Origin of the sequence: Amycolatopsis cynarae, assembly GCF_026802195.1 — a bacterium.
In the GTDB taxonomy this organism is placed as follows: Bacteria; Actinomycetota; Actinomycetes; order Mycobacteriales; family Pseudonocardiaceae; genus Amycolatopsis_E; species Amycolatopsis_E rhizosphaerae.
Window position 1 is genome coordinate 112658 of record NZ_CP113836.1, and the last position, 454453, is coordinate 567110.

General features: G+C 70.2%; 424 protein-coding genes, 4 tRNA genes, 5 pseudogenes and 2 riboswitches (2 of these 435 cut by a window edge). Of the genes and pseudogenes, 230 read left to right on the forward strand and 203 right to left on the reverse strand.

What is annotated here, in order from left to right:
* Positions 1–717, reverse strand: partial view of a long-chain fatty acid--CoA ligase gene (locus tag ORV05_RS00585; protein WP_268756484.1) — the start only. It extends 912 nt beyond the left edge of the window; the window shows 717 of its 1629 coding nt (coding positions 1–717); the start codon lies at positions 715–717; the stop codon falls past the left edge of the window.
* A 270-nt stretch (positions 718–987) separates the two neighbouring features.
* Between ORV05_RS00585 and mihF the strand changes: the two genes are divergently transcribed.
* Together mihF and ORV05_RS00595 are read left to right on the forward strand one after the other, a co-directional pair.
* The gene (gene mihF, locus ORV05_RS00590) at positions 988–1299 is read left to right on the forward strand and encodes an integration host factor, actinobacterial type (protein WP_268756485.1); all 312 of its coding nucleotides are present in this window, start codon (positions 988–990) and stop codon (positions 1297–1299) included.
* A 68-nt stretch (positions 1300–1367) separates the two neighbouring features.
* Positions 1368–2489 carry an isochorismate synthase gene (locus tag ORV05_RS00595; protein WP_268756486.1) on the forward strand — a complete coding sequence of 374 codons (1122 nt, stop codon included), beginning with the start codon at positions 1368–1370 and terminating at the stop codon, positions 2487–2489.
* A gap of 51 nt (positions 2490–2540) precedes the next feature.
* Here the strand turns inward: ORV05_RS00595 and ORV05_RS00600 are convergent, their stop codons facing one another.
* Entirely contained in the window at positions 2541–3209 is a 669-nt protein-coding gene (locus ORV05_RS00600) for a 4'-phosphopantetheinyl transferase family protein (protein ID WP_268756487.1), read from the reverse strand.
* A gap of 67 nt (positions 3210–3276) precedes the next feature.
* Between ORV05_RS00600 and ORV05_RS00605 the strand changes: the two genes are divergently transcribed.
* Entirely contained in the window at positions 3277–4116 is an 840-nt protein-coding gene (locus ORV05_RS00605) for an alpha/beta fold hydrolase (RefSeq protein WP_268756488.1), read from the forward strand.
* Between the two features lie 62 nt (positions 4117–4178).
* Positions 4179–5348 carry an acyl-CoA dehydrogenase family protein gene (locus ORV05_RS00610; protein ID WP_268756489.1) on the forward strand — a complete coding sequence of 390 codons (1170 nt, stop codon included), beginning with the start codon at positions 4179–4181 and terminating at the stop codon, positions 5346–5348.
* 71 nt (positions 5349–5419) lie between these two features.
* On the opposite strand, the gene ORV05_RS00615 is transcribed toward ORV05_RS00610, so the two are convergent.
* Genes ORV05_RS00615 through ORV05_RS00630 form a run of 4 tightly spaced genes read right to left on the reverse strand, consistent with a single transcriptional unit; the run spans position 5420 to position 8693 of the window.
* The gene (locus ORV05_RS00615; protein WP_268756490.1) at positions 5420–5743 is read right to left on the reverse strand and encodes a hypothetical protein; all 324 of its coding nucleotides are present in this window, start codon (positions 5741–5743) and stop codon (positions 5420–5422) included.
* 57 nt (positions 5744–5800) lie between these two features.
* The gene (locus ORV05_RS00620) at positions 5801–6442 is read right to left on the reverse strand and encodes a TetR/AcrR family transcriptional regulator (RefSeq protein WP_268756491.1); all 642 of its coding nucleotides are present in this window, start codon (positions 6440–6442) and stop codon (positions 5801–5803) included.
* Complete coding sequence (locus ORV05_RS00625) at positions 6433–7965, reverse strand: AMP-binding protein (protein ID WP_268756492.1); 1533 nt, start codon at positions 7963–7965, stop codon at positions 6433–6435. The genes ORV05_RS00620 and ORV05_RS00625 overlap by 10 nt, the downstream gene beginning before the upstream one ends.
* Positions 7962–8693: an enoyl-CoA hydratase/isomerase family protein gene (locus ORV05_RS00630; RefSeq protein ID WP_268756493.1), complete on the reverse strand. Its 732-nt coding sequence runs from the start codon at positions 8691–8693 to the stop codon at positions 7962–7964. Before ORV05_RS00630 ends, ORV05_RS00625 begins: the two co-directional genes overlap by 4 nt.
* Positions 8694–8740: 47 nt before the next feature.
* Here ORV05_RS00630 and ORV05_RS00635 point away from each other — a divergent pair, with 47 nt between their 5' ends.
* The 7 genes from ORV05_RS00635 (at position 8741) to ORV05_RS00665 (ending at position 15227) form a co-directional block, all read left to right on the forward strand.
* The gene (locus ORV05_RS00635; protein WP_268756494.1) at positions 8741–10348 is read left to right on the forward strand and encodes an amidohydrolase; all 1608 of its coding nucleotides are present in this window, start codon (positions 8741–8743) and stop codon (positions 10346–10348) included.
* Positions 10335–10781, forward strand: coding sequence for a GNAT family N-acetyltransferase (locus tag ORV05_RS00640; protein WP_268756495.1), 447 nt, complete (start codon positions 10335–10337; stop codon positions 10779–10781). The genes ORV05_RS00635 and ORV05_RS00640 overlap by 14 nt, the downstream gene beginning before the upstream one ends.
* Positions 10782–10814: 33 nt before the next feature.
* Positions 10815–11501 (forward strand): metal-dependent transcriptional regulator, encoded by a 687-nt coding sequence (locus tag ORV05_RS00645; protein ID WP_144587370.1) that lies wholly within the window; start codon positions 10815–10817, stop codon positions 11499–11501.
* Between the two features lie 116 nt (positions 11502–11617).
* A complete protein-coding gene (locus ORV05_RS00650) occupies positions 11618–12430 on the forward strand; it encodes an LLM class flavin-dependent oxidoreductase (RefSeq protein ID WP_268756496.1) in 813 nt (270 codons plus the stop codon).
* Between the two features lie 52 nt (positions 12431–12482).
* A complete protein-coding gene (locus ORV05_RS00655) occupies positions 12483–13532 on the forward strand; it encodes a zinc-dependent alcohol dehydrogenase family protein (protein ID WP_268756497.1) in 1050 nt (349 codons plus the stop codon).
* A complete protein-coding gene (locus ORV05_RS00660) occupies positions 13529–14365 on the forward strand; it encodes a MurR/RpiR family transcriptional regulator (RefSeq protein ID WP_268756498.1) in 837 nt (278 codons plus the stop codon). The genes ORV05_RS00655 and ORV05_RS00660 overlap by 4 nt, the downstream gene beginning before the upstream one ends.
* Before the next feature lie 10 nt (positions 14366–14375).
* Positions 14376–15227 (forward strand): response regulator transcription factor, encoded by an 852-nt coding sequence (locus ORV05_RS00665; RefSeq protein WP_268756499.1) that lies wholly within the window; start codon positions 14376–14378, stop codon positions 15225–15227.
* Between the two features lie 94 nt (positions 15228–15321).
* Here the strand turns inward: ORV05_RS00665 and ORV05_RS00670 are convergent, their stop codons facing one another.
* From ORV05_RS00670 to ORV05_RS00680, 3 genes are all read right to left on the reverse strand, one after another.
* The gene (locus ORV05_RS00670; RefSeq protein WP_268756500.1) at positions 15322–15852 is read right to left on the reverse strand and encodes a hypothetical protein; all 531 of its coding nucleotides are present in this window, start codon (positions 15850–15852) and stop codon (positions 15322–15324) included.
* Positions 15853–16054: 202 nt separating this feature from the next.
* On the reverse strand, positions 16055–16612 hold the full coding sequence (locus ORV05_RS00675) for a TetR/AcrR family transcriptional regulator (RefSeq protein WP_268756501.1): 558 nt from the start codon (positions 16610–16612) through the stop codon (positions 16055–16057).
* 14 nt (positions 16613–16626) lie between these two features.
* Positions 16627–16914: a glutaredoxin family protein gene (locus ORV05_RS00680; protein WP_268756502.1), complete on the reverse strand. Its 288-nt coding sequence runs from the start codon at positions 16912–16914 to the stop codon at positions 16627–16629.
* 200 nt (positions 16915–17114) lie between these two features.
* Here ORV05_RS00680 and ORV05_RS00685 point away from each other — a divergent pair, with 200 nt between their 5' ends.
* On the forward strand, positions 17115–20351 hold the full coding sequence (locus ORV05_RS00685) for a choice-of-anchor D domain-containing protein (RefSeq protein WP_268756503.1): 3237 nt from the start codon (positions 17115–17117) through the stop codon (positions 20349–20351).
* A 68-nt stretch (positions 20352–20419) separates the two neighbouring features.
* Here ORV05_RS00685 and ORV05_RS00690 read toward each other — a convergent pair whose 3' ends face one another.
* The 3 genes from ORV05_RS00690 to arsM all read right to left on the reverse strand — a co-directional run bounded on the left by ORV05_RS00690 (position 20420) and on the right by arsM (position 23438).
* Entirely contained in the window at positions 20420–21472 is a 1053-nt protein-coding gene (locus ORV05_RS00690) for an SDR family oxidoreductase (RefSeq protein WP_268756504.1), read from the reverse strand.
* 145 nt (positions 21473–21617) lie between these two features.
* Entirely contained in the window at positions 21618–22460 is an 843-nt protein-coding gene (locus ORV05_RS00695; protein ID WP_268756505.1) for a helix-turn-helix domain-containing GNAT family N-acetyltransferase, read from the reverse strand.
* Positions 22461–22631: 171 nt separating this feature from the next.
* Positions 22632–23438, reverse strand: coding sequence for an arsenite methyltransferase (gene arsM, locus ORV05_RS00700; protein WP_268756506.1), 807 nt, complete (start codon positions 23436–23438; stop codon positions 22632–22634).
* A 92-nt stretch (positions 23439–23530) separates the two neighbouring features.
* On the opposite strand from arsM, the gene ORV05_RS00705 reads away from it, so the two are divergent.
* Genes ORV05_RS00705 through ORV05_RS00715 form a run of 3 tightly spaced genes read left to right on the forward strand, consistent with a single transcriptional unit; the run spans position 23531 to position 25414 of the window.
* On the forward strand, positions 23531–23899 hold the full coding sequence (locus ORV05_RS00705) for an ArsR/SmtB family transcription factor (protein ID WP_268756507.1): 369 nt from the start codon (positions 23531–23533) through the stop codon (positions 23897–23899).
* Positions 23896–24978 carry an ACR3 family arsenite efflux transporter gene (arsB, locus tag ORV05_RS00710; protein ID WP_326938112.1) on the forward strand — a complete coding sequence of 361 codons (1083 nt, stop codon included), beginning with the start codon at positions 23896–23898 and terminating at the stop codon, positions 24976–24978. The genes ORV05_RS00705 and arsB overlap by 4 nt, the downstream gene beginning before the upstream one ends.
* Positions 24979–25006: 28 nt before the next feature.
* Complete coding sequence (locus ORV05_RS00715; RefSeq protein ID WP_268756508.1) at positions 25007–25414, forward strand: arsenate reductase ArsC; 408 nt, start codon at positions 25007–25009, stop codon at positions 25412–25414.
* A 5-nt stretch (positions 25415–25419) separates the two neighbouring features.
* On the opposite strand, the gene ORV05_RS00720 is transcribed toward ORV05_RS00715, so the two are convergent.
* Positions 25420–25974, reverse strand: coding sequence for a TetR/AcrR family transcriptional regulator (locus tag ORV05_RS00720; protein ID WP_268756509.1), 555 nt, complete (start codon positions 25972–25974; stop codon positions 25420–25422).
* A gap of 47 nt (positions 25975–26021) precedes the next feature.
* On the opposite strand from ORV05_RS00720, the gene ORV05_RS00725 reads away from it, so the two are divergent.
* The gene (locus tag ORV05_RS00725) at positions 26022–27167 is read left to right on the forward strand and encodes an MFS transporter (RefSeq protein ID WP_268756510.1); all 1146 of its coding nucleotides are present in this window, start codon (positions 26022–26024) and stop codon (positions 27165–27167) included.
* Here the strand turns inward: ORV05_RS00725 and ORV05_RS00730 are convergent.
* Entirely contained in the window at positions 27125–27964 is an 840-nt protein-coding gene (locus tag ORV05_RS00730; protein ID WP_268756511.1) for a phosphoribosylaminoimidazolesuccinocarboxamide synthase, read from the reverse strand. The two genes, ORV05_RS00725 and ORV05_RS00730, sit on opposite strands and share 43 nt — an antisense overlap.
* A 117-nt stretch (positions 27965–28081) precedes the next feature.
* Between ORV05_RS00730 and ORV05_RS00735 the strand changes: the two genes are divergently transcribed.
* On the forward strand, positions 28082–28309 hold the full coding sequence (locus tag ORV05_RS00735) for an MDR/zinc-dependent alcohol dehydrogenase-like family protein (protein ID WP_268756512.1): 228 nt from the start codon (positions 28082–28084) through the stop codon (positions 28307–28309).
* 101 nt (positions 28310–28410) lie between these two features.
* Complete coding sequence (locus tag ORV05_RS00740) at positions 28411–29814, forward strand: DHA2 family efflux MFS transporter permease subunit (RefSeq protein ID WP_268756513.1); 1404 nt, start codon at positions 28411–28413, stop codon at positions 29812–29814.
* A gap of 43 nt (positions 29815–29857) precedes the next feature.
* Here ORV05_RS00740 and ORV05_RS00745 read toward each other — a convergent pair whose 3' ends face one another.
* Positions 29858–30871: a glycosyltransferase gene (locus ORV05_RS00745; protein ID WP_268756514.1), complete on the reverse strand. Its 1014-nt coding sequence runs from the start codon at positions 30869–30871 to the stop codon at positions 29858–29860.
* Positions 30872–30890: 19 nt separating this feature from the next.
* A complete protein-coding gene (locus ORV05_RS00750) occupies positions 30891–32081 on the reverse strand; it encodes a cytochrome P450 family protein (RefSeq protein ID WP_268756515.1) in 1191 nt (396 codons plus the stop codon).
* Between the two features lie 88 nt (positions 32082–32169).
* Between ORV05_RS00750 and ORV05_RS00755 the strand changes: the two genes are divergently transcribed.
* Positions 32170–33249 carry a TetR/AcrR family transcriptional regulator gene (locus ORV05_RS00755; protein WP_268756516.1) on the forward strand — a complete coding sequence of 360 codons (1080 nt, stop codon included), beginning with the start codon at positions 32170–32172 and terminating at the stop codon, positions 33247–33249.
* 143 nt (positions 33250–33392) lie between these two features.
* Here ORV05_RS00755 and ORV05_RS00760 read toward each other — a convergent pair whose 3' ends face one another.
* On the reverse strand, positions 33393–35090 hold the full coding sequence (locus ORV05_RS00760; RefSeq protein WP_268756517.1) for an SDR family oxidoreductase: 1698 nt from the start codon (positions 35088–35090) through the stop codon (positions 33393–33395).
* 88 nt (positions 35091–35178) lie between these two features.
* The gene (locus tag ORV05_RS00765) at positions 35179–36156 is read right to left on the reverse strand and encodes a GlxA family transcriptional regulator (protein WP_268756518.1); all 978 of its coding nucleotides are present in this window, start codon (positions 36154–36156) and stop codon (positions 35179–35181) included.
* Positions 36157–36229: 73 nt separating this feature from the next.
* On the opposite strand from ORV05_RS00765, the gene ORV05_RS00770 reads away from it, so the two are divergent.
* Positions 36230–36619: an avidin/streptavidin family protein gene (locus ORV05_RS00770; RefSeq protein WP_268756519.1), complete on the forward strand. Its 390-nt coding sequence runs from the start codon at positions 36230–36232 to the stop codon at positions 36617–36619.
* A gap of 25 nt (positions 36620–36644) precedes the next feature.
* Here ORV05_RS00770 and ORV05_RS00775 read toward each other — a convergent pair whose 3' ends face one another.
* Positions 36645–37565 (reverse strand): NADP-dependent oxidoreductase, encoded by a 921-nt coding sequence (locus ORV05_RS00775; RefSeq protein ID WP_268756520.1) that lies wholly within the window; start codon positions 37563–37565, stop codon positions 36645–36647.
* Positions 37566–37706: 141 nt separating this feature from the next.
* A complete protein-coding gene (locus ORV05_RS00780; protein WP_268756521.1) occupies positions 37707–38693 on the reverse strand; it encodes a quinone oxidoreductase family protein in 987 nt (328 codons plus the stop codon).
* 207 nt (positions 38694–38900) lie between these two features.
* On the opposite strand from ORV05_RS00780, the gene ORV05_RS00785 reads away from it, so the two are divergent.
* On the forward strand, positions 38901–39752 hold the full coding sequence (locus ORV05_RS00785; RefSeq protein ID WP_268756522.1) for an SAM-dependent methyltransferase: 852 nt from the start codon (positions 38901–38903) through the stop codon (positions 39750–39752).
* Between the two features lie 84 nt (positions 39753–39836).
* On the opposite strand, the gene ORV05_RS00790 is transcribed toward ORV05_RS00785, so the two are convergent.
* Positions 39837–40619, reverse strand: a complete 783-nt coding sequence (locus ORV05_RS00790) for an alpha/beta fold hydrolase (protein WP_268756523.1) — start codon at positions 40617–40619, stop codon at positions 39837–39839.
* A 74-nt stretch (positions 40620–40693) separates the two neighbouring features.
* Between ORV05_RS00790 and ORV05_RS00795 the strand changes: the two genes are divergently transcribed.
* Complete coding sequence (locus ORV05_RS00795; protein ID WP_268760065.1) at positions 40694–42004, forward strand: aminotransferase-like domain-containing protein; 1311 nt, start codon at positions 40694–40696, stop codon at positions 42002–42004.
* A gap of 107 nt (positions 42005–42111) precedes the next feature.
* Here ORV05_RS00795 and ORV05_RS00800 read toward each other — a convergent pair whose 3' ends face one another.
* Together ORV05_RS00800 and ORV05_RS36400 are read right to left on the reverse strand one after the other, a co-directional pair.
* A complete protein-coding gene (locus ORV05_RS00800) occupies positions 42112–42315 on the reverse strand; it encodes an alpha/beta hydrolase (RefSeq protein WP_268756524.1) in 204 nt (67 codons plus the stop codon).
* A 91-nt stretch (positions 42316–42406) separates the two neighbouring features.
* A pseudogene (locus ORV05_RS36400) lies at positions 42407–42811 on the reverse strand (alpha/beta hydrolase fold domain-containing protein); the annotation flags it as partial.
* Between ORV05_RS36400 and ORV05_RS00805 the strand changes: the two are divergent.
* Together ORV05_RS00805 and ORV05_RS00810 are read left to right on the forward strand one after the other, a co-directional pair.
* The gene (locus ORV05_RS00805; RefSeq protein WP_268756525.1) at positions 42692–43063 is read left to right on the forward strand and encodes a hypothetical protein; all 372 of its coding nucleotides are present in this window, start codon (positions 42692–42694) and stop codon (positions 43061–43063) included. The pseudogene ORV05_RS36400 and the gene ORV05_RS00805 overlap by 120 nt on opposite strands.
* A 61-nt stretch (positions 43064–43124) precedes the next feature.
* Positions 43125–43709: a PadR family transcriptional regulator gene (locus ORV05_RS00810; RefSeq protein WP_268756526.1), complete on the forward strand. Its 585-nt coding sequence runs from the start codon at positions 43125–43127 to the stop codon at positions 43707–43709.
* Here the strand turns inward: ORV05_RS00810 and mca (ORV05_RS00815) are convergent.
* Together mca (ORV05_RS00815) and ORV05_RS00820 are read right to left on the reverse strand one after the other, a co-directional pair.
* Complete coding sequence (gene mca, locus ORV05_RS00815; RefSeq protein WP_268756527.1) at positions 43616–44446, reverse strand: mycothiol conjugate amidase Mca; 831 nt, start codon at positions 44444–44446, stop codon at positions 43616–43618. The genes ORV05_RS00810 and mca (ORV05_RS00815) overlap by 94 nt on opposite strands.
* On the reverse strand, positions 44434–45762 hold the full coding sequence (locus tag ORV05_RS00820; RefSeq protein ID WP_268756528.1) for a DHA2 family efflux MFS transporter permease subunit: 1329 nt from the start codon (positions 45760–45762) through the stop codon (positions 44434–44436). The genes mca (ORV05_RS00815) and ORV05_RS00820 overlap by 13 nt, the downstream gene beginning before the upstream one ends.
* A gap of 62 nt (positions 45763–45824) precedes the next feature.
* Here ORV05_RS00820 and ORV05_RS00825 point away from each other — a divergent pair, with 62 nt between their 5' ends.
* The 4 genes from ORV05_RS00825 to ORV05_RS00840 are packed head-to-tail and all read left to right on the forward strand — an operon-like array spanning position 45825 to position 49357.
* A complete protein-coding gene (locus ORV05_RS00825; RefSeq protein ID WP_268756529.1) occupies positions 45825–46406 on the forward strand; it encodes a TetR/AcrR family transcriptional regulator in 582 nt (193 codons plus the stop codon).
* A gap of 58 nt (positions 46407–46464) precedes the next feature.
* On the forward strand, positions 46465–47379 hold the full coding sequence (locus ORV05_RS00830) for a ribonuclease Z (RefSeq protein ID WP_268756530.1): 915 nt from the start codon (positions 46465–46467) through the stop codon (positions 47377–47379).
* 47 nt (positions 47380–47426) lie between these two features.
* A complete protein-coding gene (locus tag ORV05_RS00835; RefSeq protein WP_268756531.1) occupies positions 47427–48722 on the forward strand; it encodes an MFS transporter in 1296 nt (431 codons plus the stop codon).
* Positions 48719–49357 (forward strand): HNH endonuclease family protein, encoded by a 639-nt coding sequence (locus tag ORV05_RS00840; RefSeq protein WP_268756532.1) that lies wholly within the window; start codon positions 48719–48721, stop codon positions 49355–49357. The genes ORV05_RS00835 and ORV05_RS00840 overlap by 4 nt, the downstream gene beginning before the upstream one ends.
* Positions 49358–49399: 42 nt before the next feature.
* Here ORV05_RS00840 and ORV05_RS00845 read toward each other — a convergent pair whose 3' ends face one another.
* Complete coding sequence (locus tag ORV05_RS00845; RefSeq protein WP_268756533.1) at positions 49400–49762, reverse strand: DUF1801 domain-containing protein; 363 nt, start codon at positions 49760–49762, stop codon at positions 49400–49402.
* Between the two features lie 40 nt (positions 49763–49802).
* Complete coding sequence (locus ORV05_RS00850; RefSeq protein WP_268756534.1) at positions 49803–50423, reverse strand: DUF998 domain-containing protein; 621 nt, start codon at positions 50421–50423, stop codon at positions 49803–49805.
* Between the two features lie 145 nt (positions 50424–50568).
* Between ORV05_RS00850 and ORV05_RS00855 the strand changes: the two genes are divergently transcribed.
* Complete coding sequence (locus tag ORV05_RS00855) at positions 50569–50889, forward strand: YciI family protein (protein ID WP_268756535.1); 321 nt, start codon at positions 50569–50571, stop codon at positions 50887–50889.
* Positions 50886–52826 (forward strand): sigma-70 family RNA polymerase sigma factor, encoded by a 1941-nt coding sequence (locus ORV05_RS00860; protein WP_268756536.1) that lies wholly within the window; start codon positions 50886–50888, stop codon positions 52824–52826. Before ORV05_RS00855 ends, ORV05_RS00860 begins: the two co-directional genes overlap by 4 nt.
* 31 nt (positions 52827–52857) lie before the next feature.
* On the opposite strand, the gene hisC is transcribed toward ORV05_RS00860, so the two are convergent.
* From hisC to ORV05_RS00885, 5 genes are read right to left on the reverse strand one after another with little or no spacing between them, the layout of a single operon-like run.
* Entirely contained in the window at positions 52858–53916 is a 1059-nt protein-coding gene (gene hisC, locus ORV05_RS00865) for a histidinol-phosphate transaminase (RefSeq protein WP_268760067.1), read from the reverse strand.
* Positions 53916–54569, reverse strand: coding sequence for an alpha/beta fold hydrolase (locus ORV05_RS00870; protein WP_268756537.1), 654 nt, complete (start codon positions 54567–54569; stop codon positions 53916–53918). Before ORV05_RS00870 ends, hisC begins: the two co-directional genes overlap by 1 nt.
* A gap of 2 nt (positions 54570–54571) precedes the next feature.
* Positions 54572–54895, reverse strand: coding sequence for a biotin/lipoyl-containing protein (locus ORV05_RS00875; protein ID WP_268756538.1), 324 nt, complete (start codon positions 54893–54895; stop codon positions 54572–54574).
* Complete coding sequence (locus ORV05_RS00880; protein WP_268756539.1) at positions 54888–55916, reverse strand: alpha-ketoacid dehydrogenase subunit beta; 1029 nt, start codon at positions 55914–55916, stop codon at positions 54888–54890. The genes ORV05_RS00875 and ORV05_RS00880 overlap by 8 nt, the downstream gene beginning before the upstream one ends.
* A complete protein-coding gene (locus ORV05_RS00885; protein ID WP_268756540.1) occupies positions 55906–56874 on the reverse strand; it encodes a thiamine pyrophosphate-dependent enzyme in 969 nt (322 codons plus the stop codon). The genes ORV05_RS00880 and ORV05_RS00885 overlap by 11 nt, the downstream gene beginning before the upstream one ends.
* A 217-nt stretch (positions 56875–57091) precedes the next feature.
* On the opposite strand from ORV05_RS00885, the gene ORV05_RS00890 reads away from it, so the two are divergent.
* Entirely contained in the window at positions 57092–57361 is a 270-nt protein-coding gene (locus ORV05_RS00890; protein ID WP_268756541.1) for a hypothetical protein, read from the forward strand.
* Positions 57362–57506: 145 nt separating this feature from the next.
* Entirely contained in the window at positions 57507–60059 is a 2553-nt protein-coding gene (gene valS, locus ORV05_RS00895; protein ID WP_268756542.1) for a valine--tRNA ligase, read from the forward strand.
* Between the two features lie 71 nt (positions 60060–60130).
* Here the strand turns inward: valS and ORV05_RS00900 are convergent, their stop codons facing one another.
* Positions 60131–60511, reverse strand: coding sequence for a VOC family protein (locus ORV05_RS00900; RefSeq protein WP_268756543.1), 381 nt, complete (start codon positions 60509–60511; stop codon positions 60131–60133).
* A 63-nt stretch (positions 60512–60574) separates the two neighbouring features.
* Here ORV05_RS00900 and ORV05_RS00905 point away from each other — a divergent pair, with 63 nt between their 5' ends.
* Positions 60575–61522: a helix-turn-helix transcriptional regulator gene (locus tag ORV05_RS00905; RefSeq protein WP_268756544.1), complete on the forward strand. Its 948-nt coding sequence runs from the start codon at positions 60575–60577 to the stop codon at positions 61520–61522.
* 153 nt (positions 61523–61675) lie between these two features.
* Positions 61676–61870, forward strand: coding sequence for a hypothetical protein (locus ORV05_RS00910; RefSeq protein ID WP_268756545.1), 195 nt, complete (start codon positions 61676–61678; stop codon positions 61868–61870).
* Here ORV05_RS00910 and ORV05_RS00915 read toward each other — a convergent pair.
* The 5 genes from ORV05_RS00915 to ORV05_RS00935 form a co-directional block, all read right to left on the reverse strand.
* On the reverse strand, positions 61855–62433 hold the full coding sequence (locus ORV05_RS00915; protein WP_268756546.1) for a TetR/AcrR family transcriptional regulator: 579 nt from the start codon (positions 62431–62433) through the stop codon (positions 61855–61857). The two genes, ORV05_RS00910 and ORV05_RS00915, sit on opposite strands and share 16 nt — an antisense overlap.
* Positions 62434–62441: 8 nt before the next feature.
* Positions 62442–63170 (reverse strand): ABC transporter ATP-binding protein, encoded by a 729-nt coding sequence (locus ORV05_RS00920; protein WP_268756547.1) that lies wholly within the window; start codon positions 63168–63170, stop codon positions 62442–62444.
* Positions 63167–64288 carry an ABC transporter permease gene (locus tag ORV05_RS00925; protein WP_268756548.1) on the reverse strand — a complete coding sequence of 374 codons (1122 nt, stop codon included), beginning with the start codon at positions 64286–64288 and terminating at the stop codon, positions 63167–63169. The genes ORV05_RS00920 and ORV05_RS00925 overlap by 4 nt, the downstream gene beginning before the upstream one ends.
* A 75-nt stretch (positions 64289–64363) precedes the next feature.
* Positions 64364–65470: a CapA family protein gene (locus ORV05_RS00930; protein ID WP_268756549.1), complete on the reverse strand. Its 1107-nt coding sequence runs from the start codon at positions 65468–65470 to the stop codon at positions 64364–64366.
* A gap of 15 nt (positions 65471–65485) precedes the next feature.
* Positions 65486–65905: a CBS domain-containing protein gene (locus ORV05_RS00935; protein ID WP_268756550.1), complete on the reverse strand. Its 420-nt coding sequence runs from the start codon at positions 65903–65905 to the stop codon at positions 65486–65488.
* Positions 65906–66126: 221 nt separating this feature from the next.
* Here ORV05_RS00935 and ORV05_RS00940 point away from each other — a divergent pair, with 221 nt between their 5' ends.
* The 3 genes from ORV05_RS00940 to helR all read left to right on the forward strand — a co-directional run bounded on the left by ORV05_RS00940 (position 66127) and on the right by helR (position 70474).
* Entirely contained in the window at positions 66127–66762 is a 636-nt protein-coding gene (locus ORV05_RS00940) for a DUF2267 domain-containing protein (RefSeq protein WP_268756551.1), read from the forward strand.
* A gap of 415 nt (positions 66763–67177) precedes the next feature.
* Positions 67178–68122 carry an alpha/beta fold hydrolase gene (locus ORV05_RS00945; RefSeq protein WP_268756552.1) on the forward strand — a complete coding sequence of 315 codons (945 nt, stop codon included), beginning with the start codon at positions 67178–67180 and terminating at the stop codon, positions 68120–68122.
* A 183-nt stretch (positions 68123–68305) separates the two neighbouring features.
* Positions 68306–70474, forward strand: a complete 2169-nt coding sequence (gene helR / locus ORV05_RS00950) for an RNA polymerase recycling motor ATPase HelR (RefSeq protein WP_268756553.1) — start codon at positions 68306–68308, stop codon at positions 70472–70474.
* A gap of 4 nt (positions 70475–70478) precedes the next feature.
* Here helR and ORV05_RS00955 read toward each other — a convergent pair whose 3' ends face one another.
* The gene (locus tag ORV05_RS00955) at positions 70479–71357 is read right to left on the reverse strand and encodes an NmrA family NAD(P)-binding protein (RefSeq protein WP_268756554.1); all 879 of its coding nucleotides are present in this window, start codon (positions 71355–71357) and stop codon (positions 70479–70481) included.
* Positions 71358–71411: 54 nt separating this feature from the next.
* Positions 71412–71699, reverse strand: coding sequence for a winged helix-turn-helix transcriptional regulator (locus ORV05_RS00960; protein ID WP_268756555.1), 288 nt, complete (start codon positions 71697–71699; stop codon positions 71412–71414).
* A gap of 42 nt (positions 71700–71741) precedes the next feature.
* Here ORV05_RS00960 and ORV05_RS00965 point away from each other — a divergent pair, with 42 nt between their 5' ends.
* On the forward strand, positions 71742–72620 hold the full coding sequence (locus ORV05_RS00965; RefSeq protein WP_268756556.1) for an NAD(P)-dependent oxidoreductase: 879 nt from the start codon (positions 71742–71744) through the stop codon (positions 72618–72620).
* 19 nt (positions 72621–72639) lie between these two features.
* On the opposite strand, the gene ORV05_RS00970 is transcribed toward ORV05_RS00965, so the two are convergent.
* Both ORV05_RS00970 and ORV05_RS00975 read right to left on the reverse strand, forming a co-directional pair.
* A complete protein-coding gene (locus ORV05_RS00970) occupies positions 72640–73491 on the reverse strand; it encodes a Rieske (2Fe-2S) protein (protein ID WP_268756557.1) in 852 nt (283 codons plus the stop codon).
* A 115-nt stretch (positions 73492–73606) separates the two neighbouring features.
* On the reverse strand, positions 73607–74434 hold the full coding sequence (locus ORV05_RS00975) for a helix-turn-helix domain-containing protein (protein WP_268756558.1): 828 nt from the start codon (positions 74432–74434) through the stop codon (positions 73607–73609).
* 135 nt (positions 74435–74569) lie between these two features.
* Here ORV05_RS00975 and ORV05_RS00980 point away from each other — a divergent pair, with 135 nt between their 5' ends.
* The 4 genes from ORV05_RS00980 (at position 74570) to ORV05_RS00995 (ending at position 77854) form a co-directional block, all read left to right on the forward strand.
* Positions 74570–75586 (forward strand): zinc-dependent alcohol dehydrogenase family protein, encoded by a 1017-nt coding sequence (locus ORV05_RS00980; protein WP_268756559.1) that lies wholly within the window; start codon positions 74570–74572, stop codon positions 75584–75586.
* Between the two features lie 100 nt (positions 75587–75686).
* On the forward strand, positions 75687–75911 hold the full coding sequence (locus ORV05_RS00985) for an NfeD family protein (RefSeq protein WP_268756560.1): 225 nt from the start codon (positions 75687–75689) through the stop codon (positions 75909–75911).
* Between the two features lie 9 nt (positions 75912–75920).
* A complete protein-coding gene (locus tag ORV05_RS00990) occupies positions 75921–77033 on the forward strand; it encodes a flotillin family protein (protein ID WP_268756561.1) in 1113 nt (370 codons plus the stop codon).
* Positions 77034–77164: 131 nt separating this feature from the next.
* Entirely contained in the window at positions 77165–77854 is a 690-nt protein-coding gene (locus ORV05_RS00995) for an RraA family protein (protein ID WP_407652663.1), read from the forward strand.
* A gap of 15 nt (positions 77855–77869) precedes the next feature.
* Here ORV05_RS00995 and ORV05_RS01000 read toward each other — a convergent pair whose 3' ends face one another.
* The gene (locus ORV05_RS01000; protein WP_268756563.1) at positions 77870–78988 is read right to left on the reverse strand and encodes an alkene reductase; all 1119 of its coding nucleotides are present in this window, start codon (positions 78986–78988) and stop codon (positions 77870–77872) included.
* A 56-nt stretch (positions 78989–79044) separates the two neighbouring features.
* On the opposite strand from ORV05_RS01000, the gene ORV05_RS01005 reads away from it, so the two are divergent.
* On the forward strand, positions 79045–79407 hold the full coding sequence (locus tag ORV05_RS01005) for a MerR family transcriptional regulator (RefSeq protein WP_268756564.1): 363 nt from the start codon (positions 79045–79047) through the stop codon (positions 79405–79407).
* On the opposite strand, the gene ORV05_RS01010 is transcribed toward ORV05_RS01005, so the two are convergent.
* Both ORV05_RS01010 and ORV05_RS01015 read right to left on the reverse strand, forming a co-directional pair.
* A complete protein-coding gene (locus ORV05_RS01010) occupies positions 79393–80805 on the reverse strand; it encodes an MFS transporter (protein WP_268756565.1) in 1413 nt (470 codons plus the stop codon). The two genes, ORV05_RS01005 and ORV05_RS01010, sit on opposite strands and share 15 nt — an antisense overlap.
* Positions 80802–81482: an SGNH/GDSL hydrolase family protein gene (locus ORV05_RS01015; protein ID WP_268756566.1), complete on the reverse strand. Its 681-nt coding sequence runs from the start codon at positions 81480–81482 to the stop codon at positions 80802–80804. The genes ORV05_RS01010 and ORV05_RS01015 overlap by 4 nt, the downstream gene beginning before the upstream one ends.
* 59 nt (positions 81483–81541) lie before the next feature.
* Here ORV05_RS01015 and ORV05_RS01020 point away from each other — a divergent pair, with 59 nt between their 5' ends.
* On the forward strand, positions 81542–82159 hold the full coding sequence (locus ORV05_RS01020) for a TetR/AcrR family transcriptional regulator (protein ID WP_268756568.1): 618 nt from the start codon (positions 81542–81544) through the stop codon (positions 82157–82159).
* Positions 82160–82346: 187 nt separating this feature from the next.
* Here ORV05_RS01020 and ORV05_RS01025 read toward each other — a convergent pair whose 3' ends face one another.
* The 3 genes from ORV05_RS01025 to ORV05_RS01035 form a co-directional block, all read right to left on the reverse strand.
* Positions 82347–83759 carry a phytoene desaturase family protein gene (locus ORV05_RS01025; protein ID WP_268756569.1) on the reverse strand — a complete coding sequence of 471 codons (1413 nt, stop codon included), beginning with the start codon at positions 83757–83759 and terminating at the stop codon, positions 82347–82349.
* 5 nt (positions 83760–83764) lie between these two features.
* Complete coding sequence (locus ORV05_RS01030; protein WP_268756570.1) at positions 83765–85555, reverse strand: DUF3556 domain-containing protein; 1791 nt, start codon at positions 85553–85555, stop codon at positions 83765–83767.
* Between the two features lie 82 nt (positions 85556–85637).
* The gene (locus tag ORV05_RS01035) at positions 85638–87089 is read right to left on the reverse strand and encodes a class I adenylate-forming enzyme family protein (protein WP_268756571.1); all 1452 of its coding nucleotides are present in this window, start codon (positions 87087–87089) and stop codon (positions 85638–85640) included.
* Positions 87090–87298: 209 nt separating this feature from the next.
* On the opposite strand from ORV05_RS01035, the gene ORV05_RS01040 reads away from it, so the two are divergent.
* Positions 87299–88531: a PucR family transcriptional regulator gene (locus ORV05_RS01040; RefSeq protein WP_268756573.1), complete on the forward strand. Its 1233-nt coding sequence runs from the start codon at positions 87299–87301 to the stop codon at positions 88529–88531.
* A 218-nt stretch (positions 88532–88749) separates the two neighbouring features.
* Here ORV05_RS01040 and ORV05_RS01045 read toward each other — a convergent pair whose 3' ends face one another.
* Both ORV05_RS01045 and ORV05_RS01050 read right to left on the reverse strand, forming a co-directional pair.
* Positions 88750–89808, reverse strand: coding sequence for a 2,3-butanediol dehydrogenase (locus tag ORV05_RS01045; RefSeq protein ID WP_268756574.1), 1059 nt, complete (start codon positions 89806–89808; stop codon positions 88750–88752).
* Positions 89809–89832: 24 nt separating this feature from the next.
* Entirely contained in the window at positions 89833–91650 is a 1818-nt protein-coding gene (locus ORV05_RS01050; protein WP_268756575.1) for a flavin-containing monooxygenase, read from the reverse strand.
* Between the two features lie 171 nt (positions 91651–91821).
* Here ORV05_RS01050 and ORV05_RS01055 point away from each other — a divergent pair, with 171 nt between their 5' ends.
* The 15 genes from ORV05_RS01055 (at position 91822) to cyaB (ending at position 105810) form a co-directional block, all read left to right on the forward strand.
* Entirely contained in the window at positions 91822–93024 is a 1203-nt protein-coding gene (locus ORV05_RS01055; RefSeq protein ID WP_268756576.1) for a sigma-54-dependent transcriptional regulator family protein, read from the forward strand.
* A 112-nt stretch (positions 93025–93136) separates the two neighbouring features.
* Entirely contained in the window at positions 93137–94018 is an 882-nt protein-coding gene (locus tag ORV05_RS01060; RefSeq protein WP_268756577.1) for an SAM-dependent methyltransferase, read from the forward strand.
* 107 nt (positions 94019–94125) lie between these two features.
* The gene (locus ORV05_RS01065; RefSeq protein ID WP_268756578.1) at positions 94126–94608 is read left to right on the forward strand and encodes a hypothetical protein; all 483 of its coding nucleotides are present in this window, start codon (positions 94126–94128) and stop codon (positions 94606–94608) included.
* Positions 94609–94617: 9 nt separating this feature from the next.
* On the forward strand, positions 94618–95766 hold the full coding sequence (locus ORV05_RS01070; protein WP_268756579.1) for a WXG100 family type VII secretion target: 1149 nt from the start codon (positions 94618–94620) through the stop codon (positions 95764–95766).
* 10 nt (positions 95767–95776) lie between these two features.
* Positions 95777–96547, forward strand: a complete 771-nt coding sequence (locus ORV05_RS01075; protein ID WP_268756580.1) for an ESX secretion-associated protein EspG — start codon at positions 95777–95779, stop codon at positions 96545–96547.
* A gap of 315 nt (positions 96548–96862) precedes the next feature.
* On the forward strand, positions 96863–97672 hold the full coding sequence (locus tag ORV05_RS01080; RefSeq protein WP_268756581.1) for a transglycosylase SLT domain-containing protein: 810 nt from the start codon (positions 96863–96865) through the stop codon (positions 97670–97672).
* Positions 97673–97684: 12 nt separating this feature from the next.
* The gene (locus ORV05_RS01085) at positions 97685–98800 is read left to right on the forward strand and encodes a CHAP domain-containing protein (RefSeq protein WP_268756582.1); all 1116 of its coding nucleotides are present in this window, start codon (positions 97685–97687) and stop codon (positions 98798–98800) included.
* The gene (locus ORV05_RS01090; protein WP_268756583.1) at positions 98797–99096 is read left to right on the forward strand and encodes a YbaB/EbfC family nucleoid-associated protein; all 300 of its coding nucleotides are present in this window, start codon (positions 98797–98799) and stop codon (positions 99094–99096) included. Before ORV05_RS01085 ends, ORV05_RS01090 begins: the two co-directional genes overlap by 4 nt.
* The gene (locus ORV05_RS01095) at positions 99096–99557 is read left to right on the forward strand and encodes a hypothetical protein (protein WP_268756584.1); all 462 of its coding nucleotides are present in this window, start codon (positions 99096–99098) and stop codon (positions 99555–99557) included. Before ORV05_RS01090 ends, ORV05_RS01095 begins: the two co-directional genes overlap by 1 nt.
* 97 nt (positions 99558–99654) lie before the next feature.
* Positions 99655–100740, forward strand: a complete 1086-nt coding sequence (locus tag ORV05_RS01100) for a hypothetical protein (protein ID WP_268756585.1) — start codon at positions 99655–99657, stop codon at positions 100738–100740.
* A gap of 84 nt (positions 100741–100824) precedes the next feature.
* Positions 100825–101916, forward strand: a complete 1092-nt coding sequence (locus ORV05_RS01105; protein WP_268756586.1) for a hypothetical protein — start codon at positions 100825–100827, stop codon at positions 101914–101916.
* Between the two features lie 4 nt (positions 101917–101920).
* The gene (locus ORV05_RS01110) at positions 101921–103129 is read left to right on the forward strand and encodes a trans-sulfuration enzyme family protein (RefSeq protein WP_268756587.1); all 1209 of its coding nucleotides are present in this window, start codon (positions 101921–101923) and stop codon (positions 103127–103129) included.
* Between the two features lie 103 nt (positions 103130–103232).
* Positions 103233–103979 carry an ESX secretion-associated protein EspG gene (locus ORV05_RS01115; protein ID WP_268756588.1) on the forward strand — a complete coding sequence of 249 codons (747 nt, stop codon included), beginning with the start codon at positions 103233–103235 and terminating at the stop codon, positions 103977–103979.
* A 119-nt stretch (positions 103980–104098) separates the two neighbouring features.
* Complete coding sequence (locus ORV05_RS01120) at positions 104099–105169, forward strand: BTAD domain-containing putative transcriptional regulator (protein WP_268756589.1); 1071 nt, start codon at positions 104099–104101, stop codon at positions 105167–105169.
* 68 nt (positions 105170–105237) lie between these two features.
* Positions 105238–105810, forward strand: a complete 573-nt coding sequence (gene cyaB / locus ORV05_RS01125) for a class IV adenylate cyclase (protein ID WP_268756590.1) — start codon at positions 105238–105240, stop codon at positions 105808–105810.
* A 3-nt stretch (positions 105811–105813) separates the two neighbouring features.
* On the opposite strand, the gene ORV05_RS01130 is transcribed toward cyaB, so the two are convergent.
* Genes ORV05_RS01130 through ORV05_RS01140 form a run of 3 tightly spaced genes read right to left on the reverse strand, consistent with a single transcriptional unit; the run spans position 105814 to position 107168 of the window.
* Positions 105814–106170 carry a hypothetical protein gene (locus ORV05_RS01130; RefSeq protein ID WP_268756591.1) on the reverse strand — a complete coding sequence of 119 codons (357 nt, stop codon included), beginning with the start codon at positions 106168–106170 and terminating at the stop codon, positions 105814–105816.
* An 11-nt stretch (positions 106171–106181) separates the two neighbouring features.
* On the reverse strand, positions 106182–106697 hold the full coding sequence (locus ORV05_RS01135) for a TetR/AcrR family transcriptional regulator (protein ID WP_268756592.1): 516 nt from the start codon (positions 106695–106697) through the stop codon (positions 106182–106184).
* A 60-nt stretch (positions 106698–106757) separates the two neighbouring features.
* Positions 106758–107168 carry an SgcJ/EcaC family oxidoreductase gene (locus ORV05_RS01140; RefSeq protein WP_268756593.1) on the reverse strand — a complete coding sequence of 137 codons (411 nt, stop codon included), beginning with the start codon at positions 107166–107168 and terminating at the stop codon, positions 106758–106760.
* Positions 107169–107268: 100 nt separating this feature from the next.
* Between ORV05_RS01140 and ORV05_RS01145 the strand changes: the two genes are divergently transcribed.
* Positions 107269–107739, forward strand: coding sequence for a MarR family winged helix-turn-helix transcriptional regulator (locus tag ORV05_RS01145; protein ID WP_268756595.1), 471 nt, complete (start codon positions 107269–107271; stop codon positions 107737–107739).
* A 72-nt stretch (positions 107740–107811) separates the two neighbouring features.
* On the opposite strand, the gene ORV05_RS01150 is transcribed toward ORV05_RS01145, so the two are convergent.
* Entirely contained in the window at positions 107812–108213 is a 402-nt protein-coding gene (locus ORV05_RS01150; RefSeq protein ID WP_268756596.1) for a carboxymuconolactone decarboxylase family protein, read from the reverse strand.
* Positions 108214–108337: 124 nt separating this feature from the next.
* On the opposite strand from ORV05_RS01150, the gene ORV05_RS01155 reads away from it, so the two are divergent.
* The gene (locus tag ORV05_RS01155) at positions 108338–109231 is read left to right on the forward strand and encodes a LysR family transcriptional regulator (RefSeq protein WP_268756597.1); all 894 of its coding nucleotides are present in this window, start codon (positions 108338–108340) and stop codon (positions 109229–109231) included.
* Between the two features lie 4 nt (positions 109232–109235).
* Here the strand turns inward: ORV05_RS01155 and ORV05_RS01160 are convergent, their stop codons facing one another.
* The 3 genes from ORV05_RS01160 to ORV05_RS01170 form a co-directional block, all read right to left on the reverse strand.
* Positions 109236–109646, reverse strand: coding sequence for a VOC family protein (locus ORV05_RS01160; protein ID WP_268756598.1), 411 nt, complete (start codon positions 109644–109646; stop codon positions 109236–109238).
* A 231-nt stretch (positions 109647–109877) separates the two neighbouring features.
* Complete coding sequence (locus ORV05_RS01165; RefSeq protein WP_268756599.1) at positions 109878–110333, reverse strand: iron chaperone; 456 nt, start codon at positions 110331–110333, stop codon at positions 109878–109880.
* Between the two features lie 59 nt (positions 110334–110392).
* Entirely contained in the window at positions 110393–111019 is a 627-nt protein-coding gene (locus tag ORV05_RS01170; RefSeq protein WP_268756600.1) for a VOC family protein, read from the reverse strand.
* A gap of 153 nt (positions 111020–111172) precedes the next feature.
* On the opposite strand from ORV05_RS01170, the pseudogene ORV05_RS01175 reads away from it, so the two are divergent.
* Positions 111173–111916 (forward strand): annotated as a pseudogene (locus tag ORV05_RS01175) (MFS transporter); the annotation flags it as partial.
* 308 nt (positions 111917–112224) lie between these two features.
* Here the strand turns inward: ORV05_RS01175 and ORV05_RS01180 are convergent.
* Positions 112225–113274, reverse strand: coding sequence for an AraC family transcriptional regulator (locus tag ORV05_RS01180; protein WP_268756601.1), 1050 nt, complete (start codon positions 113272–113274; stop codon positions 112225–112227).
* Between the two features lie 124 nt (positions 113275–113398).
* On the opposite strand from ORV05_RS01180, the gene ORV05_RS01185 reads away from it, so the two are divergent.
* Positions 113399–113875, forward strand: coding sequence for an anthrone oxygenase family protein (locus ORV05_RS01185; RefSeq protein ID WP_268756602.1), 477 nt, complete (start codon positions 113399–113401; stop codon positions 113873–113875).
* Between the two features lie 6 nt (positions 113876–113881).
* On the opposite strand, the gene ORV05_RS01190 is transcribed toward ORV05_RS01185, so the two are convergent.
* A complete protein-coding gene (locus ORV05_RS01190) occupies positions 113882–115849 on the reverse strand; it encodes a BTAD domain-containing putative transcriptional regulator (protein ID WP_268756603.1) in 1968 nt (655 codons plus the stop codon).
* A gap of 107 nt (positions 115850–115956) precedes the next feature.
* On the opposite strand from ORV05_RS01190, the gene ORV05_RS01195 reads away from it, so the two are divergent.
* Complete coding sequence (locus ORV05_RS01195; protein WP_268756604.1) at positions 115957–116835, forward strand: alpha/beta fold hydrolase; 879 nt, start codon at positions 115957–115959, stop codon at positions 116833–116835.
* Positions 116836–117045: 210 nt separating this feature from the next.
* Here ORV05_RS01195 and ORV05_RS01200 read toward each other — a convergent pair whose 3' ends face one another.
* Positions 117046–117762 (reverse strand): hypothetical protein, encoded by a 717-nt coding sequence (locus ORV05_RS01200; protein WP_268756605.1) that lies wholly within the window; start codon positions 117760–117762, stop codon positions 117046–117048.
* Positions 117759–118325: an RNA polymerase sigma factor gene (locus ORV05_RS01205; RefSeq protein ID WP_268760068.1), complete on the reverse strand. Its 567-nt coding sequence runs from the start codon at positions 118323–118325 to the stop codon at positions 117759–117761. Before ORV05_RS01205 ends, ORV05_RS01200 begins: the two co-directional genes overlap by 4 nt.
* Positions 118326–118603: 278 nt before the next feature.
* On the opposite strand from ORV05_RS01205, the gene ORV05_RS01210 reads away from it, so the two are divergent.
* The 3 genes from ORV05_RS01210 (at position 118604) to ORV05_RS01220 (ending at position 121994) form a co-directional block, all read left to right on the forward strand.
* Positions 118604–118864, forward strand: a complete 261-nt coding sequence (locus ORV05_RS01210) for a hypothetical protein (protein ID WP_268756607.1) — start codon at positions 118604–118606, stop codon at positions 118862–118864.
* 20 nt (positions 118865–118884) lie between these two features.
* The gene (locus ORV05_RS01215) at positions 118885–120159 is read left to right on the forward strand and encodes a hypothetical protein (protein WP_268756608.1); all 1275 of its coding nucleotides are present in this window, start codon (positions 118885–118887) and stop codon (positions 120157–120159) included.
* A gap of 74 nt (positions 120160–120233) precedes the next feature.
* On the forward strand, positions 120234–121994 hold the full coding sequence (locus ORV05_RS01220) for a hypothetical protein (RefSeq protein ID WP_268756609.1): 1761 nt from the start codon (positions 120234–120236) through the stop codon (positions 121992–121994).
* 132 nt (positions 121995–122126) lie between these two features.
* Here the strand turns inward: ORV05_RS01220 and ORV05_RS01225 are convergent, their stop codons facing one another.
* A complete protein-coding gene (locus tag ORV05_RS01225; protein ID WP_268756610.1) occupies positions 122127–123008 on the reverse strand; it encodes an oxidoreductase in 882 nt (293 codons plus the stop codon).
* 65 nt (positions 123009–123073) lie between these two features.
* Between ORV05_RS01225 and ORV05_RS01230 the strand changes: the two genes are divergently transcribed.
* The gene (locus tag ORV05_RS01230) at positions 123074–123655 is read left to right on the forward strand and encodes a TetR/AcrR family transcriptional regulator (protein ID WP_268756611.1); all 582 of its coding nucleotides are present in this window, start codon (positions 123074–123076) and stop codon (positions 123653–123655) included.
* Positions 123656–123872: 217 nt separating this feature from the next.
* Here ORV05_RS01230 and ORV05_RS01235 read toward each other — a convergent pair whose 3' ends face one another.
* Together ORV05_RS01235 and ORV05_RS01240 are read right to left on the reverse strand one after the other, a co-directional pair.
* Positions 123873–124022, reverse strand: a complete 150-nt coding sequence (locus tag ORV05_RS01235; RefSeq protein WP_268756612.1) for a hypothetical protein — start codon at positions 124020–124022, stop codon at positions 123873–123875.
* Positions 124023–124274: 252 nt separating this feature from the next.
* A complete protein-coding gene (locus ORV05_RS01240) occupies positions 124275–126254 on the reverse strand; it encodes a LuxR family transcriptional regulator (RefSeq protein WP_268756613.1) in 1980 nt (659 codons plus the stop codon).
* A 97-nt stretch (positions 126255–126351) separates the two neighbouring features.
* Between ORV05_RS01240 and ORV05_RS01245 the strand changes: the two genes are divergently transcribed.
* The 4 genes from ORV05_RS01245 (at position 126352) to ORV05_RS01260 (ending at position 129933) form a co-directional block, all read left to right on the forward strand.
* On the forward strand, positions 126352–127236 hold the full coding sequence (locus tag ORV05_RS01245) for an ABC transporter ATP-binding protein (RefSeq protein WP_268756614.1): 885 nt from the start codon (positions 126352–126354) through the stop codon (positions 127234–127236).
* Positions 127233–128804: an ABC transporter permease gene (locus tag ORV05_RS01250; RefSeq protein ID WP_268756615.1), complete on the forward strand. Its 1572-nt coding sequence runs from the start codon at positions 127233–127235 to the stop codon at positions 128802–128804. The genes ORV05_RS01245 and ORV05_RS01250 overlap by 4 nt, the downstream gene beginning before the upstream one ends.
* A 128-nt stretch (positions 128805–128932) precedes the next feature.
* Positions 128933–129400, forward strand: a complete 468-nt coding sequence (locus tag ORV05_RS01255) for a WapI family immunity protein (RefSeq protein ID WP_268756616.1) — start codon at positions 128933–128935, stop codon at positions 129398–129400.
* Positions 129401–129504: 104 nt separating this feature from the next.
* On the forward strand, positions 129505–129933 hold the full coding sequence (locus ORV05_RS01260) for a MarR family transcriptional regulator (protein ID WP_268756617.1): 429 nt from the start codon (positions 129505–129507) through the stop codon (positions 129931–129933).
* A 450-nt stretch (positions 129934–130383) separates the two neighbouring features.
* On the opposite strand, the gene ORV05_RS01265 is transcribed toward ORV05_RS01260, so the two are convergent.
* Both ORV05_RS01265 and ORV05_RS01270 read right to left on the reverse strand, forming a co-directional pair.
* The gene (locus tag ORV05_RS01265; protein ID WP_268756618.1) at positions 130384–130740 is read right to left on the reverse strand and encodes a hypothetical protein; all 357 of its coding nucleotides are present in this window, start codon (positions 130738–130740) and stop codon (positions 130384–130386) included.
* Positions 130741–131141: 401 nt separating this feature from the next.
* A tRNA-Arg gene (locus tag ORV05_RS01270) sits at positions 131142–131214 on the reverse strand.
* A 141-nt stretch (positions 131215–131355) separates the two neighbouring features.
* On the opposite strand from ORV05_RS01270, the gene ORV05_RS01275 reads away from it, so the two are divergent.
* The 6 genes from ORV05_RS01275 (at position 131356) to ORV05_RS01300 (ending at position 137598) form a co-directional block, all read left to right on the forward strand.
* Positions 131356–132012: a response regulator gene (locus ORV05_RS01275; RefSeq protein WP_268756619.1), complete on the forward strand. Its 657-nt coding sequence runs from the start codon at positions 131356–131358 to the stop codon at positions 132010–132012.
* 56 nt (positions 132013–132068) lie between these two features.
* Positions 132069–132761, forward strand: a complete 693-nt coding sequence (locus tag ORV05_RS01280; RefSeq protein WP_268756620.1) for a response regulator transcription factor — start codon at positions 132069–132071, stop codon at positions 132759–132761.
* An 8-nt stretch (positions 132762–132769) separates the two neighbouring features.
* Positions 132770–134179, forward strand: coding sequence for a sensor histidine kinase (locus ORV05_RS01285; protein WP_268760069.1), 1410 nt, complete (start codon positions 132770–132772; stop codon positions 134177–134179).
* 70 nt (positions 134180–134249) lie between these two features.
* Positions 134250–135047 (forward strand): DeoR/GlpR family DNA-binding transcription regulator, encoded by a 798-nt coding sequence (locus ORV05_RS01290; protein WP_268756621.1) that lies wholly within the window; start codon positions 134250–134252, stop codon positions 135045–135047.
* Entirely contained in the window at positions 135044–136123 is a 1080-nt protein-coding gene (galT, locus tag ORV05_RS01295) for a galactose-1-phosphate uridylyltransferase (protein ID WP_268756622.1), read from the forward strand. Before ORV05_RS01290 ends, galT begins: the two co-directional genes overlap by 4 nt.
* A gap of 116 nt (positions 136124–136239) precedes the next feature.
* Entirely contained in the window at positions 136240–137598 is a 1359-nt protein-coding gene (locus ORV05_RS01300) for a S1C family serine protease (RefSeq protein ID WP_268756623.1), read from the forward strand.
* An 88-nt stretch (positions 137599–137686) separates the two neighbouring features.
* On the opposite strand, the gene ORV05_RS01305 is transcribed toward ORV05_RS01300, so the two are convergent.
* Genes ORV05_RS01305 through ORV05_RS01315 form a run of 3 tightly spaced genes read right to left on the reverse strand, consistent with a single transcriptional unit; the run spans position 137687 to position 139604 of the window.
* Positions 137687–138295, reverse strand: coding sequence for a methyltransferase domain-containing protein (locus tag ORV05_RS01305; RefSeq protein WP_268756624.1), 609 nt, complete (start codon positions 138293–138295; stop codon positions 137687–137689).
* Complete coding sequence (locus ORV05_RS01310) at positions 138292–138963, reverse strand: TIGR04282 family arsenosugar biosynthesis glycosyltransferase (RefSeq protein WP_268756625.1); 672 nt, start codon at positions 138961–138963, stop codon at positions 138292–138294. The genes ORV05_RS01305 and ORV05_RS01310 overlap by 4 nt, the downstream gene beginning before the upstream one ends.
* Positions 138960–139604: a glycosyltransferase family 2 protein gene (locus tag ORV05_RS01315; protein WP_326938168.1), complete on the reverse strand. Its 645-nt coding sequence runs from the start codon at positions 139602–139604 to the stop codon at positions 138960–138962. Before ORV05_RS01315 ends, ORV05_RS01310 begins: the two co-directional genes overlap by 4 nt.
* Before the next feature lie 203 nt (positions 139605–139807).
* Here ORV05_RS01315 and ORV05_RS01320 point away from each other — a divergent pair, with 203 nt between their 5' ends.
* From ORV05_RS01320 to ORV05_RS01330, 3 genes are read left to right on the forward strand one after another with little or no spacing between them, the layout of a single operon-like run.
* Positions 139808–141169, forward strand: a complete 1362-nt coding sequence (locus tag ORV05_RS01320) for a hypothetical protein (RefSeq protein WP_268760071.1) — start codon at positions 139808–139810, stop codon at positions 141167–141169.
* A 6-nt stretch (positions 141170–141175) separates the two neighbouring features.
* Positions 141176–141883, forward strand: coding sequence for a response regulator transcription factor (locus ORV05_RS01325; RefSeq protein ID WP_268760072.1), 708 nt, complete (start codon positions 141176–141178; stop codon positions 141881–141883).
* A gap of 26 nt (positions 141884–141909) precedes the next feature.
* Entirely contained in the window at positions 141910–142926 is a 1017-nt protein-coding gene (locus ORV05_RS01330; protein ID WP_268760073.1) for a sensor histidine kinase, read from the forward strand.
* 19 nt (positions 142927–142945) lie between these two features.
* Here the strand turns inward: ORV05_RS01330 and ORV05_RS01335 are convergent, their stop codons facing one another.
* On the reverse strand, positions 142946–144007 hold the full coding sequence (locus ORV05_RS01335) for an NAD-dependent epimerase/dehydratase family protein (protein WP_268756626.1): 1062 nt from the start codon (positions 144005–144007) through the stop codon (positions 142946–142948).
* Between the two features lie 88 nt (positions 144008–144095).
* Between ORV05_RS01335 and ORV05_RS01340 the strand changes: the two genes are divergently transcribed.
* A complete protein-coding gene (locus ORV05_RS01340) occupies positions 144096–144596 on the forward strand; it encodes a MogA/MoaB family molybdenum cofactor biosynthesis protein (RefSeq protein ID WP_144588345.1) in 501 nt (166 codons plus the stop codon).
* Between the two features lie 79 nt (positions 144597–144675).
* The gene (locus tag ORV05_RS01345; protein ID WP_268756627.1) at positions 144676–144852 is read left to right on the forward strand and encodes a hypothetical protein; all 177 of its coding nucleotides are present in this window, start codon (positions 144676–144678) and stop codon (positions 144850–144852) included.
* 97 nt (positions 144853–144949) lie between these two features.
* Here the strand turns inward: ORV05_RS01345 and mscL are convergent, their stop codons facing one another.
* From mscL to ORV05_RS01365, 4 genes are all read right to left on the reverse strand, one after another.
* Positions 144950–145366, reverse strand: a complete 417-nt coding sequence (mscL, locus tag ORV05_RS01350) for a large-conductance mechanosensitive channel protein MscL (protein WP_268756628.1) — start codon at positions 145364–145366, stop codon at positions 144950–144952.
* 24 nt (positions 145367–145390) lie between these two features.
* Entirely contained in the window at positions 145391–145861 is a 471-nt protein-coding gene (locus tag ORV05_RS01355; RefSeq protein ID WP_268756629.1) for a hypothetical protein, read from the reverse strand.
* 287 nt (positions 145862–146148) lie between these two features.
* Positions 146149–146472, reverse strand: a complete 324-nt coding sequence (locus ORV05_RS01360) for an FmdB family zinc ribbon protein (protein WP_268756630.1) — start codon at positions 146470–146472, stop codon at positions 146149–146151.
* 247 nt (positions 146473–146719) lie between these two features.
* The gene (locus tag ORV05_RS01365) at positions 146720–147352 is read right to left on the reverse strand and encodes a 5-formyltetrahydrofolate cyclo-ligase (RefSeq protein ID WP_268756631.1); all 633 of its coding nucleotides are present in this window, start codon (positions 147350–147352) and stop codon (positions 146720–146722) included.
* Between the two features lie 24 nt (positions 147353–147376).
* Between ORV05_RS01365 and ORV05_RS01370 the strand changes: the two genes are divergently transcribed.
* The 6 genes from ORV05_RS01370 to ORV05_RS01395 all read left to right on the forward strand — a co-directional run bounded on the left by ORV05_RS01370 (position 147377) and on the right by ORV05_RS01395 (position 152403).
* Positions 147377–148279, forward strand: coding sequence for a UTP--glucose-1-phosphate uridylyltransferase (locus ORV05_RS01370; protein WP_144588337.1), 903 nt, complete (start codon positions 147377–147379; stop codon positions 148277–148279).
* Positions 148279–149556: a molybdotransferase-like divisome protein Glp gene (gene glp, locus ORV05_RS01375; protein ID WP_268756632.1), complete on the forward strand. Its 1278-nt coding sequence runs from the start codon at positions 148279–148281 to the stop codon at positions 149554–149556. Before ORV05_RS01370 ends, glp begins: the two co-directional genes overlap by 1 nt.
* Before the next feature lie 15 nt (positions 149557–149571).
* Positions 149572–150231: a GNAT family N-acetyltransferase gene (locus tag ORV05_RS01380; RefSeq protein ID WP_268756633.1), complete on the forward strand. Its 660-nt coding sequence runs from the start codon at positions 149572–149574 to the stop codon at positions 150229–150231.
* Positions 150232–150372: 141 nt separating this feature from the next.
* Positions 150373–151122, forward strand: coding sequence for a divisome protein SepX/GlpR (gene sepX / locus ORV05_RS01385; protein ID WP_268756634.1), 750 nt, complete (start codon positions 150373–150375; stop codon positions 151120–151122).
* A 56-nt stretch (positions 151123–151178) separates the two neighbouring features.
* Positions 151179–151251, forward strand: a tRNA-Ala gene (locus tag ORV05_RS01390).
* Between the two features lie 357 nt (positions 151252–151608).
* Positions 151609–152403, forward strand: coding sequence for a hypothetical protein (locus tag ORV05_RS01395; protein WP_268756635.1), 795 nt, complete (start codon positions 151609–151611; stop codon positions 152401–152403).
* Here ORV05_RS01395 and ORV05_RS01400 read toward each other — a convergent pair.
* Entirely contained in the window at positions 152396–153028 is a 633-nt protein-coding gene (locus tag ORV05_RS01400) for a TetR/AcrR family transcriptional regulator (protein WP_268756636.1), read from the reverse strand. The genes ORV05_RS01395 and ORV05_RS01400 overlap by 8 nt on opposite strands.
* 71 nt (positions 153029–153099) lie before the next feature.
* On the opposite strand from ORV05_RS01400, the gene ORV05_RS01405 reads away from it, so the two are divergent.
* Positions 153100–153957 (forward strand): haloalkane dehalogenase, encoded by an 858-nt coding sequence (locus ORV05_RS01405; RefSeq protein WP_268756637.1) that lies wholly within the window; start codon positions 153100–153102, stop codon positions 153955–153957.
* 12 nt (positions 153958–153969) lie between these two features.
* Here ORV05_RS01405 and ORV05_RS01410 read toward each other — a convergent pair whose 3' ends face one another.
* Positions 153970–154344 carry a winged helix-turn-helix transcriptional regulator gene (locus ORV05_RS01410; protein ID WP_268756638.1) on the reverse strand — a complete coding sequence of 125 codons (375 nt, stop codon included), beginning with the start codon at positions 154342–154344 and terminating at the stop codon, positions 153970–153972.
* 84 nt (positions 154345–154428) lie between these two features.
* On the opposite strand from ORV05_RS01410, the gene ORV05_RS01415 reads away from it, so the two are divergent.
* The 3 genes from ORV05_RS01415 to ORV05_RS01425 all read left to right on the forward strand — a co-directional run bounded on the left by ORV05_RS01415 (position 154429) and on the right by ORV05_RS01425 (position 156468).
* Positions 154429–154839 (forward strand): RidA family protein, encoded by a 411-nt coding sequence (locus ORV05_RS01415; protein ID WP_268756639.1) that lies wholly within the window; start codon positions 154429–154431, stop codon positions 154837–154839.
* A 221-nt stretch (positions 154840–155060) separates the two neighbouring features.
* Positions 155061–155432 carry a hypothetical protein gene (locus tag ORV05_RS01420; RefSeq protein ID WP_268756640.1) on the forward strand — a complete coding sequence of 124 codons (372 nt, stop codon included), beginning with the start codon at positions 155061–155063 and terminating at the stop codon, positions 155430–155432.
* 76 nt (positions 155433–155508) lie between these two features.
* Positions 155509–156468: a TAXI family TRAP transporter solute-binding subunit gene (locus ORV05_RS01425; protein ID WP_268756641.1), complete on the forward strand. Its 960-nt coding sequence runs from the start codon at positions 155509–155511 to the stop codon at positions 156466–156468.
* Here ORV05_RS01425 and ORV05_RS01430 read toward each other — a convergent pair.
* The 3 genes from ORV05_RS01430 to ORV05_RS01440 all read right to left on the reverse strand — a co-directional run bounded on the left by ORV05_RS01430 (position 156453) and on the right by ORV05_RS01440 (position 163401).
* Positions 156453–157862, reverse strand: a complete 1410-nt coding sequence (locus ORV05_RS01430; RefSeq protein WP_268756642.1) for a sensor histidine kinase — start codon at positions 157860–157862, stop codon at positions 156453–156455. The two genes, ORV05_RS01425 and ORV05_RS01430, sit on opposite strands and share 16 nt — an antisense overlap.
* Positions 157863–157869: 7 nt before the next feature.
* Positions 157870–158556 (reverse strand): response regulator transcription factor, encoded by a 687-nt coding sequence (locus tag ORV05_RS01435; protein WP_268756643.1) that lies wholly within the window; start codon positions 158554–158556, stop codon positions 157870–157872.
* Positions 158557–158652: 96 nt separating this feature from the next.
* Complete coding sequence (locus ORV05_RS01440; RefSeq protein ID WP_268756644.1) at positions 158653–163401, reverse strand: NAD-glutamate dehydrogenase; 4749 nt, start codon at positions 163399–163401, stop codon at positions 158653–158655.
* Positions 163402–163658: 257 nt separating this feature from the next.
* Here ORV05_RS01440 and ORV05_RS01445 point away from each other — a divergent pair, with 257 nt between their 5' ends.
* Together ORV05_RS01445 and ORV05_RS01450 are read left to right on the forward strand one after the other, a co-directional pair.
* Positions 163659–165146 (forward strand): amino acid permease, encoded by a 1488-nt coding sequence (locus ORV05_RS01445; RefSeq protein ID WP_407652664.1) that lies wholly within the window; start codon positions 163659–163661, stop codon positions 165144–165146.
* Between the two features lie 156 nt (positions 165147–165302).
* Positions 165303–165926, forward strand: a complete 624-nt coding sequence (locus ORV05_RS01450) for a helix-turn-helix transcriptional regulator (RefSeq protein ID WP_268756645.1) — start codon at positions 165303–165305, stop codon at positions 165924–165926.
* Positions 165927–166039: 113 nt separating this feature from the next.
* On the opposite strand, the gene ORV05_RS01455 is transcribed toward ORV05_RS01450, so the two are convergent.
* Positions 166040–166606, reverse strand: coding sequence for a helix-turn-helix transcriptional regulator (locus ORV05_RS01455; RefSeq protein WP_268756646.1), 567 nt, complete (start codon positions 166604–166606; stop codon positions 166040–166042).
* Positions 166607–166773: 167 nt separating this feature from the next.
* Between ORV05_RS01455 and ORV05_RS01460 the strand changes: the two genes are divergently transcribed.
* From ORV05_RS01460 to mycP, 5 genes are all read left to right on the forward strand, one after another.
* The gene (locus tag ORV05_RS01460; RefSeq protein ID WP_268756647.1) at positions 166774–169050 is read left to right on the forward strand and encodes an ATP-binding protein; all 2277 of its coding nucleotides are present in this window, start codon (positions 166774–166776) and stop codon (positions 169048–169050) included.
* 304 nt (positions 169051–169354) lie between these two features.
* Positions 169355–172012, forward strand: coding sequence for a helix-turn-helix transcriptional regulator (locus tag ORV05_RS01465; protein ID WP_268756648.1), 2658 nt, complete (start codon positions 169355–169357; stop codon positions 172010–172012).
* Between the two features lie 40 nt (positions 172013–172052).
* Positions 172053–174443 carry a right-handed parallel beta-helix repeat-containing protein gene (locus ORV05_RS01470; protein ID WP_268756649.1) on the forward strand — a complete coding sequence of 797 codons (2391 nt, stop codon included), beginning with the start codon at positions 172053–172055 and terminating at the stop codon, positions 174441–174443.
* Positions 174444–174485: 42 nt separating this feature from the next.
* Positions 174486–176948, forward strand: a complete 2463-nt coding sequence (locus tag ORV05_RS01475; RefSeq protein ID WP_268756650.1) for a hypothetical protein — start codon at positions 174486–174488, stop codon at positions 176946–176948.
* A complete protein-coding gene (mycP, locus tag ORV05_RS01480) occupies positions 176945–178192 on the forward strand; it encodes a type VII secretion-associated serine protease mycosin (protein ID WP_268756651.1) in 1248 nt (415 codons plus the stop codon). Before ORV05_RS01475 ends, mycP begins: the two co-directional genes overlap by 4 nt.
* Before the next feature lie 291 nt (positions 178193–178483).
* Here mycP and eccCa read toward each other — a convergent pair whose 3' ends face one another.
* A complete protein-coding gene (gene eccCa / locus ORV05_RS01485) occupies positions 178484–182476 on the reverse strand; it encodes a type VII secretion protein EccCa (protein WP_268756652.1) in 3993 nt (1330 codons plus the stop codon).
* 184 nt (positions 182477–182660) lie between these two features.
* On the opposite strand from eccCa, the gene eccD reads away from it, so the two are divergent.
* The 10 genes and pseudogenes from eccD to ORV05_RS36570 all read left to right on the forward strand — a co-directional run.
* Positions 182661–184007, forward strand: coding sequence for a type VII secretion integral membrane protein EccD (eccD, locus tag ORV05_RS01490; protein ID WP_268756653.1), 1347 nt, complete (start codon positions 182661–182663; stop codon positions 184005–184007).
* Complete coding sequence (gene eccB, locus ORV05_RS01495; protein ID WP_268756654.1) at positions 184007–185437, forward strand: type VII secretion protein EccB; 1431 nt, start codon at positions 184007–184009, stop codon at positions 185435–185437. The genes eccD and eccB overlap by 1 nt, the downstream gene beginning before the upstream one ends.
* A gap of 163 nt (positions 185438–185600) precedes the next feature.
* On the forward strand, positions 185601–185933 hold the full coding sequence (locus ORV05_RS01500) for a hypothetical protein (protein ID WP_144584932.1): 333 nt from the start codon (positions 185601–185603) through the stop codon (positions 185931–185933).
* A 53-nt stretch (positions 185934–185986) separates the two neighbouring features.
* Complete coding sequence (locus ORV05_RS01505) at positions 185987–186280, forward strand: WXG100 family type VII secretion target (RefSeq protein WP_268756655.1); 294 nt, start codon at positions 185987–185989, stop codon at positions 186278–186280.
* Between the two features lie 91 nt (positions 186281–186371).
* Positions 186372–186800, forward strand: coding sequence for a hypothetical protein (locus ORV05_RS01510; RefSeq protein ID WP_268756656.1), 429 nt, complete (start codon positions 186372–186374; stop codon positions 186798–186800).
* Positions 186801–186859: 59 nt separating this feature from the next.
* Positions 186860–189811 carry a hypothetical protein gene (locus ORV05_RS01515; protein WP_268756657.1) on the forward strand — a complete coding sequence of 984 codons (2952 nt, stop codon included), beginning with the start codon at positions 186860–186862 and terminating at the stop codon, positions 189809–189811.
* A 3-nt stretch (positions 189812–189814) separates the two neighbouring features.
* Positions 189815–191656, forward strand: coding sequence for a WXG100 family type VII secretion target (locus tag ORV05_RS01520; protein ID WP_268756658.1), 1842 nt, complete (start codon positions 189815–189817; stop codon positions 191654–191656).
* The gene (locus ORV05_RS01525; RefSeq protein WP_268756659.1) at positions 191653–192117 is read left to right on the forward strand and encodes a YbaB/EbfC family nucleoid-associated protein; all 465 of its coding nucleotides are present in this window, start codon (positions 191653–191655) and stop codon (positions 192115–192117) included. Before ORV05_RS01520 ends, ORV05_RS01525 begins: the two co-directional genes overlap by 4 nt.
* Positions 192110–192436, forward strand: a complete 327-nt coding sequence (locus tag ORV05_RS01530; protein ID WP_268756660.1) for a WXG100 family type VII secretion target — start codon at positions 192110–192112, stop codon at positions 192434–192436. The genes ORV05_RS01525 and ORV05_RS01530 overlap by 8 nt, the downstream gene beginning before the upstream one ends.
* A 128-nt stretch (positions 192437–192564) precedes the next feature.
* A pseudogene (locus tag ORV05_RS36570) lies at positions 192565–192879 on the forward strand (WXG100-like domain-containing protein); the annotation flags it as partial.
* A gap of 1508 nt (positions 192880–194387) precedes the next feature.
* On the opposite strand, the gene ORV05_RS01540 reads toward ORV05_RS36570, so the two are convergent.
* Together ORV05_RS01540 and ORV05_RS01545 are read right to left on the reverse strand one after the other, a co-directional pair.
* A complete protein-coding gene (locus ORV05_RS01540; RefSeq protein ID WP_268756662.1) occupies positions 194388–194801 on the reverse strand; it encodes a hypothetical protein in 414 nt (137 codons plus the stop codon).
* Between the two features lie 87 nt (positions 194802–194888).
* Complete coding sequence (locus ORV05_RS01545) at positions 194889–195164, reverse strand: hypothetical protein (RefSeq protein ID WP_268756663.1); 276 nt, start codon at positions 195162–195164, stop codon at positions 194889–194891.
* A gap of 175 nt (positions 195165–195339) precedes the next feature.
* On the opposite strand from ORV05_RS01545, the gene ORV05_RS01550 reads away from it, so the two are divergent.
* From ORV05_RS01550 to ORV05_RS01560, 3 genes are all read left to right on the forward strand, one after another.
* A complete protein-coding gene (locus ORV05_RS01550; protein ID WP_268756664.1) occupies positions 195340–205176 on the forward strand; it encodes a hypothetical protein in 9837 nt (3278 codons plus the stop codon).
* Positions 205177–205198: 22 nt separating this feature from the next.
* The gene (locus tag ORV05_RS01555; RefSeq protein ID WP_407652665.1) at positions 205199–205831 is read left to right on the forward strand and encodes a type VII secretion system-associated protein; all 633 of its coding nucleotides are present in this window, start codon (positions 205199–205201) and stop codon (positions 205829–205831) included.
* Between the two features lie 236 nt (positions 205832–206067).
* Positions 206068–208794, forward strand: a complete 2727-nt coding sequence (locus ORV05_RS01560) for an AAA family ATPase (RefSeq protein ID WP_268756666.1) — start codon at positions 206068–206070, stop codon at positions 208792–208794.
* A gap of 75 nt (positions 208795–208869) precedes the next feature.
* Here ORV05_RS01560 and ORV05_RS01565 read toward each other — a convergent pair whose 3' ends face one another.
* The gene (locus ORV05_RS01565; RefSeq protein ID WP_268756667.1) at positions 208870–209406 is read right to left on the reverse strand and encodes a type VII secretion system-associated protein; all 537 of its coding nucleotides are present in this window, start codon (positions 209404–209406) and stop codon (positions 208870–208872) included.
* The gene (locus ORV05_RS01570) at positions 209403–211574 is read right to left on the reverse strand and encodes a hypothetical protein (protein WP_268756668.1); all 2172 of its coding nucleotides are present in this window, start codon (positions 211572–211574) and stop codon (positions 209403–209405) included. The genes ORV05_RS01565 and ORV05_RS01570 overlap by 4 nt, the downstream gene beginning before the upstream one ends.
* A 138-nt stretch (positions 211575–211712) precedes the next feature.
* On the opposite strand from ORV05_RS01570, the gene ORV05_RS01575 reads away from it, so the two are divergent.
* Complete coding sequence (locus ORV05_RS01575) at positions 211713–212111, forward strand: winged helix-turn-helix transcriptional regulator (protein WP_268756669.1); 399 nt, start codon at positions 211713–211715, stop codon at positions 212109–212111.
* A gap of 7 nt (positions 212112–212118) precedes the next feature.
* On the opposite strand, the gene ORV05_RS01580 is transcribed toward ORV05_RS01575, so the two are convergent.
* On the reverse strand, positions 212119–213096 hold the full coding sequence (locus ORV05_RS01580; protein WP_268756670.1) for an SMP-30/gluconolactonase/LRE family protein: 978 nt from the start codon (positions 213094–213096) through the stop codon (positions 212119–212121).
* A gap of 233 nt (positions 213097–213329) precedes the next feature.
* Positions 213330–214556: a cytochrome P450 gene (locus ORV05_RS01585; RefSeq protein ID WP_268756671.1), complete on the reverse strand. Its 1227-nt coding sequence runs from the start codon at positions 214554–214556 to the stop codon at positions 213330–213332.
* 149 nt (positions 214557–214705) lie between these two features.
* Here ORV05_RS01585 and ORV05_RS01590 point away from each other — a divergent pair, with 149 nt between their 5' ends.
* Both ORV05_RS01590 and ORV05_RS01595 read left to right on the forward strand, forming a co-directional pair.
* Positions 214706–215635 carry an ATP-binding cassette domain-containing protein gene (locus tag ORV05_RS01590; protein WP_268756672.1) on the forward strand — a complete coding sequence of 310 codons (930 nt, stop codon included), beginning with the start codon at positions 214706–214708 and terminating at the stop codon, positions 215633–215635.
* Positions 215632–216381 carry an ABC transporter permease gene (locus tag ORV05_RS01595; protein WP_268756673.1) on the forward strand — a complete coding sequence of 250 codons (750 nt, stop codon included), beginning with the start codon at positions 215632–215634 and terminating at the stop codon, positions 216379–216381. Before ORV05_RS01590 ends, ORV05_RS01595 begins: the two co-directional genes overlap by 4 nt.
* Here ORV05_RS01595 and ORV05_RS01600 read toward each other — a convergent pair.
* Positions 216365–219565 carry a BTAD domain-containing putative transcriptional regulator gene (locus ORV05_RS01600; RefSeq protein ID WP_268756674.1) on the reverse strand — a complete coding sequence of 1067 codons (3201 nt, stop codon included), beginning with the start codon at positions 219563–219565 and terminating at the stop codon, positions 216365–216367. The genes ORV05_RS01595 and ORV05_RS01600 overlap by 17 nt on opposite strands.
* A gap of 52 nt (positions 219566–219617) precedes the next feature.
* On the reverse strand, positions 219618–220595 hold the full coding sequence (locus ORV05_RS01605; protein WP_268756675.1) for a GntR family transcriptional regulator: 978 nt from the start codon (positions 220593–220595) through the stop codon (positions 219618–219620).
* Between the two features lie 132 nt (positions 220596–220727).
* Between ORV05_RS01605 and ORV05_RS01610 the strand changes: the two genes are divergently transcribed.
* Entirely contained in the window at positions 220728–221858 is a 1131-nt protein-coding gene (locus ORV05_RS01610; RefSeq protein ID WP_407652820.1) for an FAD-dependent monooxygenase, read from the forward strand.
* Between the two features lie 24 nt (positions 221859–221882).
* On the opposite strand, the gene ORV05_RS01615 is transcribed toward ORV05_RS01610, so the two are convergent.
* Positions 221883–223046 carry a TetR/AcrR family transcriptional regulator gene (locus tag ORV05_RS01615; protein WP_268756677.1) on the reverse strand — a complete coding sequence of 388 codons (1164 nt, stop codon included), beginning with the start codon at positions 223044–223046 and terminating at the stop codon, positions 221883–221885.
* A 268-nt stretch (positions 223047–223314) separates the two neighbouring features.
* Between ORV05_RS01615 and ORV05_RS01620 the strand changes: the two genes are divergently transcribed.
* Positions 223315–224523 (forward strand): oxygenase MpaB family protein, encoded by a 1209-nt coding sequence (locus ORV05_RS01620; protein WP_268756678.1) that lies wholly within the window; start codon positions 223315–223317, stop codon positions 224521–224523.
* A gap of 127 nt (positions 224524–224650) precedes the next feature.
* On the opposite strand, the gene ORV05_RS01625 is transcribed toward ORV05_RS01620, so the two are convergent.
* Entirely contained in the window at positions 224651–227230 is a 2580-nt protein-coding gene (locus tag ORV05_RS01625; RefSeq protein ID WP_268756679.1) for an RCC1 domain-containing protein, read from the reverse strand.
* A gap of 589 nt (positions 227231–227819) precedes the next feature.
* Between ORV05_RS01625 and ORV05_RS01630 the strand changes: the two genes are divergently transcribed.
* Together ORV05_RS01630 and ORV05_RS01635 are read left to right on the forward strand one after the other, a co-directional pair.
* Complete coding sequence (locus ORV05_RS01630) at positions 227820–229127, forward strand: Ig-like domain-containing protein (RefSeq protein ID WP_268756680.1); 1308 nt, start codon at positions 227820–227822, stop codon at positions 229125–229127.
* A 175-nt stretch (positions 229128–229302) separates the two neighbouring features.
* Positions 229303–230985, forward strand: coding sequence for a hypothetical protein (locus tag ORV05_RS01635; RefSeq protein ID WP_268756681.1), 1683 nt, complete (start codon positions 229303–229305; stop codon positions 230983–230985).
* Here ORV05_RS01635 and ORV05_RS01640 read toward each other — a convergent pair.
* Entirely contained in the window at positions 230967–232121 is a 1155-nt protein-coding gene (locus ORV05_RS01640) for an FAD-dependent monooxygenase (protein ID WP_268756682.1), read from the reverse strand. The genes ORV05_RS01635 and ORV05_RS01640 overlap by 19 nt on opposite strands.
* Before the next feature lie 115 nt (positions 232122–232236).
* Between ORV05_RS01640 and ORV05_RS01645 the strand changes: the two genes are divergently transcribed.
* Positions 232237–233706 carry a phytoene desaturase family protein gene (locus ORV05_RS01645; protein ID WP_268756683.1) on the forward strand — a complete coding sequence of 490 codons (1470 nt, stop codon included), beginning with the start codon at positions 232237–232239 and terminating at the stop codon, positions 233704–233706.
* Here the strand turns inward: ORV05_RS01645 and ORV05_RS01650 are convergent.
* Together ORV05_RS01650 and ORV05_RS01655 are read right to left on the reverse strand one after the other, a co-directional pair.
* Positions 233674–235152, reverse strand: coding sequence for a PH domain-containing protein (locus tag ORV05_RS01650; RefSeq protein WP_268756684.1), 1479 nt, complete (start codon positions 235150–235152; stop codon positions 233674–233676). The genes ORV05_RS01645 and ORV05_RS01650 overlap by 33 nt on opposite strands.
* The gene (locus ORV05_RS01655; RefSeq protein WP_268756685.1) at positions 235149–235640 is read right to left on the reverse strand and encodes a PH domain-containing protein; all 492 of its coding nucleotides are present in this window, start codon (positions 235638–235640) and stop codon (positions 235149–235151) included. Before ORV05_RS01655 ends, ORV05_RS01650 begins: the two co-directional genes overlap by 4 nt.
* Before the next feature lie 73 nt (positions 235641–235713).
* Here ORV05_RS01655 and ORV05_RS01660 point away from each other — a divergent pair, with 73 nt between their 5' ends.
* Both ORV05_RS01660 and ORV05_RS01665 read left to right on the forward strand, forming a co-directional pair.
* Positions 235714–237576 carry a tetratricopeptide repeat protein gene (locus tag ORV05_RS01660; RefSeq protein ID WP_268756686.1) on the forward strand — a complete coding sequence of 621 codons (1863 nt, stop codon included), beginning with the start codon at positions 235714–235716 and terminating at the stop codon, positions 237574–237576.
* A 58-nt stretch (positions 237577–237634) separates the two neighbouring features.
* On the forward strand, positions 237635–239053 hold the full coding sequence (locus ORV05_RS01665; RefSeq protein WP_268760075.1) for a pyridoxal-dependent decarboxylase: 1419 nt from the start codon (positions 237635–237637) through the stop codon (positions 239051–239053).
* A 246-nt stretch (positions 239054–239299) separates the two neighbouring features.
* Here the strand turns inward: ORV05_RS01665 and ORV05_RS01670 are convergent, their stop codons facing one another.
* The 3 genes from ORV05_RS01670 to ORV05_RS01680 form a co-directional block, all read right to left on the reverse strand.
* A complete protein-coding gene (locus ORV05_RS01670) occupies positions 239300–240115 on the reverse strand; it encodes an SGNH/GDSL hydrolase family protein (RefSeq protein WP_268756687.1) in 816 nt (271 codons plus the stop codon).
* 72 nt (positions 240116–240187) lie between these two features.
* On the reverse strand, positions 240188–241747 hold the full coding sequence (locus ORV05_RS01675) for a beta-N-acetylhexosaminidase (protein ID WP_268756688.1): 1560 nt from the start codon (positions 241745–241747) through the stop codon (positions 240188–240190).
* Between the two features lie 148 nt (positions 241748–241895).
* Positions 241896–243770 (reverse strand): propionyl-CoA synthetase, encoded by a 1875-nt coding sequence (locus ORV05_RS01680; protein WP_268756689.1) that lies wholly within the window; start codon positions 243768–243770, stop codon positions 241896–241898.
* A 163-nt stretch (positions 243771–243933) separates the two neighbouring features.
* Between ORV05_RS01680 and ORV05_RS01685 the strand changes: the two genes are divergently transcribed.
* Positions 243934–245730 carry a serine/threonine-protein kinase gene (locus tag ORV05_RS01685; RefSeq protein WP_268756690.1) on the forward strand — a complete coding sequence of 599 codons (1797 nt, stop codon included), beginning with the start codon at positions 243934–243936 and terminating at the stop codon, positions 245728–245730.
* Positions 245731–245802: 72 nt separating this feature from the next.
* Here ORV05_RS01685 and ORV05_RS01690 read toward each other — a convergent pair whose 3' ends face one another.
* Positions 245803–247353: a dolichyl-phosphate-mannose--protein mannosyltransferase gene (locus ORV05_RS01690; protein ID WP_268756691.1), complete on the reverse strand. Its 1551-nt coding sequence runs from the start codon at positions 247351–247353 to the stop codon at positions 245803–245805.
* Positions 247354–247461: 108 nt separating this feature from the next.
* Here ORV05_RS01690 and rsmI point away from each other — a divergent pair, with 108 nt between their 5' ends.
* A complete protein-coding gene (gene rsmI / locus ORV05_RS01695) occupies positions 247462–248286 on the forward strand; it encodes a 16S rRNA (cytidine(1402)-2'-O)-methyltransferase (RefSeq protein ID WP_268756692.1) in 825 nt (274 codons plus the stop codon).
* Here the strand turns inward: rsmI and ORV05_RS01700 are convergent, their stop codons facing one another.
* From ORV05_RS01700 to ORV05_RS01720, 5 genes are all read right to left on the reverse strand, one after another.
* Complete coding sequence (locus ORV05_RS01700) at positions 248287–249558, reverse strand: aminodeoxychorismate synthase component I (RefSeq protein WP_407652667.1); 1272 nt, start codon at positions 249556–249558, stop codon at positions 248287–248289.
* 77 nt (positions 249559–249635) lie between these two features.
* Positions 249636–250325, reverse strand: a complete 690-nt coding sequence (locus ORV05_RS01705; protein WP_268756693.1) for a G1 family glutamic endopeptidase — start codon at positions 250323–250325, stop codon at positions 249636–249638.
* Positions 250326–250605: 280 nt separating this feature from the next.
* Positions 250606–251655 carry an ABC transporter substrate-binding protein gene (locus tag ORV05_RS01710; protein ID WP_268756694.1) on the reverse strand — a complete coding sequence of 350 codons (1050 nt, stop codon included), beginning with the start codon at positions 251653–251655 and terminating at the stop codon, positions 250606–250608.
* Positions 251656–251671: 16 nt separating this feature from the next.
* A complete protein-coding gene (locus ORV05_RS01715; RefSeq protein WP_268756695.1) occupies positions 251672–252550 on the reverse strand; it encodes an ABC transporter permease in 879 nt (292 codons plus the stop codon).
* Positions 252540–253346, reverse strand: coding sequence for an ABC transporter ATP-binding protein (locus ORV05_RS01720; RefSeq protein WP_268756696.1), 807 nt, complete (start codon positions 253344–253346; stop codon positions 252540–252542). Before ORV05_RS01720 ends, ORV05_RS01715 begins: the two co-directional genes overlap by 11 nt.
* A gap of 173 nt (positions 253347–253519) precedes the next feature.
* Here ORV05_RS01720 and ORV05_RS01725 point away from each other — a divergent pair, with 173 nt between their 5' ends.
* Positions 253520–255133: a sensor histidine kinase gene (locus ORV05_RS01725; RefSeq protein ID WP_407652668.1), complete on the forward strand. Its 1614-nt coding sequence runs from the start codon at positions 253520–253522 to the stop codon at positions 255131–255133.
* Complete coding sequence (locus ORV05_RS01730; protein WP_268756697.1) at positions 255130–255813, forward strand: response regulator; 684 nt, start codon at positions 255130–255132, stop codon at positions 255811–255813. Before ORV05_RS01725 ends, ORV05_RS01730 begins: the two co-directional genes overlap by 4 nt.
* 22 nt (positions 255814–255835) lie before the next feature.
* Here the strand turns inward: ORV05_RS01730 and ORV05_RS01735 are convergent, their stop codons facing one another.
* The 3 genes from ORV05_RS01735 to ORV05_RS01745 form a co-directional block, all read right to left on the reverse strand.
* Positions 255836–257515 carry a M16 family metallopeptidase gene (locus tag ORV05_RS01735; RefSeq protein ID WP_268756698.1) on the reverse strand — a complete coding sequence of 560 codons (1680 nt, stop codon included), beginning with the start codon at positions 257513–257515 and terminating at the stop codon, positions 255836–255838.
* A 5-nt stretch (positions 257516–257520) separates the two neighbouring features.
* On the reverse strand, positions 257521–258492 hold the full coding sequence (locus ORV05_RS01740; RefSeq protein WP_268756699.1) for a hypothetical protein: 972 nt from the start codon (positions 258490–258492) through the stop codon (positions 257521–257523).
* A 174-nt stretch (positions 258493–258666) separates the two neighbouring features.
* Complete coding sequence (locus ORV05_RS01745) at positions 258667–259287, reverse strand: GH25 family lysozyme (RefSeq protein WP_268756700.1); 621 nt, start codon at positions 259285–259287, stop codon at positions 258667–258669.
* A 179-nt stretch (positions 259288–259466) separates the two neighbouring features.
* Here ORV05_RS01745 and metG point away from each other — a divergent pair, with 179 nt between their 5' ends.
* The 5 genes from metG (at position 259467) to ORV05_RS01770 (ending at position 266102) form a co-directional block, all read left to right on the forward strand.
* Positions 259467–261266, forward strand: a complete 1800-nt coding sequence (gene metG, locus ORV05_RS01750; protein ID WP_268756701.1) for a methionine--tRNA ligase — start codon at positions 259467–259469, stop codon at positions 261264–261266.
* Between the two features lie 2 nt (positions 261267–261268).
* Positions 261269–262099 carry a TatD family hydrolase gene (locus ORV05_RS01755; RefSeq protein ID WP_268756702.1) on the forward strand — a complete coding sequence of 277 codons (831 nt, stop codon included), beginning with the start codon at positions 261269–261271 and terminating at the stop codon, positions 262097–262099.
* A gap of 266 nt (positions 262100–262365) precedes the next feature.
* Positions 262366–263775, forward strand: a complete 1410-nt coding sequence (locus ORV05_RS01760; protein ID WP_268760078.1) for a resuscitation-promoting factor — start codon at positions 262366–262368, stop codon at positions 263773–263775.
* 106 nt (positions 263776–263881) lie between these two features.
* Positions 263882–264742 carry a 16S rRNA (adenine(1518)-N(6)/adenine(1519)-N(6))-dimethyltransferase RsmA gene (gene rsmA / locus ORV05_RS01765; RefSeq protein WP_268756703.1) on the forward strand — a complete coding sequence of 287 codons (861 nt, stop codon included), beginning with the start codon at positions 263882–263884 and terminating at the stop codon, positions 264740–264742.
* A 65-nt stretch (positions 264743–264807) separates the two neighbouring features.
* Positions 264808–264895: riboswitch (SAM riboswitch) on the forward strand.
* Between the two features lie 199 nt (positions 264896–265094).
* Positions 265095–266102, forward strand: a complete 1008-nt coding sequence (locus tag ORV05_RS01770; RefSeq protein ID WP_268756704.1) for a methionine ABC transporter ATP-binding protein — start codon at positions 265095–265097, stop codon at positions 266100–266102.
* A gap of 31 nt (positions 266103–266133) precedes the next feature.
* On the opposite strand, the gene ORV05_RS01775 is transcribed toward ORV05_RS01770, so the two are convergent.
* Entirely contained in the window at positions 266134–267573 is a 1440-nt protein-coding gene (locus ORV05_RS01775; RefSeq protein ID WP_268756705.1) for an MFS transporter, read from the reverse strand.
* 134 nt (positions 267574–267707) lie between these two features.
* Between ORV05_RS01775 and ORV05_RS01780 the strand changes: the two genes are divergently transcribed.
* From ORV05_RS01780 to ORV05_RS01800, 5 genes are read left to right on the forward strand one after another with little or no spacing between them, the layout of a single operon-like run.
* Complete coding sequence (locus tag ORV05_RS01780; protein ID WP_268756706.1) at positions 267708–268286, forward strand: TetR/AcrR family transcriptional regulator; 579 nt, start codon at positions 267708–267710, stop codon at positions 268284–268286.
* 10 nt (positions 268287–268296) lie between these two features.
* The gene (locus ORV05_RS01785) at positions 268297–269256 is read left to right on the forward strand and encodes a 4-(cytidine 5'-diphospho)-2-C-methyl-D-erythritol kinase (RefSeq protein ID WP_268756707.1); all 960 of its coding nucleotides are present in this window, start codon (positions 268297–268299) and stop codon (positions 269254–269256) included.
* On the forward strand, positions 269256–271025 hold the full coding sequence (locus tag ORV05_RS01790; RefSeq protein ID WP_268756708.1) for an ABC-F family ATP-binding cassette domain-containing protein: 1770 nt from the start codon (positions 269256–269258) through the stop codon (positions 271023–271025). The genes ORV05_RS01785 and ORV05_RS01790 overlap by 1 nt, the downstream gene beginning before the upstream one ends.
* A complete protein-coding gene (locus ORV05_RS01795) occupies positions 270995–273763 on the forward strand; it encodes an ATP-binding protein (RefSeq protein ID WP_268756709.1) in 2769 nt (922 codons plus the stop codon). Before ORV05_RS01790 ends, ORV05_RS01795 begins: the two co-directional genes overlap by 31 nt.
* Before the next feature lie 57 nt (positions 273764–273820).
* Complete coding sequence (locus tag ORV05_RS01800; protein ID WP_268756710.1) at positions 273821–274861, forward strand: hypothetical protein; 1041 nt, start codon at positions 273821–273823, stop codon at positions 274859–274861.
* Positions 274862–274867: 6 nt separating this feature from the next.
* Here the strand turns inward: ORV05_RS01800 and ORV05_RS01805 are convergent, their stop codons facing one another.
* Positions 274868–275290 carry a winged helix-turn-helix transcriptional regulator gene (locus ORV05_RS01805; protein ID WP_268756711.1) on the reverse strand — a complete coding sequence of 141 codons (423 nt, stop codon included), beginning with the start codon at positions 275288–275290 and terminating at the stop codon, positions 274868–274870.
* 87 nt (positions 275291–275377) lie between these two features.
* Here ORV05_RS01805 and ORV05_RS01810 point away from each other — a divergent pair, with 87 nt between their 5' ends.
* The 4 genes from ORV05_RS01810 to ORV05_RS01825 all read left to right on the forward strand — a co-directional run bounded on the left by ORV05_RS01810 (position 275378) and on the right by ORV05_RS01825 (position 279755).
* Positions 275378–276211: a Rossmann-fold NAD(P)-binding domain-containing protein gene (locus ORV05_RS01810; RefSeq protein WP_268756712.1), complete on the forward strand. Its 834-nt coding sequence runs from the start codon at positions 275378–275380 to the stop codon at positions 276209–276211.
* Between the two features lie 70 nt (positions 276212–276281).
* Positions 276282–276815, forward strand: a complete 534-nt coding sequence (locus ORV05_RS01815) for an NADPH-dependent FMN reductase (protein ID WP_268756713.1) — start codon at positions 276282–276284, stop codon at positions 276813–276815.
* 281 nt (positions 276816–277096) lie between these two features.
* Complete coding sequence (locus ORV05_RS01820; RefSeq protein WP_268756714.1) at positions 277097–277915, forward strand: LysR family transcriptional regulator; 819 nt, start codon at positions 277097–277099, stop codon at positions 277913–277915.
* Positions 277916–278069: 154 nt separating this feature from the next.
* Positions 278070–279755, forward strand: coding sequence for a fatty acyl-AMP ligase (locus tag ORV05_RS01825; protein WP_268756715.1), 1686 nt, complete (start codon positions 278070–278072; stop codon positions 279753–279755).
* 112 nt (positions 279756–279867) lie between these two features.
* Here ORV05_RS01825 and ORV05_RS01830 read toward each other — a convergent pair whose 3' ends face one another.
* From ORV05_RS01830 to ORV05_RS01840, 3 genes are all read right to left on the reverse strand, one after another.
* The gene (locus ORV05_RS01830) at positions 279868–280221 is read right to left on the reverse strand and encodes a DivIVA domain-containing protein (protein WP_268756716.1); all 354 of its coding nucleotides are present in this window, start codon (positions 280219–280221) and stop codon (positions 279868–279870) included.
* A 136-nt stretch (positions 280222–280357) separates the two neighbouring features.
* A complete protein-coding gene (pth, locus tag ORV05_RS01835) occupies positions 280358–280951 on the reverse strand; it encodes an aminoacyl-tRNA hydrolase (RefSeq protein WP_268756717.1) in 594 nt (197 codons plus the stop codon).
* Entirely contained in the window at positions 280948–281544 is a 597-nt protein-coding gene (locus tag ORV05_RS01840) for a 50S ribosomal protein L25/general stress protein Ctc (RefSeq protein ID WP_268756718.1), read from the reverse strand. The genes pth and ORV05_RS01840 overlap by 4 nt, the downstream gene beginning before the upstream one ends.
* Positions 281545–281815: 271 nt before the next feature.
* Here ORV05_RS01840 and ORV05_RS01845 point away from each other — a divergent pair, with 271 nt between their 5' ends.
* Positions 281816–282844 (forward strand): hypothetical protein, encoded by a 1029-nt coding sequence (locus ORV05_RS01845; RefSeq protein WP_268756719.1) that lies wholly within the window; start codon positions 281816–281818, stop codon positions 282842–282844.
* 22 nt (positions 282845–282866) lie between these two features.
* Here the strand turns inward: ORV05_RS01845 and ORV05_RS01850 are convergent, their stop codons facing one another.
* The 5 genes from ORV05_RS01850 to ORV05_RS01870 all read right to left on the reverse strand — a co-directional run bounded on the left by ORV05_RS01850 (position 282867) and on the right by ORV05_RS01870 (position 288220).
* A complete protein-coding gene (locus tag ORV05_RS01850) occupies positions 282867–283721 on the reverse strand; it encodes a TIGR03621 family F420-dependent LLM class oxidoreductase (protein WP_268756720.1) in 855 nt (284 codons plus the stop codon).
* 120 nt (positions 283722–283841) lie between these two features.
* The gene (locus ORV05_RS01855; protein ID WP_268756721.1) at positions 283842–284822 is read right to left on the reverse strand and encodes a ribose-phosphate diphosphokinase; all 981 of its coding nucleotides are present in this window, start codon (positions 284820–284822) and stop codon (positions 283842–283844) included.
* Positions 284812–286290 carry a bifunctional UDP-N-acetylglucosamine diphosphorylase/glucosamine-1-phosphate N-acetyltransferase GlmU gene (glmU, locus tag ORV05_RS01860; RefSeq protein ID WP_268756722.1) on the reverse strand — a complete coding sequence of 493 codons (1479 nt, stop codon included), beginning with the start codon at positions 286288–286290 and terminating at the stop codon, positions 284812–284814. The genes ORV05_RS01855 and glmU overlap by 11 nt, the downstream gene beginning before the upstream one ends.
* A 74-nt stretch (positions 286291–286364) precedes the next feature.
* A complete protein-coding gene (locus ORV05_RS01865; protein ID WP_268760079.1) occupies positions 286365–288011 on the reverse strand; it encodes a GGDEF domain-containing protein in 1647 nt (548 codons plus the stop codon).
* A 137-nt stretch (positions 288012–288148) separates the two neighbouring features.
* A tRNA-Gln gene (locus ORV05_RS01870) sits at positions 288149–288220 on the reverse strand.
* Between the two features lie 164 nt (positions 288221–288384).
* Between ORV05_RS01870 and ORV05_RS01875 the strand changes: the two genes are divergently transcribed.
* Positions 288385–289332, forward strand: a complete 948-nt coding sequence (locus ORV05_RS01875) for an acyl-CoA desaturase (RefSeq protein WP_268756723.1) — start codon at positions 288385–288387, stop codon at positions 289330–289332.
* 96 nt (positions 289333–289428) lie between these two features.
* Positions 289429–290022, forward strand: coding sequence for a TetR/AcrR family transcriptional regulator (locus ORV05_RS01880; protein WP_268756724.1), 594 nt, complete (start codon positions 289429–289431; stop codon positions 290020–290022).
* A gap of 19 nt (positions 290023–290041) precedes the next feature.
* On the opposite strand, the gene ORV05_RS01885 is transcribed toward ORV05_RS01880, so the two are convergent.
* Positions 290042–290575 carry a MarR family winged helix-turn-helix transcriptional regulator gene (locus tag ORV05_RS01885; protein WP_268756725.1) on the reverse strand — a complete coding sequence of 178 codons (534 nt, stop codon included), beginning with the start codon at positions 290573–290575 and terminating at the stop codon, positions 290042–290044.
* 86 nt (positions 290576–290661) lie between these two features.
* Positions 290662–291483, reverse strand: coding sequence for a helix-turn-helix transcriptional regulator (locus ORV05_RS01890; protein ID WP_268760080.1), 822 nt, complete (start codon positions 291481–291483; stop codon positions 290662–290664).
* Positions 291484–291532: 49 nt separating this feature from the next.
* Here ORV05_RS01890 and ORV05_RS01895 point away from each other — a divergent pair, with 49 nt between their 5' ends.
* Both ORV05_RS01895 and mfd read left to right on the forward strand, forming a co-directional pair.
* Positions 291533–292462, forward strand: a complete 930-nt coding sequence (locus ORV05_RS01895) for an LLM class flavin-dependent oxidoreductase (protein ID WP_268756726.1) — start codon at positions 291533–291535, stop codon at positions 292460–292462.
* Between the two features lie 54 nt (positions 292463–292516).
* The gene (gene mfd, locus ORV05_RS01900; RefSeq protein WP_268756727.1) at positions 292517–296083 is read left to right on the forward strand and encodes a transcription-repair coupling factor; all 3567 of its coding nucleotides are present in this window, start codon (positions 292517–292519) and stop codon (positions 296081–296083) included.
* Positions 296084–296191: 108 nt separating this feature from the next.
* Here mfd and ORV05_RS01905 read toward each other — a convergent pair whose 3' ends face one another.
* Positions 296192–296956, reverse strand: coding sequence for an SDR family oxidoreductase (locus ORV05_RS01905; protein ID WP_268756728.1), 765 nt, complete (start codon positions 296954–296956; stop codon positions 296192–296194).
* Between the two features lie 103 nt (positions 296957–297059).
* Here ORV05_RS01905 and ORV05_RS01910 point away from each other — a divergent pair, with 103 nt between their 5' ends.
* The 3 genes from ORV05_RS01910 to ORV05_RS01920 all read left to right on the forward strand — a co-directional run bounded on the left by ORV05_RS01910 (position 297060) and on the right by ORV05_RS01920 (position 299930).
* On the forward strand, positions 297060–297893 hold the full coding sequence (locus ORV05_RS01910) for a helix-turn-helix domain-containing protein (RefSeq protein ID WP_268756729.1): 834 nt from the start codon (positions 297060–297062) through the stop codon (positions 297891–297893).
* 94 nt (positions 297894–297987) lie between these two features.
* Complete coding sequence (locus ORV05_RS01915; RefSeq protein WP_268756730.1) at positions 297988–298971, forward strand: hypothetical protein; 984 nt, start codon at positions 297988–297990, stop codon at positions 298969–298971.
* Positions 298968–299930: a MazG family protein gene (locus tag ORV05_RS01920; protein ID WP_268756731.1), complete on the forward strand. Its 963-nt coding sequence runs from the start codon at positions 298968–298970 to the stop codon at positions 299928–299930. The genes ORV05_RS01915 and ORV05_RS01920 overlap by 4 nt, the downstream gene beginning before the upstream one ends.
* Here the strand turns inward: ORV05_RS01920 and efeB are convergent.
* Genes efeB through efeU form a run of 3 tightly spaced genes read right to left on the reverse strand, consistent with a single transcriptional unit; the run spans position 299900 to position 303119 of the window.
* Positions 299900–301147: an iron uptake transporter deferrochelatase/peroxidase subunit gene (efeB, locus tag ORV05_RS01925; protein ID WP_268756732.1), complete on the reverse strand. Its 1248-nt coding sequence runs from the start codon at positions 301145–301147 to the stop codon at positions 299900–299902. The genes ORV05_RS01920 and efeB overlap by 31 nt on opposite strands.
* A complete protein-coding gene (gene efeO, locus ORV05_RS01930) occupies positions 301144–302277 on the reverse strand; it encodes an iron uptake system protein EfeO (RefSeq protein WP_268756733.1) in 1134 nt (377 codons plus the stop codon). The genes efeB and efeO overlap by 4 nt, the downstream gene beginning before the upstream one ends.
* Positions 302274–303119 carry an iron uptake transporter permease EfeU gene (efeU, locus tag ORV05_RS01935; protein ID WP_268756734.1) on the reverse strand — a complete coding sequence of 282 codons (846 nt, stop codon included), beginning with the start codon at positions 303117–303119 and terminating at the stop codon, positions 302274–302276. The genes efeO and efeU overlap by 4 nt, the downstream gene beginning before the upstream one ends.
* Positions 303120–303333: 214 nt before the next feature.
* On the opposite strand from efeU, the gene ORV05_RS01940 reads away from it, so the two are divergent.
* Positions 303334–304035: a lysozyme family protein gene (locus ORV05_RS01940; protein WP_268756735.1), complete on the forward strand. Its 702-nt coding sequence runs from the start codon at positions 303334–303336 to the stop codon at positions 304033–304035.
* A gap of 4 nt (positions 304036–304039) precedes the next feature.
* Here ORV05_RS01940 and ORV05_RS01945 read toward each other — a convergent pair whose 3' ends face one another.
* A complete protein-coding gene (locus ORV05_RS01945; RefSeq protein WP_268756736.1) occupies positions 304040–304444 on the reverse strand; it encodes a tetratricopeptide repeat protein in 405 nt (134 codons plus the stop codon).
* 85 nt (positions 304445–304529) lie between these two features.
* On the opposite strand from ORV05_RS01945, the gene ORV05_RS01950 reads away from it, so the two are divergent.
* The 8 genes from ORV05_RS01950 to ORV05_RS01985 all read left to right on the forward strand — a co-directional run bounded on the left by ORV05_RS01950 (position 304530) and on the right by ORV05_RS01985 (position 312362).
* Positions 304530–304994: a VOC family protein gene (locus ORV05_RS01950; RefSeq protein ID WP_268756737.1), complete on the forward strand. Its 465-nt coding sequence runs from the start codon at positions 304530–304532 to the stop codon at positions 304992–304994.
* 94 nt (positions 304995–305088) lie between these two features.
* Positions 305089–306375 (forward strand): phosphopyruvate hydratase, encoded by a 1287-nt coding sequence (eno, locus tag ORV05_RS01955; RefSeq protein ID WP_268756738.1) that lies wholly within the window; start codon positions 305089–305091, stop codon positions 306373–306375.
* 10 nt (positions 306376–306385) lie between these two features.
* Positions 306386–306973, forward strand: a complete 588-nt coding sequence (locus ORV05_RS36405) for an FtsB family cell division protein (RefSeq protein WP_407652669.1) — start codon at positions 306386–306388, stop codon at positions 306971–306973.
* Between the two features lie 76 nt (positions 306974–307049).
* Positions 307050–307556, forward strand: a complete 507-nt coding sequence (locus tag ORV05_RS01965; protein WP_144587694.1) for a DUF501 domain-containing protein — start codon at positions 307050–307052, stop codon at positions 307554–307556.
* A 103-nt stretch (positions 307557–307659) separates the two neighbouring features.
* A complete protein-coding gene (locus ORV05_RS01970) occupies positions 307660–308865 on the forward strand; it encodes a lytic transglycosylase domain-containing protein (protein ID WP_268756739.1) in 1206 nt (401 codons plus the stop codon).
* Positions 308866–308874: 9 nt separating this feature from the next.
* Positions 308875–309840, forward strand: coding sequence for a Ppx/GppA phosphatase family protein (locus ORV05_RS01975; RefSeq protein WP_268756740.1), 966 nt, complete (start codon positions 308875–308877; stop codon positions 309838–309840).
* Between the two features lie 200 nt (positions 309841–310040).
* A complete protein-coding gene (locus ORV05_RS01980) occupies positions 310041–311771 on the forward strand; it encodes a S8 family serine peptidase (protein ID WP_268756741.1) in 1731 nt (576 codons plus the stop codon).
* 123 nt (positions 311772–311894) lie between these two features.
* The gene (locus ORV05_RS01985; protein ID WP_268756742.1) at positions 311895–312362 is read left to right on the forward strand and encodes a hypothetical protein; all 468 of its coding nucleotides are present in this window, start codon (positions 311895–311897) and stop codon (positions 312360–312362) included.
* A gap of 51 nt (positions 312363–312413) precedes the next feature.
* On the opposite strand, the gene ORV05_RS01990 is transcribed toward ORV05_RS01985, so the two are convergent.
* The gene (locus tag ORV05_RS01990) at positions 312414–313898 is read right to left on the reverse strand and encodes a S10 family peptidase (protein WP_268756743.1); all 1485 of its coding nucleotides are present in this window, start codon (positions 313896–313898) and stop codon (positions 312414–312416) included.
* 44 nt (positions 313899–313942) lie between these two features.
* Between ORV05_RS01990 and ORV05_RS01995 the strand changes: the two genes are divergently transcribed.
* The 3 genes from ORV05_RS01995 (at position 313943) to ORV05_RS02005 (ending at position 316155) form a co-directional block, all read left to right on the forward strand.
* A complete protein-coding gene (locus ORV05_RS01995; protein WP_268756744.1) occupies positions 313943–314641 on the forward strand; it encodes a uracil-DNA glycosylase in 699 nt (232 codons plus the stop codon).
* 85 nt (positions 314642–314726) lie between these two features.
* Positions 314727–316052, forward strand: a complete 1326-nt coding sequence (locus ORV05_RS02000) for an NAD(P)/FAD-dependent oxidoreductase (protein WP_268756745.1) — start codon at positions 314727–314729, stop codon at positions 316050–316052.
* Positions 316053–316081: 29 nt separating this feature from the next.
* Positions 316082–316155 (forward strand) — tRNA-Leu (locus ORV05_RS02005).
* 79 nt (positions 316156–316234) lie between these two features.
* On the opposite strand, the gene ORV05_RS02010 is transcribed toward ORV05_RS02005, so the two are convergent.
* From ORV05_RS02010 to ORV05_RS02080, 15 genes are all read right to left on the reverse strand, one after another.
* Positions 316235–317392: a site-specific integrase gene (locus ORV05_RS02010; protein ID WP_268756746.1), complete on the reverse strand. Its 1158-nt coding sequence runs from the start codon at positions 317390–317392 to the stop codon at positions 316235–316237.
* Positions 317392–317568: a helix-turn-helix transcriptional regulator gene (locus tag ORV05_RS02015; RefSeq protein ID WP_268756747.1), complete on the reverse strand. Its 177-nt coding sequence runs from the start codon at positions 317566–317568 to the stop codon at positions 317392–317394. Before ORV05_RS02015 ends, ORV05_RS02010 begins: the two co-directional genes overlap by 1 nt.
* Positions 317565–318911, reverse strand: a complete 1347-nt coding sequence (locus ORV05_RS02020) for a replication initiator (RefSeq protein ID WP_268756748.1) — start codon at positions 318909–318911, stop codon at positions 317565–317567. Before ORV05_RS02020 ends, ORV05_RS02015 begins: the two co-directional genes overlap by 4 nt.
* A 106-nt stretch (positions 318912–319017) precedes the next feature.
* Positions 319018–319911 carry a hypothetical protein gene (locus ORV05_RS02025; RefSeq protein ID WP_268756749.1) on the reverse strand — a complete coding sequence of 298 codons (894 nt, stop codon included), beginning with the start codon at positions 319909–319911 and terminating at the stop codon, positions 319018–319020.
* 62 nt (positions 319912–319973) lie between these two features.
* Entirely contained in the window at positions 319974–320297 is a 324-nt protein-coding gene (locus tag ORV05_RS02030; RefSeq protein WP_268756750.1) for a hypothetical protein, read from the reverse strand.
* Positions 320294–320536: a hypothetical protein gene (locus ORV05_RS02035; RefSeq protein ID WP_268756751.1), complete on the reverse strand. Its 243-nt coding sequence runs from the start codon at positions 320534–320536 to the stop codon at positions 320294–320296. The genes ORV05_RS02030 and ORV05_RS02035 overlap by 4 nt, the downstream gene beginning before the upstream one ends.
* The gene (locus ORV05_RS02040; protein ID WP_268756752.1) at positions 320533–320958 is read right to left on the reverse strand and encodes a hypothetical protein; all 426 of its coding nucleotides are present in this window, start codon (positions 320956–320958) and stop codon (positions 320533–320535) included. The genes ORV05_RS02035 and ORV05_RS02040 overlap by 4 nt, the downstream gene beginning before the upstream one ends.
* Positions 320959–320992: 34 nt before the next feature.
* Complete coding sequence (locus tag ORV05_RS02045; protein WP_268756753.1) at positions 320993–322408, reverse strand: type IV secretory system conjugative DNA transfer family protein; 1416 nt, start codon at positions 322406–322408, stop codon at positions 320993–320995.
* A gap of 125 nt (positions 322409–322533) precedes the next feature.
* The gene (locus ORV05_RS02050; protein WP_268756754.1) at positions 322534–322749 is read right to left on the reverse strand and encodes a hypothetical protein; all 216 of its coding nucleotides are present in this window, start codon (positions 322747–322749) and stop codon (positions 322534–322536) included.
* A gap of 49 nt (positions 322750–322798) precedes the next feature.
* On the reverse strand, positions 322799–323068 hold the full coding sequence (locus ORV05_RS02055) for a hypothetical protein (protein WP_268756755.1): 270 nt from the start codon (positions 323066–323068) through the stop codon (positions 322799–322801).
* 12 nt (positions 323069–323080) lie between these two features.
* A complete protein-coding gene (locus ORV05_RS02060) occupies positions 323081–323461 on the reverse strand; it encodes a hypothetical protein (RefSeq protein WP_268756756.1) in 381 nt (126 codons plus the stop codon).
* Positions 323462–323909: 448 nt separating this feature from the next.
* On the reverse strand, positions 323910–324152 hold the full coding sequence (locus ORV05_RS02065) for a hypothetical protein (RefSeq protein ID WP_268756757.1): 243 nt from the start codon (positions 324150–324152) through the stop codon (positions 323910–323912).
* Positions 324142–324372: a hypothetical protein gene (locus tag ORV05_RS02070; protein WP_268756758.1), complete on the reverse strand. Its 231-nt coding sequence runs from the start codon at positions 324370–324372 to the stop codon at positions 324142–324144. Before ORV05_RS02070 ends, ORV05_RS02065 begins: the two co-directional genes overlap by 11 nt.
* Before the next feature lie 45 nt (positions 324373–324417).
* Complete coding sequence (locus tag ORV05_RS02075) at positions 324418–324636, reverse strand: hypothetical protein (protein ID WP_268756759.1); 219 nt, start codon at positions 324634–324636, stop codon at positions 324418–324420.
* A gap of 215 nt (positions 324637–324851) precedes the next feature.
* Positions 324852–325184: a hypothetical protein gene (locus ORV05_RS02080; RefSeq protein WP_268756760.1), complete on the reverse strand. Its 333-nt coding sequence runs from the start codon at positions 325182–325184 to the stop codon at positions 324852–324854.
* Positions 325185–325322: 138 nt separating this feature from the next.
* Here ORV05_RS02080 and ORV05_RS02085 point away from each other — a divergent pair, with 138 nt between their 5' ends.
* Together ORV05_RS02085 and ORV05_RS02090 are read left to right on the forward strand one after the other, a co-directional pair.
* Positions 325323–326090: a GntR family transcriptional regulator gene (locus ORV05_RS02085; RefSeq protein ID WP_268756761.1), complete on the forward strand. Its 768-nt coding sequence runs from the start codon at positions 325323–325325 to the stop codon at positions 326088–326090.
* 130 nt (positions 326091–326220) lie between these two features.
* On the forward strand, positions 326221–326607 hold the full coding sequence (locus ORV05_RS02090; RefSeq protein WP_268756762.1) for an SCO5389 family protein: 387 nt from the start codon (positions 326221–326223) through the stop codon (positions 326605–326607).
* Between the two features lie 1083 nt (positions 326608–327690).
* On the opposite strand, the gene ORV05_RS02095 is transcribed toward ORV05_RS02090, so the two are convergent.
* The 4 genes from ORV05_RS02095 to ORV05_RS02110 form a co-directional block, all read right to left on the reverse strand.
* Positions 327691–327876: a hypothetical protein gene (locus ORV05_RS02095; RefSeq protein WP_268756763.1), complete on the reverse strand. Its 186-nt coding sequence runs from the start codon at positions 327874–327876 to the stop codon at positions 327691–327693.
* A 346-nt stretch (positions 327877–328222) separates the two neighbouring features.
* On the reverse strand, positions 328223–329212 hold the full coding sequence (locus ORV05_RS02100; protein ID WP_268760082.1) for an HNH endonuclease: 990 nt from the start codon (positions 329210–329212) through the stop codon (positions 328223–328225).
* Positions 329213–329572: 360 nt separating this feature from the next.
* The gene (locus ORV05_RS02105; RefSeq protein WP_268756764.1) at positions 329573–330742 is read right to left on the reverse strand and encodes an acyl-CoA dehydrogenase family protein; all 1170 of its coding nucleotides are present in this window, start codon (positions 330740–330742) and stop codon (positions 329573–329575) included.
* Positions 330743–330827: 85 nt separating this feature from the next.
* Positions 330828–331661, reverse strand: a complete 834-nt coding sequence (locus tag ORV05_RS02110) for a helix-turn-helix domain-containing protein (protein ID WP_268756765.1) — start codon at positions 331659–331661, stop codon at positions 330828–330830.
* A gap of 87 nt (positions 331662–331748) precedes the next feature.
* Between ORV05_RS02110 and ORV05_RS02115 the strand changes: the two genes are divergently transcribed.
* Positions 331749–332480 (forward strand): Mut7-C RNAse domain-containing protein, encoded by a 732-nt coding sequence (locus ORV05_RS02115; RefSeq protein ID WP_268756766.1) that lies wholly within the window; start codon positions 331749–331751, stop codon positions 332478–332480.
* Between the two features lie 15 nt (positions 332481–332495).
* Here the strand turns inward: ORV05_RS02115 and ORV05_RS02120 are convergent, their stop codons facing one another.
* Positions 332496–332933: a cytidine deaminase gene (locus tag ORV05_RS02120; protein WP_268756767.1), complete on the reverse strand. Its 438-nt coding sequence runs from the start codon at positions 332931–332933 to the stop codon at positions 332496–332498.
* A 62-nt stretch (positions 332934–332995) separates the two neighbouring features.
* On the opposite strand from ORV05_RS02120, the gene ORV05_RS02125 reads away from it, so the two are divergent.
* Both ORV05_RS02125 and ORV05_RS02130 read left to right on the forward strand, forming a co-directional pair.
* Positions 332996–333481 (forward strand): GNAT family N-acetyltransferase, encoded by a 486-nt coding sequence (locus ORV05_RS02125; protein ID WP_268756768.1) that lies wholly within the window; start codon positions 332996–332998, stop codon positions 333479–333481.
* 41 nt (positions 333482–333522) lie between these two features.
* Positions 333523–334338 (forward strand): hypothetical protein, encoded by an 816-nt coding sequence (locus tag ORV05_RS02130; protein ID WP_268756769.1) that lies wholly within the window; start codon positions 333523–333525, stop codon positions 334336–334338.
* Positions 334339–334341: 3 nt separating this feature from the next.
* Here the strand turns inward: ORV05_RS02130 and ORV05_RS02135 are convergent, their stop codons facing one another.
* Both ORV05_RS02135 and ORV05_RS02140 read right to left on the reverse strand, forming a co-directional pair.
* On the reverse strand, positions 334342–334794 hold the full coding sequence (locus tag ORV05_RS02135) for a nitroreductase/quinone reductase family protein (protein WP_268756770.1): 453 nt from the start codon (positions 334792–334794) through the stop codon (positions 334342–334344).
* A gap of 36 nt (positions 334795–334830) precedes the next feature.
* On the reverse strand, positions 334831–335295 hold the full coding sequence (locus ORV05_RS02140) for a MarR family winged helix-turn-helix transcriptional regulator (protein ID WP_268756771.1): 465 nt from the start codon (positions 335293–335295) through the stop codon (positions 334831–334833).
* Between the two features lie 81 nt (positions 335296–335376).
* Between ORV05_RS02140 and ORV05_RS02145 the strand changes: the two genes are divergently transcribed.
* Positions 335377–335961: a class I SAM-dependent methyltransferase gene (locus ORV05_RS02145; RefSeq protein ID WP_268756772.1), complete on the forward strand. Its 585-nt coding sequence runs from the start codon at positions 335377–335379 to the stop codon at positions 335959–335961.
* 34 nt (positions 335962–335995) lie between these two features.
* On the opposite strand, the gene ORV05_RS02150 is transcribed toward ORV05_RS02145, so the two are convergent.
* Positions 335996–336694 (reverse strand): HNH endonuclease, encoded by a 699-nt coding sequence (locus ORV05_RS02150; protein ID WP_268756773.1) that lies wholly within the window; start codon positions 336692–336694, stop codon positions 335996–335998.
* Positions 336695–336792: 98 nt separating this feature from the next.
* On the opposite strand from ORV05_RS02150, the gene ORV05_RS02155 reads away from it, so the two are divergent.
* Positions 336793–337506 (forward strand): class I SAM-dependent methyltransferase, encoded by a 714-nt coding sequence (locus ORV05_RS02155; protein ID WP_268756774.1) that lies wholly within the window; start codon positions 336793–336795, stop codon positions 337504–337506.
* Between the two features lie 63 nt (positions 337507–337569).
* Here the strand turns inward: ORV05_RS02155 and ORV05_RS02160 are convergent, their stop codons facing one another.
* Positions 337570–338016 (reverse strand): DoxX family protein, encoded by a 447-nt coding sequence (locus tag ORV05_RS02160; RefSeq protein ID WP_268756775.1) that lies wholly within the window; start codon positions 338014–338016, stop codon positions 337570–337572.
* A 204-nt stretch (positions 338017–338220) separates the two neighbouring features.
* Between ORV05_RS02160 and ORV05_RS02165 the strand changes: the two genes are divergently transcribed.
* Positions 338221–338604: a hypothetical protein gene (locus ORV05_RS02165; protein WP_268756776.1), complete on the forward strand. Its 384-nt coding sequence runs from the start codon at positions 338221–338223 to the stop codon at positions 338602–338604.
* Between the two features lie 39 nt (positions 338605–338643).
* Here the strand turns inward: ORV05_RS02165 and ORV05_RS02170 are convergent, their stop codons facing one another.
* From ORV05_RS02170 to ORV05_RS02205, 8 genes are all read right to left on the reverse strand, one after another.
* Positions 338644–338931, reverse strand: coding sequence for an MDR/zinc-dependent alcohol dehydrogenase-like family protein (locus tag ORV05_RS02170; RefSeq protein ID WP_268756777.1), 288 nt, complete (start codon positions 338929–338931; stop codon positions 338644–338646).
* A gap of 139 nt (positions 338932–339070) precedes the next feature.
* Positions 339071–341305, reverse strand: coding sequence for a glycosyltransferase family protein (locus ORV05_RS02175; protein ID WP_268756778.1), 2235 nt, complete (start codon positions 341303–341305; stop codon positions 339071–339073).
* Positions 341305–341709, reverse strand: a complete 405-nt coding sequence (locus ORV05_RS02180; protein ID WP_268756779.1) for a GtrA family protein — start codon at positions 341707–341709, stop codon at positions 341305–341307. Before ORV05_RS02180 ends, ORV05_RS02175 begins: the two co-directional genes overlap by 1 nt.
* Positions 341710–341716: 7 nt before the next feature.
* On the reverse strand, positions 341717–342718 hold the full coding sequence (locus ORV05_RS02185) for a glycosyltransferase family 2 protein (protein ID WP_268760083.1): 1002 nt from the start codon (positions 342716–342718) through the stop codon (positions 341717–341719).
* A 323-nt stretch (positions 342719–343041) separates the two neighbouring features.
* Positions 343042–343746, reverse strand: a complete 705-nt coding sequence (locus ORV05_RS02190) for a C40 family peptidase (protein WP_268756780.1) — start codon at positions 343744–343746, stop codon at positions 343042–343044.
* 200 nt (positions 343747–343946) lie between these two features.
* Positions 343947–344105 carry a hydrophobic protein gene (locus ORV05_RS02195; protein WP_268756781.1) on the reverse strand — a complete coding sequence of 53 codons (159 nt, stop codon included), beginning with the start codon at positions 344103–344105 and terminating at the stop codon, positions 343947–343949.
* Positions 344106–344170: 65 nt separating this feature from the next.
* Positions 344171–346141, reverse strand: coding sequence for a glycoside hydrolase family 31 protein (locus ORV05_RS02200; protein ID WP_268756782.1), 1971 nt, complete (start codon positions 346139–346141; stop codon positions 344171–344173).
* Positions 346142–346222: 81 nt separating this feature from the next.
* A complete protein-coding gene (locus ORV05_RS02205; RefSeq protein WP_268756783.1) occupies positions 346223–346933 on the reverse strand; it encodes a hypothetical protein in 711 nt (236 codons plus the stop codon).
* 137 nt (positions 346934–347070) lie between these two features.
* Here ORV05_RS02205 and ORV05_RS02210 point away from each other — a divergent pair, with 137 nt between their 5' ends.
* The 3 genes from ORV05_RS02210 to ORV05_RS02220 all read left to right on the forward strand — a co-directional run bounded on the left by ORV05_RS02210 (position 347071) and on the right by ORV05_RS02220 (position 350821).
* Complete coding sequence (locus tag ORV05_RS02210; protein WP_268756784.1) at positions 347071–348102, forward strand: DNA polymerase IV; 1032 nt, start codon at positions 347071–347073, stop codon at positions 348100–348102.
* A 75-nt stretch (positions 348103–348177) separates the two neighbouring features.
* Entirely contained in the window at positions 348178–349461 is a 1284-nt protein-coding gene (locus ORV05_RS02215; RefSeq protein ID WP_268756785.1) for an MFS transporter, read from the forward strand.
* A 22-nt stretch (positions 349462–349483) separates the two neighbouring features.
* Entirely contained in the window at positions 349484–350821 is a 1338-nt protein-coding gene (locus ORV05_RS02220) for an amidase family protein (protein WP_268756786.1), read from the forward strand.
* A gap of 132 nt (positions 350822–350953) precedes the next feature.
* On the opposite strand, the gene ORV05_RS02225 is transcribed toward ORV05_RS02220, so the two are convergent.
* From ORV05_RS02225 to ORV05_RS02235, 3 genes are all read right to left on the reverse strand, one after another.
* Positions 350954–352006, reverse strand: coding sequence for a coiled-coil domain-containing protein (locus ORV05_RS02225; RefSeq protein ID WP_268756787.1), 1053 nt, complete (start codon positions 352004–352006; stop codon positions 350954–350956).
* A 62-nt stretch (positions 352007–352068) separates the two neighbouring features.
* Entirely contained in the window at positions 352069–354063 is a 1995-nt protein-coding gene (locus tag ORV05_RS02230) for an SDR family oxidoreductase (protein WP_268756788.1), read from the reverse strand.
* An 88-nt stretch (positions 354064–354151) separates the two neighbouring features.
* Complete coding sequence (locus ORV05_RS02235; protein ID WP_268756789.1) at positions 354152–355051, reverse strand: LLM class flavin-dependent oxidoreductase; 900 nt, start codon at positions 355049–355051, stop codon at positions 354152–354154.
* Positions 355052–355111: 60 nt separating this feature from the next.
* On the opposite strand from ORV05_RS02235, the gene ORV05_RS02240 reads away from it, so the two are divergent.
* Positions 355112–355561, forward strand: coding sequence for a MarR family winged helix-turn-helix transcriptional regulator (locus tag ORV05_RS02240; RefSeq protein WP_268756790.1), 450 nt, complete (start codon positions 355112–355114; stop codon positions 355559–355561).
* A 17-nt stretch (positions 355562–355578) separates the two neighbouring features.
* Here ORV05_RS02240 and ORV05_RS02245 read toward each other — a convergent pair whose 3' ends face one another.
* Together ORV05_RS02245 and ORV05_RS02250 are read right to left on the reverse strand one after the other, a co-directional pair.
* Positions 355579–356346 carry a class F sortase gene (locus ORV05_RS02245; protein WP_268756791.1) on the reverse strand — a complete coding sequence of 256 codons (768 nt, stop codon included), beginning with the start codon at positions 356344–356346 and terminating at the stop codon, positions 355579–355581.
* On the reverse strand, positions 356343–357779 hold the full coding sequence (locus tag ORV05_RS02250; protein WP_268756792.1) for an MSCRAMM family protein: 1437 nt from the start codon (positions 357777–357779) through the stop codon (positions 356343–356345). The genes ORV05_RS02245 and ORV05_RS02250 overlap by 4 nt, the downstream gene beginning before the upstream one ends.
* A gap of 244 nt (positions 357780–358023) precedes the next feature.
* On the opposite strand from ORV05_RS02250, the gene ORV05_RS02255 reads away from it, so the two are divergent.
* Complete coding sequence (locus ORV05_RS02255) at positions 358024–358863, forward strand: Bax inhibitor-1/YccA family protein (protein WP_268756793.1); 840 nt, start codon at positions 358024–358026, stop codon at positions 358861–358863.
* A gap of 143 nt (positions 358864–359006) precedes the next feature.
* Positions 359007–359768, forward strand: a complete 762-nt coding sequence (locus ORV05_RS02260; RefSeq protein WP_268756794.1) for an LppU/SCO3897 family protein — start codon at positions 359007–359009, stop codon at positions 359766–359768.
* 45 nt (positions 359769–359813) lie between these two features.
* On the opposite strand, the gene ORV05_RS02265 is transcribed toward ORV05_RS02260, so the two are convergent.
* Positions 359814–361034, reverse strand: a complete 1221-nt coding sequence (locus ORV05_RS02265) for an acetyl-CoA C-acetyltransferase (protein WP_268756795.1) — start codon at positions 361032–361034, stop codon at positions 359814–359816.
* Between the two features lie 154 nt (positions 361035–361188).
* Here ORV05_RS02265 and ORV05_RS02270 point away from each other — a divergent pair, with 154 nt between their 5' ends.
* The 5 genes from ORV05_RS02270 (at position 361189) to ORV05_RS02290 (ending at position 366278) form a co-directional block, all read left to right on the forward strand.
* Positions 361189–362565, forward strand: a complete 1377-nt coding sequence (locus tag ORV05_RS02270; RefSeq protein ID WP_268756796.1) for a cystathionine beta-synthase — start codon at positions 361189–361191, stop codon at positions 362563–362565.
* 117 nt (positions 362566–362682) lie between these two features.
* On the forward strand, positions 362683–363999 hold the full coding sequence (locus tag ORV05_RS02275) for a hypothetical protein (RefSeq protein ID WP_268756797.1): 1317 nt from the start codon (positions 362683–362685) through the stop codon (positions 363997–363999).
* 143 nt (positions 364000–364142) lie between these two features.
* Positions 364143–364670 (forward strand): hypothetical protein, encoded by a 528-nt coding sequence (locus ORV05_RS02280; protein ID WP_268756798.1) that lies wholly within the window; start codon positions 364143–364145, stop codon positions 364668–364670.
* Between the two features lie 9 nt (positions 364671–364679).
* The gene (locus tag ORV05_RS02285; protein WP_268756799.1) at positions 364680–365111 is read left to right on the forward strand and encodes a hypothetical protein; all 432 of its coding nucleotides are present in this window, start codon (positions 364680–364682) and stop codon (positions 365109–365111) included.
* Positions 365112–365120: 9 nt separating this feature from the next.
* On the forward strand, positions 365121–366278 hold the full coding sequence (locus ORV05_RS02290) for a cystathionine gamma-synthase (protein WP_268756800.1): 1158 nt from the start codon (positions 365121–365123) through the stop codon (positions 366276–366278).
* A 9-nt stretch (positions 366279–366287) separates the two neighbouring features.
* Here the strand turns inward: ORV05_RS02290 and ORV05_RS02295 are convergent, their stop codons facing one another.
* Positions 366288–366572 (reverse strand): hypothetical protein, encoded by a 285-nt coding sequence (locus ORV05_RS02295; protein WP_144588918.1) that lies wholly within the window; start codon positions 366570–366572, stop codon positions 366288–366290.
* 77 nt (positions 366573–366649) lie between these two features.
* On the opposite strand from ORV05_RS02295, the gene ilvA reads away from it, so the two are divergent.
* Both ilvA and ORV05_RS02305 read left to right on the forward strand, forming a co-directional pair.
* Positions 366650–367873 carry a threonine ammonia-lyase gene (gene ilvA, locus ORV05_RS02300; protein WP_268756801.1) on the forward strand — a complete coding sequence of 408 codons (1224 nt, stop codon included), beginning with the start codon at positions 366650–366652 and terminating at the stop codon, positions 367871–367873.
* Between the two features lie 66 nt (positions 367874–367939).
* Positions 367940–368413 carry an Lrp/AsnC family transcriptional regulator gene (locus tag ORV05_RS02305; protein ID WP_268760084.1) on the forward strand — a complete coding sequence of 158 codons (474 nt, stop codon included), beginning with the start codon at positions 367940–367942 and terminating at the stop codon, positions 368411–368413.
* Here the strand turns inward: ORV05_RS02305 and ORV05_RS02310 are convergent.
* From ORV05_RS02310 to ORV05_RS02320, 3 genes are all read right to left on the reverse strand, one after another.
* Positions 368392–369186 carry an MBL fold metallo-hydrolase gene (locus ORV05_RS02310; RefSeq protein ID WP_268756802.1) on the reverse strand — a complete coding sequence of 265 codons (795 nt, stop codon included), beginning with the start codon at positions 369184–369186 and terminating at the stop codon, positions 368392–368394. The genes ORV05_RS02305 and ORV05_RS02310 overlap by 22 nt on opposite strands.
* A 112-nt stretch (positions 369187–369298) precedes the next feature.
* The gene (gene greA, locus ORV05_RS02315) at positions 369299–369796 is read right to left on the reverse strand and encodes a transcription elongation factor GreA (RefSeq protein ID WP_144588932.1); all 498 of its coding nucleotides are present in this window, start codon (positions 369794–369796) and stop codon (positions 369299–369301) included.
* 194 nt (positions 369797–369990) lie between these two features.
* On the reverse strand, positions 369991–370359 hold the full coding sequence (locus ORV05_RS02320) for a DUF4307 domain-containing protein (RefSeq protein ID WP_268760085.1): 369 nt from the start codon (positions 370357–370359) through the stop codon (positions 369991–369993).
* Positions 370360–370516: 157 nt separating this feature from the next.
* Here ORV05_RS02320 and mca (ORV05_RS02325) point away from each other — a divergent pair, with 157 nt between their 5' ends.
* From mca (ORV05_RS02325) to ORV05_RS02340, 4 genes are all read left to right on the forward strand, one after another.
* On the forward strand, positions 370517–371428 hold the full coding sequence (mca, locus tag ORV05_RS02325; RefSeq protein ID WP_268756803.1) for a mycothiol conjugate amidase Mca: 912 nt from the start codon (positions 370517–370519) through the stop codon (positions 371426–371428).
* Positions 371425–371769, forward strand: coding sequence for a hypothetical protein (locus ORV05_RS02330; RefSeq protein WP_268756804.1), 345 nt, complete (start codon positions 371425–371427; stop codon positions 371767–371769). Before mca (ORV05_RS02325) ends, ORV05_RS02330 begins: the two co-directional genes overlap by 4 nt.
* A gap of 52 nt (positions 371770–371821) precedes the next feature.
* Positions 371822–373828, forward strand: a complete 2007-nt coding sequence (locus ORV05_RS02335) for a thioredoxin domain-containing protein (protein WP_268756805.1) — start codon at positions 371822–371824, stop codon at positions 373826–373828.
* 125 nt (positions 373829–373953) lie between these two features.
* Positions 373954–374505 (forward strand): hypothetical protein, encoded by a 552-nt coding sequence (locus ORV05_RS02340; protein ID WP_407652671.1) that lies wholly within the window; start codon positions 373954–373956, stop codon positions 374503–374505.
* Positions 374506–374639: 134 nt separating this feature from the next.
* Here ORV05_RS02340 and ORV05_RS02345 read toward each other — a convergent pair whose 3' ends face one another.
* A complete protein-coding gene (locus tag ORV05_RS02345; protein WP_268756807.1) occupies positions 374640–375527 on the reverse strand; it encodes a DUF2268 domain-containing protein in 888 nt (295 codons plus the stop codon).
* A gap of 126 nt (positions 375528–375653) precedes the next feature.
* Positions 375654–376295: a PAQR family membrane homeostasis protein TrhA gene (gene trhA, locus ORV05_RS02350; protein ID WP_407652821.1), complete on the reverse strand. Its 642-nt coding sequence runs from the start codon at positions 376293–376295 to the stop codon at positions 375654–375656.
* 114 nt (positions 376296–376409) lie between these two features.
* Between trhA and ORV05_RS02355 the strand changes: the two genes are divergently transcribed.
* Positions 376410–377186 (forward strand): isoprenyl transferase, encoded by a 777-nt coding sequence (locus tag ORV05_RS02355; protein WP_268756809.1) that lies wholly within the window; start codon positions 376410–376412, stop codon positions 377184–377186.
* A gap of 436 nt (positions 377187–377622) precedes the next feature.
* Positions 377623–378909 carry a PhoH family protein gene (locus ORV05_RS02360; RefSeq protein WP_326938169.1) on the forward strand — a complete coding sequence of 429 codons (1287 nt, stop codon included), beginning with the start codon at positions 377623–377625 and terminating at the stop codon, positions 378907–378909.
* 53 nt (positions 378910–378962) lie between these two features.
* Here the strand turns inward: ORV05_RS02360 and ORV05_RS02365 are convergent, their stop codons facing one another.
* From ORV05_RS02365 to guaB1, 3 genes are all read right to left on the reverse strand, one after another.
* Positions 378963–379781 carry an ABC transporter permease gene (locus tag ORV05_RS02365; protein WP_268756811.1) on the reverse strand — a complete coding sequence of 273 codons (819 nt, stop codon included), beginning with the start codon at positions 379779–379781 and terminating at the stop codon, positions 378963–378965.
* Complete coding sequence (locus ORV05_RS02370) at positions 379778–380863, reverse strand: ABC transporter ATP-binding protein (protein ID WP_268756812.1); 1086 nt, start codon at positions 380861–380863, stop codon at positions 379778–379780. Before ORV05_RS02370 ends, ORV05_RS02365 begins: the two co-directional genes overlap by 4 nt.
* A gap of 61 nt (positions 380864–380924) precedes the next feature.
* Positions 380925–382364: a GMP reductase gene (gene guaB1, locus ORV05_RS02375; RefSeq protein ID WP_268756813.1), complete on the reverse strand. Its 1440-nt coding sequence runs from the start codon at positions 382362–382364 to the stop codon at positions 380925–380927.
* Positions 382365–382404: 40 nt separating this feature from the next.
* On the opposite strand from guaB1, the gene ORV05_RS02380 reads away from it, so the two are divergent.
* Positions 382405–382851 (forward strand): DUF309 domain-containing protein, encoded by a 447-nt coding sequence (locus ORV05_RS02380; protein ID WP_268756814.1) that lies wholly within the window; start codon positions 382405–382407, stop codon positions 382849–382851.
* Positions 382852–382913: 62 nt separating this feature from the next.
* Here the strand turns inward: ORV05_RS02380 and ORV05_RS02385 are convergent, their stop codons facing one another.
* Together ORV05_RS02385 and mgrA are read right to left on the reverse strand one after the other, a co-directional pair.
* Complete coding sequence (locus ORV05_RS02385) at positions 382914–383525, reverse strand: MBL fold metallo-hydrolase (RefSeq protein ID WP_268756815.1); 612 nt, start codon at positions 383523–383525, stop codon at positions 382914–382916.
* A gap of 207 nt (positions 383526–383732) precedes the next feature.
* Positions 383733–384764 carry an L-glyceraldehyde 3-phosphate reductase gene (gene mgrA / locus ORV05_RS02390; RefSeq protein WP_456062014.1) on the reverse strand — a complete coding sequence of 344 codons (1032 nt, stop codon included), beginning with the start codon at positions 384762–384764 and terminating at the stop codon, positions 383733–383735.
* Between the two features lie 98 nt (positions 384765–384862).
* Between mgrA and ORV05_RS02395 the strand changes: the two genes are divergently transcribed.
* The 3 genes from ORV05_RS02395 to ORV05_RS02405 all read left to right on the forward strand — a co-directional run bounded on the left by ORV05_RS02395 (position 384863) and on the right by ORV05_RS02405 (position 388581).
* The gene (locus ORV05_RS02395; RefSeq protein WP_268756816.1) at positions 384863–386401 is read left to right on the forward strand and encodes a CehA/McbA family metallohydrolase; all 1539 of its coding nucleotides are present in this window, start codon (positions 384863–384865) and stop codon (positions 386399–386401) included.
* A 75-nt stretch (positions 386402–386476) separates the two neighbouring features.
* The gene (locus ORV05_RS02400; RefSeq protein WP_268756817.1) at positions 386477–387154 is read left to right on the forward strand and encodes a response regulator transcription factor; all 678 of its coding nucleotides are present in this window, start codon (positions 386477–386479) and stop codon (positions 387152–387154) included.
* Positions 387151–388581 (forward strand): sensor histidine kinase, encoded by a 1431-nt coding sequence (locus tag ORV05_RS02405; protein WP_268756818.1) that lies wholly within the window; start codon positions 387151–387153, stop codon positions 388579–388581. The genes ORV05_RS02400 and ORV05_RS02405 overlap by 4 nt, the downstream gene beginning before the upstream one ends.
* An 18-nt stretch (positions 388582–388599) precedes the next feature.
* On the opposite strand, the gene ORV05_RS02410 is transcribed toward ORV05_RS02405, so the two are convergent.
* The 3 genes from ORV05_RS02410 to ORV05_RS02420 all read right to left on the reverse strand — a co-directional run bounded on the left by ORV05_RS02410 (position 388600) and on the right by ORV05_RS02420 (position 392525).
* Positions 388600–390336: a hypothetical protein gene (locus ORV05_RS02410; protein WP_268756819.1), complete on the reverse strand. Its 1737-nt coding sequence runs from the start codon at positions 390334–390336 to the stop codon at positions 388600–388602.
* Positions 390337–390401: 65 nt separating this feature from the next.
* Entirely contained in the window at positions 390402–391910 is a 1509-nt protein-coding gene (locus tag ORV05_RS02415) for an ATP-dependent DNA ligase (protein WP_268756820.1), read from the reverse strand.
* Between the two features lie 60 nt (positions 391911–391970).
* A complete protein-coding gene (locus ORV05_RS02420; RefSeq protein WP_268756821.1) occupies positions 391971–392525 on the reverse strand; it encodes a sigma-70 family RNA polymerase sigma factor in 555 nt (184 codons plus the stop codon).
* Positions 392526–392679: 154 nt separating this feature from the next.
* Here ORV05_RS02420 and ORV05_RS02425 point away from each other — a divergent pair, with 154 nt between their 5' ends.
* Entirely contained in the window at positions 392680–393405 is a 726-nt protein-coding gene (locus ORV05_RS02425; protein WP_268756822.1) for a zf-HC2 domain-containing protein, read from the forward strand.
* Between the two features lie 68 nt (positions 393406–393473).
* On the opposite strand, the gene ORV05_RS02430 is transcribed toward ORV05_RS02425, so the two are convergent.
* Positions 393474–394577, reverse strand: a complete 1104-nt coding sequence (locus ORV05_RS02430; RefSeq protein ID WP_268754146.1) for an ISAs1 family transposase — start codon at positions 394575–394577, stop codon at positions 393474–393476.
* Between the two features lie 221 nt (positions 394578–394798).
* Entirely contained in the window at positions 394799–396196 is a 1398-nt protein-coding gene (locus ORV05_RS02435; RefSeq protein ID WP_268756823.1) for a class II fumarate hydratase, read from the reverse strand.
* A gap of 115 nt (positions 396197–396311) precedes the next feature.
* Here ORV05_RS02435 and ORV05_RS02440 point away from each other — a divergent pair, with 115 nt between their 5' ends.
* A complete protein-coding gene (locus tag ORV05_RS02440; RefSeq protein ID WP_268756824.1) occupies positions 396312–397295 on the forward strand; it encodes an NAD(P)/FAD-dependent oxidoreductase in 984 nt (327 codons plus the stop codon).
* 16 nt (positions 397296–397311) lie between these two features.
* On the opposite strand, the gene glpX is transcribed toward ORV05_RS02440, so the two are convergent.
* The 5 genes from glpX to ORV05_RS02465 form a co-directional block, all read right to left on the reverse strand.
* Positions 397312–398385 carry a class II fructose-bisphosphatase gene (glpX, locus tag ORV05_RS02445; protein ID WP_268756825.1) on the reverse strand — a complete coding sequence of 358 codons (1074 nt, stop codon included), beginning with the start codon at positions 398383–398385 and terminating at the stop codon, positions 397312–397314.
* A gap of 108 nt (positions 398386–398493) precedes the next feature.
* Positions 398494–398748: an exodeoxyribonuclease VII small subunit gene (locus ORV05_RS02450; protein WP_268756826.1), complete on the reverse strand. Its 255-nt coding sequence runs from the start codon at positions 398746–398748 to the stop codon at positions 398494–398496.
* Between the two features lie 42 nt (positions 398749–398790).
* The gene (locus ORV05_RS02455) at positions 398791–399192 is read right to left on the reverse strand and encodes a hypothetical protein (protein WP_268756827.1); all 402 of its coding nucleotides are present in this window, start codon (positions 399190–399192) and stop codon (positions 398791–398793) included.
* A 3-nt stretch (positions 399193–399195) separates the two neighbouring features.
* Positions 399196–400452 (reverse strand): exodeoxyribonuclease VII large subunit, encoded by a 1257-nt coding sequence (xseA, locus tag ORV05_RS02460; RefSeq protein ID WP_268756828.1) that lies wholly within the window; start codon positions 400450–400452, stop codon positions 399196–399198.
* A complete protein-coding gene (locus tag ORV05_RS02465) occupies positions 400449–401072 on the reverse strand; it encodes a lipid droplet-associated protein (RefSeq protein WP_268756829.1) in 624 nt (207 codons plus the stop codon). Before ORV05_RS02465 ends, xseA begins: the two co-directional genes overlap by 4 nt.
* Positions 401073–401177: 105 nt before the next feature.
* On the opposite strand from ORV05_RS02465, the gene ORV05_RS02470 reads away from it, so the two are divergent.
* The gene (locus ORV05_RS02470; protein WP_268756830.1) at positions 401178–402146 is read left to right on the forward strand and encodes a 4-hydroxy-3-methylbut-2-enyl diphosphate reductase; all 969 of its coding nucleotides are present in this window, start codon (positions 401178–401180) and stop codon (positions 402144–402146) included.
* 97 nt (positions 402147–402243) lie between these two features.
* Here ORV05_RS02470 and ORV05_RS02475 read toward each other — a convergent pair whose 3' ends face one another.
* Entirely contained in the window at positions 402244–403338 is a 1095-nt protein-coding gene (locus ORV05_RS02475) for a DUF6542 domain-containing protein (protein WP_268756831.1), read from the reverse strand.
* 198 nt (positions 403339–403536) lie between these two features.
* Positions 403537–404454 (reverse strand): DNA recombination protein RmuC, encoded by a 918-nt coding sequence (gene rmuC / locus ORV05_RS02480; RefSeq protein ID WP_268756832.1) that lies wholly within the window; start codon positions 404452–404454, stop codon positions 403537–403539.
* 230 nt (positions 404455–404684) lie between these two features.
* On the opposite strand from rmuC, the gene ORV05_RS02485 reads away from it, so the two are divergent.
* Together ORV05_RS02485 and ORV05_RS02490 are read left to right on the forward strand one after the other, a co-directional pair.
* Positions 404685–405833 (forward strand): exonuclease SbcCD subunit D, encoded by a 1149-nt coding sequence (locus ORV05_RS02485; protein WP_268756833.1) that lies wholly within the window; start codon positions 404685–404687, stop codon positions 405831–405833.
* Entirely contained in the window at positions 405830–408790 is a 2961-nt protein-coding gene (locus ORV05_RS02490; protein ID WP_268756834.1) for an AAA family ATPase, read from the forward strand. The genes ORV05_RS02485 and ORV05_RS02490 overlap by 4 nt, the downstream gene beginning before the upstream one ends.
* Position 408791: 1 nt before the next feature.
* Here ORV05_RS02490 and ORV05_RS02495 read toward each other — a convergent pair whose 3' ends face one another.
* A complete protein-coding gene (locus ORV05_RS02495; protein WP_268756835.1) occupies positions 408792–410306 on the reverse strand; it encodes an AlkA N-terminal domain-containing protein in 1515 nt (504 codons plus the stop codon).
* Between the two features lie 107 nt (positions 410307–410413).
* Here ORV05_RS02495 and ychF point away from each other — a divergent pair, with 107 nt between their 5' ends.
* The 3 genes from ychF to ORV05_RS02510 all read left to right on the forward strand — a co-directional run bounded on the left by ychF (position 410414) and on the right by ORV05_RS02510 (position 413487).
* On the forward strand, positions 410414–411496 hold the full coding sequence (ychF, locus tag ORV05_RS02500; RefSeq protein ID WP_268756836.1) for a redox-regulated ATPase YchF: 1083 nt from the start codon (positions 410414–410416) through the stop codon (positions 411494–411496).
* A 143-nt stretch (positions 411497–411639) separates the two neighbouring features.
* Positions 411640–412077: a hypothetical protein gene (locus ORV05_RS02505; RefSeq protein WP_268756837.1), complete on the forward strand. Its 438-nt coding sequence runs from the start codon at positions 411640–411642 to the stop codon at positions 412075–412077.
* A 618-nt stretch (positions 412078–412695) separates the two neighbouring features.
* A complete protein-coding gene (locus ORV05_RS02510; RefSeq protein ID WP_268756838.1) occupies positions 412696–413487 on the forward strand; it encodes a DUF2637 domain-containing protein in 792 nt (263 codons plus the stop codon).
* A gap of 87 nt (positions 413488–413574) precedes the next feature.
* On the opposite strand, the pseudogene ORV05_RS02515 reads toward ORV05_RS02510, so the two are convergent.
* A pseudogene (locus ORV05_RS02515) lies at positions 413575–414024 on the reverse strand (transposase); the annotation flags it as partial.
* Here ORV05_RS02515 and ORV05_RS02520 point away from each other — a divergent pair.
* The 4 genes from ORV05_RS02520 to ORV05_RS02535 all read left to right on the forward strand — a co-directional run bounded on the left by ORV05_RS02520 (position 413999) and on the right by ORV05_RS02535 (position 416398).
* On the forward strand, positions 413999–414256 hold the full coding sequence (locus tag ORV05_RS02520) for a GntR family transcriptional regulator (protein ID WP_407652672.1): 258 nt from the start codon (positions 413999–414001) through the stop codon (positions 414254–414256). The pseudogene ORV05_RS02515 and the gene ORV05_RS02520 sit on opposite strands and share 26 nt — an antisense overlap.
* A gap of 182 nt (positions 414257–414438) precedes the next feature.
* On the forward strand, positions 414439–414765 hold the full coding sequence (locus ORV05_RS02525) for a hypothetical protein (protein ID WP_268756839.1): 327 nt from the start codon (positions 414439–414441) through the stop codon (positions 414763–414765).
* Positions 414755–415924 (forward strand): putative T7SS-secreted protein, encoded by a 1170-nt coding sequence (locus tag ORV05_RS02530; protein WP_268756840.1) that lies wholly within the window; start codon positions 414755–414757, stop codon positions 415922–415924. The genes ORV05_RS02525 and ORV05_RS02530 overlap by 11 nt, the downstream gene beginning before the upstream one ends.
* 48 nt (positions 415925–415972) lie before the next feature.
* Positions 415973–416398, forward strand: a complete 426-nt coding sequence (locus ORV05_RS02535) for a contact-dependent growth inhibition system immunity protein (protein ID WP_268756841.1) — start codon at positions 415973–415975, stop codon at positions 416396–416398.
* A 129-nt stretch (positions 416399–416527) separates the two neighbouring features.
* Here ORV05_RS02535 and ORV05_RS02540 read toward each other — a convergent pair whose 3' ends face one another.
* On the reverse strand, positions 416528–416872 hold the full coding sequence (locus ORV05_RS02540; protein ID WP_268756842.1) for a PDDEXK family nuclease: 345 nt from the start codon (positions 416870–416872) through the stop codon (positions 416528–416530).
* 84 nt (positions 416873–416956) lie between these two features.
* Here ORV05_RS02540 and ORV05_RS02545 point away from each other — a divergent pair, with 84 nt between their 5' ends.
* Positions 416957–417220: a hypothetical protein gene (locus ORV05_RS02545; RefSeq protein WP_268756843.1), complete on the forward strand. Its 264-nt coding sequence runs from the start codon at positions 416957–416959 to the stop codon at positions 417218–417220.
* A gap of 246 nt (positions 417221–417466) precedes the next feature.
* On the opposite strand, the gene ORV05_RS02550 is transcribed toward ORV05_RS02545, so the two are convergent.
* Complete coding sequence (locus tag ORV05_RS02550; protein ID WP_268756844.1) at positions 417467–418030, reverse strand: dihydrofolate reductase family protein; 564 nt, start codon at positions 418028–418030, stop codon at positions 417467–417469.
* Positions 418031–418279: 249 nt separating this feature from the next.
* Between ORV05_RS02550 and ORV05_RS02555 the strand changes: the two genes are divergently transcribed.
* Entirely contained in the window at positions 418280–418432 is a 153-nt protein-coding gene (locus ORV05_RS02555; RefSeq protein WP_268756845.1) for a hypothetical protein, read from the forward strand.
* A 122-nt stretch (positions 418433–418554) separates the two neighbouring features.
* Here the strand turns inward: ORV05_RS02555 and ORV05_RS02560 are convergent, their stop codons facing one another.
* Positions 418555–419490 carry an esterase/lipase family protein gene (locus ORV05_RS02560; RefSeq protein WP_268756846.1) on the reverse strand — a complete coding sequence of 312 codons (936 nt, stop codon included), beginning with the start codon at positions 419488–419490 and terminating at the stop codon, positions 418555–418557.
* Positions 419491–419576: 86 nt separating this feature from the next.
* Complete coding sequence (locus ORV05_RS02565) at positions 419577–420209, reverse strand: TetR/AcrR family transcriptional regulator (RefSeq protein WP_268756847.1); 633 nt, start codon at positions 420207–420209, stop codon at positions 419577–419579.
* 221 nt (positions 420210–420430) lie between these two features.
* On the opposite strand from ORV05_RS02565, the gene ORV05_RS02570 reads away from it, so the two are divergent.
* On the forward strand, positions 420431–421936 hold the full coding sequence (locus tag ORV05_RS02570) for a plasmid pRiA4b ORF-3 family protein (protein WP_268756848.1): 1506 nt from the start codon (positions 420431–420433) through the stop codon (positions 421934–421936).
* A 16-nt stretch (positions 421937–421952) separates the two neighbouring features.
* Here the strand turns inward: ORV05_RS02570 and ORV05_RS02575 are convergent, their stop codons facing one another.
* Positions 421953–422534, reverse strand: coding sequence for a DUF6333 family protein (locus tag ORV05_RS02575; RefSeq protein WP_268756849.1), 582 nt, complete (start codon positions 422532–422534; stop codon positions 421953–421955).
* A 37-nt stretch (positions 422535–422571) separates the two neighbouring features.
* Positions 422572–422619 (reverse strand): annotated as a pseudogene (locus tag ORV05_RS36410) (hypothetical protein); the annotation flags it as partial.
* A gap of 107 nt (positions 422620–422726) precedes the next feature.
* Here ORV05_RS36410 and ORV05_RS02580 point away from each other — a divergent pair.
* The 4 genes from ORV05_RS02580 to ORV05_RS02595 all read left to right on the forward strand — a co-directional run bounded on the left by ORV05_RS02580 (position 422727) and on the right by ORV05_RS02595 (position 426483).
* Positions 422727–423173 (forward strand): helix-turn-helix transcriptional regulator, encoded by a 447-nt coding sequence (locus tag ORV05_RS02580; RefSeq protein ID WP_268756850.1) that lies wholly within the window; start codon positions 422727–422729, stop codon positions 423171–423173.
* A 5-nt stretch (positions 423174–423178) separates the two neighbouring features.
* Positions 423179–423589 (forward strand): VOC family protein, encoded by a 411-nt coding sequence (locus ORV05_RS02585; protein WP_268756851.1) that lies wholly within the window; start codon positions 423179–423181, stop codon positions 423587–423589.
* Positions 423576–424049, forward strand: a complete 474-nt coding sequence (locus tag ORV05_RS02590; protein ID WP_268756852.1) for a pyridoxamine 5'-phosphate oxidase family protein — start codon at positions 423576–423578, stop codon at positions 424047–424049. The genes ORV05_RS02585 and ORV05_RS02590 overlap by 14 nt, the downstream gene beginning before the upstream one ends.
* 61 nt (positions 424050–424110) lie before the next feature.
* Positions 424111–426483, forward strand: coding sequence for an excinuclease ABC subunit UvrA (locus ORV05_RS02595; RefSeq protein ID WP_268756853.1), 2373 nt, complete (start codon positions 424111–424113; stop codon positions 426481–426483).
* Between the two features lie 75 nt (positions 426484–426558).
* On the opposite strand, the gene ORV05_RS02600 is transcribed toward ORV05_RS02595, so the two are convergent.
* Complete coding sequence (locus tag ORV05_RS02600) at positions 426559–426870, reverse strand: hypothetical protein (RefSeq protein WP_268756854.1); 312 nt, start codon at positions 426868–426870, stop codon at positions 426559–426561.
* Between the two features lie 169 nt (positions 426871–427039).
* On the opposite strand from ORV05_RS02600, the gene ORV05_RS02605 reads away from it, so the two are divergent.
* The 4 genes from ORV05_RS02605 to ORV05_RS02620 are packed head-to-tail and all read left to right on the forward strand — an operon-like array spanning position 427040 to position 430450.
* The gene (locus tag ORV05_RS02605) at positions 427040–427564 is read left to right on the forward strand and encodes a YbaB/EbfC family nucleoid-associated protein (RefSeq protein ID WP_268756855.1); all 525 of its coding nucleotides are present in this window, start codon (positions 427040–427042) and stop codon (positions 427562–427564) included.
* 4 nt (positions 427565–427568) lie between these two features.
* Positions 427569–429110 carry a WXG100 family type VII secretion target gene (locus ORV05_RS02610; RefSeq protein ID WP_268756856.1) on the forward strand — a complete coding sequence of 514 codons (1542 nt, stop codon included), beginning with the start codon at positions 427569–427571 and terminating at the stop codon, positions 429108–429110.
* Positions 429107–429856, forward strand: a complete 750-nt coding sequence (locus ORV05_RS02615; RefSeq protein ID WP_268756857.1) for a hypothetical protein — start codon at positions 429107–429109, stop codon at positions 429854–429856. Before ORV05_RS02610 ends, ORV05_RS02615 begins: the two co-directional genes overlap by 4 nt.
* Before the next feature lie 3 nt (positions 429857–429859).
* Positions 429860–430450, forward strand: coding sequence for a hypothetical protein (locus ORV05_RS02620; protein ID WP_268756858.1), 591 nt, complete (start codon positions 429860–429862; stop codon positions 430448–430450).
* Between the two features lie 12 nt (positions 430451–430462).
* On the opposite strand, the gene ORV05_RS02625 is transcribed toward ORV05_RS02620, so the two are convergent.
* Positions 430463–431059, reverse strand: a complete 597-nt coding sequence (locus ORV05_RS02625; protein WP_268756859.1) for a hypothetical protein — start codon at positions 431057–431059, stop codon at positions 430463–430465.
* 124 nt (positions 431060–431183) lie between these two features.
* The gene (locus tag ORV05_RS02630) at positions 431184–431660 is read right to left on the reverse strand and encodes a hypothetical protein (protein ID WP_268756860.1); all 477 of its coding nucleotides are present in this window, start codon (positions 431658–431660) and stop codon (positions 431184–431186) included.
* On the opposite strand from ORV05_RS02630, the gene ORV05_RS02635 reads away from it, so the two are divergent.
* Positions 431647–432021 carry a hypothetical protein gene (locus ORV05_RS02635; protein ID WP_268756861.1) on the forward strand — a complete coding sequence of 125 codons (375 nt, stop codon included), beginning with the start codon at positions 431647–431649 and terminating at the stop codon, positions 432019–432021. The two genes, ORV05_RS02630 and ORV05_RS02635, sit on opposite strands and share 14 nt — an antisense overlap.
* A 232-nt stretch (positions 432022–432253) precedes the next feature.
* On the opposite strand, the gene ORV05_RS02640 is transcribed toward ORV05_RS02635, so the two are convergent.
* A complete protein-coding gene (locus ORV05_RS02640; RefSeq protein WP_268756862.1) occupies positions 432254–432577 on the reverse strand; it encodes a 4a-hydroxytetrahydrobiopterin dehydratase in 324 nt (107 codons plus the stop codon).
* A gap of 33 nt (positions 432578–432610) precedes the next feature.
* A riboswitch (TPP riboswitch) is annotated at positions 432611–432724 on the forward strand.
* 23 nt (positions 432725–432747) lie between these two features.
* On the opposite strand from ORV05_RS02640, the gene ORV05_RS02645 reads away from it, so the two are divergent.
* Genes ORV05_RS02645 through ORV05_RS02655 form a run of 3 tightly spaced genes read left to right on the forward strand, consistent with a single transcriptional unit; the run spans position 432748 to position 436402 of the window.
* Positions 432748–433794: a thiamine ABC transporter substrate-binding protein gene (locus ORV05_RS02645; protein WP_268756863.1), complete on the forward strand. Its 1047-nt coding sequence runs from the start codon at positions 432748–432750 to the stop codon at positions 433792–433794.
* 26 nt (positions 433795–433820) lie between these two features.
* On the forward strand, positions 433821–435386 hold the full coding sequence (locus ORV05_RS02650; protein WP_268759663.1) for an ABC transporter permease: 1566 nt from the start codon (positions 433821–433823) through the stop codon (positions 435384–435386).
* Positions 435387–435388: 2 nt separating this feature from the next.
* Positions 435389–436402 (forward strand): ABC transporter ATP-binding protein, encoded by a 1014-nt coding sequence (locus ORV05_RS02655; protein ID WP_268756864.1) that lies wholly within the window; start codon positions 435389–435391, stop codon positions 436400–436402.
* 4 nt (positions 436403–436406) lie between these two features.
* Here the strand turns inward: ORV05_RS02655 and ORV05_RS02660 are convergent, their stop codons facing one another.
* A complete protein-coding gene (locus ORV05_RS02660) occupies positions 436407–437213 on the reverse strand; it encodes a helix-turn-helix transcriptional regulator (protein WP_268756865.1) in 807 nt (268 codons plus the stop codon).
* 119 nt (positions 437214–437332) lie between these two features.
* Here ORV05_RS02660 and ORV05_RS02665 point away from each other — a divergent pair, with 119 nt between their 5' ends.
* Positions 437333–438064: a dienelactone hydrolase family protein gene (locus ORV05_RS02665; protein ID WP_268756866.1), complete on the forward strand. Its 732-nt coding sequence runs from the start codon at positions 437333–437335 to the stop codon at positions 438062–438064.
* Here the strand turns inward: ORV05_RS02665 and ORV05_RS02670 are convergent.
* The 3 genes from ORV05_RS02670 to ORV05_RS02680 are packed head-to-tail and all read right to left on the reverse strand — an operon-like array spanning position 438045 to position 441006.
* A complete protein-coding gene (locus ORV05_RS02670) occupies positions 438045–438923 on the reverse strand; it encodes an ABC transporter permease (protein ID WP_268756867.1) in 879 nt (292 codons plus the stop codon). The two genes, ORV05_RS02665 and ORV05_RS02670, sit on opposite strands and share 20 nt — an antisense overlap.
* Positions 438920–439936 carry an ABC transporter ATP-binding protein gene (locus ORV05_RS02675; protein WP_268756868.1) on the reverse strand — a complete coding sequence of 339 codons (1017 nt, stop codon included), beginning with the start codon at positions 439934–439936 and terminating at the stop codon, positions 438920–438922. The genes ORV05_RS02670 and ORV05_RS02675 overlap by 4 nt, the downstream gene beginning before the upstream one ends.
* Positions 439933–441006, reverse strand: coding sequence for a LolA family protein (locus tag ORV05_RS02680; RefSeq protein WP_268756869.1), 1074 nt, complete (start codon positions 441004–441006; stop codon positions 439933–439935). Before ORV05_RS02680 ends, ORV05_RS02675 begins: the two co-directional genes overlap by 4 nt.
* Positions 441007–441207: 201 nt before the next feature.
* Between ORV05_RS02680 and ORV05_RS02685 the strand changes: the two genes are divergently transcribed.
* The 3 genes from ORV05_RS02685 to ORV05_RS02695 are packed head-to-tail and all read left to right on the forward strand — an operon-like array spanning position 441208 to position 443626.
* The gene (locus tag ORV05_RS02685) at positions 441208–441912 is read left to right on the forward strand and encodes a response regulator transcription factor (RefSeq protein WP_268756870.1); all 705 of its coding nucleotides are present in this window, start codon (positions 441208–441210) and stop codon (positions 441910–441912) included.
* 14 nt (positions 441913–441926) lie between these two features.
* Positions 441927–443234 (forward strand): sensor histidine kinase, encoded by a 1308-nt coding sequence (locus ORV05_RS02690; RefSeq protein WP_268759664.1) that lies wholly within the window; start codon positions 441927–441929, stop codon positions 443232–443234.
* On the forward strand, positions 443231–443626 hold the full coding sequence (locus ORV05_RS02695; RefSeq protein WP_268756871.1) for a (deoxy)nucleoside triphosphate pyrophosphohydrolase: 396 nt from the start codon (positions 443231–443233) through the stop codon (positions 443624–443626). The genes ORV05_RS02690 and ORV05_RS02695 overlap by 4 nt, the downstream gene beginning before the upstream one ends.
* Positions 443627–443630: 4 nt before the next feature.
* Here the strand turns inward: ORV05_RS02695 and trpS are convergent, their stop codons facing one another.
* A complete protein-coding gene (gene trpS / locus ORV05_RS02700) occupies positions 443631–444602 on the reverse strand; it encodes a tryptophan--tRNA ligase (RefSeq protein ID WP_268756872.1) in 972 nt (323 codons plus the stop codon).
* A 303-nt stretch (positions 444603–444905) separates the two neighbouring features.
* Here trpS and ORV05_RS02705 point away from each other — a divergent pair, with 303 nt between their 5' ends.
* The 6 genes from ORV05_RS02705 (at position 444906) to ORV05_RS02730 (ending at position 453419) form a co-directional block, all read left to right on the forward strand.
* Entirely contained in the window at positions 444906–445211 is a 306-nt protein-coding gene (locus ORV05_RS02705) for a YciI family protein (protein ID WP_144585006.1), read from the forward strand.
* Between the two features lie 245 nt (positions 445212–445456).
* Complete coding sequence (gene typA / locus ORV05_RS02710; protein WP_268756873.1) at positions 445457–447361, forward strand: translational GTPase TypA; 1905 nt, start codon at positions 445457–445459, stop codon at positions 447359–447361.
* A gap of 173 nt (positions 447362–447534) precedes the next feature.
* The gene (locus ORV05_RS02715) at positions 447535–449292 is read left to right on the forward strand and encodes an ABC transporter family substrate-binding protein (RefSeq protein ID WP_268756874.1); all 1758 of its coding nucleotides are present in this window, start codon (positions 447535–447537) and stop codon (positions 449290–449292) included.
* Between the two features lie 192 nt (positions 449293–449484).
* Positions 449485–451305 (forward strand): ABC transporter family substrate-binding protein, encoded by a 1821-nt coding sequence (locus tag ORV05_RS02720; RefSeq protein WP_268756875.1) that lies wholly within the window; start codon positions 449485–449487, stop codon positions 451303–451305.
* Between the two features lie 166 nt (positions 451306–451471).
* Positions 451472–452488, forward strand: coding sequence for an ABC transporter permease (locus tag ORV05_RS02725; RefSeq protein WP_268756876.1), 1017 nt, complete (start codon positions 451472–451474; stop codon positions 452486–452488).
* Position 452489: 1 nt separating this feature from the next.
* Positions 452490–453419 (forward strand): ABC transporter permease, encoded by a 930-nt coding sequence (locus ORV05_RS02730; RefSeq protein WP_407652766.1) that lies wholly within the window; start codon positions 452490–452492, stop codon positions 453417–453419.
* A 175-nt stretch (positions 453420–453594) separates the two neighbouring features.
* Here the strand turns inward: ORV05_RS02730 and ORV05_RS02735 are convergent, their stop codons facing one another.
* Positions 453595–454453, reverse strand: the end of a protein-coding gene (locus tag ORV05_RS02735; protein ID WP_268756878.1) for an ABC transporter ATP-binding protein. It continues 923 nt past the right edge of the window; 859 of the gene's 1782 nt are visible here — the last part of the coding sequence; the start codon falls outside the window, past its right edge; its stop codon occupies positions 453595–453597.

Sequence of the window (454453 nt, forward strand, 5' to 3'; positions counted from 1 at the left end):
GTAGGGCAGGCCCCACGACATCGCGTGGAACATCGGCACGATGGCCAGCGCCTTGTCGCTTTCCGCCAGCCGCATGCTGTCGGTCATGCAGACCTGCATCGAGTGCAGCCAGATCGAGCGGTGCGAGTAGGCCACGCCCTTCGGGTCGCCGGTGGTGCCGGACGTGTAGCACATCGCGGCGGCGGAGCGCTCGTCCACCTCGGGCCAGTCGAAGGTGTCCGGCTGGCCGGCCAGCAACTCGTCGTAGGAGTGGACCTCGATGCCCGCGGGTGCCTCCAGCGCCATCGCGTCGCCGTTGGCGACGATGACGTGCCGGACCGTCTTCATCTCGGCCAGGTGCGGGGCCAGCAGCGGCACCAGCGTCCCGTCGACGATGATGACCTGGTCCTCGGCGTGGTTGGCGACGAAGGTGAGCTGCTCGGGGAAGAGCCGGATGTTGAGCGTGTGCAGCACCGCGCCCATCGCCGGGATCGCGCAGTAGGCCGCCATGTGTTCGGCGTTGTTCCACATGAAGGTGCCCACCCGCTGGTCCCCGGTCACCCCGAGGCTACGCAACGCGTTCGCCAGTTTCGCCGCGTGCGCGCCGAGCTGGGCGAAGGTCTCGCGCCGGGTGCCGGACCCGGTCCAGGTCGTGATCGTGCTGGTCGCATGCACCTTGCTGCCGTGTCGCAAGAGGGTCGAGATGGAGAGATGGCCGTCCTGCATGGTGCTCAACATGGGGCAGCTCCACGGGTCGATTCGTCGTTGAACGGGTGTTGCCTGCGACTGTAGGTCGTCGTCGCGGCCGCCACCAGAACCGGATTCGCGGCTTCCGCCCCCGCCCCGTCCGGGCGAGTGCGCGCGTGTCGGTTTCGCGGCATCGGCCCAGGTGGCGTTTACTGGGGCCGTGGACCAGATGGCCTGGCCAGCGCTTGCGCGTGCAAGCATCCGCTGGGTGCCGGGTCGTCGCCGCGAGAGCGGATATCCGATACAGGAAGGACTAGTACGTTGGCTCTGCCCACGTTGACACCGGAGCAGCGCGCGGAGGCCCTGGCCAAGGCCGCCGAGGCCCGCAAGGCGCGCTCCGAGCTGCTCGCGTCGATCAAGTCCGGAAAGCAGAGCATCGACAAGGTGCTGCTCAAGGCCAAGGAAGACAAGACCATCGGCAAGACGAAGGTGACACAGCTGCTCAAGGCCGTGCCCGGCCTCGGTGCCGTGAAGGTCGCCGCGCTGCTGGAGCAGGCGGGAATCGACCCCGACCGGCGTGCCGCCGGTCTCGGCGAACGCCAGCGCGAAGCGCTGATCGACGCGCTCAAGTAGGGCGCGTCGGCGGGCACGTGACGTACTTCGCGCCGCGTGCCCGCCGGAGTGCACCGCATAATGGTCGAGTGGACGCGAGAGAGCTGCTCGAGCAGTACACACCCGGGGACTTCTTCTTCGGCACCGCCGACCGCACGATTCTCGGCACCGGATCCGTCCACAGCTTCACCGACACCGACGCCTTCGCGCTGAGCGACGCCGTCCAGGCCGTGCTGGCCGAATCCGGTGCCGCGCTCGCGGTCGGCGTGCTGCCCTTCGACACCGCGGCCACGGCGGGTCATGTCGTGGTACCGCGGATCACGCGCATCGCCGGTCCCGTCCGGGTGGCCGACCGGAAACCCGTGGGCGCCCCGGTGGCGGTGCGCGCGGTTCCCGAGCCCGTCCGGCACGTGGAGGCCGTGGCCCGCGCGGTGGCCGAGCTGCAGGCCCGCGGCATGCGCAAGGTCGTCCTAGCCAGGGCGCTCGACCTGGAGTTCACCGAGGACGTGCCCGCCAAGGCGATCCTGCACAACCTCGTCAAGGACAAGGCGGGCGGCTACACCTTCGCGGCGAGCCTGCCGCAGGGGCGCCAGCTCATCGGCGCCACCCCTGAACTGCTGCTGTCCCGCAGGGGGGACCAGGTGATCTGCCATCCTCACGCCGGTTCCGCGGCCCGCTCCGCCGACCCGGTGACCGACCGGGAGAACGGGGAGAGCCTGGCCCGCTCCCGCAAGGACCACATCGAGCACGGAGTGCTGATCGAGGCGCTCGTGGAGACGCTGCGTCCCTTCTGCAGCAGTCTCGACGTGCCGCGGGAGCCCGCGCTGGTGTCCACGCCGACCATGTGGCACCTCGCGACCAGGGTGACCGGACGACTGGCCGACCGCGACGTGACCGCCCTGCACCTCGCCGCGGCGCTGCATCCCACCCCGGCCATCTGCGGTTCCCCGACCGAGGCGGCCCGCACGCTGGTGGGTGAGCTGGAGCCGTTCGACCGGGGGTACTACGCGGGCGCGGTCGGCTGGATGGACGCCGCGGGTGACGGCGAGTGGGCCGTGTCGATCCGCTGCGCCGAGGTCTCGGAGCGCTCGCTGCGCCTGTACGCGGGTGGCGGGATCGTGCCCGCCTCCGACCCGAAGGCCGAACTGGACGAGACCTCGGCGAAGTTCCAGACCCTGCTGCGCGCCATGGGTCTCGACCTGGACCTCTAGACCAGCGCCTCCTGCGCGGCGGGAAGAGGGCAATGCGGGACCGCTCCGGGGTCAGGGGGTCCAGTGGTGTTCGGTCACGTGGAGGTCTTCGGCGGTGAGGACGGCGACGGCGGCGCGGTAGCCCTCGCCGGGGTCGAGGTCGGACAGGCGGGTGGTGGCCGGGTCGAGTGCCGCGTCGCCGGAGGCGGCGAGCCGCCCGCCGTCGAGCGTGATGCTCCGCAGTGGGATCCGCAGGCCCTTCCCAGTCGCCTTCATCAGCGCCTCTTTCCTTGTCCAGTAACGGAAAAAGGCGGCGGTGCGTTCGGCGGCGCCGAGCCCGGCCAGTGTCTGCTGCTCGGTTTCGTTCAAGGCGTAGGAAATCAGCGAGTCGTCGGCCCGGCGGGTGGCGCTTTCGACGTCGAGGCCGACCGGCGCCCCGGCCACCGCGAGGCCGATCCGGTCACCGGAATGGGAGATCGAGAACTCCGTTCCCGGCAGCCGCGGCTTGCCGTGCGGCTTCCCGCAGTCGTCGCACGTGGCGTCGAATCGCACGTCGGCGGGGGCGAGGCCGAGGCGCTGCCCGAGGACCGTCTTGGCCAGCACGCGCCCGGTGAGGAACCGCCGCTGGTCGATGTCCTGGCGGTAGGCGCGGTGCCGTTCCTGCTCCAGGGGGTCCAGGAGGGCGAGGAAACGGGGCTCGCCGGGCAGCGGTGCCGCCCACCACACGGTGCATTCGATCACCGCTCCAACCTACGCCGTGGGCGAAATCCCGGGCACCCGTAAATCCTTCCCTCCTACGGTTGGCGGCATGGCGAAAGTGAACGGCCTGGCCTACGACGAGGCAGGCGGCGGACCCGCGGTGGTCCTGGTCCACGCCGGAGTCGGCGACCGGCGGATGTGGGAGCACCAGTTCGCGGCGTTGTCCCGGCGGTACCGGGTGATCCGTTACGACTGGCGCGGCCGCGGCGAATCGGACGACGCGGCGGGTGAGGTCACGCACTACCGCGATCTGCTGGGGCTGCTGGACGCGCTGGACGTCGGACGGGCGGCGCTGGTGGGGTGTTCGATGGGTGGCTCCTACGCGCTGGAGGCGGCGCTCGCCGAGCCGGACCGGGTGAGTGCGCTCGCGCTGATCAGTTCCGGCCTGTCGGGGCACGAGTGGCCGCCGGAGTTCCACGCGCTGGTCGCCGAGCGGGTGCACGGCTGCGTGCCCGAGGAGCGGTTGCGGCGCTACGCCGTGGGTGGTGCCGAAGTGGACCCGGCGGACGTGGCCGCGATGGCCGAGGCGCAAGGGCGGCTTACCGTGGTCGGCCCGGACCGGGATCCGGCCGATCTGGACCCCCGGGTGTGGGCGCTGGCGCTCGACATGCTGCGGCTGGTGTTCCGGCGGGAGTGGAGCGGGCCGCGGGTCGTCGAGCGGCACTCCTCACCGGGAGCCCGCCTCGGCGAGGTCGCCGCCCCCACGCTGGTGATCAACGGGCTGAGTGACGTGCCCGCCATCCAGGCGGTGTCAGACCTGCTCAGCGCCGGTATCCCGGGGGCGCGCCGGCTCGACCTGCCAGACACCGGGCACCTGCCGCCGGTGGAACGGGCGGCCGAGGTGACCGAGGCGCTGACCCGTTTCCTCGCCGCGGAGCATTCCGGCTGAGCGGGTCGTGCGCTAGCCTGGCGACTAAGCAAGCGCTTAGTGACCCGCCGGGAGGGCCAACGATGGACTTCACCCTGAGCACGGAAGAGCGTGAGGTGCGCGACTGGGTGCGCACCTTCGTTCAGCGAGAGCTGATGCCGCTCGAACCGGAGGTCCTGCGGCGGGAACGCCGCGGCGAACCGGGTATCACCGAAGACGAGCTGACCGAGTTGCAGCTCAAGGCCAAGGAGTCGGGGTTCTGGGGCGTGCAGACGCCCGAGGAGTACGGCGGCATGGGCCTGTCCGCGGTGATGACCGCACTGCTCGAAGCCGAGCTGGGCCGGACCTTCGTGCCCTTCCGCTTCGGCGGCGCGGCCGACAACATCCTCTTCTACGCCAACGAGGAGCAGAAGCAGCGCTACCTGCTCCCGACGATCTCGGGCGAACGCAAGTCCTGCTTCGCGATCACCGAACCGGGTGCGGGCTCCGACGCCAAGGCGATCCGCACCTCCGCCCGCAAGGACGGCGGCGACTGGATCATCAACGGGGAGAAGACCTTCATCACCGGTGGCAACGAGGCCGACTTCGTGATGGTCTTCGCGGTCACCGACCAGGAGAAGGGCGCCAACGGCGGAGTCACCTGCTTCCTCGTCGACCGGGAAATGGGCTGGAAGTCCGAGTACATCGACACGATGGGCGAGTGGGGGCCGGCTTCCCTGGTCTTCCAGGACGTCCGGGTGCCGGAGAGCCAGATCCTCGGCGAGCTCGGCGGCGGGTTCAACCTGGCCATGCAGTGGATCGGCCGCGGCCGCTACCTGCTGCCCGCCCGCGCGATCGGTTCGTGCGAGCGCTTGCTGTCCATGGCGATCGAACACGCGAACACGCGGGTCACCTTCGGGCAGCCGATCGCCGAGCGGCAGGCCATCCAGTGGATGATCGCCGACTCCGGGATGGAGCTGGAGGCGCTGCGCTGGCTGGTCCTGCACGCGGCGTGGCAGGTCGACGCCGGGATGGACTCACGGCACGCGCAGTCGATCGCGAAGCTCTACGGCGGGCAGAAGGCGAACGAGATCGTCGACCGGGTGCTGCAGATCCACGGCGGCATGGGCTACACGCGGGAGCTGCCGATCGAGCGCTGGTACCGCGAGCTGCGGCTGCTGCGGATCTACGAGGGGACCGACGAGATCCAGCGCCGGACCATCGCCCGCAACCTGCTCAAGGGGCATGTGAAGATCGGCGGCGTGCTCGGCTGAGCGAGACCGGCACGCGAGGGACCACGGAGGGGCACCCGGTGCGGGCGCCCCTCCGGCGGGCCGGACCGGGCTTACTTCTTCTGGTTGCGGAGGGCGATGGGCACCCCGGCCAGGTCCTCTTCGTTGCAGAGCACCTTGACGTCGTAGTAGGGCGCACCTTCGCGCTCGTCGTAGTCGAGGTGAATGGCGAGCACGTCGAGCGGCTCACCGAGCCACTCCTGTGCGCTTCGCAGCCAGGTCGCACACCGTTCGAGCGCGCTGGGCAGGTCGTCGTCGCGGAACTCCACCGGACGGTAGGGAACGTCCTGAACCTGATCGCGAGGGTTGGATGGTACCGGCAGCCCCGGTGCGAGACCCGAGTCGTCCAGTTCCAGTTGGATCGTTTGCTCACTCACCCTTCGAGGGTCCCTCAGTTGCGCCGCCGCGGCAAGGTGTTGCCCGAGAATCCCCAGCTAGAGGGGCGTTCGCCACACCGTCGATACCACTTGCCGGGCACGGTCGACCGCGCCGGGACAGTCGTGGTCACCGCTGCCCAGCATCCTCAGCGCGAGCCCGGCGTAGTGCTCCGCGAGGCGGTCGAGGCCGAGCGGTCCCCGTGGTGAGTACCAGCGTGCCACGCCGCTGCACATTTCGAGCAGTGCGAGCCGGGTCACCGCGGGCTCGCGATCGTGGAAGGCGCCACGGGCGATGCCCTCCTCGATCGTTTCGGCCCAGTACCGCTCGTACTCGTCGCGCAGGCGCACCACGTGTTTTCGTGCGGCGGGGGACAGCGCGTGTACTTCATTGTCCACGACCCGCGTTTCGTCCGGCTGTCCGGCGTGGGTCAGGACGTGCAGTGCGACCAGTACGGCGAGCCGCCGCCGGGGATCGGCCACGCCTTCGGTCGCTTCCCGCGCACCCTGGAGCAGGCGGCCGAGGCAGTCGGTCATGATCCCGGCGAGCAGTTCTTCCTTGGTGCCCATGTAGTGGTACAGGCTCGCCGAGGACAGTTCCGCCGCCTGGGCCAGATCGCGGATGCCGGTGCCGTGGAATCCCTTGTCCGCGAAAAGCTTCACCGCGGCGCGGCGCACGCGCTGCTCACTGCTCAGTGCCATCGGTGCCGCACCCGGTCGTAGGTCGGTACCGACCAGCCCGCGAGTTCCCCCTTCGCGACCCGCTCGGACGGGGTCAGCGGCAGTGAGTCCGTGATCGCCCAGTAGCGCGGCACCTTGAAGTAGGCCAGCTTGCCCGCGCAGAACTCCGCCAGCTCGTCGGGTTCGGCCTTGTCGTCGAGCACCACGAAGGCCTTCACCTCCTCGCCGCGCAACTCGTCCGGCACCGCGACCACCGCGGCCAGTCGCACCGCGGGGTGCAGCAGCAGGGCGCGTTCCACCTCGTCGGCGGAGATGTTCTCGCCGCTGCGGCGGATCATGTCCTTGGTGCGGCCGAGGTAGAAGATCCGGCCCCGCTCGTCCATGCGGGCGAGGTCACCGGTGTGGAACCAGCCTCCGCGGAAGGCGCGGGCGGTGGCCTCGGGATCGTCGTGGTAGCCGTGCATGAGCCCGATTCCGCGCAGCACCAGTTCCCCGGTCTCGCCGCGGGGAACCGGGAAACCGGCCTCGTCGACGATCATCGCCTCGCGGTCGCGCGTCGGGCGTCCGATGCAGCCGGTGCCGACCAGCTCGTCGTGGTCCACATCGGACACGCGGATGTCGCCGCCGGTCTCGGTCATGCCGAACGCCTCGTGCCACGGCGCGCCCCAGCGCTTCTCCAGCGCGGCATGCAGATCGCGCGGGATGGCCGAGGCGCTGATCGCCCGCACCCGGTGCCGGCGGTCCACTTCGGACTCCGGTTGCCGGAGCAGCAGGGTCGGCATCAGGCCGAGGCAGTAGAACCAGGTGACGTCGTAGTGGCGGACCCGTTCCCAGAAGGTCGACGGGTGGAAGCGGTCGAGCACCACGAGCGTGGCGCCGGCGGCAAGGCCCAGCGCGACGTTCCACTGCGGATCGACGTAGTGGAACGGCTGGGCGGTGAGGATGGTGTCCTCCGCCGAGACGGACGGGAAGCCGGTGACCAGGCCGCGCGCCAGGGTGAGCCAGTAGCGGTGCGGGAGCACGCAGCCCTTGGGGGCGCCCGTGGTGCCCGAGGTGTACTGGATGTTGATCGGCCGCTCGCCGGGGGCGGCCGGGAGCACGGCCTGCTCCGGCACTTCCAGCGCGGTGAGCTCGTCGATCGTGAGCACCCGGGAAAGTGCGGTCTCCGGGGCGATCCGGCCCAGCAGGTCGAGGAATTCGGGGGCGGCCACGGCGAACCGGGCCCCCGAATGCCGCAGCACGTGCGCCCCGTCGAGCTCCCGGTAGTTGATGTTCACCGGCACCAGCACGCCGCCCGCCTTGGCCAGCGCCAGCCACAGCAGCGGAAACGCGGGCTCGTTGCGCAGCATCACCGCCACCCGGTCGCCCTCGGCGAGGCCGAGGGCGCGCAGCGCCAGCGCCAGCCGGGTGCTCTGCCGGTCGACCTCGGCGAAGGTGAGCCGGACGCCCGTCTCGTCGAAGATCCACGCATCCTTGTCCGGCCACAGCGCCGCGGCGCGCCGCACCAGGGTGACGAGATCGTCGACCTGAGCCAGCGGAGTCATTCACGGCTCCGGAAGGCCGCGGCCGAGCGGGCCACCTCCGGGGTGTGCTCGGTGAGCAGCGCGTGGCTGACCTCGAGTTCGAGCGCGGGCTCCAGTTCGATCGCGGCGTCCAGTGCCCGTTTGGCCAGGGTGACCGCCCCGGCCGGGCGGGCGGCAATCCGGTGTGCCCAGTCCGCCGCGGCGGCCGCCACGTCCGGCACCACGGCGTTGACCAGGCCGAGCCGCAGCGCGGTCTCGGCGTCGATCCGCTCGCCGAGCAGGAGCAGTTCCTTCGCCTTGAGCGGGCCGACGAGCTGGGGCAGCAGCCGGGAGGCCGCGCCGGTCACGCTCAGCCCGAGACCCGTCTCCGGGAAGGAGAACACCGCGTCCTCGGCGGCCAGGATCAGGTCGCAGCCGAGGGCGAACTCGGCGCCGGCGCCGATCGCGTAGCCGTGCACGGCCGCGATCACCGGCTGGGGCAGCGCGCGCAGGCGCCGCGTGACGTCCTGCAGGCGCTCCAGCCGGGCCCGTGAATCGCCTTCCGGCTCGGGCTGTTTGAGGTCGTGCCCGGCGCAGAACGCGCGCCCGCGCCCGGCGAGCACCACGGCGCCCGCGCCGGAGCGCGCCACCGTGTCCAGCGCCGTGAGCAGGTCGTCGACCAGGACTTCGGCCACGGCGTTGAGCCGCTCCGGCCGGTTCAACCAGATGTGCGCGACCCCGCCGTCGAGGCCGACCTCCACCGAACTCATACCGAAGAGCCTAGCGAGCCGATCGATCGATCGATAGGGTCGGGCTCATGCGGGTGGACGTGGTGTTCGAGAACGCGCGGGTGCTGGCCGGGCAGGAGTGGACCTCCGCGGTCGCCGTGCTGCACGGGCGGATCGTGGCGCTCGGCGAAGACGCCGAGGGCTGCTCCGCGCGCGAGCGGATCGACCTCGGCGGTGCCTTCGTGGTCCCGGGTTTCCACGACGCGCACAACCACATGGCGTGGTTCGGGCAGAGCCTGGACGAGGTGCCGCTCGGCGAGTGCAAGCACGTCGACGAGGTGTACGCGGCGATCGCGGAGCGCGCCGCGCGGGTGCCGCCGGGTGGATGGATCGTGGGCAGCGGCTACGACCAGAACCGCCTGATCGGCGGTCACCCGACCCGGCAGGGGCTCGACCGCGCGGCACCCGGTCACCTCGTCCGGCTCAAGCACACCTCGGGTCATATGACCGTGGTCGGCTCCAGCGTGCTGGAACGGCTCGACCTGGCGAACGTGCCGGTCGGCGGCGACGTCGTGCTCGGTGAGGACGGCTCGCCCACCGGCCTGCTGCGCGAACAGGCGCAGCTGCTGCTCCGGCCGCTGATCTACCCGACCCCCGTCGAAACCCTGGTCACCGCGATCGACCGCGCCGGGCAGCGGTACCTGGCCGAGGGCATCACCAGCGTGCAGGAGGCGGGAATCGGCGGCGGGCTGGTCGGGGAGAGCCCGGCCGAGCTCGCGGCGTACCAGCTCGCCCGCGACCGCGGCGTGCTGCGGGTGCGCAGCACCGTGATGGTGTCCTCGGCCGTGCTGCACGACCTGCCCGACGGTGGCGGTTTCGGCCTGGACCTCGGTCTCCGGACCGGGCTGGGGGACGAGTGGCTGCGGATCGGGCCGGTGAAGCTGTTCGCCGACGGGTCGCTCATCGGCCGGACCGCCGCCATGGACGAGGACTTCGCGGGCGAGCCCGGCAACCGCGGGTACTTCCAGCTGCCCGAGGACGAACTGGTGCGGACCATCGCGCGCGCACACGAGGCCGGCTGGCAGATCGCCACACACGCGATCGGCGACCGGGCGATCTCCACCGTGCTGTCCGCCTACGAAGCCGCGCTGGCGAAGCATCCGCGTCCCGGGCACCGGCATCGCATCGAGCACTGTGGAGTGCTGCCGCCGAAAGCGCTGCCGCGGCTGGCCGCGCTCGGCCTGATCCCCGTCCCGCAGGGCCGGTTCGTCAGCGAGATCGGGGACGGCATGGCGGCCGCGCTCGGCCCGCACCGGGTGCCGTGGTGCTACCGGCTGCGGTCCTTCCTCGACGCCGGTTGCGTCCTGCCGGGCAGTTCCGACCGGCCGGTGGTCGACGGCGCCCCGCTGCTCGGCCTGCTCGACATGGTGCGGCGGCGGACCTCGTCGGGACGGCCGTTCGGCCCCGAGGAACGGCTCACCGCCGCCGAGGCGTTGCGGGCCTACACCTTCGGGTCCGCCTATGCCGCGTTCCGCGAACACGAGCTGGGCACGATCGACCCCGGCAAGCTCGCCGACTTCGCCGTGCTGTCCGCCGATCCGACCGACGAGGAGCGCCTGCCGGAGGCGCTGGTGCTCGCCACCGTCGTCGGCGGTTCGCTCGCCTACCAGAGAGGAATCCCCGATGCCCGTCCGTGACGCCGAGGCCGCCGACGCCGGCGAGATCTGCGCACTCATCGAGGAACACGCCCGCTACGAGGGCAACGACACGCTGATCCTGGACCGGGAGGAGATGGCGGGCCACCTGTTCGGTCCCGACCCGAAGGCCTGGGTGCTGATCGCCGAACCACCCGGTGAGCCGGGCACCGTGGCCGGTTTCGCCTTCTGCTCGTGGAACTTCGCCACCTGGCAGGGGCGGCCGGGCATCTGGCTCGACGACCTGTTCATCCGTCCTCAGTACCGCAGGCACGGCCTCGGCCGTGAGCTGCTCGCGGAGTTGCGCGAGCGCACCAGCGGCCGGGTCGAATGGGAAATGCAGGAGGGCAACGACAAGGCCGCGGCCTTCTACGCCCAGCTCGGGGCGCGTCCCGTGCCCGGCTGGATCCGTTACCGATGGTCCCCCGCTGGCTGACTCGATCCAGGTCGGCGACGTAGAGTTGAGGCCATGCCAGACCGTGCCAGTCGCCGAACGTCGTCCTCCATAGAGGACTACCTCCGCGTCATCTACGGCCTGGTCGAGCGCGGTGAACCGGTCACCAACACGTCACTGGCGAGCAGGCTGGCGGTCAGCCCGTCGTCGGCGTCGGGAATGGTGACGAAGCTGTCGCAGCAGGGCCTGGTCGAGCACGTGCCGTACCGCGGGATCGGGCTGACCCCGGCGGGCAGGCTGCTCGCGCGGGGCGTGCTGCGGCGCCACCGGCTGATCGAGACGTATCTGGTGCAGCACCTCGGCTACACCTGGGACGAGGTGCACGCCGAGGCCGACGCGCTCGAACACGCCATGTCCGACCGGCTGGTCGAGCGCATCGCGGCGAAACTGGGCAATCCGGTGCGTGACCCGCACGGCGACCCGATCCCGGCCGCCGACGGCAGCGTCGAGGAACTGCACACCCGCCTGCTGGACGAGCTGGAGCCCGGCGCGGTGGGGCAGATCGTGCGCGTCTGGGACACCGACCCGGACCTCCTGCGGTACCTGTCCGAGCACGCCATCCGCCTCGGCGAGCGCATCGAGGTGGTCGAGCGGCAGCCCTTCGGCGGACCGCTGGTGGTGAAGGTGGGCTCGCCCCCCGAAGCGGCGACCCACGCCCTCGGCAAGGAGATCGCCCAGGCCCTCAGCGTCGCCGTGCTCTAGACCGTTGTGCCGTCCCCAGGCCCGGTGGGAGGCGCCTGTGTACAACGGGGGACGTAGGCGATGTGTCGTCGGTGACGGGATGCGCGGCGGGCGCGGGCGAGGCCAGTATGGGGATCATGACTGAGCGCCCCTTCCGTTTCGGCATCGTCGGTACGGCCATCGATCTGGCCGGCTGGACCGGTCTCGCCCGGCGTGCCGAAGACGCCGGCTACGACGTTCTCCTCTCCCCGGATCCGCAACCGGCCGGGGACCCGTTCACCCTGCTGTCCGCCGCGGCCGCGGTGACCACGACCCTGCACATGGGCACCTTCGTCGCGGTCGAACGGTTCCGGAACCGCGAACTGCTGGCCTGGCAGGCAAGCTCCCTGCATGGTTTCACCGGGGGCCGGTTCGAGCTCGGGCTGGGCAGCGGCCGTCCCGACCTGGAGGGGCACGCCGCCAAGCTGGGCGTTTCGTACGGCACCCGCGCCGAACGCGTGGCACACCTCGCGGACACCCTCACCTACCTGCGCGAACAGCCGGACCGCCCGCCGCTGCTGGTCGCCGCGGGCGGTCCGAAGGCGCTGGAGGTGGCCGCGCGCACGGCGGACATCCTCGCGCTGGCCTGGCTGCCCGGGACCACCGAACCCGAGGCGAAGGCCGTCGTGGACCACTTCCGGCGCGTGTGCGACCGCCTCGACGAGATCGAGCTGTCGCTCAACATCATGGCGGTGGGCGACGGGCCCGCGCCATGGCTGGAAAGGTTCGCCGGTGTCACCGCGGAGGAGCTGGTGCGGCGCGGGGCGGTGACCGTGCTGCCTGGTACGCATCAGGAGCAGGCAGACACGCTGCTGCGGCGCCGTGACGAGTACGGCACCTCCTACATCACGGTCAACGGCTCCTTCGTCGACGAGTTCGCTCCCGTCATCGAACTGCTCAAGGGACGCTGACCGGCCCCCGAAGCAGCTGCCTTCCGGCCGCGCCGCCCCGTATCGTGGGGCGGTGCGTGCCGTCGTGTTCGAGAAGTTCGGGGAACTCCCCGAAGTACGGGAGGTCGCCGATCCCGGGCCCGCTCCGGATGGGGTGGTGGTCGCCGTCGAGGCGACCGGTGTGTGCCGTAGCGACTGGCACGCGTGGCGCGGCCACGATCCGGACGTGCGGCTGCCGCACGTGCCCGGGCACGAGCTCGCCGGCCGGGTGGTGGCGGTCGGCGAACGTGTCGGGCACCGGCGTCCCGGCGATCGCGTCACGGTCCCGTTCGTCTGCGCCTGCGGCGGGTGCGCGCAGTGCGCGAGCGGCAACCAGCAGATCTGCGATCACCAGTTCCAGCCCGGGTTCACCGGCTGGGGATCCTTCGCCGAACTCGTCGCGCTGGACCACGCCGACGTGAACCTGGTGCCGCTGCCGGATGAGCTGGACTCGGTGACCGCCGCGGCGCTGGGCTGCCGGTTCGGCACCGCGTTCCGGGCGGTGCTCCGCCAGGGCGCGGTGTCCGGTGGCGAGTGGGTCGCGGTGTACGGGTGCGGCGGTGCGGGGATTTCCGCGGTGATGCTGGCGGCGGCCGCCGGTGCCCGCGTGGTCGCCGTGGATGTCTCGCCCGGGGCGCTGGCCCTCGCGCGGCGGCTTGGTGCGGAGTTCACCGTCCTGTCCGCCGACGAGGACCCGGTGGCGGCCGTCCGCGAGCTCACCGGCGGTGGCGCACACCTGTCGCTGGACTGCGTCGGCCTGCCCGCGACCTGTGCCGCCTCCGTGGCGAGCCTGCGCAAGCGCGGCCGCCACGTGCAGGTGGGCCTGCTGCCGCCGGAGCTGGGCGTGCCGCCGATCCCGATGCACCAAGTGATCGCGGACGAACTGCGGATACTGGGCAGCCACGGACTGCAGGCGCACGAGTACCCGGCGATGCTCGACTTCGTGGCCCGGGCCGGGCTCGATCTCCGGTCGCTCGTCGGCCGCCGCATCAAACTGGACGAGGCCCCCCAAGCGCTGGCGCGCATGGACGATCCGGTGCCCGCACAGGCGGGTGTGACGGTGGTGGAGTTCGCGGGGCAGTGACACCACCGGGCAGTTACCAGGAGCTCACCGAGTTGCTCCGGAGCCGGTTGCCGAAACTGGCCGGGGGGCAGCTGAGGATCGCGCATCTGGTGCTGGCCGATCCCGAGGGGACCGCCTTCCGCGGTATCGCGGAAGCCGCGCGACTGGCCGAGGTGCACGAATCGTCCATCAGCAGGCTCGCCGGCTCCCTCGGGCTGTCCGGCTATCCCTCGATCATGGAGCTGTGCCGGGCGTGGCTCGCCGAGCAGGCGCAGCTTGCGCGCCGTGCGGACAGTTCCGGGCAGCAGCCGCCGGGCGGGGTGCTGTCGGCGACGCTCGAACAGGAGCAGGGCAACCTCGCCCGCACCTTCGGCAGGCTGGACCGGGACACGTGGCTGCGGGCGGTGGCACTGCTGGCCGGGGCGCCCGGTGTGGCGGTGCTGGGGCTGCGGGACTCGGCCGCGGTGGCGGTGCTGTTCGCCCAGCGGCTGGGCCGGGTGCGGCACGGGGTGCGGCGCCTCGGCCAGTCCCTCGTCGACGAGTTGCGCGAGCTCGGCGAGCACGAGGTCCTGGTCGCCGTGTCGGTCCGGCGGTACGCCGCGGACACCGTGCGTGCGGCCGAGTACGCGAAGGAACGGGGCAACCCCGTGGTGGCGCTGACCGACAACGCGGCATCGCCGCTGGCGGACCACGCCGACGCGGCGCTGTACGCCGAAACCGGGGGTGTGGGCGTCCGTTCGCTGACCGCGCTGTGCGCGCTCGCCCAGGCGCTGGCCGGGGAAACCGGACTCCGGTGCGGGAACCACGGCGCCGACGATGACCTCGCGGAATCCTTCGGGTTCTTCCACGAATAGGCTGGCCCCGATGGGACTCGACAGCCGGGACTACGAGCGAATGCTCGACGTGGCCACCGCGATCCTGCACACCCACCAGCCGGAGCAGCTTTGGCCTTGGCTGGCCGGGGAACTGCTCGAAAGCCTGCACGGCACCGCCGCCATCCACAAGGACGAGGAGTGGACGGAAAACCGGGGAACGGTCCGCGCGTGGACCTCCGGCGGTGTCGCCGAGGTGGATCCGCGGACGGGTCGTCACGTGCGGAGCGAGCTGCCCTTCCAGTGGTACATGCGGGGCGACGAACTGTGCCTTCCCGCGACCGGCAGCGAGATCCTCGGTCCCGCCTGGCGCGACAGCGAGGCGGCGGACCGGGCCCGTGAGGCGTTCGACGGCGATGACGTGCTGGGCCTGCCGGTGGCCCACCAGGACGGGGTGCTGCGGGGGTTCCTCGTCTACCACCGGGCCGAGGACTTCACCGACCGGGAGCGCGCCTACGCCGAACGGATCCAGCCGCTGCTGGCGGGCGCGGACGCCCAGTTGCACCGAATGTGGTCCTGGCGCTCCTCGGTGTCCGAACCTGAGGAGCGGGCCGCCGAGTACCGGCTGACCCCGCGCGAGGTCGTGGTGCTCGGCCTGCTGGCCGAGGCGCTGCCCGCGGTCGCCATCGCGCGGCGGCTCGGGGTGTCGGTGCGCACCGTGCACAAGCACGTCCAGAACGTCTACCGGAAGCTCGGCACCTCCGACCGCGTGTCCACCGTGCTGCGTGCCCAGTGGGCCGGGTTGATCGCGAGTGGCGCGCGTACCCCTCACGACGCGCGCCACCCCGCGACTTCATTTTCCGGGCGCACGTCCCACCCCGCCATACGCAAAACTGCGCATTGACCTTCACTGCACCGGCGATGACAACCTTGTCAGTCCGTGCGCAAGCGCTTTCCCGCTCTTCTTTGCCCGATTTTTCGCGGGCCTGTTCGAATGATTACCAGCAGAACAGCAGGAAGCAGGTCGTCGGCGCGGGGGTGGTCGTGGTGGTGGTCTTCCTGGTGCCGGTGGACGTTGGAACGCCCGGTCCGCTGGTGTCCGTGGTGGTCACGGCGGCGCCGGAGCCGGTGGTCGAGGCCGACGGTTTGCCCGTTTCGGTCACCGTGATCGTCGACGTGCCGGTGGTGCGGTGCCGCGTGTTCTCGGGGACGCCGTTGCCCGCGGTGCCGGACTGGTTGGTCACCACGAGCCGGGTGTTGGTCCCGGTGACTTCGGTCGTGTCCAGTATCGAGGGAACGCCGCCGCCGGCGAGGCCGCCGGTCGGACCGTGCGGCAGGTCGATCAGGGAAGGGGAATCGGCCTGCGGGTTCTGGGATCCGAAGTGGACGAGCAGGGCGGCGAGCCCGCAGCCCAGCACCACCGCGAGCATGACCGCGACCACCTGCATCCGGCCCTTCGGGGCGGCGGGATCGGCTTCGGTCCACCCCTCGCGTTCCAGCAGCTCGGCCACCGACACTTCGTCGTTCACCGGAGATACCTTTCGAACGGGGGGAGAGAGTGCGGGAGGCTGCTTTTGTATCGCAACGCGGGCATGCGGCAATGACCGGGGTGGGAAAAGGCCCGGAATATCACAGGTTGTGGTGGGAAATCGCTCTCCGCACCCGTTTCCGCCACCATCTGCAACCGTTCCGTCACAGGTTCCGCCCTGGGTCTCCAGGCGGACTCGACGGTTAACTACTCAACAGTAGGTCCAGGGCGCCGTCAATGGCCCGGGCGAACGGCTCTTCGGATCCGGCCGCGCGGGCGAGCACATAACCGCCCTGCACGACGGCGGCGAGCATGGCCGCCACGGCCTCCGGATCCAGGGTGTCGGAGAACTCGCCGCGCTCCTTGCCTTCCGCGAGCACCGCGGACAGGCGGGAGCGCAGCCACTCGAAGGTTTCCTGGACCGGCTGCCGCAGCTCGTCGCTGGCCATGACCTCCGGGTCCTGGGCGAGCCTGCCGATCCGGCAGCCGCGCAGAACCTCGCGTCTGCGGTGCAGATAGGCGGAAATCTTCTCGGTGGCGGTGCCCTCGGCGGACAGGAGTGCCTCGGTTTCGGCCCGCAGTTCCTCGGCGTTGCGCCGGATCGCGGCGAGGGCGAGATCCGGCTTTCCGGTGAAGTGGTGGTACATGCTGCCCTGGCCGGCCTGCGCGTGGTGCTGGATGGCCTTGGGACTGGTGCCGACGTAGCCGCGATCCCACAGCAGCTCCTGGGTGCTGCGGATCAGCCGTTCCGCTGTGTTCACCTCCGCCACTGTACCTACTGGTCGGTACCGGACCCCAGGAGTTCCGGCGCGTGGACGCGCACCGCGGCCAGGATCTCGTCGAGGTCCGGATTGACCATGCCGACCGGGCCGACGAACACGGTGGGCACGGTCTCGTTGCCGTCGGCGACGGACCGGACGCGGGCGGCGGCCTCCGGGTCCTCCCAGATGTTCACTTCGCGCAGCGGCAGGCCGGAACGGTCGAGATCGGCGCGCAGCATCATGCAGAACGGGCAGCCGGGGCGCCAGTAGAACTCGACAACGCTTTCCTGTGTGGTGCTCATGCCCCCCAAGGTATCGCGCCGGGATGCCCGAGGTGACCGCTTTGTGATCGGCGTCCGTAACGCGAGCGGGTGAAAACGCGAAAGATCTTGCAGCAGATATTGCGACTGTGAGCGTCGCGATCCCCCACGGGAGGCAGCCTTTGTTCATCCGGACTCGTTACCCTGCCCGGATTCTGATACTCGCAGTAATCACAGCCCTGGTGGGCTGGATCGCGACCACGCCGGCCTCCGCCGACAACACCACCGCGGGGTACACCACCCTGCGAACCGGCTGGGACGACAACGAACCCGGCCTGACGCCGTCGCAGGTCACCGCCACCGACTTCGGCCAGTTGTTCGCCGCCGCCGTCGACGGCCAGGTCTACGCGCAGCCCGTGATCTCGAACGGGGTGGTCGTGACGGCCACCGAGAACAACAAGGTCTACGGCCTCGACCCGGTCACCGGCGCGCAGAAGTGGTTCGTCGATTTCGGTCCGGCCTGGCCGGTGTCCACGGTCAACTGCGGCGACCTCACGCCGAACATCGGCGTCACCTCGACCCCCGTGGTCGACACCGCCACCGGCACCGTGTACCTGACCTCCAAGGTCAACGACGGTCCCGACCCGCAGCACCCGCACTGGTACCTGCACGCGCTGAACATCAAGACCGGTGCCGAGCGCTCCGGCTTCCCCACCACCATCAAGGGATCGCCCACCAACAATCCGGGCGTGCCGTTCAACCCGCTGACCGCGATGCAGCGGCCCGGCCTGCTCCTGCTCGACGGCGTGGTCTACGCGGGCTTCGGCAGCCACTGCGACTACACCCCTTACGTCGGCTACGTCGTGGGGGTGAACGCGACCACCGGCGTCCAGACCACGATGTGGGCCACCGAGGCCGGCGTCTCCGACGAGGGCGGCATCTGGCAGGCCGGTTCCGGCCTGGTCTCCGACGGCCCCGGCCGCATCATCTTCGCCACCGGCAACGGCATCGCGCCCGCCCCCGGCCCCGGCGACACCCCGCCCGCCACCCTTGGCGAGTCGGTGGTGCGGCTCGGCGTGAACTCCGACGGTTCCCTGACCGCACAGAGCTTTTTCAGCCCGCACGACAACACGAAGCTGAACCAGGACGACGCCGACCTCGGTTCCGGCGGCACGATGGCGCTGCCGTCGGGCTTCGGCACCAGCAGCCACCCCCGTCTGCTCGTCGAAGTCGGCAAGGACGGGCGGATCTACCTGCTCGACGCCGACCACCTCGGCGGCGCGGGCCAGGCCGCCGACGGCGGCGACGACGTGGTGGGGGTGACCGGACCGTTCCAGGGCGTCTGGGGCAGGCCCGGCTTCTGGGGCGGCGACGGCGGTTACGTCTACGTCGTCGGCAACAACGGGCCGTTGCGCGCGCTCAAGTACTCGGCGCAGGGGCCCTCGCTCACTTCGGTGGGTACCACCAGCGACAACTTCGGCTACACCTCCGGCTCGCCGGTGATCACCTCCAGCGGCACCACCTCCGGTTCCGCCCTGGTCTGGGTGGTCTACAGCACCGGCCCCAACGGGGCGAACGCGCAGCTGCGCGCGTACGACCCGGTGCCCGTCAACGGGGTCATGCAGCTGCGGTACTCCGCGCCGATCGGCACCGCGGTGAAGTTCTCCGTGCCCGGCACCGACGGGGGCCGCGTCTACGTCGGCACCCGTGACGGCAAGGTGTACGGCTTCGGCAGGCCGACCACGGCCGTGCTGGCCACCAAGCCCTACGACTTCGGTTCCACCGCCGTCGGCGGCACCGAGAACGCGACCGTGACGGTCACCGCGAACCGGGATCTGACCGTCACCGGCGTGTCGACCGCGTCCCCGTTCGCCGCCTCGCTGAGCGCGCCGGTGACCCTCACCAAGGGGCAGACGCTCGACGTGCCGGTGAGCTTCACACCCGCCACCTGGGGTGCGGCGACCGGAACGCTGACCTTCGCCACCGACGCCGGCAGCACCGCCCTGGACCTGCACGGCCTTGGCACGCAGCCCGGCCTGGGCGCCACGCCCGCCTCGCTCGACTTCGGGCAGGTGCGCACCGGTGCCGCGAAGGAACTCGGGGTGAACATCCTCAACACCGGCACCACCGCGGAGACGATCACCGGCGTGACCGCGCCGACCGGTTCGTTCGCCGCGACCACCCTGCCCGCCGTGGGCACTGTGATCGACGCGGGCGCCTCGGTGACCGTGCCGATCAGCTACACGCCCACTTCGGGGACCGACACCGGGTTCAGCGAGAGTTCGCAGCTGGTCGTGACCAGTGACCAGGGTTCGGTCACCGTTCCGGTGAGCGGCGTCGCGCTGTCCGGCAAGCCCGAACTGACGCTCGACCCGACGGTGCTCGACTTCCACACCGTGCCGGTCGGGCAGTCGGTGACGCTGAAGTTCACCGTGGCCAACACCGGCACGGTGCCGCTGACGATCACGAAGGCGAAGGCCCCCGCCGGGGTGTTCCACAGCGAGAACCAGCTCGCGGAGGGACAGGTGATCCCGCCGGGTGACTCGCTGGACCAGACGGTGACGTTCACGCCGACGGACGCGTATCCGGCCACGGCCGCGTACCAGATCACCGGTGACGACGGCCAGGCGGCTAAGACGGTGACGCTCAACGGCAACACCGATCCGATCACCGACTACTACAACCAGCTCGGCGGCGCCCGCGGTTCCTACCTGAGCGACCCGGTTTCGCCCGAGTACGACACCGCCGGCGGCGGCAAGGCCCAGGACTTCCGCGGTGGCAGCATCTACTGGTCCGCGGCGACCGGGGCACATGCCGTGACGGGCGCGATCCTCGTCCGTTACAAGGCACTTGGCGGGCCGGGCAGCAGCCTCGGCTACCCGATCACCGACGAGACGGCGACACCGGACGGAGTGGGGCGGTACAACCACTTCCAGATCGGGTCCATCTACTGGACGGCGAACACCGACGCGTGGGCGATCCAGGGCGCCATCCGGGACGCGTGGGCGGCGTCGGGCTGGGAGGCCGGTCCGCTGGGGTATCCCACGACGAACGAGACCACGACGCCGGACGGTGTGGGCCGGTACAACCATTTCAGTGGCCCGGGATCGATCTATTGGACGCCGAACACGGGTGCGCACGCGATTTACGGGGCGATCCGGGACAAGTGGGCGGCGTTGGGTTGGGAGGCCGGTCCGCTGGGGTATCCGACGACGGATGAGTTGGGTACGCCGGATGGTGTGGGGCGGTACAACCATTTCAGTGGCCCGGGCTCGGTCTACTGGTCGCCGAACACGGGTGCGCACGCGATTTACGGGGCGATCCGCGACAAGTGGGCCTCGATGGGCTGGGAGGCCAGCCCGCTCGGGTACCCGACCTCGGATGAGTACGGCGTCACCGGTGGCCGCCGGAACGACTTCGTGTCCGGCTGGATCACCTTCTGGTTCGGCAACGGCAGCACCCAGGTGACCTACCGCTGACGAGATGAGACCCGGGGGTGTCGCGAGGGAACTCCTCGCGGCACCCCCGAGTGCTGTTCGCGTGCCGTTCAGGGAAGGACGCGGCGCTTGCGCAGATCGTCGAAAATGGACAGGAACATGTTCTCGGTGTCGACGAACTCGTGGAAGCCGAAGCGGCGTGCCTTCGAACCGTCGGCGAGGAAGTCGTAGTCCCAGGAGAACACGAAGTCGCCGAACCGCCAGGACGAGACGTCCGAATAGGATGGTTGCAGCCCGTATCGCTCCCGCATGGCGTTCCACAGCGGCTCCTTGTCCGCCATCACCACCTCCAAGGACATCGGCAGGCTCGGTGCGACCTGGAGGCCGAAGTTCGCGGCGATCTTCGGCCACATCTCCTCCCAGCGGAACAGATCGCCGTTGTTGATATTGAAGGCCTGGTTGCCGCAGCGCTCGTCGGTGGCCGCCCACACGGTCGCCTTCGCGAGCAGTCCGGCGTCGGTCATTTCGAGCAGCGTGTGGTATGCCCCCGGCTTGCCGGGAAAACGCAATGGCAGGCCGAGTTCGGCGGAGATCGCCGCGTAGACCCCGATGACCATGGCCAGGTTCATCGGGTTGCCGAGCGCGTAGCCACACACCACGGAGGGGCGCAACGCCGACCATGTCCAGGACTTACCGTGCTGTCGTGCTTCGAGGAAGTCCTGCTGGTCCACATTGAACTCGGGCGGCATGTGCCCGGCGTCGTCCTCGCGAGCCGGTGTCTTGAACGGGCCGAGATGTGCGCCGTACACCTTGTAGCCCTGCATCAGGTTGATGTGCCGCAGGTTCTTCGCCACCGGCTCGATCGCGTCCACCAGGTTGACCAGCATGCCGAGGTTGGGCGGGACCAGTTCGGCCCAGGTGGGTCGATCCTGGTAGGCGGCGTAGAACACGTGAGTGACCTCGGTGAGGCCGTTCAGCTTCTCTCGGGTGTCCGCCGGGTCCAGCAGATCCACGGCCAGGTGCCGCACCGGGCCCGCGGACGCCCCGCCGCGCCGCGACAGGCCGATCACGTCCCAGTCGCCGAGTTCCGTGAGGTGATCGATGAGGTTGCGGCCGATGACCCCGTTCGCCCCGGCCACCAGCGCGACCTTGTTGTTCGTCATACCCCGAGCTTCGACACCAGGGGCCGATAAGTCCAAAGCAAGTTTCTCACCCAAGCCATAAAGTGCTTTTATGGCAAGTGTCCCGTGAGGGGTCCACTCACGGGACAACGCCTGGTCTCCCCGCGCGAGCGCGGCCCTTTCGGCGTCAGCCGAGCGTGGAGCGGCGTTCGAGGAAGACGGTGTCGTGCCAGACGCCGTCGCGTTGGGCGATGCGTTCGCGGATGCCGATGGTGCGGTAGCCGGCGGAGTGGTGGAGGGCGAGGCTGGCGCGGTTCGCGGTGAAGACGGAGGTCTGCAGGGTCCAGAGATCGGCCTCGTCGGCCGCCATGACCTGCTTGCGGATCAGGGCCTTGCCGATGCCCCGGCCGCGGTGGCCTTCGGCGACGTAGAGCGAGGTCTCCGCGACTCCCGAGTAGCACTCACGCTGCGAAACCGGGGACGCCGCGGCCCAGCCGACCACGGCGCCGTCGAGTTCGGCGACCCAGCGCTGGGCGGGGATCCACCGGGCATCCAGCACCGACCTGCTGGGCACGGTGGTCTCGAAGGTGGCGATCCCGGTGGCCATGCCCTCGCCGTAGATCCGCCGCACGTCGGGCCAGTCTTCCTTGCGCATCGCGCGGACCGTGACGTCGGTGGGGACGTCCGCGGGGCAGCACGGCCGGGGGGCGAGCATGCCCATCACGGCGTCGGCCGCGTGGGGCAGTCCCGCGCAGCAGGCCGCGTTGATCGTGACCACGGTGGCGGTGCCTTCCTTGTGTGCCCGCACGAACCCCACGTCGGCCAGTTTGCGGACGTGGTGCGAGCAGGTGGATTGGCTGATGCCGAGTAGTTCGGTCAGTGCGCCGACGGTGATCCCGCGCGGCGCGGTGGCGACGGCGTGCAGCAGCCGCACGCGGGTCGGTTCGGCCAGGCACGCGAACCACTCGGCGTAGGTGGCCGCCTCGGCGTCGGGAAGAACCTGGGCCGCAGGGGAGGTCGCAAGGGGCATGCCGGTCAGTGTATCGATTTCAATCGATGGTTGCGAACATCGATCCACATCGATAAAGTCTCGACGTGATCCCCGGCCAGTGCGGCCACCTTCGACAGGGCGACCAGCTCGGTCATGCCCCAACCCCTTCCATCTACGACGCTCGATTGAACCCGGAGCCGTGAAGGGGCTTCAGCCGCAGCATCCGGACGTCGGGGCGAGCGGAAGGGTGGGGCGCTGGACTGCGTCAGCCGGTTTCGTGGCGCGCACGGTCGCCGCGTGCATGTCCGGGGCGGCCTCGTGCGTGGGCGTGATGTCGATATCGGTGAAACCGGCGGCGGCCAGGCCCTCGCGGTACTCGGTGAAGGACAGTGCACCCGCGATACAGGCCGCATAGTTACCGCGCTCGGCCCGGTCGTCCGTCGTGAGGTGGTCCTCGGCGACCACGTCGCTGATCCCGAGCCTGCCGCCGGGCTTGAGCACGCGGAACATTTCCGCGAACACCGCCGGCTTGTCGACGGACAGGTTGATGACGCAGTTGGAGATGATCACGTCGACCCGGTCCGCCGGGAGCGGGATCGCTTCGATGTGGCCCTTGAGGAAATCGACGTTGTCCGCGCCGGCCTTCGCCGCGTTGGCCAGCGCGAGCGCGAGCATTTCCTCGGTCATGTCCAGCCCGTACACCTTCCCGGCCGTGCCGACGCGCTTCGCGGACAGCAAGACGTCGATGCCGCCCCCGGAGCCGAGGTCGAGCACCGTCTCGCCCTCGCGCAGTTCGGCGACGGCGAGCGGGTTGCCGCAGCCGAGGCTGGCCAGCACGGCCTCCGTCGGCAGCGACGACCGCTCCGCCTCGTCGTACAGCTCGCCGGTCAGGTCCTTGATCGCGGTCGGACCCCCGTCGCTGCAACACGAAGCCTCGCGGCCCGTACCGGCGCGTACCGCGGCCGCCGCGTAGCGTTCGCGCACCTGTTCCCGCAGCTCGTGAGCCTGGTCACTCATGCTGGACTCCTTCTAAGGATCGACGTCTGTCGATTAACAGCGTGCCCTTTGTCTCGATGGACGTCAAGATAGAAGCCTGTTTAGATAGAGCTATGTCGAAACAGTTGCCGATCGTCGACGCCGGAGCCGAGCGCTGCTCGCCCCTGGTCCGTGAGCCGCTGTCCGAATCCCAAGCCGTGGACCTGGCGAAGGTGTTCAAGGCGGTCGGCGATCCGGTGCGGCTGCGACTGCTGTCGCTGATCGCCTCCCATGACGGCGGTGAGGCCTGCGTGTGCGACCTGACCGGCGCGTTCGACCTGACCGGGCCGACGATCTCGCACCACCTCAAGGTGCTGCGCGAATCCGGTCTGATCACCGGGGAGCGGCGCGGTACCTGGATCTACTACCGGGTGCAGCCGGAGACGCTGGCCCGGCTGTCCGCGGTCCTCACCCCCGCCGGCGTTTCGGTGGTAACGGCGTGACCACCACCGGCAAGACCGCGGCAGCGCCGACCGGAGTCGTGGGCAAGCTGTCGACCCTGGACCGGTTCCTCCCGGTGTGGATCGCCGCCGCGATGGCGCTCGGCCTGCTGGCGGGCCGCTGGATCCCGGGCCTGGAGACCGGGCTCGACGCGGTCGCCGTCGACGGGATTTCCCTGCCCATCGCGCTCGGCCTGCTGGTGATGATGTACCCGGTGCTGGCCAAGGTGCGCTACGACCGGCTCGACAGCGTCACCCGCGACCGCAGGCTCCTGTGGCCCTCGCTGATCCTGAACTGGCTGATCGGTCCCGCCCTGATGTTCGCGCTGGCCTGGCTGCTGCTGCCGGACCTGCCCGAATACCGCACCGGCCTGATCATCGTGGGCCTCGCCCGCTGCATCGCCATGGTGATCATCTGGAACGACCTCGCCTGCGGCGACCGCGAAGCCGCCGCCGTGCTGGTCGCGCTCAACTCGGTCTTCCAGGTCGTCATGTTCGGCGTCCTGGGCTGGTTCTACCTGTCCGTGCTGCCGGGCTGGCTCGGTCTGGACACGGCCACGCTGTCGGTGTCGGGATGGCAGATCGCCAAGAGCACCCTGATCTTCCTGGGTGTCCCGCTCGCCGCGGGCTACCTCACCCGCCGCTTCGGCGAGCGTGGCAAGGGGCGGGAGTGGTACGAATCCCGGTTCCTGCCGCGGATCGGGCCCGTCGCGCTGTACGGGCTGCTGTTCACCATCGTGGTGCTGTTCGCCCTGCAGGGACACCAGATCACCAGCCGTCCGCTCGACGTAGCCCGGATCGCGCTGCCGCTGCTGGCCTACTTCGCGGTGATGTGGGCGGGTTCCTACGCGTTCGGCAAGGCGATCGGCCTGGGCTACGAGCGCACCACGACCCTGGCGTTCACCGCGGCGGGCAACAACTTCGAACTCGCCATCGCCGTGGCGATCGCCACGTTCGGCGCCACCAGCGGGCAGGCGCTGGCCGGGGTGGTCGGGCCGCTGATCGAGGTCCCCGTCCTGGTCGCGCTGGTCTATGTCTCCCTCGCCCTGCGCAGGCGGTTCACCCCCGCCGCACGCGGATAGCCGCCACGACCTCCGAGAAGGAACCACTGTGCCCACTCCCGAAGTCCTCTTCGTCTGCGTCCACAACGCCGGCCGCTCCCAGATGGCCGCCGCGCTGCTCGACCACCACGCCCAGGGGCGGGTCACGGTCCGCTCCGCCGGATCCGCCCCGGCCGACACCGTCAACCCGGCCGTCGTCGAGGTCATGAACGAGCTCGGCCTCGACCTCTCCAAGGAATTCCCCAAGGTCCTCACCACCGAAGCCGTTCAGGCCGCGGACGTGGTCATCACCATGGGGTGCGGTGACGCCTGCCCCGTCTTCCCTGGCAAGCGCTACCTCGACTGGCAGCTCGACGACCCGGCCGGTCAGCCGGTCGACCGGGTTCGTCCCATCCGCGACGAGATCGACCGTCGCGTCCGCGCACTCCTGGAGGAACTGGTCCCGCCCGGCGCCTGAGCGGGTCAGGCGGCGATGAGGCGGGCGGCGGCGGCGCGAGCGTCGGCGCCGGGACCGGGGGAGCTGTCGATGGAGGTGACCACGCTGGCACCCTCGATCAGCAGCAGCAACTGCCGCGCCAATCCCTCCGGATCCCCGGCCCCGATTTCCCGCAGGCGTTCTTCGAGTAGCGCGCGGTAACGGGTGAGATGCCGCCGCGCGATAGCGGTGATTTCGGGATCCATCCGGGTGTCGGTCACCGTGTTGAGCACCGTGCAACCGCCGTAGCCGGGCTCGGCGAACCAGCCGATCAGCAGGTCGAAAACGGACAGCACGCGTTGCGGACCCGGCGGCGCGTCCGCGGTTTTCCGCCGCAGCCAGGCGTGAATCCGGTCGCTGTGCTCGGCGAGCATCTCGCGCACCAGATCTTCCTTCGACGGGAAATAGCGGTACAGGCTGAGTTTGGACGCATTCGCTCGCCGCACGATTTCCTGCACGCCCACCGCGTGCACTCCGCGTTCGTAGAACAGTGCCGCCGCGGTGTCCAGAATGCGGGCGCGGGTCGCCGTGGGATCGCTCACGAAAAAGTACTGTACACCAGACAAGACCGATCGGTACTGTCGCTGGCATGAACGAAATTCCGGCGCGGCGGTTGTGGTTCGCGGTGCTGTGCGGCTACCTGGCGCTCGGCGCCACCCTGCAGGAGCTCCCCGGCTACGTGGTCTCCCGGTTCTCCGCCGGGCCAGCGGCGGCCGGGCTGGCCGTCGGGCTCGCCTTCGCCGCCACCGCCGCCACCAGGCCCTTCGCCGGGCGCGCGGCCGATGGCGGGCTCGCGCGGCCGGTCGTGCTGGCCGGGGCACTGCTGACCACCCTCGCCGCGCTTGCCCACTTGCTCGCCCCGGACTTCGGCGTGCTGCTGCTGGCGCGCCTGGTAATGGGCGCGGGCGAGGGCGCCCTGTTCTCCGGGGCGCTGCCGTGGGTGCTGACCGGCACGCCCGCCGACCGTCGCGGCCGGACCGCGGGCTGGTTCGGACTGTCGATGTGGGGCGGTCTCTCCGCCGGGCCACTGCTGGCCGTGGCCATGCGGCAGGCGGGCGGCCCGGCGGCGGTGTGGTGGACCGTCGTGGCGCTCCCCCTCGTGTCCGTGCTGCTCGTCGCCTCGACCAGGGGCCAGGCGCATCGCAGCCCGGTGCTGCCGCGCTCGGCCCGTGACCTCGTGCCCGCCGGGGCCGGACTGCCCGGGCTCGTGCTGGGGCTCTCGGCCTACGGCTACGGCAGCCTCACCGCGCTGCTCGTGCTGTACCTGAGCGAGGAACGGGTGGGCGGGGAGAACCTGGGGCTGGCCGTGTTCGCGGCCGCGTTCCTGCTGACGCGCAGTGTGGGCAGCCCACTGGTCGACCGCCACGGCGGGCTCGCGGTGGCCCGGGTGGTCCTGGTCGTCGAGGCGGCCGGGCTGGTGCTGCTCGCCGCGGCGCCCGGCGAGGTCGTCGCGCTGCTCGCCACCGCCGTCACCGGTGTCGGCATCGGCCTGATCTATCCCGCGGCCACCTCGGTCACCCTGCACCGCACCGGCGCGCTGGGGCCGGGTGTCGCGGTCGGGGCGATGACCTCGTTCTGGGACCTCGGGATCCTGGTGGCGGGCCCGCTCGGCGGACTGGTCGCCGCGGAACTCGGCTACCGGTCCGCCTTCGGGCTGGCCGCGGCGCTGGCGGTGCTCGCCTTCGGCGTCACCTACGCGGTGGCGCCCCAGGTGTTGCCGGTGATGCGCTCGTAGGCCTCCTGGTACCGCTGCCGGGTGGCGGCCACGATGTCGGCCGGGACCTCCGGGCCGGGCGGCGTCCGGTCCCAGCCGGTGCCCGCCGCCCAGTCACGGACGAACTGCTTGTCGAAGGCGTACTGCGGGCGGCCCGGCTCCCATTTGTCCGAGGGCCAGAACCGGGAGGAGTCGGAGGTCAGCACCTCGTCGCCCAGGGTGAGCACGCCGTCGGCGTCCCAGCCGAACTCCAGCTTGGTGTCGGCGACGATGATCCCGCGCGAGGCCGCGTGCTCGGCGCCCTTGCGGTAGATCTCCAGCGTCAGGTCGCGCAGCCGTTCGGCGGTCTCCCGGCCTTCCTGGCGGATGACGTCGTCGAAGGTGATGAACTCGTCGTGCCCCTCGGTGGCCTTGGTGGTGGGGGTGAAGATCGGTTCGGGCAGGCGGCTGCCCTCGACCAGGCCGGGGGGCAGCGGGACGCCCGACACGGTGCCGTTCCGCTGGTACTCCTTCAGGCCGAGTCCGGCCAGGTAGCCCCGGGCGATGCACTCGACCTGCACCATTTTCAGCGGCTTGCACCGGATGGCGCGGCCGGCGAACTCGGCGGGCACGTCGGTGGTGGAGAGCACGTGATTGGGCACGATCTCGCCGAAATGCTCGAACCACCAGCTGGACAACTGGGTGAGCAGCGCACCCTTGTCCGGAATCGGTGTGGGCAGGACCACGTCGTAGACCGAGATCCGGTCGGAGGCCACCAGCAGGATGTCGTCCCCGTCCTGGTAGAGGTCCCTGACCTTGCCTGCGTGTATGTGCTTCATCGTCCCGTCCTCGGTCGTTTCCGGCCCGTCCATCCTAAACGCCGAGGCACCCGGGGGTTGACCTCCAGTTAGGTAGATGTTCGACGCTGCTCGCACCAGGAACCGAGGAGGGCGTACGTGCGAGCGATGAGGGTGGACCGGTTCGGCGGGCCGGAAGTGCTGATCGAAACCGAGGTGCCGGAGCCCGTGGCCGGTCCGGGGCAGGTGGTGATCGAGGTCTGGCTCGGGCGTCGTGTCGTCACCCACACGGCAACGGCGTACGGCGGCAACGCCGGACGCGCGCTGTCCACAGTGGATTCCTTGGCCGTGGTGCCGGGGACGACTCTGAAAGGTAGGGCCGCATGAACGACACTGGCGGAGCCCCCGTTCGAGTGGGCGCGGGCCGATCGGGTGCGGGTGTCCCGCAAGACAGATCGGGTGCGGGTGTCCCGCAAGACACAGCCCGCTTGAACGACCGGATTCCGTGGCCCGTCTGGCGGGTGGCCCTGGTGGTGGTCTTCGGCGGGTTCGTCAGCATGCTCGACACCTCGCTGGTCAACGTCGGCCTGGATTCGATCGCCGGCGATCTCGGTGCCTCGCTGGCGTCGGCACAGTGGATCGCCAGCGGTTACCTGATCGCGCTGGCCGTTTCGTTGCCGCTGTGCGGCTGGCTGGGCCGGAAGGTCGGCGTGGGGCGGCTGTGGCTGTGGTCCTTCGCCGCGTTCACCGTCGCGTCCGGACTGTGTGCGTTCGCCGGAGACCTCGGGTGGCTCATCGCCCTGCGCGTGCTGCAAGGCGTCTCCGCCGGGTTGCTGGTGCCCGCCGGGCAGACCGTGCTCGGCCAGGCGGTCGGGCCGCAGCGGCTCGGGCGTGTGATGAGCATCCTGGGCATCGCGGTCAGCACCGGGCCCGCGATCGGCCCCACCCTGGGCGGCCTGCTGCTGAACTCGCTGTCCTGGCCGTGGCTGTTCCTGATCAACCTGCCGATCGGGGTGGCCGGGATCGGCCTCGGCCTGAAGTACGTGCCGCGCGGCGAGCGGGGCGCCGCGCCGCGCCTGGACTGGGGCGGACTGATCCTGGTCAGCGTCGGACTGCCGATGTTCGTCTACGCGGTGAGCCGGTGGAGCGAGCGGGCAACGCTCGCTGACGCTTCGGTGCTGGTTCCGCTCGTGCTCGGGTTCGCGGGGCTACTCGCGTTCGCGGCGCGTTCGTGGCGCCGCGCGAACGCGCTGGTCGACCTGCGCCTGTTCCGCGATCCGGTGTTCGCCGCGGCCACCGTGGTCACCGCGTTCGCCGGGGCCACCCTGTTCGGCGCGATGCTGCTGTTCCCGCTGTACTTCCAGGTGCTGCGGGGCGCGGACGTGATCACCACCGGGCTTTCACTGTGCTCGCTCGGTCTCGGGACGGCGATCGTGGCGCCACTGGGCGGGCGGCTGACCGACCGGTACGGCGGCGGGATCGTGGCGCTGTGGGGGAACGTGCTGACGCTGGTGACGACCGCGCCGTTCGCCTTCCTCGGCGCGCACACGGACGCGGTCACCGTGCAGGCGCTGCTGTTCCTGCGGGGTATGGCGATCGCGCTGGCCACCATGCCCGCCGGTGCGGCGGCCTACGCGGCGGTGCGCCGCGACCAGTTGCCCGACGCCACCACGACGGTGAACATCATGCAGCGGATCGGCGGCGCCCTGGGCGGGGCGCTGTTCGCGGTGGTGCTCGCCGCCGCGCTGCCGCACGGGGCGGAAAGCGCGTTCCAGCAGGCCTTCTGGTGGGTCAGTGCCGCCTCGGTGGGTTCCGTCCTGTGCGCCGCCTGGCTGTGGCTCGCCCAGCGTTCGGCCCGCGCCGCCCACCGGACGCCCGTCGCGGTGCCGTGAAGGGTCCCTTCACAGCACCGCAGCCCCGGCAGCGGCAGCGGACTTACCCGCACCCGGCGTATTCCGGCAGGCGATGGGCGATCTCCTCGGGGGAGGGCATGCGGGCGATCTCCTCGGCGATCGCGCGGGCCGCCTCGCGGTGGCCGCTGTTTCCATGGTGTGGCAACAGCTTTCGGGTGTGCTCGGTGATGGCGTCCGCGCTCAGTTCACCGGGGAGGAGGCTCAGCGCGGCCCCCGCCTCGCTGAGCGCTTCGGCGTTGGCGAACTGGTCGGCTCCCTGAGGCAGGATCAGTTGCGGGGCGCCGACGGTGAGCGCGCCGAGGGTCGTGCCGCTGCCACCGTGGTGCACGACCACGTCGACGTGCGGCAGCAGGTCCGCCTGCGGCACCCACGCTTGTACCGTGACGTTGTCCGGCACGGTGCCGAGCCGCTCCGGGCGCACCTGGCCGGTGGCGACGGTCACGTCCGCGTCGAGCGCCGACAAGCCCTGGATGGCCGTGGTGAGCACCTCCGGGGTGCCGAATGCGGTGCCGAGCGTCAGGTAGATCAGTGGCCGCGAAGAACGCTCGAGGCGCCACGCGGACGCCGGCGGCTCGGAATAGGGGACGGGACGCAGTGGGATCCGCTCGGCCGTCGCGAGAAAATCCTTGTCCTGCAAGGACGGCGGGCAGATGTCGAGATGGGGCCGGTCGGGGGCGCCGATGGCGGGCCCGGGTGGCTGGAGCCCGATTCCTTCGGGAAACAGACGACCGAACCCGTGCCAAAGACTGGGGACTCCGGCACGGTGCGCGGCGACGGCTGCCCCCGGCACTCCCCATCCGTGCAAGACGAGGTCGGGCCGTAACCGCGCGAGTTCCGGTTCGAGGTCCTCGGCGTAGATCTCGTAGAACGAGTCCGCGGGACGAAAGGGCCGGAGTCCGTTCCTGATCAGCGGTGCGTGGACGTGCTCGCCGACGGCGAAATGCACCTCGTGCCCGGCGTCCCGGGCCGCGATCGCGAGCGGGATCAGCGGGTAGGCATGGCCAACCGATGCGAGGCTGGCGAAGAGTAGGCGCATGCGGACCATCCAGCCGAGGTCAGAGGGTCACGGCCAGTGCGGTGAGGCGCCAGGTTCCGGGGTCCGGGACGCGCTGGGCACCACCGTCGGCCAGCGCCAGCGCGGGGAAGCGGCGCAGCAGTGCGGTGAGTGCGACCTCGGTCTGGACGCGCGCCAGCGCGGCGCCGAGACAGAAGTGGGGCCCGTGGGCGTATCCCAGGTGTGCCGGCCCGCCTGCCGGGCGGAGCAGGTCGAGGTGCTCGGGATCGGCGAACACGCGGGGGTCGCGGTTGGCGGCGGCAAGCGCGGCGGTGACGGGTTCTCCGTTGCCGATGGGCATTCCGGCGATGTCGGCGTCCTCGCGGGCGTAGCGGGGCAGGGTCAGTAGCTGAGGCCCGCACCAGCGGGTCAGTTCCTCGACAGCGCCGGGCATGAGGCTTTCGTCGGCGCGCAGCGCGGCGAGCGGGCCGGGGTGACCGAGCAGGGTCTCGACCGCGTTGGCGACGAGGTTGGTCGGGGTCTGCCCGGCGAGGACGAGGTGCCAGACGAGGGTGACCAGTTCGGTCTCGCTGAGACGGTCCTGGTCGCCGGTGTGGATGCCGATCAGTTCGGACAGCAGGTCCGCGCCGGGCTCCCGGGTGCGACGTGCCACCGCGGCCATCGCGTCGCGCATGATGGCTGGGATGGCCTGCGCGAACGCGGGACCGTGTCCGGCGGCGACGGCGGTGCCGTAGGTGCGCCAGGTGGCCCGGTCCTCGGGCGGGATGCCGACCAGTTCGCAGATCACCTCGATGGGCAGCGGCCGGGCGAAGTGGTCCAGCAGGTCCACGGTGTCCCCGTCGGCCTGCTGGACCAGTTCGTCGAGCAGGGCGTCGACGATGCGGGTGATGCGCGGGCGGAACTCCGCGGCGCGTCGCGCGGTGAACGAGGGTGAGACGAGCCGCCGTAGCCGGGCATGCCCGGGCCCGTCCATTTCCTGCATGGTCCGCATGTACTTCAGGCAGTGCTCGGGCACGTCCGGACGCAGGTGGTAGCTGCCGGCGGTGAGCTCGAACCGAGGGTCGGTCAACATCGCCTTCGCTTCCTCATACCGGGTGACCGCCCACATCGCGCCGAAGCCCGGTGTCACCAGCCGCGCCAGCGGGCCAAGCTCGCGTGCCCGTCCGTACGCGGTGAAGGGGTCCGACAGGACGGCGGGATCGGACAGGTCGATTTCCGGGATGGCGTTCACCTTAGCTCCAAATGATGCGACCAGATGTTCACAGTATTTGAATGCGGACGGTATCCTACTTCGGCAGGCACGGCAACGGAGGGGCGCGATGGTCCGGCTCAGCAGGGCACAGATGCAGGAGCACAACCGGGCCAAGGTGCTGGCCGCCGCCCGGGACGAACTCACCGAGCGCGGCTTCCGTGACGCCAAGATCGACCGGATCGCCGAACGGGCCGAGCTGACCCGCGGCGCGGTCTACTCCAACTTCCCCAGCAAGCGAGCCCTCTACTTCGCCGTACTGGCCCAGGAAGCCGAGCAGGCGTCCGATCCGGAACACCCGCCGACCGCCAGGACCGCCGGTGCGGCGCTGGGCGACTTCGCTCGCGCCTGGATGGCCCAGCTCCCGCTCGCGGTGGAAGATCGGCACAGCGCGAGCAGACTGGGCCGGGACCTGCTCCCCGAGATCGTGTCCGACGAACAGGTCAGCCAGCCGTTCTCACAACTGACGAGCCTCAGCGCGATCCTGCTCGGGCTGTGCCTGGAGCAGTTGCCATCCTCGGTACGGGTCGCCGCACGGATGGTCCGGGTGGCCGAGACCGCCCTGACGACACTGCACGGCGCCAGCCAGCTCGCCGCGGCCGCGCCGGGGTTCGGGGAGCCCTTCGCCGTCGTCCGCGCCTGCGAACAACTCGCCGAGCTCGACCTCGACGACACGTGGCAGCCCGCCCACCTGCCGCACATCGCGCCGGCGCGCCCCACCGACCGGGGCTGGACGCCACCGGCCATGACCGACGCACTGCGCGACGAGCCGGCCCGCCTGGACCGCGATGGGGTCCTCGCTGTGCTCGGTCTGCATCGGCTGGCCGCCATCGAAGAAGCGCTGCGCGCCGCGCCGCCCGGCTCCGTGGTCACCGCGGCCCTGGTCACCGGCAACCCCGCCGAACTCGGCCCTCTCGCCCGCCTGACCATCACCGGCCTGCGCAACTGCCTCAGGGCTGCCGTCGCGCCATCGGCCTGGCCCCGCCTCCAGCTCATCCACGACGAATCCGGCGACCTGGCCGCGGCCGCGGGAGTGTCCGCCGTCAGCGACGCCACCGAAACCGCCGTCCGCATCCAGGACGGCCGGATCATCGCCCGAGCCGACGGCTACGGCGCATGCCACGCCGCCGCTTCCGTCCTGCTGCCGTGAGGGGCTGGGGCGGGCCGTGAAGGGTCCCTTCACGGTCCACTCGGCCGGTGTCGGATTGCCCTGAAGGTGGCCTTCAGGGTCATAAACGCCCTCAAGGTCGCCTTGAGGGCGCGCCCCTGATACGACCCGACTCCCTGTGGGCGCTAGGGGAGGACGCGGGAGGCGGCGCGGAGGGCGGCGGGGGACAGCCGGGCGAGGGCGAGACCAGCCTTCGCCTCGACGGTCACCGGGACGGTGGCGCGGCCGGTTTCGACCGCGCGCAGGATCTCGGCGGCCACCCGTTCCGGCGCGAAGTTCCGCCGCCGGTAGGCGCGGGCGGCCTCGTCCCGCCTGCGGTCCTGCTCCTCCTCGCTGAGACCGGAGAACGTGGTGGTGCGGGTGATACCGGTGTCGACAAGGCCCGGGCAGATCGCGGACACCCGGATGCCGCGCCCGGCGACCTCGGCGCGAAGCACGTCCGACAGCATCAGCACGGCCGCCTTGCTGGTGGCGTAGGCGGCGAGGGACTTCACCGGCAGATACGCGGCCGCGGACGCCACGTTGACGATGTGCCCGCCCTCGCCGCGCTCGGCCATCAGCTTCCCGAAGACCTGGCAGCCGTGGATCACCCCCCACAGGTTGACGTCCAGCACCCGCCGCCACTCCTCGGCCGTGGTGGCGAGGAAGGTGCCCGCGTGGCCGATTCCCGCGTTGTTCACCACGATGTCGGGCACCCCGTGCACCCGCAGCACCTCGTCGGCGAACCGCCGCATCTGCGCCTCGTCGGAGACGTCGACCCGGTAGGCGTGGCCGCCGGTTTCGCGGGCGGCCCGTTCGTCCACATCGCACACCACGACCTCGGCCCCGGAGGCGGCGAAGGCCCTCGCGGTGGCCCGGCCGATCCCGCTTCCGCCGCCCGTGACGACCACCAGCGGTCCGGCCTTCGCGCCCGCGCGGCCCCGTGCCAGCCCGCGAGCCTCCGGGGCGCCGCCGACGTGGTCGATCAGTTCGGTGACCATGCGGGCCACCTGAGCCCCGTCCCGCAGCAAGGCCGACCAGTGCCCGGCGTACAGGCGGCGGCGCCACAGCCGGGGAACCCAGCGCTGAAGTCCTTCCGCCAGCGGGGGCGTCACGTAGCGGTCGTGGACCGGCATCACGACCTGCACCGGCACCTCGGTGCGCCGCTCCCGGGGCCGCCGCAGCCGGGGCCGGAAATTGGCCCGGTACAGGGAAAGCCCGTGCACGGCATCGCGGGCGAGGGTGCGTGCGGGGTGGCCTGGCCTCGGCGGAACGCCCTCCACCCGGTGCAGCAGCAACGGCCACCGCTTCGCCACCACGAAACGCCACACCAGCTCCGGCAGTACCGGAACGTGGAACAGCAGCACGTACCACGAATGCAGCTGCTGGCTCAGCGCCTGCCACAGCCCACGCGGCGACGGACGGCGCCACCGGTCCCGCATCCAGTACCCCATGTGGTCGAGACAGGGCCCGGAAATCGAGGTGTAGGAAGCGATCCGCGCGTCGGAACCGGGTTCGGTCACCGCCTCCCAGGACTGGACGGAGCCCCAGTCGTGCGCCACGAGGTGCACCGGCGCACCGGGGCTGACCGCGTCGATCACGGCGAACAGGTCGTCCTTGAGCAGCCGGAGATCGTAGGCGCCGGTGCCGCGCGGAGCGTCCGACCGGCCGGCGCCCCGTACGTCGTAGCGCACCACGCGGAAGCGGTCCGACAGCGCGGCCGCCACGTCGTCCCACACCTCGTGGGTGTCGGGATAGCCGTGCACCAGTACCACGACGGGTGCGTCCTCGGGGCCCTCCTCGAACACCGCGAGCCGCACGTTCCCGGAAACCACTGTCCTCATCCGACCTCCTCGCCCGAGGCCCGAGCGTAACGCGAAACGGTCCGGCTTCCCGCTCTTCGCCGGGAGCCCGGAGCCAGGGACGAGGTGATCATGACCCGGAGGGGCCTCCGGGGTGGCCGAAGGTGCGTCGGTAACTGCCCGGTGTGGTGCCCACTTCCTCGCTGAACCGGCGCCGGAAGTTCGACGAGTCGGGGAAACCGGTGGCGGCTCCGATGGCCGCCACGGGCGCGTCGGTGCGCTCCAGCAAGGCCCGCGCCTGCTCGATCCGCCTGCGCAGCAGCCACTTTCCCGGCGTGGTGCCGAGGTGGCGGTCGAACAGCCGTGCCAGGGTGCGCGACGAGACCGCGCCCCGGGTGGCGAGATCGTCGTTGACGATCGGCCGATGGAGGTTTTCCTCGGCCCACGCCAGTATCGCTGCGAGCGTTTCCTGCTCCGGCGCGTTCCGGTCCGGCGGGGTCCACGAGTACTGCCGTTGCCCGCCGTCGCGGTGCGGTGGGAGGACCATGTGGCGGGCGATGTCGGCCGCGTACGCCGCGCCGAAGTCCCGGCGGACGAGTTCGAGCGCGAGATCGACCGCCGCACCGGTACCGGCGCTGGTCGCGACGTCGCCGTGGTCGACATAGAGGGCATGCGGCCGCACGGCCACCCTCGGATAGCGGGCCTGGAGTTCCTCGGCCATGCGCCAGTGGGTGGTGGCCTCCCTGCCGTCGAGGAGTCCGATCGCGGCGAGCGCGAACGTACCCGAGCAGATCCCGACGATCCGGGCGCCGCGGGCGTGCGCGTCGGTGAGGGCCCGGGCGAGTTCCGGTGACGGCTGGGCGAGCCGGTCGGGCCAGCCGGTCACGAACACCGAGTCGGCCGTGCCGAGAACGTCGAGTCCGTGCTCGATGAGCATCCGGTAGCCCGCCTTGGTGGGAAGGGCGCCAGGGGTTTCCGCGCAGACGTCGAACGAGTAGCGGGTCGGCACGCCGGGGTGCTCGATGCCGAACACCTCCGCCACGCAGGCGAGTTCGAACGTCGACTGCGGTGGCGTGACCACGGCGACCACGCGGTGACGTCGTTCCATGACGGCAGAATAATCCTCAAAGGTGTCGATCCTGCCACTCCCGTCGGCCGGGGTTCGTGGTGAGCATGAGGACATGAGCAATCGGCATGCCGTCACCTGGCTCGGGCACTGGCGCAACCAGTACGGCTCGGAGCTGACCATCACCGACGACTCCGGGCAGCGGCTCCGGGGCACTTTCCGCACGGCGTTGGGCGACAGCGCGTTCGCGGGTACGGAAGCCGAGATCACCGGCATCCATGTCGGCGACTGCGTGCAGTTCGCATTCGGTCGCTCCGGGCCCGGCGGCGACGCGATCGCCTCGTTCACCGGGCTCCTGCGCGACGGACGGATGGAAACCGTGTGGCACGTGATCGCCGACTCCGCCGTGAAGCCACCTCGGCCGGGACAGGCCCCGGAGCTGATCAAACTGCCCTGGGCCCATGCCGCCATGACCAACGCCGACACCTTCCAGCGGGTGCGCTGACCCGCTGGCAAGGTGCGTGAACCGGTTACGGGACGAGCACGAGCCGCCCGCGCAGGCCGCCTTCCCGCAGTCGCCGGTGGGCCGTCTCCGCTTCGGCCAGCGGGTAGGTTCCGGCGACCCGCTGGGTCAGGCGTCCGAGCGCGGCGAGCCGGGCGAGCGCGGTCAGCGCGCGGCCGTCGGCCCGGATCCACACCGACCGCACGGTGATCCCCCGTAGCCCGCGCGGTCCGTCGCCGAGGACGGACACGAAGATGCCCTCGTTCCGCACCGCGTCAAGGGCTTCCGTACCCAGCACCGCCGCGTCGACCACACCGTCGACCCCGCCCGGCAGCCGACGACGGACTGCGGCCGCGAGGTTTTCCCCGCGGGGCACGAAGAATTCGGCTCCGAGCCCGCGCACGAGTTCCTCGTCGCCACCGCCGGCGAGTGCGGCCACGCGGAGACCGCGCAGGGTGGCCAGTTCGACGAGGTACCCGCCGAGCCCGCCGGCGGCGCCGGTGACCAGCACGGTCTGGCCGGTCCGTAGGTCGAGCGCGTCCAGGGCCTGCACCGCGGTCAGCGCGTTCAGGGGCAGTGTGGCGCCCTCGACCGGGTCGAGCGTGCTGGGCGCGACGGCACTCGCGTCCAGCACCACCTGCTCGGCGTGGCTGCCCAGCGGTTCGGCGAGCCGGTCCCGCAACCCGATCACCGAATCGCCGGGCGCGAACCCGGTCACCCCCTCGCCGAGCCCGTCGATCACCCCGGCGACGTCCCAGCCGATCCCGACCTGCGGCATCGGACCGTGCAGACCGGCGAGGGCACCCGCCCGCGTCTGCTCGTCCACCGGGTTGAGCGCGGCGGCGGCGACCCGGATCCGCACCTGGCCCGGGCCCGGTTCGGGGCTGGGCACCTCGGCGATCTCCAGTGCTTCGGGGCCACCGAACTCGCGAACGATCACGGCACGCATCAGTTCTCCTCAGGGTCGTTGTGCTGCCTATGCCCTGGGGAACCGGAAGAGAGTCGCTCTCCATCCCGGTACGGCCAACGCACTTCGGAGTGCGTTGGCCACCCGGAGGTGCGAACGGTGGTTGGTGTGAAGTGCTGCCGGTCACCGGCCCTTGACGTCGACCACGTACTTCCCGGATCCGCGTCCCGCGGCCAGCAGGTCATGGATTTCGGCAACGGAGGCGAGCGAATCGACGGCCGAGGTTTCGACCCGCACGGTTCCCGCCTCGATCAGCTGAAACCCCTTTTTCAGTGCGTTCGTCAAGGTGGCCGGCGAGGTCGAGGCCAGGCGGCTGATGCTGAAACCGAGCAGGCCGACGTTCCCGCCGATGAGTCGTCCGGTGGGCGGCATCGGTGGGAGCGCACCACCTGTGGCGTTACCGAAGAGGACCACGCGCCCACCCGGTGCCGCGACGGAAAGATCCAGTTCCAGCAGCGAGCCGGTCGGATCGAGGATCACGTCCACCCCGTGCGGAGCGATCTCCCTGATCCGCGCCTCCGTCTGCTCGTCGCGCGGGAACACCGAGTCCCACCCGGCCGCGAGACCGGCCGCGACCTTGTCCGCCCTGCCGACCGTGCCGATGCGTTCGCCGCTGCCCATCGCACTGGCAACCTGGCTGACGAGTGCGCCGATTCCGCCGCTCGCCGAATGCATCAGCACCGATTCACCGTGCTTCAGGCCGGCGCGTTCGAGCAGGAGAACAGCCGTGGCCACCCCCAGTGGCACCGCCGCCGCCACGTCGAAGGACACCGCGGACGGCGCCGCGACGGTGAGGTCGGCGGACGCGACAGCCACTTCGGCGAGCCCTCCACCACCCAGGGTGAACGCGGCGACGCGCTGACCCACCTCCAGTCCGCTCACCTCGCTGCCGAGGGACCGGACGGTACCGGCTACTTCCAGACCCGGAACGAAAGGCCACGAGGAGACATAGCCGGCGTCGCCGCGCCGGGCCATGACGTCGATGAAGTTGATGCCCGCGCGGGCGACATCAATGGCGATCTCGCGCGGACCGGGCTTCGGCTCGTCGAGATCGACCAGGGCCGTCGTGCTCCCGTCGGGCGCGGGCGCGGTCATCGTCAATGCCTGCATCCGGATTCTCTTTCCCTAGACGGGGTCGCGACGAACAAGATCGTACTGGCTTTGCGCGAGGTCACACGGCAGTTTGAAGGCCTGGCCGGAGGCCCATATCGGGCAGATCGAGCGGCCAGGGCGAAATATGACACCAACCTATCGTGACGCGCGGCACATGTTGCTAGTCTTGCGCGGTTGCTTGGTCTCATACAGGGGGGTGTGCGCGTGAAAGACCGGCGTGAGACGGTGTCGGTTCCCGAAGGAGTGGACCTGGACCACCCCAATGCCGCGCGGGTCTACGACTACTTCCTTGGCGGCACCGCGAACTGGGCGATCGACCGGATGCTGGGCGATCAGTTGTCCGCGGTGGTGCCGATCATCCGCACCGGCGCCAGGGTGAACCGCGAGTTCCTCGGCCGTGCGGTCCGTTACTGCCTGCGCCAGGGCATCACCCAGTTCCTCGATCTCGGCTCCGGGGTGCCGACGGTGGGCAACGTGCACGAGGTCGCCGACGCCGTCGATCCGGACAGCCGCTGCGTCTACGTGGACCGGGAGCCGGTGGCGGTGGCGCACGCCCGCGTGCTGATCGAGGACGACGGCGACCCGGAGCGGCACGTCGTGCTGCACGAGGACCTGCGCAACGTCAACGAGGTCTGGAAGCGCGCCGTGGCCACCGGCGTGCTGGACCCGTCGCGGCCGGTCGGCCTGCTGATGGTCTCGGTACTGCACTTCCTCGATCCGCAGGAACAGGTGTCCGAGGTGGTGGCGCAGTACCGCAGCTTCCTGCCCAGCGGCTCGCACCTGATCATTTCGCACGCCACCTTCGACGCGGTGCCCGAGCAGGAACGGCAGCAGTTCCAGCAGGCGGTCGAGTTGTACCACCATTCGGGCAACCCCGCCTTTCCCCGGCCCCGCGAGGTCATCGCGGACTACTTCGGCGATTTCCCGCTGGTGGAGCCGGGTCTGGTGTGGCTGCCAGAATGGCACGTCGAGGACGGTCCGGCGAAGACGTCGGCGCTACTGGCGGGCAGGCCCGCGGCCTGCTGCTTCCTCGGCGGTATCGGCGTCAAGCCGTGACCTCGCCAGCCACCAGAGCGCCCCGGCCGTGATCGACGCGCAGCCAGAGGCGATACCCGCCGCCCGCGAGGTCAAGACCTTTCGTCAGGCGAGGAACTCGGCGAGTGCCCGGTTGAACTCGCCGGGACGTTCCAGGTTGGGCATGTGTGCCGCGCCTTTGACGACGACGAGCCGCGAGCCGGGCATCAGGCCGTGGATCAGTTCGGCGTCGCTGATCGGGGTGAACTCGTCCTCGCTGCCCACCACGATCAGCGCCGGTACTCCGCATTCGCGGAGCGTTTCGACGTAGTCGGGCCGCTCCGCGCGCCCCCGCAGCGCGGCGGCGGCGCCTTCGGGAGAGGTGCCGCGCATCATCCCGAGCACGTGCCCGTCGACGTTCGCATCGCCGGGCGCGACCATTTTCCTCAGCACTTCCTCGGCGTAGGGGCCCATTCCCTCTCGGAGCAATCGCTCTGCCGTCTCGGTGCGAAACCGGCGTGCCTCGGGGCTATCGGCGACGGGTGAGGTGTCGGCGAGGACGACCCCCCGGATCCGGTGCGGGAACCGGCGGAGGCACTCCATCACGATCTGGCCGCCCATGGACAGGCCGCCGAGGAAGAACCGCTCGGCGCCGAGGTGGTCCAGCAGGGCCGCCAGGTCGAGGGCAAACGTTTCCAGCAGCGTCTTTCCTCTGGTTACCGTGGTCTTCCCGTAACCGCGCAGGTCCGGTGCGAGCACCCGGTGGGTGGCGCTGAAGTACTCGAGCTGCGGCCGCCACATGGTGTGGTCGAACGGGTGGCCGTGGACGAGGACGAGCGGATCGCCGCTGCCCCTGTCCTCGTAGTTGACGGTGATTCCATCGAGGGAGCCGAGGGAGACGGTAGGCATGGACCTGAAGTTATCTTCGGGATAATCTAAGTGCAATAGAAACATTGTGCTCGGTGCAATTTGAAGGGCTGGCCATGGAGGACTACCAGGCGCTGGCGGACGCCGTGGCCGCCGAGATCGCGGCGGGACGGTTGCGGCCCGGCGACCGCTTACCGCCCCAGCGGCGGTTCGCGCGGCAACGCGGGATAGCGAACTCGACCGCCACCCGCGTCTACGGCGAGCTGATCCGCCGCGGCCTCGCGGTCGGGGAAACCGGTCGCGGCACCTTCGTCCGTGCCGCCGAGCCACGTCCGGAACCGGCGCTCGCGGAACCGGCCACGGCCACCGTCGACCTGGAACTCAACTTCCCCGTGCTGCCCGAGAAATCCGCGCTGGTGGCAGCCTCACTGGCACCACTGCTGCGCCCCGACGCGCTGACCGCCGCGCTGCGCCCCACCGGGGTCGCGGGCTCGGCCGCCGCGCGGGAGGTGGCGGCCGAGCATCTCGGCCGCGGCGGCTGGCGGCCCGAGCCGGAGCACCTGTTGTTCACCGGGAACGGCCGCCAGGCCATCGCGGCGGCGGTCGCCGCGCTCGTGCCCCGGGGCGAGCGGCTCGGAGTGGAGGAGATCACCTACCCGGTCGTCAAGGGCATCGCCGCGCGGCTCGGTGTCACGCTCGTGCCGCTGGCGATGGACGCCGAGGGCATCTTGCCCTCGGCGCTGCGGGAGGCGCCGCCGTTGCGCGCGGTGTACCTGCAACCCGCGTTGCACAACCCGCTCGGCGTGACGATGTCCGCGCCGCGGCGCGCGGAGATTCTGAAACTCGTTGCGGCGCAAGGACTTTACCTGATCGACGACGGGATCAACGGCTTCCTCGCCGAGGAGTGCGCGCCGCTGGCCTCGGAGCGCACACTCGTGCTCGACAGCCTTTCCAAGCGGCTGGGTCCCGGGCTCCCGCTTGGTTTCGTGTCCGCGCCGCCCGCGCTGTACGAGCCGGTCGCCGGGGCCATCCGCTCCGGTGGCTGGGCTCCGGCGCATTTCGCGCTGGAGGCCACCACCCGGTTGATGGCCGACGGCGTGGTCCGCGAGATCGAGCAGGCGAAGCGGGTGGACGCGCGGGCCCGCCAGGAGATCGCCGCCGCGCGCCTGCCCGTGCGGGCCGATCCCCGCGCCTACCACTGCTGGTGGCCGCTGCCGGAGCCGTGGCGGGCGGAGACCTTCGTCGCCGCCGCGGCGCGGCGCGGCATCGCGGTCACCCCGGGCGCCGCCTTCACCGTCGGCGCCGGGCGCGCCCCGAACGCCGTGCGGCTGGCCCTCGCCTCGCCGCCCAGGGACGTCCTCGCCCAGGCCCTCGACGTGCTCGCCGCACTCGCCCGCACCACTCCGGAAGAGTCCGGAGTGGACTGACGGCCGGGCGTTGGCCGTGAAGGGTCCCTTCACAGTCGATTTGACCATTACGGACCCTTCACGGCTTGCCGCAGCCCCCTCCGACGGGGGGTGAGGGGGCTTTGGGGTCATGCGGGGGTGAGTGCGGTGCGCAGGGCGCCGAGCCAGTGGGCGGTGGTGGCGCGGGCGAGGGCGGTTTCCGGTGCATAGACCTCGAACAGGTGCCACGCGCCGGGCACGTCCCTCAACTCGACCGGGACCCCCGCCCGCATCAGCCGCAGCGCGTAGTCGTGTGCCTCGTCCCGCAACGGGTCGAGGCCGCAGGTGAGCACGTACGCGGGTGGCAGCCCGGACAGGTCGGTCGCGCGTGGCGGGTGCGGCGTAGGGGGAGACGGGACCGTCGTGGTCCGGACCGAGGTAGGTCTCCCAGCAGTGCCGCATCGCGACGCCGTTGGTGATCCGGCGGTCGGTGCTCCGGCGTGCCGATTCGGTGTCGCCCCGGTCGTCCACCGTGGGGATGAGCAGGCACTGCAGCGCTAGGGCGGGCCCGCGCCGGTCACGGGCCATCAGGGCCACCGCCGCGCTCAGGCAACCGCCCGCGGACGCGCCCGCGACCGCGATGCGGGTCGGGTCGACCCCCAGTTCAATGGCGTTGTCCGCGATCCAGCACAGCACGGCGTAGCAGTCCTCGACGCCCGCGGGGAACGGGTGTTCGGGCGCGAGACGGTAGTGCGGATTGACGACGACCGCACCGACCTCCGCGCACACGTCCTGCGCCATCGGGCTCGGGTCGTCCAGTTCCCCGTAACAGAAGCCGCCGCCATGGATGTAGAGCACGCAGGGCAGCGGGCCCGCGCCGGTGGCGGGGTGGAGGACCTGGATGTCGATCTCGCCCTCGGCCCCGGGTGCCGTCCGGTGCTCGACCGTGATGTCCGCTCGGACGGGGAAGCGGCTCATCAGGGCGCGGAAGCCGGCACGGGTGGTTTCGACGTCCGCATAAGGGTTTTCCGGCCTTTCGGGCAGGGCGTCGAAAACGTGCCGCAGCTCGGGATGGACGTACACATTCAATCCTCTCATTGATACCGTCGCAATGAGATCAAGCTATAGTCTCAGTGAGACGGTGTCAACGAAAGGGGTGCGGATGTCCGACGAGCTGAGTCCGTCGGCCTACGTCGTCCTCGGGCTGATCGCCCGGTATGGGCCGATGACGCCGTACGAGCTGAAGGCGCGGGTGGAGGACAGCGTCGGCTACTACTGGCCCATCCCGCACGCGCAGCTCTACCGCGATCCGGCCCGGCTGGCCGAGCGCGGCCTGCTGGAGGAACGGGCCGAGGAGCACGGCAGGCGGCGGCGGGTGTTCCACCTGACCGACACCGGGCGCGCCATGCTCAACCGCTGGCTGGAGGACCCGCGCACCGCGCAGCCGGAGACCCGCAACCCGGCGCTGCTCAAGCTCGCCTTCGTCGATCTCGCCGGTCCGGGGCACGATGCCGGACTGGCCGGTGAGCAGGCGGCGCGGCATCGTGAATGGCTTGAGCTGTACCGGAAACTCCGCGCGGAGATCGATCGGGACCGGCCGGACGCGGTGTCCCGCGCCCGCCTGCTGGACCTGGGCATCCGGCACGAAGAGGCCTATGTGGACTTCTGGTCCGCGATGGCGTCCACCCCGGCGAACAGGTCGTCCTCCACCAGGGAGACCGGTACGAACGAGCGTGCGAGCGAGTAGTCCTCGGTGGGCCACACCGCCCGTTCGACTTCGCGGGGATGGGCCATGAACCCGGTGGCCGGATCGACCTGGCTGGCGTGCGCGAGCAGTGCCCGGTCCCGGACGGCGAAGTACTCGTCGCAGCGGATCCGGGTGGTCACCGGCAGGGTCGGCGCGGGGAGTCCGGCCAGGACGGGCCCCATCGCCGACTCGATTCCCCGCGCGGTCAGCGCGTCGTGCATCGCGTGGAACCAGTCCCTGGTGAACACCGAGAAGTAGTACAGCTTGGCGATCTGCCACGGGGTTCCGGCGACCGCCTCGAAGGCGGCCATGGCGACCTGGTGCGTCTTGACGTGGTCGGGATGCGGGTAGCCGCCCGTCTCGTCGTAGGTGATCATCACCTGGGGCCGGAACTCCTTGATCACCTCGACCAGCGGTGCGGTGGCCTTCTCCAGCGGTTCCCTCGCGAAGCTGCCCTCGGGCGGTTCACCGTCCATTCCGGAGTCCACGAAGCCGAGAAACCTCTGCCGTACACCGAGAATCTCGCGGGCCGCCGACATCTCCCGTAGGCGGATCGCGGGCAGGTCCGCGCGGATCTCCGGCCGGTCGAGACTCGGGTTGAGCACACTGCCGCGCTCGCCGCCGGTGCAGGTGACCACGAGCACCTCGGCGCCCTCGGCCACGTACCGGGCCGTCGTGGCGGCACCCTTGCTGGATTCGTCGTCGGGATGGGCGTGAACGGCCATCAGGCGGCGCATCGGGACCTCCTCGGGAACAGGGCGGCGGGCACGAGGCTCAGTGCGGACAGGCCGAGTGCCCACCAGAACGTGGTGGTGAATCCCTGGCTTTCCAGGACGGTGACGAGAATCGCGGTGCCGAGCGAACCGCCGGCGCGGTTCACCACGTTGACCACGGCCGCCGCGCGGTGGGCCTCGTCGCGTTCCACGGCGGCGTAGACCGCCGCCATCCCCGGCGCCGTGGTGGCACCGAGGCCGATTCCCCGCACCAGCAGGGAAGCCGTGAGCAGCCAGGCCGGAGCCTGCTGGGTGAACGGGAAGGTACCGGCGAGCGCCAGGACGATCCCCGTCAGCAGCACGGTGCGCGGGCCGAACCGTTCGGCGACGCGCCCCGCGAAGTACAGCGCGACGGCGCTGCCCAGAGCCTGCGGGACGAGCAGCAGTCCGGCGTCGAACACGCTCGCGTGCCAAACCTGTTGGTAGTACAGGGGAAGCAGCAGCATCGAGCTGTACAGCGAGGCGCCGAGCAGGAAGGAGTTGCCGGTCGCGACCGCGAAGCCCCGCCGGGCGAACAGGCGGAGATCGATCAGCGGTTGCCGCGCCCGCAGACTGTGCCACCCGTACGCGGCCAGCGCCAGGACGCCTGCTCCGAGTGCGACCGCGTTCCGGGCGCCCAGGCCGTAGACCAGGGCGGCGAGCCCGGGCGACAGGAGCGCGAGACCGGTGGCGTCGAGCCGGTGGCCAGGACGGTGCGTTTCGCCGGCGGGCACGACGCGCAGGGCCGCGACGATCGTGGCGATGCCGATCGGGACGTTGATCGTGAACATCCAGCGCCAGCCGAGATGCTGGACGAGAACGCCGCCGAGGACGGGACCGAGCACCGGGGCGAACGTCGCGGGCAGGGTGACGATGCCGATGAGGCGGCCGAGCCGGGGGCCCGCGGCCCGGGCGAACAGCGCCTGCCCGATCGGCTGCATCATCCCGCCGCCGAGCCCCTGGAGGATCCGGAACGCGATCAGTGACGGGGCGGACCAGGCCAGTCCGCACAGCGCGGACCCGGCGGTGAACAGCGCGACCGAAACCAGCCACATCCTCCGGCCGCCGAAGCGTTCGCTCGCCCAGCCGGACAGCGGAATGACCACGGCCACCGCCAGCAGGTAACCCGTGGACACCCAGCCCGTGGTCGAGATCGGGCCGCCGAGGTCGTGGGCGATGGCGCCGAGCCCGACGTTGACGATCGTCGTGTCGAGGGTCGCCAGTACCGCGCCGAAGATCAGTACGCCCGCCAGGCGCAGGACCTCGCTGTCGGAGGCGGTTCGAGAGGCTTTGATCAGCACGGTGCCCAAGGTTAGGTTGAACCTAAAATTAGGTCAAGCCTATTTTCTGCTAGACTGGCGTCGTGCTCAGGGAGCTGAAGAAACAGCGGACGCGCCAGGCGATCTCGGACGTGGCGACGCGGCTGTTCGTCGAGCGCGGTTTCGACGAGGTGACCATCGCGCAGATCGCGCAGGCGGCGGGCGTCGCCAAGATGACGGTGACGAACTACTTCCCCCGCAAGGAGGATCTCGTCTTCGACGTGCACGAGGAGTTCGCCGGATTCCTCGCCGGCGCCGTGACCGGCGAGGAAGAGGCACTCGAGGCGTCACGCCGGGCCTACTTCGCGGCGCTGTCCCGGCGCGACGCGCTGATCGGGTTCTCCAGCGCGGACTTCGCCCGCATGATCCGGACCAGTCCGCCGCTGCTGGCCCGGCTGCGGGAACTCCACGAGGAACGCGAACTCGCGCTGGCCACGGTGCTGGCCGAGACGCGGGACGAGATGACGGCGCGGATCGTCGCCGCGCAGCTCACCGGCGTGTACCGGCTGCTGTTCGAGGAGGTGCAGCGGCGCGCGGCCGAAGGGCAGCGTCCCGACACCATCGCGAAGGCGGCCGGGAAGTACGCGCGCCGGGCCTTCGACGTCCTGGCGGAGGGACTGGCCTGAGCGGGAGTTCGGGCGGCCGTGAAGCAAAACACTTCCATGCAGGTCCTAGGGTTGCCTGGTGTCGGTGCGTGAACTGGTTGTGCTGGGAACCGCGAGTCAGGTGCCTGGGCGCACCCGGAACCACAACGGGTATCTGCTGCGCTGGGACGGCGAAGGCTTCCTGTTCGACCCGGGTGAGGGCACGCAGCGCCAGATGCTGCTGGCCGGTGTGCCCGCGTCCGCGATCACCCACCTGTGCGTGACCCATTTCCACGGCGATCACTGCCTGGGACTGCCCGGTGTCGTGCAGCGGTTGTCCCTCGACGGCGTCGCGGGCCCCGTGCACGCTCTCTACCCGGCCTCGGGCCAGCAGTACTTCGACCGGCTGCGGCACGCGAGCGTGTTCCACGAGACGACGACGATCCTGCCCGTCCCGATCACCGGTGACGGTCCGGTTCGCGAAGGGCCGTTCGGCACGCTGTTCGCCCGCGGGCTGAGTCATCCGGTGGAATCCTTCGGGTACCGGCTGGTCGAACCGGACGGGCGCCGGATGCGCCCGGACCTGCTGGCCCGGTTCGGGATCGGCGGCCCGGACGTGGGCCGCCTGCAGCGCGACGGTTCCTTCGCCACCGGGGACGGCACGGTCACCCTGGACGAGGTCAGCGAGGCGCGGCCGGGGCAGCGGTTCGCCTTCGTGATGGACACCAGGCTGTGCGACGGGGTGTTCGCCCTCGCCGAGGGCGTGGACCTGCTGGTGATCGAATCGACCTTCCTGTCCGCCGAGGCGGCGCTCGCCGAGCGGTACGGCCACCTCACCGTCGCCCAGGCCGCCCGGGTCGCGGCGGAAAGCGGGGTGCGGCGGCTGGTGCTGACCCACTTTTCCCAGCGTTACGACGATCCCTCGCGCTTCCACGACGAGGCCGCGGAGATCTTCGACGGCGAGATCGTGGTGGCCGCCGACCTGACCAGGGTCGGGATGCCGCCGCGCCGCTGACCGACCCCGGTGCGACGGGCGTCGAACCGGCTTGGTCTGATTCAGCCGTGACCGTGGCCGAGAAAACGCCATCCCAAGCCCGCGCGGACCGTCGCGGAGTCGTCAGCTGGGCCTTGTGGGACTGGGGGTCCTCGGCGTTCCACGCGATCATCCTCACCTTCGTGTTCTCGGTGTACCTCACCAAGGCGGTCGCGCCGGACCCGGACAGCGGCTCGGCGGCGCTCGGCGCGGGACTGACCATCGCGGGGGTCTTCATCGCGCTGCTGGCGCCGGTCACCGGGCAGCGCGGCGACGCGGGCGGCCGCCGGAAGCGGTGGCTCGCCGTGCACACCGGGATCGTGGTGGTCGCGATGGCCGCGCTGTTCTTCGTCCGGAACGCCCCGGCGTACCTGACCCTGGGCGTCGTGCTGATCTCCGCCGCGAGCGTGTTCGCCGAGTTCGCGCAGGTCAACTACAACGCGCTGCTGCTGCGCGTGTCCACGCCCCGGACCATCGGCAAGGTTTCCGGTTTCGGCTGGGGAATGGGCTATTTCGGGGGCCTGGTCGCACTGACCGTCGTGCTGTTCGCGTTCGTGCAGCCCAAGGTGGGCCTGTTCGGGGTCACCTCGCAGGACGGGCTCAACATCCGAGTGGTGGCGCTGTTCTGCGCGCTCTGGTTCGGGCTCTTCGCGTTGCCCGTGCTGTTCTTCGTGCCCGAGCCGCCCGCCTCCGCCGGGGCCTCCCGGGCCGGGTTCTTCGCCAGTTACGGGGTGCTCGCGCGCCGGGTGGCCGGGATGTGGCGGAGCGAGCGGCGCACGGTGTGGTTCCTCATCGCCAGTGCGGTCTACCGCGACGGCCTGGCGGCGATCTTCACCTTCGGCGGGGTGGTCGCCGCGGGCACCTTCGGGTTCTCCTCCAGCGAAGTGGTGATCTTCGCGATCGGCGCGAACCTGACCGCCGGGCTCGGCGCCGTGTTCGGCGGCAGGCTCGACGACCGGCTGGGCCCGAAGACGATCATCGCCGGTTCGCTGGCCGCGCTGGTGGTGCTGGGCGGCTGCCTGGTGGTGCTGCCCGGCAAGGCGACCTTCTGGGTGTGCGGCCTCGCGCTGGCCGCCTTCGTCGGGCCCGCCCAGTCCGCGAGCCGCACCTTCCTCGCCCGCATCGTCGCGCCGGAACGGGAAGGGGAGGCCTTCGGCCTGTACGCGACCACCGGCCGTGCGGTGAGTTTCCTGGGACCGCTGGCGTTCAGCGGGTTCCTCGCGCTGTTCGGCACACAACGCGCCGGCATGGCCGGGATCGTGCTGGTACTGGTGGCCGGGCTGCTCGCGTTGCTCCCGGTCCGGGCGCCGGAAGGGGCGAAGTGAAGGTCAGGTGGCTGCCGGTGCTGGCGGCGTTCGTGGTGGCGGGCACGACGGGCTGCCAGGCGGGGACCGGCCCGTCCGCGGGGGGTGCCGCCGCGGCGACGGGCTCCCCGGCGCAGGCCAGGGCGCAGCTCGCCGAGCTGGTGATCCAGCCGCGCAACGGGATGGGCGGGTATTCGCGGGAGAAGTTCCCGCACTGGGCCACGGTGGCGGGCGAGTGTGACACCCGGGAGACGGTGCTCAAGCGGGACGGGAAGGACGTGCGCACGGACGACCAGTGCCGCGCCGTCTCCGGTACCTGGTACAGCCCTTACGACGGCGGAACCTGGACCAAGGCGTCCGATGTGGACATCGACCACACGGTGCCGCTCGCGCAGGCGTGGCGCAGCGGCGCCGCCTCGTGGACCACCGACCGGCGCAAGGAGTTCGCCAACGACCTGACCCGTCCGCAACTGCGGGCGGTGACCGACAACGTCAACCAGGCCAAGGGCGACAAGGCCCCGGACGAGTGGCGGCCGCCACTGGAGTCGGACTGGTGCGGCTACGCCGCGGACTGGATCACCGTGAAGCACTACTACCGGCTCACCGTCATCGACGCCGAGAAGCAGGCCCTGACCGACATGCTCACCCATTGCTGACCCGCCTGCGGTGAGCGCGCCGGGCATGCCCGGCGCGCCCGGTCAGACCTCTTCGAGTTTTCTGGCCTGTCGCAGCCACTCGGTGAACAACGCGGCGTCAAGCTCATCCAGATCGTGAAGCTTGACGCTCGCCATTTCCCGGGTACCCGGGGAAAGCCGGGCGGAGGGATCGTCGATCCGCCGTCCTCGCCAGAAGCCGAACGTCAAGTGACCGGGGTAGGCCTTGAGCAGGCAGACCGGCTGCTTGCCGGGGGCGGGGCCGAGGCTCCACACCGGATGGCCGTGCCAGATCGCTCCGGCGCCGGGGAGAACGGAGTCGATGATCGAGACGAGCCGGTCGGCGATCGCGCGCTGGTGCTCCGGGAGGGAGTCGACGTAGTCCCCGACGGTGGTGAACTTGGCCATGGCGGTGGTTCCTTTCCTGGTTGCCCGTGTTTTTCGTGGTTCAGCGGAGACGAGCGGCGACGACGGACACCCAGAGCATCGCGAGGATGACGCCGACGGCGAGAGTCAGCGAACCGGCTTCGCCACCGGTCATCGCCCAGGCGTCGCCGAGCAGCAGTGCGGTTCCGGCAAGGGACGAGATGATGGCGTCGCGGCGATTCCCGGTGCGGGCGAAGTGACGGCCGAGGACGTAGCAGGCGGCGATGAGCGCGAGGAAGGCGATGCCACCCGCGGCCATGTGCCCGTAGCTGTGCCACGACATCGTGTGCGGCATCCCCGCGGGTGTCCCGGAGGGAAACCCGTCGGCCGGGTCCATCGAGAAGATTCCGGCGGCGACCATGCCGATGCCGTTGACCAGCACGAGCCGCGGTGCCCACCTGCCGGGCAGGGCCTGGCGAAGGCCGGTCGCGCCGAAGACGGTCAGCATGCCGGCGATGACGAAGTTGGCGATCTGCAGCCAGCCGAGCGAGCCGTTGCTGAGCGCGCTCAGCGGGTGGCGAGTCAGGTCGAAGCCCTCGCGGCCGGCGGCCTGTGCCAGGGACACGGTGGTCCACAGCGGTGCCGCGACGGCAAGGCAGGTCAGGCGGGTTGGGGTGGCCGGGCGGAAGATCGTGGCGGTCATCTCGGGTGCCTTTCTCGGTTCGGTGTTTCGCCCAGACGTCGACCGGTCGATGTGACAGGGAATGCCCGCGTTCTCTGTCGGGTACGGTGTTCGACGTCGGGGTGACAGGGCGGAAACGCCACCGGAAGAAGGGAAGGGGCAAGCCGTGCGCTACCTGATGATGACCAAGGGCGGCAGTCAACCCGACGAGAAGCTCTACGCCGAGATGGGCAAGTTCATCGAGGAGATGACTGCGGCGGGTGTCCTGCTGGTCACCGGTGGGCTCGACCCCGCCGGGTTCCGCGTGACCTCCTCCGACGGCGAGATCACCGTGACCGACGGACCGTTCACCGAGGCCAAGGAGGTGGTGGCCGGTTTCGCGCTGGTGGAGGTGCGCTCCAAGGAGGAGGCGATCGAACTGGCCCGCCGCTTCCGCCACATCGTCGGGGACGGTGAGAGCATCATCCAGCAGGTCTTCGGGCCGTGATCGACATCCGCCGCACGGTCGACGCGGTCTGGAAGCTGGAGTCGGCGGCCATCATCGGCGGGCTCACCCGGCTGGTGCACGACGTCGGTCTCGCCGAGGAACTGGCCCAGGACGCACTCGTCGCCGCGTTGGAGCAGTGGCCGGAGTCGGGGGTGCCGGACAACCCGGGCGCCTGGCTGATGACCACGGCGAAGCGGCGGGCGATCGATCGGTTGCGGCGGTCGGAGCGCCTCCAGCGGCGGCACGAGCAGCTCGCCCACGAGCTGGACCAGCCGCAGGACGGCATCGAGCACGACGACGTCCTGCGGCTGATGTTCCTGTCCTGCCATCCGGTGCTGCCCACCGAACAGCGGGTCGCGCTGACACTCCGGCTCGTCGGCGGGCTGACCGCGGCGGAGATCGCGCGCGCGTTCCTCACCACCGAGCAAGGGATCTCCGAGCGCATCGCCTCGGCCAAGAAGGCGCTTGCCCAAGCGGGAGTCCCGTTCGAGCTGCCGGACGGCGCGTCACTGACGGAGCGGTTGTCGGCGGTCCTCGACGTGGTGTACCTGGTTTTCAACGAGGGCTATGCGGCGACCGCGGGTGACGACCTGATCCGGCCCGGACTGTGCCAGGAGGCGCTGCGTCTCGGCCGTCTGCTGGCCGAACTGGCACCGGGCGAGGCCGAGGTGCACGGCCTGGTCGCGCTGATGGAGCTCCAGGCGTCGCGGTCGGCCGCCCGCACCGGCCCGTCCGGCGAACCCGTCCCGCTGCACGAACAGAACCGGGGGCGCTGGGACCCCTTGCTCATCCGACGCGGGTTCACCGCGATGCTGCGGGCGCGGGATCTCGGCGGCCCGCCGGGGCCGTACGTGCTGCAGGCCGCGATCGCGGTGTGCCACGCGCAGGCCCGCACGGCGGAGGACACCGACTGGGGACAGATCGCGACGCTGTACGACATGCTCGTCCGGGTGTCGCCGACGCCGATCGTGCGGCTCAACCGTGCGGTGGCGGTCGGCATGGCGCGCGGGCCGGAAGCCGGGCTCGCGCTGGCCGACGACCTCACGACCGACCGCACACTGCGGGACTACCACCTGCTGCCCGCCGTCCGGGGCGACCTGCTCGCCCGGCTCGGCCGCAATGCCGAGGCGCGCATCGAGTTCGGGCGGGCGGCGGCACTGACGAAGAACGCGGCCGAACGCGACTTCCTGCTCCGCCGAGCCGGCGAGCCGGAGACGACCGCGGTCGTGACGCTCGGGCAAGCGACGGCGGACTTCTTGGCGCGGGGAGACCTCGACACCGCGACGCTGCGGTCGTACGGGCAGACATTGCGACGGCTGTGCCTGGCCCTGGGTGAGCGGCGGTCGTTGGAGTCACTGACGGCGGAGGACGTGACGCGCGTATTCGAGATGTCGTGGGGTGACGCGGCGCCGAAGACCTGGAACCGGCACCGGTCCGCGATCCGGTCGTTCACCGCGTGGGCGTCGTCGGCGGACCTGACGGCGGGGCTCCCTCGACGGGCCGAGACGCGCCAACGGGTTCCGGCGATCGGCGCCGAGCAGCTCGACGGGCTGTGGAACCTGGACGTGCCGGTGCGGGAACGGACCCTGTGGCGAATGCTGTACGAGTCGGCGGCGGGCATACGCGTGGTGCTTTCGCTCGATGTCGAGAACCTCGACTTGGAAGATCGCCGCGCCCAGGTGGGCCACACCTGGGTGAACTGGCGCTCCGGCACCGCACGACTGCTGCCCGAGCTGGTGGCCGGGCGCACCCGCGGGCCGCTGTTCCTGACCGACCGCCGCCCGGCGCCCGCCCGCACGCCCGCGGACGCGGATCTGTGCCCGGACACCGGCCGCCACCGGTTGTCCTACGAGCGAGCGGAGTACCTGTTCAAACAGGCGACGCGAACGCTGGACCCCGCAGGGCGCGGCTACACGCTCCGCCAGCTCCGCCCGTGACGGCGACAACCGGTCGAGTGGAACGGGTGTTTCAGGCGGGGTCGGGCCAGTCGGCGGCGGCGGTGAGGAACAGGTCGTTCTCCTCCGGGGTGCCGATGGTGACGCGGCAGCCGTCACCGGGGAACGGCCGCACCAGCAGTCCGGCGCGGCGGCAGAACTCGCCGAACTCGGCGGTCCGCTCACCGGTGGGCAGCCACACGAAGTTGGCCTCCGTTTCCGGCACGCTCCAGCCCTGGTCCCGCAGCGCTTCCCGGACCCGCCGTCGTTCGACGACCACGGCGGCCACGCGGCTGCGCATCTCCTCCTGGCAGCGCAGCGATTCGATCGCGGCGAGCTGGGCCATGGTGGACACCCCGAACGGCACCGCGCATTTGCGGATCGCCGCGGCCACCTGCGGGGACGCCACCGCGTACCCGACGCGAAGTCCGGCCAGCCCGTAGGCCTTCGAGAAGGTGCGCAGCACGCACAGGTTCTCCCGGTCGGCGAACGTCAGGCCGTCCGCGGCCCGCTCGTCGCGCACGAATTCGGCGTAGGCCTCGTCGAGCACGACGAGCACGTCGCGCGGTACCGCGTCGAGGAACGCTTCGAACTCGTCGCGGCGCACCGCGGGCCCGGTGGGGTTGTTGGGGGAGCAGACCAGGATCAGCCGGGTCCGTTCGGTGACCGCCGCGGCCATCGCCGCGAGGTCTAGGCGTGCGCCCTCTCCCAGCGGCACTTCGACCCGCGTCGCGCCCGTCACCTGCACCGAGATCGGATACGCCTCGAACGAACGCCATCCGTAGACCACCTCGTCCCCGGCCTGCGCCACGGCCTGCACGAGCTGGTGCAGCAGGGCGACGCTGCCGGTGCCGACGGCGATGCGGCCGGGGTCGACGCCGAGATGCCGGGCCAGCTCCGAGGTCAGTTCGGTCGCGGCGAGATCCGGGTACCGGTGCAGGGATTCGACCGCGGCGGTGGCCCTGGCGAGCACCCCGGGCAGCGGTGGGAACGGGTTTTCGTTGCTGGACAGTTTCACCAGGCCGGGGCTCGCCTTACCGGGCACGTAGGCGGGGATGCCGGACAGCGCCGTCCGCACACGCGGGTTGGTGATCACTTCGCCTCCAGGAATTCGAGCGCGGCCTGTTTGAAGGCCCGGCTGCTCAACGCGTTGAAGTGGTTTCTGTTCGGCAGGGGCACGAACGGCGCGCCCAGTGCCGCGGCGAGTTCGGCGGCGTCCGGGGCCAGCGTGTCGGCGTCCCCGGCCGCCAGGAGCGCGGGCACCGGGGCCGGTCCCTCGATCCGGTGCCCCGCCATGTCTTCGGCGATCGCCTCCAGCCCGGTGGCGCCCAGTTCCCGCGCCACACCGGCCATGTCGGCGGCGGAGGCGGGGCGGGCGCCGAGGCCGCCGAGCACGAGCCTGCGCACCCGCCCCGGGGCACGCCGGGCCAGCGCCCAGCCGGCCAGGCCGCCCATCGAGTAGGTGATCACGTCCGCTTCGGCCACCCCGGCCGCGGCGAGCACCGCGAGGAGGTCGTCCGCCAGGTTCTCCGGTGTGAAACCGTCCGGCGGCCGGTGAGCCTGGCTGTGGCCGTGGCCCCGCAGGTCCACCGCCAGCACCCCGTGCCCGCCCAGCGCCCGCGGCCACCCGGTGGCGCCCCAGGTGCGTGCGCTGTCGCTGGCGAAACCGTGCACCAGCAGCACGGTCCGTTCGCCCGGCGTGTGGTCGTACCAGATCTTGCCGCCGTCCGGCGCGATCGCGAACACGCTCAGTCCTCCGGCAGGGTCAGTCGCACCCGGCGGGCAGGCTTCTCCTCGCGGGGCACCGTGCCGACGATGCCGGCCTGGTCGTCGGGCACCTCGAAGGTCACCAGCGGATCGCCCACGGCGAGTTCGTCGTTCTCGCCGACGTGCAGGCGCAGCACCTTCCCCGACTGCGGGGAGGGGATCTCCACCGAGGCCTTCGTGGTCTCCACGTCCACCAGCGGCGCGTTGCGCTCGACGAACTCACCCTCGGCGACCAGCCATTCCAGCACCTTCGCGCCGATCAGGCCCTCACCGAGATCGGGAAGGGGAAAGGTCAGTTCAGCCACGGCGGTACTCCAGGACGGTCTGGACGGCGGTCAGGATCCGGTCGATGCCCGGCAGGTACTGGTCTTCGAGCGGCCCGGCCGGGTAGGGCACGTCGTAGCCGGTGACGCGCTGCACCGGGGCCCGCAGCGTGTCGAAGCACCGCTCGGTGATCAGTGCGGACACCTCCGCACCGAGACCGGCGGTCAGCGGTGCCTCGTGCACGACCACCGCGCGGCGGGTGCGGCCCACCGATTCGGCCAGGCCCTCGGCGTCGATCGGCTTGAGCCAGCGCAGGTCCAGCACCTCCAGTTCGACGCCGTCCTCCGCGGCCAGTTCGGCGACCTGCAGGCAGCGGGACACCATCGCGCCCCACGCGATCAGCGTCGCGTGGCGGCCGGGCCGGGCGATGCGGCTCGTGCCGACCGGCGCGACGGGGACCGGCGCCGCGGGATCGAACGGTTCGCGATGCCAGTACCGCGACTTCGGCTCCAGGAAGATCACCGGATCGGGATCGGCGATGGCCTGCCGGAGCAGGTGGTAGCCCTCGCCCGGGGTCGACGGGGACACCACCTTGAGGCCGGGGACGTGCGCGAACAGCGACTCCAGGCTTTCGGCGTGGTGTTCGGGCGCGCGGATGCCGCCGAAACTGGGCAGCCGCAGGGTGATCGGCATCGGCGCGGTCCCCCGGCTGCGGTAGTGCATGCGGGCGACCTGGTTGACGATCTGGTCGACCGCGGGATAGCTGAACCCGTCGAACTGGATCTCCGGCACCGGCCGCCAGCCCGCCAGCGCGAGCCCGACCGCCATGCCCATGATCGCCGATTCCGCCAGCGGGGTGTCGAAGACGCGGTCTTCGCCGAACTTGGCCTGCAGCCCGTCGGTCACCCGGAACACCCCGCCGAGCCTGCCCACGTCCTCGCCGAAGACCAGCACGCGGTCGTCGTCCTCGCAGGCGTGGCACAGCGCCAGGTTGATCGCCTGCTGCAGGGAGAACTCGGTAACGGCACCGATGATCGCGTCAGTGCTCGTCTCACTGGGCATCGGCCGACTCCTTCCAGCGGCGCTGCTGCTCCAGCAGGGCACGGGTGGGTTCGCGGTAGACGAACGAGAACATCTCTTCGCCGGGCTGTTCGCCCAGCGCCAGCAGACCTTCGCGGACCTCGCGGACCACCTTCGCCGCGTGGGACTCGGCCTCGGCCAGGAATTCCTCGTCGCCGATCCGCCGGGCCGAGCGCAGCAGTGGATCGTCCTGTGCCCGCTGCCGTTCCTCGGCCAGCGACCGGTAGCGGCCGGGATCGTCCGAAGTGGAGTGCGGGCCGAGCCGGTAGGTCATCGCCTCCAGCACGGTGGGCCCGCCGCCGTCGCGGGCGCGCTCCACCGCCTCCCTGGTCGCCTCGTACACCTCGGCCACGTCGTTGCCGTCGATCCGGCGGCCGGTGATCCCGTAGCCCTCGGCGCGCGCCGCGACCGAGCCGCCCGCCACCTGCCGCTCACTGGGCACCGAGATCGCCCATCCGTTGTGCTGGCAGAAGAAGATCACCGGCAGCCGGTAGACGCCGGCGAAGTTCATCGCCTCGTGCACGTCGCCCTGCGAGCTCGCGCCGTCGCCGAAATAGGTGAGCGCGACGCCGCCGGTGCCGTCGAGGCGGGCCCCCATCGCCCAGCCGACGGCGTGCGTCACCGGTCCGCCGACGACCGCGTTGAACGGCGCGAAGCGGGACGCCATCGGGTCGTAGAGGCCGCCGTGCCAGTTGCCGAGGTGACTGGCCAGGTAGCCGACCAGGTCGACGCCCAGCGCGACGGCCGCGCCCAGCTCCCGGTAGGTGGGGAAGGCGAAGTCACGGGTGGGGTCCAGTGCCGCCGCGCTCCCCACCTGCGCGGCTTCCTGGCCCTTCATCGGCGCGTACGCGGGGAGGACGCCCTGGCGTTGGAGGGCGATCGCCTCCTCGTCGAGGCGCCGTGCCACCACCAGGTGGCGGTGCAGTTCGCGGAGGTTCATGGCGGAAAGCGTGCAAAGCAGGTCCTCGATCAGGCAACAGTGTGCGATCAAGCTGGTCAGTTTGCGCGATTTGACGAGCACTTTCGCCAAAAAGCCGGACACTTTGCCGTCGATTCGACGGTTTTGCTGGGCACTGCTCTGTCCGGGTGGTGCCGTTTTCCCCCGCTGCAGCCGTGGGTAAGCCGGTCGTGTGATTCCTTCTCAGGCCAGCAGGGGCATGGACGCCCTGCCCGAGCTCGTGCTCAACACCGCCGCCGACCCCGCCCGCCGCAACGCGTGGCTGGGCTTCCACGACTCCCAGGCGCGGCTCGACCCGCCGCGGCTGCACCTCGAATGGCCCGGCGGGCAGGGCGAGCTCCACGTCTTCGCGGCGGGCGCGGGTTCGAGCCGGGCGGAACTGCGGGTGGACTGCGAGGCCGGAGAGGTCGCCGCGCGCATGCTCGACGCGCTCGCGGATCAGGTGAACGAGAACTTCAACCCGGACTGACCGCCCGGGCCGACACGGCCACGACTCGGCTGAGAACGGCGCGCCGACCCGCCCGGCTAAGCTGTATCTACTCGTACGGGCCGGTCAGTGCGGCCTGTGCTCAATCGATTCGACAGCGATCGCAGCAGATGAGGTGGCAAACAGCGTGTCCGAGACCACGCCGAACGTGCCGGACCGTCCAGCGCTGGACGGTCTGGATGCCAAGTGGGCGGACCAGTGGGAGCAGTCCGGAGTCTACCGGTTCACCGCTCCCGGAGAGCGTGCCGCGGTGTTCTCCATCGACACACCGCCGCCGACCGTCAGCGGCTCCCTGCACGTAGGCCACGTCTTCTCCTACACGCACACCGACATCGTGGCGCGCTTCCAGCGAATGCGGGGCAAGCAGGTCTTCTACCCGATGGGCTGGGACGACAACGGCCTGCCCACCGAGCGCCGCGTGCAGAACTACTTCGGCGTCCGCTGCGAGCCGTCGCTGCCCTACGACCCCGACTTCCAGGTGCCCGAACCGGTGGTCAAGAAGGGCGAGCGGCCGGTGCGTGACATCTCGCGCCGGAACTTCATCGAGCTGTGCGAGCTGCTGACCGCCGAGGACGAGAAGGCGTTCGAGGACACCTGGCGCAGGCTCGGGCTCTCGGTCGACTGGTCGCGGACCTACACCACGATCGGCAGGCACGCCCAGCGGGTCTCGCAGCGCGCGTTCCTGCGGCTGCTCGACCGGGGCGAGGCCTACCAGGCGGAGGCCCCGACGCTGTGGGATGTCGGGTTCCGCACCGCCGTGGCGCAGGCCGAGCTCGAGGACCGCGACCACGCCGGTGCCTGGCACCGGATCAGCTTCCACCAGCACGACGGCAGCCCGATCTACATCGAGACCACCCGGCCCGAGCTGCTGCCGGCGTGTGTCGCGCTGATCGCGCACCCCGATGACGAGCGCTACCAGCACCTCTTCGGTCAGACCGTCACCTCGCCGGTGTTCGGGGTGGAGGTGCCGGTGCTGGCGCACCCGGCGGCCGAGATGGAGCGCGGCGCCGGTATCGCGATGTGCTGCACCTTCGGTGACCTCACCGACGTGCAGTGGTGGCGCGAGCTCAAGCTGCCCGCCCGCACCGTCATCGGCCGCGACGGCCGCATCCTGCCCGAGCCCCCCGCCGGACTGGACAGCGAGGAGGGCCGGAAGGCCTACGCCGAGCTCGTCGGCGCGACGGTGCACACGGCGCGTGAGCGCGTCGTCGCCCTGCTCCGCGAGAGCGGCGACCTCGACGGCGAGCCGCGCAAGACGGTCCGCCCGGTCAAGTTCTACGAAAAGGGCGACAAGCCGCTGGAGATCGTGTCCAGCAGGCAGTGGTTCATCCGCTCGCTGGACCACCAGGACGCGATGCTGGCCCGCGGTGCCGAGCTGAAGTGGCACCCGGCCTACATGAAGGCCCGCTACGACGACTGGGTCCGCGGCCTCAACGGCGACTGGCTGGTCAGCCGCCAGCGGTTCTTCGGCGTGCCGTTCCCGATCTGGTACCCGCTGGACGAGGCGGGGGAGCCGGTCTACGGCGCTCCGATCCTGCCCGGCGAGGACCAGCTCCCGGTCGACCCGTCTTCGGACACCCCGGCCGGTTACACCGAGGACCAGCGCGGCAAGCCCGGCGGCTTCATCGGCGACCCGGACATCATGGACACCTGGGCCACCTCCTCGCTCACCCCGCAGATCGCCTGCGGCTGGGGCGAGGACGAAGAGCTTTACGCGCAGACCTTCCCGATGGACCTGCGCCCGCAGGCGCACGACATCATCCGCACCTGGCTGTTCGCCACCGTGCTGCGGGCCGAACTGGAATCGCAGACGCTGCCCTGGTACCACGCGGCGCTGTCGGGCTGGATCCTCGACCCGGACCGCAAGAAGATGAGCAAGTCCAAGGGCAACGTGGTGACCCCGATCGGGCTGCTCGAGCAGTTCAGCCCGGACGCGGTCCGGTACTGGGCGGCCAACGGGCGTCCCGGCACCGACACCGCCTTCGACCAGGGCCAGATGAAGATCGGCCGCCGTCTGGCCACGAAGCTGCTCAACGCCAGCAAGTTCGCGCTCGGTTTCCCCGAGCCGACGGCGGACGCACGCATCACCGAGACGCTGGACCAGGCGATGCTGGCCTCGCTGGACGACGTGATCCGGCAGGCGACCGACGCGCTGGAGACCTTCGAGTACACCACCGCGCTGGAGCGCATCGAACGGTTCTTCTGGTTCTTCTGCGACGACTACCTGGAGCTGATCAAGCAGCGCGCCTACGACGAGGAGGGCGGTGCGGCGACCCAGTCCGCGCGGCTCGCCCTGCGCAAGGCGCTGTCGAGCCTGCAGCGCCTCTTCGCGCCCTTCCTGCCGTACTCCACGGAAGAGGCGTGGTCGTGGTGGCACACGGACTCGGTGCACCGCGCCGAGTGGCCCACCCCGGCGGGCGCCGGTGACGGCGACAGCGCCGAGGTGATCGCGCTCGCCAGCACGGCGATCAGTGCGATCCGCAAGGCGAAGAGCGACGCGAAGCGCTCGATGCGCTCGCCGGTGGAGTCGGTGCGCATCCAGGGCCCGGCGAACCAGGTCGAGACGCTGGGCTCGATCGGCGCGGATCTGCGGGCCGCGGGCAACGTCGAGGCGCTGGAACTGGCGCCGGACGGTGAGGAACTGCGCATCGAGGTCGTCTTGGCCGAGGTCGAGGCGTAAGCCGGTACGACGAACGGAAACACCCCCCGGACAGCGCGTCCGAGGGGTGTTTCCGCGTGTGGGCAGGGTTTTCAGATGCTGGTGGTGATGCAGAACGGGTGCCCGGCCGGGTCGAGCAGGACCCGCCACTTGTCCGGCTGCGGCTGGTTCGCCGGCTCCTTGGCGCCCAGTTCGAGCAGGCGGGCCTGTGCGGCGTCGAGATCGTCGACGCCGAGGTCGAGGTGGGCCTGCTTCTCCGTTTCGGGGTCCGGCCAGGTGGGCTGCCGGTAGCCGTCCAGCCGGGCGAAGCAGAGGCTGGGTGCGCCTTCCTTGCCGACGTACACGAAGTCGTCGCTGGAGTAGAGCACCGGCAGGCCCAGCACGGCGGAGTAGAACGCGGCCAGCTCGGCGGGGTCCGCGCAGTCGAGGGTGACGGCGCCGAAGCGCGCCACCGGGGTCGTGGTTTCGGTCATGAACGCGACGGTAGGCGATGACCCGGACAGAAACGGTCCTGGTCGTGCCGCAGAATTCGGGGCGTGCTCAACACTTCGGCCCGGCTACTGGCGCTGCTGTCGGCACTGGCGACGCGGCCGTCGTGGACCTGCGGGCAGCTCGCGGCACACCTGGACGTCACCGAACGCACCGTGCGGCGGGACATCGCGCGGCTGCGTGAACTCGGGTACGGCATCGAGTCGGAGCCCGGCCCGTGGGGCGGCTACCGGCTCGGGCCGGGCAGGAACGTGCCGCCGCTGATCCTCGACGAAGAGGAAGCGCTGTCCGTGGCGGTGGGGTTGCGGGCGGCGGCGTTCGGGGGCATCGACGGCAGCGATCAGGCCGCCCTTTCCGCCTTGCTGAAACTGCGGCAGATCCTGCCGAAACGGGTCGCGCGCCGGATCGAAGAACTGGAGTCCGTGCTCACCCACACCGAGCCGCCGGAGGAACGGGTCTCGCCGAAGGTGCTGCTCCTGCTGGCCACCGCCTGCCGCGCCGGGGAACGCGTGCAGCTGTCCTATTGCGACAGACACGGGGTGGCGAGTATCCGTCGCGTCGATCCGCACCGGCTCGTCCACACGGGACGGCGCTGGTACCTCGTCGCCTTCGACGGCGAACGGCGGGACTGGCGCACCTTCCGGGGCGACCGCATCGCCGATGCCAAGCTCACCGGCCGTCCGGTGGAACTCACCGAGCGGCCGGACGCGGCCGGTCTCGTTTCGCGGGGTATGGCGGCCGTGCCCTACCCGGTCCGGGTGCGGTTCCGGCTGCTCTGCCCGCTCGCCGAAGCGCTGCGGCGGGTCCCCGCGACGATCGGGGTGCACGTGCCCGACGGTGACCAGGCCACGATCGTCGAGGTCGGCGGACCGGACGCGGACGGCCTGGCCAAGTTCCTCCTGCGCCTGGGGATGCCGCTGGAGATCCTGGAGCCGGAGGAGGTGCGAGCGGCGTTTCGCGCCCGCCTGCGGGCCCTGCTCGACGCGAACCAGTGAGCCGGGCGCGATCGGTTGTGCAGCGGGGCCTGTTTGCTCCGAATCATTCGAAGCAAACAGGCCCCGCTCAAACACTCCGGCGAGCCGGCGAGCCCGCGAGCCGGAGTACTGGTGGGGTCGTTTGGTGGGGGATGCGGCGGGAACCCGAAATGGATGAACGAGAAGGCGCACGGAAAACCGGAGGCCGCGGCCGGAGTCCCGCAGCCGAATCCGCCGAAGGGCGGGCCGAACCAGGACGAGGAGACCCCCAACCCCGCCGACCTCGCACCGGGCTTCGGGGGCACCACGGAGACCAGGCCGGTCAGCACGGAGGAAGAGCGGCCCGACGACGTTCAGGAACGGAAGTAGGGCTCGAGCAGCTCGCGGGCCAGCCTGCGCGCGTCCGCCTCGGGGGTGCCGTCCTCGACCATCCTGGTGACGGCGTAGACGATCGCCTGGATCAGCTCCGCCATCGCCTCCGGATCCCGGGTGCCGCGCTGGGCCAGCGTCTCGACGAGCGGGGTGCGGAGCTGGTCGTGGAGGGTCTTGCTGGTCTCTTCGAGCAGCTCGCCGCGCCCCGTGGCGGCGAGCGCGCTGACGATCGCGTGTTCCCCCCGGGCGACCAGGTGCAGGTTGGCGTCCACATACGCCAGCGCCCGCTCACCGGGATGGGTTGCCTTGTCCATCTGCTCCGTCACGTAGGCCGACCATTTCGGGAACGTGTCGATGATGAGCGCGTCCAGCAGGTCGTCGCGGGATTTGAAGTAGGAGTACACGCTGGGGCGGGCCAGGCCCGTCCGCTGCGCGACGGCGGCGAGGCTCGGTGTCTCGGCCCCGCCGCCCTCGGCCAGGATCTCGCGTGCCGCGTCCAGGATGGCCCTTCGCTGCATGGCGCGGTGCTCCGCAACGGTGGCCGCTCGAATCTTCGGCACGCGACTCCTCACTCCGCTCGAGTCAACTTGCCGTCAATCATCTCGTAAACCGCATCGCAGTGGCGCAGCACGTCGTGATCGTGCGTCACCATCACCGTCGCCACCCCGAACTCCTTGGCCTCGCGTGCCAGCAGTTCGGCCACATCCTGGCTGCGGACGCGGTCCAGCGCCGCGGTCGGCTCGTCCACCAGCAGCAGGTCCGGGTCCGTCGCCAGGGCGCGCGCGATGCCCACCCGCTGGCGTTCGCCGCCGGAGAGCTGGTGCGGCCGCCGGTTCGCCTTGTCCGCCATGCCCACCTGCGCGAGCAGTTGCTTCGGGTCGCGGGTGCCGCGGCGTTTGCGGCCGAACCGCCCGGGCAGCCGCAGCTGGTCCTCCGCGGTCAGGGCGGGGAGGAGATTGCCGGACTGGAACACGAAGCCCACGTGCTCGCGCCGCAGGGTGGTGCGAGCACGTTTGCCGGACACCGTCATGTCGTGCCCGGCGACGGTGACCTCGCCCGAGGTGGGCAGGGTGAGGCCGCCGGCCACCGCGAGCAGGCTCGACTTGCCCGCCCCGGACGGGCCGACGACGGCGACGAACTCGCCGGGCGCGACCTCCAGGTTCACCCCGTCCAGTGCGTGCACCGTCTCGTCGCCGTCGCCGAGCTGAAGGGTGACGTTCTTCATCACCAGCCCGCCTTCGGCGGCGCTGCCCTTCGTGCGGTGCCGGTCGGTGGTCCGGGTTTCGGTGGGGGTCATCGGTTTCCTCCGAGAGCGGTCGCCGGTTCGACCCCGGCGATACGGGCGATGGCGGCCGCGGCCCCGGCGAGGCCGAGCACCACCAGCAGCACCGCGGCCAGCGAGACGGACGAGGCACTCAGCGAGAACGGGACCTTGTCGCCCATCAGGCTGCCCAGCCCAAGGCCGATCGCGACGCCCACCCCGACCGAGGCCAGCAGCAGGATCAGGGCCTGTGCGAGGGAATCCCGCAGCAGGTAGCCGGTGGGTGCGCCCATGGCGCGCATCACCGCGACCTCGTGCTTGCGCTGGATCGTCCACACCGCGAAGAAGGCGCCCACGACCAGTGCCGAGATCGCGTAGAGGAAGACCTCGATCAGTTGCAGGGTCATGGTTTCCGCGGTGTAGCCGGGCGAAGCATCGAAGGATTCCTTCAGCGTCATGCTTTCGGTCCCCGCCGCGCGGTCGCCCTGAGCCAGGTCGGCGGCCGGGCCGGTCCGCAGCGCGACCGCGGTGATCTCCCGGTAGGCCTTCGCCGGGGCCCGGTCGTTCGGGCCCGCCCCGGCGTGGATCTCCTGCCACGCGGCGAGCGGGATGTAGGCGACGTCCACGTGCCCGAAGGTGTGCTGGTCGCCCAGCACGCCGACGACGCGCAGCTTGGTGCCGATCCGGTCGAGGGTGATGGTGTCGCCGAGCTTGATCCCGTTCTTCAGCGCGGTCTTGCTGACCACGATCCCGTCGGGCGCGCCCAGCCGGTCGCCCTCGGCGACCTCGGGGGACAGGAAGCTGTCCGGGCGCACGCCGAACAGGGCCAGGTCGATCGCGACCCCCGAGCCGCTCTTGCCGTTGGCCAGGGTGTTGCCGAAGGGGGCGGCCTGTTCGACCCCGGGCTGGTGGGCCCAGGTGTCCACCGCGCCGATGTCCACCACGCTCCGGGAGAAGGCGGAGTCCTTCTGGACGCCTCCGGCGAAGGCCAGTGAGGTCACCGGCATCCGCTTCAGCCCGGACACACCGTCGTTGACCAGGCCGTCGGACAGCCCGGACAGCATCACCATGAGGACCGCGATCAGCGCGACCACGGCGCCCATCAGTCCGAACCGCGCCCGGGTGAAGCGCAGTTCACGTACGGCCAGGAACATCGCCACCGCCTCGCAAGTTTGCCAACATCATGTCGGGATCATAACAACACGATGTTTGCATCTCTGGGGTGGCGGTCAGGCGAGCACGAGGGTGCCGTCGGGGGCCTCGGCGACGGCCGGGCCGTAGGGGCGGCTGATGCGGTCGAGCGTGGCGCGCAGCCAGGCGACGTCGTCGCGGGAAGCCGGTTCCAGCCGCAGGCGCCGTGCCTGGAACGGGACCATCCGCAACGCGACGAGTTCACCCGTCGAGGTCGCGACGGAAGCGAAGTACAGCAACCGGAGATCGTCCCGGTAGTCCTCGTAGCCCCGGATGCCCTCGTAGTCGTTGATCAGGTCGCCGCAGCCGTAGAGGATCAACTTCCCCCGGTACACCTCGATCGGCCGCGGGTGGTGCGACGAATGCCCGTACACCACGTCCACTCCCGCGTCGATCAGCCGGTGCGCGAACCGCCGCTGCTCGGCGGGAACCCCGTAGCCCCAGTTCGATCCCCAATGCAGCGACACCACCGTCACGTCCCCTGGCCGCTTCGCGGCGAGTGCCCGGCCGGCCAGGGGGAGGGCGGCCCGGCCGGACCTTTCGGACACGAAAGCGACCCCTGGCCGGTCCGGCCCCGCGGCCCACTCGGGCGGCACCCCGCTGGACTCCGACGCGCCCGCGACGACCACCGCGCTCCGTCCGTCACGGCGGGCCGTCACGACCGGGCCTTCGGCTTCCGCCCGTGTCCTTCCCGCGCCCGCGTAGCGGAGCCCGGCTTCGCTCAGTGCGGTCAGGGTGTCTTCCAGCCCCCGCTGCCCGAAGTCGAGCACGTGGTTGTTCGCCAGCACGCAGACGTCGGGCCCGGCGGCGGTGAGACAGCGGAGATTGGCCGGATTAAGCCGGTAGTGCACCCCCTTTCCCGGGGCGAATTCCCCGTCGGCGGTGATGCTGGTTTCCAGATTGAGCACTCGCACGTCCGGGGCGAACCGCGACAACGCCGCCAGCGCGGCCCCCCACGGCCACGCGAAACCCACCGGGCGGGGAATGAGCCCGTTCGCCCGCTCGGCGAGCATCACGTACGCCCTGGCGTCGTCGAGCGACCGTTCCCACAGCTCCGGGGGGCCGGGGTGCGGCAGGACCTGGTCGACGCCCCGGCCGAGCATCACGTCCCCGCACAGCAGCAACGAAATCGCGTCGGCGGTCACCCCGGCCGGGTCCGGTCAGGTGCTGGCGCAGATCGCCTCGACGAACCGTCCGATGGTCTGTTCGGGCAGGTGCCGGGCGAGATCCGCCTCGCTGATGATGCCGACGAGCCGGTGTTCGGCGATCACCGGAACGCGCCGGACCTGGTGCTCTTCCATCACCGAAAGCACGTCCTGGATGTCCGCGTCCGCGCTGACCAGGTAAGGGGTGCCCTGGGCGAGTTCACCCGCCGTGATCTGACGGGGGTCCTTGCCCACGGCGATGCACTTGATCACGATGTCGCGGTCGGTGATGATGCCGTGCAGGCGGTCGTCGTCGCCGCAGATCGGCAGCGCGCCCACGCCCAGGTCCCGCATCTGCTTCGCCGCTGTTTCCAGGTTCTCGTGCTCGCCGACGCACTTGGCTCCCGGGTGCATGATGTCGCGGGCTTTCGTCATGGTGATCCTCCTTGCTCTGCGGTATCCGCCGGGACTCGGCGAAACCCACAGGGTGCGCTGCCGCCCTTCCGTTTCCCAAGAGGCGAAGGTCCCCCTGTGGGTGATTGCGGGGAGTGTCCACTCGGGACTGTCGGCTCGCATTGGTGTCCTTGGTCCCTGGTCAGCGGTGACGCGGCGGGGAGAACCTGAGGGAAACCGGTACACCGTCGGAAGGCACTCCCATGACACACCAACCGGATCCGCTGTCCCACGCCGAGCAGACCGCCCGTGACTGGCTCGCGGTGATCGCCGACCGGCTGGGCAGCGACGACCGCCATTTCACCTACCGGGCACTCCGGGCGTGGCTGCATCTGGTGCGGGACCGGCTCACCGTGGAGAGCGCCGCGCACCTGGCGGCCCAGCTGCCGGAATTCCTGCGCGGCATGTTCTACGACGGGTGGAAGCCGAACAGGGTGCCGATCCGCTTCGACGCGAGGACGTTCGCGCAGAGGTTCGCCAGAGAGGCGGCGATCAGCCCGGGAGACGTGCCCGCGGTGGCCGGGGCCATCTCCGACGGACTGAGCGCGCTGTTCTCGCCCGGGCAACTGGACCACGTGTTCGCGCTGATGCCGTCGAGCCTGCGTGGCGAGCTGCAAGGCGAGGAGCTGCGCCCGACCGCCCCCGCGCCGCGCAGCAGCGGCGAGCACGTGCGCATCAACGCGCTGGAGGACAGCGTGATGGCACTGACCGAGGCGGTCTCGGCACTGGCTCGGGGCCTGGAAAACGTGCCCACCAACGAGCCACAGGGCGACCGCGCGGCGAAGGCGGCGCAGGAGGCACATCGCATCCTGATGTCGCAGGGCACGCCGCAGACCTGATCTGCGTGCTGAATTCACGTTCGGGCGGCGGCTCCGCGTCGCCGTGAAGGGCCCCTTCACGGCCGAATCGGCTGTGAAGGGCCCCTTCACGGTCAACACGAACCGGACTCCGGAGGCATGGGGCGGACAGCATAAGGCCCGCCCGGGGGCGGAGTCCCCGTCTTGCGACGATGGGTCAATCCAGGCTGTAAGCCTCGATGTCTAGTCCTGCACCTCGGGCGGGTCGCCGGGTTTCCCCGGTACCACCATGATGAACCCGTTCGCGCGTCCCGTCATGGGGCCGAAGGTCCCTCATTCGGGCAGGATTCCGGTGCGCTCCCCACCCTTGATCACATGCCCCTTCCCATAACACGCGTTTTGTCTCACTCTGAAGGAGAAGCACGACGGTGTGTTTCCGGGATCAGGGGGAGGCGGTGTGGCCTACCAGAACGTGGCCTACCAGAACGCACGACTGCTGCGGGCGCAGCTGCGGCGTGGCGCCGGGGTGTTCCGACCGGTCGGGCCGGTGCCGAGGGACATCGCGGTAGCACCCGAGCTGCCGCCCGGTGACGTGATCACGCTGCCCGGCCGGGGACCGGTGTTCGTGCGGCGGGCCGACGGGCCGGCGGGGGAGGTGCCCCTTCTCCTGTTGCACGGGGTGACGTGGTCGGCGGACATCAACTTCCACGGGGTGCTGGCACCACTGGCGAAGACCCGTCCGGTGATCGCGATGGACCAGCGCGGGCACGGCCGCGGCCTGCCCATCGCCGGGCCGGTGGAGATCGAGGACCTGGCCGACGACGCGGTGGCCGTGCTCGACGCGCTCGGCATCGAGAGGGCGATCTTCGGCGGGTTCTCCCTGGGCTGCCTGGTGTCCCTGCAGGCCGCGCTCCGGCACCGGGACCGGGTCGCCGGACTGGTACTCGGCGCGGGCTCGCTGTACTACCGGGATCTGGTGCGGGACCGGTTGTTCCTCGCCGCGGTCCGCCCGGCGACCGTGTTCGCCCGGCGGGGCCTCGGCGCCACCATCGCGGCGCGGTATTTCGGCATGAACCGGGCCAGGCGCAACGAGGAGTTCCGGCGGATCTGGCCCTGGTTGCGGGCCGAACTGGCGCGGACTCCGGCGTCGAGCGTGCTCGCGGTGCTGGGCGCGGTGGCGCGCTACGACCTGCGGCACCGGGTCGAGAGCTTGCGGGAGCTGCCGTCCGCGGTGGTCCTGACCACCGGGGACACCATCTGCCATCCGCGCATGCAGCAGGACCTGGCGGAGCGGCTCGGGGCGCGCATCGTCCGCGTGGACGGCGACCACGATCTGCCCTTCGCCGACCCCGATGCCTACCGAGAGGCGATGCTGACCGCCCTCACCCTGGTCACTCGTTAAGCGCGAGTCAGGCGCGCAGGTTCCCTGCTGGAGACTGCTGTGAAGGGACAGCAATTCCCTCCCATTTCAACTTATAACGCACCAGGGGGCTTGCGGCAAGACCCGGGTCGTGCCGCACAATCACCGGCCGAGGCCAGAACCTGCGGAAACGGGAGTCGCCAAGTGCGGGGGTACGAAGAGGAATTGCGGTCCGAGCGAAGCTATGTCGCCGGGCTCTACGCGCGGCTCGACGCCGAGCGCGCACGAGTGAGGGGTGAATACGAGGCGGCGTTGCGGGGAAACGGCGGGACGCCAAGGGAACGGGACGAGCAGGTGCGCGCGCTGGCCAAGGAGGGGAAGCGGCTGGCCGTGGCGGACGACGGGCTGTGCTTCGGTCGCCTGGACACCATTTCGGGTGAACATTCCTACGTCGGCCGGATCGGCCTTTTCGACGAGGACAACGAGTACGAACCGGTGTTGCTCGATTGGCGGGCTCCGGCGGCCCGCCCGTTCTACGTCGCCACCGGCGCGAACCCGGAGAACATGCGCCGACGCCGCCAGTTCCACACGCGGGGGCGTCAGGTGCTCGACTTCACCGACGAGGCGTTCGGCCGGCCCGGCGGTGACGAGCGAGGGGACGCGGCGCTGCTCGCGGCGGTCAACGCGCCGCGTGGTGAGGGGATGCGCGACATCGTGGCGACGATCCAGGCCGAGCAGGACGAGATCATCCGGCTCGATCACCCGGGGGTGCTGGTGATCGAGGGTGGCCCGGGCACGGGGAAGACGGTGGTGGCGCTGCACCGCGTCGCGTACCTGCTCTACACCCATCGTGAGCGGATGGAGCGCCACGGCGTGCTCGTGGTCGGGCCCAACCCGGCGTTTCTGCACCACATCGGCCGCGTGCTGCCGTCCCTCGGCGAGTCCGACGTGGTGTTCATGACGACCGGCGACTTCGTGCCCGGTCTGCGCGTCACCGCCGAAGATACCCCGGAAGCCGCACGGCTCAAGGGGTCGCTGAGGATCCTGGACGTGCTCGCGGCCGCGATCGCCGACCGGCAACGGCTGCCGGAGCAGCCGGTGCCGATCACACTGGGCGGTGTCACGGTGCGCATCGACGCCGAGACCGCGGAGTGGGCCAGGGAGGAGGCGCGCGCGAGCGGGCTGCCGCACAACGAAGCCCGCGCGGTGTTCGCCGAGATCGTCACGTACGTGGTCACCGAACGGGCGATAGGCCGCGTCGGCCGGGGCTGGCTGACCCGGGACGACCGTGAAGCATGGGAACAGCTGCGGGCGGACCTGCTCAAGGAGCTCGCGGACGACGACGCTTTCACCGCCGCGCTCGACGAACTCTGGCCGATACTGACGCCGGAGGCACTGTTGGCGTCGCTGTACACCTCTCCGGAAAGGCTGCGGGCGGCAGGCGCCGACCGGACGCTGTGGCGCGCCGACGGCGAAGCCTGGACGGTGCCGGACGTGCCGCTGCTCGACGAACTGGTCGACCTGCTGGGGCGTGACTCGGCCGCCGACAAGGCGGCCGAGGGGGCCGCCGAGCGGGAACGGGCGGCCGAGGCCGAGTACGCCGCCGGGGTGATGGACATCATGAAGCTGGACCGCGAGGAACTGGACGAGGACATCCAACTGGTCGCCGAGAACCTGCTCTACGCCGAGGACCTGGCGGACCGCTTCGTCGAGCGCGACACCCGTGACCTTGCCGAACGCGCGGCCGCGGACCGGGACTGGACCTACCGGCACATCGTGGTCGACGAGGCACAGGAACTGTCCGAAATGGACTGGCGGGTGCTGATGCGACGCTGTCCAGGCCGGTCCTTCACGGTGGTCGGCGATCTCGCTCAACGCCGGTCGGTGGCCGGAGCGACGTCGTGGGCGGAGATGCTGGAGCCGTACGTGCCGGGCCGCTGGGTCTACCGGCCGCTGTCGGTGAACTACCGGACCCCGGCGGAGATCATGGCCGTCGCCGCGGCACTGCTCGCCGAGTTCGCACCCGAGGTCCGGCCACCGGATTCGGTCCGGGCGTGCGGCGTCCTGCCGTGGGCCAGGAGGGTCACCGAGGACGAACTGCCCGGCGCCATCGAGGAATTCGTCCGGGAGGAGGCCGGTCGTGAGGGCACCAGCGTCGTGATCGGGCCACCGGGGGTGCCCGGCACGGTACCGGCGTCGGAGACGAAGGGCCTGGAGTACGACGCGGTCCTGGTCGTGGCACCGGAACGGATCCTCGCCGAAGGCCCGCGTGGCGCGGCCGACCTCTACGTCGCCCTCACCCGCGCCACCCAGCGCCTCGGCGTCCTGCACCAGGACCCGTTGCCGCACGCGCTGAGCGGACTGGCCGAAATCGGCGCACCCGCTCCCGCCTGATCCCTCACACCGGCGCGAACACCTCCCGGTGCTCGGCGACGAAGCGGTCGAAGGCGGTGGGCGGCGAGCCGGTGAGCACTTCGACGTCGGTGGTGACCGCGTCGGCACCACCGTCCCGGTACGCCTGGCTCACCTCGATCAGGGCATCGGCGTGGAAGTCGCTCATCCCGGCGCCGGTCATCGCCGCCCGAGCCTCCACATCGGACAGTGACAGGTACCGGACCGGTCGCCGCAGGACGCGGGACAGCACCTCCGCCGCGTCCTCGTAGGTCAGGGCGGCCGGTCCGGTGAGCCGGTAGGTGCGCGCCTCGTGACCTTCCTCGACGAGGGTGCGTGCGGCGGCGCGCGCGACGTCCCTGGCGTCGACGAAGCTGATCGGGGCCCGGGCCACCGGCTGGCCGAACGCGCCGCCGGACCGGATCGCCGGGGCCAGTTGCCGTGAGAAGTTCTGCATGAAGAAGTTCGGCCGCAGGAACGTCCACGCCACGCCCGCGCTTTCCAGCAGTTCTTCCACGGGCCGGTGCAGGCGCGCGATCGGGGTCAGCCCCTCGTCGGCCCGCCACACCGACAGCTTGACGATCCGCCGCACCCCAGCGCCGATCGCGGCGGTGACGGCGGCGGTCTCCTGCGCGCTCTGGTGCGGCCCCATCGCCCCGAGCAGGAAGACGGTGTCCACGCCGTCGAGTGCGGGCCGGATCGTCTCCGGCCGGTCCAGGTCCACCGTGACCGCATCCTGGCCGCGAGCGAGCGCCTGGCTGGTCCGCTCCGGCCGGTGGCAGGCGGCCCGCGCAGGCCGCCCCCGGGCGTTCAACTCGCCGAGCACGGCCGAACCGACCGTTCCCCCTGCGCCGAAGACGAGAATCATCGCGGTCTTCTCCCCCATCTCCCTCGGTGACCGTGTGCCGTCAGTATGACCGCACGCACCGACAAAAACGCCTCAGTGCGCGGCGCCGCCGAGAACGTGCTCACGGCCCCAGGCACTCAGCGGGGCGAGCGCCGCGTTGAGCGCGATGCCCGGCCCGGTCAGCGAGTACTCGACCCGCGGCGGCACCTCGTCGAAGACCTCCCGGTGCACGATGCCGTCCTCCTCCAGTTCACGGAGATGGGAGGCGAGCACCTTTTCGGTGATGCCCGGCAGCAGGCGCCGCAGTTCGCCGAAGCGGCACCGCCGCTCGTCGAGCGCCCACAGGATGAGCACCTTCCACTTGCCGCCGATCACGCTCATGCGTACTTGAGGGTTTCCGCCCTTGCCACGAGCCTAATCGGCATGTCGGAACGCACTCCTCTCACACTTCTCGGGCTCGGTGCGATGGGCACCGCGCTCGGCCGTTCCTGGCTTCGCGCCGGGCATCCCGTCACGGTGTGGAACCGGACTCCTGCCCGCGCCGAGCCGCTCGTCGACGAGGGCGCCACGGTCGCCACTTCGGCGGCCGAAGCCGTTGCGGCCAACCAGCTGGTCGTGACCTGCCTGCTCGACGACGCCTCGGTCGGCGAGACACTGACCGAAGTGGACCTCGCGGGCCGTGATCTGGTCAACCTCACTACCGGAACGCCCGCGCAGGCCCGGGCACTGGCGGACTGGGCCGCCGCGCGCGGCGCCCGGTTCCTCGACGGCGGGATCATGGCGGTACCGCCGATGATCGGTGTTCCCGGTTCGGGCGGCTACGTCTTCTACAGCGGCTCACGCGAACTGTTCGATCGGCGCCGGGAAACGCTCGCCGTCCCCGCGGGAACCACTTACGTGGGCGAGGATCCGGGGTTCGCCGCGTTGCACGACGTCGCCCTGCTGAGCGCGATGACGGGTATGCTCGCCGGGATAGCGCACGCGTTCGCCTTGGTACGCGGGGAAAACATCGCGCCCAAGGAGTTCGCGCCGCTGCTCGCGGGCTGGCTCACCGCGATGACCGCCGCCGCGCACAAGGCAGCCGACCAGATCGAACACGGCGACTACTCGCGAGGCGTGGTCTCGAACCTCGCCATGCAGGTCGCGGCGAGCGGGACCCTTCTCGACACTGCCGAGGAGCAGGGCGTGAGCGCGGAACTGCTCCTGCCCTATCTGAACCTGATGGAACGAAGGCTCGCCGCCGGGCACGGTGACGAGGACACCACGGGTGTCGTCGAGCTGTTGCCGAAGCCAGTGCCGTGAAGACCCTTCACGGCACTCCTCAGCCGGTGGCGCGGATCTGGATCTGCCCGTCGGCCACCCTGGTCTCGTACACCGGCTGGGGACTGCTGGCGGGCCCGCGCTCGATGTGGCCGTCGGCGAGGCGGAAGGTGCTGCCGTGCCAAGGGCAGGTGACGCAGACGTCGTCGAAATTGCCTTTCTCCAGTGGTCCTCCGGCGTGACTGCACACGGCGTCGAGCGCGTGGATCCGCTCGTCCACCCGGTACAACAGCACGGCCGTGCCCTGGGTTTCGACGCGCCGGGCCTGGCGATCCGCCAGTTCGGCGGCCGGTAGCACCGGGGTCCACTCCGACGGCGGGTTGTGCCACGCGGTGCGGTTGACGTTGACGCCCCGCACGTACCCGAGGTGGCCGCCGAGGTAGGCGCCCGCACCGGCGACGGAGAGCCCCGCCAGCCCCAGCACCCGGCCCGCCCCGCGCCTGCCGCGCAGGCGGGCGACGAGGGATGCCAGGTACAGGCACAGTGCGGTGCTGTTGGCGGCGGCGTGCACGAAGCCGACCCGGGCCTCGGCGCCCAGCGTGTCCGACCAGTCGTTCAGCCCGCTCGCCGCGGTCGGGACCGCGGCCACCGCCCCGGTGGCGACCAGCAGGTCGGCGGCCGGGGCCAGGGTGCGGCCGCCGACGGTGTCCAGCAGCGCGGCCATGCTCCACGCCCCGATCGGCACGTCGGTGAGCATCGGGTGCAGGGGGTGGCCGAGGTTGGTGCCGCTGAGCAGGTTCCGCACCGTCCGGTGCCGCAGCAGCCTCCGCACCCGCGCGGCCACCGGTTTCGCCACCGCGTCCAGTGCCTCCAGGCGTTCTACGCGGCGGGCCAGCTGGTGCAGTGTGCTCATGGCGGACTCCCGGTGTCGAGGAACTCGGTACCAGCTCAAACCCTTCCCGCTGCGCACGGTTCGAAACCCCCACGATCGATACGGGGCCGCCACGCTCGGCCGGTGTCGGGTGCCCTCAAGGTCGCCTTGAGGGCACGACCCCCTGACCGGATCGGCGGCGCCCGGCCCTGAGCCGGAGCCGTTCGGCGGTTTCCTCGTCCGCGGGCAGGAAGGCCTCCAGGTGGAGTTCGGCGAGCGTGACGTCGGTGGCGGTGGCGAACGAAGTCAGCAGGGTGATCAGGCGCAGTTCACCGTCGGCCGAGGCGAGCCGCAGGGGCACGGAGAAACCGAGGTGGCCGGGGCCGACCGGGTTGCGGGGAAGGTAGCCGGCGAGTTCGGCGACGAACCCGTCCAGCCCCGGGTCGGGGCTCCGCCGCGCCCGGGCACGCAGGTTTTCCACGACGTGCCGTCCCCATTCGCCGAGGTTGCCGACGCGGCGGGCCATCCCGTCCGGGTGGAGCATCAGCCGCAGCAGGTTGACCGGCGGGGTGAGCAGCTCGGGTGCCGCGCCCTCGGTGAACACCCCGACGGCTTCGTTGGCCGCCACGACCCGCCCGTACGGTGCGAGGACGAGCGCGGGATACGGCAGGTGCCCGCGCAGGATCTCGTCGAGGGCGGTGCGGACCGGGCGCAGCACCCCTTCGTCCAAAGAGGACTCGGTGAACGCGGGGAGGTAACCGGCCGCGGTGAGCAGGTCGTTGCGCTCGCGCAGCGACAGGCCCAGTGCCTCGGACAGGCGGATCACGATCGCCCGTCCCGGCTGGGATCGCCCGCTTTCGATGAAGCTCACGTGCCGCTGGGTGGTGTCCGCCAGTGCGGCGAGGTCCAGCTGGCTCAGCCGCCGGATCCGGCGCCAGCGCTTCAGTTCCACGCCGATACCGGCCTGCTCGGTTGTGCTGCTCACCAGGTGGTTCTACCCGTTCCGGGGCTTCTCCGCGATTCCCTCGAAGGAATTGCCGCGCCTGCCTTTCGGCCGCAGGATCGGCGTCCGGCGCCGATCCTGCGGCGCCAAACCCCGTGATCCCAAGGAGTACTGGCGATGAAGAGTTACCACCTCGTTCCCTGCCGCGGCCTCGCGGGCCTGACCGTCCGGGAGCGGGAAGAGCCCGAACCGGGACGGCGGCAGGTCGTGGTCCGCATCCGGGCGAACGCGATCGGCTACCGCGACCTGATGGTGCTGGCCGGCGACTACCCGCTGCCGATCCGGCCGGGTGTGGTGCCCGGCTGCGAGGGCGCGGGCGAGGTGGTGGCCGTCGGTGCGGACGTGACCCGGGTCCGGCCGGGGGACCGGGTGGCGGCCACCGTCTTCCCGCGCTGGCTCGACGGGCCCTTCCGGCGGGACGACGCGGCACAACTCGGCACCATGCTCGACGGTGTGCTCACCGAGTACGCCGTGCTCGACGAGGACGGCGTGGTGCCCATCCCGGAACACCTCTCGTTCGAGGAGGCCGCCGCGTTCCCGCTGGCGGCGGTGACCGCGTGGAACGCACTGAGCGGCAGCGGTGCCCTCCGGCCCGGCGCGACCGTGCTGACCCTCGGCTCGGGCGGGGTATCGCTGTTCGCGCTGCAGTTCGCGAAGCTGGCCGGAGCAAGGGTGATCGTCACGACCTCCGGTGCGGAGAAGGCCCGGCGGTTGCGTGACCTCGGGGCGGACGAGGTGATCGACTACCGCGCCGACCCCGTCTGGTGGCCGCTGGTGCGCGACCTGACCGGGGACGAGGGCGCCGACTGCGTCGTCGATGCGACCGGACCGCTGGAGCAGTCGCTGCGCTCGGTCGCGGTGCGCGGCGAGGTGGCGCTCGTGGGCTACTGGCTTTCCGGCGCGGAAGGCGCGCGGCCGGTGGAGCCGGGGCTGCTGTTCGGCTCGGGTGCGGTCGTCCGTCCCGTGGCCACCGGAAGCCGGGCGCACTTCCGGGAGCTGAACCGGGCGGTGGCGGCGCACCGCCTGCGCCCGGTGCTGGACCGGGTGTTCCCGTTCACACAGGTCCGCGACGCCTTCGAGTACTGCGAGGCGGGAGGCGGCTTCGGGAAGGTGATCATCAGCCACGCGAGCTGAAGCGGCGAGGAGTCGCGCGCCGTTATCGAAAACACCACTGCCATGAGCGTGGCCGAGGAGTAGGTTGATCACCGGTCGAAGTCGAGCCGGGAGGAATGCCGTGGCCAGGGATGCCTCGGCCGTGGGGCGGGTCGGTGAACTCGTGCACCCGACGCGGGGCGCGGACGGCCCGGGCGAGGTCAAGGTCAGGATCCGGGGAGCCTCCGAGATCTACCTGGCGTGGTCGGAGGAACCGCTTCCGGCCGGAACCGCCGTGCTCGTCGTCGAATCCCGCGGAGCCCGCACCGTCGACGTCGTCCCATGGTCATCACCTCTTCTCGATTAGGAGACAACGATGTTCGGCTATCACGTTCCGGCGCCCGACGAGGCGATGCTGATCTCCGGCGGCAAGGGCGGTCATGACGGCAGCCCGTTCCGGGTGGTGACCGGGCACGGAGCCTTCGTGATGCCCTTCTTCCGCAAGGTCCGTTACATGACGCTGGCGATGGCCGAAGCGGAGGTGGAAGAGGTCTGCGTGAGCCGCCAGGGGATCGCGCTGAACGTCCGCGCGGTCATCGCGTTCAAGGTCGGCAACGACGAGGAGAGCATCATCAACGCCGCGCAGCGGTTCCTGTCCGACCAGGACCAGATGACGGTGCTGACGGGGCGCATCTTCGCCGGTCACCTGCGCTCGATCGTGGGCTCGATGACGGTCGAGGACATCATCACCGAGCGGCAGAAGCTGGCCACCGAGGTGCTCGACGGGTCCAAGGCCGAGATGGCCAAGATCGGCCTCACCGTGGACTCGCTGCAGATCCGGTCCATCGACGACATGAAGATCGGCTACATCGCCGCGATGGCCGCTCCGCACAACGCCGAAATCCAGCGGAAGGCGAAGGTCGCGCAGGCGCAGGCCAATCAGGCGGCGGTCGAGGCGGAGCAGGAATCCCAGCGCCGCCAGGCGGAATACGCGCGCCAGACCGCGATCGTGCAGGCCCAGTACAAGGCCGAGGTGGACCGGGCGCAGGCCGAGGCCGGGCAGGCCGGCCCGCTCGCGCAGGCCGAAGCGCAGCGCGAGGTCATCGCGATGCAGACCGAACTCGCGCAGCGCGAAGCCGAACTGCGTCAGCAGCAGCTCGTCGCCGAGGTCATCAAGCCGGCGGACGCGGAGGCCGAGCGGGTCCGCATCCTGGCGCAGGCCGACGCGGAGAAGATGCGCATCCAGGCCGAGGCCGCGGCGTCGTTCAACCGGGTCGCGCTGGACCGCATGCTCATCGACCAGCTGCCGCAGATCGTGCGCGAGGCGGCACAGGGACTGGCGGGGGCGAACGTGAACATCCTCAACGGTGCCGACGGTATGGGCGAGCTGGCCGCCGGGCTGGTCGGCCAGGGCATGGCGATCCTCGATTCGGTGAAGAAGGGGCTCGGCGGCGGCAAGCCGGAGATCCAGAGCGGCGAACACCAGTGAAAGGCTGCCGTGAAGGGTCCCTTCACAGTCGTGTCGACCGTGAAGGGATCCTTCACGGCAATCCGTAGCACTTGTTCCGCGGGACCGGCGGCCACCAGGATGGCCTCGTGATCACTGCGGGATCGGCCATGATGACTGAATTCGAAGATCTGTCCACCGCGCTGCTGACCGACGCGTGCGTCCGGCTCGGCGTTCCGCTGCGCCTCGCCCCGGCCGGTATCGGCGCGGTCCCGCCGGGCGCGCGGATCGCGGGGCGCGCCCTGCCGTCGCGGCATTACGGCAGTGTGGACGTGTTCCTGGAGGCGTTCGGCGGCGCCGAGGCGGGGGACGTGCTGGTCGTGGACAACGGCGGGCGGACGGACGAAGCCTGCGTCGGGGATCTCGTGGTGCTGGAGGCGCAGGCCGCGGGTCTGGCCGGTCTGGTCGTGTGGGGCCTGCACCGCGACACGGCGGAACTGAAGCAGATCGGGCTCCCGGTGTTCAGCTACGGCACCTACCCCTCGGGGCCGGTGCGGCTGGACGAACCGGAGCCGGAGGTACTGACCAGTGCCCGGTTCGGCGGCGTCGTGGTCACCGGCGCGGACCTGGTCTTCGGCGACGAGGACGGCGTGCTGTTCCTCGCGGCGGACCGGGCCGGCGAGGTGCTCGCCACCGCACGCCGGATCAGCCGGACCGAAAAGGACCAGGCCGTGAAGATCCGTGCCGGGGAAACGATGCGCGTGCAGACGAGGTTCGACGACTATCTCGCCCGGCGGGCCGCCGATCCGGCCTACAGTTTCCGGCGGCACCTGCGCCGGATCGGCGGAGCCATCGAAGAGTGACGGCGCACCGGGAGTTCACGCGGCGCTGCCCCTTTTGGCTTCCAGGGTCGGGTAATCGGTGTATCCGGCTTCCCCGCCCACGTACATCAGGTACCGGTCGCGCACGGCGTTGAGCGGGGCGCCCGTGCGTAGCCGCGCCACCAGGTCGGGATTGGCCAGGAAGGCGCGGCCGAGGGAGATGAGGTCCGCCCCCGCGGCCAGCAGCCGTCCGGCCTTGGCGCGGCCGCCGTCGTCGGCGATCGGACCGGGGAAGGGCGAATCCGGGTTCGCGATGAGCGCGCCCGGCCAGGCGCGGCGGAGACGCTGGAACAGGGGCCGGTCCGGGTCCGCGTGGACGATGTGCAGATATGCCAGGCCGCTCCCGGCGAGCGCGCCGATGAGGGCGGGGTAGAGCGTGTCGGTGTCGGTCTCGGCAATGCCGTTGGCGGTGCCCCCAGGGGAGATGCGCAGTCCCACGCGCTCCGGCCCGATCGCCGCGGCGACCGCGTGCACGACCTCGACCACGAACCGGATCCGGCCGGCGACCGAACCGCCGTAGCCGTCGGTGCGGCGGTTGGTGTCCTCGGTGAGGAACTGGTGCAGGAGGTAGCCGTTCGCGGCGTGCACCTCCACCCCGGCGAACCCGGCGGCGATCGCGTTGCGGGCCGCGGCGGCGAAGTCGGCGATGGTGGACTGGATGTCTTCGACGGTCATCTCGCGGGGCACCACGGTGGGCTGGTGGCCCTCTGGCGTGAAGATCGTGCCGGGGAGGGGGACCGGTGAGGGCGCGACGGGGGGCAGGCCGCTGTTGGCGGGATGGCCGACCCGCCCGCCGTGCTGGATCTGGAGGAACATCCGGCCACCGGCCGCCCGCACCGCGTCGGTGACCCGCCGCCAGCCGGTGACGTGCGCTTCGTCGTGGATCGCCGGGATGTTCGGGTAGGTCAGTCCCACGGCGTTCGGCGTGGCGGCCTCCGCGATGATCAGTCCGGCCGAGGCGCGCTGGGCGTAGTAGGTCGCCATGAGCGGTCCGGGGACGCCGTCGGCGTCGGCGCGGTTACGGGTCATCGGCGCCATGACCAAGCGGTTCGGCAGGTCCAGGGCGCCGAGGCTTACGGGTTCGAAGAGCTGGGGAACGGTGGTTGTGTCGGTCATGACGAAACGGTAAGAGTTGACATTGGTGTCAGATTCAAGTCGCGGCGAGGTGGGGAATGCGGATCGGTGAACTGGCCCGGCGCACGGGCGTGAGCGAGCGGTCGTTGCGGTACTACGAGCAGCAGGGCCTGCTCGCCTCGGAGCGCACTCCCGGTGGTCACCGTGACTATCCCGAGGCCGCGGTGGACCGGGTCATCCGCATCCAGGAGCTCTTCGCCGCGGGGCTGCACAGCAAGAAGATCGCCCAGTTGCTCCCGTGCATTCGTGACGCGGACGGCGGCCCGTCCGAGATCGCCGACCGGAAGCTCGTCGACGATCTCGCCCGGGAACAGGAGCGCATCGACGCGATGATCTCCGATCTGGTGCGCTCCCGCGAGGTCCTGGGCGATGTGATCGAGGCCGCCTCAGGCAGGCGCTGACGGGCGTTCCTTGGGGAGGAGGAACACCAGCACCGTCGCCGCGGCCGCGCCGACGAGGGTGAAAACCGAGGCCATGGCCAGTCCGTGCCCGGCCGCCGCGACCCGGTCCTGCCCGGTGGGGTGGAAGGCACCGAAGAACACGATTCCGATCCCGGCGACGCCCAGCGCGCCGCCGACCTGCTGCGCCGTGGACAGCAGGCCGGAGGCCATCCCGGCGTCCTCGGGGGCGATCCGGGCCAGAACCGTGTTCAGCAGGGGTGTGATGAGCAGTCCGCCGCCCATGCTCTGCAGCATGAGCGTGGGAATGACCAGCCCCGGCGTCAGGTGCGGCCCGAAGCCGAGTACGAGCACGGTGGACGCGTAGCCCAGGGTCATCACGATGGCGCCGACCTCCAGCACCCGGCGTCCGTGGACCGGGACGAGTCTGCCCGCGATGAGGCTGAAGACGAAGAAGGTCACCGCGGCCGGGGTGTACACCAGGCCCGAGCTCAGCGCCGACAGACCGAGGCCGTCCTGCATCGCCACCGAGAGCACGAGGTAGTACGAGGTCAGCAGCGCGTAGACGGCGAGCACGAGCACGATCCCGACCGAGAACGGGCGTGCGGCGAACAGCGACAGCCGGATCAGCGGGTCGGCGACCCGGCGTTCGAGTGCGACGAACACCGCGAAACAGCCGAACGCGGCCAGGAAACTCGGCCAGGTCCACCACGGCCAGCCCGCCTCGCGGCCCTGGATGAGCGGAACGGCGAACGCCAGCAGCGCCGCGCTGAGCACCACGACGCCGGGAAGGTCCAGCTTGCGCGCCCGTGCCGCGCGGGATTCCGTGAGGTACCGCCCGGCGAGGACGATCGTGACCAGCCCGATCGGCACGTTGATCCAGAACACCGGGCGCCAGCCCGAACCGAACAGATCGGCGGAGACCAGCAGGCCGCCGATCAGCTGTCCGCCGATGGTGGCGAGACCGATCACCACGCCCAGCACGCCGTACGTCCGGTGCCGGTCCTTTTCGGACACCAGGACGGTGATCGTGGCGAACACCTGGGGAACCATCAGTGCCGACCCCAGTCCCTCGGCGACCCGCGCCGCGACGAGGGTGGCCCCGGTTCCCGCCAGCGCGCACGCGATGGAGGCGGCGGTGAACAGTGCCATGCCGCCAAGGAAGATCCGCTTCCGCCCGTACAGGTCGCCGAGGCGCCCGCCGGTGATGAGGAACACCGCGTAGGTGAGCTGATAGCCGGTCAGTACCCACTGCAGTTCGCCGCTCGTGGCGCCGAGATCGGCCTGGATCACCGGTCCGGCCACCACGACGATGAACGAGTCGAGGATCGCCATGAACAGGGCGGCCATGACGATCGGCACCGCAGGCTGCCTCGAAGTCCGTTGTTCCACGGTCGTCATGACAGCTCCTTCGAGAGCACAGTGGACAGTGCTTTGAGGACCTCGGCGGCCATGACGGCCTGTCCCGAGGCGGAGAAGTGGATGCGGTCGGCGCTCAGCAGGCTTGGCCGGGTGTTGACCTCGTGGTCCCACATGTCCACGACCAGTGCGCGCTGCTCGGCCGCGACGGTGCGGATGATGTCGTTGAGCCGCCGCACCCGGGCCGGGAAGTCCGGGAACGTCGCGATGTCGAAGGCCTTGCCGAGGGTGAAAGTGATCAGCAGGGCGCCGGATCCGGCGGCCAGGCGGTACAGCCGCCGCAGGGAATCCTCGATCGCGGCGAAATCGGGCTCGCGCCGCCACAAGTCGTTCGCGCCGCAGGAGAGGTGGAGCAGGTCTGGGCCGAACGAGAGCATTCCCTCGGCCTGTTCCGCGAGCGTCTGTTCGATGGTGGCGCCGATCGTGCCGGTGTTCCGGTAGGCCAGGCCGGGGTTGACCCGCCGCAGCGCGTCGGCGACCCGGGTGCCCCACGGCAGGGTCGCGTAGCCCGGGCTCGGATCGCCGGTGCCCGCGGCGAGGCTGTCGCCGATCACCCCGAAGCGGCGCCACGGCGCGCCCGTGAGCAGCCGTGCCGCGGCGGTGGGCGGCAGGCACAGGGGGTCGGTCTCTTCGGTGAGAGCGGTCGTTGTGTCGGTCACCGAAGTAACCATACGATCGGTCGTATTGTTTGTGCAAGGCCTGTGGGAGGATGGGACTCGTGACCGAGCACGCGGAGATCACCGACCAACGGCTCCTGCGGGGAGCCCGCACGCGGCAGTCGGTGGCGCGCCACGCCGTCGACGTCGCTTCGCTGGAGGGGCTCAGCGGGCTGAGCCTCGGGCGGCTGGCCGCGGATCTGGGCCTCAGCAAGAGCGGGGTGCAGGCACTGTTCGTGACCAAGGAAAACCTGCAGGTCGCGGCGGCCGAAGCGGCGCGAGAGGCGTTCGCGGGCGCGGTGGTGGAGCCCGCGCTGGCGTCCCCGCGCGGCGCCGCCAGGCTACGCGCCCTCGTCGAAGGCTGGCTGTCCTATGTGGAGACGCCACTGTTCCCGGGTGGCTGTTTCTGGGCGGCCAACCTGCCCGAGTTCGACTCCAGGCCCGGGCCGGTCCGGGAGGCGCTCGTCCGGCACCAGCGGGAATGGCGCGGCCTGCTGGCCGGTGAGCTGCGGGAAGCGGTGAAGGCGGGGGAAGCGGGCGAGCTCGATCCGGACCTCGTGGCCTTCCAGCTCGACGCCGTCCTCTGGGCCACCAACACCGCGCTGCGTGTGGGCGAGAAGGAAGCCACCGCCCGGGCCCGCCGCATCCTCGACGGATTCCTCACCCCAGCCCCATCCTGACCCGCCCCACCCCCCGTCCGGGCGAAGGACTGCCGTGAGGGGTCCCCTCACAGGAAAGAACGCCAAACTCCGGCGCCAGTCCGGCTGCCCTGCTCATCCAGACCGAACGTGGAACTCAGGCCACCGAAAGGTGGGACACAAGCCCTTCACGGCTCACCCCAGTGCCTCTCCGGACAGAGCCCGGGGCTCAGCGGAGGTGGCGCAGCGCCCGGGCGGCGGCGTTCGCGCCGCACATGCCGTGTGCGCCGGGGCCGGGCGGGGTGGCGGCGGAGCACAGGTAGTGCCCGGGGATGCCGACGTCGTAGGGCCGCAGGGTGGTCCGCGGGCCGAACAGCAACTGCGGGATGTCCTTGGCGCCGGTCATGATGTTGCCGCCGACGTAGTTCGGGTTGTACTCGGCGAATCCCGGGGTGGTCCGGGTGGCGGTGCCGACGATCCGGTCCCGGAAGCCGGGGGCGAACCGCTCGATCTGCGCGATGATCGCCCCGGTCGCGTCCCCCGGGTAGCCGTTGGGCACGTGGGCGTAGGTCCACACCGGATGGACATCCCCCACCGAACGTCCGGGATCGGCCAGGTACTGCTGCCCGACCAGCACGAAGGGCCGCTGGGGCATCCGGCCTTCGTGGATCTCCCTTTCGGCCGCGGCGATTTCGGCGAACGTGCCGCCCAGGTGCACCGTCCCGGCCCGCCGGGCGGCCTCCGCCGTCCACGGCACCCCGCCCTCGACGGCGAAGTCCACTTTGAACGCACCCGGCCCGTACCGGAAGTTCCGGTACGCCTTGGCGATCCGCGCGGGAAGCCGGTCGCCGAGGATATCGGCGACGGCCGTGGGGCTGGTGTCCCACAGGGTCACGTCCGCGGGCGGAAGGTCCGAAAAGGACCGTACCGCCACTCCGGTCTCGATCTTGCCACCGAGGTCGAGCAGCAGTGCCGCCATGGCCTCGGTGATGCGTCGGGAGCCGCCTTCGGCGACCGCCCAGCCGTGCCGGTGCCCCGCGGTAAGGATGCCGAGCCCGATGCTGGCGCTCAGCGGACGGTTCAACGGGTGGAACGCGTGTGCCGCGACCCCGCCGAACAGGGCTCGTGCCTCCTCCGTCGAGAAGAGCTTCGCCAGCAGCGAGGCCGGGGCCAGCGCGGGAATCCCGAACCGGGCCAGCCGGACCGGGTGCCGCGGGACGCGCAGGAGCGGGCGGAGGATGTCCTCGCTGAAGTCGTCGTAGGCCGCCGACGGGCCCTCGAACAGCCGCCGCCACCACCCGCCGTCGGCGCCGAGACCGGCGGCGGTCTCGGCGACCGAACGGTGCAGCACCCCGGCCGTGCCGCCGTCGAGCGGATGCACGCAGTCGATCTCCGGGAGCCGCCAGCGCAGTCCGTAGCGGGCCAGGTCCAGACCGGCCAGGAACGCCGAGCCGACCGCCATGGGATGGATGGCCGAGCAGTGATCGTGCAGCAGCCCGGGCAGGATCGCCTCGCCCGACCGGGTGCCGCCGCCGACCTCGGCGGCGGCCTCCAGCACGGTGACCGCCACGCCCGCCCTGGCCAGGGCGACGGCCCCCGCGAGGCCGTTCGGACCGCCGCCCACCACGATCGCCTTGCTCATCGCGCCTAACCCACCATCCGTTCGTGCTTCGGCGCGGCCTGGTCCCTGGCCCAGGTCACGGTCAACGGGATCGGGCCGTTCGGCAGCCACGGCTGCTCGTTCACCGCGTCGGCCACGTTCCAGGTGCCGCGCTCGACGACACCGAGCGCGGCGTCGATCACCTGGTAGCGCTGGACCTTGCGGTGGATGGGCTGCGACTCGACCCACACCACGATCCATTCTCCCGGCGCGAAGCGGATCCGCGACTGCACCGCGTTGATCAGGCCGACGTCGTGCAGGTGCCCGTCGCCGAAGTTGAAGCCGATCAGCGAGTTGCAGCCGAACTCGGCCTCCCGCACGGTCCGGCGGTCCAGGTCGGGGATGTTCTTCAGCAGCACGGAGAACAGGCCGCGGCCCTGGCTGTGCATCGAGCGCCACGCGATGGTCTGCTGCATGGTGATCTCCGCGATCTCCGGCGGGTAGCCCATCGCCTGGAGCTGGTCGACCTGGTTCTTCGTCGGCCGGTGCTTCAGCGTGTTGAGCTTTTCCTCCGCCCCCGGCGCGAACACCCACAGCGCGGAGGCCCAGTTGCCCGCGTACTGCCGCATCGAGGGCAGGAACGACACCAGGTCCGGGCGCAGGTTGCCGAGGACCGGGAAGAACACCAGCGCCGCGACGATCCCGGCGGTCAGCCACGGCGAGGACATGTCGCCGACGCCGTAGCCCTGCCAGGCCGGGAAGCCGAGGAACAGGAAGACCGACAGGTAACCGAACAGGACGTTCCATTCCAGCGGCACGGCCAGCGGGAAGGTCGAGAAGATGAACAGGTGGAACACCACCATGAGCACCACGCCGGCCAGTGTGAGCCAGTGGTTGGTGGAGAACAGCAGCACCAGCGGCGTGACGATCTCCACGGTGGTGCCGCCGACGTGGGCCATGAAGGTGGCGACCTTCGACGGGCGGATGTCGCGCGGGAAGTCGCGGTAGTGCAGCCGCTTGATCCACTTCGCCGGGATGCACGGGCTGTTGGAGACCATCGGCGGGACGACGTTGGTGAAGTGCAGGCCGAACTTCGACACCCCGGCGCCGATCCACACCACGCACAGCAGCAGCTTCGCCGCGATGATCATGTCGACGAAGGGCAGCGCGGCGAAGAACACCAGCGCGGGCAGGTACTGCTCGCCGCGGGCGGCCAGGAAGACGATCTTGTCGCGCAGCCCGTTGAGCACGTACAGCGCGATCGGCGCGATCAGCAGCGCTGGGCGGACCAGGCCGGAGGTGTTGCCGGGCAACGCCTCGGTCAGCGAAGCGCTCCTCACCCCGGGCAGCACGATCGCGGCGAGCAGGCTTCCCAGGAACGCCAGGTAGAGCAGCACGTCGAAGCCGGTGCGGCGGTCACCCCTGGTGAACGGCACCCAGGTCCACGGCCGCAGCCGGATGGTGCCGGGGCGGGCCCAGAACAGGATCCCGCCGGTCATCGGCTTGAACTTGCCCGCGATCGGCCCCCACGATCCGGCAAGGCCGGCCGCCTCCAGGAACACCGTCCACAGCACCAGCTTCTGGTAGACGATCGGCTGGTTCCACCAGCCGGCCACCTCCCAGAACGGGGCGGTCCCCGAGGTCGAGGTGGCCAGTGCGGTCCCGGCCAGCACGTGCAGGAGCAGCACCTTGACCACGTAGATCGCGGGGATCATCTTCGGTGATCCGAAGCCGTACTCCACCCAGTGCAGTGAGAGTGCCTTCAGCCGTTCCCGGAGTGGTTTCTGGAGGAAGGTCGCCGGGTCGACCGGCGGGAAATTACCCGTTTTGAACCCCATTGTTCTCACCTTTCGTGCGGCGTTTTCCGGGCGTGCCGGGGTGCGCCCGGAATTCCTTCCGGGCGGAAAAGGGCGGATGCGGTTACGAGCGCACGGCGGCGCGCAGGCGGGGTTTGTCGATCTTCCCCACCGGGTTCTTCGGCAGCGCCGCGGTGACGAGCACATCGACCGGCACCTTGATCCGGGCCAGCGAGGCTCGGCAGTGGTCGATCAGTTCCCCGGTGGTGACGGCCGCGCCGGGCAGGAGCGCGACATGGGCGACCGGAACCTCGCCGAGCACGAGATCGGGCGCACCGACCACCGCGGCCTCCAGCACGGCCGGATGCGCGTGCAGGACGTTCTCGATCTCCTTGGGGTAGATGTTCTCCCCGCCGCGGATGATCATGTCCTTGATCCGGTCGACCAGGACGAGATAGCCGTCTTCGTCGAAACGCCCGACGTCACCGGTGTGCAGCCAGCCGTCGACGATCGTGCGCGCCGTCTCGTCCGGGAGGCCGAGGTAGCCGCGCATCACGTTGGGGCCCCGCACCACCACCTCACCGGCCGAACCGTCGTCGATCAGGTTGCCGTCGGGGTCCATCACGGCGACGGTCTGGCCGGGCAGCGGCAGCCCCACCGTGCCGGGCTTGCGCGGCCCCGAGGGCGGGTTGAGGGTGGACGCGCACGTGCCTTCGGAAAGGCCGTAACCCTCGACGATCGGGACCGCGAACCGGTTTTCGAACCGGGCGATGAGCTCGGCGGGCATCGGTGCGGCCCCGCAGATCACGCGGCGCAGCGACGAGGTGTCCGGCCGCACCTCGGACGGAAGCGACACCAGCATCGCGTAGATCGCCGGTACCGCCGAGAAGTAGGTCGGCCGGGCGCGCTCGACGATGTCGAAGAAGGTGGCCGGGCTGAACCGGCCCGCGATCGTGGCCCGCCCGCCCGCGAGCAGCGGCGACAGCACGCTGACCACGATCCCGTTGACGTGGAACAGCGGCAGGATCAGCAGGCTGTGCTCGTTCTCGTCCAGGGCCAGCCCGTCGATGATCATGCCGCACATGGCGGCGACGTTGGCGTGGTCGAGCATCACGCCCTTCGGGCGGCCCGTGGTGCCGCTCGTGTAGATGAGCAGGGCCAGCGCGTCCTCGCGCAGGGCGACCGGTTCGGTGTGTCCGGTGTCTTCACCGGCCGAGAGCGCGGTGACGTCGAGAGTGCCGATCGGGCGGCCGGGTTCCTCGGTGATCACCACCCGCGCCCCCGAGTCCTCGATCTGGTGCCGGGCCTCGACATCGGTCAACTGCGGGTTCACCGGGGTGACGGCCACGCCGAGGCGCCAGGCGGCGAACATCGTGACGAGAAGGTCCAGCCGGTTCGGCAGGACGACGGCGACCACGTCACCGGGGCCGATTCCATGCGCACCGAGAACGGCCGCCGCGATGCGGACGCGCCGCAGAAATGCGGCGTTGTCGAGTTCTTCGCGATCATCCGCGAGACAGCGGCCCGCCGGGTTTTTCCTTGCCCTGGCGTCCGGTAATTCGGCGATATGCGGCACTTTTCCTCACCGTTGAGTCTCGTCGTGACGAAAGTAACGAGAAAAACGATAGGCAGGGCGGGTGGGGGAAACCATGGGCCTGCATCCCAGGCCGGAACAGCGGTTTTGTGCCGCCGTCACAAAGCATGACGCAGGGTTGGCCGGGGTGCGGTCAGGGTCCCGCTTCCGGGTGAAGCGCGACCGGTCTGGCGCTCGGGTACTGTCCGGCCATGGACGTCAGCGTCGACGGAATCGTGCGGGAGGCCGCCCGGCGCATCCAGGCCGACCTCGACCGGCTCACCACGGAGATGACCTCGATGTTCGTCGACGTCATCCCGGAGTTCCGGCACGACGACGCGGTGCGGCGGCTGATGGTGGCGAGCACCTCGTCGAACCTGGGGGCCATCGCCGACGTGCTCGCGCTCAACATCTCCCTCGACGACATCACCGTCCCGCCGGCGGCGGCCGAGTACGCACGCCGCTTCGCCCAGCACGGCCTGTCGCTCGAAGCGCTCCTGCGGGCCTACCGCCTGGGGGAGCACAGGTTCCTGCAGCGGGCGCTCGCCGAACTGAGCGAACTCGACCTGAGCACGGGCGAAGCGCTCGCCGCGTCCAGCCGGATCGCGTTGCTCACCAACAGCTACATCGACCAGATCATCGAGGGCCTGATCGACATCTACGAGAACGAGCGGCAGCGATGGAACGCGCGTTCCGATGCCGCGCGCGGGGCGCAGGTCCGGGCGGTGCTCGACACCGAGGGGCTGGACCTGGCCTCGGCCGAGCAGATGCTGGGGACTTCGCTGCGGGGCTGGCACCTGGCGGCCGTCGTGTGGAGCGAAGCCGCAGTACCGGATGCCGCGCAGTTCGCCGCGGCGTCGGCGATGCTGGCCGAAGCCACCGGCAAGATCCCGGTGATGATCTCCGTGGACGAGCGGACGAGCTGGGCGTGGATCTCCTCCGCGGGCAGGCCCGCCCTCGACTCCGCGTGCCTCCGCCGCGGACTCGGTGAGCGCACCGCCCTGCGGATCGCGGTCGGCGACCCCTCGTCGGGGCTCGGCGGGTTCCGGCAGACCTTCCGGGACGCGCAGCGCGCCCAGCGGGTCGCGGTGACCGGTCGCGGCTCCCGCGACGTGCTCGTCCTGCACTCCGAGGTCGCACTGTCGAGCCTGCTGGCCGATCGCGCGGCCGAGGTCGGGGCGTGGGCCCGGCGGGTGCTCGGCGACCTCATGCGGGACGACGAGGCGATGACGCGCCTGCGGGAAACCGTGCAGGTCTTCCTCGACGCCCGCGGCAGTTTCACGGACGCGGCGGCACGCATGCACGTCCACAAGAACACGGTGCACTACCGGGTGCGCAAGGCCGAGGAGATCCTCGGCCATCCGCTCACCGAGAACCGGCTGCAGATCGAGGTGGCCCTGCTGGTCTGCGCCCAACTCGGCCTGAGCGTGCCCGCCGAGCCCTGACCGGGACCAGGGGCGAGCCGTGAAGGGTCCCTAATGGGGTGTGTTCGGGCTGGTTTGGCAGGCTCGGATGTGGTGGCTGCTGGTGGGTGAGCACTTGTGGGTTGAATGCGGGGCACTCTGCCCGGGCGGGGTTGGCGGAAGGTCGGCGTTGGCGTTCTTTCCGGTAAGGGGTCCCCTCACAGCCGTTACGACCGTGAGGGGACCCCTCACAGCAGTCCCTAGACGGGGCGGACGAGGATCTTGACGTTCTCCTCCTTGTTGTTGATCAGCTCGTCGAATCCCTTGTGGACGATGTCGTCGAGTGCGATGCGGCCGGTGATGAACTGGTACGGGTCGACCCTGCCGTCCGCGATCATCGCGATGGTGGCGGGGTGATCACCGCAGTAGGCGAGGCTGCCCAGCACGTTGACCTCACGGAACACCAGGTCGTTCATCGAAACCGTCGCGTCGTGGCCCCAGATCGCGACGTTGACGCAGGTGCCGCCCGCCCTGGTAGACAGGATCGCCGACCGCAGCACCGCGTCGATCCCGGCACATTCGAAGGTGACGTCGGCGCCGCGTCCCTTCGTCAGCTCCGCCACCGCCTCCGGAACATCCACAGTGGACGGATCGAGGACGTGCCCGGCCCCGGCCCCGCGTGCTTTTTCCTTGCGCACCTCGGCCGGTTCCACGACGATGACCTCCTCCACCCCGGCGGCGCGCAGTGCCGCGGTGGTGACCAGGCCGATCGGGCCCGCCCCGAACACGGTGGCGGTGTGCCCGGGGCGCGCCCCGGACAGCCGCACCGCGTGATAAGCCACCGCGAGGGGTTCGACCAGCGCGCCGACGTCGGTGCCCAGTTCCCCGAGCGGGTGGATCCAGCGCCGCTCGGCGACCACGAACCGGGAGAACCCGCCGCCCGCCCCGGACAGGCCGACGAAACCGAGTGACTGGCACACGTTGTAGCGGCCCTGCAGGCACGGGTCGCAACGCCCGCACACCAGGTACGGTTCGACCGCGACCCGTTCGCCGACCCGCAGATCGTCCACTCCCTCGCCGAGTTCGCTGACCACGCCGGCGAACTCGTGGCCGAGTGTGACGGGCACCGTCTCCCCGGTGAGCGGGTGCGGGCTGCCCTCCGGGGGCGCGAAGATCGGGCCTTCGAGGTATTCGTGCAGGTCGGTGCCGCAGATCCCGCACCATTCGACCTCCACCTTGACGGTGCCGGGGCGGGTCGCGGGTTCCGGGATGTCGTCGATCCGGATGTCGCCGGGGCCGTGGAAACGCGCTGCCTTCATGGTCGGGCTCCTCCCGGGCCGTGGTCAGGACTGGTGGTGGACTTCCTGCAGGCCGTACACGGGGGTCGGGATCCCCTCGTAACGAGCCTTGAGCTGCAGGGCCAGGTAGAGGGAGTAGTGCCGGGACTGGTGCAGGTTGCCGCCGTGGAACCACAGGCCGGGCTGCTGCGTGGGCTTCCACATGTTGCGCTGCTCGCCCTCCCACGGGCCGGGGTCCTTGGTGGTGCCCGAACCCAGGCCCCACACCTTGCCGACCCGGTCGGCCATCTCCTGCCCGGCCAGGTCCGCCACCCAGCCGTTCATCGAGCCGTACCCGGTGGCGTAGACGACCAGATCGGCCCGCAGTTCCGTGCCGTCGGTGAACACCACGCTGTCGCGGGTCAGGTGGTCGACCTGTCCCTGGGCGAGCTTGATCTTGCCGTCGGCGACGAGTTCCGCGGCGCCCACGTCGATGTAGTAGCCGGAGCCGCGGCGCAGGTACTTCATGAACAGCCCGGAGCCGTCGTCGCCCCAGTCGTGCCGGAACCCGGCCTTCTCCAGCCGGGCGTAGAAGTCGGCGTCGCGCTCGCGGATCCGGTCGTACACCGGGATCTGGAACTGGTGCATGATCCGGTACGGCAGCGAAGCGAAGACCATGTCCGCCTTGTCCGTGGTGATCCCGGAGCGCAGCGCGCGTTCGGAGTACAGATCGCCCAGTCCGATCTCCATCAGCGAGTCCGACTTGACCACGTGTGTGGAGGACCGCTGCACCATGGTGACGTCGGCGCCGTGTTCCCACAGGGCGGCGCAGATGTCGTGGGCGGAGTTGTTCGAGCCGATCACGACCGCCTTCTTGCCCGCGTAGGCGTCGGGGCCCGGGTGCTGCGACGAATGGTGCTGGTCGCCTTCGAACAGCTCCATGCCCGGGAATGACGGGATGTTCGGCTTGCCGGACATGCCGGTGGCGAAGACGAGCTGGTGCGGGGTGAGCACGACCTGTTCGCCGTCCCGGTCGACGGTGACGGTCCACCGCCTGGTCTCGTCGTCGTACACGGCGGAGGTGACCTCGGACCGGGTCCAGTACGGCACCTCCATCACCCGGGTGTACATCTCCAGCCAGTCGGCGATCTTGTCCTTGGGCGCGAAGACCGGCCAGTTCTCCGGGAAGGGCAGGTAGGGCAGGTGGTCGTACCAGACGGGGTCGTGCAGGCAGAGGCTCTTGTACCGCTTGCGCCAGGAGTCGCCGGGACGGTCGTTGCGCTCCACCACCAGCGCGGGCACGCCAAGCTGGCGCAGCCGGGCACCCAGCGCGATGCCGCCCTGCCCGCCGCCGATGACCACGACGTAGGGCTGCCGCTGGTAGCCCAGTTCGGTCTGCTCGCGCTCGCGTTCCTGCGCCCAGGACCGGCGCCCTTCGATCGCACCGTGGTAGACCCCCTTGGGTCGCCGGTCGCGTTGGGGCTCCTCGAAGCCCTTCAGTTCCCGCAGGCTGGTGAGCAGCGTCCACGCGCCCTCGTCGTTGAGGCGGAGGTGCCCCTTCGCCCGTCCGGTGGCCGTTTCGAACTCGATCCAGGCTTCGATGACGCCGTCGGCCTCGGTGGGGGGCTCGGTGGTGCGGAAACCGGAGGGATCGGTGCCGTCCAGGCAGGCGGAGAGCAGGTGTTCGACCCCTTCGCGCCCCTCGACGGTCTTGATGTTCCAGGTGAAGGAGACCAGGTCCCGCCAGTAGCTGTCGAGCGCGAACAGCCCCGCCGCGCGGGGGATGTCGCGGGCCGCGAGCGCGGCTTCGAACTCGGAAAGCCAGGCGTCGACCCTCGCCTGCGGGGAACCGGGGAGCGTCACCGGGTCCATCGTCTGTGTCATCGAAACTCCCTGCCGTCGGCATTGATGGCGTGTTGATGGCTCACTGATGACACTCCCCGCGCGGGCGGGAGTGAAAGGGTTGCAAGGAATTGCACGCCCGTCCGCGCCTGGCGGCCGGTGCGGGCGCGACCTATGCTCTGGCGTAACGCAAGGGTGCGGGAGGTGGGACTGGTGCGTGTTCACGGCGCTCTCCCTCCGGGGCGCTACCTGCCCGACTACGCGCGCGACCTGGTCCGGATGCACGACGCGGTCATCGCGGGCAGCCGTCCCGAGTTGCGTCCCCGTGACGTCGTCTCCCGCTCGTGGTCCCGCGTGCAGCGGCTCGGCCTCACCGCGGACGGCGTCAACGCGCGCGACTGCCTGCCCGAGGGCGAACTCGCGCGAAGGCGGCGGGAATCGCCGCTGCGGGACGTGATTTCGGAGCTGAAACAGGTGTTCGGGGCGGTGTCGGACGCTTCGCACACCCTGCTGGTGGTGACCGACGCCGACGGCGTGATCCTCTGGCGGGACGGGGCGGCCGCGGTCCGGCGCCGCGCCGACTCCCTCGGTTTCCTCGAGGGCGCCGAGTGGACCGAGGCGAAGGTGGGCACCAACGCGATCGGGACCGCGCTGGCCGAGGCCGCACCGGTCGAACTGCTCGCGGGCGAGCACTTCGAACAGGACCAGCACCCGTGGTATTGCACCGCTTCCCCGGTGCACGATCCGCGCACGGGGGAACTGCTGGGCGTGATCGACGTCAGCGGACCGGCCCTCACCCTGCACCCGGCGATCGGGGCGCTGGTCGAGTCGGGGCGGCGGCTGGCGGAATCGCAGCTGTGGCGCTGCCACCAGTTGCGGCTGGAGCGGTTGCGCCAGGCGGGGGAACCGCTACTGGCCGCGGTCTCCGGCCCGGCGCTGCTGGTGGACGACAACGGGTGGGTCGCGCACAGCAGCGGGGTCGCGGTCGGCGAGCGCGTCGCCGTGCCGGTCGCCGGGCAGGCCGTGGCGGTGCCCGGGCTCGGTGCCTGCCTGCCCGAACGGCTGCCCGGCGGGTGGCTGGTCCGGCCTTCGAGCCCGGGGCGGACGGTGCTGCTCGACCTCGACCTGTCCCGTACGCCGCTGCTGGGGATGCGCGCCGGTGACACCGGGTGGCGCCGCAGGCTCACCAAACGGCACGCCGAGATCCTCGTGCTCCTGCACACCGCCGGTCCGGCCGGGCTTTCCGCCGAAGCGCTCAGCCGGGCCCTGTTCGGGGACGCCGAGCACCTCGTCACCGTTCGCGCGGAGGTTTCGCGCCTTCGCCGCCTGCTCGGCGCCTTCGTGGACACCCAGCCGTACCGCCTCGCCGAGGGGGTGCGGATGATGGTCCACCCCGGACCGGAGTCCGCGAGCTGATCTATCCTTTTTGGACGATCGCTAGGCCGAACGGTCCCGGTGACACCTCCGTTTGGAGCAGCCTTGCGGGGAGGGGCGCCGCGGCGGACCGTTGTGCGGTAGAACACGTGCCATGGCTCCTCAGGAAGACGCCGCCCCGCCCGCCCCGGAGGGAGTGGACGTCGACAAGCCGTCCGCCGCCCGCATCTACGACTGGTTCCTCGGCGGCACGCACAACTACGCCGTGGACCGCGAGTTCGGCAAGAAGGTGCTGGCGGGCTTCCCGATCGTCCGCCCGATCGCCCGGTCGAACCGCGCCTGGATGAACCGCGTCGTCCGCGCCGCCGTCGACGCCGGGCTGCGGCAGTTCCTCGACCTGGGGTCCGGAGTGCCCACCGTGGGCAACGTGCACGAGGTCGTGCGGGAGGCGCTGCCCGAGGGGGAGCAGGCGACGGTGGTCTACGTCGACTACGAGGAGGTCGCCGCCGCGCACGCCCGCATCACCCTGGACCAGCAGGAGGTCACCGACTGGGTGAGCTTCGTCCAGGGCGATCTGCGCGAACCCGAGCGCATCCTCAGCGATCCGGAGACCAAGCGGCTGATCGACCCCTCTCGGCCGGTGTGCGTGCTGCTGGTCGCGGCACTGCACTTCCTCGGCCCCGACGACGCGCCCGTCGATCTGGTCGCGCGCTACCGCGAAAAGCTCGTGCCCGGCAGCTGGCTCGCCATCTCCCACGTGACGATGGACGACATCCCCACCGAAGAGGTGTCCGGCGCGCTGAAGGTCGTCGAGGCGTACAAGAGCACCAGTAACCCGTACTGGGTGCGGACCCGTGACGAGATCGGGGAGTTCTTCGGGGACTGGCGCCTCATCGAGCCTGGACTGGTCCACCTGCCCGACTGGCGCCCCGACGCGACCCAGGAGCTCGCGGCGGACGACGACGAGGCGCGGCCCTACGTCTGGGGAGGCATCGCCGAGCGGCCAGCGCCCGCGCGACTTCGCCGGACCCGCTGAGATATCGATCTTGGTGACCTTGGCGAAAGAGGTGTCACATAACCGGCGTTGTTGCCATACTGGTTCCCGGCACCGAGTTTGTCCGGACTCGTGCGAAGGGGGACTGGGTGGACGAGTACCGCTTGCAGGACAAGGCCGACGCGAGGCGGCTGCTTCGCGAGCTGCATGCCAAGGAGCCGCATCACTCGGGGCCCGTGGAGAGGGCCAGGGACATCGCGAGGCCCACCGGCGCGGGCTCGGCCGAACTGGTGGGCGAGGACGGCGGCCGCATCGAACTCGACCCGGGGGAGATCGCCGCCGCGGAGGCGGAACTCGGCAGGCGGTACGACGAGCTGGCCGGGTTGCTCGAGCGGGCAAGGGAACTCGAAGCGCCGCTCCAGGACGGGAGCGGCCCGGTCTCGGTGCACCTGCGGCAGGCCTTCCACCTGCGGGGTTCGGCCGAGTTCGGGGTGCAGGCGACCCTCCGGGACTACCTGGACGAGCTCTCCGCGCTGCGGGACGCGATCCGGCAGGCGGCCGCCGGTCATGAGCAGAACGACGCCGAGGCGAGGGCCGCGCTCGGCGCGCTCCGCGCCGAGAACGACAGATGAGGCAGCCGGATGGGTTCTGAGTATCTGCCGTACAACACGCATCGCAAGCACCGGTACTACTCGGAGGATCATCCGCCGACGGCGAGCCAGCGGCGGCGCCTCCGGCGGCTGCGCCAGATCCGCGCGGCGAACCAGCGTGACGCGGCCTTCGGAAAGATCAACTGGGCGGCCTACGAGCACCGGCAGCTCTGGGACATGATCAACACCGCGGACCCGGCCGCGATGGGCGGGGCCGCCCACCGCTGGGCCCAGCTCGCCCTCGAAGTGGACTCGGCCACCGCCGAGGTCCACAAGACCGTGCAGAAACTGCTGCTGTCCTGGCGCGGCGGGTCGGCCGTGCGGGCGGCGGAATCCGCGTCGAACCTCACCGCATGGGCCGCCGACGCCAGTTCGTCCATCCGGCAGGTCGGCGAAGGGCTCGACACCTACACGAGCGCGGTCGTCGAGGCGCGGCATCAGATGCCCGAACCGGTGTACTACTCGGCGGAGCGCCAGTTCCGCGAAGGCTACGACGTGAACGCGAGCGGCCCCGACGCCGCGCTCCTCGCCGACCAGCTGCTCGACGATCACCTGCCCACGAAACGGGAGGCGACCAAGGCCAAGGCCGAGGCCGTCCGGGTGATGGAGCGGTACGAGTCGGCCAGCAAGGGCGTGCACGACACGCTGCCCGCGTTCCGGGACGCACCCGACGTGGTGGCCGGGGGGCCGGGCGGCGCGGGGGGCTCCGGGGGAGGCGGCGCCGGAGGCCGCGGCACGGCGGCCGCGGACGGCACGGTCGCGTCCTCGGTCCCCGGTGGACCCGGGGCGGGGATGCCGGGGATGTCGGGGATGTCTTCGGGGTTCGGGTCCGGCTCGATGGGCGGCGCGGGCATGTCCGGACCGGGCACGTTCGGCGGCACCGGAACCGGCACCGGGAACCTGACCGCCAGCGGTTACGGCACGACCGGTGTGGCCGGTGGGACAGCCGGCGGCGCGGCCGCGGCGGCCGGGTTGACGGGCACGAGGGGTGCCAGCCCGATGGGCATGGCCCCGATGGGCGCCGGGGGCGCCAGGCCGGGCGAGGGCGAGGGCGAACACCGCAACCGCTACACCGAAGGGCTCGGTCTCGACTTCCTCGACGACGTACCGCCGGCCTATCCGCCGGTGTTCGGCGAATGAAGGAGGAACCGTGGCCTGGCGCGTGAGCACGCTCGACGGAGTGGTGCTCTCCCATCTGGAATTCGACCTGCTGTGGGAGGAGCTCGAGCTCGGCGACCACCCTTACCCGCTGGACGTCCGCTCGCACGGGTTCACCATGGACGAGCGCGACGAACTCGGCGGGCAGGTGTTCGAAACGCTCACGCAGGCCGGGTTGATCGACGGCGAGGACCTCGATCCCGGACTGGAGGAGCGGCTGAAACTGCTTGCCACGCCCAGGTTTTCGGTCGACGCGCTGCTGATCGGCGAGGTGCCGTTGCGCGTGCTGGCCGCCGCGGGCCCGCGGGACGCGGTGCTGGCCGTGCTCGACCACGCCGAACTGGCCCTGCGCCCGTTCCCGCCGGACCAGCTGATCGGCACGGTGGCCGAGGTGGCGGGCGATCTTCCGGCGGGCCCCGGCGGGTCGGTGCGGCTGCCCCGGCAGGTGTTCTCCGAGGCGATGAACGCCTTCGCCGCCAGGGGGCATTCGGGGTTCGAATGGACGCTGTCGCAGGCCGGTGTCAGCGGCCGGGCGACGCGGGCGCTGTCCACGCTGGCGGAATCGCCCCGCACCTGTTCCGGTCAGCTCGCGGCCAACGGGCCCCGCGGCCGGTCTCCGGTCCTGACCCTGCTCGACACCGAAGCGGGCCGCTACGGGCTGACTGTGGACGGCAGGGCGGGCACCCAGTGGGTCACGGTCACCCCGGCCGACACGAACTGGCTGGTCAACCGGCTGGCCGAGTCGATCGACCAGGTCCGCTAGGACCTGTTTGGAAGTGGTTTGCGTGGCGGTGCGGGTGGCGGAACCTCAGGCGGTCCCTGAGAACCCGCGGCGGTGCCGGTTGGCGGCCCACAGCAAGCGGCTCCGCCGCTTCGAAGCACGCACCAGCCGTGCCGGGTCCCCTCCTGGCATGTCCAAAAAGGACCCGTCCACCCCGGCCGCGGCAATTTCCCGGTTTCGCCCTCGTGGCCCGCGATGTACCGCTATCGTCAGGCCTTGTGACAGCGGGGCAGCCGATGGGTTGGGGACCACCGCACCGCCCCCCAGGGAAGGTCGATTCTCTACGAAGGTGGCTGTATGAGCACCCTGACAGCGGAGCAGATCGCGCAGCACGCCTACCAGGCCGGCTTCCGCGGTGATGCACTGACCACCGCCGTGGCCGTGGCGCTCGCCGAGTCCGGCGGGAACGCGCGCGCACACAACGGCACACCGCCGGACAACTCCTACGGGTTGTGGCAGATCAACATGCTGGGGTCGATGGGGCCTGCCCGCAGGCACCAGTTCCACCTCGACTCGAACAACGAACTGTTCAACCCGGACGAGAACGCCAAGGCGGCCTACGCCATTTCCAACCACGGCAAGTCCTTCGGGCCGTGGTCCACCTACACCAACGGTGCGTACCGCAAGCACCTGGCCGAGGCGCGCAAGGCGGCGCAAGACGTCTCCGAGCACCACGGCAAGGGGGGCGGCGGAGGCGGCGGTGGCGGTGGCGGCGGGCACCACCCGGTCAAGAAACCGCACCACGGCAAGGAAGGCGGGCACGGCAAGGGGGGCCGTGACGGCTACTCCGCCGACCCCGAGCAGTTCCACGCCTACACCAAGAAGGCGGACCACATCGCCGCGGAACTGCGTGCGGTCGGCTCGCGCACCGTGCACGCGGTGACCGGGATCGCCAAGGACAGTTTCGGGCAGGTCGGCAGGGAAACCGGATTCTCCGACGCGCTCGGCGACTTCAGCCGCTCGCTGGAGAAGCAGGTCAAGGCCACCGGGCAGCGTGCCCAGGACCTCGGGGAAATGACCACCAAGGCCGCGCAGAGCTACCGGGGACACGAGGACGCGGCGATCCAGGAACTCAAGAGCGCCGACATCTCGGGCGTACTGGGATAGGCAGGAAAGTAGATGGACACCGCAACCATCGCCACGCTTTTCGCGGGCGAACTGAAGACGCACCAGGGCAAGCTCGAGGGCAAGGCGGGCGAGGCGCAGGCCGCGCAGACCGCGCTCGAATCGGCGGCCAGGACGATCATGGAGCAGCACGACGCGCAGCGGAAGGCCGCGCACTCGCTGCTGACGCACTGGGAGAGCAAGGCCGCTTCCGGCTTCGACGGGAAGTCCACGAAGCTCGGGGACGACCTGACCGTCACGGCGGAGGCGAGCGCGCGAGCCGCCAAGATCGTCTCGGAGGTCACCGAGGCACTGGCCGCCCGGCACGGCGCGACCGGCGCCCTCGTCGACGAGTTCGTCCGCCGGGCCGAGTCGCTGCTCAAGGCCGGGTACGCCCTCGCCGGGGCCGCCGTACCGGGTGCCCTGCTCAAGGCGCTGGGCGAGGTCACCGACCTGGCGGGCCGCTACCTCAAGGAATCCTCCGGGCACCTCAAGGACGCCCGCGGCGAGATGGAGGACGCGGCGCGCAAACTGCGGGCACTGGAGAAGGACCTGAACTCCGACGGTGTCGCCGATCCGGGGCAGGCGCACCACAAGCCGGTGCACCCGGGCAAGGGCCACGAGAAGGAGCCCCACAAGGGCCACGGCAAGGAGCCGCACAAGGGCCACGGCAAGGAGCCCAGCAAGACGGATCCGAGCCATTCGGCGAAGGTCGACAAGATCCTTGCCGACGCCCGCTCGAACCTCGGCTACCACGAGGGTCCGAACAACCGGAACAAGTGGGGCCCGACCGGGCAGCCCTGGTGCTCCTACTTCGCCACCTCGATGTGGCGCGACGCCGGTGTGGACATCCCGAAGTACGGGTTCACCGGCGACGTCTACAAGTGGGGCGAGCGGCACCACCTCGCCTACGACCGGCAGGACCTGGCCAAGCAGGCCCGTCCTGGTGACACGATCCTGTTCGGCACCGGGCCGAGCTGGAGTGGCAGCGAGCACATCGGGATCATCGAAAAGGTCGAGGGCAACAAGATCACCACGATCGAGGGCAACTCGAACGACCAGGTGATGCGCCACACCTACACGCTGCCTCGGGACGCGCATCGGTTCTACGGAGGGGTGCACCCGCAATGACGATCACCGGAAGCGCGCGGCGCGACGGTATTTCCGTGGAGGTCGCCCCGGGGGGTGCGCTGCGCGGGCTCGAACTCACCCCGGACGCGCTCCGCGGTGGCGGTCCCCGCCTGGCCCGTTCGATCCTGGCACTGGCGCGTGAGGCCGCTGCGCAGGCGAACGAACGCGCCAAGCACGTCATGGCCGAGGAGCTCGGCGGGCTCGGCAAGGACGATCTCGCCGCACTGGGCCTGAACCAGGAAGCGTCGTTGACCGAGGCCGCGGAGGCCACCACGCCGGACCGGTGGAGGGTCTGATGGACACCGACGAACGCACGATCGACGAGCTGATCGAGATCGCCGATGAGATCCCGGACCGCCTTGGCCTGTCGGCGGGGATGGCCGAACTGCGCGGGACGGCGCGGGGCGAGGGAATCTCGGTGGCGGTGGACGTGCAGGGCATGCTGGTCGACCTGGAGATCGGTGACGAGGCTCTCGCGCTGGGCCCGGAGCGGTTGGCGGCGGAGATTTCGCGGCTGAGCACGGAAGCGGGCACCAAGGTGCTGCGGGAGGGTCTGCGCGCGGTGAAGGCCGGTTGCGTGCCCGCCATCGCCGAGGCGGTCGAGGCGTTCCTCGACATCGAGGAGGAACCCGAAGGGTCCACAGTGGAGGAACCGGTGAAGTCCACAGTGGAAGAACCGGCGCCCGCGCCCCGGCGGGCAAGGCCCGCCGCGGACGACCAGGACGAGGAGGAGGGTTTCGTCCTCCGCCGCGTCTGAACCGACCGAGGATCAGCCGCTCGACCGGGCCGCGCCGAAGGTAGGGTTCCCCGGAGTCCGTCGTGGGTGCGGACAACCCGCCGAGGAGTGAGCCCGGTTGAGCGCTGATCTTGGTACCGGTCCGGCCGGCCCCGTGTTCCGGCCCGTGGTGGGCCGTCCGGGGACGGAGGACCCGCTCGTCGCCTCGCTGGTGGAGGCCTCGGCCCGCACCACGAAGACCGGCCTGCCGAAGGCCACGGTGCTTCTGGCGGTCATCGTGCTGGCCGCTTCCCTGAAAGCCAGGTCCACCCTGTTGCCGCTCTACGCGGTCGCGGTGACGCTTGTCGCGCTGATGTTCTTCGCTCTCGCCTACTCCTCCTGGCGAGTTCCCCCCGAGGCGCGACGGCGACTGGTGCGGGAACCGATGCGCGAGGTGGTCCTGGGCGGCGACGATCTGCTCGAGACGCGGCGGTCGGTGTACGTCCGGCTTGCCCCCGACAGCTGGCACCGGATACGTCTGGGTTCGGTGGTCCGGGACTTCCTCGCGCGGGAACGGCGCGTGTTCGTGCTGGGCCCGGACGAATCCGGACGGGCGCTGGTCTTCCTTCCCGGCTCGCCGGTCGCGGGGCTGGCGAAGACCCGGCGGGAACCTCCGCGCGAGGCGAAGCCGGTGCCGGGGCTGCCGTGGCAGCCCGGGGCCCCCAAGGACGACCCGGTGCTGCGGGCCCTGGTTCGCTACCAGCGGCGTCTTCTCCTGGCGGTCGCCGCGTTCCTGATGCTCGTCGCGGTCTGGGTCGCGCTGTACCTGCCCTCGCAGCTCACGCGGCTCGGCGACGATGCCGGCCTCACCGGCATGTTCCTGCTCGTGTACGCCGCGGTGCTGGTCTACCTGGCGGGCAAGCTCCTGGTACGGCGGTCACGGGTCGGCAAGGCGGCTCATGCGCTCGACTGGACACCGCTGCGCGTCACGTTGGACTACGAGCCACCCCGGGACAAACGGGCGCTCACCATTCCCGGCCGGGTGTGGGCACCCGACGGAACCCAGACTCCGGTACAGCTGCTCAACGTCACGATCAACCTCGCGATGGCCGCCTACCTGTCCGGGCAGCTGTGGGTCATCGGTGCTCCCGAGAAGGGCAGCCTCCTGATCGGACTGCCCGGTTATCCGACGCTCGGCTCGGCCAGGCTCGGCCTGCCGCGCTGAGTCCCGATATCGGACAAAGGGAAGGTAAAGTGCGCTCGGCCCCGCCGTGGTGCGCGGGAACGTCCACGGCAGGAGTGATCCCGGGTGCACGCTGACCTCGGTACCGATCCGGTTCCGCGCGAATCCGGGATGGCGGTGTTCCGGCCGGAGGTGGGGCGGCCCGGTGCGGAGGAGCCGCTGATTCCCCCGCTGGTGGCGGCCTCGGCGCGCAGGACGCGCCGACTCGCGGTGTGGCTGCCCCCGTTCGTGGCGTTCGTGTTCCTCCCGTTGTTCCTGGGGGGTGAAGACGTCCTGCTCCTGGTCGCGCAAGTGATCTTCACGGCGGTCCTGCTCGCCGTCTGGTACTCGTTTCTCAAGGTGACACCGCGTGCTCGTCGGCGGTTGCTCCAGTCGCCGGTACGCGAGATCGTGCTGGGCGACGGCGATCTGCTCGAGACCCGGTACGCGTTGTGGATGCGGCTTGCCGGGGAGGCGGGTGATCGCTGGTACGCCCTTCGCCCTGGCGGGGTGGTCCGGGACTTTCTCGCCACCGAACGCCGTCTCTTCGTGCTCGGCCCGGACGACTCCGGCCGGGCGCTGGTCCACCTCCCCGGCTACGTTGCGCCGTTGATCGTGCGGACCCGGCGGGAACCGGCGCGCGGGGCGAAACCGGTGGCGGCACTACCTCGCCGGTTCGGTGCCCCCAAGGACGACCGGATCCTGCGGACCTACGTCCGCCACCAACAGGTCACCGGGTTGGCGTTCTCGGTGACCCTGCTGCTGTTGCTGTCCTGGCTGACGCTGAGCAGCCTGTCTGGCCCGGCCGCGGTGAACACGCCTTCCGGCTGGTGGTTGATCGCGATGGACCTGGTCGCACTGCTCGCGCTCGTTCGGTTCATGGCCCGGCTGGCTCGTTTCGGCAAGGCTTCCCACGCGATCACCTGGACCCCGCTCGCGGTCACCTTCGACGTGGCGCTTCCCCGCGGGAAGAGGATCGTGTCCCTGTCCTGCCGGGTGTTGCTTCCCGACGGGAAGCAGCGAAAGGCCCGGCTGTTCATGACCACGGTGGATCTCGCCGCGGCCGCGTACCTGTCTGGGCAGTTGTGGGTGATCGGTGCTCCCCAGCAGGGCAACCTCCTGATCGGCCTGCCCGGTTTCCCAGGGACCGGACTGGCCAAGCTCGGCCGTCTAGCATGAGGCCGTGAACAGCAGGCCGGACAAGGAATCCCCCGCCACCCTCTCGTTCCCGACCAGGGCGGTGCACGCCGGGAACGCGGTCGACCGGGGGTCGGGCGCCATCCGGACGCCGATCGTGATGGCGAACTCCTACGCGCTGCCCGAAGACCCGTCCCAGGTGAGCTGGTCCGGTACCGACATCCCGCTGTACACCCGCAACTCGGGCGCCAACCAGCTCGCCCTGCAGGACAAGCTCGCCGCGCTCGAAGAGGGGGAAGACGCCGTCGCGCTCGCGAGCGGGGTCGCCGCGCTGCACGCGGTGTTCTTCACGCACCTGCGCAGCGGTGACCACATCGTGGTCTCCGACGTGACCTACGAGGCGACCTGGCGGCTGTTCGCCGAGATCCTGCCCGCGAAGTACGGGATCGAAGCCACCTTCGTCGACAGCAGCGATCTCGCCGCCGTCGAGGCCGCGATCCGCGACAACACCCGGCTCGTGCACGTCGAGGCGATCGCGAACCCGACCACCAGGGTGACCGACGTCGCGGCCTGCGCCCGGATCGCCCACGCCGCCGGGGCCCTGCTGGTGGTGGACTCGACGTTCACCCCGCCCCCGCTGTACCGGCCGCTCGCCGACGGTGCCGACCTCGTCGTGCACTCATTGACGAAGTACATCAACGGGCACGGCGACGCGATGGGCGGTGCGGTGATCGGCGCCCGCCAGCTGATCGGCTCGATCAAGTCGGAGGCGATGGTCGACGTGGGCGGGGTGATCTCCCCGTTCAACGCCTGGCTGATCTCCCGCGGCGCGGTCACCCTGCCGCTTCGCCTCACGCAGCACCTGACCTCCGCGCGCCGGGTCGCCGAATTCCTCGCCGCCGATCCGCGGGTCGCGTTCGTCGAATACCCCGGGCTGCCTTCGCACCCGCAGCACGAACTCGCCGCGCGGCAGTTCGGCGGACGCGGTTTCGGCGCCATGATGGCCTTCGCGGTCAACGGCGATCCCGCCATGCAGAACCGTTTCGTGGCGAACCTGCGCCTGATCACCTCCGCCGTCTCCCTCGGACACGACGAATCGCTCATCGTCCACGTGGGCACCGAGGGGCCGCGGGTGGCGGCCTATCCCGAGCCGTTCCGGAAGTGGGGGCACCTGCGTTTCTCGGTGGGCCTGGAAGACCCGGACGACCTGGTCGCCGATCTGGCCGCCGCACTGGACGCGACCTTCGGACGGTAAAGGGCACCGAAAGCACCGTCCACTTTCCGTGTTGTACCCACCACTCTCGGCTCGCGACCGGTATCGTCTCCTTCGCGATCTTCGGCTCTGGGGGGACGACATCGTGAACGCGATCGTGTTGCCGCGCTATGCCTTCGTCAAGGCGTGGGAAACCGGCGGTTACGGAAAACCGCATCCGGTCATCGGTACGGATGACCTGTGGCTCGACGGCTCCGCGAAAAAGCTGTTGCGGCGCGAGGTCGACGGCCTGCTGGAAAAGGCGGGTGCCGCGGTCGACGGCGTGCCGACACCGGAATTCCGGCGGAAGCTCGCGGTGCTCGCCCGTCCGGAGCGGGAGTGCTACGCCTGGATCTCGCACCACGGCGAGCCCGGTGCGGCGCTGGTCGCGGCGGTCGGCGGGGAGGCGGTGCGGCTGGTGCGTGACGAGAAGAGCGTGGTCCTCGACGCGGCGCGGGCCGACGATCTGGCCCGCACGCTCGTCGACGCGCTGCCCGATGCCCGAGCCGCGGATATCGGTGAAATCGTCATTCCCGTGTCGCAGTACTCCGCGAGGGGCCCGGCGACTTCCGAGGACTATGAACTGACGATGGAGACTCGCCAGCAGAGGCCCGATCCGGCTGCCCAGGTGCGGGCGCTGATGAACGCACCGCGCAGTGGCATGCACCAGTTGGCCGCGGCCGCCCGCGACCGGAGCGGGCAGCGGCGTCGCGGTCGGCCGGTCACCGTGATCGACCTCGTCGAGGCGGGCCGGATCCTGAGCTACGTCGCGCAGCCACCGAACGGGGAGCCCATGCTGCACTGCCTTTCGGGCACCCGCCGTGCACTGCTCTCCGCCCTCACCGCAGGCTAGTTCCGCGGCGTTTTTGCAGGTGAGAGGGCACCGGCCGGTAATGGCCGGTCGGCTGGCCTGGTCAGGTGTGCGGTACGAGACCAGCGTTGACGGCGCAACCGAACAACCGGGGAGCCGTTATGCCGACGACCGCAACGACCGACCAGCCGACCGTCACCGCGCTCACCGATCGGGAACGCGAAGTGCTCCGCGTGGTCGGCCGAGGCCTGACCGACGCCGAGATCGCTGCCGCCCTGGCCATGTCCGTGGACGCTGTGGCCGGACATCTCGAGCGGATCCTCGCCAAGCTCGGGCTGCGCGACCGCTGCGCCGCCATCGTCCACGCCTTCGACAGCGGGTTGGTCGTGCCAGGCCAGGATTCGCGCCGGTACCCGGCGAGCCCGGTGCCCCAGCCCGTACGGATCTCCGTGCTCGGCCCCCTGCGGGTCTGGCACGACGGACAGCTCGTGGACGTGGGGCCCGCGCGTCAGCAAGCCGTGCTGGCCGCGCTGGCGCTGTGCCCGGACCGTGCGGTCAGCAGGCAGGAACTGCTCGACGGCGTGTGGGGGCTGGAGCCGCCGAACGCGAACGTGGTGCCGGTCTACATCTACCGGCTGCGCAAGATCCTGCACCGCGACGGCAACCCGGACTCGGTGATCAAGCGTGACCGGTGCGGCTACCGGCTCGCACGCGGTGCCGTGCAGGTGGACGTGACGCGCATGGAGGAACTCGTCACCGCGGCGGAGGCGGCCGCGCGAGCCGGGGAAGTGGACGAGGCCGTGCGCGCCTGCTCGCAGGCTCTGGACCTGTTCGCCGGTGAGCCACTGGCAGGCTTGCCCGGGCCGTTCGCCGAACTGGAACGCCTGCGGTTCACCGAGCGCAGGATCACGCTGGCACAACGAAAACTGGACTGGCAGCTGAGTCTGGGGCAACACCGCGAGGCGGTCGCCGAACTGTCCGCACTGGCCGCGGAACAGCCGCTGAACGAACCGGTCGCCGTGATGCTGATGCGCGCACTGGCCCGCGGCGGCCGGCGCGCCGAAGCACTGGCCGTGTTCGACCGCATCCGCCGCCATCTCGCCGAGAACCTGGGCGTGCCCCCGGGCGAGACGCTGCGGCGGACGCGACTGGCGGTGCTGCGCGACGACCGCGTCGGCATCGGCGCCGCTCCGGGGAGGACCACGGTGAAGACGGCCACCGGGTCGTGTTGAGAGCGCTTCAATGAGAAGGTCGGCTTGCGCGTAGCTACACGGCCACCGACCGAGGGGAAAGCCGAACCGTGTCCACCTTCCAGACCGAAGTCGAGCGGAAGCGGGAGCTGAACGGCGATATCGGCGCGGTGAAGGCGCGGGTAACGCGGTGTGGATACCTCGAACTGGGTACGAGTGTCGAAGTCGACGCGTACTACAGCCGCCCGGATCGCGACTTCCTGGCCACCGTCGAATGCCTGCGGGTCCGGCAGCGGGACGGGTTTGCCGAAATCACGTACAAACCGTCCTCGACGGCGGAAACGCACAGCAGCGAGGACATCATCGCCAAACGGGAGACCAACGTCGTGCTCGCCGGTGACGACCAGGCGACGGTCGCGAACGACCTGTTGGCCGTACTGGGCATGGTGCCGCTTTGTGAGGTGCGGAAAACCAGGACGACCTACCGGCATCCTGGCCGGAGCGAAATCACCGTCGCGTTCGACGCCGTCGCCGGTGTCGGCGATTTCCTGGAAACCGAGGTCCTCGCCGAGAACGTGGACGAGGCTTCCAGGCTTCTCGACGAGGTGGAACGGCAACTCGGCCTCACCGGGTACGCGATCGTGAAGCTGCCCTACCGCGATCTCGTCCTCCGGCACCAGTGACGGTCAGGGGCGCTGCTTGGCGTTTTCGACGAGCGCGACGGCGGCGCGTGGGTCCTCGACTTCGACGACCAGGCGGGCGTAGCGTTCGTCGGCCAGTTCGATGACCACGGCCTTGGCCGGATCGTGAACGTCCCAGAAGACGCGTTCGCCGTCGAGGTGGAAGGTGCCCGCGGTGATCACGCCCGGCAGGTACGCCCCAGGCGCGCGGATGCCCTTGGGTTCCTTGGCGATGCCGGGGTCGGCGGTAGCGCCGCGGACGTTGGCCAGCGGGATGGTCAGGCTGCTTTTGAGCGCCCAGAGCTTGTCCAGCCCCTCGATGGTGACGACCAGGTCGTCGCCGTCGATGTCGATCCGTGCCATGTGATGCTCCTTCATCGGGTTTCGAACCGCTGTGCCAGCGCGGTGGAATCGGATTCGGTGGGTGAGCCGGTGGCCCTGGCGCGCAGGCGCAACCCGAGCAGCGCCGCGGTGAACGCGCTCACGTCGGAGGTGTCCGAGCCGGGCAGGACGGCGCCGAGGGCCAGGTCGAGGACTTCCAGGGCCTCGCCGACCAGCGCGGCGACCTCCGTGTCCGAGGGCGCGCGCTCGACGGCCGCCAGGAGCAGCAAGTCCAGCTCCGCCTCCGCCACCAGGCGAGAGGCCTGCACCGGTCCGTCCGCCTCGGCGAGAGCGCTGCCGAGGGGGCGCACCTCGTCGTCCACGTGCCGCCGCAAGGCGCGCAGGTACAGCCCCCGTTTGCTGCCGAAGGTCTTGTACAGGCTGTTGCGGTGTACTCCGAGGTGGCTGACCAGGTCGTCCACGGACACCCCGTCATAGGCCCGCTCCGCGAACAGCGCGGCCGCGGCGCGCACCACCTCGTCTTCGTCGAACCCTCTCGGCCGGCCCATGACGCGACCCTAGACGGTTCAGGAACGAACGGTCAAGAACGATCGTTCCTGAACTCGGCGTCAGCGCACGGTGGGCGTGTTGCTGAACGACGCGAAGCGCCATGCGTCGCCGTCGTTGACCGCGACCACCGTCAGCAGTCCGATGGGTCGTATCCGCGGCGCGTTCTCGCCGGGAAACAGCACTGTGCCGCTGCCGTGCAGGAGCACCACGTTCGGCGCGACGGGCTGCGACTCCATCGGGGCGACGCCGAGCCGTGTGCCCCGGAAGTCCGATTCGAAGAGCTTCTGATGGGACTCGGCGATGGCCCGTCGTCCGATCAAGCGCATCCCGGATTGCGTGACATAGCGGGCGTCGTCGGTGAAGGCCGCGGCGTAGTCCGCCCCGTCGCCGCGCGCCCAGGCGTCCTCCATGGTCTGGAGCAGTTCGCGGAGGGCCGTCTCGTCTTCCTTGGTCAGGCCTGCCTGTCGCATCGTGCCTTCGCCCCCCCTGTCTCTAAGATGATCCCAGCCAGTGAGTCTTCCCGCATTCGGGAAATCTCGATGGATCGAATAATCCTGTTGGGAGGAAGAGTTGTCAAGTCGCGACGAGGTCATCGCCCGGCTGACCGAACTCATGCGGGGCGCCTCGACGTACCGGCTGCTCATGCACCAGGTGATCGCGGACCGGCTCGGCCTCATCATGACCGACCTGAAGTGCCTGGACGCCGCCCGCGACGAGCCGCGCCTCACCCCGGGCCGGCTGGCCGAGATCACCGGCCTGAGCACGTCGGCGACGACCGCCGCCCTAGACCGCCTGGAGCGCCGCGGCTTTGTCCGGCGCATCCGCGACGAACACGACCGGCGCCGCGTGTTCGTGGAGTCCACCGGACAGCACGAGGCGGAAACGGCACGGCTGTTCTCGCCGCTGGTCACCGCGACCACCGCGATCCTGGACAACTACACCGACGAGCAACTGGCGCTCATCACCGACTTCCTCGAACAGCTCAACGCCGTCAACGCGCAGCTCACCAGGCAACAAAAGGAGTCCCGTCCCCGGCCGTGAGGGGCCCCTCACGGCGCGGCGGCGCCACCGGACCGGCGCAGCCGGGACGACCTCGTCCGTGCCGCGAGCGAGTCAGGACAGGTTCTGGACCGGCGGGAGACCGCGTTCGGTGAAGACCTTCTTCGCCACGAGCGTGGCGTTGATCGAGCGCGGAATCCCGGCGTAGACGGCCGAGTGAAGCAACGCCTCGGCGATCTCGGTGGTGGTGAGACCGACGTTCAACGCGGCGTTGACGTGTACGTCGAGTTCGATCTCGCAGCCGCCGAGTGCGGTGAGGACGCCGAGGGTGACCAGTTGCCGGTCGCGCGGCGACAGTTCGGGTCGGGCGTACATGTCGCCGAACGCCCAGGCGACCACCTGGTGGCCGAGTTCCGGCGAGACGGCGGCGAGCGAGTCGACCACCCGCTGTCCGGCTTCGCCGTCGACCTCGTTCAGCACCTTCAGGCCGTGCTCGTAACGATCTCCGCGATTCATGGGTTTCTCCCGGTTCCTGGGTTTGTGTTCGGGTTCGTGTTCCGTCGCCAAGCTTTGCCGATCTCGCCGCGCTCTCCGCGTCAAAGGCATGGGAAGCTATGTTTCCGATGCTTCGGAGGCATGGATGGAACTGAGACTGCTGGGCTATGTGGTCGCGATCGCCGAGGAGGGGAGCATCAGCGGGGCCGCGCGCCGCCTGCACCTGACACAGCCGACGCTGAGCCGTCAGCTCCGTGAGCTGGAACGACGGCTCGGGACGGCGTTGTTCGAGCGCGAGGGCAGGGGGCTGGTCCCCACACCCGCCGGTGAGACGCTGGTTTCCCGGGCGGGGAGAGTGCTCGCCGAGGCGGAGGCCGCGCTGGAGGAGGTGCGGCTCGCGGGCGAGGGCCTGGCCGGACGATTCACGGTGACGTTCGCCGGTTCGGGGATCAACGGTCCGCTGGGCGGCGTGCTCGGCCGGTTGCGGCGTGAGATGCCCCGCGTCGAGCTGCGTTTGGTGGAGAGCTTCAACGACGCCGAGATGTCGGACGGCGTTCTGGACGGCCGGTTCGACATCGCCGTCCAGCGCCTGCCGTCACGCGATGGGCGCCTGGCCGTGCGGGCCTGGTGGCGCGAGCCGCTCAGCCTGTTCCTGCCCGAGGCGCATCCGCTGGCGCACCAGCCCGGCCCGGCCCCGCTGACCGCGCTCGGCCAGGTGCCGCTGGTGGTGTGGCCGCGCGAGGTTTCCCCGCATTCGCACGACGAGATCCTCGCGCTGTGCGACCAGGCAGGCGTGGCCCCGCGCATCGGCGCGGAGGGCCGCAGCGTGCAGACGGTGCTGGCCCTGGTCGCCGCCGGCTTCGGTGCGGCGGTGATGTCCGATTCCCACCGCGCGCTCCGGCGTGTCGGCGTGCGCGCGCGGCCCCTGGAGGGCACGTCGACGACCCTGCACCTGGTGTGGCGTGCGGCCGACCGGAACCCACTCCTGAAGCGCTTTCGCGCCGTACTCGGAGCGGTGGAACCGGCGGAGGACCGCTGACGGCTCAGCGCAGTTCTCGGATGCGCACCAGGTTTCCGGCCGGGTCGCGGAAGGCGCAGTCGCGCATCCCGTACGGCTGCTCCATCGGTTCCTGGACGACCTCGGCTTCCGCGGCCTGGATCTTGTCGAAGGTGCCGTCGAGGTCGCGGGTGGCCAGCAGGATCCAGCCGTAGGTGCCCTTGGCCATCATCTCGGCGATGGTGTGGCGCTCGCTCTCGGTGATGCCGGGGTCGGCGCCCGGCGGGGCCAGGAGGATGGACGTGCCGGGCTGGCCCGCGGGGCCGACCGTGATCCAGCGCATCTTGCCCTCGCCGACGTCGCTGCGGACCTCGAAGCCGAGGATGTCGCGGTAGAAGGCCAGCGAGGATTCCGGGTCGTCGTGCGGGAGAACGGTCGTGTTGATGGTGAGGTCCATGGCGGTCACGCTAGCCGCAGCTGTCCGGCGCTGGTGCCCTGAAGGTCGCCTCCGGGGTCATCAACGCCCTCAAGGCCACCTTGAGGGCACAGCCCTGCTCCGAGCTCCCGGTCGATCCGGTCCTGGACGCGGCGCAGCCGCGCGAGGTCGTTCAGGCGCTGCGCCTCGGTGAGCGCGCGCCCCCACGAGGGGTGACACATCCCGGAACTCCTTCCGTCGTTGTGGGGCGGGTCAGCTCACCGCCTGCTTGACGAGGGCGGCGATGCGGGCTTCCACTTCGGGGGTCATCTTCGTGAGGGCGAAGGCGGTGGGCCACATCGCGCCGTCGTCCAGCCCCGCCTGGTCGCTGAAGCCGAGCGTGGCGTAGCGCGCCTTGAACTTCTCGGCGCTCTGGAAATGGCAGACGATCTTGCCGTTCAGCGCGTAGGCGGGCATTCCGTACCACAGCTTGGGTTCGAGCGCCGGGGCGTTCGCGGTGACGATGTCGTGCACGCGCTCGGCCAGAACGCGGTCCGAGTCCTGCAGCTCGGCGATCTTGGCGAGCACCTCCTCCTTCGCCTCCGCTGCCTTGTCCGCGCGCGACTTGCGGCCCGACTCCTTCTTCATCTCCTGGGCGCGGTCCTTCATCGCGGCCCGCTCTTCGGCGGTGAATCCCTCGTAGGTGCTTTTCTTGCCGGTGCGGCTCATGGCCGATTCCTCTCCAGGGTCGTGCTGCACAAGGGCGGTGTTCGGTGTCAGTTTCGGTGTCACTGCCGGGTCGACGCGATCGGAGCGGTTTCCCAGGTGAACCCGTCCGGGTCGGTGAACGGATCGGCGGCGCCGCCGATCGCGATCCGGTGCGATCCGCTGCCCTCGGGGGAGACGCCGGCATCCTTGGCGAGGGCGCGGCGCCGGTACAGCGCGAGTTTGACGGGGCCGGACGAGGCGAACTCGACGTACATGCGGCCGAAGCTCTTCGCCACGGTGAGGCCCCGCTCCAGGTAGAACCGCTTGCTCGCGGCCACGTCGGCGACTCCCAGCAGCAGCACGACGGAGTCGATCCGCCGGGTGGCCGGGCCGGTGTCCTTCTTCGCCGAGGTCGCCACCTTCCAGATCGTCCCGTCCGGGGCCTCGATGACCCCGCCATAGCCCCACATCGACTTCGTGACGGGCTTGAGCGCCGTTGCCCCGGCGTCGAGCGCGGCGTCGATCAGGGCGTTGACATCGGCAGGCTGGGGCACCGTCAGTGACAGGGTGAACCCGCGGAAGCCGGTGGCCGGTTCCCGCGAGGCCCGCAGGCGCAACTGGGTGTCCAACCCGAAGGCGTTGGCGTAGAAGCGTTCGGCGGCCGCCGGGTCGGCCACTTCGAGGGTGATGTTGTCGATGGAGGTCATGACGGCAACGCTAGGTGCGACCCGGTAACCGGCGCTTCTTGATTCCTGACCGGTCTGGACGGGACGGGCTCCACCCCCGCGTCCTGTCCGGAGTGGACGGTGACGGCGGATTTCCGCCAGCGTTCGAAAGTGATCATTTCTACGGTCACCGGTATGGGAACCGATCTCGCGGCAGAACCCGCACGAGCCGTTGGTCTTCGTGGTCCGGTTGTGCTTTACCTGGCGCTGGCGGCGGCCTTGGCCACGGCGGCGATCTATCCGCTCCAGCCCGCCATCGCCGAGGTGGCGGTGTCGCTGGGATCGTCGTCGACGGCGGTCGGCACGGCGTTGGCGTGTGGTCCGGTCGGCTACCTGTGCGGGCTCGCCCTGCTGGTTCCGCTGGTCGATCGATTCCCACCCCGGTCCGTGCTGGCCGCGCAGCTCACAGCCCTGGCGGTCGTGGTTGGAGTGACCGCGGCCGTTACGACGGCATGGCTGCTGGGTTTGTGTGTTCTGCTCATCGGAGCGTTTTCCTCGGCCGGTGCCGGTCTCAGCTCGGTAGCTGGACGCCTGGCCGGCGCGGGCCGCCGTGCGACCGTGCTGGGCATCGTCACGGCAGGGATCTCGGCGGGCATCCTGGCCGGTCGCATCCTTGGTGGCTGGTTGGCCGACACGGTCGGCTGGCGCGCGATGTTGCTGATCTTCGCTGCCGCCTGCCTCACGATCGCGGGCTCTGCCTTGCTGCTACTCCCCACGGTGGGAGGGGGTTCGCAGGTCGGTTACTTCTCGGCTCTTCGGTCGATGCCGGGTCTGTACGTGCGCTTCGCGACCCTGAGGCTGGCCGCGGCACGGGGCACGGCATGGTTTTTCGCGTTCTGTGCCATCTGGGCGGGACTGGCGGTCGCGCTGTCCGGGGCACCTTTTCACTATCCGGCCGAACGGATCGGCCTGTATGCGCTCGCCGGCCTGGGCGGGATCATCGCGACGCGGGTTGCCGGGGTGCTCACCGACCGGCTGGGGGCGCGCGCCGTGATTCTGATCGGCCTGACCCTGGCCGGTGTCGCCGCCGCGGTGCTGGGCTTCGTCCTGGGCAGCCCCGCGGTAACGGCCGTCTGCCTGGCACTGTTCGACGCCGGACTGTTCGCCGCGCAGGTCGCCAACCAAAGCACCGTACTGGCTATCGACCCCCAGGCGCCGGCCCGGTTCAACAGTGCCTACATGATCGTCTACTTCCTCGGCGGGAGCCTGGGCTCTGCCTTCGGTGCCGCGGCGGTGGCCTGGCTCGGCTGGCCGGGAACGGCCATCGTCACCGTCGCTGCCATCGCGCTCGGCGCGGCGATCACTCTCGCCGCTCGGTAAAACTGAGGGCTGACGCCGTACGTGCGCTTGAAGGCGGCGGACAGCGCGAAGGCGCTGCCGTAGCCCACCTGACGAGCGACCGCGCCGATCGTCGAATCCGGTTGGCGGCGCAGGAAATCCGCGGCGAGGGCGAGCCGCCAACCGGCCAGGTAGGTCATCGGCGGCTCGCCCACGGCCTGGGTGAACCGCCGGGCCAGTGTGGCGCGCGAAACGCCGGTTCTGGCCGCGAGGGTGTCCACCGTCCAGGGTTCGGCGGGCTGGTGCTGCAGCAGCCACAGGGCCCGGCCGACGATCGGGTCGCCGTGCGCGCGGTACCAGGCGGGCGCCTCGCTGCCGGGGCGGTCGAACCAGGTGCGCAGCGAAGCGATCAGCAGCACGTCGAGGAGCCGGTCCAGGACGGCTTCCTGGCCGGGCACGTCCTTCACGATCTCCTCGGCCAGCAGCGAAACAAGTGGACTGGACCACTCGGCGGCGGGCAGCACGATCAGCTTCGGCAGCGCGGCGAGCAGCCGGCCGCTGACCTCGCCCGCCATCCCGTAGGTGCCGGTGAGGAGCACGACCGGGCCGTCGGCGCCGTGACCCCAGGTGCGCACGCCGGTGCCGGTGAGCGTGTCGAGGTGCCCGCCGTCCGGGGTACGGCACTCCTGGCCGGGCGAGATGACCGCCTGCGGTGGGGTCGAGGGATCGTCGGCGACGAGGTACGGATCGGGGCCGCGGGCGATGGCGATGTCGCCCTCGCCCAACCGCGCGGCCTCGCCGTCGTCCGGTACCACCCAGGCTTCGCCGCGCACCAGCGCGATCAGCGTTACCGGCGCGCGGTCTTCGATGCGCAGCGACCAGGGTGGGGTGAGCACGGACCGGAGCAGGAACGCCCCGTGCGCGCGGGGGCCGTCCAGAAGCGCCGCGAGGGGGTCCACGCCGTCGAGCGTAGACGGTGAAACATGGATTCGAGCGATTCGGCCATGGAGGGTGCCACTCATCGCTGCTTGGCTGGGTGCCATGACCGTCATCGGATCGAACGGTGCGTCGGGGAGGGCCGCGATGACCGCTGTTGCGACTGTCGTGCTGGTGGCCGCGCTCATCGCGGCCGGGTTGCTCGCCGGACTCTTTTACGCCTACGCGTGCTCGGTCATGCCGGGGCTCGCCCGTGGCGACGACCGCACGTACGTGGAGGCGATGCGCGGGATCAACCTCGCGATCATCAACCCGGTCTTCATGCTGACCTTCCTGGGCGCGCCACTGGCCGCGGGCGCCGCCGTCGTGCTGCACCTGGCGCCGGACGTGCGCCCGGCGCTGCCGTGGGTGGTGGCGGGTTTCGCGCTGCTGGTGGCGATGCTGGTGATCACCGGAGTGGTGAACGTTCCGCTGAACAACGCACTGGAGAGCGGCACCAGCGACTACGCCGGACTGCGGGCTCGGTTCGAAACGGTGTGGGTGCGGTGGAACCTGGTCCGCGCGGTGGTCTCGACCGGGGCCTTCGGCTGCCTGGTCGCCGCACTCCTGGCCCGAAGGGGATGAGCTTGTTCACGGCGTGTGGTTCAGGGCGGCGGCCAGGGCGTCGAGGTGATCTCCGACGGGGCCCGCGGTGAGCATGCCGCTGCCCGCTCCGGCCAGTTCCTGCGCGGCCGGGGCGAGTTCGCTGCGGGCGCGCCGCATCAGGTCCCGGTCGCCCAGCCTGATCGCGGCACGGCCGGTGAGGCACCACAGCGCCTCGAACAGCAGATCGCGCGGCGGTTCCGGAACCCGGAGCAGCGCGGCGGCCGCATCCGCCGGGCGGTCCCGCGCCAGCAGCACGTGCGGGCGCGCCCAAGCCGCGTAGGGGCCCCAGTCGGTGTCGTCGCCGAAATCGGCCGGGAGGCCGTGCCATACCCGCAGGCACAACAGCGCCAACGGAAGCAGGCCGTCTTGCACCCCGGGCATCCCGGCACCGCTCAACTGCGCGGCCGCAGCGCGGAAGGCGGCCTCCGCGGCCTGCGGCGGCCCGGTCGCCGCCGACCGCAGCGCCCGGTACCAGGCGGTGAACACACCGGCCAGTGGGCGTTCGTGCCGTTCGGCGAGCCGGTCCGTCGCGGCGGCGTGCTCGTCGGCGACGGCGAAGTCCGCGAGCGCGGCGCGAGCCTGGACGCGGATGAGATGACCGAGGATTTCGAACGTCACCAGGCCATGCCGGGCGGACAGCGCGACGAGTTCGACGCCGATCTCGTCTCGCTCGGGGGCGAGGCCCGCGCGGTGGAAGGTCTGCATGAACACGCCGTTCAGGGCGAAGGCCAGCAGGGCCGGATCACCCAGCCGTCGCGCGATCCGTTCGGCTTCCCCGGCTGCCTCGGGCCCGCGCGCGGCCCGCGTGCCCCGGGACTCCAACGCGATCGTCGCCAGCAGGCGGGCCCGCGTGGCGTCATGCGTGCCGGGGCGAAGCGCCGCCAGTGCGCGTTCGGCCGCCGCGACGATCCGCGCCGCCTGCTCCGGATCGTCCGAGCGGGTCCAGATCGCGGGCACGTCGTAGCCCCCGATCACGCGGGCGGTGAATTCGGGATCACCGAGCCGCTCGGCCGCCGCGATGGTCGCGAACCGCTGTTCGCGCGCCGCTTCGAGCCCGCCGCCCCCGGCGACCGCGAGACTTCGCAGCAGGCCGACCGTCGATTCGAGCCTGCTCGCGGCGCCCGATGCCACCGTGCGGTCGTATGCCGCCGCGGTGGCCGCCCAGACGCGTTCCACCTCCGAGGAACCGGGATCGGTCTGGCGGAGGATGTCGGTTTCCAGCCGGCTCAGCCGCGGCCCCGGATCGACACCGAGCTGTTCGAGCAACAAGCCGCGAGCCCGGCGCAGCACCGCGAGCGCGTCCCCTTGCCGGCCCGTGCGGTACAGAGCCGTGGCCAGCAGCCGCCATGCCTCTTCCCGCCACGGGTGCTCGGCCACATGGGCGTCGAGGTCCGGGACGACGTCGGCGGCATGCCCGAGTGCCAGCCGCGCCCCGGCCCGCAGCTCGATCGCGTTGAGCCGCAACTGCTCGAGCCGGGAGCGCTCGACCCGTGCCCACGGCTCGTCCTCCAAATCGGCGAAGGCGGGCCCTCGCCACCAGCTCAGCGCCTCGTCGAGACGCGCGAGGGTCTGCTGCGGAGGCGCGGCGCCCGCCGCGACCGCCTCCTCGAACCGCCAGGCGTCCACCGCGCCGGGCGCGGCCCGCAGCGCGTACCCCGGCCCTTCCGTGACCAGCAACCGAGCCGGTGCGCGCGGCGGGCGCTGTGGTTCCAGCGCGCGCCGCAACGCCGCGACGAACGTGCGGACCGCACTCACCGCGCCGGGCGGAGGGGAGTCCCACAGGTCCTCCACGAGACGGCCGACCGGGACGACCCGGCCGCGCGCGACGACGAGCCGGGCCAGCAGCGCCCGGTGTTTCGGCCCTTTCACGTCGAGGGGCGTGCCGTTGCCGTCCCAGGCCACGACCGGTCCGAGGACACCGAAGTGAACACCGTAGAGGACACCGACCTGCACCGAGCGAACCCACCCTTCCACCGGGAACCCAACCTAGCGCGCTCATCGGTTGCTCATCCGCGACCGGCACGCTGCGCCAGTCGGCCCCGTCAGGAAAGGAAGCAACCATGGCTCTGACCATCCCCGGATTCGAGTACCGGCGCATCACGGTCGACGAGGACGTGACACTGAACGTGGCCGTCGGCGGTCACGGTAGCCCGGTCATGCTGGCGCACGGCTTCCCACAGACCCACCTCATGTGGCGCCACGTCGCCGTCGACCTCGCCGCCGACCACACCGTGATCTGCCCCGACCTGCGAGGCTACGGAGCCAGCGGCAAACCCGCCGAACGCGACGCCACCACCTACGCCAAGCGGACGATGGCCCGGGACCTCGTCACCCTCGCCGGACGGCTCGGCCACGAACACTTCGCCCTCGCCGGGCACGACCGCGGGGCACTGGTCGCCATCCGCGCGGGCCTCGACCATCCTGGCACGATCACCCACCTCGCCGCGCTGGACGTCCTGCCGACCCTCGACATGTGGGAGGTCCTGCACGGGGCAGGAGCCGCGGTGGCCTTCCACCTCTACCTCATGGCCCAGCCACCCGGACTGCCCGAGCGGATGATCAGTGCCAGCGCCGACGCCTTCTTCGGCCACTTCCTCGACGCCTGGGGCGGAAATCCCCGTGCCATCCCCGCCGAAGTGCGCGCCGAGTACCTCAAGGCCTCCCGCGAGGCCGTCCCCTCGATCGTCGCCGACTACCGCGCCTCCGCCGGTATCGACGTCGAACACGACCGGACCGACCGCGCCGCCGGAAACCGGCTGGCGATGCCGGTCACCGTCGTCCAACAGGACTGGGGAGCGGCACTGGGCTACGACGCCGCCGCACTCTGGCGGGCCTGGGCCCCGAACCTGGAGCACACCACGACCTCCGCGGGCCACTTCATGGCGGAAGAGGCACCGGACGAGATCGTCAAGGCGTTGCGCGCCCTGCTCGCCCGGTAGCAGGGGCACGGAAGGGGCCCTTGGTGTGCAAGCTTCCGAGTGATGGGTTGTCGCGAATCGCGTCGGTGGCCTGTTGCCATGCCGGGTCACCGGCGTCGAGAGCTGATCGCAGGTAGGCCCAGGTCATGCGCTGGGTGACGGCGAGCCGTTCCGGGCCTTCGTCGTCGGTCTCGGCGAGGCTGTAGCCGGCTCGACGGCCCCCGCCCTTCCTCAGCGAAAGGAGCCTTCGATCACCTGTCCGTTTTTGAGGGTGGCCCGGATACGGCTGGCGGACTGGTCGTTTCCCTCCATGGACTTGGTACTCGCGAGGAAGGTGCCGTCACGCAGGATCGCGGGGGTCACCGAGTTGTCCGGTCCCACCAGCGACACGGCGATCACGTCGCTGGTCGTGATTCCGAAGTAGACGGCTTCCGGGGCGGAGTAGTTCGTGTTCGAGGGGGCGAGGTAACCGAACGGACGCGCTGCGGTGAGACGGCTGTACACGTCACGCGTGTTGCCGCTGTCCTCCATGAGCATCGTGCCCTTGCCGTTCTTGAGGAAACAGAGCACCGCGTACTCGTCGTTGCGGATCGCCAGGAAACCATTCGCCGAGTCGACGTCGAGCCGGGCGCCCGCCCGCCAGTTGGAGGCCGGCTGGAGCCGCTTGTGGCTGGCCTGGACGCACTCGTTGACCAGTTGCACGTCCCCGTGGGAGCCGGCAGCGGTCACCGCCTCGCCCTGGCCATGGCCGCGAAGCCGCGGGATCGCGATCGCGATCCCAGCGGCGAGTACGACCACCGAGGCAGCCACGGCCAACGGTGCGCGCATCGTCCTGAACCGGCCGCCGGAAGCCCGCGTCTCCAACTGCGGCTCAAGCTCGTCCCACAACCGATCCCGCAGGCCCTCGGGCATCGGTCGCCACTCCGGTAGGTCCGCGGTCTCGTTCATCGCCCCTCCTCAGCTGTCGTATCGATGCCCGCGCCAGTGTCACTCAGAAAACCTCGCAGCTTACTGCGGGCGCGGGAGATCCGCGCCCGCACGCTCACCTCGGCGATCCTCAGCACCTCGGCGGCCTCGGCCGTGGACAGCTCACCGAGCAGGCACAGTTCGACGGCTCGCCGCTCCCCATTGGGCAGCTTGCCTACGGCGTCGAGCACCATGCGCAGCCGGTGGTCCGCGTCGGCCGCGTCAGCCACGTCGTCGGCATGGTCACGCGTGGTGTCATTGACCGGGAGCCGCGTCAGCATCCGGGAGAAGCGGCCCAGCCTGCGGTACTCATGGCGGACCAGGTTGCTGGTCACGGTGAACAGCCACGGCCGCGCGCTGGAGTTGACGAGTATCAAGTCGGACAACTTCTGCCATGCGGTGAGGAACGTCGAGGACGTGAGGTCCTCGGCGGAAGTCCACGAGCCGGTCAGCCGGTAGGCGTAGTTCCACACGGCCTCGGCATGCCGCTTGTACAGCTCGCCGAACGCGGCGCGATCCCCGCGTGCGGCCTGCTGCCACAGCATCTGGTCGTCACTCAGCGGAGGACCTTGGGGGTCGGCGTCACCGCCCTGTCCGGCACGCGTGTCTGGTCGCCGCACCCACTCTCCAGCCGTCGTCTCCGGGCGTGTTCCCGCTTCACTCGACAGTGTCACAAGCCCTCGAGACACTTGTTCGTTGTCATGCCTTCTACGTTCCCGATGGCCCCGTCGGCGTTGCGTCCGATCCGAAGGTCGCGGCTTTCTGATTTGTGACGTGGGTCGCTGACGCAACGCTCGCGGACCGGTCGGGAACACAACCGGGCATGACGACAAAAAAGTGGACTCTCTCCTTGGTCGTGGCAGCCGCCGCGATCGCGACGCTCGCCGCCGGTGGTGCGGTGGCGAACGCGTCGATTCTCGACGCGGGCTCGACCGTCAACCCGGCCGTGGGCAGTGCGGTCCGGCCCGCGGTCCAGACCTCCGATGACGAGATCACGGCCAGCGACGTGACCGCCGTGTCGCTCGTGGATGTCCGACTCGTCCTCGAAAACGGACAGGTGATCGAAGGCCCCTCCCGAGGCTGATATCCGACACGGTTCGCGAAATGATCTCCTTCACTCCGAAACGCAACGGCGCTGTCCGGGAAGACGCTCTCGACCGGCCGCTTTACCTGCCCCGTCCCGTCGGCCGACCGCCGGAAGGGCCGGCGCTGATCGGTCCTTACCCGGAACAGGGGCAGCACGGGAACCAGCTGTGGCCCTCGCGCCTGGCCCGCCTCCGCATGCTCGCACAGCCGGCCGTGATCGTGGTGACCATCCGGGCTCTGGGCCTGCTCGCCGCCTGGGTCATGTGCGCCGTAAACCACCGCCCGTTCGACTTCCAAGCCTGGGACGGCTACTTCTACCTCGGCATGGCCGACTACGGCTACAGCGGGTTCGACCCGTCCGTCACCTACGACTTGCAGGGCAACTACTTCCCTTACGCGCCAATGGCGTTCTTCCCCGGCTACCCCCTCGCCGTGCGCCTGTTGGGTTTGCCCTTCAGCGGGCACCTACTGGCGGTCGCGCTCACCGTGTCCCTCGCGGCGTCGATCGCCGCCGGGTACGGGGTGGCGCGCCTCGCCCGGCACGCCGGGGCCGGGCGGCGCGGCCAACTGGCCGCGGTCGCACTCACCGCCGGGGCGCCCATGTCCGTGGTGTACTCCCTGCCCTACCCCGAGGCGCTGCTCGTCGCGCTTGCCGCCTGGACCCTCGTCGCCGTCCTCGAACACCGCTGGACCCCGGCGGGGCTCGGCGCCGCGGCGGCCGGGCTCACCTCACCCATGGCAGGCCCGCTGATCCCGGTGGTCATGGCGGCCGGGTTGGTCCACCTGTTCCGCGCCCGCACGCACCGGATCGCGGCCGCGGTCGCGGTTGTGGTCGCACCACTCGGAATGCTCGGCTACCTGCTGTGGGTGAGTCTGGTCTCCGGCGTGCCCGGTGGGTATTTCGGGATCACCGAGCGCGGGTGGGGTAATCACGTCGACTTCGGCATGACCACCGCCCGTTGGGTGCTCGACACGCTGACCACCTCGCGGGAGGTGTTCCCGGTGCTGACCGCGGCCGCGATCGTCGCGGTCGTCATCGCCACCGTGCGGGCCCGGATGTCGTGGCCGGTCTGGCTCTACACCGCCGGCACCGTCGCACTGGTCGTCGCGCACTCCGGGATCATCCACGACCGGGTGCGGCTGCTGCTGTCCGCGTTCCCGCTGCTGATCGTCGCCGCGATCCGGCTTTCCCGCCGGCGCGGGCGCACGACCGTGTTCGTCGTGTGCGGTGTGGTGCTGGGCGGGCTGTGGTTCGGCGCCTATTCGCTCGCCGTCTGGCCCTCCAGCATCTGACGCGGAAGTACCGAACGAGCGAAACATTTTCCGCGAATATTCGACCGCCCCTGCTCTGCGGAGGATCACTCTTCATGACGATGACCGTGTCCGGCGCGGACGGCATTGACGTAGCGCCGGAGAAATCGGATGAAAAAAAGCTGCGGGCGAAGTGGCGCACCAGCCTGCCCTGGCTTTCGGTGGCCGGTGGGACGGCATTGATCGCCTTGCACGCCTTGTGTTACGGCGGCTGGCTGGTGGACGACGCCGCCATCACGTTCGCCTATTCTCGTAGCGTCTCCGAGGGGCTCGGCCCAGTGGTGCAGGCAGGCGCCGCTCCGGTGGAAGGCTATTCCGACCCGACCTGGCTGGTCCTGCTGGCCGTCGGACGGCTACTCGGGCTGTTCGATCACGGCACGATTTTCGGGCTGCCCGATTACATTGCCTTCCCCAAAGCGCTCGCCCTGCTCTGCTGCGCCGCGATTCTCGCGGCGGGTCACCTGGCCGCACGCCGGGTGACGAAGCGCGCCTGGATGGTGACGTCGCTGTTCGGGGTCACGCTGGCAGCGATTCCATCCTTCGTGATCTGGTGCTTTTCAGGGCTGGAGAACTCCCTTTACGCGCTGGTGGTCGTTTCATTGGCGGTACTGCTGTTCCGCGCCGTACTGGACCACCGATTGTCGTCGGCGCGGGTCGCGCTGGCGGCCGGTGGGCTCGCCGCTTTCGCCGCGCTCACGCGGCCGGAAGGTCTCAGCTACGGTGCCGCGTATCCCGTGGTCGTCCTGCTGTGGCTACGCAGAACCACCATCCGTCAGTGCCTGCGTCAGATCGGGCTTTCCGTCGGCGCCTTCGCGCTTCCGACCGGCACCTATTTCTGCTGGCGATATTTCGAGTTCGGCCGCCTGCTGTCGAATCCGACGGTGGCCAAGGGGCAGGACGCTCCCGGAATCGAGGCCCTCTCCCGGATCGGTGAGCTGGTCAGCTATGCCGGTGCGCTCGCCGTGCTCGTGCTCGCTTCGGTCGTCGGGCTCGCGCTGACCAGGACGGTTCAGTGGCGACGGGGACTCGTCGCGCTGCTCGTACCTCTTGCCATAGCTCTGGCCGATTACGCGGTGCTGAAACCCGACTGGATGGGGGTCTATCGCTTCGCGACCCCGGTCTGGGCGCTGGGCGCGCTGATCGGCACGCTCGCCGCGGTCGAAGTAGTGCGCCAAGCCCGTCCCCGCACCCGTGCACTGCTCGCGGCGGCGCTCGCCGTCGCGACGATCCCGTCCGCCGTGTCGTTCGCGGGTCAGGCCGAGCAGTTCGCGGCGGCCCCGACCTTCCCGGCCTGTTCCGTCGCCGACCGCTACGGGAGAATATTCAACGCCTACGCCGACCTGGCCGGCGTCCGTCAAGGTTCCCTGCTGCTGGCCGATCTCGGCGGATCCTCGATGACCAGCCGGTTGCGCCTGATCGACCTGGGTGGGCTCGGTGACTCCAAGATCGCCGACTACATCCACGACAACGACGCGGCAGGCCTGCGCGACTACGTGTTCGACGAAGTCAAACCGACCTTCATCACCACTCACACGCACGGGAGCGGCTTCCATCGAATACCGGTCGACCCACGCCTGGCTCAGGACTACGACCAGGTTTTCGACTCCCCGGACGCGGAGGGGTTCCCCGGCGGTGATTGGATTCGCAAGGACGCGGTGCCCAGCCCGGCCGTCCTTGCCGAACTCCGTGCCTACGCGCGAGAGAACACGGCGCGGGTCGACCGTGCCATGAACATGCCGAACCTCACCGCGCCGGGCTGGACGAACAACTGCGGTCCCACGCTCCGTCCAGGCCAAACCCGTCTCAGCCTCGGCTGACCACCGGCTGCCGTGAAGGGTCCCTTCACAGTCGATTTGGCCGTGAAGGGACCCTTCACGGCCCGCCTCCAGCCCCCTCCAACGAGGGCGACGGGTTTGCAAAGGGGGCTGCAGGTTGCTGTGAGGGGACGGCTACACCGTGGAGTGGATGCCGGTGAGCTGTTCCGAGTTCGCCCAGAGGCGGCGTGCGAGGTCCGGATCCTGTGCGGCGGCGGAGCGGTCGATGCGCTGCGGGGCGCCGCGCATGTGTGCGAAGTGGCTGGGCCCGGTGAAACTGTTGCCGGGGATGTCGGCCACAGCGGCGTAGAGCACCGGGAGCGCGCCGCCGTCGGCGTCTTGAGCCAGCAGCCGGAACGCAAGCGCCCAAAGCAGATCGGCCGGGCGCCGGGGCCCTGGGTGCCGGTAGATGTTCGTCGCGACCAAACCGGGGTGCGCCGCGTTCGCCAGGACGCCCGAGCCGGTGGCGGTCAGCCGGCGTTGCAGTTCCGCGGTGAACAGCAGGTTGGCCAGCTTCGAGTCGTTGTAGGCACGGCGCTGCTGGTAGGGCCGCGCGCGCCAGTTGAGGTCGTCGAAGTCGAGGCGGCCCAGGCGTTCGGCCTGCGAGGCCAGCGTCACGATCCGGCCGGTGATGTGCTCCAGCAGCAGGGTGGTCAGAGCGAAGTGACCCAGGTGGTTGATGCCGAACGTCGCCTCGAAGCCGTCCGCGGTGCGACTCAGCTCTCGCATCGAGACACCGGCGTTGTTGATCAGCAGGTCGATCGGGCCGGTCCAGTCGGCGGCGAAGGCGCGCACGGAGTCCAGGCTGGCGAGGTCGAGCTCGCGGACTTCGGTGCGGCCGGGCGTGCTGGCAGCGGCTGCGGCGCCCCTGTCGGTGTCGCGCACGGCGAAGACGACACGGGCACCGGCCGCAGCCAGGGCGTGTGCCGTGGCTAGTCCGATACCGCTGTTGGCGCCGGTCACGATCGCGGTCGTGCCGGTCAGGTCGGGGATCTCCGCAACGCCAAAAGTAGTCATGAGCAACAATGTAGGCACTGACAACAATGTCGTCAACGACTACATTCGCTGTTAGGATCCGAGCCGTGGAAGATCGCGCGTACCACCATGGCCACCTGCGCGGCGTGCTGCTCGGCGAGGCCGAGCGCGCGCTGCGCGAGCACGGCGTCGAGGGCCTCTCGCTGCGTGACCTGGCCCGCCAGGCTGGTGTCAGTCACGCCGCGCCCCGCCGTCACTTCGCCGACCGGCAGGCTCTCCTGGACGCCCTCGCCGAGACAGGATTCGCGCGCCTGGCCGACGAGGCGCGCGCGGCGATCGACGCCGCCGGCGCGGACCACCGGGCACGGTTGCTCGGCGCGGCGACGGCATTCGTGCAGTTCGCGATCGAGAACGCGGCTCTGCTGGAGTTGATGTTCTCGAGGAAGAACGGCGAGCCGCCTGCCGCCCTTCGGGAGGCCTCCACGAGCCTGTTCACCACGATGGGCACCGTGATTCGCGACGCACAGAAAGCGGGCACGCTGCCCGCACGCGAACCAGAACGTCTGCAGCTGCTGTTCGCCGCCACCCTGCAGGGCATCGCCGTGCTCGTCACGTCGGGCCGGGCAAAGCCCGAGCAGGCCGACCTGCTCGTTACCGACGCGATCGACTTGTTCGTCTCGGGAGTGTGAGACCCGGCGGAAAGCGCGCCGACTCCGGCGAAGAGCAGGCTGACCGCCCCACCTCCGAGCAGGATCAACCCGAAGTAGAAGAACGGATGGGTGTCCACCGGTGCGGCCACACCAAGCGCGGTGAGTGCCGCCAGTACCAGGATCGCCACACTGATCGACATGCCCGCGACCGAGTTCGCCGCTCTGTCCAGTGGGGTCGGCAGATGCGCGGGCGAGGTCAGGTCACGGGCCGGATCTGCTGCGGGGAAGGGAACTGGAGCGGGGTTCCGTCCACCGTCCAGTACTCGAGACAGGAGAGGCGGCCTTCGTCGACGAAGAGCATGAGACCGCCACCCTGCCCCTCCAGCACGTCGGCTTCGATCGGCACTCGGCTTTTCACCTCGGCCAGCGGAGCAGTCTGGCCGACGCCGAGGTCGATCGTCGGGCACCCGCACTTGCAGCGGCCGGTAACCCGTGCGCTCGCTGCTTGAACACGGAGTTCGACAACTCCGGGGAAGTCAACCGCGAGCAAAGCGTCCAGAGCTGCCCGCTCGGACGGAGTCAGAGGCCGGTCCACTCGTTCAGTCTGCCCGGGCAAAGTCCGCCGGGCACCACGCCGACGAAAAGGGCTGGTGATGGGTCACCGTGCGTGGGGGAACAGGTCCAGATTGGCGAGTTCGGTCCGGTTCGCGACGCCCAGTTTGGGAAACGCCCGGTAGAGGTGGTGGCCGACGGTTTTGGGGCTCAGGAACAGCTGGGCCGCGATCTCCTTGTTCGTGGCCCCGGTGCTCGCCAGCCGGACGATCTGCAACTCCTGTGGCGTGAGCATGGCGAGCGGATCGTTCTCCTTCGGTACGGCGGATTCCCCGGCGGCGCGGAGTTCGGCGCGAGCGCGTTCCGCCCACGGCCGCATTCCCGCGTGGTCGAAGTGCTCGAGTGCGGCGCGGAGTTGGCGGCGCGCCTCCTTCTTGCGACGTGCCCGGCGTAGCCATTCCCCGTACAGCAGGCGGCTTCTGCTCTGCTGGAACGGTACGTCCGCGCAGTGCACCGCCCGGTCGAAGTGTTCCTCGGGATCTCCAGCGACCAGCGCGAGGCAGCGGTGGTGTGCGGCGAGCACCCATGGCTGTCCGGACGCCCGCGCCCAGCTGCCGAGGCGGCCGAGGAGAGCCCGGTCCTCCCGTCCCGCCCGCACGGCCGCTTCGACCTGATCGGGGAGGAAGTACAGGCCGTGCGGGCGGACCGTGATGCGGTCCAAAATGGACAGTGCCGTGTCGAATCGTCCGTGGGCGAGGTGGGACAAGGCCTGCGCCCGCCGTCCCCAGTCGCTGTCGTCGTGGACCTCCAGGACCTCCTGGACCTCACTGCCGCGCAGGGCCGCGTGGTAGGCGAGCACGCCGCGTGCGTGGTGGGCGTGCCTGCGCTGGCCGGTGTCCTCGGCGATGCGTACCGCCTCGGTCGCCGTCGCGGCGCTTTCCTGGATTCGTCCCTGCAGGGCCTGCGTCTCGGCGAGCACTGTCAGTACGCCGGGCAACCAGCCGATCGAACCGCGTGATCGCAGCTTGGCGTCGAGCGTCAGCAAGGAGTCCTCGGCGGTGGCGAGGTCACCGGACATCAGCGCCAGCGAAGTGTTGTTGACCGGGGCCTCGGCGCCGTCGTGGGTGTGGTCGCCGGCGTGTCGCCTGATGGTGGCGAGACCGCGGCCGGGATCGCCGCAGAGCAGGTCCACGGCGCCGCGGACCAGTTCGGCCGCGCTGCCGGTGAGCCGTTCCGACACCCTGCGCAGGCCGTTGACGTCTCCGGTGGACCACGCCACCCGCGCGGCCTCCACCAGCAGTTCCGGTCCGCCGTCGAACAGCAGCCGCCACGCTGCCTGCGGAGCGCCGTCCTCGAACTCGATGCGGGCGCGGAGCGCCACCAGTTCCGGCGTGGTTCCGCCGAGCCGCGCCGCCTGGTTGATCAGTGCGCTGGCCTCGTCGCCGCGACCGGCGTCCGCCAGGAGTGTCGCGGCGGCGGTCAGCCGTGCGGCGCGGGCCGTCGCGGACGTGGCGCTCTGGTAGGTGGCGGCTCGGCTGTCGCCGTCCAGTGGGCGCAGAGACAGCTCGGCGATCCCGGCCGCGGCGAACTCGTCGCCGTCGGCGTTCCTGGTCGCGAACAGCAGCACGACGCCTTCCGCGTCGAGCCGGCGAGCGGCGAACACCAGTGCCGCGAGAGACGCCGGGTCGATCCAGTGTGCGTCGTCGACCAGGCACAGCAGCGGTCCGTGCTCGGCCAGCAGGGTGAGTGTCGCCAGGCCGACGAGGAACCGGTCCGGTGCCGCGCCCGCGGTCAGGCCGAGCGCGGCTCGCAGGGCGTCCCCCTGCGGCGGCGGCAACAGGGCCAGCCCGTCGAGGAGCGGACGCAGCAGTTGGTGGAGGGCGGCGAAGGGCAGGTCCGACTCGGCCTCGATGCCGCGGGTGCGCAGCGTCCGTACCTCTGCCGCTTCCTCGGCCACCTGTTCCAGGAGGGCGGACTTGCCCGCGCCGGGCTCCGCTCTGATCACCAGTGCCGCACTGCGCCCCTGCTCCGCACCCGCCGCCAGGGCACGCAGGCGGTTCCGTTCCTCGTCCCTCCCTTGGCTCACGACGTGAACCTAAAGGATTGGGCAGATGTCCGATACCGCCGGGGCGTTGACCATCCCTAGCGTCGCTACCAGCGAAGACGTTGTCCGAAGGAGTGAGATGAACAGCGCGATCACCGTCCGGGAACTCCGCAAGAGTTTCGGCGCCACCGCGGCGCTGGACGGCCTGGACATGGATGTGCGCGTGGGTGAGGTGCACGGCTTCCTCGGGCCGAACGGCGCGGGGAAGTCCACGGCCATCCGGGTGTTGCTGGGGCTGATGCGGGCCGACGGGGGTTCCGCCGTGCTGCTCGGTGGAGATCCGTGGCGGGACGGTACGGAGCTGCACCGGCGCCTGGCGTACGTGCCCGGCGACGTGACCCTGTGGCCGTCGCTGACCGGCGGTGAGGTGATCGACCTGCTGGGCGCGCTGCGCGGTGGCGTCGACGCCGCCCGCCGTGCGGAGCTGATCGACCGGTTCGAACTGGACCCTCGTAAGAAGGCCCGGACGTATTCCAAGGGAAACCGGCAGAAGGTCGCCCTCGTCGCGGCGTTCGCCGCCGACGTGGAACTGCTCGTCCTCGACGAACCGACCTCCGGCCTGGACCCGCTGATGGAAGCGGTCTTCCAGCAGTGCGTCGCCGAAGCGAAGGCGGCAGGCACCACCGTGCTGCTGTCCAGCCACATCCTGTCCGAAGTGGAGACCCTGTGCGACCGCGTCACCATCGTGCGCGCCGGCCGCACGGTGGAATCCGGCACGCTGTCGGAACTGCGCCACCTGAAGATGACCCGGATCACCGCCGAGGTGTCCGGCGTCGTGCCGGAGCTGCCGGGGGCGCACGACGTGGTGGTCGACGACGGACGGGTCACCTGCCGGGTCGACGACCGCGACCTCGCCAAGGTCATGCACTGCCTGGCCGATGCCGGGATCGTGCGCATCACCAGCCAGCCGCCGTCGCTGGAAGACCTCTTCCTGCGCCACTACTCGGAAGCGAGCGCGCGATGACCGGCACCTGGACCCTCGTCAAACTGGTACTCCGGCGCGAACGCCTGATCGCTCCACTGTGGATGGTGCTGTTGACGGCGCTGGCCGTCGGTCAGGCCAAGCGCTACGCCGCGAACTTCCCGACAGCGCAGTCGGTGGCCGAGTTCGCCCGCGACATGATGGCGAACAAGGCTTTGACCGCCTTCGCGGGCGAGGTGCCCTCGGCGACCGTGGCGGGCATGGCCGTGTGGAAGAACGCCGACGCGATCTACACGATCCTCGCGCTGATCGTCGTGCTCACGGTCGTCCGCCACACCCGCAGGGAAGAGGACTCCGGCCGCGCGGAACTGGTCGGGGCGGGCGTGGTCAGCAGGTACGCCCAGCTCACCGCGGCGCTGGTGGTCACGGCCGCCGCGGTGGTCACGACCGGTCTGCTCACCACCCTCGGCATGGTGTCGCTGGGGTACGACGCCGCGGGATCCACGGCGTTCGGCGCGGCGATCGTCGCCGTCGGATTGGTCTTCACCGGTGTCGCGGCGGTGAGCGCCCAGCTGGCCGAGAGCGGGCGCACGGCGACGGGGCTCGCGGCGGTCGTGCTCGGCTTCAGCTACCTGGTGCGTTTCATCGCCGACGGGTCCGGCCTGACCGGACTGAAATGGCTGTCCTTCCAGGGCTGGAGCCACTTGGTCAAGCCGTACGGTTCCGACAACCTGGCAGCGCTCGTCCCCTCGGTCGCGGTCACCGCGCTGACCATCGTCGTCGCGTACGAACTGAACGCTCGTCGCGACGTGGGCCGGGGCCTGATCGGGCAGCGCCCGGGCCCCGCCGGTTCCACCCGGCTGCGAAGCCCGCTGGCCCTGGCGTGGCGTCTGCACCGGGGGTTGCTGGCGGGATGGGTCGCCGGCTTCGCCGTAGCGGGACTGGTCCTCGGCGCGTTGGCCCGCTCGATCCCGGAAGTGTCCAGGACCGGCGCGTCCGTCCAGGAGTTCCTGCGCCGCTACACCGCGTCCCCGGACGCCACCATGACCGATGCCTACCTGTGGCTGATCACGCTCAGCCTGGGCTACGTCGTCACGCTGTACCCGCTGCTGGCATTGCTGCGGATGCGCGCGGAGGAAACCAGCGGACACAGCGAACTCCTGCTCAGCACGCCGGTGCACCGGCTGCGCTGGGCGGCGGGCCACCTGGTGTTCGCGCTGGCGGGCCCCGTGGTGATCCTGGCCGTCGGCGGCCTGGCGCTGGGTTTCACCGCCGGAGCCCCGCTCGACGTCCTCGGCGGCGCGCTTCTCCAGGTGCCCGCCGTGTGGGTGCCCGCGGGCGTCGGCATCCTGGCCTACGGCGTCGTGCCCAAGGCCGCCGCCACGATCGCGTGGGCGACCTTCCTGTTCGTCAACCTTTTCGGCGAGATCCTCGGCCCGATCCTTGGTCTGGACTATTGGGTCGCGAAATACTTCGTACCGTTCCCGAACCTGCCCATGGTCCTGTCCGGTGAGCCGTTCACACCCCTCCCCGTCGCGGTGATGGCCGCCTTGGCCGCCGCCCTCACCACGGTCGGGCTGACCACATTCCGGCGCCGCGCCATCGGCTGACCCGCGCTGCTCCGGCAGCGCCGCGGTGCCCGGGCAGTTGCCGTGAAGGATCCCTTCACAGTCGATATGGCCGTGAAGGGGCCCTTCACGGTCGCGGCCTCAGGGCGATCGGTAACTAGGATGGTGAAATGAGTGATGGAGGCCGCCTCGGCAATCCGGCTTCCGTGGTCATTGGTTCAGCCTCTGGTGATCGCGTTGCGATCGAGGTGCTGGGTCGCCTGCATTCGGGGGCGACGGACTTTTGGGATGGGAACTGGTTGCTCAGCCCAATCGAGGTGGCGGCCGGCGGCTTCACCGGGAAGATTCCGGCGAGTCTCCGTGCCGATGAGTTGCTGAGCTTCCGTGAGGAGTTGGAGAAGGCGTACGAGGGGTTTGGCGGTGTCGCTCGTCTCGACTCGATGGAAGAATGGTTGAGCTTGACTGTGCGGGTGAAGAGGTCGGGTCACGTCGAAATAGACGGTGTAGCGAAGGATCGAATAAGCAGTGGTAACAGGTTGTCGTTTCATATCGCTGATCTCGATCAGACTGATCTACCGGCGTTGATCGACGCGCTCGCCGCGATCGAGGCGGAGTTCCCGGTTCTGGGGCACCGCTGACGTCTCCCTCGGTCTCCTATCTGATGGAGCGGGTGGCGAGTTCGTCGAACTCACGGTCGGGCAGGGTCCGGTTGAGCTCCAGGAGTTCCCGCCGGGAGTTCGAGATGCGGTTCGTGCGGATGGCCACGCAGACCGGGGTCCCCGCGATGATGGCCAGGGTCCTGGTGTGCCTGTTCACCACCGAGTCACGCAGTCTCACCGCGGCCGAACTGGCGACCCGGCTGCGAGTCAGTCCGGCGTCGGTCTCCAAGGTCGTGGCATGGCTGGAACAGCGCGGGCTGCTCCGGCGCGAGCGGGACGGCCGGCGCGAGCGCTATCTGATCGACGACCACGTATGGCACCAGGCGTGGCTGGCCAGCATGGAGGGCTTGGCGCTGTGGGCCGATGTCACCCGCCAGGGCGCCGAGTTGTGCGGCGGGGACACCCTGGTCGGAGCCCGGCTGCACGCCACCAACCAATGGCTTCGGCACGTCCGGCAGGACATGATCCAGGTGGCCGAACACTGGCGCCAGGCGCTGCCCCCCGGACCCTGACTCCGGAGGTGGTGTACTTCTGCCACGCGAGGCGCGCTGGATGCGGCGCTCCTCCTCATGACGAGGGCCGCTCGTTCGACGAGTAGTGCCGACGCCCGCTCAATGGTCTACACCGGCATAGAGCTTGCCTCGGAGTGCCCCGCTCGGCAGTCGATCGATCTGGCCTCGCTGGCACCCCTCGCGCCATCCCCAGCGCTCGTCATGGTGCGGTTCGCCCCAAACCCGCACCACGCGAGGCGGTCCTGACCAGTCCAAACCGCCTCTGACCTGCGTGCCCCCGGTGCGGTGGACACTGCATCTGCACGTACCTGTACCCGCCGTGAGCTGGTCGTTTGTGCCGTGATTAACGTTGCTGGGCGTCGTCCAGGGCACCGGTGTAGTGAATCGGCGACTTGAAGGAGATGCTGCGCTAGCCCGTCGGGCACCTCCCCGCGCCGTTGTGTCATAACTCTACGGTCGGAGCCGGTCGAGTTGGGGGTCGTAGCAGACCAGCCCGTGTTCCGTGGCGAGTTGCGACGCCCAGGCAGACACTTCCTCGCACCTGCTCCACACCATCGGAAAGTACATCAATGGTCCGACCGCCTCGCTCATCAGTGGCGCGGTCGACCATGGGCTGTCTTCGCCGTCTTGCTCACTGATGTCCGGGTAGCGATCGAGCAGAGCGAGGGCGAAAGCACGAATTCGGTCCGAGGGTGGTTCCTGACTGCCGGATTCGATGTGGCGCTCACACAGAAGACGAAACACGTCGGCGGCCGCCTTGTCGCTGGCCGGACGGTCACCCTCCCACACTGCCAAGTCGTAGCTCATGCGTGGATCATGCCAGCGACAGACCTGTACCTTCGTCAGTACCTTCGCCCCGGTGCTGCGAGGGTGGCGGCTGGCCCACTACGGGCACTGCCACAGCCTCTACGCCGACGCCGGGATGGATAACTTCGCCGCCCCGGCGTCGGCCCGGATCGGTATGTCGCCGTCAGCCCACCGAACAGATCACCTCCCGGGTGGGATCGTCTCGCGGGGGTAGTGCCGACGGCCGCTCAAAGGGTCTACACCGGCGTACAGCTTGACCCGGAGTGCCCCACTCGGCAGTTGCTCGATCTGGCCTCGCTGGCACCCCTCGCGCCATCCCCAGCGCTCGTCATGGTGCGGTTCGCCCCAAACCCGCACCACGCGAGGCGGTCCTGACCAGTCCAAACCGCCTCTGACCTGCGTGCCCCCGGCAGGATTCGAACCTGCGACACCCGCTTTAGGAGAGCGGTGCTCTATCCCCTGAGCTACGAGGGCTTGCCAGGGACAGCGTAGCGGTCCCCGGCGGTGTTCGGTGAGTGGGACCGGGCGAACGGCGTATCGACTCTTTCGCTACCAACCGGTAACCTTCCGTGACCGGGCGCGGAATCCCCGCTCCACCGAGCGCCGGAGGGCTAGTTGATCAAGCTGCTGTTCGCCGACGATGAAGAGTTGGTCCGCTCGGGGCTGCGCGGCATGATGGCCGGGGCGGCGGACATCGAGGTGGTCGGCGAGGCGGTCGACGGCAGATCGGCGGTCGAGGCGGTACGGCGCTCACATCCGGATGTGGTGCTCCTCGACATCAAAATGCGCGCTCCGGATGACGGGATCAGGGCCCTGCGCGCGATCCTCGCGCTCCCCTCGCCGCCGGCGGTGGCGATGCTCACCACGTTCGACATCGACGAGTATGTCAGCCTCGCGCTGCGCCTCGGCGCCAACGGCTTCCTCCTCAAGGATATCGAGCCCGCCGCCCTGCTCCGGGCCGTCCGCGACCTCGCCCGCGGCGGGGCGGTGCTGGACCCGGGCGTGGCGGCCCGGATGGTGCGGGCGCACCGGGAGGGGCAGCGTGCTGCGCAGCCCGCGCGCAAGCTGCTCGCTTCGCTGTCCGAGCGTGAGCGCGAGGTGGTGGCTCTGATCGGGCAGGGGCTGTCCAACGCCGAGATCGGCGGCAAACTTCACCTGTCCGAGGCCACGGTCAAGGGGTACGTGTCGGCGGTGCTGTCCAAGATCGGCGCGGCGAACCGGGTTCAGGCGGCGCTGCTGGCCTATCGAGGCGGTCTGCTCGACCAGATCTGATGATCGTCACGGTCGGTTCTTAGGCGCGTCTCAGCCCGGTCCGCAACACTGTCTACATGCGCATTCTCGTGGTCGACGACGATAGGGCGGTCCGGGAGTCGCTCCGGCGGTCGCTGGAGTTCAACGGCTACCAGGTCGACCTCGCCGGCGACGGCGCCCAGGCGCTGGAGAAGGTGGTGGCCGACCGGCCCGACGCGATGATCCTCGACGTCATGATGCCGCGGCTGGACGGTCTCGAGGTCGCCCGCCGCCTCCGCAGCACCGGCGACGACCTGCCCATCCTGGTTCTGACCGCCCGCGACACGGTGTCCGACCGGGTCTCCGGGCTGGACGCGGGCGCCGACGACTACCTGCCCAAACCGTTCGCGTTGGAAGAACTGCTCGCGCGGCTGCGGGCGCTGCTGCGCCGGGCCGCCCCGGAGGCGCAGCAGGGCGCGGGCAGCGAACAGCTCACCTTCGCCGACCTCACCCTCGACCCGGGCACCCGCGAGGTACGCCGCGGGGACCGGGAGATCAGTCTCACCCGCACCGAGTTCGCCCTGCTCGAACTGTTCATGTCCTACCCCAAGCACGTGCTGACCAGGAGCCGCATCCTCGAGGAGGTCTGGGGCTACGACTTCCCGACCTCCGGCAATGCGCTCGAGGTCTACGTCGGCTACCTGCGTCGCAAGACCGAAGGCGGCGGTGAGCCCCGCCTCATCCACACCGTGCGCGGCGTCGGCTACGTGCTGCGGGAAACCCCGCCGTGAGCCAGACCATGACCCAGCCGGCCCCCACCTTCCCGGTGAACCACCCCGAGCCCGCTTCCCGCCCCCGGAGACGCATCTCCCTGCGCTCGCGCGTCACCCTGCTCGCGGCCGCCTGCGTCGCGGGCGTGATGGTGCTGGTGTCCATCGGCGCCTACCTCACCATCTCCCGGAACCTCTACCAGGAGGTGGACGACAACCTGGTGGCGCGTGCCGTGTCGGCCGTGCGGACGCCGCAGGTCCGGGGAGGTTTCCAGCAGTACCCGGGTGCCTTCCTGATCACCGACATCCAGATCGGGGTGCTCGACGCGAACGGTTCGCTGAACTATCCCCGCGGGGGGCAGCAACCACCGGCGGGACAGGACGAACTCGCGGTCGCGCAGGGCCTCAAACCCCAGTCGCTGCGCACCGACGCGCACACCGACACCCGGGTCATCGCGCTGCCTTACGGCGAGGGCCAGGCGATGGTGCTGGCGCAGCCGCTGCGCTCCACGAAGCAGACCCTCGGCCAGCTCGCGGCGGTGCTCGCGCTCATCGGCGGAGGCGGGATCGTGGTCGCCGCGCTCGCCGGCACGGCGGTGGCCCGCACCGGGCTCCGGCCGGTGGAGCGGCTCACTTCGGCCGCCGAGCACATCGCGCGCACGGGCGATCTCCGCCCGATCCCGATCAGCGGTGACGACGAACTGGCCCGGCTGACGCACAGTTTCAACATGATGCTCGGTGCGGTCGCCGAGTCCCAGGAACGCCAGCGGCAACTGGTTTCCGACGCGGGCCACGAGCTGCGCACTCCGCTGACCTCGCTGCGCACGAACCTCGAACTGCTGCTGTCGGCGAGCCGGGCCGGTGCGCCCACGCTGTCCGAAAAGGACCGTGCGGAGATCGAGACCGACATCAAGGCGCAACTGGACGAGCTCACCCAGCTCATCGGCGACCTGGTGGAGCTCGCACGGCAGGACGAGCCGCACGCCGCTTACGAGCGGGTCGAGATGATCGACGTGGTCGAACGCGCCCTCGACCGGGCGCGCCGCCGAGCCGGGGAGATCGAGTTCGACGTGTCCCTGCAGCCCTGGGTGCTCACCGGGGACCACGCCGCGCTGGAACGGGCCGTACTCAACCTGCTGGACAACGCGGTCAAGTTCTCCCCGCCCGGGGCCGCCGTGCGGGTGCGGATGCATCCGCTCGGCGACGGCACCGCGGTCATCGAGGTGGCCGACTCGGGCCCGGGTATCGCCGACGCCGACCTGCCGAAGGTGTTCGACCGGTTCTACCGCTCGTCCGAGGCCCGCACGCTGCCCGGCTCCGGACTCGGCCTGTCGATCGTGAAACAGGCCGCCGAACGTCACGGCGGCACGGCCTACGCCGGCAAGGCGCCCGAGGGCGGCGCGCTGCTGACCATCCGCCTGCCCGGTCAACCTGCCTGACCATCCCCACCCTTTGTTTGATCGTGTAGGATTTTGTGTAGTTGGTGGGTGGTGAACGGCGGGAGCGACGGTGCTGGCGCGGCAACGGCAAGCGGTGATCCTGGAGCAGGCCCGGCGAACGGGGGCCGTCCGGGTCAGCGAGCTCGTGCTCAAACTGGGCGTGTCCGATATGACCATCCGGCGCGATCTCGACGTCCTCGCCGGACGTGGCCTGGTCGAGAAGGTCTACGGCGGCGCCACCGCGATCGTCGGCAAGAGCACCGACGAGCCCGGTTTCGAGGCCAAGTCGGGCCGTCAGCGCGCCCAGAAGGAGGCCATCGCGCGGCTCGCGGCGGGGCTCGTCCGCCCGGGAACCGCGATCGGCATCAGCGCGGGCACCACCACCTGGACGCTCGCGCGGGCCCTCGACCAGGTGCCCGGCCTGACGATCGTCACGAACTCGATCCAGGTCGCCGACGTGCTGCGCGACCCCGCGCAGCCCGATCGCACGGTCGTGCTCACCGGCGGCGTCCGCACCCCGTCGGACGCCCTGGTCGGCGCGGTCGCCGTGCACAGCCTGCGGCGGCTGCACCTGGACCTGGTGTTCCTCGGCGTGCACGGGATGGCCGAAGGTGCCGGGTTCACCACGCCGAACCTCGAGGAAGCCGAAACCAACCGGGCGCTGGTCGAGGCCGGCCGCAGTCTGGTGGTGCTCGCCGATCACACCAAATGGGGCATCGTCGGCATCTCCACGATCGTCGACCTCGACGAGGCCGACGTCGTGGTGTCCGACGACGGGCTGCCCGAGGTGGCTCGCGAAACCCTGCGCGAGCAGGTCGGGGAGTTGATGGTGGCCTGCGTACCGGAAGACGAGACGGAGGAGAGTTGAAGCGCACGGTCCGGCATCTCGCCGACGGCAGAGAGATCATCTACTTCGACGAGGAGCCGCACCCGCGCGACGCGCGTGACACTCGTGACCTGCCCCCGGTCGCGGCCAGTTCGGAGATCCGTCTCGATCCCCTGTCGGGCGAGTGGGTGGCGATGGCCGCACACCGGCAGACCCGGACCTACAAGCCCCCTGCCGACCTGTGCCCGCTGTGTCCGAGCAAGCCGGGAAAACCGAGTGAGATCCCGGAAAGTGGCTACGACGTGGTCGTCTTCGAGAACCGCTTCCCGTCCTTCTCCCAGGGGGTGACCGGAGAACCGGCCACAGTGGACGACCTTGGCCTGGTGCCCACCGCCCCCGGCCGAGGCCGGTGCGAGGTCATGTGCTTCACCAGCGACCACGACGGTTCCTTCGCGCGCCTTCCCGTGGGCCGCGTCCGCACGGTGGTCGACGCGTGGGCCGACCGCACCGCCGAGTTGTCCAAAGTGGATGGCGTCGAGCAGGTTTTCCCGTTCGAGAACCGCGGTGAGGAGATCGGCGTCACGCTCTCCCACCCGCACGGCCAGATCTACGGCTATCCGTTCGTCACCCCCAAGACCCGGCGCGCGCTCGACGTCGCGCGCGAGTACCAGGAGCGACACGGGCGCCCCGTGCTCGGCGACGTGCTGGCCGCGGAGCGGAAATCCGGCAGCCGCGTCATCGTCGAGGGCGAGCACTGGACGGCGTTCGTCCCGCCCGCGGCGCGCTGGCCGGTGCACGTCCTGCTCGTGCCGCATCGCCAGGTTCCCGACCTTCCCGCGCTGAGCAGCGACGAACGTGACGATTTCGCGGACGTCTACCTGCGGGTGCTTCGCCGTTGCGACGCGCTCTACGACCGGCCGCTGCCTTACATCGCCGCGTGGAACCAGGCCCCGGTGCGAGTGGACCGTGAACTCGGCTGGCTGCACCTGGAACTGTTCTCCATCCTGCGCGCCAAGGACAAGCTCAAGTACCTCGCCGGTTCGGAGTCCGGTATGGCGGTGTGGATCAACGACGCCACCCCGGAACAGATCGCCGAGCGCCTCCGCGCCGCCGGCTGAGTCGCCCGGCGGGGCCGGGTGTCGCCACGCGGGTGAAGCCCGACGTCGGCATACTTCATGTTGGAACCTCAGCTTGGGCTCAGCTAGCTCTCAGGACCGACCAGCAGGGTGAGGATATGACCGAGAACGACCCCAACGCACCGCAGGCAGGCGGTGCACCCCGGGACGACGCCCAGCCATCGCAGCAGGACGCCACACCGCCGCGGGGTACGCCACTCGGTGCCGAACAGCAGCCGAATCCCTGGTCCGCCCAGGGGGCCCAGCAGCCGCAGTACCCGTGGACCTCGCCGTCCGCGCAGCAGGCCCACCAGCAGCCCGGTTCGCCGTACGGCACCGCGGTGTTCCCGGTGCAGCAGCCTGCCATCCCTCAGCAGCGCGGCTCGGGACGCGGCAAGCTGGTCGCCGGCATCGCGGCGCTCGCACTCGTGGTCGGCGGCGCGGCCGGGGCTACCGGGGGCTACCTCGCCGGGAATTCGGGTCAGGGTGGCGGCAGTTCCTACAACGCACTGACCCAGCCGGTACCGAGCCAGCAGACCGGCAACGCGCCGGCGGGCTCGGTCGAGGCGGTGGCGCAGAAGGTGTCGCCGAGCGTCGTGGAACTGGTCGTGGCGGGCAGCCAGGAGCAGGGCGAGGGATCGGGGTTCGTCCTGTCCTCCGACGGCTATGTGCTCACCAACAACCACGTGGTCGAGGTCGCCGCCAACGGGGGCACCATCCAGGCCGTGTTCCCGAACGGGACCAAGGCCCCGGCCTCCATCGTCGGCCGGGATCCGACGACGGACATCGCGGTGGTCAAGGTGCAGGGCGCGAAGAACCTGACCCCGGTGGAGCTGGGCAACTCGGACGCGATGAAGGTCGGCCAGTCGGTGGTGGCCTTCGGTTCGCCGTTCGAGCTCGCCGGGACGGTCACGTCGGGCATCGTGAGCGCCCTGCACCGGCCGGTCCGCGCCGGGGGCAGCAGCGGCGACCAGACGACGGTGATGAGCGCGATCCAGACCGACGCCGCGATCAACCCGGGCAACTCGGGTGGCCCGCTGGTGAACCTCGGCGGCCAGGTCATCGGGATCAACTCCGCGATCTACAGCCCGCAGTCCTCGGGGGGCTTCGGACAGCAGCAGACGCAGGCGACCAACGCCGGCATCGGGTTCGCCATCCCGATCAACCAGGCCCGGCGCACCGCGCAGGAGATCATCAACACGGGCAAGGCCACCCAGACCTACATCGGGGCCAACGTCAGTGACGCCCAGTCCGGTGGCGCCCAGATCCAGAGCGTGCAGGCGGGCAGCCCCGCGGGGCAGGCCGGGCTCAAGGGCGGCGACGTGGTGGTCAAGGTCGACGATCTGGTGATCAACGACGCGGACGGCCTGATCGCCGCGGTCCGCACCCGTGCGCCCAACGACAAGGCGACGTTCACCCTCAGCGACGGGCGGACCGTCCAGGTCACCCTGGGTGGGCAGCCGGTGCAGGTGAAGTAGCTTCCCATCGCTCGGCCGCAGGGCGCGGCCGAGACCAACCAGGACTCCCGGCGAGAGCGGCTCGCCGGGAGTTCCTTTTACCCGCTGCTCAGGCTTCGCGGGCCAGCGCGGCGAAATGCCTGGTGCCGTGGGACGCCGTCCACACGACCCGCAGCGACAGGGCGCGTGCCAGGTCGCCGAGCGCGTCCGCACCGAGCCAGGCCCAGGGAAACCACGGGCCGCCGCCGAGCCGGACCCGGTCGCGCCGGGCGCCGCGGCCGGGCGGTTCCAGTTCGACCAGGGCGTGCCCGTCCGGGCCGAGCAACCGGAACACGCGGCGCAGCAGCCGGACCGGATCACCCCCGATGCCGATATTGCCATCGGCGAGCAGCGCGAAATGCCATCGTCCTTCGCCGGGCACCCGGCCGAAGACATCGCGCCGCAGCGCCGTCCCGCCGCGGCGGCGGGTGAGCCGGACGGCGGTGAACGATGTGTCGATGCCCAGGGACGAAACGCCTCGGAAGGTGAGTTCCGTGGTCAGCCTGCCGGGGCCGCACCCGATATCGAGAGTCGGGCCCACACAGCGCGCGAGCAGGAGCTCGTCACCGGCACCCGGCGCGTCCAGCCACCGTTGCGCGGGCAGTGCGACCCGTTCACCCCCGGCGAGTTCCAGCGTGCACCGACCGGTGCGTAGCGCGGCGTCGAACGGCGAGTTCACCCCGAAACCACCCGCACCGCTTCGACCGCTTCCGCGAACCGGGCCCCGGCCTGCCGTGCCACCCGCACGGCGTCGGCCATCGTGTCCACATCGGACAGTTCCGGCAGTATGCCGGGGCGCAGGCCCGCCTCGGCCAGGGCACGGCGAGTGCGTTCCCCGGTGTCCGCCCTGGACATGGGCACGCCGGTGAGCACGGCCGCCCGGTGGGGATCGGCGAGTCCGAGGGCCCACCAGCCGCCATCCGTGGCAGGGCCCAGCACCGCCTGCCGGTCCCCGAGCATTTCGCCGGCCTCCGCCAGCAGGCCCGGGGTGACCTGCGGGGTGTCCATCCCGATCTGGAGCACCGGCAGCCCCGGCCAGGCCCCGGCCGCGTCTGCGTGGGCGTTCGCCAGTCGTTCGCCCAAGTCCCCGCCGCGCTGGCGGAGCACGGTGACGGCGCGCAGGGCGTGCACCAACTCGGCGGAGCGGACGGCCGAGGACAGCTCACCGTCGATCGCGGCGACGGGAACCGAACCGGGGGTGGCGGACACCGCGTCGAGGGTGTCCAGCAGCGCGGCGGCGGCGATCTCGGCGGCCTGACCGGGCGAAGCGGGCGGGCACAGCCGGGTCTTGACGCGACCGGGCAGGGGCGCCTTGGCCACGACCAGCAGGCAGAACCGCGGGTTCATGCGTGCAGCGCCTTCCCCATGTCACGAACAGCGCGCAGGGTTCCGCGTAGCGAACCCGACACCTTCGAGCGCGTTCCCGCCGCCCGAGGGTGGTACGCCACGTCGAACTCCGCGACGATCCAGCCCGCGCGACCCACCTTCAGCAGCAGTTCCAGCGGGTAACCGAAGGCGCGATCGGTGATGCCGAGTGCGATCAGTTCCTCCCGCCGCGCCGCGCGGACCGGGGCGATGTCGTGCACCCGCACGCCGCGGCGGCGCAGGAGACCGGCGAGCAGGAGGTTCCCCACCCGCGCGTGCCACGGCCACACCCCGCGTCCGGCCGGTATCCGCCGTCCGGCGGCCAGTCCGGCGCCCCCGGCCACCGCCGACACCAGCGGGGGCAGCTCTCGCGGATCGAGGGAACCGTCCGCGTCGAGAAAACAGACGATGTCCGAACTCGCCGACAACAGGCCCGTGTGCACCGCGGCGCCGTAGCCCCGGCGAGGCTCGTGCACCACCTTCGCGCCGAGCGCGGCCGCGACCTCGGGCGAATCGTCGGTGGACCCGTTGTCCACCACGATGGCCCGGTAACCCGGCGGCAGCGCCCGCAGCACAGCGGGCAGCGCGGCCGCCTCGTTCAGGCAAGGCAGGACCACATCGATCTCGCCGGGATCCAGCCCGGCCTCACCGTTGCTCACGCCTGCCGAAGCTAGGTCCACCACGGACAAGGCAAAACCCTTGCGCTGCTTACCAAATCATGACGGACGGCGAGTTCTTACCAAGCTGTGACGGATCCCCGGCGAAGCTTCCCGCCGTCGTTTCCGGCCGATAGCGTCCCGCGGTACCAGCCGGAGCGAGGGGGATGATGCGCGTCGAGACCGAACCGAGGCGGAGGCGGCTCGCGCGCGCCGCCGACTTGGGGGTGGTCGCGGTCGCGGTGCTCCTGGTGGGGGCCGCGGCCGCGGTCGGGTGGTACCTGAACCGCCCCGGTTCTCCCGTCGTGCTGTGGGCGCCCGCGGCACCGCTGTTCGCCCGCTGGCTGCCCCATCTCGGGCCCGGCTCCCCCTTCGCGATCCTCGGTGCCGTCGCGGTCGTGGTGCACGGTCCCAGGCTGGCGGCCGTCCTGCCGTGGCGCAGGCTGCTGCCGCTGGGCTACCTCGCGTCGCTGGGATGGACCTTCGCCCTCGCCCTGATCGACGGATGGCAGCGCGGATTCGCCGGGCGGCTCACCGATCCCAACGAATACCTGCGGGAAGTTCCCGGAATCACCGACATCCCCGCGATGCTCCGCGAGTTCTCCGCCAGGATCCTGGACTTCCAGCCGCGTTCATGGACCACCCACGTGTCCGGCCACCCGCCGGGAGCCACGCTCGTGTTCGTCTGGCTGGACCGGCTCGGCCTGTCCGGGGGTGCCTGGGCCGCCGCCGCCTGCGTGCTCGCCGGAAGCCTGATCACGGTCGCCGTGCCGATCACGCTGCTCGCCCTGGGCCGCGGTGAGGCCGCGCGGGCCGTCATCCCCTTCGCGGTCCTGTTCCCGGGCGCGGTCTGGATCGGCGTGTCCGCGGACGGGCTGTTCGCCGGGGTCACCGCGAGCGGAATCGCCCTGATCGCCGCCGCCACCCACCGGGCACGGGCCGGACGGCGCTCCGCGATCCTCCTGGCGCTGTGCGGCGGGGTGATCCTCGGCTTCGGCGCCTTCCTGTCCTACGGCCTCGTCCTGCTGGGTCTGCTCGTGGTCGTGGTGCTCCTGCTCGGCGGGTGCCTCCGGCTGTGGCTGCCCGTCGCCCTCGGGGCGGTAGCCGTGGCGGCGGCCTTCGCGGCCGCCGGATTCTGGTGGCTCGACGGCTACCACCTCGTGGTCGAGCGGTACTACCAGGGCATCGCCAGTCAGCGGCCCTACGGGTACTGGGTCTGGGCCGACCTGGCCTGCCTCGTGCTCGCCGCCGGTCCGGCGCTCGTCGCCGGGACACGGCGCGCCTGCTGCCCGTCCGGGAAACAATGGCGCCGGGACCCGGTGCCGATGCTGGTCCTGGCCGCGGTCGCGATGCTCGTCCTCGCCGACCTCTCGGGGCTGTCCAAGGCCGAAGTCGAGCGAATCTGGTTACCGTTCACGGTGTGGCTGCTTCCGGCGGCCGCGCTGCTCCCGCTCCGGACGCACCGCGGGTGGCTGACCGCTCAGGCGGTCACCGCGCTCGCGGTGAACCATCTGGTGCTGACCTTCTGGTAGGTGATCATGGCCGAAACCGGCCGAGTCCTCGTCGTCGACGACGACGAGACGGTCCGCGATGTGGTGCGCCGGTACCTGGAGGCCGGAGGGCTCCAGGTGGAGGTCGCCGGTGACGGCGCCGAGGCCCTGCGTGCATTCGCGCTGCGGCCGCCCGACCTCGTGGTGCTGGACGTGATGATGCCGGGCCTCAACGGGCTCGAAGTGTGCCGCAGACTGCGGCAGGTCAGCAGCGTGCCGGTGGTGCTGCTGACCGCACTGGGCGAGGAGGAGAACCGGATCGCCGGGCTCGAACTCGGCGCCGACGACTACGTCACCAAGCCGTTCAGCCCGCGTGAACTGGCCCTGCGGGTGGCTTCGGTACTGCGGCGCGCCCGCCTGCCCGCGGCGGAGCCCGGGCCTGCCGAGCTCGCCGACGGGAACCTGCGGCTCCGCCCCGGCGCACGGAGCGCGACCCTGAACGGGACGGAACTGCCGCTCACCGCGCGGGAGTTCGATCTGCTCGCCTTCTTCCTCACCCACCCGAGGATCGCCTTTTCCCGGACCGACCTGCTGGAAAAGGTCTGGGGATGGGACTTCGGCGACCAGTCCACGGTGACCGTCCACGTGCGCCGACTGCGGGAGAAGATCGAGTCCGCACCCGCGAAACCGGTGCGCATCGCCACCGTGTGGGGCGTGGGCTACCGCTACGACCCCGCGGGGGTCATCGCATCGTGATCGAGCCGACCGGCGACATCAGGGAGATGCTGGTCCACGTCTGGCACATCCTTCCGTTCGCGCTGGCCTTCGCCCTGCCGGTGGCACTGCTCGGCGGGCTGGTGCTGTACCTGCTGCGGCGCGGTTCGCTCGCCGCCACGCTCACCGTTTTGGTGCTGATTCCCGTGCTGGCGACCCTGACCGGGGTGCTGGGCATCAGCGGGTTCATGTTCACGCCCATGCTCACCACGATGCTGGTGGTGTGCCCGCTCGTCGCGCTGGTCACGGTGCCCGCGGCGATCGTGCTCGGCCGCGCGATCGCCCGGCGCAGCGTGTGGGAACGCGAGGCGCGCGAGCGGGAACGCGCCGGTGAGGCGGCCCGGCGGGATCTCGTCGCGTGGATCAGCCACGATCTGCGCAGCCCACTGGCCGGGATCCGGGCCATGGCCGAGGCGCTGACGGACGGCATCGTGGCCGAACCGGGCGAAGTGGCCGACTACGCGCAGCGGATCAGCGGGGAGACGGCCCGCCTGTCCGGCATGGTCAACGACCTTTTCGAGCTTTCCCGGATCACCGCGGGCGCACTGCGGCTGACGATTTCGGCGGTGGCGCTGCAGGACGTCATCGGCGAGGCGCTCGCCGCGCAGGCGCCGGTCGCCGAGCGCAAGGGGGTGCGGGTGCTGACCGAGGCCGCTGGCTGGCCGGTGGTGGCGGGCAGCGACCCCGAACTGGCGCGGATCGTGCGCAACCTGGTGTCGAACGCGATCCGGCACACCCCGCCGGACGGCACGGTGGCGGTGCGGGTCGGCATCGAGGGTGACGAGGCGCTCGTCGCCGTCGACGACGGGTGCGGCGGGATCCCGGAGGAGGAGATCGGCCGGGTCTTCGAAGTGGCCTACCGGGGCACCCGGGCCCGCACCCCGGACCATTCGGGTGGCACGGGCGGCGGGCTCGGCCTCGCGATCGCGAAGGGACTGGTGGAGGCCCACCAGGGCCGGATCGGCGTACGCAACCACGGTGACGGCTGCCGCTTCGAGGTCCGGCTGCCGCTCGCCATGCCCTGAGCCATGCCCTGATGGGCAGTCAGGCCCGGGCGGGTTCGCGAAGCGTGGCGGTGGCGAAGGACGCGATGCCTTCCTCGAAACCGGTTTCGGCGCGGAAGCCGAGGAGCTCGGCGGCTCTGGCCGGATCCGCGACGACATGGCGCACGTCGGCGGGCCGGGCACCGCCGATGATCCGCGGTGCCGGGCCGCCGCAGACCCGGGCCAGTTCGGCCGCGAGTTCGCCCACCGTGTGCGGGGTGCCGGAGCAGATGTTCAGTGGGACCAGTTCGCCGGGGCTGCCCTCGGCCCCGAGCGCGAGGACGTTGGCCCGCGCCACGTCGTGGACGTGCACGAAGTCGCGGCGCTGACGGCCGTCTTCGAGGACCGTGGGGGCCTCCTCTCGGAGCAGGGCGGACCGGAACAGCGACGCCACCCCCGCGTAGGGCGTGTTCTGCGGCATGCGCGGGCCGTAGACGTTGTGGTAGCGCAGGGCCCAGACGGTGCCGCCGGTCTGGCGCGCCCAGGCCGCCGCGAGATGCTCCTGCGCGAGCTTGGTGGCCGCGTAGAGGCTCTGCGGACGCAGCGGTGCGTCCTCGGGGACCAGGAGAGGGTCGAGGTCCCGGTCACAGGCGGGGCAGGTCGGCTCGAACCGACCGGCGTCCACATCGGACTTCCGACGGGGCCGGGGAGCGACGACCCCGTGCCGCTGGCAGGAGTAGCGCCCCTCCCCGTAGACGACCATCGAAGAGGCCAGGACCAGCCGTGACACCCCGGCCGCGGCCATTTCGGCGAGCAGGACGGCGGTGCCCAGGTCGTTGTTGGCCGCGTAGAGCGGGGCGTCCGCCGGGTCCAGTCCGTGTCCCACGACCGCGGCCTGGTGACAGACGGCGTCCACTTGCGACAGCAGTTCACGCAGCAGGGAAGCGTCGGTCACGTCGCCTCGGCGGAACCGGTGGGACGCCGTGTAGCCGGGGACGCCGGAGGGTCCGTGTGCCTGCGGCAGCAGGCTGTCCAGCACTATGGGCGTGTCGCCTGCGTCCGCCAGGACGTCGGCTACGTGGGATCCGATGAAGCCGGCGCCGCCGGTCACGAGCACTCGCACCAGGCCACGCTAGGACGCCGGGCGTACCCGCCGCAGCACTGCGGACGTGGCCGTCAGACTTTGGTAACGACGGGCTACCGTGTGCCTTATGGAACGCAGTGCACAGCGACTTGGCCGGGCCCTCGTGGTGATCGTGGACGACCGCGCGGCGCATGGCGAGCATGACGACACCTCCGGCCCCCTGGTGACGGAACTGCTGGAGGAAGCGGGCTTCATCGTCGACGGTGTCGTCGTGGTGCACGCCGACACCGTGGCGATCCGCAACGCCCTCAACACCGCTGTGATCGGCGGCGTCGACCTGGTGATCACGGTCGGCGGCACCGGCGTGTCCCCGCGCGATGTCACCCCGGACGCCACCGCCGGTGTGCTGGACCGCCCGATCCCCGGGATAGGGGAGGCACTGCGCTCCTCCGGCCTGGCCGCCGGCGCGGTCGACGCCGGTATCTCCCGCGGGCTGGTCGGCATTTCCGGCAGCACCCTCGTGGTCAACCTGGCTGGTTCCCGGGCTGCCGTGCGGGACGGGATGGCCACCCTGTCCGCCCTGGTGCCCCACGTCATCGACGAGCTGTCGGGGCTCGACGAGTCCTGATCACGCGAGCCCCCACCTGCCCGTTCCGCCGGCCCCCCGCCGACGGAACGGGCACGGTTTCCCGACAAGGTGGTGAACCATGACCTCCGAGAACCGCAACGACAAGGCCGACCGGGAACGTAGGCGGCGCAAGCTGGACGCGGTGTTCGGCAAGGTACTGCCGGACATCACCTCCGACGAGCGCGACACCGAGCGCCCCCAGCGGGATAGCGATACGTGGTACGAGGAGAACCGTCCCCCGCACCACGACCGTTAGCGCGTGCTGCGAGGCAACTGTTTCGAAGTGCCTTGCCTGTCGGTGCGAGCCGGCCCGCCGCTTCGCCAAGGGCGATCACCGGTGCGCTGGCCTCGCCTCACTGTTCCTGCTTCTGCCACTGCTCCTGCTGCTGCTTCAGCAGGTCCCGGATCTCCATCAGCAGTTCGATGTCGGTCGGCTCGGACGGGCCCGCCTCCTGTCCCCGCTTGCGACGCTGCTGGATCGTCTTCACCGGCAGCACGATGACGAAGTACACGACCGCGGCGATCAGCACGAAGTTGACCGCGGCGTTGATCACGTCCCCGAAGTTGAGGAACGTGGACGGGTTGCCACTGAGGATGTTGAAGCCGAGCCCCTGGGCCGCGTCGGTCCCACCGACCGTGTTGATCAGCGGCTTGATCAGGCCGTTGGTGAACGCGGTGACGATGGCCGTGAAGGCGGTGCCGACGACCACAGCCACCGCGAGGTCGACGACGTTGCCACGCATCAGAAAGTCTTTGAAGCCCTTGAACATCTGCACTCCACTCGTCCGGATGGTCTAACGGAGGGTAACTGTTACCGGACTGCGTAGTGACAGGGCGGCCACCTCTGTCGCCACCTCGGCGGGCAGGGAGATCAGCAGGAGCGGCCCCTTGCCCTCACCGCCGGGAAGCCGGCCATCCTCGGGGGGCGGCCGGATGGCCGCCACGCTGGCCAGACCGGCCAGCACCTTCCGGGTGTGCACTGCGGTGTCGAGCGTGATCACGTCGACTCGTGACCCGGGGCTGACGAACTGGGCGATGCCTGGATCGGCGAGCCGGATCGGCACCAGGGAGAAGCCGGGCTCGGCGCGAAGCACGGATTCGGGGCCGGCGCGGGCCGCGTCGCTCTCGGCGGGCGCGGGAGTGGGTGCGCCCGGCCGGAGCGCGAGCACGAGCGCGAGCACGAACATGCCGGCTGCGAGCACGCGCCGGGCGAGGACGACGTGGCGACCACGGAAACGGTGTGGCAGCAGGGCGAAACGGACCACGATGGCACCCCCAGGTCGGCGTGAGTTTCGGCGGGGCGGCGGTGTTCCGCCGGCCTCGCTCTCGACGCTAGAGGTGCCCTGTGCTCCGGAAAAGGAGCAAACAACGCTGCTGTGGACAACCGGGGTCCTGTGGATAACTCCGGTGGATCGCGACGCAGCCGTGAGGGGCCCCCTCACAGGAAAACAGGCCAGGGTCCCGGCAAAAGTGCGGCGCCTTGGAACGGGCCGACTTTGACAGCCAAAACGGCCGTGAGGGGTCCCTCACGGCCGTTTTGAAGGTCCGTGCGTCAGGAAGCGGCCGCGGTGGCCGTGGAGCTGGACGACGAAGACGACGAGGTCGACGAGCTCGTCTCCGACTTGGCCGAACCGGTGGAGCTGCTCGTCGAGCTCGCCGAGCTCGACGAAGAGGACTTGCCGGAAGAGCCGGAGGAGGACGAGCGCGAGTCCGTGCGGTAGAACCCGCTGCCCTTGAAGATCACGCCGACGGCTCCGTAGAGCTTGCGCAGCGGTCCGGTGCACTCCGGGCACTCGGTCAGGCTGGCCTCGGAGAACGACTGCACGGCCTCGAAACGGTGGCCGCACTCCTTGCAGGCGTACTGGTACGTGGGCACTGGAGCTCCTTCGTGCATTGGCACTCGATCCGCGAGAGTGCTAACGCAAGACGATACTGGGGTATTCCCCCGCAGGTCAAACAGGGTTTCCGGGGATCACTGACGAACTTCGCCCCAACCTCGGCGTCCTCGCGGCCGGTCCACGCGGATGGCCTGGTCGTTTGGCTCATCAATGTTCAACGGAATGCGCGAAGAACGGGATGCCGCACAAGCGGTGAGACATTGGTCACCGGAGCGGTCACCGTGATCAGCTTTCGCGCAGCGTCACCAGCCCCAGGCCAGGGGTGAGCGCGGCCGTCATCAGGACGTCGTGCGGTTCCGCGGGCAGGCGGTCCACGAGTTCGTCGTCCCGCACCACCGCTGTCAGCGACGCGCCGGGCCGGACGTGCGGGAGCGAGCGGTCGTAGTACCCGGCGCCCCGGCCGAGCCGCACCCCGGAGCGGTCGACGGCCAGCGCCGGAAGCAGCACCAGGCCCGCTTCGCCGAGCACCTCGGGCCCGAGAAGCGGGCCGGTGGGCTCCAGCACCCCCCGCAGGCGACCGGGCGCCAGCGAGGCCGTCCCGGTGTACTCGGCCCAGTGCAGTGGCCCGGGCTCCGGGGGGATCACCGGCAGCAGGACGCGGGCGCCCGCACCCCGCAGGAGATCGAGCCAGGCGATCGAACCGGGTTCGGTGCCGAACGGGACGTAGGCGCAGACGGTGGAGGGCAGCGCCAGCGCGCGCAGCGCGTCGTTCAACGCCCGCGCTTCGGAGATCCGTTGCTGGAGGGAAATCGAAGCTCGCGAGGCCTTCAGTAGCTTCCGCCACCGATTCTTGCCCAGTGCCTCGTCCCCCGGCCTGCCCTCAGCCTCGCCCGGAACCACATTGCGCCCAGCACACATAATTGCAGGTTAGGCTTTACCGTCATGACGGGCGCCTTCGACAACACCTCGTTCCGAACCGCGATCATCCCTGCTGCGGGGCTGGGCACGCGTTTCCTACCTGCGACAAAGGCCGTGCCGAAGGAGTTGCTGCCGGTCGTCGACACGCCCGGCATCGAAATCGTGGCCGCCGAGGCCGCGCAGGCGGGCGCGAAACGGCTTGTGATCGTCACCTCACCCGGCAAGGAATCGGTCGTCAACTACTTCCGGTCCGCCCCCGAACTCGAGGAGAGCCTGGAGCGCAAGGGCAAGACCGCGCTGCTGGAGAAGGTGCGCCGCGGACCCGCCCTGCTCGACGTCGAGGCCGCCATCCAGGAAGAGCCGCTCGGGCTCGGGCACGCGGTCGCGCAGGCCGAACCGAACCTCACCGAGGAGGACCACGCGGTCGCCGTGCTGCTGCCGGACGACCTGGTGCTTCCCGCGGGCGTGCTGGAGCGGATGGCCGAAGTCCGGGCCAAACACGGCGGCAGTGTGCTGTGCGCCTTCGACATCCCGAAGGAGCAGATCTCACCCTATGGCGTATTCGACGTCACCGATACGGAGGATGAAGACGTCAAGCGTGTCCACGGCATGGTCGAGAAACCGAAGCCGGAGGACGCGCCGTCCACCTACGCGGCAGCCGGGCGATACCTGCTGGACCGGGCGATTTTCGACGCGCTGCGCCGGATCGAGCCGGGCGCGGGCGGCGAACTCCAGCTCACCGACGCGGTGGCGCTGCTGATCGAGGAGGGACACCCGGTACATATCGTGGTGCACCGGGGCGGCCGGCATGACCTCGGCAACCCCGGCGGGTTCCTGCGGGCCGCGGTCGATTTCGCCCTCGACCACCCCGAGTACGGCCCGTCCCTGCGCACCTGGCTGGCCGAGCGAATCGAGAACGAAGGCTGATGACCCCACCCACCACGGAGCCCCTCGAGGCCCCCGAAGCCCCCGAGCAGGAGTTCCGCCCCGTCGACGAGCAGTTGGCGCTCGTACTGGAAGCGGCGGTGCGTCCGCGCCCCGTGCGGGTCGCCATCTCCGAGGCACAGGGACTGCTCTGCGCGGAGGAGGTCGTGGCGGAACACGCCCTGCCGGGCTTCGACCAGGCCGCCGTGGACGGATACGCGGTCCGCAGCGTGGATCTGCGGGCCGACGGCGACGAGCCGGTGCAGTTGCCGGTGGTGGGTGAGATCATGGCGGGCTCGCGGCAGCCGCGCCGGTTGCAGCCCGGTCAGGCGGTGCGGGTGGTCACCGGTGCCCCGCTGCCGACGCTGGCCGACGCCGTGGTGCCCACCGCCTATACCGACGGGCATCCCGCGAACGTCACCGTGCACCGGTCCGTGCCTTCGGCCGGGTACGTGCGCCGGACCGGCGAGGACGTGCAGATCGGCGACGTGGCCGTGCGCCAGGGCGACACCATCGGCGCCGCGCAGGTGGGCCTGCTCGCCGCGGTCGGGCGGTCGAAGGTGCTGGTCTATCCGCGGCCCCGGGTGTCCATCGTCTCGGTCGGCGACGAATTGGTCGACATCGACCGCACGCCTTCGGTCGGCCAGGTCTACGACGTCAACTCCTACGCACTGGCCGCGGCCGCTCGTGACGCGGGCGCCGAGGTCAGCCGCGTCGGGATCGTGCCCAGCGACCCGAAGCGGCTGCGGGAGATCGTCGAAGGCAGGCTTCTGATGTCGGAGGTCGTGGTCGTCGCGGGAGGGGCCGGCGGCGCCGCGGGCGACGAGGTGCACGCCGCGCTGTCCGAGCTGGGGCGGATCGATGTGACCCGGGTGGCCATGCATCCCGGTTCGGCGCAGGGCTTCGGCAGGCTCGGGCCGGATTCGGTGCCGACCTTCCTGCTCCCGGCCAACCCGATGAGCGCGCTGGTGGTGTTCGAAGTACTGATCCGGCCGCTGATCAGGGCAGCCCGCGGAACCCGCAACCCGCACCGCAGGATCGTCAGCGCCCGGCTGCTGTCGCCGCTGACCTCGACCAAGGGGCGCAAGGGTTTCCTCCGGGGCCAGTTGCTCCGGGACGAGCGCACCGGTGAGTACCTGGTTCAGCCGCTGGGAACGTCCGGGGCCCACCTCCTCGCTTCGCTGGCCGAAGCGAACTGCCTGATCAACATCGACGAGGACCTCACCGAGGTGCCGATGGGTGATCAGGTACGGGTGACCTTCCTCGCGCAACGGGTGTGACGGTTAAATACGGCGGTGCAGCCCGCGAGGTACGACCTGGAGTCCCGTCACCCCGGCTGGCCCAGCCACCTCGGGCCGCTGCGAGTCGCCGCGGGCACGGTGGAGTTGCGGCCGATCCGCCTGCGCGACGCCGGTGAGTGGAGCCGCATCCGGCTGCGTGACCAGGCCCATCTGGAACGGTGGGAACCGACCTCGCCGGGGCCGTGGCAGGAGCGGAACAGCTTCTGGTCCTGGCCTTCGCAGTGGCTGGCCCTGCGCGGCCTCGCGCGGCGCGGGCAGTGCCTGCCCTACGTGATCACCGTCGACGGCGAGTTCGCCGGGCAGATCACTGTCGGTAACGTGATCCGCGCCTCGCTGAGGTCCGCCTGGGTCGGTTACTGGGTGTCATCGACCGTTGTCGGCGGTGGGGTGGCGACCGGGGCGGTCGCGCTGGTGGTCGACCACGCCTTCGGCGCGGCGGGCCTGCACCGGATCGAGGCTACGGTGCGGCCGGAGAACGAGCCGAGCATCCGCGTGCTGAGCAAGGCGGGTTTTCGCAAGGAAGGCCTGTTCCAGCGATATCTCGACGTCGCAGGCGACTGGCGGGACCACTTCTGCTTCGCGATCACCGCTGAGGAGATCGGCCCGGGCCTGGTCCGCAGATTGATCGACGCCGGGCACGCCGAACACGCGTGAGATCCCCGTTACCACACGAGTCGATGTTCACCTCAAGTGGTGACCCTTTTCTCGGTTTCAGCGGCGTGGCGCCCGGAGTTCTGTTACTCCTGTGGCTAGCGTGACGGTATGTAGCAAAGATCGGGGGAGGTGACAGAGGGGATGCCCAGCTCGTTGATCATTGTCGCCCTCGCGGCGGCGTGGCTTGTCGTTCTCGTGCCCATGGTCGTGCGCAAGCGCCAGGCCATCGCCCGCACGGCGGACTCCGAACTGGCCGCACGCGTGGTGCGGAGCGGAAGCGGTGCGGAAGAAGAAGGGGAAGAGGAGTTCGCGATGGCGGAGGCCGCCGGCGACGGCGCCGAGCACGAACCGGTCGAGGTGGAGGAGTTCGAGGACGACCCGACCCCGCCGGCCCGAGCCGGTGAACGCCGGTACCGGCCCGGCCGTGGTGGGTTCGACCCCGAGGCCGCGGAGCTCGCGGCCCGCGCCAAGTACGCGTTCCGGCAGCGAGTAGTGCTGGCCGTGATCGTGCTGGCCGTGATCGCCGGTTTCGCCGCGGGCTTCCTGTCCACCACCCTGTGGTGGGCGCACGGCGCACTCGACGCCATCCTCGTCGCCTACCTCGTGTACCTGCGTCGCCAGGTGCGGATCGAGAACGAGATCCGGCAGCGGCGGCTCGCCCGGCTCAATCGCGGCCGTGTCCGGCGCGAAGCGCCCCACCTCTTGGAGACCGAGGAGTACGAGCAGGACGCTCCCGAGCGTGCCGAAGGGGTTCGAGTCGAGCCCCGGCCCTCGTCGGCTCCCCGAGTCCCCGGTAACGCGGTGGTGCTCGACATCGACGACGAAGACCCGGAGTTCCACGAGCTCGACGACCCGGGACAGCTGCCGTTCCGGAGGGCCGCCGGGGAATAGACCCCCCCGGTGATCGCCCTCCGAAGGGCGTTGCTAAGCTATGCGAGCTTCCTTAAGGGGCTGTAGCGCAGTTGGTAGCGCGTCTCGTTCGCATCGAGAAGGTCAGGGGTTCGATTCCCCTCAGCTCCACGTCACTCGGGGCGAGGTGTGTTCGCGGAAAACGCGAACCGGCTCGCTCCGTTGTGTTTTCTGGGGGTGCAACCCCCAGACCCCGCCCGGTGGGCTTCGCCCCCGGACCCCCGTCTGTGGTTGCGTTGGTCGGTTCGGGGTTTCGAATAAGCTCGACGGCCGCGGCTGCCTCAGGTGAGAGGGAGCCGGGCCAGTAGGCACGCAGAGCTGCGAGGTACGCACCAGCACCGCAGATCCCCCACTACAGGACGCAACCCCACCGTGCGACCGTTGCTCACCGCGCGCCGTCCACTTCGCGGCTGCCGTCGAGTTCCGTGCCCCGGTAATCAGGCCGGATGGGACTATCGTCGACGCCGAGTGGGCAACGACTGCTGGTTCCAGGATCCGATGGTCCTACCCGGGTCGTTCCGTGAGCGGGTGTGCATGAGTTTTCGATTGTCGTTCCTGGGGCCACCGGTCGAGCCGCAGCCGCGTGGTCTGGAACTTGTTCCCGAAACCTACGAGTCTCTTGTCATGGAGGCTTGCGGGATCCTTGCCGACGTGGGTTGTCGAGCCCTGGTTGGCGGTTTTGGGGATCCTGACTGGGGTCTCGATGTCGCATATGATTTCTCTGCCGTGATGGAGCAGATGCCAAAGGTTCTGTCCGGTATCCGGGCTGCACGCAGGGTGGATCTCGACTTTTACAGTCAAGGAGTCGAGCGGCTACTGGTGTTCGAGCCTCGGGGTGAGCTGGTTGAGATCATTTGTGTGTCACGAACTTCCTGGACGCCGGACCCTTCCGTTGAATGGTCTTCGCGTGGAGAGGTGGATCGGATGTTCACGTCTCTGGCTGTGAATTTTGGGCGCGCCGTTTCCGCCGCTTGTCCGCTGCTGGCCGATATCCAACCGATAGCGGACTGGGCCGCGGGAAGGGTCATGGACAAAGTTATGGGAATTTACTCGATGGATGAACGTGAAGCGTTCGACGCGATGTCCAGATTTCTCTGGAAGTTTGCACACCGTGCCGGTGACGACCTGTTGACGCTTCTCGGTGACATCTCGCTGCAGGCCGATGGGGAGCCGACGGACCCGGCGGCGTGGACCGACTGGCTTGAATGCGTGAGGGCGGTGAAGGGTGATGGCACCGCAAAGCCTGGCGGACCTCTCAGTTGACCCGGATCTTGGGCGAGCTGCTCTGGCGCAGCGAGGTGCCGTGCAGGTAGGCGGCGAGAATGGTCTCCAGTGAGATGGTCTCGTCGATGGCCGTTCGGTGGAACACCAGGGAGTCCGTGAGGGCGATCAGTTCCTCGACTCGGTCGTCCGAGTTGGGGAGCCCGGCGCTGGCGAGGGCTGACGCCGTCACTTGCCGGGCTATGGCGTGGAGCTCGGATTGCGTGGTCAGCTTGTGTCGAAGTAGGGGCGCGTCGTCGAGTTCGAGGATGAGTGCGTAGCGGGCCCTCATGTCGTCCCGCCGTGCCGCGAGGGTCTCGACCAGTCCTGCGATCATCGCGGCAAGCTCCGTGATATCGAGCCGGTGTCCGCTCTCGAACGCCGTGTTCAGGGAGTCCGCGAGCTTTCTGGCGTCGGCCGTCGAACGTTCGGCGAGTGCGTTGACGATGAGTTCCAGTAGCGCGAGCCGCGTCTTCGCATGGTAAGAGGTCGAGCCTTGCGGGATCCCCGCCTCGTTGTCGACGGCTCGGTGCGTCAGGGCGCGAACACCGTCACGGGCGATGATGCGGATGCCGCTCTCGGCGATCGCCTCCCGCCGCTCACTGCCGCTCGTCGCACTCGTAGACATGACCTGATGCTACAGGTGTAGAGTTCTGGTCGCGGAACCTCTACATCTGTAGTGAGCGGCGGGAGAGTGGCATGATGATCGACTTCGTTCCCGACGGGAACCTGTACCCCTTCGAGTCGCGCTGGTTCGACTCGTCGGCCGGTCGCCTTCACTACATCGACGAAGGGACCGGGCCTGTGTTGTTGTTCTGCCACGGCTCTCCGACCTGGAGTTTCCTCTACCGTCACCTCGTGAAGGGCCTGCGTGACCGGTACCGGTGCATTGCCGTGGACTACCTGGGCTTCGGGTTGTCCGAGCGGCCACGGAACTTCGGCTACACGATCGCCGAGCACACGACTGTTCTCGGCGAACTGATCGACCATCTGCGGCTGGACGGATTCATCGTCATGGGGCAGGACTGGGGTGGCCCGATCGGGCTGGGCGCGGCAAGCGCGCGGGCCGATCGGGTCGGCGGAATCGTGCTGGGCAACACCGTGTTCTGGCCGGTCGAACCGTGGGCGAACCGGGCCTTCAGCGTGATCATGAGCAGCCGTCCCGCGCAGCGGCGCATACTCGACCGGAACCTTCTCGTGGAGCAGTTCCTGCTGGGGAGATCAGGTCCCACGCTGACCGCGGCGGAGGCCGACCACTACCGCATGGTGCAGCCAACGCGAGAAGCGCGGCGCGGCCTCGCGGTCATGCCCAGGGAGATCCGTGCGGCCCGACCCCTGCTGGACCGGCTCGCCGAGGACGTGCCCGCCCTACTCGGTGACAAACCGACTCTGGCGGTATGGGGAATGCGGGACATGGTGTTCCGGCCGAAGGCGTGCATCCCGCGGATTCGCGCCTCGTTCACCGATCTCGAGGTCGTCGAACTTCCCCAGGCGCGGCACTTCATCCAGGAAGACGCACCAGAGCAGATCATGTCGGCGATCGCCGACCGGTTCTGAACCCTCGTCTGGTCACGTCTGGGTGAGGTCGAACGTGCGGCGCGCGCGCTGGATCTCGGGCATGTGAGTCGCGGCCCAGTCCAGCAGCACATCGACGGGGTGCCGCAGGGTCTTGCCCAGCGGAGTGATCCGGTACTCGACGGCGACGGGGCGGGAACTGAGCAGCACGCGCTCGACGATGCCGTTGCGCTCGAGCCGCCGGAGAGTCGCGGTGAGCGATTTCTGTGTCACTGCGGGGATGCAGCGGCGGAGGTCGTTGAAACGGCAAGGCCGTTCGCAGAGTTCGTTGAGGATGCTCAGCGACCACTTGTCCAGCACCTGGTCCAGAAGTTCCCGGTGCGGTGCTGAGACTTCGAGCTCGCCCTCGGGGGCGTCCGCGGTATCCATGGCGAAACCTGGTCTCCTTGAAGTGTCCTTTGTGTACCAGGTATCAACGGTATACCCCTTTGGTCCAAAAGTGAGGAGACTTCGATGTCCGTCCACGGTTTCACCCCCAGCGGCATGACGCAGCCCACCCCGTACCACCACGTCGCCGTCGGCACCGGCACGCGTCACGTGCACGTCAGCGGCCAGATCGCCCGCACCGCGGACGGGACCCCGGTGGCTCCGGGCGACCTCGCCGGTCAGGTCGCGCAGGCCCTGCGCAATACCGCGACAGGTCTTGCGGGTGCGGGTGCAACCTTCGACGACGTGCTGCGGCTGACGTTCTACGTCACGCAGTGGGCACCCGAGAAGATCGACGCGTTCATGGCGGGTGTCGAAAAGGTCGCCGGGGAGATCGGCCTGAGCTTGCCGCTTCCGCCCGCATCGCTGATCGGGGTCGACTACCTCTTCGAGCCCGACGTGCTCGTCGAAGTCGAGGCGACCGCCATCCTCGACTGAGCCGGTGTCCGTCGCCCGCCAACGCCGCGCCGGTGCACCGGTGCGGCGTTGGCCGTTCGGCGCCATCACAGGTTTCGCCGCCCGTCGTCCGCCGGGGGAACGCCGGTAATCTGGGGCAGGATCCGCCGCGCGAAAAGGCGATATCGGTGGCGATGGCCCGCGGGCACCGGGAAGTAGCGGCTATCCCTGGGAGGCGTTGGCTGGGCGAAAGGGGATCACCGGTGGACGGGGTGCCGGCCGAAGAACTGCAAAAGGCGTTGGAGCTTGAGGGGAATGTCGTCGGCAACATGCTGATGTCGAGTTTCGACGACAGTTCCGCACTCGAGATGGCGGCGCGCCTGGACCGCTGCGTGGACAACCTGCTCTACGGCGTGCACACCCAGCGCACACCGCATTCGCGCAGCGTCTACGTCGACCTGCTGGCGGGCCTGGCGCTGACGGCCGAGTCCCTGCGCACGAGATCCCGGGGCGACCAGGCGGCCGCGGACCGGCACGCGGCGATGGCCTCCCAGTGCCTGGCCAGAGTCAGCATGAACGAGATCCTCCCCGGCGGAGACACCGGCCGGACCGGTGACGGCGGCCCGTTCGCCTGAAACCCGCGGCGCGGTTTCCCCCTCGGACGTCGAGATCCCACTTCCGGGCGGCGTGCCCAACCGGGATGATGGTTCGATGACGCGCACACCGGGCCGGCCGAAGCCGCAGGTGGGCAGACGGACGGTGCTGACCGCGGCCGGTGCGTTCCTGCTCGCCGCCTGTGGTGCCCGGTTCGACGGGCAGCGGCTCACCATCACCACCGGCAGCGCCGGGGCCGTCTACAACCAGCTCGGCCAGGCGCTCGCCGCTTCCTGGGCCGCCGAACTCGGTTTCCAACCGCAGGTGCTGACCAGCGCGGGATCCGGGCAGAACCTGGACCGGCTGCTGGCCGGCGCCGCGGACGTGGGGATCTCCGCCGCCGACGCGGCCGCCACCCGGGCGGCGGAGTCCGGCGGGGACCTGCGGGCGCTGGCCCGCATGCACGACGACTACGTGCAGCTGGTCGTGCCGGCCGCGTCGAGCATCGTCCGCCCGGCCGACCTGCGGGGCAGGCGGGTTTCGGTGGGGCCGCCGGACTCCGGTGTCCGGCTCATCGCCGACCGGACGCTGTCCGTGCTCCGACTGTCCGGCGGAGCCGATCTCGAACGCCACGAGCTCGCCATCGACGCCGCCGCCGACGCCCTGGCGCGCGGCGAGATCGACGCGTTCTTCTGGTCGGGCGGCCTGCCCACCGAACAGGTCAGCGCACTGGCGCGGCGGCTGCCGATCCGCGTCGTCGACCTGTCCGAGGTGCTGCCGGTCCTGTTCCAGGAGTACGAGGTCTACCAGTCGGCGACGCTGCCCGCGTCGCCGTACCGGCTGCCGAACGCCGTGACGACGCTCCTCGTGCCCAACCTCCTGCTGGTCACCGACCGGATGAGCGACACGATCGCCGAGGCCCTCACCGGTGGCGTGTTCGAGGCCCAGGCCGCGCTCGCCACGGCCAACCGCGCGGCTCGCTCCATCGATGTGCGGTCGGGCATCGAGACGGTGCCGATCCTGCTGCATCCCGGCGCGCAGGCGTACTACCGGTCGGCGCACTACACGAGCGGCTGAGCGGGCAGTTCCACCGTGATCCGCAGGCCGCCGCCCTCGGGCAGATCCAGCCGGAGCCGCCCGGCCGACCGCTCGGCGATCTGTGCGACGATCGCCATCCCCAGCCCGGAGCCCGCCACGTTCTGCTGCCGAGGGCTACGCCAGAACCGGTCGGTGATCCGGTCGAGTTCCTCCGGCTCGACCCCAGGACCGTGGTCGCGGACCGCGATGGCCACCATCGCCCCGGTCCGGTACGCGCTCACCTCCACGCTGGCGTCACCGTCCGCGGGCACGTGCCCCTCGCTGAACTTCAGCGCGTTGTCCAGCAAGGCGTCCAGAATGCCGTCGACAGCGTGTGGCACGGCGTGCACGGACAGTCCGTCCGGGATGTCGGCGCGCAACTCGACGTCCCGCGCCGCCGCCACCGGGCGCCACGCCGCGACCCGTTCGCTGAGGGCATCGCTGGCGTCGATCGTCACCGGGGCGCCCGACATCGCCTCCCGCCTGGCGAGCGTCAGCAGGGCGTCCAGCACGTCGTTGAGCCGCCGCGCCTCGGTGCGGGCGGCTTCGTAGTCGGACAGCGCCTCCTCGGCGACCATCTCGTCGAGGTTCTGCAGCCGGAGGTTGAGTGCGGTCAACGGGTTCCGCAGCTGGTGCGAGGCGTCGGCGACGAAGGCGCGTTGCGCGGCGAGCAACTCGGTCACGCTGGTGGCCATGGAGTCGAACGACTCCGCCAGCTTGCGCAGTTCCGGCGGACCCGAGCGCAGGGCCGCCTGCGGCGGGGTACCGCCCTGGACGGCCACCTCGGCGACCCGCCCGGCAGCCTCGTCGAGCCTGCGGATGGGACGCAGGATCCACTGCACGACCGGCAGCGCGAGCAGGGTCGCCAGCACCAGCGCCACCACGCCGCCCGCCAGGACGAACGCCCACTGCACGAGGACCTTCTCGCCCAGCGCGTCCGTGGGCGAGACGGTGAGGACCGCACCCCGCACCTCGCCGTCGGCCATGACCGGTTCGGCCAGCAGCATCGGACGTGAGTCCCAGGGCAGGAACAGGCTAGGGGGCTCCGGCTGCCGCCCGGCCAGTGCCTCGCCGAGGCGGGCCGCGATCGAGGCGTCGGTCACCGCCGGGGCGGTGGGACTCGACACCAGCGGGGTGCCGTCCCGGTCGACCATGGTGGACGAGACGCCGTAAACCTCCTGGTAGCGCTGCAGCACCTTCCGCATGTGCGGTTCGTCCTGCCCGTTCAGCACGAGGTTCTGCGCCAGGGAGGCGAGCCGCTCGGTGATCGTGAGCCGGTCGAGGAACATGCGCTGCTGCTCGCCGTTCGCCAGGCTCAGCGCCAGCGGGATACCCAGGCCCAGCAGTACCAGCACCACCAGCGACAGTACGACCGGCAACAATCGGGATCGCACGGCGGCCTCAGCGGGCGGGCGCGGTGCCGGAGGCGGGCTGCGCCAGGCGGTAGCCCACGCCCCGGACCGTCACGATCAGCCCGGGCCGGTCCAGTTTCGTTCGCAGCGTGGCCACGTGCACGTCGAGCGTGCGGTTCGCGCCCGCCCACGTCTTGCCCCAGACCTCGGCGATCAACTGGTCGCGCGGGCACACCGCGCCGTCGGCGCCCGCGATGATGGCCAGCAGTTCGAACTCCTTGCGGGCCAGTGACACCGGGCGGCCGCCCACCGACACCTGGTGCCCGGGCAGGTCGATCTCCACGTCGGCGAACCGGATCCGCTCCGGTGGCGCCGGCCGCACGGTGTTGCGCCGCCGCAGCACGGCGTGGATCCGCGCGACGAGCTCGTCCACGTCGAACGGTTTGACCAGGTAATCGTCGGCACCCGAGCGCAGTCCGAGGATCCGGTCGTCCACCTGCCCCTTCGCGGACACCACGAGGATGGCGACGTCACCGCTGTTCCTGATGGACCGGCACAGGTCGAAGCCGTTCACGTCCGGCAGCCCGAGGTCGAGCAGGACGACGTCCGCCGCCGCGACCTTGGTCATGGCCGCCCGGCCGGTGGGTGCCCAGTCGGCCGCGATCCCGCGGCGCGCGAGCGCCGACCGGATCGCCGCCGCCACCCGGGCGTCGTCCTCTACCAGCAGCACTCGCACCTACTATCCTTCCGACACCGCAGATCTTCGCGGTACGGGCGGGTCGGGGCAACCCATTCGGCCTGGTCCTGCCACGAACCGGCGTTCGCTGTCCGTTCACCCGGCCAGCGCCCGGATCTGGTTGACGGCCGCGGTCACCGCGGGCAGGTCGGCCCGTCCCGATTCGCCGATCTCGGCGAGCGCTCGCCGGACCCGGGCCAGGCGCGCCGCCTCAGCGTGCTCCCACGCGGCAATGTGCTGGTCGGCGGTACGACCGGGCGCGGCGCCCGCCGCGATCGCGAACGTGATCGCACGGAGGGAGTCGTACAGGTCGTCCCGCAGGGACAGCCGGGCCAGCGCATGCCAGCGATCCCCGTGCGGCAGCGCGCCGACGGCCTCGAGCAGCCGGTCCACGCCGAGGTGGTCGGACAGCGCGTAGTACAGCTCCGCCGTCTCCTCCGCCGAGCCGCCTTCGATCCGTTCGGTGACCTCGGCGATGTCCAGCAGCGGGTAGGCGGCCAGCAGACCGGGGATCCGGCCGGCCAGCGCCTCCGGGACACCATCGGCCAGCAGGCGCTGCGCCCCCTGCTCCAGGTCCGCGCGGACCCGGCCCCGCACCAGGGTGTTCAGCCGGGCCGCGAGCCGGCCGACGACGGGGCGGAACCGCTCGATCTCGGTGCCGACGTCCAGCGGCTGCGGCCGTCGGCGCAGCATCCAGCGCGACGCGCGGTCCAGCAGGCGGCGGGTTTCCAGCAGCAGCCCGTCGGTGGTCTCCGTGGGCAGCCCGGCGCCCTCGGTACCGTCGGTATCGATCTGCTGCCACAGCGCGGCCAGGTCGTACACCGCGGAGACGACGGTGAAGGCGCGAACCGCGTCGGCGGGTTCGACGGCCATCTCCTCGGCGAGGCGGAAGGTGTAGGACAGGCCCGCGTTGTCGACGACCTCGTTCACCAGCAGCGTCGCCTCGATCTCCCGCCGCAGCGGGTGCCGCCGGATCGAGCCGCCGAAGCGCTGCCGCAGCGGCTGGGGGAAGTAGGTGGGCACCCGCCGGGTGAAGACCTCCTCGTCGAGCAGGTCACTCGCCAGGATGTCCTTCTTGAGCCCGAGTTTGACGTGCGCCAGCAGCGTCGCCAGCTCCGGCGAGCTGAGTCCCTGCCCCTCCCGCTCCATCGCGGCCAACTGCCCGGGAGCGGGCAGGACCTCGAGGCGCCGGTCGAGCCCGTGGCGCCGCTCCAGATCCGCGATCAGCCGAGCGTGCACCGGGAGCATCGCCGTCGCGTGCGAACGGCTGACGCCCAGCACCCGGTTCTGCCGCCGGTTGTTGGCCAGCACCAGGTCCGCGACGTCGTCGGTCAGCGCGGACAGCCGGGCATTGCGGTCCGCCCCGGACAGGGCGGCCTTCGCGACCGCCAAGTCCAGCATGATCTTGATGTTCACCTCGTGGTCGGAGCAGTCGACCCCGGCCGAGTTGTCCAGCGCGTCGGTGTTGACCTTGCCACCGGCCCGGGCGAACTCGATACGCCCCTGCTGGGTCAGCCCGAGGTTGCCGCCTTCGGCCACCACGCGGGCGCGCAACTCGTTGCCGTCCACGCGCACCGCGTCGTTGGCCTTGTCGCGCACCTCGGCATGGGACTCCGCCGTGCCCTTGACGTAGGTGCCGATCCCGCCGTTCCACAGCAGGTCCACGGGGGCCAGCAGGATTGCCTTGACGAGTTCGGCGGGGGAGAGCGGCCCGGGCAGGTCGCCGAGACCGAGCGCCGCGCGGACGTGGTCGTTGAGCGGGATGGCCTTGACATCCCGCGGCCACACCCCGCCGCCCGCGCTGAGCAGGCTCCGGTCGTAGTCGGCCCACGACGAGCGGGGCAGCCGGAAGAGGCGCTGCCGTTCGGCGAAGGACCGCTCCGCGTCGGGCTCCGGGTCGAGGAACACGTGCCGGTGGTCGAACGCCGCGACGAGGCGGATGTGCCGGGACAGCAGCATCCCGTTGCCGAACACGTCACCCGACATGTCGCCGATCCCGACCACGGTGAAGTCGTCGCGGTCCGGGTCGAGGCCCAGCTCGCGGAAATTGCGCCGCACGCTTTCCCACGCACCACGGGCGGTGATCCCCATCGCCTTGTGGTCGTAGCCGACCGAACCGCCGGAGGCGAACGCGTCGCCCAGCCAGAACCCGTGTGAGGCGGCCACCTCGTTCGCCGCGTCGGAGAACGTCGCCGTGCCCTTGTCGGCGGCGACCACGAGGTAGGTGTCGTCCCCGTCGTGCCGCACCACGCGCGCGGGCGGGACGGTCCGCCCGCGCACGACGTTGTCCGTGACGTCGAGCAGACCGGACACGAACATCCGGTAGCAGGCGAGGGCTTCGGCCGCCAGCGCCTCCCGGTTGCCCGACGGCGGCCGCTTGAGCACGAAGCCGCCCTTGGCGCCCACCGGGACGATCACCGCGTTCTTCGCCGCCTGCGCCTTGACCAGGCCCAGGATCTCGGTGCGGTAGTCCTCGCGCCGGTCGGACCAGCGCAGGCCGCCCCGGGCCACCGGGCCGTATCGCAGGTGCACGCCCTCGACCCGGGGCGAGTACACGAAGGTCTCCCGGTGCGGCCGCGGCTGGGGAAGCCCGGGCACCGCCTGGGGATCGAGCTTCAGCGTCAGCACGGGGTCCGCCGCGCCCGGCACCGGGGACCGGAAGTAGCTGGTTCGCACCGTGGCGTTGATCAGGGCGAGGTACCCGCGCAGGATCCGGTCGGCGTCCAGTGTGGACACCTCGTCGATGAGCCGCTCGACCTCGCCGGTGAGCTCGTCGGTCCGTTGTGGACGTTCCGGTTCGGGTAGCGCCGGGTCGAACCGCGCTTCGAACAATCGAACCAGCGCGACGACCGTGCCGGGGTGCGCGATCAACGTTTCCTGCAGGTAACTCTGGCTGTACCTGGTGCCGGCCTGCCGCAGGTACGCGGCGTAGGCACGCAGGAGGGCGGCCTGGCGCCAGGTCAGGCCCGCATACGGCACGAGCGCGTTGAACCGGTCCGATTCCGCGTCACCGCGCCAGACCGCGGTGAAGGCGTCCTCGAACCGCTCGCGCGCCCGCGGGTCCTGCCACCCGCCCGCGCGGTCGATCGTGAGGCCGAAATCGAACACCCGCCGTTCGGTGCCGTCCCAACTGATCTCGTACGGCCGTTCGTCGACGACCTCGACGCCCAGGTGTTGCAGCATCGGCAGCACGGCCGACAGCGTGATCCGCCGCCCCGACAGGTAGAGCTTGAAACCCGCTTCGCCCGCGGACGCCCCGGGCGGCAGGTAGAGCGACACCGCGAGATCGCCCTCACCGGACAGATCACGCAACCGGCGCAGGTCCGTCAGGCCCACCCGGGCGTCGAAATCCTCCTTGTAGGCCGGGGGAAACGCGTCGGCGTAACGGCGGGCGAGCTCTGCCGTCACCGCTCCCGCCGCTGGATCGTCCGCTCCGGCCAGTACGGCTTCGATGAGCTGGTCGTCCCAGCCGCGCACGGTGGCCGACAACCGCTCCTGGATCCGGGCGGTGTCGATGTCGGTGTCGGCCTCGGCCGCCGGATCGGTGTGCACGACGAACCGGATCGTGGTCATCGTCGCCGTGGCCGAGCAGGGCTGCTGCTCCACCGACGTGCCCCGCAGTTCGTCGAGCAGCACGTCCCCCATCGCGGCCCGCGTCGCGGTCGTGCAGTGATCAGTGCCGAGGTGGACCAGGCAGGAGAAGAACCGCAGGTACGGGTCGCGCCGGACGAACAGCCGGAGCCGGTGCCGTTCGGTGGGGACCAGCAGCCCGGTCGCGGCGGCGTGCAGGAACCGCCAGTCCGCGGAGAACAGTTCGCCTCGCGGGAGGTCCTGCAGGATGTTCAGCATCCGACGGCCGGAACGGGAGTCGAGCGGCACCCCGGCGTGGGAGATCGCCCGCCGGACCCGGCCGGCGATCACCGGGATCGCCGACACGTCCTCGTGCCGGGCGGAGCCGGTGAACGCGCCGACGAAACGGTGCCGTCCCCTCGCCTGGCCGTCCGCTCCGAAAGCGGCTACGCCAACGTGGAACGGGGCGTCCGGTCCGTGCACTGTGGACGATCCCGACGCCGCGGCCAGCTCGAGCGGCGGAAGCGCCGCCCCGGGTTCGGTGGTGTCCAGACCGGCGAGGAGGGAGTCCTCGCGGCGAAGCAGGCCCAGCCCTGTCCTCGACTCCGGGACCGGCCCCGAAATCTCGTCGAAGCGGTAGCCGAGGAACAGGAAGTTCCCGTCGGCGAGCCAGCGCAGCAGCGCGGCCGTCTCGGCGTCGGCCGTCTCGGTGGCCACCGCCATCGCGATTTCCCGCATCCGCTCGCCCGATTCGAAGACCTCGCGCACGTCGGCGAGAACCGTGTGCAGGCGCCGCCGCAACTCCTCGGCCTCGGCGGGACCGGCGATCCGGTCGACCTCGACACTGATCCACGATTCGGTGATCGCGCCCGCGGGCGGCTCCTCGGGATCGGCGTCGGGCAGCACCTCGATCAACTCGCCCGTCCCGTTCCGGCGGGCCACCACGATGGGATGCACGACGCGGCGGACCCGGGCACCGCCGCGGGCCAGTTCGTCGAGCACCGAGTCGACCAGGCAGGGCATGTCATCGGTCACCACCTGGATCGCGGTGACCGCCTGGGTGCGGCCGTCGCGGGACAGCGACCTGGTGAAGATCCTGAGCACGGGTTCGGCCGGAGTCCGTTGTCGCGCCAGGGCGCGATGCGAGCCCAGCAACGCGGCCAGCTCGTCCTCACCGGCGGCCGCGCGCTCCTCGGCCGGTAGCCCGCGGGAGTAGACCCCCGCCAGCCGGTCGCCTTCAGTATCCGCAATGGACAGTCCCTGGGTCAGGGTCATGACGTCATCGCCTCATCCCACAAGCTTTTCCCGCAAGATGCCAGCTCGGGGCGCCCGGCGACCAGCCTTGTTGGGAGAGACTTGACGTTCACGGGAACGCGTTCCTAAGCCTCGATCAAGCCAATCTCAAGTCTGTCTCAAGCGGCATTGCCGGGGAGTAACGCTCGCCACACCATGATCGTCCATGGCGCACCGGTCGTCTGCGTCCCGCTCTCCAGTGCGGACGGAAAATCCCTGAATCGCAGAGGAAAGACCGCATGTCCCAAGTTTCCATTCCGGTCGGCGAGACCGCTGCCCCGCAGCGGGCCGAGAAGGACTTCACGCAAGAGGATTCCGGCTACCACAAGGGGCTGAAGAACCGCCAGGTGCAGATGATCGCCATCGGTGGCGCGATCGGCACGGGCCTGTTCCTGGGGGCGGGATCACGGCTCCACAACGCCGGACCGGCGCTGGCCGTGGTGTACGCCGTGGCCGGTGTGTTCGCGTTCGTCGTCGTGCGAGCCATGGGCGAACTGGTCATGTACCGCCCGTCCTCGGGTTCGTTCGTTTCCTACTCCCGGGAGTTCCTCGGGGAAAAGGCCGCCTACTTCGCCGGCTGGATGTACTTCCTCAACTGGGCCACCAGCGGTATCGCCGACGTGACCGCCGTGGCCAAGTACACCCAGTTCTTCTGGCCCGACATGCAGCAGTGGATCCCCGCGCTGATCGCGCTGTTCGTGATCCTCGCCGTGAACCTGGTCTCCGTCAAGCTGTTCGGGGAGCTGGAGTTCTGGTTCGCCGCGGTCAAGGTGCTCGCGCTGGTCGGCTTCATGATCTTCGGCATCGTGCTGCTGCTCACCCGGCATCCGGTGGACGGCCACGGCACCGGGCCAAGCCTCGTCTTCGACCACGGCGGCCTCTTCCCCGCCGGTGTGCTGCCCGCGCTGCTCATCCTGCAGGGCGTGGTCTTCGCCTACGCCGGGATCGAGATGGTCGGCGTGACCGCGGGCGAGACCAGCAACCCGCGCAAGGTGATCCCCAAGGCGGTCAACTCGGTCGCGTGGCGGATCGGGATCTTCTACATCGGCTCGGTGCTGCTGCTCGTCATGCTGCTGCCCTGGACTTCCTACCGGAGCGGGGAAAGCCCCTTCGTCACCGTGCTGTCGAAGCTCGGCATGCCCGCCGCGGGCGGCATCATGGACCTGATCGTGCTGACCGCGGCGCTGTCCAGCGTCAACTCCGGGCTCTACTCCACCGGCCGCATCCTCCGTTCGCTGTCGATGGCCGGTTCCGCGCCCAGGTTCACCGCCCGGATGAGCAGGCGCGGTGTGCCCTACGGCGGCGTGCTGCTGACCGCGGGGGTCTACGCGCTGGGCGTCGTGCTGAACCTGGTCATGCCCGGCGAAGCCTTCGAGATCGCGCTGGAGTTCTCCGCCGTCGGTATCATCAGCATGTGGTCGATGATCGTGATCTGCCACCTGGCGTTGCACCGCAAGGCAAAACGAGGCGAGCTCACCCGCCCGTCCTACCGCCTGCCCGGCGCTCCCTACACCAACTATGTGACGCTTGGGTTTCTGGTGCTGGTGCTGGGAATGAGCTATTTCAACGGTGAGGCGGGACGGATCCTCATCTACGGCCTGCCCGGCATCGCGGCCCTGCTGGTCGCGGGCTGGTTCCTGGTGCGTGGCAGGGTCCGCCGGATCGCCGCGGAACGCGGGGCGCCTGCCGAAACCCCGGGCATCGCGGGCTTGGAGACCACCGGATGAAGGTGATCGTGCGGCGGGAACGGGAGTGAGAAACCCCATCCGGTGGGAAAGGACCGGTCCGGACCGGCCGTCGGCAGCGTATCATGTGGACAGTTCGTCGCCGGTTCGGCGAACGCCCGTACTCTGGTTCGTCGACAGGCGGAGAGGGAGGAACTCGTGGAGAAGATTCGAGTGACTGTCTGCGCCCTGGACCCGATCACTCGGGCGGGACTCGTCAACTGTCTGCGGCCACGAGCCGGCGTGATCGTCGACGAGTGCTCCAATGGTGAGGGTGCCGATGTCTTCGTCGCGGCCTTCGACGAGCTCGGTCCGGCCGCCATCGCCGAACTGCGGGCGGTCACGGCCGACTCGGGCAAGCCCGTCATCCTGATGATGGACGGGGTGGAGGAGGCGGACGTGCTGCCCGCGGTCGACTGCCGGGTGGTCGCGATCCTGCCCAGGGCCGCGGTGACCGACGAGCGCCTGCCCCGCGAGATCAGGGCCGCCGCTTCGGGAAAGGCGGGCCTGCAGGCCAGCCTGTTGGGCCGGTTGCTGGCCCACACCGAGCGGCTGCAACGCGAGGTACTCGCGCCGGGGGCTCCGGACGAGAACAAGCTCTCGCCGCGGGAGATCGATGTGCTCCGGCTGATGGCCGAGGGAATGGACACCAACGACATCGCCAGGGAACTGCGGTATTCCGACCGCACCGTGAAGAACATCATCTACACCCTGACCAGCAGGCTGCGGTTGCGGAACCGCTCGCACGCGGTGGCGTACGCCATGCGGGCGGGGCTGATCTGAATACCGGTCCGGCCGGCCCCGGGATTTCCCGCGGTCGGCGGAACCGGGTTTCGACGACCCGTGAAATCCCTCCGGCCGGAAACGAGCCGGCCCGAGAGACCACCGGCGCCGATTCAGATCAGGCCGTTGCGAATTCCGTGGGCGACGGCATGCACGCGATTGTTCAGGCCGAGCCGGGTGAGCATTCCGTGGAGGATGTTCTTCACGGTGCGTTCGGAATACGCCAGAGTGGTGGCGATCTCGCTGGTGTCCAGTCCTTCCGCCAGCAGGCGGAGGACATCGGTCTCCCGATGGGACAGGCCACTGAGCGTGAGATCGCGCGGGGCGAGAACCTGTTCGTTCAGCTGGGACAACGCCCTGAGCAGGCGGCCCAGTTGCTCCGGTGGCAGCGCTGCGTGACCGCGGTACGCGTCGTTGATGGCCCGCAGGACCCGTGCGGTGGTCGCTTCGGCCCGCGGCAGGAGCACGGTCAACCCGTGTTCGATCGCGGTCCACAGCTCCGCCTGGCGGAGCTGGTCCGCGACCAGGACGAGCCTGGTCGACGACGTCAGCAGCTCGCGCAGACCGGTCTCGGCGACGGCGACGACGACGTCTGCCCCGTCCTCGCGCAGCTCGATGCCCGGTTTGTTCCGCAGCTCGCCGAGCAGGCCGGCCCGGATGATCGGGTCGCTGGTCCGCACAGTCACTCCAATGGGCGAACGGCGCCGTCGAGTCGGGCCGGGACACCCCGGCGCCCATGCGGTTCGGGAGGACATGGCACAAGAAAAGCGGTATGGATCAGCACGAGACAAGATCGGAAGGGAGGCAGGTTTTCGATGACCGAGTTCTGCCGGTTCAATGGGGCGTAGTGGACGAGTCAGACGAGCAGTCTTCGGTGTTCGGTCAGCTCCTGCTGAGCCACCGGCGTGCGGCCGGCCTGAGCCAGTCGGCGCTAGCCCGGCGGTCCGGCGTCAGCATCCGGGCCTTGCGGGACCTGGAACGCGGGCGTGCGCAGGCGGCCCAGCAGCGTTCCGCGGAGGTGCTGGCGGACGCACTGGATCTGGCCGGCGCCCAGCGTGAACTCTTCCTAAGGGCCGCGAAGGAAGGGCGCCGACGGGTCCCGAAGGTCTCCGGGGCGGCGGCCCTGTGTGTGCTTCCGCCGCGGGTGCCGTCCCTCGTCGGACGCGAGGGTGATCTGGACCGCCTGCGCGCGGAAGCGGCCGCAGGAGGAGTCGTCGCCATCGTCGGGCACCCTGGCGTGGGCAAGACGGCGCTGGCGATCGCGGCGGCCCACGAGCTGAGCGCCCAGTTCCCGGACGGCTGCTTCGCCATCGACCTGCGTGGTATGGACGACCAGCCGCTGGCCGCCCGCAGTGCGCTCGGCCGGCTGCTCCGGGCGCTCGGTGTGGCGCCGACCGAGATCCCGATGCCCGAATCGGAGCAGGCGAGCCTGCTGCGCATGCTGCTGCACAACCGCCGCGTACTGCTGGTGCTGGACAACGCCTCCGACGAGGCGCACGTCCGCCCGCTGCTGTCGGCGGGCCCCGGTTGCCTGACCCTGGTCACCTGCCGCCGTGCGCTCGCCGGACTGGAGCACGCCCGGTGGCTGTGGCTGGACCTGCTGACTCCCGAACACGCCGTCGAGTTGCTGTCGGTGACCATCGGCGCCGACCGTGTCGAAGCCGAGCGCGCGGCGGCGGCGGAACTCGTCGAGCTGTGCGGCTACCTGCCGCTGGCGGTCCGCATCGCGGGCAACCGGCTGGCGAACCGGCCGCACTGGTCGCTCGCCTACCTCGTCGACGAGCTGCGTGACGCCCGGACCAGGCTGAACTCGCTGTCCGCCGGTGACCTGCAGCTCCGCTCCGCGTTCGGCATGTCGTATCGCCGCCTTTCGGCCGCGGCGCGGCAGCTGTTCCGCAGGCTGGCCGCCGTGCCCGGGCCGGACTTCGGCCTCGAACTGGCCGAGGTGGTGACGGGGACGAGCGAACCGGAGGTGCGGCTCCAGCTGGAGGAACTCGCCGAGGCCAACCTGGTGCAGGCCACGCAGCGGACGGGACGCTTCCAGTTCCACGACCTGATCCGCATCTTCGCCGCCGAGCGCATGGAGGCGGAGGAGGAACCCCCGGAACGGGAGCGGCTGATCAACGCCGTGCTCGACCACCTGCTCGGCACGGCGATCTCGGCGGGTCTGATGTTCTTCCCGGATGCCCAGCCGGGCGAGCGGTTCGCCACGCAGGACGACGCGGCCGAGTGGCTGGACCTGGAGGCGGGGAACTGGCTGGCCGCGCAGCACGTGGCGACGCGGCTGGGGCGGGATCGGGACGTGCTGGAGCTGGCCAGGGCGATGCACTGGTACTCGGACAGCCGCTGGCTGCACGGCCCGTGGGACCGCATCTTCGCCCTGGGGGTGGCTGCCGCGCGGGCGCTGGGCAACCGCCAGGAACTGGCGATGATGCTCAACTTCCTCGGCTGGGCGCAGCACATGTGCCTCGGGGACAACGAGACGGGCCTCGTGACGCACCAGGAGGCGCTGGCGGTCGCGACCGAGGCGGGGGACCGGCAGGAACAGGCCTGGGCCCACGCCTACCTCGGCTCGGTGCTGATGCGGCTGGGCAGGCTCGACGAGGCGAGGGAGCACGCGCAGCAGTCCTGCCTGCTGGCCGGGGAGTTCGGGTTCTGGACCATGCAGATTTCGGTGCGGAACCGGCTGGGCCGCGTGCTGCGGGCGATGGGCCGCTACGAGGAGGCCATCGCGGTGCACCGGCAGCTGGTCGAGGACGCCGAGCGGCACCAGGACGAGGCGCCGCAGGGGACGCGGCTGTGGATGACCGGGGTCGTCGTCGAGGAGATCGGGCACGCCCTGAAGGGCATGAAGGAGTGGCGGCAGGCCGCCGAGACCTTCCGGGACGTGCGCTGGGTGTACGTCAAGGGCGACCTGCCGAGCCTCGCGGCCGATGCCGCGCTGTACGAGGGAGCGGCGTGGCGCGAGGCGGGGGAGTACGCGCGGGCGCGGGAATGCCTGCAACTGGCACTGGACGCGCTGACCGACTCGATGGTGTGGACACGCCGGGACGAGGTGCTGGCCGAACTGCGGCGGCTGCCCCCTGCCGACGGTGGCGCCGAAGCGGGACGGAAAGGGCCATGAGCGGGATCACCCGGGCCGAGTGCGCGGACGTGCGCTCACAAGTTCGGTTTCGGCGGGTGGGAATACGATAAGCGGCCGAACCGCCTCGGCCATTGTGACGGCACGCACCGTGGGAAATGCAGGAATCGTTCCTCCGGAATTGCCCGGACGGATTCCCCGGCCATCGGGTTCTCTCCCCGCCGGGACCTGGAGTCTTTCGTGCAGATAAACCGGTTCGTTCGCCTGGACCGCCCTTTCCGGTGCCCGTTCCGCTGTTAGCGTGCACGGCGCAGCCAGCATGGTCCGAGCTGGAAGGACAGTCGGAATGGCACGTCAGCGCGCGGAGCTCGCAGGTCGGCAGGACGTGTTCGACGTTCTGCGCTGGGACGGCACGCGCCCGGCGTTCACGGTCGTCCACGGTGTTTCGGGCAGCGGCAGGACGGCGGTGCTCGCCCGCACCTGCCGGGAACTGCGCAACAACGGGTTCGTGGTGCTTGAGGTGGCCGGTGCCGGGGAACGCGCCGACTGGGACCTGTTCGGCGTCCGCCCGGTGCTCGGCTCGGTCCGGGAGCAGTTCGAGCAGATCGGCGCCGACCCTCGGCTGGTGGGCGCCATCGACCTCGTCAGCCGCCTGTGCACCGCCGAGGGTTACGCCTCCCCCTGGCAGCGTTCCTCCCTGCTGAGCGCCCTGGTCACCCTGTTCGCCCGCGTCCGCGCCGCCCGGCCGGTCGCGCTGGTCGTCGACGACGCCTGCCGGATCCCGCAGCCCTTGTTCGTGCTCGCCGCGGCGCACCGCGCGGGGTACTTCGTCGTCGCCTCGGCCGGACCGGACGCGCGCGGCGAGCCCGCGGAACTAGGCGCACTCGCCGACCGCGTGATCGACCTGAGCCCGCTGACCGACGAGGACGTGGACAGCCTGCTCAGGCAGGTCGCCAACGGTCCCGTCGACGAGGCAGCCCGGCGCGCGCTGCGGGACGGCCTCGGCCCCCTGTACGGCAATCCCGGCACGCTGGTGTCCACCGTGGCCGAACTGCGCCGCCGGGACCGGCTGGTCGTGGCGGGGGGCAGGCTCTGCCTGCGCGACCCCGAGCGGCCCGTCGGGCTCCCCGCGGGGCACGCGCTGCTCGCCTCGGTCGAGGGCGACGTCGCACGGAACGTGGTGGTCCTCGCGGCGAGCGAGACCGGCTTCGGCATCGACGACGTCCCGGTGCTCGCCGAAGCCACCGGCCGCCCGGTCGCGGACTACGGACGCGCCATCGACCGGCTCGTCGCCGACGGGGTCCTGGAGGGCGAGGCCACCGGACGGCTCCGGTGCCGCTGCCCCGCACTGGCCGTCACCACGATCGAGGAGACCGGCGAGGACGCGGTGCGGCGGTTGCACCGGGCGATCGCCGTCCGGCTGCTCGACGCGCCGGCTCCGGACGGCCGAGCCAGGTCGTTGCTCGCCGGGCACGTCGCGGCCGCGGGCCGTGCCCTGCCTTCCCGGCCCGAACTGGTCGCCGTGCTGCGCGACGAGGAGAACCGGATGGGCCCGCTCGGCCCGGCCCGGCTCGCCCGGTACCGGTACGCGGCCTGGTGGCACGCGACCGGCACGGGCGAGCGAACGCGGTTGCGGTCCGAAGTGGTGCGTGCACTGGTGCACGCCGCCGAGTACGCGCGGCTGGCCGAGTTCATCGCCGAGGTGGTCGAGTGCACCGGTCCCGCCTTCGATTCCGGTGCGCGGGCCGAACTGTCGGCCGCCGCCGCGCTCGCCGCCATCCACTGTGGACAGCCTGTGCCCCCTTCGGTCCTGCGGGCGCTTTCCGGACCGGGGGACACCGGCGGACCCCTCGCCTTCGCCGACCGCTGGTTCGCGGGAGAGGCGGTGGTCCCGGAGCAGGTGGCGGCCTCGTTCGCGCCGGTGTGGCTGCGGCACTGGTCCGCCACGCCGACCATCGACGGGCGGACCCGGCACCAGAAGCAGTCCGAGGCGTCGGTCGAGACCGCATGCGCACACCGGGACCTCGTGCCGGTCTTCCGTGCCGTGCTCGGCTCCGACTACCGCTCGCCCACCGCGGGACCGGTCGCCGTCCACCACCGGGTCTTCGCCGGGTACACCGACGGAGAGTGGGCTTCGGCGCTCAGCGCCGCGCGGGAACTGGAGCTCACCGGCCAGGCCGATGAGCGCGCCCTGTGGTGCGCCCGCATCCTCGCGGCGGAGATGTGCTGGTGGCGCGGCGAGGACCGGCAGGCCAAGGCATGGCTCGACGCGGTACCCGAGGACTCGCCGTTCCCGGCGATGCGCGCCTGGGTGGTGCTCGGCATGAGCCACCACGCCGGGGACGACGGAGCCTTCGACGAGGGCTGGCGCCAGTACCGCGCGCACGCCGAAGGCGCGGACGAACCCGGCGCGGCACGGCTGCTGGTGCGCCTCGCCTCGGTCGCGGTCGAGTCCGGCCGGAGCTACCTGGCCCGGACCGTGCTCGGCGAGGTCGAATCCCGGTACGCGGGGCGCGCCCGCGGCGACCTGCCCGCCGAGCCGGTGCTGCTGGTCCGCGGGCTGGTCGAGGTGGACCCGGTGGCGATCCGGTCCGCCGAGCGGCTCGTGCGCCGCCGCGGCAACCGGCTGGACCTCGCGCTGGCCTGCCAGCTGGTCGGCCGGATCGCCGGGGAGCCCCGGCCCTGGCTGGAGGAGGCCTACCACCTCGCCCGGTCCATCGGCGCCACCCGGCTCGTCGCCCGGACGCGGACCTCACTGGCGTGCACCCAAGCGCCGGCCGCGCCGACCTCCGACCGCGGGCCCGAACTGTCCGATGTGGAGCTGCGGATCATCGAGCTGATCCGGCAGGGCAAGACGAACCGGCAGATCGCGCTGACGCTGCGGGTGAGCGCGAAGACCGTGGAGAAGCACCTCACCAGGTTGTTCGCGAAGGCGGGCTGCCGCACCAGGCACGGGCTGGCCATGTCCGGACTTGGCGGAGGGCTGGAAACGATCGGCGCATGAGGGACGCGTGCACACGAGGCAGTACGGAGGACCCGGGAACGTGAGTCAGAATTCGATCGTGGTCTCCCAGGCGCCCGGCCCGGGATACCGGACCATCGGCGACGCACTCGCCGCCGCGTCCGACGGTGCCGTGATCCTCGTCGGTCCCGGCCGCTACAGCGAGAACCTGATCGTCACCAAGGCGGTCACGATCACCGCCGAGGACGGGCCGGGCACCGTCCAGCTCACCGCCGAGGACGGCATCGCGGTCGTGGTCGACGCGCGGTCGGCCGCCCTGTCGGGGCTCACCGTCGTTTCGTCCGATGAGGACAGTCCCGCCGTCCTCGTGGTGCGCGGGCAGTTCAGCGTCACCGAGTGCCTCGTGCGGGCCTCCGCCTGGGCCACGGTGTTCGTCCGCGACCAGGGCACCGTGCTGATGCGCGAGTGCGAGGTCCGCAACCCGGTCGGCGCGGGCGTGGTGGTCACCTCGGCGACGGGCGGGGTGCTCGACTCCTGCCGCGTCGAGGAGGTCGGCACGTCGGGCATCGTGGTCGCCGACGACGGGGTGCTGCTGGCCCGCTCGTGTTCGGTGCGCAAGGCGGGCGGCAACGGGATCTGCCTCAACGGCCGGGGCAGGCTCACGGTCGAGGACACCACGCTCTCGGCCGCCGCGAAACCCGCGGTGGCGGTGGAGCAGGAGGCGGCGATCACCGCGACCAGGGTCACCGTGAGTGCCGCCGACACGGTCGGCATGTACCTCGCCACCAGCGGACCGGTGCTGCTGGAGGACTGCTCGGTGCGCGGCGCCGGTGCCGAAGGGGTGTTCGTGGCCGAGGGCTGCGCCCCGGTACTGCGGGCCTGCTCGGTGAGTGGCACCCGCGGCCGCGGGATGCACTTCGCCGGGCGGGCGGCGGGTACCGTCTCCGGCTGTGACGTGTCCGATGTGGACGGTATCGGGGTGGCGGTGACCGAGCGCGGGATCACCGAGTTCGACGGGATGACCGTCTCGGGCTGCACCACCGGCGTCCGCGTCGAGGAGGGCGCCGACCCGCTGTTCCGCCGCCTGCGGGTGCTCGGCTGCGACGGCGCCGCGATCGAGGTCGACGGGGCCAGGGGCACGCTGGAGAACATCGAGATCGACGGTGGCGGCACCGGGCTGTCCGTGACGGGTTCCGCGCGCGGCTCGGTCACCGGCCTCAGCGTGCGCAAGACCGCCGGGGCCGGGGTCAGCGTGACGGGAGCGGTGCTGGCGCTCGCGGACGGCGCGATCGACCGGGCGGGCGCGGACGGCGTGCACGCTGGGGCGGGCGCCGACGTGTCACTGGTGCGCTGCCGGGTGCAGGGCAGTGCGGGCATCGGCTGCCTGTTCGCCGAGGGCGCGTCGGGATCGGTCACCGACTGCGAGTTCTCCGGTGGCTCGGCGGATGGCATCCGGCTGGACACCGAGGAGTCCGTGCGGGTGTCCGGCTGCACGGTGCGCGACAACCACGGCAGTGGGGTGCGGCAGACCCGGCCGGGCGACGCGATCGAGGTGCTGGACCTGGTGACCAGCGGCAATCTCGCCCCCGACGCCTACGGCACCGCGGCCACCGCCCCGGCGCCCGCTCCGCAGCCGTCCGAGGCGGCGCAGATCCAGGTCCCGGCCTCCGACCCGCTCGCCGAACTGCAGGCACTGGTCGGGCTGGCCGGGGTGAAGGCCGAGGTCACCTCCCTGATCAACCTCAACAAGATGGCCAAGCGCAGGCTGGACGCCGGGCTGTCCGCCCCGCCCATGGCCCGGCACCTGGTCTTCGCCGGGGCGCCCGGCACCGGCAAGACGACGGTCGCCCGCCTCTACGGGCAGATCCTGGCCCAGCTCGGGGTGCTGCGGAAGGGACACCTGGTCGAGGTGGCCAGGGTGGACCTGGTCGCCCAGATCATCGGTGGCACGGCCATCAAGACCACCGAGGCGTTCAACACCGCGCTCGGCGGCGTGCTGTTCATCGACGAGGCGTACACCCTCAGCAGCGGGAGCGGCGGCACCGGCCCGGACTTCGGGCGGGAAGCGATCGACACGCTCGTGAAGCTGATGGAGGACCACCGCGACGACGTGGTGGTGATCGCGGCCGGTTACTCGGCGGAGATGAGGGAGTTCCTGGAATCCAACCCCGGCATGGAATCCCGCTTCAGCCGCACGATCGAGTTCGACAACTACACCGCCGAGGAACTGGTGACCATCGTGCGCGCGCAGTGCGCCAAACACGACTACCGGCTCGACGACGCCGCCGGTGAAGCTCTGCTGCGGTACTTCGAAGAGATCCCCAAGGACGGGACGTTCGGCAACGGGCGAACCGCAAGGCGGGTGTTCGAGCGGATGACGGACCGGCAGGCGTCGAGGCTGGCGGCGGCGACCACCGTGGCTCCCGCCGACCTCACGTTGCTCACCGTGGATGACGTCCAGGTCAATGTCTGACGAGGAATCGGTGCTGGTCGCCGACGTGCCGCGGGAGTGAAGATGGATCGGAATGTCGACCGGCAGTCGCTCGAGGAATTGGTCGCCGAGCCCCAGGGCGGGCACCTGCTGGTTCGCCACCGCACCGAGCCCGGCGCTGACGCAGGTCTCCGGCATCCCGCTCCCGCGCAGCTGATCGTGCTGATCTCCCCGCGGGCGCGGCAGGTGCCTTCGCTCGTCGCGGCCCTGCCCGCCCTGCTGCGCCCGCTGCCGGAGGGCGTGCGGTCGCTGTGCGTCGCCCTGCCCGGGCTGGCCGCCGATCCCGCGCCGGTCCAGGTGCTGGCGAAGGAACTCGACATCGAGATCCTCGCCCCGGACGGCCCCTTCGTGCCGGAGCCCGCCGCCTGGTACGCGGGGCACGCCAGCGGGGGCACCGGCTGGCGGCGTTTCCGGCCCGACGAGCCCCCCGCCTTCGCCGGGGCCCGCCTGCCCGCGCCCCGGTGGGAAGGCGCCGTCCCCGTCACCCCCGTCTCGCTGGACGCCACGACGGTCGCCGAGCCGGTGGCGGCCGGGATCCTCATCCGTTCCGTGGACGCACCGGCGGCGGGTGCGGGGCATCCCGCGTTCACCGTGCCCGTCGACGAGCACTTCCCCAAGGTCCTGGTCGGCGGCGCGGGTCCGGTGCCGACGCCGGCCGCGGTGGCGGCCGTGCTCGACCGGCTCGCCCCGGTAGGGCCGATTCTCGTTCCGGTGGCCCCCGGGGCCTCGTCGCACGTGTGGCAGGCCGAAGTCGCGTTGCGCACCGGTCGTGAGGTGCTGTTCACCGCGGGAGTGCCGCTCGGTCCCGCGCCCGCCACGGTACTGACGCCGGAAGGCGAACTGCTGTTCCAGCCCTTCCCCGCCCTGCTCCGGCAGACCGCGCGCGGCGGGGATCAGCAGGTACTGGAGGTCGGTCCGCCGCCCACCGGCTGGACCCGCAGCGGACCGCGCACCTACCGCCTGGGTGCGGGCGAGACGGCGGTGTACGCGGATGTCGTTCCGTCGGGGCTGGTGCTGAGACCGGCGTCGGCGGAGTGCGCCGCGGAGATCGCGCCGTTCGACCCGACGGGGTGGACGCTGACGCTCGGCACCCCCGGGGACGTGGTCGGGCTGCAGCTCCTCGTCGCGGCGGAACGCCTGGTGGCGGGGCTGGATCCCGGCCGCCGCGCGGTGGTCCGGGTGCGTGTCGGCGGGGAACTCGACGAGCAGGCCGGGGCGATCCTCCGCGGCATGGCGGAGACCTTGCCGTCGCCGCAGGTCCCGCCGGTGGTTGAACCGGCCGTGCCGCTGGTTGAACCGGCCCCGCCGCCGCGGCCACCGGTCTCGTACTCGGCACCGCCCATCGCGACGATGTCGAGCGTCCCGGTGTCCACCGTCTCCGAGCCGCGTCGTCCCGCCGAACAGCCGGTCCCGGAGCCCGAAGCTCCGGCCGCGGGACCCGCTCCCGAAACCGAGCGGGTACCCGCCGAGCCCGCGGTCCTCCCCGAGAGCGCCGAGGACATCCCGATCGCCGAGGTTTCCGAGGCCGAGACGCCGGAGGAGCCGCATCCGGCCCAGCAGGCCGAGGACGAGTCCACGGCCGAGCCGGTCGAACTCGCGCCGGTCGAACCGGCGGAGGCCGCCGCGGCAGGCGGTCCGGCGAAACCGCTGGTGCTCAAGGACCGCCCGAGCACCACGGCCGAACAGAACCGGTTCGCCGTGGCGGCCGGAGAGGCGTTCACCGAAGCGCTGGCCACGGTGAACGCGGCGCTCGCGGCGTGGCCGTCGATGCGGCAGGGCGACGCGAACGAGGCCAAGGCCGACTACGTCGCGGTCTGCCTTTACCTCGGCCGCGGCGAGACCGGTGCCACGCAGCTCAACGGCGCCGTCCGCGCCGGACAGAAGGGACCGGTGGACGCGCAACTGGCGTGCCTGGTCTCCGGTATCCGGCGACTGCCCACGCATCGCCGGGCCGTGCTGCGCCAGGGCAAGGTGGGCGAGTCGCTGGAGCACCAAAGCAGCCCCGGCACGGTGCTGACCGAGCCGGGTTTCCTCACCGGCAGCATGGATCTCGACGTGACCGTGCCCGGGGCCGACCTCGACGTGCTGATCTGGCCCGCTTCCGCCCGGCGCACCTCCGAGCTCCTGATCAGCCGCCCCATGAACGAGGTCGTGTTCGCCGCCGGAGCCCGGTTCAAGGCACTCGCCGTGCGCACCGCGGAGGACGGCGATGACGACGGGGAAGGCAGTGAGGGTGTGTCCGCGCCGCGCGTGGCCGTGTTGTTCCGGGAACTGACCCCCGGCGAGTCGCCGGGCACCGAACTCGACGAACGCGACCTCATCGTGCTCGCCAAACTCGACCGCGTGCTGGCCCGGCGGCAGCAGGGCGGACTCCGGGTCGTGGAGGATCCGGACGTGGCCGCGCGCCTCACCACCTCGCTGCTCGAATGGCAGCCGGAGGCGGCCGAGCCGGAACTGGCCGGGCACGCCGCGGCGGCGACCCGGTGAGGGCCCGCCGGTTCTCCGCCGCGACGGGCAGCGCGCTGCTGCTCGCGCTCGCGGCGGCGCCGCAACCGGCCCTGGCGCAACAGGCCGCGACACCGTTGCCGAACAACCAGCAGACCTGCCTGCCCGCCCCGCAGGGCATGGCGACGGGTGTGCCGTGGGCACAGCAACAGCTTGCGCCGCAACGGGTCTGGCCCCTGACGAAGGGCGCGGGCGTGATCGTCGGCGTTGTCGACACCGGGGTCGACGCGAGCACCCCGCAGCTCGCGGGCAAGGTCCAGCGCGGGGTCGACGTGACGACCCCGGACCGCGGGCCTGCCGACAGCGACTGCTACGGGCACGGCACCTTTCTCGCCGGGATCATCGCCGCGTCGAGCGCGCCGGGTACCGGCTTCGCCGGCGTGGCCCCCGACGCGACCATCATGCCGATCCGGTGCGCCACCTCGGCCGCGGGCAGCACCCCCGGCGCGCTGACGCCGGAGGGGATGGCGCGGGGGATACGCCAGGCCGTGGACTCCGGTGCGCAGGTCGTCAACGTCTCCGCCAGCACGACGGTGCCGAACGCGGAACTGGCCGCCGCGGTGCAGTACGCGGCGGACCACGACGTGGTGGTGGTGGCGTCCGCGGCGAACAGCGCCCAGCAAGGCGACCCGGTGACCTATCCGGCGTCGTACCCCACCGTGATCGCGGTCGGTGCCGTGGACGCCTACGGCCAGCGCGCGGACTTCTCGCAGACCGGGCCGTTCCTGGCGCTGATGGCACCGGGGGTGGACGTGGTCAGCGTGGGACCGGGCGGCCCCGGGCACTGGCAGGGCAGCGGTACCAGCTACGCCGCGCCGTTCGTGACGGGCGCCGCCGCCCTGGTCCGGTCCTACCGGCCGTCGCTGACCGCGGCCCAGGTGAAGCACCGGCTGGAGGCCACGGCGAACCACCCGGCCGCCGCCCTGCCGGACCCGCGACTGGGCTGGGGCACCGTCAACCTGATGGCGGCGGTGACCGCCGTGCTGCCCGAGGAGTCGGCCTCCGGCCCGGCAAAGGTGGTCGCCCCGCCGCCCGCGAAGCTGCCGCGGGCCGAGACGCGGGACGAACTCGGCCCGGTGCTGGCCGCCGTCGGTGTCGTCCTGGCCGGGATCTTCGCGTTCGGTCTGGTGCGGATCACCCATCTGTCGCGGGCCGGCCGCCGCCGCGGCTGGCGGCGCGCACGAGTCGTCGAGGTCGTGTCGTCCCCCGTGGACCGTCAGCCCTGAGGGCTCCTCACGGCAAGTGCTGCGGACGCTGCCGTGAGGGGTCCCCTCCCAGGAAGTGCCACCAGGTTTCCGGGCAAGGCCCGGTGGGCTCGGTGGTGCGTGGCGAGTCCACGCTCGCGCGGTGTTGGTTGCCCTGAAGGTCGCCTTCAGGGTCATAAATGCCCTCAAGGTCGCCTTGAGGGCACGCGCCCGTCAGACGAAGACCGCCGATTTCGTACGGCGCGCTGTGAGGTGACCCCTCACAAGCGCACGGAGGTGGGACACAGGAGTACGCGCAACGCCTGACCCGGTTCACTGTGCGGGTTCCCGTGGCACCAGCGGGGTCTGGACCAGCCGGACCGACCGGCGGCGGTTGACGAACTGACCCCGCCCGGGCGGCAGGGTGCGCGGCCTGAGGTTGCCCAGGAACGCCCCCTCCGACTTGGGGCAGGACAGCAGCAGCGCGGGCGTGCCCAGCTCCCACATCCGGCGGATGGCCGGGTTCATCATCGACCGGCTCGCGCCCGCCGTGCTGCGCGCGACGATCACGTGCACGCCCACGTCCGCGGCGTGCGGCAGCACCGGGAGCAGCGGCTGGAGCGGGTTCACCCCACCGCTGGTGCCCTCCGCGAGCTCGAAGTCGTCGATGATGATGTACAGGCGCCCGCCCTTCCACCAGTCGCGCTTCGGCAGCCGGCTCGGGCTGATCTCCGGGCCGGGGATGCGCTGCTCGATCGCCGAGGCCGCGCCCGCGATGGACTTGGCCAGTGCCTCCACCCCCACGGCGTACTCCAGTTGGTGCGTGGCGGGAATCGAGTCGTGCAGTTCGCGGCGGAAGTCGCCGAACATCACGCGCGCCTCGTCCGAGCTGTGGTGCGCGGCGACCGAACGTGCGATGTGCCGCAACAGGTTCGTCTTGCCGGTTTCGGCGTCGCCGTAGATCAGCAGGTGCGGGCTCGCGTCGAAGTCGTGCCACAGCGGGCCGAGTTCGACGTCGTCGATGCCCAGTGCCATCCGCATCTCCGCCGTCGGGGACGGCGCGTTCGGCGGGGGCAGCTCGGAGACCGCGAGCTGGTGCGGCAGCATGCGCACCTGCGGCGCCCTCGGCGCCTCCGGCAGATCCAGCGCTTCCGCCAGTTCCACCGTGGCGTCGGCGAGATCGTCCGTTGTGGACAGACCGTCGATGCGGGGCAGGGCGGCGAGGAAGTGCAGCCGGTCCGGCGTGATACCGCGGCCCGGGATCGCGGGCACGGTGGCCGCGAAGCGGCTGTTGATCTCCGAGTCGACCGGGTCACCGAGCTTGAGCTCGAACCGGGTGCCCATCACGTCCCGCAGCCACGGCCGCATCTCCGACCACCGGTTGCTCGCGATGACGAGGTGGATGCCGAAGCTGAGCCCGCGGGCCGCGAGTTCGGTGAACCGCTCCTCGATGTCCTCGAAGTCCTGCCGGACCGTGTACCAGCCGTCGACCACCAGGAACACGTCGCCGTAGGGGTCGATGTCCTTGTAGCGACCCTGTTTGCGCGCCCGGCGGTAGGAGGCCATCGAGTCGATGTTGTGCTCGGCGAAGATCGCCTCCCGCCGGGTCATCAGGTTGGTGACCTCCAGCACCGTCCGCGTGACCCGGTCGCGGTCGAGCCGGTTGGCGATGCTGCCGACGTGCGGCAGCTTGGCCAGCGCGGTGAGGGTGCCACCGAAGTCGAGGCAGTAGAACTGCACCTCCTCGGCGGTGTGGGTGAGCGCGAGCCCGCACATCAGGGTGCGCAGCAGCGTGCTCTTGCCGCTCTGCGGACCACCGACCACCGCGACGTTGCCCTTGGCGCCGGCCAGGTCCGCGGTGAGCAGCTCGCGCTTCTGCTGGGCGGGCAGGTCGATCAGGCCGACGGGCACCGTCAGGTCGGCGGTGTCCAGGTCGCCGACCGGGCGCGGGCCGAGTCGCGGGTGGTCCACCAGCGGCGGCAGGAGCTGGTCCAGCGTGGCCGACTCCTTCAACGGCGGCAGCCAGACCTGGTGGGCCCGGGGGCCGACCCCCTTCAGGCGCTCGATCAACACGTCCAGCATGGTCAGCTGGCTTTCCTGCCCGTCGCCCTCCGGCTCCGGTTCCGGCTCCGGTTCGACGGTCGCGGGTGGTTCGATGTAGCGGGTGCCGAAGGGCACGATGTGCTGCTCGACCGAGGTGAGCGCGCGCTGTTGCCGCTTGGGGCGGTAGGGCGCGGAGGAAAAGGCGCCCTTGAACCGGACGAGCGTCTGGGTGTCCGGGCGCAGGTACCCGTTGCCGGGGCTGTTCGGCAGCTCGTACGCGTCCGGCACGCCGATGACGCTGCGGCTTTCCATCGCCGAGAACGTGCGCAGGCCGATCCGGTACGACAGGTGGGTCTCGACCTTGTGGATCCGGCCCTCGTCGAGCCGCTGGGAAGCCAGCAGCAGATGCACGCCGAGGCTGCGGCCGAGCCTGCCGATCATCGCGAACACCTCGATGAACTCCGGTTTGCTCGACAGCATCTCGCTGAACTCGTCGACCACGATGAACAGCGCGGGCATCGGCTCCAGCGGCACGCCCTGCGCCCGCGCGGCCTCGTAGTCCCGCCGGGACGCGTAGTTGCCCGCCGCGCGCAGGTACTCCTGCCGCCGGTTGAGCTCACCGGTGAGCGCGTCCTGCATCCGGTCGACCAGTTCGAGCTCGTCGACCAGGTTCGTGATCACCGCCGAGGTGTGCGGCAGCTGGTCGAAACCGAGGAACGCCGCACCGCCCTTGAAGTCGACCAGCACGAAGTTGAGGTCTTCGGAGGAGTGCGTGGTCGCCAGCGCCAGCACGAGCGTGCGCAGCAGTTCGCTCTTGCCGGAACCGGTGGCGCCGATGCACAACCCGTGGGGGCCCATACCGTCCTCGGCGGCCTCCTTGATGTCCAGCTCCAGCGGCGTGCCCGAGCCGGAGATGCCGATCGGCACCCGCAGCCGCCGCTTGCTGGTCATCCGTTCCCGGCGGTACTTGGTGGGTTCGAAGTTCGCGACGTCACCGAGACCGAGCAGGCCCGTCAGGTCGTAGTCCGCCGCCATCGGCTCCTGGTCCTCCTCGGTCACCTCGCCGATGCGGAACCGGGCCATGGTCCTGGCCAGCGCCCCGGCCGAGACTTCGCTCAGCCGGTCGGGCCTGCACAGCGGCTTGGCCTTCGGCTTGCCGAGGCGGTCGAAGGTGACCGTCCTGACCTCCTCGGCGTCCACTTCGAGGAACAGCACGCCCGGCCGCGCCTGCCACGGCAGGGAACCGGACACGTCGAGCACGACGGCGTTGCGGTAGCCCTCGTCCGCGACGCGGTGGTCCTCCGGCACCCGCACCCCGTCCACCACGAGGATCACGAACGGCTCCGACGCGGTGATCGGGGTGTCGGCCTCGAACCTGGGCCTGCCGGTGAACGACGGGCCGCCCAGCAGCAGTTCGAGCTCGGCGATGCCGTCGGCGACCAGGCGGCGGGCACCCGCCGCGTCGCGGCTTTCCGGATCCTGGTTGTGGGGCAGCCACTTCAGCCAGTCCCAGCGGTCCATCCGCTCTTCGGTGGTCCAGACCGCGATCCGCGCGTCGCCGGGCGCGTGGGCGGTGGCGAACTGGCCGATGACGGCGCGGACCATGCCCAGCACGGCCTCGTCGTCGCCGCTGAACTGGATCTGCCCGAAGCCGCGCAGGTACACCGCGATCGGGGCGTTCGGCAGGGTCGAGTAGGCACGCAGGAACCGGCGCAGCGCGTGCGCGGCCAGCGGTTCGAGGTCCTCGATCGGCTTGGTGTCGGGCGGCAGCAGCTTGAGCGTGGAACGCTGGACGCCCTGTCCGATGCGGACCTCGCCGAAGTCGTCGTGCGCGGGCCTGCGTTCCCACAGCCGGTAGCCCAGCGCGAGCGACCACAGCGCGTGCGGGTCCGGGTGGATCCAGCGGGCGGCGCGCTGCTGCGCGGTCAGCGCCTCCCGCACCCGGCCGCGCAACTGGGTGAGGTAGCGGATGTAGTCGCGCCGGTGCCCGTGCAGCTTCTGCTTGTGGGTCACCGAACTGCGCAGCAGCTGCGCGACCAGCATGCCGATCACCGAGAGCACCATCATGCCCCCGCCGATGTAGGACATCGTGCCGGAGCCGGGCCGGACGAACATCATGACCATGGCCATCGAGCCCAGGCCCATCGGCGCGTACAGCAGCACGTTGCTGATGCCGCCGCCGGTGTCCTCCGGCACGGCGGGCGGCTCCTGTATCTCGATCTCCGAAGCCGGGGCCGACGGCTTCGGCCGCCGAGCCCGCCGGGCGAACAGGATCGTGCTCAAGGCTCTCCTCCGGTGAGTGGACTTCCCCTATTTCGCGCCGGCAGCCTTCGGCACACGGGTGTTCGTGTTACGCCGAGCTACCTTTGCGCCGGGTCACGGTCTCTAGCCCTGGCAGGAAGGACCTGGACACCTGATGGAAGAGCAGACACAGCATCGCACAACTACCTCGGCGAGGCTACGGTTCGTGCTGGGGAAAAAGGCAACGGATGTGGCGCTCCCGGCCGAGGTTCCCCTCGCCGAACTGCTGCCCGCCATCCTGCCCCAGTTCGGGGCCGAGTGGATCGAGCAGGGTGCGGATCACGAGGGCTGGGTCGTGCAGCGGCTCGGCGAGGAGCCGCTCGACGAGGATCTCTCGCCCGCCGAGCTGAACCTGCTCGACGGTGAGACCGTCTACTTGCGACCCCGGGCCGACCGGCTCGCCGCGATCGACTACGACGACCTCGTCGACGGCGTCGGCCAGCAGGTCCGCGAGCACCCGGGCGGGTGGACGCCCGCGCACAGCCGGTGGATGTTCCGGATCGGCGCGGGTGTGGCCCTGCTGCTCGGCCTGCTCCTCGTCCCCGGTGCGGGTCCGGTTTGGATCCAGGCCCTGGTGACCGCCGTGACGGCCTTGCTGCTGCTGACGAGCAGCGCGCTGGTCGCCCGCGGGGCGGGTAGACCACAGGTCGCGACGATCCTGGCGGGCTTCGGTGCCTGCTACGCCGCGGTTTCCGGTGCGCTGTGGGTGGACGCGCTCGATCCCGTCGCCACGTCGATGGTCCGCCTGACCGGCGGTGCCGTGGGCGCGCTGGTGGCGCTCGCGGCCGGGCTGGTCGCGGTCGCCGACGCGGCGTTGCTGTTCACCGGTGCCACCCTGTTCGCACTGGTGCTCGCCCTGACCGGCCTGCTCGGCGCGGTCACCCCGGTCACCCCGACCCAGGCGGCGGCGATCGTGCTGGTGGTCACCTTGATCATCGGGGTTTTCCTGCCCGCCACGGCGTTCCGGCTGTCCGGGCTGACGCTGCCGATGCTGCCGACCGGGGCGGAGGAACTCGGCGAGGACATCGAGCCGGTGCCGCACAAGCTGGTCGTCGAGCGGGGCGCGGCCACCGTCGGCTACTCCACCGCGCTGCACATCGGACTCGGGCTCGCCCAGACGGTGTTGCTGCCCATGCTGGTCTTCGACGGCTGGATCTGGATGCTGGTGCTGTCGCTGGTGATGGCCTTCCTGCTGTTCCTGCGCGCCCGGCACCCGGGCGCGACGGTGCAGCGGTGGTCGGTCCTGGTGCCCGCGATCGTCACGGTGGTGGGAGCCCTCGGGCACGTCGGTGCGGGACAGGAACCGTTCGGCAGGCTTCTGGTCGTGTTCCTGCCGGTGTTCGCCGCCGGGATCGTGCTCCTGCTGCTCGGTGAGCGCCTGCCGGGCCGTCGCCTGCGGCCGTACTGGGGCCGGGCGGTGGAGATCCTCGAATCGGTGACCGCCGTGGCCATCCTGCCGATCCTGCTGCAGGTTCTGCACGTCTACGCGTTCATGCGGGGGTTGGCAGGCTGATGCAGTCCCGCAAGGATCAGGTCCAGGCATATTTCTTCGTCGTCGGCAGGCTCGCGGCCGCCGTGACCCACGGCCGTCCGGACGTCCTGCAGCCGCCGAACAGGAGGCTGAACAGCGGGATGGTGCTGGGCGTCCTGCTGGCCTGTGTGCTGGCGGGGGTCTTCGGCATCTACGGCGTGTTCAAGCCCGGCGGCGACACGTCGTGGCGCCAGCCCGGGGCCATCGTGATGGACAAGAACAGCGGCGCCCGGTACGTCTACCTCGACGGACAGCTCCGCCCGGTGCTCAACTACTCCTCGGCCCGGCTCGTGTCCGGGCAGTCCGGCGGCGGGCAGATCATCTCGGTCTCGCAGAGTTCGCTCACCGGTACCCCGGTCGGTCAGCCGATCGGCATTCCCGGCGCACCGGACGCACTGCCGTCGGCGAACCGGCTCGATACCGGGCCGTGGACGGTCTGCACGGAGCCGGCGGGCAGCGCCCCCGGCTCGACCGGGCCCGCCGTGACGCTGTTGCTCGGCCAGTCCGAAGGCGCGGCCCTGAAGCCGGACCAGGCGCTCGTCGTGTCCACATCGGACGGTACGAACTGGTTGATCTGGCAGGGCAAGCGGCACCGGCTGGGCGACCGCACGGTGCTGGAAACGCTGGGCTACGGCGACGTCCGGCCGGTTCTGGTGGCGCCGAGCTGGCTCAACCCCATCCCGCAGGGCCAGGACATCTCGGTGCCGGTCACGTCCGGCGCCGGGCAGCCCGGTCCGCCGATCGACGGCGTGGAGAGCGTGGTCGGCCAGGTCTACGAGGTCCGCAACCCGGCGATCGGCACGGATCAGCTCTACCTCGTGCGCCAGGACGGGATCGCGCCACTGAGCCGGACTAGCGCGGCGTTGCTGCTTGCGGCGCCCTTCACGAAGCAGGCCTATCCGAACTCGCCGGTCCGGCCGATCGAGGTCGGTCCGGCGGCGATGGCGGGAGTTCCCGCGTCGGCCGGTGCGGACCTCGTCGGCGGTCTCCCGCAGGTACCTCCCCGCGTGATCATCCCCACGGCGGATTCCTACCCCTGCGTGCTGTTCGGACCCTCGGTGGGCGGCGAGCTGAACGCGACAGCGGAGTTTTTGCCGGCCAAGCAGGTTCGGTCGGAAGCGGTACCGGTGGGGGCGCATGTGGCGGGCACGACCGCGGACGAGGTCGTCATCCCGGCGGGTGGCGGGGTGCTGGCGCGAGATCAGCCCGCGCCGGGGGCGACCCCCGGTCCGGCGTACCTCATCACCGAGGTCGGTACGAGGTTCCCGCTGGCCGACGCGAATGTGATGGCCGCATTGGGCTATTCGGAATCCTCCGTCGTAAGGGTGCCGGCAGAACTGCTGCAACTGCTGCCCGCCGGTCCGCTGCTGAGTGTCCAGGGCGCACTTCAGGTTTCGGCGCCGCGGTCGTGAAATGCGGTTTCCCTCATGAGGGGAGTTCCTCCCCTCCGCCGCAGGCGGGCTGGAAAGCATTTTCCGCCGGGAGGAAAAACCTATCGTTTGAGTCGTAGCCAACCTGTGGCTCGGCACCGCCAGAGCCGCCGAGCACACGCCACCGACAGCAGGAGGCCCACCAGTGTCCCACTCGACCCAGCTGAGCGTTGAGCAGATCAACCAGCAGGCGACGCGCCACGAAGACACCGCCAACAACATCAGCCAGCAGCTCGACCAGCTCAAGGCGCAGGTCGACGCCACGCTCCAGGCCAGCCCGAGCGCGGCGACCCGTGCCCTGAGCACCACCTGCGACAACTGGATCGAGTCGGTCCGCAAGTCGGTGCTGGCGCACCTGCAGACGATGGCCGAGAACATCCGCCGTGAGGCCCACAACCAGGACGGCACCGACCAGACGAGCATGCAGACGATCATGAACCTGCCCATGGAGACCGGAAACTTCCTCGGCGTCTCCTGACCGGCCTGTTCTCGCGCGGCATCCGGACTCCAATTCCCGAAAGGACCACGATCATGTCCAGCGATCTGATCAAGTACGACTACCCGGTCATCGAAGAGTGCATCTCGATGATGAGCAAGAAGGCCCAGGAGATCCAGCAGCAGACGGACGAACTCGAAAACGACGTCAAGCGGATCATGCAGGACTGGCAGGGTTCGACGGCCGAGTCCTACAACGCACTCGCCAACGACATGAAGAACGACCTGGAGCAGAACCGGGCCAACCTCGACAACCTCAACGCCGCACTGCACCGGGCCGCGGACGACATGCAGCAGCAGGACAAGCGCGGCGCAGGCAACCTGCTCTAGGAGCCGCCACCGTGTGGTGTGCCGGACCGGAAACCGGTCCGGCACACCAGGCTTCGGATCCCTCGGGGCAAGACCTAAGGAGCTGCCAGTCATGTCCACCAATTTCGATGCCGACGGAATCAAGAACTCGGCGAAGAACATCGGCGCGCTGCTCGACGACATGTCGGCCTTCACCGCGCTCAAGCCGCAGTGGCCCAACGCCGGGCACTTCGCGCTCGCGGAGTGGCTGGAGCGGATCGTCGACGACCGTCGCAACGCCATCGTCGCGCACGCCGAGCACCTCAAGCTCGCATTCGAGCAGATGGAAACGACGCTGACGAAGATCGCGGACGATTTCCAGAACGCCGACGGTGACAACGCCGCCAAGATCAAGACCAGTATCACAGAACTGCAGACGCACATCGTCGACGATGTGTCCAAGATGGACAAGAACACCGAGAACGACCAGCACAACTTCACCGGCGACAAGAAGTCCGGTGACGGTGACGGTTACAGCGACAACCTGACCACCCCCGTCTGACGTTCCGCCGCTCAGCCCCCGCTCGTACCGAACATCCGCCCCGGTGAGGATTTGCTGCCATGCCCGATTCGTCTTACGACGGCCAGCTCGTCGGCGAGTACAACGCATCCGCGCCGGCGTTCCTGCCCGAGCAGTACAAGTCGTACGGTGACCTCGAGGCGGCCGTCGGGGACCTCCTTTACACCGCTGACAAGAACGGTGGTGTGGAGGGGAGTCTGAGCAGCAACGCCGTCGCCGAGGCCTGGTACAAGCTCGAGTTCGCGATCAAGGACGCGACGAAGAAGCTCGGTGACGTCAACACCAAGTTCGCCGCCGAGATCAAGTCGATGAAGGACCACCTGCAGGGTGACGCGGGCGATGCCTTCAACAAGTACGCCACGGATCTGCTCAACGAGAGCGAGGAGCTGTACACAACGCTCGACGGCAAGCAGTACGGCACCACCGTCGGCAACATCGGCCACACCATCCAGTGGTTCGCCAACGAGTGGTGGCGGCTCGTGCAGCAGTACGACAAGGATCGTAAGAGCCAGGAAGAACGGATCAAGCAGGCGGGCATCGACGGCATCAACTCGTTGGCCGATCTCGCCGACGACCTGTACGCCTCCGAGATGCAGGCCCTGATCAAGAAGATCGAGCAGGCCACGATCGACGAGATCAACAAACTGGACAAGACGACCCAGGAGAACCTGCTCCGCGATCTGCAGCACCTCAGCACCAGCCTGGCCAACCAGTACAACGACCGCGGTGCGGAACTCGTCCCGCTGCGCATCGTCAACGGCAAGCCCAAGTCGGAGGACTCGCGGTACAAGGGCAGCGGGAACAACGACGGGAAGGGTGGCAACAACGACGGCAAGGGTGGCAACAACGACGGCAAGGGTGGCAACAACGACGGCAAGGGCGGCAACGACAGCGGCAACGACAGCGGCAGTGGCAGTGGCAGCGGGAGCGGGAACTCCGACTCCGGCTACTCGAAGGGCAAGGCCGACGCCAAGAAGGCCGCGGACGACGCGATCGACAAGCTGGCAGACCAGACGTCCGATCCGAAGACGAAGGACGCGCTGAACAAGGCCAAGAGCGCGGTCGACGACGCGATCGACAAACTCGGCGACGGTACGGGCGGCAACGCGGGCAACCAGGCGAACGACTCGAAGGGCCAGGGCTCGCAGGGAGGTCAGGGTTCGTCGGGCGGCCTGCCGAAAACGGAGAGCGGCGGTTCGCCGGGCACCTCCGGTTCCGGCTCCGGCTCCGGCTCCGGTTCCGGTGGCGGGGCGGGCGATCCGCAGCGTCAACAGGCGCTGGAGGACGCGAAGAAGGCGGCGAACGGCGCCATTGACGGCCTGAAGTCCCAGACCAGCGACCCGAACACGCAGGCAGCGCTCGACCAGGCCAAGCAGGCCGCGAACAAGGCCATCGACGGACTGACGGGGGGCGCGGGCTCGCCCAGCGGCAGTGGCGGTTCACCCGGCGGCGGCAGCGGTTCGCCCACCGACACCGCCGGGGCGCCCACACCCACGTCGTTGGCGGGGGGCCCCACCGGCAGCGGGAGCGGCGGAACCAGCGGTAGTAGCGGGAGCGGCGCGGGTACCGGCAACGCCGCCCGGCAGAAGGCACTGCAGGACGCGAAGGACGCCGCCAACAAGGCGATCGACGGCCTCACGGGCGCCGGAGGATCCTCCCCGGGCACGGGCGGCGCCGGAAGCGGCGGCAGCGGCGGGCAGGACCCGGCACTGTCCACTCCGGAGGGACAGAAGGCACTGCAGGACGCCAAGGACGCGGCGGGCAAGGCCATCGACGACATCGCGGGCCAGTCCGGCGATCCGGGTACCAAGGCCGCGCTGCAGAAGGCCAAGGACGCGGCGCAGAAGGCGATCGACGGTCTCACCGGTTCGGGTACCGCGGGCGGCGGCGGCAACCCGGCGACCAGCTCCAGTGGTCCCGGCGGCGCCACGGCCGATCAGACCGATCCCAGTCGGCAGCAGGCGCTGCAGGACGCGAAGAACGCGGCGGACAAGGCGATCGACGGGCTCACCGGCACCGGCACTGGTACCGGCACGGGTACGGGCACCGGCGACGGCACGACGGATCCGGCCCACCGGCAGGCACTGCAGGACGCCAAGCACGCGGCGGACAAGGCGATCGACGACCTGTTGAAGCAGACGTCCGACCCGAACCGGCAGAAGGCGCTGGAGGCGGCGAAGGACGCGCTCGACAACTCGATCGACAACATGATCGACCCCCAGCACCACCAGGCCGTCGAGGACGCGAAGAACGCCGCCGCCAAGGCGATCGGCGACATCAACGCCCCGAGTGACGCGCTGGCGAAGGCCAGGGACGCGGCGAGCAAGGCGATCGACGGCCTCAACGACCAACTCGACCCGAACGCGCCCGGCCACGCGCAGGCCGTCCAGGCCGCGAAGGACGCCGCGGACAAGGCCATCGACGCGCTCGCCACGCCGAACGACTCACCGGAGCAGAGGCAGGCCCTCGAAGCGGCGAAGCAGGCCGCGCACAAGGCCATCGACGGCATCGACCAGGTCGCCACCAGTGACCCACTCGGGAGCTCGGCGCTGCGGAGCTTCCTCAGCCCGACCGACGCCGCGCTCAAGGCGGCCGACGCCGGGGCCCTGAGCGGCCACGGCGGCGGTGGTGGTGGCAGCGCCGGTGGCCTCGGTGGGCTCGGACACCTGAGCTCGAAGCTCGACGCCGGCTTCTCATCAGCCAACCCGGCGCAGTTCGACACGGAGGTGGCCCAGCAGCGCGGGTTCGCCGTGCCCGGCACCACTGCCGCGAGCCCGGCGACCGTCGTGGCCCCGTCACTGGCCAACGCCCAGGCGCTGGCCCAGCAGCAGAGCCCCGGCATGCCGATGGGCGGCATGGGAGGCATGGGCGGGATGGGGGCCAATCAGCAGAACAAGGAACGGGAGCCGCAGATCTGGCTGCAGGCCGACCGGCGGGACTGGGACGACGACGACGCCGACTCGCCGCCTTCGCCGGTGCTGGGCAGGAGCTGATCCATGGCCGCCACCGACCCGGCTCCGCCGATCTTCGACCCCGAGCTGGAAAAGCTGACCTTCGATCAGATCGCCCAACTGATCAACGAGCTCCCGCCCGAGCTCTTCTACCAGCAGGCGCGGCTGTTCGATGCCGCGGCCGCGCGGATGGAGACCGTGCTCGGCGATTTCCGCCGCGAGAGCAGGCAGATGCACGAGTACTGGGGCGGCCAGGTTTCGGAGGCGTTCGACGAGGTCGCGCAGGGGCTGGCCGCCCGGATCACGAACATCCTGCAGCCCATGCTGGTGCCCGGCTACGGCCAGGCCCTGCGGCAGGCCGGTGACGCGCTGGCCCTTGCCCAGCAGCGGTTGCGCGATCTGCGGGCGCAGCAGGCCGCTGCCCCGCCCCCCGTCACTCCGCCCGCTCCGGGCACGCCGACCCCCGAGCAGATCGGCCACGACTACGCGCTGCAGATCCTGCGTGATCTGGGCACGGCCTATCACGACATCGGCCTCGGCATCGCACCGATGCCCGAACTCGACGGCCGCACGGGGCCGACGGGGGACAACGGTTCCGGCACCGGTCCCGGGCAGTCGGGCACTGCGAACCAGGTCGTCGAGACCATTCCGGTGTTGTCGGACTCCGGCACGACCGGGTATCCGGTCCCCGCGGGTTTCTTCGGGACGAGCGGATACCCGGGCGGGTCTACCGAGGGCGCGTGGGCCGCGGGGGACGTGGCGGGGACGAGGCGGTTCGCCTCTTCCGGCGAGGCCTATCCGCCCGGGTACGTACTGGGCGAGACGACGCGGTACGACGTGGTCACGTGCGCCCCGGAGACGACGAGTGAGGCAGGGACCAGGTCCGCGTTCGCGCTGTCTTCCGGGCTGGAGGGGGCCGTGGTACCCGCCGTGCTCGGCCGCGGTGCGGACGAGATCCCGGTGGCTCAGCCCAGGGTCAGGACCACGAAGACCGCGGTGAGCACCAAGAACACGAAGAGCACCAAGAAGGCCGCCTTGGCGGCCGAGGGCACAACCGAGGGCACAGCAGGGGAACCGGCCGCGACCGACCGCCCGATGACCGTGTCGGAGATCGCCACCGAGAACGCGGCCACCCCGGCGGCGCCGCCGGTCACGGTCTCGCGTACCGCAGCGGTCGCGACACCTCACCCGGCCACCACAGCCGCCACTACGGCCACCACAGCAGCCGCCGCGCATGCCGGACCGACTCCGGCGACGGCGACCGCGCGGATCACGGCGACGGCCAACGCGACCCTCCCGCAGTCGCCCGCACTCCCGCAGACATCCGCCACCCCGCAGGGGCTCGACGCGCCTCAGGTGCCGACGGGCAGCGGTCACCAGGTGGCCGTCAACACCGCTGCCTCCGCAGCCAGTACGGTGGAGCGCTCGCTCCAGATGAGCGGCCCCGGTGGGGCCGCGACCGGCGGCTACCGCGCGCCTCTACCCGGTGGTGTGGCCCAAAACGGTCCTGCCCCGGTTCGTCCGCTCGCGGCCGACCTCGCCGCGGCGTCCGAGGCCGGATTCCCCATGACCGGCGGTGCCTCCGGTACCGCGGTCGTGCCGGGCGCGGCGAGTGCCGGGGCAGGCACGGGTCCGGTCTCTCCGATGATGTTCGGCGGGATGCAGGCGCAGCAGAAGGAAAAGGACCGCATGGCCGCGGTCCCGATCGGGCCCGGGCCCGATGTCTGGGACGGCGCGGACGACATGCCCTCCGTGCTGGGCAGGCCGGAACCCCGGCCGGAGGCACCGGCCGCCGAACCGCCCGGTTCGGGCTCGAAGATCGAGGATCTGCGGCAACTGGGCGACGAGGTACTCGGCAGGATCCGCGGACGGAGGAGACAGGGATGACGGACCGGGCGGCCGCCTTCGGCAACCCCGACCTGGGTGTCGAACAGGCGCTGGCGGATCTGGAGCGCGAGAAGCGGAAGCTGAGGGAGGTCAGCAGGATCTGGGAGGAGGGCACTACCACCGTCCGCTCGAAGGACAACTCGTTTTCGATGACCTTCGACGGCCGTGGTGAGCTCACCGACCTGACGTTCAACGGCTCCAAGTACCGCTCGCTGCCCCCGGCCCAGCTCGCCCATCTCATCATCGAAACGTTGCGGCAGGGGCGGAACCAGGCCGTGGCGAAGGTGCAGGAGGTCATGGGCACCGGCCGGCGGCCGAGCCTCGACTTCGCGGGGATCGCGAGCGGCAAGGTCGACCCGATGGAAATGGTGAACTCGCTGCTGGGGCCGATGCTGGAGGGGTTCGGCCTGGCCGAGGGCGAAACCGGCAAGGGTGAGGAAGAGCGGAGGAAGAATGGCTGAGGATTTCCGTCTCGACCCGGACAGGCTGTCGGCCGCCACGCGACGGCTGGGGGCGCTGGGCGAGCGGCTCAGGAACTCCTTCCAAACTCTGACGCGCGTCCTCGACGAGCACGACGGCTGCTGGGGCGACGACGACATCGGCAAGTCGTTCGCCAAGAACTACGTGCCGAGCGCGACGCAGGCCCGTGACGGCGCACGACAGGCGACCGACGGGATCATCCAGCTCAGGGGCGACACGGACAAGGCCGCCAAGGTCTTCCAGAGCGTGGATCACGACAGCGCCCAGCGGATCGACGAGACCATGGGCACGAACAGCTGACCTTCTTGCGTGCCAGGTTCCGGAATGCACGTTCCGGGACGGGGAAAGGGTGACCGGATATGAGTGGTGCCGACGAGACCACTCACCTGCCTGCCGGTCTCCAGCACTTCTTCAAGATCGTCCTCGGCATGGAGTGGCCGGAGGGCAGCGAGGGTGGTCTCAAGGCGATCAGCCATGCCTGGTCGCAGTTTCACGACGATCTCACAGCCGCGCTCGAAGAACTCCCGTCGATCACCAGCGACCTCGATCGTTCCTTCGACGGCGTGACGGCGTCCAGCATCGTCGGCTTCATGCGGGGAGACCTGAGCACCGGGCTCAATGAGCTGAGGGATCAGGCCGCGGAATTCGCCAAGGAAGCGAAGAACGCCGCCGCGGACATCCAGAAGACCAAGATCATGCTGATCACGATGGCCGCGATCACCCTCGCGACCGTGATCGAACTGCTCGCGAGCCTGTTCGGCGCCATCTTCGTGCCGGTCGTGGAGGCGGCCGCCCGGCTCGCCCTGCGGGAACTGCTCAAGCAGTTGCTGGAGAGGATGTCCGCCATCACCTTCCGGCAGGTGCTGAACGCGACGTGGAAACTGGCCCTGCACAACGGGAAGTGGGCCGCGGGCGGCGCCGCGTTCATGACCGTGCTGGACGCCGGCATCCAGGGCGGTCAGATCGCCAGCGGTGGCCGGGACGGATTCGACACGGAGTCGCTCAAGGGCTCGGCCATCGGTGGTGCGATCGGTGGTGCCGCGGGCGGTGCCTTCCACGGCATCGCCAAGGGCGTCGGCGGCGTCTTCGGGAAGGACCTCAGGAGTCAACTGCCCCACGGCTGGCAGCGGGCGCTCGGCATCGGCGGTACGGGGGGTTATGCGCTCGGGCAGGTCGCCATGGTCGCGGCCAGCAACCCGCTCGTCAACTTGGCCACCAACAGCCCGGGTAACCCCTGGGACGGCATCCTCAGCGCGCTGGCCGGACCGGGTGGCAAGCACGGGAAGGGCGGCGGGGCCGGCGATTCCGGTCACGGCGGCAAGGGACCGTCCATTCGGGACGGTGTCGACAAGCTCGGCCTCGACAAGCTGGATCCCGACAGGCCGGGTCCCGATGACAAGGGGCCCGGCGAGAAGGCCGCGCTTCCCGGTGACAGTGGCAGCGAAGGCCGGCGCGGTTCCGACGTGCTGCCGCCGTACCCGAAGGAAGGGCCCGGGGGGCCGCAGTTCACCATTCCCGACAGTCACGATGTCCCGTCAAGGTCCACGGAGGTCGGACCGGGCGACGGAAGAACGCGCAAAGTTTCGTATTCGGACAACAGTCCACTTGGGACGGTGTTCGGCTCCGGTGGAAACGGTGACACCAGTGGCGGAACCGTTCCCTCACCACGTGTTCCGACCGAGAGCGATGGTCGGGCGGCCGGGCAAAGCTTCCTCACGGGTGGGGATGGCCGGTCGTGGGACGTTTCTCCGGACGGGCATGCGGGTGCGGAGAGCCGGGCCGGGACCGGGAGCGAGTTCACGAGTACGCCGTCCGGTGAGTCGGCCGGTGCTGCCGGAACGGCCGCCTCGGGGACAACCGACGGTCGTCAGCAGGTCCAGGCCGGGGACGGCGGCGTGGTGTCGGGTGGTCGGCCCCAGGTGCTCGTGGGTGGGTACGGTGGCGATTCGGCAGTGCTGTCGGGTGGTCAGCACCAGCAGTTGACGAGCGGGGACTCGCGACCTACGGCCGCTTCGGGCAATCAGCCGAGCGTAGCCCCGAACGGTCAGTCGCAGGTTCAGTCTGGTGTGGGTGGTCGTTCGGGTTCGGTGTCTGGTGACCAGTCGTCGGTGCAGGGTCAGCCTGCGCGTTCGGACGCGACGTCAGGGAACCAGTCGCAGGCCCAGTCCCAGCCCGGCGCCGAGACGCCGTCCACCACGCGCCCGGGCGGCCAGCCTGTCACGGCCTCGAACGGCTCCACTGCCGCGACACCTCAGGCAGGTCGCCCGGCAACAACGGCAAGCGTCACGGACAGCACGCGGACGGCGGGTGACTCGACACAGACGCCGACATCCCGCCCGGCTACCACGACGCCGCCGACCTCGCGTCCTGGTGCCGTGGACTCCGGGGGGCCGCAGTCCACGTCGAGGCCGGGCGCTTCGGATTCGTCCGCGCCCCAGCCTTCGTCGCGGACTGGTGCGGATGCGGGGACGCCGCGCCCGATGTCGAGTGCGCCGGAACCGGCCGTTGGGCGTTCGGGTGGTACGGCGGTGGGGGCGGAGTCTTCGTCGCGTCCGTCGTCGGCGGAGGCTGTGGGCTCGTCTTCGTCGCGGACTGGTGCGGATGCGGGGACGTCGCGCCCGGTGTCGAGCGCGCCGGAGACGGACGCGCCGCGTACGACTCCCACATCCCAGGCCGCGCCACGTCCGTCCAGTTCGGAAGCCGGGCAGACGCCGTCGCGTCCGGCCGTCTCCCCGGCAGCGGAATCAGCGGTTCAGTCCTCGCCGCGCCCGGAGCCCGCCCCGCAAGCCCCGGCCAAGGCCGCAGGTACTCCGCAACAGGCTCCGGAGATCAGCACCGCGCCGGACTCCCGTCCGGCGCAGCCGAGTACGCCGTCCGGCTCGCGGACCTCGGGCGGCGAAGCACCCACCCCGCCCGCGTCGCGTTCGGACGGCACGAGCGCCCAGTCGTCGCGCCCGGACACGACGACTCGGATCGATACGCCGTCGCGCCCGGACACGACGGCTCGGATCGATACGCCGACTCGCACGGAGTCTGCTCGGATCGATACGCCGTCGCGCCCGGATACGACGGCGCGGACCGATACGCCGACTCGCACGGAGTCTGCTCGGACCGACACGCCGTCGCGCCCGGATACGACGGCGCGGACCGATACGCCGACTCGCACGGACGCTGCTCGGACCGACACGCCGTCGCGCTCGGACATGACGGCGCGGACCGATACGCCGACTCGCACGGACGCTGCTCGGACCGACACGCCGACGCGCACGGAGGCCGCGCGCCCCGCGACCACCGGCACGGCGCGCACCGCGCAGCCGACCGCGCCCCGTGCGGAGGTCGCGGACCCGGCCCCGGCGAAGGACAACCGCCCGGGGCAGGGCCGGGGCGACCAGGCCGCCGCCACGAGCGGCGGACGGTCCGACACCCCCGCCAACCAGCAGCCCACCCCGCGGGACGGCCAGGGCGCACCCCGCGATCGCGACCCGGTTCGCGACGGTCAGCCCGGCCGTGACGCACAGTCCACTCGCGACACCCAGCGGCAGCCAGGCCAAACCCCGCCCCACCCCGACGCCACGCGACAGGACGGCCAGACCGCGCGCCCCGGCGGCCGGAAGCGCACGGACGATGCCGTCACTCCCCAGGACGCCGCGGCCGTCCTCATCGCCACGGCCTTCGCCGCGGACGCGCCCGGGATGACCCGCGACGCGGGAACCGTGCACGCCACCTCGGACGGCAGTCCCCATCCCGTCATCCCGTCTTACTCCACGACCTGGCGGCAGCGTCGCAACGGTGCGCCGCCCACCCGCTATCACGCGGAGCGGTTCGACCCGCTCAAGAATCCCGGCCAGGCGAACGGCCGGCTCGGCGGCCGGATCACCCAGATCCGCTTCGACGTCCGGCGGTTCGAGGTCGAGCCCGGCAAGTGGGTCAGGGAGCTGAGCGTCCCGCTGGACCTGCTCTCCGAGAACGGCTCCGTCAGCAGGGACGACCGTTTCGCTCTGGTCGACGAGTTGCAGGACAGACTCGACAAGCACTTCAACTTCAAGGAGAAGCACCGGTTCCCCAATGGGGACCAGCTCCACTTCAGTATCGACGCGAGGGCGGTCGAGGAGAAGGCGCCGAACTGGGACCGCGACCCGGCCAAGAGGGTGCCGGTCGACACCTTCGACTCCTCCCGGCCCAAGGAGACCCGAGAGACCGACCAGGTCCAGTGGGACGTCCGGGACAGCGTGAAGAACCTGCTCCACGAACTGTTCCACTTCTGGGGGCTCGGCGAGGGCTACCGGGACAAGAGCCTGCTGTTCGCCCACCCCGACGAGGACGGGATCATGGGCCCGCCCGGCCAGCGCACATTGTCGCTGGCCCCCCGGAACCTGGCCAAGATCGAGGCCGTGCTGGACCAGGCGGGTGACGTCATCGACCACCCCCTCGGCGCCGAACGCACCCCCGGCAGGCCGCAGCTCACCCTTGACGACCGGCCGTCGAGTGTCAGCGACGGCCCGTACGACTCGATGCACACCGCCGCGAGGGCGCCGCGGCGCCGGGGGCCGGACGACCCCCCGGTCCCGCCGCAGCCGGAGCGGTCCCGCCCCAAGCCGTCACGTGGCGCAAACCGCGACCTGCCGCGAGCCGAAGAAGAGCACGAGCTGCGGACAATCACCCCGTCTGGGACGGACAACGGGGAAGGCCCCAGCACGAGCCGGCCGCGGCCCGACACCAAGGCTGCCTCCACCACCAGCGGCGACGATGCTCCGAAGACCGGGCTCGCGCGCGATGCCCAGGAGCTTCGGGACCGGCTGCCCACGTACCTCCTGGCGAACCAGGGCGCCGGACCGTCCAAGCAGAAGAAGCCGATGCAGGGCGGGGACATCCGGTCCGGGCTGGCCGACATCGAGCCCCGGTTGCGGAACAACGCCGACCTCGCCAACGTCCAGCGGAAGATCACCGAGGACGTCAAGGCGTTCCTTGGTAAGGGGATCACGGAGACCCTCACCGTCGGCTCCAAGAAGATGGAGCTACATGTCCGCGCCGAGTTCGACTGGGGCGCCGTCCAGCTCAAGGACGTGCCCGCCGAGACGGGATCGCCGAAGACCGACAAGACGTCAGAGCAGCCGGATTCGAGCACCGGGTCGAGCGGTGACGGCGGCGGCAAGGGCAAGGAGAAGGCCGAAGAGGGCAAAGCTGCCGACAAAAAGGCGGACGAGGAAAAGACCCTCGACAAGGCGAAGCCGTCGGGCAAGACCGAGGTCAAGAGCGACAGTTCCAGCAGCACCGCCCAGAACCGGGACATCAACGCCTCGGCCTACTTCACCGCGGTTCCGCCGCTGGTGGCGGCCGTGGGCGTGCAAGCGCCCGCCGCGGCCAGCAGCGCGCACAGCACCAAGAACGCGGTCGAGGCCGCGCGGAGCAGCGGCATCGAGGTCAAGGCGTTGCAGGACGTCGAAGTCCCGGTCCGGCTCATCTACACCCTGCTCGGCTCCGACGGCCGCGCGGTGACCGAGGAGGGCCACGACAACACGGCCACCGGCACCGTCGAAATGAGCGTGCCGACCTCGTTCAAGAACCCGGACAAAGGCAACCCGCTGACCCACGTCGACCGGGAACCTCCGGCGAAGTTCAGTGTGGAGGAGGCGTTCTCGGTCACGCCCAAGGGCACGGACTTCTACCAGCAGGTCGCCGACAAGCTGCCCAAGCACCTCACGGACATCGACGCCAGCGGCAGGCGGGACCTGAAGAAGTTCCTGTCCGACGAGAACATCAAGAAGAACCTGCCCGCGATGGCGGTCTTCCTGCCCGACGACGGCGCCGCGGCCCGAGACCTGTCCGAAGTGGGCTGGGTCCGTTCGGACCCCCTCCTCAAGGGCCGGAAGGGCTGGTCGCGGGGGAACCAGCCCACGAAGTTCGAGATGCGCGCGGTCGCCCGCCAGGTCCGGGTCCTGGAGACCCTGCCGGACATCCAGCACACCGATTCGGACGTGCTGAAGAACAAGTTGACGGACAAGCACACCACGAGCCGTACCGGTGGCGGTTCCGTCCACGTCGGTGGGGGCGCGGACACGCAGGCGGTCTTCTTCTCGGCCGGTCCCGCGGTCAGTCTCAGCAACAACAAGCAGCGCGTGCAGGACAAGACGGGGACCATCATCGGCAAACGGTCGGTGATCAGCACCGGGAACGCCACCCGCTATCAGATGATCTACGAACTCCAGGTGCGCAGGCTCGGCCACGATCCGGTCATCCTGGACGGCCACATCGACGCCGTCCAGTGGACGCGTCAGGACCGCGCGGAGCGCGCCGGGCTGGTGTCGCCGGCCACGGACAAGGCGGCGTCGCCGGGTTCGGAGAAGGACGGCTCGTCGGGTGCGGACCGGGCTGGCACGTCCGGTTCGGGCAAGGCAGGCACATCCGAGTCGGGTAAGGCGGTGTCCGGTTCGGACCATGCCGGTCCATCCGGTTCGGACAATGCCGGTCCAACCGGTTCGGACAAGGCGGCGTCCTCGGGTGCGGACGAGGCGGGCTCACCGCCCGCGCGGAAGCGCTACCCCCCGGCACACATCTACGGTGGCCACTCGGCCGGTGGCGCGATGATCGACGACTTCGACGGTGGCGATCGGCTGCGCCGCAGCGTGGCCGACCTGCTGCAGAAGACGCCGGGGCACCGCTGGTACCACCCGACCTCGAGCAAGTTCATCCTCCCGTTCTCCTCGCCCGAGTTCAAGGGTGGCACTTCGCGGAGAACCGAGCTGATCCTGGGCCGGGGTGAGGACCTCGCGAACAAGCTGTCACCGACGCAGCTGTCGCAGATAGTTGACTCGATGCTCACGCCCCAGGGCCTGACCGTGCAGGTCGTCAAGTCCAGCCTGTTCCACGACTACGTCACGACGGTCACCCTGAACGCGTCGCTGGACGGCATCCACGAGGAGAGCCCGCTCAAGGTCGCGAAGGCCTCGGTCGGCAGCAAGATGAGGTCCAAGGAAGGACTGGACTACAGCGAGAGCGGGAAGACCTCCCTCGGACTCGGGGTACAGGCGCGGGTCCGGGGACCGCTCGGCGGCGCCCTCGGCACGTGGATCGGGAACCTCGGTTACAACCGCATCTGGAGCAAGTCCGCGAGCCTGAAGTCGGAGGACCAGCAGGGAGCCAAGCGCACCCACGGCGACAGCCTGAAGGAAGACGGCGACCTCGAGTCGCGCGGCCTGGTGCCGTTCTCGGCGAATCTGACGATCACCCCGACCATCCGGTCGTTCGTCCGGCTCAACGAGGGCACCCGAGGGATCACCTTCGGCTCCCCTGGCCGGACGGTGCCCAAGCTGGTCGACCGCGGCAACCTTCCCGGCAACGGGCAGCCCCACCCGGACGTCGTCCCGCTGCGCCTGCTGGTGTCGGAGAACCTGGTCAGCGACACGCCCCCGGACCCGCTGCAGATCACACCGCAGAACCGGACGCCGCTGGGGGCGAAGATCTATCAGTTGCGGCCGGGCGCTTCGCGGGCGTTCGACAACGCGGAGATCGTGGCCGTGCTGGGGGCCGGGCATCTGATCGACTCGGTACGCGAGCGGCTGTACGAGTCGTCGGGACACGACCCGCTCTTCGCCGCGACCGATCCGAACCACCCGTTCAAGAACCCCACGCACCACGAGCTGGTCATGGCCGCGGTCGGCCCGGACGCGCTCAAGCGCAACCCCAGCCTGTTCAGCGGTGTCATCGAGATCGGGGGCCTGTACCACGGGCGCCGTCGCGCTGATCTGCGCGCGGCGGCCGGGGTGAGCCTCACCCCGCGCAACCCGCGGCCGCTGTCCGTGGCGGAATACCGGAAGGTCCGCGACACCGTCGGCAGCAGCACCGGCGGCGGCACCTCGAAGGGGGCCAGTAACTCGGTCGGCCTGACCTCCTCCGGCATCGCGTTCGCCGCGGGCCCCACGCATGGTCCCGGTTCCGCCGGCGTCAACCACAGTCCGCTCGGCCTCTTCAGCGCCGGACTGGGGCTGCCGTCGTTCCGTTGGGGCCATGAGAAGGGTGGCGAGTTCACCAGCGTCGAAAAGGTCTCGTACGAAAACGGCAAGCCGGTCAGGAAGAAGCTGGTCTGGGTCGACGTCGACGCGGCCGTCGTCGGTGAGAGCAACTACCGGAGCAACTTCGACAAGTGGCGGGTGCGGGAGTTGTTCGGCGGTGAGCCGGACTCCGCGAGGACCACGAACTCCGGCGAGGCCTTCCGGCTGCCGCAGTCGGTGTTGATGTGGGCCACCGACGAGCATCTGGCCGAAATGGAGAACAGGTCGCCTGCCCCGCCCACGCCGGTGATCAACGAGCCCGACCGGGTACTGCCGACACCGCCTTCCCTGTCGAAGAGCGAGAAACCCTCCATCGGTCTGGGCGCCGTGCTGACGCAGATCGATCTCACCGACAGCATCCCGGAGCTGCGCAAGCAGCTGGCGGCCAACCTCGACGAAGCGACCGCGGCACGGCTGCTGCCCGCGTCCCGCCTGGACATCGACCACGACAACTACGGCGAACTGCGGCGGTTCCTCCGCAACGCCAACCGTTCCGTCAACAGCTCGCTCAACGGTGGCCGCATCACCCCGTTGCGGTTGGAAGACCGGTTGTCCGGCAAGACCTATTACGTCACGCTGCAGGCGCGCTTCGACGGGGAGCCGGTGTTCGCGGGAATCGAGCACGCGAGTGAGTTGTCCGGCTCGCAGTCCGCGAAGGTGAAGGGGACCGCCGAGAACAACCGGGGGCACACCCTCCTCACCCTCAGCGGGTCCGCACGTGCCATGGGTCGCCTGTCCGAACCGCACGGTCCCGGCTACGAGACCCAGACGACCGGACACGGCGGGGGCGCCGGGAGCTTCGGCGGCGGCCTCGACGGGGAAGGTACCTTCGGCAACAAGGACCGCAAGGACACCGCGACCGACGAGGTCACGCACAAGCAGTCGGCCAAGACCTCCGGGCCGCTGGGGGCACACCGGGTGCGACTGGCCTTCGACATCAGGATCGAGCGCGGTCTCGGGGTCGGGTCCGACGGCCTCGAGGTGGCCAAGGAAGTAGTCGCGCACGACTCGCGACAACGGCGCGATGTCACCATCGTGAAGCTGCCCGAGGAATCGTTCCCGCCGCCCTCCGCGGGACACACCCGCTACGGCGAGGCCGGAGCGATCGTGTCCGTGCCGCGTTCCGGGCACACCGCGATCGCCCTGGCGAACTGGTACCGCCAGCCGGGCCGGGTTGCCCTGCCCGTGCACGGGACTCACCACGTCGAGCACTACTTCGGCGACATGGCCAAGGTGCGGGAGGCCGCGGAGCGCGCGCTGAGCGACGGCCGCGATGGATCCAAACTGGACAGCGGGACCATCGCGGCCCTGCGGAACCTGCTCACCCCCGCCGCCCTCAAGGCGGGGATCAAGGGGATGGATGCCGCGACCGCCACGGATCTGGGGCTGAGGCCGATGGAGGGCGGCTTCGAGATGTCGCTGCCCGGCGGGTGGGGACTGGAAGTCCACATGCGACTGCGCAACCCCCGGCTCGGCTCGGTCAGTGGCCGGGTCGAGGTCGACGGCAAGGGGGAGAGCTCCCACGAGCACGCCGTCGAGGTCAAATCCGGCAACCAGTGGAAGGTGACCGCGCTGGCGCCGTCCGGGGGTGGCGGCGTAGTCCATCCTGGAGGCGCCAACACGATCGCCGAGGGCAGACATCCCTTCGGCTCGCTGTTCGCGGGCACGGTCCACCGCGTGCCGATCACCGGCCAGACCGGCTCCTTCGAAGCCAAGGGCGGGGCGGAGAAGGCCAAGTCGACCAGCCCGGTGTCCAGTGACGAGGTCAAGACCGACGACAAGGTCACCCAGGTCAACCTCTACGACGCCGACTTCCGCTTCGTCGCGAAGAAGAACCTCGGCACGTGGCGCGAGCGGACGGGCGTCGCGGACCTGTCCGTGTACGACGCCTACGCGATTCGCGGCAACCCGGACCCGGCGCACCCGCTGCCGAAGGCCCTCGTCACCGCGGCGACGACACTGACCGAGGCGGGCAAGACCTGGGACGAGGCGCTCAAGAAGCTACTCGGGCTGCGGAACAACCCTCCGCACCCACCGATGTCCCTGAAGGCCATCGACGAGGCGTGGACCAAGCTGGACGACGCGCAGACCGCGGCGGACAAGGCCGAAGCAGCCTGGTGGAAGGCCTTCGAGGGCTACCACCAGCAACTCGAAGCGGCGCGTGAGCAGGAGCGGCTCGACCGGCTCCCACCCGAACAGCGGCCCTCGCGCGAGGCGGAGCAGGTCACGGCGAAAGGGGAGCAAGCTGCGTCCGAAGCGGCGCGGCAGCGTGAGGCTGAGGCGGAGCGGGCTGCGGCTGAGGCGGCGCGGCAGCGTGAGGCTGAGGCGGAGCGGGCTGCGGCTGAGGCGGCGCGGCAGCGTGAGGCTGAGATGGCGCGGGCCGTGGCGACACCGCAGCATTCCGCGGGACTGCTGCCCGAGGTGCCTCGCCCCTCGGAGGGCATGTACCGGGAGATCATCGACCTGATCGACCAGCACCTGCGGAGCCTGCCGCCCGAGTCCTTCACCGCGGATTCGAGTCGTTCTTCCGATCCGGAGTTGCGTCCGGCGCCTTTGCGGGTGGCTCGGCCTGAGTCGGTGTCGTCGGAGTTGCGTCCAGCGCCCTTGCGGATCAACCGGCCCGAACCCACATCTTCGGAGCCGGGATCCGTGAGTGTCGGGGTTCGGAGTGGTGACGAGTCTCCCACCGCTTCTTCCCTGTTCCGGGAGCTGTACGGGATGCTCGGCCATGAGCCGGGCGACTCGGCGCCGCCGTCGCCCGTGTCGGAGCCGGACCACGCGGAAACCCGCGGCGTGATGATGGATGCCCGCTCGGGCACTGTGGACAGTCCGGTTCCGTTGGCGGATCTGGTGGGTGCCCAGCGGTTGGATGTGTCCGATGTGGATTTCGTGCCGTTGGTGGATGGCTCCGGCGACGTTCGGGGTGTGTTCTTCCCAGGGCCGGGTGAGTCCGGGGTCGTGCAGGAGGCGTTCCGGCGGGGTGCCGGGGAGCCGGGTGCGTATACGACGGTGATGCACCACGGCGAGGCCGGTTTCTCGGTTTGGCGGAAGTCGGATGGGCAGCGGGTTCGGTTGGATGAGGCCGGTGTGGTGCGGTTGCTCAACAGCACGGGGTTGCCGAATGGCCCGCTGTGGCGGGAAAAGCCCGAGTTGGTGGTGCTGAGTTGCCGCGTTGCCGATCCGGCGCTGGGTGACCGGCTGGGGAAGCTGGCGGATCTGTTGCGGCAGGACGATTACCACGGCGACGTGCGCGGTCCGTCGACGCGGGTGGAGGTCCTCGAGGACGGTACGATCCGCGTTCCCGACGGCAGTGGTGCTCGGCAGCGGTCGGTCACGCTCGGGCACGAGGACTCGCTGCCGGAGATCGAGCGGGACGCGCACGCGCCCGGCCCGCAGCACCCGGCGAACGCGAAGCTGGGCACGAGCGGACAGTACTTCCCGTCCGGGGACTTCGACCGCACGCTGATTTCGGATGCGCGCGAGTTCGGCACGACGGCGACCGATGGGCAGGGCGGCCACCGCTTCCCGATGATCGACGGTTCCCTTCACCGGTTGGCCGAGGCGCCAGGCCCCGCCGCAATTTTCACCGGCGAGAGCTTCCGGCGCGCCGCCCCCGGCGGACCGAGCGAGCTGCCTCTGATCAGCTGTCTGGCCGACGTCACCCCCGGACCGGACGGGCTCGGCTCCGCCTTCCTGCTGAAGGAGGCGTGGGACCAGGGGAAGCCGCTGAACAAGGTGCCGGAGGCGGAAGACTTCGTCACGCCGGGCGGCCCCGAAACAGCTCACACCCCCGCCGTCACGGCCGAGCGCGCCGTCGAACTCCTGCGCCGCCTGGACCTGACCGGGAACGCACGCACCATCGGAATCGAGCGCGACGAGCCGTCCGCGGAGCGCCGCTACACCTGGGCGGGCCGCGACCGGGTGCCGCCGCTGCCGCCGTTGCCGGAACTGCTCGAACTGCCGCGACTGGTGCACTCGGTGTGGCTGCGCGGTGCCCTGCGCACGGCCGAGGAGGTCGCTCGTTTCCGCGGAAACCTCGAACACGCCGTGCGGGTGGCCGGGGACCGGTGGCGCGTCGTGCTCTGGACCGACGTGACCCGGGACAAGCTGGCACGTGCGCTGCGCCCGGTGATCTCGGTGCGCCACGAGACCGGAAACGAGGACGACTTCGACCTGCCCGACATCGCCGAGATGTACGGCTGGGTGCGGGACATGGGCATCACGCTGATGAACATCCAGGAAGCGGTCGAGGCGGCGGAACTCGCTGCGCGGTTCGCCTCGGACACCACTCCGGACGGTGACTCGTCATCGTCCGGAGTGGACGGTGACTCCGCTGACTCCGGTGGCTCGTCGTCGCCGCGGGGGTACGGGAACGTCATGGACGAGATCCTGTCCCACTTCGGTGGCGTGTACCTGCCGCCCGACCACCGGGTCGACGACCTGGGCCCGTCCGGGAACGTGGTGCACACCCCGGCCGGGTGGGCGAGCGACGGCCAGGCGGCGGCCATGCCGAAGGGCCACCCGGCCGCGCCGCTCCACCGGCAGCCGGAGGTGGCGCTGCCGACGCCCGAGCTGACCGGCTTCGCACCCGCCACCGCCATCCCGGTCGTGCCGGGCACCCCCTCGGTGATGGAACTGAGCGAGCAGGTGCTCCAGGCGCTCCTGGACGGGCTCCGCGCCCATCCCGGCAACCTGAACCTCGCCGCCGTGGCCGCGCTGGTTGAGGGTTTCCCCCAGGCCGACGAGGTCTGGGCCACGGTGCTCACCTTGCTGGCCGCCCGGCCGGAGCTCGCCTCGCAGGTGCACACCGTGACGTTGCAGGAGGTCGACGAGGCCGGGGTGCCGCGGCGGGTCGTGTTGCCGCCCGGCGCCGCCGAGTTGCTCCACCTCGCCGACCAGCCGTCCGCCGCGGCGAACCCGGGTGAGTTCACCTACCAGGCCGAGCTGATCCGGCCCGAGTCGCGGCAGTCGGGCACGGAGCGGACCCGATGAGGAAGGGACCATCATGGTCGCCATGACCGAGACGACCGGCGGCACGCGGGCGGAAGGTCCGCTGGAAAACTGGTTCCTGCTGATGGACCCGGCCTGGCACCCGGCCGCCGAGAACGACCCGCCGCCGATCGAGGCCGTCGTCGGCCTGTGGCCGGTGGAGGACGAGGGGAAGATCGGCAAGTTCCGGGCCAACCCGGAGTACGTGCCGAAGGACGGGAACTCGCCGTCGGACCCGCTGGACGCGGTGCTGCGGCTGGTCCTGCAGGGGCGCGCCGAGGCCGAGCACATCCAGCTGATGCTGCGCGACACTCTGTTCGACATCGCGATGAACGGCGACGGCCGTCCGCTGATCACGAAGTCGCCGGACGGCATCCTGTGCGTTGTCGTGGCGACCGGGGCGCCGCACCGCAGGCGGGTCGCCGCGCCGGACTGGCGGCGGATCGACCTCGATGAGCTGGTCGAACTGCTCGCCGACGAGGTGGACGTGCTGTTCAACCCGGGTGGACCGGCCGCGGTGCGGCTGACCGGCGAACTCATGCGCGAGACGCTGCTGCTGGACGACGAGCAGGTCGCCGAGCTCTACGCGAACAGCAACCAGGACACCTCGGGCCTGCGGGTGGTCCCGTGGGAGCCCATGGCGGAAGCGATGCCGTAACGGCCCCCTTCACGACCGCAGCGCGAGTCCCACCTTGCAACCCCGAGGGTGGGACACAAGCGCCGGAGCGTGGGACTCGCCCGCGCGTCGTTCCCCCGGACGGCTGAGCGCCTGCTGCGGTCTCGTGCAAGTTCCGGCGAGCGAAGGGGAAGGTCGCTGGCCTGCGGGGGATCCCGTCGAGATCATGGGGACCGAGAACCGCTTCCGGACGAAACGCTGCCAGGGGAGGTCGGGCTGTGCTGGACGCGATCGCCGCGGCGGCAGGCCCGCTGATCTCGGTGACCGGCCCGGCCGGGGCCGGCCGCACGACGCTGCTCGCCCAGCTGAGCGAGCGCCTCGCCGAGCGCGGCGCCGCCGTGTGGGCGATGCGCTTCACCCGTGACGGGGAAGCGATTCCGGTCCGCTTCACACTCCGGCCGGGCTCGTCGCCGGACGGTGTCGCCGAACCCGCCACCCAGTTGCCGGGCGGGGACGCCTCCCCGTGGGCGTGGTCCCCGATCCGCCCCGCCGAGGGGGCCCGCGACGATCCGGCGATCGCGCGACGGGCAGCCGCCGCCGCGGCCGCACCGCTGCTGCGGGCCGGGCGGGAAACCGTGCTGCTGATCGACGACGTGCACTGGATCGACCCCGACTCGCTCGCCGTGCTGGCCGCGCTGATCCGGCAGCTCGCGGGTAGTCCCGTGCGGTGCGTGTGCACTGCCCGCGTGCCCGCCGGCCGCATGGCGCCCGAGCTGGGGGCCACCGTTCGCGAACTGCGCCGCGCGGGGCTCGTGACCGCCGTCCGGCTGGCCCCGCTGACGCGCGCCGAGCTGACGAGGCAGGTCACCGCGGTGCTGCAGGCCACCCCGGAGCCCGCACTGGTCACCCGCGTGCACGAGCTCAGCCGGGGGGTCGCCGCGGCGGTACGCGACAGCATCGACATGTTGCGGCACAACGGTTCCGTGGAGGTGGTGGACCGGCAGGCGTACCTCGTGCAGCGCACCTCCCCGGGGGATCCGCCCGCCCACAACCAGCTCGTGCAGGCGATCCGGGCACTCGGGCAGGCGGAGTGGGCGGCGGCCAAGGCGGTCGCCGTGTTCTGCCCGCGCGGTGCCGCGGTGCCCCGCCTGGTGGGGGAGGCGCTCGGCGTGCCCGAACCGGAGGCCGTCGCGCTGCTGGACTCCCTGTGCCAGGCCGGTGTCCTGCACCGGGGCCTGGCGGGCCGGTCGTGGCGGTTCACGGTGCCGCTGGTCGCCTCCGCGGTCGCCGCGTGCCTGGGGCCGTTCGAACGGCGCCGTCTCGCCGCGACGGCGGTCACCGCCGTCTGGACGGGGAACGCGACGTGCGGCGACACCGACTACCTCGCCGACCAGGTCGCGAACGCGGGCGCACTGGTGGACCGGCAGCGGGCGCTGGGCGAGCTGCTGAACCGTTCCGCCGCGGTCCAGCAGGACAAGGCCGAGAGCGCGGTGCGCTGGCTCGGCGCGGCCATCGAGCTGGCCGAGAACCGCGCCCAGCGCGCGATGGTGCTGCTGATGCACACCTCGACCTGCCACCTGCACGGCGACTACGAGCGGAGCCTGCGCGGGGCTCAGTCGCTGCTCGGCGCTTACGCCGACCAGCTCTCCCCGGACGCCGCGCAGGAGGTGCAGCTCATGGCCGTGCAGGGACTGCACTGCGTGGGCGACGAGGAGGCCCTGCGCGAGCTGGTGGAGCTGCGGCGCCGGTGGGCCGGGGGGATCGAGCACTCCGTCGTCACCCGTGCCTTCGCCCTCGCCGCGCTCGACCGCTGGACCGACGTGCACGAACTGCTCAACGGCGGCCGCGCGGCCTGGCGCGCGGGCAATCCGACCTCCGCCATGCTGGGGGAGCTGCTCGGCACGACCGCCGAGTTGTGGAGCGGGCGGTGCGCCCGGTTCGAGCAGAGCCTGCTCGCGCGCGAGCGGTGGACACTGCGGGCCACCGCCCGGCACCGGCTCGACCAGGTCGGCTCGCACGTGACCGGGCTGCTGGTGACCGGGGACCTGAGCAGGGCGGAGAAACTCCTCATCGACGAAGACCTGCCGGTGACCGCGCTGCCGCTGTACGACCAGGCGATGGTGGCCGCACAGCGCGGGGACGCGGCGCTCGCGCTCGACCTCACCCGGCGGGCGATGGCCACGACCGGCCGCGGCTACGACCCCGGTTACGCCGGAATGCTCCAGACCACGATCTGGATCCTGGTGCTGCAGGGCAGGCTGACCACTGCCCGTGCGCTGCTCAAGACGGCGCGGGCCGCGAAACCGGTGCTCGCTCACCTGCTCGACGCCGCGGAAGCACGGCTGGACCGGGCGCTGGGCGAGACCGGCCAGGCCGTGTCCCGGTTGCGGCGCGCGCTCGCGGACGCCCAGGAGCGCGGCCTGCTCGTCGGCGCCGACGTGTGCCGGGCGGAACTGGTGGACCTGGCGCTGGACGCCGGCGACCACGAGGCCGCACGGAGCGATCTCGACGCGCTGACCCAGGTCACCGCCACCATGCCGACCTCGCGTTCGACCATGTACCTGTTGCTCGCCCGCGCCACGGTCAAGCGGGACCGGGCCGCCGCCGCCGAGTGCCTGCGGCAGGCGCGGGAGCGCGGCCAGCCGCTCGAACTCGCGGTGGTGCTGGAACGACTCGTCAAGTACGGCGTGGGGGAGCCGGAGCTGCTCAACGAGGCATACGAACTGCTGGGCGGTCTCGACGCGCTGCTGGCCAGGGCGTGGCTGCGGAACCTGATGCGCGATCACGGGGTCTCCGTGCGGGGGCGCAAGGAAACGGTGGCGGAGAACGAGCACCTGCTGGCCATGCTCGCGGCGGGCGGGCTCACCAACAAACAGCTCGCGATGGCCCTGTGCACCAGCGACAAGAGCATCGAAGGCCGGTTGAGCAGGCTCTTCACCCGCACCGGCTACCGCTCGCGGATCGAGCTGTCCACCGCGATGCTCAACGGCGAGTACCGCCCTTAGCCGCGCTCCCCAGCGGTTCCCCCGTGCCGTGAAGGGCCCCTTCACGGCGCTCGAATCGTCACCGGGGCGGCAAGGTCAGCCGCGTTCGCCCGCGGCGATTTCCCGGATCCCGTCGGCCGGGACGCGCATCGAGGCGGGGGCGCCCGGGTTCAGCAGAACGTCGACCCCCTTGGCGGGCAGGGCCGCGGCCAGCTGCTCCAGTGTCACATCGCGCCAGGCGGGGGCAGGCACCCGTGTCCGGTGTCCGGGCGCGGTGGTCACCAGTACCGCGTCGACGCCGTCCGGAGCCGGGCGGACCAGCGCCACTCCCCGCTCGTCGACGGCGATGCCGAGCATCGTGGTGCGCAGGGCCGAGGGCAGGTCGTCCGCGCCGTCATCGTCCCGCGCGAGGCGGCGCAGCACCTCGTCCACCGGATCGAGCGGCGAATCCGGTGAGGTGGGCCGGTAGACCGGGTTCGGCTGGAACCGGCCGCGAAGACCTTCCGCGGTGTATTCCCAGGCGCCTGCGATGGCGGTCACCGGAGGGTCGGGTTCCTCCGCACTCGCCGTCCACAGTGGATCGATGACCAGCAGCAGGCCCTCGTCGGCGCGCTGGGCCGGTGCGCCGGTCATCGCGCGTCCACCAGCCCGGGCAGGTGCCGGAACCGGGCCGTCCTGGTGGACGGCACCCGCTCCCGCGCCTGGGACCGCGCCCATCGGTCCGCGGCCTTTTCCAGCGACGCCTTGGTGAACTTGTCCAGCGAGACCCGGTTGGGGTCCACGCGCCCTTCGGTGTCGATCTCGCTGGGGGACAGCTCGCGGAGCACGATCCGTCCACGCGAGCCGGAGCGGGGCTCGGTCCGGTCCAGCACCTTGAACCGGGTGCCCGGCGGGAACACGACCCGGTCGGGCACCGGGTCCTCCACCGGTTCCAGCAGCGCCGTCCGGCGCCCGCTCATCGACCAGACCAGCAGTTCGGTGTCGCCGTGCAGGGTTTCGCAGGGGGCGGTCAGCAGGTTGAGGAAGCCCCATTCGGTCAGCACCCGATTTTCCCCGTAGAACTCCCATTGCCGTTCCGTGGGGGTGAGCGCGGTCACCGCGGGGCCACGGAGCACGGGCAGCCGTGCCAGCCCGGCCGCCGTACAGCGGCCGAACCGCACGTGCTCACCGGCCCGGCCCGAGCGCAGGGCGGCGTCGAGGTCGTCCCCGGCGCTGCCCGCCAGGTACAGCCGGACCGCGAGCGCTTCGGTCAGGGTGTCCCCGGGGGAGCGGCCGGCCAGGCGCGGGTTGGCGGCCAGCACTTCGCGGACCCGCTCGGCCTCGGCCTCGAACCGTTCCCGCCACGTCTCCCGCAGCCAGGCCCGGTCGTCCTCGGTGACGGCGGTCGTCACCCTGGCTCCAGCCTCCGCTACCGGCTGCGCAACAACTTCCGGCTCCCGGTCCGGCCCGCGGTCGGGCAGGAGGAAGGCCCCGGTGGCGAGCAGCCGGGCGAGCCACGGCAGCGCCACGGATCCGGGTTCGGGTTCGGGTTCGCCGGCCGGTTCCGGGCCGGACGCGGACGAAGCGGTGACCGGTACCAGCGTGACGGCCAGCCGGGTGGAGTACTCGAGGCGGTCGCGGACCTCCTCGGCCACGGTCCGCATCCGTTCCTCCGCCTCGCCCGCCTCGTGGAACAGCCGGAGCCGCACGACGTCGACGGGAGCGGACCGAACGTGCGCGGCGTGTGCGGGCTCCTTGGGCGGCCGGACCCACAGCCCGGCGGCCACGACCTCCACCACGGCGTCCGGCGCGTACCGGAAGACGCCCGGAGTGATCTCGGGCAGCCCGGGCAGCGGTTCGCGGTGCGCGCGCAGGCGTGGCGCCGCCGGTTCCGCGCCACCGGGATAGGAGTAGACCTGCGCGAAGGTCTTCCAACCGTGGGAACCGTCCGGACGGACCGTGAAGACGTCCGGCAGGACGCCCCCGCCGACCGGGATGCCCGTGTAGCAGGTCACTTCCTCGCCGAGGGCGTCGGCGAGGAGGTGACCCAGCGGCCGGTTCCCCGGTTCCGGCCGAACGGGGCCGTAGTGGACGAACCGGACGCGGGACCGGTCCTCCGCCCCGAGCAGGGCCCAGAACCGCTTGACCTCGTCGAGGGGCAGCTCGGGGATGCGCTGCCCGCCGAGCACGACGGTGAGTACGTCGGGCCGGCAGGCGAGCGTGCGGACCAACCGCGTCCGGCTGACGGCCAGCCAGCGCTCGTCACCGTCGGTCCGCAGCCACATCCCGGCGGGCAGCTGTTCGGCGGTGGTGCCGGAGCCCAGCGGACTGGTCCCGGTCACCGCCGGGGATTCCCAGGCGGGTCGCGGAAACCGGCTGCTTTCGCGTTCGGGCGCCTGACCGGGCTGGAACCGCACCCATGAGCCGGTCCGGGTGTCCTGGCCGGTCGTCACGAACAGCCCGCCACCGGCCGCGGGCAGCACCCGGCCGTCGGCCGCCACCACCGTGCGGTCCAGCCGGGCCGAAAGCCATTGCCCCACCTCGAAACCCGACTCGCGGAAGGGACCGGCGAGCACCAGCCGGATCCCCCGTTTCTCCTTGGGGATGGCGACCGCCAGTGCCTCCCAGGCGTTGGCCTGCGAGTCGGGCGGCAGGTCTGCGACAACGAGCCCGAACTCCGGATCGGCGACCGTGGCGGCCAGGGCCTGCGCCTCGTCGGAGGCGCCTGCCTGTCCGTGAACCAGCAGCGCATGACCGATCTCCTCCGCCACCAGGTCGGTCTCGGTGCGGAGCCGGGCGCGGAGTCTGGTCAGCAGAGGCATGTTCTTCCCCTCGCTCTCGGACGCCTCCATGATCGCTGCCCACGGCCGCCCACGGGCGCGACCTGGTCCGCTCCCGGAGAGCACGCTGGGTTTCCCTCACGAGGCTCCGCGATCTCCGGCACTTTGTAACCTGGGCGCATGCTGGAAGCAGAGCAGGTCGCGACGGCCAACCGGCTGCTGGCCCATGACACGTTCCACGAGAAGTGCGTGCTCCGGCCGATCATGGATCAGACGACGAGCCGCTGGGCGACACTGATCGTGTCGGCCCTCGTCTCCGGCCCGCACCGCTTCGCGCAACTGCATGCCCGTGTCGGTGGCATCAGCCAGAAAATGCTGTCGCAGAACCTCAAGGCACTGGCCCGGGCCGGGCTGGTCGTCCGCGACGTTGCGCCCACCAACCCGCCCCAGGTCACCTACAGTCTGACGGAACTCGGGACCAGCCTGGCCGGACCGCTGACCGATCTCATCCGATGGTTCGGCCAGCACGGAGACGAGCTCCTCGCCGCCCAGAAGCGCTACGACAGCCAGCAGGCGTGACCGGGAATCAGCGCAGTGGCAGGCTTTCGACGGTGAACACGGGGCTGGTCAGCGGGGTGCCGTACAGGTAGGTGTCCATCTGGGAGTTGGTCACCAGCAGCCGGTCGCCGCTCACGGCGACGCCGGTGGTTGTGTCGGCCCCCGGGTAGGTGCGTTCGGAGACGACGGTGGCGGCGTCGTCGCCGGAGAGCCGCACGGTGGCGATCTCATTGTTCACGGAGCGGGCGATGTACAGCGTGTTTCCGCGCAGCGCGATGCCGTCGGCGCTGGTCAGGGCCGGTGCGGCGATCTTGCGGACTTCGCCGGTGGCGAGGGTGAGCCGGTAGAGCGCGCCGCTGTACCAGTAGCCGATGATCAGGGACCTGCCGTCGGGGGTGGCGACGATGCCGTTGCCGTTGGACTGGCCGGCCACGTAGTCCGGTAGGTGGTAGGCCACCTCCAGGGTCCGGTGGGCGCCGGTGGCGGGGGAGTTCACCTCGGCGGCCGGGATCCGGTAGACCACGGCGCGGAAGGAGTCGGTGATGTAGACGTCCCCGTCGGGGGTGACGGCCGCGTCGTTGACGAGGGTCGGCTCGCCGGTGCCGGGGACGGTGTAGGCGGAAACGAGCTTCCCGGCGTTGGTGTAGACGAAGAAGCGTCCGGTGAAGGCGCCCGCGACCAGCAGGCGGTTTCCGGTGATCTTGATCCCGGTGGCCTGCGTGCGGCCGTCCTGGCCGCCCGGCAGGAAGGGGGCGAGCGCCTTCGCCCCGAGGCGCCCGCGGTAGACGGTGCCGTCGCCAATGCTGGTGGTGTAGACGTAGCGGTTGTCGGCCGCGACGCTTTCGGGGAAGGCATTGCCGCCGTTGATCGTGATCGTGCTGTCCTCGCGGACATGGGCCGGTGCGGCGGTGGCGGGAAGCGCGAGGCTGACCAGGGCGGTGGACGTCGCGGTGAGGGTGAAGAGCACGCGCCGCCACGTGCCGTGTGCGCTGGTGCGGGTGGACATCGTGATGGACCTTTCCGGTCGACTCGGTCAACTGTCAGGGACGCAAGTAACCCTAAGAAACCGAGTACCTTCCCGGAAGTACGTACTTTTTTGTAACCTGGTGTCGAGCCGGGAACAAGGCAGGTCGCGACGCGGACCGGACCCTTGCCGGACCCTGGCCCGCTTTCCTGTGAGGGGTCCCCTGGCGGTCGTATCGACCGTCAGGGGACCCCGCACGGCAGCGGCCGACGGTTTTACCCGGCCGTTTCCGTCCAGGTGACCGGCAGTTCGTGGACGCCGTAGATGTTCATGTCGGTCCTGAGTTTCACCTCGTCCGCGGGGATGGCGAGCTTGAGGGTCGGGAAGCGGCGCAGCAGTCCCTCGAAACCGGCGCGCATCTCGATGCGGGCCAGTTGCTGGCCGAGGCACTGGTGGACGCCGTGGCCGAAGGACAGGTGACCGCGGGCCTTGCGGTGGATGTCGAGGCTGTCGGGGTTGTCGAAGCGCCGCGGGTCGTGGTTGGCGGCCAGCATCGAGACGACGACGGTCGATCCCTCGGGGATCGTTTCGCCACCGAGTTCGATGTCCTCCGCGGCGTAGCGGTAGAGGATGTCCACAACGGACAGATAGCGCATGAGTTCCTCGACGGCGCCGGGCATCAGAGCCGGGTCGGTGCGTAGTTCGACCAGCTGCTCGGGGTGCTCCAGGAGTGCGAAGGTGCCCAGCCCCAGCATGTTGGCGGTGGTCTCGTGGCCCGCGAGCAGCAGCAGGAAGGCGATGCCGGTCAGTTCCTCGATGCCGAGGTCGTCATCGCGGGCCAGGTCGGACAGGATGTCTTCGCCGGGCTCGGCGCGCTTGCGCGTGACCAGTTCGGCCAGGTACGTGGTCATCGCGCCGTACGCGGCCATCTTCTCGTCGAGTTCCTGGTCCCTGACCAGGAACTTGGCGGAGTTGACCTGGAAGTTCTCCCGGTCCGCATAGGGGACGCCGAGCATTTCGCAGATGACCAGCGAGGGTACCGGCAGCGCGAACTCCTTGACCAGGTCGACCGGCGGGGTCAGGCGCGCCAGCTCGTCCAGTTGCCGCTCGACGATGTCGACGATGTGGTCTTCGAGCTGCTTCATGCGTTTGACGGTGAAGGCGCCGGTGAGCTTGCGCCGCAGCCGGGTGTGGTCCGGCGGGTCCATGGCGATGAACAGGCCCGGCATCTGCGGGGACGGTTCGGTGGCGGCGGGCATGCCGGGGGTCTCGTACGGCACGTGGATCACGCCGAGGTCCTGGCGGGAGCTGAACCGGGTGTCGGCCATGAGCTGGCGGACGGCCTCGTAGCCGCTGACGAGCCACCCCTCGTGCCCGTCGGGGAAGACCATCGGGCAGACCGGACGGGCCTCGCGCAGCCGGGCGATCTGGCTGGGCGGGGCGAACGGGCCCGCGTCGCGTTCCGTGGACAGACCGTGCGGGAGGGGAAGCGTCTCGGTCATCGGATTTCCTTTCGCGGCGGTTGTTGTGGCCACGATCGCCGCCGGTCCTGACATGAGGCTGACACGGCTCTGACACCGGCCATGCCGTGCCGCTGGTCATGTCAGGAGCGCGTCAGGGGCGTGACAGGGGCGGCACCGATGGTGGTCGCATGACAACTTCGGCGATTGCGGTTTCGGGCCTGCGGAAGGCATACGGGGACAAGATCGTGCTCGACGGCATCGATCTGGATGTCGGGGCTGGCACGATCTTTTCCCTGCTCGGCCCGAACGGGGCGGGCAAGACGACGACGGTGAACGTGCTGACCACGTTGATGAAGGCCGACGGCGGGACGGTCCGCGTCGCCGGACACGACATCGCGACCGAGGCCAAGGCGGTGCGTGCGGCCATTGGGGTCACCGGTCAGTTCGCGGCGGTGGACGAGTTGCTGACGGGTCAGGAGAACCTGCAGCTGATGGTGGATCTGAAGGGCGGAGGAAACCGCGTCGTCACCGCACTGCTGGAGCGGTTCGATCTGGTGGAGTCGGCGCGGAAGCCGGTGTCGACCTACTCCGGGGGGATGCGCCGGAAACTGGATCTGGCGATGACACTCGTCGGCAACCCGCGGATCATCTTCCTGGACGAGCCGACGACGGGGCTGGATCCGCGCAGCCGCCGCACGATGTGGACGATCGTCCGTGAGCTGGTGGCCGAGGGGGCGACCATCTTCCTCACCACCCAGTACCTCGAGGAAGCCGACCAGCTCGCCGACCGCGTCGCGGTGCTCGATCAGGGCCGCCTGGTCGCCCAGGGCACTCCCGACGAGCTCAAGCGCCGGATCCCCGGGACCCATGTCCGGCTCCGCTTCGGCACCGCGGCCGAGCTCGACACGGCCGCGCGGATCATCACCGACTCCACCCGGGACGACGACGCACTGACCCTGCGGGTTCCCAGCGACGGTGGGACGAAATCGCTGCGGGATCTGCTGGGCAGGCTCGACGAGTACTCGATCGGTGCCGAAGGTTTCTCCGTGCACACGCCGGACCTCGATGACGTTTTCCTCGCCCTGACGGGCCACACCTCGGAGGTAGTCGCGAAATGAGCACCAAGTCCCCCTCGATGGTCATGTTGCGCCGCAACTTCAAACACATCGCCCGGAACCCGACCTCGGTGTTCAACGCGGTCCTGATGCCGATCGTCGTCATGTTCATGTTCGTGTACATGCTTGGAGGCGCCTTCGACGTCGGCACCAGGTACATCGATTACGCGACGCCGGGACTGATGCTGCTGGCCGTTTGCTACGGGCTGGGGGCCACCGCGACGTCGGTGAACTCCGACATGACGAAGGGCATCATCAACCGGTTCAAGGTCATGGACGTCTCGCGCGGTGCGGTGTTGACCGGCCACGTCGTCGCCAGTGTGCTGACCAACGTGATCGCCATCGGGGCGCTCGTCGGGGTGGCCTTCCTGCTGGGATTCAGCCCGTCTGCGGGTTTCCTCGACTGGCTGGGCGTGGTCGGCATGGTCGTGCTGCTCGGTTTCGCGGCCGGCTGGCTCACTGTCGCACTGGGACTGGCGGCGAAGTCTCCGGAGACGGCGGGTATGGCCGCCGTGCCGCTGGTCATGCTGCCGTTCTTCAGCAGCGCGATCGTCCCGGCGGAGAAGATGGGGCCGGGCGTGCGGCAGTTCGCGGAGTACCAGCCCTTCACGCCGATCATCGAAACCATGCGCGGGCTGCTCAACGGCACACCGTCCACAAGCGACGCGATCGTCGCCGTCGCCTGGTGCGTCGGCATCGCGCTGGTCGGGTACCTGTGGGCGCGCTCCACGTTCAAGAAGCGAGCGTGATCCCGGCCAGTTCGCGCCAGTCCGTCCGCGCCCCCTCCCGCGTTGCCTCGGTGAACCGCGTGTCACCGAGGCGGCGCCGCGTGGTCTGCTCGACCCGGGCCACGTCAGGAAGCGAACGATCCGGGAGCCCGCTCACCCCGGCGCTCGCCGCGAGCAGCCGTGCGGCCTGCTCGTACTGTTCACGGCGCAGCGCGAAGTCCGCGATCCCGACGAGCACCTGGGCGATCAAGAGTGGGTGCCCCGCCTCGGAGGCCGCCTCGAAGGCGGCTACGCGGTGTTCACGGGCCCCGTCGAGATCCTCGGCGAGGTAGCCGAGCAGGTCGTGTCTCATCGCGCGGACGTAGGCCCGCCCGCCCAAGTCGCTCAGCATCGCGGTCGCGGCGTCGAGTTGACGGCGCGCCTGCTCGACGTCACCGCTCCAGCGGGCGAGTTCGGCCTTCGCCAGCGCCAGTTCGGCCAGCGCCTCCGGCCAGGCGATCCGGTCCGCGTACCGCTGCGCCTCCGCTATGGCCGCCGTGCTCGACTCCTCATCGCCCGCGAGCCAGTACAACTGGGCCTGCCGCGACCGCATGCGCACGACATCCTCGACGGCGCCGACCTCGGTGACGATCGCGATCGCCTGCTGGTAGTGCTCGGACGCCCCGGCGAACTCGCCGCGCACGGCGATCCGCTCCGCCAGTTCGGTCAGGGCGAACGAAATCCCCCACCGTTCGCCGATCGCGCGGAACTCGGCGAGCGCCGCCTCCAGGTACTCGTCCGCATCCCGGCCGCCGTGGCCGAGCTGGACCCGCATCTTGCCGAGCTGCAGCCTGGCCAGTGCGCGTACCCAGGGATCCTCGTCGGCGGTCTGCGGTTCGAACGCGGACAGGTAGGCGTCCGGCCCCTCCAGCAGGCGCGCCAGCGCGGAGGTCAACCTCAGCACGGGGTGACGGCTCGGCACACGTCGGCTGATCTCGTCAGCCTTGCGGATCCACTCCTCCGCCTGATACTGGTCACTCGCCCGCCCAGAGGTCATGAGCCCCGTGACGAACGCGTACACCAGACCCCGGATCTCGTCGGGCACCTCGCCGGGCAGGGCGGTGGCCGCCATGATCAGCTCGTTGGCCTCGGACTTGTGCCCGCCGAGCCACCAGTACCAGGCCGCGGCCGCCGCCAGCCGCATCGCCCCGTGCGCGTCGCCCGCCGCGAGCGCCCACCGCATCGCGGCACCGATGTTGTCGTGCTCGGCTTCGAGCTTGGCGAGCCATTCCAGTTGCTCGGCGCGGCGGAGATGCGGCTCCGCGGTTTCGGCGAGCTCGGTGAAGTACGCGAGGTGCGCGCGCCGCGTCAGGTCCGATTCGCCCGCCTCCGCGAGACGCTGCTCGGCGTACTCCCTGATCGTGCCGAGCATCCGGTAGCGCGGCGCCCCTTCGCCGTCGGTGGCCACGAGCGACTTCTCGGTCAACGCGGTCAGCAGTTCGAGCACCTGCCACGCCTCGACGCTTTCGCCCGAGCAAACCCGCTCGGCCGCTTCCAGGCTCGCGCCACCGGAGAACACCGAGAGCCTGCGCAGGACCACCCGTTCCGGGTCGGTGAGCAGCTCCCAGCTCCAGTCGATCACCGCGCGCAGCGTCCGGTGGCGCGGCAGCGCGGTACGGCTGCCGCCGGTCAGCAGGCGGAACCGGTCGTCGAGCCGCGTGGCGAGCTGATCGAGGGACATGGTGCGCAGCCTTGCCGCGGCCAGTTCGATCGCCAGCGGCATCCCGTCCAGCGCCCGGCAGACGCGCGCCATGGTCGACCACGTGCGTGCGTCGGTGGTGAGATCCTTGCGCACCGCCAGTGCGCGGTCCCGCAGCAGCCGGACGGCCGGAGCGGACTCGATCCCGGCCGGGTCGGCGTCCTGCGCGGGCAGGACCAGCGGCGCGACCGGCCACAGCGCCTCACCGGTGATGCCGAGCGGTTCCCTGCTCGTCGCAAGGATCCGCAGCCTCCGGCACTCCCCGAGCACCCGGTGGGCGAACGCCGCCGCGGAGTCGATCACGTGCTCGCAGTTGTCCAGTACCAGCAGCATGTCCCGCTCGCGGAGCGCGGCGACTACCCGGTCCACCAGCTCCGCGTCCGTCGCGTCGCCGAGCAGCGCGTCCCGCAGGCCGAGCGCGGCGAGCGTCGCCTGCGCTGTGCTGTTCCCACCCCCCTGCCCTTCGGGCCCACCCCCCGTGCTGTTCCCACCCTCCGTTTTGTTCCCGTCCGCGCCGATGGCCGCGAGCTCCACGAGCCAGGTCCCGTCGGGGGTGTCGCCGAGCAGGGTGCGCGCGGTTTCCGTGGCCAGCCTGGTCTTCCCCGAGCCGCCCGGGCCGATCAGGGTGGTGAGCCGGTGCTCGGCGATGAGTCCGCGGACCGCGGCGACATCGGCCTCCTTGCCGACGAAGCTGGTCAGCTCGGCACGCAGGTTGGTCTTCCGGTCTTCCTCCCGTCGCCCCAGCTCGCCCCGAAGCAGCGCGACGTGCAGTGCGGACAGCTCCGGTGAGGGGTCGACGCCCAGCGTGTCGGCCAGTGTTTCCCTCGTGCGCTGGTACACGAGCAGTGCCTCGGTGTCGCGACCGGGCGCGACGAGGGCACGCATCAGCGCCGCGACAAGCCGTTCTCGCACCGGGTGCGCGGCCACCAGGTCGGTCAGCTCCGTGACCAGTTCCGCGCCGTGGCCGAGGCCGATCTCCGCATCGAACCGGTCCTCCATGGCCGTCAGGCGCAGCCCTTCGAGCCGGGTGACCGCCGCGTCGAACGCCGCGCTGTCCTGCAGACCGACGTCCTGCATGGCCGCACCACGCCACAGGGCGAGCGCTTCACGCAGCAGCCGTACCCGACGTGGATCCCCGTCGACGCCTGCCTGACCGAGGAGACGTTCGAACCGGACGGCGTCGACGGAGTCGGGTTCCACCCGCAACCGGTAGCCGTTCGGGTGCCCGTCGACCGACCCTTCCGGCAGCGCCTTCCGTAGCCGGGAAACCAGGCGCTGCAAGGCATTTGCCGCGTCGGCGGGCGGGTTCTCACCCCAGATCCAGTCGACGAGCGTCGCCTTCGGGACCACGTGACCCGGTTCGAGCGCGAGGGCGATCAACAGCCCGCGCAACCGGGCGCCCGGCACGTCGGCGAGGGCGCCGTCGCCCGTGCGAACCTCGAACGGTCCCAGCATCCCGATCTGCACCCGCCGATTTTGCCATGATCGATCCGCAGGTCGTTGAGGCCGTCGCGGCGGATCAAGAAGCTCGAGCCGTTCGCCGCGGCGGGTCGAGCCGGACGGCCAAGCCGTCCAGCAACGAGCGCAGACCCAGTTCGAACAAGTTGTCCAGCGCCAGGTCGTAGCCCTCCTCGGACAGCGTGGTGAGCACCCTGGCGAAGGTGGGGTAGCGACCGGAGTCGATGATCGTCCCCAGTGCTGCCGTCTGATGGTCCATCCAGTCGTCTTCGGTCATCCCGGAGGAGCCGAGCGCGTGCTGTTCGCGCTCGAGGTGGATCGCGATGCCCTGGACGTAGCTGAAGAACAGCACGTGCAGGTCGCACATCTCGGCCGCGCCGAGGCCGAAGTCGTCCAGCGCGGTGAGCGCCCAGTCCGCGTGCACCGCGAGGTTGGGCAGCGGCAGCGGCCGGGTGATCGGGGCGAGCTGGGCCAGCCACGGATGGCGTTGGTACAGCGACCACATCGTGCGTGCGCAGAGTTCGAGACGGGAACGCCAGCCGTTGGGTGGCTGCGCTGGATAGCCCCGTTCACCGTATGCCGCGTCGGCCATCAGCATGATCAGCTCGGGTTTGCCGGCGACATGTCGATACGGGGCCATCGCCGCGACCCCGAGCCGGGCCGCGACGCCGCGCATGGAAACCGCGGCAAGCCCTTCGGCGTCGGCGATCGCGATGGCGGCCCGCACGATCCGCTCACGAGTGAGTTCCTGCTGCGGGTCGCCGTGCGCGAGCCGCCGGGCGGGCCTCTGCCCCGGCCGGTGCTTCCCCGTCGGCGGGCGGCCCGGACCGGCGACCACGGTGCCGGACCGGGGTTCGGCGCGGACCAGTCCCTCCTGGCTCAACGTGGCGAGTGCCTTCGCCGCGGTGGCCGTCGCGACGCCCCAGTCGGCGGCGATCCGGCGGACGGAGGGCACCTTCGCGCCCGGTGCCAGTTCCCCTTGCATGATCTGGCGCCGCAGCTCCGCGGCGATGGTCAGGTATCGCCTTTCGACAGGCATCGGCCCTTCCCTTCTGTGCTAGCACAGTTGGCCCACTGTCCTAGGTCAGTTTTGGCTCCTCAGCCGTGGCAGAGGCATTGTGTGAAGCGTAATCACAAGACGTGTACAGCGTATTCTCACTGGAGGTGGATGATGCGGAACGTCCTCGTTTCCGGGGCAGGCGTCGCCGGATCGGCTCTTGCCTACTGGCTGCGGCGCAAGGGCTTTTCGGTGACCGTGGTGGAGCGGGCCCCAGCGCCGCGTACGGGCGGGCAGGCGGTCGACATCCGCGGCGTCGCGCTCGACGTGGTGGGCCGGATGGGCCTCACGGACCGCGTGCGCGCGGCCCGGACGCGGATGCGCGGAATGTCCATGATGGATGGTGAAGGCAACGAAGTGTTCCGGTCCGAGGAGCACACCTTCAGCAGCGGCCGTCTGGACGGCGACGACGTCGAGTTGCTGCGCGAGGACCTCATCGCGATGCTGCACGAGACGACCGGGAATCAGGTCGAGTACGTCTTCGGCGACTCGATCACCGCCCTGGCGCAGCGGGCGCGTGGGGTGCGGGTCGAGTTCGAGGGCAGCGGCACGCGCGACTTCGACCTCGTGATCGGTGCGGACGGCGCGCACTCGACCGTGCGACGGCTCGCCTTCGGCCCGGAACAGCGCTACAGCCACCACCTCGGCCAGTACCTGGGGATCTTCCCGATGCCCAACGTCCTTGGCCTGGACAACTGGCAGCTGTGGTTCCGCGATGAAGCGTCCGGTTCGGGCGGCGCCATCTACCCGGTGCGCGACAACGCCGAGTTGCGCGTCACGCTCGGCTTCGGTTCCGAGCCGCTGACCTACGACTACCGGAACGTCCAGCAGCAGAAGCGGTTCCTCACCGAACGACTGGCGGGCCTCGGCTGGTGCGTCCCGACCTTGTTGTCCGCAATGGACACCGCAACAGACTTCTACTTCGACGCCATGGCCCAGATTCGCATGGAGCACTGGGCTGCGGGCAGGGTGGCGCTGGTCGGCGACGCGGGCTACTGCGCCTCGCCGCTGTCCGGGCAGGGCACCAGCCTGGCCCTGGCCGGTGCTTACGTGCTCGCCGACGAACTGGGCCGTTCGGAAGACCACGCCGCCGCATTCGAGGCCTACGAACGGCGGATGCGCCCGTTCGTCACGCTCAACCAGGCGCTGGCCACCGAGAACCCGGCCGGTCCGGCGGCCGAGGAGTCGGTGGACCGGGCCAAGAACGCCCTCTCGCTGGACGCCGACGTGCCGACCGGCGTGTGAGCCGGGGGCGTCGGCGGGCGGAAATCAAACGCCCAGGGCGCCCAGGACCAAGGCGGCAACGGCCTCGCGGTGGTCGGGGGTGTCCCGCCACCGCAGTCTGCGTCCGGCCTCGACCACCACGCCGAACCCCGCGTGCACCAGCACGCGGGCCTGGCGCGAATCGAGCTCCGGACGCGCCTGCCGCAGTTCCCGCTCCCAGACGGCGATGTGCTCACGCTGCGCGACGACCAAGGGCCGCTGCAGGTCGGCGGGCAGGCCGACGAGTTCGGCGTGGGCAACGCTGGTGAGCGCGGTGTGCTCGAAGCTGTAGGCCACGTAGGTCGCCGCCAGCGCGACCACGGCGTCGTGCGGGTCGGCCACCCCGCGAAGGTTCTGTTCCACCGCTTGGGCCAGGAGGTCCGCCGCCTGCAGGCAGGCCGCGGCCAGGATGTCGGTCTTGCCGGGAAAGTACCGGTAGAGCGCGGACGGGACCAGCCCCACTGCCTCGGCGATCCTGCCGTTCGTGACGTTGGCGAACCCGTCCCGTTCGAACAGCGGGACGGCGGCCGCGAGAATCTCCGAGCGCCGGGTGCGCGGTACGGGCTGGGCAGGCAGTTCGACGGGGTGGGCGCTTCCGATGCCCGCCGTGGGGTCGGTCGCGACCACGCGCAGGGCGGCGGCCAGCAGCAGGTCTTCGGCCCGCCGTTGGGCGATCGAGGTGCGATGCATCGTGATGGACCCGATCGCACCGAGGGCCGCGGCGGCTCGCAGGTGCTCGCCGGGTAGCGGATGCTCGCGCCGCACCACGCCGGTCACCCGCTCGACGACGTGGGCGAACTTCGTCCGGAGCACCCGGCGATCCTCGCGGTTGAGGTACCGCGCCTCCCACCGGTACACGCCACCCGACGTGCGATGGGCGACGGTGACCCGGGTGACGGCGGCGAGCACGTCCGCCAAGGCCGCTTCGGGGGGCACCTCGTCGAGCGCGGCGACGAGCCCGTCCACCATGCCGTTCGCGCACTCGGCGAACAGCGCGTACTTGTTCGGGAAGTGCCGGTACAGTGCCGCCGCGGTGATGCCGACGCCGGCCGCGATCTCCTCCATGGACGCCCCGTGGTAGCCGCGCCTGCTGAACACCCGGCCGGCCGCTTCGACGATGAGCTGCTTGCGGTTGCGCGGTCGAAGGGCCGCGGCGGACTCGGCGGTCACCGCGGCACCCGGGCGGACGTGCGCGGGAACAGGGCCATACGCGCCAGTCAACCACGAACCGAACCCAGAGCCTGACACCAGCGGGGGGCGACTGCCCGGCAGGTCGCCCGGCGGACCGATTCAGCTCGGAGATGCCCCTTGCCGACCGGCGGCCCACCTCGATATGTTAATGGAAAATCTCTTCATCGACCGAGTGGGATCCTGCCTGATCTGCCATCGTCTCAAGGACAATTGCCGACCACACCTACCAAGGAAGCTAGGTAAGTAAATGAGCAATCTCAGCAGAAGAAGCGTCCTGTCCCTCGGCGCCGCGTTGGGCTTGGTGAGCGTGGCGGGCACCGCCCCGGCGTGGGCGTGGTCGCCCGCGGGCTCGATGGCCGGAACCGGCACGGGCACCGACCCGTGGTGGGTCTGGGACGACGAAGTGGACGCGCTGGTGGCGGGACTCATCGACACCGGCCAGGTCCCCGCGGTCAACACCGCGCTGAAGTCGTGGGTGAACAACGCCGACCCGTTGCCCAGCGGTCTGCCCGCGGACCTCACCGCCTACCTCCAGCAGGTCAACCAGTTGCCCTCCTGGGCCGACCGCGACAAGCTGCGTCTCGCCGCCGACTTCAACCGCCGCAAGGACACCTACCTGTTCATGCTGTACGGCCTCGGCAGCGGCATCATGAGCACGGTCATCCCGCGTGAAGCCAGGTCGGTCTACTGGTCCGCGGGCGGTGCCAACATGCAGGACCGCGCGGCCAAGACGTTCACCTTCGGCTACGACCTGAGCGAGCTGACCGCCTTCGAACCCACGGGTCAGTTCCTGGTCACGGCCAACAAGACGCGACTGGTGCACGCGGCGGTGCGTCACCTGCTCCCGCAGTCGTCGCACTGGGAAGCGGTCACCAACGAGCAGATCCCGATCAGCAACGGCGACATCCTGGTCACCTTCCACAGCCTCGGCACCTTCGTGCACCGGAAGCTGCTCGAATGGAAGGTCCCGATGTCGGCCGCGGACGAGGATGCCTTCCTGCACATGTGGCAGGTCGCCATCCACATGCTCGGCGTGCGCGACGAGTTCATCCCCAAGACATGGGCCGACGCGGACGCGCAGTCGGCGCAGGTGCTCACGCCGATCCTGGCCCCGACCCCCGAGGGCAAGGAGCTGGCCCAGGACCTGCTCGGGCTGACCGCGCAGATCGACCTGGGCGTCACCCGCGGTTTCCTCAACGAGTTCGTGCGCTACGTGCTCAGCGACGCGATAGGCGACTGGCTCGGGCTGCCGCGCGACTACGCGGCGGCCACCCTGATCCGCACCGTGTGGCCCGCCTACATCGCCTTCCGCGAGGGGCTGATCCCGGTCGCACCCGCCGAGTTCTACCTGTTCGACCAGTTCGTGCGTGCGATCGCGATGCTGTTCCTCAACAAAGGCACCTCACCGACGAGCACGCCCATCACGATTCCCACCGCGAACCGGCCGGGAGCCTGAACCGCGGCGGGGAGGCCGGCCCGGCGCCCGGGGAGCGAGTCGTCGAACCGGCTGTCCGCGGTAGAGCGTCCAAAAAGGAGTGCCGGGCCCGTCCAGGAGGGACGGGCCCGGCACGGTCACCTGGTCGCTACGGCGTGACGGTCACCGGCAGTGTGCTTGAGGTGGAGCTCAGGAAGTTGCTGTCGCCGTTGTAGACGGCCTTGATGGAATGAGTGCCGATCGAGAGAGCGGATGTGCTGTAGGTGGCGACTCCGCTGGGGTCGAGAGTGGCGGTGTTGAGCAGGGTGGTGCCGTCGTAGAAGCTGACGGTGCCGGTGGGGGTGCCGGTCGCCGGTGCGACGGCGGTGACGGTGGCGGTCATGGTCACCGTCTGCCCGGACCGCGGGCTCAGGGGTACCACGGTGAGCGCGGTGTTGGTGCTGGCCTTGGGGGCGTTGACGGCCACCAGCACCGGGGAGGAGACCAGACCACCCAGGTAGTTCGTGTCACCGAGATATGTGGCGGTGACGACGTGGGTCCCGCTGGGAAGAGTGGTGGTGAAGACGGCTGTCCCGTTGTTCAGCGTCGCGCTGCCCAGCACCGCGGTTCCGTCGTTGAACCGCACCGTCCCGGTGGGAACGAAGCCGCCGGCTCCGGCGGGCGGGATGACGTCCACGAAGAAGGTCACCGGCTGGCCGGGCGTCACGGAGGACGGCGATTCGTTGAGCACGACCGCGGCATAGGCCTGTCCGACCACGTGGTCGACCGTGTTCGAATCGGAGCCCTCGAAGTTGACATCGCTGCCGTAGTGGGCGCTGATGTGGTGCGTACCCACGCCGAGATTCGTCGTGGTGAATCGCGCTATCCCGCCCCCACGCCCGTTCGGGGCCACCGGCGCGCTGCCCAGCAGCGTGCTGCCGTTGTCGTCGTAGAAGTAGACCGTCCCGGTCGGCGCCTCGGCACGTGCGGTGTCCGGGGTGATGGTCGCGGTGAAGGTCACCGGCTGCCCCAGCGTCGTCGTTTCCAGTGACTGGGTGAGCAACGTCGTGGTGGGCGTCAGTGCGTTGATCGCCAAGCTGTGAACACCGCCGGCAGCGATGGTGTTGATAGTGGTGTCTCCCGGCAACGACACCGCGACGGGGCTCGTCCGTTGGATGAATGTTCCATCGCCCACCTGTCCGTAAGAATTGTCGCCCCACCCCAGAGCGTGACCGGTGGAGGTCATCGCCAAGCTGTAGTAGTCGCCGCCTGCCACCTCGGTGATCGTCGTGCCCGGCAGCGATATGGGCACCGGGACATAGCTCGAAGTGTGCGTGCCGTCGCCCAGTTGACCGGACGAGTTGTCGCCCCAGGTGAGTAGCCCGTTGTTCGAGGTCACCGCCAAGCTGTGTGCCCCACCAGCGTCGATGGCCTTGACGATGGTGCCAGGAGGTAGCGATACCGGCACCGGCGTCGGCTGGTTCGCGCCACTGGTGTCGCCGTTGCCCAGTTGGCCACTCCAGTTGGCGCCCCAGGCCAGCACCGTCCCGTCCGAGGTCAGGGCCAAGCTGTAAGCGCCCCCGGCGGCGATGGCGGTGACGGTGACTCCCGTGGGTAGCGACAGCGATACCGGCACCGGCGTCGGCTGGTTCGTGCCGCTGGTGTCGCCGTTGCCCAGTTGGCCGTACCAGTTGGCGCCCCAGGCCAGCATGGTCCCGTTCGAGGCCAGGGCCAGACTGTGATAAGCCCCGGCGGCGATGGCGGTGATGGTGACTCCGACAGGTAGCGACAGCGATACCGGCACCGGTACCAAACTGCTGTCGAACGTGCCGTTGCCCAGTTGGCCGTACCAGTTGGCGCCCCACGCCAGCACGGTCCCGGTCGAGGTCAAGGCCAAAGCGTGATAGGCGCCTGCGGAGACAGCGGTGACAGTGGTGTCCGACGGTAGCAACACCGGCACCGGTACGTCGCTGTTGGTGGTCGAGCCGTTGCCCAGTTGGCCGTAGGAGTTGTAGCCCCACGCCAGTGCCTGCCCGGTGGAGGCCACCGCCAGGCTGAAGGAATATCCACCGTCGGTTCCGGTCACCAGGACGTTCGGGGGCAGTGAGGAGAACACCGGCACATTTCGGTTGACGGTGGTGCCGTCACCCACCTCGCCGTACACGTTGTCGCCCCAGGCCAGTTCGTAGCCGGGCGGGGTGGTCGCCGTGGCCTGAGGGAACCCGCCCGATGCCGCGCGTGTGGCGGCAAGGCTGCTCGACGCGGTCGAAGTGGGTGTGGTCGGGGCGACCGTCAGGGGTACCGCCGCCGAGGTGGAGCGGTCGTAAATGCCGCCGAACTCGAAGATGGCGGTGACGTTGTACGAACCCGGTGCGAGGTGGGTGGTCGTCCACGTCACGACGCCGCTGCCGTCAGGCGGAAGCAGGAGGGAAGCCAGATGAGTGGTCCCGCTCTCAAGGCGGACCCCGCCGCTGACGGGCTGGGGGGCACTACTGGCGGGAGTGACGGTGACGGTGAACGTCACCGGCCAGCCGGCCGGAACGGAATCCGGTGAGATCGTCAACGTCGTGGTGGTGGCGATGAGCATGTCGTCCTCCCCAGGCCAACGGATAACGGGTGATGGCGTGCGCTCGATCCGGTGCTCGGCGGCCCACTGCCGGGCGTACCGAACTTGATCTCCAACACAGAAAGTAACAAGGTCGATTGGCCGCCATAATGGGGCGATTTCCTCCCGGGTTTGTTGGCGCATTTGGGCCCGAGGACAGGAGATCGAGTCAGCCGAATGCCTTGAAACGCTTGAGAAAGCAATTCAGGGAGACGGCAAAGTGGACGATCGGATGATCCCGGCAATGGGCCGTCGTACGGCGTCTTGATCATTTCCGAGGGTGGCGCCGAGATCGAGATAATGAACGGCGATTTTCGCCTCACCTCGATCGGGCGAATTTTTCCGGTGGGTCTTCATGCACCCCCCGGATCGTGCCGATGAGCCCCAGCGTCGAGTCATCGACAAACGACGGGCATCGCCAGAGGAGGCGATCCGCGGGACACGACCCCTACTCGAGGACCGTGGATCAGAAGGCGAGGCTCGGCGTGATCACGCCAATGTTGTCACTATCGATAGGAACCAGATGAACTTGGATCTACGCGTCGGGCGGCGGAACACTTCGTCCCCGCACGAGGGGGAACAGTCCACACGCAGGCCGCGTGTGGTCCTGACCAGTTTGCGAGGACACGCGGGGCGCGTTTTCGGGCTCTTGACTGCCCTCATCCTCGGGCTCGGCACATTCGTGCTCACAGCACCGGCGGCCTCCGCGCAAGTGACGGGGGGAGCCAGCAGCGTGGGTATCTCCGTCTTTCCCACCACGGTCAGCCCGGGGCAGACGGTTCAACTCCAGGCGACCATCACCTGCGCGGTCACCACTGAACATCCATCGGGTTATGTCCAGTTCTTCGACGGTCTGACGCAGATCGATGGCAACGTTCCCATTGCCGCCACGACAGGCCAGGCTACGAGTGTCATCGCCTTCTACAACCCGACGGCGGCCGGAACTCACTCGATCAAGGCGGTTTACGTCTCCGACAACTCGGCGGGTAGCTGTGCCGGCAATACCTCCCCGGCCACGCCGCTGACGGTCACGACGTCGACGCTGACCCTGACCACCAACCCGCCCTCGCCCGTTGCACCGGGTACCCCGATCACCGTCACCGCCAAGGTCTCCTGCACCGGAGTCACCACGGCTACCGGTTTCGTCCAGTTCTACGACAACAACAGCGCCATCGACGGCCCCTTGGTGCTGGACTCCACCGGCACCGCGAACCTGTATCTGCTGAGCGGGTTGCCGGTGGGCAGCCACACCATTCGCGCGGACTACACCAACGGTAACTGCCCCAGCACGTCGCAGAGCACCGTGATCGTGGTGGGCAGCACCAGCAACGTCACGGTCTCGACCGTGCCGGCGAACCCGACCGCCGGTGCGCCGGTCCGGTTGGTGGCCCAGGTCACCTGCACCGGTGGCACGCCGACGGGCACCGTCCAGTTCTACGACAACAACGTGCCGGTCGGCATGCCGCAGACGGTGAACAGCGGAACGGCCTACCTGGACCTGCCGAACGGCCTGACGCAGGGCAGCCACACCATTCGCGCGGACTACAGCGGCAACGGCAGCACGTGTCTGCCCGGGTCCAATTCGATCATGGTGAATGTCGGCGCGGCGGTGTGCCGGACGATCGACTACACCGTCAACACCGGCCTCAGCGTGACCACCCCGATCTGCCTGGGCCCGAACGCCCGCATCCAGGGCAGCATCACCATCAGCGGCAGTGGTTCGCTGACCACGGCCGCGGGTGCGTACATCGGTGGCAGCCTGACCGCCAGCGGTGGGGCCGGGGTGACGCTCTGCGGCACCACGGTGTCCGGGCCGGTGAGCCTCAGCGGTGTGTCCGGGGCCATCACCATCGGTGACCCGACCGCCGGGTGTGCGGGCAACCAGATCTACGGCCCGCTGAGCCTGACCGGCAACGCCGGCCCGATCAGGGTCTTCAACAATGTCATCTACGGCAGCCTCACCTGCGGTGGCAACATCGGCACGGCCACCGGAACGGGGAACACCGTTTACGGTAGCCGCAACTGCCCGGACATCATGTGACGCGTTTCCGACGCGCCATCCGGTGAGGACCGGCAAGTAACCGATTCACACCAGCCAGTGGGCGTCCGCCCGCCGCATCACTCGCGGCGGACGGACGCCCACGTCTTTTCGCCCGCCTTGTCCGGTTCTCGTTCGCTCGTGTTGCGGGCCGGGAGTGGGAGGGAATAGTGGTGCCATGCTGGACGAGTTGCTGGCGGAGTTCCCGGCCTGGGCGGCGGCGCACGGGCGGGAGGGCGACCCGGCCGTGGTGTCCTCGGCGCTCGAGTTCCGCGACCGGGCCGGGGGTGACCTGCGGCAGTGGTCCCCGTGGCAGATCCGGACGCTGATGCGCCAGTGGTTCCCCCGCACCGTCACCCTGCGCGAGACCGAACTGCCCGGCGTGGTGCCCGCACTGCACGGGATGGTCGATTTCCTCGCCGAAGGATCGGGCCGCGACCCGGCGGACCTGCACGCCGAGATCGACCGCGGCGAGGCCGAGTTCCTGGCCGCGATGGCCGACGAGCGGCGCTTCGGGATGCCGAAGTTCTGGACCGCGCGCATGCTCGAGTACGGCGTGGACCTTTCCGACCGCGACCAGGTGCGCCGGTTCGCCACCGAGGCCGCGGCCGGAGCGATCCCCTTCGACCCCGAGACCGCGACCGCGATCCTGCGGCGGCCCCCGGCGGACATGGGGTTCGACGAGCAGCCCGCGATGCCGCCGGTCGTCCTGCCCCCGCCGGAAAGGCTGCCCGCACTGGCCGAGTCGGCACGGCTGACCGGACGCCTGCGGGCCTTCGTGGACTGGGTGGGTGCGGGCCGGTCGCTGACCCCCAACCAGCGGCTGCGGATCGACGACGCGCGGGAGTTGGCGAGCCTGCTCGGCCTGGACAAGCGGCACCGGGACGGAGTGAGCAGCGGCGCGGATCTGCCCGAGGTGGCCCTGCTCGTGGAGTGGGCGAGGGCGGCCCGCACCGTGCGTGTCGCCGGGGACCGGTTGGTGCCCTCGGACCGCCCGGAAGCGATGCTCAACCGGCCGCTGGAACTGTGGCAGCGCCTGTTCTCCGTGCTCGATCGACTCGGCGAGACGGTGTGCGCGTCCACGCAGGACGGGCCGTCGGTGCTGGGTGAGGTCTTCGACGAGGTGGTTCGCGAGCTCTGGATGTGCCTCTACACGGCGGGCGGCACCCCGATACCGGTGGAACTGCTGGTCGATCTGATCCGTGAAAACCTCGGCGAGCAGTTCTCCGTGTCCCGCCATCCGTTGCTGGGCAAGATGACCGACCTCATGTGGCGCTGGGAGCTGGCGAGCGTGCTCGGCGCGATGGAACTGCTGGGTGCCATCGAGTCCACAGTGGTGTCCGACCCCGCCGAACGGAAGCAGCTCGTCGAACTGTCCGGCACCGACGATCCCGACCTGACTCTGGTCGCCCTCACCCCGCTCGCACTCTGGGCGGTTCGCGAGTCCTTTTTGGACTCGGGATTCGCCGCGCCGGACGTGCACGAGCTCCTCGGCTTGGACGCCGAGGAGCTCTACGACCAGCTCTACGAGGTGTCCCAACCGGTCCTCGACACGGCCCTGGGTCTCTGGGCCGCCGCCAGGGAGCCCGCCGATGCCGCCGCTGAGCTGGCCAGGTTCGCCCAGGAGGTGCCCTCTCCGGAAACACGCCGGTTCCTGAAGGCCGGTCTCGCGCACGCCGGCGACGCGGGAATCGCGGAAGCGCATCGCCTGCGCTCCGTCGGCGGTGTGCTCGGCGCGGTCGCGACCGCGTTCCTCCTCCAGCACTCGGCCCTCGGGGAAAGCGAAGCGACGGAAGAGGAACTAGCTCTCGCGAGAACCGACGAGGAGCGCGCCGACAGCAATCACGAGGCGCGTTCGTAGTCTTCGAGTGTGATGTCCGTGGCCATCTTGTCGGTCATCCTGAGCAGGAGGCGCAGCAGGAACGGCGAGTTGAACATCCGGTTCCGCATCCTCATCCGCAGCCTGGTCGGCGGGGCGAGGAACGGGCCCGCGCTGCTCTTCCCGGCGATCTTGGCGTAGGGCCGCATTTTCTCCTCGTACCGGCGCAACGCCACCCGGTGGTCGCCGTCGGCGGCCAGGAGTTCACCGGCGAGGACGTACGCGCCGACCATGGCCAGTCCGGTGCCGAACCCGCCGAGCGTGTTGCCGTAGGCGGAATCGCCCAGGAGCACGACCCTGCCGGAGGCGTAGCGATCGATCGCGACCCGGCTGATCGAATCCAGGTAGAAGTCCCCGCCCTTCGCCACCGCCGCCAGCACCTCCCCGGTGCGCCAGCCCGCGCCGCGGTAGGCGTCGATGACCAGTCGGCGTTGTTGTTCGGGGTCGTAGCGGTCGTAGCGCAGCGGCGAGGACTTGAAGACGAAGAACACCGGGGCCTTCGGCCCGCCGGTCGACACCAGCCTGCCCGGCTCGTTGTACATCCGGGCAGGCCAGTCGAGCGGTTCCCGGAGTTCGGCGAGCGCGTAGTAGTAACCGGACTGGTGCACGAACTCCGGCTCGGGGCCGAAGACGAGCTTCCGCACCATGGAGTGGATGCCGTCGGCACCGACCACCAGGTCGAAGGTCCGGGGCGCGGCCTGGTCGAACGTGACGTCCACGCCGGATCCCGTGTCGGTCAGGGAACGCACGGAATCGCCGAAGAGGTACTCGCAGTCGTTCGCCGTCCGCTCGTACAGGATCCTGGCGAGGTCGCCCCGCCGGATCTCGATGTCGCCCCCGGTCCATTCGCCGGGGATGACGGCCAGTGCCCTGCCCTGTCCGTCCACAATGGTCTGGTCATGGCCGCCGGTCTGGTACTGCCTGATCTCCCCGGTCAGGCCCATGCGGTCGAGCACGGTGAGGTGGGTCCGGCCCTTGAAGTCGACCGCCTGGCCGCCCCTGCGCAGGGCCGAAGCCTTCTCCACCACGGTGACCGTGCAGCCGAAACGCCGCAGCCAGAAGGCAAGGGCGGGGCCGGCGACACTGGCGCCGGAAACGAGGACCTTGAGGTTTCGCATGAGCCGACCATGCCGGGCTCGCCTGACCGGACGCTGACCGTGCGCTGACCGCCCGTCGGCGGATCGTGGTGGGCCTGGTGCTGCGGGTGGGCGAACCCGGGCCCATAGTGGGGGCATGGTTTCCAGCGACGCCGCGGTGGTGGGATCCGGTCCCAACGGCCTGGCCGCGGCCGTGGTGCTCGCTCGCGCCGGGCTTCGCGTGGAAGTGTTCGAAGCCGCACCCCAACTGGGAGGCGGCCTGCGTTCGGCGGCCCTGTTCGACGACGACGTGGTGCACGACGTGTGCTCGGCGGTGCACCCGCTCGCGGTCGCCGGGCGGTTCTTCCGCGAGTTCGACCTCGCCGCCCGAGGCGTCGAGATGTGCCTGCCCGAGATCGCCTACGGGCATCCGCTGGACGGCGGCCGGGCCGCGCTGGCCCACCGCGACCTCGACCGCACCTGCGAGGGACTCGGGGCGGACGGTGCCCGCTACCGCTGGCTGATGCGGCCGCTGGCCGAGCACAGCCGGGAACTGGTGGACACGGTGTTCTCCGACCAGCGCCACCTGCCGCCGGACCCTCGCGTGCTGCTCGCCCTGGCGCCCCGCGTCCTCACCCAGGGCACCCCGCTGGCCCGGTCCTTCTTCCGCGGTGCCGAGGCGTCCGCACTGCTCGCCGGGGTCGCCGCGCACGCGGTCGGGAGGCTGCCCAGCCTGCCCGGCGGGATGATCACGCTGCTGCTCGGGCACCTCGCGCACAGCACCGGCTGGCCGCTGCCCCGCGGCGGCAGCGGGCACATCGCGAACGTGCTGGTCGAGGACATCCTCGACCACCGCGGAATCCTGCACACCGGACAGCCGGTGGACACGCTCGGCGACCTGACGGGCTTCCGGGCGGTCGTGCTCGACATCGGTCCCCGGAACCTGCTCGACCTCGCCGGGCCGATGCTGCCCGCCCCCTACCGGCGTCGGCTGGAGAACTACCGGTACGGCCCGGGCGCGGCCAAGGTCGACTTCCTGGTGTCCGAGCCGATCCCGTGGGCGAACCCGGAGCTGGGCAGGGCGGGCACCGTGCACGTGTGCGGGGACCAGGCGGAGGTGTTCGCCAGCGAAACCGCGACCGCGCGGGGCCGTCGGCCGGGCAGCCCGTTCGTGCTGGTCTCGGAGCCGATGACGGCCGACGAGACGCGGGGACTGCCCGGGAAGCGGCCGGTGTGGGCGTACTGCCACGTGCCGCACGCCGATCCCGTCGATCCGGTGGACCTGGTGTGCCGCCAGCTGGAACGGTTCGCACCCGGGTTCGGGGACACCGTGCTGGCCCACCGCGGCACCACCGCCCCGCAACTGGCCGAGTACAACGCGAACTACGTGGGCGGGGACATCGCGGCGGGCGCGGTGACCGTGCGGCAGTTGCTGGCCCGCCCGGTGCCGAAGTGGAATCCCTACCAAACCCCGCTGCCAGGGGTGTACCTGTGCTCCGCGGCGACCCCGCCGGGCCCCGGCGTGCACGGCATGGGCGGCTACTACGCTGCGAAATCCGTGTTGCGCAACGAATTCGGCATCAGTGAGATGCCGTCACTGGCGCCGGACCAGGAATGGCTCCAGTAGCGAGGGCACCGCGGCGTCGGCGAGGGCGATCGCTTCGGCGGCGGGCAGGTCGACGCAGGTGTAATGCCCCTGCCCGGCGGCGGTGGTCGCGGTCAGCGACACCAGCCCGGCGCGCCGCTGGAAGAACGACCGGCGGATCACCCAGCCGATCACACCGTCCGAGCTGAGCAGGTAGCGCCGCCGCACCAGGCTCCCGATCCCGATGATCAGGCGCCGTCCGAGCAGCGCGTGGCCGAGGTTGCGGTAGCGGTCCTCGGCGAGCAGGGCACCGAGCGGGAACAGGGCCAGCGCGGCCTGCCAGGGCCAGGCTGGCCAGCCTGCCAGCCACCACAGCAGGGCGAGGATTCCGGTGACCAGCGCGGCGAAGACGAATGCCCGGGTGTGCCGCCGTCGCCGGGCTCGCCCGCCGTGCCGCACGAGCGGATGGGTGGCGGGACCGGTTTCGCCGGTGACCTCCTCCGCGACCCGGCGTGCCTCGGCCCGCGGCGCGGGGGGCAGCAGGACCGAACCGCCGCGCTCGGCACCCCGGCCGACGCGCAGTCCGGTGGTGATGGCCAGGCAGCGTGCGCCACCGACGGCCCGCAGCAGCAAAGGTTCGCTGATCTCGGCCCCGCGCAGCCGTCGCAGTTCGATCGTGGTGGAACGGGTGGTGAGCAGGCCCCGCGTGACGTGCAGCGTGCCGTCGGTGCGGACGAGCCGGAACCGCCAGAACGCCAGCACGTACGCGGCGATCGACAGCACGGCCACCAGCACCGCCACCGCGACCACGATCTCCAGGACGGCCACCGCCACCGGCAGCTCACTGAACTGCCCGATCACCGAGCGGAACAGGCCGAACTCCTCCGGGTCGAACCGGGTTTCGTTGCCCACCCAGCCAGCCACCACACCGAAGGTCGCGATACCGGAGAGCGTGAACGGGCCGTAGAGCATCCACCGCGGCGAGAGCCGCGCGAGCTCGGAACCGGTGGACGGGCCTGCCTCCGGGGCGTCCGCCGCGGAGACCGGCACCGGCCTGCCGAGCAGTTCGGCCCGCAGCCGGGCCGCCTCGGCGGCCGTCAGCGCATCGAGCGTGACGCCCTCGCTGCCCCGGTCGGACCGGCCGGTGCCGATCACCACCCGGCTCAGCCCGAGAACTCGCTGCATGGGGTGCGCGGTGAGGTCGACCGTCCGCACCCGGTCCCGCGGCACCGACAGTTCGCGCCGCCGCAGCAGGCCCCGCCGCACCCGCACGTGCGTGGGATCGATGTGGTAGGTGGTGGTGAACCAGCGCAGAAGCCCGGCTCCGATGGCGAGGCCGAGGCCGATCAGGCTCCACAGGTGCCCCTGGCCGTTCTGGCCGATGAACAGCACACCGACGAGCACCGGCAGGAACCGGACGGCCTCCTGGACCGGATGCACGGCGAGCATCCTCGGGCTCAGCCGCCGCCACGTCTCGGTTTCGTTCATGTCGCGTCTCCCGCCACCGCCTGGGTGCGGGCGGTGAGTTCGGCGGCGAGCCGCTGCGTGGTGTCCAGGTCGAGGCCGTGGACGTGCACCGGACCGCGGGCGGAGGCGGTGGTGACGGTGAGATTCGCCAGTCCGAACAGCCGTTCCAGCGGGCCGCGTTCGGTGTCGACCGTCTGGATGCGGGAAACCGGGGCGATGCGGCGTTCCTGGTTGAACCAGCCCGACTGGGTGTAGACCACCTGAGGGGTGGTTTCCCAGCGGTGCACCCGGTACCGCCACTGCGGCATCACCACGAGATGGGCGGCCGCGAGCACTCCGGTCGCGAGCAGCGCGATCACGAGCACGGTACCGCCGCCGAGCAGCAGCCACACCAGTTCGCCCACCAGCGGGGCGAGCCAGCCCAGCGCCGCCCTGGCGGTCCAGTAGAGCACCGCCTTGCGGCTCACCCGGTTCGCGGGCGGGCGGAGGTCGAGCACGGGTTCGGTCACAGCGCCACTGTGCCCGATGCCGGGCGGAAAGACACCCGACTTCGTCGAATTCCGTGGCCACTACGGTCTCCCTGTGACACAGGCGAACTTCGACGACATCGTCCAGGGCGGTTACGGCGGTGGCGCGGAACTGGACCAGGAGATCCTCGCCGGCCTGACCGCGCTCAGCGAGGCGGAGCACGAACACGGGGCGGACAGCGAGGAGGCCGCCGAACGGCGGGCGGAACTCGGCAGCGCCTACTTCGCGGCGGGGAGGCTCGACGAGGCGATCGAGGTCTTCCAGCGGCTGTGCGCCGACCTGGCACGCCTGCGGGGCGAGGACGCGATCGATTTCGCGGTGGCGAAGGGCAATCTCGCGGGGGCGTACCGGGCCGCCGGGCGGCTCGACGAGGCGATCGCCGGTTACCTCGAAGCGATCGCCGGCGCCGAGCGCGCCGCGGGCCCCGAGGACCGGACGGCGCTGACCTTCACCCTCGCGCTGGCCCGCGCATACCGCTCCGCGGAACGCCACGACGACGCGATCCCCCTGTTCCTGGAAGCACTGGCGACGGCGGAACGGGTGTTCGGCGAGCGGGACGACCTTTGCCTGGGCGCGCGGAGCGGACTGGCTTCGGCCTATTGGGACACCGGGCGGCTGGACGAAGCGATCCCGTTGCTGGACTCCGTCGCGGACGCGTTCGCCGAAATGCACGGGCCCGAGGACCCGCAGACCCTGACCGCCAAGGCGAACCTCGCGGCCGTGCTGCTCGCGGCGGACCGCGCCGGGGAGGCGATCGCCCTGCTCACGGAGACCGTCGCGGTGCGGGAACGGGTGCACGGCGCCGATCACCCCGAGACCTGGGACGCGTGGCACGACCTGGCCAGGGCCTATCTGGACACCGGCGAGCCGGAGCGGGCGATCCCGTTGCTGGAGCGGGCGGTGTCCGGGCTCGGCGCGGTCTACGAACCCGGCTATCACGGCCTGCTCGTCGCGCGGGCCTCACTCGGGCTCGCCTACCAGCAGACCGGGCGCTTCGACGAGGCCGTCACCGCGCTGGAGGCGGTGCTCGCCGACACCGAGCGGTCCTACGACGACGACCATCCGGAACTGGTGCGGATCCGGGGGGAACTCGCCACCATGTACTACCACGCCGAGCGGGAAGAGGAGGCGATCCCGCTGCTGGAACGCGTGGTGCGGGACCGCGAGCGCCTTTTCGGCGCCGGGCATCCTGGGACGCTGTCGTGCCGTTACGTGCTGGCCAACGCGCAGTACGCGACGGGACGGCTCGTCCCGGCGGGCGACCAGATCGCCGCACTGCTCGCCGACTGCGAACGTTTCCTCGGTGAGGACGACGAGTTGACGGGCGCGGTGCGCGACAGCCGCGACTCACTGGCGACCCTGGGGCTTTCGCCACTTGAGCCGAGGCGGCGGTGGCTGATCGCACTGTCCTCGATCCTCACCGAACGCAACGGCGACGGGAACAACGAAACGCTCGGGCTGCACGCGGAGCCCGACCCGCATGCGGCCCGGTACCGGCTGGAGGACAGCTGGGACATCACCTCGACCGAGGATTTCCTGTCCACCGCGGAATGGTTCCTCGCCGGCGGGCACCGCGCGGACATGGCCGAGGTCCTGGGGCACCCGCCGCTGGCCTGGGATGCCGGGCGCTTCGTGCTGATGGTCCGTGACGCCTTCGAAGCCCGGTTCATTCGGGAACACCAGGCATGGGAACTGCTCGACCCGCTCGCCGAGCCGACCGCGGGCGCCTACCGGTCGTGGCACGAGTTCGCCGCGGATTTCCTGACGGGACGGGAACTATGGCTGCGGCAGATCGGGCAGCGCGACGAGCAGTGGGCGGTGGACTCGCAGGAGGAGACCATCGCGGCCGTGCGCACGCTGCTCGACCCGGCGAACCGCGACAGCCCGTGGCGGCGCGTGCCCTGGCCGCAGGGGTGAGCCGGCCGCCGTTGCGGTGCCGCGACCGCGTGGGTTGAGTGGGGGCATGGCTGGGCACATGACACCGGAGGAGTTCCGCCGCCACGGCAGGCAGGTGGTGGACTGGATCGCCGATTACCTGAGCACCATCGAGAAACATCCGGTGCGGGCGCAGGTCGTCCCCGGGCAGGTCCGCGCGATGCTGCCCGTCCATCCCCCGGAACACGGTGAACCCTACGAAACCGTGCTCGCCGATCTGGACCGGGTGATCCTCCCCGGCATCACCCACTGGCAGCATCCGGACTTCTTCGCCTACTTCCCGGCCAACGCGAGCGGACCCGCGATCCTCGGCGACCTGCTCTCGGCCGGGCTCGGCGTGCAGGGGATGGTCTGGGCGACCAGCCCGGCCTGCACCGAACTGGAAACCGTGGTGGTCGACTGGCTGGCCGAACTGCTCGGTTTGCCCGAGCGGTTCCGCACGGACTCGGCCGGGGGCGGGGTGATCCAGGATTCGGCGTCCAGCGCGGCGCTCGTCGCGGTGCTGGCGGCGCTGCACCGGGCGAGCGGCGGGAAGGTGGCGGCCGACGGGATCGCCGGGCGTTACGCGATCTACGTGTCCTCGCAAACGCATTCGGCGCTGGAGAAGGCCGGGCGCATCGCCGGGATCGGCGCGCGCGGGGTCCGCGTGGTCGACGTGGACCCGGAGACGCTGGAGATGGATCCCGGGCACCTGCGCACGCTCCTCGAAGCGGACCTGGCCGAAGGCGTGGTACCGGCACTGGTGTGCGCCACCATCGGTACCACCTCCACCACCGCCGTCGACCCGGTGCGCCGGATCGGCGAGGTGTGCCGCGAACACGGCGTCTGGCTGCACGTCGACGCGGCCTACGCGGGGGTCGCCGCGATCTGCCCCGAGTTGCGGTGGATCAACGACGGGGTGGCCGAGTACGCCGATTCCTACGCCACCAACCCCCACAAGTGGCTGCTCACCAATTTCGACTGCGGACTGCTGTGGGTGGCCGATCGCCGTCCCGTGATCGAAGCGCTGTCGATCCTGCCGGAGTTCCTGCGCAACGCGGCCAGCGAATCGGGCGAGGTGATCGACTACCGGGACTGGCAGATCCCGCTCGGACGCCGGTTCCGTGCGCTGAAACTGTGGTCGGTGATCCGCTGGTACGGCGCGGAGGGGCTGCGTGCCCACCTCCGCACAGGGATCGAGCTGGCCCGGCACTTCGCCGGGCTGGTGGCCGCCGACCCGGACTTCGAGGTGCGGGAGCACCACCCGTTCGGCCTGGTGTGCTTCCGACCCGCGAGGGCCTCGGACGAGGAGACGCTCGCACTGATGGAACGCGTCAACGCTTCGGGAGCGCTCTATCTCAGCCACACCAAGGTGAACGGGCAGGTCCTGCTCCGCATGGCCATCGGCGCCCCCGCCACCACCGCCGACCACGTCACCGCCGCCTGGCACACCATCCGCGCGGCCTACGGTGAGCCGTGAAGACACGGCGAAGTCCGGTCGGCTCGGGTCCGCCGGGGGAGTCCCACGCTGGTGCCGGGGCGGGATGCCCTGAAGGTCGCCTTCAGGGTCATAAACGCCCTCAAGGCCACCTTGAGGGCACGCCCCCGGCCCCGGAAGCGCCGTTCCCCCGCCGAGCGACTGCCGTGAGGGGTCCCCTCACGGTCGTATTTGCTGTGAAGGGGCCCTTCACGGCAGCGCGCAGCCCCTTCACGGCCGACGCCCGGATCAGCCGGGGGCGGTGCCGCCGGGGAGGGCGTGCAGCGGATTGAGTTCCTCGGGCAGGACGGGGAGCAGTTCCGGGCGCTTGGGGGCGAACCCGTCGCCCGGCGAGCGGCCGGCGAACCAGTTGCGGGTGCGGGTGAGGGCCACCGGCAGCACCTCCTGCCACAACCATTGCGCGTGCGCGCGGAGCCCGGGGCGCAGCGGGTCTCCGGGTAACGGGGCCAGCCAGGCGGGATCGGCGGGCACGCCCAGCAGGGTGAGCAGATACGCGGCGAGCCTGCGGTGGCCCGGTCCGGACAGGTGCAGCCGGTCCGAACCGAAGTACCGCAGGTCGTGCACGTCCTCCTCCCACAGGTCCACCACCAGCGCCCCATGCCGCTCCGCGGAGGTGCGGATGGCCTGGTTGAGCGCTTCCAGCCGGGCACGGACGCGCAGCACCCCGGGCACCCGGCTGGACACGTCGCTGAGGGTGAACACGACAACGGTGGGGACGGCCCGGGTGAGCATCCGTACCGCCGCCTCCACCCGCTGGGCCACCACTTCGGGCCGGAAATGGCGGGTCATCACGTCGTTGGCGCCACCGAACAGCACGACCAGATCCGGGGACAGATCGAGTGCGGTGGGGAACTGCTCGACGATGATCTGGTCGAGCCTGCGCCCCCGCACGCCGAGGTTCGCGTAGCGGAGGCCGGGCTCGACCGCGGCGAGCGCCGCCGCGGTCAAGTCCGCCCACCCCCGGTACCGGGTGCTGCCGGGGTAACGGTCGTGCAGCCCCTCGGTACAGCTGTCGCCCAGGGCGACAAAACGTTTGTAGCCCATTGAGATCTCCGTCGGATGTTGTTCACCGAAGAGACCTTGTCTAGCAGAGCTCCGTCACCGATGCCACCGCCATCACGGCCAGTCGACCTGAGGCGAGCGGTAGAAATCGATGCCCTGGGCGGTCCACCGTGGCCCCTGCGCGGCAAGCCGTTCCCGATAGGTCGCCCAGTCGTGCGTCGACCGGGGGGACCAGCCGATCTCGGCGATTCCGGCCAGCCGCGGGAAGGCCATGTACTCGATGTTCGCGCTCGTGGTCAGGGTTTCCGACCACAGCGGCGCTTCCACCCCGGCCACCGATTCCTCGCCGACCCCCTGCACGGCCGTGGCCGGATCCCAGTCGTAGGCGTCCTTCACCTCGACGTAGCCCGCCCAGTGCAGGCCCAGCGGGCTGCCCGCGTTGTACTGCATGTCGAGGTAGGCCCTGTTCGCCGGGGACATGAGGATCTTGTTGCCGCGGGCGGCCGCCGCGGCGGTGTCGGCGTCCTGGCCGTCGGTGTCCCAGAACTGGGGCACCGCGCTGACGGCCGGATCGGCCTTGGCGATCTCGTGCCAGCCCTGCACGAGCTTTCCGTGCTTTTCCACCAGCGGCAGCAGCCTGCCCATGAACTTCTGGTAGTCGGCGGGTGTGGTGGCGTGGGCCTCGTCGCCGCCGATGTGCAGGTACCGGCCCGGTGTCATCGCGGCAAGTTCGCCGATGACGTCGTCGAGAAACTTGTAGGTGATGTCCTTATCGACGCACAGCGAGCTGAAGCCGACGTCGATCCCGGTGTAGAGCGGTGGTGCCACGCCGTCGCAGTTCAGCTCCGGGTACGAGGCGAGCGCGGCGTTGGTGTGCCCCGGCATGTCGATCTCGGGGATGACCGTGACGTGGCGCGAGGCCGCGTAGGCGACGAGATCGCGGTACTGCTCCTGGGTGTAGTAGCCGCCCTGGCCACCGCCGACCTCGGTGCTGCCGCCGTAGGTCGCCAGCCGGGGCCAGCTCCTGATTTCGATGCGCCAGCCCTGGTCGTCCGCCAGGTGCAGGTGCAGCCGGTTGATCTTGTACTGGGCGATTTCGTCGATATAGCGCTTCACCTGGTCCGGGGTGAAGAAGTGCCGGGCCACGTCGAGCATCGCCCCGCGGTAGGCGAAGCGCGGATAGTCGAGGATGTGGCCACCGGGCACCACCCAGCGCGCCCGTTGCACGGTCTTCGCTTCGACCGCGGCGGGGAGCAGCTGCCGCAGGGTCTGCACCCCGGCGAACAGGCCGTCCGTGGTGTTGGCGCGCAACGAAATGCCGTGGCGGGAGACGTCGAGCTGGTAACCCTGTTCGCCGACCCGCGGGCTCGCACCGAGGTCCAGGGTGATCGCCGAGCTCCTCGCCTTGGCGACGACCGGAAGGCGGTAACCGGTGGCGGGGCGGAGAAGGTCGCCGAGGTAGGCGGCGACCTGTTCGGTGCCGCGGCCCGCGGCGAGCACGGTCGCCGGGGTGAGGCGGAAGTCGTCCCTCGGGTCGGCCTGGGCCGAGACGGGGACGGGGACGACGTCGGTGAGGCTGCGGGATGCTGGTGCCGCGTTCGCGGGCTGGGCGAACGCGGTCAGGGTCAACAGGGCCGAACCCAGCAGGGCGGCGAGGAAACTGCGTCTGCGCATCGGACACTCCGGCGGTGAGGGGACCGGGGCCATAAAGGTATAGACCAATGTGCGGGACCGCGCAATGCCGCCAACCGGGTGCAGAGCCGGCACGGACGCGAACAGGGCCGTGAGGGGATCCCTCACGGCCCTGTCGTACCGGGGTGTGTCAGTCGCGGAGGACGGCGCGCAGGGCGTCGAGCACGGCCGGGTCCTCGATGGTCGACGGGACCGGCTCGTCGCGCCCTTCGGCGATGCCGCGCATCGTCTTGCGGAGGATCTTGCCGGACCGCGTCTTCGGCAGCGCGTCCACAATGGACACCTGGTGGAACGCCGCCACCGGGCCGATGTCGCGGCGCACCGCGGCGATCAGTTCCTGGCGCAGGGTCTCCTCGTCGATGTCCGCGCCCGCCTTGAGCACCACCAGCCCGCGCGGCAGCTGTCCCTTGAGCTCGTCGTGCACGCCGATCACCGCGCACTCCGCCACCGCCGGATGCGACGCGAGCACCGCCTCCATCGTGCCGGTGGACAGCCGGTGCCCGGCCACGTTGATCACGTCGTCGGTGCGGCCCATGATGAACAGGTAGCCGTCTTCGTCGAGGTAGCCCGAGTCACCGGTCAGGTAGAAGCCCTCGTACCGGGAGAGGTACGCGTCGATGTACCGGGCGTCGTCGCCCCACAGCGTGGGCAGGGTGCCCGGCGGCAGCGGCAGCTTGATCGCGATCGCGCCCTCCCGCCCGGCGGGCAGGTCTTCCCCCGCCTGGTCCAGGATCCGCACGTCGTATCCCGGCACCGGCACGGTCGCCGAGCCCGCCTTGACCGGCATCGGCTCCAGTCCCCGCAGGTTCGCCGCGATCGCCCAGCCGGTTTCGGTCTGCCACCAGTGGTCGATCACCGGCACCCCGAGGATCTTGTGCGCCCAGTGGTAGGTCTCCGGGTCCAGGCGCTCACCGGCCATGAACAGGGTCTTGAACTCCGACAGGTCGTAGCGGGCCAGTTCCTTCGCCTCGGGGTCGACCCGCTTGATCGCCCGCAGCGCAGTGGGCGCGGTGAACAGCGCCTTCACCCGGTGCTCGGAGATGACCCGCCAGAAGGCGCCCGCGTCGGGCGTGCCCACCGGCTTCCCCTCGTACATCACGGTGGTCGCGCCGACCAGCAGGGGGCCGTACACGATGTAGGAATGCCCGACGACCCAGCCGACGTCGGAAGCGGTCCACCAGATGTCGCCCGGCTGGATGTCGTAGACCGCGGTCATCGACCAGGCCAGTGCCACCGCGTGGCCGCCGGCGTCGCGGACCACGCCCTTGGGCTTCCCGGTCGTGCCCGAGGTGTAGAGGATGTAGAGCGGATCCGTCGCGGCGACCGGCACCGGGTCCGCCGGGGTGGCGCCCGCGACCAGTTCCGTCCAGTCGAGATCGCGGGGGCCGAGTTCGGCGCGCGCGGTCTCGCGCTGCAGGACCACCACGTGCTCCGGCTGGTGCTCGGTCTCCGCGAGCGCGGCGTCGATGATCGGCTTGTACTCGACGATCCGGCTCGGTTCGACACCGCACGAGGCCGCCACGATCACCTTCGGCTTCGCGTCCTCGACGCGCGCGGCCAGTTCCTTCGGGGCGAACCCGCCGAACACCACCGAGTGCACCGCGCCGATGCGGGCACAGGCCAGCATCGCCACCAGTGCCTCGGGCACCATCGGCATGTAGACGATGACGCGGTCGCCCTTCGTCACGCCGAGCGAGGCGAGCGCGCCGGCGAACCGGGCCACCTCGTCGCGCAACTGTGCGTAGCTGTAGGTGCGCTTCGAGTTCGTCACCGGCGAGTCCCAGATGAGCGCCGGCTGCTCACCGCGGCCGCGCTCGACATGCCGGTCCAGTGCGTTGTAGGAGGTGTTGAGCTCCCCGTCGGGGAACCACCGGTACAGCGGCGCCTGCGTCGAGTCGAGGGCCTGGGAAGGTTCCCGTGTCCAGTCGATGGCCTTCGCCGCACCCAGCCAGAACCCCTCGGGATCGGTCAGGCTTCGCTGGTACTCCTCGGCATAGCTGCCCATGGGACAGACCTCCTCGTCATCGAGCCGCTGCTGCCCACATCATGGCTCATGCCGGTACGGCCCGATATGAGACGTACGCGGCAGCGCCCGCCGGTCGGACCCCGGACGCCGGGAGCTAATAGGCTGGAGGTCCGGAAAACATCCAACCAGGAGGACGCCGGCGGTGAATGCCTTCGGGAGCTGGTTGCTCTCCCTCGCCCACACCCTGTTCAACCCCGGGTTCTGTCCTGGCGACTGGGTATGGGCGACCAGCGCCGCGGGTGCGCTGATCGCACTGTTCCCCGTGCTGGGCGCCGTGATCGTCGCGTTGATGCGCAAGTTCACCGGCAACACCTACGACGCGGTCACGCTCGGTGTCATCGCCGCGGTCGGGCTGGTGACGGTGCTCCTGCTGCCATGGCTGGCGGCCAACGGCGTCTCGGGCATCTACCGGGCGGTGGCCACCGGCCAGCCGTCCGGCCTGTCCGGGGCCGAGCTGTCCACGATGAACCGCAACTACTGCGACTTCATCGGCACGCAGAGCGAGTACCTCGGCAGGGGGCAGAACGTCTTCGAGACGCTGTTCTACCCCTCCGGCAACAAACTCGCCTACGGCTACTACCTCGCCGCGCTGGTCGGCCTGCCCGCGATCTCGCTGTTCTTCGTGATCCTGCAGGCCCGCACCGCGATGCGGCGCGGGCAGAAGTGGCCGGGTCGTCTGCTGTGGGTGCCATTCGTGCTGTTCGTGGTGTTCAGCGCGTCGGTCGAGGCGAACACCGCCGTCCACCTGTGGCTCGGGTTCCTGCCGGTCAGCGTGCTCGGTCTGATCCCGGTCGCCCTGGTCGGACCGCCGCCGTGGGCCGTGATCAACCGGCCGAAGCAGGAGCGCGAGCCCGAGCCGCCGTCCCGTGCCGAGCAGCTCGAACCCAGGCCGGAGCCGAGGCCCGAACCGCCCCAGCCGTCCCAGCAGTCGCAAGGGCCTCAGCAATCCCAGCAGTCTCAGCAACAACCGCAGCCGCCCCGACAGTACCCGCCGACGGCGCTGGCGCCGGCCCCGCAGCTGGCGGCCACCCCCGGTCCCCTGCCGGTACCGCCCGGTTCCGCCGCAGCGGGCAGCGAGCGATACCGGCGGATGCGACGGCTCGGTCACGGCGGTTTCGGCACCGTTTGGCAGGCCGTGGACACGCAGCTCGGCCGCACGGTGGCGTTGAAGATCGCGCACGCACCCGACCCCGACACCGAGGAGCGCATGCGGCGCGAGGCCCGCGCGCTCGCGATGGTGAACCACCCCAACTGCGTCCGCGTCTACGACCTCGTCGAGGAGCCCGACGGCCTCGCGCTGGTGATGGAGTTCCTGGAGGGGCAGGCACTCGCGACGGCGGTGGACACCCAGGGGCCGCTCGACGACATCGCGGCGGGCAGGCTGTGGGCGACCATGGCCGGTGCGCTGTCCGCGGCGCACGAGAAGGGCGTGCTGCACCGCGACATCAAGCCGTCGAACGTGGTCGTGGACCCGAGCGGGGTACCGCATCTGATCGATTTCGGGATCGCGCGCAGCCGGGGCGATTCGACGATGACCGCGACCGGGATGATGATCGGCACCCCCGACTTCGTGGCCCCCGAGCAGGCCGCCGGGGCCCCGGCGAGCCCGGCCTCGGACGCCTGGCAACTGGCGGCGACGGTGAGCTACGCGCTGTCCGGTTACCCGCCGCGCGGCACCAGGGAGTCGCCGATGGCGGCGCTGATGGCGGCCGCCAGGGCGGAGCCGGCGAACCGCCTGCCGCAGCGGTCGGCGCACGCCCGGCTGCTGATCGCTTCGCTGGACAACGAGCCGCGCCGTCGCCCCACGCTGAACACCGTGCGGCAGGAGGTCGAGGGCTGGCTGGCGCGGGCCGGGAAGTCGCTCGACGGCCCGGTGACCCGCATCGTCGCGCCGGTGCGCCCGAACGCCACCACCCGCGTCATCCCGCCCCGCCCCTGACCGCCCCGTTCCCGGGCCTTCTTTCCCGTGAGGGGACCCCTCACGGGAAAAGCCAGCAGGGTCTCGGTGGGGTCAGCGCCAGGACGGGAGCCAGAGTTCGGCCTGCCAGTGGGCACCGGAGATCGAGTCGCCGTTGAGGATCGGCCACAGCCAGGCGAAGTTCGCCACCACCAGGCCCACGTACAGCGACACCACGAGCAGGCCGGTGCCGCGCCGTTCGAACCCGCGCCGCGCACTGCCGAGGATCTGGCCGAGTACCAGCGTCAGTCCGAGCGCCAGGAACGGCGCCAGCGGGGTCGCGTAGAAGTAGTACATCTGCCGGTTGATGTTGGTGAACCAGGGCAGGTAACCCGCGAAGTACCCGACCAGCACCATCGCATAGCGCCAGTCGAAGCGGAACAGCCAGCGCCACAGTCCCCAGCCGAGCATCGGGAAGGCAAGCCACCAGGTGGCCGGGGTACCGATCAGCATGGTGGCCTGTACGCAGTCGTTGCTGCCGCAGGCGCTGGAACCGGACTCGTAGTAGTAGAGCATCGGCCGCAGCCCCATTGGCCAGGTCCACGGCTTCGACTCCCAGGGGTGCGGGTCGTTCTTGGGCGTGACCAGGGTTTCGTGGAAGTGCAGCACGTTCATCGAGTAGTCGCCGAGCGAACGCAGTGCCGGCGGCACCCAGCCCCAGAAGCCGGGTGAGATGTCCTTGATCTCGGTGTAGTGCCGGTCGGTCGCCGATTCGCTGGCGAACCAGGCCCACCAGCTGGCCAGGTACATCAGGGTCGGGATGGCGACCAGCGCCCACAGCGCCGGGGCCACGTCACGCCGGAGGGTGCCCAGCCACGGGTGCGGGACCCCGGCGGCCCGGCGGGCGGCCACGTCGAGGAAGACGATCAGCAGCCCGAAGAACGCCATGTAGTACAGGCCGGACCATTTGATCGCGAAGGTGAGCCCCACGAACACGCCGGTCGCGAACCGCCACCACCGAAAGCCCAGCCGCGGCCCCCACGGCGACTCGTCGGCCCAGCCCTCGCGCACCGCGACCGCGAGCCGCTCCCGCACCTGGTCCCGGTCCTTCAGCAGGCAGGTGAACGCGGCCAGGGTGAACAGCGCGATGAAGATGTCCAGCATCCCCATGCGGGACTGGATGAACAGGACCCCGTCGCAGACCACCAGGATGCCCGCGATCCCGCCGAGCAGGGTGGAGCGGGTGAGCCTGCGGGCGGCCCGCACGGTCAGCACCACGATGATCGTGCCCGCCACCGCCGAGCTGAACCGCCAGCCCCAGCCGTTGTAGCCGAACGCCCACTCGCCGAGCGCGATCAGCTGTTTCGCCAGCGGCGGGTGGACGACCAGTTCGTAGCCGGCGTTGTCCTCGAACCAGCCGTTGCGCAGCATCTGCCACGCCTGGGGCACGTAGTGCTTCTCGTCGAAGACCGGGGTGCCCTTGTCGGTGGGGAACCCCAGGTTCTGGAACCGGGTGATGGCCCCGAGCAGGCCGAGTGCGAGCGTGACCAGCCAGCCGCGGAGCCGGTCGGTCGGCATCGGGCGGCCGAGCAGGGTGGCCTCGCGGTCCGTCGGCGGAGGAGGTGCCTTCACCGGGTCGTGCGGGCGGGTCAGCAGGGCGGTCACGCTGACTGATCCTAGGGGGGAGCCGGTGAGTTCCGTGCCAACCTGCGGCGATCCGGGCGGGATGGGCGCGAAGGTGTCACGCCGGAGCGGGCACTTTAGGGTGAGGGCATGCCGCTCGTCCTCGCCGCGACCCCGCTCGGGGACTCGCGCGACGCCTCACCGCGCCTGGTCACCGCATTGGCCGAGGCCGATGTCATCGCCGCCGAGGACACCCGGAGGCTGCGCGCGCTCGCCGCGGCCCTCGACGTCACCCCCCGTGGTCGCGTGGTCAGTTTCTACGAGGACGTCGAGACGGCCCGGCTGCCGAAGTTGCTCGAAGCCCTGCACGCGGGGGAAACCGTGCTGCTGGTGACCGACGCGGGCATGCCGAGCGTGTCCGATCCGGGTTACCGCCTCGTCGCGGCCTGCGTGGCCGAGGACCTGCCCGTCACCTGTCTGCCGGGGCCGTCCGCGGTCACCACCGCGCTCGCCGTTTCCGGCCTGCCCAGCGACCGGTTCTGCTTCGAGGGCTTCGCCCCCCGCAAGCCGGGGGAGAAGGCGAAGTGGTTCGCGCAACTGGCCACCGAGCCCCGGACCGTGGTCTTCTTCGAATCCCCGCACCGCCTGGCCGCCACGCTCGGCGAGGCCGCGCAGGCGCTCGGTGAGCGTCGTGCCGCGGTCTGCCGGGAACTCACCAAGACCTACGAGGAGGTCAAGCGGGGCACTCTGGGCGAACTGGCCGCGTGGGCCGGGGACGGGGTGCGCGGCGAAATCACCGTTGTCCTCGAAGGCGCGCAGCGGCGCGAGGTGAGCGTCGAGGACCTGGTCGCCGAGGTGGCCGCCCGGGTCGCGGCCGGGGAGCGGCTCAAGTCCGCCGCCGCCGAGGTCGCGGTCGAGGCCGGGGTGTCGAAGAAGGAGCTGTACGACGCCGTGCTCGCCGCGCGGCGGGGCTGATCATCGTCCGCGGGCCAGCAGGGCCTCCAGCGGGGCGGCCTTGTGCAGGCACTCCTGCCATTCCCGCTCCGGATCCGAGTCGGCGGTGATGCCGCCACCGACACCGAGGGCGATACGGCCGTCCCGGATCTCGAGGGTGCGGATCGCGACGTTGAGTTCCAGGCCCGCGACGGGCGAGGCGAGGCCGACGGTGCCGGTGTACACGCCGCGGGCGGCGGGTTCGAGTTCGGCGATGAGGTCGAGCGCGCGGATCTTCGGCGCGCCGGTGACCGAGCCGGGCGGGAAGGCGGCCCGCAGCAGGTCCTCGTCGGTCCGGCCCGCGGCCAGCTCACCCTCCACTGTGGATTCCAGATGCCAGACCCCGGGTGCGGGGCGGACGGTGAGCAGGTCCGGCACCCGCACGCTGCCCACGGTGCAGACCCGGCCGAGGTCGTTGCGGACCAGGTCGGTGATCATCACGTTCTCCGCGACGTCCTTAGTGGACCTGCGAAGGCGCTGCCGCAACTCGTCGTCTTCCGGGCCGCGCCGGGGCAGGGTGCCCTTGATCGGGACCGACCGCACCCGGTTGCCGTGGCGGGACAGGAACAGCTCCGGGGAAAACGAGACGACCGCACCCCAGTCCCCGGAGAGGCAGGCGGCCCGGCCGGGCGCGAGCGTCCGGACACCCTCGGCGAACAGGGCGGCGGGAGAGCCACGGAACTCGCCGGTGAACCGGGTGCAGATGTTGGCCTGGAACAGTTCCCCGGCCTCGATCGCATGGACGCAGGCCTTGACCGCGTCGTGATGCGGCAACGGCCTGTCGAGCCTGACCGGCGTCCAGCCGGACGTCGGCGCCGGGCGGGTCAGCAGGTCTTCGAACTCCGCGCACAGAGCGTCGGGATCGGGTTCGCCGTCGGGTACCAGCGCTTCGAACCACCACTGCCCGCCGTGGTCCTGGCGCAGCACGTGACCGGCCCAACCCCACACCGCGTGCGGAATCCCGGTGGAGCGCCCGGAAGGATCGGCCAGGTCGTAGGAAAGGTAGCCGAACCAGCCGCCGCCGACCGCCCCCGGCATCGCGCCACGCACGTCGCCCATCGCGCGCAGTGGTGCGAAGGCGTCCGCGGCGGGGACCGCGCGGACGGCGGGGGCCAGCACGGCACGGGAACCGAACCAGTCCCCGCAGAGCGCGGCGGCCGTGCCCACCCCCAGTGCGCGGGCGCGTTCGTCGAGCAGTTCGAGCACCTCGCCGGCCGCCCGCCCACCCTTGAGTCGTTTCGTCACCAAACGCACGGTTCATTGTGACCCGGGCCTGCTGCGGGACCCCCGGGAAGTCACCGAGGCCACACGGGGATCCCGCAGGCCCGCGGTCAGTAGCGGTTCATGGTGAAGTCGGTGCCGTCGCTGGCGATGGAGCTCGGGCTCCAGGTGTAGATGCCCTGGTCGTCCGCGTCGAGGCCGGACGGGTTGGTGGAGGCCAGGTTCGTGCCGTTGAACTTCACCCCGGTGAACTTGATGCCGCCGCTGATGTCGGGGTAGGAGTCGGTGGGCGACTCGATGATCGCCTCGGCCGAGGAGTGCTGCGAGGTCAGCGACTTCGAGACGCTCTTCGACCAGCCCTTGGTGGTGTCGCTGATGGTCAGCTGGTAGGTGTTGGTGCCGGTCCGGGTGACGGTCGCGGTGATGTGGTCGCCCGCGCTCACCGCGTTGCTGTAGTACACCGGGGCGGCCGGGTACATCTCGTACCACGCCTGGTAGACCGGGGAGCCGCTCGAGCAGTCGGTGGCCACGCCGGTCTGCTCCACCGTCGAGGACCCGTCGCCGTCGATGCCGACCCAGGGGGCGAAGAGATCGTTGGTCGAGTTGCAGGTCACCGAGGGTTCGACCCAGCTCGCCGTGGCCGTGGTGAAGCTGCCGAAACTCACGTAGCCGCCCCAGTTCCCGCCCGAGAAGTTGTGGCCGCCGAAGACGGGGCCGGTGGCGGTGGCGGTTCCGGTGAGGGCGGCGGAGGCGACGGCGAGGACGGAGAACAGGCTCGCACCCTGAGCGAGGCGTTTCATGGCGGATCCAATCGGTTCGACGGTGGGGACCAGTGCGTGATCGGAAGTGCACCGCCGGTAAGTATCAAGATGAAAATTCCTCACGAGTAGCTACTTTTGGCGCAAAAAACACCCCCAACCCCGGTTCAAGAGGGGGTAAAGTCAAGCGCCTCGATGTGAGCCGTGAGGGGTCCCCTCACAGCCTTTTCGGCCGTGAGGGGACCGCTCACGGGAATCCGCAGCCCTATCGGTGCGCGGGCGAGCCCGACCGGAACTTGCCGGGGCCCCGGTCCTGTCGGGGTCAGCCCTGCTTCGGCACCGCGTCAACGAACTGGGTGGTGTAGGTCTTCGACAGGTCGATCGAGTCCTTGCGCGGCTGCACGTTCTTCGAGAATCCGGCGAGCACGTTCAGCACGTTCTTGGCGCCGTCGGCGTCCATCCGGCCGTCGGCGTTGAACATGCCGATACTGTCCTTGATGGACTGGACGTACAGCGCCTGGTTGCCGCCGCTGTAGGAGGCGGGCATCTTCGCCGCGATCTCCTCGGGAGAGTGCGTGCCGATCCAGCGCAGCGTGGCCACGAAAGCGTTCGCGAGCTTCTGCACCACGTCGTGGTTCTTCTGCACGAAGTCGCAGTTGAGGTACAGGGCGCTCGCCGGGTACAGCCCGCCGAGGGCGGACCGGGTGCCCTCGACGGTGCGCATGTCGTAGAGCACCTTGGCCTTGCCCGAATTGACCAGCGTCGCGATGGTCGGATCGGTGGTCATGCCCGCGTCGATCCCGCCGTTGTCGACGGCGGCGATGAAGGTCTGCCCGGCGCCCACCTTGACCGGCGTGAAGTCCTCGGCGCCGACCCCGGCCTTGCCCGCCAATGCCTTGGTGAGGAAGTCGGTGGACGAACCGAGCGAGGTGATGCCCATCTTCCTGCCGCGGAAGTCCGCCGCGCCGCGGATCTTGTCGGCGTTGGCGGTGCCGACCACCACCGCTTCACCCGGGATGTTGGCCAGCTGCACCACGCTGGTGATGCACTGGTTCTTCGCCTGCAGGTCGATCGTGTGGTCGTAGAACCCGACCACGCCCTGCACCTGGCCCGCCACCAGCGCGGTTTCCGCGTTCGCCCCCGACTGTTCGCTCTGCAACTCGACGTCGAGGCCTTCCTTTTCGAAACCGCCGAGCTGCTGGGTCAGCATCGCCGGAAGGTAGATCACCTTCTCCAGGCCGCCCACCATGATCGTGACGTGCGGCTTGCCGTTGGCACCCTGGCTGACCGTGGGCGAACTCTGGCAGGCGGTCGTCCCCGTGACGACCAGGGCGAGCGCGAGCACGCCGGTGGCGATCTTCGAAATCCTCATTGATTCTTCGATCCTTTCACAGCCCGGCAGCGGTCTGACGGGAAACGGAGGGACGCCAGCGCAGGAGCCGGTTTTCCAGATGTCCGATGCCCCATTCGGCGAGCAGGGCGACGACGGTGATCACGATCATCCCGGCGTAGATGCCCGCCGAATCGAAGGTGCCCTGCGCGTTGGCGATGAGGAAACCCATGCCGGCCTTGGCTCCGGTGTACTCCCCGACGACCGCGCCGATGAGGGCGAAGCCGAACGCGGTGTGCAGCGAGGACAGGATCCACGACGTGGCGCTGGGCAGCACGATGGACCAGAGCACCTGCAACCTGCTCGCGCCGAGGATCCGCGCGTTGTCGATCAGGTTGCGGTCGACCTCGCGGGCGCCGGTGAAGGCGTTGAAGAACACCGCAAAGAACACCAACACGAACACGGTGGCCACTTTGGACGGCAGGCCGAGCCCGAACCAGAGCAGGAACAGCGCGGCGAGCACGATGCGGGGCACCGCGTTGGCCGCTTTGATGAACGGGGCGAGCACGTCGGCGAGGTACTGGCTGCGGCCGAGGATCACGCCGAGCACCGCCCCGGCCACCGCGCCGAGCGCGAAGCCGAGCACGGCCTCTTCGACGGTCACCCAGATCTGGTACCAGATCGAGCCGAAGTCGGTGCCGGTGGTGAACCAGCCGACCAGCCGGTGCCAGATGTTCGACGGTTTGGAGTACAGGAACGGGTCGATCCACAGGGTCGCGGCGAGTTCCCAGCTGCCGAGCCAGGCCACCACGATCGCCAGGCGCAGCAGCCAGGTGTTGATCCGGCGCCGCCGGTGCGCGGCGCGCTGCGCATCGAGAATCCGCTGTTCGGTTTCCTCGGTTTCAACTGCCGCGGAAACCTCGGTGTCAAGCGACATCGGCGCGACCTCCCGCACGGGACTTCTCCACCTCGGTGCGCAACGATTCCCACACCTCGCGGTAGATCGCGAGGAACTCTTCGGTGAGCCGGAGTTCTTCGACCTTTCGTGGCCGGGGCAGGCCGACGTCGAAGACGTCCTTGACGGTGGCGGGACTCGAGGTCAGCACGACGACCCGGTCGGCCAGCGCGACGGCCTCCTCCAGGTCGTGGGTCACGAAGATCACCGCGGCACCGGTCCCCGACCACAGCCGCAGCAGTTCGTCCTGCATCAGGGCGCGGGTCTGCACGTCGAGCGCGGAGAACGGTTCGTCCATCAGCAGGATCCGCGGGCTGGTGACGAGGGTCTGCGCGAGCGCGACGCGTTTGCGCATACCCCCGGAAAGCTGGTGCGGATAGTACTTTTCGAACCCGGCGAGGCCGACCCTGGAGATCCAGTCGGCGGCCTGCTCCCGGGCCTCGGCCTTGGGCACGCCACGGAACCTTGGTCCGGAGGCGACGTTGTCGAGCACCGAGCGCCACGGCATCACGGCGTCGGTCTGGAACATGTAGCCCACACCGTCCGGAATGGACTCGACGGGCTTGCCGTGCACGCGGACCTGGCCCGCCGAAGGCGGTTGCAGTCCGGAGACCAGGGACAGGGTGGTCGACTTGCCGCAGCCGGTGGGACCGACGACCGCGACGAACTCGCCTGGGCGCACCGACAGGGTGAGGTCGGAAACCGCGGTGTGCACCGAACCGGTTCCGCTCGGGAACCTCTTGGTGGCACCGATCAGTTCGATCAGTGGTGGGGACATCGGGTGACTCCTTCGTCACTCGTGCGCTGATCAGGGGGTGCGAGGGACATTAAGAGCCGCTGCGGCGGCCGGGAAGCTTGTCCGCGTTCTGCTTGCGTCCTGTTCGTTCTTCACGTTTAGCGCGTTTTGCTCAGGTCCTTGCGGGCCGGGATCCGCGGGGTACCGTTCCCCGCATGGCAGACACGGGTGTCTTCCGCCGCATGCGGTTTTCGCGCCAGATCCTGATCCTGCAGACCGGGGTCGTGGTGCTGGTGCTCGTCATCGGGCTCGCGCTGGTGAGCGTGCTGCTGTGGGGGACGCTGCGGGACCAGTACGGGCAGCGGGCGCTCGCGATCGCCCGGGCCGTTTCCAGCGACCCCGTCGTGGTGGCGAACGCGGCGGACCGGCACCCGGGCGATGATCTGGAACAGCGGGTCCGGGCCGTCACCGACCAGACCGGCGCGCTGTTCGTGGTGATCACCGACGACCACGGCATCCGGCTCGCGCACCCCGATCCCGCCGCCATCGGCAAACGGGTCAGCACCGATGCCTCGGCGGCGCTGGGTGGCCGGGAGGTGGTCAGCTCGGTGCAGAAGGGCACCCTCGGCCTGTCCGTGCGCAGCAAGACGCCCATCCGTGCGGGCAGCGGGCAGGTCGTGGGTGAGGTGAGCGTCGGCTACGAGATCGGTGCGCCGGTCGAGGAACTGGTGCGGCTGATCACGATCAGCCTGGTGTTCGCGGCGGGCGCGCTGGCACTGGGCGTGGGGGCCTCGGCCCTGCTGACGCGCCGGCTGAACCGGCTCACCCACGGTCTCGAACCGCACGAGCTGACCGAACTGCTGTACGAGCGGGAGGCCGTGTTGCACGGCATCGGTGAGGGCATGCTCGCGGTGGACGCGGCGGGCCGGGTTTCGGCACGGAACGACGAAGCCGAGCGCCTGCTGGGAAAGCCGCTCCCGGTGGGTGCGCGTGTGTCCGAATTGGACCTTTCCCCCAGGCTCGGCAAGGCGGTCGAGGAGCGGCAACCCGTGGACAACCTCCTCGCCGTGGCGGGGAACCGGGTGCTCGTGGTGAACTCGCGAGCGGTGCGCCGGGACGACCGTGATCTCGGCACCGTGCTGACCCTGCGCGACCGCACGGATCTCGACGCCCTGACCCGGGAGCTCGACGCGGTCCGGTCTCTTTCGGACGGTCTGCGGGCGCAGCGGCACGAGTTCAGCAACCGCCTCCACACTCTGTCGGGGTTGTTGCAGCTGGGGCACCACGGCGAGGCGGTCGAGTACCTGCAGACGCTGACGGAGACCGCGATCGCGCTTCCCGCCGCGATCGGCGAATCGGTGGCGGACCCCTACCTTCAGGCGCTGCTCGCGGCGAAGATCGAACAGGCCGGGGAAAAGGGCGTGACCCTGTGTCTGTCCGACGACTCGTACGTGGCCAGCCCGGTGAGCGACCCGATCACGGTGAACACCGTCGTCGGCAACCTGCTGGACAACGCACTGCACGCGGCCAGGATGGGGCCTCGCCGACCCGCCTCGGCCGAGATCGCCCTGCTGGAGGAGGGAACCAGCCTGCACGTGTCCGTTGTGGACAGCGGGGCCGGGGTGAGCGGCGAACTGTGCGAGACGCTGTTCGACGAGGGAGTGTCGACCAAGCTCGCGCCGGGCCATGGGCTCGGGCTGGCGCTGGCCAGGCAGGCGGCCCGCGTGCGCGGCGGTGACGTGTGGCTCGCCGACCCCGGCGGGGCGGACCGGGGCGCGCTGTTCGTCGCGGCCGTGCCGGGACTGTTGGACCAGGGAGGAAACTCGTGATTCGCACACTCATCGTGGACGACGACTTCCGGGTCGCCGGGGTGCACGCCGGTTTCGTCGAGGAGGTGCCGGGATTCGCCGTGGCGGGGATCGCGCACACCGCGGCCGAGGCCAGGGCGCGGGTGCGGGATCTGGCACCGGATCTGGTCCTGCTGGACGTGTACCTGCCGGACGAGTCCGGGCTGAGCCTGCTCACCGAACTGCCGGTGGACACGATCATCCTGTCCGCGGCGGCGGACACCAGGTCGATCCGGGCCGCGATCCGCGCCGGGGCGCTGAACTACCTGATCAAGCCGTTTTCCACGCGGCAGTTCGCGGAACGGCTGAACGGGTATGCGCGGTACCGCAGGCTGGTGGCCGAGGAGCGCAACCTCGCCCAGTCCGACGTCGACCGTCTCTTTCGGACTCTCCACGAGCAGGACCGGGCGGTGGCCGCGAAGGGGCAGTCGAGTGCGACCGCGCGGCTGGTGTCCGAACACCTGCGCCGCGCGGCTCGGCCGTTGTCGGCGGCCGAGATCGCGGGGGAACTCGGCGTCGCGCGCGCGACCGCCCAGCGCTACCTGACCGTGCTCGCCGAGGCGGGCGCGGTGGAAATGCGTCTGCGCTACGGCGCCACCGGGCGCCCCGAACACGAGTACACCTGGCGTTCCCCCGCTCGCCAGTCGAAGGCAGTGCCGTGAAGGAGTGCCGTGAGGGGACCCCTCACGGCCTTCGTCGGGTCAGGCGCACGCGCACGAAGGCGAGCGTGGCAACCAGGGCGAGACACCAGAGGATGCCGGTGCCGAGCCAGCCGTCCTCGCCCTCAGTCGGATCCTCCACCATGCCGAGGGTGGACAGGAGTGCGAGGAGGACCAGCGCGACGGCCAGTGTGCCGGACAGCATCCGTTTGACCTTGCCGGGTGCGGTCGCGGTGTTCACCGTCACCGGTGCGGCCGCGACGGGGCGCCGCGGAACGGCTTCGGGCGCCCGGGCGGGCAGCGCGATCACCACGCGGGCAGCGGCACCGTCGATCGGCGCGATCACGCTCGCGTCGATCGGGAACAGCGTCGGTTCGATCGGGACCGTCACCCCGTCGGTGCCGATCAGCAGCCGTCCGCCGTCGGGCCAGCACAGCAGTCCCGCGCATTCGGCGTAGCGCACGGTGCGGGCACCGGAGCCGTCGACGAGGCTGCAGCCTTCGGCGCCGATGATCAGCCCCTGCTGCGGGTCCTGCGGCGCGGGATAGCGGAGCCCGGCCAGTGCAAGGGGGGACCGCCGGATCACCTCGGGATAACCGGCCCAGTCGGCGCGCCGGCCATCCGGTACCGAGAGCAAGGCCGAGTTCAGCGCTTCCAGCGCGGTGGCGTGCACCGCTTCGGCGGTCACCTCGGCCAGTTCGGCCCGGAGCTCCTCGGCCGTGCGGGCGGGCCTGCCCATCAGCAGGTCCGCCGCGTGGCCCGGCAGGCCCGCGACCTCCGTTTCGGCCTCGGCGAGGGTGCCGTCCAGCCGGGTCCGGACCAGGTCGAGCTCCCCGGCGGAGAGCCGCCCGGCCTTTAGCTGCGCCAGTACGTCGATCACACCGCCGAGGACGGCGTCCTGTTGCTCCGGCAGTGCGTCGGCGAGTGCCGTGAGCGTCGCGGAATCCCTGCCCCACTGGGAATAGGAGGCGGTCGCCGTGTAGGAGTAACCGCCTTCCTGACGCAGACTGCGGAACAGTTCCCGCTCCAGCAGCAGGGCCAGCACACGCCCGGCCATGCCGCGCCGGATCACCGACTCGACGATCACCCGGCCCGTACCGGACTCGATGTACCCGGCGGAGGCCACCACCGGCCGGGGTTCCGGCGCCGGACGCCGCGTCCCCTCGGGCAGCGGCAGGTCCAGCTCGGTCGGCACCCGCTCACCGGCGATCCACAAAATCGCGTTCTGCCTGGTGAACCACGACCCCGCCCAGGACCGGACGTCGTCGGCCGAGATGCGGCCCACGCCGTACTCCGGGTACCCCGTCAGGCCGTATCCCTGCGCGCCGTAACGGATCCGGGCGAGCCTGCCGAGCGCACCGGGGGACCGCGCGGCGCTCTCCGTGCGCAGGATCGCCCGTTCCGTCTCCAACCGGTCCAGCGGGAGATCGGCCAGCCCGGTGCACACGCCGTGGAGGAAGGTGCTGATCTCGCTGTCCGAACCCGACGCGAAGAACTGCGTGGCCACGGCGCTGGTCAGCCCGTTCGAGTGGTATTCGGTGAGCCCGAACCGGTGCAGCGCCAGGTGCTCGACCATGTGCGTGATGCCGCTGGTGGACAGTTGCTCGTCGGCGCGGCCGACCCGGAACTGCAGGCCGGCCCGGGTGGGACCGGACCGTTTGACGAAGACGGCCTGGACGCCGTCGATCTCGATCTGCTCGATCATGTTCCTCAGCCCTTCGCCAGTGCGGCCGCGCGATGCCGTTCGAACGCCGCCGCCGGATCGCCGAAATAGGCCCATGGCTGCCTGGTGGCCAGATTTCCCACCGCACGGAAGTGCGGGGCCGCCCGGGGAAGGTCGCCGATCAGGCTGAACGCGGCGGCGAACGTGTTGTGCAGCGCGACCCAGCCGAGCCGCCGTTCGAAGACGGGGTTGAGGACCGACCACGCGGCCGCGTCCACGATCTCCTGGTGCACTTCGGGCTGCCGCAGGTAGGCGAGCCCCCGCTGGTCACCGTCGCTTCCGCTCCGGAACTCGAGCCAGCGTTCCAGGTGCCATTCGGCGATCAGCACGCCCGTCAGGCTGCCCGGCGGTGCCGCACCGGCGCATTGCCGGGTGAACTCCTGCACGGCCTCCCACGTTCCGCCCCATTTCGGGCACAGCTGCTGGAGCAGTGAACGCTGGGCGCCGAGCAGGCTCGGCTGGTGCTCGGCGAGCCGCGCGTAGCGGCGGCGCGCCTCGCTCTGCCCCAGCTCCAGGCCCATGGCCGTGGGGAGCCGCGCGGCCCAGGCCAGGTAGTTTTCCGGCTCGCGGGCGCACACGTCGATCAGCAACTGTTCGGCCTGGCGCAGGTGGCCGTGGAAGACGGCGAACTGCCCGGCGCTCACGTGGCGGGCACGGGCGCCGGTGCGCGCCTCCCAGCCGATCAGAATGTGGCGCCACGCGAGCAGAACACGAGCAAGAGAATCGTCCGGATTTCGGTCGGCGATTTCCCGGAATAGAATTTCGGAACCAGGAAAATCTCCCACGGTCGTCACGGCGAAGGCCCGGTCGTTCGGATTGGTCAGGCCGTGCAGGATCGCGGAGAGCGCGGTCCAGTCACCGGCCTGGACCAGGTTTCGCCAGTGCGCGATCTCGGGATAGGCCGCCTCCACCGCGAAAACCGGCGCGGGCAGGGGTTCAGCCAAGGGGCGACGTGCCATGCACCCTCGTCCTTCTCTCGAATCAAGCGGGGGATCGGCGCCCCGGGGAAAGGGGAAACCGGAAAACCGTTCGGCGTCGACTCGAAGGAAAAACGAGTGGTTCGGCCGCCCGGGTACAGTACCCCGCCCACCCTGCCCGCCCGGATCGCCGAGCAGGAGAACCCGAAGGTCGCCTTAGAGGAGCAGGTCGGCGAGGGTGAAGGGGTAGACGAGGGCGTCCAGGCCGATCGGGCCGTGCAGTCCCGGGGCTTCGCCGGGGCCGTGCTGGTGCACGCCGAGCCGGGGATGGAACCAGCCGGGCCTGCCCGGGATCCCGTTGTGCCTGCACACCCACAGCACCACGTCCTGGTCGGCCCATTTCGCGGGCCGGAGGGTGTTCAGCCACTGCTCGTACGGGGCGTAGACCAGTACGCGCCGGATTCCGGCGGCCTGCCGCACCGTCTTGATCCAGGTCCTGATGAACCGGTCGCCCCCTGGCTGGGTCCCGACCGCCTCGACGTCCAGCGCGGGCGCGAGCGAGCCGGGCCCGAACACGCCGAGTTGCTTGCCCAGCCGGACGCAGTGCCCGGCCTGGTCGGCGGCGGCTCCCGGCCGCGCGTAGTGCCGGATGCCGGTGCGGAGACCCGCTCCCTGGGCCGCCTCGATCTGCCGCCAGGCTCCGGTGTCGCTCCAGTTGACGTTTTCGGTGACCGTGATGGAGGCGAAGCCGACGTCGGCGGCCCGGACCGCGGCCCAGTCGGTCACGGTCGCGTGCAGCGACAGGTTGATGCCGCGCTCGGTGGCGTCCTCGGCCATTCCACCCCCCGCACTCTCCGTGACGTCGTCGCGTCACTCTAGGTGGGAATGATCCCGGACGCAGGATTGACGCGCGACCGCGCGCCGTTCACCACCTCGGGGGACGGCGGGCGGCGGGCGACGCCCGACACCTGCACCGCTCAAGAACGTGCATGACAGCCCCCGTAGGCTAATAAAGCATGAGCACCCCAGTGTTGACGGCGGTGGCCTGGCCCTATGCCAACGGCCCCCGCCACATCGGCCATGTTTCCGGCTTCGGCGTCCCGTCCGACGTCTTCTCGCGCTACCAGCGAATGGCCGGCAACCAGGTGCTCATGGTGTCCGGCACGGACGAGCACGGCACCCCCATCACCGTCCAGGCGGACAAGGAAGGGCTGACCCCGCAGCAGACGGCGGACAAGTACACCCGCCAGATCGCGCAGGACCTGCAGGGACTGGGCCTGTCCTACGACCTGTTCACCCGCACCACCACCGGCAACCACGCCGAGGTGACGCAGCAGATCTTCCTCGCGCTGTACCGCAACGGCTACGTCGTGTCGAAGACCGGGACCGGCGCCATCAGCCCGTCCACCGGCCGCACCCTGCCCGACCGCTACATCGAGGGCACCTGCCCCATCTGCGGTTACGACGGCGCCCGCGGCGACCAGTGCGACAACTGCGGCAACCAGCTCGACCCGGCCGACCTGATCAACCCGCGCTCGCGGATCAACGGCGAGACGCCGAAGTTCGTCGAGACCGAGCACCTGTTCCTGGACCTGCCCGCGTTCACCGAAACCCTCGGCAAGTGGCTGTCCACCCGCACCGACTGGCGGCCCAACGTCCTCAAGTTCACCCAGAACCTGGTGGAGGACATGCGGCCCCGGCCGATCACCCGCGACCTCGACTGGGGCGTGAAGATCCCGCTCGACGGCTGGCGCGACCAGCCGCTCAAGCGGTTCTACGTCTGGTTCGACGCGGTGATCGGCTACTTCTCGGCGAGCGTGGAGTGGGCGCGCCGCAACGGCAGGCCGGATGCCTGGCAGCAGTGGTGGACCAACCCCGACGCCCGCGGCTACTACTTCATGGGCAAGGACAACATCACCTTCCACGCCCAGATCTGGCCGGCGCTGCTGCTGGGGCACAACGGTGCCGGCGACCGGGGCGGCGAGGCCGGCCCGTACGGCACGCTGAACCTGCCGGACGAGATCGTCTCCAGCGAGTTCCTCACCATGAGCGGCTCCAAGTTCTCCACCTCGCGCGGCACCGTCATCTACGTGCACGACTTCCTGCGCGACTTCGGTCCGGACACCCTGCGCTACTTCATCTCGGTGGCCGGTCCCGAGACCCAGGACACCGACTTCACCTGGGACGAGTTCGTCCGCCGCACCAACTTCGAGCTCGCCAACGAGTGGGGCAACCTGGTCAACCGGTCCATCGCGATGGCGCACAAGAACAACGGCGCGATCCCGGCCCCGACCCGGCCCGCCGCCGCCGACGAGGAACTCAAGGCGCTGTCGCGCAAGGCGTTCGAGACGGCGGGCGGGCACCTGCAGCGCTCGCGGTTCAAGCTGGCCGCTTCCGAGGCGATGCGCGTGGTGACCGCGGCGAACCGGTACCTGTCGGACCAGGAGCCCTGGAAGCTCAAGGACGACCCGGACCGCAGGGACGCGGTCCTGCACACCGCGCTGCAGGTCGTCTCGGACGCGAACACGCTGCTCACCCCGTTCCTGCCGCATTCGGCGCAGAAGGTGCACGAGGCCCTGGGCGGCACCGGGGTGTGGGCGGCGCAGCCGCAACTGTCCGACGTCGAGGACCTCGACATCCCCGGCCGGATCAACCCGATCCTGACCGGCGACTACGCGGCCGAGCAGGCCCGGTGGCAGTCGGTGCCGATCGAGGTGGGCCGTCCGCTGGCCAAGCCGACGCCGCTGTTCGCCAAGCTCGACCCGAAGCTCGGCGAGACCGGTCCGGAGTGGGCTCCCGTCGAAGGCACCGCATAAGCGTGAGCAAGACAGAGCGGCCGCCGGTGCCGGAGCGCCTTCCGGCGCCGGTGGTTGACGCCCACACGCATCTGGACGCCTGCGGTGCGGTCACCGCCGCCGACGTCTCCGCGATGGTGGACCGTGCGCAGGCGGCCGGGGTGGACCGCGTGGTGACCGTCGCGGACGATCTCGCCGCCGCGAGGTGGGCCGCCGAAGCCTCCACATGGGACGCTCGCGTCTTCGCGGCGGTGGCGATACATCCCACGCGCACCAAGGATTTCGGCGAGCCGGAACGGTCTGAAATAGAACGTCTGGCGCGCCGGGACCGGGTGGTGGCCATCGGTGAGACGGGACTCGACTACTACTGGGACTACGCCCCGCCCGCGGCCCAGCAGGAGGCGTTCCGCTGGCACATCGATCTCGCCAAGCGGGTGGGCAAGCCGCTGATGATCCACGACCGGGACGCGCACGAGGACGTGCTCCGGATCCTGGCCGAGGAGGGCGCGCCCGAGCGCGTGGTGTTCCACTGCTTCTCGGGAGACGCGGAAATCGCGCGACGGTGCGTGGACGCCGGGTATGTCCTGTCCTTCGCGGGCACCGTGACCTTCCGTAACGCCCGCGCCTTGCAGGAGGCGGCCCGGTTGGTCCCTTCGGAGCAATTTCTGGTGGAAACGGATGCCCCCTTCCTCACTCCGCATCCGTTCCGCGGCAGGCCCAATGAGCCCTACTGCACGGCCTATACCGTGCGCTACCTGGCTGACCTGCGAGAACAGCCCGTGGAAGAGGTCGCTTCGGCGGCTTGCCGAAACGCCGAGCGCGTGTTTCGACTCCCTTCCGTCACATCGAGTTGAACGCATTGCGACATTCGAGGGGGCCGAGAGGCCGGCTGGGGGAGTGACGAACACCACGAGATTCCGGGGGGTGTTTGCGCAACCCGGTGACGTCCGTTACTGTCCCGTGATCGTACCGCCCGATTAATCGATCGGTACACGTCCGCAGCCAAGTCAGTGCAGGTCGGGTTCGGGGATGACGCAGGCTGCGGGGCCGCTAGTGCGAAAGGGAACGACCTGCTGTGACTGCTGGTAGTAGACAGGCTCAGGCGCGCTTCGACGAGACGGTGGACTGGAACGGGTCCTCCCGCGGCGGAGTGGGCACCCTGGACTGGCCGGGTCCGGACAACGACTGGGACTTCTCCGACGACCTCGCCATCACCGAGCACGACGTGCGCACGGTGCTGGGTCCCGACGCCGACGATCTGATGGCCGAGGCCGAGATCGATGTCGACGAGTTGATCCGGCTCATCAACGCCGAAACGACGATGCTGCCCACGCTCGCGCTCCCGGACGAGGTGTCCGAGGACCGCACGGCGAGCAGTGAGGCGGGCGAGGGCGAGGAGGAGCCCGAGCGGGCTCTGGTCTCGGCCGTGAAGACCTGGAAGCGGCGGTTCCTCCGCGGCTCGGTCTTGGCGCTGCTGATCAGCCTGACCGGTGGCGGTGCGGCCGCGCTGGCGATGAACAAGAGCGTGACGGTCGATGTCGACGGTCACACGCAGACGGTGCACAGCTTCGGCAAGACGGTCGGCGAGGTTCTCGCGGACGCCGGTCTCACCGTCGGCGAACACGACGCCCTGTCCCCGTCGCCGCAGGCGCCGGTCGGTGACGGCGGTGTCATCAAGCTGGAGCGGGGCCGCCACCTGACCCTGGTCGTGGACGGTGTCGCGAGCGACTCCTGGGTCCGCGCGAGCAACCTCGCCCAGGCGCTCGACCAGCTCGGGCTGGCCAACCACTTCGGTCCCGGCACCTGGTTCTCCATGCCGAAGGACGGTGAGCTGTCGCTTTCCGGCGCCACCGTCGAGGTCAAGACCCTCAAGCACGTCACCGTCTTCGACGGCGACTCCGCGCCCCGCCAGGTCACCTCGACCGCGGTGACGGCGGAGGAGTTCCTCAAGGAGCAGAACCTCAGCCTGGGGCCGGATGACGCGGTCGACGGTGGTGTGCAGTTCAAGTTGGCCGATGGCGCCGAGGTGCACATCAGCCGCACCGGTGTTTCGGTGATCAACCAGGAAGAGGACGTCGACCCGCCGGTTCAGCAGGTCAAGGACTCGACCCTGGATGCGGGCAAGCAGGTTGTGGACGATCCCGGTGCGCCCGGCAAGCAGCTGGTGACCTATCGGATCACGAAGAAGAACGGCAAGGAAACCGCCCGGCAGCAGCTCTCGGTCAAGGTGCTGACCGATGCCAAGCCGAAGATCGTCCGGATCGGCACCAAACAGCCCGTCGTCAGCGACGGAGCGGCCTGGGACCGCATCGCGGCGTGCGAGTCCGGCGGCAACTGGGCGACCAACACCGGCAACGGCTACTACGGCGGTCTCCAGTTCGACCAGCAGACCTGGCTCGCCTACGGCGGCGGGGCGTACGCCCAGTACCCGAACCAGGCCACCCGCGAGCAGCAGATCGCGATCGCGACCAAGGTGCGCGACGCGCGCGGCGGCTACAGCGCCTGGCCGGTCTGCGGCGCCCGGGCCTGATCCGGATGACCCTGAAGGACACCTTCAGGGTCATGAACGCCCTCAAGGTCGCCTTGGGGGCACCGCCCTGGCCGACTCGGCCTGAACTGACAGTAGAGTTCCGGGCGTGACTACGCTGCTCGGGCCCGCCGAGATCCGTGGGCTGGCCGCCGAGCTGGAGGTGCGGCCGACCAAGAAGCTCGGCCAGAACTTCGTGCACGACCCGAACACCGTCCGGCGGATCGTGGAACTGGCCGGGGTCGCCCCCGGCGACTCCGTACTGGAGGTCGGTCCCGGGCTCGGCTCGCTGACCCTGGGCCTGCTGGCCGCGGGGGCGCGGGTGTCGGCCGTGGAGATCGATCCGGTCCTGGCCGGGCGGCTGCCCGCCACCGCCGCCGAACACGCGCCCGAAGCGGCGTCGCGGCTGACCGTGCTGACCCGCGACGCGCTGAAGCTGCGGGCGGACGAACTGCCGGTACCGCCGTCCACCCTGGTCGCCAATCTGCCCTACAACGTGGCCGTGCCGGTGGTGCTGCACCTGCTGGCCGAACTGCCTTCGCTGGCCAGTGCGCTGGTCATGGTCCAGACCGAGGTCGCCGACCGGATGGCGGCCGGGCCGGGCAGCCGGATCTACGGCGTACCGAGCGTGAAGCTCGCCTGGTACGGCCACACGCGCAAGGTCGCCCCGGTGCCCCGCTCGGTGTTCTGGCCCGTGCCGAACGTCGATTCCGCGCTGGTGGCCTTCGAACGGGCCGCCGAACCGGTCTCGACGGCCGATCGAGCGGCCGTGTTCGCGGTGATCGACGCCGCGTTCGCGCAGCGGCGCAAGACGCTGCGGGCCGCGCTCGCCTCGTGGGCCGGTTCGGCCGAGCGCGCGGGTGCGCTACTCCAAGCGGCGGGCGTCGACCCGGGCACCCGGGGAGAGCAGTTGACGGTCGGTGATTTCGCCCGGATCGCGGAACGTAGGGCCTTACCGCCGTCCGTGTGACCTTCGGATGTGATCTGTCCCCTGGGGCTTGCGCTTGCCTGGTCGCGTCCGTTCTACTCTTTACGTATCCATCCCGAGCGACTGAGAGACCTGGCTCGCCGAAGTCGCAGCAACCACCCGCCGGGCAGGTGCTACCGCCAGGATCGATGGAGGATTCTGTGTATCGCACGCGAATGCTCACCAGGCGCCGAGTCGTCGATGAGTGCCGCCGGAGCGTCTGCGCATGTCGTCGCTGACCGTTTTCACTAGCTGAAATTCGTTCACCCTTCGCCGACCGTCCACAATGGACGGTCCCTTGTGCTGACGACTGTTCGCGCCCGGATCTTGCCGGCGCTCGTCCTGTGGAGCTGTTGTGATCACTCTCGAAAAGCTGACCAAGTCCTTTCCCGGTAACCCGTCTCCGGTGCTCGCTCTGCGGGAAGTGAGCCTCGAGATCGGCGCCGGTTCGCTGTACGGCGTGTTCGGTCCCGCCGAGGCGGGGAAGTCGACACTGGCCCGCTGCATCGCGTTGCAGGAGAAGCCGGACCGCGGGACGGTGCGGCTGGATGGGCTGAACACGGCCGCGCTGGACGGCCGCAGGCTGCGCGAGGTGCGGCGCCAGGTGGCGGTGCTCAACCCGGTGCTGCACGAGGAGCGCACCGCGGCCGGGAACGTGGCCGCTCCGCTCGAACAGCTCGGGGTGGACGGCCCGCAGCGGCGGAGCCGCGTCGGACGGCTGCTCGACGTGGCCGGGCTGACGCAGCGTGCCGCGCAGCGGCCGGGTGAGCTGACCCCCGGGCAGCGGCGCCGGGTCGCGCTGGCGCGTGCCCTGGTCTCCGGGCCCGCCGTGCTGCTCGCCGACGACCCCACCGCCGGAGTGGCGCCCGAGGAGGCGGGCGGCGTGCTCGCCGTGCTCGACCGCGCCCGTGCCGAACTCGGGGTGACGGTGCTGCTGACCACCCAGGACGCGGGTGTGGTGCGCCGGGTCTGCGACGAGGTCGCGGTGCTGGACTCGGGCCGGGTCGTGGAGTCGGGCGCCCTGCTGAACCTGCTCGCCACCCCGGACAGCCGGATCGCCGAGACCCTGCTGCCCGCCGTCGAGACGCCGCGTGCCCAGGCCGCGAGCTACGACCGGGCGGCCGACGTGGTGCTGATCGGTTTCGCCGCCGTCGGTGCGCTGCTGCCGGAGGCCTCCACCCGGTTCGACGTCGACCTCGCCACCATCGGCGGCGGCCTGACCCGGGTCGGCGACACCCCGGTGGCGCGCTTCCGGGTCGGCGTGCGCGGCGGTCAGGCCGACGCGGCTCTGGCGTGGATCGGCGACCGCGGCGCCCACGTCACCCGGCTCGCCGACGGCCCGAAGCGCCTCGTCGCCGCCTGAGGCAGTGCCGTGAGGGGGTCCCTCACGGCCGTCAGGTAGCCGCCGGGGTGGCGGTCCGGGGGCGGGTGACGAGGGCGCCGATGGCGAGGGCCGCGAGGCCGACGATCGCACCGGCCCAGCCGTTCGCGACCGCGTAGCCGTGCACGGTGGCGCCGACCGCACCGAGTCCGGAGGCTGAGGCGGTCGCACTCGCCGCGATGGTGTTGAGCGACGCGGTGCCCAGTGAGGCTCCGGCCTGCTGCGAGGTGGTGATGAACGCCGACGCCACCCCGGCGTCTCGCTCGCCGACACCGACCGTGGCGATGTTCATCACCGTGGGCATCGCCAGCCCGGCCCCGGCGCCGAGGACGAGTTCGACCGGCAGGATCAGGCCCCAGTACGAGGAGGCCGGGCTCAGCTGGGTGAGCGTCAGCAGTCCCGTTGCCATCAGTAGCAGGCCGGTCACCAACAGCGGTCGCGGTCCGGTGCGGGGCAGGATGCGGCGCGTGATCAGCGTGGACACCAGCACGTTGCCCAGCAGGAACGGCAGGAACGCCAGTCCCGCGGTGAACGCGCCGTAGTGCATGATCGCCTGCAGCTGGTAGGTCAGGAACAGGAACATGCCGAACATCCCGAACGCGGCCGCGGCGATGCTCAGGTAGGCGCCGGTTCGGGTGCGGTCGGCGAGGATGCGCAGGGGCAGCAGCGGGTTGGCCACGCGGGCCTGCCGGAGGACGAACGCCGCCAGCAGCACCAGCGCGGTGCCGAGCAGCCCGAGCACAAGGCCGGAACCCCAGCCGCGAGTGGCCACTTCGGACAGTGCGTAGACGAGGGCGACGATGCCGCCGCTGCCGAGGAGCGCACTGATCCAGTCCAATCGCGTCTCGCGGTGTCCCGCCACGGAGGGCAGCACGAACCAGCCCGCGAGCCCGGCCGCCACCGCGACCGGGAGGTTGACGTAGAGGCACCAGCGCCAGTTCAGGTACTCGGCGAGCGCGCCGCCCGTGATGAGCCCGGCGGCGGCACCGGACATCATGATCGCGCTGTAGATCCCGAACGCCTTCGCCCGTTCCTTCGTCTCGGTGAACGTGATGGTGAGCAGGGAAAGCGTTGACGGTGCGAGCAGTGCGGCGAACACTCCCTGCGCGGCACGGGCGGCCATCAGCATGCCGGGTCCGGTCGCCGCGCCGCCGACGGCGGAGGCGATCGCGAAGCCGAGTGCGCCAACGATCAGGGTGTTCTTGCGGCCGAGCCGGTCGGCGAGGCGGCCGCCGAGCAGCAGCAGCCCGCCGAAGGCCAGCGTGTAGGCGCTGATGGTCCACTGGCGTGCCGCGTCGGACATGCCGAGGTCGTGCTGGGCCGAGGGCAGCGCGATATTGACGATCGTGGTGTCGATGATGACCAGCAGTTGGGCCAGTCCGATCACGGCCAGCGCCCACCACCGGCGCCGGTCCGCGGGCGCCTCGGAGCGCGCGGGAACAGTGGTTGTCATGGTCGATCCCCTCAGGAAGTAAGCTTGAAAACAACCATTACTTGACGGCCGACAAGTTAACTGGCTAGCCGTAAGGTAAGCTCTAACTAGTCGGCCGTCAAGTTAGTTTGAGAAGATCCTTAGGAAGGACGGCGATGGCGGGGCGTCGCAGCGACACCAGGGAGCGCATCCAGCAGGTCGCGCTCGAGTTGTTCGTCGAGCGGGGGTACGAGCAGACCTCCCTGCGGGAGATCGCCGAACGGCTCGATGTCACCAAGGCGGCGCTCTACTACCACTTCCGCACCAAGGAGGACATCGTCGCGAGCCTGCTCGACGACCTCGCCGCCTCGCTGGACGAAGTGCTCGCCTGGGCCCGGACCCAGCAGGATCCGGACCCCGCGCGGGCGGAGCTGATACGCAGACTCGCCCGGCTCGTGGAGGGCCAGTTCGGCCCCGTGATGCGGTTCATGCAGGACAACCAGCCCGCGCTGAAGGACTTCCACGACCGCAACCCGCTTGTGGGCCGGATGAAGGAGTTGTTCGGGATCATCACGGCGGGAATGGACGACCCGGCGGCGAAGCTGCGGGCCCGGCTCGCGCTCGCGGCGCTGATGATCGGCAACAGCCCGCAGTTCCAGGAAGAGGACCAGGACGCCGACCACGCGGAGGTCGCGCTGCGGGTCGCGCTGGAACTTGTTTCTCCTCATGAGCGGCCCTCCGGGGCGGCCACGTAGTCTTGAGCCCGTGCTAGCCGTCGTACCCCCACCGGTCACCGTCCGGGTGCCCTCCAAGATAAATCTGCACCTGTCGGTCGGTGATCTCCGCGAGGACGGTTTCCACGACCTGACCACCGTGTTCCACGCCCTGTCGCTGACCGACGAGGTCACCGTCGCCGTCGCCGAGGAGCCCGGCGTCGAGGTCTACGGCGAGGGTGAGGCCTCCGTGCCCACCGGCGCGAACAACCTGGCCTGGCGTGCGGTGCAGGCGCTCGCCGCGCACGTCGGCAAGCCCGACCCGAAGGTGCGGGTGGTGCTGCGCAAGGGCATCCCGGTCGCCGGGGGCATGGCGGGCGGCAGTGCGGACGCGGCGGGCACCCTGGTCGCGCTGACCGCGCTGTGGAAGCTCGACCTCGGTCGCGACGAGCTCGCCGGGATCGCCGCGAAGCTGGGCAGCGACGTCCCGTTCGCGCTCTACGGGGGCACCGCGCTGGGCACCGGCCGCGGTGAGCAGCTCGTGCCGGTGCTGTCCCGCCACACCTTCCACTGGGTCCTCGCCTTCGACCAGCGCGGCCTGTCCACGCCCCGGGTGTACGAGGAGCTGGACCGCCTGCGCGAGATCGGCGATCCGCCGCGCGTCGGCTCGCACGCACCCGTGGTCGAGGCGCTGGCCTCCGGTGATCCGCGGCAGCTCGCCCTCCTGCTCGGCAACGACCTCCAGGCGGCCGCGGTTTCGCTGCGGCCGGGCCTGCGCCGCACCCTGCGCGCCGGGGTGAACGCCGGTGCCCTCGCCGGTACCGTCTCCGGATCCGGGCCGACCTGTGCGTTCCTGTGCGCCGACGCGGAATCGGCGCTCGCGGTCGCCGCCGAACTGGCCGGCGCCGGGGTCTGCCGCACCGTCCGTGTGGCGCACGGCCCGGTTCCCGGTGCGCGGCTCGCCGGGGGCGAAGACCTCAACCGTCCTACTCCTCCGCAGGTGCACGCCTGATGGCCAATCTGATCAACCTGGAAGCGGTCGGCAAGTCCTACGGGGTCCGCCCGTTGCTCGACGGGGTGTCGCTCGGCGTTGCCGAGGGTGACCGGATCGGCGTGGTCGGTCTCAACGGGGGTGGCAAGACCACGCTGCTCGAGGTGCTCGCCGGGATCGCCGAACCCGATTCCGGCCGGGTGAGCCGCGTGCGGGACCTGCGGATGGCCGTGGTCACCCAGCGCACGGAACTGGCCGAGGGCAGCACGGTGCGTGATGCGGTGCTGTCCCACTACTCGGCCGAGCACGAGTGGGCCGCCGACGCCCGCGTACGGTCCATTGTGGACGGGCTGGGCATCACCGCGCTCGGCCTGGACTCGCCGACCGCGAACCTCTCCGGTGGGGAGCGGCGCCGCATCGCGCTGGCCGCCGCACTGGTCGGCGACCTCGACCTGATCGTGCTGGACGAACCGACGAACCACCTCGACGTGGAAGGCGTGCGGTGGCTCGCCGAGCATCTGCTGGCCCGCCGGACCGCGCTGGTCGTGGTCACCCACGACCGCTGGTTCCTCGACACCGTGTGCTCCCGCACCTGGGAGGTCGCGAACGGCCGGGTCGAGCAGTACGACGGCGGGTACGCGGACTGGGTGTTCGCGCGGGCGGAACGGGCCCGGCTCGCCGCCACCGCCGAGGAGAAGCGGCAGAACCTGGCGCGCAAGGAACTTGCCTGGCTGCAGCGGGGCGCGAAGGCCCGGACGTCGAAACCGCGCTACCGGATCGAAGCGGCCGAAGCGCTCATCGCCGACGTGCCGGAACCCCGTGATTCGGTGGAGCTGGTCACCTTCGCCCGCCGCCGTCTCGGAAAAACGGTGCTGGAACTGGAAGACGTCACGCTGCGGGCGGGCGAGAAGCCGGTGCTGGACCACACCACCTGGCGGATCGGCCCCGGCGACCGGATCGGTCTCGTCGGCGTCAACGGCTCGGGCAAGACCACGCTGCTGAAGCTGCTGGCCGGGGAATCGGAGCCGGAGCAGGGTCGGCGCATCGAGGGCAAGACCGTGCGGCTGGCGCACCTGTCGCAGGAACTGGAGGACCTGCCGGGACAGTTGCGGGTGCTCGAAGCCGTCGAAGAGATCTCCGGCCGGGTCGTGCTGGGCAAGCAGGAGATGTCGGCCTCGCAGCTCGCCGAACGCCTTGGCTTCCCCGCGGCCCGGCAGTGGACGCCGGTCGACGACCTCTCGGGCGGGGAGCGGCGTCGTCTGCAGCTCGCCCGGCTCCTGATGGGCGAGCCCAACGTGCTGCTGCTCGACGAGCCCACCAATGATCTCGACATCGACACGCTGCAGCAACTGGAGGACATGCTCGATTCGTGGCCGGGCACCCTCGTGGTGGTCTCGCACGACCGCTACCTCGTCGAGCGCGTCTGCGACGCGGTCTACGCGCTGCTGGGCGACGGCCGCATCACGCACCTGCCCGGCGGGATCGACGAGTACCTCCGGCGCCGCCAGGCGAGTATCGCAGCCGCGGCCGGACCCGCCCCGGCGGTCTCCGGTGGCGAGCAGAAGCGCTCCAGCGCGGCCGAGCACCGGGCCGCGATGAAGGAACTGTCGCGGCTGGAGCGCAGGCTCGACCAGTTGCACGCGCGGGAGGCCGAGTTGCACGAACAGCTCGTGCTGCACGCGACCAATCCGGAGAAGCTCGTCGAGCTCAACTCGGAACTCAAGGCCGTGCGGACCGAAAAGGACGAGGTCGAGGCGCGATGGCTGGAGACCTCGGAACTGCTCGACTGATCAGCCCGGAGTTCGCCGGCCGCCGGGAGGAGTCGGCCCGGCTGACCGGGCTGTTCCGCGCGGTCGCCGAGGGCGGGGTGGCGACCGTCGTGATCGGCGGTGAGGCCGGTGTGGGCAAGTCCCGCCTGGTGGCCGAGTTCACCCGGGGCCTCGGCGCGCGCGTCCTGCTCGGCGGGTGTGTCGAGCTGGGAGCCGAGGGCCTGCCGTTCGCGCCGTTCGTCACCGCCCTGCGGGACTGCGCCGGCGAGGTCCCGGACGAGTCGCGCCGGAGCCTCGCGCCGGTGTTGCCGGTGCTCGGGCCGCCGGAAACCGGCGAAGACGCCCGCTGGGGCCTCTTCGAGGGCGTGCTCGCGCTGTTGGGCGGGATGGCCACCGCCCGGCCCGTGGTGCTGGTGGTCGAGGACGCGCACTGGGCCGACGCCTCCAGTCTCGACCTGATCGAGTTCCTGGTGCGCAACCAGTCCGCGGTACCGGGCTCGATGATCGTGGTGACCCACCGCACTGAGGAGACCCGCCGGGGGCAGCCGCTGCGGCGCCTGCTCACTGGTCTGGACCGGGTGCCGTGGACCACTCGCCTCCCGCTGGGGCGCCTCGGTCGCCGGGCCGTGGTCTCGCAGCTGCGCGGGATTCTCGGGCGTGAGCCGGATCCGCTGCTGGCGCAGGAGATCCACCGTCGCAGCGAGGGGAACCCGCTTTTCGTGGAGGCGCTGGCGGAGACCGGCACCGACGGGGTGCCGTCCTCGCTCGAGGACCTCCTGCTGTCCACAGTGGATCGTCTGGCGCCGGATCCGGCGCAGCTGGTGCGGGTCGCGGCGGTCGCGTCGGGCCCGGTGCGGGACGCGACGCTGGGTCTGGTGACCGGTTTCGGCGCGGACCGCCTGTCCGCCGCGCTCCGCGTGGCGGTGGACGCGAGCGTGCTGACCGTCGCCGGTGACGCCTACGTCTTCCGGCACGCCCTGATCGGCGAGGCGGTGTACCACGGGCTGCTTCCGGGGGAGCGGGTGGACCTGCATGCCCGGTACGCAAAGGCGCTGGAGGACAACGAATCCGCGCTGGCCGGACTGGCGCACCACCGGTACGAGGCCCGCGACTTCCCGGGTGCGCTCACGGCAGCCTTCGAAGCGGCGTGGGCGGCGCGCGATGCGCTGGCCTACACCGAGCAGTTCCAGTTGTTGGAACGGGTGCTCCGACTGTGGGAGGTGGTTCCGGACAGCGCCCCGCTGCTGGGCATCGATCACCTGACGCTGCTCGAACACGCCGTCGAGGTGGCGCTACGGGCAGGCGAGTACGCGCGCGGCGAACGACTCGCCACCGCCGCATTGTCCGAAGTGGACCACGCGGAGGGGGTGCGGGTCGCCATCCTGCTGGAGCAGCGGGCGCGGCTGCGCGCCCAGCTCGGCCTGCCGGAGGCGCTCGAAGACCACCGGGCCGCGGTGCGCACCGCCCCGGACGGTCATCCGGCGCGGCCCTACCTGCTGAACTCACTGGCTGCGCGCCTGATGGACATCCCCGATCCCGAGGCCCGCGAGGTCGTGCGGGAGGCGCTCGCCGCCGCGCGCCGGTCGTACGACGAGGTGGCCGAGGTGCAGGCGCTGATCACCCTGGCCGTGCTGGATGCGCGGCTCGGCGACCTCGACGCCCAGCTTCCGCGCCTGGCCCGGGCCCGGGCGCTGGCCGAAGGGATGAACACTCCCCGCCTCCGGCTCCGGGCACTGCACGCGGAATCCTCCCTGTTGCAGGCCTTCGGCCGCCTCGACGCCGCGATCTCCACGGCCAGGGCCGGGCTCGCCGTCGCCCGCGAAACCGGGCTCGCGCGGGGGTGCGGGCACGAGCACGCGATCGATCTGGTGGGCGCGCTGATCTCCAGCGGTGACTGGGATGAGGCACTGGAATCGGCCGAGCACGCACTGGAACTCGCCCCGCCGCCGGCCCATCTGGCACACCTGTTGTGTCTCAAGGGTTTCCTCGCCCTGCAGCGCGGGGACCTCGACGCGGCCTCGGCGTTGGTGGACCGGGCACGCGAACTGGGGGGCGAAGGCGGCGCATTCACCCAGGGCCTGCTGTTCCTCGCCCGGCTGGAGGCGGATCTCGCGCTCGCCCGGGATCGGCCGGAAGAGGCTCGCGAGGTGGTGCGGCAGGCGTTGACTGCGCCGTTCATCCTCACCTCGCACCGCTTCACCTGGCCGTTGCTGGTGCTCGGCGCCCGCGCCGGGTTCACCGGGCCGATGCCGGAACCGCGCGTCGCCGGACCGGTCCAGCGTGCCTGGTCGCTCACCTTCGAGGCCGAGCGAAGCCGTTCGCGGGCGGCCTGGGCGGAAGCGGTGGATGCGTGGGAAGAGCTCGGACAGCCGCTGCGCATCGCGCAGGCGCAGTACGGGCTGGCGGAAGCCGCGCTGGGCGCCGGGGACCGGGAAGCGGCGGAGACGGCGCTCCGCCGGGCGGCCGGGCTCACCGAACGGCTCGGCGCGCGGCTGCTGGGCGACCGGCTCGCCGATCTCGCCCGGCGGGCCCGCATCCCCGTCACCACCAAGCAGGTCCCACGGTTCGGGCTCACCCCGCGCGAGTCCGAGATCCTCCGCCTGGTCGCCGACGGCCTCGGCAACCGGGAGATCGCGGAGCGGCTGTTCATCTCGGCGAAGACCGCGAGCGTGCACGTGTCGAACATCCTCGGCAAGCTCGGTGTGCGCAACCGGGTGGCCGCGGCGGCCACCGCCCGTCGCCTCGGCATCGTGCCCTGACGGGGCTTTACTGGAAACGCCCCGATTTGTCGGGGGCCGGTGCCAGAATCCCGGGACATGGCAACGCTTCGAGAACTGGCGGACCGGATGGTGGCGCTGGGCATGGTGGCGGAGGAGCAGGCCGCCGCGGTGCTGGCCGACATCGGCCGGTGGCGGGAAGAACATCTGGATGAGCAGTTGGACGAACGCGACCTCTTCGGTTGGCTTCCGGAGTTCGGTATCGCGGTTTCGGTGCACGGCGAAGACGTCGACTTCGTCGAGGACTACTACCGCTCCCTGCTCGAGGAGACGGTGACCGCGTGCACCGGCGGGGCGATGGTCATCACCGGCGTCCGGTTGCTGAGGGACGAGGACTTTGGCGAATTCCTGTACTTCCTCCGCGACGGCGAGCCGGTCTGGTGGCACGTCGAGCACGAGTCCGACGACTACGTGGACCAGATGGCGGTGTTCGAGCAGTTCGGCGATCTGGATCCGGGCGGTGACGATCCGCGCGGGTTCTACCAACTGCTTCGGAAGAAGCACGAATCCTGTCAGGACGACGTGTATGTCCTGGCCACACCGGAGCAGGCGAGGGCGCTGCGTGACGAGTTCGGTCTCGACTTCTGCGGACTGGACGCGGACCGCAGCGACTCGATTGTCCGGGCCGACAGGTTCCTCGGCTCCTGGCTGTCCGAAATGGACGATGCTCTGGCCGCGTGGCGCGCCCGGTTCCTGCCCGGGGATTTCCCGTTCGATTTCTCTTTCGAATCACTGACGGCGCTGGGACGGCTCCTGCTCGCCCGGTTCGACGGCTGGTCCGCGGTTAAGCGGGCCGCCGAGGAACCGTTCGTCTCGGGGGCGGTCCGCTACCTGGGGGAGACACTGATCCGGGCCGTGCCCTGCCGGTGGAGTTGCTGGTACGTGGAGGATGAGCCGGTTCTGGAGATCGTGTCCGACACGCCGGCCGCCTTCCGCGCGAGTGTGGTTCCGCTGGCCGCCCTCGCCCGTGCCGCCGGGGACCGTGACCCCGGCGCTCTTGACACGCCGGTCGAGGAGTTGCGTGACGCGGTCGACCAGTACGTGAGGATGCAGCGTCTCCTCAGCGCCGAAGTTCCTTAGCGACGGTTACCGGATCTCGTTGCCGGGGTGTTCGTCGTCGTAGGCCCGGCGGGCCCGCGCGATGATCTCCCGGTGGGCGAGTGACCAGTCGGCGAGCGACTTGACCAGGTGCGTGAGGCTCGTTCCCATCGGGGTCAACCGGTAGTCGACCTGGGCCGGAACGGTCGGATAGACGGTACGGACCACGAGTCCGTCGCGTTCCAGGCGGCGCACGGTGAGGGTGAGCATGCGCTGCGAGATGCCGTCGATCGCCCGTTGCAGCTGCCGGAACCGGCGCGGCCCGGCCGCGAGTTCGACGATGACGAGCACCGACCACTTGTCTCCGACCCGGTCGAGGACGTCACGGATGCCGCAGTCGGGATGGTCCGCCCGCCCGCACGGGTCCAGGTCGGCGGGTGCGGCGGTTACCCCGGTGTGCGTGGGTGACATCGAACTGCCTCCTTTTGGCGGCACGACGGATCGGTCAGGATCCGATCGTAGTTACCGAAGAGAACCACGAAGGAGACGACGAACATCATGATCCTGGTGACTGGGGCCAACGGGCACCTTGCCTCCCGCACACTGGCCGAGCTCCGGGCGAGAGGAGCAACGGCGGCCGGTGGCAGCCGCACCCCTGGAGAAGGCGTGCGCCACCTCGACTTCGAGGCTCCGGCCAGTCTCGATCTCCGCGGAGTTTCCACCCTCGTGCTGGTCTCGGCCGGTTACGGCGAGGACGATGAGGTGATCGCGCGCCATGCTGCGGTCATCGGCGCGGCCTCGCGGGACGGGGTCGGGCATGTTGTCTACACCAGCCTGACCGGAGCCGGTGACCATCTCGGGTTCGCGCTCGCGCACCGGGCGACCGAACGGCTCCTCACCGAGAGCGGGTTGGGCTGGACGATCCTCCGCAACGGCCTGTACGCCGAACTGTTCGGCGGCCTGCTGATGTGGGCGGGCGGTGGCCTGGAGTCGGCGTTCGGCACCGGCGCGTTGTCGGCGGTGGCTCGCGGGGATCTGGCCACCGCGGCGGCGGTCGTCGCCGCCGAGCCCGGACCGCATCAGGGGAAGATCTACGACCTGACCGGCGAACCCATCACCGCCGTGGACGTGGCCGAACGGCTCGGCGTCGCCCATCGCACGATCGGCCTGGGTGACTACCGGTCCCGCCTGCTCGCCTCGGCGGGCCTGCTGCCCTTCCAGCCGCCCATGCTGGTGTCGATCGCGACCGGTGTCCGCCACGGTTTCCTGGCCAATCCCGGCCCGGATCTGCGCACCCTGCTCGGGCGGCCGCCGATCGATGCGCTGACCGTCGCCGCGGACATCGCCGCCGCGCTGCGTCCCGTGTCCGAGCCCGCGCCCGCCCGGCCTTAGGCCGGTCCCGGTGCCGAAATAGGGCTTGTGCCCGAGGTGGGTGGGCGGGTCTTAGGGTGAGGCTCGGGGTATGGAGATCTTGGGCATCGCAGGGAGCCTGCGAAGGGAATCGTTCAACCGGAAACTGCTCGAAGCCGCGCGGTACGAACTGCCGGACGGCCTCGCCTGGCGCACCTGGGACCAGTTGGCCGAGGTCCCGCCTTTCGACGAGGAGGCCGAGCAGGGGCCTGTGCCGCCTTCGGTCGCGGGCCTGCGAGCCGCGATCGCCGCCGCGGACCGGGTGCTGATCGCGACCCCGGAGTACAACGGCTCCGTCCCCGGGCAGCTGAAGAACGCCATCGACTGGGCCTCCCGCCCCTACGGCGAGAGCGTGCTCAAGGGAAAACGGATCGCGGTCATCGGCACGAGCCCCAACTCGTACGGTGCCGTGCGGGCCCAGGCGGATCTGCGCCGGGTGCTGTCGGTGGCCGGGGCGGACGTGGTGGACGCCGAACTGCCCGTACCGGACGCGCCCCGTCAGTTCGACGAGCACGGGCGCCTGCTCGACTACGAACTGCGGGCGGGCCTGCGCAAACTGCTCGACCTGCTGGCGGGCACCAGATGACGGCCACGGTAGCGGTGGAGAGGACCCGCTGGGGCGCGGTGGTCGCGGCTCGGTCCCGCGCTCGGCTCGCTCGCGTGGACCTGGACCGGCGGTGGTGCTGCGGGATTCCGGCTGGGCGCGCTGGCCGTGGTCCTGCTCACCGCCACCGGGACCGTCGCGACCGGGCTGGCCTGGCGCCGCGAGTACCGCTTAGCGGCCGGGTGACCAGCGGGAACTTCGCCGCGCGACCCACTCAGCGGCTAGCCCGGCAGCGTTCGTGCTCAGGGCTGAGCCGCAGGGTCGTGGCCGCGGCTGCGGTCGCCGAGGAGTTGCACTTCGGCCGGGCCGCCCAGCGCCTGGGCATCGCCCCGCCGCCGCTGTCGCGGACGATCACCCGACTCGAGCAACGGCTCGGGGTCGCGTTGTTGGAACGCACCAGCCGCAAGGTCTCGCTCACCGAGGCTGGGTCGGTTCTGCCGGCTGAAGGCCGGGGGATCCTTGGTGCGCTGAGCGCAGCCGAGCGGCGCACCCGGCGTGCCGCGACAAGTCGGCCCTCGCTCGTCCTGGCCACCAAGGCTGGCGCATCCGGCGAACTGCTGGCGAAGTTGCTCGACGCGTACGCCGCCGAGCCGGGTGCCGTCGCCGTCGACCTGCTGCTCTGCGAATCGCAGCCACAGCAAACGCTGCATGATGGCCAGGCCGACGTGGCACTGTTGCATCAACCCTTCGACTCGACGGCCGAACTCGACACCGAAATTCTGAACACCGAGGGACAGGTCGCCATTCTTCCCACCTCGCATCCGCTCGCCGGCAGATCCCACGTCCGGATGGCGGATGTCAGTTCACTGCCGGACCTCCCGCTTGCCCGCTGGCCCGGCCCCGACGGCGCCTATCCGGAGGGCCCCGGCGCGGAAGTACGCAACCAGACGCAGCTTTTCCAGCTGATCGCGCTCGGCCGCACCACCGTGGTCATGCCCGAATCCTGCCGCGCCAACCCGCTCGAAGGTCTGGCCGCCGTGCCGGTTCTGGACGCGCCGACCGTGACGACAGTCATCGCCTGGCCGCCACACAGCCGCTCCCGGGCACTCGCCGATCTGGTCCGCGTGGCCACACGCCTCTGAGGGGTACGAACCGAACCGACAGGAGCGGGCCGCCCGCTTCGGCACAGCCTGGAACCCGGCTGTCTCGCGGACCTCAACCCTGCTCGACCAGCCAAGTTGCCGAAACGCTCAGGATTCGTGTGCATGATCAACTACGGGCTCTAAGGTATGCCGCATGAGTCGGTTCGTGGACACACTTGTCGCCACCGCCAACGGAGGCGGGCAGTTGCGGGGAATGGTCACCGGGGAGCCCAAGGAACCGGTCCGGCGGACTTGGGCGGAAGTCCACGAGCAGGCCAGGCGCCTCGCCGGAGGACTGGTCGAGGGCGGTCTCCGGCCCGGCAGCGCGGTGGCGGTACTGGCCGCCGCGCCCGCGCTCATCGCGCCGACGGTGCAGGGCGTGTGGCTGGCGGGCGGCAGCGTCACCATGCTGCACCAGCCGACCCCCCGCACCGATCTGGCGCTCTGGGCCGAGGACACGGTCAAGGTGCTCCGCATGATCGGCTCCAGCCTGGTCGTGCTCGGCGAGCCGTTCGACGCGCTGGCCCCGGTGCTGACCGAGCACGGGATCGGCTACCGCCTGATCAGTGACCTGCTCGACGCCGAGCCGATCGCCGAGCCGGTGCCGTCGGGGGAGGACGATCTGGCGCTGCTGCAGTTGACGAGCGGGTCGACGGCGGAGCCGAAGGCCGTGCGCATCACCCACGGCAACCTGTACACCAACGTCAAGGCCATGGTCGAGCGCGCCGAGTTCGAGTTCGACAAGGACGTCATGGTGTCGTGGCTGCCCACCTTCCACGACATGGGCATGGTCGGCTTCCTGACCGTGCCGATGACCTTCGGGGTCGAACTGGTCAAGATCACCCCGGTGGAGTTCCTGTCCGGGCCGCTGATCTGGCCGGGGCTGATCAGCAAGTACCGGGCGACCACCACCGCCGCGCCCAACTTCGCCTACGCCATCGTCGGACGGCGTCTGGCGAAGGTCGAGGACGACGACGCCTACGACCTGTCCACCCTGCGCATCGCCCTCAACGGCGCCGAGCCCATCGACGAGACCGCGGTGAAGACGTTCACCGACGCCGGGGCCCGGTTCAAGATGCCCGCGGAATGCGTCTTCCCCGCCTACGGCATGGCGGAGGCGACGCTCGCGGTGTCCTTCGCCCCGCTGTTCACCGGCCTGACCCTGGACGTGGTCGAGGCGCACGCACTCGAGGCCGACAACCGGGCGGTCCCGGTGCCGGAGGGCGACCCGCGACGGGGCACCGACGAGGTGCGCTCGTTCGCGGTGCTCGGCAGGCCGCTCGAAGGCCTCGAAGCCGAGATCGTGGACGAGCACGGGAAACGGCTCGAGGAACGCGAGGTCGGCGAGATCCGCCTGCGCGGCCCGGCGGTCACGCCCGGGTACCTCACCGTCGACGGGCCGAAGCCGACGCAGGACGCCGAGGGCTGGCTGGCCACCGGCGACCTCGGCTACCTGATCGACGGGCAGATCGTGATCTGCGGGCGCCGCAAGGACGTCATCATCATGGGCGGCCGCAACATCTACCCGACCGACATCGAGCGGGCCGCGACCTCCGTGGAAGGCGTGCGGGCGGGCAACGCGGTGGCCGTGCGGATCGACGCCGGGACCCGGCGCGAGCGGTTCGCCGTGGTGCTCGAATCGAAGCTCGCCGGGGACACCGAGGCAGAGCGGGCGCTGGCCAAGGAGGTGGCCGCCCGCGTGCGCGACGCCGTCGACCTGCGCCCGTACGCGGTGGTCGTGCTGCCCACCGGCAGCCTGCCCAAGACCCCCTCCGGCAAGGTCAAGCGCGCCGCCACCGCCGCCCAGTTCAGCGACCAGATCAACTCCGCCGCGCACTGACCCCCGCGGCGGCCGGCCCGCCGCCGCCTCAGGAACGGGCCGACTTTGCCGGGACTACGGCAAATAGGGCCGTGAGGGGGTCCCTCACGGCCCTACTTCCCGCTGGTCGGGGTCAGCGGGTTTTCGCCGGGAACTGGGCCGGGGTCGGCACGGCGTGGCTGGTCGGGGCGTCGCCTTCTCCCCGTGCCGACGGCAACCGGTGTGCGTGGCCGGTGCGGTGGGCCAGTTCCTCCTCGACAGCGTCGAGGAACTCGTCGACTTCGCGCTCGTCGTATCCGCGCTTGCCGAGCATCGGCTTGCCGAACAGCACGTGATGCACCTCGGCGGCGGTGAGGTCGCCCTCCCCGGCGAGGGTCTTCGCGATGCGCTCGACGAACCTGTCGACCTCGTGCTTGGCGTAGCCCCGTCGGCCGACGGGGGCGTTGCCGAATTCCACGGCGCGGACGTCTTCGACGGTGAGGGCCATGACCGTTCTCCAGATTCAGCTCGGACGAGGCGTGTGCCGTATTCCGTCCTAGCCGGGCAGGAGAGCCCGCGGAAGCCTGAAAACGAGTATCAAACTCGATCGGGCAGAATTTCCCATACCACTGAGTGAAACGGTGCTACGGGGCGTGGAAACGATTCTGTGCCGCCGTCAGCCCCTCGCCGACCAGCGCCTCGATCGCGTCGGCGCACCGGTCCACCTCGAACGGGAGCTCCTTGCGCTCGACCGTCGAGAAGTCCTTCAACACGAAATCGGCCGGATCCATCCGGCCCGGCGGCCTGCCAATGCCGAACCGAACCCGGTAGTAGTCCTTGGTCCCCAGCGACTTGCTGATCGACCGTAGCCCGTTGTGGCCGTTGTCGCCGCCACCGAGCTTGAGCTTGAGGGCGCCGAAGGGCAGGTCCAGTTCGTCGTGGACGACCACGATCCCGTCCGGTGCGGCCTTGTAGAACTTCGCCGTACCGGCCACCGGGCCCCCGGAGAGGTTCATGAACGAACGCGGCTTCACCAGCACCACGCGGTGGTCGGCGAGGCGCCCTTCGAGCACCTCCGCGCCCGCCTTGTGGGCCTTGAACCGGCCGCCAACGCGGGCGGCGAGCTCATCGAGCACCATGAACCCCACGTTGTGCCGGTTGCCCGCGTAGCGGGGGCCCGGATTACCGAGGCCGACGAGCAGGATCTGCTCGCCGGCCCCGGGCAGATCGGCGGTCACTCCGCGGCGGCCTCGGCCCCAGCCTCGGCGGCTTCGCCCTCTTCGGCGACCTGGGTCGCCTCGGTGACGGCCGCGACCAGGGTCTCGGGGTCGGTCAGCAGGGTCGCGCCCGAAGGCAGCGAGACCTGCGAGGCGAGGATCTGGGTGCCGGCCTCGGCGCCCTCGACGGAGACCTCGAACTGCTCGGGGATGTGCAGCGCCTCGACCTCGACCGAGATGGTGTCGAGCTCCTGGCGCACCAGGGTGCCCGGGACCGGGTCGCCGGTCAGCACGATCGGGACGTCCACCGCGATCTTCTCGCCACGCTTGACCACGAGCAGGTCGACGTGCTCGATGTAGTTCTTCAGCGGGTGCACGGTGATGGTCTTGGTCAGCGCCAGTTCGGTGGCGTTCTCCACGTTCAGCGTGAGCACGGCGTTGCTGCCGTTCTCGCGGATCACGCGGGCGAACTCCAGGGCCGGCAGCGCGAGGTGCCGGGGGTCGGTGCCGTGGCCGTACAGGACGGCCGGGATCTTTCCGGCGCGACGGGTGCGGCGCGCGGCGCCCTTGCCGAACTCGGTGCGCGGCTCGACGGACAGACGTACCTCGGACACGGTCTTGCACTCCTTCAAGTGTTGAACACGTAGCGGCGGGAACCAGGCGGGTGGTGCCTGCGGCGGCGAGCCTGCGGCATGAAGACAGCGCGGGGCCTCAAGCCGCCGCGTCGATCACGCCGGGCACCGGGTGCGGTGACCGGTTACCAAATGCCCGCCTCGCCGAGACAACCTGTTCAGTGTAGGCAACCGGCGATCGTCGGGTTGCGGTGGGTCGCTCTGGCCAGTAGGAAACACTTAGTCAGGGGGTGCCGAGATGCCGCGACGTCTGGTGGGTTACTTACTCGGGTTCGCCGCGGCCATGGCCCTGACCGGGTGCGATGCGCCGTCACCGCCGTCAGGGGCCGAGGCGGCACCCGCCACGGCGGCCGCCGTCCAGAGCGCGCTGGCCACCCTCGCCGACCAGGTCGCCATCGGCTACGGCCTGCCCTCCGGTGCCCTGCTGTACGTCACCCGTAACGGTCTCGCCCAGGGCTCGCTGACCCTGAACGGGCAGCAGGTCCGGGTGTTGCGGGCGGGCGGACGGCTGTTCGTCTCGGCTTCCGCGGACTACTGGCGTGCGCAGGGCATGCCCCCCGATCGCGCCGAGGGGTACGGCGCGCGCTGGACCCGCACCAGCCTCGGCTTCGACCTGGGCGGCAGCCTCAACCCGACCACGGTCGCCCACGAACTCGGCGCCGGTTTGACCCCGGACCAGCAGGCCGCGCGCGAGACACTGCCCGACGGGACCGAAATCCTCGACGTGCACGGCCTGCGGGTGACCGCGGCGCCACCCCATCGGGTGGTCAGTGTCGCGTCGGGGCTGCTCGGTCCCGCGGTGGCACAGGCCCTCGGGGACCTGCCCGTTTCGGTGACCGTTCCTTCCGGACCGAAGCTCGCCGACATGCGGGCCGCGTTCGACGCCACCGTGGACGCGCTCGGCAGGCCGCCGGTGGCCGGGCCCTCGATCACGGCGACCGTCACCGGGAACACGCTGCGGTGCGGCTCCGGCGGCGGGTGCACCGACCAGGTGCGGGTGGTGAACCGGAGTTCCGGAGCCGAGCCGGGCACGGCCGCGCGGATCCAGTTGAAGACCTCGGTCAGCTCCACCGAACTCGGCACGCGCTCCTGCGGTCAGGAACTGGTGGTGCCGGTGAACAGCACCGTGGACCTGAGCTGCAGCGTGCGGTTCAGCCTGCCCAGGGTCTCCGGGACCACCACCACCACGGTGACCGCGGTGCCGGAGGTGAGCGCCGAACCCGTCGCCATCCTCGATCCCGGCGCGCTCAAGCACGAGGTCGCCGCCGAACTCGGCTCGTGACGCGGCCCCGGCCGACACGGTCCTAGCGTGAACGCAGTTCGGCGATGACGGGGGCGAAGTCCTCCAGCGCGGGCTCGAACACGGTGAAATAGCTGAAGCCAAAGCGTTCCCGGCGCGCCTGGAGTTCGTCCGCGATCCGTTCGACGGAGCCGGCGAGCACCTGCGGTGCCTCGAGGAGTTCGTCCACCGAATGCACGAGGTGCGGTGCGGGTGCGAGCCATTCCGCCAACGGGCCGGTGGGGTCATCGCCCACCACGACCTTCTGGATCAGCATGTTGAATTCCAGCTCGTCCGCCCGCGCGCCCGCCTCACGCCGCACGAATTCCACGCGCTCTTCCAGTTCGGCGGACGAGGCGATGTCGAAGGTGCCGGGCGGTTTTCCGGGCACTTGCGTCAGTCCGGCGAAACCGACGATGTCGGCCTCCCGTGCGGCGAGCCTGAGCACCCCGTCGCTGTTCCCCGCGATCAGCAGCGGCGGCATCGCGTCGAGGCGGCGGCGCAGTTCGGCGAGCGTGCCTTCCAGGCGGGCGATGCGTTCCTTCGCCGGTCGCCACGGCAGACCCGCGTCATCGAATTCCGCCTTCATATGGCCCGAACCGAGGCCGAGTTCGAACCGGCCGCCGGTGAGCGTGAGGGTGGATTCGATGTCCCTCGCCAGTAACGCCGGGTTGTAGAACGGGACGTTCAGTACCAGGGTGCCGACGTGGGGGCGCGTGGTCGCGGCGGCCGCGCCGACGCAGACGGGAAAGGGCGCGGGCGCGCCCAGATGATCGGGAATCGTGATGACGTCGTAGCCGAGTTCCTCGGCCCTCCGGCATTTCGCGGCGAATTCCCCGTCCGCCGCACGCAGCGTGACACCGAAACGGAAGTCGTTCATGACCGCAAGCTATCGGCGCGCGGACCGCGCTCACACCCGCTTTCGCCCAAGGCGGAACGGTGAAAAACGGTGGGGTGGTTTCGCCACGACCGTGGCGAAACCACCCCACCGGAAAAACGATCAGGCGTGGCCGTCGAAGAGGCTGGTGACCGAACCGTCCTCGAAGACCTGCTGGATGGCCTCCGCGAGCATCGGCGCGATCGACAGCACGGTCAGCCCCGGGAACCGCTTCTCCTCGGGGATCGGCACCGAGTTCGTGACGATGACCTCGCGCGCCTTGCAGTTCGACAGCCGCTCGGTGGCGGGGTCGGACAGGATGCCGTGGGTGGTGGCGATGACCACGTCCGCGGCGCCCTCCTCCAGCAGGGCGTCGGTGGCCTTCACGATCGTGCCGCCGGTGTCGATCATGTCGTCGACCAGGACGCACAGCTTGCCCTGCACGTTACCCACCACGCGGTTGGCCACCGCCTGGTTCGGCTTGTCGGGGTCGCGGGTCTTGTGGATGAACGCGATCGGCCGGTCGCCGAGCTGCTGTGCCCACTTCTCGGCCAGCCGCACCCGGCCCGAGTCGGGGGAGACGACCGCGATGTCGGCGTCACCGTAGGTCTTCTTGATGTGCGAGGCGAGCAGGCTCTGCGCGAACAGGTGGTCCACCGGTCCGTCGAAGAAACCCTGGATCTGCGCGGTGTGCAGGTCGACGGTCATGATCCGGTCGGCGCCCGCGGTCTTGAACAGGTCGGCGATCAGCCGGGCGGAGATCGGCTCGCGGCCCTTGTGCTTCTTGTCCTGCCGCGCATAGGGGTAGAACGGCATGACCACGGTGATCCGCTTGGCGCTGGCGCGCTTGAGCGCGTCCACCATGATCAGCTGCTCCATCACCCACTCGTTGATCGGAGCGGTGTGGCTCTGGATCACGAAGGCGTCAGTACCGCGCACGGATTCTTCGAACCGTACGAACAGTTCGCCGTTGGCGAAGGTGTGCGCGGTCTGCGGGGTGATCGTCACGTCGAGGTGCTGGGCGACCTCCTGCGCGAGTTCCGGGTGTGCACGGCCGGAGAAGAGCATGAGGTTCTTCTTCGGCGTGCCGGACTTAGGACTCATCTGACGACTCCCGCTCGATTTCCTGGTTTTCTTCGGCGGCGAGCGCGGCCTCGGCCGCGTCCGCCGCGGGAGTGCCCGCCCGGCGGCGGGTCACCCAGCCTTCAATATTGCGCTGTGGCCCGGTAGACACCGCAAGCGCCCCCGGCGGGACGTTCCGCCTGATCACCGTGCCCGCGCCGGTGTAGGCGCCGTCACCGACCTCGACCGGCGCGACGAACATGTTGTCCGAACCGGTGCGCACGTGCGAGCCGATCCTGGTGTGGTGCTTGCGGACCCCGTCGTAGTTCACGAAGACGCTCGAGGCACCGATGTTGCTGTACTCCCCGATGGTCGCATCTCCGACGTAGGTCAGGTGCGGGACCTTCGACCCCTCTCCGATGTCGGCCTTCTTCGTCTCCACGAAGGTGCCGATCTTGCCGCGCGCGCCGAGCCTGGTGCCGGGCCGGAGGTAGGCGAACGGCCCCACGCTCGCGCCCTCGCCGATTTCGGCCTCCACCCCGTGCGTGCGCACGACCTTGGCACCGGCGCCGATCGTCACGTCCGTCAGCGTGCAGTCCGGCCCGACGACCGCGCCCTCGCCGACCGAGGTGGTGCCGTGCAGCTGCACTCCCGGTTCGAGGCGGACGTCGCGGGCCAGTGTCACGTCCGCGTCCAGCCAGGTGGTCGCGGGATCGACCACGGTCACCCCGGCCAGCTGCCAGCGGCGGACCAGGCGCCGGTTCAGTTCCGCGCCGAGCACCGACAGCTGCACCCGGTCGTTGACCCCCTCGGTCAGCCACGGGTCGTCGACCACCAGCGCGCCCACGTCGCGGCCTTCGACACAGGCGTTGGTCAGCACGTCGGTCAGGTAGAACTCGCCCTGCGAGTTGTCCGTGGACAGCCTCGTCAGCCCGTCGGCGAGCAGCGCGGCGTCGAAGGCGTAGACGCCGGAGTTGATTTCGGTGATCTCGAGCTGCGCTTCGGTGGCGTCCCGCTGCTCGACGATCCCGCGGATCGCCCCGGACCCGTCGCGGACGATCCGGCCGTAGCCGGTCGGGTCGGCCAGCACCGCGGTCAGCACCGTCACCGCGTGCCCGCTGCCGTGATGCTCTTCGAGCAGGGCGGACAGGGTGGCCGTGTCCAGCAGCGGCACGTCGCCGTAACTCACCAGGACGGTGCCGGTCAGCCCGGGCGGCAGCGTCGCGAGCGCGCAGGACACGGCGTGCCCGGTGCCCTGCTGGGTCTCCTGCACGGCGGTCCCGATCGGACGGCCGAGATCGCCCGCCAGCCGGTCGAGGTGCGCCACGACGGCTTCGCGCTGGTGGCCGACGACGACCACCAGGTTGTCGGGTTTTAGCCCCGCCACGGCGCGGACCGCGTGCTCGACCAGCGGTCGGCCGGCGATCGGGTGCAGCACCTTCGGGGTGGCGGAACGCATCCGGGTGCCCTCGCCCGCGGCGAGGACCAGTGTGCTCAGCGGGCCGGTCACGGCTCTCCCAAACTGCAGACGGCTTAGGCACGGCGGGCCGGCCGTTGCGGTCGGCCCCTTCCGGGGAGTCGATCCTACGGGTGCTCCTCCGCGCCCGGCTCCGGGTCGGGGTGGGCGCTGGTTTCGTTCCACGCGGGCGCGGTTTCAGCCGGGCTCGGGCCTGCCGTGGCCACCTGGTTGCCGCCGCCGCGTTTTGCCTGGTACATCGCCGCATCCGCGCGGGAGAGCACCTGGTCGGGGCGCTCCTGAGGGCGCAGCGACACCAGCCCCACAGACAGGGTTACCCCATGCGAGAGGTGGTGTGGCAGGGATGACACGGCGACCACCGCCCGGCCCAGCGCCTGCTTCGCCGCCGACACCGGTGCCCCCGGAAGCAGCGCGACGAACTCGTCACCGCCGTACCGGGCGACGATGTCGTCGCCGCGCAGGGCGTCCCGCAGGGTGCTGGCCACCACGCGGAGCACGTCGTCGCCCTCCGCGTGCGAATGCTGGTCGTTGACGCCCTTGAAGCCGTCCAGGTCGACCAGCGCCACCGCGAGCGGCTGGGCCGTGGCGGACGCGGACAGCGTGCGCAGGTGCTCGTCGAGCGCCCGGCGGTTCGGCAGGCCGGTCAGCGGGTCCTGCAGGGCCTGCTGGCTGATCGCGCCGTGCTGCGCGGAGAGCCGCTCGTGCTCGCGGCGCGTGTGCAGCGTCGCGATCTGCGATTCCCGCAGCGACCACAACTCGGCCTCGAGCGCGTTCGCGTACTCCATGAGCGGGCTGACGGCCTGGGTCGTGCCGGTCTCCTCGACCTCCAGCCGGGCCAGCTCGCGCACCAGGTTGAGCCGCATGGAGGGCTGGGAATTGTCCTCTTCCAGGTTCAGGCGCGTCGCGTGCAGGGCCTTCAGCGCCTCGTCCCGCCGCCCCGCGGCCACCAGGCAGCGGGACAGCGCGATCGCGACGATCACCTGCTCGTGCGGGTAGCCCGGCTCGCTGAGCAGGCGCTGCAACCGCTCGACGTGCGCGGCCTCCGGAGCGGCCAGTGCCAGCGCCGCCGCGAGCACCCCTACCTGGTCGATCGCGGGCACCCCGACCCGGCGCGGGAAGAGCGACTCGGTGAAAGGCGCCTCCACCGCGACCGCCATCGAAGCAGCCGTGCCGAACTTGGCCCCGGCCTCCTCGTGCCGGTCGACCCGCTCCAGCCGCAGGCCCCAGCCCAGCAGCATCTTCACCCGGTTGATCAACTGGAGGGTGATCTCGTGCGGGCCCGCGGTCTCCCGCACCGCCTGGTGGGCCCGGCCGATCACCTCTTCGGCGGCCTCGTACACGCCCAGCTGGTTGAGCACCAGCCAGCAGTCGATGAAGGCGCTGGACTGCGTTTTCGCCCATTCTCGGCGCGACATGTGCATGTCCGGGCTGCTCGAATCGTCGAGGACGGCCAGCGCGCGGGCGATCTCGGTCAGCGCCGCGTCCTCCTGCTGGGCCAGCACGAGCCGGCGGCCCCGCAGGGCGTGCGCGTCCGCGCGGTAGAGGGCAAGGCCGTGCCGCCGCGTGTGCGCCAGCATTTCGTCCAGCAGCGGTTCGGCCTCGGCGGCCAGCCCCTTGGTGATCAGGCGGGCGAGCGCGGCCGCGCGCACCAGTTGCGCGACCAGGACCGGCTCCCCGCGGCGCTGCGCTTCCTCCAGCATCTCGTCCAGCGAGCGCACGATCTCCAGCTGCTCGCCGCGATTGGTGTGCTGCACCGCGGCGATGAGTTCCCGTGCGCGCCCCACCAGCCAGGCATCCGACAACTCCGCCAGCGCTGGCCGCCTGCTTGTCTGCTCGCTGTCGCTCAGCAGCGGGGTGCACCCCCTTCGTCGTCCGGGGTCCGGCACGGCAGCTCCGCCGCCAGGATTCGAACCTGAACTGTCAGAACCAAAATCTGAAGTGCTGCCAATTACACTACGGCGGATCGTGCCTGGTCAGAATACCGATCGTGGGAAGCGGTGGTTGATCAGGGGTTCTGTGTGCTTTCGGCCCTCCCCAGCAGGCCAAACCTCCTGTACCGTAACTTACGCAGTCGTAGGTTAGGCGGCCCTTTCTCGGGGCTGTCCACGCAGGAAGAAGTGGTTGTGCATGACGGCTACCCTTGAACCCCCCGCCACCAAAGCCCCCAAACCGATCATGAGTGGACACCGGCCCGCCGGTGTGCAGTTCTCGGTGTACCTGGGGGTGCTGCTGCCCCTGCTGGCACTGGCCGTCTCGGTGCCCTTCGCCTGGGGCTGGGGGCTGAGCTGGGTGGATGTCGGCCTGTTCGTCTTCTTCTACGCGCTCAGCGGGATGGGCATCACCGTCTCCTACCACCGGTACTTCACCCACGGCTCGTTCAAGGCCAAGCCCTGGCTGCGGATCGCGCTGGCCATCGCGGGCAGCTTCGCCGTGCAGGGTCCCGTCATCACCTGGGTCGCCGACCACCGCAGGCACCACGCGTTCTCCGACCGCGACGGCGACCCGCACTCGCCGTGGGCCTACGGCACCTCGCCGATGGCCATCGCGAGGGGTTTCTGGCACGCGCACATGGGCTGGCTGTTCGAGCGTGACCAGACCAATGCCGAGCGCTTCGCGCCTGACCTGCTCAAGGACAAGGCGATCAAGAAGGTCAACGACCTGTTCTGGCTGTGGACCCTGCTCACCCTGGTGCTCCCCGGCCTGCTCGGCGGGCTGATCACCTGGTCGCTGTGGGGCGCGGTGACCGCGTTCTTCTGGGCCGGGCTGGTCCGGGTCTGCGTGCTGCACCACGTGACGTGGTCGGTCAACTCGATCTGCCACATGATCGGCGAGCGGCCCTTCGCGGCGCGCGACAAGTCCGCGAACTTCTGGCCGCTGGCGATCTTCTCCTTCGGCGAGGCCTGGCACAACCTGCACCACGCCGATCCCACCTCGGCCCGGCACGGTGTGCAGCGCGGGCAGATCGACATTTCGGCCCGCACGATCTGGTTGTTCGAAAAGTTCGGCTGGGTGCACGACGTGCGCTGGCCGACTCCGGCCCGGCTCGAGAGACTGGCCGCCGCCGAAGGCCGGTAAGGCCGCCCGTAGGCTGCTCAAGTGGCGGCGAGAAGGCGGGCAAAACGTGAAGCGGCCACCGGGGCGCGCCCTCCGGCCCCGGTGGCCCGCGTACGGATGACAGGGGCGGAACGCAGGCAGCAGCTGCTCAACGTGGCGCGGGCCCTGTTCGCCGAAAAGGGTTTCGACGGTACCTCGGTGGAGGAGATCGCGCAGCGCGCGAACGTGTCGAAACCCGTGGTGTACGAGCATTTCGGCGGCAAGGAAGGCATCTACGCCGTCGTCGTGGACCGCGAGACGCAGTTGCTGCTCGACCGCATGGTGTCCACTTTGCACGGTGGTCATCCGAGGGCGATGCTGGAGCAGGCGGCCAGTGCCCTGCTCGGCTATGTCGAGGAGTCCCACGACGGATTCCGGATCCTGGTGCGGGATTCCCCGGTGGCCTCGTCGACCGGGACGTTCTCCACCCTCCTCAACGACATCGCGAGCCAGGTCGAGCACATTCTCGGGCAGCAGTTCGCGGTGCGCGGGTACGACGAGAAGCTGGCCGCGCTCTACGCCCAGGCACTGGTCGGCATGGTCGCGCTGACCGGTCAGTGGTGGCTCGACGCCCGTAAGCCCAAGCGGGACGAAGTGGCCGCGCACCTGGTCAACCTCGCCTGGAACGGGCTGTCCAACCTCGAACACAAACCCCGCCTGCGCCTGCATTAGGGCCGGTATCGGCCGGTCCTCAGCGCGGGCTGCGGTGGGTAAGGTCGGCGAGCAGGATCCGCAGCAGATCGCCCAGTTGTCCGCGCTGCTCCGGCGACAGCGCCGACAGCAGTTCCTCCTCGTGCGGCAGCAGGCCGTCCACGACGCGCTCGACCTCGGTGTGTCCCTTCTCGGTGAGTTCCACCAGGACACCGCGGCCGTCCTCCGGTGAACGCAGCCGCCGGACCAGGCCGTCGCGCTCGGCGCGGGCCACCCGTTGCGAGATCGCCCCCGCGCTGACCAGCGCGCGTTTCGCCAGTTCGCCCGGCGGCAACCGGTACGGCGGACCGGCCCGGCGCAGCGTCGCGAGCAGGTCCAGTGTGGCCGAGTCCATCCCGAGCCGCAGCATCGTTTCGCGCCGGTCCTCGTCGAGCAGTTTGGCGATCCACCAGATGCGCGTGATCACCCCGATCGAGGACACCGGCGTGCCGGGGCGCTCCCGCAGCCAGGCTTCCGCGATGGCGTCGACCCCGTCGCTTGACGGCTTTTCCGGATTGCCGGTACTTTCGGCCATGCGGATACTTTAACAATTAAAGAGTTGTTTTAGATAACGAATCCGAGGGAGGTCGTTCGACGACGCCCGAAACGACCGGGGGCCCCTCACGGCACCGCTGCGGCCGGATCTTGCCGGAGCCCTGCCGTGAAGGCCTTCGCGGTGACCTCGTCGCCGGGCAGGAAGGTCTCCAGGCGCAGTTCCGAAATCGTCACGTCCACCGCCGTGGCGAAGGTGGTGATCGCCGTGGCCAGGCTGAGCTCGCCGAGCCGGGTGCGCAGCCGCATCGGCACCGCGAACCCGAGATGGTCGGCGCCCGGCTCGGGCGGCGGGGGCACGTAACCCTCCAGTTCGGCCAGTAGCGCGGCCCGCCGCTCGTGCGGGGACCGTTCGTTCGCGAGCCGGAGCCCGCCGAGGACGTGCTGCGCCCACTCGTCGAAGTTCGCGATACGGGGAGCCATTCCCCGCGGGTGCAGGGCGAGGCGCGGCACGTTCACCGGCGGGTCGAGCAGTTCGGGCGCCGCGTCCTCGGCGAGCAGGGTGAACGCGTCGTTGGCGGCCACCAGGTCGCCGAACCGGTCGATCACGATGGCCGGGTACGGCAGGTGCCCGTCGAGCAGCCGGCGCAGGCTGTCGAGGACCGGCCGCAGCCGGGGGCTGTCGAGCGCGGTTTCCGGGTAGCTGGGCGCGTAACCGGCGGCGAGCAGGAGCGCGTTGCGGTCCCGCAACGGCAGTTCCAGCGACTCCGCGACCCGCACGACCATGCCGCGTCCGGGGATGGACCGGCCGCTCTCCAGGAAGCTCACGTGACGCTGCGTCGTACCGGCGCGCAGCGCGAGTTCGAGCTGGGACAGCCTGCGCTTGGCGCGCCACGCCCGCAGCGTGTCGGAGAAGGCACTCACGACACCATCCTGGCACCAGCGTTGCATTCCCTTCGAGGAATTGATGCCGGGCACCCGCGGCCGGAGGCTGTCCGGCATGGAATACGGACTCATCCTGCCGACCAACCAGGACAACCCGGCGTCGGCCGCCCCGCTGACCGGCCTCGCCGTCGAGGCCGAAGCGCTCGGCTTCGACTCGGTCTGGCTCGGCGAACCCCGGCCGTACGGACGGCTCGAACCGCTCACCCTGCTGACCGCGCTCGCCCAGGCCACCCGCCGGGTCACGCTCGGTACCGCGGCGCTCCTCCCGGCCTACCGCGATCCCGCCCAGACCGCGCTCGTGCTCGCTTCGCTCGACCTGATCGCCGAGGGGCGGCTCGTGCTCGGCGTCGGGGCAGGCTTCCCCGGGTTCGGCGAGCAGGAGTTCGAGCGGGTCGGCGTGCGGTGGAAGACGCGGTTCTCCCACCTCGACGACACGGTGACGCTGTGGCGCGAGATGTGGACGAGCAGGCCCGCCTCCTTCCACGGCAAGGTGCTGCACTACGACCGGTTGCCCGGGGCGCCGCGCCCGGCCCGGCCCGGCGGCCCGCCGATCTGGCTCGCCGGGGCGACCCCGGCCGCACTGCGGCGCACCGCCCGGCTCTACGACGGGTGGCTGCCCTATCCGCCCGATCCCGAGGACTACGCCCGCGGCCTGGCCACGATCCGCGCGGCGGCGAAACGGCCGGTGACGCCAGGGCTGTTCGCCACCGTGTTCCTCGACGACGATCCGGAGCGGGGCGAACGGGCCCTCGCCGGCTACTGCCAGGCCAACTACGGGCTGCCGCTGGAGCGGGTCCGGACCATCCAGACCCTGCTGACCGGTCCGGACGTCGCCGAGCAGCTCGCGCGGTTCGCCGCGGCGGGGGCGCGGCACGTGCAGTTGCGCATCGCCACCGTCGATCCGCGCGTCTTCGACCACCAGTTGATCAAGGTCGCGGAATTGTTGTCGGTCCTGCGACGTACGCTAGGAGACGAGAGCCCCTGATCCCTCTCGTCCCGGGCAGGGGTATGTCCGCCGTTGTGCTCAGGGGAGTTTTCCGTGACCCATCCGCCCTCCTCCGGCCTGCTCTCCGCCGTGCTCGCCGACCCCGCGCTGCGCGGGGTGCTCGAGCGAGCAGGCTCCCCGCTGGCGGATCTGCAGGGACCGACTGCCGCACGCCAACTCGTGGTGGCCGCCCTGGCGGCCGACGAGGGTGCAGGGCGGCCGGTCCTCGCCGTGACCGCGACCGGCCGCGAGGCCGAGGAGCTGACGGCGGCGGTGGCCACCCTGCTCGGGCCGGACGCCGTCGCCGACTTCCCGTCCTGGGAGACCCTGCCCCACGAGCGCCTCTCCCCGCGGGCGGACACCGTCGGCCGCAGGCTCGACGTGCTGCACCGCCTGCGCGGAAAGGACGCCCCGCGCGTAGTCGTCGCCACGGTGCGCAGCCTGATCCAGCCGATGGCACCCGGGCTGGGCGCGCTCGCCCCGATCGAGTTCGCCGTCGGTGAGGAAAGCGAGTTCGAAGGCGTGCTGGAACGGCTCGTCGAGCTGGCCTACACCCGGATGGACATGGTCGAGAAGCGCGGCGAGTTCGCCGTGCGGGGCGGCATTCTCGACGTTTTCCCGCCCACGGCCGACCACCCCTACCGGGTGGAGTTCTGGGGCGACGAGGTCAGCGAGATCCGGGCGTTCTCGGTCGCGGACCAGCGTTCGCTGCCCGGCGAGATCTCCGGCTTCCACGCGCCGCCCTGCCGTGAGCTGCTGCTCACCCCGGACGTGAAGGCGCGGGCGGGTGAGCTCGCCGAGCGGTACGCCGCCGATGCCCAGCTCGCCGAGATGCTCACCAAGCTCGCCGACGGCATCCCGTGCGAAGGCATGGAGGCGCTCATCCCCGTGCTCTGCGAGGGGGAGCTGGAACTGCTCACCGACGCCATGCCGGAGGGCACGCACGTCCTGCTCGCCGATCCGGAGAAGATCCGGGCCCGCGCGCAGGACCTGGTGCGCACCGGGCAGGAGTTCCTCGAGGCGTCGTGGATGGCGGCCGCGGGCGGCGGACAGGCGCCGATCGACCTCGGTGCCTCCGCCTACCGCGAGCTGGCGGAGGTGGCCGGGCACGCCGGGCAGACCGGCCGCGCCTGGTGGACGCTGTCCCAGCTGACCACCGAAGACGCCGACGTGTACCCGGTCGCACTGGAGGCCTCGCCGAACTATCGCGGCGATCTGGACCGGGCCATCGCGGACCTGCGGGCCCATCTGGCGGCGGGCGGCGCGGGCGTGCTGGTGGTCGCCGGGCACGGCACCGCGAGCCGCGCCGTGGAGCAGCTGTCCGGTGCCGAGGTGCCCGCCACGCTCGCCCGTGAGGGGCTCACCCAGGTCCCGCCCACCGGGTTGGTCACGGTCGTCTGCGGCGGACTGACCGAGGGGTTCGTCGCCCCCGGGAGTGCGCTGGTCGTGCTCACCGAGGCGGACCTCACCGGTCGCGGCGGGCCCGCCGCCACCTCCACCCGGGACCTGACCGCGAAGATGCCGTCGCGGCGGCGCAACGCGGTCGACCCGCTCGCCCTCAAACCGGGCGACTACGTGGTCCACGACCAGCACGGCATCGGCCGGTTCGTGGAGATGGCACAGCGGACCATCGCCGGCGCCACCCGCGAGTACCTCGTGCTCGAGTACGCCTCGTCGAAGCGGGGCCACCCGGGCGACCGGCTGTACGTGCCCACCGACCAGCTCGACGAGGTGTCCCGGTACGTCGGCGGTGAGCTGCCCACGCTGAACAAGCTCGGCGGCTCCGACTGGAAGAACACCAAGGCCAAGGCCCGCAAGGCGGTCAAGGAGATCGCGGCGGAACTGGTGCAGCTCTACGCCGCGCGCCAGGCCGCGCCCGGGCACGCGTTCGCCTCGGACACACCGTGGCAGCGCGAGCTCGAAGACGCCTTCCCGTTCACCGAGACCGCCGACCAGCTCGCGGCGATCGACGAGGTCAAGGCCGATATGGAGCGCGGGGTCCCGATGGACCGGGTCATCTGCGGCGATGTCGGTTACGGCAAGACCGAGATCGCGGTGCGCGCGGCGTTCAAGGCGGTGCAGGACGGCAAGCAGGTGGCCGTCCTGGTGCCGACCACGCTGCTGGCCCAGCAGCATCTGAACACCTTCAGCGAGCGGATGCGGTCGTTCCCGGTGACCATCAAGGGCCTGTCCCGGTTCACCGACAAGTCCGAAGTGGACAGTGTGCTGTCCGGGCTCGCCGAAGGCGAGGTCGACGTCGTCATCGGCACGCACCGGCTGCTGCAGACGGGCATCCGCTACAAGGATCTCGGCCTGGTGATCGTGGACGAGGAGCAGCGGTTCGGCGTCGAGCACAAGGAGCACATCAAGGCGCTGCGCACGCACGTCGACGTGCTCACCATGTCGGCGACGCCGATTCCGCGCACGCTGGAGATGTCGCTGGCGGGCATCCGCGAGATGTCCACCATCCTCACCCCGCCCGAGGACCGGCACCCGATCCTGACCTATGTCGGCGCCTACGACGACAAGCAGGTGGGCGCCGCGATCCGCCGCGAACTGCTGCGCGACGGCCAGGTCTTCTACGTGCACAACAGGGTTTCCTCCATCGAGAAGGCGGCCCGCAGGCTGCGGGAGCTGGTGCCCGAGGCCCGCGTGGTCACCGCGCACGGGCAGATGAACGAGGAGCGGCTCGAAAAGATCATCCAGGGTTTCTGGGAGCGCGAGTACGACGTGCTGGTTTCCACGACCATCGTGGAAACCGGTCTCGACATCTCCAACGCCAATACCCTCATCGTCGAGCGCGGCGACCTGCTCGGGCTCGCGCAGCTGCACCAGTTGCGCGGCCGCGTCGGCCGGGGCCGGGAGCGGGGGTACGCCTACTTCCTGTACCCGACGGAGACACCGCTCACCGAAACCGCGCACGACCGGCTCGCCACGATCGCGCAGAACACCGAGCTGGGGGCCGGGATGGCGGTGGCGATGAAGGACCTCGAGATCCGCGGTGCGGGCAACATCCTCGGCGCGGAGCAGTCCGGCCACATCGCGGGCGTCGGTTTCGACCTGTACGTGCGGCTGGTCGGCGAGGCGGTGGAGGGGTTCCGCCGCAGCGCCGGGGCCGAGCCCACGGAAGAAGAGGAGCTGCGCGAGGTCCGGGTCGATCTGCCGATCGACGCGCACATCCCGCACGACTACGTGCCGGGGGAGCGGTTGCGGCTGGAGGCCTACCGCAAGATCGCCGCCGCGCCGGACGGCGACGCGCTGCGCGCGGTCGAGGAGGAACTCGTCGACCGGTACGGGCAGCCGCCCGCCCCGGTGCGCAGGCTGCTCTCGGTGGCCGCGTTCCGGCATGTCTGCCGTGAGGCGGGGGTGACCGAGGTTTCGTTGCAGGGCAACAACATCCGCTTCGCGCCGTTGACGCTGCCGGAGTCGAAGACGGTACGGCTCAAGCGCCTGTACCCGAAGGCGGTGTACAAGGCGGTGACGAACATGGTGTCGGTGCCCAAACCCACCGAGGGCCCGGCGGGCGGGCGCATCGGTGCCCCGCCCCTGCGGGATGAGGCACTGCTCGACTGGTGCACCAAGCTGCTGCACAACCTGACCAAGGCCCCCGCCGTGGCTTGAGCGCCGGGGAACGCCGCCCCTGTCCGGCCACTGCCGTGAGGGGTGTCCCCTCGCAGCCGTATCGACTGTGAGGGGACACCTCACGGCCCCGGCCCCACCGTGGGCCCGTCAGGCCTGCCGGGTGGGCAGCACGACCACCTGCCGCAGGTTGACGTGCCGCGGGCGGCTGGTCACGTAGCCGATCAGGTCGGCGATTTCCTCGCTGGAGAGCGTGCCCATGCCGCCGATCATTTCGCCGAGTTGCCCGCGCAGTTCGCTGTTGTCGATGTGGTCGGCGAGCTCGGTGCTTGTCAGCCCCGGTTCGATGTTGGTCACGCGTATGTCGCGCGGGCCCAGTTCGGCGCGCAGGGACGCGGACAGGTGGGTGAGCGCGGCCTTCGTCGCGCTGTACACGGCATAACCGGGGAAGACGAGGTGTGCGCCGATCGACGAAATGTTCACCAGGTCCGCGGTCCCGCCCGAGGCGGCCGCGGAGAGCAGGTCCGGCAGGAAGGCGCGGATCAGGCGCAGCGCGCCAGTCAGGTTCGTGTCGATCATGCGGTGCCATTCGTCGTCCCTGCCGTCGAAGACGGGGTTGGGCAGCATCACCCCGGCGGCGTTCACCACCAGGTCCACCGCCCCGAATTCGCGGTGCACAGTGTCCACTGTGGACTGAATCGAGGCCTGGTCCGTCACGTCGGCGGCCACCGCGATCGCCTGCCCGGAGCCGGCGTTGATCTCCTTCGCGAGCGTGGCGAGGCGGTCTTCACGGCGGGCCAGCAGGGCCACGCGGGCGCCGGAGGCGGCGAGCAGGCGCGCGGTGGCCTCTCCCATGCCGCTGGCGGCTCCGGTGATGACGGCGGTGCGGTCGGCGAGGTTGTCGTAAGAAGTCATGCCGGAAGCTTGCGGCCGGCGCGAACGGTTACCCAGTGCTTCGCCTTACCGTGGGTATGCCAGTACCAGGATAGGAACCGGCACGGGCGGACATACTAAGTCCATGGACGCGAACATCGGGGAGTTCCTGCGGTCGAGGCGAGCGCGTATCCAGCCCCAGGACGTCGGGCTGCCCGGGCACGGGCGGCGGCGCGTACCGGGCCTGCGCCGGGAGGAACTGGCCCAGCTCGCCGGGGTGAGCGTCGACTACTACGTGCGTCTCGAACAGGGCCGGAGCCGGAACGTCTCCGACGCGGTGCTGGACGCGATCGCGCGGGTACTGCGGCTCGACGAAACCGAACGGTCCCACCTGCGCAACCTGGTCCGACCGGTGAAAACGGCGAGGCGCTCGGGCGGGCAGCACGTCCGGCCGGGCGTGCAGCGGATGCTGGACATGATGACCGACCTGCCCGCCTTCGTCCTCGGCCGCCGCATGGACATCCTCGCCTGGAACGCGCTCGCGGACGCGGTCGTCGGCTTTTCCGCGCTGGAGCGGCCGAACGCGGCTCGTCACACCTTCCTGCACCCCGAAGCGCGCGAGCTCTACCTGGAATGGGACGCGGTCGCCGCCGAAACGGTGGCGTACCTGCGCCTGGACGCCGGGCGCTACCCGGACGACCCGCAACTGTGCGCACTGGTCGGCGAGTTGTCGATGCGCAGCGAACCGTTCCGGCGGTTGTGGGCACGCCAGGACGTGAAGGACAAGACCCACGGCCGCAAGCTCGTGCGGCATCCCTTCGCCGGCGACCTGGAGTTTCGGTACGAGACCTTCGCGTCGCCGGGGGATTCCGACCAGTTACTGGTCGCCTACACGGTGGCGGCCGGATCGGCGTCGGAAGAGCGGTTGCGGCTGCTCGCCAGCTGGCAGGCCCCGGAGATCGCCGTACCAGCCCGGTGAGGGGCAGTCGCACATTCAAGTAAAAGCAGGACTTCCCGGCTCACCGGTGCCGGAACGGGGCGAGTTGTGAGAGGGTACGCACGTGATGCGGATCATGGCTCGCCCTCGCGCACTGATCGCCGTTCTCGCCGCCTGCCTGCTGCTCGCCGGATGTGGTTCAGCGCCGAGTCAGGTCGGCGCCGCTGCCTTCTTCGACGACCACGAGATCGTCACCATCGACCAGGTCCAGTCGATGATCGACAAATCCGTGCAGGAGCAGCCCGCCGCGCAGCAGATGGCGCAGCAGCACAAGCTCGACCAGGTCGGCCGCGAGGCGGTGCGACAGCTGGTACTGCACGAGCTGATCACGCGGACCGCGCAGCAGGACGGCGTTTCCGTCGATCCGAACCAGGTCGCGCAGGTGCTCGCGCAGGATCCGCTCGCCGCGCCGCTGTCCGCGAACACCGTGGACCCCTCGCAGTTGCCCGCGCAGATCGTCTACCGCGTCCGCGACCACCGCGAGGTGATCACCGACCAGTTGCTGCTGCAGTCGCTGGGCAAGCAGTACTTCGACAAGCTGGCCATCACCTTCGACTACACCTCGGTGGTCACCGACGACGGCGGGGCGAACCCGGTGACCATGCGGGAGAAGGCGTTCGCGAAGGCCGGGCAGATGGCCGCCGATCCCGACGCCGCGGCGAAGGTCATCCAGGCCGATGCCGCCGCCGGGGCGAAGACCTCCCTCGGCGAGCGGGTGCCCGCGGTGCAGGCGCCGGACTTCGCGGGCACGGTGCTGTTCGGCGTGCCGCCGGGCACCGTGGTGGCGTTCCAGCCGAGCGCCGAGCGGGCCGTGTGGATCGTCGCCGTGGTGCGGGCGCGGGACCTGGGCGCCCAGCAGTCGGTCGACCAGGCGACCACTCCCACCGCGGGGCAGCTCGCCGCGATCGGGCTCCGGCTGCTGCAGCCGCGACTCGACCAGCTGGGCCTGAAAATCAACCCGCGCTACGGTGTATGGGACCCGACCGCGCTGAACCTCGCGGCCAGCGCGGCCGAGACCACCGGTCTCGTCCTCTCGGTGAAGGGAACTCCTCAGCCTTGACCGCCACGGTCGTTCTCCTGCCCCACCCCGCCGCCGGTGTGCCCGTGGCCGCGTTCCCGTTCCTCAGTGGCGCGCGGGCGGTCTACGCGAGTGGGGTGAGCGAGCAGGTGGCCGACCTGCTGGGCGCGAAGCCCGCTCCGGAGCGTGACGCGCTGGTCGCGGAGGCGGCCGAGGGCGCGGTGGTACTGATCGCGGCCCACGCCGGTGACCCGCTGGTGGCGGCGCTGCCGCAGGCCCGGATCGTCGCGCAGCCGTCCGGGGCGTGCCTGGTGGAGGCGGCGCAGGTGATGGACCGGTTGCGTTCGCCCGGCGGCTGTCCCTGGGACGCCGTGCAGACTCACGAGTCATTGCGGCAGTACCTGGTGGAGGAGACCTACGAGCTGCTGGAGGCCATCGAGGACGGGGATCGCACGGCCCTGCGTGAGGAGCTCGGGGACGTGTTGCTGCAGGTGCTGTTCCACGCGCGGGTGGCGGCGGAGCATCCGGACGACCCGTTCGACATCGACGTGGTCGCCGGGGAACTGGTGGCCAAGCTCGTCGGCCGTCATCCGCACGTCTTCGCCGACGCCGCCCGCATCGAGACGGCCGAGCACCAGGAAGTGAAGTGGGAGGAGCTCAAGCAGGCCGAGAAGCAGCGCGAGTCCCTTGTGGACGGTGTGGCGCTCGGCCAGCCCGCGACCGCGCTGGCGGGCAAGCTCGGCCACCGCAGCGGGCGGGCGGGCGTCCCGCTGGACCTGCTGCCTTCCGGTTCCGATGCGGCGGCGCAGCTGTTCCGCATCGCCGCGACCGCCCGCCGTGCCGGGTCCGATCCGGAGGGTGAGCTGCGGGCGGTGGCGAAGCGGTTCGCCGAGGACGTCCGCGAGGCGGAGCGCAACGCGCGGGCCGACGGGGTGGAGCCGTCGACGCTGGAGGCCGACGGCTGGCGCGCCTACTGGCCGAAGAGGGTCTCGCCCCAGTAGCCGCCGGGGCCGACGCCGGGCGGCACGGCGAAGAGGGCCGAGCCGGTGTGCTGGGTGTACTCCATCAACCGGTCATGGGCCGCCAGTGACTTCTGCATGGGAATGAACTGGGTGCGCGGGTCCCGGTTGAAGGCGAGGAAGAACAGTCCCGCCTCCAGGTGTCCGACGCCGTCGGACCCGTCGACGAAGTTGTAGCCGCGCCGCAGGATCCTCACGCCGTTCTGCGACTCCGCGGAGGCGAGCCGCACGTGCGCGTCCTCAGGGATGGCGAGCTTGCCGCCCTCGCCGCGGACGTGCAGGTCCGCCGCGTCGAACTCGGCGGACTGCCCGAGCGGGGCGCCGCTGCCCTTGGCGCGGCCGATCACCTGCTCCTGTTCGTCCAGCGAGGTCCGGTCCCAGGTTTCGATGTGCATGCGGATCCGCCGCGCCACCAGGTAGGACCCGCCGGTCAGCCAGGGACTCCCGTCGCCCGCGCCGACCCACACGTGCTGGTCCAGCGCGGCGGTGTCCTCGGCCTTGAGGTTGTTCGTGCCGTCCTTGAAGCCGAACAGGTTGCGCGGCGTGGTCTGGCTGCGCGAGGTCGACGAGCTGCGCCCGAACCCCAGTTGCGACCAGCGCACCTCCGTCGTGCCGAAGCCGAGCCGCACCAGATTGCGGACGGCGTGCACGGCCACCTGGGGATCGTTGGCGCAGGCCTGGATGCACAGGTCCCCACCGCAGCGGGCGGGATCCAGCTTGTCACGCGGGAATGCGGGCAGGTCCACCAGTGCGGGCGGGCGCAGCCCGGCCAGCCCGAACCGGTCGTCGAACAGCGACGGCCCGAACCCGATCGTCAGGGTGAGCGAGGAGGCGGGCAGCTCCAGCGCCTCCCCGGTGTCGCCGGGCGGGGCCGCGGGCGAACCGTCCACCGCACCACCGGTGCCGATCTCGCGCCCGGCCGTCATCTGCCGGGCCGCGTCGGTCCACGCTCGCAGCAGGGCCACCAGCTTGGCCCGGTCGTTCGTGGTCACGTCCAGCGCGGCGAAGTGCAGGTGTTCCTGGGCGGGCGTGACGATGCCGGCCTGGTGGGCACCGTGGAACTCCACCGTCTCGGTGTGCGCCGGGCTCGCGGGCCCGCCGAGGGTCCGGTCGAGGCCGGCCCCGGCGGCACCCGCGCCGGCGAGCGCGACACCGGCTCCGGCGAGACCGAACACCTTTCGCCGGGAGAGCTGCGTCATCGGGCCACGACCTCGGCGACCTTGCTCAGCGGCTCGCCCAGCGCGTCCACCGCGGAGGCGAGTTCCTTGATCTGGTCCTGGCTCAGCTCGGTGTAGTAACGGAAACCGTTGCCGTTGCGCTGTTTGTCGAGCAAGCGCTGCACGTTCGCGAACTGACTGTCCACAGTTGATGTGAGCTGCGGGTCGCGGGCCTGCAGGACGGGCCGCAGCGCCTCGATCGCTCCCTTCGAGCCGTCCACGTTCGCCTGGAAGTCCCACAGGTCGGTGTGCGAGAACGCCTCCTCCTCGCCGGTGACCTTGCCGGTGGCCACCTCGTCGAGCAGTTCCTTCGCCCCGTTGGCCAGGTCCAGCCCGGTCAGTTCGAGCGTCGCGGACCGCTCGGTGAGCGTGGTGACGTCGGCGACGAGCTGGTCGGCGATCCGGCCGCTGTCCGGCTGCAGCCCGGTGGCCCACAGGTCCTTTTCCAGCCGGTGGAAACCGGTGAACGGCTTGCCCTGCTCGACGTCGGCCTCGCGCACGTCGATGGCCTTGTCGAGGTCGGAGAACTTCTCCGCGACCGGTTCGATGTGCTCGTAGTAGACCCGCGTGTTCGCGTAGCGGGCCTTGGCCTCGTCGACCCTGCCCGCCTTGACCGCGTCGGCGAACTTCTGCGTCTCGGCCTTGAGCGTGCCCGCCTGCGCGGCCACGTACCCGGCGTAGCTCTTCGCCGCGCTGGTCAGCGCGGTGTCGGCGGCGGGCTGGGCCGCCGCGCCGGTCACCGTGAGCGGGACGCGGATGCCGTCGCCCGCCATCCCGGGTTTGCAGGCCGCCTGGTAGGTGCCCGCGGCCGGAACCGCGACGGTGAGCTTGCGGGCCAGTCCCGGCGCGATGTTCTCGACCTCGCCGATTATCTTGTCGCCCTCGCCGTAGAGGTAGAACTCGGTGACCTTGGTGCCCTTGTTGGTCACCTCGAAGGTCAGGTTGCCCGCCTTGGCGCTGGTCGGCGCGACCTCGCAGGAGGTGTCCGTGGCGGACACGGTGATCGGCGCGGTGCCGTCGGCGGACGTGTTCTGCCCGCTCGAGCAGGCGGAAAGGGCGAGCAGGACCACGGCCGCACCGGACAGTGCGGGAACGGACTTCGGCAAGGTCACTCCTTAACGGCGCCCGCACCGGCGAGGGTGGAGGGCTTCGGGGCGGGCCGGCGCAGGAACAGCGGCAGCACGATCGCGACGTAGACCACCCACGCCGTGGCCTGGAGCACGGTGGTCTGCTGCGAGTAGTTGAAGATGCCCTTGAGCACCGCCCCGTACCAGGAGGTCTCCGGGATGGCGGCGGAGGTGTCGAAGGCGAGCAGGTGCAGCCCGGGCAGGTAACCGGCCTCCTGCAGATCGTGCAGGCCGTAGCCGAGTACGCCCGCGGCGACGAACACCAGCAGCACACCGGTGACGGTGAAGAACTTGCCCAGGTTGAAGCGCACGGCGCCGCGGTAGAGCAGGTAGGCGAGCACGACCGCGAGCACGATGCCGAAGGCGAATCCGGCCAGCGGCTGCGTGGTGCCGCCCTGGGCGCTCTGCACGGCGGCGTAGAAGAACACGGCGGTCTCGAGCCCTTCGCGGCCGACGGCGAGGAAGCTCAGCAGCAGCACCGCGAGCGGGCCGATGGCCAGCGCCTGGTCCATCTTGCCCCGCAGTTCGCTGGCGATGCTCTTGGACGCCTTGCGCATCCAGAAGATCATCGCCGTGACGAAGCCGACGGCGACGACGGACAGCGAGCCGCCGAGCAGCTCCTGCTGTTCGAAGGACAGCTGCGCGGTGGTGTAGGTGAGCAGGGCGCCCACCCCGACCGAGAGCAGCACCGCGGCGGCGATGCCGGGCCAGACCCAGCGCAGCGCCGGGCGGCGGTCGGTCTTCACCAGGAAGGCGACGAGGATACTGACGACCAGCGCGGCTTCCAGGCCCTCGCGAAGGCCGATGAGCAGGCTCGAGAACAACACCTTGGGGCCTCCTCCTGGTGGACCGGACTCCTTGCTTTTTAGGTTAGCCTTCCCTCGCTGTCTAGTCCCGGCTCGTGTTCAAGATCGGGATATCCGGGGAGAATCGGGCCGATTCGCGGAAGAGCGCCTGGTCGGTGCCACTGTTGGCGGGCGGATAACGAATTTGTGTGATTCGCGCGGCACCGGGGCTTCCCGAGGCGGATAACCTGATCGAGTGGTCGAGCCCACCGAGTCAGTGGCCGCCGACGAGCGCACGCCACCGCATCGCTCCTGGTCTTCGCTGCTGCTGACGGCCGGAGTGGTCGCGACCGGGCTCGTCCTGGTCCTGACGGTCGGGGTGACCAGGCCCGGCGCACCCCGGACGGATCCCGCGGCCGGTCCCGGCGCCATCGCGGCCGCCACCACCACGCCGTCGCTCGTCCCGTCCGCCGGAGCCGCTGCCCCGCGCTCCGCCGTGGCCGCGCCCGTGGACCATCCTCAGGCCTCCGACCTGGCGGAACTCGACAACTGGGCCCGGCGCCTGTCGGCCGCCACCACCCTGTCCAACGCGCAACTCGCGGCCTACGGGCGCGCGGAGATGTGGTTGCGGGGCGAAGCACCGTCCTGCCGCCTGTCGTGGGCGACGCTCGCCGGGATCGGCCAGGCCGAGGCCGCGGGCACCGGGCCGCTGCCGGTCCCGGACGCGATCTGGGCGCGCTTCGCCGCACGGGCGACCCAGGACGGCAAGCCCGCCGACCGGATGAACATCGACGACGCGGCCTACGCGATGGCGCGGTACCTCTGCTCCGGCGGAGCGGACCTGAGCACGGCGGGCGGCTGGTGGCACACCATGCTGGACTACACCCGCTCGGAGCCGAGGGCGGCGGAAATCCTCGCGGCCGCCGACACCTTCGCGGCCGCCCGGCCCGGCGGCTGAACCGTCAGCCCTGCTGCAGCCGGACGCGGGCGTTGACCTCGGACAGGGCGTCCTGGTACTCGGGCACGGGGTTCATCGCCCAGGCCATCCGGAGCTGGCCGAGCGCCTCCACGAGGCGGCCGAGACGCTGCAGCGTCCGGCCGAGGACGAATCGGGCGTAATGATCGGCCGGGTCCAGTTCCAACACCCGGACGAATGCCTTCTCGGCATGGTTGAGCTGGGCGGAGTGGAAGTAGGCCCGCCCCGCCAGCAACTGCACACTGGGTTTGTCGGGCTCGGCTTCGAGCACTGGCTGAAGCGCCTTCAGCGCGTCGAGCGGGCGCCGGTTTTCGATCAGGGCTTCGGCCTGACGGAACGCTTCGAACCGGTGCTCAGCGAGACGGTCACTTGGCAGGTTCTCGTCATTCATAGTCGTATCGACGTTACCCGCGAAAAGCCGCTTTCGGCAGGGGGTGATCACACCTCGGGAGTACGCCGTGGTCCACTAGGCGCCCATGAGCGAAGAACCGCGGTATCTCGGAATCTCGCCCTATCTGTACTACGCGGACGTCGCCGAGGCACTGGCCTGGCTGGTCCGGGTGTTCGGCTTCACCGAACGCGTGCGCTACGTCGACGGTTCGGGAACGGTGTTCCAGGCGACCGTCGCCGCCGGTGAGGCCGATATCGTGCTCGCCGGGGTCGGCCCCGAATTCTGGGAGGCCAAGGGGGTGGACCGGCCCGTCGGCCAGCTCAACGTGGTCTACGTCGAGGACGTGGACGCCCAGTTCGAGCGAGTCCGCGCCGCACTGGGCGAGGAGCACGAAATCGCCGCGCCGCAGGACCAGCCCTACGGTGCCCGCGTGTTCAGCGTCGCCGACGTCGGCGGCAACAGCTGGTCGTTCTGGCAGTGGGTCTCCCAGACCGCGGAGCTGCCCCCGGGCTGGCAGGAGGTCCGCTCCGGGCAAGGGGGCGCGGAGTGAAGCGCGCCTCGTTGGGCGCCTGCCTCCAACGGGTGATCACGGCCTGCCGTTACGCTGATGTCGTCGTCGCTGAAACAACGATGAGGAGCGAAGCGTGGCGGTCATCGAGCAGGTAGGCGCGCGCGAGATTCTGGATTCGCGTGGCAACCCCACCGTCGAGGTGGAGGTGGCCCTGGACGACGGCACGCTGGCGCGGGCCGCGGTCCCCTCGGGGGCGTCCACCGGTGAGCACGAGGCCGTCGAACTCCGTGACGGCGACGCGCAGCGCTACGGCGGCAAGGGTGTCGAGCGCGCGGTCGCCGCGGTGCTCGACGAGATCGGCCCGCAGCTGATCGGCATGGAAGCGGTGGAGCAGCGCGTCGTCGACCAGAAGCTGGTCGACCTCGACGGCACCCCCGACAAGTCCCGCCTCGGCGCCAACGCCCTGCTGGGTGTCTCGCTCGCGGTGGCCAAGGCCGCCGCGGAATCGGCCGAGCTGGAACTGTTCCGGTACCTGGGCGGCCCCAACGCCCACATCCTGCCGGTGCCGATGCTGAACATCCTCAACGGTGGCGCGCACGCCGACACCGACGTGGACATCCAGGAGTTCATGATCGCCCCGATCGGGGCCGAATCCTTCCGCGAGGCCCTGCGCTGGGGCGCGGAGGTCTACCACTCGCTCAAGTCCGTGCTCAAGGGCCGCGGCCTGGGCACCGGCCTCGGTGACGAAGGCGGGTTCGCGCCGAACCTGTCCAGCAACCGGGAAGCCCTCGACCTGATCACCGCCGCGATCGAGAAGGCGGGCTACACGCCGGGCCGCGACGTCGCGCTGGCACTGGACGTCGCCGCGACCGAGTTCTTCGCCGACGGCTCCTACACCTTCGAAGGCAGCAAGCGCAGCGCCGAGCAGCTCGCCGCGTACTACGCCGAACTGCTCGACGCCTATCCGCTGGTCTCGATCGAGGACCCGCTGTCCGAGGACGACTGGGACGGCTGGGTCGCGCTGACCGGCCAGATCGGCGACCGCGTCCAGCTGGTCGGGGACGACCTGTTCGTCACCAACCCCGACCGGCTCGAGCAGGGCATCGAGCGGGGCGCGGCCAACGCGCTGCTGGTCAAGGTCAACCAGATCGGCACCCTGTCCGAGACCCTGGACGCGATCACGCTGGCCACCTCGTGCGGCTACAAGAGCATGATGAGCCACCGTTCCGGCGAGACCGAGGACACCACCATCGCCGATCTGGCGGTCGCCACCGGCGTCGGCCAGATCAAGACCGGTGCCCCGGCCCGCAGCGAGCGCGTCGCCAAGTACAACCAGCTCCTGCGCATCGAGGAGACCCTGGGCGACGCTGCGCGCTACGCCGGCGACCTGGCCTTCCCGCGGTTCACTCCGGAGAGCTGACGGCCGGAGGATGGACCGGCGGGCGAGGGAGCGCAGCAGCAGACGGGGCCGCCGCACTGAAGGCCGGGCGGGCGGCCTGCCCGCCCGGCGTGCGGAGAGCGCCGCCAGACCCACCGAGGGTTCGCCCGCCGGCCGCCCCCGGCGGGTGCGGCGGGAGTCGTCGCCGCGGTCGCGGTGGCGCCGCGGGCTGAACGCGCGGCGCGCGGCGGCGGCCGGTGCCACGCGCGTGCTCGCCATGTCCACCACACGGCGCGCGGCGGTACTCGCGATCGTGGTGTGCGCACTGGCGTTCACCCTCGCGGTGCCGCTGCGCACCTACCTCAGCCAGCGGTCGGAGATCTCCGAGCAGGAGCAGCGCCGTGACGAGCTGCGCGCCGACGTTGCTCGGCTGCAGGAGCGCCAGGCCGCGCTGAACGATCCGGCGCAGGTGGAGACCGAGGCCCGGCGCAGGCTGCGCTACGTCATGCCCGGTGAAACCCCGTACCTCGTGCAACTGCCCGAGGACAATCCGCAGGCGCCGCAACCACAGCCCCAGCAACAGTCCGGCGTCGGCGGGATGGCCTGGTACCAGCAACTCTGGGCCACCCTCGGGCGTTAGAGCCTGTTTCGAGGTGGTTCGCGTGGCGGTGCGGGGCGCGGGCGGGCCGTGGCGGTGCGGTTGCGACAATGGGCCGGTGAACGAGACGGAACTGCCCTTGCTGGAGCCGGTGACCGAGGCCGATCGCGCGATCATCGCCGAGCAGCTCGGCCGCCCCCCGCGCGCGCTGCGCGCGATCGCGGCGCGGTGCCCCAGCGGCCATCCGTCGGTGGTGCAGACGAACCCGCGGCTGGAGAACGGCACCCCGTTCCCCACCCTGTACTACCTCACCTGCCCGAGGCTGGCTTCCCTGGTCGGACGGCTCGAAGCCTCCGGGATCATGAAGGAGATGACCGAGCGCCTCGCGGTCGACGAGGAACTCGCCGCGGCCTACCAGCGGGCCCACGAGTCGTACCTCGCTCAACGCGACGCCATCGAGCCGCTGGGCACCCAGGTCACCGCGGGCGGCATGCCGGGGCGCGTCAAATGCCTGCACGTCCACCTGGCGCACACGCTCGCGTGCGGCCCGGGGGTGAACCCGTTCGGGGACGAGACGCTCGAACTGCTGCGTCCGGACTGGCCCTCGGGCGACTGCGCAAAGTAACGATCATCCCCCTTCCGCGGATAACCCAGTCGGTTACCGGGGCTTAACAACTTCTCCGTGAAGATCGGCCCCGGCGGGTTCAGCCGAGGGGAGGAGCCGGGCGGTGCGGTTCACGCGCATTCGGATCACGCGTCGCAAGGCCCGCAGAATCGCCCTCCACCACAAGACCTTCATCGCCGCGCTCGGCGGCGCGCTCGCGGTGCTGCCCGCCACGGTGACCAGCGGCCACGCCGCGCAGTGGGCCAGGACGCCGAGCACCGAGCACACCCGGGACACCGCACTCGTCCAGGGATTCGACCCGAAACTGGTCCAGATCAGTGTCGACGGCAGCCTGCCGAGGCCCGCGGTGCAGGTCGAACCGCTGCCGCCGGAGCAACTGCCCAGCGGTCCGCTCGGCATCCCCGGGTCCGCGCTGAAGGCCTACCGCAACGCCGCCGGTCTCGTGGCCGCTGAGGAACCCGCCTGCCATATCGACTGGGCGCTGATCGCGAGCATCGGCCGCATCGAGTCCAACCACGCGCGCGGCGGTTACGTCGACGCCGAGGGCAACACGCGGGAACCCATCCTCGGCCCCGAACTCAACGGGGTCGGCCCGGTCGCGGCGATCCCGGACACCGACGGCGGGCGCTGGGACCACGACACGGTGTGGGACCGCGCCGTCGGGCCCACCCAGTTCATCCCGTCCACCTGGCTGTTCTGGGGTGTGGACGGCAACGGCGACGGGGTGGCCGACCCGAACAACATCTACGACGCCACCTTCGCCACCGGCCGGTACCTCTGCTCGGGTGGACTGGACCTGGCCGATCCCGGCTGGCTGCGGTCGGCGATCTACCGGTACAACAACTCCGACGTCTATGTGGACACGGTGATCCGCTGGGCCGCGGCCTACCGCGACGGGGTCATGACGCTGGCCGACAGCGCGGTGCCGCTCGGGGCGCCCGGCGCGGTCCTGGCCGCCGAACCCGGCGCACCCTCGGTCACCACCACCTCGCCACCGCAGCCTCCCACCACCACGCCCGCCACCACGACGACGCGGGGGAGCACACCGCCGAGCCACCCGACGGGCAGCAGCACCACGACGACCACTCCGACGTGCCCGAGCCCCAGCACGAGCGGCACCGCACCCACCACCACCACGACCAACCCGACCACGACCACCACGCCGCCCTCGCCGACTCCGCCGGTCACGGGCACCACCACTCCGCCGAGCCAGGACCCGTGCGCACCGCCGACGAGCACCACCGGGTCCAGCACCACCGGGTCCAGCACCGCCGGGTCTAGCACCGCGTCGGTCACGGCCACCTCGTAGGGTGGTCCCATGCCTCGTGTTGCCGCGATCGACTGTGGAACGAACTCCATCCGCCTTCTCGTCGCCGAGTTGACGCACCGCCACGACGGCACCGTCGACCTGCGCGACCTGCATCGGGAGATGCGGGTGGTGCGGCTCGGCCAGGGGGTGGACGCCACCGGGCGCCTGGCGCCGGAGGCACTGGAGCGCACCCGCAAGGCGCTCGCCGACTACACGATCGCCGCACGCCGCAAGGGAGTCGAGCGGGTGCGGATGGTGGCGACCTCGGCGACCCGGGACGCGAGCAACCGCGACGAGTTCTTCGCGATGACGCGCGAGGTCCTCGGCGTGGAGGCGGAGGTGATCAGCGGGGACGAGGAGGCCCGGCTGTCCTTCACCGGCGCCGTCGGCGAACAGGATCCCGACGACGGGCCGTTCCTCGTGGTGGACGTGGGCGGCGGCTCCACCGAACTGGTGCTCGGCGACTGGGACGGGCAACGGGCCTCGGTGACCTCCGCGAAGTCGGTGGACATCGGCTGCGTGCGGATCACCGAGCGGGCGCTGAAGTCCGACCCGCCGACCGGTGAGGAGATCGCCGCGGCCCGCGCGTTCGCCACCGAGGTGCTCGACCGGGCCTTCGAGGTGGTGGACGTGGCGAAGGCGAAGACGTGGATCGGGGTGGCGGGCACTGTCACCACACTGTCCGCGGTGGCCCAGGAACTGCCCGCCTACGATTCGGAGCGCACGCACCTGTCCCGACTGTCCTTTTCGGACATCGCGAGGATGTCGGACGAACTGCTGGCGGCCGATCACGCCACTCGCGCGGCCAATCCGGTGATCCACCCCGGCAGGGTGGACGTCATCGGCGGGGGCGCGCTGATCGTGCGAGTGCTCGCGGAGCAGTTGGCCGAGCGCGGCGGCCCGGCCGATCTGGTGGTCAGCGAACACGACATCCTGGACGGGATCGCGCTGTCCCTGGCCGCCCCGTCGGCCTGATCGCGGTGCCCTCAAGGTGACCTTGAGGGCGTTTACGACCCTGAAGACCACCTTCAGGGCACCCCGTCCGGCCGGGAGGGTGGGGCTCGCCGTCGTACCGTCGCGTCCGGAATGTGACCACTGACTTTAGTAGGGTTTTTGTTCCGATTCGCCGGAAGCTTGGATAGGTTCTGCTCACCCTTTGGTGAGGAGGATTTTCCTTGAGACGTACGAGGTTGCTCATCGCCGCGCTCGCCGTGCCGCTGATCGGCGGCATCGCGGGCGTCGCCGCGCCCACTGCCGCGGCGCAACCGCAGCTTTCCGGTGCCGCCACGGAATTCACCGTGCTGACGGCGGGCGGGCAGAGCGTCGCCGCCGCCGAACAGGCGATCCGGGACGCGGGCGGCACCGTCCTGCACAGCAACACCGCGGTCGGCCTGATCACCGCCAGTGCCCCCGCTTCCGGTTTCGTGGAGCGGATTTCGGCCAGCCGCGCGGTTTACGGTGCGGCCAGGGCGACGTCGATCGGCCGTGCCCCGCAGGACAGGGCAACCGCCAAGCCGGACGCGGTGGAAAAGGAACAGCGGCTTTCGGGCGGCAGGGAGAGCGCCGTCAGGAAACCGGTCCAGACCGGTATGGACCCGCTCGACGGCGAACTGTGGGGACTGAAGTCGGTCCGTTCCGACCTCGCGCGCACGGTGCAGCCCGGCGACAAGCGGGTCAAGGTCGGCATCATCGACACCGGCGTCGACGGTTCGCACCCCGACATCGCGCCGAACTTCGACGCGGCCGACTCGCGCAACTTCACCAGGGACATCCCCACCGACGAGACCGGCGCCGTGGTCGACGGCCCCTGCGAATTCCGCGGTTGCGTCGACCCCGCCGACCACGACGACAACGGGCACGGTACGCACGTCGCGGGCACCATCGCCGCCGCCGCCAACGGTTTCGGCATCTCCGGCGTCGCGCCGAACGTGACACTGGTCAACGTCCGTGCCGGGCAGGACTCCGGCTTCTTCTTCCTCCAGCCCGTCGTCGACGCCATCACCTACGCCGGCGACGCGGGCCTCGACGTGGTCAACATGTCGTTCTACGTCGATCCCTGGCTCTACAACTGCGCGAACAACGCGGCCGACACGGCCGAGCAGAAGATCGAGCAGCGCACCATCATCGAGGCGATCGACCGGGCGCTGAACTACGCCTACCGCAAGGGCGTGACCTCGGTGGTGGCGCTGGGCAACCAGCACACCGATCTCGGCGCGCCGCAGCCCGACACCAGCAGCCCCGACTACCCGGCGGGCTCCACCCACAACCGGACGATCGACAACGCGAGCTGTCTGTCGCTGCCCGTCGAAGGCCCGCACACCATCGGTGTTTCCTCGTTCGGTCCCTCCGGCGCCAAGGCCGACTACTCGAACTACGGCACCGAGCAGATCTCGGTGTCCGCGCCCGGCGGTTTCTTCCGTGACGGTTTCGGCACCGACTGGTACCGCACCAACCAGAACATGATCCTCTCCGCCTACCCCCGCAATGTCGGGGTGGCCGAAGGGACCATCGACCAGGACGGGAACCTCACGGCCGACGGGATCGCGCTCGGCGTGCAGAAGGCGGTGGCCCCGGACGGGCGCGTCGGGTACTACCAGTACCTGCAGGGCACCTCGATGGCCACGCCGCACGCCACCGGGGTCGCCGCGCTGATCGTTTCCCAGTACGGCAGGCCGTCGCGGGGCGGATTCGGCATGAGCCCCGACGCCGTGCAGCGGGTGCTCGAAGGGACCGCGGCGCACATCGCGTGCCCGGTGCCGAACACCGTCGACTACCTCGACGAGGGCCGGGACGCCTCGTTCACCGCGACCTGTGTGGGCACGCCGGAGTTCAACGGCTTCTACGGCCACGGCGCCGTCGACGCCTACGCCGCCGTCACCCACGGCGCCGGCTACCTCCGCGGCTGACCCTCCGCCCTCGCGGCGCTGCCGTGAGGGGACCCCTCACAGTCGTATCGGCTGTGAGGGGACCCCTCACGGCCGGTTTTCCGGCCATGCAACCGGATCCCGCCCGCCTTCCGTCCCCACGGCATGCGCTTTCTGGCCCTGCTCGCCCTGGCGACGGCGACCGCGTGTGGAACTCAGGCGGGTTCCGGTGAATCCCACGGCTGCACCGCGATCGCGACCCGGGTGGGCGTCGGAGTCGAGGTGGCTCCGGCCGTCGCGACGGGAACCACCTCGCTGACCCTCACCGCCTGCTGGAACGGGACGTGCCGCGACTACCCCGTGCCGCTCGAACCGGCGACCATGGCGGCGGACGCGACCTGCACCGGGCCGGATCCGTCCGACGCCTGCCTGGCCCAGCCGCGGGAAACCGGGGGGAAGCACGGCTTCGCCGAGATCCCGGACCTGCCCGCCGCTCCGGTCGAGGTGACCGTGGCCGGGACCCGGCTCACGGTGACCCCCGTGCTGTCCTACCCGAACGGCCCCGGCTGCGGCCCCGGCGGCCCCCAGACGAGCGTCGTGGTCGACTCCACCGGCGTGCACGAACTCCGCTGACCCACCGGCAGCTGGCCGTGAGGGAGCCCCTCACGGCCAACTCCGGAGGCCCTACCGGTTGCTGCTGGCGGTGATGAAGGCGGCGAGGTCCTTGGACTGCTGGATCCGCGACGGCTCGTGCACGTACATCATGTGCCCGCCCGGGTAGTACGCGGATTCGATGTTCTCGCGCAGTTCCTCCGGGATCACCAGGTGCGCCAGCACGTGCTCGGCCGCGTAGTACGGGGTCGCGCCGTCGTAGTAGCCCATCGCGACGTGCAGCTTCAGGTGCGGGTTCGCCCGCATCGCCGAGCTGAGCGATTCCACCGCCGACACCGACCGGCCTTCGAAGTCGGAATACGACCACGCCTGGTTGACGTCCACGGACAGGATCTCGTAGGGCAGGTCGCTTTCGTAGCCCAGATCCGCCCGCACGTAGTGGTTGAATCCGGCCGAGTACGCGCCCATCAGCCGCGAGATCGACGCGTCGTCGCTCATGTGCTCGCGTCCGCCGTCCGGCTCCCAGGTGGTGAACCGCCCGTCCATGCGGCCGGTGGTCAGCCCCCGGTCGCGCAGCAGTTCCGTGAAGAACCGGACGTGTTCGATCCGCAGGTTCACCTTGTCCACATAGGACTCGTCAAGTCCGGTGAGTGAGGCCAGCGTCCGTACCGCGGTGGTCCGCTCCTCTGTGGACAGCCGGGCGCCCCGTTCCAGCGCGAACGGCAGCTCCCGCGCGGCGAATTCCTCCGCGTCGGCGAGCACGTCGTCGAGCGGGCGATCACCGTGCAGCCCGTGGTAGTGCGCGATCGCCGCGTACGTCGGCACGAACAGGGGGTATGGCTTGTCGTTTCCCTCCGTGAAACGGATCGCCCCCATGTCCAGCACGGAGGAGATCAGCATCAGGCCGTTGAGGTACATGCCGTGCCGCTCCTGCAGATACGCGGCCAGCCCGGCGGCCCGCAGCGTGCCGTACGACTCGCCCGCGAGGTACTTGGGGGACATCCAGCGGCCGTTGCGTGAGGTCCACAGGCGGATGACCTCGCCGACGGATTCGATATCGGCGGTGAAGCCGTGGTGGTCCTTGGGCTGTTCGCCGGTCACGGCGCGGGAGTAGCCGGTGGCCACCGGGTCGATGAACACCAGATCGCTGTGCGTCAGCAGGGTTTCGGGGTTGTCCACCAGCCGGTACGGCGGCGGTTCGGGCGAGTCGACGTCCCCGGTCACCACGCGCCGCGGCCCCAGCAGGCCCATGTGCAGCCAGACGCTGGCCGCACCCGGGCCGCCGTTGAAGGCGAAGGTCACCGGGCGGCTGCCGGGTTCGGCGTCGTCGAGGGTGTAGGCGGTGAGGAACACCTCGGCCTTGGCGACGTGTCCGTCGAACTTGCCGTCGGTGTGCACTTCCTTGCGCAGCACGATCCGCCCCGTCTGCGCCGTGTAGGCGAGCTTGCGCCGTTTGACGGTGAGCGTGTGCCGGGTGGTGACCAGATCGTCGGTCGGGGCCGCGGGCTTGGTTTCGCCCTGCGGTTCACTGGTCTCGTCAGTTGTGGTGTCGGCCATGGCGGAAACCTATCCAGTCCGCACGGCGGGCCTAGCCTGGGCTGGTGACAACGAACACGCTCGCGGAACTGGACGCCGCCGTCTCCTGCTGCCGTCGCTGTCCCCGGCTCGTCCAGTGGCGCGAACAGGTGGCCGCCACGAAGCGGGCCGCCTTCGCGGACGAAACCTATTGGGGACGCCCGGTACCGGGTTTCGGCCCGCCTGGGGCCTCGCTGGCGATCGTGGGACTGGCCCCGGCCGCGCACGGCGGCAACCGGACCGGCCGCATGTTCACCGGCGACCGCTCCGGTGACGTGCTTTTTCAAGCGCTGTACGACGTCGGGCTCGCATCGCAGCCTCGATCCACGCACCCGGGCGACGGACTCGAACTCCGCGGGACCCGGATCACCGCGCCCGTGCACTGCGCGCCACCCGCGAACAAGCCGACACCGGCCGAACGTGACGAATGTCGCCCCTGGCTGGTGCGTGAGTTCGAACTCCTCCGCCCGACGCTGAAGGCCGTCGTGGTGCTCGGCGCGTTCGGCTGGCAGGCGTTGCTACCCGTGATCGCGCGAGTACGCCCGCTGCCGAAACCGCTGCCCAGGTTCGGTCACGGCACGCGAGTGCCCCTGCCGGGGGAGCCTCCGCTGACCTTGTTCGGGTGCTACCACGTGTCGCAGCAGAACACCTTCACCGGCCGGTTGACCCCCGCCATGTTGCGGGATGTACTGGCCTTGGCGGCCCGGGAAGCCGGGTTGATCTGAATCGTTTTGCCCTGCTACGGCGACCCCCGTCACAGCTGGTCGGGGTGCGCGAGCGATGGGCCGGGGAGAGTGGGAAGATACAGCCATGGCCGCAACGAAGTCGGAACCGACCCGGATCTTGATTCTGGGCGGTGGTTACGTCGGGCTCTACACCGCGTTGGGACTGCAGAAGAAGCTCCGCGCCAACGAGGCGTCCGTCACCATCGTGGACCCCCAGCCCCACATGACGTACCAGCCGTTCCTCCCGGAGGCGGCGGCCGGCGCCATCGAACCGCGGCACGTGGTCGTGCCGTTGCGGCGGGTCCTCAAGCGGTGCCATGTGCTCACCGCGCGCGTCAACAAGATCGAGCACGACCGCAAGTCCGTCACGGTCGAAGCCGCCGACGGGCACATCGAGCAGCTGAACTACGACGTGCTCGTGGTCGCGCTGGGTGCGGTCCCGCGGCTGCTGCCGATCCCCGGCCTGGCCGAGCAGGGCATCGGCATCAAGACCATCGGTGAGGCGATCTACCTCCGCAACCACGTGCTGACCAAGCTCGACGAGGCGGCCAGCACCCTCGACCCGGAGCTGCGCAAGCGGCTGCTCACCTTCACGGTCGTCGGCGGCGGTTTCGCCGGTATCGAGGCGCTCGCCGAACTCGAGGACATGACCCGCTTCGCCACGCGCTACTACGAGAACATCGAGCCCTCGGACATCCGCTGGGTGCTCGTGGAAGCCGCGGGCCGGATCCTGCCGGAGGTGCGCGAGACCCTCGGCGTGTGGACCGTCGAGCAGCTCGAAAAGCGCGGCATCGAGGTGTTCCTGTCCACCGCGGCGAAGTCGTTCGAGAACGGGCACGTGGTGCTCTCCGACGGCACCGAGTTCGACAGCGACACCATCATCTGGACCGCCGGGGTGAAGGCCAACCCGGTGCTGGCCAACTCGGACCTGCCGATCGACAAGCGCGGCCGCGTCGAGGCGACCGCCGCCCTGCAGGTCGTCGGGCACCCCGAAGTGTGGACCGCCGGTGACAACGCCGCCGTCCCGGACCTGTCGCGCACCGAGCAGGACCCGACCGCCACCTGCCCGCCGAACGCCCAGCACGCCGTGCGCCAGGCGCGTCACCTCGCCGGCAACATCATCCACGTGCTGCGCGGCGGCCAGCCGAAGGACTACTACCACAAGAACCTGGGTGCGGTGGCCGGGCTCGGCCTGCACAAGGGTGTCGCGGACGCGCTGAACCTGAAGATCAAGGGCTTCCCCGCGTGGCTGTTCCACCGCGGCTACCACCTCAAGGCGATGCCGACCTTCAACCGCAAGGTGCACATCCTGCTCGACTGGATGCTCGGCGGCCTGTTCCGCCGCGAGGTCGTGTCCCTCGGGCAGATCAACAACCCGAAGGAAGAGTTCGCCCGGGCCTCCAGGTCCTGAGCACAGGGGCACCGCAGTACTCTTGCGGTGCCCCCGTAGCCCAACCGGCAGAGGCAGTCGACTTAAAATCGATTCAGTGCGGGTTCGAATCCCGTCGGGGGCACTGAACCGCAGGTCAGAGCGACCAAGTGGGGATGATCATGATCACCTACCCCACTTTTACCCCACTTTTCCGCTGACCCTCACAAGATGTCTTCGAGTGCCGCGGCGTTGTCGGGTGACACGGTACCCCGACCCATGTACACGTCCTGCGTCATCGAGGGCTTGGCGTGCCCAAGCTGATCAGCGATCTCACGGGCGCTGCGCTTGGCTTCATCGAGCACCGTCCCAGCCGTCTTCCGGAAGACGTGCGAGGTCACCCAGGCGAAGCCATCGCTGCCCCGAGCCTCCCGCAGCGCCCGCCGAGTGTTGGATGGGTCTCGTAGTCCACCGAGGCTGTCGGGGAACACAGGGTTTGCCCCTGCGCGGTGTTCAGCCGTCGCGACGGCGAGACGTTCTCGAAGCATGTTCACCGCCCATGACGGCAGGAGCAGTGTCCGAATGCCGGACTCGGTCTTCGGAGGTTTCCGCTTGAGGCCAGCGCCTTTGATCCGAACGACGGTGTACTTGATAGCGACGGCCCCGGCGTCGAGGTCGACATCCTCCCAGTAAAGCGCCAGGGCTTCACCGATTCGGACGCCAGTGGCGAGCATGAACCGAGTGAGGTCCGGAAGGTCCTTCGCGACGGCCTTGGGGTCCTGTTCGAGCTGGGCAAGCCACTCGCGACGTTCGGTCGACGTCAGCGCCCGTGGCTTTCGGCGAGTGCGGCCCTCGATCGGTTCAATATCCCTGATGGGATTGTTGGTGATCGCACCATGTCGAGCCGCGTATCGGAGGATGCCGCCCACGACGGCGCGGGCTGTTCGAGCATGTGCAGGACTGCTCTTGGCTTGGAGCGCTGGGAAGAACTTGTCCAGCCGCGGGACGGTCACTTCGGACAAGCGAAGCTCGCCGAGTGCTGGCGTCACGTGGTTGCGCAACATGCTTCGGTAGTTGTCCAGGGTTCCAGCACTCCGCTCGCCTGCTGCGACCCGTCGTTCCTGCCAAGCAATCCAAAGGTCTGCGACCTCACGGAAGCGGCTTCGTGCGGTGATATCGCCCCCGGACGGCGTTTGGATCTCCTGGTTAATGGCGAGCTTGAGTTCTCGCTCAGCCTTCGCCTTGGTGTTGCCAGTCCGGGTTAGATCACGGATGACACCGTCGAAGCCTCGAAACCGTGCCTTGGCTTGGTAGCCACGTGCGGTCTTGACGTACCTGATCTTCCCGTATGTGCCGGGCGGCATGGGCTTCCTGCCGGGCATCAGACCGTCCCTTGTTGTTCGATCCAGGCGTCTACGTCCTCAGCCCGGTAGCGCACGTACTTACCGATCCGGCGGCCCTGGGGGCCGTAGCCCTTGGTGCGCCATTGATAGAGCGTGCCTTTCGGAACTCCGAGGTAGTCGGCAACGTCCTCGACGGACAGGAGCTTGCGGGTCATGGTGTGTCCTCCTTCTTGTTGGTGGTGCGGTTGTCGCGTTTACGCTGGTAAATGGCTTCGGCGAGTTCGCGTTCGGCGTCGTCGGCATGGCCGTTGCCGGTGTGGTTCCAATGGTTGATCACGACCACCGAGCCGGGTTCGACGCCAAGGGCCTGGAGTGCGGCGTGATGCTGCCAGGCGCGGCGGTCTCCGCGGAGTTGGGTGAAGGTGACGCTGTAGCGCTGGCTTTTGGTGAGGAAGTGGCCGCGGAAGCCGAGCATGTGAGCCCAGCGGCGGAGGTGGGTGAGGTCTTCGTTGCCGCCGAGGTCCCATGCCGTCGCGATCATGCGCTTGTGGTGGGGGTGGACGGTCAGGTGGTCGATGTCGCGTTCGGACCGGATCGGCCGGTCGGGGGTTTCGCTGGTGGAGGTGCCTTTGGTGGCGTATTTGGCGATGTAGCCAGCCAGGGCTTGATCGGTGATGTGGCCGTGGTTGTCCTCGACATCGCCAGGGTTGGCGATCACGCGGAGGTCGATCTGGTTTCCCCAGGTGAAGGTGTGGTTTTCTTCGCGGCCGTTGATGAGGAAGGTCTTGCTGACGGTGGCGGTGGTTGCGGCGGCTCGTGTGGCGTGTTCGAGGAGTTCGGTGTCTGCCCAGTCAGGGGCGGGGTCGTCGGGTCCGGTCGGGCCGTCGAGCCGGATCACGGCGTGGAAGTGGACCAGGCCGCGTTTCTGGTACTCGGCAACTTTGGCGTAGGACACGCGGGCGTGCTGGGGAAAGTCCTTGGCTCGAATCCCGGCGGCGGTGGCGAGTTCCCGGCGAAGCTGGATGGTGAAGCGGTGCCATAGTTCGCTGGCGTGGCCCTGCCACAGCACGGCACCGCGGTAGTCGTAGGTGTCGGGGTCGATGGCGGTGCCGAGGCGGGCGTCATCGGGGTGGTGGAACTCCCCGCAGGGGCAGGGGCGGGGCTTGCCGGTGCGCGTGACGGGCCGGGTGTGGACTGCGCCGAAGGACGGCGCGGTCAGGGTGAGGAATAGGCGGGGCTTGTCGGTCACGGTGGCGGGCACGGTTTTGCCGCCGGAGACGCCGCAGCGGATGAGGTGGAAGGCATCGCTGGCGTAGCGGTCGGAGCAGGCCGGGCAGACGGACTCCCTGCGGTTGCCGCAGGGGGCGTAGATGACGCCGTGGTACCGGTCCAGGATGGTGCCGGTGCCGGGGTCGATCAGGGTGCGGGAACCGGTGAGGTGGACGGGTTTGAGGCATCCCCCGGTGGCTTCGACGCGAGCGCGCCAGCGCTTGTAGCCGGGGGCGGTGAGGCGGGCGTGGATGCGGTCCGCGAGGTTGTGCGCTGCGGATGCGTTCATGGGGCCTCCTGGTCGTGCGGTTGTGCGGAAGACGGCACGGGGCGGGCTCGCGCGCTGGAGATGCGGGAGCCCGCCCCGTGGTCGATGTGCGGAGGGTCTGCGCGGGTTAGGCGCTGACCGGGTGGTGGTTGACGGTGGTGTTCAGTTCTGCCACCAGGGTGGTGACCATCGCCTCCGGCAGGGCTACGGCCGCGGTGAGGTCGTCAGCAGTGACGGCGCGACCGGCGGCGTGGGCAGCCTCGGTGACGCGGGTGATCGTGGTGCGTACACCGGCCGGAAGTTTGGCCATTGTGGACGCCTTGGGCTGCGTGGGAACTGGTTCCGGGGCCGGAGATGGCGTCGGCGCGGGTCGTGGTGCCGGGGTCTCTGCCTGAACCTCCGGTGCCGGTGCCGGTGCCGGTGCCGGTACGGGTACCGGTGCGGGTGCGGGTTTTGAGGTGGCTGCTTGTTCGCGGGCGGTGGTGCAGTGTTGCTGGATCACCGGCATGACTTCGGCGAGGAGGAACACCACGATGGGGATGGTGAGGTGGAAGAAGACCATGCCTTTGGACACTGTGCCGCGGGAGGGGGCGAGCCCGGCCCACACATTGGCGACCAGGGTGGCCGCGAGCAGGACGCGCTTGAGGTAGCGGACGGGTTTCTCAGTGACCTTGATGCCGTGGGCGAGCATGGTGGATTCCCAGCGGAGCAGGGTGACGAGAATCCCGGCGAGGGCGGGTTCGGTCAGCCAGGCCCCCCACCAGAGCGGATCGGTGGGGGCGAGGTGTCCGGCCAGGAAGTCATGGACGCCGGTAGTGGTGAATCCGAGGCCGAGGGCGAGGAAGAACCACAGGGTGCGGGTGATCGAGATGCGGAAGCGGTCCGCGGTGACCGCACCGAGCAGGGGGTCTGTGGCCAGCCTGTGCACGTCCCGGGCCTCGTCCAGCCGCCGGGACAGGACACGGACCCTGCGCGACGCCGTGGCGCGGTTGGTGTCCTTTGGGGACCGTTTGCTGAACACAGGAACCTCCTTTCTGGACGGACACGCGCGGTTGGTGGCCGTCATCCCGGGTGGGTGTTGATCTACCGAGGGTTGGGGTTGGTGAGGTGGTAGCGGGCGTGGGAGGCCAGGGTCACGGCCAGTTCGAGGGCGAACGCGGGGGGCATCGCGAGGTCCCACACCGCGACCGGTTTCGCGGGAACCCCCTTGGCGCTGTCGGGGCGGGCGGTGTGGGTGACCTGCAGGACCACTTCGTCGGCGGTGAGGTGGACGGCGGTGTTGCCCACCCCGATCCCGCAGAACCGGACCTGATCCAGCGAGCGCACGGGGTAGGCCCGCAGGTCTTCTTCGAGGAGTGCGGCGGCGGCGTTCCAGATCTCCGCGTCGATACCGGCGGGGCGGGTCACCACAGCCTCCTTCGGCGGTCATCGCTGGTGATGCTGGCGACCTCGTGGCGGTAGCCGGCGCCGTGGGCGCGCCACTCGTGCCACAGACCGAGGGTGACGATCACCCACAGGGTGCCGGTGATCGCGACGGCGAGGGCGAAGGGCCAAAAGCCGGTGATCACCGCGTACTCGATGACCAGGGCGATACCGGCCAGGGTGGTCAGCTTGATCCAGGACCACAGAAAACGCAGGGTGATCATGCCGCCACCTCCGTGGTCTGCTCGCGCAGGGCGATCGCCAGCCGGTACAGCTCGTCGGGGGTGACCGATTCGCGCTCCCCCTGCGGGAGCCGCACGAGACGCTTCACCAGCCGAAACGGGATGCTGCTGTAGGTGTTCACGGTGACCCCGAACGGGCCGCGGCCAACAAGGCTGATGTACAGGTGCCCGTCCTCGGTGTGCCACCAGGTGCCGGTGAGGCCGGTGAGGCTGTGCGTCCAGACCAGCAGACCCGCCAGCCTGTGGACCGGGTCGGGGGTCCAGCCGGGCTGGAGATCGATCGTCCGGGTGGGCGAGATGAGCGTGACCGAGGACGGGGTCGGGGCCGGGGTGATACGGATCAGGCGCTGTGCCGCCGTGGCGAGGGCTGAGATGGTGGCCACGGGGGCGAGTTCGGTGGACATAGCGTGTCGGGTCCTTTCTGGATGGTCGGGTGGGTCAGGCGGCGAAGGGGACGACGACGCCCCCGGTGCCGTTGTCGGGGGTGCAGGTGGCGACGAGTTCGGCGATGTCGTCGTCGGTGACGTGGCCTGCGCGGACCCGGATGGGGACTCGGCTTTTCTCCGCGACGCGGTAGCCGATGCCGGCGTAGTCCTCGGTCACCGGGATCTCATCGGCCAGCGCACCGCGCAGGCGGGCGTTGTCGCCGAGGACCATGTCCACGTAGGAGGCGGAGGTGGTGCGCAGGCAGATCCGCACGGTGAACAGGTCCCGGACCGGGACGATGTCCTTGGTGGGTTCCTGCAGGTAGGCCACCACGGAGTAGCCGGCGGCCCGGCCCTGGGTCATGATCTCCGCCAGGAGCCGGTTGACCTGCACGGTCAGGCTCCGGCCACCGAGGGCGGTGAGCATGGCCAGCTCGTCGATCATGAGCACGTCCAGCGGGGTGTCCCGGGAGATGGTGACCTTGCGCTTGCTCTCGCGGCGCAGCTCTTCCTGCCGCTGCTTCATGGCGTCGCGGAACGCCGCGATCAGTTCGAGCATCGGGTTGCGGATCTCGTCGCCGTCCTCGTCGTACTCGACGTCGGCGGAGGTGGCGTAGCGGTAGAACAGGGGCCGTCCCTGTTCGGTTTCCATGCCGCCCTTGGGGTCGATCGCCCAGATCCGGACCAGGCCCTCACGGATCATCGGGCCCATCGCGCGCAGCGGGTTCCACAGCAGCCCGCCCTTGCCGGACCCGGTTGCACCGGAGATCAGCCAGTGCGTGCCGAGCAGCGGTTCGGTCCAGGGGCGGCCGTGTTCGGTGTCGCCCAGTTCGATCGCGGTGAGGTCCACCTCGTCGGGCTCGTCGGGGATCTCCACTGCGGGCACGATGTCGGCGAAGGGGTTGCCGTAAACGGCGGTGATAGTGATGAGGCGGGCCTTGGTGCGCTCGATCGCGAGCACTTCGGCCCCGAGGGCCGTGGCGAGGGCCTCTTGCTGTTCCTGCCAGGTGCGCACCGACTGGCCGCGGACCATCTTCACCTTGATCACGTCGATCGACGGGGTGGGCGAAAAGACCCGCACGACGCGGGGGGTCAGCCACGCCCCGGTGCGACGGTCCTGCACGGTCAGGTCGCAGGCATCGAGGTTTCGGCGCCAGGCGTAGCCGTGGTAGCGGGTCCAGCGGCGGCGCACCGAGCGCAGGCGGGGTGCGGCGTGGTGGTGGAAGCTGTCGGGGTCGATGCGGCGCCAGGCGACCCCGGCGGCGAGGATGCCGGCGGCGATCCCCCCGGTCGTGGTCGGGCCCAGTTCGGCGACGCTCGTCGCGATGGTGGTGGGGGTGGCCAGGAAACCGGGGTGGCGGGCAAGCCAGCACGCGGCCCGTACCTCAGCGCCCCGGCGCTTCCCGCTGGGACGGCGGTTGCTGCTCATGACGTGTGCCTTTCGAAGTCGCTGTTTCAGGGGGTATGGGAAGGGCCGTGACCCCCGGCGGCGAACGTCGAGAGGGTCACGGCCCAGCTAGCTGGCGATATGCGGTTGTCACGAAGGGAGCGGGGTCAGGGGGTCTTGGTCTTGCCCTTCCCCTGCTTGTTCGTGAACGCGGGCCGCGCGCACTCCAGGAGCACCGCGGCGCCGGCCACCGAACGCGCCAGCCGGTCGTGTTCCTTCTTGAACCCGGCGAAGCGGATCGGGATGCCGCGCATCGACTCCCGCAACAGGCGCATGGCCTTGTCCACGTCGGAAAGCCGGGTGTCCAACTGATAGCTACTCACTGCTGTCCTTCCTGCTCACAGGAGGTGGGATGGGGATCGTCGGCGGGGGTCAGACGCGCCAGGTGCGGGAGATGAGTTCGGCCTTGTACTGCACGGCCGCGGTGCGCAGTGCGTCCAGATCCGCCGACGCCTTGCGCAGGGCCGTCACGATCTCGTGCTTGCCCGGCATCTGCCAGCCCTCGAACCGCCCGCCGTTTGTGTCGGGCATCTTCTTGCTGTACTGGGTCAGCTCGTCCAGCGCCATCCGCGCGGTGGCGATGGCGTTTTCGAAGTCGTGGTACTTCTTCTTCGCCTGCTCGTTGATCATCTGCGACGGCATCAGCCGCCTCCTTTACTTGTTCTTCGGCAACGGCGCCAGGTTGCGCCACAGCCGGGCCTTTTCACGGGTCTTTTTCGGGACCAGGACCGAATTGCCGAGCCCCTCGTAGCCGCCGCAGTTGTAGGTGTGCGTCCCTCCTTTCGTCAGCCATTTCGCGTCCAGCAGTTGATGCACCACCTCGGCCTCGTGCCCGGAGGCGGGCGTGATCTCGGAACGACCAACCTTGTGGAACACCCGTTCCGCGACACCCACCAGGACGTAACCCTCTTTCTCGGCAACCCCGAGCACCCTTTCCACCGAGTCCATGTCATTCACCGGCCGCCGGCCAATCGACCGAGAGTTGGCCACCGCGGTGGCGAGCGGATTACCGAACAAATCCGGCTGTGCAGTCATCTGCCTCACTCCCAGTGCTCGCCACAGTGGTAACAGCGCCCGCAGGGAAGAATCTGCCGACGAGCGCCGTCGCTGGACTCGTAACAGTCACCGACGATGTGATGCCCCCGGCGGGCCTCAACGAGTTCGTCGTAATTTCCCGGGCACCCGCCGGATTTCGCTCCCTCGCATAAGGGCGGGTAGAAGTTCTGCTCGTAGGGGTCGGCATCGACCTGCATGTCACACTCGACGCAATGGACACCGTTACCGGTGCCGATCAAGCCGTGACTTCCGTACATTGATCGCTCCCTCCGGTCAGATGGGCCACTGCGCGGCACACACCCGGCAGGTCACGATCCGGGCCGGGGAAATCCACGTGTCGCCGTGGCCGTTCGGGCAGGTCATCGCAGCCCCCTGTGTGGTCCATACGGGTCGAACGTGCCCAGGCCGTCCCGGGCTGTAGCGGTGTTCACCATGTTGTTTTCAACTCTCTCGCGTGCGTCCGGATCACCTGCATATCGACGTGGAAATCCCCCATGCGGTCCAGCAGATCCCGGGATTTCACGACAAACCAGCCGCCGGCCGAATTCACCAGCGGTGACGCATCCGCCAGGACCATTTCCGCTTTCCGGACCAGCTTCAACGCCTCGGTATAGGCGTCCACCAGATCAGCGCGGACACGCCTGGTTACCACATTCGTTTCACTGGCCATCGTCCGGGTTCACCTGCCCCAGCCTCGTGCGCACTGAGCCGATTCGTGCGATGACCTCGTTCAGCCGGTCGATCACGTCGGACGAAAGCCGGGTGAACTCCTCCCCGGCGGCGGAAATCATGACCGAGGTGTCTTCCAGGTCGGCAGCGACCCGGTTCAGCACCTCGTATGCCTGGTCGTACGATTCGGCGATTTCATTCAGACTTCGACGACTGATCACCCGAATCCTCCCCGTCATGCTCGATGTCGATCCACAGGTCGCGCATTACTCGTCGGCCTTCCATGTCTCCTCGATCTGCTTTGCGGACCACAACTCACCTGCGGTGCTGGCCAGCATCCGTGCGGCGTGACGGACCCGGGACAAAGCCACCTCGTGACCGGACTCGCGATATGCCGCCGCAAGCCAGTTCAGCCGCGCAGCGAAGGCCGCCAGGTCGTCACACGCGACCGACAATTCCACGTGCAAGTACTTCTGATCGCTCACAACAACACCTCATTTCCTGTTTGTGGTAGAACCCCAAGACCTCCGGAAAACACGGCCGGAGATCAAGGCGCGCCACCACAAAAGCGCGAAAACACGGCGTTTTTGGGCATAGCTAGGCTCACTCTGTAATTCTCAATGAACAGAAAGCGCCCTTGCCCGACTCGAAAACGGGCCGCCAGCCGAAACTGGGAAGGGCTCCCGGACACTCGGTCCGATCAGGCGGCGGGCTTGAGGCCCATTGCGGCGAACGCCATCCCGGACACGGTCTCGCCCCGGTCGTTGCGGAACGAGTAGGGCGACACGCGGGCGTCGATCAGTTCGACCAACTGCCCCTCCTCGAACCCCTCGCCCGGGTCAGTCTCCAAGGTCACCCGGATTTCCTCACCCTTCGCGCCGTCCGACTTCACGAACAGCGACACGACATAGCGGGTCACGCCGTCCACGGTCACGATCTCCTCGCGGCCGTCCTTGTCCTTACGGGTCTTCATCGTCGGGGCCTCCGCGATCCGAAGCCGGTAGCCACCGAGGTTGACGGGGATGTTGCGCATCTGGCGTGCTCCTCCTGTTAGGCTTGGTATGCCAACCTCAACTTGGTATGCCATGTTGAGTTGGTATGCCAACTCTAACCGCAGATGACGGCAAGCGCAAGCACTTGGCATGCCAAGTTTTGAAGAAAGTTGTTGATCATGGAAGACCGCAGCTCAGAGCACATGTACGAGCGCATCGCCGCAGCTCTTCGAGACCAGATCCTTGCTCGCACGCTTGCGCCAGGGGCCAAGCTGCCAACGCAGGAAGAGCTTGTCGAGACCTTCGGGGCGTCCCGGATCGTTGTACGCCGGGCGCTCGATCTCCTCGAATCCGAAGGGCTAATCGACCGGGTGCAGGGAGGCCGTGCGACTGTCCGTCTGTATGACCCGCTTATCCGGCGGGCGTCGCTTCACTACCGCTCGGACCCGGGGGCGCCCTTTGCGGAGGAAGCGCTAGCAACGGAGCGCGTGCCGCGGTACAGCCACGAGACGAAGCCGGAACGCGCGGGGCTCGAAGTTGCTCACCGGTTGAAGATCGCGGTTGGTGACGAGGTGATGCGGACCGACTACGTGTCTTATGCGAACGACGAGCCAATGATGACGGTCAGCTCATATGAGCCGCTGGCGATCACACGTGGTACGCCGATCGAGAAGCCCGAAGAGGGACCTCATATGGCGGCCGGCATTGTCGATCGATTCACCGCCATTGGCATGCGTCCGACTGCCGTCGTTGAAAGGCTGCATGCTCGGATGCCGCGCCCGTCCGAGGCTGATGTCCTCGACTTGCGGCCAGGCATCCCTGTGGTTGTGATCGTGCGGACGAGCTATCACGGCGACACGCCGATCGAGACTGCGGACATCTTGCTCGCGGCGAACCAGTACAAGCTGGAGTACGTCACCAAGGTTGACCCTCTTCCCGTCGATTAGCCGACCTCTCGCGGGCACGCTCTGTGACATCGCCGAACCTTGCATCCTCCTGTCGGGCGACATGTCTACCGCTGGCAGCCTGGATGTGACATGAATGGACATGGCAATCATGTTCAATTTGAGGAGGAGCATGTCTCTCAAGGTTCCGGCAGATCTCCAGGCCAAGGCCGAAGCTGGCGACGTGACCGACGCAGACTTCATCCAGTGCATCCAGGACTCGCTGCCCTACGCCTGGTCGGTCGTGACCTCAGTGGCCGACAGTCTCAAGGCCAACGGGGGCCCGTTCGCAGACAACCAGGAGGAGCCGCCAACCGAAGAGGCGCGCGGGCAGCTTCTCCGTCTCGTTGGCAGTGACGCGATGCGTGGCGCGGTTGAGCGACACTTTGGCGTCCGACTGGCCTTCCAGAACTGCCACCGTCTTGCGCTCTTCAGCCCGGATGCCGCCGAGCAATACGCAATTTTCACTTCACCCCGGGCCCAGCTCCTCAACCAGAAGCCCGAGCTTGTGAACTGCTGACCGGTCAGATCCGGAGCACGTGTTCAGAGTTTCCTTACTTGTTCAAGGCGGCCCCTGCGGGGCCGCTGATCCGGCCCTCTGTCTGTCGAACCGCCAGGCGCGGGCGTGCGGCTGGCGCCGGTCCCGCGCGGCGGTTCGACACAGGCCGGGCGACCCCGCAGCCGCCGCAAAAGGAAGAAAGAACATGCCCTCGCCGGGCGGGCGCTCCGAGCAGGGGGAGGCCATGAGTCGCCAACGGATCGTGCTGCGTTGGGCCCGTTGCGCTGCGTAGGAGGGTCCGTTGCCTCGTGGTTCCCCTACCCGTCCCCTGCATAGGGAGACACAGGATCAAGGCCCCGTCCAGGGTGAAATGTACGCGTCGCGCCCTGGACGGGGCCTTGATCCTGTGTCACGCAGCGCAGGTGACGGGCAGGGGAACCACGAGGGAGGCCCCTCTGGTGTGGTCACCTTTAAAGATCAACTCATGCGCGTTATTGCAGGACAGTTCGCAAGACGCTCCACCTACGGCACGTGGGGCGGAGCAGCCCCTTCACGCTCCCGAGGGCTCTCAGACCAGGACCGATGCAGGACATGAACCCAAGAAGTCTCGGCGAGTCGCCGCTTGGCTTCTTCGTGCTCACAGGCAAGTGGCGCCCCCAGTTCAATGCACCACTGGATCGTCTGCTCGAGCGTAATGCGCGGTGTCTGGAAGTGAAGACTAAGTTGAGGTCGCAGATGGATGTGAGGCTCGCGAAACGAGCTGTTCCCATCAGGGTGCCAATGCACCCGCCACATGTCTTGCCCGTCTTCGCCTTGAAGCTTGTAACGGTAGCGCAGAGTAGTCACCCTGTACTTTTCGTCATGGATCTTCGGGTCTGCTTCAACCACTTTGAAGCCCATGCCGGCGTAGTACGTCCCTACGCCGCGTAGGTGAAGACCGTCACCCTCGTTCAACACCCAGGCGAGCTCTTCACCTACACGAAAACCCGAGCGCTTGCTTACGGTTACCGTTGAGTAACCATCGAGTACAGAGATAGCGCGCGCTAGCGGCTCAATGAACCGCCTGACAGCCTCGTGGGCATTCCGGCCTGGCACATAGGGAGATTACCGAACAAACGGGAGCGAGTCGCGGACCTCGATCAGGCCGGGGATCGTGTCGTAGTCGACGTCGTCCCACTCTCCAGCGTCCCAGCGTCGCAGGAACTCGTCGCCGGAGATCCCCATCTCGTCACGAGCAATCTTGTCAAAGAGTCGAGCACCTTGCCCAGCGTCGAGCTCGACCACGGCCACGTCGCATATTGTGTCGCTCTCCATCTGGCCCCCTCTCTTCAACAACCAACCTTCCACACCTCGTCTATCAAGTACACGGGTCGCAGGTCACGTCTGGATGAAACCGTGGTAGACATCACTCGTTTGGAGCAACGACGACGGCGGTTTGAAACATCAGTTCCAGGTCGTACAGGTCTGCAACGGTACCGTGAGACCTCACGCTCCGCCTTCGAGGGCTAGTCGAGCGATCACTCCCGGTCAGGCCTTCGGAGAGAAGAGGCATACTTCACCTACAGAACGTAACCACTCGTTACCACTCTTGGCGGCCTTGCGGGCTGCAGCTCAGCAAACGTCGGCAAATCCGTAACTATTGCGTCCGGGCCCGCTGTTCCTCGACGACGGCTCGTAGCTCGGATGGAGTCAGCCATAGACCGCCCCGGTGGATCATGCGGTGGCAATTGGCGCACAACACCGCGAGATCGACGAGGCGGGTCTCAGTCTGCCCGCTCACATGTAGCGGCGTGACGTGGTGAACTTCTGCGTACCTTGTGCCCCGGCCGCCGTACGTGCGTTCGAAGTCGAAGCCGCAGACCTCACACTCAAGGCAGCCTCGTTGAGCCAGTACCTTGTTGATCTTCTTGGCCCGCAGCTTTGGGTCGCGCTCACGGCGTAGGTGTCGAAGGACGAGGACGCGCCCCTCGGCAGCGGCTTCCTCTTCGTCGATGTCGGGGACCGCAGGCAGCTCGTCGAGTTCGCCGGCCGCGATGCTCGCGCGGATCGCCGCAGCTTGGGCGTGCATCTCTTCAGGGCGTTCGAGGAAGGCTTTCAGGACTTCCCTGTCGAGCTTTCCGCCCCGGGTCGGCTTCCCGTGGTAGTCGGGGTGCTGGGTTGCGATGTCGAAAGTTTTGCGCTGCACGCTGTTGGGGTTGCGAAAGACTGGTCCGCGGGACTCGGGTGGATGTAGGGGGAGCTTCTGTAGGAGGTGGGACAACTCGATGGCTCGTTGGTCGTGCGCTCGGATGCCCTGCCAGTTGTTACGGGCAACGAGGTCGCACGCGAGCACGAGTTCCGCCTCCAGCCAGATGGCCCTGCCACCTGAACGAACCTCGAAACCGTGAGATCGGAGAAGCGCGACGACCGTGGCCTCGCCGCCAGAGAATTCCGCCGGGCGGAGCGCTTCTCTGTCGGGAAGGTAGCCGTGAGCCACCCCAACGATTGCCTTCGAGTCGTACTCGCGCCCCTCGTGCACCAACATGTAGGTCCGTGCGGGACCAAAGCCGTGGCGCTCGAAGGCTGCCGGGTCCTGGTCGTGCTCGTCGATGGCGGCGAGGATGGCCTCCCGTGTGACCTCACGCATGCTCACGGCGACAGACGTTACTGGGTGGCACTGACAGTTCCACACAGTCGAGGACCAGGACCCGGGGCGACGTGACTGAAGGTGACGTGGTTCGGGTGACGGGCCGACGCGAGATCAACTGCCCCACTTTTGCCCCAAAATTGCTGCCAAGTGATGACAACTGACCAGGGTGGCCGGACGTTTGCATTCGCTATCTGAGCAGTTGGCGATAGGTATCCGAAGGTGTCGGCAAGGGACACATGAGATCGCCTGAAAATCGATTCAGTGCGGGTTCGAATCCCGTCGGGGGCACTGAACCGCAGGTCAGGCACTGGGACATCGGTGCACCGGGCGGTGGCGGTCCGCCGATCACGACCGCGGTCACAACGCCAGGGAAACCGGGGGTTCGAGCCCGAGCAGGACCCGGTCGTAGTCCTCTTCCGTGACGTAGGAGTTGAGGCCGTGATACCGGGTGCCGACCGCCAGGTCCCGCCAGAAGCGCTGCAGTGGGTTGTCGGCGGCAAAACCGCTCGCGCCGTGCGCGTCGAGCAGGTATTCGCTCGCCTGGCGGCATTCCCGGGCGGCGGATACCAGGTGCATACGCAGCCGTGAACGTTCTCGCACGGACACGGAATCGGTGGGGTCCATGGCGTCGAGTTCTCCGGCGACATCCAGTATCCGGCCGACGGCGGTGTCGACGAGGTGGGCGGCCTGCCCATAGAGGTGCCGGGCCAGAGGTGAATCCGTGAGCCGCCGGTAGGTGGTCTGAGAAGGCACATAGCTGCCGGCGAACAGGTCACCGGCGACGGCGAGTGCACCCCTCGCCGCGCCGATCATCGGGGCGAGGTGTGCCACCACCGCGCCGATGACGACCGCCGGCGGCGGTGTGATTCGTCCGTTGGCCGGTGGCCGGACGAAGCCGGAGGAGACCACAAGCCCGTCGGCGACGAGCGTGTGGCTTCCCGTGCCCGCGAGTCCCGCGCCTCGCCAGGAGTGTTCGATGGCGAGTTCGGAGATCCGCACGAGCGCCGACCCCACCCCGGCCGGTGCGCCGTCGCGAAGCACCGGCACAAGCAGGAAGGCCCACTCCGCGTCCTCACACCCGGAAGCCATGTGCCAGCGCCCCGACAGCCGGAGGCCGCCCGCGACCTCTTCCCCGTGTCCCGCGGCGACCGAACTGGCACACACGAGGGCGTGAGGATCGGAAAAATAGGCTGCCCGGGCGTCATCCCGCACTGACGCGCCGACCGACCTCTTGGAGAAGGCCGACAACGACGTCACCCAGGCCGTCGACGGACATCCGCTCCCCAAGGCGATGCCCACCCGCGCCAGCGTGCGCAGGTCGGCCTCGAACCCACCGGCATCGCGAGGAACGGTGAGCGCGAACAGGCCGGCTTCGCGAACCGCGGCGACGGAAGCGGGCGCCAGCCGGTACGTGCTCTCCGCCTCCAGCGCGTGAGCCGACAGCGTCGGCACGATTGCCTCGGCCCGCTCAACCAGTTCGGCTTCCGCGGGGTGCGGCGCGTGACGTCCCTGGGTGATGGTCGACATGTTTGATCATTGCTCCTTGGTCATGAGAAAAACGGTGTGACAGATCGCCGGAGGACCGGAGGTTCCGGTACGGGCCGGGCGCCGTTCAGACCGGCGGTCGCTGCGCGCCTGCCGCGGCGAGGCGAATCGCGTCAGCCGTTCCAGGGGCCGCGGTGAAGAAGATGAACCGCAGGTCACCGTCGTCGAAAGCCATCGTGTCGAGGTCGACGCCGATTTCTCCCACATCGCGATGCCGCAAGACCACCTGTTCCCCGCGGACACTCGTGGTGTCGCCATTCACCCACAGGGAACGGAAACGTCGGCTGCACGCGGTCAGATCGGCCACGAGACTGCTCAAACCGGCGTCCGCCGGATACTTCGCGACCGCCGTCCGCAGGTCGGCGACGACCGTGGCCTCGAATCGGGCCGTTTGCCCTGAGGTACGGAAGAACGCGCCAGGCACGCCGGCGAAGAGGCGCCAGGCCACATTGCGGTCTCGTCCCGGACCGGGTGCCGGGCCGCAGCCCATCACCGACGCCCAGGCCCCGTTCCACAGGATGACCGTCCACGCGGCGTCGCAGACGCATATCGGTATGTCAGTCAGGCGACCGAGCAGGCGCTGTGCGCCGGGACCGACGTGCTGCGGTACGGAACCGTCGCCCACCGGTGAATACCCCGCGAGCACACAGAAATACTCGTAGTCCTCGCGGCTCAACCGCAGCGCACGGGCAAGCGCTTCCAGCACCTCCCGCGACGGGCGCCCATGCCCCTGCTCAAGACGTCTGATGTAGTCGGCCGACACCCCCGCCAACAGCCCCAGTTCCTCGCGTCTCAATCCCGGAACTCGCCGTCGGCCCCCTCGGCTGATCCCGGCGGCCTCCGGGGTGGTGCTGTCCCGCCACACGCGGAGCATTGAGCCCAGCCCTTTGCTTTCCGCCACACCCCGATCGTAACCGGGCAGGCCCGCCCCAACCTGGCCCAAATACTCCCAGGCAAGCGACCGGCTGGGCTGAGGCATGCTGGACGGGTGGGTGCCGCCGAGCTGGAAGTGCACGTTGCGACGGAGCTGAGGCCGTTTCTCGCGGCGCGGCGGCGGCGCGAGCGGGTGCGGGTCTCCTTCGACGGCACGTCCTCACTGGGACAGGTGATCGAGTCGCTGGGCATCCCGCTGCCCGAGGTGGGGCCCATCCTGGTCGGCGGCCGGGCCAGGTCCCCGTCGAACCGCCCCTCGGCAGGCGACGTGATCACCGTGGCGGCCGTGTCCCGCCCCGAGCCGATACCCGCGCCGCGCTTCGTCCTCGACGTGCATCTCGGTGCGCTGGCACGGAAACTGCGCCTCGTCGGCATCGACACCGCCTACGCCAACGATCTCGACGACGACACGCTGATCGAGCGGGCGAACGACGAGCGGCGGGTACTGCTCACCCAGGACCGGGGGCTGCTGCGGCGACACGTCCTGTGGCGAGGCGCCTACGTGCGAGGTGCCCACTCGGACGACCAGTTGCGCGACGTGCTGGACCGGTTCGCGCCGTCGCTGGCTCCCTGGACCCGGTGTACCGCCTGCAACGGGGAACTGGCGCCGGTGCAGAAGGCGGAGGTGGCGCACCGGCTGCTGCCCGGAACCCGCCGCATGTACCAGGAATTCGCCCGCTGCCGGACCTGCGGCCGGGTGTACTGGCGGGGCGCACACAGCCGACGGCTCGAAGCCGTCGTGGAGGCGGCCCGGCTCACCGTCGCCCAGCGCAGGCGCCCGGACTGAGCGCCATCGGGCGGGTCAGCGGTGCTCCGCAAGCGACGGCCAGTCGCCATTGGTGAACTGCGTGGCCCAGTAGACGGGGTTGAGCTCGTCAAGGGTGCGCACGCCCCAGCCGCATTCCCGGCCGGGATCGGCGACGGCGGCCTGGACCCCCGGTCCCCAGAGCGCGAGCCGCTCCTGGCAAATGCCGCAAGGGGCAAGGAAACCGATCCGGCCGTCGCCTCCCCTGCCGACGCACACCGTTGCCGTGATGGGCCTGTTCAGCGTGTACGCCCGGCAGATGTTGCCGGTCTCCGCGCACAGCGTCGCGGCGGCGTTGATGTTGTCCAGGCCGACACTGGTCAGGATCTCGCCGTTGTCGAGGTACGCGGCGGCCGCCACCGCGTATTCGGCCACGGGCCAGCGAAGGTCGAGCAGTTCGATCGCGGCGTCGATCAGCCGCTGATCAAGGCGCATGCCGTCGAGTCTGGCAGTACCGGCCGCGTTTGCGCATGGTTGGTCCAGGCCAAGATGAAAGCGTGGACGACATCGCTGTTCGACCTGCCAGGGAAGACGAGTTGGGTGCGGTTGCCGAGCTTCGGTGGCGGTGGGTGCTGGAAGATCGGAACACACCCGGCACCGGGCAGGAGGAGTTCGTGCGCCGGTTTGTGGGCTGGGCACAGACGCACAAGTCCTCACACCGTTGCCTGGTCATGGTTCGCGGCAACGTGGTCATCGGCATGGCCTGGCTGGCGATTGTCCACCGAGTGCCGACGCCGCACGCCCTTGAACGTGCGTCAGGCGACGTTCAGTGCGTTTACGTGCTGCCGGAGCACCGGGACGCAGGCCTCGGAAGTCGGCTGATAGACGCGATCGTGAAAGTCGCGCGTGAATTGCGATTGGAGCGACTGACGGTTCACTCCAGCACGCGAGCGGTTTCGGCATACTCCCGTGGCGGTTTTGCGATGTCTCCCCGGCTCCTGCAGGTCGAACTCGGCAGGACAAGTGGCACGGGTGAGCGGTAATCCAGTAGAGCAGCGCGCCTGGACCAGCGAAGATGGTTGCCGTGTCGATGCGCCGAGTGGTGGACCCCGCGGGTGAGGTGCGGTGGCTGGCCGACCGCGACGGCATCGGGGCTGTGACCGGCTATGACCAGCAGGGGTGGCACGCGTCGACGTGGGTCCTGCACGCGATGTACCACAACAGCGGCCTGGACGGTCTCGGCAGTCACCACGATCATTACCGGAGAAGGCTCGCCTCCGGTGAGGCTTCTCCGGCGATCATCGGGCAGGTCAACCTTGACGAGGTATCCACGGTCACGGGCATGCCGCTCGGGTTCACCGTGCGCCCCGGCGCGCCGTGGAGGCGACTGCTGTGGCGAGACCACCTCGGCTGGGGCGATGGACCGTGTCCGCCAGACCAGGCATTCCCGCCGTCCTACCGCTGGTTCCCCCACCGCAGCTGGCCGCTGAGTTTCGAGCCCCCTGCCGAGGGTTCGCTCGACGAAGCCAGTCTCGAGGCGCTGGTCGCGGTGTTGGCCGAGCACTCATCGCGCGGTCGCGACACGAGGTGCGTCGTCTTCTACTGCGCGCTGGCCGCGGGCGACTTCGACACACCGCACGTCTGGGAAGGTCCCCTCGCGGCTGTCGGCGACCTGATCGAGAACCGGGGCGGTACCTACCCGTCCTCGCCGACCAACTTCTGGCCCCGTGACCGTTCCTGGTTCGTGTGGACCGACTGGGATCTCTCCGCCACGAAGGTCAGTGGCACCGGCACTCTCATCGAGGCCATCAAGTCGTCCAACCGGCTTGAGACCATCGACTGGCCCTTGACGCGGCGCGACCAGGATCCTGCTGCGGGCTCGGCGTCACGGCCACCGTGACCATCACTCCGGGCTGAGGCGGATCCGGATCATCGTGCTCGCGCGGGCGGCGCGGTCGAGGTCCCCGGCGTCGGGATCGCCGTTCGGCGCCAGCGTCACGCCGTGGTACTTGGCGTCGCGGGGTGTTTTGGCCAGGAAGGTTCGCAGGCTTTCCACCGCGGCCTGATGCTCCTGCGTCACCACCTCACCGACCCCGCGGAACCGCCGCCCGGCGATGCTCACGGACACGGGCGCGCCCCCGCGAAGGTTCTTCCACCAACCGCTGTCGGTGTAACAGGTGATGATCTCTCCCTCACGAAAGTAGCTCACCGGAATGGTGTAGACCTTTCCCGTCTTCCGCCCGGCGAACGACAGCAGCATCGTGTTCCTGCTGAGTAGGCGGTGCGCCGGCGTGCGCAGCAAGGCCCGCACGACGACGTTGACAAACCCTGGCACAGTGGGGTTTCCCGTGGTCATGGCGGCCACGCTAGAGCCCGGGGTCTGAGGGCGTTCTCAGTCGTGGTGATCTCCGTGCCTGTGCGGGGTGCCGAACTCCCTGATGATCGCGCGGAGACCGAGCAGGAGTCCGTTCCGTTCCTCCGCGCTCATGGCGGCGAGCATGCGCTCGTGGTGGTCCCGCCAGGTCCGGCGCAGCCGGGTCGCCGCCTGTTCTCCGAGTTCGGTGATCCTGACGACGAGGTTGCGCCGGTTGCGCTCGTCCCGCTCGCGTGTGATGACCTTTTTGCGCTCCAGGGCCAGGCACAACCGGCTGACCCGGCTCTTGTCGAGGCTCAGCCGGTCGGCCAGTTGTTGCTGCGTCGCCTCGCCGATCGCCAGGAGTTCCACTAGCAGCACGCCTTCGGTCGTGGTCAGCGCAACCCCGGGGGTGACCTCGGCCGGCGCGTCGCCGTGCACCGCGGCCAGCCGCATCACCTTCGTGAGCAAGGGCTCCAGCAACTCGGGATCGGAACTCGGCATCGCACCTCCATGGTTGATATTGGCAACTGTTGCGACTAGCATCGATGACAGTTGCTACCGTCAACGATTGTAGGAGTGCTCATGCTGAAGGCACTGAACGAGTTGATGCAGCGTCACCACTTCGCGAACGGGGAGTCCTACGACCGGCACGCGGGCAGGGTGTTCGAACCCGTGTACCGGCGGGTCGCCGACGACGTCGCCGCGGCCGCACCCGAAGGGGCCGTGGTGCTCGACGCGGGATGCGGCAGCGGAAAGCTGGCCGTGGAGATCGCCACCCGTCGCCCCGACCTCAGCGTGCACGGCATCGACCTGGAGCCGGGCATGATCGAGGTCGCGAGGCGGCGCGCCGTGCGGGAAGGACTCGCCGAGCGCATCGAGTTCAGCGTGGCCGATCTCGCCGACCTCTCGCTCCCGGACGGTTCCGTCGGCCTCGTGGTGTCCACCGCGAGCCTGCACCACTGGACCGATGTCGAAGGAGTCGTCGCCTCCCTGGCCCGCATCGCCCGTCCCGAGGCGCTGCTGTGGATCTACGACATCCGATGGGTTCCCGGCGGGCGCGTCCGGTCCTCGGCCGCGCGGCAGCACCGGCGGGTGACGCGGACACTCGTGCCCGTCGGCCGGTTCCCGCTGGCCCTGTTTCAGCGGTTCGAACTCTCCGCGGCATAGGAACGGCGGACGGGTCGCGGGGAGAGGGTTCCCTTCACAGCGTGGCGCCCTTGGCGCGGTTGCAGTCGCCGCACAGGAGCTGCAGGTTCTCCAGGGACGTCGCGCCGCCGCGGGCCACCGGGAGGATGTGGTCGTACTGCAGGTCGAAGTTCGTGCCGCATTCGGCGCAGCGGCCGCCGTCCCGTTCGAAAACCAGGCGGCGCACCTCCTTCGGAATGTGCTGCCGTCGTTTCCGGGGCTGCTGCTCGATATTGAGCGCGGTGTGTGCCCGCTCCAGCCTGGTGCGCCGGCGCCGTTCCCGGTCCCGGACGAGGGCCAGCACGTCCCGGGCGGTGTACCCGGCGGCTTCCCAGTAGAAGTTGCCCTCGAACATCCACCACGTCCGCGGCCGGAACGTCGTGACCTGCACGGGTTCCTGCCACTGCGACGCCTGGATGCGGTCCACCTCTTCACGGCGCAGCCGGACGGGCGGGCACCCGGTGGCGGTGAAGAACCACCGCTTGCGGAACAGGAAACCGCGATCGGTGAGGAAGACGGCGTTGTTGTCCCCGCGGAGCCCGCTGTCGGAACTGGTGGACCGGGGGCGGGCGAACGGCGGCGTCTTCGGCGGGGCGGTGTTGCGCAGCGAAAACGCCGCCACGCCGAGGAAACCGAGCCCGCCGAACACGAGTATGTCGACGAAGGTGTTCACGACGCCTGACAACGCGACCTCCCTGCCGGTGAAATCGATCATGTCGCGTTCATGCGTGCGATACCAGCCGCTACTGGGGTGAACGCCGCCAAGGGCGATAACCGCTCGTCGGTGAGCGCGGTCGGCGTTACGGTCGCTCCATGAGCGACGCGATCACCGAGACGGGCCAGGCGTGGGAAGACCACGCGGAACAGTGGATCGCCTGGGCGCGGGAACCCGGCCTGGATTCGTACTGGCGCTACCGCAACGAGTTCTTCGACCTGGTCCCGGCGCCGGGGCGGGTCACGCTGGACCTCGGCTGCGGCGAGGGGCGGGTTGCCCGTGATCTCGCCGAGCGCGGTCACCGGGTCACCGGCGTCGACGCTTCCCCGACGCTGATCGATGCCGCGAGGAAGGCCGATCCCCAGGGGGACTACCGGATGGCCGATGCCGCGGATCTCCCGTTCCCCGATGCCGCGTTCGATCTGGCCATCGCCTACAACAGCCTGATGGACGTGGACGATCTGCCCGGCGCCGTCCGCGAGGCGGGCCGGGTCCTCGCCCCCGGCGGCAGACTCGTGCTCGCGGTGCTCCATCCGGCGAACACCGGGAGGACCCTCGGGGAGGGGGAGGGCCTGGTTTTCGTGGTGGACCGCGAATACTTCCACAGCCGCCGGATGGTGGAACGGGCTGAGCGGAACGGAAAGACGATGGTGTTCACCGGCTATTACCATCCGCTCAGCCACTACACGGCGGCTTTGGAAAAGGCGGGTCTCCTGATCGAAACCGTCCGCGAGCCGATCGCGACCCGCCCCGACGGTTCGGCTCACCACCTGCCATGGCATCTCTGGATGCGGGTGGCCAAGCCCGCGTAACGGGATTCGGACATTTCCCGGCCACGCCGCGGAAATATCCGGTTCGTGGCGGAATCGGAACTTTTACGCGGCCGCGACCGGGGTTTCGGACCGCTGCTCGCGGGTGGCGCTCCGGGTGCGGAAGAGCAAGCGGTCCAGAGCCCACGGGCCCGGCCCGACGGCCACGATCAATAGGAATGCCCAGGCGTACAGCGCCGCGGGTTCCCCCTTGTTCTCGATCGGCAGCAGGGCGGCCGCCTGGTGCACCGAGAAATAGGCGTAAGCCATCGATCCCGAGCTGATCAGCGCGGCGACCCTGGTGCCGAGCCCCAAAGCCACCAGTACGCCGCCCACCAGCTGGATCAGGGCGGCCCACCAACCCGGCCACGAGCCGACCGGCACCGTCCCGCCGTGCGTTCCCTGCGCCCCGCCGAGCACGCCGAACAGTGAGGCCGCACCATGGCAGGCGAACAGAAAACCGACCACGACGCGAAACAGGGTGTGCACGATTTTGTGAGCGGGGTGATACATATTCGGCGACCTCCTCGTGAATGGGGTGGTGGCTATTTCGCCGGGCGATGCCTGGACAGACCGTAGGGCAAGTTACTGCCCGGTGGATAGCCGCACGGAAAAATTCACGTAACCGGAGCATTGCCGTCCGATAATTTTCGGTATGATTGGTGCTTATGGTCCACTACTTTGGAATGGTCGATGCTCCGTAAGTCGGTGTTGTGAATGCGGGGACGGGATACGGGCGACGCGGTCCGGAAGGCGCGTCTCGCGGTTCGCGACGCGCGCCGGGAGGCCGAACGCCACCGGACGAGGCGGGTCCTTGGGGCCACGGGTGGCGGTTTCGCTGCTCTGCTCGGCGGTATGTACCGCTTCCTGTGGGAACTCTTCGGTGAACTGGTCTTCGCCCTGGTCGCGCTGGGGGTGTTCGCGCTCGCTTTCGCCGCCGTGAAATGGGGTTGGTACCGGAACGCGCTTTTCACCGTGGCGCTCGCCGCCGCCGGGGTGGCGATGATCGTGTTCTGGTCGTTCCGGCGCGAGAGGGTCGCGGTACTGACGATCGGGGCCGGTCTCGTCCTGGCCACTGGAGCGACGCTCTACCCCTGGTAGACGGAGGCCGGGATCCCGCAGGCGGCCTGAATCCCTGTCCTAAGAGGACATATCGTCGACGAGGAAGACGGCCTTGCCGCGCAGTCGCCGTTCGGTGACCTCGGTGCCCGCCGCCGCGGCGGCGAAGTCCACTTCGGACGAGAGAGCGGAGAGGCGATCGGTGGCCACGGCGGCGTATTCCGCCCGTCCACCGCCGTCCGGCAGGTAACCGGCTACCCGGACGCCCGCCGCGGGGCTGCCGCCGTCCGCGGCGGCCCGTACGACCACGCCCGCGATGTCGTTGACCGGCCGCCATCCGGGGGACTTCGGCGGAGGACACGCGCTCACGAGCCCGGGCGAGAGCTGCTGGAGGCGGTTTCGGTGATCTGCCGTTGGACGGAACGCCACCTCCCGCACATCGAGTCGGCACGCCTCGGTTTCGACGCCGCGCACCAGCCGGGGCGCACCTCACCGTGAAACCGGACTTTCAGTCCTCGCGGCGGCGGAAGAGCAGCCCGGCGGACCACGCCCCCAGCAGGAGGGCACCGAGCGCGCCCACCGCGGCGAAGACGAACCCGGTCAGCAGGCCGGGCGGAGTCCAGTGCAGGGTGACCTGCCCGCCCGGACTGCCCGCCGGAAGCCGCACCACGACCAGTCCGGCGGGGCCGGTCGTCACCGGCAGTTCCTTCCCGTTGAGTTCGGCGCGGTAGCCGGGCCAGGCCAGCCGGGCGAACACCAGCTGACGCGGCCCGTCGCCGCGGCTGGTGACGCTGAGCGTCTCCTGCCTGCCGCCGGACCGGTCGGTGAGCACCAGCAGGTCCGGCGAGGCCCAGCCCAGCCGTCCCGCGGGCCACGGGACCGGGTGGTCCCGCCGCAGCACCGTGGCGACGCCGTCCTTTTCGGCGACGTGCCAGCCCGGCCGCGCGCTCACCCCGGGCACGAGGGCGTCCTGCACGACCACCGTCTCGACCCGCATCAGGTCGGCCAGCGACGCTTCCCCGAAACCGGTCGGCCGCCACAGCGCCGAATAGGCGTCCGGGCAGGCCGAGCCCGAGTTGTTGAAGCAGAACGTGTCGGAGAAGTCCTTGAATCCCATGCCGCTGTAGGAGACGACCGAGTCGACCCCGGCGGGGAGGTAGGCGTTGCCGAACAGGAAATCCCGCCAGGCGCCGCCCGGGTGCAGGCCCACGGTGTCCCTGGCGACGTCGATGGACGCGATCTGGAAGGTTTCCCCGGTGTACCGGCCCGCGAAGCGGCTCTTCAGATCCTGCACGGAATGGGGGAACCGGAACTGTGTCAGGTTGACGTTCGCCGGGAACAGGCCCAGTTGCAGGCCCAGCACCGCCGCGGTCCCGGCGGCGAGCGCGCCGGTGAAGTGGTTCCGGCCGCGCTCGTGCGCCCACAGCGCGGCGGCGGTCAGCGCGGCGACCAGGCAGAGTGCGCCGAGATGCGCGGCCCAGCGTTGCGGGGACGCCGCCCACGCGAGGTACGCACCTGCCAGCAGGATCGCGGCCGAACCCGCGGCCCGCACCCGGAAGTGCGTGGTCAGCAACCGGGTCGAAAGCAGGATCGCCAGCGGCACCGCGAAGCCCAGGTAGCAGTACTCGGCGAGCCTGAACGGCCAGCGGAACATCCACAGGTTGGACGGCCCCAGTGTCAGCAGCAGGTACACCCCAGCCACCACGAAGGCGCCGGTGAGCAGGCGCAACCGCGGCTTCAGCACCCGGAAGTCCAGCCAGGGCAGGAGCGGCAGCGTGAACCAGGCGAAGTACGCGGCCGGGACGGCGGTGCCGAAGCCGGTGAAGATCCGCGTCGGGGGCAGCAACGTCGGACTGCTGGAGCCCAGCACATCCGACGCGCTGAGGGTGAGGAACCCGCTGTTGACGGTGCCGATCTCCCGCCAGGTGACCGGGGCGGTGCCGAGCAGCGGGAGGTACACCAGCGGCGCGACCAGGCCGATCAGCACGCCGAGGACGAGGGTCAGCCGCCAGGCCGGCCACTGGCGCCGCACCGCGAACTCGGCCAGCAGGGCGATGACCACCACGCCTACGCCCAGCAGCCCGTACGGATTGCCGCAGGTCACCGCGAGCGCGCCGATCAGGAACGCCCACAACGGGTTGAGCCGTCCCGACGCGGCACGGCGCACCGCCCACCACACGTACGGGGTGTAGGTGAAGGCCATCAGGCCCGCCGCCCAGGCACTCGCGTCGAAGTACAGCGTCATTCCGGCGAAGGGCAGCGCGATCGCCATGGCCGCCGACGCGTGGCGCAGCGCGCCGTACTCCCGGCACAGCAGGTAGGTGCCCAGGGCGAGCAGCACGAGGAACTCGGTCTTGATCAGCGCCGCGGCGACCGCGAGGTCCGGCAATGCGGCGGTGAGCAGGTAGTTGGCCAGGTTGACCGGGTTGTACGTGCCGAACAGCGCCTCCGCGGCGATGTTGCCGCCCATCCACGATTCGGGCGCGAGCAGGGGTGGCCAGTGGCCGTGCGCGAGGTCCTGGCCCAGCCGGTACCACATGGGCAGGAACTGGGAGGAACTGTCGTCCCAGTAGTAGAAGACGCGGTTGCCGACCAGCGGTAACTGGGCGAGCACGGCCACCGTCACGCACACGACCGCCGCGGTGAGCACTCCCCTGCCGCGGCGCTGGGGGCTGGAGGTGGTAGCGGCCCGCCGTCTTTCGGAATCTCCGGCGGCCCCGGCCGCCGTCGAGGGCGCCGCCATCAGGTCCGGCCCTGATCCGTGCGTGGCACCAGGATCACCTGGGCCACCAGGAAGGTCACCGGGACCGCGACGGCGGCCGCCAGCAGGGGCGCGATGCGCTCGTCCAGATGCCACAGCCCCACCAGCGCGTACAGGCCGACGGAGGTGAGCACGAAGTTGGTCAGGCTGGACAGCGGGAACAGCAGGAACTTCCGCAGGGTGGGCCGGATGCGGAAGGTGAAGTAGCAGTTGAGCAGGAACGAGCCCGCGGTTGCCAGTGCGAAGGCGATCACGTGCGCGAGCAGGTACGGCAGCACCAGGTGGCCCAGCAGGTACAGCCCGTAGTAGATCACGGTGTTGGCCACCCCGACCAGGCCGAACCGGATCAGGCGGGCCGCCTCGCCCGCGACGCGGGCTCGCTTCACCGCGCGCTCAGTCATGGTTTCGCGGGCGGACGACGACATGCTGGAAGCCGTCGGCCCGCCGGTCGGCGGAGCTGCTCGTCTCTTCGACCAGGCGGTCACTGGTCTCCTTGATCAGGAAATGCGGTCGGCGTTTCGTCTCGTAGTAGATGCGGCCGAGGTACTCGCCCATGATGCCGAGAAACAACAGCTGCAGCCCGCCGAGACCGAGAACGCCGCACATGATGGTGACGTATCCCGGCACCGGGTTGCCACGGGCGAGTGCGACGCCCACCACCCAGGCGGCGTACCCGAAGGCGAGCACGGTGCACAGCAGGCCCAGGTAGATCGCCGCCCGCAGGGGGCGGTCGTTGAACGAGATGACCCCGTCGATGGCGTAGTTGACCAGCTTGCCGAAGGTCCACTTGCTGGTCCCGTTCCGCCTCGGCACGTTTTCGTATTCGACGACACCGGTGGGATAGCCCACCCAGGCGAACAGGCCCTTGGAGAACCGGTTCCGTTCCCCGAGGGACAGCAGCGCGGTGACCGCGCGGCGCGACAGGAGCCGGAAATCGCCGACCCCGTCCTGGAGTTCGACCTCCACCAGGCGGTTCATCATCCGGTAGTAGATCCGGGCCAGCAGGCTGCGCACCCTGCTGTCACCGTCACGGGTGCGCCGGGCGACCACCTGGTCGGTGCCCGCACGCAACCGTTCGAGCATGGGGCCCAGCAGTTCCGGTGGGTGCTGGAGGTCGGCGTCCATGATCGCGACCGCGTCGCCGGTGGCCTCGGTGAGCCCGGCGAGCATGGCCGATTCCTTGCCGAAGTTCCGGCTCAGCGCGAGGTAGCGGAAACGCGGGTCCGCCCGGCACACCGACCGCATGCGCTCCAGCGTGGCGTCGGTGCTTCCGTCGTCGACCAGTACGACCTCGAAATCTCCGACGATCGACGGCAAAGCCCTGGTCAGGGCCGCGCGGAGGGGTTCGATGCCGTCGGCTTCGTTGTAACAGGGGACCACCACGGACAGCGCCACGGTGGGCGCCCGCTGCGGTCTGACGCCAGGAGCCATCCGGGTTCGACCTCCGTACCGCTCGTGCCTGCCACCGTTCTCCGTGCTCGCAAGGCTGCTTTCACGGCTGTAGCACGCGGGACGGCCCGCTCCCGTTGCTCCCCGCTACTCGTCCGTTCGAGTGAGGGCGGAAAGAGGCCGCGCTCCGGGGTAACCCGTCACGGTCGTTTGAACCCACCCGGCGGTGACGATGGCGTCTCAACCCCTCGGGGGAGGCGGAAACGGTCGTTTCCTCCGCACCGGCGGGGCGGCCCTCGCCAGCCCCGCCGGGGCGGTGGTACGGACCTCTACCAGGCGCGACCCACCGAGTAGGTGTTGTCCCAGATGCGCTGCAGTTGCACCCGCTTGCCCGGTTCGGGCGCGGTCCACATCTTGTTGTCGCCCGCGTAGATCGCCACGTGGTAGACCTGCCCGCGCCTGCCGAAGAAAAGCAGGTCACCGGGCCTCATATCGGCTCGGCTCACGGGTCTGACCGCCCTGCTCTGGGCGTCGGCGGTGCGCGGGAGCAGGATGCCGAGCTGGCGGTGGATGAACTGGGTCAGACCGGAACAGTCGAACCGGTCCGGCCCGGCGGCGCCGTAGACGTAGGGTTTGCCCGCCTGGGCGGCCGCGAGGCGCACGATCAGGTCGCCGATCGACTCGTGGCGCCCCACGGCGTCCGAGCGCGCGGCAGCGGGGACCGAACGGTCGGCGGCTGAACGGTCGGCGGTGCGTTTGACCTTGGGGGCGGCTCGGGGAACTTCGAGGACGGGGTGCGGGGTGCCGGGAGCGGCGCGGGGAACGTCGAGAACGGGATGGGATGCCTCGGAAGTGGGACGGGGAAGGGCGGGGGCGGGGCTCGGAGTGTCGGCCGTGGGGCGGGACAGGCCTGGGGCTGGAAGCGCTGCCGCCGACGCCGCCACCACGGGGCCTAGGCAGCACGAGGCGGAGGCCAGGCCGGCCGCGGCGAGCTTCGCGAGGGATCTGCGGCTCATCCGGAATGCGGTTGTCATCTGCTCTCTCCTTCGTCGGGCAATTCCTGCCGGGACCGCGCAGGAATGCCCGCGAAAGCGGATAACAGAACAATAAAGGCACCTTTGAGTGAAGTGCCCTTATTCGCTTTGACAACCGTATTCCGGGTGACGGAATCTGTCCGGAGGGCCGGTGCACCCGGCGGCCTCTCGGGCCGGCCGGATGCCCCGGAAGTGTGGCGCTACCAGCGATACCAGCGTGCCCCGGACGAAGGGTGGATGAGAAAACCGAGCAGCCACAGCACCAGAACGACGCCTGCGGCGATCCACAGTGCATGCAGGACGAATCCGACTCCGCCGAGCACGAGTGCGAGCAAGAGAACCAGAACAATGGCCAACATCGTTACCTCCTCGCCCCCGAAAGTTGGTCGTTAAGGGCTTACCCGCTCTGGTGGACGGTAAACAATCACGCCCGCTGCCAGGCCGGGTACTCGCCGAGTTCGCAGTGCACGCGATACCAGCCGGGGCCCGAAACGGGATCGAGGCCGACGAGCGGTTCCCAGTCTCCCGGTGGTACCCACAACTGGCGGCCGCCACCGGGTTCGAGCAGCGGTGCGACGAAGAGGTCCGGACCCAGCAGGTACTGCAGATCGGCATCGCGCGCCGCCCGGTCGCCGGGAAAGGCCAGCACCATCGGGCGCATCATCGGTATCCCCGTTCCGGTCGCCTCCAGCGCGGCCGAGATCAGGTAGTCCTGCCACTCCTTGCGGAGCCGGCAGATCGCGATGACGGCGTCGCGGGCGGGCTCCGGGTAGGCGGTCGGTTCCCGCGCACCGACCCCGTGGAACCGCATGATCGGTGAGAACGCCGCGAACTGCGCCCACCGCACGTACAGTTCCGGTTCCACATCCGCCCGGATCTCACCCGGAGCCATGGTCTTGCGCAGTTCGAGTGCGTGCCGGTACGAGGCCGGAGTCCAGTAGCCGCCCGCGTCGTGAGTGACGAACGCGAGTCCGCTCAGCGACATCGACAGGCAGGCCCGCAGCGTGGAGGTGAGCCCGCTCCACGTGGAGGGCAGGTCCCCGGCCCACTGGGCGGACGCCCGTTGCTGCCCGCCGGTGCCGGAACGGGACAGCGCGACGAAATCGCCGTTCCTCGCGCGTTCACCCGCTTCCGCGACCGCCTCCGCGTACAGCAGGCCGTAACTGTTGTGCCGATCGGCACCGGTGGTGCCGTCCACGAACCGCGCGTCCGCGGCCACTTCTTCGCCGAAATCGGCGAGCACCGCGTCGGCGCCTTCCTCGTCGAGCGTGCGCGCCAGGCGGTCGACCCACCACCGTCGGGCCTCCGACGAGGTGAAGTCCACCGGCAGGGTTTCCGGGTTGTCGTCGGTGGCCGACGGTTCCGCTTCCGGCGTGTTCACGAGGTAGCCCGCTTCGGCGGCCCGTTCGGCGATCGGCGTGCCCTTGCCGAGGTACGGGTTGATCCACAGGCTGGTGCGCACCCCTCGTTCGCGCAGACGCCGCGTCCACCCGGCCGGGAAGCGCGCACGGTCGGCACCGGTGTTCCAGGCCGCCGCGTCGAGCACCACCTCGTCGAGCCACTCGTCCACGTGCACCACGTCCACCGGGCAGTCCGCCGCCAGCACATCGTCCACAGCGGACACCGCTTCGTCCGCGGTGAAGTACGACGACCGGCCGAGCCAGACACCGAAGGCCCAGTCCGGCATGAGCTTCGGCAGCCCGGTGAGGTCGTGGTACTGCCGCAGCATCGCGGGCGGATCGCCCGAGAGTACGAACAGATCCAGCCGGTCCCCGTCCACCTCGATGCGCGCGGCCTCCGAATGGGTCGCTCCGAGATCGGCCTCGATCACCGCGCCGGTGTTGAGGAACAGCCCCCAGCCCTCCTCCGACCACAGCAACGGCACGTTCAGGTACGCCGTGTCGCGGCCGGCCATGCGGTCGACCTCGGTGTTGCGCAGTCGGCGAAAGCGCCTTCTGAGATTGATCCCCTGGTAGCTCTCGCCACCGCCGTAGACGGCGCAGTCCGGCGACAGCCGGACCGTTTCGACCCAGCCTCCCGGCCACCCGTCGCCGGCCTTGCGGTATCCCGAGGAGTACGGCACGGTCGACGCGCCGGGTTCGCTGAACCGCTGGTATTCGCCGCACCGGAAGCCCTGCCCGTCGGCCTCCCAGAAGGCCTCGACGCCGGGGCCGGTGATCTCCACACCGCCGTCACGGTGAGCCAGGTCCGCCGGCTGTTCGGCCGAGTGCACGAGCATGCCGGACTCGGCGGGTGGGGGAGTGCCGAGCCGCACGCGCAGTACTCCGGGCAGTGGCACCGTCACCTCGGCGGGCAACGTCCTGCCGGACTCCAGTCGCACTTCGAGGGCGTCACCGCGTACGGCGACGCCGACGTAGGGGTCCAAGCCGGTCATCACCGTTTCTCCTACCCCGGGCCCGGATGGTGAAACCCGGGCTGGGCAGGGGCGGTGCCGGTCGGCTGGCCGCGGTGCCGGTCAGTGGCGGTGGTGCCCGCCGTGGTGCTGGTCGGCCAAGGCCTGGTCGTACTGCTGGTAGGCCCAGGCATATTCGGACGCGGGCAGCCGGAAAGGTCGGGGCAGGCTCGCCGACGGGCTCGCGGGTGGCGTATGGGCCTTGTTCACGGCCGGTTTCTTCGTCTTCGTGTTCGCCGGAGTCGTGGCGGGCAGCCTCCCGCTGAACCGGCCCTGGTCGGGCTGCTGCGCGACGGCGGCGGGGGGCTGGGCCGCCGCCACCGAGGTGCTCGAGGGCTGGCTGCCCTCCGGTCCCGGCACGGTGCCGACCGGATCCGTCGCGGCCGGGATCCTGGCGGGGACCGGCTCGGCGGAGGAGGGGCCGTCGTGGTCCTGGGCATGGGCGGTGGCCAGCGTCCAGCCACCGACCAGCACGGCACCGACGAAGGCGAGGCCCGCGATGCGCTTGCCCGTCCGCGCCCCGTCCTTGCCGCCTTCGGCGGTGGCCGCGGCCGTGGCCGGCTCGCTGAGCAGGGCGGTCACGGTGTTCTTGTCGTACCGGTAGCGCTGAGGGGTCGTCGTGATCGCCGGGATGGCCGGCAGCGTCGCGTCGAGGGTGTCGCTCGCGCGACGGGAGGAAGGCGTCCGGCCGGGCTCGGCGCCGTTACGGGCGAGCAGCTCGGCGACCGTGGTCGTTCCGGACGAGGCGTCGAGGCTGTGCGTCGCGGTGGTCACAGAGCGTGCCCTTCGTTGTCCTTCGTTCGGGTGGTAGAGCCTACTCGTCCGGGCTTTGTATCCGGATCTTCCCCGGCGGCGCCACCCTACCGTGTCACGCGTCACAGCGGGGGCGGATTTCGCCGCATACTGGTCGGGTGCCAGCGGACTGGATCCTGCACGTGGATCTCGACCAGTTCATCGCGGCGGTCGAGGTGAACCGGCACCCCGAACTGAGGGGCAGGCCGGTGGTCGTGGGCGGCCGCGGCGACCCTACCGAGCGAGCCGTCGTGGCCACCGCGTCCTACGAGGCCCGCGAATACGGCATCCAGTCGGGCATGCCGATGAAGACGGCGGTCCGGCGCTGCCCCCAAGCCGTCTTCCTCCCCGTCGACAAATCCACCTACGAGGAGGTCTCCGCCCAGGTCATGGCGCTCCTGCGGGAATTCCCCGTCATCGTCGAAGTGCTCGGCTGGGACGAAGCCTTCCTCGGCGCCCGGACCGATGATCCGGAGGCGCTCGCCGCCGGTATCCGGCGCGCGGTCGCCGCGAAGACCCGGCTGTCCTGTTCGGTGGGGATCGGCGACAACAAACTCCGCGCCAAACTCGCCACCGGCTTCGCCAAACCCGCCGGTGTCTACCGGCTCACCCGGGAAAACTGGGACGAGGTGATGGGGCACCGGCCCACCGAGGCGCTGTGGGGCATCGGCCACAAGACCGCCAGGAAACTCGCCGGGCTGGGGCTGCACACGGTGGCGGAACTCGCCGCCGCCGATCCGGCCGAACTCGCCGCGCGCTTCGGCCCGACCCTGGGGCCCTGGTACCGGATCCTCGCACTGGGCGTGGGGGACAGGGAAGTTTCGGCCACCCCGTACGTGCCGCGGTCACGAGGACACGAGACGACCTTCCAGCGCAACCTCACCGACCCCGCCGAAATCGGTCAGGAGGTGGCGGCGCTCGCCCGTAAGGTGGCCGAAGACGTGGCCGCCGAAGGGCGCCCGGCCGCACGGGTGGCGGTGAAGATCCGGTTCGCGCCGTTCGTCACGCAGACCAAGAGCATCACCCTCCCGGCGCCCACCAGTGACTCCCGCGAGATCGAACGTGCGGCGCTGGAGGTGCTGACGCGGTATTCCGACGATCGGCCGGTGCGACTGCTCGGCGTGCGCGCCGAATTCGAGCCGGGAAGCTGACCATTTTCCCCGCTTTGCCGGTAATGCGAGAAATCCGGCATGGTCGGAGATCTTCGGGGGAAATAGGGTCGAATCATGACACAGTCGTCAGCGGAAGCCCGTGCCCGCCTCACTCCGGATCAGCGGAACTCCTTCCTCGCCGCCGTGCTCGGCTGGATGATGGACGCGTTCGACTATTTCATCGTCGTCTTCGTCTACGCCGACATCGCCAAGAGCTTTGGGATGCAGAAGACCGACGTCGTGTTCATCACCACCGCCACGCTGCTGATGCGGCCGGTCGGTGCCCTGCTGTTCGGCCTGTGGGCCGACCGGGTGGGCCGCCGCATCCCGCTCATGGTGGACGTCGTCTTCTATTCGGTGGCCGGGTTCCTCTGCGCGTTCGCGCCGAATTTCACCGTACTGCTCGTCCTGCGGCTGCTGTACGGCATCGGGATGGGCGGCGAATGGGGGCTCGGTGCCGCGCTGGCGATGGAGAAGATTCCGGCCAAGCGGCGGGGATTCTTCTCCGGAATCCTGCAGGAGGGCTATTCCTTCGGTTATCTGCTCGCCTCGCTCGCCGCACTGGTCGTGCTGCACTGGGCGGGGCTGTCGTGGCGCTGGCTGTTCGCGCTCAGCGTCATACCGGCGCTCATCAGCCTGATCATCCGGTCCCGGGTGAAGGAATCCGAGGTCTGGGAGTCCGCGCGGCGGCGGATGCGGGTGACCCGCACCTCGATCAGGGACATCCTGTTCGACCCGAAGATCATCCGGCGGTTCGGTTACCTGGTGCTGCTGATGACCGCGTTCAACTGGATGAGCCACGGCACGCAGGACGTGTACCCGACCTTCCTGTCCGCGCACGGATCCGGCGGCGCCGGGTTGTCCTCGACGACGGCGACCTGGATCGCGGTGGTCTACAACATCGGCGCGATCACCGGCGGGCTGATCTTCGGCTCCCTGTCGGAGCGGTTCGGCCGGCGCTACACGATCGCCTTCTGCGCGGTCCTGGGCCTGCCGATCGTGCCGCTGTTCGCGCTGTCCCGGACCGCGGCGCTGCTGTGCCTGGGCTCGTTCCTGATGCAGGTGATGGTCCAGGGCGCCTGGGGCATCATTCCGGCACACCTGACGGAGATGTCGCCGGACGCGATCCGCGGATTCTATCCGGGGGTCACCTACCAGCTGGGCAACTGCCTGGCCGCCTTCAACCTGCCCATCCAGGAGTCGCTGGCCGCGCACCACGGCTACCCGTTCGCGCTCACGGTCACGATCATCCCGGTGCTGGTCGTGGTCGCGACGCTCACGCTCGCCGGCAAGGAGGCGAAGGGGATCGAGTTCGGTGCCGAACGCACCGCCACCGCCCCCGTCGTCGCGGAGGACTAGCGGCGATGCTTAGGGTTCAGCCATGGTGACAACGGCAACGGAGCTGGCGAAGGCGGTCCGCGCGGGTGAGCTGGACCCGGTGCGGCTGACCGAGAAGGTGCTGCACGGGATCGAAGCCGCCGACCGGGTCGTCGGCGCGTTCCGGAAGGTGCGTGCCGAGGCGGCACTAGCGGAGGCAGAAGCGCTGGCGTCGAGGCCGGACCTCGCCGCACTGCCGCTGGCCGGGGTGCCCGTCGCGGTCAAGGACGTGACCGGGATGACCGGCGAATACGCCGGCTGGGGCTCCGCCGCCTCCGTGCGGAAACCGTCCACTGTGGACGGCGAGATCGTGGGCAGGCTCCGCGCGGCGGGTGCGGTCGTCGTCGGCCTGACCCGGGTGCCGGAGCTGTGCATCTGGCCGATGACCAGCGACCCCGACGGGATTTCCCGCAATGCTTGGAACCCGGCGTACACCGCGGGCGGTTCCTCGGGCGGAAGCGCGGCGGCGGTCGCCGCGGGGCTGGTGCCCGTCGCGCACGGCACGGATGGCCTCGGCTCCATCCGGCTGCCCGCCGCCATGTGCGGGCTGGTCGGCATCAAACCGGGAGCGGACCTGCTGCCGGAAGGCGGCTGGTACGGGATGTCGGCGCACGGCAGCCTGGCCACCACCGTGGCCGATGCGGCACTCCTGCTCGCCGTGCTCGCCGGGAAACCCGAGCTCGCCACGCTCGGCGAGCCGGGTTCGCTGCGGGTGGCCGTGTCCACCGACCAGCCGCTCACCCACGCACCGGTGCCGAAGGCGCTGTGCGCGGCGGTGGACCGGGTCGCCGATGTGCTTGCCGGTGCCGGGCACCGGGTGGAGCGGGCCACACCCGACTACGGCGTCGAACCGGCGCTGGGCATTCTCGGCCGCTGGTTCGCCGGCCCGTCCGAACAGGCCGACGGCCTCGACCGGAGCTTGCTCCAGCCGCGGACCCGGGCGCATGTCCGGCTCGGGCGGGCGCTGCGGACGGCCGGGCTGATCCGGCCCGGCACCCGGGACCGCTGGCTGGCCAGGGCGGAGCGGTTCTTCGAGGACCACGATGTCCTGCTGACCCCGGCACTGGCGACCCTGCCGCCCAAGGCGGAACGCTGGCACGAACGGTCCTGCCTGGCGAACGCGATCCCGTCGATCCGGCTGGCGGGGTTCGCGGGCCTGTGGAACCTGGCCGGCTATCCGGCGATGACGGTGCCCGCCGCCCGGCATCCGTCCGGCCTGCCGATCGGCGTCCAGCTCGTCACCACCCCTGGGGGCGAGGCCCGTCTGCTCGCGGTGGCGGCGCAACTCGAACGCCTCAACCCGTGGCCGCGTCTGCCCGGTGAACCGACCGCCATGCCCTGACCGCAGGAGTGCCGTGACGGGCGGACCGCCACGCCACCCGGTGCTCGATGGTCGGGGGCCGGGTCAGCGTGACCGGCGGCCTGCCACCGGGTGCCCGGGCTGACTTCCTGTCCCGGGCACCCGGGCAGGAAGTCAGCGTCCCTGGTTCGGGGTGCGTGCCGGTTTGACCGGCTGCACCGGCGTGGCGGATTTCGCCGGGGCGGCCGGTTTCGTGGCCGCGGCCGGTTTCACGGCCGGTTTCGTGGCTGTGGCCGGCATGGTCGGCGGGTCGATCGGGTCGATGGTGCGGGACATGTCGACGATCGACTCCTCCCGCAGCGGCTCCAGGACCTCACGGCTGCGCATGAGCACCTCGTTCGCCTTGCTCAGCCGGGCCGCGGCCTCCGCGCCCAGCGAGTTGAGGCGCTGTACCTTGCTTTCGGCCTCCGCCTCCCGGCGTTCGGCCTTCGTGGTGGCCTCGGTGACGAGTTGCTTCGCCCGCGCCGTCGCCTCGTCCACGAGACGTTTCGCCTCCGCGGTGGCCTCGGCGATCCGGCGCTCGGCCTCGGTCTTGCTCGCCTTTCGCTGGTCGGTGATCTCCTTCTCCAGCGCGCTCCGCTGCGCGGCCATCGAGGTCTCGAACTCGTGCTCGATGGTGCGCCGCTTCCGCTCGGCTTCGATGTCGAGCGACGTGCGCCGCTGCGCCGCCTCGGTGGTCAGCTTCCGCACCTCGCTCTTGGTCGCCTCGAGCGCGTTCTGGTGCTCGGCCTGCAGCGCCGCGGCCTGCGTTTCGAGCGACTTGATCAGATTCGAGTACCGCTCGCGCAGCTTCGTGGACAGTTCGGTGCTCGCGGCCCAGTGCTCCTCCGCCGCGACCTGGGCGCGGGCCACGATCTCCTCGGCGCGCGCGTTCGCCAGCTCCGCCGTGCGCTGCATGCGCTCGTCGAGATCTTCCAGCCGCTCCGGTGGGCGCTTGAGTTCCTCGACCCGGTTCTGCAGCCGGGTGATCTCGGCGCGTGCCGTCTCCAGTTCCCGGGACAGCTTGGTCGCCTGGGTCATGGCCGCATCACGATCGGCCATGAGCCGGCGGATGCTCAGCTCGACGTGATCCAGGTACTGGACCACCTGCGCACGGTCGAATCCATGCCAGGCCTGGTTGTAGTCGCGCTTCAGCGGGAGCAGGGCGTTGTCTCGCTCGGGAACCATGTCGAAGAAGGTACCCGGGTACGGGGTGTTAGTGCCGTCAGGTCGGTGTGAGTTCTTCCGTGTCACCAGTGGAAGCCCCGGGTCAATTTGATCAACCGGGTGGCCGCGCGGGACAGATGCCGTTCCCCCTTTCCGAGCTTGACCCGGCCGGTGCCGCCGGCCGCCTCCGAGTCCGGGAAGATCCGGAAGCCCTCGTAGGCGATCTCGTCGACCAGGTCGGGCAGGAAGGTGTACGCCGCCTGGATCAGGTAGCCCTCCGGGGTGCCGATGTGTTTCGGGCGTTCCTTCAACGCCCGCACCACCATGTCGGCTGCCTGGTCCGCTGACTTGGTGGGGAAGGCGTCGTAGATCCTGGTCGGGCGGATCATCGGCGTGCGGACCAGTGGCATGTGGATGGTGGTGAAGGTGATCCCGTCGCCGCGGGTTTCGGTCGCCGCGATCTTGCTGAAGTAGTCGAGCGCCGCTTTCGAAGCCACGTAAGCGGAGAAGCGGGGCGCGATTCCCTGCACACCGATCGAGGACACGTTCACGATATGGCCGAACTTCCGCTCCGACATGTGCGGCAGCACGGCCAGAATCAGCCGGACCGCACCGAAGTAGTTGATCGCCATCGCGCGTTCGTAGTCGTGGAAGCGGTCATAGGACAATTTGATCGACCGACGGATCGAGCGGCCCGCATTGTTGACCAGCATGTCGATCCGGCCGTGTTCCTGCAGGATCTGCTTGACCAGTTTGGTGACGGCCTCCTCGTCGGTGAGGTCGGCCGGGTACACCGAGGCGAATCCGCCCGCCGCGATGATCTCGTCGCGAACCTCCTCGAGTTCGTGCTGGCGACGCGCGACGAGCAGGGGTACCGCCCCTTCGGCCGCGACCTTGAGCGCGGTCGCCCGGCCGATCCCGGAGGACGCCCCCGTGATGATCACCCGGCGGCCGTCCAGCGCGCCCCGGCTGCCCGGCCGGCGCGCGCGGAACGGGTCCAGCCGCTCCTGCCAGTACCGCCACAACACACCGGCGTAGTCCTCGAGGCGCGGCACGTCGATCCCGCTCGAGGCCAGTTCCTTGCGGGTGGCGGCCGAAGCGAAGACCGACGGGAAGGAGACGTTGTCCAGCAACACCGGCGGGATCCCCAGCCGTTCCAGGAAGGCGTCGCGCACGAGCGAGACGCCCGGCAGATGCTCGCTGAGTTTCGCCAGCCGGAGCAGCCCCTTCGACAACCGTTCGTCGAGTTCCAGATCGATGGTGGGCGCGCCCGCCGCGTTCGCGAACGCGTTGTAGACGGACACGACCGATTGCGGCTCCGGACTGACCAGATGGAAGGCGCGGCCGTCGAGATTCGGCTTGGTGACCAGCGCGAGCAGCGCCTTGGCCACGTAGTCGACCGGGACGATGTTCGTATCCCCGAGATCGGGGCCGACCAGCGGCAGGTCCGGTACCCCGGCGAGCTTGCTGATCGCGGTGAACAGGTAGTAAGGACCGTCTATCTTGTCCATCTCGCCGGTTTGCGAGTGGCCGACCACGATGGCGGGGCGGTATACCCGCCATGGCACCTCGTGCTGCCGTCGTACGAGCCGCTCAGCCTCGAACTTGGTGCGGTGGTACGGGGTGGGCAGGCGCTGCCCCACGTCGAACATGTCCTCGGTGAACACGCCCTCGTGGTCACCGGCCACCGCGACCGAGGACATGTGGTGCAGACAACCGGCGCGGATGTCGGTGGCGAGTTCGATCACCTTGGCCGTGCCGTCCACATTGGCCCGCACGCTGGCCTCGTCGCCCGCCGTGATGTCGTAGAGGGCCGCCAGATGGACCAGGTGATCGACCTTCCCGCGCAGTTCCTCGCGGATCTCGTCGCCGACCCCCAGCCGATCCGCGGAGAGGTCGCCGAGAACCAGGGTGACGCGCTCGGGATGTGGCCAGCCCGCGACCAGGCTCGCGAGCCGTTCCCGGGAGGGCCCCCGGACCAGGAGGTACACGCGTTCGGTGTCCTCCCTGGCCAGCAGAAGCCGGGTGAACTGCCGTCCGATCAGGCCGGTCGCGCCGGTCACGAGATAGCCGGGCATCGTGCTCCCCTTCGCCGTATGCCTTTCGCTCTACTTGCATTCTCCCCGCAGAACGTGACCGCGACCACTGTCACCCCCGGTTTTCCCCTCAGCCCCGCAGCGGCCGGATGATCTCGTCGACCACCCAGTGCACCACCCCCTCCGGATACGGTGCGCGCAGGCCCAGGACGATGTGCGTCATGCCGGCCTCGACAAGCGTTTCGATCTCCTTCCGAGCGCCGGCCGGATCCTCGTAGGACACGATGTACTGCGTGGAGCGGACGATCTCTCCGGGATCGCGGCCGAGTGCCGCGCAGTGCTCGTCGAGCACCTTGCCCCGCTCCACGAGGTAGTCCGGCGAGTTGTGCGGCGGACCCGGCACGTTCCAGATGTCGGCGTGCGCGGCGACCACGCGCAGCATCCGGTTGCCCCAGCCTCCGAGTAACAGCGGGGGACGGGGCCGTTGCACCGGCTTGGGTTCGTTCCGGTTGCCGATGAGGGTGTAGTAGCGGCCCTCGAAGTCGAAGACCTCCTCGGTCCACATGCGCTGGAGAATCTTGATCGTCTCTTCGAGGCGGGCGATGCCCTCCGCCGGTGGCACCAGTTTCAGGCCGTACGCCGCGTACTCGCGCAGCGCCGGGTTCTCCCCGGCGGTTCCGCCCGCGCCGGGCGGCTGATGGGTGCCGCCCACCCCGAGCCCCATGGTCAGCCGTCCGCCGGAGATCACGTCCACCGTGGTGGCGATCTTGCCCAGGACCGCGGGCTCGCGGATGCGGTTGCTGGTGACCAGCAATCCCAGGCGTAACCGCCTGGTCTGCGCGGCGAGGGCGGCGAGCAGCGTCCAGCCTTCGTAGATCGGCCCGTTCGCGGGGCCGGCGAGGGGGAGGAAGTGGTCCCAGAGCCAGGCGTCCTCGATCTCGGGCAGGCCGTCGGCCTCCTGCCAGACGCGGACGATGTCGTCGTAGCCCACGTGCATCGGGCTGGTTTTGACGCCGAATTTGATGGTCATATCGTCACCATAGCGGATCGTCAGCTCTGCTGACGATCAGATCGCGGTAATTTAACCTTTATGGCGCAACGACCCCCCGAAGTGCTGGCGTCCCGGCTTGGCTACCTGCTCAAACACGCGCAGATCCGATTGGGCGAAGCGGTGACGGCGGCACTGGCGCCGTACGGGATCGACGCCCGCGAGCTGGCCGTGCTTTCCCTGCTGTCGGCGGAGTACCCGTTGTCTCAGCTGGAGGCGGCGGGGAAACTGAACGTCGACCGGACCACGATGGTCGCCCTCATCGACGGCCTGGAGGACAAGGGCCTGGTCGAGCGGCGGCGCAGCAACCAGGACCGGCGCAAGAACATCGTCGAGCTGACCGAGACCGGTAAGGAACGCCTGCGCAAGGCCGATGCGGCCCGGCGGGAGGTCGACCGCCTCTTCCTGGCGCCGCTCGGCCTGGAAGGCGCGGAGCAACTCGTCAGCGCCCTGCAGGTCCTGGTGATCGGCGACTGGGAGAGCGCTCCGTAAAGCGCCGCCGGGATCGGCTACACCGGGTCGGCGATGACCACGCGGTTGTCGGCGTACCCCTGTGCCCCACCGATCCACTCGCCCCCGCAGGTGACCAGCACGAGCCGGTGCGTCCCGGTCTGGCCGAACAGTTCCGTGGCGCGCTGCGGCAGTTCGTCCTTGTGCAGCGTGATCAGCTGTGAGATCCGGTACACCGCGGTCCGCCCGGACGGATCGACCACGTGGATCTCCTGCGCTATGCGCGCACGCCACAGTTCGGCGAACGGGCCGATCCGCCCACCCCAGTTCACGTGCCCGGCGAGCACGCTGGCGCCGCGATTGGCATCGAAGTCCGCACCCCACCAGGCCGCCTGGCCCAGGCTCTGCGGCACCGGCAGCACCCCGCCCACGACCTCCTGACGGACCAGGACCGCGGTGCTGCCGCTGGGCAGCCGCACCGTGCCCGGGGCCTGGACCGGCACAGCCGCCGGGGTTTCCGGCGCGGAGGACTCCGGTGTGCTCGCCGGTGCCACCGACGGGACCGGCGAGCTGGTCGTGGTCGTCTCCGGCGGGGTCTGCGTGGGCGCGGCCACCACCGGGGACGGCGGGGGAACGATCACGGGCTGGGGATGCCCGGCGACGGCACTGGTCGGTGGCCAGAACACCACCGCGGCGACCAGCGCCTCCGGCAGCAGGACGGTGACCAGGCCCAGCAGGTAGGCCTTGACCAGCCTCCGTTTGCCGCGCCGGGAGTAGACCACCCGCTGCCGTCCGCTGCCCGCCGGGCGGTGCCTGGACACGGTCATCTCGAGGCCGGTCCGCGCCGTTCGCCCCGGACGGCCGCCGGCCAGCGGCGCCGGGCGAGGAAGCCCACGAGCACGGATCCCAGCAGCGCGAGCCCGCCGAGGAGGACGAAACCGAGCGGAGAGGTGATCGTCCTGGTGTCCGCGTGCAGGGTCGCGGTCGGCGGGCCGAAGCCTGCCGGGATGACGGTCGGCACTTCGTTCGGCGCGTTCGCCACCTTCAGGGTCAGCGTCGCGCCGTCCTCCACCGTGCCGCAGGCGGAGGGCGGTTGGGCCGCGTCGAACGAGCGGTCGTACCCGGACGCGGGGCTCACCTCGACCACGCAGACCTCCTGCGGGGCCCGCAGACCGTCGACCGTGGCCTTGCCCCCGTCGCCCGCGGTGGTGACGACGATGGGCTTGCCGTCGGACCCGACCAGCGGTTTGCCGTCCTGGCCCGTCGCGGGGGTGGTCCGGTCCTTGCCGGTCAGGCGCAGCACGACCCCGTCGATGCCCTTGCCGGTCTTCGCGTCCACCTTCGTGACCTGCACGGTGCCCGCCCTGGGCCGGGCGGCCACGCCGTCGTGCGCGCTCAGTTGCTTCTCGCCCCCGGTGGAGACGACGCGCTGGGTGTCCACGTCGACCGGGGCCTGGATGTAGGGCCGGTCGGCGGGGGCCGAAAGGGTGCTGGACAGTTCGGGGTGGGCGCCGGTGGGCACCACCTGCACGGTTGCGGTGCCGTCGTCACCCGTGGTGACGGTGCCCTGGGTGGTGCCATCCGGAAGGGTGGCGTCGGTGAGCTTGACGGTGACCGGCACCTTCGCCATGCCCTTGTCCTTGGCGTTGTGCACGACCACCCGCCAGGTGCCCGCGCCGCCGATGATCTGGGTGTCCTTGGGCGCGGCGACCGAGGTCGTCCACGGTCCGCGGTTGGCCTCGGCGTCGGCGCGCAGGTCCTGTACGGCCTGCTGGGCGGCGGGCGGCAGCTTGGCGAGGTGGAAGGGGGCGTCGTAGGCGATGTGGCGGAAGTCGTTGGCCGGGTTGAGGTCGTCGTGGCCGGGCCGGGGCGCGGCCGTCCAGGAGTGCAGCAGGTGGGCAAGCGCGGCGGCCTGGTCCGGGTTGCGGGTGTCGCCGTAGCGGAGCAGGAGGTAGGAGATCTCGGCGGCGATGTCCCCGGGCAGCGGGTCGCCCCATTTCGTCTTCAGTTCGTCGCCAGGGCGGTAGGCCTCGTTCGTGTCCGGGGCCTTGTACTCGAACTGCACGCAGAAGACCTGCTTGCCCCCGACCAGGTAGGAGCCGAGCCAGTCGCCGGAGCGCCCCTTGCCGCCGTAGGACTGGCCGGGTGTCACGAGGTGCCCGGTTTCCTGCTGGAAGGCGGCGGAGGCGGGTGCGGCGGTGAACAGGCAGATGAGACCGGCGATCAGGATGCCCGCGAGCGCGCGGGGCGTTCTCCCCATGAAATCGTTCATCCCTTCCCGTATCGTCCCCGACTGGATCGGGTGACCGGCCGGACACCCCCAGTGAGAGTTGCGGGAAAGCCGCTCATGGGCAATACACCGAATTACTGATTAGTGCTGGTTATGAGCGGAACCCGCCCCGGGGCCGGGAAACTAGGTAAAGTCGCCTTTACTCGACGGGAACCCCCCGGCGGTCCCGGTCGTTGGACCAGACGCAGGTGCCAGGAGATCCAGGAGGATCAAGGTGCGTTCCACTAGCAACCCCGCGTTCCGCAACCTGCCCAGGAGCAGTGCGGGATATGCCCAGTACGGCCAGTACGGTCAGTACGGCCCCAACGTCGGCTTCGAGCAGCCACCCGGGGCCGGTTACGGCATGCCGCAGCAGATGGCGGGGGCCGGCGACCGACCGATGACCGTGGACGACGTGGTCATCAAGACCGGCCTTTCGCTCGCGACGGCCCTGGTCACCGGCGTTCTCACGGCCATTTGGGCGCAGAGCCAGGCCGAGGCGAGGGCGATGGGTCCGGTGCTCGGCGTCCTGTTCGCCGGGATGCTGGTCGGTGCCGTCCTCGCCATGGTGATGATCTTCCGGCAGAAGCCCAGCGGCCCGATGACGCTGCTGTACTCCGCCGCCGAAGGCGTCTTGCTCGGTGCCATCACCGGGGTGTTCGAGATGATCTACCCGGGTATCGCCCTGCAGGCGATCCTGGGCACCTTCGGGGTCTTCATCGCGATGCTCGTGGTGTACAAGACCGGCGCGGTCAAGGTGACGCCCAAGCTGACCCGGTGGATCGTGGGTGCCACGTCCGGTGCGCTCATCCTGATGCTCGCCAACCTGCTGCTCAGCGTGTTCGGTGTGAACATGGGCCTGCGCAGCGGCGGTGCGCTCGCCATCATCTTCAGCCTGGTCGTGATCGGCATCGCGGCGTTCAACTTCCTGCTCGACTTCGACATGGCCGACCGGATGATCCGTGAGGGGATGCCCGCGAAGTGGGCGTGGTTCGCCGCCTTCGGCCTGATGACCACGCTCGTGTGGCTCTACCTGGAGATCCTCCGGCTGCTGTCGTACCTGCAGAACGACTAGTCGTTCCTCGAGGCAGGGGACGCTCGGTAATCAGCCGGGCGTCCTCTGTGGTTTTTTCACCCGCTCGCCGGGTCCCGCACAGGGGTATTGATCACACAGTGTTGGATAAGCACGTCTGATCCTTTTACCTCTGTGAGGTCCCTGTGAGCGTTCCCCCTTCGCCGGGGCAGGAAGGGCAGCCTTCGCCCTACGGCCCCCCGGGTGCCCAGCCGAACCCGTTCGGCGCCCAGCCGCAGCCCGCCCCCGGTGGCCAGTTCCCGCCTCCCGGCGCCGTCCCCCCGCCGGGCGCCGTGCCGCCTCCTGGCGCGGTGCCTCCCGGGGCATACCCCCCGCCCCCTGGCGCGGCCTACGGCCCGCCTCCCGGCACTCCCGTGGGAGGCAAGCCGAAGCGTCTCTGGCTGAGGCTGGTTCTCGTCGTGGTGGTGCTCGCGGGCATCGGCACGTGGGCGGTCATCAGCTACACGAAGTCGCCGAGCAGCGCGGCCGCCGGCGACTGCCTGAACGTCAAGGAGTTCAAGAGCGGCGCCGAACCGACGAAGGTGGACTGCACCGACCCGTCGGCCAACGTCAAGATCGGGGTGCGGCTGGACAGCGACACCGGCAAGTGCCCGGGTGAGAACTACGACGAATACAGCTACCGGCACCGCAGCGACAGGTACAAGCTGTGCCTGATGCTCAACGCCCGCGACGGCGACTGCTTCACCAACTTCACCAACACGTCCAGCAGCTCGACCGAGGGTTACCGCAGGGTGGCCTGCACGGACCCCGCCGCCGACGTGGAGATCGTCAAGGTGGTCAACGGACAGGCAGACGATTCGGCCTGTTCCGCGACCAAGTACGACGGTGCGCTGACCTACCCGCAGCCTCCGACCACGCTGTGTATCGCCAAGAAGTCCTCGGCCTGACACGCACCGGTGGGGCGCCGAAGCGGTGCCCCACCGGTGGCCGGGTCAGCTGAGGCGCTCGATGACCATGGCCATGCCCTGGCCGCCGCCCACGCACATCGTCTCCAGGCCCCACTGCTTGTCGTGGTGCTGCAGGGAGTTGATCAGCGTGGTGGTGATGCGGGCGCCGGTCATGCCGAACGGGTGGCCGACCGCGATCGCCCCGCCGTTGACGTTGAGCCGGTCGATGTCGATCCCCAGGTCCCGGTAGGACGGGATGACCTGCGCCGCGAACGCCTCGTTGATCTCCACCAGGTCGATGTCGGAGATCGACAGGCCGGCGCGCCGCAGCGCCTGCTGCGAAGCCTCCACCGGGCCCAGCCCCATGATCTCCGGCGAAAGGCCGGAGACACCGGTCGACACCACGCGCGCCAGCGGCGTGAGGCCGAGCTGCTTGGCCTTGGTGTCGGACATGATGACCAGCGCCGCCGCGCCGTCGTTGAGCGGGCAGCAGTTGGCGGCGGTGACGCGGCCGTCGGGGCGGAACACCGGCTTCAGGCCGGACACGCCCTCCAGGGTCACGCCCGCACGCGGGCCGTCGTCCTTCGACACGACGGTGCCGTCAGGCAGCGTGACCGGGGTGATGTCCTTGGCCCAGAACCCGTCGGCGATGGCCTTCTCCGCCAGGTTCTGCGAGCGGACGCCGAACTCGTCCATCTCCTGCCGGGAGACGTTCTTCAGCCGCGCCAGGTTCTCCGCGGTCTGGCCCATCGCGATGTAGACGTCCGGGAGCTGGCCGTTCTCGCGCGGGTCGGTCCAGGTGTCGCTGCCTTCCTCGGCCACCTTCGCGGTGCGGGCTTCGGCGTCGGCGAACAGCGGGTTGTGGGTGTCGGGCCAGGAGTCGGAGCTGCCCTTGGCGAAACGCGAGACGGCCTCCACACCCGCGGAGATGAACACGTCGCCTTCGCCGGCCTTGATCGCGTGCAGGGCCATCCGGGTGGTCTGCAGGCTCGACGAGCAGTACCGGGTGATGGTGCAGCCGGGCAGGTGGTCGTAGCCGAGCTCGACGGCAACGGCACGGCCCATGTTGAAGCCCGACTCGCCGCCGGGCAGGCCGCAGCCCAGCATCAGGTCGTCGATCTCCTTCGGGTCGAGCTGCGGGACCTTGTCCAGCGCGGCACGGACCATCTGGACGGCGAGATCGTCCGGCCGCATGCTGACCAGTGATCCCTTGCCGGCGCGGCCGATCGGCGAACGCGCGGTCGAGACGATGACGGCTTCAGGCATGGCAGGACACTCCTTCGGGTCGGGCTAAGCGGTTGCTTAGGCCCTATCCTGCCCCCTGACGGGCGTACGGCAAACCTCAACGCGACGGGGACCACCTTGACCGGGTGTCCCGCGTTCCGGCGGCCGGCCCGCGAACTGCCGTTACGCTGAACTCGTGGATTACTACGAGCATGTTGTGGACCTGGTGGGCAACACCCCGTTGGTCAAGCTGAACTCGCTCACCGAGGGGCTCGAGCCGCTCGTGCTGGCCAAGGTCGAATACCTCAACCCCGGCGGCAGCGTGAAGGACCGGATCGCCCTGCGCATGGTCGAGGCCGCCGAGGCCTCCGGCGAACTGCGTCCCGGCGGCACGATCGTCGAGCCGACCTCCGGCAACACCGGCGTCGGCCTGGCCATGGTCGCGCAGCGCAAGGGCTACAAGTGCGTGTTCGTCTGCCCGGACAAGGTCAGCGAGGACAAGCGCAACGTGCTCAAGGCCTACGGCGCCCGCGTCGTGGTGTGCCCGACGGCGGTGCCGCCGGAGCATCCCGACTCCTACTACTCCGTTTCCGACCGCCTGGTGCGGGAGATCGACGGGGCGTGGAAGCCGAACCAGTACGCCAACCCCGAAAACGCGCTCAGCCACTACCACTCCACCGGCCCGGAGATCTGGCGGCAGACCGAGGGCCGGATCACGCACTTCGTCGCCGGGGTGGGCACCGGCGGCACCATTTCCGGAACCGGCCGCTACCTCAAGGAGGTCTCCGACGGCCGGGTCAAGGTGATCGGCGCGGACCCCGAGGGCTCGGTGTATTCCGGGGGCACGGGACGGCCCTACCTGGTCGAGGGCGTCGGCGAGGACTTCTGGCCGGAGACCTACGACCGCACCATCGCCGACGAGATCATCGCGATCTCCGACGCCGAGTCCTTCGGCATCACCCGCCGCCTGGCACTGGAGGAAGCGCTGCTGGTGGGCGGGTCCTGCGGAATGGCGGTCGCGGCGGCCCTGCGCCTGGCGAAGCGGTGCGGGCCCGAAGACGTGATCGTGGTGCTGCTGCCCGACGGGGGCCGCGGCTACCTGGGCAAGGTGTTCAACGACCAGTGGATGGCCTCCTTCGGCTTCCTCGGCCCGGAGACCTCCGAGGCGACCGTGGGCGACGTGCTCAAGGCCAAGACCGGCGCCCTGCCTGCCCTGGTGCACACCCACCCCAACGAGACGGTGGCCGAGGCGATCGCGATCCTGGCCGAGTTCAACGTCAGCCAGATGCCCGTGGTGAGCGCCGAACCGCCGGTGATGGCGGCCGAGGTGGTGGGCGCGGTCAACGAGCGGGACCTGCTGGAGGCCCTGTTCACGGGCAAGGCGAACCTCGCCGACCGGCTCGACCGGCACATGTCCGCACCACTGCCGACCATCGGCGCGACCGAGCAGGTGAGTTCGGCGATGAAGGCGCTTTCCGGCGCCGACGGGGCGCTCGTACTGCTCGACGGCAAGCCCGCGGGCGTGGTCACCCGGCACGATCTCCTCGGTTTCCTGGCCGGTCGCAACGGCTGAGCACATCGGGTTCATGCAGGCCTTTACGCGCAGCACGTGCCGTGATCCGATAGCGTGTGCCGCCAGTAGCGCGTATTTCGACCTGATCAGTTCTCTCAAGGGGGGTTCGAGACCCGCATGAGCGCTCCGCAACCGCCGAACCAGCCCTGGGGCGGCGGCCAGCCACCTCAGGGCCCGGGTGGTTCCCAGCCGCCGTCCGACAGTCCATTCGGTTCCGCGGAACCGACCCAGGTGGTCCAGCCTGGCCAGCCGCAGCCCGCTGCGTTCGGCGACGCACCGGAGCCGACGCAGGTCGTGCAGCCCGGTGACCCGAACGCGGCTTCCGGTGCGGAGGGCGGGGCCGAGTCCACACAGCTCGTTCCGCCCGGGGCCCAGCCGCCGCCCGCGATCCCGTACGCGCCGCCGCCGAGCGCGGCGGACAACCCCGCGGCGGCGATGGGACAGCCGCAGGCCGCGTACGGCCAGCCGGGCGGCTTCGGCCAGCCCCAGGCCGCGCCCGGCCCGTACGGGCAGCCGCCGCAGGGCTTCCCCCCGCTGGGCCAGCCGGGCGGCTTCGGCGGCCCGCCGCCGCAGGGGTTCGGTGCGCCGCAGTACGGCGCACCGGCGGGCGGCGGTGCGGGTGGCAACAACCAGCTCTTCGGCTGGATCGCCGCGGGCCTGGTGGCCCTGCTCGGGCTGATCGGCGCGATCATCGGCTTCACGCTGATGTCGGATCTGAGCAGCGCCAGCTCGGGGGCGGACAACGCCGCTCAGATGGCCCAGCAAGCTCTGGCCCAGTGCAAGGCCCAGATGCAGCAGATCGGCCAGGACGCCTCCATGTGCGACGCCTACGCCCCCTCTGCGTCGAGCGGTGGAGATAGTTCGGGCCTCACCGAGCTCTGGATCTACGTGATCGGCCTCACGCTGGGCGGTCTGGTCTCGGTGGCGGGGGCGGTGCTGCTGTTCCTGAAGAACAAGATCTCCACCTGGCTGATCGTGGCCGGTGCCGCGCTCCTGCTGATCTTCTCGATCATCATCCTGGCCAAGGGTGGTACCGGGGGCCGGATCGTCTGGGAACTGATCTTCGGCATCGTGATCGCCGTGGTGGGCGTGCTCGGGCTCATCCCGGGAACCGCGCAGTTCGTCGGCCTCGGTGGTCCCGGCGGTCCCGGCGGTCCCGGTGGCCCGGCGGCCCCGGGCGGTTTCGGTGGCCCGGGTGCTCCGGGCGGGTTCGGCGGGCAGCCGGGCGGCTTCGGTCAGCCGGGTCAGTTCGGGCCGCCCAGCGGCGGCTTCGGCCAGCCGGGTGGTTTCGGTCAGCCCGCGGGGCAGAACCCGCCCAGCGGTGGGTTCCCGCAGCCCGGCCAGCCGGGTCAGCCCGGCCCCTACGGGCAGCCCGGCGGGTTCGGGCAGCCGGGTCAGCCCGGTCCGTACGGCCAGCCGCCGCAGCAGTGGTGACCGGCTGAAAAGTCTGCGATACCCCCGGCGCTCGCCGGGGGTATCGCTTTTTTCGGGCCGAATTCGCCCTGACGGTGACGTCTCGCCGCTACAGTGGGCCCACTTACCGGGCCTACTTCCGCGCAGCTCGCCTTGGGGGCAGTGTGACGAACCCGTACGGCTATCCGATGCCACCCGACGGCGCGCCGGTTCCGCAACGGCGTCCCAGCGGGGTGAGCGCGATCCTCGCCGGGCTCCTCGGCCTCGCACTGTGCGGCACACTCGGCTACCTGCCCGTCAAGGAGTTCATCGCCTTCGGGATCGCGGACCTGCCCGAGAAGGCCAACATCGTGCTCGGGTTGTACCTGGGCGCCTCGCTGCTGCTGCTGATCGGGGCGCTGCTGACGTTCTTCCGGGTCCTTGCGGGTGCGGTACTGCTGATGCTCGGGGCGCTGGTCTCCATTGCCGCGGTGCTCACCGAGGCGATGCTGCTGGCCCCCGATCAGCTCGCCGAGTTCTTCCGGTACGTCTTCCGGTTCCAGATGGACGACGCGTTCGTCAGGGTGGCCGGGATCGCCGGAGGTCCGCTGGTGTTCGTGCTGGCCGCGCTGCCGCCGACCTTCCGCTACCTCCGGTACGCGGCGGTGCAGTCGCCGTACCCGTCCGCCGGATATCCGCGGCAGGGCTGGTAGTCACCCGCCATGACCGAACAGCTCTCCCGCGGGGGTGCGACCGGCATCCCGGCCGCCGTGCTCGCGCTGCTCGGCGGGCTCTTCCACCTCGTGGGTGTCGCCGGCGGTGCGGTGCTGCTCGCTGGGGACGGCAACCTGGCGCACGCGCTGCTCACCTTCCTGCTGCACCTGATCGTGGCCGGGACGCTGATCACCGGCGGGGTCGGGCTGCTCCTGGCCAAGTCCTTCGGCCGCGCGTTCACCATCACCGGTGCGATCTTGGCGCTCCTGCTCTACCTGGCGGTGCTCGTTCTCGGGGCGTTTGGAATATATTTCCTCGGCCTGGCGGACGGCACCATCCCGGTCGGGTACACCGCCGTGCTGTGCCTGCCCGCGGCCACGACGCTGGTGCTGGCGAGCCTGCCGGCGACCGCGCGCTGGGTGACCGGTGGCTGGTCGTAACCTGAGCACATGACTGACGACACCTCCGGGCTGGGTTTCGAGACCCGCGCCATCCATGCAGGTCAGCAGCCCGATCCGCGGACCGGTGCGGTGATCGTGCCGATCTACCAGACCTCGACCTACGCCCAGGACGGGGTCGGCGGCACCCGGGAAGGTGACTACGAGTACTCCCGGACGGCGAACCCCACCCGCACCGCGCTCGAACAGCAGCTCGCCTCGCTCGAAGGTGCCCGGCACGGCCTCGCGTTCGCGTCCGGCATGGCCGCCTCCGACGCGGTGCTCCGCAGCACGGTGCGCCCCGGCGACCACCTCGTGCTCGGCAACGACGCCTACGGGGGCACCTTCCGCCTGATCGACAAGGTGCTCACCGCCTGGGGGGTCACCTACACCGTCGCCGACCTCGCCGACGTGGACGCGGTCCGGGCCGCGGTGCGGCCGGAGACCAAGCTGATCTGGTGCGAGTCGCCGAGCAACCCGCTGCTCGGAATCGCCGACCTCTCGGCGCTCGCCGGAGTGGCCCACGACAACGGGGCCCGCCTGGTGGTGGACAACACCTTCGCCACCCCGTACCTGCAGACCCCGCTCGCGCTCGGCGCGGACATCGTCGTGCACTCCACCACCAAGTACCTCGGCGGCCACTCCGATGTCGTCGGCGGCGCCGTGCTCACCAACGAAGACGAGGTGCGCGAGCAGCTGTTCTTCCTGCGCAACGCGGCCGGCGCGGTGCCGGGTGCGTTCGACGCCTGGCTGACCCTGCGCGGGATCAAGACGCTGGCGGTGCGGATGGAGCGGCACTGCGACAACGCCGAACTGGTCGCCGAGGCGCTCGCCGCGCACCCGAAGGTGGCGCAGGTGTACTACCCGGGGTTGGAGAACCACCCAGGGCACGAGACCGCCGCGAAGCAGATGCGCAGGTTCGGTGGGATGGTGTCCTTCCGGCACGCCGACGGTGAGCAGGCGGCGCTCGATGTGGCTGCGGGAACCGAGCTGTTCATCCTGGCCGAATCGCTGGGCGGGATCGAGTCGCTGATCGAGCACCCGGGCCGGATGACGCACGCGAGCGCCGAGGGCTCGATGCTGGAGGTGCCCGCCGACCTGGTGCGGCTGTCGGTCGGGATCGAGGACGCGCGGGACCTGATCGAAGATCTGCGGCGCGCACTGGGGTAGCGCTCCGGATCAGGGCCGGTAGTTGTTGTACTCGGCGTTCTGGCCCGAGGAGTGGGGCTGTGTGGTGCGGAGCTGGTCGAGATCGGAGCCGCTCACGCAGCCGCCCACCAGTTCGATGTGGTTGTCGTGGCGGATGTACTGGGCCGGATCGGCACAGCCCGCCCTGTCGACGGTGTAGAACGCCGCACCGGTCAGCGCGAGTGCCGAGGTGATCGCCGCGACCAGTGGCAGCACCCCGGCCGAACGCGAGGCACGCCGGCCGGAGCCGCCGCCCGGAACGTTCCGCCTTCGCATGGTTACTCCCCGATTCCCGGTCATGACCGGCTCCAGGGTACCCAAGGCGGCCGGACGGGGGTGGCATGATCCCGCATATGCGATTGGTGACGGTGGACCGGATCACCCGGGCGCGTGAACTCCTTACGGGTGTTGTCCGGGTCACTCCGATGGAACACGCGCGGGACCTCGAGAAGGCTCATCGCGGCACCGTCCATCTCAAGTGTGAAAACCTGCAGCGCACCGGCTCGTTCAAGATCCGCGGCGCCTATCACCGGCTGCACGGGCTGAGCGAGGCCGAACGCGGGCGCGGCGTGGTGGCGGCGAGCGCCGGAAACCATGCCCAGGGAGTGGCGCTGGCCGCCTCGCTGCTCGGCATCAAGTCGACGGTGTTCATGCCGACTCGCGTGCCGCTGCCCAAGCTGGCCGCGACCCGGGGCTACGGGGCCGATGTCCGTCTGCACGGGGATGTGTTCGACGAGACGCTCGCCGAGGCCATCGCCTTCGCCGAAGAGAGCGGCGCGGTGCTGATCCACCCGTTCGACCATCCGGATGTGATCGCCGGTCAGGGCACGGTGGGGCTGGAGGTGCTGGAGCAGGTCCCGGAGGCGGGCACCGTGCTGGTGCCGACGGGAGGCGGCGGGCTGGTTTCGGGAGTGGCGGTCGCGATCAAGGCGGCGCACCCGGGCACTCGCGTGGTCGCGGTGCAGGCCGAGGGGGCCGCCGCGTTCCCGCGTTCGCTGGCGGCAGGCCGTCCGGTGCGGATTCCCGAGCCGCACACCATGGCCGACGGGATCGCGGTCGGGCAGCCGGGAGAGCTCACCTACGCCCACGTGAAGGCTCTGGTCGACGAGGTGGTGACGGTTTCGGAGGAGTCGCTGTCGCGGGCGCTGCTGCTGTGCCTCGAACGGCGCAAGCTCGTCGTCGAACCGGCGGGGGCGGCCGCGGTCGCCGCGCTGCTGCAGTACCCGGGTGCCTTCCCGGGGCCGATCGTGGGCATCCTGTCGGGCGGCAACATCGATCCGCTGCTGCTGTTGCAGATCATCCAGCACGGCATGACCGCGGGCGGGCGCTATCTCGCGTTCCGGCTGCGGGTGCCGGACCGCCCGGGGGTGCTGGCCTCGGTGCTGTCGCTGATCAGCGAACTCGGCGCGAACGTCGTGGACATCGAGCATTCCCGCGTCTCGGGCAAGCTGGCCCTCGGCGAGGTCGAGGTCTCGCTGAACCTGGAGACCCGCGGTCCCGAGCACTGCCGCCAGGTGACGGCCGAACTCCGGCGCGCCGGGTACACCCTGATCCCCGCGGAAGGAAACAGTCCTTAGCGGGCTGGACATTCTCCTCCGGCGGTTAGGATTTCCGGCAGGCATCGCGGGAGAGGAGGTGGCCCACTGGACGCGCTGGATGCCCGGCTTCTGCTGCTGCTGACCGACGTGCCGCGCCTCGGTGTCCTGGAGTGCGCGCGCAGGCTGGGAGTCGCGCGGGGCACGGTGCAGGCCCGTCTCGACCGGCTCGCCGAGCAGGGGGTCCTCGGCGGCTTCCCGCCCGAGCTGGACATGGCGGCGATGGGCTACGGGCTGACCGCCTTCGCGGTACTGGAGATCGCCCAGGGCAGCCGGACCGAGGTCGCCGAGGGGCTCGCCGCGATCGACCAGGTCTGCGAGGCGCACGCGACCACGGGGCAGGGTGACCTGTTCGTCCGGCTGGTGGCCCGGGACCACGAAGACTTGCAGCGGGTGATCGACCGGGTGGTCGGCCTGCCCGGGGTGCTGCGCACGAACACGTCGCTCGCGCTGACCACACCGATCCCACCCCGGGTCCGGCCCCTGCTCGAACGGATCGCCTACGACACGAACTCCAGGTAGCGCTTCGCGGAGCGCTGCACGACCTCGTGGCCGTCCTCACGGACGACCGCGTCCCACCAGGCGCCGTAGATCGCCTTGAACGGGTAGCCGGCGAGCAGTTCCGCGGCGCGCCGGACCACCGCCGGGCGCTCCGGGACCAGGTTCGGGTAGCTGTACATGAAGCCGACGAACTTGCGGTCGGGCACGACCGCCACGATGTCACCGGAGAGCAACGCGCCCGCGCCGCCTTCACCGCCGGGCCAGTGCAACACGGTGCCACCGGGGAAGTGCACGCCGAGGTTGATCAGCGTGAAGTCGCCGACCTGTTTCGTCGTGCCGCTCCACCACTGCACGGCGTCGTCGGGGCGTCCCAGCCACTGCCGGTCGTTCTCGTGCAGGTACACCGGTACGTCGAAGGTGTGGGCCCACTCGACGACCGTGGCGTAGTAGTGGGGATGGCTGATCGCGATGCCGGTGATCCCGCCGAGATCACGGATCTTCCCGATCAGCTCGTCGTCGAGGTAGGGCACGCAGTCCCAGAGGAAGTTGCCGGATTCCGCCTTGACCAGCAGCGCGCGCTGGCCGATCGCGAATCTCGGCTCGCAGCCCACCCCGACGATGCCCGGGCCCTGATCCTCGACGCGGGCGGTGTATTCGCCCGCACGGAGCGTTTCGAGATCTGTCCACTGCTGTCCGGTCGCGGGAACCCACTGCCGATCGTCTTCACAGATCGGACAGTCCGGACGCGGCGCCGCATACTGCATGCCGCAGGTGGCGCAAATGGGAAGCGTCATGGCTCGACGCTAGTACTCCCCGGGCCGGGATGCCGTCGGTTTTCCGGACCCCGACGAACGGCGGGGGCCCGGACCTGTGGTCCGTGCCCCCGCCGAAGGTCGTGGTGGCTGCTCAGCCGGTGTAGGGCACCGCCTTGATCAACGTGACCTTCTGCTTGCTGCCGTTGGGCAGGTCGTACTCGCGCGACTCGCCCTCCCTGGCGCCCAGCAGGGCCTTGCCCAGCGGCGATTCGGGGGAGTAGACGTCGAGTTCGCCTTCGGCGCCCTCTTCACGGGTGGCGAGCAGGAAACGCTCGTCCTCGTCGTCGCCCTCGTAGCGGACGGTCAGGATCTTCCCGGGTTCCGCGATGCCGTCGTTGGCGGGTGCCTCGCCGACCTTCGCCGCGCGGAGCAGTTCCTGCAGGTGCCGGATGCGGGCCTCCGCCTGGCCCTGCTCTTCACGGGCGGCGTGGTAGCCCCCGTTCTCCTTGAGGTCGCCCTCTTCCCGGCTGTCGTTGATCCTTGCGGCGATGACCGGACGATTCTCGATGAGTTCGTCGAGCTCGTGCTTGAGCCTGTCGTAGGCTTCCTGAGTCAGCCAGGTCACCTGGGTGTCGCTCACGGTCACCATCTCCTCGTCGTGCCTGCCGGGCATGGGTATACAAACCGGCGGCCTCACCGGGCTGGGCCGGTGAGGCTGAAATAAAGGAAAAACACGGCCCGTCGGGGCCGTGCCGGTAGTCCAGGATAGCACGCGGAGCGTGACCGACGTCGTCGTTTTCGTTCCGTCTCGAACGCTGAGCGAGGGTTTCACCCCGTTGGCCGCTAGCTCCTTGACAAATACGCGGGAACGTCGTAGGTGCAACCGAAAACGTCGGCGGTGACCGGCCGGTCGGTGCTGTGCACCAGGGTGGTCTGGCGGCTGTGGTTCTCCCCGGCCGGGATCAGTACTTCCTTGCGGCCGCTCTCCGCGCCGGACTTGTCCCGCACCCGCACGATGCACACGCCGGGCCGGGACGGATCGTCCCGCGTCGCGTTGATGGTGACCGACATCGTGTTGCCGGGCTTCTCTTCGAAGGCCACGCGGTCGGCCGAGATCGGTGCCGGACCGAGGTTCACGTAGGCCACCCAGGCGATCACGCCGCTGACCACCAGTGCCACCGTGCTGAACAACCACTTCCGCCACCGGGGCATCCTGCCGCCGCGCACCGGGCCGTACCGGCCCTCCGGGAGCGTCTGCGCGGTCAAAGACGGGCCTCCTGAACGGTCTGGTCGTGGCGGCGGGGACAATGGAACCAACCCGAGTATCCGTCACGCGTGGAATAGCTTTGCAGAAGGGGTCGTTGCAGGCATGGTGGGATCTGACGAGCGGACAGCCGAGCCCGGGTCGCCTCTGCGTTTGATGGCGGTGCACGCCCACCCGGACGACGAATCGAGCAAGGGTGCGGCGACCATGGCGAAGTATGTCGCCGAGGGTGCCGAAGTGATGGTCGTGACCTGCACCGGTGGTGAGGCGGGCAGCATCCTCAACCCCGCCATGGACCGGCCCGAGGTGCTGGCGAACATGAGCGAGATCCGGCGCGAGGAAATGGCGCGTGCTGCGAAGATCCTGGGTGTCCGGCACCACTGGCTCGGTTTCGTCGACTCCGGGCTGCCCGAAGGCGATCCGTTGCCGCCGCTGCCCGAAGGCAGCTTCGGCACCGTGCCGCTGGAGGAGCCGGTGCGCGAACTGGTGCGCGTGATCCGGGAGTTCCGCCCGCACGTGGTGCTGACCTACGACGAGAACGGTGGCTACCCCCACCCCGATCACATCCGCTGCCACGAGGTGTCGGTCGCGGCGTTCGACGCGGCGGCCGAGCCGGACCGTTTCCCCGAGGCCGGTGAGCCCTGGCAGGCGCTGAAGCTGTACTACCTGCACGGCTTCTCGCGCGCCCGCATGCAGAAGTTTCACGACGCGCTGCTCACGGCCGGTCTCGAATCGCCGTACGCCGAGTGGCTGGAGAAGTGGGATCCGGACCGCGCCGATGTGATGGAGCGGGTCACCACCCAGATCGAATGCGCCGACTACTTCCCGGTCCGGGACGAGGCGCTCAAGGCCCACGCGACGCAGATCGACCCGAACAGCCGTTGGTTCGCGGTCCCGCTGGAAATCCAGCGTGAGGTGTGGCCCACCGAGGAGTACGAACTGGTGCGCGCCCTGGTGGACAGCACGCTGCCGGAGGACGATCTGTTCGCGGGAGTGAGGGAGAAGGTGACGACATGAGTTTCGTGTTGCCGGTGACGGGGCCGGTCGCCACGACCGCGATGGTCCTGGCGCAGCAGCCGGGCAGCGGCGACAACGGCGGTCAGGGAGAGGACTTCGGCAAGTCCTCTCCGGTGGGTTTCCTGCTGCTGCTGATCTTCCTGGTCGCGGTGGCGTTCCTGGTGCGGTCGATGACCAAGCACCTCAAGCGGATTCCGGCGAGCTTCGACGGGGACGCGTCCGCGAAGGACAGCCCCGCCGACAAGGCCGAGGTGTCCGCGGGTTCCGCCCAGTCGAAGATCGACTCGAAGGCCGAAGCCAAGGCGGAGGCCGGGAACAACGGGAAGAACGACCAGGCTTAGCCGCGGCAAGGGCTGGCGCGCCGGGGGGTTCCTGACGTGACACCCTGAGGCCATGGCCAACCGACTCGCCACCGCCACCAGTCCCTATCTCCTGCAGCACGCCGGGAATCCGGTCGACTGGTGGCCATGGGGTGCCGAAGCGCTGGCCGAGGCACGGCGGCGTGACGTGCCGATCCTGCTCTCCGTCGGGTACGCGGCCTGCCACTGGTGCCACGTCATGGCGCACGAGTCCTTCGAGGACCCCGAAACCGCGAGGTTGATGAACGAGAACTTCGTCAACATCAAGGTGGACCGGGAGGAGCGGCCGGACATCGACGCGGTGTACATGATCGCGACCCAGGCGATGACCGGCCAGGGCGGCTGGCCGATGACCTGTTTCCTCACCCCGGAAGGCAAACCCTTCCACTGCGGTACCTACTATCCGCCGCAGCCCCGGCCCGGGGTGCCGTCCTTCCCGCATCTGCTCGTCGCGGTGGCGCAGGCATGGTCCGAGCGTGCCGATGAACTGCGGGCGGGCGCCGGGCAGATCGTCGAGCAACTGGCCCGGCAGACCGGCCCGCTGCCGGAAGCCGCCGTCGACGAAACCGTCCTCGCGAACGCGGTGGCCAAGCTGGGCGCCGAGGCCGACCGGACGCGTGGCGGTTTTGGGGGCGCGCCGAAGTTCCCGCCGTCCATGGTGCTCGAGTTCCTGGTGCGGCACCATGAGCGCACCGGCTCCGCCGAGGCGCTGGCGCTGGTCGAGGAATGCGCCGAGGCGATGTCGCGCGGCGGTATGTACGACCAGTTGGCCGGCGGGTTCGCGCGATACTCCGTGGACGCGGCGTGGGTCGTGCCGCACTTCGAAAAGATGTTGTACGACAACGCTTTGCTGTTGCGGGTCTACGCGCACCTCGCTCGGCGAACGGGGTCCGCGCGCGCGGAAACGGTGGCCAGGATGACGGCGGGCTTCCTCCTGGACCGGTTGCGGACGGCCGAAGGCGGGTTCGCCGCGTCGCTGGACGCTGACACACTCGGCGAAGAGGGGCTGACCTACGTCTGGACACCGGCGGAACTGTCGGAAGTGCTCGGGGACGAGGACGGCGCCTGGGCGGCGGAGTTGTTCGGGGTGACCGAAACCGGCACCTTCGAACGGGGACGCTCCGTGCTGCAACTGCGCAGTGACCCGGCGGATGGCGACCGGTACGAGCGCGTGCGGCGGGCGCTGCTGGCCGCGCGCGACGAGCGGCCGCAGCCCGGCCGGGACGACAAGGTGATCGCCGCCTGGAACGGTCTGGTGATCACTGCGCTGTGCGAGGCGGGTGTGGCACTGGGTGAGCCGGCCTGGGTCGAGGCCGCCGAGACCGCCGCCGCCATGGTGCTCGACGTGCACCTCGTCGACGGGCGGCTGCGGCGCAGTTCGCGGGACGGCCGGGTGGGCGACGCCGCGGGGGTGCTCGAGGATTACGCCTGCTTCGCCGACGGCTTGCTCGCCCTGCACCAGGCCACCGGCGGTGCGCGGTGGCTGAGCGAGGCGGTTTCGCTGCTCGATCTCGCCCTCACCCGGTTCGCGGTCGCGGAGGCGCCCGGTGCCTACCACGACACCGCGGACGACGCCGAGTCCTTGGTGCAGCGTCCGTCCGACCCGGCCGACAACGCGAGCCCGTCAGGCTCTTCGGCGCTCGCGTCCGCGCTGCTGACCGCGTCGCTGCTGGTGGGGCACGAGCGGGCGGGCCGTTACCGCGAAGCGGCCGAGCAGGCCCTGAACCGGGTGGGGCAGCTGGCCACGCGGATGCCGCGGTTCGCCGGGAACTGGCTGTCGGTGGCGGAGGCGATGGCCTCCGGGCCGGTACAGGTGGCCGTGACGGGTCCGGACGCCGAGTCCCGGGTGAAGCTGCGGAGGGTGGCGGCGGAACTGGTGCCCGGTGGTGCCGTGGTGCTGGCCGGGGAGCCGGACACGGCCCCGCTGCTGGAAGGCCGTCCGCTCGTGGACGGTGCCGCGACCGCCTACGTCTGCCGCGGTTACGTCTGCGACCGCCCCGTCACCTCCCCGGCCGAACTCGCCGCCGCCCTCGCCTCGTAGGCATCGGTCACTGCCGTGAGGGGACCCCTCACGGCTCTCGTTCGCTGTGCGCTGACAGTCCGCCATGAGCCGCTTAACCGGCGTAGCGTCTGTATCGACGTAATCATGTAATCAAGGAGGTCATGATGCGGATGCACGGACGTGGGGGCTGGAAGCAGGCCGAGGTGCCCTCCGCCGACGACGCCGCCGGATGGTTCGCCGGACGGTTGCCCGACGACTGGTTCACCGGCGCGCCAGAGATCACCGTCGACCGGGAGGAAATCCTCGTCGTGGGCGAGTTGCCACCGCTGAGCGGCGAGTTCGCCGATGATGCGGCGCGGGCCGCCGCGGAGTCCGGCCGGATCAGCCGGTTCCGCGAGGACACCCGGGAACAGCGGATCGAGATCGCCCGGCAGGCCGAGCACCGCTACCGGCGGAAGGTCGCCTGGGGAGCGCGCATCGGTGGTACGCGCGAGCTGTTCACCACGCTGTCGGTTCCGGTGATGACCCGGCTTCGGCAGCCTGAGCGCCTCGTGCTGGACACGCTCGTCGACGCCGGAGTGGCCCGATCCCGGTCGGAGGCTCTGGCCTGGGCGGTCCGGCTCGTCGGGGAACACGCCGAATCCTGGCTCACCGAACTGCGCACAGCGATGTCCAAAGTGGACGACCTGCGGACGAAGGGCCCTGATCTCGGCTGACGCCTGGGGGTGGCGTGGTGCCGTGAAGGGTCCGGTGCCCTGAAGGTGGCCTTGAGGGCGTTTATGACCCTCAAGGCCACCTCCAGGGCACCCAGCACCGCCGAGCGGATCAGACCTTGCCGGAGGTGAGGGCGTCACGCGCTGGTGGACACGCCCGCGTTCAGGAGGATGTCGCGCGCAGGCAAGGCAACGCTCTGCGCGGCGGTCAGCCCGGAGGCGGCCAGATGCGCGTCCACGATACGCAGTCCCACCGCGTACCCGGCGAAGTCCGGCAGCCCCACGGGCTGCTGTCCCATGTGCTGTGCCGTGGCGTCCCCGTAGACGTAGGCGGGCAGGTTCTGCATCCCGGCCACGTCGATGCCCGCCGTGATCTTTTCGTACGCACTGTCCAGTTCGGTGCCCGTCAACGCCTTCGACCACGGTCCCATGGCCTGCTCACCGGCCAGTTCCCGTACGAACGCCTCGGCCAGTCCCTCGGCGACGACCTGTTCCCCGACCGTCACGGTCATCGGGTTCCAGGCCACGTTCGCGTACCGCACGTTGTGGTGGAGTTCGTGCGCGGCGGCGTGGCCGATCTTGTCCAGGTTGGCGTCCGTGGGCCACATCAGCAACTCGATCGCACCCGGGATGCCACCCATACCGAGATAACCGCCACTGCGGACCATCAGGTGCTCGTCGTCGGGGTTCCCGAGTACTACGACGACGTGCACGGTTTCGGCATGTTTGATACCGGGTACGGAGGCTTCGAGTCGTTCCCAGGCGGTGGCGAGGGAATCGTCGATCCGCTCCCACACCCCGGCTTCCCGCATCCGCTGCAGTGCGGGCAAATAGCGCGGATCTTCGCGGTCGAGGCGGAAGCCACCGCCCTGCCGGTGGAGTTGGACCAAGTCCACGTCGCCCATCACGGACATCGCCCCTTGGAGCGGGCTCAACATTTCCCGCAGCCCATCGGGCCGCTCCGCCAAGGGCCGCCGCAGGAGTTCCCGCATGGCGGACGCCGTGTCGTGCACAACGATCTTCATGGCCCCCGACCGTAGGGTCTCCAGCCGCGGGAGGGTCAAGAAGAACGCGCTGACCTGGCTGATCGTCGTCGACGGCCTGGCGGCCTGATGGCGGCCTGGACAAGATCCAGAGCGCCAAAACCCCAGCTAGGCGGTGATGGCCAGCCAGATCGCGATGTAGTGGCTGATCGCGGCCAGCACCGTGCACGCGTGGAAGAACTCGTGGTAGCCGAAGGTGTCCGGCCAGTGGTTCGGCCAGCGGGTGCCGTAGAAGACGGCACCGACGGTGTAGAACAGGCCGCCGACGAGCAGCAGCACCAGCGCGGCGATCCCGGCGTGGCGGGCGAGTTCGGGCAGGACGAAGATCGCGACCCAGCCGAGTGCGATGTAGATCGGCACCCCGAGCCAGCGCGGGGCGGTCGGCCACAGCATCTTCAGCGCCACCCCGAGCAGCGCGCCGCCCCAGACCACGGCGAGGATGACGTAACCGGTCGGCTGGGACATCGACAGCAGGGTGAACGGCGTGTAGGTGCCGGCGATGAACAGGAAGATCATCGAGTGGTCGGCGCGCTTCATCCACTGGTAGGCGCGGGGGCTCCACAGGCGCCGGTGGTAGAGCGCGCTCACCCCGAACACGCCCATCACGGTGAGGCCGTAGACGGCGGTGGCCAGCGCGGCCTTGGCGGAGATCGCCGTCCCGGCGAAGGCGACCAGCGTCACCGCGCAGGCCAGGGCGCCGAAGAACGACCAGAAATGGATGTGGCCACGCAGGCGTGGACGGGTATCGATCACGGGGGAATCGGACGCGACGGGCACGGATCAAGGTTACGGGACCGTAGGTTCGGCGCCAGTGTCCGTGGCCGGAACCACGTCACTCAGGCGAAGTGCGTACGCTAGGCCGACGTGAGTCTTCGCTCCTTCGTTTCCAGGGTTCTGTACGGCGCCTACGGCCGTCGCCTGATCCAGCAGGCCGCCGGACGTCACCCACGTCATATCGGCATCATGCTCGACGGCAACCGGCGCTGGGCCAGGGAAGCCGGATTCACCGACGTGGCGGACGGGCACCGCGCCGGAGCGAAGAAGATCGCCGACTTCCTGTCCTGGTGCCGCGAGGCCGACGTCGAGGTCGTCACGCTGTGGCTGCTGTCCACCGACAACCTCGGGCGCGCCCCGGAGGAGGTCGAGGCGCTGCTCAAGATCATCGTGGACGTGACGGACGAACTGGCCGCGCCGGAGAACCCGTGGCGCCTGCGCATCGTGGGCGCGCTCGAACTGCTCCCGGCCGACATGGCCCGCAGCCTCAAGGCGGCCGCCGCGCGCACCGAGGACCGCACCGGGATGGAGGTCAACATCGCGGTCGGTTACGGCGGCAGGCAGGAGATCGCCGACGCGGTCAAGAAGCTCCTGCTGCAGCACGCCGACGAGGGCACCAGCATCCGCGAGCTGGCCAAGATCCTCGACGTGGACCACATCTCCGAGCATCTGTACACCTCGGGCCAGCCGGACCCCGACCTGATCATCCGCACCTCCGGTGAGCAGCGGCTTTCCGGGTTCCTGCTGTGGCAGTCCGCGCATTCGGAGTTCTGGTTCACCGAGGCCTACTGGCCCGCCTTCCGCCGCGTCGACTTCCTCCGCGCCGTGCGGGATTACGCCTGGCGGCATCGCCGGTTCGGCACTTGACACGGCGGGCGCGCACTGCCTGGTCACGCGCGCTCTACCCACCGTGAGCCGGGACCCCGGTGATTCACCTGGCTGGCTGCCTGCACGATCCGCGATTCGCAGGTAACTTCCGAAGTGATGGTCCGTGACCTTGCGGGCCATCGCGGGAGGCCCTGATCGTGGCGGTAGTGGAGGGAACGGCGAAGCCGTTCGCGAAACGCACGAGGGGGCCGGCACCGGCCCTCTTGGCCGCGCTCGCTGACGCACCCGGCGTCGGCGGAGAACGGACCAGCCAGGGAAGTGCCCGGCCCAGCTAGTGCGGGCGTGGTGCCACGCCCACGAGGGAGATGCCGTCGTGACTGCGCAGCGTTCGCCCCGGAAGGCCTCGACCAGCGCTGAGGGCGCTGGCGAACCAGCGGTAGGCCCGCTATCCCCCGAATCCCAGCGGCACACCTATGTGCTCGACACCTCGGTCCTGCTCTCCGATCCCTGGGCGGTGTCCCGGTTCGCCGAGCATGCCGTGGTGTTGCCGCTGGTCGTGATCAGCGAACTGGAGGCGAAACGGCACCACCCCGAACTCGGCTGGTTCGCGCGGGAATCCCTGCGCCTGCTCGACGACCTGCGCCGCACCCACGGCAGGCTCGATGCCCCGGTCCCGATCGGTGACCACGGCGGCACCCTGCACGTCGAGCTCAACCATTCGGATCCCACCGTGCTGCCGCCCGGGTTCCGCACCGACTCGAACGACCACCGGATCCTGGCCTGCGCACTGAACCTCGCCGTGGAACGCCAGAACGTGACCTTGGTCACGAAGGACATCCCGCTGCGGGTCAAGGCGGGCTCGGTCGGGCTGGACGCCGACGAGTACCGCGCCCAGGAGGTCACGCCCTCCGGCTGGACCGGCATGGCCGACATCGACGCTCCCCAGGAAATGATCGATGCGCTGTTCCAGCACGGCACCGTGGAGCCCGCCGACTTCGGTCTGGCGGAAATCGCCTCCTCCCCGTGTCACACGGGGCTGCGGATGCTCGCCGGGAGCTCCAGCGCGCTCGGCCGGATCACCCCGGACAAGAAGGTGCGCCTGGTGCGCGGCGACCGGGAGGCCTTCGGCCTGCACGGCCGCTCCGCCGAACAGCGGATCGCGCTCGACCTGCTGCTCGACCCCGAGGTGGGCATCGTCTCGCTCGGCGGCCGGGCGGGCACCGGCAAGTCCGCGCTGGCGCTGTGCGCGGGGCTGGAATCGGTGATGGAACGGCGTGAGCACCGCAAGGTCGTGGTCTTCCGGCCGGTCTACGCCGTCGGCGGGCAGGACCTCGGCTACCTGCCCGGTTCCGAGAGCGAGAAGATGCAGCCGTGGGCGCAGGCGGTGTTCGACACGCTGGGCGCGCTGGTCAGCCAGGAGGTCCTCGACGAGGTCTTCGACCGGGGCATGCTGGAGGTCCTGCCGCTCACCCACATCCGGGGGCGCTCGCTGCACGACACCTTCGTGATCGTGGACGAGGCCCAGTCGCTGGAACGCAACGTGCTGCTCACGGTGCTGTCCCGCCTCGGCACCGCCTCCCGCGTCGTGCTGACGCACGACGTCGCCCAGCGCGACAACCTTCGCGTCGGCAGGCACGACGGGGTCTCGGCGGTGATCGAGAAGCTCAAGGGCCACCCGTTGTTCGCGCATGTCACGCTGACCCGTTCCGAGCGCTCGCCGATCGCGGCGCTGGTCACGGAAATGCTGGAGGACCACGGCTGACGACGGCCGCCCGTGCGGGCACCCGGGATGCCCGGGTGCCCGCACGGGGTCGGTCAGTCCAGTGCGCGGTGGAGGAAGCCCTTGACGCCGATGGCGAGGAACACGGCCAAGGCGAGCACGATGACCGGAATGTCGATCCACAGCGGGATCGAGCGGATCTGCCCGGCCAGCAGCAGCGAACGCATGCCCTCGCTGACGTAGGTGAGCGGGTTGAGCGCGCAGATCACCTGGAACCAGCGCAGGTTCGTCAGCCCGAACCAGGGGAACTGCGTGGAGCCGGTGAACATCAGCGGCATCAGCACCACCGCGAACATGATCTGGATCCGGCGCGGCTGCACCAGGGTGCCGATCGTCATGCCGATCGACGCCCCGGCCAGTGAACCGAGGACGATCAGGCCGAGCACTCCCGGCCAGGCCGAGGCGGGCCAGTGGATGCCGGACAGGATGAGGTAGCCGATCGGGACGATCAGGAGCGCGGCCACGATCCCGCGCAGCGCGCCGAACACCACTTTCTCCAGCGCCACCAGGGGAATCGGCATCGGCGCGAGCAGGCGGTCCTCGATCTCCCTGGTCCAGGAGAAGTCGAGGATCAGCGGCATCGTGGTGTTCTGCAGCCCGGTGAGGAAACCGGTCAGCGCGACCATCCCCGGCAGCAGGATCTGGGCGAAGTTCCCCTGCACGTAGCCGATCCCGGTGAGCACCTTGCCGAAGATGAACAGCATGAAGAACGGCTGGACGACCACCTGCGCGAGGAACGGCAGGAGCTCCCGCCCGGTGACGAACACGTCGCGCCACAGCACGGCGAAGAACGTCCGGGCCGCGGTGGCCGGACTCGCGTGCGGAAGCTCGACGGTGGCGGCGGGGCCGGTCATCGCAACTCCCTTCCGGTGAGGCCGATGAAGACGTCTTCCAGGCTCGGGGTGCCGAGGGACAGGTCGCTGAGGTCGCAGCCGAGCGCGCTCAGCGCCTTGAGCACCGACGGCAGCACGATGGCGGGTTCGTGTTCGGTGTAGAGCCGGAACTGCGCGGTGTCTTCGGCGTCCTCGCCGTTCCCGGCGGGCCCGGCGACCGGGTGCGGCACCGGAGGTCCGGGAGGTCCAGGAGGTCGGACCCCCGGCACGCCGGGCGGTGGGCCCATCGGGGCGCCGGGTCCTCCCCTGGAGATCGTTTCGACCCGTTCCACCCCGTCCAGCGCCTGCAGGGCGTCGGCGATCTTCTCGCGGTCGTGCCCGCCGGTGCTCGCCGTGAGCGTCATCGTCGCGCTGCCCGGCAAGGACGTGGTCAGCGTCTGCGGACTGTCCAGCGCGAGCAGCCTGCCGTGGTCCACGATGCCGACCCGGTCGCACAGCTTGGCGGCTTCCTCCATGTCGTGCGTGGTGAGCACGACCGTCACCCCGGCCTCCCGCAACGCCGCGACGCGCTCGTGGACGAACAGCCTCGCCTGCGGGTCGAGACCCGTGGTGGGCTCGTCCAGGAACAGCACGCGCGGCTCGTGCATCAGTGCCCGCGCGATCATCACGCGCTGGGCCTGGCCACCGGAGACGAGATCGACCCGCGAGCCCGCCAGATCGGCCAGGCCCATCCGGTCGAGGATCTCGTCGGCGCGCCGGTTGCGCTCCGTGCGGCCGAGGCCGTGGTACGCCGCGTGGAAGACCAGGTTCTGCCGGATCGTCAGCGACCGGTCGAGGTTGTTCCGTTGCGGCACCACGGCGAACAACTGCCGTGCCTGGCTCGGCGACCGGCGCACATCCACCCCGTACACCAGCGCCTGGCCCGAGGTGGGCAGCACGCGGGTGGTGAGCACCCCCACCGTCGTGGTCTTGCCCGCGCCGTTCGGGCCGAGCAGGCCGAAGATCTCGCCCGAGCGCACCCGGAAGCTCAGCCCGTCCACCGCCGGAGGGCCGGAGCGGCGATAGCGCTTGACTAGGTCGCGCACGATCACTGCGTCGGTCACGCCCTCAGCGTAGGTCCGGCCGGGCCGGGCCCGCGCGGCTGGAAACCCGGCCGGGCGCCTGCTACCACCCGGCGGGAAGGGGCCTTCCCTCGGCGAAACCGGCCGCGGACTGCACGCCCACCACGGCGCGTTCGGCGAACTCCCCGATATCGCGAGCACCCGCGTAGGTGAACGCGGACCGCACGCCGGAGCAGATCGAATCGAGCAGATCCTCCACACCTGGTCGAGTGGGGTCGAGCATCATCCGCGAGGAGGAGATGCCTTCCTCGAACAGCGCCTTGCGGGCCCGGTCGAACATGCCCTCGGCGCGGGTCCGCACGGCCACCGCCCGTTTGGACGCCATTCCGAAGGATTCCTTGTAGGGACGGCCGTGCTCGTCGTACCGGAGATCACCGGGGGACTCGTGGGTGCCGGCGAACCAGGAACCGACCATGACCGCCGAGGCGCCCGCGGCCAGTGCGAGCGCCACATCCCGGGGGTGCCGCACGCCGCCGTCCGCCCATACGTGCTTGCCGAGCGCCTTGGCGGCTTCGGCGCATTCGGCGACCGCCGAGAACTGGGGGCGGCCAACGCCGGTCATCATCCGCGTCGTGCACATCGCGCCAGGGCCCACGCCGACCTTGACCACATCCGCGCCCGCGGCGATGAGGTCGCGGGTGCCTTCGGCGGTGACCACGTTGCCCGCCACCACCGGCACCCCGGGCGAGAGGCCGCGCACCGCCTTGAGCGCGGCGAGCATCTTCTCCTGGTGGCCGTGGGCGGTGTCCACCACGAGCACGTCGATGCCCGCGGCCAGCACGGCCTCGGCCTTCGCCGCGACATCCCCGTTGACCCCGATCGCGGCGGCCACCCGCAGCCTGCCCTGCGCATCGACGGCGGGGGCGTAGATGTCCGTCCTCAGCGCGGCGGTCTGGGTGAGCACGCCGACGAGCCGTCCCGAGTCGTTCACGCCCAGCGCGAGCCGGGCCCCGGCGGTGTGCAGCCGGTCGAAGACCTCCCTGGCGGGCGTGTCGAGGGGGCAGGTCACCAATGCGGGCTCGGTGACCTCGGACAACCGGGCGAACCGGTCGACTCCGGCACACGCGGCCTCGTCCACGATGCCCAGCGGGCGGCCCTCCCCGTCCACCACGACCACGGCGCCGTGGGCGCGCTTGCCGACCAGATTCAGCGCGTCGGCCACCGCGTCGCCCTCGGTGAGCACCACCGGGGTGTCCCACACCGTGTGGCGGCTCTTGACCCAGGAGACGGTGTCGGCGACCGCGGCCGGGTCGACGTCCTGCGGCAGCACCACCAGGCCGCCCCGGCGCGCCACCGTCTCCGCCATCCGGCGGCCGGCGACGGCGGTCATATTGGCCACCACGATGGGGATCGTGGTGCCGGTACCATCCACAGTGGACAAATCGACGTCGAAGCGGGACTCCACGGCCGAGCGGTTCGGGGTGAGGAACACGTCGTCGTAGGTCAGTTCGTGACCGGGCCGATGGCCCTCGATGAAGCGCACGAGAGTTCAGCGTAGGACATCCGGGGGCACAATGGGGGCCGTGAACGAGCGTGATCGGGACGCCGCGGGCCGGGCCCGCAACGCGCGGCCGCGGGACGGGCTCGGCCGCCCGTTGCCCTACGGGGCGCCGGGGGTGCCCCGGCAGCCCGAGGGGATCGTGCGCACCCCGGCACAGACCCTGGACGAGGCGCAGCGGCTGCTGGCCGTCGGCCAGCCCTTCCATGCCCACGAGGTGTTCGAGGACGCCTGGAAGGCCGGCGAGCGGCCCGAGCGCGGGCTGTGGAAGGCACTGGCGCAACTGGCCGTCGGTCTCACCCACGAGGCGCGGGGCAACAGCAAGGGGGCGGCGGCGCTGCTGGCGCGCGGGGCCGACGGCCTCGAGCCGTACGCGGTCTCGCCACCGCACGGCATCGACGTGGCCGGTCTGGTGCGCTGGGCGCGCGACCCCCGCACCCCGCACCCCTGCCCGCGGTTGCGGGTGCCGTGAGGGGTCCCCTCACGGTCGTATTCGCTGTGAGGGGGACCCCGCACAGCAGCAGGCGAGGGTGGTCAGGCCGGGAGGTTCGCCTTTTCGGCGCCGATCGTGGTGGACTCGCCGTGCCCGGTGCGGACCACGGTGTCGTCCGGGAGGGTGAACAGCTTCTCCCGGATCGACCGCACGATGGTCGGGTAGTCCGAGTACGACCGGCCCGTCGCGCCCGGGCCGCCGTGGAACAGCGTGTCCCCGGTGAACACCGTGCCCAGCCCGGGCGCGTGCAGGCAGACGGCGCCGGGCGCATGGCCCGGCGTGTGCAGCACGGTCAGTTCCGTCCCGGCGATCGTCAGCCGCTGCCCGTCCGCCAGTTCGCCGTCCGGTGCCCGGTCCGGGTGGGTGAGATCCCACAGCACCCGGTCGGCGGGGTGCAGCAGGATCGGCGCCCCGGTCGATCGTGCGAGTTCCGGCGCCGCGTTGACGTGGTCGTTGTGGGCGTGCGTGCACACGATCGCGCGCACCGCCGCTTCGCCGACCGCCTCGGCGATCGCCGCCGCGTCGTGGGCGGCGTCGATGACGAGCACCTCGGCGTCGTCGCCGACGATCCACACGTTGTTGTCCACGTCCCAGCTACCGCCGTCGAGCGTGAAGACGCCGGAGGTCACCACGTTCCGCACCACTGCCGCCATGCGGAAACTCTAGAGCGTCGGGGAGTGGTTTGCGTGGCGGTGCGGGTGGCGGAACCTCAGGCGATCCCTGATTGCGGGATCGCCTCCTCATGAATGCCAAGTCACCACGTCGACGCTGTCCTCGCCAGGAACCGCCTGAGAACCCGCGGTGGTGCAGGCTGACAGCCCACCGCAAACGGCTCCGCCGCTTCGAAACCACCCCCTAGGTCATTCCTGGCTGGAGCGCGCCCACAGGTTGAGGCCCGCATCGGTGGCGTACCGGTCGATCTCGGCCAGTTCCTCGGTGGACAGCGGCGAGCCCTGCAGAGCCTGGACGTTCTGTTCCAGCTGGCGGACCGAGGACGCGCCGATCAGCGCGGAGGTCATCCGCTCGTCCCGCAGCAGCCAGCTCAGGGCGAGCTGCGCGAGGGTCTGGCCACGCCGCCGCGCGATCTCGTCGAGGGCCCGCAGCTTGCCGAGCGTTTCTTCGCCGAGCACCGCCGGGTCGAGCGATTTCCCTTGTGTGGCACGGGAACCGTCGGGAATGCCGTTGAGGTACCGGTCGGTCAGCAGCCCCTGGGCGAGCGGGGCGAAACCGATGCATCCGGCACCCTCTTCGGCCAGCACGTCGAGCAGGCCGTCCTCTTCGATCCAGCGGTTCAGCATCGAGTACGAAGGCTGGTGGATCAGCAGCGGCACCCCGAGCTGCCGCAGCAGCGCCGCCGCCTCCCTAGTGCGCCGCGCGTTGTAGGACGAGATGCCCACGTACAGCGCCTTCCCCTGCTGGACCGCGGACGCCAGCGCACCCATCGTCTCTTCGAGCGGTGTTTCCGGATCGAACCGGTGCGAATAGAAGATGTCCACGTAGTCCAGGCCCATCCGGGCCAGCGACTGGTCCAGGCTCGCCAGCAGGTACTTGCGTGAACCCCATTCCCCGTACGGCCCCGGCCACATGTCGTACCCGGCCTTGGTGGAAATGATCAGTTCGTCCCGGTACGGCCGGAAATCCTCCCGGAGCAGACGGCCGAAGTTCCGTTCGGCCGAACCGTAGGGCGGGCCGTAGTTGTTGGCCAGGTCGAAATGCGTGATGCCCAGGTCGAAGGCGCGGCGCAGGACGGCCCGCTGGACCTCCAGCGGCCGGTCGTCGCCGAAGTTGTGCCACAGCCCGAGTGAGATCGACGGCAGTTTCAGCCCGCTGCGCCCGGTGCGGCGGTAAGTCATGTCCTGGTAGCGGTTTTCCGCTGCGGTGTAAGGGGTCACGGACAGCCAGCCTACGTTTCCGGTGGTTCAGCGAACCGACACCCGCCGGACCACTGATCGGCTTGTCCCGGTCACCGGAGCTGTGAAAACGTGCGCTCATGTGCATGAATTGCGGGGCGGGCGTCTCCCGGCGTGGCTTTCTCACCGCGGCCGGGGTGGGCGCGGGGATGGCACTGGCACCGGTCGCGTTCGCCGAGGCGGCCGAAGGGCAGACCGAAACGAAGGTGATCACCGGGCATTTCGAGCCCGGCACCCCTGACTTCGTGTACCTGCCGGTGCAGGTGCCGTCCGGAGTCAGCCGGATCTCCGCGGTCTACAGCTACGACAAGCCGCCGGTGCCCGCGGGCACGCCGGGGAACTCCTGCGACATCGGGGTTTTCGACGCGCGCGGCACACAGCTCGGCGGTGCCGGTTTCCGCGGCTGGTCCGGCGGTTTCCGCGACCGGTTCTCGATCAGCCGGAGCGAGGCGACCCCCGGGTACCTGCCCGGCGAGGTGATGCCGGGAACGTGGAACATCGTGCTCGGCCCGTACCAGATCGCGCCGCAGGGCATGGACTACCGCGTCGAGGTGACGCTGACCTACGGCCCGCCCGGACCCGCGTACCAGCCGGACTACCCGCCGGTGAAGGCCGCCGGACGCGGCCGTGCCTGGTATCGCGGCGACTGCCACCTGCACACCGTGTATTCCGACGGAAGGCGGCTTCCCGCCGAGGTCGCGGCCGGGGCGAGGGACGCGAAGCTGGACTTCATCACCTCGACCGACCACAACACCTCGTCCTCGCACGGGGTGTGGGGCCCCCTCGCCGGGGACGACCTGCTCATCATGCTCGGTGAGGAGGTGACCACCCGCAACGGCCACTGGCTGGCGCTGGGCGTGCGGCCGGGGCAGTTCATCGACTGGCGATACCGCTCGCAGGACCACGATCTGCCGGAGTTCCAGCGCGAGGTGCACCGCTCGAACGGCCTGTGCGTTGCCGCGCACCCGTACTGCCCCTGGATCGGCTGCAACTTCAAGTTCGGTTACCAGGACTTCGACGCGGTCGAGGTGTGGAACGGGCCGTGGACGTGGGACGACGACGCCGCGGTGTCCACTTGGGACGGCAAGCTGGTTGAGGCGGTGCGCGGTGGTGGCCGCTGGCTGCCCGCGATGGGCAACAGCGACGCGCACAACCCCGGCAACGTGATCGGGTTGCCGCAGAACGTGGTGCTGGCCGACGAGCTGAGCCGGGACGCGATCCTGGACGGGATCAAGGCCGGGCGGACCTGGATCGCCGAATCCTCGGCGGTCGAGCTGTCCTTCGCCGCCGCCGGGCCGCGCGGCCAGAGCGCCGGCATCGGGGAACGGCTCGCCGTGGGCAAGGGCGACAAGGTCGCCGTCAGGCTGGATGTGAAGGGGGTGCCGAACGGCACCGTCCGCCTCATCACCGACGAGGGCCAGCTGCTGCAGCAGAGCCTGCCCGCGAACGGGGAGGGCACGGTGACCTGGCTGACCACCCCGGCCGCGGCCGCCTACGTTCGCGCCGAGGTGCGCCATCCGCAGGCGGACGGCAGCGCCGGTGCCCCGGCGCTGTCCCCGGGGCTGAACTTCGGGGCGATGGCGGCCATGACCAACCCGATCTTCCTCGGCAGGTCCTGACGATCCCGCTTGTCCCGGTCCGATGAGCGCTAAAGTGGCGTTGATCGCTCATCAACTGGGGGGATTGTCGGTTTCGTGGCTCGTGTGCTGCTCGTGGAGGACGATGGCGCGCTCGCCGAGGCGCTCTCGGTGGCGCTCGGCGCGCTCGGCCACGAGGTGACCCACGCCCCTTCCGGCGAGCGCGCGCTCGAGATTCTGGCCGGTGAGCGGCTCGACGTGGTGCTGCTCGACCTGATGCTCCCGGGGATCGACGGATTCGAGGTGTGCCGCCGGATCCGGACCACCAGCCTGGTCCCGATCATCCTGCTGACCGCTCGCGGCGCCGCGGTGGACGTGGTCGTCGGCCTGGAATGCGGCGCCGACGACTACGTGGTCAAACCCGCCGAGCCGCGGGTGGTCGACGCGCGGATGAAGGCGGTGATGCGCCGGGTCACGCCGGTCCCCGCCGATCCGGTGCTGCGGTTCGGGCACCTGGTGGTCGACCCGTCCGCGATGATGGTCACCGCGGACGGCGCCGAACTGCACCTCACCGCGACCGAACTGAAGCTGCTGCTGGAGTTCGCTACCCATTCCGGTCAGGTGCTGACCAGGCAGACCCTGCTCAAACGTGTCTGGGACTACGGTTATGTCGGCGATTCCCGCATCGTCGACGCGGCGGTCGCCCGGCTGCGGGCCAAGATCGAGCGGGATCCGGGCAGCCCGGTCCTGCTGCGCACGGTCCGAGGCCTCGGCTACCGCCTGACCTCCCCGTGAGGCCGTACTTCGGCCTGCGGGCCCGTATCGCGGCCGCGGTCGTGTTCGTGACCGTGGTGGCGACCACCGCGATGGCCTTCGCGTCCTACCAGGTGCAGGCGAGCGACACCACCGACCGGTTCCTCGCCGCCGCCCGTGCCGGCTACTCGTCCGATCTGGTGCAGGCCCGGTTCGTCGCGCAGTACCTCACCGGAGGAGGACCCGCCGACATGGTGGCCGGGTACATGTACCGCGAGCGGGGAGTGCGCTGGACGTTGCTCGACTTCTCCCCGGGCGCACCCCGGCCGGCGATCGCCGACGGCCACTACCCGTTCGATCCGAACCGGATGCGGGGCCAGGTGCCGCCGGTGGAGTTGCCGGTCTGGCTGGTGGACGGCGCGCTGGCCAGGTACACGGGCTCGTGGACGATGGAGTCGCTGGACGACCCTGCCTACTGCGTGCTGGCCGGGCAGGTGCTGCCGGACCTGGTGCTGGTCGAGTTCTACAACATGGGGGCGTTGCAGGACGAACTGGCGAAGCTGCGGCGCAACCTGACGATGATCGCGGTCCTGGTCGCCGCACTGGGGGTGGCCGCGGCGCTGGTGGCCGCGAAACGGATCCAGCGGCCGGTGCAGGCGGTGGCTTCGGCGGCGCGGGAGCTGGGCCTTGGCGACCTCAACGTCCGCGTTCCGGTGCGAGGCAGGGACGAGCTCGCGGAACTGGCCGCCTCGTTCAACGCGATGGCGCGCCAGATCGGGGATTCCATCAAGGAACTGCGGGCCAAGGACCAGCAGCAGCGGCGGTTCGTGGCCGATGTGGCGCACGACCTCCGCACCCCGCTCGCGGCGATGGTCGCCGCCGTGGACGGTCTGGACCACCCTGAGGTGAGCGCGCGGTCCGCTCATCTGCTCGGCGTGCAGACCCGTCGGCTGGCCACCCTCGTGGAGGACCTGATGGAGATCTCCCGGTTCGACGCCGGAGGCGCCGACTTCCAGGCGGAACCGGTGGAGCTGACTGATCTCTGGGCGGACGCCGTCGAACTCTCCGGCATCACGGCCGAACCGCGTGCGCTCGGCGATGACGTGGTCGTCGGGGACCCGCGGCGGCTGCACACGATCGCGCGCAACCTGCTGACCAACGCCGTCCACCACGGGGCACCACCGTTTTCCGTGCTCATCGACGGTACGGACGCCGACCGGGTCACCGTCCGCGTCGCCGATTCCGGTCCCGGCGTTCCCGAAGACCTGCTGGACCTGGTGTTCGACCGGTTCGTGCGGGGCGACCGGGCCCGGACCGCCACCGAAGGCAGCGGCCTGGGGCTGGCGATCGCGCGGGAGAACGCCCGTGTGCACGGCGGCGACATCACCGTCGCCAACGACGGCGGTGCCGTCTTCACGCTCACCCTGCCCCGCACAGCCGCCCCGGCTTCTGCGAAGCCAGGACCGTGAGCCACTTCGAACCACGCTTCAGTGCTGGTCGAGGGTGGTCTGGCCGGGGCGCAGGGTGTCGCCGCAGGAGCGGCGGGGCCAGACCCACAGCTTGCGTTCCGTTTCCGGCACCGCCGTCGCCGCGTAGGCCCGCGCGGCCGCGAGCTGTTCCTCGCTGTGTACCGCGTCCTTGCGCACCCAGTCGCCGCCGAGCTCCGCGGGAGCCGGGTAGGTGTAGAGCGGGTAGTAGTCGCGCAGCAGCCGGGGATCCGTCGCGATTCCCGTGGCACCGCCCCAGTACAGGCGGAAGTGCAGGAAGGTCGGCTTGACGTCCTCGAACACCCGATCGCGCAGTGCCGCCATGTCGTGGTGGTGGTAGTAGTCCGCGATCTTGGCGTCCACCAGGCCCGCCAGGTCCAGGATCGGCAGGCGGCTGGTGAGCGAGGTGCCGCCGAGATCCGGCTCCAGGATCGACCCCTGCCGGACGTCGAACAGATCGGCATAGGTGTTGAAGACGCGGCCGAACCGGTCCGCGACGAAGCACATCGGCAGGGTCGGCTGGTCCCGGAACCTGTTGCCCGCGTCGGCCAACGAGGCGCCGGAGGGCACGAGGGCCGCGGTCATGGCCACCGCCAGGACGAACCGGCCGCGCACGCCGGACCCGCGGAACGCCTCTCCCGTGGCCAGCGGTCCGATCAGCGCGGCCATCGCCCACACCGGCGTGGCGAACCGGTACTCGCCCATCCAGTCGGGGTTGAGCACCGCGTAGGCGATCAGCGCCAGGCCCAACGGCACCAGCAGGGCCGGCATTCCTTGACGCCACCACGAGGAGCGGGCCATCACCAGGCCGACGACCAGCACGAGCAGCAGCACCGCGAGCGTGCCCGCGTAGAGCACGAGTTCCCCGGCGCGGGTGAACTGCTTGAGGTCGGGTGCCTGCTGGCTCTTCGCCACCGCGGTGTTCGCCACCAGACGGCCGAACACGACGTACCGCCACGTGAGATAGGTGCCGAAGAGTGCGGCGAAGGCCGCGCCGGAGACCAGCACGGACCGCACGGTCGAAGCCAGCGTGGTGCGCCGCAACTGGATCAGCGCGGTCAGCGGGTAGGCCGCAGCGTAGATGGCCCCGTCCGGGCGGGTCAGGGCGGCGAGCGCGGCGAGCAGCCCCACCGTGATCGCGACCTTCGGGGTGAGCAGGCGTCCCAGCATCGCCGCGCGGAAGGTGACCACCGCCAGCGACGTCACCAGGAGGGCGAACAGGGAGTTCTCCAGCCCGGAAAAGCACCAGGCCACGAACGAAGGCACCGCGGCGAGGAGCGCGCCGGTGCAGAGCGTCACCAGCCAGGGCCGCCGCGACACCAGGGAGGCCGCCGAGTGAGCCGCGATCAGGATTCCGGCGCAGCACAACAGCGCCAGCGCCTTCGGGAACAGGATGTAGTCCGGGATACCGAACAAGGTGCCCCGGTCGAACAGGCCGAGCAGGCGGCCGACCGCCAGCAGCGCGGTCCACGTCGGATTGGAGAACCCTTCCACCGGCGGCACCCCGGGCTGCGCCACCGGGCCCAGTCCTTCGGCCAGGTTGCGCGCGTAGGCGAAGGTGATCGCGGCGTCGTCCACCAGCCAGTTCCCGTACTGCGCCGCCCGCGCCCCGATCAGGGTCAGACCACCCAGCATGGCGGCCACCGCGGGCAGCCGGGCCCACCAGCGGGCGGACCTCGCCGGCCGGGGCCGGGTGACGGCGTCAGTGGGTGGATCAAGGGGTGGGGCAGCGACCATGCCCGCAAGCTACGGAAGAGATGTGCTGGTTCTGTGACAGCAGTTCTCCCGTTGCTCCACGGAAATCATTTGAGTGTGGCGCGCACCACGTCGATCGTGTCGGCCTCGGACGGTTCCTTGTCGGGACGGTAACGCACGACGCGCGCGAAACGAAGCGCCACGCCACCGGGATAACGGGTGCTGGTCTGCGCCCCGTCGAGTTCGATCTCCACCACCAGTTCCGGCCGGACCCGGACGGTCCAGTCGTCGTGGTGTGTTTCCAGCTCCAGCAGCCTTTTCGTCTGCCACGCCAGCAACTCGTCGGTGAGCCCCTTGAACGTCTTGCCCACCATGATCGGCGGCCCGCCATCGGGATCGCGGGCGCCGAGATGCAGATTGGACAGATATCCCGTGCGCCGTCCGTGCCCCCATTCCGCCGCGAGCACGACCAGATCGAGCGTGTGCACCGGTTTCACCTTCAGCCACGCCCGGCCCCGGCGGCCCGCCGCGTAGACCGAGTCGAGCGCCTTCACCATCACCCCTTCATGGCCGTCCGCCAGCGCCGCGTCGAGGATGCTCGCGGGATCCGCCGGCTCGGTCCGGCCCGGGATGAGGTGCTCCCCGGCCACCGTCCGCAGTGCGGCGTTGCGCTCGCGGAGCGGGGAGTCGAGCAGATCCGCGCCGTCCAGGTGCAGGCAGTCGAAGAAGTACGGCCGCAGCAGCAGGGCCCGCACCTGCTCCTCGCGGGTGCTGCCGAACCGGCTCATCGTCTCCTGGAACGGCCTGGGCCTGCCCTCGTCGGTCAGTGCAAGGGTCTCCCCGTCGAGCACCACCGAGCGGCACGGCAGCGCCCGCACCAGCTCGACCAGTTCGCCCACCTGCCCGGTGATCTCCCGCAACGTCCGCGTGTAGACCCGCACTTCGTCGCCGTTCCGGTGCACCTGGATCCTGGCACCGTCCAGTTTGTACTCCACAACCACCGAGGCGTGCTCGGCCAGCGCTTCGTCCAGCGATTCCGCCGGAGAGGCGAGCATCGGGCGCAGGGGGCGGCCCAGCCGCAGCCGGAACGCGCCGAGCGCCTGCTCGCCACCGCCGATCGCGGCGACGGCGGTTTCGGGGAGACGGCCGGAGAGCATGAAGGCCCGTCGCACCGCTTCGACCGGCACCGCGGCCGCCGCGGCGACCGCGTCCACCATCACCCCTTCCAGCGCACCCTGCCGCAACTCGCCGGTGAGCAGGCGGAACAGGAAGTGCTGCTCGGCCTCGGTGGCCCGGGCGAACAGGCTGCGCAGGACCTCCGTGCGGCGCTGGGCCGAGCCCGCGCCCGCCGTGCCCGCCACCTCGTCCAGCGCGGCGTCCACCTCGGCCACCGTGAGCGACGGCGCGGCGGCCGGGGCGGTGTCCAGCCCGGCGAGCGTGCGCCAGCCGGTGCCGATCCGGCCCTGGGTGGGCCGTCCGGTCAGGAACGCGACGACCGCGGGCAGCTCCGCACGGCCCGCCCGGGAGAGCAGCGCGGACAACGTCGCGATCTTGGCCTTGCGCGAGCGTGTGGCCGTCAGCTCGGCGGAGGCGGCCACGACGTCGGCGAGGAACATGAGCCCATCATGCCCCGGGCACCGACAGTTTCAGCGGGATCGCCGGGACACAGCCGGGACTCAGCCGTGCGCAGCCCGGCGCTGTCCCTCGCGCAGCGCCGCGGTCAGGTCCTCACGGGCCCGGAACACGCGGGAGCGGATGGTGCCGACCGCGCAGCCGCATAGCTCCGCCGCTTCGGCGTAGGACAGGCCCGCCACCTGGGTGAGCACGAACGCCTCCCGGCGCTCGAGTTCCAGTTCGCCGACCAGGCGGCGCAGCACCACCAGGCGGCCGTGGTCCGGGGCGGTGGCGCCGTGCTGCTCGGCCGCCGCCACCCAATCCTCGGTGCGGCTGGCCCGCGGGCGGCGGCCCTGGGCGCGCAGCTGGTCGGCGGCCACGCGCTTCGCGATCGCCAGCAGCCACATCCGCGCCGGGGAACGGCCCTCGTAGCCGGGAAGGGCGGCGAAGGCGCGCAGATAGGTTTCCTGCACGAGGTCCTCGGCGAGGGCGGGACTGGACAGGTAGCCCAGCAGCCGGTGCAGCTGGTGCCGGGTCGCCGCCACGAACCGCTCCGCGGCCGCCCGGTCGCCCCGTGCGGCGCGGAAGGCGTCCCGGGTGATCTCGTCGTCGTCCACTGCCCGTCCCCTTCCGCGGACTCTCCGCAAAGGACTTTATGGGGTCGGGAAACCAGTCGATCAAGCGGACGTCACGGACAGGTGAAATCGGACCGGAAAGCGGCGGGGGACGCGGTGAGGGAACTATTTGCCTCAGGCGGGCGACAATACGGGTATGGACTGTGCAACCGCGCGTGAGGCGATTTCGGCCGCACTGGACGGAGAGGACACCGGCGTGGCGCAGGAGGCGCTCGACGAGCACCTGGCGTCCTGTGCGGACTGTACGGCCTGGCAGCACGAAGCGGCGGTGGTGACCCGCCTGACCCGGATCGACACGGCGGGCGAGCGCGCCGACGTCACGGCCGAAGTGCTGGAACGGTTCGTTCCGAGGGGGCGGCCCTCACCCGTCGACTGGCCGCGATGGCTGCTCGGGTTCGCGGCGGTTTCCCAGTTCTCGCTCGTGGTGTCGCAGCTTTTCCTGCCGCAGCCGCTGGGGGACGGCAGCACGGTCGCGCCCGGATCGCATATGGAACACGAGGCGGTGGCGTTCAACTTCGCGGTGGGCATCGCCCTGCTGTGGGTGCTTTCCCGGCCCGGCAGGGCGGGCAGTCAGTTGCCGGTGCTGCTCAGTTTCGCCGGAGTGCTCGTCGCACTGTCCATCATGGACTTCGCCAGGGGCGATGTGGGCTGGTACCGCTTGGCCGGGCACGGGCCGCTGGTGCTCGGGGTGCTGTGCACCGCCCTGCTCGCCCAGCGAGCCCGCCGTCGTCCGGGACCGGGGAGCCGGGTCTCACCGGAGCTGCCGGAGAAGGCGGGCACGTGGGAGCCGGGGCAGGACGAGGTCAGTCCCGGATCCGCGACCCGGCGGAATCGGCCGCCGGCCGCGCGGCACGTGGCGTAGCCGGGGCCACCGAGAGCCGTGAGGGGTCCCCTCACGGTCGATAGAGCCAGGGTTCCGGCAAAGTCGTGTTAGGGGAGGTGGAGGAGGGTGAGTGGTCGGTTGTGGTTGCGGGCGGTGTGGCGTAGTGCGGCGGCGATGTTGGTGGCGCCGTTGAGGCGGTGTGTGCTGATGGCGAGGTTGCGCAGGCTGGCCATGACGCGGGGTGCGGTGCCGGTGCGGATGCGGGAGGTGTCTTCGCCGTAGGTGACGTCGCGGACCCAGTGCAGTCTGTTTTCGATGCCCCAGTGATCGCGGATGTGGGTGGCTAGTTGGGTTGGTGTGTCGGTCAGGCTGGTGATGCCCAGGACTGTTTCGGTGTGGGTGCGGCCGTTGGTGTGGGTGGTGTGGCGGTGTAGGCGCCAGACTTGGCGGGCGTGGGGGAAGCGGATGCCTTCTGGGGTGGGTAGGACCTGGATGGTGCGGCGTTCGTGGCGGCCGTGCCCGGTGCAGGTGTCTGTGTGTGCGGGGGTGGTGGTCCAGGGCAGGGGGATGAGTTTGTCCAGCAGGTAGCGGCGGTTGCCTTTGACGGGGAAGAGGTAGTCGGCGCCGCGTTCGGTGAGGTAGCGGGCGTGGTGGGCGGTGGTGTGCAGGGCGTCGGCGGTGATGATGGCGCCTGTGAGGTCGATGCGGTCCAGTAGTGGGGCGAACCAGGCGACTTCGCTGTCTTTGCCGGGTAGCTGGGCTTGGGCCAGCACGGTGCCGCTGTCGCGGTCGAAGGCGGCCAGAAGATGCACCGGGCGGCCGTCATGGCGGCGGCCGCCGCGCACGGTTTTGCCGTCCACCGCGATCGCGGGGCGCTTGTTCTGGGGCTGGGGTTGCTGGGCCAGGCGTTCCTGCAGCCAGGCGCCGATCGCGGCGTCCACTGCCTCGCCGTCGACTTGTTGCAGGGTGCGCCGCAGGGTGGCCTCGTCCGGTGCCACCAGTCGGTTGGCTTTGCGGTCGTGGCGGGCTCCCAGCCGCGCCAGGTCCGCTTGCGCGGCGTCGGCGGCCCATTCGCCGATCGCGGTAAAGGAACGGCATCCCGCGCACACTGCCGCTGCGGCGATCAGCAGGATCGAGCGCAGCGTATGGCGCACACCGCGGGGTTTGCGCGGGTCCGGCACCACATCCAGGTGATCAGCCAGATCCCACACCTGCACAGGCTCTGGAACAGACCCGTCAGGGGTCAGACGATCAAAACCAGCAACGGTGGGGCATGATGCAACGGCAGGCACGGCTCTCTCGCATGATCAAGGGTCTTCGACAAACCACATGATCAACTAGAGACCGTGCCTGCCCTGCAACCAGGCCCAACACGACTTTGCCGGGACCCTGGTCGATAGAGCTGTGAGGGGACCCCTTACGGCGCGCCGGGTCAGCGGCCGCCGCGGGCCATGCGCAGCACGTCGAGGGCCTCGTCGAGCTGGGCTTCGGTGAGCTTGCCCTGTTCGATGTAGCCCCGCTCGACGACCACCTCGCGGATGGTCTTGAGCTCTTTCAGCGCCTGCTTGGCCACCGCCGCGGCCTCTTCGTAGCCGATGTACTTGTTCAGCGGCGTGACGATCGACGGCGAACCCTCCGCGTAGGCCCGCGCGCGGTCGGTGTTGACGGTCACGCCCGCGAACACCTTGTCCGCCAGCAACCGCGACACCGCCGCCAGCAGGCGCGCCGACTCCAGCACGTTGCGGGCGATCACGGGCAGGTTCACGTTGAGCTGGAAGTTGCCCTGCGCCCCGGCGAAGGCCACCGCCGCGTCGTTGCCGATCACCTGGGCGACCACCTGGAGCGTGGCCTCCGGGATCACCGGGTTCACCTTGCCCGGCATGATCGACGAGCCGGGCTGCAGATCGGGCAGTGCCAGTTCGGCCAGCCCGGTGCGCGGGCCCGAACCCAGCCACCGCAGATCGTTCGCGATCTTGTGCAGCGAAACGGCGACCGTGCGCAGGTTCGCCGACGTCTCCACCACGCTGTCCTGGCTGGCCTGCGCCTCGAAGTGGTTGCGGGCCTCGGTCAGCGGCAGCCGGGTCACCGTGGCGAGTTCGGCCGCGACGCGCGCCCCGAAGCCGTCCGGGGCGTTGAGCCCGGACCCGACCGCGGTCCCGCCGATGGGCAGTTCACCCAGGCGGCCCACCCCGGACTCGAGCCGTTCGATCCCGTACCGGACCTGCGCCGCCCACGCACCGGCCTCCTGGCCGAGGGTGACCGGCACGGCGTCCATGAGGTGCGTGCGGCCGGACTTCACCACGTCCCGCCATTCGGCGGCGCGCGCCTCGATCGTCGTCGCCAGGTGGTCCAGCGCCGGGATCACGTCCATGAGCACGGCCTCGGTCGCGGCGACGTGGATCGTCGTCGGGAACGTGTCGTTCGACGACTGCGACGCGTTGACGTGGTCGTTCGGGTGCACGTCGATGCCCAGCTTGCGGCTGGCCAGCGTCGCGATCACCTCGTTGGCGTTCATGTTCGACGAGGTGCCGGAACCGGTCTGGAACACGTCGATGGGGAAGTGCTCGTCGTAACGGCCTTCGGCCACCGCGTCGGCGGCTTCGGCGATCGCCTCCGCGAGTTCGGGTTCGAGCACCCCCAGCCGCGCGTTCACGCGCGCGGCGGCGGCCTTGAGCAGGCCGAGCGCGCGGATCTGCGCACGCTCCAGGCCTCGGCCGGAAATCGGGAAGTTCTCCACGGCCCGCTGGGTCTGGGCCCGGTACAGCGCGTCGACGGGCACCTTGACTTCGCCCATCGTGTCGTGTTCGATCCGGTATTCCTGTTCAGCCATAACGCCAGTCTCACCCAGTGCGATCGGCTTCGCTTCGTGTGCTTGCGCACCGCGAATCGTTACGATCGCAGTGTCCGGACCACTCCGGGGAATCGCTGCGAAGGGCGGGGCGCCGATGGGCACCGCTGAGGAACTTTCGGTCGACGTGCTGATCGTCGGCGCCGGTCCCACCGGGCTGTTCGCCGCCTACTACGCGGGTTTCCGCGGCCTGTCGATGGCCGTGGTGGACGCGCTGCCCGAGGCGGGCGGTCAAGTCACCGCCATGTACCCAGAGAAGATGATCTACGACGTGGGCGGCTTCCCCGCGGTCCGCGGGCGCGACCTGATCAAGGGCCTGCTGGAACAGGCCGCGCCGTGGCAGCCGCGCTACCTGCTGGGGCGCAAGGCGGAGGGACTGCGGCCGGGCGATACCGGACTGGACGTGGTGCTCGACGGCGGCCAGATCGTGCATGCCGGCGCGGTGCTGATCACAGCGGGCATCGGCGAGTTCACGCCGCGGCCGCTGCCCGCCGGACAAGGCTGGCTCGGGCGCGGCATGGTGCATTTCGTGCCCTCGCTGGACGCGCACGCCGGGCAGGACGTGATCGTGGTCGGCGGCGGCGACTCGGCCTTCGACTGGGTGCTCGCGCTGCATCCGGTCGCCGCGAGCGTGACGCTGGTGCATCGCCGCGCGAAGTTCCGCGCCGCCGACTCGATCGTGCGGCAGGCCCGCGAGCTCGGCATCCGGATGATCACCGATGCCGAGGTGACCGAACTGCGCGGCGACGGTGCGCTGGCGGAGGTGGTCGTCGAGGCGAAGGGAGCCGAACCGCTGGTGCTGCCGGCGCAGACCCTGGTGGCGGCTCTCGGCTTCACGGCGGATCTCGGACCGATCGAGAACTGGGGGCTGAAGATCGACCGCCGGGCGATCGCGGTCGACTCGACGATGGCGACCGCCCGTGAGCGCGTGTACGCGGCCGGGGACGTCGCCGCGTACCCGGGCAAGGTGAAGCTCATCGCCACCGGTTTCGGCGAGGCCGCGACGGCGATCAACAACATCGCCGTCGCCCTCGACCCCGAGGCGCACCTCTTCCCCGGCCACTCCAGCAACGCCGAGTAGGGCGTCGCGTCGCCGCCTACGGCAGCGGCGGGACGGACTTCTCGTCGGCGCCGGACTCGCCCAGTTCGCCGTCGAAGTCGATCGACGAGTAGGCCCGCAGCTTCGTCAGGCGGTGGTAGCCGTCGATCAGGCGCACCGTGCCCGACTTCGACCGCATCACGATCGACTGGGTCGTCGCGCCACCCGCGCGGTAGTGCACACCCCGCAGCAGGTCACCGTCGGTGACCCCGGTGGCACAGAAGAACACGTTGTCGCCCTTGACCAGGTCGTCGGTGGTCAGCACGCGGTCCAGATCGTGCCCGGCGGCCAGCGCCTTCTCCCGCTCGGCGTCGTCCTTCGGCCACAGCCTGCCCTGCAGCTCACCGCCGAGGCACTTCATCGCACAGGCCGCGATGATGCCTTCGGGGGTGCCGCCGATGCCCAGCAGCAGGTCGACACCGGTGCTCGGCCGCGCCGCCGCGATCGCGCCCGCCACGTCACCGTCGGAGATGAACCGGATACGGGCACCCGCCTCGCGCACCTCCTTCACGATCTGCTCGTGCCGCGGCCGGTCGAGGATGCAGACGGTGACGTCGGAAACGCCGCTGTTCTTGGCCTTGGCCACCCGGCGGATGTTCTCCGCGATCGGCGCCGACAGGTCCACGGTGCCCGCCGCTTCGGGGCCGACGGCCAGCTTCTCCATGTAGAACACGGCCGACGGGTCGAACATCGCGCCGCGCTCGGCGACCGCGAGCACGGCCAGCGCGTTCGGCATGCCCTTGGACATCAGCGTGGTGCCGTCGATCGGGTCGACCGCGACATCGCAGGCGGGACCGTCGCCGTTGCCGACCTCCTCGCCGTTGTACAGCATCGGCGCTTCGTCCTTCTCACCCTCGCCGATGACGACCACGCCGCGCATCGAGACGGTGGAGATCAGCTGCCGCATCGCGTCGACCGCCGCGCCGTCGCCGCCGTTCTTGTCCCCCTTGCCGACCCAGCGGCCGGCCGCCATCGCCGCCGCCTCCGTGACGCGCACCAGCTCCATCGCCAGGTTGCGGTCGGGCGCTTCCTTGCGGCGCGATGTGCTGGGGGACGGGCTGACGCTCGACATTGGTGCCTCCCGGGTTCGTGCAGGGCGGGTATTGATTCTCTCAGACCGCGTGCACACCGCACGGCACCGAAGACATGGCAAACCTCACTCCGGGTGCCCGCCGATGGCTCAGCCTGCCCCGCCGCCGTCGGTTTCCCCCGCTTCCGCCGCGTCTTCGACGGACTTCAGCGCCGCTTCGATGCGCTCCCGCGCGCCCTCCAGGTGGTGCTCGCAGATCTTCGCGAGATGCTCGCCCTTCTCCCACAGGGCCAGCGACTGCTCCAGCGACAGTCCCCCCGCCTCGAGTTCCCGCACCACCTCGACGAGCTGGTCACGGGCCTGCTCGTAGCCGAGTTCCGTACCGTTTTCCGTGGCCTCGCTCACCAGCGCAGACTACTGTTCGCCACCCCGGCCCGCGTGCCCCCCTCAGGAACGCCGGTGCCTGCCCTGCCCCTGGCCCGCGGCGACCACCGCGCAGGCCATCGCATGGTCGTAACCCATGAACGCCTTCGCGAACTCCTGCCCGTCACCCTCGGTGATCGCTTCCTCGATGCAGGTCTGGGCGTTCGCCACGCGGCGGCGGTGCGCGGAACCCTCGCTGAACCACCATCGCGTGCCGACGTAGACCGAGGTGGCCTCCGACAGCCGCCGCAGCCGGGTGTCCAGCCCCCACCGCACCGCGGAGGAGCAGCCGGCCAGCAGGGAGGTCCAGCACGCGTTGGCGGTCTCGTCGGCTTCGGTGGCCCTGCTCAGCACGGTCCTGGCGCCGATGCGCGCGGCCGCGTCGGCGGTGAGCGGCAGGAATGTGGGGCCCTGCGCTTGCAGCACGTCCTACTCTCCTGGTTCGACGGTCCTGACGACCGCGTGCACGGCGCCGTCGACGACCCGCACGCGCAGCGGAGTTCCCTCCGCCACTTCAGAGATGGATCGCAGTACCTGGAGGTTGCCTTCCGCGTCGGGATATTGCACGACCGTGTAGCCGCGGGACATGGTCGCGGCGGGCCCGAGCGCGGTCAGCCGGGCACGGGCGGAGGCGACGGCGGCCTGTTCGTGGGCCAGCGCGTGGAGCATCGCGCGGCGGCCCCGCTCGCGGTGCAGTTCGACCTCCTCGGCGCGGCGCTGGATCGGACCCAGCGGATCGGCCAGCACCGGACGGCTGCGGAGCTGGTCGAGCAGGCGGCACTGGGTGTCCACCCAGCCGTGCAGTGCCCGGCGGGCCCGGTCGCGCAACTGGTGCACGCGGGCGGTCTCCTCGCGGACGTCCGGCACGACCCGCTTGCCCGCGTCCGTGGGAGTGGAGCAGCGCAGGTCCGCCACGTGGTCCAGCAGCGGGGTGTCGGGCTCGTGCCCGATCGCGCTGACCACGGGCGTGCGCGCGGCCGCCACGGCCCGGCACAGCGCCTCGTCCGAGAACGGCAGCAGGTCCTCGACACTGCCGCCGCCGCGGGCGATCACGATGACGTCGATCGACGGATCGTCGTCCAAAAGGGACAGTGCTTTGCGGATCTGCGGGACCGCCGTCGGGCCCTGCACCGCGGTGTTGACCACCTGGATCCTGGCGGCGGGCCAGCGGGCGTGCGCGTTGGCCAGCACATCGTGCTCGGCGGCGGACGCCCGGCCGGTGATCAGCCCGATTCCCTTGGGCAGGAAGGGAAGCCGTTTCTTGCGTTCCGGGGCGAACAGGCCCTCGGCGGCCAGCAGGCGGCGCAGCCGTTCGATCCGGGCGAGCAGCTCACCGATACCGACCGCGCGGATCTCGCTGGCGCGCAGGCTGATCGTGCCGCGCCCGAGGAAGAACGTCGGCTTGGCGAACACCACCACACTGGCGCCGTCGCGCAGCGGCGGCTCGATCTCCCGCAGCAGGCGCATCGGGCAGGTCACCGTCATCGACACGTCGGCCGACGGATCCCGCAGGGTGAGGAAGGCGGTCTGCGTGCCCGGCCGGGCGGAGATCTGGGTGACCTGGCCCTCCACCCAGACCGCGCCCAGGCGGTGGATCCAGTCCGCGATCTTGCGCGCGACGGTGCGTACCGGCCAGGGGTTCTCCGCGCTGGTCTGCTCCCTGGCGGTGGCGGATTCGGTGCTCACCGGCCGGTGACGTCCGTTCCGCCGCCTTCGGCCAACCGCCGCACGTTGCCGATCCGGCGGGTGAGCATGCCGGTGAACGAAGGCCGGTTGGCGTGCGAGCGCTCGTAGGAGAGCAGTTCCTCGAGCTGCTCGAGGTTCAGCCGCCGCAACCGCGCCCGAAGCTGGGGCAGGGTCAGCTCGTCGTAGTTGGTCAGGCCGACCGGACCGGCCGCCCCAACCGCGGCGGCCGCCGCGTTCCCGCTGTCGAACTCGCCCTCGGAGTGGTCCTCGGCCAGCGCCTGCTCCTCCTGCTCCCAGGGGTCGCGCAGGCCCTCGCCGGGCTCCTTGACGCCGACGGGGCCGTGATGGCCGTTGCGGGCGTCGCCCTCGGGCGGCGTGATGTCCTCGTCGAAGGTCGCCCACGCCGGCGTCTCCTCGACCGGCCGCAGCGAGGACAGCACCTCGTCGCCCTTGATGGCCAGCTCGGTGACCTGCTGCTGCAGGCGCATGGACAGCTGCAACACCTGGGACAGCACGGTGACCGGCAGGCCCAGCAGGTTCTTCGGCAGCTCGCGCGCATGCTCGGCGGCGGTCACGGCCAGGCCCGCGGCGACTCGGAGGGGGAGCGGGAGAGGCTTCATGCGTACAGCCTGCCGCACCTGGGGCATCCTGCCCAACCGATCAGCTCCGATGTCCTGCCCAGACGTGACCGTCGGCACAACGGGCCGGGCCGTACCCTGGAAGCCATGAGTGCAGCGAGCCCTGCCGCCGAGCCCGCCAAACGAGTGCTACTGGCCAAACCGCGCGGTTACTGCGCGGGGGTCGACCGCGCCGTGATCGCCGTCGAGAAGGCGCTGGAGCTCTACGGCCCGCCCGTGTACGTGCGCAAGGAGATCGTGCACAACCGGCATGTCGTGGACACGTTGCGCCAACGCGGGGTGATCTTCGTCGACGAGACCTCCGAGGTGCCCGAGGGCGAGCTGGTGGTGTTCTCCGCGCACGGGGTGTCCCCGGCCGTGCACACCGAGGCCGCCGAGCGGAACCTCCGCACCATCGACGCCACGTGCCCGCTGGTGACCAAGGTGCACAAGGAGGTCAACCGGTTCGCCAAGGACGACTACGACATCCTGCTGATCGGCCACGAGGGTCACGAAGAGGTCGAGGGCACCGCGGGGGAGGCCCCGGAGCACGTCCAGCTGATCGACACGGCCGAGGACGCCGCCAAGGCCGAGGTGCGTGACCCGGCGAAGGTGGTGTGGCTGTCGCAGACCACGCTGAGCGTCGACGAAACCATGGAGCGCGTGGAGCAGTTGCGCGAGCGGTTCCCCGGGCTGGCCGATCCGCCCAGTGACGACATCTGTTACGCGACCTCCAACCGGCAGGGCGCGGTCAAGGCGATGGCCGCCGAGTGCGATCTCGTGCTCGTGGTGGGCTCCCGGAACTCGTCGAACTCCAAGCGCCTCGTCGAGGTGGCTCGGCAGGCGGGCGCGCGGGACGCGCACCTGATCGACTACGCCCACGAGGTCGACGAGGCGTGGCTGGATGGCGTCGGCACGGTCGGTGTCACCAGCGGTGCTTCCGTGCCGGACGTGCTCGTCATGGAGTTGCTCGAGTGGCTGGCCGCGCGCGGCTGGGACCAGGTCGACGAGATCACCACGGCCCAGGAGAAGATCGCCTTCGCGTTGCCGAGGGAACTCCGCAAGGTCGCCCGCTAGAACTTCCCCAATCCCTGCGACGCCAACGCCGTGAGGGGGCCCTTCACAGCCGAATCGGCTGTGAAGGGCCCCCTCACGGCACGTCTAGGTGCGCTTTTCAGGCGTCGTCTTCCCAGGGACGGCGACGGGGCGGGGGGCCTCCGCGCCGCCGTGGCGGTTCGCCGTCCTGCCCGCGACGGGGATCGCCCTGCCCACGGCGGGGATCGCTCTGGCCGCGGCGGGGATCGCCGGAGCGCGGCGGCAGCCGTCGTGGCCGGTCCGCGCCGCCGGACGGGGGATTGGCGGCACGCCGCCGCTCGGGCTCGTCGCCGCGCGGCTGACGGGGACGGCGGGCAGGCGGCGGAGGTGTCTTGCCGCCCCGGGTACCTGATGCGCCTGGGGCACCGGAGGCACCGGAGGCGCCCGGGGCCCCAGGGGCGCCGCCTCGCCCGCCGGGCTCGCGCCGGCGAGGCGGTTCGTCCGGCCTGGGCCGTCGCGTCATGGGTAGCGAGGGATGCTGCTCGGCCCCCGGGTTGCGCGGTACCGGTGCGCGGCCCTCACCCGGTCGCCGGGTGCGTGGGGGCGCTCCTTCGCGGCCCGCCACTCCTTCGCGTCCAGGCTGTCCTTCCCTACCGGGGGCACCGCGCCGTCCGGGCTGCCGTTCCCGGCCCGGTGCGTCTTCACCGTCGCGAGGCGGTCGTGCCTTGCCCGGCGGCCGTTTCCGGTCGCCGGCGGCCTTCTTCGCCGCGGTGTTCGGATCGCGTTCCCGGTAGATCCGGAACAGGCCGAGGGCCAGCGTGCAGCCCGTGGTGACCGCCATCAGGGGAAAACCGTTGATCAGCGGGGTGCCGAGGGCCAGTACCTTGGCCAGGGTGTCGCTGTTTTCCGGCATCCCGGAGACCAGCAGCACCGTCCCCAGCACGGTGACGGCCAGGATCAGCGGCGGCTGCACCATGGGCCCGAACAGGCTGCGGCGCTGGACGGCGACGACCGCGCCCACCGTCCCCAGGAAATAGCAGACGCGGAACGTCCAGCCCAGGGCGTTCGAGATCTTCATGTCGACGATCGCACCCACGACGGCGAGGCCGAACGCGAGGAGCACGGCGGCGAACCAGGGCAATCCTCGTCTCTCGCCGACGAGGGGACGCACGTCCCAGGGAACGGCAACCTCGGCGGCGTCAGGATCGCTTTGGCGATCGCGAGTGGCGGTCACGAGGCAACACCGTAACTCCTAGGGGGCCGCCGGTGCGTGCCACTCCGCGTAGTTGGTCGCGAGCCAGTGCCCGATCATGCCCTCCCGGTCGCGCTGACCTGCGCGGGAACGGGGCAGGGCGACGGTGCGCAACGTGCTTGTTACATACGTTAACCCACCGTGTGCCGCGGCCCGCCGAGACGGCGGAGTCCGGTTCGTTCAGCTTGCGGTCAACTCGTCCCCCTTTCGCACCGCCGCCACCGCGGCCGGGCTGCCCGAGGCCTCCGTCAGGGGCGTCACCGCGGCCCGGAACGCCTCCAGCGCCTCCAGTTCCCGCCTGCGCGCCGACAGGAAACGCTGGAGGTGCGTGCTCGACAGGTTGACGGCCTCGACCGCGTTCCCGGCGGCCCGGTGGGCCGACGCGGCCCCGGTCCGGACGCGTTCGATGTCCTCGGCGACCGCCCGGTCGCTCGCCGCGAACAGCGACGCCGAGGCGAGGACGGCGAACCCGGTCGGTCCGCACAGGAAGACGCGCCTGTCGAGCAGCCAGCGCAGCAGTTCCGGATCGGTGTCGAGCGCGGCGACCACCGCCGCGTCGGACGGGACGAACATAACGGTGCCGTAGATGCCGTCCGCCCAGCGCTGGTACCCCTTGCCCGCCAGTTCCGCCGCCCGGGAGCGCAGGTTGCGGACGTGGACGCGGAGGGCGTCGCGCCGTTCGTCCGCGTCGTCGGTCTCGACGGCCTCCACCCAGCACGCCATGCTCGCCTTGGCGTCCACCGGCACCGTGCGGTCGCCGCCGACCCGCAGCACGAGATCGGGCTTGGCGGCCCCGCCACCGGCGACGTCGGTCTGGAGCGTGTAGTGCAACCCCTCGCGCAGCCCCAGTGCCCGTGCGGTCTCCACCAGGACCTGCTCGCCCAGCTCCCCTCGGCCGCTGATGGACGCGAAGGTCACTTCGTACCGCCGCAGCTCGGCCTGCTGCCGATCCACCCGTGATCGCTCGACCTCCACCTGGCGCGCCGCGGCGTCGGCCCGCCGCACGCTGTCGGTGTAGAGCCGCCAGAGCAGCCCGATCGCGCCCAGCAGCGCCAGCGCGATGACGACGGCCGCCGTGCTGATCACGGTGGATGCCACGGGCGCCTCCCTCCTTGATCGGGTTCGCGGGCATCATCGCGCACCCCACCGACAAAATCGGGAGCACCCACAGGTCGAACACACGTTCGAGTGAAGCCTTGGGTGGGCCTCGTCCATGCCCGGTGAAGGACGGTCCGCAGGTCGGGATGGGAAAACGGGGCACCGGCGCCCGTCCGTGCCCGCGGCGGGTCTGCGCGGATCTGTCGCCGGGCCCCTCTACCTTGAGCGCCGTGAGATTCCTGCACACCTCCGACTGGCACGTCGGACGCACCTTCCACGGCACGGACCTGCTCGCCGAGCAGGACGCCGTGCTCGCACACCTCGCCGACCTGGTCGCCGGCGAGGCGGTGGACGTCGTGCTGGTGGCCGGGGACGTCTACGACCGGGCGGTGCCCTCGGCGGAGGCCGTGCAGACCGCGACCCGCGCCTTGCGGCGGCTGCGCGAGGCGGGCGCTCGACTGGTGATCACCTCGGGAAACCACGATTCGGCGCCCCGACTCGGCGCCTTCGCCGAGTTCGCCGCCGCGGGCGGGCTCCACCTGCGCACCTCCGTCGGCCGCATCGGCGAACCCGTGCTGTTCGAGGACGCGCACGGACCGGTCGCCGTCTACGGCATCCCCTATCTCGAACCGGAGCCCGCCCGGCACGCGCTCGGCGTGCCGGAAGCCAAGGGACACAACGGGGTCCTCGGCGAGGCCATGCGCCGCGTGCGTGAGGACCTGGCTCACCGCGGGCCGGGGACGCGTTCGGTGGTCCTGGCGCACGCGTTCGTCACGGGCGGGCAGGGCACCGGTTCGGAGCGCACGATCGCGGTCGGCGGGGTCGAACAGGTCGGCGGCGAGATCTTCGCCGGAATCGACTACGTCGCGCTGGGGCACCTGCACGGGCCGCAGACGATCGAGCCGCACCTGCGGTATTCGGGAAGCCCGCTGGCGTACTCGTTTTCCGAAGCGGCGCAACGGAAATCGGTGTGGCTGGTGGATCTCGACGCGAACGGGCTCGCCGAGGTGAGGCAGCACGAACTGCCCGTCCCGCGCCGCCTGGCCACGCTGTCCGGCCGCCTCGACGACCTGCTCGCCGCCGAAGAACACGCGGGCCTCGTCGACTGCTATCTCTCGGTCACGCTCACCGACCCGGTGCGCCCGCTCGAAGCCATGCGCCGGCTCAAGGAACGCTTCCCGCACGCGGTGCACCTGGACTGGCAGCCGGAGGACGGCAGGGCCACCGCGGCGCTGCACTACGCGGAGGCGGTGCGGGGCAGGTCGGACGGCGAGATCGCCCGGAACTTCCTCGGCGACTGCCGCGGCGAGCCGCCGAACGAACGGGAGGACGCCTTGTTGCGCACCGCGCTGGAGATCGCGGGCAGGAGTGAGTCGTGAGGCTGCATCGGCTGGAAGTGGCCGCGTTCGGCCCGTACCGCGGGCGTGAGGTCGTCGACTTCGACGCGCTGGGCTCGGACGGTTTGTTCCTGCTGCACGGCGACACCGGTGCCGGGAAGACCACACTGCTCGACGCCGTCGCGTTCGCGCTGTTCGGCGTGGTCCCGGGGGCGCGCGGCGAGGTGAAGCGGTTGCGGTGCGATTTCGCCGATCCCGCCGAGCCCACCGAGGTCTCGCTGGAACTCACCGTGCAGGGCCAGCGGATGCGGCTGGTGCGCAGCCCGGAGTACCGGCGGCCGAAGCTGCGCGGGGAAGGAACCACCCTCCAGCAGGCCAGGGCCTCGCTCACCTGGCTCGGCGGCGCACCGGCGGGTGAGCCGCCGGAAGGGCTGGTCCGGATCGACGAGGTGGGCCGCACGGTGCAGGGCCTGCTGGGGATGAACGCGGAGCAGTTCTTCCAGGTCGTGCTGCTGCCGCAGGGTGAGTTCGCCCGTTTCCTGCGCGCCGACACCGACGAACGGGAGAAGCTGCTGGAGCGGCTGTTCGGCACGCGGCGGTTCGCCGAGGTCGAGCGCTGGTTCCGCGATCTGCGCATGGACCGCCGCCGGGAGCTCGAGCGGCACCGGCAGGAACTTCGGGAGCTGTTGGCCCGCTTCGCGCAGGTGGCCGGTGAGGAGGCGCCCGAGGAGGATCAGGACGCCTGGGTGGCGGGCGTCGGTGAGCGTGCGGTGCTGGCGGTGGTCGAGGCGGAAGCCGGGAAGGAGGCGGCGAAGGCCGAGCTGGAGGAGGCCCGGCGGCTGCTGACCGGGCGGCAGACCCTGGCGGAGCGGGTCAGGCGGGTACGAAACGCGCGAGGGCGGCTCGAAACGCTGGAGGCGCACCGAGACGAGCGCGTCCGGCAGCGCGAAGAAGTGGCCGCGGCCCGAAGGGCGGCGACGGTCGCCAGTGCGGCGGCACACACCGAACGCAGCGCGACCATCCTCCACCAGGCGCGGAAGGCCGAGCAGGCACGGGTACGGGAGCTGACCGCTGTCGGACTCCCGGAAACCGGGCTCGGCGTTCCCAAGTTGCGGCTGCGGGCGGGGGAACTGCGCGAACAAGCCGGTGTGCTCGCCACTCTGGTGGAAGAGGCCGAGCAGCAGCGGCGTGACCAGCGGGCTCTGACGCGGCTGGCCGAGACGGGCGGCGAGGCGCGCTCCCGGGCGCAGGTGCTGGGCGACAAGCTGAACGGGATCCCGGACCGGATCAGGGAGCTGCGGGCCCGCTTGGACGAGGCCACCACCGCGGCAGCGCGCCTGGACGGTCTGCGCGAGCGGGAGGCCGAGCTCGCGGCGGCGGTACGGGACGCGGAGGGCCTGCCCGCCGCCGAACGGGCGGTGACGACGGCGCGTGAACGGCTCGCGATCGCCGATCAGCGCCACGCCGACGCCCGGCAGCACCGCCTGGACCTGCGGGAACAGCGGCTGAACGGGATGGCGGCCGAACTGGCGGCCGAACTGGCCGACGGCCGGGCGTGCCCGGTCTGCGGTTCCGCCGACCACCCGGCGCCCGCACGCCCGTCCGCGGGCTCGGTCGACCGGGCCCAGGAGACCGCCGCGGAGGAGGCCGAGGGCAGGGCGGAGCGTGCCCGCAAGGCCGCGGAGACCGCCAGACACGAGGCCGAGACCGCGCTGGCCGCGCTGCGCGAACGTTTGCGGGGCCGGACTGGCGAGGAACTCGACGCGGAACTCGCCGCGCTCCGGACGGAGCTGGCGAGCTTGTCCGGACTCGCCGCACGGAAACCGAAGCTGGCCGCGGAGGTGGAGTCGGCGGGCGCGGAGGTCGACGCGCTGACCGACGAGCTGCGTGCCGCCGAGCAGGCCGCGGCCGCCGCCGAGGCGGAGCACGGTGCCCTCGCCAAGAAGGTCGCCGAACGGGCACAGCGGCTGGACGAGGCGCGGGGTGAGCACGCGGACGTCGGTGCCCACCGCGAGCACCTGCTCGGGCTCGTCCGCGCGCTGGACGATCTGGCGGAGGCGCGGGTCGCACTGGAGGCCGCGGCCGGACAACACGCCCAGCGGGAGGCGGAGCTCGCGGCCGCGCTCGAACGCGCCGGTTTCGCGAGTGTGGAGGAGATGCGGGCCGCGGCCCGTCCCGAAGAAGCGGTGACACGCCTGGAACAGAGCCTGGACGAGGCGGCCACGGCGGAGGCCGCGGCCCGGGCCGTGCTCGCCGAGGAGGAACTCGCGGGAATCGGCCCGGACGACCGGGTCGACGTGGAGTCGGCGGAGGCCGCGGCGCGGCTGGCGCAGGAACGGGCGGAATCGGCCGTCGCGACCCTGCGCAACCTCACCCGCCGGGCGGGGGAACTGCGGTCGCTGACCGAGCGACTGGCCGAGGCAGGTGCGGCTCTCCGGCCACGGGAGGAGGAGTTCGCCGAACTCGATGCGCTGACCGACGTCGTCAACGGGCGGGGACAGAACGCGCGGAAGATGTCGCTGCGTTCCTACGTGCTCGCGGCCCGGCTCGAAGAGGTCGCGGTGGCCGCCACCGCGAGGCTGCGCGTGATGAGCCAGGGCCGGTACTCGTTCGTCCACTCCGACGCCGCCGGCGCGCGGGGCACCCGCGGCGGCCTGGGCCTGGACGTGCTCGACGACTATTCGGGCACGGTCAGGCCGGCGAAGACGCTGTCCGGTGGCGAGTCGTTCCTCGCTTCGCTCTCCCTCGCGCTCGGGCTGGCCGACGTGGTGGCGGCGGAGACCGGCGGGGCCCTGCTGGACACGCTGTTCGTCGACGAGGGCTTCGGCACGCTGGACGCGGAGACGCTGGACGTGGTGATGGACACGCTCGACGAGCTCCGCGCGGGCGGCCGCGTGGTGGGCCTGGTCTCCCACGTCGAAGAGTTGCGCCAGCGCATCCCCACCCGGCTGCGCGTGCGCAAGGCGCGGACCGGCTCGACCCTGGAGGTCCGGGTGTGAGTCAGGAAGCCGCGCCGGGGTGGCTCGCGGCGGCTCGCCAGAGGTACATGCCAGCGTAGGAGCGCCAAGGACGCCAGGACTGGGCCTGCCCGGCGAGCGCGGTGATGCCGAGCGCGGTCGCGCCCTTGCGGAGCACCAGGTCGTCGCCGAGCAGCACGTCGGGGGCGCCCAGGACGCGCATGAGCACGTAGTCGGCGGTCCACGGGCCCACCCCGGGCAGGGCGAGCAGCTCCGAGCGCAGCTCGTCGGCTTCGCGGCCGACGTGCAGTTCCACCTCGCCCGAGGCCAGTGCGGCGGCCGCCGAAAGGATCGCGTCGATCCGCCTCCGCGGTCCGCGCAGCACCTCGTGGCCGCGTTCGGCGATCGCCTCCGCGGTGGGGAACAAGGCCGCGTCCCGCCAGGGGAGCGGTTCGCCGAGGGCTGCCACGAGATGCCCGGCGGCGGTGCGCGCGGCGGCCACCGAAATCTGCTGGCCGAGCATGGCCCGCACCAGCAGCTCCGGGCCGTCGACTGCGCCGGGGACGCGCACGCCGGGCGTGGCGGCGACGAGCGGGCCCAGTGCGGCATCGGCTCCGAGTACGCGCCGCACGGCCTCCGGATCGGCGTCGAGGTCGAGCAGGCGGCGGGTGCGGGCGACGGCGCTGCCGAGGTCCCGGACGTCGGCGAGCTGGAGTTCGCAGCGGACATACCCGGCCAGCGGGGTCAGTTCGATGGTGGCGGGGCCGTGGGGCAACCGGAGCGTGCGCCCGTAGCGGCCGTCCTCCGCCCACTCGGCGCCGGGCACGGCTCGGGCGGCCAGGAAGCCGAAGAGGCCATCGGCGTCGAACGGGGGACGATACGGCAGCCGCAGGCTCAGGCGAATTCCGGTGGCGGGGCCGCTGTCCGCGGCCGTCTCGGCCTTCGCCCTGGCGGCCGCGGCGGAGGCCCGCAGCTGGGATGGGGTGCGGGCGAACACCTCGCGGATGGTGTCGTTGAACTGGCGGACGCTGGAGAAGCCGGCGGCGAACGCGACGTCGGTCAACGGCAGCTCGGACAGCTCGATGAGCAGCCGCGCGGAGTGGGCGCGGTGGGCGCGGGCCAGTGCGAGCGGGCCGGCGCCGAGCTCGCTGGTGAGCACGCGCCCGAGCTGCCGTTCCGAGTACCCGAGGCGGCGCGCCAGCCCCGGCACGCCCTCGCGCTCGACGACGCCGTCGGAGATCAGGCGCATGGCGCGGGCGGTCAGATCGGCCCGGAGATTCCACTCGGGCGAGCCGGGCACGGCGTCGGGCAGGCAGCGGCGGCAGGCGCGGAAGCCGCCTGCCTGTGCGGCGGCCGAGGTGGGGTAGAAGCGCACGTTCGAAGCCTTCGGGGTGACCGCCGGGCAGGACGGGCGGCAGTAGATGCCGGTCGTCTTCACGGCCACGATGAACTGCCCGTCGAAGCGCGCGTCGCGGGAAGCGACGGCTCGGTAGCATCGCTCGGCGTCGCGCCAGAGCGCGGGCCGGGCGGGGCCTGCCGGTGCGGTGGTGGCGGTCATGGAGCCGATCCTGCCAGCAGGTCGCGGCCACGACTGGCGGAAATCCGACACGGGGGTGTGGAGGCGCCCGACCGGGTGCGCGGGGTGCGGCCGTAGACTGTTTTTCCGTGAGTCTCACCCTCGGCATCGTCGGGCTGCCCAACGTCGGCAAGTCCACCCTGTTCAACGCGCTGACCCGCAACGACGTGCTTGCCGCGAACTACCCGTTCGCGACCATCGAGCCCAACGTCGGTGTGGTGCCGCTGCCCGACGAACGGCTGGACAAGCTCGCCGAGGTGTTCGGCTCGGAACGCACCGTGCCCGCCGTGGTGTCCTTTGTGGACATCGCGGGCATCGTGAAGGGCGCTTCCGAAGGGGCCGGGCTGGGCAACAAGTTCCTCGCGAACATCCGCGAGGCCAACGCCATCTGCCAGGTCATCCGCGTGTTCGACGACCCCGACGTGGTGCACGTCGACGGCCGTGTCGATCCGTCCTCCGACATCGAGACGATCAACACCGAGCTGATCCTCGCCGACCTGCAGACCCTGGACAAGGCGCTGCCCCGGTTGGAGAAGGAAGCCCGCACCAAGAAGGAGAACCGGCCCGCGCTGGAGGCGGCGCAGCAGGCCAAGGAGATCCTCGACAGCGGACGCACGCTGTTCTCCGCCCAGAAGGAACTGGACACCTCGCTGCTGCGCGAGCTGAGCCTGCTCACCACGAAGCCGTTCCTGTACGTGTTCAACGCCGACGAAGGCGTGCTGACCGACGAGGCGAAGCGTGAGGAGCTGACCAAACTGGTCGCCCCCGCGGACGCGGTGTTCCTCGACGCCAAGATCGAGGCCGAACTGCTCGAACTCGACGACGAGGAGTCGGTACGCGAACTGCTGGAGTCGGTCGGCCAGAGCGAACCGGGCCTGCACGCACTGGCACGCGCCGGTTTCCACACCCTCGGCCTGCAGACCTACCTCACCGCGGGCCCGAAGGAGGCCCGTGCCTGGACCATCCCGAAGGGCGCCACCGCCCCGCAGGCCGCCGGCGTCATCCACAGCGACTTCGAGCGCGGGTTCATCAAGGCCGAAGTGGTCTCCTTCGAGGATCTGACGGCCGCCGGTTCCATGGCCGCCGCCCGCGCCGCGGGCAAGGTCCGCATGGAGGGCAAGGACTACGTCATGGCCGACGGCGACGTGGTCGAGTTCCGGTTCAACGTGTAGCTTGACCAAGAAGGCGTGACCGTGTCGGAAGCCCGCGAGGCTTCCTGCACGTAGCGCACCTGGCCACGCGGGTCCGACTTCAAGTCGGCCCCGGCCAGCGCTGAACCCGCCAACCGGGGCCTCCGACGGGATGGAGCCCCGCCGTGAACGAACTGTCTGCCAGCCCCGGCCATTTCCGCCCCACGTGGACGTGGAGTGCCCACGGTGTTCCTGATCAACCGATCACTGTCTTGGTGGCGTCGTGGTCCAAGGTCCGGACCCGCGCACTGCTCGCCAGGCACGCTGGCTCGGAGCAGCCCGATGCCGAGGATCTGTTTGCCGAGCTCGCCTACGGCGCGCGAATTGTCCAGGAGGTCATTTCCGGCCGCTGGTGCGTGGTCGCTGAACTGCTGCGAATCGGTGCTGTTGACAGCTGGGCACAGGTAGCGATCGCTCTTGGCCTCACTGAAACCGAAGCCCGTGACGGCTTCCATGGCTGGATCGCGGGCCAAGTCGACTTGCGCCGCCGGACCGGCGCGATCGGGATCAGGGATGCCGAGGCCGAGGAGCTGTACGCTCTGTCCGAGGCGGTGGCCTGGTGAGCGTCGAAGCAATCCACTGGGCGCTCAACATTGCTCCGATCCCTCGCGACCGGCGCGATGCTTCCAGCCTGGCAATCGTGCTGGTTGGACTCGCCAACCACGCTGACCCGGCTGGGCGGAACGCCTTCCCGTCCCTGAGCAGGCTGGCGCAATGCGGCTGTCCGAGCGGTCGGTCCGCTATGCCTTACGCGGCCTGGAAGACCTCGGCCTGATTCGGCCCTCCGACCCGGGAATCGTGGCTGCTTATGTGAAGCGGGCCGACCGGCGGCCGAACGGCTACGACCTCGCTGTGGAGCGTTCCGAGGTTCCTGTGGACAACTTGGCCGACGAGGGGCACAGCCTGCCGCCCGTCAAGCAGGACGAGGGGCAAACACTGCCGCGACGAGGGGCAAATAACGACACCACGAGGAGCAAAGCTTGCCCCCAAACCATCCTTAACCGTCCAGGGAACCGTCCCACGCGCGAGCGCGCGCCCGAGACACGCTCGCCGCTACCGCCGCCATGCGGTCAGTGCGATGCCCGGCCTGGCGATCCGGTTTCCGCGCGTCTCGTGTGGCTGGATGGTGACCGTGATCAATCCGTCCTCTGCCCGCGCTGCCACCCTGCGGGAGGTGCTCGGTGACCGTCGCCAACAGACAGCTCATGGCTAAGGTGCGTCAGGCTCAGGAGGCAGCTCGCCAGGCTGGCCAACCCGCGCCAGGACGGCCGACGCTGGTGAAGCTGACGGGTGCAACCGATCACGCGGTCCGCACGGTCCTTACCGAGATGGCGGCCGAGAACGGGCGCGCTGGTGTGTCCGCGGCGAATCAGGATCGCCATGCTGGCGAACGATCGGTCAGAGAACCCAGCGTCGACGTGGAAACCCATCCCGACCCCAGCGGGCAAACCGCGACAGCTTTAGCCACAGCTGGCGATGCTGTTTCGCCAGTCGTCGATGAGATCGCCATGCCTGGCGAGCGCACGCCAAAGCTAGCTCCTACTGGCGGCCGATTGGTTGCGTGGGCCGGGTTTGTGTTCGGCTCGGTGATGTCGATCGCGGCGAACGTGTTGCACGCGTGGCTGCCCGCAACTGACGAACCGCCGGGTTGGTCGCCGGGGCTTGCTCCGCAGATCGGGGCGGCCGTATGGCCGGTAGGGCTGATGCTGGCTGTCGAGGCGCTGTCTCGAACTGCCTGGCCCAAGGGCTTCCTGTGGAGTCTGGCTCGCTTCGGCGGTGCCGGGGCGGTCGCGATGGGTTCGGCCGTGATCTCCTACGGACACCTGCGTGGCCTCTTGCTGGCGTGGCACTACGGACCGCCGGCGGCCGCGGTGGGGCCGCTGGTGCTCGATGGCTTGATGGTGGTGTGCGGTTTCGCGCTGCTGGCGATGAGCCGCCCCAGGGCTGGCGAGGCTGGCGGTGATCGCCGATGACGTCGACCGAGCAGGACGACGAGATGGCTGTGCTTCTAGGCTCTGTCATGTTTTCCGTGTAAGCCACGGATGGAATTGATCCTTATTTTACTGTAGTGGTATCCGGCCTGGGAAGAGAGCAACCAGCGTGTTCAACGCCTGTTTCCATCCCCATGTCCCGGTTCCCGACGGCCCACCCCGATGACTCGTGATGTTCCGCAAACCGAGATGCAACAACTTCATCGCCGCGCCGTCGCTATCGAAATGCCCACGGTTCTTCGTGAGCTTCCGCAACTGGAAGTTGATGTTCTCGATCAGATTCGTAGTATACACCACCCGCCGCAACTCGGCGGGATAATCGAGGAATGGGGTGAACTCGTTCCAAGCGTGGCGCCATACCTCGACCGCGGCGGGGTATTGGGTGCCGAAATCCTTGTCGAACGTTGTGAGCGCGATCTCGGCGGCCTCGAGAGTGGGGGCGGTGTAGATCGCGCGCATCCCGGCCGCGACCTTCTTCCGGTTACCGTAGGAAATGAACCGCATCGCATTGCGGATTAGAAGGTGGCCGACCACATTGAGAACCGGATCAAGTCCGGCAAGCTGCGATTCCGAGACCCTCCCTTCGGCGCGGTACCTGGCGCAGGAGTACAGCGTGTCGCTGGGAACAGCGCGGCACGCCACACAGTTGCCGCGAGACCGAGGGCTGGTTCAGACGATCAAGTCGAAAGGCACATACGTGATGTGGAAGCCCGATCAGGAAGTCGGCGAGCCGGGCCGGGAGATGGCTTAGCTGAACGGACCTGTGCGGCCCTGGGCGAGGGATCGAGCGGACGGCCTACCCGTACTCGCGGCTGGGCCGCCTTCGTCGTGGCACCTCCGGCGTTGAGGGCACACCCGATCTCCTGAACAGGTTGCCCGCGCTCGGCTCGCTCGACAGAATGGCAAGCACTGTCCGTAGCTGAGGGGGAGCGAATGGTACTGGACGGTCCAGGCTTTCATGTCGATGTCGACAAGGTGGACGAGGCCGCGCGCGGGATTCATGACAGCGTGGAGGACCAGCGCAACTTCGAGCTGCGCGGGTTGTGTGGCGATCCCGAGTTGTACGGCCACGACAAAATTCACGATGCTCTGATGGACCTGTGCGTCCGGTGGAGCGACGGTCTCGACATCTTGACCAGCGACGCGAGCACGATCGGCGATGCCCTGTCGAAGGTGTCGCAGGCATATCGGGCGGTCGACGACAACGCGGCCCGGTCACTGCCGAAAGACCCCGGTATGGGGGCCGTGGATGGTGGCTGAACTGGGCGAGACCCAAGATTCGCGACAGTTGGTTCTGGGCCAACCGGAGGCGATCGACGAGAACGTGCGCGTGCTGCGGGCCCGCGGTGATCGCGCGAACCAGGCTGGCGAGGGTCTGCTGGCCATTGACACGGGAGCTTGGGAAGGCCCGGCGGCGCACGCCTTCCAGGACAAGTTCAGCTACGAGCCGGGCAAATGGTTCGACGCGGCCGATGCGCTTTCCGGGGCCGCCGAGGTACTTGCCCGATACGCGGACACCCTGCGGTGGGCACAAAGCCAAGCGATTGAGGCCGTCGACCTGTGGAACCAGGGGCAGGCCGCGAGCCAGCAAGCACGAGCGGCGCACGACATTGCGGTCGCGCAGGCCAGCGCGAACAACCAGCCAGCGCCGCCGTTCAGCGATCCCGGGGAATCGAGCCGTCAGGCCGCCAAGGACATCTTGAACCGAGCCCGGTCTCAGCTGAATGAGGCTGGGGACTCGATCGCGGGTTTTCTCCGCGACTACGCCGCCGCAGCGCCGCAAAAGTCGAGTTGGCTCGAGGATGTCGGCGACTTCCTCTCCGACGTCGGCACGCACATCGTCAACGACGTGGCGTCGTTCGGAAACGTGCTCCTCCAGCACCCAGGAGACGTGGTTAGCGCACTTGGTGGGCTCGGGCTCACTGTGGTGAGTAGCGCGGGCATGGCGGGTGGCGCTGCGCTCACGGCGACCGGGGAAGGCGCCGTCATCGGTGTACCGGCCATGAGTGTGTCCGCGGTCGGTGCTGTGGAGGGCACGGGCATGATGGCCGCTGCCATCGGCGATCTCGCTGCGCACGCCGGCGGCGACGATCGGGTCGAGGTGGTCAAGCCCCGCCACGAGCCGAGTACGCCCACCAAGACCGACCGGCTGAAGGAACACCTCACCGACAAGGACCTCGAGGGTGCCCGGCGGGAGCTCAACGGCGAGGTGGTCAAGGAGAAGAGCAGTGGGGTCCCCTACGATCACATTGACGAAGTCCAGAACGCGCAACGGGGCCTCGTCAAGCAGATCAATCGGCTCAAGCAACAGCTCAGTGACTCACGCCTTGCACCGGAGAACCGCCCGGCCCTGGAGGCCGAATTATCCGAGGCCAGCCGTCTGCTGGACTACAGTGAACAATTCGTTCCGCGTGGCTGACCGGCCGGAGCACCGGTTAAGATTGCCATGGTGAAGGGGAGGCAGGCGTTGGCGGAGCAGGAAGTCCGAGAAGATCTCTCGGTAGAACAGATCGAAGATGATGATTGGGGGGACCCTCCCGTCGATTCGACCTACCTGATCCGGACGATCCACGAAGTGCGGCGCAAGCCGATCGGGTTGCTCACCGCCGAGGATTTGCGCATCATGCTGGGACAGCAGGTAGGTGTCGACATCTTGGCCCCACGCGCGCTCGCCCGGCTGGAGCGAAACCCGTTGCTGGAAGGTGACTTCTACCCGGGTGATGTCCTGGTGAGCGTCGTTCGACTTCCTGAGTCATATTGGCGCAGGCACCCCAGCGAACTGGTGAGAATCAAACGGATCATCGAGGCTCTGCGCGAACTTGACGATCCTGATGCGCAGGACGAAGACCTCGAGAAGGACATCGAAGAGTTCCTGGGGCGCGTCAAGGGCTAGCGTGTCGGCCCTATGCTCCGCCAGCTTTCCATTCGATTGTGACGGACTCGGGGTCGAATGCTTTGCGGCCGCGAGCGGCAGGCGCGATCGCGACCGTGCACAGAGCACCCACGGCGCTGCGGCGGATCATCAGTGGGGCGCTGTCGAATGCGGCCACCGGGTCGGCTGCTGACAGCGTCGATGCCGCCGCTCTGCCAGTGTGCAGGCGTGCCTGCGCTCGTTGATCACGTTCTCGTCACGTGACCGCTTGTACTCGAAGATCACCGGTGAGCCGGTCTCATCTATGCCCAACGAATCGATGCGACCGCGGTGCTTTGCGCCGGTTGAGTACTCTGAAGCCAGGAAACGCACTCCGAAGAGCGTTTCCATGTTGACCTCGATAGTTCGCTGCAATTGACGTTCCAAGGCAACCGAACTGCCCGACAGTTCGAGAGCCTTGCCTGCCTCGATTCTGAACAGTTTGAGGTCGCTCATCGGTGTCGTTGCCCTCCCTGCGCGGTCGACCAACTGGCACGTTAGCAGGTATACGCAGTCTATTGCTGCTTCCGGGTGCGCGGTGTGTTCACGAGCGCGGTCGAAAACGCGGACACCGCCGCTCGTCCTGCGGAGGGGGACTGTGGCAAGCCGATCGTCTCCGCCATCAAAGGCGAAGCCATGGGATCAGGGCTTGCGACCGGCTTGCTCGCCTCAGCCGCGACCCCCGCCTTCGAAGCCTCCAGCGTCTTCGAGGCTATGAGCTTCTTCGGAACCGATCTCGCGGAGGCGCTCACCGCCCAAGTCGAGAACCGCCCACCGAATTTCGCCGAACCGCTTCCCTGGTAACAACCATGCGGCGCGTCGAGCGGCCCCGCCGTGCCGCTCAGACACCCGCGATCCGTGCCTTTGCCGCTCCCTATCTTGCACCGAGCCGGCGACGCGCGGCACCGCAATCCCGCCGAACCCGGGGAATCACCAAGAGGCCAGCGAAGATCGACACGTCATCCGTGCTGAGACCCTACAGGAGTTGTAGAGTCTCACGGCTTGCTTCATTTTCACCGAGCATGTGGCCCGTGACTCCCGGACGAGCGCTCAGCGCCTCGTCTCATACCTGGTCAGCAGCACGCCGCCGGGAAACGTCCGCGTCTCCACCGGGTTCAGGTTCACCCAGTTGTCCAGCGCGGTGAAGAACGGCGTGCCGCCGCCCACCAGGACCGGCACGGTGACCAGCACGTACTCGTCGATCAGCCCGGCCCGCATGGCCGCCCCGGCTAGCGTCGCGCCGCCGATGTCCATCGGGCCGCCGTCCTCGGCCCTGAGCCGGGTGATCTCGGCGACCGCGTCGCCGGTGACCAGGCGAGTGTTCCAGTCGACCTTGTCGATCGTCGAGGAGAACACCACCTTCGGCATGTCCCGCCACAGGCGCGCGAACTCGATCTCCGCCGGGGTGGCGTTGGGCTGCTGGTCACCGGTCGGCCAGTAGGAGCTCATCGTCTCCCACAGCTTGCGCCCGTACAGCGACAGGCCGCTCTCCCGCACCTGCTCGGTCCAAAACTGGAACAGCTCATCGCTCGGCACGCTCCAGCCGATGTCGTCGCCGGCCGCGGCGATGTAGCCATCCAGGGTCACGTTCATGCCGTAGCTCAGTTTCCGCATGGCGCCAGCCTTCCGTGAGTCGGTCTCACATGTACAGACCAGCGTGGCACGAGTTGAACACTGGAGAACGTTCCGCCGGTTGCTGGATCTGCTGCTGGCTCCTGGCCGAGGCGCAACGTCTCGGCGTGCGCCGGGTGGTGCTCCTCGGCTCGGCCATCATGCTGCCGAACGCCCCCAGCGCGCTGGAACTGGCCGCGCACGCAGGTGCGGGCCCGGCCCGGGTGGGTCGTGCTGTGCGCGTCCGGGTTCATGCAGAACTTCCTGAGTCCGCGCCCGCTGGGCGAGCGGATCCGGCGGCACGGCGAGATCCGCACCGCCGCCGGTGACGGCAGGCTGGGCTGGATCGACGCGCGGGACATCGCGGCCGCCGCCTCCGGGGCAGCACCGCGGTGCTGGACCTGACCGGCCGTCCGCCCCGAATCCGTCCACGAGCACGCGAGCGAGTGGGCAGACGACGGGCAGCCCGAGCGTTGATCCGGTAGCGATGCACACTGTCCTCAGTGGACACCTACGGCAAGGCCAGGTCAGGCGCCGTTGAAGGGCAGCGTCGGGTAGCAGGGAGGGGTGGTCGCGTGCGCCGGGTCGAGCGCGTTGAACACCCAGCGCGCGGCGATCGAGTCGAACGGGATGCTCAGGTGGTCGGCGCCGACCAGCGGGCAGTGGTCCTGCAGGAGGATGTTGTCCACACCGGCCCCGTTGAGGAAGGCCGTGGTGTAGGGGGTGGCGATCTCGTCCCACCGCGACTGGATCACCGTGTAGTGCACGCCCGGCTGTGTCTCGCCACCCGCGTTGAGGTCGGTGATGAACGGTGAACCGACGACCTGCTGCTGGATCGCGGTGCCGAGCAGCAGCCCCAGCAGTTCCGGCACGCCAGGCAGTTTTGCCAGCCCCAGCGCGGTGGAACCGTGGTTGCCCGGCGACAGGCCGATCAGCGTGCCGACCTTCGGCGCGCCGCCGAGGTACTTCAGGTAGTAGCGCGGCATGGTGCCACCCTGCGAATGGCCGATCACGTCCACTTGGGACGCTCCGGTGGCGGCCAGCACCTTGTCCACGAAGACGCCCAGCTCCGCCGCGGAGTTCTGGATCGGCCCGACACCGGCGGTCTTCGATGCGCCGGGGACGCCAAGGTGGATGCCCTCCACCTGGCCGTAGTTGAGGGCGAAGACGCAGTAGCCCGCGTTGGCCAGCAGCGGCGACAGCGCGAACCAGTTGAAGGTCATGTTCTCCAGCGTTCCGTGCACCAGCACCACCGGGCGGGGATGCGCGGAACTCGGCTTGCAGGACCAGTCGTTGGCCCCGGGCGGCGGCGTGTCGGGATGTGCCGCGGCGTAGGCGAGTGCCGCCGCCGACGAATAGACCACCGGAAGTTCGGCCCGCTCCCCGGCCGAGGCCGGTGTCGCGGTGACCGCACTCAGCGCCAGGGCGGTGGCCGCGCCCAGCGTGAACAAAGTGGACAGCATCCTCGGGATTCTCATTGCTGTGTTACCTCCGTCAGGCGTCGTTGCCCGCTGGCGGTCAAGGCGGATCCCCCAGCATTCGCGGAAAGTCAGGTCATGCGGCCGGTGACCACCGGCAGGATCATCTCCGTGGCGAACGCCCGCAGGCGCCGCCGGTCGTCGAAATCGACGAGTTCGCTGGGGAACATCACGTACGCGAAGGCCAGCCGGATCAGGAGTTCGGCCAGCCGCTGATCGGCGCCGGGCCTGGCGACCGCACCGGGGTGGTCCTCGCGCAGGCGGCTCGCCACGAACTCGCGGGCCAGGGTCAGCGGCGACGGATCACCCTGGCGCAGCAGTTCGACCAGATGCTGCGGTTCGGTGCGCACCAGGCGTTCCAGCCAGGGGTGGCGTCGTGCGGTCCGCACGCACAGCGTGAACGCCTCGACCACGCGCTCGGCCATGTCCGGGATCGCGTCGAGCCTGCGGTCGGCCTCGGCGAGGAAACGGGACACCTCCCGCTCCCGCAGCCGGCTCAGCACGGCCTCCTTCGCACCGAACCGCCGGAACACGGTGGCGCGGCCGACCCCGGCCGCCTCCGCGATGTCGTCCATGGTGGCGCGAGCCGGACCGTAGGCCGCGACCGCGGACAGCGCCCCGTCGAGGATCCGCTCGTCGGTGGCATCGATGCCGGGGGAATCCCGCGCGGCGCGAAGCAGCCGTTCCAGCGTTGTTTCCGCCACGGCCACCCCCAGTGAGACTCGATGGACTCAAAGAGTATCAGCAGGATCGCAGTTGGCAAGGCTGCTGATCCACTCTTCCGGTCGGGGATTGTCAGGAGCCCGGCCTGGCAGGCCGCGGCGCCTTGATCACTGCACGGAAGTATTGAGGGACAAAAGCTTGCCGCCCAACCGTCCTTGATCTTCCAGGGCCACGCGCGAGCGCGCGTGGCTACGCTTTCCGCGTGGATTCGGATTACCAGTACCGATTGACCTTCCGTGCGCTTGCCGCGGAGGCTCGGGAGTGCGAGGCATTGCGGCACGCCTCGGCTCTGGCCGAATGGGTCGGAACGGGGCGGCAGTTGACGGCCAAGAAGGTGCTGCGTCCACCTGATGTTCCCGAGGCCGGTCGCGTCCTAGGCGTCGCGGTGCCGCAGCGGGTGCGTACCGCGGCCGATGTGCCGAGCCTTCATCGTGCGTGGACGGCGGCGGTGGCAGCCGGGCTGCTGGAGGTTCGGCGTGATCGGGCCGTGCCCGGCCCGGCACTGCCCGGGTGGCGATCCGCTGCCGACGACGAGGTGGTCGACAACTGGGCGCGGGCGTTGGCGGCAGCACTCGCGGACACGTTCGACGATGGCGGGGACGGAGCGGGGGCCCTGGAGATCGGACGGCGGGCACTGACGGTGCTGGCCACTGATCCCACGCCGGTCGGCACCGAACTGCCGACGGCGATCAACTGGGCGATGCTCAACGGGAGTCGAACCCTGTATCGCACCTATCGCGATTCCGAACGGCACCCAGCCGAGGTGGTTCTCGAGTTGCTGGCCGCGTTCGCCGCCGTGACCGGCGAGGGCGGCCAATGGCGGATCAGTCCGCTTGGCCGTTCGGGGCTGCAGATCCTCGACTCCCGCGGCGTGGAGTTGCTCGCTGCATCCGGTGCGCCTGCCGGGACCGGCGGGGTATTTCAGCTCAAGATCACCCCGTCGCGGATGCGACCGGCGTGCTGGCGAAGGGTGCTCGTGCCGGCATCGGCCACGCTCGGCAAGCTGCATGCGATCATCCAGGTCGTCTTTGCCTGGAACGATGATCGTTTGCATTCGTTCCAGGTCGGCCCGCGCCAGTACGGTAACCCGTTCTTCAACATGCCGTACAACGAGGACGAGACCACGCTGGCGGAGGTGTTCGACCGCGGCCGCACCTCAATCTCCTACGTCTACGGCATCGAAGGGAACCCGTACCACGACATCGAACTGGAGAGACTGGTCGAGCCGGATCCGGCCACCAGCTACCCGGTTTGCGTGACGGGTCGCGGCGAAGCGCCGGTCGAAGACGGGCCCGACCGGACCCCCTTCGACCGGGCCGGCATCAACGCGCGACTCGGCCGACTGGAGTCCTTGGAGGACGCGAGGCGACTACGCGACGACGTCGAAGTCATTCTGGTCGACGCCCAAGGCGAAGCGGAGGAAATGACGGCGTTCCGTACCGTGCTGGAGGAGGAGGTCTCCTTCCCGGTTCCCGCCACGCTGCAGGGCGCATCCGTCACGGTCGTCGGGCTGACCGAGGACGACGCCGCGCTCGAGCTTCGTGCCCGGTGCCAGGGGAAAGACGCGGAGGACACGGTGTCCTTCGCCGATCTGGAGTTCCGTCAGGGCACCGTCGAGGCCTGGCTTCAGGCCGGCTACCTGGCCTATCTCGGCCGAGAAGGCGGTCCGCTGACCCGGCCCCCCGGCTGGGATGGCCTGTACCGGTGAAGGCGGTGAAGGGCGGTCAATCGCCCGGGAGGAACAGTCTTTCCATGCGGCGGGTGCACGGCCGGGTGTGCCGGACCCGGAACGCGCTGACCTGCGGCCGGGACAAGGGCCACGGGTCGGCCTCGCCCAGGGCCAGTGACACGAAGTCGGCCCACTCCACCTCGTCGGGCTCGGCGTCCAGGTCGATGTCGAGGTCATCCAGTGTCCGGTCCGTGATCCCGAGCGCGGCGGCCACCGCGTGCGGGTCGCCGGTCAGCTCCCACGGGTCCATACCGGGCCAGCCGGACGCGTGGAACAGGGTGCCGTCCGGTAGCCACACGATGTCTTCGGTGTGGGACTCGCCGCAGTCGACCTCCACCCGGCCGACGATCCGCGCATCCGGGTACCGCTCCCGCAATCTGCCCGCCTCGAGCAGCAGCGGCGTGTCGTTGCCGTCGTCGGCCAGCGCGGGGTCGCTGATTCCCAGCACGTTCCCCCACACCCCGGCCAGGACCACGTCGAGATCCGCCCGCTGGACCGGGTACGGCAGCTCGCTCGCGGACCGGGCGCCCAGTTCCTCCAGCACCTCGTCGACCGGGCAAGGACCGGGCGAACTCACGCGCCCGCGCGGGGTCGTTGCCGGGAAGACCCCGGGCGTCCACGCCGAACGGAGGTTGAAGGATCGTGAGGTCGCGGCGGCCCATCGAACCGCGCACCAGGCGATCGGGCGGTGAGGCCCAGCCGATCTCGGTCACGTCGCACACGGTACGGACACTCGGCCGGATCCGTACCGGTATGGCACGATTTTCCGGTGGCCAGTAAACCCGCTACCGCGCAGTTGCGTGACCTCGCGCGGTTGCGCCGTGTCCGTGACCGGATCGACCGGGAGTACGCGCAGCCGCTGGACGTCGAAGCGCTCGCGCGTGGCGCGAACATGTCGGCCGGGCACCTCAGCCGCGAGTTCCGGCTCGCCTACGGCGAGTCGCCGTACAGCTATCTGATGACGCGGCGGATCGAGCGTGCGATGGCGCTGCTGCGCGCCGGTGAACTCAGCGTCACCGAGGTGTGTTTCGCGGTCGGCTGTTCCTCGCTGGGCACGTTCAGCACCCGTTTCACCGAACTGGTCGGCGTACCGCCCAGCGTCTACCGGAGGCAGGCGGCGGGCGCGACGGAGGGCATGCCGCCGTGCGTGTCGAAGCAGGTGACCAGACCGGTCAGGAATCGAGAAGCGCCGGTCGCCGGGCCGAAGTTAGCGTGAACGGCATGGAGATCAGCATTCACGAAACGTTCCTTCCTCACGACGATCCGCAAGCCGCCCTGCGCTTCTACCGCGACACCCTCGGCTTCGAGGTGCGCAACCAGGTCGAATACGGCGGGATGCACTGGATCACGGTCGGCCCTCCCGGCCAGCCCGGCACGTCCATCGTGCTGTTCCCGCCCGCCGCCACCCCCGGCCTCACCGACGACGAGCGCCGCACCGTCACCGAGATGATGGCCAAGGGCACCTACGGCATGATCAACCTGTCCACCAAGGACCTCGACGGCGCCTTCGACCGGCTGAGGGACGGCGGCGCCGAGGTCGTCCAGGAGCCCGTCGAGCAGCCGTACGGCAGGCGGGACTGCGCTTTCCGTGACCCGGCGGGCAACCTGATCCGCATCAATGAGCAGCGCTGAGCTACCGGCGGGTGCCGAGCCCCGCTCCCGCGGCCGGCGTCGTCTTGACACCGAGCACCGGCTCACCCACGACATCGACGTCTGGGTGGCCAGTGCTTCGGCGGGCGGCGCGGCGCACCTGGTGCCGCTGTGCTTTCACTGGGACGGCGAGGCGCTGCTGGTGGCGACACCGGCGGACAGCGTGACCGGCAGGAACCTGGCCGCCACCAGTGCCGTTCGGCTGGCGCTGGGCCACACCCGCGACGTGTCCATGATCGAGGGGGAGGTCGAGACCATCGAACTCGACGCGTTGCCGAAGGAGCGGGCCGACCGGTTCGTCGCGCACACCGGTTTCGACCCGCGTGTGCTGAGCACGCCGTACCGCTGGTATCGCATCTCCCCGCGCCGGATCCAGGCTTGGCGCGAGGAGAACGAGATGTCCGGCCGCGAGTTGATGCGTGACGGCCGCTGGCTGGTCTGACGCCCGAAGTGCGGCTCGGAGACTCAAAACGAAGAACGACCGGAAAACCAAGGGAGACAGGATGAGCAGGCGGTCGCCCGCGCCGCACGTCGCCGACAGCCACGACCTGATCCGGGTGCACGGCGCGCGCGAGAACAACCTCGCCGACGTCAGCCTCGAGATCCCGAAGCGCAGGTTGACCGTGTTCACCGGCGTCTCCGGCTCGGGCAAGAGCTCACTGGTGTTCGGCACGATCGCCGCGGAGTCGCAGCGGTTGATCAACGAGACGTACAGCGCCTTCGTGCAGGGCTTCATGCCGACGCTGTCGCGGCCCGACGTCGATCTGCTCGAGGGGCTGACCACCGCGATCACCATCGACCAGCAGCGGATGGGTGCCGACCCCCGGTCCACGGTCGGCACCGCCACCGACGCCAACGCCATGCTGCGCATCCTCTTCAGCCGGCTGGGGCAGCCGCACATCGGCTCGCCGCAGGCGTTTTCCTTCAACGTCGCCTCGATCAGCGGGGCGGGCGCGGTCACCCTCGAACGCGCCGGGAAGACCGTGAAGGAACGGCGCAGCTTCAGCATCACCGGCGGCATGTGCCCGCGTTGCGAGGGGCGGGGCTCGGTCAACGACATCGACCTGACCGAGGTCTACGACGAGAGCAAGTCGCTCGCCGAAGGGGCGCTCAAGATCCCCGGCTACAGCATGGACGGCTGGTACGGGCGCATCTTCAAGGGCTGCGGCTTCTTCGACCCCGACAAGCCGATCCGCAGGTTCACCAAGAAGCAGCTGCACGACCTGCTGTACAAGGAGCCGACCAAGATCAAGGTCGACGGCATCAACCTGACCTACGAGGGCCTGATCCCGCGGATCCAGAAGTCGATGCTGGCCAAGGACGTCGACTCCCTGCAGCCGCATGTCCGCGCCTTCGTGGAGCGGGCGGTCACCTTCACCACCTGCCCGGAGTGCGACGGCACCCGGCTGTCGGCCCAGGCCCGATCCTCGAAGATCGACGGGATCAGCATCGCCGACGCCTGCGCGATGCAGATCAGCGACCTCGCCCGGTGGGTGGCGGCGTTGGCCGCACCGTCCGTCGCGCCGCTGCTGACGGCGCTGCGGCACACCCTCGACTCGTTCGTCGAGATCGGCCTGGGTTACCTCTCGCTCGACCGGCCGACGGGCACGCTCTCCGGCGGCGAATCGCAGCGGGTCAAGATGATCCGCCACCTCGGATCGTCGCTGACCGACGTCACCTACGTCTTCGACGAGCCGACGATCGGTCTGCACCCGCACGACATCCAGCGCATGAACGACCTGCTGCTGCGGTTGCGCGACAAGGGCAACACCGTGCTGGTCGTGGAGCACAAGCCGGAGGCCATCGCGATCGCCGACCACGTCGTCGACCTGGGGCCGGGCGCGGGCACCGAGGGCGGCGAGGTGGTGTTCGAGGGCACCGTCGAGGGGCTCCGAGCGAGCGGCACCGTCACCGGCCGGCACCTGGACGACCGCATCCGGCTGAAGCCGTCGGTGCGGACACCCTCGGGAATGCTGGAGGTCCGCGGTGCCAGTACGCACAACCTGTGCGGCGTCGACGTCGACATCCCGCTCGGCGTGCTGGTCGCGGTCACCGGGGTCGCGGGATCGGGCAAGAGTTCCCTGATCCACGGCTCGGTGTCCGGGCGCGACGGAGTGGTGTCGGTGGACCAGACCCCGATCCGCGGTTCGCGGCGGAGCAACCCGGCGACCTACACCGGCGCGCTCGACCCGATCCGCAAGGCGTTCGCGAAGGCCAACGGCGTGAAACCGGCGCTGTTCAGCGCCAACTCCGAGGGCGCCTGCCCGAACTGCAACGGCGCCGGGGTGATCTACACCGACCTGGCGATGATGGCCGGTGTCGCCACCACCTGCGAGGTGTGCGAGGGGAAGCGCTTTCTGACTTCGGTGCTGGAATACAAGTTCGGCGGCCGGGACATCAGCGAGGTGCTCGCGATGCCGGTGACCGAAGCCGAGGAGTTCTTCGGTGCCGGTGAGACGCGCACACCGGCCGCGCACGCCATCCTCGCCAGGCTTGCCGATGTCGGGCTCGGCTACCTCAGCCTCGGCCAGCCGCTCACCACGCTGTCCGGCGGTGAGCGGCAGCGGCTCAAGCTGGCCACCACGATGGCCGCCAACGGCGGCGTCTACGTTCTCGACGAGCCGACCACCGGTCTGCACCTCGCCGACGTCGAGCAGTTGCTCGGCCTGCTGGACCGGCTCGTCGACGCCGGCAAGTCGGTCGTCGTCATCGAGCACCACCAGGCGGTCATGGCGCACGCCGACTGGATCATCGACCTCGGTCCCGGCGCCGGGCACGACGGCGGCCGGATCGTCTTCGAAGGAACCCCGCAGGCGCTCGTCGAGGCCCGCTCCACCCTCACCGGCGAGCACCTCGCCGCCTACGTCGGACGCTGACCCCCGGCGCCACAGCGAGGGACCACGTGAGGTTCCGCCACCCGCACCCCCACGCAAACCACTTCGATACAGCCTCTAGGGCAGGTCGAACAGGGGGATCTGCTGCCTGCCCGGGTCGAGGCCGAGGATCCGGCGGCATTTGCGGCAGGTGACGGGCGCGGCGGTGGCGACGAGTTCGCCCGCCGCGCCCAGGCCCGACCAGCCCTGGTGGCAGCTGGGGGTGGGCAGGGTGAGCTCGTTGATCCACGGACGCCAGGCCACCCCGTGCACCGTGTCCGAGCGGCCGATGCGCAGGTTCATGCCGGTGAACAACTCGTGCTGGGTGCCGGCGAACCGGACCGGGTCCGTCTGGTGCGCCGGGAACAGCGGAAGCGGCTGGGCGGTCACGTCGACCAGTATGCGCCCGGCGGGGCCCTCGGCGGGTCTCCGACAGGCCGGTGCCGCCGCCTCCCGGAGCGCCGGTCCACAGTGGACGGTGTACGTCACGGCCGGGAGCCGTCAGGGGTGATATCGGGTGTTGGACCGATTCGGTGTGTTTGTGCGATATTCTTCCCCGGTGACCAGAGGATCCGAGGGGGGAGCTTCGATGGGGTACGAGGCGCGGCTCGACGAGGTCATGCGGGGCTTTCAGCAGCAGGCCGCGAAGGCCTCGGAGCTCAAGGCGAAGATCGCCGAACTGCGCGGTCACGGCCGCAGCCCGGACGGCGCGGTCTCCGTCACCGTGGCCCCGTCCGGCGCCGTGCTCGGACTCCAGCTCTCGCCCGCGGCGATGCGCCGTTCGCACACGCAGCTCCAGCAGGAGATCCTGGGCGTCATTCGCCAGGCCACCCAGCAGGCGGCGGCGACCCTGCAGGAGACCGTCCAGCCCCTGCTCGGCGACCGCGCCGAGCAGTTCCGTCAGGCCTTCAACGCCGGGCTTCCCGCCGTGGAGCCCTCCGAGCCGCCTCCGGCGCCGCCGTCCGCCCCGCAGGCCGGTGTGCCCGGTCCGGTCAACCCGCCCAAACCGGCGGCAACAAGACGGAACCGGCAGGCCGCTCCCGAAGTCGAAGACAACGACTTCGGCGGACCGATCCTGAGGTGAGGCGATGACGGGTTACCGCGTCGAGACCGCTGCGCTGGTCGCGCACAGCCAGGGCTCCCAAGAGGCCGCCGGTCATTTCGGCAGTCTCGCGGGCTTGCTGGAACAGGCACGGGTCAGCGACGACTGTTTCGGGCCCATCGGCGAGGTGCTGGCCTTCAAGTACTTCGAGGGACTGGAGGAATGCCGGAACCTGGCCACCCAGGCGCAGTCGTTCCTGACGCAGATCGCCGAGAAGACCAGCACCGCGGCGAAACTGTACGGGGACATGGAGCAGTCCAGCGCCGACGCGCTGGGCAGGTTCAAGGACCTGGCCGACGCCGCGGGCGGCGGGCCAGGCGGCCTGAACGAGCTGAACCACGCCGGGGACGCCCAGCGGAAGAGCGATTTCGAGCAGAACGCGGGCTACGGCAGTTCCTGGGCGAGCACCGCGGGTGACGTGGCGCGCGCGAGCAGCCCGCCGGACGTCGCGATCGCCACCATCAACACCCGGATGGAGCAGCTTCAGCTGATCACCAGCCCGGGACAGGCCTTCCTCGACAACGGGCTGGGCTTTCTCATCGGCATCGTGATCAGCCCGCTGGTCGAGCTGATCCTCGAGCCCGCGATCGGCGACCCGGAGCAGATGCGCAGCACCGCGAAGGGCTGGTCGCAGGTCGCCGAGTGGCTGGACGGCGTGGGCGAGCACGAGACGAAGCGCGCCGAGGCCACCACCCAGGCCTGGCAGGGGCAGGGCGGGGACGCCTTCCGCAAGCAGATGACCGAGTTCGCCGCGGGTTCGGCCGCGCTGGCCGCCGACATCCGGGGCGTGCAGCAGATCCTCGAGATCGCGGCCGATCTCTTCGACGCGTTCGTGGAGATCTGCATCGACATCATCCAGGAACTGGTGATGGGCCTGATCATCGAGTGGCTGGCCGCGCTGGCCGCCTCGTGGATCACCGCCGGTGCCTCGGTGGGGGCGGCGGGCGCGACGACGACCGCGGAGGTCGGCATCACCGGCACCCGGCTGGGCATGAAGGTCAAGGGTCTGCTCGGCAAGCTCAAACCGCTGATCGACAAGCTGGAGGAGCTTCTCCGCCAGTTGCGGACCGGACGGCTCAAGCAGGTCGTCGAGCGGATGGAGGGCCTGCGCGACGGCAACATGGCGCAGAAGATGCTGGCTCGGAAGATCGACTCGAACCCGCTCGCCAAGATCCTCACCAAGGCCGACCCGGTGACCGGCGCCTCCAAGACCGGGAACCGGTTCGCGGACGGTGCGGCCAAGCGGCTGGCGGAGCAGATGCGGGGACAAGGGCTCGATCCCGGCGACCTCGCCAACGGTGCCGATGGTTCCTTCGCGCTCACCACCAACCTCAGTGAGGCGGCCCTGCGGATGGCCGGGATGAGCGGTACGACGCACAAGCCCACGGCCATTACCCACGGGATCATGGAGAACGCGCCCGGACTTGCCGTGGAGCAGGGTGTCAAGTACGGCTACAACAAGTCGCAGGACCCCGAGTCCGACGAGGAACGCCGCGCCACCGAAGAGCGAGGGTTCACGCTCGAATGAGCTTCTCCCATCCCCTTGGTCCTGCCACCGTGGCCCTTCCCCTGCTGGACGAACCGGGCGAGCGGCTGCTGTGGGCCACCCGTCTGCGCACGTTCTACTTCGACGTGGACGGGCTGGACGCCCGCGGTGAACCGAAGAAGGGTGTTCTCGAGCGAGCGGCCGGCGCCGTGGGCGGCTCCGTCGCGTTTCTCACCCTCGGAGCGATTTTCGGATTCCCCGACGGGGACTCCGACAAGCCTCCGCCGCCCGAGGTGATCTTCTTCGGGCCTGCCCCGGGATGCCTGGCCCACCAGGCCGCGGGGGAGCTGGGGGAGAGCGGGAAGACCGGCATCAGGTGGGTCTGGGCGCTGTCCACGCACCGGTTCGCCGTGCTCGGGCCCGCTCCGGTCGAGCAGCCCGAAGAGCCGCGGGAGCCGGACGATTCCGTGCTGAAGAAGGCGTTTTCACTGGGCAGGGGGATCGGGAAGGGGCTCAAGGAAGCCGCCAGGATCCTGGCCGACAACCGGCAAAGGTACGGCGAAAACATCGAGGGGGAGCCGATCGCCATGCCGCGGTATTCGGTGCACACGGAGTTTCCGCGTGAACGGATCACCGGGGTCGCGGTGGCCCGGCGGCGGGCCGGGCGGCGGGAGCAGCCCTGCCTTCGAGTGTCTCTTGTGGACGGTTCCGGGGTGGATCTGCTCATGGCCACCACCGATCCCGACGACCTCGGACGCCTGCAGGCGCTCACCAACGGGGTGGGATGAACCATGACGGACCGCATCGCGCACGAGGACTACGAGGTCGTCCACGACGAGCTGACCCGGTTCTGGCTCCGGCCGGGTGAGCGGTTGTGGTTCGGCTGTGCTCCCCTGCGCGGCTACGTGCGGGCGCGCATCGGCGGCGAAACCCGCCTGCCCCATGAACCGCTGAGCGCGATGCCGCCGCTGGAGCTGGGTGCTTCCCGCTGGCCGCTGCCCGCGGAGGGGGTGCTCGAACAGGAGTGGACCGACGACCCCGGCGTGGCCTTCCTGGTGCTGGCGCAGCGCCCGGACCAGGACGCCGTCTCCTTCGGGGACCATTTCGCCCACAGCCGGGGAGAAGCGCGCCTGGCCGTGACCACACACCGGGTGGCGGTGGTGTACACGACGAAGCTGTTCCACCTTCCCGCGCCCGGCGAACCCCTGTTCACCACGTTCTGCGAACTCGATGCCGGTCGGCTCCGCGGCTGCACCGCGCCCTACGTGGGGCGCAGCATCCCGCCGGTGCGGGTGATCCGGGTCGACTTCGCCGACAATTCCGCCCTGCTGCTGCGCGATCCGCTGGCCGCCCGGCGGGTCGGCCGGGCCCCGGCGGCCTGAGTACGGGGAGCGTCACGCGGTACCGGTGAAGATCGCCTTCTGGCCGCCGAAATCGGGCTGGAACTCCAGGCGGAGCACGCCGGGGTCTTCGGTGGCGGCAAAGGCCCACTGGTAGGTGTAGGACTGCCCAGGAGCGATGGTGGTGAGCGGTGGTACGCCGACACCCCGGTCGGCGTCGACGATCGAGTTGGCCGCCTCCCCGTTGAACGTGGCGTTCGGGCCGAAGACCGTCCAGTTGAACTGGTACGGCGTGGTGCCGCCGTTGGTGAGGGTGATGTTCAGGATGATCGAGCGGTCCGGGTCCATGTTCGCGTTCTGCGAGGGGGTGTACGGCGCCGGTGCCTCGACCTGCACCGTGAGCCCGTTCTGCCAGGTGAATCGCTGACCCCAGGTCAGATCGGGTTGCGCGGTCGCGGCGTCACCCGCAGCGACGGTGCCGGAGGCCGCCTTGTCCTTGTGCCTGGTGTGGCCGTTGACGACGGTGGCGATCACCAGGGCGAGCAGTAGCACCAGTGGCACGGCGATGGCCAGCCACCGCAGCTTCCGCCGACGAGCGTGCGGCGGGGTTTGCCCGGTCTGCGGTGCTTCGCCAGGGTGGTGCTCCGGCATGGTGTTCCCTTCACGGTGTGGGACTGGTCAGCCCGTGAAAGTACGGCGGAAACGGAACGGCTGCCGGAGGATGAGACCTCCGGCAGCCGTGCTCCACCCCATCGGGTTTAACCCGAAAAGGGGGTCAGCAGCTCACCAGGACCGCCGTGCCGGCATTGAACGACACGTGCACATGGTCGTAGTGGTTGGCGGTGACGCTGCCGCGGTCCGGCATCGCGGACCACCCGCTGCCGTCGTTGTAGCGCTGCCGCCAGATCACGTACTTCACGCCGAGCCGGTCACGGTTCGCCAGCACGAAATCGGCGAGTGCGTTCCCGGTCGAGGTGTTGACCATGAAGTCGAGGGCCAGTCCCGCCGGATGGTCCCCGGGCTCGGCCCGGTCACCGCGGCCGAGGATCTGGCTCACGGGGAACAGTTTCCTGAGGTAGTTGCCCACCATGGCGGCGTTCGGCTGGGCGCCGTCGAGGTCCGTCGAACAGGCCTGCACGACCTTCGGGGTGGTCGTGGTCGGCGCCACCGGCGCGACCGGTGCGACGACCGCGACGGCAGGAGCCGTCGGATCCGGGGAGGCCTGAGCGATCGGCGCCGTGCTCGATGCCACGGCGGGCGCGGTGGTGGATGCGGTGCTCGACGCCGTGGCCGAGGCCGGCGGCGTGCTGGTGGTCGTCCTCCTGGTGATGGTCGTGGTGGACGACGACGAGGCCGGGGTGCTCGTCGCCGCGCTCGAGGAGGTGCCGTCCGTCGTGGGCGTGCCGGAAGCCGCCAGCAGGGTGCTCGCGGCCGTCGGCAGACTCGCCTGCATGGCGAGGGTGGGTGTGTGGGACTGCCAGGGCCCACCGGTCACCCAGACCGTGAAGCCCAGGAGGAACGCGGCCGTCACGGCGGCCAGCACCGGCAATTTTCTGTTCTTTTTCGCTCTGTGGCGACCCGCCATTTCAGTACCGTTCTCATACTGCGGGTGATTGATCCGTTACCCGCCTGTTATTGTGGAAACCGAACGCAGCGTACGAATGGCACAGGGCGAAGTCACCGGTGAGTGAGTATTCGCACAGATCAACAGTGTGAAAACGCCGCCCCGCGTGAGGTGGCGGGGCGGCGGAAGTGATAGCGGCCGGTCAGGGGGCCGAAATGGCACTCACCGAGCGCAGGGAACCGGCCGCTTTGCGTGCTTTCCGGGAAAGGAACCGGATGGGGTCAGAGAGCGTCGATCACCTCGTCGATCTGCTCGGCGAGCGACGCGTCCTTCCGGGTCAGTCCGCCCGCCGAATGCGTGCTCAGGTGGAAGGTCAGGTTCCGCCACCGGATGTCGATGTCCGGGTGGTGATTGAGGCTTTCGGCGATCTCCGCGATACGGTTGACCGCCTGGATCGCCTGGGTGAAGGTGCCGAGTTCGGCCGTGCGTTCGAACTCCGCGCCCTCGGCGCGGCCGCGCTCCCCGCCGGGGCCCTCCTTGACGTGCCAGTGCGGCAGTTTGGTCAGGGCGTCGGAGATCTCGTCGTCGGTCAGTAGTTCCGCCATGTGGTCCATCGTGGTACGCGAACGGGTACGCTGCACGGTTGCCACGGGAGCCCGGTGTGCGGCCGGGCTGAGAGGCGGGTGGTGCGCCCGCGACCGTTCGCACCTGATCCGGATCATGCCGGCGCAGGGAGGCCCTCGGTTTCCTCGTGCCGGCCACGGCAAGGAGGGCCATGAGAGGCAAGTGGGGCGCGGGACTGGTGCTCGCGCTGGTGGGGGCACTGACCGCGGGCTGTACCCTGATCGGCGGATCGGAGGGCACCACCGGGGGCACCGTCACCCTGGTCACGCACGATTCCTGGGCCGCGCCCCAGCAGGTGCTGGACGCCTTCGCGCAGCAGACCGGGATCAAGATCGCCGTCGTCAAGAAGGGCGACGCGGGAGCACTGACGAACTCGCTCGTGCTGAGCAAGGCCATCCCGATCGGGGACGTCGCCTACGGCGTCGATTCGACCTTCGCCTCCCGCGCGCTGGCCGAGGGCGTCTTCGACTCCTACACCAGCCCGGAGGCCGATCGCGGACCTCAGCGGTACGCCGCCGATTCCGAGCACCGGCTGTCCGCGGTGGACGTGGGCGACGTGTGCCTGAACGTGGACACCGGGTGGTTCGCCGCGAAGGGCATCCCGGCACCGGCGAGCTACGCCGACCTCACCGATCCCCGCTACAAGGACCTGCTCGTGGTGGAGAACCCGGCGACCTCATCCCCGGGGCTGGCGTTCCTGCTCGGCACCGTCGCCCGGTACGGCGAGCAGGACTGGCAGGCGTACTGGACGGCGTTGAAGAACAACGGCGTCAAGACGGTCAGCGGCTGGGAGGAGGCCTACACCCAGGACTTCTCCGGATCTTCCGGCAAGGGGCCCCGGCCGATCGTGGTGTCCTACGCCTCCTCGCCCGCGGCCGAGATCGGTGACGACGGCAAGCCGCGCACGAAGGCCCTGCTCGACACCTGCTACCGGCAGGTCGAGTACGCGGGCGTGCTCACCGGCACCAAACAGCCCGACAAGGCCCGCAAGGTGATCGACTTCCTGCTCTCGCAGCAGTTCCAGGCGACGGTGGCGGACAACATGTACGTCTATCCGTCCCGTCAGGGCGTCGAGCTGCCCAAGGGCTGGGCCGAGGCGGCCCCGCTGCCGCAGAACCCGGCGGCCCTGCCGGGGGCGCGCGTCCAGGAGGGCCGGGAGCGCTGGATCGGGCAGTGGCGTTCGCTGCTCGGCCAGTAGGCCGCGCGGGGCTGGGGCTGCTCGCCCTGGTGCCGCTCGCCTTCCTGGTGGTCTTCTTCGCCTGGCCGGTGCTGGCGATCCTGCGGCGCGGGTTCGCCGGGGACGGGCTGCTCGCGGTGCTCGCCGACGGGCAGACCTGGCGGCTGGCGGGGTTCACCGTCGCACAGGCGACCGCTTCGACCGTGCTCGCGGTGCTGGCCGGACTCCCGGTGGCGTTCGTGCTCGCCAGGGTGCGCCTGCCGTGGGTCGGCCTGGTGCGGACCCTGGTGCTGGTGCCGTTCGTGTTGCCCACCGTGGTGGTGGGGCTGGCGTTCCGGACGTTGTGGCCGGACGGCGGGGTCGTGCCGCTCGTCCTGGCCGACGCCTTCTTCAACGTGGCGGTGGTGGCGCGCACCGTCGCCGGAGTGTGGGCGCACTGGGATGCGCGCGCGGAGGACGCGGCGCGCACCCTCGGCGCCTCGCGGTGGCGTGCCTTCCGTTCGGTGACGCTGCCCGCGCTGCTCCCGGCGATCACCTCCGCGGCGGCGGTGGTGTTCCTGTTCTGCGCCACCAGTTTCGGGGTGGTGCTGGTGCTCGGCGGTGCGCGGCTGCGCACGCTGGAGACCGAGATCTACCTCCGGACCGAGAACCTGCTGGACCTGACCGGGGCGGCCGCGTTGTCGCTGGTCCAGATCGCGGCGGTGCTCGCGGCGCTGGTGGTGGGCGCGGCGGCCCGGCGGCGCCGGGAAACGTCGCTGCGCCTGCGGGCCCGGCGGGAGACCGCGCGGCGGCCCACCGGCGGCGAGTGGTGGGTGGTGGGCGCGGCACTGGCCGTGCTGGGCCTGCTGCTCACCCCGATCGTCGCGCTCGTCGTGCGGGCGCTGTCCACTTCGGACGGATGGAGCCTTGCCGGTTACCGAGCGCTGGCGGGGCACGGCGACGACGGCACGCTCCAGGTCTCGGGCTGGGACGCGGCCGTCCAGTCCCTGCGGACCGCGACTGACGCGACGGTGCTCGCCCTGCTGGTCGGGGTGTCGGCGTCGGTGCTCGTGGTCGCACTGCGGCGGGCGCCGGGCCGCACCGCGCACGGCCTGGCGGAGACGATGGACGCCGCGCTCATGCTGCCGCTCGGGGTTTCCGCGGTCACCGTCGGCTTCGGCTACCTGATCACGCTGGACGCGCTGCCGGGCGAGCTGCGCACCTCCCCGCTGCTGGTGCCGCTGGCCCAGGCGCTGGTCATCATCCCGGTCGTGGTGCGGATGGTGCTGCCCCTGCTGCGGTCGGTCGACGACCGCCTCCGGCAGGCCGCCGCGACGCTGGGCGCGGGCCCGCTGCGCGTGTGGCGGGAGATCGACTTCCCGATGACGGTGCGAGCACTGGTCGCCGCGGCGGGGTTCGGTTATGTGGTCGCGCTCGGTGAATTCGGCGCGACGAGCTTTCTCGCCCGGCCGCAGGCACCCACGCTGCCGGTGGCGATCGCTTCGCTGCTGGCCCGTCCCGGGCAGTTGAACAACCAGATGGCCTACGCCGCGTGCACCCTGCTGATGCTGGTCACCGCGGCGGCCGTGGTCCTGATCGACCGGTTCGGTTCCGGCCGGGTGGGGGAGTTCTGAGCATGGCGCTCACGGTCAAGGGGCTCACCGTGGCCTACCGGTCGTTCACCGCGGTGCGCGATGCCGCGCTCGACATCGCCGACGGTGAGGTGCTGGCGTTGCTGGGACCTTCCGGGTCGGGTAAGTCGACGCTGCTGCGGGCGATCACCGGGCTGGAGCCACTGGTCTCGGGCGAAATCCGCTGGGACGGTGAGGATCTGGCGCAGGTCCCGGTCCACCGCCGGGGTTTCGGCCTGGTGTTCCAGGACGGTCAGCTCTTCCCGCACCGCGATGTCGCGGGCAACGTAGCCTTCGGGCTGCGCATGGACGGCCTTCCCGCTCGTGAGCGGGAGCAGCGGGTGAGCGGGCTGCTGGAGCTGGTCGGCCTGAGCGGGTACGAGCGGCGCCGGGTCACCGAGCTGTCCGGCGGCGAGGCGCAACGGGTGGCGCTGGCCCGGGCGCTGGCGCCGCGGCCGAAGCTGCTCCTGCTCGACGAGCCACTGTCCGGTTTGGACGCCGCACTGCGCGAGCAGCTCGCGATGGAGCTCGCCGAGGTGCTGCGGCGCGCCAAGACCACGACCCTGCTGGTCACGCACGACCAGGAGGAGGCGTTCACCCTCGCCGACCGGGTGGCCGTGCTGCTGGACGGGCGGGTGCGGCAGACGGGCGAGGTGCGTGCGGTGTGGCGGCACCCGGTGGACGAGGAGGTCGCCGCCTTCCTCGGGGTGACGGCGTTCTTCGACGGTGAGGCGGCCGGTGGCGTGGTCCGGTTCCCGTTCGGCGAGGTGGCCCTTGCCGAGCAGGCCCCGGACGGCCCGGTGCGAGTGGGTCTGCGCCCGCACGGGCTGCGGCGGTCGCGCACCGGGACACCGGGTGAGGTCCTGGCCATGGCACACCGGCGTGACCACCTGCGGCTGCGTGTCCGCACCTCGGATTCCACAGTGGACGCAGTGGCCCCGGTGGGTGCGGAGATCGGACCGGGCGATTCGATCCGTCTCGAGCCGGACGCCGACGGGATCGTCCTGATCGGCGGCTGAGGGTTCAGCCCGCCCACATGGCCAGCAGCGCCAGTGCTTCCTCGGACTCGGGCTCGGGCGTGAAGGTGGTCAGCCGCTGCCCGGAGGCGTCGGGCAGGACGAAGTTCTCGAACCGCAGCGTGAGCTCCCCGGCCACCGGATGCCGGAACCGCTTGCGGCCGTGGGTGCGCTCGCGCACGTCCCGCCGGGACCACAGGTCCTCGAAGTCCGGGCTGTTCATGGTCAGCTCGCCGAGCAGCGTGGCCAGCGCCTGGTCGCCGGGGTTCCGCCCGGCGGCGAGGCGGAGCTGCCCCACCGTGGCGCGGGCGACCTCCGGCCAGTCGGCGAAGATCTCGCGGGAAGCCGGATCGAGGAAGGCGAACCGGCCGAGGTTGCGCCGTTTCGCCGGGGTCCGCTCGAAGTCGAAGAACAGGTGCGCGGCGAGGCGGTTCCAGGCGAGCACGTCGAGCCGGTGGTTGGTCACCAGCGCGGGGATACCGGTCATCCGCCGGAGCAGGTCCACGAGTTCCCTGCGCGCCGGGTTCGCCCGCGGCCGGGGCTTCGCGGGCGGGCCGGCGAGGTCGTGCAGGTGGCGCTCCTCGACTTCGTCGAGGCCGAGCGCGCGGGCGAGCGCGGTGAGGACCTGGTGCGATGGCTGCCCGGCCCGGCCCTGTTCGAGCCGGATGTAGTACTCGACGCTGATCCCGGCCAGCTGGGCCACCTCGTCCCGCCGCAGCCCGGACACCCGGCGCCTGTTCCCGGCCGGGAAACCCGCCTGTGCGGGGTCCAGGCGCGCCCGCCGGGAGCGAAGGAACTCGCCCAATTCGTCCACGCCCTCCAGTCTGCCCGGCGGGCGGCCGGAAAGGGTGGCCCTGCCGGTACCAGCAAACGCCGGGCCTGGGAGCGGGGCCGGTACCCGGCCAGCATGGGCCGAGACGAAAGGAGCCGATCATGTGTCACAGCGCCGAGGGCCTGCCGCCCGCCCCGCCGGAGCCGAAGGAGGTGGCCGGGCACGGCCCACTGACGCTGACCTCGGCGGACGGCACCGCCGTTCCCGCCTACTACGCGCTTCCGGCGGGGCCGCCGCGGGGCCGGATGGTGATCCTCCCCGACGTGCGCGGGGTCCACCCGTACTACACCGCACTGGCCCAGCGGTTCGCCGAAGCCGGTTTCGCCACCATCGCGGTGGACTACTACGGCCGCACGGCCGGTGCCGGGGAGCGCGACGATTCCTTCGACTGGCAACGGTATCTGCCGAGCGTGCGGCCCGGCGAAGTCGAAATCGACGTGGCGGCGGCCCTGGCGCACCTGTCCGGCCACACCACGAGCCCTGCCTACACCGTCGGGTTCTGCTTCGGCGGCAGCCAGTCCTGGCGGCTGGCCGCCTCCGGCCTCGACCTGGCCGGGGTGATCGGCTTCTACGGCCGCCCCAGTCTGGTCGAGGACGTCGTCGGCAGCGTGACGAAGCGGATGCTGCTCCTCGTCGCCGGGGACGACGAGGTGACCCCGCGCCAGGAGTTCGAGGATTTCGCGGCCCGGCTCACCGAGGCGGGCGCGGACCACGAGATGCGGATCTACGAGTCCGCGCCGCACTCCTTCTTCGACCGTTCTTCCGGCGAGTGGGCGCAGGCGTGCGCGGATGCCTGGCGCCGGATCCTCGACTTCACCCGTCCTTCGTCGTGATGCGGGCGTAGGCGAGGGAAAGCCCGATCGCGATGTAGCAGGCCGCCCGGAGGGCGCCCTGGGCGAGCCCGTCGACGGGCATCGGATCACGCACCACGTCGGCGAGCGCGGGCCACGACTGCGGCAGCAGGAACGGGTGGAGCCAGTCCACCGCCGACAGCAGGAGCAGCACGGTGGAGACCACGGTGCCCGCCAGCACCGAGACCACCACGAGCATCGGGTGCTCGGTGCAGGCGGACACGGCCAGCGCCACCGCACCGATCGCCCACATCTGGAGGGTCACCCAGCCCGCCGCGACGGCCAGCCTGCCCAGGGTGTCCACAAAGGACAAGGTGGTGCCGGAGAGGGTGAACAGGGAGCCGGTGCCGTTGATCACCAGCCCGGTGACCACCCCGACGATCGTCATCAGCACCACCGCGGTGAGCGTGAAGGTGGCCATGCCGAGCGCCTTCACCGCCAGCAGCCGTCCCCGGCCCACGGGGGCGAGCAGCCAGCCCCTCAGTGTGCCCTGGCCGGCTTCACCGGCCAGGGCGTCCGCCGAGGACATCGCCGTGGTCAGCGGGAGCAGCAGGTTGAGGGTCATGGTGAGCGCGGCGATCGGCAGCACCAGTGCGTTCCCGGCGGCCACGGTGAGCAGTCCGTCGGCGTTCCCGCCGCCCCCGGCGCCCGAGGAGCGGGCCACGGCCAGCCCGATGCCCGTCACCGCGGGCACCAGCGCCAGCAGCCCGAGCACGATCAACGTGCGGGGGCGGCGGTAGATCCACCGCAGTTCGGCCCGGTAGAGCCGGGCCAACGGCACGCGGGTGCGCGCGAGCACGCGCGGGGCCGCCGGTGTTTCGGTCAGCGTCGACGCCGTCATGCGTTCACCTCGTCCACTTCGGGCAGCCCGCCGGGCTCCGCCTCGTGCTGCGTCAGCCGGGCGAAGAGGTCCTCCAGCCCGGTGCGTTCCCTGGTGGCCTCGTGCACCGCGATCCCGGCCCGCACGAGGGTGGCCACCACCTGCGGCGCCTCGGCCGTGGTCAGATCGGCCCGCACGCCCTCCGGCGTCAGCTTGGCCGGAATCCTCGCCGCCCGCAGCGCCTCCAGTGCCCTGTCACCGTCCGGTGTGGACACCACGAGCCCGCTGCTGCCCGCCTCCAGCAGCACGTCCAGCTCGCCCTGCGCCACCACGGTGCCGTCGTGCAGCACGGCGACGTGCGTGCAGGTCGCCTCGACCTCCGTGAGCAGGTGCGAGGAGACCACCACGGTGACCCCGTCCTCGTGCAGTTCGCCGATGATCTTGCGGATCTCGCGGGTGCCCGCCGGGTCCAGCCCGTTGGTGGGCTCGTCGAGCACCACCATCCGGCGCGGCACCAGCAGCGCCCCGGCCAGGCCCAGGCGCTGCTTCATGCCCAGCGAGTACCCCCGGTAGCGCCGGTGGGCGGCGCCGGTGAGCCCCACCCGGTCCAGTGCCCGCTCCACCGCCTTCGGAATGTCCGAAGAGGACAGCCGGGGTTCGGCGGCCGCCATCCGGTACAGGTTCTCGCGCCCGGACAGGAAGGGGTGGAAACCCGGCCCTTCGACCAGCGCGCCCACGTCCGGCAGGGCCTTCTCCGCCCCGTCGGGCATGCGGTGACCCAGCAGTTCCACCTCGCCCTCGGTGGGGCGGACCAGGCCGAGCAGCATCCGGATGGTGGTGGTCTTGCCGGACCCGTTGGGCCCGAGCATGCCGAGCACCGCCCCGGCGGGCACCTCCAGATCGACCTGGTCCACCGCGACCGTGTTCCGGTACACCTTGCGCAGCCCCCTGGTCCGCGCGGCCAGTGCCCCGGCCGGGGCGGGCGCCCCCTTCGAGACGCCCGCCCCGTTCCGCACGTCGTACGAGGTGCTCACTTCGCACCCAGCGCGTCGATCAGGACCTGCTCCGGCACGGCGCCCGCGGCGAAGCGGCCGTCGTCGGTGATGAGGGCGGTGCCGACGTTCGTGCCGATCACGTGGCCCGAGCCGAACGCCCCGGTGACCGGCTTGCCGAACCGGTCGAGCAGCGCCTTGGGGTCGGCCTGCCTGCCCCCGTGGCCCTTGCCCTGCTGCGGCGTGACCGCATCCGCCCGGAACTTGCCGGTGATCACGGTGTCCCAGCCGTCGCCGACCAGCTTGACGGCGTCGATGGCCTTGTTCTGCTCCGGCGACTGCGGCGTCTGCTCGACGACCTTGGCGCCCTGCGGCGGGGTGAACTGGAACTCGCTCGCCGGCTGCGCGGCGAACTCGATGTCGCTGAAGCCGACCTCCAGCGCCGGGTTCGCGGACCCGTAGGCCAGCACCGACAACCGCAGCGGAACCCGCTTTTCGGCGTCCACCGCGATGCGGACCTCCCGCAGCAGGGTGCGTTCCGTCGGCTTCGGGGTCAGCACCAGCTCGTAGGCGGCCCGCCCCGCGACCCGGGCGGTGCCGTCCACGGTGACCGTGCTGCTTTCGCGGACCTTCGCCAGCAGCTGGGTGGCGATGGCCGCCGGGTCGCTCGGGACGTTCGGTGCCGTTTTCGCCGCGTCGGGGTGCCGCAGGGCCTCCGGCGGCACGGTGATCCTGGTCGCGGTGTTGTCCTTCGAGGTGTACAGCCAGACCGTGTCCCCGTTGTGGACCACCGTGGTGTCCGAGCCGCCCTGCTCCAGCGACAGCTTGTCGTTGCCGTTGCCGTCGTTGTAGACGCGGGCGGCGTCGATGTTCAGGCTGGTCCCCCCGGGCAGCGTGGACACCGGCAACCCCAGGTTGTTTTCGACCTTCACGGTGCCGTCGAGGGCGGGCGTCCGGGTGCTGAGCACCGACTGCACCAGGTCCTCGGCGCTGACCGCGGGCAGCCGGGGCGCGGGGTCCGCGGTGGCGGGCATCGCCAGCCAGGCCAGCCCGGCGATGCCGAGCGCCGAGCCGGTGACGGCGGCGGTGAGGGCCTTCGTCTTCGGTTGCATCGATCTCTCCCTGTTTCCGGCGAGCACCAGTGTGCTCTGTCCCCGCCGATGACGCTCCCGCATGCGACCTGAGATCGGACTGAGATGCTGAGAAAGCCCTGAGATCATGTTCGTTTCCGGCGCAGGTGGCGGCCCTGCGCGTGCGCGGACGGGCGGCCGGGGATTCGACTTGGCCGGGGCGGGCGGGGCAGGCTGGACGCCGTGAAGCCTCGGGTGCTGGTGGTGGACGACGAGCCGGGTGTGCGCAAGGCGCTGGACCGAGGGCTGCGGTCGGAGGGGATGGACGTGGTCACGGCGGCGGACGGCCCCGGCGGGCTGCGGCTCGCCCAGACCGGATCGTTCGACGTGGTGCTGCTGGACATCATGCTGCCCGGCCTGTCCGGCTACCGCGTGCTGCAGCAGTTGCGCGCGGAGGGGATCGGCACGCCGGTGCTGCTCATTTCGGCGAAGGACGGCGAGATCGACCAGGCCGACGGGCTCGACCTCGGGGCCGACGGGTACCTGGTGAAGCCCTTCTCGTTCGTGGTGCTGGTGGCGCAGGTGCGCGCGGTGCTGCGTCGCGCGGCGAGCGAAAGCCTGCGTGGTCCGGTGCGCGTCGGCGGGCTGGTGGTCGACCGCGCCACCCGTGAGGTGCGCTGGCACGACGCCCCGGTCGCGCTCAGCCCCCGCGAGTTCGGGCTGCTGGAGGTGCTGGTGGGCCGCGCGGGCACCGTCGTGACCAAGGACGAACTGCTGCGCGCCGTGTGGGGCGACGAGCAGGCCGCCACCCGCAACGTGGTGGAGGTCTACATCGGCTACGTGCGCCGGAAACTCGAAGCGGTGGGCGCGGGTGCGCTGGTCCGGACCGTGCGCGGCCACGGTTACCTCGCCTCCGACTCCCAGCTCGACGAGGTTCTGTCCCGGTGAGAACCCGCTGGCCGATGTGGCTGCGGATCACCGTGCCCGCGGCGGTGGTCACCCTGATCGTCCTGCTCGGCCTGGCCGTGGTGGCCGGGCGCGGGCTCGGGCCGCTGCGGCTGCAGACCGTGGACGACGAGTTGCGTGCCGCGCTCGTCCCGGCCGCCGCCGCGGTCGGGGCGGGGCGCCTGCCCGCCGAGGCCGACGGGATCACGCTGCGAGTGCTCGACACCGCGGGCAGCCCGGTGGACGGGGGCGCCCCGGTGTCCCGGCTCGACCCGTCCGTCCTGCGTGAGCTGAAGGCGGGGGAACCGGTGAGCACGGGGCAGCCGGTCACGCTGCGCTGGCTCGGGGTGATGGTGCCCGCGCCCGACGGCACACCCCGGCTGGTGGTCGCGGGCACCGGCCTGGCCGGTCTCGGCGCCTCGGTCCGCGAGGGTTCGCACTGGCTGCTGGCGGCGGCGTTGGCCGGCGCGGTGTTCGCCGCCGCCGCGACCTGGCTGGTGGTACGCCTCGCGCTGCGCCCGGTGGCCCGGATGCGCCGGTCCGTGCGCGCCCTGCCCCAGGGGGAACGGCTGCCCGTTCCGGAGGCGAACGACGAGCTGCGCGCGCTCGCCGAGGAGTTCAACGCGCTGCTCGCCCGGCAGGCCGAGGCCAGCGCCCGGTTGCGGCGGTTCACCGGCGACGCCGCGCACGAACTGCGCTCACCGGTGGCCTCGATCCGGGTGCAGGCCGAGGTCGCCGTCGCCAATCCCGATCCCGAACTCTCGCAGGAGACCCTCGCCGACATCCTCGCCGAGGCCGAACGGCTGTCCGCGCTGCTGGACGGCCTGCTCGCGCTGGCGCGCTCGGACGCCGGGGAGCTGCCGCCCGCGGAACCCGTCGAGCTGGTGACGGAGGCCCGCGCCGCGGTGCACCGGCTGCCCCCGGGTTCGCCCCCGGCAAGGGTCGGCGGTGTGGTCGGCTCGGCCTGGGCGCACGCCGCGCACGCCGAGGTCGAGCTGGTGCTGAACAACCTGCTCCGCAACGCCTGCCGGTACGCGCAGTCGCAGATCGTGGTCTCGGTGCTGGCCGGGCGGTCGACCGTGCGGGTCGTGGTGGACGACGACGGGCCCGGCATCCCCCCGGAGCACTGCGACCGCGTGTTCGACCGGTTCTACCGGGTCGAACACGACCGGTCGCGGGCCTCCGGGGGCACCGGGCTGGGCCTGGCGATGGTGGCCGAGACGGTGCGGCGGCGCGGTGGCCGGGTCACGGTGGGCGAGTCGCCCGAGGGCGGTGCCCGCTTCCAGGTGACCTGGCGGCGAGCCGGTAACGTCTCCGTCTCATGAGCGCGCGTGTGATCGTCGGGGCGGCCATCGTGCGGGGCGGCGCCCTGCTCGCACAGCAGCGCGCCTACCCGCCGGACGTGGCCGGCCTGTGGGAACTGCCCGGCGGGCGGGTCGAGACCGGGGAGACCGAGCCCGAGGCGCTGCGCCGCGAATGCGTGGAGGAACTCGGCGTCGAGGTGCTCGTCGGGGAGCGGGTCGGGGTGGACGTACCCCTGCGGGCCAACCTCGTGCTCAGGGTGTACGCCGCCGAGCTCGCCGATCCCACTGCGGAGCCGAAACCCTTGGAACACAAGGGTTTGCGCTGGATCAGGCCGGACGCGCTCGACCGGGTCCGCTGGCTGCCCGCCGACCTCGAACTGCTCCCGCACCTGCGGTCCCTGCTCGCCGCCTGACCGCTCAGGCGGCCCCGATCAGCCGCAGCGCCGACTGCAGCCGGTGCTCGCCGCGCTGGGCGGCGCGGCTCGCCCCCGCCTTGCGGATCCGCTCCAGTTCGCCCGGGTCGGTCAGCAGTTCCCTGGTCCGCTCCCGGACCGGGCGCAGCGTCTCGATCACCGCGTCCGCGGTCGCCTCCTTCAGCGCGCCGTAACTCGCGTGCTCCCCAGCCGCTTCCTGCGGGGTCGTGCCGGTGCAGGCGGCGAGGATCTCCAGCAGGTTCGACACGCCGGGACGCTCCTCGGGCTCGTACGCGGGGGTCGACTGCGTGTCGGTGACCGCGCGGCGGATCTTGCGGCGGATCAGGTCCGGCTCGTCGAGGACGAACACCACCCCCACCGCGTCGCGGTTCGACTTCGACATCTTGCGGGTCGGATCGGCCAGGTCGCGCACGCGCGCGCCGGTGATCGGCAGCACCGCGCGCGGCACGGTGAACACCTCGCCGTAGGTGCTGTTGAAGCGCCGTGCCAGCGCCCGTGCCAGCTCCACGTGCTGGCTCTGGTCCTCACCGACCGGCACCTCCGAGGCGCCCTGCAGCAGGATGTCGGCGGCCATCAGCACCGGGTAGGTGAGCAGGCTCAGCCGCACCCCGGCCTGCCCGGCCGCCTTCTCCTTGAACTGGATCATCCGGGCCGCCTCGCCGTAACTGCACGTGCATTCCAGGATCCAGGTGAGCGCGCCGAGCTCGCGGGCCAGATCGGACTGGACGAACACGTTCTCCGGCGGGATCCCGGCGGCCACCAGCACGGCCAGCATCTCGGTGGCGCGGGAGCGCAGTCCCGCCGGGTTGTGTGTGGTGGTCATCGCATGCAGATCGGAGATGAAGTACAGGTCGTCGGGACCACCGTCGGTGACCCAGCGGGAGACCGCCCCGAGGTAGTTGCCGAGCTGGGCGTGACCGGACGGGGTGATGCCGGACAACCGGATGGAGGTCATGAACTGCTCCCTTGGGCTCGTGCCGCCCTCCGGGAGCCTTGTGACACAACAAAGGCCGCCCATCGGGCGGCCTGGGGGTTTCGGTGTGTCAGCGCACAGCCTTCCGGGACCGCCGTTGGGGCGGCCACCACAGACCGGTGTAGCTGCGCATGCGGCCAGCCTAGCGTGCGCGGTGGCGGGGCGGAAAGCAGTAGGGCGAAAAGGGTGGTTCGCCCGGGAAGCGCACGGCCGTTGCGGTGAACGCGCGGGCGAACGTGGCCGTGAACCGCTGTCGGCTCGGCACGGCGGGGTTACCGTCGAGGTATGTACGTCGTCTTGCTCACCTACACCGCCCCGCTGGTAGAGGTCGACTACCACCTTCCCGACCACGCGAAGTGGCTGGAAAAGCACTTCGCCAGCGGCGAATTCCTCACCGCGGGCCGCCGGAACCCCCGCACGGGCGGCGTGATCATCACGCGGCCGATGGACCGGGCCAAGCTGGACGCCGTGCTGGCCTCCGATCCCTTCGCCCTGCACCATCTGGCGACCTACGAGGTGATCGAGTTCTCGGCGACCAGGACCGCGCCGGAACTGCGGCTGCTCAACGAGGCGATCGCGCACACCAGCTGAGGCCGGCCGCCCCGGACGTTGCTGTGAGGGACGGGCTGCCGTGAAGGGTCCCTTCACAGCCAATCGGCCGTGAAGGGACCTTCACGGCTACCCACGGCCCCCTCCTCGTGGCAAAGGCACAGGGCGCGCGGCCGCACGTGGCACTGGTCACAGGGAGTCGGCGGGTATCCTGGGCTGGACCGCCCATGGCCAGAGCCGGCCCCGCGGTCTTCCCTTTTGCCTTTTGAGTGTTCAGGAGCCCTCGCGTGCCCGCAGCAACCGCCGAGAAGATCCGCACGGATCTCCGCAACGTCGCCATCGTGGCACACGTGGACCACGGTAAGACCACCCTGGTCGACGCCATGCTCCGCCAGTCCGGCGCCTTCGCCGAACGGGCCGAGGTGGTGGACCGGGTGATGGACTCCGGTGAGCTCGAGCGCGAAAAGGGCATCACCATCCTCGCGAAGAACACGGCCATCCGGCGCCAGACCGACGACGGTCCGGTCGTCATCAACGTGATCGACACCCCGGGTCACGCCGACTTCGGCGGTGAGGTCGAACGCGGCCTGGCCATGGTCGACGGCGTGGTCCTGCTGGTCGACGCGAGCGAAGGCCCGCTGCCGCAGACGCGGTTCGTGCTGCGCAAGACCCTCGAGGCCGGCCTGCCGGTCGTGCTCGTGGTGAACAAGGTCGACCGGCCGGACGCGCGCATCTCCGAGGTCGTGGAGGAGACCCACGACCTCCTGCTCGACCTCGCGGGCGACATCGAGGACGCCGATCTCGACGCGGTGCTCGACCTGCCGGTGGTGTACGCCTCGGCGCGCGCGGGCCGGGCGAGCCTGCAGCAGCCCGCCGACGGTGCGCTGCCCGACAGCGAGAACCTCGACCCGCTGTTCGAGACCCTGCTGCGGCACGTGCCGCCGCCCAAGGCCGACGTCGACGGCCCGCTGCGCGCGCTGGTGACCAACCTCGACGCCTCGAACTTCCTCGGCCGGATCGCGCTCATCCGCATCCACTCCGGCAAGCTCCGCAAGGGCCAGACCGTGGCCTGGCTGCGGGAGGACGGCTCCACGCAGTCGGTCCGCATTTCGGAACTGCTGGTCACCGAGGCCCTCGAGCGCATCCCCGCCCAGGAGGCCTCGGCGGGCGAACTGGTCGCCATCGCGGGCATCCCGGACATCACCATCGGCGACACCCTGGCCGACCTGGAGAACCCCGAGGCGCTGCCGCGGATCACCGTGGACGAGCCCGCGATCTCGATGACCATCGGCGTCAACACCTCGCCGCTGGCGGGCCGCAACGGCGGCGACAAGGTCACCGCTCGCCTGGTGAAGGCGCGCCTGGACGCCGAACTGATCGGTAACGTCAGCATCCGCGTGCTGCCCACCGAGCGGCCCGACACCTGGGAGGTGCAGGGCCGCGGCGAGCTGGCGCTGGCCATCCTGGTGGAGCAGATGCGGCGTGAGGGCTTCGAGCTGACCGTCGGCAAGCCGCAGGTGGTCACCAAGACCATCGACGGCAAGCTGCACGAGCCGTTCGAGCGGCTGACCATCGACGCGCCCGAGGAGCATCTCGGCGGCATCACGCAGCTGATGGCCGCCCGCAAGGGCCGGATGGAGCACATGGGCGGCAACGGCACCGGCCGGATCCGGCTCGAATACGTGCTGCCCGCGCGCGGCCTGATCGGCTTCCGCACCGACTTCCTCACCGAGACCCGCGGTACCGGCATCGCGAACCACGTGTTCGAGGGCTACTTCCCGTGGGCGGGCGAGATCCGCACCCGGCACAGCGGCTCGCTGGTCGCCGACCGCCCGGGCCCGATCACCGCCTACGCGATGATCCAGCTGGCCGACCGCGGCACCTTCTTCGTGGAGCCGGGCGCCGAGGTGTACGAGGGCATGGTGGTCGGGGAGAACCCGCGCGCCGAGGACCTCGACATCAACATCACCAAGGAGAAGAAGCTCACCAACATGCGCTCCTCCACCGGTGACGAGCTGGAGCGCCTGGCCCGTCCGCGCAAGCTCGGCCTGGAGGAGGCGCTGGAGTTCTGCGCCGCCGACGAATGCGTCGAGGTGGCGCCGGACGTGGTCCGCGTGCGCAAGGTGACGCTCGACATCGCCACCCGCGCGAAGGAGCGCTCGCGCGCCAAGAGCCGCGACCAGAACAGCTGACGCACGCCCGGACGCCGGGGGCCGCACTTTCCCGAAAGTGCGGCCCCCGGCGTCGTTTCGGCACGGAACCAGGCACGGTGCGGATACGTCCACCTGATGGCGGTACCCGAGGCGGTGCGGGACCGTCCCGGCCGGTCTGGCACTCTCGGTACCGCCGATCGGCCGACGGCATCATGGGCTGGAGCGCCAGGGGAGGCAGCGTGCGGACAGGCAAAGCGGCGGCACTGATCCTGGTGCTCGTGGCCGTGCTCGCCGCCTGCACCTCCACCCCGCCACCGCCGGTGGTCACCTCGCCGGTGGCCCAGTCCTCCACCACGCCCACCGCGATCGCCCCGTCGCAGATCGTGATCGGCGTGGACGACATCGCGGGCGGTTACAACCCGCACAACCTCGCCGATCAGTCCACCATCACCACGGCGCTGGCACAGCTGCTGCTGCCGTCGGTGTTCCGGCAGTCCGACGACGGGCAGTACAAGCTGGACACCACGCTGATGCGCTCGGCGGAAGTGACCTCGCAGGATCCGTTCACGGTGACCTACGAGATCCGCCAGGACGCGTCCTGGTCGGACGGCGCGCCGATCGCGGTCGAGGACTTCGCCTATCTCGCCGACGCGATGCGCAACCAGCCCGGGGTGGCGGAGCCCGCCGGGTACCGGCTGATCTCGCAGATCCAGCCGGGCGAGGGCGGCAAGCGGGTCCAGGTGGTGTTCAGCAAGCCCTACCGGGGCTGGCAGACGTTGTTCTCGGACCTGTTGCCGCAGCACTTGCTGAAGGACGCGCCAGGCGGCTGGCAAGGGGCACTGCAGAGCGGTTTCCCGGCCTATGGCGGACCGTTCTCCATCAAACAGCTCGACACCGCGCGCGGTGAGATCATCCTCGAACGCAACGAGCGGTACTGGGACAAGCCCGCCGCGGTGGATCAGCTCGTGCTGCGCCGCGCGGACGGGGCGGGCATGGCGGCCGCGCTGCGCAGCGGCAACGACCAGTTCGTGATGTCCCGTACGGATTCGACCGGCCTGAAGCTGCTGCAGGATCTCGGCGAGCTCGTCACCCTGCACACGGTGCCGGGCCCGCGCGTCGCGCAGGTCCTGCTGCGGCCTGCCGGCGGGCCGCTGACCAACGACGGTGTGCGCGCCGGAGTGGCGGCGCTGATCGACCGGAACAAGCTGATCGACAAGGGTACGGCGGGCGGGCCGTCGGCCGGGCTCCGGGCGGACGCCCAAGTGCTGCCGCCCTCGGCGCAGGGCTACGCGGTGACCATTCCCCCCAGCATCGCCTCGGCCAACCCCGGTGAGGCGGAGCGGCTGCTTAAGGCCGCGGGTTACACCAAGGACGCGGGAACCTGGCGCAAGGACGGCAAGGCGCTTTCCCTGGTGATCGCCGCACCCGGACAGCAGGAGCCCTACGCCACGATCGCCAAGGAACTGGCCGCCGAGCTCGTCGCGCAGGGCGTCCAGGTGAGCACGATCAATCCGGCGCCGAGGGATCTGTATTCGGGCCAGCTGGCCATGCCGGTGAGCAGATCCGGGCAGAACGTGCCGGACGGGTCGGGAAACGTCGCGGTCGACATCGCGGTGATCCCGATGCCCGTCGACGGTGACCCGGCGACGGTGCTCGCCTCGACGTTCGGTTGTCGTCCTGGCCAGCAGGACAGCACCTCGTCGGCCACGCCGGTGGTTCCGGCCAATCCCGCGGCGTTCTGCGACACCGCCCTGCAGCCTGCCATCGACGCGGCCCTCGCCGGCACGAAACCGTTGCCCGAAGCGCTTTCCGAGCTGGAACCGAAGCTGTGGGCCACCCATGTCGTGCTGCCGCTGTTCCAGGCGGCCGACACCCTGGCGGTCGGCTCCGGCATTTCCGGCCTGACGCCGGGACCCGCGATGGTTGGGCCATTTGGGTCAGCCGTAAACTGGACACGTGGCGGGAAGTAACCAACGTATGTCCACACGTTAGCTGGAAGTCACCCTTTGGTCACAATCCTTCCAAGGGTCGTGACTGCGCGTGCCCGCCCTTTCTAGCGTTCTCCGGCAGTGCGCCGGAACGGTGCGTCTGGTGTGACATAAGCTCCGGCCCAACGCCGGAGTGGTGTGGGCTTTGGCCCAGTGCTAGGAGGGCACACGTAAATGAGGAGACTGAAGGCAGCCTCGGCCGTCACCATGGCCGCGGTTGCAGCGCTCGCGCTGAGCGCCTGCGGTGGAGGCAGCGGCAGCAACGGCACCAACAGCGGTACGGACCAGAACGGTTCGAGCAACGATGTCAAGAGCATGGCGGTCGGCAAGGCGGAAAACGCCAGCGCGGGCACCTTCAAGCTCGGTGACGCACCGGCCTGGGATGGCCCGGTGACCGTCGGCATCGACGACGCTTACTCGGCGTACAACAACCAGACGCCGGACACCAACACGTCGTACAACTACTACGTCATCACCTCGGTCCTCGCCGGTTCCGACGTGCTGGACGGCAACAACAAGGTCCTGCTGAACAACGACGTGCTGGACTCCTGGGACGTGACCTCCACGAGCCCGTACACGGTCACCTACAAGATCAAGCCGGGTGTCAAGTGGTCCGACGGCGCGCCGTGGAACTGCAAGGACTTCTACCTGGGCTGGCTGTCCGGCAGCGGCAAGGTCAAGGACTTCAACGCCGCCTCCACCACCGGCTACAGCCTCATCAACGACGCGAAGTGCGTGGATGACCAGACCTTCGTCACCACCTACTCGCAGCCGTACGTGGACTACAAGGGCCTGTTCGACAGCGCCCAGCTGCTTCCGGCGCACATCCTCGAGCAGCAGACCGGCATCCCGGACATCACGAAGGTCACGCCGACCAGTGACCCGGCCGTGCTGAAGAAGGCCGGCGACTTCTGGACGAACCAGTGGAAGGGCTTCAAGAAGGAGCTCATGCCAGCGTCCGGCCCGTACATGATCACCGCGTTCGACCAGAACCAGGGTGCGGTCACCCTGGAGAAGAACCCGAACTGGATCGGCGCCAAGGGCGGCCCGAAGAAGATCGTCGTCCGGTCGTTCTCGGACACCAAGGCGATGGCCACCGCGCTGCAGAACGGTGAGATCCAGGTCGCGGCCTCGACCCAGCCGGACGCCACCGCGGCGACCACGCTGAAGGGCCTTGCCGCTCAGGGCGTGATCTACGGCTCCGCGCCGCAGCTCACCTACGAGCACCTGGACATGAACTACAAGAACGACATCCTGAAGGACCTGCCCGCGCGCAAGGCGTTCTTCCAGGCGATCAACCGCCAGGAGATCGCGGACAAGCTCCTCAAGGAAGTCCAGTCCGACGTCAAGCCGATGGGCAGCCTGATCTTCCAGTCCAACGACAACGGCTACCAGGACCTGTACGGCTCGAAGGCCGGCCTGGGCGCCGCCGAGGCGAAGAAGACCCTCGAGGCCGACGGCTGGACCCTGGGTTCGGACGGCATCTACCAGAAGAACGGCAAGCGGTTCTCGGTCACGATCTCGCACAACAACAACCCGCGCCGTGACCAGACCGTCGAGCTGGTCATCTCGCAGGCCAAGGCCGCGGGTATCGAGGTCAAGAACGACAACGACCCGACCTTCCTCAGCGGTGGCCGCGTCAGCACGGGCAACTGGGACATCGCGCTGTTCGCGTGGTCGCAGGCTCCGTTCAAGTCGCAGTCGCAGCCGCTGTACGAGACCGCCAACAAGGCGACCGGTGCGGGTAACCAGAACTGGCAGAACCTGAGCGACCCGAAGGTCGACCAGGCGTTCGCGCAGGCCGTGGTGGCCACCGACGAGGCGACCGCGATCAAGCACTACCAGGAGGCCGACGCGGCGCTCGCCGACGACTACGCCTCGCTGCCGCTGTTCTCGCTCCCGTCGATGTGGGCCTTCCAGGGCATCGACAAGGTGTACATGCAGTCGTACAACGGTGCGCTGTGGAACGCCGGTGAGTGGGCGAAGCGCGGTTGATCTTCAGCACTGACTGAATCACCTGGTGGGATCCGGAGGCCGGTCACGAATCCGGCCTCCGGATTTCCTCCGGAAGTAGCTGTCGACCGTTGGGCGACCCCCACTACGGTGGACACCGGGGCACGGCTGCATACTTCCGGCCAGGCCCGGATGAGGAGCATGCTCGTTGAACCTGGTTATCTACATCTTCCGCAGGCTGGCGATTTCGATCCCAGTCCTGTTCGTCGGGACCTTCCTGGTCTACCTGATGGTGGCCGCCGCAGGGGACCCGCTGGCCGAGCTGAGAGGCCGGCCCAACATCGACCCCGTGGCGGTCGCGCAGACCGAAAAGCAACTCGGTCTGGATCTGCCGCTCATTCCGCGTTACTTCCACTGGCTCGGCAACTTCCTGACCGGTGACTGGGGTGTCTCGGTCGCCCAGGGCAACGCCATGCAGCCGGTGTTCCCGAAGGTCATGGGTGCCTTCGACGTCACCGTGAAACTGGTGGTGGGCGCCGAGCTCCTGGCGCTGGTCGTGGGTGTGGCGGTCGGGGTGCTGGCCGCGGTCAAGCAGTACTCGATCCTCGACTACCTGGCGACCACGCTGGCGTTCTTCCTGTTCTCCATGCCGATCTTCTGCGTCGCGGTGATCCTCAAGACCTACGCGATCCAGATCAACGGCTGGGTGCGTGACCTCGGCCTGACCGACTGGCTGGGCAACCCGTGGTTGCGCACGACGAGCCCGGAGAACCTGACCTCCACCGGTTTCGGCGATTTCGTCGCCAAGTACAGCGGGGCCTATCTGCTGCCCACGTTGTCCATCATGGCGATCAGCTTCGCCGCCTACAGCCGTTTCCAGCGCGCTTCGATGCTCGAGACGCTGAACATGGACTACGTGCGCACCGCCCGCGCGAAGGGGCTCTCCTCCTCGCGGGTGATCTTCCGCCACGCGTTCCGCAACGCGCTGATCCCGGTGGCCACGTTGTTCTCGGTGAACTTCGGCCAGGTGCTCACCGGCGCGATCATCACCGAGACCGTGTTCAACTGGCACGGCATGGGCACGCTGCTGGTGCAGGCGGTGGCCCACAACGACCCCAACACCCTGATGGGCTGGCTGGTCGTGGTCGCCGTGATGGTGGTGGCCGCGAACCTGATCGCTGACCTGCTCTACGGCATCATGGACCCGAGGATTCGCGTTGGCTGACATCAATTCCCTGGTTGCCAGCGAGGCGGCTTCGACCGCCGAACGCGAAGGCATCCTGCCCCCGGAAGCGCTGCCCGAACCGGTCAGCCAGGGCAAGCTGGTGCTGCGGAAGTTCCTGCGGCACAAGCTCGCCATGATCAGCACCGTGGTGCTGCTGCTGGTCGTACTGGTCGCGGTGATCATGCCGATCTTCTGGACGCACAAGTACGAGGACGCGAGCTTCCCGTCCTTCGCGCCGCCGAGTTCGGAATTCCCGCTGGGCACCACCCAGGTCGGCAAGGACATGGTGTCGCAGATCCTGCGCGGCACCCAGTTCTCGATGCTGATCGCGATCGTGGTGTCGGTCGTGGCCACCTTCATCGGGGTGGTGTTCGGCTCGGTGGCCGGGTACCTGCGCGGTTTCGCCGACTCGGCGCTGTCGCGGCTGACCGACCTGTTCCTGATCGTTCCGCAGATCGCGGCCGCCGCGATCCTGGCGAAGGTGTTCGGGCACGGCAACTGGTACGTGGTCGCCATCGTGCTGGCCCTGTTCGCCTGGATGCCGATCGCCCGCATCACCCGCGCCGAGGCGCTGGCGCTCTCGCAGCGCGAGTTCGTCGAGGCGGCGCGGGCGGCGGGCGCGGGCACGCCCCGGATCATCTTCCGGCACCTCGTGCCCAACATGGTCGGCAGCATCACGGTCAACGCGACGCTCGCGGTGGCGCAGGCGGTGCTGGTCGAGGCCGCGCTGTCGTTCATCGGTCTGGGCGTGCAGCCGCCGGACACTTCGCTGGGCCGCATCATCCTGGAGAACTACGCCCAGGTGCAGAACCGGCCGTGGCTGTTCTTCGGCCCGTTCGTCGTGCTGGTGCTGATCTCGCTGTCGATCAACTTCATCGGTGACGGCCTGCGTGACGCGTTCGACCCGCGTCAGCGCCGGATGAAGGCCTGACCCACCCCGCACCACCCGGTGCCCCCGCCTCGCCCCGAGGCGGGGGCACTTTTCTGCGCCGAGGGACCCCTCACAGCACCGTTCGCGGCTTCACCGAGTCTCGAGCCCGGGCAAACAAAACAGGGCCGTGAGGGGGGTGTCCCTCACGGCCCTATGGGGATCAGCGGATGGTGGGTCAGTCCGCGACGGGGGCGAGCTTGCCCGCCTCCCAGGCGGCTCGCCGTTCGGCCTGCAGCACCGGGTCGGCGACGGGCGCCGCGGACAGCAGCCGCCGGGTGTACTCCTCCTGCGGCGAGTGCAGCACCTGCTCGCGGGTGCCGACCTCGATCAGCTTCCCGCGCTGCATCACCGCGACGCGGTCCGCGAGGAGGTCCACCACGGCCAGGTCGTGGCTGATGAACAGGCACGCGAAACCGAGGGTCTGCTGCAGCCCGAGGAACAGGTCCAGCACGCGGGCCTGCACCGACACGTCCAGCGCCGAGGTCGGCTCGTCCGCGATGAGCAGCTGCGGGTCGAGGGAGAGGGCGCGGGCGATCGCGACGCGCTGCCGCTGCCCACCGGAAAGCTCGTGCGGGTACCGGTTGCGGTAATGGCCCGAAAGCTCGACCTTGTCCAGCAGCGAGGCGACGCGGTCGTTGAGCGACTTGCCGGAGAACATCTTGTGCAGCACCATCGGCTCGGCGATCGACTCACCGATGGTCATCTTCGGGTCCAGGGTGGACGCCGGGTCCTGGAACACGATGGAGAAGTACCGGCGCAGCGGTCGCAGTTCCTTTGTGGACAATGCGGTGATGTCGCGGCCCGCCACCGAAACCGTGCCCTCGGTGGGCTTGAGCAGCCGGATCGCGCAGCGGCCGACGGTGGACTTGCCGGAGCCGGATTCCCCGACCAGGCCGAGGATCTCGCCCTTGTCGATGTGCAGGGACACTCCGTCGACGGCCCGGTTGCGGGCCTGGCCGCGCTTGCCGGGGTACTCCAGCACCAGGTCCTTGATCTCCAGCGCGGGCGCGTCGGTCTTGATCTGGGCCGCCAGT

Coding starts and splice junctions, on each gene's coding strand:
- ORV05_RS00605 (WP_268756488.1), top strand. CDS start 3,277: ATGGCGAAAGTGAACGGCCTGGCCTACGACGAGGCAGGCGGCGGACCC.
- ORV05_RS00610 (WP_268756489.1), top strand. CDS start 4,179: ATGGACTTCACCCTGAGCACGGAAGAGCGTGAGGTGCGCGACTGGGTG.
- ORV05_RS00620 (WP_268756491.1), bottom strand. CDS start 6,442: ATGGCACTGAGCAGTGAGCAGCGCGTGCGCCGCGCCGCGGTGAAGCTT.
- ORV05_RS00625 (WP_268756492.1), bottom strand. CDS start 7,965: ATGACTCCGCTGGCTCAGGTCGACGATCTCGTCACCCTGGTGCGGCGC.
- ORV05_RS00630 (WP_268756493.1), bottom strand. CDS start 8,693: ATGAGTTCGGTGGAGGTCGGCCTCGACGGCGGGGTCGCGCACATCTGG.
- ORV05_RS00635 (WP_268756494.1), top strand. CDS start 8,741: ATGCGGGTGGACGTGGTGTTCGAGAACGCGCGGGTGCTGGCCGGGCAG.
- ORV05_RS00640 (WP_268756495.1), top strand. CDS start 10,335: ATGCCCGTCCGTGACGCCGAGGCCGCCGACGCCGGCGAGATCTGCGCA.
- ORV05_RS00645 (WP_144587370.1), top strand. CDS start 10,815: ATGCCAGACCGTGCCAGTCGCCGAACGTCGTCCTCCATAGAGGACTAC.
- ORV05_RS00650 (WP_268756496.1), top strand. CDS start 11,618: ATGACTGAGCGCCCCTTCCGTTTCGGCATCGTCGGTACGGCCATCGAT.
- ORV05_RS00665 (WP_268756499.1), top strand. CDS start 14,376: ATGGGACTCGACAGCCGGGACTACGAGCGAATGCTCGACGTGGCCACC.
- ORV05_RS00680 (WP_268756502.1), bottom strand. CDS start 16,914: ATGAGCACCACACAGGAAAGCGTTGTCGAGTTCTACTGGCGCCCCGGC.
- ORV05_RS00690 (WP_268756504.1), bottom strand. CDS start 21,472: ATGACGAACAACAAGGTCGCGCTGGTGGCCGGGGCGAACGGGGTCATC.
- ORV05_RS00695 (WP_268756505.1), bottom strand. CDS start 22,460: ATGCCCCTTGCGACCTCCCCTGCGGCCCAGGTTCTTCCCGACGCCGAG.
- arsM (WP_268756506.1), bottom strand. CDS start 23,438: ATGAGTGACCAGGCTCACGAGCTGCGGGAACAGGTGCGCGAACGCTAC.
- ORV05_RS00705 (WP_268756507.1), top strand. CDS start 23,531: ATGTCGAAACAGTTGCCGATCGTCGACGCCGGAGCCGAGCGCTGCTCG.
- ORV05_RS00725 (WP_268756510.1), top strand. CDS start 26,022: ATGAACGAAATTCCGGCGCGGCGGTTGTGGTTCGCGGTGCTGTGCGGC.
- ORV05_RS00730 (WP_268756511.1), bottom strand. CDS start 27,964: ATGAAGCACATACACGCAGGCAAGGTCAGGGACCTCTACCAGGACGGG.
- ORV05_RS00745 (WP_268756514.1), bottom strand. CDS start 30,871: ATGCGCCTACTCTTCGCCAGCCTCGCATCGGTTGGCCATGCCTACCCG.
- ORV05_RS00755 (WP_268756516.1), top strand. CDS start 32,170: ATGGTCCGGCTCAGCAGGGCACAGATGCAGGAGCACAACCGGGCCAAG.
- ORV05_RS00760 (WP_268756517.1), bottom strand. CDS start 35,090: ATGAGGACAGTGGTTTCCGGGAACGTGCGGCTCGCGGTGTTCGAGGAG.
- ORV05_RS00765 (WP_268756518.1), bottom strand. CDS start 36,156: ATGGAACGACGTCACCGCGTGGTCGCCGTGGTCACGCCACCGCAGTCG.
- ORV05_RS00770 (WP_268756519.1), top strand. CDS start 36,230: ATGAGCAATCGGCATGCCGTCACCTGGCTCGGGCACTGGCGCAACCAG.
- ORV05_RS00775 (WP_268756520.1), bottom strand. CDS start 37,565: ATGCGTGCCGTGATCGTTCGCGAGTTCGGTGGCCCCGAAGCACTGGAG.
- ORV05_RS00780 (WP_268756521.1), bottom strand. CDS start 38,693: ATGCAGGCATTGACGATGACCGCGCCCGCGCCCGACGGGAGCACGACG.
- ORV05_RS00790 (WP_268756523.1), bottom strand. CDS start 40,619: ATGCCTACCGTCTCCCTCGGCTCCCTCGATGGAATCACCGTCAACTAC.
- ORV05_RS00795 (WP_268760065.1), top strand. CDS start 40,694: ATGGAGGACTACCAGGCGCTGGCGGACGCCGTGGCCGCCGAGATCGCG.
- ORV05_RS00810 (WP_268756526.1), top strand. CDS start 43,125: ATGTCCGACGAGCTGAGTCCGTCGGCCTACGTCGTCCTCGGGCTGATC.
- mca (WP_268756527.1), bottom strand. CDS start 44,446: ATGCGCCGCCTGATGGCCGTTCACGCCCATCCCGACGACGAATCCAGC.
- ORV05_RS00845 (WP_268756533.1), bottom strand. CDS start 49,762: ATGGCCAAGTTCACCACCGTCGGGGACTACGTCGACTCCCTCCCGGAG.
- ORV05_RS00850 (WP_268756534.1), bottom strand. CDS start 50,423: ATGACCGCCACGATCTTCCGCCCGGCCACCCCAACCCGCCTGACCTGC.
- ORV05_RS00880 (WP_268756539.1), bottom strand. CDS start 55,916: ATGCCCAGTGAGACGAGCACTGACGCGATCATCGGTGCCGTTACCGAG.
- ORV05_RS00885 (WP_268756540.1), bottom strand. CDS start 56,874: ATGAACCTCCGCGAACTGCACCGCCACCTGGTGGTGGCACGGCGCCTC.
- ORV05_RS00890 (WP_268756541.1), top strand. CDS start 57,092: ATGGACGCCCTGCCCGAGCTCGTGCTCAACACCGCCGCCGACCCCGCC.
- ORV05_RS00900 (WP_268756543.1), bottom strand. CDS start 60,511: ATGACCGAAACCACGACCCCGGTGGCGCGCTTCGGCGCCGTCACCCTC.
- ORV05_RS00910 (WP_268756545.1), top strand. CDS start 61,676: ATGAACGAGAAGGCGCACGGAAAACCGGAGGCCGCGGCCGGAGTCCCG.
- ORV05_RS00920 (WP_268756547.1), bottom strand. CDS start 63,170: ATGACCCCCACCGAAACCCGGACCACCGACCGGCACCGCACGAAGGGC.
- ORV05_RS00925 (WP_268756548.1), bottom strand. CDS start 64,288: ATGTTCCTGGCCGTACGTGAACTGCGCTTCACCCGGGCGCGGTTCGGA.
- ORV05_RS00935 (WP_268756550.1), bottom strand. CDS start 65,905: ATGACGAAAGCCCGCGACATCATGCACCCGGGAGCCAAGTGCGTCGGC.
- ORV05_RS00940 (WP_268756551.1), top strand. CDS start 66,127: ATGACACACCAACCGGATCCGCTGTCCCACGCCGAGCAGACCGCCCGT.
- ORV05_RS00955 (WP_268756554.1), bottom strand. CDS start 71,357: ATGGGGGAGAAGACCGCGATGATTCTCGTCTTCGGCGCAGGGGGAACG.
- ORV05_RS00960 (WP_268756555.1), bottom strand. CDS start 71,699: ATGAGCGTGATCGGCGGCAAGTGGAAGGTGCTCATCCTGTGGGCGCTC.
- ORV05_RS00965 (WP_268756556.1), top strand. CDS start 71,742: ATGTCGGAACGCACTCCTCTCACACTTCTCGGGCTCGGTGCGATGGGC.
- ORV05_RS00970 (WP_268756557.1), bottom strand. CDS start 73,491: ATGAGCACACTGCACCAGCTGGCCCGCCGCGTAGAACGCCTGGAGGCA.
- ORV05_RS00980 (WP_268756559.1), top strand. CDS start 74,570: ATGAAGAGTTACCACCTCGTTCCCTGCCGCGGCCTCGCGGGCCTGACC.
- ORV05_RS00990 (WP_268756561.1), top strand. CDS start 75,921: ATGTTCGGCTATCACGTTCCGGCGCCCGACGAGGCGATGCTGATCTCC.
- ORV05_RS00995 (WP_407652663.1), top strand. CDS start 77,165: ATGACTGAATTCGAAGATCTGTCCACCGCGCTGCTGACCGACGCGTGC.
- ORV05_RS01000 (WP_268756563.1), bottom strand. CDS start 78,988: ATGACCGACACAACCACCGTTCCCCAGCTCTTCGAACCCGTAAGCCTC.
- ORV05_RS01005 (WP_268756564.1), top strand. CDS start 79,045: ATGCGGATCGGTGAACTGGCCCGGCGCACGGGCGTGAGCGAGCGGTCG.
- ORV05_RS01010 (WP_268756565.1), bottom strand. CDS start 80,805: ATGACGACCGTGGAACAACGGACTTCGAGGCAGCCTGCGGTGCCGATC.
- ORV05_RS01025 (WP_268756569.1), bottom strand. CDS start 83,759: ATGAGCAAGGCGATCGTGGTGGGCGGCGGTCCGAACGGCCTCGCGGGG.
- ORV05_RS01030 (WP_268756570.1), bottom strand. CDS start 85,555: ATGGGGTTCAAAACGGGTAATTTCCCGCCGGTCGACCCGGCGACCTTC.
- ORV05_RS01040 (WP_268756573.1), top strand. CDS start 87,299: ATGGACGTCAGCGTCGACGGAATCGTGCGGGAGGCCGCCCGGCGCATC.
- ORV05_RS01045 (WP_268756574.1), bottom strand. CDS start 89,808: ATGAAGGCAGCGCGTTTCCACGGCCCCGGCGACATCCGGATCGACGAC.
- ORV05_RS01050 (WP_268756575.1), bottom strand. CDS start 91,650: ATGACACAGACGATGGACCCGGTGACGCTCCCCGGTTCCCCGCAGGCG.
- ORV05_RS01060 (WP_268756577.1), top strand. CDS start 93,137: ATGGCTCCTCAGGAAGACGCCGCCCCGCCCGCCCCGGAGGGAGTGGAC.
- ORV05_RS01070 (WP_268756579.1), top strand. CDS start 94,618: ATGGGTTCTGAGTATCTGCCGTACAACACGCATCGCAAGCACCGGTAC.
- ORV05_RS01080 (WP_268756581.1), top strand. CDS start 96,863: ATGAGCACCCTGACAGCGGAGCAGATCGCGCAGCACGCCTACCAGGCC.
- ORV05_RS01085 (WP_268756582.1), top strand. CDS start 97,685: ATGGACACCGCAACCATCGCCACGCTTTTCGCGGGCGAACTGAAGACG.
- ORV05_RS01090 (WP_268756583.1), top strand. CDS start 98,797: ATGACGATCACCGGAAGCGCGCGGCGCGACGGTATTTCCGTGGAGGTC.
- ORV05_RS01095 (WP_268756584.1), top strand. CDS start 99,096: ATGGACACCGACGAACGCACGATCGACGAGCTGATCGAGATCGCCGAT.
- ORV05_RS01120 (WP_268756589.1), top strand. CDS start 104,099: ATGCCGACGACCGCAACGACCGACCAGCCGACCGTCACCGCGCTCACC.
- ORV05_RS01130 (WP_268756591.1), bottom strand. CDS start 106,170: ATGGCACGGATCGACATCGACGGCGACGACCTGGTCGTCACCATCGAG.
- ORV05_RS01135 (WP_268756592.1), bottom strand. CDS start 106,697: ATGGGCCGGCCGAGAGGGTTCGACGAAGACGAGGTGGTGCGCGCCGCG.
- ORV05_RS01140 (WP_268756593.1), bottom strand. CDS start 107,168: ATGCGACAGGCAGGCCTGACCAAGGAAGACGAGACGGCCCTCCGCGAA.
- ORV05_RS01150 (WP_268756596.1), bottom strand. CDS start 108,213: ATGAATCGCGGAGATCGTTACGAGCACGGCCTGAAGGTGCTGAACGAG.
- ORV05_RS01155 (WP_268756597.1), top strand. CDS start 108,338: ATGGAACTGAGACTGCTGGGCTATGTGGTCGCGATCGCCGAGGAGGGG.
- ORV05_RS01160 (WP_268756598.1), bottom strand. CDS start 109,646: ATGGACCTCACCATCAACACGACCGTTCTCCCGCACGACGACCCGGAA.
- ORV05_RS01165 (WP_268756599.1), bottom strand. CDS start 110,333: ATGAGCCGCACCGGCAAGAAAAGCACCTACGAGGGATTCACCGCCGAA.
- ORV05_RS01170 (WP_268756600.1), bottom strand. CDS start 111,019: ATGACCTCCATCGACAACATCACCCTCGAAGTGGCCGACCCGGCGGCC.
- ORV05_RS01185 (WP_268756602.1), top strand. CDS start 113,399: ATGACCGCTGTTGCGACTGTCGTGCTGGTGGCCGCGCTCATCGCGGCC.
- ORV05_RS01195 (WP_268756604.1), top strand. CDS start 115,957: ATGGCTCTGACCATCCCCGGATTCGAGTACCGGCGCATCACGGTCGAC.
- ORV05_RS01200 (WP_268756605.1), bottom strand. CDS start 117,762: ATGAACGAGACCGCGGACCTACCGGAGTGGCGACCGATGCCCGAGGGC.
- ORV05_RS01205 (WP_268760068.1), bottom strand. CDS start 118,325: ATGCTGTGGCAGCAGGCCGCACGCGGGGATCGCGCCGCGTTCGGCGAG.
- ORV05_RS01210 (WP_268756607.1), top strand. CDS start 118,604: ATGACGACAAAAAAGTGGACTCTCTCCTTGGTCGTGGCAGCCGCCGCG.
- ORV05_RS01215 (WP_268756608.1), top strand. CDS start 118,885: ATGATCTCCTTCACTCCGAAACGCAACGGCGCTGTCCGGGAAGACGCT.
- ORV05_RS01220 (WP_268756609.1), top strand. CDS start 120,234: ATGACGATGACCGTGTCCGGCGCGGACGGCATTGACGTAGCGCCGGAG.
- ORV05_RS01225 (WP_268756610.1), bottom strand. CDS start 123,008: ATGACTACTTTTGGCGTTGCGGAGATCCCCGACCTGACCGGCACGACC.
- ORV05_RS01245 (WP_268756614.1), top strand. CDS start 126,352: ATGAACAGCGCGATCACCGTCCGGGAACTCCGCAAGAGTTTCGGCGCC.
- ORV05_RS01250 (WP_268756615.1), top strand. CDS start 127,233: ATGACCGGCACCTGGACCCTCGTCAAACTGGTACTCCGGCGCGAACGC.
- ORV05_RS01255 (WP_268756616.1), top strand. CDS start 128,933: ATGAGTGATGGAGGCCGCCTCGGCAATCCGGCTTCCGTGGTCATTGGT.
- ORV05_RS01260 (WP_268756617.1), top strand. CDS start 129,505: ATGCGGTTCGTGCGGATGGCCACGCAGACCGGGGTCCCCGCGATGATG.
- ORV05_RS01265 (WP_268756618.1), bottom strand. CDS start 130,740: ATGAGCTACGACTTGGCAGTGTGGGAGGGTGACCGTCCGGCCAGCGAC.
- ORV05_RS01280 (WP_268756620.1), top strand. CDS start 132,069: ATGCGCATTCTCGTGGTCGACGACGATAGGGCGGTCCGGGAGTCGCTC.
- ORV05_RS01285 (WP_268760069.1), top strand. CDS start 132,770: ATGACCCAGCCGGCCCCCACCTTCCCGGTGAACCACCCCGAGCCCGCT.
- ORV05_RS01300 (WP_268756623.1), top strand. CDS start 136,240: ATGACCGAGAACGACCCCAACGCACCGCAGGCAGGCGGTGCACCCCGG.
- ORV05_RS01310 (WP_268756625.1), bottom strand. CDS start 138,963: ATGAACCCGCGGTTCTGCCTGCTGGTCGTGGCCAAGGCGCCCCTGCCC.
- ORV05_RS01320 (WP_268760071.1), top strand. CDS start 139,808: ATGCGCGTCGAGACCGAACCGAGGCGGAGGCGGCTCGCGCGCGCCGCC.
- ORV05_RS01325 (WP_268760072.1), top strand. CDS start 141,176: ATGGCCGAAACCGGCCGAGTCCTCGTCGTCGACGACGACGAGACGGTC.
- ORV05_RS01330 (WP_268760073.1), top strand. CDS start 141,910: ATGCTGGTCCACGTCTGGCACATCCTTCCGTTCGCGCTGGCCTTCGCC.
- ORV05_RS01340 (WP_144588345.1), top strand. CDS start 144,096: ATGGAACGCAGTGCACAGCGACTTGGCCGGGCCCTCGTGGTGATCGTG.
- ORV05_RS01345 (WP_268756627.1), top strand. CDS start 144,676: ATGACCTCCGAGAACCGCAACGACAAGGCCGACCGGGAACGTAGGCGG.
- mscL (WP_268756628.1), bottom strand. CDS start 145,366: ATGTTCAAGGGCTTCAAAGACTTTCTGATGCGTGGCAACGTCGTCGAC.
- ORV05_RS01365 (WP_268756631.1), bottom strand. CDS start 147,352: ATGTGTGCTGGGCGCAATGTGGTTCCGGGCGAGGCTGAGGGCAGGCCG.
- ORV05_RS01370 (WP_144588337.1), top strand. CDS start 147,377: ATGACGGGCGCCTTCGACAACACCTCGTTCCGAACCGCGATCATCCCT.
- glp (WP_268756632.1), top strand. CDS start 148,279: ATGACCCCACCCACCACGGAGCCCCTCGAGGCCCCCGAAGCCCCCGAG.
- sepX (WP_268756634.1), top strand. CDS start 150,373: ATGCCCAGCTCGTTGATCATTGTCGCCCTCGCGGCGGCGTGGCTTGTC.
- ORV05_RS01400 (WP_268756636.1), bottom strand. CDS start 153,028: ATGTCTACGAGTGCGACGAGCGGCAGTGAGCGGCGGGAGGCGATCGCC.
- ORV05_RS01405 (WP_268756637.1), top strand. CDS start 153,100: ATGATGATCGACTTCGTTCCCGACGGGAACCTGTACCCCTTCGAGTCG.
- ORV05_RS01410 (WP_268756638.1), bottom strand. CDS start 154,344: ATGGATACCGCGGACGCCCCCGAGGGCGAGCTCGAAGTCTCAGCACCG.
- ORV05_RS01415 (WP_268756639.1), top strand. CDS start 154,429: ATGTCCGTCCACGGTTTCACCCCCAGCGGCATGACGCAGCCCACCCCG.
- ORV05_RS01425 (WP_268756641.1), top strand. CDS start 155,509: ATGACGCGCACACCGGGCCGGCCGAAGCCGCAGGTGGGCAGACGGACG.
- ORV05_RS01440 (WP_268756644.1), bottom strand. CDS start 163,401: ATGACCCTGACCCAGGGACTGTCCATTGCGGATACTGAAGGCGACCGG.
- ORV05_RS01445 (WP_407652664.1), top strand. CDS start 163,659: ATGTCCCAAGTTTCCATTCCGGTCGGCGAGACCGCTGCCCCGCAGCGG.
- ORV05_RS01465 (WP_268756648.1), top strand. CDS start 169,355: ATGGCACGTCAGCGCGCGGAGCTCGCAGGTCGGCAGGACGTGTTCGAC.
- ORV05_RS01475 (WP_268756650.1), top strand. CDS start 174,486: ATGGATCGGAATGTCGACCGGCAGTCGCTCGAGGAATTGGTCGCCGAG.
- eccB (WP_268756654.1), top strand. CDS start 184,007: ATGCAGTCCCGCAAGGATCAGGTCCAGGCATATTTCTTCGTCGTCGGC.
- ORV05_RS01505 (WP_268756655.1), top strand. CDS start 185,987: ATGTCCAGCGATCTGATCAAGTACGACTACCCGGTCATCGAAGAGTGC.
- ORV05_RS01510 (WP_268756656.1), top strand. CDS start 186,372: ATGTCCACCAATTTCGATGCCGACGGAATCAAGAACTCGGCGAAGAAC.
- ORV05_RS01515 (WP_268756657.1), top strand. CDS start 186,860: ATGCCCGATTCGTCTTACGACGGCCAGCTCGTCGGCGAGTACAACGCA.
- ORV05_RS01520 (WP_268756658.1), top strand. CDS start 189,815: ATGGCCGCCACCGACCCGGCTCCGCCGATCTTCGACCCCGAGCTGGAA.
- ORV05_RS01525 (WP_268756659.1), top strand. CDS start 191,653: ATGACGGACCGGGCGGCCGCCTTCGGCAACCCCGACCTGGGTGTCGAA.
- ORV05_RS01530 (WP_268756660.1), top strand. CDS start 192,110: ATGGCTGAGGATTTCCGTCTCGACCCGGACAGGCTGTCGGCCGCCACG.
- ORV05_RS01550 (WP_268756664.1), top strand. CDS start 195,340: ATGACGGCGCGGACCGATACGCCGACTCGCACGGACGCTGCTCGGACC.
- ORV05_RS01555 (WP_407652665.1), top strand. CDS start 205,199: ATGACCGAGACGACCGGCGGCACGCGGGCGGAAGGTCCGCTGGAAAAC.
- ORV05_RS01565 (WP_268756667.1), bottom strand. CDS start 209,406: ATGACCGGCGCACCGGCCCAGCGCGCCGACGAGGGCCTGCTGCTGGTC.
- ORV05_RS01570 (WP_268756668.1), bottom strand. CDS start 211,574: ATGCCTCTGCTGACCAGACTCCGCGCCCGGCTCCGCACCGAGACCGAC.
- ORV05_RS01575 (WP_268756669.1), top strand. CDS start 211,713: ATGCTGGAAGCAGAGCAGGTCGCGACGGCCAACCGGCTGCTGGCCCAT.
- ORV05_RS01580 (WP_268756670.1), bottom strand. CDS start 213,096: ATGTCCACCCGCACCAGCGCACACGGCACGTGGCGGCGCGTGCTCTTC.
- ORV05_RS01585 (WP_268756671.1), bottom strand. CDS start 214,556: ATGACCGAGACGCTTCCCCTCCCGCACGGTCTGTCCACGGAACGCGAC.
- ORV05_RS01590 (WP_268756672.1), top strand. CDS start 214,706: ATGACAACTTCGGCGATTGCGGTTTCGGGCCTGCGGAAGGCATACGGG.
- ORV05_RS01595 (WP_268756673.1), top strand. CDS start 215,632: ATGAGCACCAAGTCCCCCTCGATGGTCATGTTGCGCCGCAACTTCAAA.
- ORV05_RS01605 (WP_268756675.1), bottom strand. CDS start 220,595: ATGCCTGTCGAAAGGCGATACCTGACCATCGCCGCGGAGCTGCGGCGC.
- ORV05_RS01610 (WP_407652820.1), top strand. CDS start 220,728: ATGCGGAACGTCCTCGTTTCCGGGGCAGGCGTCGCCGGATCGGCTCTT.
- ORV05_RS01620 (WP_268756678.1), top strand. CDS start 223,315: ATGAGCAATCTCAGCAGAAGAAGCGTCCTGTCCCTCGGCGCCGCGTTG.
- ORV05_RS01625 (WP_268756679.1), bottom strand. CDS start 227,230: ATGCGCCAACAAACCCGGGAGGAAATCGCCCCATTATGGCGGCCAATC.
- ORV05_RS01635 (WP_268756681.1), top strand. CDS start 229,303: ATGCTGGACGAGTTGCTGGCGGAGTTCCCGGCCTGGGCGGCGGCGCAC.
- ORV05_RS01640 (WP_268756682.1), bottom strand. CDS start 232,121: ATGCGAAACCTCAAGGTCCTCGTTTCCGGCGCCAGTGTCGCCGGCCCC.
- ORV05_RS01645 (WP_268756683.1), top strand. CDS start 232,237: ATGGTTTCCAGCGACGCCGCGGTGGTGGGATCCGGTCCCAACGGCCTG.
- ORV05_RS01650 (WP_268756684.1), bottom strand. CDS start 235,152: ATGAACGAAACCGAGACGTGGCGGCGGCTGAGCCCGAGGATGCTCGCC.
- ORV05_RS01665 (WP_268760075.1), top strand. CDS start 237,635: ATGACACCGGAGGAGTTCCGCCGCCACGGCAGGCAGGTGGTGGACTGG.
- ORV05_RS01670 (WP_268756687.1), bottom strand. CDS start 240,115: ATGGGCTACAAACGTTTTGTCGCCCTGGGCGACAGCTGTACCGAGGGG.
- ORV05_RS01675 (WP_268756688.1), bottom strand. CDS start 241,747: ATGCGCAGACGCAGTTTCCTCGCCGCCCTGCTGGGTTCGGCCCTGTTG.
- ORV05_RS01680 (WP_268756689.1), bottom strand. CDS start 243,770: ATGGGCAGCTATGCCGAGGAGTACCAGCGAAGCCTGACCGATCCCGAG.
- rsmI (WP_268756692.1), top strand. CDS start 247,462: ATGCCGCTCGTCCTCGCCGCGACCCCGCTCGGGGACTCGCGCGACGCC.
- ORV05_RS01705 (WP_268756693.1), bottom strand. CDS start 250,325: ATGAAACGCCTCGCTCAGGGTGCGAGCCTGTTCTCCGTCCTCGCCGTC.
- ORV05_RS01710 (WP_268756694.1), bottom strand. CDS start 251,655: ATGAGGATTTCGAAGATCGCCACCGGCGTGCTCGCGCTCGCCCTGGTC.
- ORV05_RS01715 (WP_268756695.1), bottom strand. CDS start 252,550: ATGTCGCTTGACACCGAGGTTTCCGCGGCAGTTGAAACCGAGGAAACC.
- ORV05_RS01720 (WP_268756696.1), bottom strand. CDS start 253,346: ATGTCCCCACCACTGATCGAACTGATCGGTGCCACCAAGAGGTTCCCG.
- ORV05_RS01725 (WP_407652668.1), top strand. CDS start 253,520: ATGGCAGACACGGGTGTCTTCCGCCGCATGCGGTTTTCGCGCCAGATC.
- ORV05_RS01735 (WP_268756698.1), bottom strand. CDS start 257,515: ATGATCGAGCAGATCGAGATCGACGGCGTCCAGGCCGTCTTCGTCAAA.
- ORV05_RS01740 (WP_268756699.1), bottom strand. CDS start 258,492: ATGGCACGTCGCCCCTTGGCTGAACCCCTGCCCGCGCCGGTTTTCGCG.
- ORV05_RS01745 (WP_268756700.1), bottom strand. CDS start 259,287: ATGGCCGAGGACGCCACCGAGCGCGGCATCAACCTGTCGCTGCACGCG.
- metG (WP_268756701.1), top strand. CDS start 259,467: ATGAGCACCCCAGTGTTGACGGCGGTGGCCTGGCCCTATGCCAACGGC.
- ORV05_RS01775 (WP_268756705.1), bottom strand. CDS start 267,573: ATGACAACCACTGTTCCCGCGCGCTCCGAGGCGCCCGCGGACCGGCGC.
- ORV05_RS01780 (WP_268756706.1), top strand. CDS start 267,708: ATGGCGGGGCGTCGCAGCGACACCAGGGAGCGCATCCAGCAGGTCGCG.
- ORV05_RS01790 (WP_268756708.1), top strand. CDS start 269,256: ATGGCCAATCTGATCAACCTGGAAGCGGTCGGCAAGTCCTACGGGGTC.
- ORV05_RS01795 (WP_268756709.1), top strand. CDS start 270,995: ATGGCTGGAGACCTCGGAACTGCTCGACTGATCAGCCCGGAGTTCGCC.
- ORV05_RS01800 (WP_268756710.1), top strand. CDS start 273,821: ATGGCAACGCTTCGAGAACTGGCGGACCGGATGGTGGCGCTGGGCATG.
- ORV05_RS01805 (WP_268756711.1), bottom strand. CDS start 275,290: ATGTCACCCACGCACACCGGGGTAACCGCCGCACCCGCCGACCTGGAC.
- ORV05_RS01810 (WP_268756712.1), top strand. CDS start 275,378: ATGATCCTGGTGACTGGGGCCAACGGGCACCTTGCCTCCCGCACACTG.
- ORV05_RS01815 (WP_268756713.1), top strand. CDS start 276,282: ATGGAGATCTTGGGCATCGCAGGGAGCCTGCGAAGGGAATCGTTCAAC.
- ORV05_RS01825 (WP_268756715.1), top strand. CDS start 278,070: ATGAGTCGGTTCGTGGACACACTTGTCGCCACCGCCAACGGAGGCGGG.
- ORV05_RS01830 (WP_268756716.1), bottom strand. CDS start 280,221: ATGGCCCTCACCGTCGAAGACGTCCGCGCCGTGGAATTCGGCAACGCC.
- ORV05_RS01850 (WP_268756720.1), bottom strand. CDS start 283,721: ATGAACGACTTCCGTTTCGGTGTCACGCTGCGTGCGGCGGACGGGGAA.
- ORV05_RS01855 (WP_268756721.1), bottom strand. CDS start 284,822: ATGAGTCCTAAGTCCGGCACGCCGAAGAAGAACCTCATGCTCTTCTCC.
- ORV05_RS01875 (WP_268756723.1), top strand. CDS start 288,385: ATGACGGCTACCCTTGAACCCCCCGCCACCAAAGCCCCCAAACCGATC.
- ORV05_RS01880 (WP_268756724.1), top strand. CDS start 289,429: ATGACAGGGGCGGAACGCAGGCAGCAGCTGCTCAACGTGGCGCGGGCC.
- ORV05_RS01885 (WP_268756725.1), bottom strand. CDS start 290,575: ATGGCCGAAAGTACCGGCAATCCGGAAAAGCCGTCAAGCGACGGGGTC.
- ORV05_RS01890 (WP_268760080.1), bottom strand. CDS start 291,483: ATGCAACGCTGGTGCCAGGATGGTGTCGTGAGTGCCTTCTCCGACACG.
- ORV05_RS01895 (WP_268756726.1), top strand. CDS start 291,533: ATGGAATACGGACTCATCCTGCCGACCAACCAGGACAACCCGGCGTCG.
- ORV05_RS01905 (WP_268756728.1), bottom strand. CDS start 296,956: ATGACTTCTTACGACAACCTCGCCGACCGCACCGCCGTCATCACCGGA.
- ORV05_RS01910 (WP_268756729.1), top strand. CDS start 297,060: ATGGACGCGAACATCGGGGAGTTCCTGCGGTCGAGGCGAGCGCGTATC.
- ORV05_RS01915 (WP_268756730.1), top strand. CDS start 297,988: ATGGCTCGCCCTCGCGCACTGATCGCCGTTCTCGCCGCCTGCCTGCTG.
- efeB (WP_268756732.1), bottom strand. CDS start 301,147: ATGACGCAGCTCTCCCGGCGAAAGGTGTTCGGTCTCGCCGGAGCCGGT.
- ORV05_RS01945 (WP_268756736.1), bottom strand. CDS start 304,444: ATGAATGACGAGAACCTGCCAAGTGACCGTCTCGCTGAGCACCGGTTC.
- ORV05_RS01950 (WP_268756737.1), top strand. CDS start 304,530: ATGAGCGAAGAACCGCGGTATCTCGGAATCTCGCCCTATCTGTACTAC.
- ORV05_RS36405 (WP_407652669.1), top strand. CDS start 306,386: ATGGACCGGCGGGCGAGGGAGCGCAGCAGCAGACGGGGCCGCCGCACT.
- ORV05_RS01975 (WP_268756740.1), top strand. CDS start 308,875: ATGCCTCGTGTTGCCGCGATCGACTGTGGAACGAACTCCATCCGCCTT.
- ORV05_RS01985 (WP_268756742.1), top strand. CDS start 311,895: ATGCGCTTTCTGGCCCTGCTCGCCCTGGCGACGGCGACCGCGTGTGGA.
- ORV05_RS01990 (WP_268756743.1), bottom strand. CDS start 313,898: ATGGCCGACACCACAACTGACGAGACCAGTGAACCGCAGGGCGAAACC.
- ORV05_RS02000 (WP_268756745.1), top strand. CDS start 314,727: ATGGCCGCAACGAAGTCGGAACCGACCCGGATCTTGATTCTGGGCGGT.
- ORV05_RS02010 (WP_268756746.1), bottom strand. CDS start 317,392: ATGCCCGGCAGGAAGCCCATGCCGCCCGGCACATACGGGAAGATCAGG.
- ORV05_RS02015 (WP_268756747.1), bottom strand. CDS start 317,568: ATGACCCGCAAGCTCCTGTCCGTCGAGGACGTTGCCGACTACCTCGGA.
- ORV05_RS02020 (WP_268756748.1), bottom strand. CDS start 318,911: ATGAACGCATCCGCAGCGCACAACCTCGCGGACCGCATCCACGCCCGC.
- ORV05_RS02035 (WP_268756751.1), bottom strand. CDS start 320,536: ATGATCACCCTGCGTTTTCTGTGGTCCTGGATCAAGCTGACCACCCTG.
- ORV05_RS02040 (WP_268756752.1), bottom strand. CDS start 320,958: ATGTCCACCGAACTCGCCCCCGTGGCCACCATCTCAGCCCTCGCCACG.
- ORV05_RS02045 (WP_268756753.1), bottom strand. CDS start 322,408: ATGAGCAGCAACCGCCGTCCCAGCGGGAAGCGCCGGGGCGCTGAGGTA.
- ORV05_RS02055 (WP_268756755.1), bottom strand. CDS start 323,068: ATGCCGTCGCAGATGATCAACGAGCAGGCGAAGAAGAAGTACCACGAC.
- ORV05_RS02060 (WP_268756756.1), bottom strand. CDS start 323,461: ATGACTGCACAGCCGGATTTGTTCGGTAATCCGCTCGCCACCGCGGTG.
- ORV05_RS02065 (WP_268756757.1), bottom strand. CDS start 324,152: ATGGCCAGTGAAACGAATGTGGTAACCAGGCGTGTCCGCGCTGATCTG.
- ORV05_RS02080 (WP_268756760.1), bottom strand. CDS start 325,184: ATGCGCAACATCCCCGTCAACCTCGGTGGCTACCGGCTTCGGATCGCG.
- ORV05_RS02085 (WP_268756761.1), top strand. CDS start 325,323: ATGGAAGACCGCAGCTCAGAGCACATGTACGAGCGCATCGCCGCAGCT.
- ORV05_RS02090 (WP_268756762.1), top strand. CDS start 326,221: ATGTCTCTCAAGGTTCCGGCAGATCTCCAGGCCAAGGCCGAAGCTGGC.
- ORV05_RS02100 (WP_268760082.1), bottom strand. CDS start 329,212: ATGCGTGAGGTCACACGGGAGGCCATCCTCGCCGCCATCGACGAGCAC.
- ORV05_RS02105 (WP_268756764.1), bottom strand. CDS start 330,742: ATGTCGACCATCACCCAGGGACGTCACGCGCCGCACCCCGCGGAAGCC.
- ORV05_RS02120 (WP_268756767.1), bottom strand. CDS start 332,933: ATGCGCCTTGATCAGCGGCTGATCGACGCCGCGATCGAACTGCTCGAC.
- ORV05_RS02135 (WP_268756770.1), bottom strand. CDS start 334,794: ATGACCACGGGAAACCCCACTGTGCCAGGGTTTGTCAACGTCGTCGTG.
- ORV05_RS02140 (WP_268756771.1), bottom strand. CDS start 335,295: ATGCCGAGTTCCGATCCCGAGTTGCTGGAGCCCTTGCTCACGAAGGTG.
- ORV05_RS02145 (WP_268756772.1), top strand. CDS start 335,377: ATGCTGAAGGCACTGAACGAGTTGATGCAGCGTCACCACTTCGCGAAC.
- ORV05_RS02150 (WP_268756773.1), bottom strand. CDS start 336,694: ATGATCGATTTCACCGGCAGGGAGGTCGCGTTGTCAGGCGTCGTGAAC.
- ORV05_RS02155 (WP_268756774.1), top strand. CDS start 336,793: ATGAGCGACGCGATCACCGAGACGGGCCAGGCGTGGGAAGACCACGCG.
- ORV05_RS02160 (WP_268756775.1), bottom strand. CDS start 338,016: ATGTATCACCCCGCTCACAAAATCGTGCACACCCTGTTTCGCGTCGTG.
- ORV05_RS02165 (WP_268756776.1), top strand. CDS start 338,221: ATGCGGGGACGGGATACGGGCGACGCGGTCCGGAAGGCGCGTCTCGCG.
- ORV05_RS02175 (WP_268756778.1), bottom strand. CDS start 341,305: ATGGCGGCGCCCTCGACGGCGGCCGGGGCCGCCGGAGATTCCGAAAGA.
- ORV05_RS02190 (WP_268756780.1), bottom strand. CDS start 343,746: ATGACAACCGCATTCCGGATGAGCCGCAGATCCCTCGCGAAGCTCGCC.
- ORV05_RS02195 (WP_268756781.1), bottom strand. CDS start 344,105: ATGTTGGCCATTGTTCTGGTTCTCTTGCTCGCACTCGTGCTCGGCGGA.
- ORV05_RS02200 (WP_268756782.1), bottom strand. CDS start 346,141: ATGACCGGCTTGGACCCCTACGTCGGCGTCGCCGTACGCGGTGACGCC.
- ORV05_RS02215 (WP_268756785.1), top strand. CDS start 348,178: ATGACACAGTCGTCAGCGGAAGCCCGTGCCCGCCTCACTCCGGATCAG.
- ORV05_RS02220 (WP_268756786.1), top strand. CDS start 349,484: ATGGTGACAACGGCAACGGAGCTGGCGAAGGCGGTCCGCGCGGGTGAG.
- ORV05_RS02225 (WP_268756787.1), bottom strand. CDS start 352,006: ATGGTTCCCGAGCGAGACAACGCCCTGCTCCCGCTGAAGCGCGACTAC.
- ORV05_RS02230 (WP_268756788.1), bottom strand. CDS start 354,063: ATGCCCGGCTATCTCGTGACCGGCGCGACCGGCCTGATCGGACGGCAG.
- ORV05_RS02235 (WP_268756789.1), bottom strand. CDS start 355,051: ATGACCATCAAATTCGGCGTCAAAACCAGCCCGATGCACGTGGGCTAC.
- ORV05_RS02240 (WP_268756790.1), top strand. CDS start 355,112: ATGGCGCAACGACCCCCCGAAGTGCTGGCGTCCCGGCTTGGCTACCTG.
- ORV05_RS02245 (WP_268756791.1), bottom strand. CDS start 356,346: ATGACCGTGTCCAGGCACCGCCCGGCGGGCAGCGGACGGCAGCGGGTG.
- ORV05_RS02250 (WP_268756792.1), bottom strand. CDS start 357,779: ATGGGGAGAACGCCCCGCGCGCTCGCGGGCATCCTGATCGCCGGTCTC.
- ORV05_RS02265 (WP_268756795.1), bottom strand. CDS start 361,034: ATGCCTGAAGCCGTCATCGTCTCGACCGCGCGTTCGCCGATCGGCCGC.
- ORV05_RS02275 (WP_268756797.1), top strand. CDS start 362,683: ATGAGCGCTCCGCAACCGCCGAACCAGCCCTGGGGCGGCGGCCAGCCA.
- ORV05_RS02285 (WP_268756799.1), top strand. CDS start 364,680: ATGACCGAACAGCTCTCCCGCGGGGGTGCGACCGGCATCCCGGCCGCC.
- ORV05_RS02290 (WP_268756800.1), top strand. CDS start 365,121: ATGACTGACGACACCTCCGGGCTGGGTTTCGAGACCCGCGCCATCCAT.
- ORV05_RS02295 (WP_144588918.1), bottom strand. CDS start 366,572: ATGCGAAGGCGGAACGTTCCGGGCGGCGGCTCCGGCCGGCGTGCCTCG.
- ilvA (WP_268756801.1), top strand. CDS start 366,650: ATGCGATTGGTGACGGTGGACCGGATCACCCGGGCGCGTGAACTCCTT.
- ORV05_RS02310 (WP_268756802.1), bottom strand. CDS start 369,186: ATGACGCTTCCCATTTGCGCCACCTGCGGCATGCAGTATGCGGCGCCG.
- greA (WP_144588932.1), bottom strand. CDS start 369,796: ATGGTGACCGTGAGCGACACCCAGGTGACCTGGCTGACTCAGGAAGCC.
- ORV05_RS02320 (WP_268760085.1), bottom strand. CDS start 370,359: ATGCCCCGGTGGCGGAAGTGGTTGTTCAGCACGGTGGCACTGGTGGTC.
- mca (WP_268756803.1), top strand. CDS start 370,517: ATGGTGGGATCTGACGAGCGGACAGCCGAGCCCGGGTCGCCTCTGCGT.
- ORV05_RS02330 (WP_268756804.1), top strand. CDS start 371,425: ATGAGTTTCGTGTTGCCGGTGACGGGGCCGGTCGCCACGACCGCGATG.
- ORV05_RS02335 (WP_268756805.1), top strand. CDS start 371,822: ATGGCCAACCGACTCGCCACCGCCACCAGTCCCTATCTCCTGCAGCAC.
- ORV05_RS02340 (WP_407652671.1), top strand. CDS start 373,954: ATGCGGATGCACGGACGTGGGGGCTGGAAGCAGGCCGAGGTGCCCTCC.
- ORV05_RS02345 (WP_268756807.1), bottom strand. CDS start 375,527: ATGAAGATCGTTGTGCACGACACGGCGTCCGCCATGCGGGAACTCCTG.
- ORV05_RS02365 (WP_268756811.1), bottom strand. CDS start 379,781: ATGACCGGCCCCGCCGCCACCGTCGAGCTTCCGCACGCGAGTCCGGCC.
- ORV05_RS02385 (WP_268756815.1), bottom strand. CDS start 383,525: ATGGCGGCAGTGGTGCGGAACGTGGTGACCTCCGGCGTCTTCACGCTC.
- ORV05_RS02395 (WP_268756816.1), top strand. CDS start 384,863: ATGTGCATGAATTGCGGGGCGGGCGTCTCCCGGCGTGGCTTTCTCACC.
- ORV05_RS02410 (WP_268756819.1), bottom strand. CDS start 390,336: ATGGTCGCTGCCCCACCCCTTGATCCACCCACTGACGCCGTCACCCGG.
- ORV05_RS02415 (WP_268756820.1), bottom strand. CDS start 391,910: ATGTTCCTCGCCGACGTCGTGGCCGCCTCCGCCGAGCTGACGGCCACA.
- ORV05_RS02425 (WP_268756822.1), top strand. CDS start 392,680: ATGGACTGTGCAACCGCGCGTGAGGCGATTTCGGCCGCACTGGACGGA.
- ORV05_RS02435 (WP_268756823.1), bottom strand. CDS start 396,196: ATGGCTGAACAGGAATACCGGATCGAACACGACACGATGGGCGAAGTC.
- ORV05_RS02440 (WP_268756824.1), top strand. CDS start 396,312: ATGGGCACCGCTGAGGAACTTTCGGTCGACGTGCTGATCGTCGGCGCC.
- glpX (WP_268756825.1), bottom strand. CDS start 398,385: ATGTCGAGCGTCAGCCCGTCCCCCAGCACATCGCGCCGCAAGGAAGCG.
- ORV05_RS02465 (WP_268756829.1), bottom strand. CDS start 401,072: ATGAAGCCTCTCCCGCTCCCCCTCCGAGTCGCCGCGGGCCTGGCCGTG.
- ORV05_RS02470 (WP_268756830.1), top strand. CDS start 401,178: ATGAGTGCAGCGAGCCCTGCCGCCGAGCCCGCCAAACGAGTGCTACTG.
- ORV05_RS02495 (WP_268756835.1), bottom strand. CDS start 410,306: ATGACCGCCACCACCGCACCGGCAGGCCCCGCCCGGCCCGCGCTCTGG.
- ORV05_RS02520 (WP_407652672.1), top strand. CDS start 413,999: ATGAACCGCATCGCATTGCGGATTAGAAGGTGGCCGACCACATTGAGA.
- ORV05_RS02525 (WP_268756839.1), top strand. CDS start 414,439: ATGGTACTGGACGGTCCAGGCTTTCATGTCGATGTCGACAAGGTGGAC.
- ORV05_RS02530 (WP_268756840.1), top strand. CDS start 414,755: ATGGTGGCTGAACTGGGCGAGACCCAAGATTCGCGACAGTTGGTTCTG.
- ORV05_RS02540 (WP_268756842.1), bottom strand. CDS start 416,872: ATGAGCGACCTCAAACTGTTCAGAATCGAGGCAGGCAAGGCTCTCGAA.
- ORV05_RS02550 (WP_268756844.1), bottom strand. CDS start 418,030: ATGCGGAAACTGAGCTACGGCATGAACGTGACCCTGGATGGCTACATC.
- ORV05_RS02555 (WP_268756845.1), top strand. CDS start 418,280: ATGCAGAACTTCCTGAGTCCGCGCCCGCTGGGCGAGCGGATCCGGCGG.
- ORV05_RS02560 (WP_268756846.1), bottom strand. CDS start 419,490: ATGCTGTCCACTTTGTTCACGCTGGGCGCGGCCACCGCCCTGGCGCTG.
- ORV05_RS02585 (WP_268756851.1), top strand. CDS start 423,179: ATGGAGATCAGCATTCACGAAACGTTCCTTCCTCACGACGATCCGCAA.
- ORV05_RS02590 (WP_268756852.1), top strand. CDS start 423,576: ATGAGCAGCGCTGAGCTACCGGCGGGTGCCGAGCCCCGCTCCCGCGGC.
- ORV05_RS02595 (WP_268756853.1), top strand. CDS start 424,111: ATGAGCAGGCGGTCGCCCGCGCCGCACGTCGCCGACAGCCACGACCTG.
- ORV05_RS02610 (WP_268756856.1), top strand. CDS start 427,569: ATGACGGGTTACCGCGTCGAGACCGCTGCGCTGGTCGCGCACAGCCAG.
- ORV05_RS02615 (WP_268756857.1), top strand. CDS start 429,107: ATGAGCTTCTCCCATCCCCTTGGTCCTGCCACCGTGGCCCTTCCCCTG.
- ORV05_RS02620 (WP_268756858.1), top strand. CDS start 429,860: ATGACGGACCGCATCGCGCACGAGGACTACGAGGTCGTCCACGACGAG.
- ORV05_RS02625 (WP_268756859.1), bottom strand. CDS start 431,059: ATGCCGGAGCACCACCCTGGCGAAGCACCGCAGACCGGGCAAACCCCG.
- ORV05_RS02640 (WP_268756862.1), bottom strand. CDS start 432,577: ATGGCGGAACTACTGACCGACGACGAGATCTCCGACGCCCTGACCAAA.
- ORV05_RS02645 (WP_268756863.1), top strand. CDS start 432,748: ATGAGAGGCAAGTGGGGCGCGGGACTGGTGCTCGCGCTGGTGGGGGCA.
- ORV05_RS02655 (WP_268756864.1), top strand. CDS start 435,389: ATGGCGCTCACGGTCAAGGGGCTCACCGTGGCCTACCGGTCGTTCACC.
- ORV05_RS02665 (WP_268756866.1), top strand. CDS start 437,333: ATGTGTCACAGCGCCGAGGGCCTGCCGCCCGCCCCGCCGGAGCCGAAG.
- ORV05_RS02670 (WP_268756867.1), bottom strand. CDS start 438,923: ATGACGGCGTCGACGCTGACCGAAACACCGGCGGCCCCGCGCGTGCTC.
- ORV05_RS02680 (WP_268756869.1), bottom strand. CDS start 441,006: ATGCAACCGAAGACGAAGGCCCTCACCGCCGCCGTCACCGGCTCGGCG.
- ORV05_RS02690 (WP_268759664.1), top strand. CDS start 441,927: ATGTGGCTGCGGATCACCGTGCCCGCGGCGGTGGTCACCCTGATCGTC.
- ORV05_RS02695 (WP_268756871.1), top strand. CDS start 443,231: ATGAGCGCGCGTGTGATCGTCGGGGCGGCCATCGTGCGGGGCGGCGCC.
- trpS (WP_268756872.1), bottom strand. CDS start 444,602: ATGACCTCCATCCGGTTGTCCGGCATCACCCCGTCCGGTCACGCCCAG.
- ORV05_RS02705 (WP_144585006.1), top strand. CDS start 444,906: ATGTACGTCGTCTTGCTCACCTACACCGCCCCGCTGGTAGAGGTCGAC.
- ORV05_RS02715 (WP_268756874.1), top strand. CDS start 447,535: ATGGGCTGGAGCGCCAGGGGAGGCAGCGTGCGGACAGGCAAAGCGGCG.
- ORV05_RS02720 (WP_268756875.1), top strand. CDS start 449,485: ATGAGGAGACTGAAGGCAGCCTCGGCCGTCACCATGGCCGCGGTTGCA.